The sequence below is a fragment of the Bremerella cremea genome (assembly GCF_003335505.1).
Taxonomy (GTDB): Bacteria; Planctomycetota; Planctomycetia; order Pirellulales; family Pirellulaceae; genus Bremerella; species Bremerella cremea_A.
In genome coordinates, this window is record NZ_QPEX01000030.1 from 1 (window position 1) to 325337 (window position 325337).

At 53.5% G+C, this 325337-nt stretch carries 236 protein-coding genes and 15 tRNA genes; 127 read left to right on the forward strand and 124 right to left on the reverse strand.

Annotated features, from left to right (window positions below):
* The 5 genes from DTL42_RS14925 to DTL42_RS14945 all read left to right on the forward strand — a co-directional run.
* Positions 1-917, forward strand: a 917-nt coding sequence (locus DTL42_RS14925; RefSeq protein ID WP_147274291.1) for a lipopolysaccharide biosynthesis protein, incomplete at its 5' end; no start/stop codon positions are given.
* 20 nt (positions 918-937) lie between these two features.
* Complete coding sequence (locus DTL42_RS14930) at positions 938-2167, forward strand: glycosyltransferase family 4 protein (protein WP_234824223.1); 1230 nt, start codon at positions 938-940, stop codon at positions 2165-2167.
* Between the two features lie 119 nt (positions 2168-2286).
* Entirely contained in the window at positions 2287-2898 is a 612-nt protein-coding gene (locus DTL42_RS14935; RefSeq protein ID WP_114369536.1) for a lysophospholipid acyltransferase family protein, read from the forward strand.
* 14 nt (positions 2899-2912) lie between these two features.
* On the forward strand, positions 2913-3959 hold the full coding sequence (locus tag DTL42_RS14940) for a phosphatidate cytidylyltransferase (protein WP_114369537.1): 1047 nt from the start codon (positions 2913-2915) through the stop codon (positions 3957-3959).
* 180 nt (positions 3960-4139) lie between these two features.
* Positions 4140-4222: transfer RNA gene (locus DTL42_RS14945), tRNA-Ser, on the forward strand.
* Between the two features lie 126 nt (positions 4223-4348).
* Here the strand turns inward: DTL42_RS14945 and DTL42_RS14950 are convergent.
* The 8 genes from DTL42_RS14950 to DTL42_RS14985 all read right to left on the reverse strand — a co-directional run bounded on the left by DTL42_RS14950 (position 4349) and on the right by DTL42_RS14985 (position 15576).
* Complete coding sequence (locus DTL42_RS14950; protein ID WP_114369538.1) at positions 4349-4561, reverse strand: hypothetical protein; 213 nt, start codon at positions 4559-4561, stop codon at positions 4349-4351.
* 21 nt (positions 4562-4582) lie between these two features.
* On the reverse strand, positions 4583-5437 hold the full coding sequence (locus DTL42_RS14955) for a hypothetical protein (protein ID WP_147274292.1): 855 nt from the start codon (positions 5435-5437) through the stop codon (positions 4583-4585).
* A gap of 182 nt (positions 5438-5619) precedes the next feature.
* On the reverse strand, positions 5620-6165 hold the full coding sequence (locus tag DTL42_RS14960; protein ID WP_114369540.1) for a hypothetical protein: 546 nt from the start codon (positions 6163-6165) through the stop codon (positions 5620-5622).
* Positions 6162-7811 (reverse strand): hypothetical protein, encoded by a 1650-nt coding sequence (locus DTL42_RS14965; protein ID WP_114369541.1) that lies wholly within the window; start codon positions 7809-7811, stop codon positions 6162-6164. The genes DTL42_RS14960 and DTL42_RS14965 overlap by 4 nt, the downstream gene beginning before the upstream one ends.
* Positions 7808-8617: an ABC transporter ATP-binding protein gene (locus DTL42_RS14970; RefSeq protein ID WP_158545391.1), complete on the reverse strand. Its 810-nt coding sequence runs from the start codon at positions 8615-8617 to the stop codon at positions 7808-7810. Before DTL42_RS14970 ends, DTL42_RS14965 begins: the two co-directional genes overlap by 4 nt.
* Positions 8618-9078: 461 nt before the next feature.
* Positions 9079-11799, reverse strand: a complete 2721-nt coding sequence (ppc, locus tag DTL42_RS14975; protein WP_114369543.1) for a phosphoenolpyruvate carboxylase — start codon at positions 11797-11799, stop codon at positions 9079-9081.
* A gap of 164 nt (positions 11800-11963) precedes the next feature.
* On the reverse strand, positions 11964-13757 hold the full coding sequence (locus DTL42_RS14980) for a GxGYxYP domain-containing protein (RefSeq protein ID WP_158545392.1): 1794 nt from the start codon (positions 13755-13757) through the stop codon (positions 11964-11966).
* 22 nt (positions 13758-13779) lie between these two features.
* Positions 13780-15576 carry an ABC-F family ATP-binding cassette domain-containing protein gene (locus DTL42_RS14985; protein WP_114369545.1) on the reverse strand — a complete coding sequence of 599 codons (1797 nt, stop codon included), beginning with the start codon at positions 15574-15576 and terminating at the stop codon, positions 13780-13782.
* Positions 15577-16220: 644 nt separating this feature from the next.
* On the opposite strand from DTL42_RS14985, the gene DTL42_RS14990 reads away from it, so the two are divergent.
* The 3 genes from DTL42_RS14990 to DTL42_RS15000 all read left to right on the forward strand — a co-directional run bounded on the left by DTL42_RS14990 (position 16221) and on the right by DTL42_RS15000 (position 18343).
* The gene (locus DTL42_RS14990) at positions 16221-17198 is read left to right on the forward strand and encodes an HD-GYP domain-containing protein (RefSeq protein WP_114369546.1); all 978 of its coding nucleotides are present in this window, start codon (positions 16221-16223) and stop codon (positions 17196-17198) included.
* Positions 17168-17644: a PilZ domain-containing protein gene (locus DTL42_RS14995; protein WP_114369547.1), complete on the forward strand. Its 477-nt coding sequence runs from the start codon at positions 17168-17170 to the stop codon at positions 17642-17644. The genes DTL42_RS14990 and DTL42_RS14995 overlap by 31 nt, the downstream gene beginning before the upstream one ends.
* Positions 17645-17761: 117 nt before the next feature.
* On the forward strand, positions 17762-18343 hold the full coding sequence (locus DTL42_RS15000) for a phosphonate degradation HD-domain oxygenase (RefSeq protein ID WP_114369548.1): 582 nt from the start codon (positions 17762-17764) through the stop codon (positions 18341-18343).
* 66 nt (positions 18344-18409) lie between these two features.
* On the opposite strand, the gene DTL42_RS15005 is transcribed toward DTL42_RS15000, so the two are convergent.
* From DTL42_RS15005 to DTL42_RS15015, 3 genes are all read right to left on the reverse strand, one after another.
* On the reverse strand, positions 18410-20353 hold the full coding sequence (locus tag DTL42_RS15005) for a prolyl oligopeptidase family serine peptidase (RefSeq protein WP_114369549.1): 1944 nt from the start codon (positions 20351-20353) through the stop codon (positions 18410-18412).
* 137 nt (positions 20354-20490) lie between these two features.
* Positions 20491-21489: a 3-keto-disaccharide hydrolase gene (locus tag DTL42_RS15010; RefSeq protein ID WP_114369550.1), complete on the reverse strand. Its 999-nt coding sequence runs from the start codon at positions 21487-21489 to the stop codon at positions 20491-20493.
* Positions 21490-21587: 98 nt separating this feature from the next.
* Positions 21588-25997, reverse strand: coding sequence for a DEAD/DEAH box helicase (locus tag DTL42_RS15015; RefSeq protein ID WP_114369551.1), 4410 nt, complete (start codon positions 25995-25997; stop codon positions 21588-21590).
* Between the two features lie 401 nt (positions 25998-26398).
* Between DTL42_RS15015 and DTL42_RS15025 the strand changes: the two genes are divergently transcribed.
* Positions 26399-26818 (forward strand): HNH endonuclease, encoded by a 420-nt coding sequence (locus DTL42_RS15025; RefSeq protein ID WP_199590149.1) that lies wholly within the window; start codon positions 26399-26401, stop codon positions 26816-26818.
* On the opposite strand, the gene DTL42_RS15030 is transcribed toward DTL42_RS15025, so the two are convergent.
* The 5 genes from DTL42_RS15030 to DTL42_RS15050 all read right to left on the reverse strand — a co-directional run bounded on the left by DTL42_RS15030 (position 26815) and on the right by DTL42_RS15050 (position 33578).
* The gene (locus DTL42_RS15030; RefSeq protein WP_114369553.1) at positions 26815-27468 is read right to left on the reverse strand and encodes a 3-keto-disaccharide hydrolase; all 654 of its coding nucleotides are present in this window, start codon (positions 27466-27468) and stop codon (positions 26815-26817) included. The two genes, DTL42_RS15025 and DTL42_RS15030, sit on opposite strands and share 4 nt — an antisense overlap.
* An 84-nt stretch (positions 27469-27552) precedes the next feature.
* Positions 27553-29526, reverse strand: coding sequence for a PAS domain-containing hybrid sensor histidine kinase/response regulator (locus DTL42_RS15035; RefSeq protein WP_114369554.1), 1974 nt, complete (start codon positions 29524-29526; stop codon positions 27553-27555).
* A gap of 232 nt (positions 29527-29758) precedes the next feature.
* On the reverse strand, positions 29759-31696 hold the full coding sequence (locus DTL42_RS15040) for a chloride channel protein (RefSeq protein WP_114369555.1): 1938 nt from the start codon (positions 31694-31696) through the stop codon (positions 29759-29761).
* A 142-nt stretch (positions 31697-31838) separates the two neighbouring features.
* Positions 31839-32969: a type I restriction enzyme HsdR N-terminal domain-containing protein gene (locus DTL42_RS15045; protein ID WP_114369556.1), complete on the reverse strand. Its 1131-nt coding sequence runs from the start codon at positions 32967-32969 to the stop codon at positions 31839-31841.
* Between the two features lie 132 nt (positions 32970-33101).
* Positions 33102-33578, reverse strand: coding sequence for a macro domain-containing protein (locus DTL42_RS15050; RefSeq protein WP_114369557.1), 477 nt, complete (start codon positions 33576-33578; stop codon positions 33102-33104).
* Positions 33579-33659: 81 nt separating this feature from the next.
* Between DTL42_RS15050 and DTL42_RS15055 the strand changes: the two genes are divergently transcribed.
* Entirely contained in the window at positions 33660-34544 is an 885-nt protein-coding gene (locus tag DTL42_RS15055; RefSeq protein ID WP_114369558.1) for a c-type cytochrome, read from the forward strand.
* Here the strand turns inward: DTL42_RS15055 and ilvA are convergent.
* Positions 34537-36117, reverse strand: a complete 1581-nt coding sequence (ilvA, locus tag DTL42_RS15060; protein WP_234824224.1) for a threonine ammonia-lyase, biosynthetic — start codon at positions 36115-36117, stop codon at positions 34537-34539. The genes DTL42_RS15055 and ilvA overlap by 8 nt on opposite strands.
* A 501-nt stretch (positions 36118-36618) precedes the next feature.
* On the opposite strand from ilvA, the gene DTL42_RS15065 reads away from it, so the two are divergent.
* The 3 genes from DTL42_RS15065 to DTL42_RS15075 all read left to right on the forward strand — a co-directional run bounded on the left by DTL42_RS15065 (position 36619) and on the right by DTL42_RS15075 (position 40456).
* Positions 36619-37830 carry a response regulator gene (locus DTL42_RS15065; protein WP_114369560.1) on the forward strand — a complete coding sequence of 404 codons (1212 nt, stop codon included), beginning with the start codon at positions 36619-36621 and terminating at the stop codon, positions 37828-37830.
* Positions 37831-38096: 266 nt separating this feature from the next.
* On the forward strand, positions 38097-39233 hold the full coding sequence (locus DTL42_RS15070; protein WP_114369561.1) for a response regulator: 1137 nt from the start codon (positions 38097-38099) through the stop codon (positions 39231-39233).
* 62 nt (positions 39234-39295) lie between these two features.
* On the forward strand, positions 39296-40456 hold the full coding sequence (locus tag DTL42_RS15075; protein ID WP_158545393.1) for an HD domain-containing phosphohydrolase: 1161 nt from the start codon (positions 39296-39298) through the stop codon (positions 40454-40456).
* Positions 40457-40464: 8 nt separating this feature from the next.
* On the opposite strand, the gene DTL42_RS15080 is transcribed toward DTL42_RS15075, so the two are convergent.
* Both DTL42_RS15080 and DTL42_RS15085 read right to left on the reverse strand, forming a co-directional pair.
* Positions 40465-41559 (reverse strand): bifunctional transcriptional activator/DNA repair enzyme AdaA, encoded by a 1095-nt coding sequence (locus DTL42_RS15080; protein WP_114369563.1) that lies wholly within the window; start codon positions 41557-41559, stop codon positions 40465-40467.
* 69 nt (positions 41560-41628) lie between these two features.
* Complete coding sequence (locus DTL42_RS15085; RefSeq protein ID WP_114369564.1) at positions 41629-42237, reverse strand: hypothetical protein; 609 nt, start codon at positions 42235-42237, stop codon at positions 41629-41631.
* 299 nt (positions 42238-42536) lie between these two features.
* On the opposite strand from DTL42_RS15085, the gene DTL42_RS15090 reads away from it, so the two are divergent.
* Positions 42537-42932, forward strand: coding sequence for a GlsB/YeaQ/YmgE family stress response membrane protein (locus DTL42_RS15090; protein ID WP_199590150.1), 396 nt, complete (start codon positions 42537-42539; stop codon positions 42930-42932).
* A gap of 131 nt (positions 42933-43063) precedes the next feature.
* Here DTL42_RS15090 and DTL42_RS15095 read toward each other — a convergent pair whose 3' ends face one another.
* Complete coding sequence (locus tag DTL42_RS15095) at positions 43064-43402, reverse strand: P-II family nitrogen regulator (protein ID WP_114369565.1); 339 nt, start codon at positions 43400-43402, stop codon at positions 43064-43066.
* A 913-nt stretch (positions 43403-44315) separates the two neighbouring features.
* Here DTL42_RS15095 and DTL42_RS15100 point away from each other — a divergent pair.
* Positions 44316-44897, forward strand: a complete 582-nt coding sequence (locus DTL42_RS15100) for a thioredoxin family protein (protein WP_147274294.1) — start codon at positions 44316-44318, stop codon at positions 44895-44897.
* A gap of 53 nt (positions 44898-44950) precedes the next feature.
* Positions 44951-45382 (forward strand): SufE family protein, encoded by a 432-nt coding sequence (locus DTL42_RS15105; protein WP_199590151.1) that lies wholly within the window; start codon positions 44951-44953, stop codon positions 45380-45382.
* Between the two features lie 9 nt (positions 45383-45391).
* On the opposite strand, the gene DTL42_RS15110 is transcribed toward DTL42_RS15105, so the two are convergent.
* A complete protein-coding gene (locus tag DTL42_RS15110; protein ID WP_158545394.1) occupies positions 45392-47815 on the reverse strand; it encodes a serine/threonine-protein kinase in 2424 nt (807 codons plus the stop codon).
* Positions 47816-47994: 179 nt separating this feature from the next.
* Positions 47995-49146 carry an aldose epimerase family protein gene (locus tag DTL42_RS15115; RefSeq protein ID WP_114369568.1) on the reverse strand — a complete coding sequence of 384 codons (1152 nt, stop codon included), beginning with the start codon at positions 49144-49146 and terminating at the stop codon, positions 47995-47997.
* Positions 49147-49447: 301 nt separating this feature from the next.
* On the opposite strand from DTL42_RS15115, the gene DTL42_RS15120 reads away from it, so the two are divergent.
* From DTL42_RS15120 to DTL42_RS15140, 5 genes are all read left to right on the forward strand, one after another.
* Entirely contained in the window at positions 49448-49972 is a 525-nt protein-coding gene (locus tag DTL42_RS15120) for an RNA polymerase sigma factor (protein ID WP_114369569.1), read from the forward strand.
* A 19-nt stretch (positions 49973-49991) separates the two neighbouring features.
* Positions 49992-50702: a hypothetical protein gene (locus DTL42_RS15125; RefSeq protein WP_114369570.1), complete on the forward strand. Its 711-nt coding sequence runs from the start codon at positions 49992-49994 to the stop codon at positions 50700-50702.
* A 59-nt stretch (positions 50703-50761) separates the two neighbouring features.
* Positions 50762-51751 (forward strand): PDZ domain-containing protein, encoded by a 990-nt coding sequence (locus DTL42_RS15130; RefSeq protein ID WP_114369571.1) that lies wholly within the window; start codon positions 50762-50764, stop codon positions 51749-51751.
* A 165-nt stretch (positions 51752-51916) separates the two neighbouring features.
* The gene (locus tag DTL42_RS15135) at positions 51917-53845 is read left to right on the forward strand and encodes a sigma-54-dependent Fis family transcriptional regulator (RefSeq protein WP_114369572.1); all 1929 of its coding nucleotides are present in this window, start codon (positions 51917-51919) and stop codon (positions 53843-53845) included.
* A gap of 202 nt (positions 53846-54047) precedes the next feature.
* A tRNA-Lys gene (locus tag DTL42_RS15140) sits at positions 54048-54120 on the forward strand.
* Between the two features lie 120 nt (positions 54121-54240).
* Here DTL42_RS15140 and DTL42_RS15145 read toward each other — a convergent pair.
* The 4 genes from DTL42_RS15145 to DTL42_RS15160 form a co-directional block, all read right to left on the reverse strand.
* Positions 54241-54918, reverse strand: a complete 678-nt coding sequence (locus DTL42_RS15145; RefSeq protein ID WP_114369573.1) for a TPM domain-containing protein — start codon at positions 54916-54918, stop codon at positions 54241-54243.
* Between the two features lie 12 nt (positions 54919-54930).
* The gene (locus DTL42_RS15150; RefSeq protein WP_114369574.1) at positions 54931-55734 is read right to left on the reverse strand and encodes a TPM domain-containing protein; all 804 of its coding nucleotides are present in this window, start codon (positions 55732-55734) and stop codon (positions 54931-54933) included.
* A gap of 162 nt (positions 55735-55896) precedes the next feature.
* Positions 55897-59304 (reverse strand): efflux RND transporter permease subunit, encoded by a 3408-nt coding sequence (locus DTL42_RS15155; protein WP_114369575.1) that lies wholly within the window; start codon positions 59302-59304, stop codon positions 55897-55899.
* Between the two features lie 63 nt (positions 59305-59367).
* Entirely contained in the window at positions 59368-60648 is a 1281-nt protein-coding gene (locus tag DTL42_RS15160; protein ID WP_114369576.1) for an efflux RND transporter periplasmic adaptor subunit, read from the reverse strand.
* Positions 60649-61068: 420 nt separating this feature from the next.
* On the opposite strand from DTL42_RS15160, the gene DTL42_RS15165 reads away from it, so the two are divergent.
* Together DTL42_RS15165 and DTL42_RS15170 are read left to right on the forward strand one after the other, a co-directional pair.
* Positions 61069-61479 (forward strand): hypothetical protein, encoded by a 411-nt coding sequence (locus tag DTL42_RS15165; protein WP_114369577.1) that lies wholly within the window; start codon positions 61069-61071, stop codon positions 61477-61479.
* Positions 61469-61693 carry a helix-turn-helix transcriptional regulator gene (locus tag DTL42_RS15170; protein ID WP_114369578.1) on the forward strand — a complete coding sequence of 75 codons (225 nt, stop codon included), beginning with the start codon at positions 61469-61471 and terminating at the stop codon, positions 61691-61693. The genes DTL42_RS15165 and DTL42_RS15170 overlap by 11 nt, the downstream gene beginning before the upstream one ends.
* 48 nt (positions 61694-61741) lie before the next feature.
* On the opposite strand, the gene DTL42_RS15175 is transcribed toward DTL42_RS15170, so the two are convergent.
* The 3 genes from DTL42_RS15175 to DTL42_RS15185 all read right to left on the reverse strand — a co-directional run bounded on the left by DTL42_RS15175 (position 61742) and on the right by DTL42_RS15185 (position 66141).
* Positions 61742-63016: an SUMF1/EgtB/PvdO family nonheme iron enzyme gene (locus DTL42_RS15175; protein ID WP_114369579.1), complete on the reverse strand. Its 1275-nt coding sequence runs from the start codon at positions 63014-63016 to the stop codon at positions 61742-61744.
* A 264-nt stretch (positions 63017-63280) separates the two neighbouring features.
* Positions 63281-64123 carry a sugar phosphate isomerase/epimerase family protein gene (locus DTL42_RS15180; protein ID WP_114369580.1) on the reverse strand — a complete coding sequence of 281 codons (843 nt, stop codon included), beginning with the start codon at positions 64121-64123 and terminating at the stop codon, positions 63281-63283.
* A gap of 725 nt (positions 64124-64848) precedes the next feature.
* Positions 64849-66141: a hypothetical protein gene (locus DTL42_RS15185; protein ID WP_147274295.1), complete on the reverse strand. Its 1293-nt coding sequence runs from the start codon at positions 66139-66141 to the stop codon at positions 64849-64851.
* A 257-nt stretch (positions 66142-66398) separates the two neighbouring features.
* Here DTL42_RS15185 and DTL42_RS15190 point away from each other — a divergent pair, with 257 nt between their 5' ends.
* From DTL42_RS15190 to DTL42_RS15210, 5 genes are all read left to right on the forward strand, one after another.
* The gene (locus DTL42_RS15190) at positions 66399-66953 is read left to right on the forward strand and encodes a DUF2500 family protein (protein ID WP_158545395.1); all 555 of its coding nucleotides are present in this window, start codon (positions 66399-66401) and stop codon (positions 66951-66953) included.
* Positions 66954-67058: 105 nt separating this feature from the next.
* Positions 67059-67703, forward strand: coding sequence for a DUF2500 family protein (locus DTL42_RS26575; RefSeq protein ID WP_199590153.1), 645 nt, complete (start codon positions 67059-67061; stop codon positions 67701-67703).
* Between the two features lie 218 nt (positions 67704-67921).
* Positions 67922-68752, forward strand: a complete 831-nt coding sequence (locus tag DTL42_RS15200; protein WP_114369583.1) for a purine-nucleoside phosphorylase — start codon at positions 67922-67924, stop codon at positions 68750-68752.
* A 133-nt stretch (positions 68753-68885) separates the two neighbouring features.
* Positions 68886-69728: a purine-nucleoside phosphorylase gene (locus DTL42_RS15205; RefSeq protein ID WP_114369584.1), complete on the forward strand. Its 843-nt coding sequence runs from the start codon at positions 68886-68888 to the stop codon at positions 69726-69728.
* A 46-nt stretch (positions 69729-69774) separates the two neighbouring features.
* A complete protein-coding gene (locus DTL42_RS15210; protein WP_114369585.1) occupies positions 69775-71292 on the forward strand; it encodes a glucosyltransferase domain-containing protein in 1518 nt (505 codons plus the stop codon).
* 569 nt (positions 71293-71861) lie between these two features.
* Here the strand turns inward: DTL42_RS15210 and DTL42_RS15215 are convergent.
* Genes DTL42_RS15215 through DTL42_RS15225 form a run of 3 tightly spaced genes read right to left on the reverse strand, consistent with a single transcriptional unit; the run spans position 71862 to position 74296 of the window.
* Entirely contained in the window at positions 71862-73355 is a 1494-nt protein-coding gene (locus DTL42_RS15215; RefSeq protein WP_114369586.1) for an ArnT family glycosyltransferase, read from the reverse strand.
* 15 nt (positions 73356-73370) lie between these two features.
* Complete coding sequence (locus DTL42_RS15220) at positions 73371-73757, reverse strand: VOC family protein (protein ID WP_114369587.1); 387 nt, start codon at positions 73755-73757, stop codon at positions 73371-73373.
* Complete coding sequence (locus DTL42_RS15225) at positions 73754-74296, reverse strand: type 1 glutamine amidotransferase domain-containing protein (protein ID WP_114369588.1); 543 nt, start codon at positions 74294-74296, stop codon at positions 73754-73756. Before DTL42_RS15225 ends, DTL42_RS15220 begins: the two co-directional genes overlap by 4 nt.
* Positions 74297-74573: 277 nt before the next feature.
* Between DTL42_RS15225 and DTL42_RS15230 the strand changes: the two genes are divergently transcribed.
* The gene (locus tag DTL42_RS15230) at positions 74574-76181 is read left to right on the forward strand and encodes a vWA domain-containing protein (RefSeq protein WP_158545396.1); all 1608 of its coding nucleotides are present in this window, start codon (positions 74574-74576) and stop codon (positions 76179-76181) included.
* Positions 76182-76259: 78 nt separating this feature from the next.
* On the opposite strand, the gene DTL42_RS15235 is transcribed toward DTL42_RS15230, so the two are convergent.
* The 6 genes from DTL42_RS15235 to hemB all read right to left on the reverse strand — a co-directional run bounded on the left by DTL42_RS15235 (position 76260) and on the right by hemB (position 81745).
* Positions 76260-76613 carry a helix-turn-helix domain-containing protein gene (locus DTL42_RS15235; RefSeq protein WP_114369590.1) on the reverse strand — a complete coding sequence of 118 codons (354 nt, stop codon included), beginning with the start codon at positions 76611-76613 and terminating at the stop codon, positions 76260-76262.
* Between the two features lie 399 nt (positions 76614-77012).
* Positions 77013-77798: a YceH family protein gene (locus DTL42_RS15240; protein WP_114369591.1), complete on the reverse strand. Its 786-nt coding sequence runs from the start codon at positions 77796-77798 to the stop codon at positions 77013-77015.
* Between the two features lie 201 nt (positions 77799-77999).
* On the reverse strand, positions 78000-78521 hold the full coding sequence (locus tag DTL42_RS15245; RefSeq protein WP_114369592.1) for a DUF1569 domain-containing protein: 522 nt from the start codon (positions 78519-78521) through the stop codon (positions 78000-78002).
* 198 nt (positions 78522-78719) lie between these two features.
* Positions 78720-79631: a TatD family hydrolase gene (locus DTL42_RS15250; protein ID WP_114369593.1), complete on the reverse strand. Its 912-nt coding sequence runs from the start codon at positions 79629-79631 to the stop codon at positions 78720-78722.
* A 69-nt stretch (positions 79632-79700) separates the two neighbouring features.
* The gene (locus DTL42_RS15255; protein WP_114369594.1) at positions 79701-80576 is read right to left on the reverse strand and encodes an EboA domain-containing protein; all 876 of its coding nucleotides are present in this window, start codon (positions 80574-80576) and stop codon (positions 79701-79703) included.
* Between the two features lie 158 nt (positions 80577-80734).
* The gene (gene hemB / locus DTL42_RS15260) at positions 80735-81745 is read right to left on the reverse strand and encodes a porphobilinogen synthase (protein WP_114369595.1); all 1011 of its coding nucleotides are present in this window, start codon (positions 81743-81745) and stop codon (positions 80735-80737) included.
* Between the two features lie 425 nt (positions 81746-82170).
* Between hemB and folE2 the strand changes: the two genes are divergently transcribed.
* The 9 genes from folE2 to DTL42_RS15305 all read left to right on the forward strand — a co-directional run bounded on the left by folE2 (position 82171) and on the right by DTL42_RS15305 (position 90594).
* On the forward strand, positions 82171-83181 hold the full coding sequence (folE2, locus tag DTL42_RS15265) for a GTP cyclohydrolase FolE2 (protein WP_234824225.1): 1011 nt from the start codon (positions 82171-82173) through the stop codon (positions 83179-83181).
* Between the two features lie 61 nt (positions 83182-83242).
* Positions 83243-83590: a nucleotide pyrophosphohydrolase gene (locus tag DTL42_RS15270; protein ID WP_114369596.1), complete on the forward strand. Its 348-nt coding sequence runs from the start codon at positions 83243-83245 to the stop codon at positions 83588-83590.
* Positions 83591-84211: 621 nt separating this feature from the next.
* On the forward strand, positions 84212-84427 hold the full coding sequence (locus DTL42_RS15275) for a hypothetical protein (protein ID WP_114369597.1): 216 nt from the start codon (positions 84212-84214) through the stop codon (positions 84425-84427).
* A gap of 355 nt (positions 84428-84782) precedes the next feature.
* Complete coding sequence (locus DTL42_RS15280) at positions 84783-85526, forward strand: endonuclease (RefSeq protein WP_147274296.1); 744 nt, start codon at positions 84783-84785, stop codon at positions 85524-85526.
* A 99-nt stretch (positions 85527-85625) separates the two neighbouring features.
* A complete protein-coding gene (locus DTL42_RS15285) occupies positions 85626-86366 on the forward strand; it encodes a glucose 1-dehydrogenase (protein WP_114369775.1) in 741 nt (246 codons plus the stop codon).
* Positions 86367-86858: 492 nt separating this feature from the next.
* Positions 86859-87842: a DUF1559 domain-containing protein gene (locus tag DTL42_RS15290; protein WP_114369599.1), complete on the forward strand. Its 984-nt coding sequence runs from the start codon at positions 86859-86861 to the stop codon at positions 87840-87842.
* Between the two features lie 140 nt (positions 87843-87982).
* Positions 87983-88402: a carboxypeptidase regulatory-like domain-containing protein gene (locus DTL42_RS15295; RefSeq protein ID WP_114369600.1), complete on the forward strand. Its 420-nt coding sequence runs from the start codon at positions 87983-87985 to the stop codon at positions 88400-88402.
* A gap of 130 nt (positions 88403-88532) precedes the next feature.
* Positions 88533-88943 (forward strand): hypothetical protein, encoded by a 411-nt coding sequence (locus DTL42_RS15300; RefSeq protein ID WP_114369601.1) that lies wholly within the window; start codon positions 88533-88535, stop codon positions 88941-88943.
* Between the two features lie 613 nt (positions 88944-89556).
* Positions 89557-90594, forward strand: coding sequence for a DUF1559 domain-containing protein (locus DTL42_RS15305; RefSeq protein ID WP_114369777.1), 1038 nt, complete (start codon positions 89557-89559; stop codon positions 90592-90594).
* A gap of 96 nt (positions 90595-90690) precedes the next feature.
* Here the strand turns inward: DTL42_RS15305 and DTL42_RS15310 are convergent, their stop codons facing one another.
* The 9 genes from DTL42_RS15310 to DTL42_RS15340 form a co-directional block, all read right to left on the reverse strand.
* Complete coding sequence (locus DTL42_RS15310; RefSeq protein WP_114369602.1) at positions 90691-92592, reverse strand: M48 family metallopeptidase; 1902 nt, start codon at positions 92590-92592, stop codon at positions 90691-90693.
* A 224-nt stretch (positions 92593-92816) separates the two neighbouring features.
* Positions 92817-95606 carry a M56 family metallopeptidase gene (locus DTL42_RS15315; RefSeq protein ID WP_114369603.1) on the reverse strand — a complete coding sequence of 930 codons (2790 nt, stop codon included), beginning with the start codon at positions 95604-95606 and terminating at the stop codon, positions 92817-92819.
* A gap of 11 nt (positions 95607-95617) precedes the next feature.
* Positions 95618-96052, reverse strand: a complete 435-nt coding sequence (locus tag DTL42_RS15320) for a BlaI/MecI/CopY family transcriptional regulator (protein ID WP_114369604.1) — start codon at positions 96050-96052, stop codon at positions 95618-95620.
* Positions 96053-96252: 200 nt separating this feature from the next.
* Positions 96253-97800, reverse strand: coding sequence for a DUF1559 domain-containing protein (locus DTL42_RS15325; protein ID WP_158545397.1), 1548 nt, complete (start codon positions 97798-97800; stop codon positions 96253-96255).
* Between the two features lie 318 nt (positions 97801-98118).
* Positions 98119-99702, reverse strand: coding sequence for a methyl-accepting chemotaxis protein (locus tag DTL42_RS15330; protein WP_158545398.1), 1584 nt, complete (start codon positions 99700-99702; stop codon positions 98119-98121).
* The gene (locus DTL42_RS26330) at positions 99695-100297 is read right to left on the reverse strand and encodes a hypothetical protein (RefSeq protein WP_158545399.1); all 603 of its coding nucleotides are present in this window, start codon (positions 100295-100297) and stop codon (positions 99695-99697) included. The genes DTL42_RS15330 and DTL42_RS26330 overlap by 8 nt, the downstream gene beginning before the upstream one ends.
* 346 nt (positions 100298-100643) lie before the next feature.
* Positions 100644-102809 carry a glutamine synthetase III gene (locus DTL42_RS15335; RefSeq protein WP_114369607.1) on the reverse strand — a complete coding sequence of 722 codons (2166 nt, stop codon included), beginning with the start codon at positions 102807-102809 and terminating at the stop codon, positions 100644-100646.
* A 1060-nt stretch (positions 102810-103869) separates the two neighbouring features.
* On the reverse strand, positions 103870-104208 hold the full coding sequence (locus tag DTL42_RS26050; protein ID WP_147274297.1) for a hypothetical protein: 339 nt from the start codon (positions 104206-104208) through the stop codon (positions 103870-103872).
* 114 nt (positions 104209-104322) lie between these two features.
* Entirely contained in the window at positions 104323-105330 is a 1008-nt protein-coding gene (locus DTL42_RS15340) for a polysaccharide biosynthesis/export family protein (protein ID WP_158545400.1), read from the reverse strand.
* A gap of 311 nt (positions 105331-105641) precedes the next feature.
* On the opposite strand from DTL42_RS15340, the gene DTL42_RS15345 reads away from it, so the two are divergent.
* The 17 genes from DTL42_RS15345 (at position 105642) to DTL42_RS15425 (ending at position 128164) form a co-directional block, all read left to right on the forward strand.
* Positions 105642-106079: a hypothetical protein gene (locus tag DTL42_RS15345; RefSeq protein ID WP_114369609.1), complete on the forward strand. Its 438-nt coding sequence runs from the start codon at positions 105642-105644 to the stop codon at positions 106077-106079.
* A gap of 282 nt (positions 106080-106361) precedes the next feature.
* The gene (locus DTL42_RS15350; protein WP_114369610.1) at positions 106362-107465 is read left to right on the forward strand and encodes a PEP-CTERM sorting domain-containing protein; all 1104 of its coding nucleotides are present in this window, start codon (positions 106362-106364) and stop codon (positions 107463-107465) included.
* Positions 107466-107936: 471 nt separating this feature from the next.
* Positions 107937-108806 (forward strand): PEP-CTERM sorting domain-containing protein, encoded by an 870-nt coding sequence (locus DTL42_RS15355; protein ID WP_114369611.1) that lies wholly within the window; start codon positions 107937-107939, stop codon positions 108804-108806.
* Between the two features lie 245 nt (positions 108807-109051).
* Entirely contained in the window at positions 109052-109957 is a 906-nt protein-coding gene (locus DTL42_RS15360; protein ID WP_114369612.1) for an exosortase/archaeosortase family protein, read from the forward strand.
* A gap of 100 nt (positions 109958-110057) precedes the next feature.
* On the forward strand, positions 110058-112469 hold the full coding sequence (locus DTL42_RS15365) for a polysaccharide biosynthesis tyrosine autokinase (RefSeq protein ID WP_114369613.1): 2412 nt from the start codon (positions 110058-110060) through the stop codon (positions 112467-112469).
* 30 nt (positions 112470-112499) lie between these two features.
* Positions 112500-113120 (forward strand): exosortase C-terminal domain/associated protein EpsI, encoded by a 621-nt coding sequence (locus DTL42_RS15370; RefSeq protein ID WP_158545401.1) that lies wholly within the window; start codon positions 112500-112502, stop codon positions 113118-113120.
* Positions 113121-113181: 61 nt separating this feature from the next.
* Positions 113182-117474: a tetratricopeptide repeat protein gene (locus DTL42_RS15375; RefSeq protein WP_114369615.1), complete on the forward strand. Its 4293-nt coding sequence runs from the start codon at positions 113182-113184 to the stop codon at positions 117472-117474.
* A 372-nt stretch (positions 117475-117846) separates the two neighbouring features.
* Positions 117847-119292 (forward strand): exopolysaccharide biosynthesis polyprenyl glycosylphosphotransferase, encoded by a 1446-nt coding sequence (locus tag DTL42_RS15380; RefSeq protein WP_158545402.1) that lies wholly within the window; start codon positions 117847-117849, stop codon positions 119290-119292.
* The gene (locus DTL42_RS15385) at positions 119292-119828 is read left to right on the forward strand and encodes a hypothetical protein (protein WP_114369617.1); all 537 of its coding nucleotides are present in this window, start codon (positions 119292-119294) and stop codon (positions 119826-119828) included. The genes DTL42_RS15380 and DTL42_RS15385 overlap by 1 nt, the downstream gene beginning before the upstream one ends.
* Before the next feature lie 74 nt (positions 119829-119902).
* Positions 119903-120361: a hypothetical protein gene (locus DTL42_RS15390; RefSeq protein ID WP_114369618.1), complete on the forward strand. Its 459-nt coding sequence runs from the start codon at positions 119903-119905 to the stop codon at positions 120359-120361.
* On the forward strand, positions 120358-120909 hold the full coding sequence (locus DTL42_RS15395; protein WP_114369619.1) for a glycosyltransferase: 552 nt from the start codon (positions 120358-120360) through the stop codon (positions 120907-120909). The genes DTL42_RS15390 and DTL42_RS15395 overlap by 4 nt, the downstream gene beginning before the upstream one ends.
* A gap of 67 nt (positions 120910-120976) precedes the next feature.
* On the forward strand, positions 120977-122482 hold the full coding sequence (locus tag DTL42_RS15400; protein ID WP_114369620.1) for a lipopolysaccharide biosynthesis protein: 1506 nt from the start codon (positions 120977-120979) through the stop codon (positions 122480-122482).
* The gene (locus tag DTL42_RS15405; RefSeq protein WP_114369621.1) at positions 122479-123771 is read left to right on the forward strand and encodes a polysaccharide pyruvyl transferase family protein; all 1293 of its coding nucleotides are present in this window, start codon (positions 122479-122481) and stop codon (positions 123769-123771) included. Before DTL42_RS15400 ends, DTL42_RS15405 begins: the two co-directional genes overlap by 4 nt.
* Positions 123772-124267: 496 nt before the next feature.
* Positions 124268-125608, forward strand: coding sequence for a hypothetical protein (locus DTL42_RS15410; RefSeq protein WP_114369622.1), 1341 nt, complete (start codon positions 124268-124270; stop codon positions 125606-125608).
* The gene (locus DTL42_RS15415) at positions 125601-126107 is read left to right on the forward strand and encodes an acyltransferase (RefSeq protein ID WP_114369623.1); all 507 of its coding nucleotides are present in this window, start codon (positions 125601-125603) and stop codon (positions 126105-126107) included. Before DTL42_RS15410 ends, DTL42_RS15415 begins: the two co-directional genes overlap by 8 nt.
* Positions 126104-126961 carry a glycosyltransferase gene (locus tag DTL42_RS15420; protein WP_114369624.1) on the forward strand — a complete coding sequence of 286 codons (858 nt, stop codon included), beginning with the start codon at positions 126104-126106 and terminating at the stop codon, positions 126959-126961. Before DTL42_RS15415 ends, DTL42_RS15420 begins: the two co-directional genes overlap by 4 nt.
* Before the next feature lie 279 nt (positions 126962-127240).
* Positions 127241-128164, forward strand: a complete 924-nt coding sequence (locus tag DTL42_RS15425) for a glycosyltransferase family 2 protein (protein WP_114369625.1) — start codon at positions 127241-127243, stop codon at positions 128162-128164.
* A 122-nt stretch (positions 128165-128286) separates the two neighbouring features.
* Here DTL42_RS15425 and DTL42_RS15430 read toward each other — a convergent pair whose 3' ends face one another.
* The 6 genes from DTL42_RS15430 to DTL42_RS15455 form a co-directional block, all read right to left on the reverse strand.
* On the reverse strand, positions 128287-129228 hold the full coding sequence (locus DTL42_RS15430) for a class I SAM-dependent methyltransferase (protein ID WP_114369626.1): 942 nt from the start codon (positions 129226-129228) through the stop codon (positions 128287-128289).
* Positions 129229-129531: 303 nt separating this feature from the next.
* Positions 129532-130404 (reverse strand): glucose-1-phosphate thymidylyltransferase RfbA, encoded by an 873-nt coding sequence (gene rfbA / locus DTL42_RS15435; RefSeq protein WP_114369627.1) that lies wholly within the window; start codon positions 130402-130404, stop codon positions 129532-129534.
* Entirely contained in the window at positions 130404-131483 is a 1080-nt protein-coding gene (rfbB, locus tag DTL42_RS15440; RefSeq protein WP_114369628.1) for a dTDP-glucose 4,6-dehydratase, read from the reverse strand. The genes rfbA and rfbB overlap by 1 nt, the downstream gene beginning before the upstream one ends.
* A gap of 68 nt (positions 131484-131551) precedes the next feature.
* The gene (locus DTL42_RS15445; protein WP_114369629.1) at positions 131552-132433 is read right to left on the reverse strand and encodes a sugar nucleotide-binding protein; all 882 of its coding nucleotides are present in this window, start codon (positions 132431-132433) and stop codon (positions 131552-131554) included.
* 407 nt (positions 132434-132840) lie between these two features.
* Complete coding sequence (locus DTL42_RS15450; protein ID WP_114369630.1) at positions 132841-134199, reverse strand: nucleotide sugar dehydrogenase; 1359 nt, start codon at positions 134197-134199, stop codon at positions 132841-132843.
* A 168-nt stretch (positions 134200-134367) separates the two neighbouring features.
* On the reverse strand, positions 134368-135498 hold the full coding sequence (locus DTL42_RS15455) for an FAD-dependent monooxygenase (RefSeq protein ID WP_114369631.1): 1131 nt from the start codon (positions 135496-135498) through the stop codon (positions 134368-134370).
* A 183-nt stretch (positions 135499-135681) separates the two neighbouring features.
* On the opposite strand from DTL42_RS15455, the gene DTL42_RS15460 reads away from it, so the two are divergent.
* On the forward strand, positions 135682-136938 hold the full coding sequence (locus DTL42_RS15460; protein WP_158545403.1) for a PQQ-binding-like beta-propeller repeat protein: 1257 nt from the start codon (positions 135682-135684) through the stop codon (positions 136936-136938).
* Between the two features lie 80 nt (positions 136939-137018).
* Here the strand turns inward: DTL42_RS15460 and DTL42_RS15465 are convergent, their stop codons facing one another.
* The 5 genes from DTL42_RS15465 to DTL42_RS15485 all read right to left on the reverse strand — a co-directional run bounded on the left by DTL42_RS15465 (position 137019) and on the right by DTL42_RS15485 (position 140989).
* Positions 137019-138413: an MBL fold metallo-hydrolase gene (locus DTL42_RS15465; protein ID WP_114369633.1), complete on the reverse strand. Its 1395-nt coding sequence runs from the start codon at positions 138411-138413 to the stop codon at positions 137019-137021.
* Positions 138414-138507: 94 nt separating this feature from the next.
* The gene (locus DTL42_RS15470; protein WP_114369634.1) at positions 138508-139065 is read right to left on the reverse strand and encodes a rhodanese-like domain-containing protein; all 558 of its coding nucleotides are present in this window, start codon (positions 139063-139065) and stop codon (positions 138508-138510) included.
* Positions 139066-139129: 64 nt separating this feature from the next.
* The gene (locus tag DTL42_RS15475) at positions 139130-139450 is read right to left on the reverse strand and encodes an ArsR/SmtB family transcription factor (RefSeq protein ID WP_114369635.1); all 321 of its coding nucleotides are present in this window, start codon (positions 139448-139450) and stop codon (positions 139130-139132) included.
* A gap of 272 nt (positions 139451-139722) precedes the next feature.
* Positions 139723-140055 (reverse strand): sulfatase-like hydrolase/transferase, encoded by a 333-nt coding sequence (locus tag DTL42_RS15480; protein WP_234824229.1) that lies wholly within the window; start codon positions 140053-140055, stop codon positions 139723-139725.
* Positions 140056-140176: 121 nt separating this feature from the next.
* Positions 140177-140989 (reverse strand): hypothetical protein, encoded by an 813-nt coding sequence (locus tag DTL42_RS15485; protein WP_114369637.1) that lies wholly within the window; start codon positions 140987-140989, stop codon positions 140177-140179.
* A gap of 287 nt (positions 140990-141276) precedes the next feature.
* Between DTL42_RS15485 and DTL42_RS15490 the strand changes: the two genes are divergently transcribed.
* The gene (locus tag DTL42_RS15490; RefSeq protein ID WP_114369638.1) at positions 141277-142788 is read left to right on the forward strand and encodes an aldehyde dehydrogenase family protein; all 1512 of its coding nucleotides are present in this window, start codon (positions 141277-141279) and stop codon (positions 142786-142788) included.
* A gap of 110 nt (positions 142789-142898) precedes the next feature.
* Here DTL42_RS15490 and DTL42_RS15495 read toward each other — a convergent pair whose 3' ends face one another.
* Together DTL42_RS15495 and DTL42_RS15500 are read right to left on the reverse strand one after the other, a co-directional pair.
* Positions 142899-143345, reverse strand: a complete 447-nt coding sequence (locus DTL42_RS15495; RefSeq protein ID WP_114369639.1) for a carboxypeptidase-like regulatory domain-containing protein — start codon at positions 143343-143345, stop codon at positions 142899-142901.
* 92 nt (positions 143346-143437) lie between these two features.
* Positions 143438-144481, reverse strand: coding sequence for a DUF1559 domain-containing protein (locus DTL42_RS15500; protein WP_114369640.1), 1044 nt, complete (start codon positions 144479-144481; stop codon positions 143438-143440).
* Between the two features lie 1100 nt (positions 144482-145581).
* Between DTL42_RS15500 and DTL42_RS15505 the strand changes: the two genes are divergently transcribed.
* From DTL42_RS15505 to DTL42_RS15515, 3 genes are all read left to right on the forward strand, one after another.
* Positions 145582-147141 (forward strand): hypothetical protein, encoded by a 1560-nt coding sequence (locus tag DTL42_RS15505; RefSeq protein ID WP_234824230.1) that lies wholly within the window; start codon positions 145582-145584, stop codon positions 147139-147141.
* A gap of 148 nt (positions 147142-147289) precedes the next feature.
* Complete coding sequence (locus tag DTL42_RS15510) at positions 147290-148636, forward strand: ATP-binding protein (protein ID WP_114369641.1); 1347 nt, start codon at positions 147290-147292, stop codon at positions 148634-148636.
* 10 nt (positions 148637-148646) lie between these two features.
* A complete protein-coding gene (locus tag DTL42_RS15515) occupies positions 148647-149930 on the forward strand; it encodes a tetratricopeptide repeat protein (RefSeq protein WP_114369642.1) in 1284 nt (427 codons plus the stop codon).
* A gap of 58 nt (positions 149931-149988) precedes the next feature.
* Here the strand turns inward: DTL42_RS15515 and DTL42_RS15520 are convergent, their stop codons facing one another.
* The 3 genes from DTL42_RS15520 to DTL42_RS15530 are packed head-to-tail and all read right to left on the reverse strand — an operon-like array spanning position 149989 to position 154727.
* Entirely contained in the window at positions 149989-151332 is a 1344-nt protein-coding gene (locus DTL42_RS15520; RefSeq protein ID WP_114369643.1) for a sulfatase family protein, read from the reverse strand.
* 24 nt (positions 151333-151356) lie between these two features.
* Positions 151357-152979, reverse strand: a complete 1623-nt coding sequence (locus DTL42_RS15525) for an arylsulfatase (protein WP_114369644.1) — start codon at positions 152977-152979, stop codon at positions 151357-151359.
* Between the two features lie 17 nt (positions 152980-152996).
* Positions 152997-154727 carry an arylsulfatase gene (locus tag DTL42_RS15530; RefSeq protein ID WP_114369645.1) on the reverse strand — a complete coding sequence of 577 codons (1731 nt, stop codon included), beginning with the start codon at positions 154725-154727 and terminating at the stop codon, positions 152997-152999.
* A 199-nt stretch (positions 154728-154926) separates the two neighbouring features.
* Between DTL42_RS15530 and treZ the strand changes: the two genes are divergently transcribed.
* The gene (gene treZ, locus DTL42_RS15535) at positions 154927-156726 is read left to right on the forward strand and encodes a malto-oligosyltrehalose trehalohydrolase (RefSeq protein WP_158545404.1); all 1800 of its coding nucleotides are present in this window, start codon (positions 154927-154929) and stop codon (positions 156724-156726) included.
* A gap of 90 nt (positions 156727-156816) precedes the next feature.
* On the opposite strand, the gene DTL42_RS15540 is transcribed toward treZ, so the two are convergent.
* Positions 156817-158676: a methyl-accepting chemotaxis protein gene (locus DTL42_RS15540; RefSeq protein WP_158545405.1), complete on the reverse strand. Its 1860-nt coding sequence runs from the start codon at positions 158674-158676 to the stop codon at positions 156817-156819.
* Positions 158677-159143: 467 nt separating this feature from the next.
* Between DTL42_RS15540 and DTL42_RS15545 the strand changes: the two genes are divergently transcribed.
* Positions 159144-160595: an OprO/OprP family phosphate-selective porin gene (locus DTL42_RS15545; RefSeq protein ID WP_114369648.1), complete on the forward strand. Its 1452-nt coding sequence runs from the start codon at positions 159144-159146 to the stop codon at positions 160593-160595.
* Between the two features lie 64 nt (positions 160596-160659).
* Positions 160660-161268, forward strand: coding sequence for a hypothetical protein (locus DTL42_RS15550; RefSeq protein WP_114369649.1), 609 nt, complete (start codon positions 160660-160662; stop codon positions 161266-161268).
* Positions 161269-161344: 76 nt separating this feature from the next.
* Here DTL42_RS15550 and DTL42_RS15555 read toward each other — a convergent pair whose 3' ends face one another.
* From DTL42_RS15555 to DTL42_RS15570, 4 genes are all read right to left on the reverse strand, one after another.
* On the reverse strand, positions 161345-161581 hold the full coding sequence (locus DTL42_RS15555; protein ID WP_114369650.1) for a hypothetical protein: 237 nt from the start codon (positions 161579-161581) through the stop codon (positions 161345-161347).
* A 376-nt stretch (positions 161582-161957) separates the two neighbouring features.
* Positions 161958-162167, reverse strand: coding sequence for a hypothetical protein (locus tag DTL42_RS15560; protein ID WP_114369651.1), 210 nt, complete (start codon positions 162165-162167; stop codon positions 161958-161960).
* 232 nt (positions 162168-162399) lie between these two features.
* Positions 162400-163860, reverse strand: a complete 1461-nt coding sequence (locus DTL42_RS15565; RefSeq protein WP_114369652.1) for an ATP-binding protein — start codon at positions 163858-163860, stop codon at positions 162400-162402.
* 3 nt (positions 163861-163863) lie between these two features.
* Entirely contained in the window at positions 163864-164544 is a 681-nt protein-coding gene (locus DTL42_RS15570; RefSeq protein WP_114369653.1) for a response regulator transcription factor, read from the reverse strand.
* Between the two features lie 287 nt (positions 164545-164831).
* Between DTL42_RS15570 and DTL42_RS15575 the strand changes: the two genes are divergently transcribed.
* Positions 164832-165431: a hypothetical protein gene (locus DTL42_RS15575; RefSeq protein ID WP_147274299.1), complete on the forward strand. Its 600-nt coding sequence runs from the start codon at positions 164832-164834 to the stop codon at positions 165429-165431.
* Between the two features lie 35 nt (positions 165432-165466).
* Here the strand turns inward: DTL42_RS15575 and DTL42_RS15580 are convergent, their stop codons facing one another.
* The 8 genes from DTL42_RS15580 to DTL42_RS15620 form a co-directional block, all read right to left on the reverse strand.
* Complete coding sequence (locus DTL42_RS15580) at positions 165467-166909, reverse strand: DUF1501 domain-containing protein (RefSeq protein WP_114369655.1); 1443 nt, start codon at positions 166907-166909, stop codon at positions 165467-165469.
* Between the two features lie 32 nt (positions 166910-166941).
* Positions 166942-170169: a DUF1549 domain-containing protein gene (locus DTL42_RS15585; protein WP_114369656.1), complete on the reverse strand. Its 3228-nt coding sequence runs from the start codon at positions 170167-170169 to the stop codon at positions 166942-166944.
* A gap of 3 nt (positions 170170-170172) precedes the next feature.
* On the reverse strand, positions 170173-171918 hold the full coding sequence (locus DTL42_RS15590) for a FecR domain-containing protein (protein WP_158545406.1): 1746 nt from the start codon (positions 171916-171918) through the stop codon (positions 170173-170175).
* On the reverse strand, positions 171915-172484 hold the full coding sequence (locus DTL42_RS15595; protein ID WP_114369658.1) for a sigma-70 family RNA polymerase sigma factor: 570 nt from the start codon (positions 172482-172484) through the stop codon (positions 171915-171917). Before DTL42_RS15595 ends, DTL42_RS15590 begins: the two co-directional genes overlap by 4 nt.
* A 229-nt stretch (positions 172485-172713) precedes the next feature.
* Positions 172714-173139, reverse strand: a complete 426-nt coding sequence (locus tag DTL42_RS15600) for a hypothetical protein (protein WP_114369659.1) — start codon at positions 173137-173139, stop codon at positions 172714-172716.
* Positions 173140-173302: 163 nt separating this feature from the next.
* On the reverse strand, positions 173303-174202 hold the full coding sequence (locus DTL42_RS15605; RefSeq protein ID WP_114369660.1) for a DUF1559 domain-containing protein: 900 nt from the start codon (positions 174200-174202) through the stop codon (positions 173303-173305).
* Between the two features lie 336 nt (positions 174203-174538).
* Positions 174539-177736, reverse strand: a complete 3198-nt coding sequence (locus DTL42_RS26815; protein WP_234824231.1) for a sulfatase-like hydrolase/transferase — start codon at positions 177734-177736, stop codon at positions 174539-174541.
* A 168-nt stretch (positions 177737-177904) separates the two neighbouring features.
* Positions 177905-178729: an alpha/beta hydrolase family protein gene (locus tag DTL42_RS15620; RefSeq protein ID WP_114369661.1), complete on the reverse strand. Its 825-nt coding sequence runs from the start codon at positions 178727-178729 to the stop codon at positions 177905-177907.
* A gap of 297 nt (positions 178730-179026) precedes the next feature.
* Here DTL42_RS15620 and DTL42_RS15625 point away from each other — a divergent pair, with 297 nt between their 5' ends.
* Complete coding sequence (locus DTL42_RS15625) at positions 179027-181453, forward strand: DUF1592 domain-containing protein (RefSeq protein ID WP_114369662.1); 2427 nt, start codon at positions 179027-179029, stop codon at positions 181451-181453.
* Between the two features lie 36 nt (positions 181454-181489).
* Positions 181490-182791, forward strand: coding sequence for a DUF1552 domain-containing protein (locus DTL42_RS15630; protein ID WP_114369663.1), 1302 nt, complete (start codon positions 181490-181492; stop codon positions 182789-182791).
* A 21-nt stretch (positions 182792-182812) separates the two neighbouring features.
* Here DTL42_RS15630 and DTL42_RS15635 read toward each other — a convergent pair whose 3' ends face one another.
* The 4 genes from DTL42_RS15635 to DTL42_RS15650 all read right to left on the reverse strand — a co-directional run bounded on the left by DTL42_RS15635 (position 182813) and on the right by DTL42_RS15650 (position 188406).
* Positions 182813-183331: a hypothetical protein gene (locus DTL42_RS15635; protein ID WP_114369664.1), complete on the reverse strand. Its 519-nt coding sequence runs from the start codon at positions 183329-183331 to the stop codon at positions 182813-182815.
* 5 nt (positions 183332-183336) lie between these two features.
* Entirely contained in the window at positions 183337-183903 is a 567-nt protein-coding gene (locus DTL42_RS15640) for a response regulator (RefSeq protein WP_158545407.1), read from the reverse strand.
* Positions 183893-185137, reverse strand: coding sequence for a sensor histidine kinase (locus DTL42_RS15645; protein WP_114369666.1), 1245 nt, complete (start codon positions 185135-185137; stop codon positions 183893-183895). Before DTL42_RS15645 ends, DTL42_RS15640 begins: the two co-directional genes overlap by 11 nt.
* Before the next feature lie 83 nt (positions 185138-185220).
* A complete protein-coding gene (locus DTL42_RS15650; protein WP_114369667.1) occupies positions 185221-188406 on the reverse strand; it encodes a response regulator in 3186 nt (1061 codons plus the stop codon).
* A gap of 339 nt (positions 188407-188745) precedes the next feature.
* Here DTL42_RS15650 and DTL42_RS15655 point away from each other — a divergent pair, with 339 nt between their 5' ends.
* From DTL42_RS15655 to DTL42_RS15710, 15 genes are all read left to right on the forward strand, one after another.
* Positions 188746-189927, forward strand: coding sequence for a sialidase family protein (locus tag DTL42_RS15655; protein WP_114369668.1), 1182 nt, complete (start codon positions 188746-188748; stop codon positions 189925-189927).
* 14 nt (positions 189928-189941) lie between these two features.
* A complete protein-coding gene (locus DTL42_RS15660; RefSeq protein ID WP_114369669.1) occupies positions 189942-190901 on the forward strand; it encodes an ADP-ribosylglycohydrolase family protein in 960 nt (319 codons plus the stop codon).
* Between the two features lie 502 nt (positions 190902-191403).
* Entirely contained in the window at positions 191404-191667 is a 264-nt protein-coding gene (locus tag DTL42_RS15665) for a hypothetical protein (RefSeq protein WP_114369670.1), read from the forward strand.
* Between the two features lie 75 nt (positions 191668-191742).
* Positions 191743-191815, forward strand: a tRNA-Ile gene (locus DTL42_RS15670).
* Positions 191816-191845: 30 nt separating this feature from the next.
* Positions 191846-191916, forward strand: a tRNA-Thr gene (locus DTL42_RS15675).
* A 34-nt stretch (positions 191917-191950) separates the two neighbouring features.
* Positions 191951-192021 (forward strand) — tRNA-Gly (locus DTL42_RS15680).
* A 12-nt stretch (positions 192022-192033) separates the two neighbouring features.
* Positions 192034-192108 (forward strand) — tRNA-Pro (locus DTL42_RS26335).
* Positions 192109-192113: 5 nt separating this feature from the next.
* Positions 192114-192188: transfer RNA gene (locus DTL42_RS26340), tRNA-Asn, on the forward strand.
* 14 nt (positions 192189-192202) lie between these two features.
* Positions 192203-192274: transfer RNA gene (locus DTL42_RS26345), tRNA-Gly, on the forward strand.
* 70 nt (positions 192275-192344) lie between these two features.
* Positions 192345-192419: transfer RNA gene (locus DTL42_RS15685), tRNA-Gln, on the forward strand.
* 20 nt (positions 192420-192439) lie between these two features.
* Positions 192440-192512, forward strand: a tRNA-Val gene (locus DTL42_RS15690).
* A 72-nt stretch (positions 192513-192584) separates the two neighbouring features.
* A tRNA-Asp gene (locus DTL42_RS15695) sits at positions 192585-192657 on the forward strand.
* Between the two features lie 11 nt (positions 192658-192668).
* Positions 192669-192746 (forward strand) — tRNA-Leu (locus tag DTL42_RS15700).
* 116 nt (positions 192747-192862) lie between these two features.
* Positions 192863-192945, forward strand: a tRNA-Leu gene (locus tag DTL42_RS15705).
* A gap of 364 nt (positions 192946-193309) precedes the next feature.
* A tRNA-His gene (locus DTL42_RS15710) sits at positions 193310-193382 on the forward strand.
* 149 nt (positions 193383-193531) lie between these two features.
* On the opposite strand, the gene DTL42_RS15715 is transcribed toward DTL42_RS15710, so the two are convergent.
* Positions 193532-195322, reverse strand: coding sequence for a c-type cytochrome (locus DTL42_RS15715; protein ID WP_158545408.1), 1791 nt, complete (start codon positions 195320-195322; stop codon positions 193532-193534).
* A gap of 256 nt (positions 195323-195578) precedes the next feature.
* On the opposite strand from DTL42_RS15715, the gene DTL42_RS15720 reads away from it, so the two are divergent.
* Positions 195579-196145, forward strand: coding sequence for a hypothetical protein (locus tag DTL42_RS15720; protein ID WP_158545409.1), 567 nt, complete (start codon positions 195579-195581; stop codon positions 196143-196145).
* 266 nt (positions 196146-196411) lie between these two features.
* On the opposite strand, the gene DTL42_RS15725 is transcribed toward DTL42_RS15720, so the two are convergent.
* The 4 genes from DTL42_RS15725 to DTL42_RS15740 form a co-directional block, all read right to left on the reverse strand.
* Positions 196412-197848 carry a DUF1501 domain-containing protein gene (locus tag DTL42_RS15725; RefSeq protein WP_114369673.1) on the reverse strand — a complete coding sequence of 479 codons (1437 nt, stop codon included), beginning with the start codon at positions 197846-197848 and terminating at the stop codon, positions 196412-196414.
* Between the two features lie 33 nt (positions 197849-197881).
* A complete protein-coding gene (locus tag DTL42_RS15730; protein ID WP_114369674.1) occupies positions 197882-200293 on the reverse strand; it encodes a DUF1549 domain-containing protein in 2412 nt (803 codons plus the stop codon).
* Between the two features lie 150 nt (positions 200294-200443).
* Positions 200444-201904 carry a DUF1501 domain-containing protein gene (locus DTL42_RS15735; RefSeq protein WP_114369675.1) on the reverse strand — a complete coding sequence of 487 codons (1461 nt, stop codon included), beginning with the start codon at positions 201902-201904 and terminating at the stop codon, positions 200444-200446.
* A gap of 19 nt (positions 201905-201923) precedes the next feature.
* Positions 201924-204923, reverse strand: coding sequence for a PSD1 and planctomycete cytochrome C domain-containing protein (locus DTL42_RS15740; protein WP_114369676.1), 3000 nt, complete (start codon positions 204921-204923; stop codon positions 201924-201926).
* A 423-nt stretch (positions 204924-205346) separates the two neighbouring features.
* Between DTL42_RS15740 and DTL42_RS15745 the strand changes: the two genes are divergently transcribed.
* The gene (locus DTL42_RS15745) at positions 205347-206273 is read left to right on the forward strand and encodes a PLP-dependent cysteine synthase family protein (RefSeq protein WP_114369677.1); all 927 of its coding nucleotides are present in this window, start codon (positions 205347-205349) and stop codon (positions 206271-206273) included.
* Between the two features lie 49 nt (positions 206274-206322).
* Here the strand turns inward: DTL42_RS15745 and DTL42_RS15750 are convergent, their stop codons facing one another.
* The 5 genes from DTL42_RS15750 to DTL42_RS15770 form a co-directional block, all read right to left on the reverse strand.
* Positions 206323-206940: a PepSY-associated TM helix domain-containing protein gene (locus DTL42_RS15750; RefSeq protein ID WP_114369678.1), complete on the reverse strand. Its 618-nt coding sequence runs from the start codon at positions 206938-206940 to the stop codon at positions 206323-206325.
* On the reverse strand, positions 206937-208469 hold the full coding sequence (locus DTL42_RS15755; protein WP_158545410.1) for a DUF2271 domain-containing protein: 1533 nt from the start codon (positions 208467-208469) through the stop codon (positions 206937-206939). The genes DTL42_RS15750 and DTL42_RS15755 overlap by 4 nt, the downstream gene beginning before the upstream one ends.
* Before the next feature lie 140 nt (positions 208470-208609).
* On the reverse strand, positions 208610-211486 hold the full coding sequence (locus DTL42_RS15760) for a DUF3386 family protein (protein WP_114369680.1): 2877 nt from the start codon (positions 211484-211486) through the stop codon (positions 208610-208612).
* A gap of 66 nt (positions 211487-211552) precedes the next feature.
* Positions 211553-212263 (reverse strand): hypothetical protein, encoded by a 711-nt coding sequence (locus DTL42_RS15765; protein ID WP_114369681.1) that lies wholly within the window; start codon positions 212261-212263, stop codon positions 211553-211555.
* A 53-nt stretch (positions 212264-212316) separates the two neighbouring features.
* On the reverse strand, positions 212317-213651 hold the full coding sequence (locus DTL42_RS15770; protein WP_114369682.1) for a PQQ-binding-like beta-propeller repeat protein: 1335 nt from the start codon (positions 213649-213651) through the stop codon (positions 212317-212319).
* A 442-nt stretch (positions 213652-214093) separates the two neighbouring features.
* Here DTL42_RS15770 and DTL42_RS15775 point away from each other — a divergent pair, with 442 nt between their 5' ends.
* The gene (locus DTL42_RS15775; RefSeq protein WP_158545411.1) at positions 214094-215134 is read left to right on the forward strand and encodes a bile acid:sodium symporter family protein; all 1041 of its coding nucleotides are present in this window, start codon (positions 214094-214096) and stop codon (positions 215132-215134) included.
* A gap of 10 nt (positions 215135-215144) precedes the next feature.
* Here DTL42_RS15775 and DTL42_RS15780 read toward each other — a convergent pair whose 3' ends face one another.
* Together DTL42_RS15780 and DTL42_RS15785 are read right to left on the reverse strand one after the other, a co-directional pair.
* On the reverse strand, positions 215145-216416 hold the full coding sequence (locus tag DTL42_RS15780) for an MFS transporter (protein ID WP_158545412.1): 1272 nt from the start codon (positions 216414-216416) through the stop codon (positions 215145-215147).
* 231 nt (positions 216417-216647) lie between these two features.
* A complete protein-coding gene (locus DTL42_RS15785; RefSeq protein WP_114369685.1) occupies positions 216648-217940 on the reverse strand; it encodes an aminopeptidase P family protein in 1293 nt (430 codons plus the stop codon).
* Between the two features lie 537 nt (positions 217941-218477).
* Between DTL42_RS15785 and DTL42_RS15790 the strand changes: the two genes are divergently transcribed.
* Positions 218478-219548, forward strand: a complete 1071-nt coding sequence (locus DTL42_RS15790; RefSeq protein WP_114369686.1) for a DUF1559 domain-containing protein — start codon at positions 218478-218480, stop codon at positions 219546-219548.
* 147 nt (positions 219549-219695) lie between these two features.
* Positions 219696-220127, forward strand: coding sequence for a hypothetical protein (locus DTL42_RS15795; RefSeq protein WP_114369687.1), 432 nt, complete (start codon positions 219696-219698; stop codon positions 220125-220127).
* A 54-nt stretch (positions 220128-220181) separates the two neighbouring features.
* Here the strand turns inward: DTL42_RS15795 and DTL42_RS15800 are convergent, their stop codons facing one another.
* From DTL42_RS15800 to DTL42_RS15810, 3 genes are all read right to left on the reverse strand, one after another.
* Entirely contained in the window at positions 220182-222341 is a 2160-nt protein-coding gene (locus DTL42_RS15800; protein WP_114369688.1) for a serine/threonine protein kinase, read from the reverse strand.
* A gap of 3 nt (positions 222342-222344) precedes the next feature.
* A complete protein-coding gene (locus tag DTL42_RS15805) occupies positions 222345-222980 on the reverse strand; it encodes an RNA polymerase sigma factor (protein ID WP_114369689.1) in 636 nt (211 codons plus the stop codon).
* Between the two features lie 251 nt (positions 222981-223231).
* Positions 223232-223651 (reverse strand): hypothetical protein, encoded by a 420-nt coding sequence (locus DTL42_RS15810; protein ID WP_114369690.1) that lies wholly within the window; start codon positions 223649-223651, stop codon positions 223232-223234.
* A gap of 325 nt (positions 223652-223976) precedes the next feature.
* Here DTL42_RS15810 and DTL42_RS15815 point away from each other — a divergent pair, with 325 nt between their 5' ends.
* From DTL42_RS15815 to DTL42_RS15885, 15 genes are all read left to right on the forward strand, one after another.
* Positions 223977-227009: a PSD1 and planctomycete cytochrome C domain-containing protein gene (locus DTL42_RS15815; RefSeq protein WP_114369691.1), complete on the forward strand. Its 3033-nt coding sequence runs from the start codon at positions 223977-223979 to the stop codon at positions 227007-227009.
* Between the two features lie 16 nt (positions 227010-227025).
* Positions 227026-228471: a DUF1501 domain-containing protein gene (locus DTL42_RS15820; RefSeq protein ID WP_114369692.1), complete on the forward strand. Its 1446-nt coding sequence runs from the start codon at positions 227026-227028 to the stop codon at positions 228469-228471.
* 346 nt (positions 228472-228817) lie between these two features.
* On the forward strand, positions 228818-231397 hold the full coding sequence (locus tag DTL42_RS15825; protein ID WP_147274300.1) for a tetratricopeptide repeat protein: 2580 nt from the start codon (positions 228818-228820) through the stop codon (positions 231395-231397).
* Positions 231394-232239 (forward strand): DUF4159 domain-containing protein, encoded by an 846-nt coding sequence (locus tag DTL42_RS15830; protein ID WP_114369694.1) that lies wholly within the window; start codon positions 231394-231396, stop codon positions 232237-232239. The genes DTL42_RS15825 and DTL42_RS15830 overlap by 4 nt, the downstream gene beginning before the upstream one ends.
* Positions 232240-232293: 54 nt before the next feature.
* A complete protein-coding gene (locus DTL42_RS15835) occupies positions 232294-233307 on the forward strand; it encodes an AAA family ATPase (RefSeq protein WP_114369695.1) in 1014 nt (337 codons plus the stop codon).
* The gene (locus DTL42_RS15840; RefSeq protein ID WP_114369696.1) at positions 233307-234287 is read left to right on the forward strand and encodes a DUF58 domain-containing protein; all 981 of its coding nucleotides are present in this window, start codon (positions 233307-233309) and stop codon (positions 234285-234287) included. The genes DTL42_RS15835 and DTL42_RS15840 overlap by 1 nt, the downstream gene beginning before the upstream one ends.
* A complete protein-coding gene (locus DTL42_RS15845) occupies positions 234284-236392 on the forward strand; it encodes a BatA domain-containing protein (protein WP_114369697.1) in 2109 nt (702 codons plus the stop codon). Before DTL42_RS15840 ends, DTL42_RS15845 begins: the two co-directional genes overlap by 4 nt.
* Positions 236389-240024: a hypothetical protein gene (locus DTL42_RS15850; protein WP_114369698.1), complete on the forward strand. Its 3636-nt coding sequence runs from the start codon at positions 236389-236391 to the stop codon at positions 240022-240024. The genes DTL42_RS15845 and DTL42_RS15850 overlap by 4 nt, the downstream gene beginning before the upstream one ends.
* Positions 240021-242399, forward strand: coding sequence for a glutamine amidotransferase (locus DTL42_RS15855; RefSeq protein WP_114369699.1), 2379 nt, complete (start codon positions 240021-240023; stop codon positions 242397-242399). Before DTL42_RS15850 ends, DTL42_RS15855 begins: the two co-directional genes overlap by 4 nt.
* Before the next feature lies 1 nt (position 242400).
* Positions 242401-243423, forward strand: a complete 1023-nt coding sequence (locus DTL42_RS15860) for a hypothetical protein (RefSeq protein ID WP_234824232.1) — start codon at positions 242401-242403, stop codon at positions 243421-243423.
* Between the two features lie 117 nt (positions 243424-243540).
* Positions 243541-244128 carry a sigma-70 family RNA polymerase sigma factor gene (locus tag DTL42_RS15865; RefSeq protein WP_114369700.1) on the forward strand — a complete coding sequence of 196 codons (588 nt, stop codon included), beginning with the start codon at positions 243541-243543 and terminating at the stop codon, positions 244126-244128.
* Positions 244129-244154: 26 nt separating this feature from the next.
* Positions 244155-248441, forward strand: coding sequence for a serine/threonine-protein kinase (locus DTL42_RS15870; protein WP_114369701.1), 4287 nt, complete (start codon positions 244155-244157; stop codon positions 248439-248441).
* 56 nt (positions 248442-248497) lie between these two features.
* Positions 248498-249307, forward strand: coding sequence for an SDR family NAD(P)-dependent oxidoreductase (locus DTL42_RS15875; RefSeq protein WP_114369702.1), 810 nt, complete (start codon positions 248498-248500; stop codon positions 249305-249307).
* A 149-nt stretch (positions 249308-249456) separates the two neighbouring features.
* Positions 249457-251007 (forward strand): N,N-dimethylformamidase beta subunit family domain-containing protein, encoded by a 1551-nt coding sequence (locus tag DTL42_RS15880; protein WP_114369703.1) that lies wholly within the window; start codon positions 249457-249459, stop codon positions 251005-251007.
* A gap of 193 nt (positions 251008-251200) precedes the next feature.
* Positions 251201-253006: a hypothetical protein gene (locus tag DTL42_RS15885; RefSeq protein WP_114369704.1), complete on the forward strand. Its 1806-nt coding sequence runs from the start codon at positions 251201-251203 to the stop codon at positions 253004-253006.
* Between the two features lie 486 nt (positions 253007-253492).
* Here the strand turns inward: DTL42_RS15885 and DTL42_RS15890 are convergent, their stop codons facing one another.
* From DTL42_RS15890 to DTL42_RS15975, 18 genes are all read right to left on the reverse strand, one after another.
* Entirely contained in the window at positions 253493-254278 is a 786-nt protein-coding gene (locus DTL42_RS15890) for a glycosyltransferase family 2 protein (protein WP_158545414.1), read from the reverse strand.
* 125 nt (positions 254279-254403) lie between these two features.
* Positions 254404-254991, reverse strand: coding sequence for a phosphatidylinositol-specific phospholipase C/glycerophosphodiester phosphodiesterase family protein (locus tag DTL42_RS15895; RefSeq protein ID WP_114369706.1), 588 nt, complete (start codon positions 254989-254991; stop codon positions 254404-254406).
* An 11-nt stretch (positions 254992-255002) separates the two neighbouring features.
* Positions 255003-255500, reverse strand: coding sequence for a GtrA family protein (locus DTL42_RS15900; protein WP_158545415.1), 498 nt, complete (start codon positions 255498-255500; stop codon positions 255003-255005).
* On the reverse strand, positions 255463-256248 hold the full coding sequence (locus DTL42_RS15905; protein ID WP_114369708.1) for an NTP transferase domain-containing protein: 786 nt from the start codon (positions 256246-256248) through the stop codon (positions 255463-255465). Before DTL42_RS15905 ends, DTL42_RS15900 begins: the two co-directional genes overlap by 38 nt.
* A complete protein-coding gene (locus DTL42_RS15910) occupies positions 256245-257795 on the reverse strand; it encodes a histidine phosphatase family protein (protein ID WP_114369709.1) in 1551 nt (516 codons plus the stop codon). Before DTL42_RS15910 ends, DTL42_RS15905 begins: the two co-directional genes overlap by 4 nt.
* Positions 257782-258429, reverse strand: coding sequence for a 2'-5' RNA ligase family protein (locus DTL42_RS15915; RefSeq protein ID WP_114369710.1), 648 nt, complete (start codon positions 258427-258429; stop codon positions 257782-257784). The genes DTL42_RS15910 and DTL42_RS15915 overlap by 14 nt, the downstream gene beginning before the upstream one ends.
* A 6-nt stretch (positions 258430-258435) precedes the next feature.
* Complete coding sequence (locus tag DTL42_RS15920; RefSeq protein ID WP_114369711.1) at positions 258436-259095, reverse strand: L-ribulose-5-phosphate 4-epimerase; 660 nt, start codon at positions 259093-259095, stop codon at positions 258436-258438.
* A gap of 223 nt (positions 259096-259318) precedes the next feature.
* Positions 259319-260389: a GtrA family protein gene (locus tag DTL42_RS15925; protein ID WP_114369712.1), complete on the reverse strand. Its 1071-nt coding sequence runs from the start codon at positions 260387-260389 to the stop codon at positions 259319-259321.
* Positions 260390-260446: 57 nt separating this feature from the next.
* Complete coding sequence (locus DTL42_RS15930; RefSeq protein ID WP_114369713.1) at positions 260447-261631, reverse strand: glycosyltransferase family 4 protein; 1185 nt, start codon at positions 261629-261631, stop codon at positions 260447-260449.
* Entirely contained in the window at positions 261621-262718 is a 1098-nt protein-coding gene (locus DTL42_RS15935; protein WP_158545416.1) for a DUF4214 domain-containing protein, read from the reverse strand. The genes DTL42_RS15930 and DTL42_RS15935 overlap by 11 nt, the downstream gene beginning before the upstream one ends.
* Positions 262719-262771: 53 nt before the next feature.
* On the reverse strand, positions 262772-264415 hold the full coding sequence (locus tag DTL42_RS15940; RefSeq protein WP_114369715.1) for a hypothetical protein: 1644 nt from the start codon (positions 264413-264415) through the stop codon (positions 262772-262774).
* A gap of 127 nt (positions 264416-264542) precedes the next feature.
* Positions 264543-266240, reverse strand: a complete 1698-nt coding sequence (locus DTL42_RS15945) for a hypothetical protein (protein WP_114369716.1) — start codon at positions 266238-266240, stop codon at positions 264543-264545.
* Complete coding sequence (locus DTL42_RS15950) at positions 266237-268801, reverse strand: glycosyltransferase (protein ID WP_158545417.1); 2565 nt, start codon at positions 268799-268801, stop codon at positions 266237-266239. The genes DTL42_RS15945 and DTL42_RS15950 overlap by 4 nt, the downstream gene beginning before the upstream one ends.
* A gap of 4 nt (positions 268802-268805) precedes the next feature.
* On the reverse strand, positions 268806-269873 hold the full coding sequence (locus tag DTL42_RS15955) for a class I SAM-dependent methyltransferase (RefSeq protein WP_114369718.1): 1068 nt from the start codon (positions 269871-269873) through the stop codon (positions 268806-268808).
* 438 nt (positions 269874-270311) lie between these two features.
* Complete coding sequence (locus DTL42_RS15960; RefSeq protein WP_114369719.1) at positions 270312-272120, reverse strand: ATP-binding response regulator; 1809 nt, start codon at positions 272118-272120, stop codon at positions 270312-270314.
* Positions 272121-272889: 769 nt separating this feature from the next.
* On the reverse strand, positions 272890-273657 hold the full coding sequence (locus tag DTL42_RS15965; protein WP_114369720.1) for a response regulator: 768 nt from the start codon (positions 273655-273657) through the stop codon (positions 272890-272892).
* A 545-nt stretch (positions 273658-274202) separates the two neighbouring features.
* Complete coding sequence (locus tag DTL42_RS15970) at positions 274203-277967, reverse strand: CHASE domain-containing protein (RefSeq protein ID WP_114369721.1); 3765 nt, start codon at positions 277965-277967, stop codon at positions 274203-274205.
* A 17-nt stretch (positions 277968-277984) separates the two neighbouring features.
* A complete protein-coding gene (locus tag DTL42_RS15975; RefSeq protein ID WP_114369722.1) occupies positions 277985-279058 on the reverse strand; it encodes a sensor histidine kinase in 1074 nt (357 codons plus the stop codon).
* Between the two features lie 541 nt (positions 279059-279599).
* Here DTL42_RS15975 and DTL42_RS15980 point away from each other — a divergent pair.
* The 7 genes from DTL42_RS15980 (at position 279600) to rnk (ending at position 287910) form a co-directional block, all read left to right on the forward strand.
* On the forward strand, positions 279600-281204 hold the full coding sequence (locus DTL42_RS15980; RefSeq protein WP_114369723.1) for an ATP-binding response regulator: 1605 nt from the start codon (positions 279600-279602) through the stop codon (positions 281202-281204).
* Positions 281205-281248: 44 nt separating this feature from the next.
* Positions 281249-281626: a response regulator transcription factor gene (locus DTL42_RS15985; protein ID WP_114369724.1), complete on the forward strand. Its 378-nt coding sequence runs from the start codon at positions 281249-281251 to the stop codon at positions 281624-281626.
* A gap of 48 nt (positions 281627-281674) precedes the next feature.
* Entirely contained in the window at positions 281675-282568 is an 894-nt protein-coding gene (locus DTL42_RS15990; RefSeq protein WP_114369725.1) for a response regulator, read from the forward strand.
* Between the two features lie 416 nt (positions 282569-282984).
* Positions 282985-284136, forward strand: a complete 1152-nt coding sequence (locus DTL42_RS15995; RefSeq protein WP_114369726.1) for an aminotransferase class V-fold PLP-dependent enzyme — start codon at positions 282985-282987, stop codon at positions 284134-284136.
* Positions 284137-284550: 414 nt separating this feature from the next.
* Positions 284551-285798, forward strand: a complete 1248-nt coding sequence (locus tag DTL42_RS16000; protein ID WP_114369727.1) for a sensor histidine kinase — start codon at positions 284551-284553, stop codon at positions 285796-285798.
* 11 nt (positions 285799-285809) lie between these two features.
* A complete protein-coding gene (locus DTL42_RS16005) occupies positions 285810-287201 on the forward strand; it encodes a sigma-54-dependent transcriptional regulator (protein WP_114369728.1) in 1392 nt (463 codons plus the stop codon).
* Positions 287202-287475: 274 nt separating this feature from the next.
* Positions 287476-287910, forward strand: a complete 435-nt coding sequence (rnk, locus tag DTL42_RS16010) for a nucleoside diphosphate kinase regulator (protein ID WP_199590154.1) — start codon at positions 287476-287478, stop codon at positions 287908-287910.
* A 168-nt stretch (positions 287911-288078) separates the two neighbouring features.
* Here rnk and DTL42_RS16015 read toward each other — a convergent pair whose 3' ends face one another.
* From DTL42_RS16015 to DTL42_RS16025, 3 genes are read right to left on the reverse strand one after another with little or no spacing between them, the layout of a single operon-like run.
* Entirely contained in the window at positions 288079-289503 is a 1425-nt protein-coding gene (locus DTL42_RS16015) for a proton-conducting transporter membrane subunit (protein WP_199590155.1), read from the reverse strand.
* Positions 289503-290891 carry a proton-conducting transporter membrane subunit gene (locus tag DTL42_RS16020; protein WP_234824233.1) on the reverse strand — a complete coding sequence of 463 codons (1389 nt, stop codon included), beginning with the start codon at positions 290889-290891 and terminating at the stop codon, positions 289503-289505. Before DTL42_RS16020 ends, DTL42_RS16015 begins: the two co-directional genes overlap by 1 nt.
* Entirely contained in the window at positions 290891-293893 is a 3003-nt protein-coding gene (locus DTL42_RS16025) for a DUF2309 domain-containing protein (RefSeq protein ID WP_158545418.1), read from the reverse strand. The genes DTL42_RS16020 and DTL42_RS16025 overlap by 1 nt, the downstream gene beginning before the upstream one ends.
* Positions 293894-294303: 410 nt before the next feature.
* On the opposite strand from DTL42_RS16025, the gene DTL42_RS16030 reads away from it, so the two are divergent.
* The 3 genes from DTL42_RS16030 (at position 294304) to DTL42_RS16040 (ending at position 297810) form a co-directional block, all read left to right on the forward strand.
* Complete coding sequence (locus DTL42_RS16030) at positions 294304-294969, forward strand: carbonic anhydrase (protein WP_114369733.1); 666 nt, start codon at positions 294304-294306, stop codon at positions 294967-294969.
* Between the two features lie 113 nt (positions 294970-295082).
* Positions 295083-296444 (forward strand): two-component system sensor histidine kinase NtrB, encoded by a 1362-nt coding sequence (locus tag DTL42_RS16035; RefSeq protein ID WP_114369734.1) that lies wholly within the window; start codon positions 295083-295085, stop codon positions 296442-296444.
* A 4-nt stretch (positions 296445-296448) separates the two neighbouring features.
* The gene (locus tag DTL42_RS16040) at positions 296449-297810 is read left to right on the forward strand and encodes a sigma-54-dependent transcriptional regulator (protein WP_114369735.1); all 1362 of its coding nucleotides are present in this window, start codon (positions 296449-296451) and stop codon (positions 297808-297810) included.
* A gap of 130 nt (positions 297811-297940) precedes the next feature.
* Here DTL42_RS16040 and DTL42_RS16045 read toward each other — a convergent pair whose 3' ends face one another.
* Positions 297941-299947, reverse strand: coding sequence for a hypothetical protein (locus DTL42_RS16045; protein ID WP_114369736.1), 2007 nt, complete (start codon positions 299945-299947; stop codon positions 297941-297943).
* A 699-nt stretch (positions 299948-300646) separates the two neighbouring features.
* Here DTL42_RS16045 and DTL42_RS16050 point away from each other — a divergent pair.
* A tRNA-Pro gene (locus DTL42_RS16050) sits at positions 300647-300720 on the forward strand.
* A gap of 584 nt (positions 300721-301304) precedes the next feature.
* Here DTL42_RS16050 and DTL42_RS16060 read toward each other — a convergent pair.
* Genes DTL42_RS16060 through DTL42_RS16070 form a run of 3 tightly spaced genes read right to left on the reverse strand, consistent with a single transcriptional unit; the run spans position 301305 to position 304084 of the window.
* Positions 301305-302054 (reverse strand): hypothetical protein, encoded by a 750-nt coding sequence (locus DTL42_RS16060; protein ID WP_114369738.1) that lies wholly within the window; start codon positions 302052-302054, stop codon positions 301305-301307.
* Between the two features lie 26 nt (positions 302055-302080).
* On the reverse strand, positions 302081-303064 hold the full coding sequence (locus DTL42_RS16065; protein ID WP_114369739.1) for a hypothetical protein: 984 nt from the start codon (positions 303062-303064) through the stop codon (positions 302081-302083).
* Between the two features lie 3 nt (positions 303065-303067).
* A complete protein-coding gene (locus DTL42_RS16070) occupies positions 303068-304084 on the reverse strand; it encodes a hypothetical protein (RefSeq protein ID WP_114369740.1) in 1017 nt (338 codons plus the stop codon).
* 166 nt (positions 304085-304250) lie between these two features.
* On the opposite strand from DTL42_RS16070, the gene DTL42_RS16075 reads away from it, so the two are divergent.
* From DTL42_RS16075 to DTL42_RS16110, 8 genes are all read left to right on the forward strand, one after another.
* A complete protein-coding gene (locus DTL42_RS16075; RefSeq protein WP_114369741.1) occupies positions 304251-304778 on the forward strand; it encodes an RNA polymerase sigma factor in 528 nt (175 codons plus the stop codon).
* A 168-nt stretch (positions 304779-304946) separates the two neighbouring features.
* A complete protein-coding gene (locus tag DTL42_RS16080) occupies positions 304947-305915 on the forward strand; it encodes a hypothetical protein (RefSeq protein ID WP_114369742.1) in 969 nt (322 codons plus the stop codon).
* A 10-nt stretch (positions 305916-305925) separates the two neighbouring features.
* Positions 305926-306669 carry a hypothetical protein gene (locus tag DTL42_RS16085; protein WP_114369743.1) on the forward strand — a complete coding sequence of 248 codons (744 nt, stop codon included), beginning with the start codon at positions 305926-305928 and terminating at the stop codon, positions 306667-306669.
* Between the two features lie 37 nt (positions 306670-306706).
* Complete coding sequence (locus DTL42_RS16090) at positions 306707-307519, forward strand: ParB/RepB/Spo0J family partition protein (protein ID WP_114369744.1); 813 nt, start codon at positions 306707-306709, stop codon at positions 307517-307519.
* Positions 307516-308949 (forward strand): TraM recognition domain-containing protein, encoded by a 1434-nt coding sequence (locus DTL42_RS16095; protein WP_114369745.1) that lies wholly within the window; start codon positions 307516-307518, stop codon positions 308947-308949. The genes DTL42_RS16090 and DTL42_RS16095 overlap by 4 nt, the downstream gene beginning before the upstream one ends.
* Complete coding sequence (locus DTL42_RS16100; RefSeq protein ID WP_114369746.1) at positions 308950-309600, forward strand: hypothetical protein; 651 nt, start codon at positions 308950-308952, stop codon at positions 309598-309600.
* Entirely contained in the window at positions 309597-309992 is a 396-nt protein-coding gene (locus DTL42_RS16105; protein WP_114369747.1) for a hypothetical protein, read from the forward strand. Before DTL42_RS16100 ends, DTL42_RS16105 begins: the two co-directional genes overlap by 4 nt.
* Positions 309989-310225: a hypothetical protein gene (locus DTL42_RS16110; RefSeq protein WP_114369748.1), complete on the forward strand. Its 237-nt coding sequence runs from the start codon at positions 309989-309991 to the stop codon at positions 310223-310225. The genes DTL42_RS16105 and DTL42_RS16110 overlap by 4 nt, the downstream gene beginning before the upstream one ends.
* A gap of 28 nt (positions 310226-310253) precedes the next feature.
* On the opposite strand, the gene DTL42_RS16115 is transcribed toward DTL42_RS16110, so the two are convergent.
* Positions 310254-310409 carry a hypothetical protein gene (locus DTL42_RS16115; protein ID WP_158545419.1) on the reverse strand — a complete coding sequence of 52 codons (156 nt, stop codon included), beginning with the start codon at positions 310407-310409 and terminating at the stop codon, positions 310254-310256.
* 193 nt (positions 310410-310602) lie between these two features.
* Between DTL42_RS16115 and mobF the strand changes: the two genes are divergently transcribed.
* From mobF to DTL42_RS16140, 5 genes are all read left to right on the forward strand, one after another.
* Entirely contained in the window at positions 310603-313299 is a 2697-nt protein-coding gene (gene mobF / locus DTL42_RS16120) for a MobF family relaxase (RefSeq protein WP_158545420.1), read from the forward strand.
* A 26-nt stretch (positions 313300-313325) separates the two neighbouring features.
* Positions 313326-313736: a hypothetical protein gene (locus tag DTL42_RS16125; RefSeq protein ID WP_147274301.1), complete on the forward strand. Its 411-nt coding sequence runs from the start codon at positions 313326-313328 to the stop codon at positions 313734-313736.
* A 75-nt stretch (positions 313737-313811) separates the two neighbouring features.
* Entirely contained in the window at positions 313812-314063 is a 252-nt protein-coding gene (locus tag DTL42_RS16130; RefSeq protein ID WP_114369752.1) for a hypothetical protein, read from the forward strand.
* A 13-nt stretch (positions 314064-314076) separates the two neighbouring features.
* Positions 314077-314529, forward strand: coding sequence for a type II toxin-antitoxin system VapC family toxin (locus DTL42_RS16135; RefSeq protein ID WP_114369753.1), 453 nt, complete (start codon positions 314077-314079; stop codon positions 314527-314529).
* Positions 314530-314855: 326 nt separating this feature from the next.
* The gene (locus tag DTL42_RS16140; RefSeq protein ID WP_114369754.1) at positions 314856-315764 is read left to right on the forward strand and encodes an ArdC family protein; all 909 of its coding nucleotides are present in this window, start codon (positions 314856-314858) and stop codon (positions 315762-315764) included.
* Between the two features lie 336 nt (positions 315765-316100).
* Here the strand turns inward: DTL42_RS16140 and DTL42_RS16145 are convergent, their stop codons facing one another.
* Complete coding sequence (locus DTL42_RS16145; protein ID WP_147274302.1) at positions 316101-317000, reverse strand: hypothetical protein; 900 nt, start codon at positions 316998-317000, stop codon at positions 316101-316103.
* Between the two features lie 176 nt (positions 317001-317176).
* On the opposite strand from DTL42_RS16145, the gene DTL42_RS27170 reads away from it, so the two are divergent.
* Entirely contained in the window at positions 317177-317377 is a 201-nt protein-coding gene (locus DTL42_RS27170; protein ID WP_114369757.1) for a transposase family protein, read from the forward strand.
* On the opposite strand, the gene DTL42_RS16155 is transcribed toward DTL42_RS27170, so the two are convergent.
* Positions 317283-319865 (reverse strand): NACHT domain-containing protein, encoded by a 2583-nt coding sequence (locus DTL42_RS16155; protein ID WP_114369759.1) that lies wholly within the window; start codon positions 319863-319865, stop codon positions 317283-317285. The genes DTL42_RS27170 and DTL42_RS16155 overlap by 95 nt on opposite strands.
* A 200-nt stretch (positions 319866-320065) precedes the next feature.
* On the reverse strand, positions 320066-324373 hold the full coding sequence (locus DTL42_RS16160; protein WP_147274303.1) for an NACHT domain-containing protein: 4308 nt from the start codon (positions 324371-324373) through the stop codon (positions 320066-320068).
* A 621-nt stretch (positions 324374-324994) separates the two neighbouring features.
* Here DTL42_RS16160 and DTL42_RS16165 point away from each other — a divergent pair.
* Positions 324995-325333, forward strand: coding sequence for a helix-turn-helix domain-containing protein (locus tag DTL42_RS16165; protein ID WP_158545421.1), 339 nt, complete (start codon positions 324995-324997; stop codon positions 325331-325333).
* Positions 325334-325337: the final 4 nt, after the last annotated feature.

A 325337-nucleotide genomic window follows, 5' to 3' on the forward strand; every position in this document is an offset into this window, starting at 1 on the left:
GTGCCGTCGTGGTTGTGCTGGGCGTGGTTCTGCTGGCAAAAGATTGGCGAAAACTGCCGCGATGTAGCTACATTCCGATGCAAAGCGAGTTCTGGCGAAAGCTGTTGCCGTTTGCCGCTTGGCTGTGGGCGATCAATCTGCTTTCCAATCTCTTTGAGGTGGTCGACCGCTATATGATTGTCCACTTTAGTGGTTTGACCTCGGAACAAAGTATTACCTTGGTGGGCGACTATCATAGTAGCCGCGTGGTGCCTTGGCTGATGGTTGCTGTTGCCAACCTGTTTGGTGGGATTCTGTTGCCACACTTGTCGGCCGATTGGGAACGAGGCGACAAGCAGCTTGTTTCGCGGCAAATTAATCTTCTGATGAAAGCTGCCGTCTTGGTGATGACGACCGGGGCGATCGTGATTGGAATCTTCGCGCCGTTCCTGTTCGAATATGTTTTTGCGGGCAAGTACAACGGTGGTTTGAATGTGCTTCCGTGGACCTTGACTTACTGCGTTTGGTACAGCTTGACCGGCTGTGCGATGCTTTACTTCTGTTGCGCCGAAAAGACGCATGTCGGTGCGATTGTGTATGGCATCGGGCTGCTTGCGAATGTGCTGCTCAACGCGTTACTGCTTCCTCCTTTCGGATTACCTGGGGCCGTGATTGCAACGGCTCTGGCCAACGCGATTGCGGTTTCGTTGGCTATGTGGCTCAGTGCCCGACATGGAATGGAAGTTCAGCGGTCCACCTTGGTCTTGGTGGCCGTGCCATTTCTACTAGGATTCGGCTGGCCGGTGGCGTTGGTCGTCCTGGGAATCCTGCTTTGGCAAGCGATCACGTCCGAGCGTGTTTTCGATGCCAGTGAAAAAGAAACGCTAAAAGCGGGTCTGAGTGAACTAACCAAACGTTTCCGGCCTGCTTCGACTTAAATCAGAAAATGGGAAGAGTCATGTTGCGACAACGAATGAATCTACCGCTCGAGTCTCGTGGGCCGCTGCGGACCATGTTTATGATGACCAGCATGCCGGTGGGTGGTGCCGAGACATTGTTGGTGAACTTGATTCGCCGTCTCGATCGCGATCGTTTCGCCCCAGAGTTGTGTTGCCTGAAAGAGTTGGGACCGCTGGGCGAAGAGATGAAGGACGAGAGCCCAACGTTCCATCATCTGCTTAGTGGAAAGTACGATTTACGGGTCGTGCCTCGCCTGATCGAGTTGTTTCGTCTGCGCGAGATCGATGCGGTCGTTACCGTTGGGGCAGGTGACAAGATGTTCTGGGGGCGACTTTGTGCCTGGTTGGCTGGTGTGCCAGTGATTGCTTCGGCGATTCATTCGACCGGCTGGCCCGATTCCATCAATTGGCTCAACCGCCAGTTAACTCCGGTAACCGATCGCTTCATTGGCGTAGCCGCGCCGCATGGAAAGCATCTGATTGAAGTCGAAGGCTTTCCGCCAGAGAAGGTGACGGTGATTCCGAACGGCATCGACACCGATCGATTTGTACCAAACAAAGCAGCCAGAACGAGAATTCGTCACGAACTAGGTATTGCCGGTCAGGTTGCCGTGTGTGGGATTGTGGCCGCTTTGCGACCTGAGAAGGACCATGCGTTGTTCCTTAACGCGGCAGCGCGGGTTCGTCAGCAGTGCCCCAGTTCGCACTTCCTGATTGTCGGAGATGGGCCCGAGCGTACCGCGATTGAACGCCTGAGAAGCGAACTCGGGCTGGAAGACTGCGTGACGCTAACCGGCAGCCGAAGCGATATTCCTGATTTGCTGGCGGCGATGGACTGCTTTGCGCTAACCTCGAAAAATGAGGCCAGCCCGGTTTCGATTCTTGAGGCGATGTCGACCGGCCTACCGGTTGTCGCACCCCGTGTGGGGAGTATCCCAGATGCCATCGACGACAAGGTGAACGGGATTTTGGTCGAAGCCAGCAACTTAGACCAAACGGCGGAAGCAATGATTGAACTAATGCAAGATTCCTCGCGCCGAAGCGAGATGGGGAAAGCCGCCCGGGAGAAGGCCAAGCAGTACGGTTCGTTGGAAACGATGGTTGCTGGCTACCAGGATTTGATTGCGGGAATCTATCGTCAAAAGATCCAGGCCGCTTCAAATGTGGCCCGTCAGCCGGTCACACAACGCGTTTTCGTCCCGCAGACGTCCAAGATAAAGACTCCCTAAACCATAGTCACAGCAAGAGTTTCGGTCGTCCGCCCGCTAGGCTTTTGCCGGCCTGTCCGTTACCATGAAGAGGCTCGGGTTAGGTCGCAAATTCGGTTGGGTCAGGGTTCTGAAGCAAAGTGAAGTTTAATCTCACGGGTCCGTTCTTGGCCGGCTTGGCGAAAGTTGTCGCCGGGAGCAGCGTGCGTTGGGTGGATTGTCACCCCGACACGTGCCAGCGGATTTACTTTGCCAACCACACCAGCCACATCGATGCCGTGATCATTTGGGCATCGCTGCCCAAGCCGGTGCGCGACCTGACCAAACCGGTGGCTGCCAAAGATTATTGGAACAAAGGCTGGTTTCGCCGTTATCTGGCCCGTTCGCTCAATGCGATGCTGATCGACCGCGAGAACATCAAAGTTCATCGCAGTCCGGTCGATTCGATGCTGAAGGAAATTGGGGATAAATATTCCGCGATTATCTTCCCAGAAGGAAGCCGAAACGACGGAACGACCCTCCGCGACTTCAAAAGTGGGTTATTTTACCTCGCAAAGAAGCGACCCGACCTGGAATTGGTGCCCGTCTATGTCGACAATATGACTCGCATTTTGCCGAAGGGGGAGTATCTACCGGTTCCACTTTTGAGCCGCGTGATCTTCGGGCCTCCGATTTGGCTTGAAAATGGCGAGCCGAAGACAGAATTCCTCGCGCGTGCCCGGGAATCCGTTATACGCCTGCGGGAAATGTGATACGAATCGACACCATGGATTTTCTGCAGATCTCATTCAGCGTACTTGCTCAAACACCACTGCCGGTTAAGCAGTCGGCGTTCTTGCTGGATGGCGCCACCGGCATTTTGCTGGGGGTGGTGATTAGTTGCTTGCTGATTGCCACCGGGGCAGGCCAGATTTTGCGTCGTCAGCCCGATTCGAGCGTAAACCCGGCCATTGTGCAGGCTTTTATTCGCCGCGTACGCGCTTGGTGGCTGATGACCGCCATTCTGGCCGTCACGTTCATGATTCCATCTCCCTTGGCGACGGTGTTTCTCTTCTTTTTGATCTCGTTTTGGGCCTTGCGCGAGTTCATCACGCTCACCCCAACCCGGTTGGGAGATCACCGTACGTTGTTTTGGGTCTTTTTCGCCCTCACGCCGGCGCAGTATGTGTTGGTGGCGATGGGGCAGTCTCAATACGAACTTTTCAGCATTTTGATCCCGGTATATGGGTTTCTCTTTGTAGCGGCTCGAATTGCTGTGGCGGGGGACTACAAGCGATTCCTGGAACGCATCGCCAAGATCCAAGCAGGGCTCTACATCTGTGTTTACTCGCTGAGCTATGCCCCTGCTTTGCTTTATCTAAAAGGGTGGACCGATCCGCAGTACGAGCAAACTAGTACCGCGGGGCTTTTGTTTTACTTTCTGCTGATCGCTCAATTAAGCGATCTGTTGCAATATGTCTGTAGCCGGTTGCTGGGCCGCAACGTAATCGCCCCAAATATCAACGCCAGTCGGACCTGGGAAGGTTTTCTGGCCGGAACAGGCGTCACAGCGGTGGTCGGAGCCATGCTGAGCCTGACCGGAGCGACCCCGTTTAATCCTTGGCAATCAGCGGTGATGTCGATCATCATTGCCATTATGGGGGCAGCCGGCAGCCTGGCGATGAGCGCCATCAAGCGAGACCGTGGCGTGCAGGACTACGGTACCTTGGTCGAGGGGCACGCTGGCGTCTTGGACCGCATCGACGCATTATGCTTCGCCGCCCCGGTTTTCTTCCACCTGACGCGATACTACTTCACCACCGCTGGCGGCTAGCACTGGCAGGCAATGCACTAGCCAACACTGCCTTCGCCCGCAAAAACGAAGCAAAATATTCCCTGATTCTGCTCCGAACCTACCTCCCAATTTCCCCCTCTATAAAATGTGGAACTGAGAAGGGGGATGGCCCGGTTGATCAGAATTAAACAGACGATAAACTAGAGAGTTCCAACGCCAGGAGGATACGCGAACTGGCTAGCAGCTTGACTCGAAATCAAGTGCCGGGTAACCGGTTGAGGGTTCGAATCCCTTGTCCTCCGCTACTGCGGAAGGCCGTGAAAACAGTCTCCGCTGAATGGCAAAATTCGAACAGAAAAGGACTTACGTTGTAATGATGTAAGTCCTTTTACTGTTTCTTGGGGGCATATATCGCTTCTTTTTGGCGATTAGAATTCGCTATCTCCGCCTGAGCCTTCGTTGCGGCTGAAAAAGTACGTGGCGCACCAGCCGGTTCCGACGCCGACAATCAAGGCGATGATTAACCGGATAATGTGGTGAATCGGAAGATTTTCTAGCAGTAAGTAGGTGATAATAATTCCACCGAAAAGGCCGGTATAGTAAATCAGGTCGTCAATCGTATAGCCGGGGCCTTTGGCCATCGGATGTCTCCTACGAAGTGGTTACGCGGTGAGGTTGTTTTCCAGTGCTTGCCGGACTACTTCCAGCAAGTTGTATTTCAGCACGCCGTCGAGGATTAGAAAGGCGAGGCCGATTTGCCAGCGGGTTAATCTTTTCAGACGTGTGCTAAGGTGAACCCGTGAGAGGCGTTCTAAGGAATAGCTGACGATCTCAAACGTTAGCACCAAGTAGCCTAGTCCACGGCAAACGGACCAAATATGCCAGCCCACAAACAGGGTGACCATGGGATTCTGCGAATGATTAAGCATGTTGCCAACATAGCAGTTCATCAGATCGACTTCCTGGAAGCCTTGCCATAAGGTGATTAGGCCCAGGGATGTAAACGAAAACAAAGTTGAGGCAAGGACGAGCTGAATGTGCGCCCCTAGCCAATAAAGTAACTCGTACTCTGGGCTTTCCCCGGTGACCACCCATTGATAGGTCTGCTGCCAATAGGCCTCACCACGCGGATAGAGACTCGCGACCCCTTGAGGATCGTACGAGGCCAAGCTAATGACCATCGCGCTGTGGGCAAAAAAGGCTAGGGAAAGTGCCCCAATTCCGCGCAGCAGCGAGTCGCGAGCCACGGCTGCAACCAGCAGTGGCGTGAGCAACAAAGACGAAACAAGTTGTCCGCCAGGAAGTCCAGTCAGATAACTCAAAAACATCGGAATCGCGCCGACTAAAATCGCCGCAGGATACCAGAGGTACCACGGCGCAAGGGCTCGATCCAGTTTGCGGGCCATCCGCAGAGTTCGTACACCTAGGGGCTGCGGAATCGAAATGGGCCAAATCCAATAAGTTGGCTTCTTCGAGGTTTCCTCAGGGGAGGTTGCCGGCGTCTCGGTTATGGACACGTTTTTATCGTCGGGATATAGGAATGAGGAAAATACCTGTGGTCATGTAAAGGATCAGATTACCCACCCCAAAGATTAGGATAAAGATTACCCATCCCATGATTCCACTATCGTCATCGCTCATGATGTTGGTCCTTTTAGAAAATTTGAGAGTCAGTTCTTTAATGGAAAAAGGTTTTCGCTCAGGGAGTCTTTCCCTGGGGCAAGCGAGCCAATAGCTCGTTCGCCTTAGTTACCAAATCATCTTCGCGGCGTCGTTCGGCCTTCTGGCGAGCATAGGCAACAAGCCGACGCACTTCGGTGGGGTGTTCGATGAAATTTGCAAAGGAAAGCAATTGAAGCGCGCGCATTCTCTGCCCGCGATTGCCGACAACAAGCGTACGACAGCTTCTTTCGAATGTGTGTTCGCTGTCGACCGAAAATAATTGCGCGGCAATTTGTCCCTGGGGGTCAAATTTTTCGTTTTGAATCCAAACGGCATACAGTTCGTCGATTTCTGCAGCGTTGAGAGGTTCCGTTGTCTCTGGTAAAGGAGAAAGCAGGAGGGCTTCGGCCCGTTGCGATAGGTTCGGCGGAGTCGGCGCAAACGTTTCGCGAACGTATTTCTCGAAGAAAATCTCGCGAAACAGAAGCGAGACCACTGCTAAGCCAATGGCGCCGACGATGACGCTTCCCAATAGCGACACTTGAATGGGAGCCGAACGGAGGGCAGCTTTGTTGATTTTCACACGCACCCTCCAACCAGTTTCTCGAAACGGACTTGGGCCTTACGCCGCAACGGAATTGTGGACACGATCGCGATAGCGAATGCTGCTACCCAGAAAGCAAAGTGAGAGGCAAACAAATAGTGGAGTGCCCCTAGGCTCATTGCTACGCAAGAGAAAGCAAGGGTCACCAAGACGGGGCCACTCGATCCGCCACGATCAGGTGGGCAAGAGAAAGGGATATCAGGCACTGCCAACCATAACGCGGCCAAAGCCATGACCCAGGCGAACCCCCAGGCTAATGCTCCGTGCAAAAGGCCTGCTACCGGGTCTCGCCAAATCCAAGCGGTAACACCTGCGAAGGCAAGGCAAGTTGGTGAAATCACCCAGAACATGATTGCCTTGCATGCGCCCAGCCCCAGACCAACCGGTCGTGTCATTGGCGCGCACCGAAGTAGCCAGGCAGCAAGGTGGTCGTCGTTGAAGGTTAAGTTATAGATCAAGTGAGGAACCCCGAGTCCAACCAAGTAGACCGCCAGAATAGGGAGCGTTACGAGGGCTGGATCGTGCTGTCGCATAGGGTTGGCAAATTGATGTGTGAAGATCCCTAGCACGGTCACGGCTAGAGGCATGCTGAACGGGAGCAAGCTTCGCATTCTCAAATTCCCGTCACGCCATAGTAATCTCCCGCATAACCAGAAACCGGCTCGCTCTTCTGGCCCCTTGGCAAGGCGATTGCCCATACCAAAAGCTAAACCGCCAAGTCGTTTGTCTCCCATAGGGCGATATCGCACCGAGACCGTCAGGGGCTGCATTGTTTGATAAAGCCGAGCCACGGCAATGATCGTCACCGAGAGGCAAACCGCTGCCAGCAGCAGCAAGAGCCCTCCAAGGATCAGCGTGGTTTGAGTTGGGGCGACGGACGCTTGTTCCACGAAGCGGGCCAACCAAGTAGTTGGAATGTATTTGATCCACTCCGGTGGAAAAGCGCCCCATAGTTCAAAACGAGAGAGCTTATCGCGAAACATCATCTGGGCACCGTAGCCGGCAACCAGAATTAAGATAATCTGCGTCCAGGCAAAAACGGTTTTCCAGCCTTCGAGTGTTTCAGAGTTGCCGATCGCCGCTAGGATAAGAATCACAAGACAAACGATAGCGACACTACCGGTAAACGCTGCCACTAAGTATGCCGGTCCGAACCAAAAACCCGTATCGCGAAGTCCCATACCGACAATCGCTGGTTGTACCGTGAGCGCCAAAAACATCACTGCGACATAGAACAGCAAGTTAGCAAAGCGAGCGGCTGCATAGGTGCGAGGGGTAATCGGACGCGGCCCGAGAATCTCGAGATCTTTCGGGTTGAGGACGACTTCCTGGAATTCAACCAGGACCGTTGCGGCCAGCACTACGATACCTAGAGATAGATTTACAAACGCGAAAAAAAAGACCTCGACCCGCATGAACAGCACTAAGCTGGCGATTGCCGACAACGTTAGGCATTGGCCGACGACAAAAAACAACGGGCTAATAACATGCTTGGCTTGGGTGCCGGTCGCTTTGGCGTAATGCAGTCCACGTAAATCAGAGATCAGGAAAGCCTTGAGCAAGGCCATGAATTGCCTCGGATCGACTCCTTGGGCTTGCAGAATATGATTCAAAAGCCCGCTCATTCGTCTCGCTTCCCTTGGGCCGGAGAACCAAGTTGTGGCTTCACGGCGGATCGTCCTTCCGCCAAAGCCGCTCCCCATTCGATTTCAGGACCAATACGCGTAAGTTCTTGGAAGACCGCTTCGAGGGAACCTTTGGGCGTGGATGCTAAAAGGTGGGCTGTTTCATCGTCGGCAACCACTTCTCCTTCGTTCAATACAATTACACGTTTACAGAGTCGTTCGACCACATCCAAAATGTGGGAGCAATAGAAAACCGTTTTGCCTTGCTCGATCAAATCTTCCACAATTCGGCGAAAGGTGAGGACCGCGTTCACGTCGAGGCCGTTTAGCGGTTCGTCGAAAATTAACACGTCTGGGTCATGCAGCAACGCGCTGCTAATCAGAACCTTTTGTCTCATCCCTTTGGAAAGAGAATCGATCTGGCGATCAGCGGCTTCGTTAAGGCGGAATGCTTCCATCAATTTGCGTATCTGATCGGCAGCGTGTTGTCGATCGAGATGGTATAACTCGGCAACGAGGGAAAGGTACTCGTTGGCGGTTAGGCCCGTATACATAGCGGCCGTTTCGGGAATGTAGCCAAGACGTTTCTTGACTTCTAAGGGCTCCGAATCAAGAGAATACCCGCATAGGCGAACCTCGCCAGAGGTAGGACGCAACAGGCCGGCCAACGTCTTCATGATGGTTGACTTGCCGGCACCATTGGGGCCCAGGCAGCCAGTCGCTTCGCCCGGACGAACGGTGAAGCTGACACCTTTCAGCACGGTGTTTCCGCCGAAAGTCTTGACGAGGTTGATGACTTCTATCACGAAGAGTTCCCAAGCCCAGGCAATTTTGCCAGACTGAACCGCGAGGGTTGCTGCACATATTAACGAGAGTTGGCCACAAACAAGGCTCGTAGGTATCCCCCCGAGCGGATCGTCATGATAAGCGGACGTTGTTGCTTATTCAAATCTCCAGGATGGATTTTCTGCAAATAACTGTAGGTAGCATCACAAAATATACCTAGTGGGCTATATCGCTGCCCTTTCGGCATGGGAATGAAAGGTGAGGCTTTGCTAGATAAATCGCGTTTTTGTGTTATTTCGTCATTATGGGCAACGAAAGAATCGTTGAGACGATTATCGGTTCGCATCAAAATAGAAGCTCGTCATTCGTGATAAGCAGACACGCAGATGAGGAATCGACATGAGTACTCAAGTTACCACTGAATAAAAAAAGAAAGACGCCAGTTAGGCGTCTTTCTTATTTGAAGAAGCACCGATCGCCGTTAGCCTGTCGAACGTAGGCCGGCGGCAATGCCTTGGATGGTTAGGCGAACCATTTGCGGGAGGCCATCCGAATCGTCTTCATCCGCCGTGGCCCCAGTTTCGCGGCTCTGCTTGATCAATTGAATTTGAATTAGGTTGAGCGGGTCGACGTACGGGTTGCGGCTGCGGATGCTGCGATTGAGCCAGGCAATTTTTTCAAGCAGTTCGTGCTGTTGGCGGATTAAGCAGATCGCGGCACAGGTCAAGCGATACTCCTCGTCGATCGGGTGCCAAATGCTTTCCGCCGCCGTGCCAGCCAACTCGGCATAATCGCGGGCGATGTCCATGTCGGCTTTGGCTAGGGCAAGTTCGGCGTTATCGATCGTGGCTTGGAAGACGGGCCAATCTTGATACATCTCTTGCAGCGATTCCCAGTCGCCCCCTTCTGAGTCGACGAGCGTGCGGATGCCGGTGCCCATACCGTACCAGGCCGGCAACATCTGCCGAGATTGGGTCCAGGCGAATGTCCAAGGGATTGCCCGCAGATCTTTCAGCGACTTTCGCTCGCGCCGGCGAGCCGGGCGCGAACCAATTGGCAGGCCTTCGATTTCGCTGATCGGCGTGGCTTTATCGAAGTAACGGAGGAAGTCTTCGTGCGAGACCAGTTCGCGATACTTGGTCAACGCGGCCTGAGACATTGCCTCGGTCATCTCTTGCCACGAGCCCATCTCGGGCGAAGTTTTCGCCGCGCTGACCAGCAACGTGGCACAGGTCAACTGCTCGATATGGCGATGGGCGATTACCGCGTTGTCGTATCGTTCGGCCAACACTTCCCCTTGTTCGGTCAGACGTAGCTTGCCGTCGACCGCTTGCGGGGGAAGGGATTGAATGCCACGGGCTGCCGGTCCGCCGCCACGACCGAGGCTGCCACCTCGCCCGTGAAAGATCGTCATCTCGATGTGATGCTTCTCGGCCACTTCGGCCAAACGTTCTTGAGCCGAGTGCAAGTTCCACGAAGCGGTCAGGTAACCGCCGTCCTTGGTGCTATCGGAATAGCCGACCATGATCATCTGTTCCAGACGAGCTTGCTCGCCAAGATAGTCCCGATAAACCGGTTGGTCGAGCATCGCCTCGAAGATCACCGGGGCTCGTTCCAGATCGTCGATCGTTTCAAAGAGTGGAGCGATCGGCAAATAGGGACGGGGTTGGCCAGGATGACGCTGATTCCACACGAAGTTCCACAGCCAAAGCACCGCCATCACGTCGGTCGGTTGATGGGTCATGCTGATGACGTAACCGCCGAACGGTCGCGAACCGCGCTCGACCATGGTGTCGGCCAAAATACCGAACGTGGCCAGCACTTCCTTGGTCATGTCGCTCAGCTTCGATTCGTCTACATGGGGCGTTTGCTGCAAGTCGGCTAATTTGGCGAGCCAATCTTGTTCAGCAATCGGAGCGTCTGGGGCAACTTCGGGAAAGAGGATTTCCCGCAGGGCATTGCGATGCACGTCCGAGTCTTGGCGAATATCGAGTGAGAAGAAGTGGAAGCCGAACGTCTGGATTCGATCTTTCCAGGGATCGAGATAACGTTCGACAACGCGGCGACCGTGGTGTTCAAGCATGCTTTCTCGCAGCAGTTCGACCTCTGCCAGCAGTTGCTCAGGGCGGCGATAAGCGACGTGTTCGTCTCCTTCGACAAACACCTGGCCGAGGGATGCTTCCAGGCGGAACTCGATCATCTTCAGAAAGCGGCGGTAAACTTCATTCGGCGAAAGTTCTTCCAACCGTTGGTGAAGGTCTGGCCACGTCTGGGCGGCTTCGTTCACAAGGTTGCGAATTTCGTCGCTAACGGGAGCTTGACGATCGGAAGTGACCAGGGTTTTTTTCAGTTCTCGGCAGTAACTTAAATGACGTTCGAGGGCCGTTTTTCGTAACAGGGTTAAGGTCACTTCCGTGACTTTGGCGGTGACGAAAGGATGCCCATCGCGGTCGCCACCGATCCAACTGCCAAAGGTCAGGAACGGCTTGAGTTCAAATTGATGGTGAGGGTAATAGCGAGCCAGGGCCATTCGCATCTCGCGATAGATTTGCGGCGCGACATCCCACAACGCTTCGGCGAAGAACAAGCCCCGCTCGACTTCCCCCATCACGCCAGGACGCTGCGGACGAAGCGAGTCGGTTTGCCATAGCAGCGTCAAGTCGCTCAGGGCCGACTCGAAGTCTTCTTCGTGCGGATGATCTTCCAAGTAGGGCAAGTGGTCGCGCAGTCGGCGAAGTAGTTCCCGCGTGGTACGGCGTTTGGCTTCCGATGGGTGCGCGGTGAAGACGGGCGTGATCGCCAAGCGGTCGAGCCACTCTTGCATCTCGGCGGCTGAGCAACCATCGGCGGAAAGCTGGCTAATGGCATCTGCAATCGATTCCTGGCGGGGCAAGCCTTCCGCTTCGGCTTCTTCGGCACGTTGATCGAGAATCCGTACGCGATGGTAGTCTTCGGCCAGGTTGGCCAAGTCGAAGTAAAGACTTAGCCAGCGAATCACGCTACGGAGTTGTTCCTTGGGGATGCGACCAATTTCGTCCAGCAAACGCTGTTCGGCATCGGGGATGCCAGCCCGGCGTTCGAGCGCCATGCGGCGAATACGCCCCATCGTCTCGGCCAGCGAGTCGCCGACTTGTTCGCGGACGACTTGATCGAGAAGTTCGACCAGCAGACTCAAACCTGGCACGTGCTCTTCGTGATACATATTAGCCCCATCTTGCTCTTTAATTTCTCTTACTTTTGCCTGGGTACTAACTTAACGCCAGGAGCAAGCGATTCGTAGGGGGAGGAGGCTAAGGCGGGGGGGATTGGGGCCTGCTGTGGTTATCTCGGTTCGACTGGAAGCATGGTCCTTAATCAGGTTATTCGTTACGAAATCCGCTGCTTGGTTGCCACAGGATCATGGGCCATGCGGAGTCGCCATAGTAGCTCTTCGATGGTAACAGCTCGGACTTGGTCGCTTAGTTTCTGTTGGCACCAATCGGCAATCGCCAGGCCGCGCTGGGCGTCGAGGCGTGGTGCTTCTTGCTGGGAGACTTCTTCGCGTGCCGGGTGGTCTGAATCACGGAACCAAGACCAGGCATGAACCACCGTCCAGGCGAGGCGATCTTCAGCCGACGCAATGGGAAGCTCTTGATTGATTTGGGTGGCAACTTGACTGGGAGTGCCGGCATTGGGGCGGTTGGCGTGTTCCCAGATGGCGTAACGGCAGGTCATCACCGGGACCTCTCCGCCGCGACCATCGTTGGCCCAAAACACTTTTCCCCGGCCTCCTTCGTAGGGGGCGTACTGCATGGCGATGATACCGACCAGGCCAGGGATGTGGCGGGCAAACGTTTCGTAAGCGTGCCTAGCGGCTGGGCTATCGATATCCAAGAGCAGCAAGCACAAAACCTGGGTATCGGTTGCTTTCATCCAGGTGCCTAGGCGGGCGGCGTATTTATCCAGCAGATCTTTTTCGGTTCGCTTCGTGCCAAAGAAATCGGGGAAGATATAACCTCCGCCGAATTCGACCAACGAATTGTTGGGCGAGCAAGTTGCGGCCAGATAGTCGGTGGCCAGAGGGGCCGTTTGAGCAAGAGGCACCACGGGCGCCGTCCAAGAGAACGGGAACTCACCGCGACGTGGGTTATCCCAATACTCGTGCCGGTGGTTGGCGACGAAGTCTCCTAAGGCCCATTGCACGTTATCGCCGTCACTCATCACCAGCGTGGTGCAGGCCCCTTCCCATGCCCAATCGATAGTTTTGGGATCGAGGCCGCCGATCTGAGGAACTTTGTTGTCTTGGTAAGCCGTTGAAAGAAGCGGAAGATTTTGGGCCCAGTCCGAGACGGTTAGCACGTGGCCATATTCCGAGAACTGTTTGACCTGAACCCATTCCTCGCCTCCGTTCCAACCCAGCACAGTACTGAGGGGGGCAAGCCAAGCTAGGATCTGGGGAACCGGCTCATCTTGTCCGTACAGAGTAATAGCACGATGGGCGATTGCCAGGTCACGCATCGATGGCTTGCGAGGATTTTGCGCTAAGACAACTTGGCGGTTGAGTTGATCTTGGTAAGTGGTGAAGCACTCGTCTAGTGACATCACGCGGGCATCGGCGAGTTGTGTCAGCCCGAGTTCGCGGGCCTGTTCCACGAGGCTTTCTTCAATCAAGACACCTCCTAGCACGCCACACAAGGTGGTTGCCACGTTCACCGAGAGATCGATGCCCTCTCGCATCGTGTTCTCTGCTCTGGGGGAAGTGTCTTGACGATAAACAACGTACCCGTGGACCAAGCCTTGGTCGCGAAGACGAGCCAAAAGTTGCCACACATCGAGCTCGCCACGCGCTGTAATGCCGGTTTGATCGAGTGTTTCCCGGTACCAACGCTGATAGGCTGGGTGCGGTATGTCGATCCAAACAAGTTCCTCCGACCGACCTTCGTTTACCCCTTGGGCAGCAAGACCGGAAAGGGATTGCTGCAGCATCGCCAGGGCAGGGGAGTGGCCCTGGGAGGCGGATAGGCGAATGACCCCTGTGGGCTGCTTTTGCTGCGGCCACCAACAAGGCAGCGAGGAAGGAGATGGCTTGTTCGATTCGGCGGCTGCGAGGGCCGAGTAATCTATCAGCGATAGTCCGCCGGTGACAAGAAGTTGCGTCAGGAAGTTTCGTCGTGGTTGCATGTCGTTGCGGGCTCGAGGTTTTCTAATCTCCGTCATAATCTTCTAACTGTTCCTGGAACTCTAGCCACTTTCCTTCTAACTCGGCAATTTCGTCAGAGACTTCCGTGTATTTGACATGCACCTTTTGAGCTTCGACGGGGTCGGTGATGCTCATCAGTTTGTTGTTCAGGGCCTTGCGTTCGTCATCGAGCTTGGCAATTTTGCTTTCCAGCTTCTGCACTTCCTTTCGCGCGGCGCGGGCTTCTTTGTTACGCTGCTTGCGTTCCTCTTTAGCCATCAATGCATCGCGGTTGTCGCCGGCGGTTTCCGTCGCCACTTGGTTGCCATCTTCTTCGTCGATTTCCTGGCTGAGGCGATAGAGGTAGTGTTCGTAGTCGCTGGGGATGTGGGTCACCTTGCCGGCGCTGACTTCAATGATTTGGGTGGCGATCCGGCGAACGAAGTAGCGGTCGTGGCTGGTGAAGATCACGGTGCCGTTGTAACTATCGAGCGCCTCGCACAGGGAGTCGACCGTTTCAACGTCCAAGTGGTTGCCTGGTTCGTCGAGAATCAGAATGTTGTATTTACCTAACAATAGACCTGCCAGGCACAGTCGGGCACGCTCGCCACCACTAAGGACTTTCACTTTCTTGTGGACGTCCTCACCCCGAAAAAGGAAGCTACCGGCCACGTTCAGCAGTTGTTGGTGATTGACCGACGGATCGCGCACGCTTAGCAAGTAATCTTCGACGGTATCGTTTGCCGGGAGAGAACTGTACACGTGCTGCGCGTAGATGCCGACTTCGGTATTGTGCCCCCATTTCACTTCGCCTTCTTTCGGTTCCAGCGAACCGACCAACGTGCGGAGGAAGGTTGTTTTACCCTGGCCGTTGTCCCCCACGACCGCCGTGCGGGCGCCGTGTTCGATATCGAGCGTGATCCCGTCGGCCACGGTGCGATCTGGGTAGCCGATCGAAAGCTCTTCACAGCGAACGGCAGTTCCCTTTTTGGCATCGACCTGCGGCACGCGGATGTAAGCGGTTGTTTCCTCTTCTTCAATCTCGATCAATTCCAGACGATCGAGTTGCTTTTGCTTGTTTTTGGCTTGGGCGGCCGTGTTGGCACCAGCGCGGTTTTTGTCGATGAAGCGTTGTAACTGCTTCTGCTTCGCTTTGGTGGCGTCGTTCACACGCTGGTCGTGCAGCTTGCGCTCTTCGCGGTACTCGATGTAGTCTTCGACGGTGCCGGGATACAAGGTCAGTTTGCCGCGCGAAAGTTCCAGCGTTTGGTTACACGTTTGCTTGAGAAAGCCCCGGTCGTGCGAAACCACCAGGTAGCCACCCTTGTAGCTTTTGAGGAACCGTTCGAGCAACATCTGGGTACGGACGTCAAGGAAGTTGGTCGGTTCGTCCAGGATGAGAAAGGTTGGGTCGTGCAGAAGCAGCGCGGTTAGCTTCACTCGGGTTTGCCACCCACCGGAAAGGTTGTGTACCGGGGCGTCGAGCATCGCCCCTTTGATCTCGAAGCGGGCCGCTACCTCGCCGCATCTCCAATCCGGCTGTTCGCTATCGCGCATCAGAAACTCGACTACCGTTTCGCCAGGGACGAAAGGATCGTGCTGTCGCAGGTAGCCTAGCCGCACCTTCGGATGAAGGACGATTTCTCCTTTTTCGAGCTCTTCGTCACCAAGAATGGCTCGGCACAAGGTCGACTTGCCAGCCCCGTTGCGACCGACTAGGCCCACCTTGTGGTCGTCGGTGATCGAGGCACTAGCCGAATTGAGGAGCGTTTTGGTACCGAATCGCTTAGTGGCGTTCTGAATGCTGATTACAGGAGGCACGGCAAAAGTCTGGCAAATAAATGAGGGTTGGGGATGTAGATACATCCATTAGTCGACGGTGACGAACAAACACCGATACCGATAATTGTTGCGGAATCCGCGGCAGCATCCAAGGTGGGCTGCAAATTGGCAGGCTGGTTTTCCTGACCGGGAAGCTTATTGGCGGGGTGTTGGTGGACTTCCTGCCAGAACTCGGTCCCAAGGTGTCGGGATTTACCTCAAGCGTTTGTCACCAACTCCGCCTGGGTGGGCTACTGCCCTGGTTGAATTAGGCATTCGGCAGAAGCCCTACGCCTGGAAGTCTTACGGTCACAGGAAGCAAAGCTGTGCTTGGCGAGATAGTGACGGAGGTGGGGGCTTCGATTGCAAAGGTGCTATTTCTGCTCGATTTGGGAAGCTTGTCGTTGTTTCCGAGGAAGGATTCGGTTTTCCGTGAAGAGGTTAAAAGCCATTTTAATCTGGATAATCGCTACATCTAGCTTGCTTTGAGGGGTTGCCCCGGCTCTTTCTGCTCTGGCGAAGGGCTGGGGTGGTTTTGCGCACAGTGGTATCGCTTGGCATGACCTAACCTTAAGGAGCAAAGTTTCTCGAACGGTCCGCCATGCTGAAATGAACGATCTTGGTCTAACACCGACTATTGAACGATGACTCCGACTTCAAACATCGCAATTCAGTGCCTGGGCTACACGCCGATTCCGGTGGCGTTGCTTTCTTGTGACGAGGTACCCAGGGTCGATCTTTACCGCAAAGACGCGGAGACTGGTCGATTGCGTTTGTATCGCGCTGCAGAGGTGCCGATGTTGCCCGAGGACCTTACACGGCTCGAACAATCCAAAGTTGGCTGGCTCTATACGCCAGAAGCTGACCATGGAGAAATGCAAGTCTACATACGCCGTAAGCTCGATCAATTGGTTGGCGATAACTCGATAAGCGTCCGCGAACGATTTGGACGCCTTAATGAAGTTGTCTCTGGGATTTTGGAGTCCACCTTTGAAGCGGGTGAAACAGACGAAGTGATGCAGAGCTCGGCCTATGTAGCGAGTCAAGCGATCAAGTTGTTATGCCAGAACGAAATGACGGCGGGCGACTTGATTTCGCTGCTGCATCACGACTATCAGACGGTCACACATTCGCTGAATGTTGCTTACATGATGGTGACTCTGGCTCGGGAAATGCGATTGGTTTCGGACAGCGAATTGTTCGCCGTTGCCGTCGCCGGTATTTTGCACGATATCGGCAAACTTTCCGTTAGCGAACGCATTTTAAATAAATCACAGCGACTTCAACGTCGCGAAGAGCGTGTGGCGCAAAAGCACCCTGCGCACGGATTTCGTCGCCTTTGTGAGCGAACGGACATTTCGTTTGCCCAGTTGATGGTGGTCTACCAGCATCACGAGAGAATGACCGGTAAGGGTTATCCTGTGGGTGCTGTCGGAGAAGAGATTCATCCTTGGGCGCGCTTATGTAGCGTGGTGAATGTGTTCGAGTCGCTTGTTAGCAACCGCCCTTATCGTCGCCGTTATCCTCTTACGGAAGCCTTTCAGATCATGGATGGCCCGTTGTCTGCTGGCCTTGATCGGGAGATGTACGAATGTTGGAAACAGCTTATTCTCAAAAAATGAAGTTGCTGTTAGATCGGCTTCGCTGTCGCATTCGGTTGCCTGAGCAGTTTGCCGAGTTGGAAAATCGTCGGGGCGTCTTGCCCGCCGAATCGCTCGATATGCGCCGCAATGCTCGCGTTTATTGCCCAGGTAAAATGATTGTCGAGTCGTTCGCGACCTTGCCTGCCGTTCCCCGCAATCATCAATATGTCGTCGGCTATTCAGTCGATATTTCCGAGCGAGGGATTCGTTTCTTGCACGATACCGAACTTTACCCTGGCGAGCGAGTCACACTTTGGACGGCCTCGCAGCGGATAACTTGTACGGTGGTTCGTTGTCGGCGATTGAACGAGTGCTGCTACGAAGTTGGTGCGTCTCTGTTCGATGAAGATATTTCTCTGGAAGAGCCGCAAGATGTCGTGGATCCAGAAAGTGAAACTCACGGCGGCCAAGACTTCATGAACTAATGCCGTGGTGGGCTTGGCTGCGGTTGTTAAGATTTCGCGGATTGAGTTGACCGGTAGTCACATTGCGTGTATCACCTCAGGGAATCTGCTACTAAGTTTTCCTGAGGAGCCCAGGGTATGGGAACGTCGGACCACGATACGGAACCAGCTAAGCCAGATGTTGTCGCGGACATTCTTCGGTTGTTTCGCGACCGAGGTGATTCCGCTTACGGCTACGAGGCGGTTTCTCAGTTAGAGCATGCGTTGCAGGCTGCTACCTTGGCAGTCGAAGCCAATGCTTCTTCGGAGTTAATCTCTGCCGCTTTGCTACACGATATCGGGCATCTGCTGCACGAACTTCCGGACGACGCCCCTGATCAGGGAATCGACGATCACCACGAGAACTCAGGCTTTCATTTTTTGAAGTCCCATTTCGGGCCGGCGACCTACGAACCGGTTCGGCTGCATGTCGACGCGAAGCGTTACTTGTGTGCTGTGAAGGCAGAGTATCACGAGCAGTTGAGCGAACCTTCCCAGGTGAGCTTGCGACTTCAAGGAGGGCCGATGAACCCAGAAGAGGTTTCTCAGTTCGAGAGCAACCCGTTCTATCAAGCGGCCGTCGAACTGCGGTACTGGGATGACACGGCCAAAGATCCAGCCATGAAAACGCCTCCGCTGGAAGCGTTTGAGGTTCACCTGCGTCAAGCGGTCTTGGCTTAGAGATAAAGACCGCAGTAAAGACTCGGTCCCCTCAACCATTGCAGGAAGAGGGGACGGAAGCAGATGTTACGGCTGCCAGGCTTCGTCGAAGAAGTCGGCTGCGATGACCTTGCCAGCGGACGAGCCGTTGGGGTCTTGGCGAATATCGAAGATGGCCCAGTCTGGGAGCTTCGGATTTTGCAAGCTGTTGGTGCGATCGTGATCTTCCCGGAAGGTTGGGCCGCTGTTGAGTACCAGATACTTCTGCGGGTTGAGCGGGTTCGGGTAAATCATGACCGGCACGTGGTTCTCGGCGTCGACCTTGGTATCGCCCAGAGAAACTTCTTTGGCATCCCAGGTCAGTGGTAAATCGTCGATCGTCTTTTTGATCAGCGAGTTACTTTCCGGGGTTCCCCAGCAGATGAGGTTGTATTTCTGGATATCTTCAGCGGTTACCTCTTTGTCGAGCTTTGTACGCAATTTGCCACGGAAAAGAGCCTGCCAGCGGTCGGCTAAGTGCTGCGACTCAAAATCGACCCAGCGTTGGACTTGCTCGTTGGAAGACTTGCCAGAAGGCAGCACGACAAGAAACGGCGACAACAACGCGTCGTCGATCGGCCCTTGCAAGCCAGGCGTTTTGTGCAGACCTTCCGAGGCAATCTCTTGGAGGGCGAATGTCCAGTGTCCGTCGGCCTTGGCAAGGATCAGGTCTTTTGGTTCAGGCAAATCGACGGAGAATTTATCGCCATCAATTTCAACCTCGAACTTTTTATGCGTGCCGGGATCGACTTTCATTTTGTCAACATTACGGGTCACGATGTAAAGTTCGTTATCCGATTTCCACAAAGCGCCGACACGGCTGTCTTCCCAGTGGCGGGTTAGTTCCAGCAGTTCGACCCAGTGCATCTTGCCGTAGCGGAGCGTCGGGGTTTGGATGGTGACGTTGCTCGGGTAAGCATCTTGACCAGCATCACGGGCCGCTTTAATCATCTTCAGCAGTTGTTCCAGTGTTTCTGGGGCATACTTGTGACCCATTTTGGGGCCGATCAAGTGGGTAAGCTCGTGTCCTTCTTTTTGGAAGGCTTCTTCCATAACGCGAGCTGCTTGAATTTGCTTGTCGTTCTCGCCGCTGTAAGCCACCACGGGAAGATTGAACAAGTTGGTCGTGTAGTTCGGTACGTCATACACCTTCCACAACGTTTGTTCGTACTCTGGCGGGTAGTTCTCCGGTTTCAGACCTTGGTAGCGGGCCGTTTCGGCGAAGCCAGCCCCAGGGCTCATGGCGACGAAGTCCTCGGCATAGTGGGCACCAATATGCCAGCACCCGGCACCACCCATCGAGAAGCCCATCAGCACGATTCGCTGATCGTCGATGTTGTAATGCTTCTTTACTTCTTCAACCACATCCAGCACATCGATCTCTCCAGCCGACTTGAACCCGATACATTGTCGCCCAAAGGGATGGACGACGATGGCATCGGATGGAGTGATCTGACCTGCTTTGGTGGATCGCTCGTGAATGAAGTGCATGTCGGTCGCTTTATCACCTCGACCGTGCAGCCAAATGTACAGCGGTTGCGGCTTGGTAAGGTCAAGCTCTTGCGGAATAACCAACCCATACGGCTGAACGCTGCCGTCGATGTCGCTGGTGTAACCCCGCACGACCAAACCGTTTTGCTCGGTCCAAGGAGCTTCCCCCTTCTTGAGTTGCTCGCCCCGATTTTGCGCCATGGTTAGGCAAGCTTGTGCTTTCTTGATGTCCCCTGCGCCGTAAAACTCGTTGTTACGCAGTGCGTATTCAACCGCCTTGCGATAGATGTCGACATCGGCGAAGAGAGGATCGTTGGCCAGGGAGGCATTCGCTTTTTCAACCTCTTGAACCCTTTTCTCCAACTTCTCGCGGGTTTCAGCGGGAAGCTGGTAATCGCTTTGAGCAGGCAAGCGACGCGGGATGGGCTTGATCGGATCTTGAGCCGAAACCGAGGTGCCAAAAAAGGAAACCAGAAGCAAGCAAACCAATGGGCGAATCATAGCGGGCAGGCTCGTGAGGAAGGATAACGTTCGGGGAGGAGGGATATAAAGGGGAAAACCGGCAAGCAAAGACTTGGGAGAGAAGCCACTTGCTTGCCTTGGTTTTCCATTTCCATTTTTGAAACGGGCCGTGAGAATTATTTCTCGACAACCCAAATGTTGCGGAACACAACCGGATTGCCGTGCCCTTGCAAGTACAAGGCGTCCTTTTCAGGGCTTTCCTTGTGGCGGCCTGGGGTTTCCTGAGGGAGTTCTAAATCTTCGTGAATGACCACGCCGTTTTGCTTGATCGTCACGCGGGCGTTGTCGGTCTTCTTGCCTTCGGCATCGTACTTGGCAGCCGTGAAGTCAATGTCGTACGTTTGCCAGGTGAGGGGCGGGTAGCACATGTTCACCTTGGGCTGCGACACCTTGTAGATACCGCCACATTCATTGTCTTCGCCAGACAAGCCAAACGAATCGAGAACCTGACATTCGTAGCGGCTTTGGATGTAGACACCGCTGTTACCGCGACCTTGCCCCCGTGCTTCTGGCTTGAAGGGAGTGCGGAACTCGAGGTGCATCGTGTGATCGCCGAATTTTTCTTTTGAATAGCAATCGGCCAACAGCAAGTCTTCTTGCACGATCTTTCCGTTCTCGAACTTGTCAGCAGTGGTGCCATCGAACAGGACGACTGCGTCTTCCGGAGCCTTCTTGCCAAGCGTAGGGCTTTTGCGTTCGACCTTTTTGAAGGTGCCGATTTCGTCACCATTATCGGCGACAACTTCGATCTTACCGTCGCCGAGCGTGGCAATGAAGTCTTCGCCTTTGAATTCCACTTTGCCATTTCGGGCAGTTCCCTCAGCTTTGAGGAGGTCGTCGTACGAGCTACCGCCGGAATAGCCGTCGCCAGGAAGTCCGCCAGGGTAAGTGACGGCCTGGAATTTATCTTTACCCAAAGCGATCACTTGAACGCCATATTTTACTTTTGCACCGTCAACGTTCACTTCGCCGACGTATTCACCTTGAAGTGCGTAGTCGGGGCCAGCTTCTTTGGGGTTGGTGTAGGTTGGCGAATCGTCGGCGGCTAACAGGGCCAGTGGCGTGACGGCCGCCAACAAAGCGGCGCACAAAAAACGAGCAAAGGGACGCTGCATGATGAACTCCCGAGAGTTTTCTAAGGGTGAGTGGACTAGGAGAGGGAGGTTCCATTTTGGTTTGACCTGCAGTCAGATGCAACTATCCCCCGCAGGAACTATCCTGCCGTCGATCGCCGTCGAGGAAAGCCGATGGGGACCGTTTGCGGTGGTAAACGCCTGCCTGCATGCAGGGCGCGGGTCATTTCGATCTGTTCGTCAGGGGGGACAGGGCGGTGGAAGACGATCTCGCCTCCTCGTTTGGTTGCCAACAGCTGGCCGTTTTGCCAAATGAGGGTATTGGTATGAATGGCCGGTAGCTTGGCGTCGTCGGTCATCACGCCAGCCAGATTCAGGGGATCGTTCCCGCTGACCGCAACCCAAGGATCGTCAGGCTTGGCTTCGCGCAGCTTGCGCAGTGCGTAGATGGCTTGTTCGGTGCCGTATTGTTCCCCTCCTGCATTCTTAACGAAGCGGCCACCGCGTAGCTCGCCTCGACGTTCCATCCGCCGCAGCATCGGAACTAGCTGAGCCCAGGAAGGAGCAGCCGTCTCGCGATGAAGTAGATCTCGGAAGAGGACACCATACCGTTGTATCAATTGTTGGCACCAGCGATGCAAGTAGTCCTCGGCCGTCACTTCTTCGACAATCCCTGGGAAGAGAGACCAGCGACCAGCCCGCGCCGTGGCGTTGGTTTTGCGGCGGCTGCGTGATTTCTTCGCGTGGCTATCGTCTACAATCTTTCGCACGGCGGAAAAACTATCGCAGGTAACCAGCCCCAAAGCGGCGAGTTCTCTGAGGGCTTCATCCAGGTGTGTAGGCAACAGCTTGGTCAGCACGCGTAAGTCTTGGTGGAACAAAGCTCCACGAGCTTGCAACGCTTCGAGCACGTCTCGTGCGTTGCCTCTCGCCAAGGCTTCGGCGGACTGGCGGACGTCGGGGATGAGCCAGCCCAGGTTCTCGCGCAGCACAACCGCCATCGGAACGCTACGGCGAAGCGATGCCATACTAGGCCCCTCTTCGGCGTCTCCGTGAGGAGGTCGGAGGCGGCCCCAAATCAGCTCGCCCGAGGTCAACTGATTGTCGAGCCAATCAGGATCGTAGTCGTCGAGGCGGGCCGCAAGTAAATTGCGTTCCCAACTGCCAGCCGACGCTTCGAAGCCTTGCAGTAGCCCGATCACCGCCGAAAGGCCACGCGCACCAGACGACTTGGTTTCGCGTTGCAGGTTTTGGTGCCGCACCAGAAAACGCAGAAAGACATCGCGTTCGACCGGTTGAATCTGTTGGCGTAAGCCGTTGACGGTTAAGCGGTGAATGCGAGCCAAGAGTCGCCGGTCGCACCACTGCAAGTCACCTTCGTGCTGCGAACCTTGAGTGGAGTAATGACCACGCAGGATTACCCCTTCCGCTTCTACCGCCTCGCAAGCGGCCATCACGCTGGACGATTTCAGCCCCCAGGTCTGGGCGAGTTCTTCTGTTGAAAATGGACCAAGGCAAGGCGCGACGCTGCGAATCAACTCGACCCAAGCTTCGTGGGCTTCTAACTCCTTGGTTACGCTTTCAGGGACGTTAACCGCCGGCAATGCGGTACCGCCAGGCAAAGCAGCGCTGACGATCGGCAGCTTTTCTGTCGCGATCCAAAGAGGTTCGTGCCCGTCGCGGATGTAGCTGGTGCCCCGTCCGGTTTTAACCAGCCGATCGAACAAGCTTTGCCACTCGGCACCTTGGGAAGCAGGCAGGACGATCATCGAGCTGAGTACGTCGTGCAATTCGTCCACGTCGCGCGCCGTCGGCCAGGCTTCGCGGCGGACGGTGGCGATGGCTTCGGGGGAGAGTTGCCCCAGCTCTTTCATTTCGCCAGGAGCCAACGTACGACGCGTGGTCACGGCACGCGTGCGACGATCTTCGAGCCCAGCAGGATCGAGGAACGAATAAGGATTCGCGTTGATGCGTTCGTGGGCGAAGGGGGAAGGTTCGCGGGTTTGGCGGGCAATGAACTGCACTTCGCCAGCTTCCACCTTGCGAAGCAACGCCTTCCAGCGTTCGACATCCATCCCTTCGGTTAAACAGTCGTGCAAGGTTTGTTGCACGAGCGGATGGTCTGGGTATTTGATGTCTTCCGAGTGGTTTTCGAGGCAGCCGACTTGGTCGGGGAATGCGGCTGCAAGGAGGTCGTCGGAGCGGAAGCGAACCATGTGGGGCGGTACCTTCTTGCCCCCCATATACCGCAAAATGGCCAGCGAACGAGTCGCATTCCAGCGCCAGCGAATTTGGAACATCGGGAACGCCAGCAGCGCTTGTTCCAGCAGGGCTTGGCCGTTGTCGGAGTTAAGCATCTTGAACATGTCTTCCAGCGGAAAACTATGCTGCGGGCCAAGCGAGAGAACGATACCGTCGTCGTCGGCGCTGGCTTGAAGCTCGAAGTCAAACGAGCGGCAAAATCGTTTGCGAAACGCGAGTCCCCATGCTCGATTGATCCGTGTGCCAAAGGGGGAGTGAACGACCAACTGCATGCTGCCAGCTTCGTCGAAAAAACGCTCGAAGACGATTTTCGTTTGGGTCGGCACCAAGCCCATGGCCGCATGCTGGGCGGCAACATAGCGTACCGCTTGCAATGCTGCCCAGGCCGTCGCGTGGCATTCTTTTTGAACCCACAGAATTGTGGCCACGTCGACTTGATCTTGCGAAGATTCCAACAGACCTTCGTTTTGTGACGGCACGGTCAGTTTTTCGCGAGAAGGATCCTCTGCTGCGGCAACGATACGCTCGGCAATCTCTTCGCGAAGTTCGGCCACCGCTTGCGAAAGTTCGATCGTTCGGCCAGGGGCTTCTCCGAACCAGAAAGGAACACTGGGGGGCTGACCTTGGGCATCGTGGACCAGAACATCGCTGCCTTTAATACCGGCCACGCGCCACGAGGTGTTCCCCAGCAGGAAGACATCGCCTGCTTTGCTGTCGACGGCGAAGTGTTCGTCGACCGTGCCAACGACTTGATTCTCTGGCTCGGTCAGTACGCGATAAATGGGCATGTCGGGGATTGCCCCGCCGGAAGTCGTCGCGCTGATGCGGGCTCCGCGACGAGGCCGCAACTTGCCGTTGATGCGATCGCGATGGATGTGGGCGCCCGTCTTGATCGAACGAGTTACCCCTTCGTTGACCATCTCTAAGACATCTTGGTATTTCTGAAAGGAAAGCTCGCGATAAGGCCACGCTTTACGGAATCGCTCGAATAGGGCGACTTCGTCTTGTTCTTCCGCCGAGACTTCCGCCACGATCTGTTGGGCTAAAATGTCGAGCGGAGCGACCGGGATTTCGATCCGATCGAGCGTCCCTTGCTCGACACTGCGCATCAACGCCAGGCACTCGATTAGCTCGTCGCGCGTTAACGGGAACAGGCGTCCTTTAGGGGTTCCGGTGAGGGAGTGTCCCGAGCGGCCAACCCGCTGCAGGAAATTGGCGATACTACGAGCCGAGCCGATCTGTACGACCAAATCGATAAAGCCGATATCGATTCCCATTTCCAACGAAGCGGTCGCCACAATCGCTTTGAGCTTGCCTTCTTTCAGACGTTGCTCGGCGGAATGACGAATCTCTTTCGAGAGGCTGCCGTGATGGCTGGTGATTACGTCGTCGCCGAGTACCTCGGTCAAGCGATGGGCTACCCGTTCGGCCATGCGACGTGTGTTCACGAAGACCAGTGTGCTGTGATGCGATTGAATCATCTCGACCAGTTGGTCGTACACTTCTCCCCACTGTTCGTTGGAGCAAACCGCTTCCAAGGGAGAAGGTGGGACCACCACTTCCAGGTCTAACTGCCGCCGGTGCCCTCCGTCGACAATCGCACAATCGGGTACGCCGTTCTCGTCGACACGCTCGGCACCGACCAGGAAACAGGCGATCTCCTCGATCGGTTTTTGCGTTGCGGACAGCCCAATTCGCGTAGGAGGTGCGGCGGTGACCGCTTCCAGACGCTCGAGCGTTAACGTGAGGTGGGAGCCTCGTTTGTCACGGGCGAGTGCATGGATTTCGTCGATAATGACCGTATCGACATTGGTCAGTGTTTTCCGGCTACGGTCGGCCGTCAGCATCAGGTAAAGCGATTCCGGCGTGGTCACCAAAATGTGTGGCGGACGTCGGGTCATCGCTTGTCGCTGGGACGAAGGGGTATCGCCGGTGCGGACTGCCGTACGGATTTGAGGGGGCAACATCCCCATCGATTCGGCCATCTCGCAGATTTCCATTAGCGGGACATCCAAGTTGCGATGGATGTCGTTGCTGAGGGCTTTCAGGGGCGAGACGTAAACGACGTAGGTCGTATCGTGCAGCTTGCCGGCTAGCCAGCGACGAAAGAGGCGGTCGAGGCAAACCATAAAAGCCGCTAGTGTCTTACCAGAGCCGGTCGGGGCAGCAATCAGAGTACACTGCCCCTGGGCAATAGAGGGCCAACCGGCGTTCTGAGCGTCGGTCGGCTTGCCAAACCGCTTTTCAAACCAGGCTTGGACAACGGGATGAAACAGTTCTAGCGACATCCTGGGCATTATATCGCACTGTACGGATGTGCATAGTGAAAAGCAAGCGTCTCAAAATGCTGCGACTTGGCAAGCAAAAGGTTCAAGAACGTTCCGAGAAACGGTTTTTAGTTGCGGAGCGGCACATGGTATAATTCAACCATGAGTTCTACCACTGAATCTTACGACGAAATGATTCTTGCAAATCTTGCAGGAGCAATCTCTCGGCCTGCTGCAGAGGGGATACTCTCGCTGGGGTTTTCTGCAGAGCAGCAAGCTCGGATGTCAGAGCTTGCTGCCAAGGCGCGTTCGGGGGAGCTTACCGAATTAGAACGCGAAGAGACTCATAGTTTCGAGCGTATAAGTAGCTTGCTGGGAATCTTGCAATCGAAAGCACGTATCACTCTTAAGCAAGCGACCTCATGACGGTCTCAGCTTCGATGCGTCTGGAGATCGCCAGACGGGCTGGCAATTGCTGCGAATATTGCCAGATGCCTCAAGGGTATGATCCTGCTACGTTTGAAGTGGATCACATTATCCCAGAGAAGATGAAAGGGGAAACTTCTCTTCCTAATTTATGTCTGGCATGCTTTCCATGCAATAACTGCAAAGGGCCAAACATTGCTGGTATTGACCCCGAAACCAAGCAGAAAACGTTTCTTTTTGATCCTCGCAATGAAGCCTGGAGAGAACATTTTGTTTGGGACGGGCCCTATTTGCGAGGAAAAACCTCTGTTGGTCGAGCAACAGTTGATTTACTTCAGATTAATTTATCTTTCCGAATTGCTTTTCGTCGTCAGTTAATTGTTGAAGGTGTTTTTCCACCAAAGCACTTTCCCTAGTCAAGCTTTTCGATCCCGATATTTCGCAATGCCGAGCCGGTGTACCAAGTCCCTATGCCGAGGGGTTTCGAGGTGTCTTGCTCGATCCAAATATCGAGGCGGCGCCCTTCTGGATTGAGGTGGATGATCTTTTCGTCATCGATCCACACGCGGATTGCCTTCGGTTCGACACGGACACGTATTTTGTACCATTGGTTGTTCTCGAACTCGGTATAGCCGGTGGTGTCGTTTTCGACGGCTGCCATCCCGTCGACGTTCGACAAGCCGGTCACGCCACCTCCCCAGCCGCCGATAATCAGCGTTTGATGGGTGTCTCCGACGGGGAAGGTCAAGCCGCAGAAGAAGTCGGAACCATCAACCCGCTTGGCTTCCAGATGGATCTCGTAGTTCATTTTGGGCGGCTGAGTCGATAGCACGATCCCGGTGGCCGGGTCACCTTTGGCAAGATGGATTTCCCCTTCTTTAACCGTGACATCGCCGTGGTCTTTGTAGTAGCCCTTGTCGTTGATCTTCCACCCTTTCAGCGTCTTGCCATCGAATAGCTTTCTCACTTTCGATTCGGACTTGGTTGTTTCTGGTTTTTCTTCGGCATGAAGAAAGGAAACGGGTAACAGCAACAAGCACGCAAACAAAAGGGCAGGGCGAAGCATGGGAGAACCTCGAGGGAAAAAGGCGATGAAACCTTCCCGATTCTCGCATGCGAAGTGCTTCAAGGCAACGGTTGGCTCAGTTGCCTACGTGACCAACTGCGGTACGCGGGGCGAATATTGCTTGACGACTTCGAGTAATGTTTGGCGGGTAATCGGTTTGGTGTAGTAGTCGTCGCAGCCGGCATCTAGGCATCGTTGCCGGTCGCCTTGCAGGGCATGCGCAGTCACCGCAATAATTGGCTTGCGGAAATTGTGATTTCGCAAGGTTTGGGTCGCTTGGTATCCGTCCATCACCGGCATTTGCATGTCCATCAGAATGACATCGACTTCGGGATCGGTGTCATCAGCATTCTCGTTGGCAACGGGACGCTTAGCGAGAATCCAGTCCACCGCGATCTTGCCGTTTTCTGCAACTACCACCTCGGCGCCGGCTTTCTTAAGGAAGGCCTTGATCAGCCGCTGATTATCGATGCCATCTTCCACCAGCAATACTCGGCAGCCAGTCAGGTTGGGAAGTGCTGGCTTCTGTCCGTTGGCATCCGTATCAACACGGAGTGACGGAGAAGTCAATGGAAGCTCGACCGGTACGCACAAAGTGAACTGCGTTCCAACGTCCACTTCGCTTTCGAGCGAGAGGCTTCCACCTAAAAGTTCTGCATTGCGTTTGCAAATCGAAAGTCCCAGGCCGCCGCCACCGTGCGTGCGCGAGGTCGAGTTATCGGCTTGAGAGAAGGGCTCGAAGATCAAATCGTGGCGGTCTGCGGGAATTCCAATCCCTGTATCGACAACCATAAATTCAAGTGAAGGTGTGGGCTCATCTTCGTAATGTACGCTGATACTAACTTCACCTTGGTTCGTAAATTTAATCGCGTTCTCGATCAGCCGGGAAAGGATTAAGCGAATTCTCGTGGCGTCGGCCAGTAGTACCGGTGGCGTTTCCAGTTGTACTTCAATGTTGAACGCAAGTCCTCGCTGGACTGCCATTAGGTAATAGACCTCAACGGAACTTCTCAGTAGTTCATCGATCGAGGTTTTACAGAGGTTGGGGGTCGGGGCAGTCGATTCGATGCAGGAAAGCTCTAAGATGTCGTCCAACAGTCGCAGCAGTTGTTTGCTGTTCTCTTGAATCGATTGAATTGCATCCGATGCCGCCCGATCGGGCTGGAAGTCGTTGAGCATTTCAGCGAAACCCATGACGGCTGTCAGAGGTGTTCGTAGGTTGTGGCTCATGTTAGTCAGGAATTCATTCTTCGCGCGAATAGCCGCTTGAGCTAACTGATTGGCTTGAGCCAGACGCAGTTCGGCTTCTTTCTTTTCGGTGATGTCAATGGCCGCTCCGATCACGCGAGGGCGGTTATATTCTTCGCGACTGACCTGACCGCTAAGCGAATACCAGCGATACTGATCGCCTTGATGGCGAATACGACATTCGTATTGGAAATGCTCTGCGTCCTGAGCGAGTTGTTGATGAATCGCCTCGGCAAAGCCAGCGCGTTCGCTTGGATGGACCATTTCCAGCCACTGCTGAGAGTTGGCAGGAAGATCGACAAGCGAGAGTCCCAGCATCTGCTGGAAATGCCGCGAGAGATATATGAAATCGAGAACTTGGTCCCACCACCAAAGCCCGACGTTGCCTTCGACGACCGCCATGCGATACCAGTGCTCGCGCACACGGTAAACCTGGCAGGCGTGGGCTTGTTCGATGATATTGCGCAGCCGGTCTTGTGCTTGGAGAGAATCAAATTCTTCCCAACTCATCTGGTAACGAGATTGCTCGGGAGGGGCGTAGGGGCCGACGCGAAGATTAAGGCTGTTTTCCAATCTTGCCGGCAACATCGATGCGAGAGAGGCAGCCTTATCTTGTTCTGTATTGGCTGGCAGCCCCCAAATACAGAGGGAAGGACGGGCTTTGGTGGCTTCGGCCCAACAGTCTGGGGTCACTACCAATAGTTCATCTTGGCTTACGCCACATGCCAAGAGTTTCGTTACGATCCTCTCGGACTGCTCGTTGTTGGCAACAACCGCAATACTGAAGTTGAAGTTATCAAATTCGATCATCGATTTCCCCCACGGCGAAACGATTAGCCGCGAATCAATTGATAGATTTTCTATGCCTTATAGGGGGGCATGGCCCCCTTTTTAGGGCTTTAACGCCAAACCTAGTTCAGAATCGGCACTATTCTGAAAATGGTGGGATCGAAGGTTGCCAATGGGGGTAAATGGAGAGAGAAATCGCTAGAAGAATATTGGTTTTGGCGATTTTGAGGACTAGAAAGCAGGAAGCAAAATACTAGCCGCGAAGTAATTCTTCTCGGTAACGAGCCATTACGTCCGCACGAACTAGCAAGCCGATCAGAACCCGTTTGCCGCCAGAGGTGATTTCGACCGGTAGCGTATCGACATCGCGCGTGCCAAAGTCGCGCAGCGCCTCGATTAGGTTCTCGTCGGGTGAGACCGCAATGGGAGAGACCATCGAGATATCGTGAGCGTTGACCAGATAAGGAGAGATATCCGTATCGAGCACACGATGGAGGTCTTCGGGACGAATGATACCGTGCAGGCTGCCGTCTTCGTTCATCACCGGCAGGCTTTCGATATGAGGATTCTCGCGGGCAATCTTGATGATCTGCATCAAATTGTCGGTATGCTGCACCGTGGGGAACTTGCGGATCATTACTTCGCGGACAGCGACGTTCTCGATGTGATGCAAATCGTGGCTGCGGGCAATCGATTCGCCGCGACGCGAGAGCTTCTTTTCGTAGATACTTTCTGGATCGACCCAACGAGCAACCAGGCCAGCAATGCCAGCGGCGGCCATGATCGGCAAAATAATGCGATAGTCGTCGGTCAGCTCGTAAACCACCACAATCGCGCTCAACGTACCGTGGGTGGTGCCAGCGACGACGGCCCCCATGCCGACCAGCGCATAGGCGCCTGGATGATCGCACCATTCGGGGACAGCTAAGTTCAAAATGATGCCGATCACTGCTCCGGTGGTCGCCCCAATGAATAGGCTGGGCGCAAAGATACCGCCAGAACCACCACCCGCTAGGCAAGCGCTTGTCAGAAAGGGCTTCACAATCACCAGGGGAAGCAGCCAAACCAGATGATTCCACATGCCGGCACGGCTGAGGCGAACGTTTTCGTCGTGGGTATCTTTTTCCCCTTCGACGGTATCGGTCAGCTTTTGGGCGTTTTCCAGGTGAAGGGTATGGCTGATCGCTGCATAGCCGGTTCCGTACAGAACGGGAATAGGATGGCTTCGTTCGGAGTCGTTCTGGGCGGCGGTCGACTGATCGGGGGCTTGCGGGTACAGGACGTAGTGGGTTGTACCGACCACACCCAGCAGCAAGCCACACGCGATTGCCCGCACCCAGTGCTTGGGAATCCAATATTCCGATTCGTCCTCGAACCAGTAAAGCAGCTTGGTAAAGCCAACGGCCATCAGACCACAAATCAACCCCAACGCAATGTACGAGGGCAATTCGTGATAGGCACCATCAAAGTTGTGTTCGATATGGGGGAACTCGGGGGCGAAACCGTGACCCCCTTGGTTTTGCTGTACGACATTGGCGAGCACGGCGGCAATCACAATGGCCGAAAGACTCTCGACGGCAAAGTTACCCAGAATGATTTCACTGGCGAAGATCACCCCGGCAATCGGGGCATGGAACGTCGCCGAGATCCCCGCAGCCGCTCCAGCGGCAGCCAGCACTTTCATGTTGCGGGCCGACAATTGAAAGATTTGTCCGGCGGAACTACCAAAGGCCGCCCCAATCTGAACGACGGGGCCTTCGCGCCCGATGGAACTACCGGTGCCGATACAAAGCCCACTGGCCAGTAGTTTGACAATGGCCACCGGGGGACGAATCACCCCATCTTTTCGCGCGATGGCCTTGATCACTTCTGGCACGCCATGCCCGACTGCTTCTGGGTAGTAGGTGCGGGTGTACCACGAGACAATCATCAAGCCAATAATCGGGACGACGATCAATCCAACCAAGCCCAACGGGTTGGTCTGGGCCAATTCCATACAAGGCCGCAGCGTCCACTTCTCGATCGTATGGATCATGACCGAGAGAAAAATCGAGCTATACCCGGCTAAAACGCCGACCAGCCCGGCGAGAAAGATGGTTAGTGGTTGCGCAGGGATAGTCCCACGCTTTAAATTCAGGGCCAGCCAGTCTTGAACCGGCGCCATCCACCCACGAACCCGTGACCAACGCATAGCACTCGTCGGAAAAAGCTCCGGACCGATTTCCGGAGTATACAAATTGGCAATGAAAGCGATTTAGAGTATCAGGGATTTGCGTTGGGTTAAAGGGTGGCGAGTTTTTAACGAAAACATATTTCTTGAACGTGACCGAAGTTTAGGCCTCTTCCAGGGGAGCGTCTTCTGGCGATTCGCTAGGGGGATCGGCGTCAACAGGCTTCTGGTCGTACATTAACGCGGTTGTTCTCAATTGCTCCGCAAATTTGAAGATATCATCAACGCATTCAATGCTTTCTCGCGTGATGCTCTTGTTTTCATCAAAAAGCCCAATTGCCTTTTTGCCTGTATTAAAAAACAGGCGACAGATAGGCTTCCGGTTATTGTCGTCCAGAAGAATCCCGCAATAGCTAAGCGTATCTCGCATGAAAACACGGCTCGGTGAGATAACGTCCCGCAGGATTGCCTTTACCGTGTGGTAGCCTTCGGTTTCTTCTTCGGTTGTGACGATTCCTTTCTCTTCGCATTCCTCGTTAGACTCGTGGAAGTCTGAGATGTCTGGTGCTGCGACTCCCGCTTCAGAGTTGAGCGCTGAGCTTAGTCGTCGGTTAAAAATGTCTTGAACAAACTCGTGGAATGCCTGTTTCGTAATGATCGAGAACTGCTCTTTCATCGTCGGAGTCAAACGCCCTTCGTAAACTTTGGATGCAAAGTGCCTCACAAAGTCTTCCGATGGGTTTTGCCATTCTTCCGCGAAGATTCGTTTGATTCCTTTGGCGTACTTTAGATCATTTGCGGTGGAGAGGATTTCATTGAGATTGAACAGCTCTTTGGCAAACTTCTTCAATTCGCCCACAACCTTTTCCGTAATATCGCTCAGGCGAAATTCGAGGAACGGACGCGAGTCCATCTTGTTGGGAGAATCAAGATCGGAATAGAACTGGTAATGAATGCCATCCGTCAAAATTCCAAAGCGCGCATCCGTAACAGAAAAATAGCGATAAAGTTGCGATGGTGTGACCCGGGATAAGTCGGTGCCAATCATCTTGCATTCAAAAAGCATGACTATTTGGTTGTCGATAGAGATCGCGTAGTCAACTTTTTCTCCCTTCTTGATACCGACATCTGCCGTAAATTCTGGGATGACTTCGGTTGGATTGAAGACGTCATAGCCCAAAGCACCAATGAAAGGCATGATGAGAGCGTTTTTCGTCGCCTCTTCTGTCTTGAGTTGCGAGGCCATTTTTTCAGCACGAGATGCAAGCTCTTTTAGGCGGTCGATTAGGTCCATGACGTTCTACCAAAGGAGGGTGAAATTAATTTCTCCTAAAATCTACCAGACATTGCGTGGGGTTCAATGATCCATCGCCGGGACTGGTGGAGATGCGAAGTGTGAGTTGTCCAGGTGATTTGAGGTGGCTCGTTACCCAAAATCATAAACCGTTACCGCAATATCTTTGGCTAAAAGGGTGGCTTCGATTTGGGGTTCGATTTCTTCCCATTTGCCTCCGGCTAAGCCGCAGCCGATGCGGGGCATGTGGACTGAGGCAGAATGGTCTTGGGCGAACTGAGCGACTTTGGCCAGTGCCTGGCGGACTGCCTCGTAGCGAATGGGGGGCTTGCCGTCCGAGGGGCGGGTTCCTCGCTGGCCGATCATGTTAGCGACCCATAATTGCGGTTCGACTTGCACGAACTGCACCTGGCCAAGCTCGAAGGGCAGGGCTTCGTCGCCGGCGTGCCAGCGTCGGTAAGCCGCTTCAGGGGCTGGCCAGCGTTGAGAAAGGGCCAACACAAAACCGGCCCCCCAGCCGCCGATGTCGTTGCAGATATGAACGATGATCTTTGGGCCTTCACCAATGGGACAGGTCGCATCGCCGTTAGTAAACTGAATAGGGCTCATTTCGGCTCCTCGGTTGAAGTTTCCCTGATGTTCTCTGCTTGTCTGTATACCATTTCACCGAAACGAAAAGGCAAATACGGAATGATTCACCGCAGCATGCAAGCGTTAACTGGACAAGAAAGAACGGAAATGATCGACAAGCTGGCATTCACTAAACCCTGGTCTGGCATCCTGAGCTTGTGCTTCATCCTGGCTGCGAGCCTGGCTGTCGCTCAAGAGGAAGAGAGCCGCGTGCCGGATAGTTATCCGCCTGGTCCGCTGGGAAAGGTCGTGCAGTTGGGGGAAGCGATGGTTCTGGACACCAGCAAGCACCCACTCTCGCAGCCGTTTGTGGGCAATAAGCTCAATTGCACGTCGTGTCACCTGGAAGGAGGAACCGATCCCCAAGCTGGCAGCTTTCTAGGAACGGCCTCGGCCTACCCTGCCTGGTCGCCTCGTGAGAACCGGGTAATCACACTGGAAGATCGCGTGCTGAACTGCTTCATGCGCAGCCAAAACGGAACCCGTCCGCCGGTGGGAAGCGAAGTTTCCGTAGCGATCACAACCTATATTACCTGGCTGTCGACCGGCAGTAAAATTCAAATGAACGCCGAAAAGTCGCTCGGACCGCGTCATCTCCGTATGCTGAACATCGATTGGAAGCAGGCCAACGCCGAACGCGGCAAGTTGCTTTACAAAACGCATTGCCTCGACTGTCATGGCCAGGATGGAGAAGGGACCGCCGATGGACCGCCGGTGTGGGGAAACGACTCGTACAACGACGGCGCAGGCCTAAGCCGGGTAGATAAACTCGGCTCGTGGTTGAAAGTGGCAATGCCGCTGGGCGACCCGCTGCTTACCGATCAAGAGTCCGCTGACATTGCGGCCTATATCAACAGTCACAAACGTCCTCACTTCAAGCTGGAAGAACACTTACCCAAAGCAGAGCGTCTGGGCGAGTACAACAGCCAGCCAAGCTCTAACTAAGAAACAGCTTGTAAACCGGGTTGTCGGTTTCTTCGACGAAGGGGTAGTCGATGCTCTCGCTGAAGTCTTGCAGGGCAGTGGTGGCATCGCTGGGGATTTGCAAGCCAATCAAAATGCGAGCATAGTCCGAACCCTGGCTGCGATAGTGAAAGAGGCTGATGTTCCAATCGTTGGGCATCGCCGATAGGAATCGCATCAGTGCGCCGGGGCGTTCGGGAAAGACAAATCGGTAGAGGCGTTCCCCCGAGGACAGCTTGCTATGTCCGCCGACCAGGTGCCGTAAGTGCAGCTTGGAAAGCTCGTCGTCGATAAGGTTAATCGTGGCGAAACCTTGCGACTGCAATTCTTCGGCAATCTTGTCCGCTTCCTCGCGATTGCTTACCGCCAAGCCGACGAAGACGTGGGCTTGAGCTGAATCAGAAATGCGATAGTTGAACTCCGTAACCGCACGCGGGCCGATCAATTCGCACAGCCTTTTGAAGCTGCCCCGCTGTTCGGGAATCGTGACCGCAAACAAGGCTTCCCGGTTTTCACCCACTTCGGCCCGCTCGGCGACGAAGCGTAAGCGATCGAAGTTCATGTTCGCGCCACAGGTAATCGCAACCAAGGTTTCCCCAGTCAGTTGATGCTTGGCCGCGTATTGTTTGAGACCAGCCACGCTGAGTGCGCCAGCTGGTTCCAAAATGCTGCGTGTATCTTCAAACACATCCTTAATCGCAGCGCAAACGGCGTCGGTATCGACCACCACAAAATCGTCGACCAGGGCCTTGGTGATGCGAAAGGTTTCTTCACCAACTTGCTTGACCGCGGTGCCGTCAGAGAAAAGCCCCACCTCACGAAGTTCAACGCGTTCTCCTTGACGCACGCTTTGAACCATGGCGTCGGAATCGGTCGTCTGGACACCGATGACTTTGATCTTGGGACGTACGGCTTTGATGTAAGCGGCTACGCCAGCGATCATCCCGCCGCCACCAATTGCCACAAAGATGGCATGAATCGGCTTTTGATGTTGCCGCAAGATCTCCATGGCGATGGTCCCTTGCCCGGCGATCACATCCGGATCGTCGAAAGGGTGGACAAAAGTCATCTCGTTGGTGGCGCTCAACTGCATTGCATGTTGGTAGGCATCGGAATAGCTCTCGCCATGCAGCACCACCGTTCCACCAAACGATTTGACCGCGTCGATCTTCAGCTTGGGGGTTGTCTTCGGCATGACGATGGTGGCCAGGCAACCGAGTTGGCTCGCAGCCAGGGCAACTCCTTGAGCATGGTTGCCTGCCGACGCACAAATCACGCCACGCTCTAGTTGCTCTGGCAGGAGTTGGGCCATTTTGTTGTAGGCCCCCCGCAGCTTGAAGCTGAACACCTTCTGGTTGTCTTCTCGCTTGAGCCAGATATCGTTCTGCAGGCGGGCCGACAGCTTCTCGGCACGATCCAGGGCCGATTCGTGGGCCACTTCGTAGACTTGGGCGTTGAGGATCTTCTGCAGATAGTCAAACAGACCTAGGTGGGTCGCATCGCCAACAAGGCCACGGATGGAAGGGGAACTAAGACGCGGATTGGTTTTGGGCACTTCATTCATCACTCTATTGGAAGCGAAGAACGCTTGCTGGTCTAGCCGTCAGAATCGTTAGTTTGCTTTCAGAGAGGGGGCCTGTTGATGTGGTTTTCTGCAAGTCGTCTCGTTTTAGCTTGGGCAAAATGTCACACACTCGATTTGTGTCACAGAATCACACTTAGAGGCTAGTTTAGTGGAGTGTTTTCTTTTGATAGCCGAATGTAAGGCAAGCAAGTGATGACTGTCGTGGTTTTCTATCCGATCGAAACGCGAACCCAGGGTATTTGCCTGATGGTTGTTTCGTGCTGGGATCGGGGAGCCTCGCCAGTAGATCTTCCCCGGCGATCTGGCTATCTGCTGAGCCAGCCTGGCAAACGTGCTGAAGTAGTAGGCTGCGTATCTATCGGCCAAAGCTAACCCGCTACCGAAACGCTGGTTGACCCGGCGGATTATTTTTCTTTCGTTGCCCTCTCTTCTTGAAATTGGTCCCTGCCCGGGGGGACAGTGAGTTCGCCCATGCAAATCTTGATCGCCGACGACAGTGCTTTGGTTCGCGCCATGCTGCAAGATACTCTCGAAGAAGCAGGGTACGACGTGATTGCATGTGAAGATGGCCTTCAGGCTTGGGAGGCAATCGCCCGAGGAGAATCGCGTTTGGCCGTGCTGGACTGGATGATGCCAGGTTTGAGCGGAATTGACATTTGCCGCAAGCTGCACGACGAGCATGTGGCCAACTGGGTGTACGCAATCCTGTTGACCTCGAAGGACAAGCTCGACGACATTCTGCACGCGTTTCAATCTGGGGCAAGTGACCACGTGTGCAAACCGTTTCGAGAAGCAGAACTGTTGGCTCGCATTAAAGTCGGCGAGAAGATGATCAACCTGCAAATGGAACTGGCTCAGTCGCAAAAGTTGGAATCGGTGGGGCAGTTAGCTGCGGGAATCGCTCACGAGATCAATACGCCTACGCAATACGTCAGTGACAACACGCGGTTTCTCAAGGATGCGTTTCAAGATATTAACAAAGTGCTCGCCCAGTATGGCACCTTCTTGGAAGCAGCACGCCAAGGGCCTATCGATGCCAGTTTGATTACCCAATTGGAAGAGGTGATCACGCAAGCCGATATCGACTACTTGTGCCAGGAAATCCCCTTGGCAATCGACCAGTCTTTGTGCGGTGTCGAGCAAGTTGCCAAGATCGTGCGGGCGATGAAAGATTTTTCGCATCCCGGCAACACGGCCAAAATGTTTGTCAACTTGAAAGATACGGTGGAAACAACCATCTCGGTGGCTCGAAATGAATGGAAGTATGTTGCCAATGTCGTTACTCAATTCGACGAGTCATTGACCGAAGTCTCGTGTTTGCCAGGCGAACTGAACCAAGTGTTGTTGAACTTAATCGTGAATGCTTCGCATGCAATCGGCGATAAGCTGGGGAGCGGTTCTGGCGAACGGGGAACGATCACCATCGGTACGCGTCGGCTCGAAGACTTCGCGGAGATCTTCGTGCAAGATACCGGCACCGGTATTCCCGAATCGGCCCGGCGACGCATCTACGATCCGTTCTTCACTACCAAAGCCGTCGGCAAAGGGACCGGTCAAGGGTTGGCCATCTCTTACTCGGTGGTGGTCGAAAAGCACGGTGGCGAGATTGATTTCGTTACGGAGGAGGGAGTCGGAACCACCTTTTTCATTCGCTTGCCGTTGCAATGTGAGGTGGCCGCATGAAATCACGAAATCCAATCGATCGCAGGGGCGAGCGTTTGCAGGTAGCGCTTAAGTCTGGGCTGCAGGATCCCGTTTGGGTACGTGTGGCCATCTCTTAGCAAGCTGCCGCCAAGGGCTTGCTCGGTTCTTCCGGCCCTTTTCCTGCTTTCTTGTTGAACTTATCTCGAATCACGTAATCCCATCATGACGAATCATTATTCGTCTGAGCTTTGGCAATCGTCTGGCAAAGCGAACCATCGTTCAGGCGTAGGAGGCTAGATAATCCCATGACAAAGATTTTGTTTGTTGACGATCAAGAGAATGTGTTGTCGGCGTTAAGAAGGATGTTGTATGGTCGACGCGACAAATGGGAAATGGAGTTCGCCAGTGGTGGCGAGGAGGCAATTCAGCGACTGGAGCAAAAGTCGTTCGATGTCGTGGTGACCGATATGCGGATGCCGGGGATCGACGGGGCAGAACTTCTGAGTCAGGCGCGAGATCGTTGGCCGGCGGTTGTGCGAATTGTTCTCTCAGGCCAATCGGAACCAGATCGTATTCTACGGTCGATGGGAGCGACGCATATTTACCTTACGAAACCGTGCGACGCGTTGCGGCTTACATCGGTTGTTTCTCAATCGAGCATTCTCCGCAATCGCCTGCCCGATGCAGCGATAAAGCGGATTGTCTCGCAAATGGGAGCAGTGCCATGCCAGACTTCCGTCTTCGAGCAACTGGTCGAGGAACTTGCCCAGTCGTTTCCTTGTATCGATCGCTTAGGTACGTTGATCGCTACCGATATCGGGATGACCGCTAAGATTTTGCAGTTGGTGAGTTCTTCGTTCTTTGGACAGCCGCAGCGTGTCAACTCGCCCGAGCAAGCGGCGTCGATGCTGGGCGTGACGCTATTGCGCGAGCTGGTGTTGTCAGGCAATATCTTTCAACCTGTCGATTTGTCGACGATTGAAGGGTTTTCGTTAGAAGAACTGAATCGCCATAGTCGCGAGGTCGCCGAATGTGCGCGGATGATCGCCCAATTGGAAACGTCCGATCAACGCATTGTCGACGACGCCTGGCTGGCCGGCATGTTGCATGACATCGGAAAGATTGTGTTGGCTTGTGCGATGCCAAGCTCGTATCAAGAGGCGGTGCGACTTGCCGAGCAAGAAGGCATGAGCTTGTGGGCAGCTGAACGGGAAGTCTTTGGCACCAGTCACGCCGAGGTGGGGAGCTATCTTTTAAGTTTGTGGGGACTGCCGACACCCATTTGCGAAGCTGTCGGTACGTTTCGATCGCATCGAAGTTACGAAGTCGGTAGCAATTTTCTGCCAGTCACGGCTGTGCATGTGGCAAATGTGCTGCGGCGCAAGAAACTGGTTCCGCAAGAAATTACCAAACCGATGTTGGCATCGTTCTTCAGGTATTAACAGCAAGATGGTCTCAATGCGGTGCGAGGGTGATCCTTCTAATCTTCCCCATGGGTAAGCCAATGATCAAACGAGTTCTCCTGGTCGATGACGAACCGAATATCTTGAACGGCTACAAGCGACACTTACGCAAACAGTTTGATGTGGAAGTGGCCGAAGGAGGAGGTCAAGCCATTGAGCGTTTAGAGTCGGATGAAGCTTACGCCGTGGTGGTCTCGGATATGCAGATGCCAGAAGTCAGCGGGATTCAAGTGTTGTCGCACGCGGCCAAGCGTCATCCCGATACGGTTCGCGTGATGCTAACCGGAAATGCCGATCAGCACACGGCCGTTGTGGCGGTGAACGAGGGGCACATTTTTCGGTTTCTCAACAAGCCTTGCCAGCCTGATCTGCTGGCTAAAACGCTTGAGGATGGCTTGCGGCATTATCAACTATTACGGGCCGAGCATACGTTGCTATCTAAAACACTAGGAGGCAGCGTGAGCTTGATGACGGAGGTGCTTTCGCTGGTGAATCCGATCGCGTTTGGCAGTTCCTCGCGCATACGGCATTTAACTCGCCAGATATGTGCACGACTTTCGATTCCTAATGCCTGGGAAGTTGAAATCGCTGCGATGCTGTCGAAGATCGGCTGTGTTTCCGTTCCCAATACGATCCTAGAAAAGTGGTACGGTGCGAAACCGTTAACCGCAGAAGAACAGCACATGGTCGACACGCATCCCGCTGTGGGGGCCAGCTTGGTGCGGAAGATTCCTCGATTGAATGGTGTGGCCAAAATTATCGAATTACAAAATCGCCGCTTGGATCAGCCTGCCCGCAAAGAAGAATGCCCTGACGAAGAGATTCCCTTAGGGGCAAAGGTGCTGAAGGTGTTGGTCGATTACGACAAATTGATCTCCACCACGTCGGCACAGCACGTGATCGAAGTGCTCGCCAATCAACGCAAGACATGGTACGACCCGCAGGTGGTCAATGCCTTGAAGGCTGTCTTGCAGGAAAGCGAAGTGTTAAGGGCGATCACGATCGCCGAATTGAAACTCGGAATGCTCTTCGATCAAGATGTGAAGACGAGTGATGGAAGCATCTTGGTCACTCGCGGGCAAGAAGTGAACGAATCGATCATCAAGCGTTTGCAGAACTTCGATCGCTCGCAAGGCGTGCAGCAACCCATTGCGGTGCGCGAACTGACCGGCGAACCGGTGCCAGAGCCAGCGATCGCGTAGCGGGAAAGCTATACGGTTGGCAACTTGAGTTGACGCTGTTGAGCGGGTAAGAGGTTCTCGCGTTCCCAATTCAAGAGCCACTTTTTTCGCCACAAGCCACCAGCGTAGCCACATAAATGGCCATCGCTGCGAATCACACGATGGCAAGGGACAATAATGGCAAAACGATTGTCTCCGTTGGTGCGTCCCACGGCACGCGATGCCGTGGGCTTGCCAAGACGATTGGCCAGTTGCTGGTACGAATGGGTTTCGCCATAGGGAATCGCGAGAAGCTGATTCCAGACCGCCGTTTGAAAAGGTGTGCCTGCGAGCCGTAAGGGAAGGTCGAACTGGGTACGTTCGCCAGAGAAGTACTGCTGAATTTGCCGATCGGTCTCGCTCAAGACGGCATGCTTACCAATTAGAATCGGCTGGGCGAACAGCTTGTTGATTCGTTGAAACTGCTTGGCCAGCATTTTACGATCTGCGAATTCCAAGAGGCAAAGCCCTTTCTCGCCCCCAGCGGCCAGCATCGGGCCAAGTGGCGTCAGAATCCGTTGGACCAGAATCGGTTCGATTTGCCTTGCTGCTGTCGGTACCGTCCCCAGCCACCTCTTCAGGCTCTCACGAAAACCACTCAACGATTCGTAGCCGTTTTCGTACGCTGCCGAAGTGACATCGCTACCGGCTTGCAGTTGGTCGACCGCCAAGCCAATGCGTTGCGTCCGTACGTAGGCGTGAAAGGTCATTTGATAATGGGCTTGAAACCAGCGGCGAACGCGACTGGGAGACAGGCCGAGCGAATCTAAATCGGCGTTGGTCCACCGGCGGTTGGGCTCGGCATTGATCAATGCAAATAAATTGGCCAGCCAAGCGGGAACCGAGCCTGCAAGTTCCAGCGGACGACAACGCCGGCAGGCACGATACCCGGCCGCCAACGCTTCGGCGGCGGTGGCGAAGAATTCGACATTTTCCCGTTTGGGTGTTTTCGCTTTGCAGCCAGGGCGGCAGAAGATTCCGGTCGTCTTCACGGCCACCACGAAAACTCCTTCCAGGCGAACATCGCGCTGGACGATGGCCTGGTACATCTGTTGTTCGGTCGGCAAAGTGGTGAGTGCGTTCATGCCACCAATTTAGGAACGCAGGCGTTTGCTGGCGACCGAAAACGGAACAAGGAATTCAGTTTTCCTCAATCAATTCAAAATCGTTTTCGTTTGAGCCACCAACTGCGAAATGGCTTCCTGGGAAAGGTCACCTTGAATCGGCTGGTTGACCTTGATTCCCTCTTTGTTCCACATCATCACTTGTACCTTGGCAGACGGTGACAACGTGTAGCCAGCGGGGCCTTCCGGGTTGTGGTAGACCGTGAGGGGCGTATTGCGAATATCTTGTGTGGCTTGGATTCGCTTTAGCTCTGGCTCGACCTTTGCCGTGTCTTTATCTAGTACGACCATAAACGCGGATAGCTTCTGATCTGCGTGTTCGCCTACTTCCTGGTCGATTTTCTGAACCAAGTGCGTGACCGAATCGTCGACCTCGCGGGTGAAAATTACGACGGTTGGGCGTCCGCTATAGCGGCAGCGATAGCAAAGCGATTCGCCAGCCGCCGGGCCGGTGATATCTTCCACGTCAAACGCTGCTGGCTGTTCTCCGAGGTGCATCGAGACGAAATGAGGCAGCGGCGAAGTCGACTGGCTGGGGGCTTGAACGGCGTTGTTGGGCGGGGGTGAGGAAGCCTGGCCGCAACCGATGGCAAGTGTCGTACTAAGCAGCAACGCAAACGTAAGTGGCTGAGGTCGCATGAGATACCTCCGATCAAATCAGAAACCGGACTGGCTAAGGATGAGGCCCTGGTCTTCGTGAACAGGGCTAAAGTGCCAGACGGATGGCGAGTTGGTGACGCTCCTTCGTCCCGAACACTTCAACTTGCATTATAACCCCGTCTACGAATTTGCTAGATCTTGCCAGCACATGCATCTCGCTATTTTTCTATTCGATCCGCACAATCGACAAATATTTTGCGATTTCGTGACGACATCTATTTCTAGGCAGGGCCTTGGCAAGGCTTAAGCTACAAAACGCTAGCAGTGTACAGGCAATCATGGGCGACGAAACAATCCAACTCTCCTCACAATTCGAGGCATGGGCGAACCTGGTATTGGCTTGGGTCGGCTTCGGCACGCTGACCGGTTTGTTAGCCAAGGCGATCATGCCAGGACGCGACCCCGGCGGGCCAATTGCTACTCTGGCAATGGGAATAGGCGGCTCGGTGATTGGCTGCGGGCTGCTCTCGTTGCTGTTTAAGGGGTATCGGGTCTCACCTTTGAGTGCGATGGGGTTTGCCGTGGCGGTCGGCGGAGCCTTTTTGATCTTGTTTTTCTATCGCTTGCTTTCCGGTCAGGTCGTCGACGAAAGTCTGCCGCCAGCTCCACGCCGGATGCGGTTGTACTCTTCGCGCCGCCGAACATCGCATCGCGAACCTGTCGATCGCTATTAACGATCGCGGTTCTTGCAGCGCATGAAAAAAGCCGACCCCAAAAAACTGGGCCGGCTTTCAAGAGAGAGAGTGACTTTGTGCGCTGGGTCACGTCGGCTATCTCAACGAGCAACGTTGCTTTGAACGCCTGCTTAGATCGCGGACGCTCCGGTTTCGGCGGTGCGAATACGGATGACGTCGGTCAGCTCGGAAATGAAGATCTTTCCGTCGCCGATCTGGCCAGACTGGGCTTTCTGAATAATGGTATCGACGATTTCCTGGCACTGTTCGTCGGTGCAAACGATCTCGATTTTGATTTTAGGAACAAAATCGATCGAGTATTCCGCGCCACGGTAGGTTTCCGTCTGTCCCTTTTGGCGTCCAAAGCCTTGGACTTCCGTTGCGGTCATGCCACCGAACCCTTTGGTGACCAGGGCTTCCTTGATTTCGTCCAACTTGTGGTGGCGGACGACGGCTTCGATCTTCTTCATTAATGCATACTCCAACAAACTGACGTGACGTAGGTGGACAGGTGCGTTACTGGTGCGCTACTTAGCGGAGTCATGCACCAAACAAGCGGAGAGCGTGTGCATGATGCGTCAACGACCTTTCATGTCCGTTGTCCCGCATCGTTTGCAACCGTTATGCCAATCGAAAGATTGAAGGTTGGCGGTATGGCGTAACCATTTGTTCTGTAATTGGTTACGTCGATTGAACTTTTCTGGATTCTTCACGCGGTATCGAGGGCGTGCGTGACAAAGCAGCAAAAAAAGGGGCACCTGCTTAAGATGCTGACAGGAAAAAGTTTTCGTTTCTCTCGGTAGGCGCAAAAAAATAGCCGAGGTTAAGGAGGCAAAACCTCCTCAACCTCGACTACCGTTCGTGGCAGCCCCACTGCACACGAACAACACCCCATCATGCTTCCACACTGTACGGAGAAAATGGTTTCCCATTTTTTTGTTCGGTTGGGAAAGCGAAGCACTTCAAGTTTGGCTTCCCTGCGACTCGCAGAGGAACTTGTTTCAGCGTCTTTTCGCTTTCGCCCTACATTAGATGCATTCGGTGTGCCAATTGCGCAGAAACCGGAAAAAAGGTTGCCAAATTGGCCTTTTCCCCGGAAATAGAGCACTTTCTGACAATACGTTTTTTTGAGGGCCCCTGATCCTCGAACCGATCAGTGCCTAAAATAATCGCAGGTGCTGCCTCCTAAGGCAGTGGTGCCCATCCTAGTGAGCGGAATGCAACGTTTCTGCTGCCCGATGTGAGTCAGGGACGCCTGCGGCGAGAGGCAAATCTTGTTTCCTTTCGGTGCCTGAGGGCATCCAAAGCCAAGTTGCGTTGCTTGTTGGGGGCAACCAATCTTTAAATTTAGAAGATCCAAAATATTCAACCTCCGAGAACTTCATGTCGATTGCTTGGTCTGAAATCTATGCCTCCGGTTTGGGTTACGATAAATACCTTGCCCGCTATGGAAAAGAAAACCAGCAGCAGCGGTGGGAGGCCAAACGCAGCACGCTGTCGCTGAGCCCGGCCCAGAAAACCTTGCTGGAGGGGTTCACCCGCAAAATGCACGTCCTGTGCATGGCTGGCGCCTGGTGCGGCGATTGTGTCGATCAGTGCCCCATGTTTGCCATACTGGAAGAGGCGTCGCCGAATATCGAAGTTCGTTTTGTGGATCGAGACGACTGCGATGCGGAATTTAAAGAATGGGTGATGGTCTGCGGGGGAAATCGTGTTCCGGTATGCGTTTTTCTCAACGAAGACTTCCAACCTACCGGTATGTACGGTGATCGGACTGTGGCCAAGTATCGCAACATGGTCGAGAACTTAACCGGAGCGGCTTGTAGCACGGGGATTTCGCTAGGGACCGAAGCGCAAATGGATTCGCTTACGACCAGCGTCCTGGCGGAATGGATCGAGCAATTTGAGAGAAATCAATGGATCATGCGCACCTCGACCCGCCTCCGCGAGAAGCATGGCGACTAAAATAGTGTCATCGTTACCGCCAGAAACCTATTGAGCCCACCAAGAGAATAACGTTGAAAGAACCGCCTGCCCTAACACCAGAAGAACTGATTGACGACTTCGAGTTCATGGAGACGAAGGAGGAGCGTCTGAAGCTGATCGTCGAGCTCGGACGCGAGCTCCCCGAGTTTCCCGATGAGTTCCGCCTCGATGAGTTCAAAGTGCAAGGCTGCCAAAGCCAGGTTTGGCTGGTCCCTCAGATTGTCGAGGAAGGGGATACGAAACGCATCCTCTTTCAGGCCGACAGCGATGCCCATATTGTGAAAGGGCTGGTCGGGATCTTGGTAATGTTGCTCTCGGGCAAAACCCCGCAAGAGATTCTCGATTTCGACTTGCGGGGGCTGTTCGATCGGTTAAAGCTCGAAAAGCACTTGGTGCCGGCTCGCTCGAATGGTTTACATTCGATGGTCCGCCGCATCACAGAGATTGCTACCCACGCTCAGTAGTCAAAAGATTTACGCCGGATTTTCCCTTTCGGCCCAGGCCGAGAGGGTGTTTGGGGGAACATGGTTTTCCCACCAATCTTTTGCTTCTTTGGTAGACCAGGGATATTCTGCCAACATCGCTTCTACTTCCAGCAGCACTTCTTCGGCGGTTTGCGGACGCTGGTCAGGGGCTTTCGCCAGGCAGCGATTTAGTAGGTCTTGGAGTTGGGCGGGAATAATGCGGTCAGCGGCTTCTTGCACAGTGGGAACCGGCTGCGTGACGATTTGCACCAGCACATCGACGGGGCTACTGGCTAGGTAGATCGTGCGACCAGTCAGCATGAAGAACGCAGTGGCTCCGAGGGCATAAATATCGACGCGAGGGTCGGCCTGCGTCGGATTCTTAACTCGCTCTGGCGGAATGTACATCGGCGTGCCGCTGATCTCGGTTGTGCGAGTCACGACGGTGGCGGTTGGATCGGCGGAAAGATTTTTCACGAGACCAAAATCGAGCACCTTCGCCACATCGTATTCGCCGCCCACCCGGCACAGCATAATGTTGAGTGGCTTAATGTCACGATGGATCAGGCCTCGTGAGTGGGCTTCACGTAACGAAGCAGCAACTTGTCGCATAACGAAAAGCACCCGAGGCACCGGTTGCCAGCCGTTCTGACGCACGAGTTCTTCTAGGGTGACGCCATCAAGGTATTCCATCGCGTAGTAGAAGATGTTTTCTGGCGTCTTACCATAGTCGTATATCTCGACGGTATTGGGATGCTTCAACTGACTGGAAAGCTGGACTTCACGTTCGAAGCGTTTGATGATCTTCGGATCGGTTTTATCGGGGCGGACTAACTTTACTGCCGTTGGCCGTTTAAGCATCTGGTGGCGGGCAAGGTATACCTGCCCCATGCCACCTTCGCCGATTTTCCGCAGCAAAACATAGGGCCCGACGACCATGTTGTCGCCAATCGAACGTCGCATGAAAACCATGGAGTTGGCCGCGTAATAGGTGATGCCTGCGAAGGTCGCGATCAGCCCCAGCAGCACGTACTGGCCGATGGAAATGTAAATGAAGGGGCGGAATGCTTCGTGTGCCGCGGTTTCGTAGGCTACGCCGAAGTGATAGTCATCCAACCACTGCCAGGCCCCCACAACATCGTGCCCGGCATAACCGACGTACGGTTCGAGGATGATCCCAAAGTTCTCCTGATCCGGTTCACGGTCGCGAGCCATCGTGACTAGCCGAGTGAGATGCTGGCTGGGACCGGCTGGATGCGAGGGGCCCCGCGCTGGGGATAATGTGAGGTGGGTCCGCGTCGGCTTACCGTCGGCGAGAAGTTGCCGCTTCCACAAGTCTTTGGTGAAGCGGCTTTCGGTTAGCATCCGTCCTTTTTCATTAAACGCATACGCTTCGCCGGTGGTTCCTGTGCGAATGTTGGTCAGGGCACGCGTGAAGTTACCGACGGAAAGATAACCCAAGCCCAGCATCGCTTTGGGGGGCTCGCTTTCTTCTCGAATAGGAGCATAAGCCCAGACGTACGACACCGTTCCTGAGCTACTCGTATTTTGAGAGTTCGAGTCAGGCTGCATCGGTGGAATAAAGCCGGTCGTGCCGTTAAGGATATCTAACGCCACTTGCGGATGTAGCTCCTGCCCAATCTTCCGCCCGATTCTGGCTTTCTGATTGCTTGCCAGGATGAAGCCAGAGGTGTCGGCAATGACGAAGGCGGCTTCGTCGTCCTCAGTGATTGTCCCCGTACGAAGCTTTTTGTTGGGACTATTGGAAGAATAGACGTCGATTGAAAGAGGGTCATTTTTTTGAACGAACGCTTTCGCTTCTTCGTCGGACTTGCTGAATTCTGGCAAGTGCTCGTCTATGACCGCCAGCTCTGGCTCGATAGCGGCGCTCGAATAGTTACCTTTCAGTTCGGCGTGCTTCTTAAGCATACTGTCGATGGCCGCGACCACCTCTGGATCTCGGGCGACCATTTCCGCTTGTGTCTTGCACGAATCGATCCACAAGGTCAGGGCCTGGACTTCTGCCGTTAACAGGGCCTCGAATTCCTCCTGACGAAGTTTACGCAGTTCGTTCCATACCATGTAGCGCGAGCCCAGGCCAAGTAGCACAATCAACGCTACGAAGGTGGCAATCGCAATGCTGCGGTATACGCGCGAAGCCCACACATGCACGATGATATTGGTGGTCGATAGCAAGCGGCTACGGCGATTACGTGGTTGGACCGAATGGGGTGAAGAGGTGCCGCCCGCACCATGCGTTTGAGCCAGGGCCAGGGTGCCCTCAGGAGAAGGTGAGAGTAGCTTCTCGACATGCTGCCGCAAATCAGCGTCGGTGCCGCAAGTATCCTCTAAAAAGGCCTCGCGCTGTGCCCCTGAACGACGACGGGCCTCGGCGGCGATTCTCTCCACGACTTTCGTATCTGGTTTCGTCATAGGGTCCATTAGCTAGGCATTGTTGGTAGCTATCGGAGTTTCATGTTAATGGCATTGGTGCGCAGGAGGGATAGGTTTTGTGTTGTTTTTTCGGAACTGGTGGCAAGATGCAACAAAAAAAGCGGCTCTCTAGAGAGAGCCGCTTTTCAAGCTTTTGTGTTATTGCACAGGCAGCGTAATTATTTTTCGACCGAGAACTTATGGACCGTCACTTCGTGGAAAGTTTCACCCGGCTCGAGTGTGGTTGTCGGAAAGCCTTCTTGGTTAGGGGTATCAGGATAGTGCTGGGTTTCCAGGCAGAACGCTTCGTGCTGCTTCAGACCTGCATTGGCATCGGTCCCATCCAGGAAGTTGCCGCTGTAGAACTGAATGCCCGGCTGGGTGGTCCAAACTTCCATCACGCGACCCGAAGTCGGTTCTTTGACGGTGGCGGCCAGAGCGAGTTCGCCAGATTGATCGTTCAAGACGTAGCAGTGATCGTAGCCAACCGGATCGCCGCCGGTGGCTTGAATGTCCTTACCGATCGCCTTGAAGGAAGTGAAGTCCATCGGGGTTCCCTTAACCGTGGCCAGATCGCCGGTCGGAATCAGGGTTTCGTCAACCGGCAGGTACTTGTCTGCTTCCAGCTTCAACTTGTGATCGTAGTTCTTGCCACTTTGGGCACCGGCCAAGTTCCAGTAGTTGTGGTTGGTCAGATTAAGCACCGTCTTAGCGTCGGTCGTCGCGGTGTAGTCCATCACCAACTCGTTGCTGGGGGTCAAGGTGTATTTGACCGTGACCGTCAAGTTGCCCGGATAGCCTTCTTCGCCATCTTTGGCGGTGTAGTCGAACTGAACACCAACCGCTTCCGGGGTTTCGATCTTCTTGGAATTCCAGACAACCTTATCGAATCCCTTTTCGCCGCCGTGCAAGCTGTTGGGGCCGTTGTTGGTTGCCAAGGTGTATTCTTTGCCATCCAGCGTAAACTTGCCTTTGGCAATGCGGTTGGCATAGCGACCCACCGTGGCACCGAAGTAAGGAGGACCAGCCAGGTAGCCTTCCAGGTTGTCGAAACCAACGTTGATGTTCGTTGCTTCGCCATTCTTGTCTGGGGTGGTCAGGCTCGTCATGATGGCGCCGTAGTTGATCAACTCCATCTTGATTCCGTTGCCATTGTCAACCGTGTATTTGACAATCGTGGTTCCATCCGGCAGGTGGCCGAACTCACTCGCAGTGACGCTCATGGGGGACTTTTTTCCTTTGGCTGCGGGCTCCTCGGCCAGAAGGCCAGAGGCACAAAAAACAATCGCCGCAAGGTACATCGCGGCGGGCGTAAAGCAGCGGTTCATCATCGGAACTCCAAGCATTTGGGGCTAGTAGACTGACAACCAATTACGTTGCCAGGAGATCAGCAAACGGGACGTGCATTGAGGTCTATTATCAAATCCAGTTTGACGGAAGTCTAGAGAATCATAGGTTTTACAGAGCAAACCATTTCGGTTTTTCGTGCGTATAGCCTTTGTTTGAGATTGATTGCACAACTGCCTGAGATATTTTGCTAAAAAATTTCTCTCTTTACCTGCAAGATTTTCAGCACAGCGGTAACTACCACTTCAGATCAGGACGAAAGCCATCGAGCGTTCAGGAGAAAACGTGAAGCCTCAGCCCGCAGAACTGCTTCAGCAGCACGAGCGTTGGTTGCGGACTGCGCTGTACGCTCGCTTGCATAGTCCTGTGGAAGTGGATGATGTGATGCAGGAAACGGTCACCGCAGCGCTGGAAAACTGGCAGCAGATTAGGGACCCCAGCGCTGTGGGACCGTGGCTTTACAAAATTGCCATCCGTCAGGCATTGTTGTATCGCCGTAAACAAGGACGTATTCGGAAGTTACAGGAAAACGTCCAGCGTAACGCCCCGCCGCCTAGCGAAGGGGGCACCAGTCCGCTGGACTGGCTTATCGCCGAAGAACGCAACGAGATGGTTCGTCGAGCAATGAGCGAGCTTCCCCGCCGTGATGCTGAAATTCTGCTACTCAAATATACCGAGCAGTGGAGTTACCGGGAAATCAGCGAGCGGTTGGGGGTTAGCGAAAGTGCCGTCGAGGCCCGGCTGCATCGCGCCCGGGCCCGGCTCCGCGAAAAGCTATTGGCCCGCGAAGTGATTTCGACGGGAACTTAAACGAAAACGATTTCGAGCCATGAACGAACTACCTTCCAACGTCGATCACCTGACTCTCGACCGCCTGGTCGATGGCGAGCTTTCTCCTGAGGAGTACCGTAAGGTGCTTTCCGAATTGGATGGCAGCCAAGATGGTTGGCGACGATGTGCCCATGCGTTCCTAGAAGCCCAAGCGTTAGGTCACACCCTGCCGTTAGTGATGGAGCCGACTCGGCAATCCCCCCATGCCGAGTTGGCTCCGACGGCTCCTGCCCGTACCAAGCCGTCTTCTTCCTTCCGCGGACTCGAGCGTCTTTCGGCTCTGGCCGCCTCGGTTGCCGTAGCCTTTGGTCTGGGATGGTACATCTCGACCCTGGGCGATGGAGCCGACGGTGGCGGGACCGGTCCAGCGCCGATCATGATTACCGACAACAAGCCATCCAATCTGCCGGTTGCTAGCCCACAGCACGAAGCAAAGAAACCTGGCTTTGTGTATGTGAGCCAATGGGATGGTCAAAACACCACCGGCATTCCGATTCCGGTCGACCCCAATCGCCCCTACGATCCGCAGCAGCCGTGGGACGACTCGTGGGGAATGAATGCTCAGGATTTACAAAAGTTGAAAGATCAAGGGCATCCAGTCGAAACCCACAACCGTTTGATTCCCGTTTCCCTAGACAACGGAGAACAGGTCGTGGTTCCGATGCAGGAAGTGATTCTGCACGACAAGCCGGAGCTTCCTTTTTTCTGATCACCGCTCAATTCTCGAAACCTTTAGTTTGAGAAAAAGTTGCCAAAAGGAGTGAGTTCATGAAGGTCCGTTATTTGTTCGCGACAGGTCTTCTCGTAGCCGGTGTTGTTGCGGCGCCCCTGTGGAACAATGCTACCGCCGACGAAAAACCAAAGGTCGATGCGTCTGCGGAAGCCAAGCTGAATTCCGACAACGGTAAGGCAGAGGCCAAGCAGTATTGGCTCGGAGTTCAATTAGCACCCACGCCTGAAATTTTGAAACGCCATGTCGAGCGCCTCAAGGATGGCGGGGCGATGGTTGCCGGTGTCGCCTCGAACAGCCCTGCGGAGAAAGCAGGCCTGCAAGCTGGCGACCACATTTTAAAGATAAACGATCAGGTCGTTACGTCGCCTAATCAGGTGGTCGAGGTGGTCCGTCAAGCAGCAGGCGAAGCGTTGGTAATGCGTGTTTTGCGGGGCATGGAGGTTGACTCTTTCACCGTGAAACCTGAAATCGCGCCAGAAAATCCCATGCTGCCGCAAGTTGTTCCTGACATGGCAGGGATGTTGCCCCCGGCATTGAACGAGGATGTGCCCGGCGCACGTTTCCGTTTCTTTGGCCCAGGGCAAATGGTGCCACCCCAAGTTCGTGTGCGTTTGATGGAAGATGATCTGCCGCAAAACTTGCTGATTCGTGTCGAGAAGCAAGGTGATGCTCCGGCCAAGTTGCACATCGAACGCGAAGGCCAGGCCTGGGATGTTACGGCGGATGAAATTGACGAGCTTCCCGAAGACCTACGCCCGATCGCGAAGCGTTTCCTCGCGAAAAATGCGAACGGCCCGGTCATCTTTGGTGGAAAGGACGTTCCCTTTCATGACTTGAAAGACATGATGCTCGAAATGCAGCCAGGCAATATGGGGCCTCCGCAGTTCGATGCTATTCAGCAGCAAATGCAACAACAAATGCGGGAAATGCGCGAGATGATGCAACGCATGGACCAGCACATGAACCGCATTCAGATTCAACAAGATCAGCCGCCAATGGACTTGGCCCACCCTGACGAAGTCTAGTCGTTCGCTGATCTTGCCCAAGCCTGCCTGGTTGGCTCTTGTTCTGAGAGCCAACAGATCAAACGCCGTCAGTTCGCAATCGTGGACTGGCGGCTTTTTTTGTATAACGTACGCTGACGCTTTGTTTCGTCTCTTTCTCGCGGTAACGTCTGCTGACCATCAAGTATGAATCGATCTCCTCACGATCTCCTGGCCTCGCTCAGCGAGATGTTGCCGTCGCATCCTCAGTTAGGAACGTTTCTCGCTGCAATTTGGAACGAGGTGGAATCGGCGAACAATCTAGCTGATTTTTGCCGAGGCACCGCTCAGTCGCTTCAAGCCGCCACCGCAGCTACCGCCGTTCAATTTCAGCAGCAGCAGCCCAACGGCGAATGGCGAAAAATTGCGTCGAACGGTAACCCTCGCAGTGTCACCGCATCCCAGTTCGAGAAATGGCTGCATGCCGAAATAGTCCCCGGTGAAACGGCCTCGCTGCTGCTGACCTTGCCCGACGAACCGAACCGCATGCTGATTCTCGACGGGGCAACGCGGCTGTCGCCTGGGTACCTTCAAGCAATTCGCGAAGTAGTCATCTTAGCGCTCGCTCGGTTCCTACAAAGCGTCACCCAAAGCCAGCGAGCCACCCACCTCAAAGCAATCCTTTCCATGGTCCAGCGTTGGCAGCAAACCGACGACCTGCCGTCGCTGCTTAACCAAATGGCGGAGTCTTCCACCGAGTTCTTTCAGGCAGAACGAGCCAGTATTTTTTTGTGGGATAAACCCAAGCACCAGCTTGTCGGCCGTCCGGCGTTAGGGGTCGAAGATGGCAAGTTGGTAGTGCCGGACGATAAGGGGGTCGTCGGTGCCGTCGTGCAAACGGGCCAGTCACGCCGCGTTGACGATATGCTCGGGCACGAAGTCAATCGCGACATCGACAAGCAGCTAGAGTTCCACACACACAGCTTGTTGTGCGTTCCCTTATTAGATCGAAAAGCGAAGGTTTTCGGCGCGTTCGAGCTGATCAACAAGCGTTCCGGCAATTTCACTACGCAAGATCAGCAAGGCTTGGAGGAGATCGCCGTACATGCCGCAGCTGTGCTAGAAAGCTCGCAGCAAATTGCCGAGCTACTGGAAAGCCGCGACCGAATCGCCGCCGCCCAGGCCGCCGAAATTCAACTCATCGGCGAATCTCCGCCGATGTTAAAGCTCCGCAAAAACATCGAACGGATCGCCGCCACCAAGCTGCCAGTGCTCGTCTTAGGCGAGAACGGAACCGGCAAGGAAGTTGTCAGTCGCATGATCCACTATCACGGCAATCGGCGTGGGCAACCGTTGGTATCGGTAAATTGCGCGGCGCTGCCAGATACCTTGCTCGAAAGCGAATTGTTCGGCCACGAGAAAGGGGCATTTACCGGGGCGCACGAAACGAAGCCGGGCAAGTTCGAGCTAGCCTCAGGCGGGACACTCTTCCTCGACGAGATCGGCGACATGAGCTTGCCCGGCCAAGCGAAGCTGCTCCGCGTTTTAGAAAACCAAGTACTAACTCGGCTAGGTGGTCAGATCGATATCGAGGTCGATGTACGCGTGATCGCCGCCACCAACCAAGACCTGCCGCAGTTGGTGAAAGAGAACCGTTTCCGGCAAGATTTGTTCTACCGGCTAGACGTCGTCTCGCTGTACCTGCCGCCGCTGCGCGATCGAGGCAACGACATTTTGATCTTGGCCGAACGCTTCCTTGTCGAGTTTGCGCGGAAGGCTCGACGAGAAACCCCCACGCTTTCCAGCGATGCCCAAAGCCGCCTCTTAGGGCATGCCTGGCCAGGCAACATACGCGAACTACGAAACACCATGGAGCGAACCGCTTTCTTATGCGATCGCGATATTGTCACCGCCGAGATGCTTCCGATCGATACCAACCGCAGCCCCCAAGTTCAGCAAGTTCCCACGCAGCTCGACCTGACCGAAGCCACGAACCGCTTTCAGGCAGATTTCATCAGCTATCACTTGGAAAGAAGCGGAGGCAACATGAGCCAAGCCGCCAAAAACATGGGCCTGCACCGCTCGAACCTCCACCGCAAGATGAAACAATTAGGCCTGCTGGAAGAACGAGAATAACCCCAAACCCGCAGCCAGACACCATTTTCATCCCCCAACCCAGCGGCCTAGCCCTGAAAAACTTCAAGTGGGCACTTCACCCAGACCGAAAAAAGCGTTACATTGTGCGTTTTCCCAAAGGGCCAGAGAGCCATTAAGGGAAAAACAACCCAGAAGCAGCGAACCCTCTTGGGACCTCACTGCTCCTAACACCAAGCAGACAGCTCCCTTAGCTCAATTGGCAGAGCAACTGACTCTTAATCAGTAGGTTGTTGGTTCGATTCCAACAGGGAGCACTTTTTAAACCTCGTGAGTGATTGCACTTACGGGGTTTTCTTTTGCGCTGATAGCTGGTGGCTTTAGCGAGTTGTCGTCTAGATTTCCGCTCTTCGCAACCTTGGCTTCGAGCGTTTTTCTCAATCCAACAACACCAATGCATCGGCCAGTTCGTTCACGTCGTCGGCTGCGCGGGGCAGGGGGGCGGAGAGGTGTTGGCCGGCGGCGGTGATGACGGTTTGCAGGGCTTCGCTGGGGTGGGATTGTTTTAGGGTGGTGGTTAGTTGCTCGCAAAGCTGGTCGAGGACCGGTTGGCCGACCTTATTGAGGAGCTCTTGATCGCCCAGGACGACGGCCATTTGTTCGTACAGCGAGACGTAAATCAGCAGGCCGGTGGCGCCGCTGGTGTGGTGAACGCGTTGGTCGAAGAAGATCGCGCGGGCTCGGGCGTTGACTTCTTCTTCCATTTGTTGTCGCGGCGTGAACAAGCGGCGGAGCCAGCCGACTTGGCTGCCGGCGAACGCCCCGATGATAAACGCGACGACGATGCTGATGATCATCAACAGCAGCCCAAGATCGAAAGTCATGCCAGACCAGTCGCCATGGTCATCGGCTGAACGAGGGAAGGCCAGCCAAACGGCGATCGCGGCAATCACGCCCAGCCAGAGGCCGACCATGTCTTCGGCTCGGTCGTAACGGCCTGACTGCGTGGCGACGACCGGGACGATTTCGCACGAGGTTTGCGATTCGGCTGCGGTAACGGCGGCTTCAATTTCTTGCCGCTGCTGAGAATTAAAGAGGTTCGTTGCACGCTGCATGTTTTGCTTTCCTTACCAAGAGCCTGTGGCACCACCGCCACCGGAAGAACCTCCACCAAACGAACCGCCACTAAAGCCTCCGCCACCACCACCACGGTTGGACGCCATTTGATAGAGGATGGTGCCAATGACGGCAAAGACCACGCCCCAAAACAGCCACGCCCAGCCGCTCGATCCACGGCGATAAAGGGAAACGGCCGTGAAGATGGCCAGCCCGAAGAAGCCGATCCAAATCGCATAGCTCCACCACGGAACCGGCGCCGCCGGCAATTCGAGTTTGCGGGCCATTTTGTCGAGCGATTCTACCCCGGCCAAAATTCCAGCCGAGAAATCCCCTTGTTTGAAACGGGGGACGATCTGTTCGTCCATGATCTGACGACAAAGTTCGTCCTCGCGTCGTCCCCAGCCGCCCCCAAGTTCGATGCGGGCCTTACGGTCGTCGCGGGAAACCAACAACATGATGCCGGTATTCCATTCTTTTCCGTTGATCGTCTGGTGGCCGATGCCCCATTGGTCGAATAGCAGCGTCGCAAAGGTTTCGATTCGCATCCCTTCGCCGCCGTACTTCGCCATCGATTCAATCGTGATGACGATGATCGGCGTTGCTTTGTCGGTAAGCAGCTTGTCGCAAATCTCTTGGATTTTCTTTTTGTCTTCCGGCGTGATCATGTGGGCCATGTCACGCACGAACTCGCGTTGGCCAGGGGGCTGCAAGTCGATGTGGATCGCCCAGGCGGACGAAGCCAAGCTGCCCAGCAGCAGACCGAGCGAGCAAAGCACGATCGCAAGCGACTTGGGGTGACGTTGGTTATTCATGAGGGGTAGTCTTGCTCCATTATCGCGCAGCTATCGGAACGCAAGCGGCGCACCAAGTTCGCCAGGGGAGAGAGGTTGATGCTTTGTAACACGATTGTAGCCCCCGGGCTGGGGGCTACTCAAGGATGAAGAAGCTCTGCGGTTGTGGCAAAGACGATTGTCTTACACTTCTTCCGGCGTTTCCGGTGGTGGTTGTTGGTTTTTGTGTTGGATTGGCGACAAGCCTTCCTTCTGCAAGACCTTCATCACCACGTAATAGAATACCGGTGTGAAGATCAAACCGAAGCCGGTCACGCCAAGCATACCACTGAAGACCGCCACGCCCAATGCGTAACGCATTTCAGCACCGGCTCCATGGCCCCACAGCAGCGGAGCCACGCCCAGCACGAAGGCGAAACTGGTCATGACAATCGGGCGAAGTCGCGTTACACACGCTTGAACGGTTGCTTCTAAGAGTGGCTTGTTCTCTTTCTCCATCAAGTCTTTGGCGAACTCGACCACCAAGATCGCGTTTTTACACGCTAACCCCACCAGCACCACAAACCCAATCTGCACAAAGATGTTCAGGGCCATGTGGGCGATCATCACCCCGGTCAGGGCAGCAAGCACGCACATCGGCACCACCAGGATAATCGTGACCGGCAATTCCCAGCTTTCGTACTGGGCAGCCAGAATCAAGTAAACCAGGATGACCGCGCCAATCAATGCCGAGATCGGATTCTGTAGCACGTCTTTGAACGAGGTAAACTGGCTGGCCTGTTGTTGTAGGAACGAAATTTCGGTCCACTCGGCCTCCATCGACTCTGGCAAGCTTTCCAGGGCCAAGTCGTCCATCAACGTGAGAACTTCGCCGGTACTGATGATCGGCACGTTCACGCCGTTGATAGCCGCCGCAGGGAAGTTGTTATAGCGGTTGATGAACATTGGGCCGGTACTGTCTTTGATCTGGCAAAGCGTGCCCAAGGGGACCATCTCTCCGGTGCGGCTTTTCACTTTGAACTGTTTGATCGATTTGGCATTGATGCGGAATTTCGACTCGGCCTGGGCGTTCACTTGCCAGGTTCTGCCGAAACGGTTGAAGTCGTTCACATAGAACCCACCAGAATAGACCTGCAAGGCTTGGAAGACGGCATCGAGTTCGACTCCCATCGACTTGCATTTTTCTCGATCGATATCGATGTAAAGCTGCGGCGTGTTCGCTCGAAAACTGCTAAACGCCACCACGATGCCTGGTTGTTCGAGCGCCGTATTGGCCAGACGATCGGCTTGGGCTTGCAGCGCGGAATAACCGTTGTCTCCCAAGTCCATCACCATCAGCTTGAAACCGCCAGCATTGCCTAAGCCGTTGATCGGCGGGGCTTCAAACACCGAAACACGTGCCTCTTGAATTTCACCGAATTTCTTTCGCAGGTCGCCAGCGATGGCTTCGGCGGTCAGCTTGGGGCTGTTTCTTTCTGAGAACGGTTTCAGCACCAAGAAGCCGCCCCCGAGGTTCGAGGTAACGGCATTCTGCACGAACGACTGACCGGAAACGTCCACGATATGCAGGATGCCGGGTGTTTCCAGGGCGATGTTCTCGATATGTGCCATAACAGCATCGGTTCGTTCGCGCGAGGCAGAGTCTGGCAACTGCACGTCGAAAATTAAGTAGCCTTGGTCTTGGGTGGGGATAAAGCCGCCTGGCACGATAGAGAAACCATATCCAGTCAGACCAATCAAACCGACGTACACCACCAAGGCAACGCCGCTGATTCGCAAGAGGGACGCGATTCCTCGGCCGTAATGATCGGTTGCCCAATCGAAGCCACGGTTGAAGACACCAAAGATTGAGGCCAGAATGCGGTTGACGGTATGCGAAAGGAAATAACCTAGGATCGCACCAGGGACAAACAAGGCCGCTTTCATCCACAGCGGAAGACCAGCTTCGCCATGATCGCCAGAGCCACCCATCACTTTGCCAGCTATCCAAACGACAAGCATGCCACCTAAGATCGCAATGCCCCACCAAGGGAGTGCTTCGCGATGTTTGGTGTGATCTTCGCCAGGGACGGGATCTTTAAAGATCGACGCGGCTCGGGCTGGGGTCATCGTCATCGCGTTCAATGCCGAGATCAACATGGCCGCCGCAATCGTCAAGGCGAACTGACGGAAGAACTGGCCCGTGATGCCTCCGAGGAAAGCACTAGGGAAGAACACGCTGCTGAGCACCAAGGTGATCGCGATAATCGGGCCGGTGATTTCATGCATGGCGTTAATCGTGGCATCGCGGACCTTATAGCCCATCGCGATCCAACGCTCAATGTTTTCGAGCACCACGATCGCATCGTCCACCACGATACCAATCGCCAGCACCAACCCAAACAGTGTCAGGTTGTTCAACGTGAACCCCATGATGGCCATGATGGCGAACGTACCCACAAGAGAGACGCCAACGTCAATCAGGGGCAGCATCACCGCTTTCCAGTCTTGCAGGAACAGCAGCACCACAATCGCGACGAGAATAATCGCGTCACGCAGAGTCTTGAAAACTTCCTCGACCGATTGCTCGATGAAAGGAGTCGTGTCGTACCCGATTTCGTAGCGGAGCCCTTCCGGAAAACGCTTCTTCAATTCTTCCATTTCACGTTTGACGCGTTCACCCACGTCCAACGCATTCGAGCCTGGCAATTGGAAGACGCCCAGCCCGGCGGAAGGTTTTTTATCGTAATGGCAGATTGTATTGAGGTTTTTGGCACCTAGTTCCACACGGCCGACGTCACGAATGCGCGTGATCTGCCCGTCTTGACCGGTCTTGATGATGATGTTTTCAAATTGCTCGGTTGTGATCAAACGCCCGAGGGTGGTCATTGTGAGCTGCATTTCCTGACCGGCGGGCACCGGTGGTTGACCGACCTGACCTGCGGCCACTTGCACGTTTTGTTCGCGCAGGGAGTTGACAACGTCCCCTGCGCTGATCGAACGCGAGGCCAGGGCGTCTGGGTTGAGCCAGATCCGCATGCTGTAGTCTTGTTGCCCCAGAATCGCGACGTCACCCACGCCATCTAATTTGGCAAGACGGTCGCGAATCTGAATGGTGGCGTAGTTGCTGAGATACAGATTGTCGAGCATCGGCTCGCCTGTTTCCGGATCGTCCTCTGAGAAGAGATTCACCGCCAGCAAAATGTTGGGCGACTTCTTCTTGGTGGTCACCCCGGTTTGTTGAACCACATCTGGTAGCAACGGAATCGCCTGAGCAACACGGTTCTGCACAAGCACCTGGGCCATGTCTAGGTCGGTTCCCAGGGCGAAGGTGACCGTGAGGGTATAGCTGCCGTCGCTGGCCGATTGTGAAGACATATATAAGGAGTCTTCGACACCGACGACCTGTTGTTCAATCGGGGCGGCTACCGTCTCGGCTACCACGTCGGCGCTGGCACCAGGGTATTGGCACGTCACCGAGACCGTGGGCGGAGCGATCTCTGGGTATTGTGCAATCGGCAGAATCCAGAGGCAGATCGTACCGATCAACACGATGATGATCGAAATAACCCAGGCAAAAATTGGGCGATCGATAAAGAAGCGAGCGAGCACGTTGCTTTCCTTCTGCGATATGGTTCGGCGAGTTCAGTGACGAAACCTTGAGATAACCGGAGTCTAAGAATCCATCGGAGCCGGAGCGGCTTCCTTGGTTTCGTCCTTCGGTTTGTCCTGAGGTTTCTCAGCAGAAGGTTGTTCCTCGTCAATTTCGCTACGGAGCAAATTTTTGTCGATCGGTGGGGGATCGGGCATGGTGGCGTGGTCGGCTTTAACAGGTTTGCCTGGCCGCACCAACAGTGTGCCGTTGATGATCACTTCTTCGCCAGCTTTAAGGCCGGTCTTAACAACTTGGAGTTTGCCTTGCTTGGTGCCGAGTGTCACCGGCTTCACAATCGCGTCACCTTTGTCATTCATTACATAGACAAACCGATTGCTTTGATTCGCTCCGATTGCCTGTTGAGGAACGAGAACGGCTTTGTACGGGTTGCCTGCCGCTACCTTAACGCGGGCAAACATGCCTGGCCGCAAGGTGCCGTCCGGATTGGGAACAACCGCCCGCACGGTTAAAGTGCCGGTGGCTGCGTTCACTTGGTTCGAGCCAAAGTCGACGATGCCACGATGGGGATAGATGGTGCCATCGGCCAGGCTGAGTTCAACAGGGATCTTTTGATCGCGGAGCGAGCCATCAGCACGGTCGTCTGTATCTTGGTTGGTTTGCTCGATGTATTTCAGCAAGGCCAGTTCGTCGACGTCGAAGTAAACATAGACCGGATCGACCGAAACAATCGTCGTTAGCAGTGTAGGATTGCCAATGCCACTTTGAACCAGGTTACCAATCGTGACGAACGTGCGATCGATGCGACCATCGATGGGGGAAGAGATGGTGCAGTAGTCGAGGTTGACTTTTTTGGCGGCGATATCCGATTTCGAGGCGGCCACTTGGGCGGTTGCTTCATCGGCAGCGGCCACGGCTTCATCGAAGGCTTCTTGGCTAACCGCTCCTTTAGTGACCAGCTTCTCGTTTCGGGCCAAGGTAGTCTTGGCGAGTTTTTCTTTTGCTTCAAACAAAGCTAATTCCGAGACCGCTTGATCGTATTCGGCTTGATACGAGCGTTTGTCGATCAAAAAGAGCAGGTCGCCAGTTTTAACGAGGGCCCCGTCTTGAAAGGCGACCTTTTCTAGGTAGCCCGAGACCTTAGCGTAAACGTCAACGGATGAAATCGCTTCGACGTGGCCGGTATATTCGTCGAAATCGACTACTTCGCGTTCGATGGCCGGGGCAACGGTTACCGGCGGTGGGCCTGCTTGAGGCAATTCACGACGACGACCACAGCCCAAAAGCATGAGGCCTAGTAAGGCGAAAGCAAAACAGGAGTGTAACGTGCGAGATTTGATCATGGGTCTCTCGGGTGCGTCGCCGGAAGTCACGGCACAATATCGTTTTAACGGGGCCACATCGATCTCAATTCGATACCAGGCAACTGGCTTGGCTTCGTTTTCTGACGGTTTTAGCAGTAATTTGCCTTCCGGAGTTGTACCACCAACAGCAAATCATGGGTACTACATGCCGAAATTACCGAACGTAATAGATTAGCATCCTATTTGTTGCCGTTTGGGGTAGCTGGGAAAGTTCTTCGTCGTTATGCCCGCCTGCGATCGAGTCTTGGGGCGAGAACGATACCAGCGACATCGGTGGAAACCCGTAAACCGCCTTCGCAATGTCGGCATGGAGTGACAAATAAACTTGACTTTAGGTGTGTCATGTTTATTTTACATTTGCGGTGAAGCTGGATACTTTTCAGACGAAAGGGGTTTCTTATGAACGCAATGGAAAAGATGGCCTGGACCGAGTTGCTGGTCTCGGTGACGACATTATTGATCGTATCGGCGTTGATTCCCTTTTGGGGGAACGCAGCTTCGGGGGCCTTCGGGCTTTTGGGCTTGCTGGTTACGGGGCTTTGGTTCGTTCGTGGGCGCGGCGATACCGTCATCGTTGACGAGCGAGATCGAGAGATTGAACGTCTGGCCATAATTCGCGGCGTAGGGGCGGCATGGATGCTTCTATTTCTTTCTCTCATCGGAATCGTTTTATGGTCTAGCTTTTTCAATGATACCGTCGTAGACGTTTGGATGCTCTCTTGGATAATTTGGCTACAATTTGCGACTTGCTATCTTGTGAAAGGGCTGGTTGCCGTTCACGCCTATTGGAGACAACGGCATGCCGCGTAAACGCGAGCCTCGTTTAGATAACCGCGTCAAAGACCTGAGAGCTGCCAAGGGGAATGTCACCCAGCAAGTCTTGGCGGATGAGGTCGGGGTCACCCGGCAAACAATCGTGGCCTTGGAGGGGGGAGCCTACACGCCATCGCTCACCCTGGCGCTCAAGATTTCCAAGTACTTCGGCAAAAGCGTGGAAGAAATTTTTTGGATGAATGAAGTGTAAACGGCATTCATTAAGTGCAGATAGCTCTTCCCTGGGATGCCTGAGGAATCAAGGCAGATTAGTTGCTTGGCCCACACAACGAAACCCCAAGCAGCGACCTCGGGCCCAGGGCTCGCGGCCCCGGCGATACGAAGGGCGGCAAAGCTCGGTCGGGCCAACCCAACTGCCACCTCGTTCGCTGCGGATACCAGTGGGCTGTGTGTTGACTGGGTTGCGATCTTGCGCCGCAGGGGTTTGGTAGAAGTCTTCGGCGTACCAATCGCGGCACCATTGCCAAACATTGCCGGCCATGTGATGAAGCCCGAACTTCGAGACCCCCAGTAAGGCATGCACCGGGGCCATTCGCATCGAGTCGGCTACATAGGTAGTTCCTGGCTCATGCTGGGCGGCGACATAGGAAAGCGCTTCCGTTTCGTCGTTCGCTACTTCCTGGTAGGCCCCTTGGGCGGCGTATTCCCATTGCGCTTCCGTGGGCAGGAACCCGGCGTGCGATTGATAAAAATGCCAATCCCAACGGTTAGTCCACAGCGAGTAGGCATTGGCTCCCCACCACGAGACCAGCACCATCGGCATCCATTCGGTACCGGCCAATGGTCGCCAAAGGTTTCCGGTAAGTTCAATCTGCATTTGGGCAATACGGTCGTCCGTTTCTTCAAGCAGAAACCAATCTCGCCATTGCTTTTCAAACGAATGAATGGAATTCAGAAACCGGCAGTGCGCGGTCGTCGAAACCGGTTCGGCGTCGATCAAAAACGAATCGAGTTCGACCGAATGAACCGGCCCTTCGTCCGCCTGGGCGATTGGGGCTTGGCTGCCGAGCGTTACTTGGCCGCCGGGCAATTGAAAGCAACGCATCCCATCCGAAAATCGCCGAAAGAGCGGAACGTCAGTCTCGGCTTCAAGTCGCTCGTAAAGCAAGGGATCGGGCACGGGATAGCTCGTTTGAAAACGGCCGCTTAGCTGGGTGAACGTAAGCTCCGGGCCGCTACTGCGAGCAACCACTTGCCTGCGCCATCCGCTCCGCTGAGGGCAACAACTCTCTTGCTGCAAATAAACGACCTCAGCCAAATCGCGGATACGAAAAGGATTCCGTGTAAAGACCGACTTGGCAAATGGGTTGGTTGGCTTGTTGGGGATTTCGATATCGAATTCTTCTTCCACGGTCATGAAAAGCTCGACCATGCAGAGGCTATCCACATGCAAGTCCTCGATCAAGCGACTCTCTGGCAGCACCTCGTCAAGCTTCAGGCCAAGCACTTCGGCCGCCAGCTGGCAGACGCGCGGTTCTATCTCGTTTAGATCGTAGTAGGGGCTGTCTGGCATGGTCTCACCTGGAATAAAGCAGGCACCGGAGGCTGCGTTGTCCGATCGACGATTACTTTGACTTCCAGCTGCCAGTTACCGCAACTTGTTTGCTGGCACTCTATAGCAAACGGGCAATCGGGCTTGCCGGCAATTTTCTTCACGCAAAACCACACTCGCGCCGGCTTCGGACTTGCCGTTGGGCTACAACCTGCCTGGCAGGCCGCGAGCGTGAATATCCTCGCGGCCTTGCGTTCGTCTTAGGAGAAAGTGAAGCGGTGCCAATTAAGACGCGGCCGTTTGGCAGGCTTCCGAGGCAATTTCGAGGCACTCGCGGATGTCGGCTACTGGGTCTTTCGGGTTTTCTTCGTATTCCAACGAGAGACAACCATCCACCGGGAACTCGACCTGACGCAACGCCCGGAAGACGCCGACCGTGTCGAGATGCCCTTTGCCTAGGATCACCCCTTCGGTGCGTTCCTTTTGTTCGGCGAAATCTTTCAAGTGAATGCCATACAAGCGACCCTTCAACAGGCGAATCACTTCCACCGGGTCTTCGCCACTGCGGATAAAGTGCCCCAAGTCGGCACACGCGCCGATACGAGGATCGTGCGGTTTAACGGCGTTCAGCACGTCGAGGGCCGTGTTGTAGCGGTGCGATGGGCCATGGTTGTGAATAGCGATCCGAATGTCGTACTTGTCGACGAGCTTGTCGAGGCTATCGAATGAATCGGGGGCAGGGTCGGCGGAAATGTTCTTTATGCCAGCCGCTTTGGCGAACTTGAAGATCTTTTCGTTCGCCGCATGATCTTTGCTGAAACTGTTGACGCCATGCCCAAGGATCACCATTCCTTGGTCAGACATCTTCTTCTTCATCGCGGCAATTTGTTCGTCGGTCGAGTTCAAAGGGAAGTGGGCGCTGTAGAACTCTAAGTGAGCCACGCCGAGATCGCCAGCCAGTTGGATGGCTTTGTCGACATCAAAGCCACGCAGCGAGTAGCTTTGCAGGCCAACTTTAAAACCAGGGAAACGAGATTGGTCGTACGTGGCCCAAGCCCGGCCAGGCAAGGCGCATGCGGCCACAGCAGCGGAAGTTGCGGCGAGGAAGCTTCGACGAGAAAGCGTCATGTTGGATAGTCCTTTGCAGGAGGAATGAGGAGAGATGGTGCGAGTGGGCATATTATAACCACGCCTAACACACGATTCAGCCATCCACGGGGCAATTGCTCAATTCACTGCTTGGCAGGGTTAGGTAAGGAAAAATCGGCGCGAACGTTACGTCTTCCCAACTGTCTGGTACGTAGCCGAAGTTTTTGAACCGATCCAGCAACTCGCATGCTTGAATGGGCAAACTGGGCGCTGATTTTGCCAGTGGGGGGAAGGCTGCGCCAGCGGTGAAAAAAGCAAGCTTGGCACGCGAAAGGGAAGGCTGGCTGCCCTTAGAATCCGAATAGATCGGAGCTGCATGTTGTTTTTCGTAAACAGAGCAATCTGAATAGTTGCTGTAAAAGAACGAAAGCGACTTTGAGCCGGAGTTTTCCCGGCTCTTAAGGCAAAAAGGCCTTAACTTAATTAAAGAGATACTTATAGTGATGTTTACGCCCAATGGCCAAGCACAATGAACTCGCAGGACGCGAATTTGGTACGTAGCACGAAGCAACAGACGTCATGTGCAATTCGTCGCAACACGCCGCCAAGGAGAGCATTTTGCGTACTGAACAAGAACTCACACAGCCGACCAGCATTCGCCAATACGCCGTCTTTCTGGTCATTCACGCGTTGGTATTTGGCCTTGGTTTCGCGATAGCGTTTCTGCCGTAGCCGCGCGGTATGGTTTGGCCAGTGGTGGCTGGTTAGGCCGACGTCTTCTCTAGCAGAGCCTGGACAATCTCTTTCGCGGTTAAAGCTTCCGCGGGTACTAGGCTTCGTAACGGTAACGGCATGTCATCCAGGCGAGACGTCGTTCCCTGGTCGCTAACGCCAGGGCGGGCGATGGGAATAAAGATCTGCCGCTCGCCGATTGGCCCCTCGGTTTGATGCCCCAGCATAATCGTGGGGATCTCGTTGAGCCGCTTGATGGCAGCTTCAGGCAGTTGTTTCAGCCAAGGGCCCGTAAACAACATCGCCGCATCGACCCGTCCAGCGGACAGCAGTTGAACCGCCGATCCGTTGTCAGGATCGAACTGCGGTATGCCTTGCCCGAGGGAAGCTCCGCCGGGGTAGCCGGTGCGGGAAGCGACCACGCCGCCAGCCCCTACCCAGTTCGGCCCTGGCCGCAGAATGGAAATTGCCCCACGCGTTTTTTCATGCAGCGGACGAACGTACTGCGAGAGCAACTCTAACGGAACACGGCCCAGGTCGCGCCGCAGGAAGCCTTCGCCTAAGACAATCACAAAATACTTCGCTGCTTGAATCTGTTGATGCAATTGGGCCAACGCTTCGACTATGTTGCCTAGCTGAGCTTGTAGCGTGGTCTCGTTAAGCGGTTTTCCCTGCGTCCACGCGACCAACGCATGCAGGGCGGCGATTTGCTGCGCAGGGGAAAGCGAAAGGAACGTATCGCACGCTGCGGTCGTGGCATTCGGCTGGCCAATGCCAACGACATGACGGTCTGCTCGCCCGTGGGGAATGAAACGCCCTGTCGGCTCGACGCTGTATCGTTCCCAGTGCCGGGGATGGGTTGTTTTCGGATCGCATCCCCAGAAGACCACCAAATCGGCCCGGTGACGAATTTCACCAAGCGAACAAGTCACCATCCCAGTCGTTTGGAGGACACGTCCTGTTGGATCGAAATAGGTTGGGTGCGAGGCGTCGAGAATGCCTCCGGTTTGATCGGCCAAATCAACCACTTTCCGCACCACTTCGCTGCTCGTTTCTCCTAGGCCAAAGTAAAGCGGAACGCGGGCGTTTTGCAGGACAGCCGCCGCAGCCTCGATTGCTTGTTCGCTGCTCGCTGGTTGGCCATGTACGCAGCAATCGGCGGCTGTCGCCAGGGGAGCTTGAAGATAAGCAGACGACAGCCTGCAAGCGGGTTGCGTGCCGGTAACCTGACCGGCAGTTGTTTCCACGGTCAAGTCATCGCACAAACAGCCACACCCAGGGCAGGGGACATCGTGATGAAGTTCAGGCGTCGAAGAACGTGTCATGGCCGTTTGGTCGAGTGCAAGGGAAGTCGAGAAAGTACCGCCCTTAGTATAACGCCCCTGCCAACATTTTCCGGGCTTACGTCGAACGAGGGGGCAAGATCGGTTAATCTAGAACGAATACCGTGCTGGCAACACTTGTTTTCCCTTAGCAAACGAACCGAGTTCATTCTTCCATGAAATGCCCCAGTTGTGGCGCAAGTTTTCCTGAGAAAGGTTCTGTCTGCGAATATTGCGACACACTACGACCCGTTGAGCCGGTGCCGGTAACTCACACGCTGAATAAGGCCGAAATCTTTCGCCGCATTCGAGAGTCGCCGCAGTATGCTGAGCGAGAGAAGAAGCCACGCCGTAACCGTGTTCCTCAGACCGATTCCATGCCAGCGGTGGTGGTTGGTGTTTATGTGGTGATAGCAGGTGGAGTCGGGTTTGTCGTCACCAGAAATCTCTTTCAAACAGGTGGGGCTTGGGGATTTGTTCCTCTAATTGCCGTGATTTTGGGAGTGGTGATTTACCTGTTTTTTCCGGGTAAGTCGGATCGAATCAGTGGTGGCCAGATAAAAGTCGAGCCTGTGATCGTGATCGGAAAACGAGCAGAAGTCCGAGGAGGCCGCTATGCCTCCACAAATTACTACGTAGCCTTCGAATTCGAGAGTGGAAAGCGACGTGAGCTCGCCGTATACGAAGGAGGGCTGTTCGGTCGAATCTCGGAAGAGGATGCTGGCGTGCTCTATTTACGAGGCAGCGACGAAGTCGGGGCCGCTTTTCTGCGTGGCAATTACGTTGCTGATTTCGAGCGTGTACAAATCGAGTAGGCTAGATGCTGTTCGATTTACCGCAAGGTTGGGGAAGTTGAAACGAATACCCGCTTGGCATTGCTTTGAATTGAATGCTGACAAGAACAAGGAGACTTACGCCCCATGAAATGTCTTAGTTGCGGTGCTAGTTTGCCAGAAGATTCTCTGACGTGTGAGTTTTGCGGAAGTGTTACCGCGACTCCTAGCCAGCAGCGCGACAAGGATACGTTTCGACGAATCAAGGAGTCTTCCCTGTATCGGCAGAGGAACGAGCCTCAGCGAATTGAGCGTCTGCCTAAGCCAGGGGTGGGGCCCAAGATTTTCTTGGTGTTCTTCTTCATCGTCTTTTGTGGCATCAGTGGGGGCGGGGTGATCATGACACTTTTCATGTCTGGCATCATCGGAGCGATGGCTGGCCTACGTGGCTTTGCGCTCATTCCCTTTTGCATGGGAGTAGTCCCCCTGGGGATGCTGGGCCTGGGCGTTTATCTGGCGATCACACAGTTCAAAAAAATGCAAAGTCTGGAAACAGGCGAACTCGCGACGCTGCCTGCGATTGTGGCAGGCAAGCGAACGATGCTCTCTGGCGGCAGTGGCGATAGTTCGGCGTCGACCTATTACTACGTCACCTTTGAATTTGAGGATGGCCAGCGGCAAGAGTATCCCGTGTGGGACGGCAGCTTATATGGACGAGTCTCGGAAGAAGATGCCGGCGTACTATTTCTCCGAGAGCAACACGCCCTCGATTTCGATCGCGTGCGGATTTAGCCGGAAACTGGTTTAGACATTAAGTTCATCGAGAACACCGGGGAAAGCCGAAAAACGGTGTAACTCGTGGTCCCTCTTTCTATTGCTGTCCGGCGTTCTCGGGATGCGTGGTGGTGAAATCCTCTCTCTTTCTTCCCGGGACTTGTCGCTAACAGCGAACGTGGCATAATCGTGGGCTACGTGCTTGAACCGCTGAATCGAACCGGAAAGATGCCGAAATGCTCGATCTTTACGATAAAATCCAAGACGCCATCCAAGTCATCCGTGGGAAGTGGGACAAAACCCCGAAGGCGGGGATTATCCTCGGGACTGGCCTGGGTGGTTTGGTAGAGGAAATCGAAGAAGAAGCATCGTTCGAATACAGCGAGATCCCCCATTTTCCCGCGTCGACGGCAACCAGCCACCGCGGGCGATTGGTTTGCGGAACGCTTTGCGGCGTACCGGTTGTGGCGATGGAAGGCCGCTTCCACATGTACGAGGGGTATTCGCTCAAGCAAATCACCTTGCCGGTTCGCGTGATGAAAGCCCTCGGGGCCGAACTGTTGCTATGCTCGAACGCAGCTGGCGGGATGAATCCTTTCCACAACTGTGGCGATATCGTCTTGATCGACGATCACATCAATTTGATGGGGGATAACCCGCTGATCGGCATCAACGACGATCGCCTCGGTCCACGTTTCCCTGATATGTGTGCCCCCTACGATCAAGAGCTGATCGACAAAGCCTTAGAGATCGCTCGCAAGGAAGACATTGTCGCGCATCGTGGTGTCTTCGTGGCGGTGGCTGGGCCGAACCTGGAAACGCGGGCCGAATACCGTTTCCTGCGGGCCATTGGGGCCGACCTGGTGGGCATGTCGACGGTACCGGAAGTGATTGTTGCCGTCCATTGCGGCTTGAAGACGGTTGGCCTTTCGATCGTAACCGATTTGTGCCTGCCCGACGCGTTGAAGCCCGCCGATGTGGCTGAGATCATTGCCATTGCCAATAAAGCCGAACCAAAGCTGCGCACACTGGTTAAAGGAGTGCTTACGGAATTCGCCGGCAAATAATTCGAGGTAGCTCGTCGCGTCGGTTCGCAGGGCTGGGTTCGTTAAACGTATCCATTCAAGCTCGGGGAAAAGAATTCGTTACCCGGCCTTTCCCGTTTCAGCAGAAAAGGAAAGGCGACAAGAGGAAAGTTGGTTGTTCAAACTCAACGCCCAGGTCGAAGAATTGGCGGCAGCCATTCGCCGGCGATGGAATCAGTGCCCGCTGGCTGGCATCATTCTTGGTACCGGGCTCGGCACTTTGACCGATGGGGTCGATGTCGAGGCAACCATCGATTACGAAGATCTCCCCCACATTCCTACATCTACAGCCCTTAGTCACAAAGGGCGACTCGTATGTGGACGGCTGGGCAGTGTCCCAGTCTTGGTCATGGAGGGCCGTTTTCATGTTTACGAAGGGTACTCGCTCGAAACGGTTACCTTACCGGTTCGTGTGATGAAGGCCCTCGGGGCCCAAATTCTCGTCGTGAGTAATGCCAGTGGCGGAATGAATCCGTTTTATCAAAGCGGCGACATCATGCTGATGGAAGACCACATCAATTTCATGTGGCGCAATCCGCTGACCGGGCAAAACGATCCGAGCTTGGGCAATCGCTTTCCCGATATGTCGAACCCTTACGACGACCAACTGTTGGAAGCTGCCGCGCGGATTGCCCGGCGGGAAGGGATTCGGCACCATCGGGGTGTCTACGCCGCGATGACCGGCCCCAATTACGAAACGCGGAGCGAGTATCGTTTCCTCCGCAAAATCGGGGCAGACGTGGTCGGGATGAGTACGGTACCGGAAGCGATTGTTGCTGCCCAAGTCGGACTGCGCGTGCTGGCCCTTTCGACAGTTACCAACATCTGCCTGCCAGACAACCTTGGCTGTGTAGGCAAGTACGATGTCATTCATGCCGCCCAGGCCGCCGAGCCCCGTTTACGTTATATTGTGCGAGAAGTGCTTTTAGAACAACAAGGTTTGCTGGCGACCGTTTAGCGAAGCACGCGGCGCCTGAGCGAATGTTTCGCGAAACGAGTCAGGCGTGAATTCTTCCTCAGCCAGAACCAACTTGCTGCTCTCGCTGCTGATTGTGGCCGTGCTGATTGGTTTGTATTGGCCGGTGATGCAAGCCGTGTATGGAGCGGCGGACGACTTCCCCACCTTCTTTCCGGTCGACGATCACATTCCACAAATCTATCGTGCCGATGGTCGACCCGTTCTCGAAATGCTGCTCGGTCTGGTTGACGGCTGGGTGCAACACTTAGCTGACCTGAGGCTTTTACGCGGTATTTCGGTCGTCGGCATCGGCCTGCTTTGTGTCACGCTCTTTCATGCCACGCGGCGGCTGTTTCCCCTGCGCGAATATCGTCTGGCCGTTTGTATTGCCGTGGGGGCGTTGCCGACGTTGGTCGTTTTCGCGGCGTGGGCTACCGTCTGGAGCTATTCGTGGGGGGCAATGCTGGCGGTGGTGGCCGGCATGATTAGCTGGCGAGGCTGCCGTCTATGTGTGATTTCTAGAGGCAAAGCGGTCCTTTGCTGGCTGGGGGCATCGCTACTATTAGTGCTGATCTTTTGGACGTATCAACCGCTGGTCAGTTGGTTTTGGCTGGCAGGGCTAATCGCAGTGCTCGACGACCGTTTCCTGCGGAATCGGTTTTATCGCCGCGAATGTGCTTGGTTTGTGGCAGTTGGCGTGGCGCAAATGGGCGTCTGCTTTGTTGCGCTCAAAGCCTTCATTTTGCTGAGCGGCGTGGAGGCAAAATCACGGGTTCAGCTTTTAAGCGACCCGATCGCCAAGGTGTTGGCCCTGGGGCGAACGACCGTCACGATGGTGCTCGACCAGTGGCAAGTGGTCGACGTCGATCGCAAGGTGTTCATGCTCTCGGTCGCTGCGCTAACGGCGTTGGTAATTTTGTCTGGGTTTGTTGTGGCTTGGCGAAGCTGCGCCAAGCAGCGCCGCAGCACGGTGGGGATTCGGCTGTTGTGGCTGGCGGCGATTGCCGTTTGCCTGGCCTTGAGCCACGTGCATGGGTTGGCGGTCGATGTCAACGTGAAGAACTATCGTACGATCGGGGCACTGTCTGTCGGCACGACCATTCTTCTGGCTTGGGCTTTGAACCGTATCGTGACCGCTTGTTGTTATCCCACGCAGCATCGCATCGTACTGCGAATCTTGGCTGGCTGGTTCCTGCTTGTGTCTTTGGGGATGGGGCAGGCTAACCTCGTTCATTATTGGACTTCCCCCTATCCGCAAGGTTATGCCTATCTGGTCGAGCAACTGCAAGCAAAGCTCACGCCGGCCACACAGCGGATTCATCTCATCCGGCAAACGGTAGACGACGGGATTGTCGCCCAGCGGGCCATCCACGCGTTTGGTCGCCCGCTGACCGAGCCAGAGTGGGTGATGCCAGGCATTGTGATCGCTGCGCTGCGCGACGTGCCGGGGGATTGGCCTTTAGACCGAATCGAACTGACCGAAAGCCTCGACCCAGCCGAGGCTCCCACCGGCAACAATGTGGTGGTGATCGACATGCGCGAACTGAAGAGCTTACGAAATTAACGCCCAGCCGATTTCTTGTCAGGTGAACAGATTGTTCGTAGGTTGGCAGCACGGCATACTGCGCGCAATCAGAGGCAAGTTGGGGGCAGGGATAAAACTATTCGACAAATGCTTCTCTTATGTCAGACAATCAGAACTTCGCGCGACACCAGTCCTCAGCGACCGGAGATCGTGTTAACTCACTACCCAGCGGCATGCTTGCGACGAGTTTTGAGTATGAAGTTGAAGTCGTTCCGCGTGGCAGCTAAAGAGTTTTGAGTATGAAATGAAAACGAAGATCGCACCTAACAAACGAGATCGACGGCATAAGTGAAGCCGACGCATAAGCTGTGTTGCTTTCTAGGTTTAGAGTTTTGAGTATGAACTTGTTTCGCAATTAGCTTGGCCTGGCAGCGAAGCGAAACCGAGTTTTGAGTATGAAGTTGAATTCGTTCCGCGCGGCAGCAAAAGAGTTTTGAGTATGAAACCAAATCGTGGATTAGTTGCCTCGGTGGATGGTTTTCAGGCTGGCTTCATTCGCCTATGAATTCCCGTTTCCCGGACAGAGCTGGGGACAAAATCTTTCTCGCTTACGAGGCTGGCTCGGACTCAGAGGGCTGGGTCGAAGGCTGCCAGATTTGGAAATCGGCGTTGCTCCAGACCTGCGTAAATCCCTCGGCTGCTAACATGGCCGGGACTTCTGGCGGGTCTTCGCTGCGGGTGACGGCCAGCTTCACGTTGTGATCGTCGATGGTGCGGTGCATCGCCGCGGCGTCGTTCAGATCAATCGGATAGCCGATCGACTTTCGTTCTAAATAGAAGGTCAGTACACGCGGTTTGAAGAAGAGACAGACATCGTTGGGATCGTCCGGCATTCGCTTCTCGATCTGGGCGAAGACCTCCTGCGCAGTGGCATCTTCCGGACCAGAGATCCGGCTGAAATCGGCGAAGTAATAGTAGCTGGCGTAGCAGCCAAACGTGTAGATCAGCAAGGCCGAAGTAATGAGGTTCCGCTGCCGCGCGGTACGTGGGAACTTATCGCAGGCGTAAAGGAACCAGCACAGAAAGCCTGGATAAAGCGGCCAGATCATGCGAGCCCAGGCCGCGCCCGGCCAGATGACAATCAGAATGAAGTAGAGAATACTCGCCACGAACAAAAACTGCGGCTTTGGCCAGTTTGCTTTCACGCAGCCAGCAATCGCCACCAAGGTGAGCGCAATGCCAGAGACCTTCGAGAGCCACTCCTTGTAGCCGTTATCCCAGACGTATGTGAACGAGCCTCCATCAGCGTAAAGGTTGTAGAGAATCGAATGAACGGAGATCTGCGAAAGCTGATCGAGATAGCCTGAGCCGCCTGAGGGGACGAGCAACTTTTGAATGGCATAGCAAGCCACCGCCGACGTGATACAGACCATCATGTAACGCGTTAGCCGACGATAGAGAATTAGTTCCGTCAGAATCAAAGCCGGCGGCAGCACAATCCCAACCGTGCGGGTGCCAATTGCCAAATAAATGACAATCCCCAGCAAAATGGCACGCGGAATACTTTGTGTCGGCTGCGAAGTGTCTTCGCGATCACGCTGGTAAAGCCACATCGCCAGCATCCAGAACACCACAAACAGATGCTCAGAGATGATCCAGTGATTGAACTCCCAGAAGACCGGCATAAAGCCTAGCAGGGCGACCAAGGCCAACGTATTTCTGGGAGACAACTGCCGGGCAAAAAAACTACTGCAAATGACTAGCGTAACGATCGACAGGGCGATCATCGCGATCTTCAATGCTTCGTAATCGACACCAAAAATGGCGTAAAGGGGAGCCAGGAAAATAGGAAAAAGAGGTGGATACGCCCGGGGCCCAATCACCGGTGCATCGGGATTGTAGACGTAGCCCGTGTCGTTCATGTCGTGAAAACGGGTAACGTTGCGAGCTTGGCTTAAGTATTGGGCAAAGTCGCCTCCCCAGTCGGTGCTTTCCCGCTGCATGCCGACTTGAAACAAAAAGACCGCCGTCAGCAGCAGCGCTAATACTATCTTGTGTGTGGGGGACCAAACGGTCGCTTCTTGCGAATCGTTGACATCCATGGCGGTCGCTTGGGTCTAGGTTTCTTGGACGAACTTGTCCTGGTCGATGATTTCAAACATATATCCGTTCGGGTCGCGAAAGAAGAAACGCTCGAACGGGGTCGGACGAATCGGCGGAATGACTTCCACGTTCTGTTGAGCCAGACGCTCGCGAATTTGCTTCAGCTTAGCGGCGGGAAAAAGAAACGCAAAGTGCCGTCCGAACTCTTTTTCAAACGGCGAGACCTGAAATTCGTCGACCAGCAACACGTGGACTTGCTGCCCGCAGCCAATGTCGAGCCAGTAGGTGGTAGGGTCGACATTGGCCGGGCGAGGGACCAAAGGCCAGTCGAAGACCGTTTGCAGGAACTCGGTGGTCGCGGCCGAGTCTTGGGTAGCGATGGTCAGGTGAGCTAAAGTCATGTCGCTTGCTTCTCCAGCACTTCAATCATCGCACGGCAGAATGCCGGTAAGTCGCCTGGGTTGCGACTGGTGACAATGTGCCTATCGACCACCACTTCGGCATCTTCCCAGCTAACGCCAGCGTGGACCATGTCGTCTTTAATCCCTGGCGAGCCGGTTTGACGCGTCCCTCGGCAAATACCTGCCGAAGCGAGAAGCCAGCCGCCGTGGCAGATGGCCGCTACCAATTGGTCTTTCTCGTGAAAGTGGCGAATCAATTGCTTCACCTTGTCTTCGCGCCGCAGCTTATCTGGCATGAAGCCGCCAGGGCACACGACACCGTCGAACGTGCTGGGATCGACATCGTTAATCGCCACATCGGACTTGGCAGGATAGGTATGCTTGCCGTCATACGTGACGCCTGCTTCCAGCCCGGCCAAAACCGTTTCGGCCCCGGCTTCCTGCAAGCGAAGATGAGGATACCAAAGTTCCAGGTCTTCGTAGATATCGCCCACAAAGATCAGAATACGCTTTCCCTGGAGTGTCTTTTCAGATGGCATGAGGAATCTCGCTGAATGGGGTAATTGAACATTGTTTCGGATTATGCCCGCAAATACCACCCGTCGGGCGGTGTTGTCACCTGAAGAACTCGTGCGATCCGCGTGCCAATCGCGATAATCCTACCGGGGATCTGGGCGGAGAAGAGCCATTGGCTCGACCCGAGCGAAATGGGGGTTAGAATACAATTCGGTTTGACTCGTCTTTTTCTCGTCTTACGGAGCTTTCCACGTCATGCTTTGTCGCTTGGAATCATGGAGAAAAAACTCGTTCGGATGGATGGGTATCGTACTGCTGAGCGTGACGCTGGTCGCTGGCTGTGGCGAAAATGTGGAGTTCAGCAATCCCTTCGACAAAGAGAAAAAGCCCGCCGCCAAACAAGATGCCAAGCCGGCCTCGCAGCCGAAGAAGCAAGACCAGAAGCCGAAGGTCGACAAAGAAGCACTTGCCAGGCAGCAAATGATTAAGCAGACGTCGCTGCGTGGTGGCGGAACGAGCCGTTTTGGCGAAAGTGGTAGAAGCGTCGGCGCGAACGCCACGGTGGGGGACAATGTCTTCCGCATGCAAAAGGAAATCGCCAGCAGCGTCGATTTCGCCCCGACGATGTTGGTTTGGGTGGTCGACTCCACGGTCAGCGCGACTGAGTTACGCGACGACTGGGCGAAAGCGGCCAAGAAGCTTTACTCGGAATTTGACAAAAACGGTCTCCCGAGTGGCAAGCCTCCGAAAGATCTTGCTACCGCGATTGTCAGCTTTGGCGAGAAAGCGAATTTCGTGCTGGAAGAGCCGACGTCCGACTTCCAGGAAGTGATTGCCAGCATCGATAAGATTCCGCGTGATGATTCCGGCAAGGAAGCAACCTTCGACACGATTAGTCAGGTACTCGACAAGTACGGTCCCTTAAAGTCGCAACAACTGCGCGAGCTGCTTGTGGTGGTGGTCACCGACGAAGCGGGGGACGATTGGCAGAATGTCGATGCCGTGGTCGAAAAGGCGAATTCGACCGGCGTGCGTTTGTATGCGATCGGCGTGCCTGCTCCGATGGGGCGGATGGTGGCCGAGGTGCCGCCCGGCGAAAGCCGTAGCGATGGCCAGATGGCGATGATTCAAGGGCCAGAGACGCGGCATTCGCAGCGCATCAATATGAAGTTCAGTTCTGGCGGCTTCGGTGGCGAAGATGTTGATAGTGGCTACGGTCCGTTTGGTTTGGGCTATCTCGCTTATCAGACTCGGGGCGAGTTCCTGGTCTCGCGGCTGCGATCGGCACCTTGGCCAGGCAGTGCCATGCGATTCAGCGACGAAGTAATGCGGAAGTACCCACCGCAGTATCTTACCGAGCAAGCTTACCAAGCGATGCTGGCCGAAAACAAAGCACTCGACGCACTCGATCGCGCGGCTGGGCAAGGTCAAGTCGAAGCAATGGCTTATCCCTCTTCGCAGTTTGTGGTGCTTGATGAAGCCCGTTTGAAGAACGCTTTGGATGGCGCTCAGCGAATTGCTGCTCGCTTGGAGCCCTTGGTGAATGCCGTCTACGAACCTTTGGCCGCTGGGGAAAAGGATCGTGACAAGATCCAAGATAAGCGTTGGCAGGCAAGCTACGATTTGGCCCTCGGCCGTGCTGCCGCGAACAAGGCTCGTGTCGATGGTTACAATCAAATGTTGGCGATCTTAAAGGGAGGACGCAAGTTTGAAGATCCTACGCACAACACTTGGAAGCTAGAACCAGCCGATTCCTTAGAAGAAGCGGGAAGCCGTTTAGAGAAGATGCGATTGCAGGCCAAGCAATACTTGGAACGGGTCATCAAAGAGCACCCTGATACGCCGTGGGCTTACTTCGCGGAACGTGAACTGGAAATGCCGATTGGCTGGAAGTGGGCTGAGTACTAATCGATTGCTTTCCGCCTCAACATCGAAGGCCGACGACTGCACGGTCGGCCTTTGGGAGTCATCAATGTGGTGGCTTGCCTACCAATCTTGGGCAACCTGTCGGCGGTCTTTCTCTTGGATCTCGGACGGCGGAACTTGGCCACTAGCCATCATGCTGTCGACCCGACACGGCATGCAAGGCATATGGACTTTACGACCACAACGCGGACATCGCTCGACAGGGCCGTCGAAGTAGTTGATTGCATCTTTCTCCGAAGACGGATCATTCTGGGCGTCAGGCGACTTATTAAGGATCTTGTGGATCGTCGTTCGCGAGATGCCGGTGATTCGTTGGATATCGACTTTCGTGCGACCAGAGGCTCGCAGGCGATGGATTTCCGCGATCTGAGAGGGCTCGATACGATAACGGTGTGGTGTTGAACGTCGTGGCATTATTTCCCTGGCTCCACAAGATGGACTCGTTCGGATTAGCGCACTGACATGCCGCAGAACTTCCCGTTGGGCACAGCGCACAAGTAAACCAATGAAACTCGAAGGCGATTCCCCAGATGGCTCTACGCGACGCGATTTGGTCGTGCGAAATAAGCGAAATTGGGGGCAAAGATGCGATCGGGCGGCGATCGCTGCCGGCAGCACCCGGGCTGACTAGGTTCTGTATTTCAGACAAGCACTACTGTACGTTAGTTCAGTAAAGTCTGCAAGCAATACCTGGTCCAAAGTCTTGGGGCAACGGTTGCCGTGAAGCACAATCTTGGCAGGCTAAAGGAAGCCGGTAGCGCAGGAAAAAGGGACCAAGTTGGCCCCTCGGTGATTCAACAGAAAAGGCACGCTTTAGGTCACGCTGGACCACAGATCTTCGACGTCTTTTTTGACTCGCTCGAGTTCCGCTTTGAGGGCGGCGATCTCCGCCCGAAGTTCGCTGATTGCCTCGCTATCGTTAGAACCAGCTGATGCAGCGACAGGCTGTGAGGCAGCCGGAGCAGGGGAGGCAGCCGGAGGACTGGCCGAGGGCGTGTTGGCGGCAGTCTCGCTTGGGCCAGGAGGACTCGTCTCGGCAGCAGCTGGGCGACCGTCACCATGTTGTTGGCGCTGCTCGGCGAGTTCCTTTTCTGAGTAGAGACCGTGGGTAACCATTTGGCCACGGCCTTTGGGCGTCAGCGGAATGACTAACTTCTTGCGTTGCAGTTCGTCGAGCAAGGGCTGCAAGCTAGTCATATCAGGAATTTTGCCCATGCGGGCCGCCCGGCCGCGAAGTTCGCCAACCGTTTGTGGGCCACGCAGGAGTAGCTCGGCCATGATAGCTAATTCGTTGCCATCGCAGCCCAGCCAGTCCTTCATGTAGTGACGAAACTTGACCACGCGCCCATCGCCGTGGACTTCGGCAACTGCATTCATGGTGCGCAGTTGCTCCAGCGCTTCTTCGACTTCCCAGCTTTCAAGGTTCATTTGTGGGTCGCGGTTGCTCTTTTGATTGCAACCGGTCGTCAAACCGTTGAGCGACATGGGATAGGCGTCGGGGGTAGTCTTAGCCTTTTCTACCAATACCCCGATAACCCGCCGCTGAATCTTTGTGATTGGACGCCAAGCGGGCTCGGGAGAATCTAGTTCCTGGGACATGGGATGCCTTCCTGCTAATACGACAAGATGTTTGCCGCGCAAGATACGACGCACGCCCCCAAAAGGCAAGGTGATAGGCGTTTGAAGTTTTCAGCGTTCAGTTGTCAGAACGGAAGAAAGCGTGTGCGTGTTTACGAAGCGCGCAACAAGAGGTTTCTTCACGGATCGCCAAAGACCAAAAACTTCAACCTACATCAACTACTACGCCTGGGGAGCATTGGCCTGGGCATCGCGAGCAGCTGGAATCAAGAATTCCAGATGATGCTGGCAGTGCCACAGGTGAACCTGACGCCATTGGTCGGCGGTAAGATTACCAAACACAGGCGAGGTGACGAACTGCGTGCTCGGATCTTGGATGCGAGTAATTGCTTTCTCCAGTTGAGGCAATGCGTGGGCATCTTCGGTCCATTCGTCTGGTTCCAACTCTTTAAGGGTTGGCATCTTGGCGGGGATCCGTTCGTTTCGCAGAACCTTGCCCATGTACATCATGCGAAAAAAGGGACGCACCAAGGGGGCGAAGCGGGGAGTCGATTTGAAGCCATCGATCGAGTCGTCCATAAATCGCGAAACGTGATCGCAGATCTGGCCGAGTGACCATTTGGAGACGCGATGGTAGCCAACGCGAGACAAGCTTCTGGCTTCTGCCAAGACTTCGTCGAAGGATTGGAGATTTAGCTCACGCCGCGACAACCGGTCGCTAGCGCCGTTACGATGAAAGCTCATTTTGCACCGATGGTAATATTCCAGTGTGTGGCCCGCCCCGGTGGCGGACACATGGCAAGTTGCTGGGTGCCTCTGGATACCAAAAAAACAACACACGGTTCCGATCGCACGTTGTCTTTTACGTCAGGTGGTGCCTAGCTTGGCAGTTCCTTCCGCTGGCCTGGAAGGTGTCGATTTACTTGAAGACTTTATGAGCTTTTATTGAATGATGCGATCGTCTTCTGGCTTGTCGACACGAGGGGTCTGACCTCCCCGGAGAACACTGTTTCCTTCGAACAACGATCGTTGATCAATAGGTTCAGGGGAAAGCCAATCCGATTCCTCGAACTGACCGCTCTGGCCGTAGGCTGCCAAAGCGTTCTTGTAACAGGTTAGCTCAACGTGCTCTTGGGGAATACCCCGCTCTAGCATCAAATTGCCAGTTTTCGGGACCGCTAGCGGATCGGACACACCCCAGTCGGCGGAGGAATCGATAATGATTCGCTCAGCGCCATATTTTTTAACGACTTCTACCATTCGTTCGTTCCCCATTTTGGTCTTCGGATAGATGGTAAACGCCGTCCAGTAGCCGCGTCTTAAGACCTCTTCACACGTCTCTTCGTTGTTGTGATCGATGACCACCATATGGGGTGGGATTTCATGTTCTTCAATGATGTCCATGCTCCGATACGTTCCCTGCTTTTTGTTGCGATGAGGCGTATGGATCAAGATGGGTAGATTGACTTCTTTGGCCATTTCTAGCTGAATACGCAGGTACTTTTCTTCTGCGGCGGTCATGTCGTCGAAGCCGATTTCGCCGACGGCCACGACGTTTTCTTTCGCCAGAAACAGCGGCATCAATTCCATGACCTGTTCGGCGAGCGCCTCGTTGTTGGCTTCCTTCGAGTTGAGGCCAATTGTGCAGTAATGGCGAATCCCAAATTGGGCTGCCCGAAACTTCTCGAACCCAACCAGGCTGCTGAAGTAGTCTTGAAACGAACCGATATTGGTCCGCGGCTGACCGAGCCAGAAAGCCGGCTCAATAATCGCCGCAACGCCGGCCGCAGCCATCGCTTCGTAGTCGTCGGTTGTACGCGAGGTAACGTGAATGTGCGGGTCGATGAATTTCATGGTTGGTTACAAGCAAGTGTGGGGTTGTCAGTGTTCAGTTTCAGCAAAACGCCAAGCGATGTGGCATGCCTACGAAGGGTAAGCTTGTTGGGCAATTTCTCGCCAAGTGATGCTACCGCTTTCGGCTCGCTTGGCTATTTCAGGATCGGTTTGCAGGATCGCGTCCGCTTCGTCTAGGGCGGTGGAAACAAGAGCCAAGGCGATTGCCGATTTCTCTAGCGTCTCGCCGGTTGCATACAACGCTTTCATGTCTTCCAAGGCGATCTCGTCGGCGAACGGGGCGGCGACTCGCCACAGCTCGACTGGGATAGGCCGCTTCGCGGCACGGCGTTCGTGGGCAAAGTCGATTAGCATGCGAGCCAAGTCTGGGTTCACACGCTGGTCGAGCCCTTCAATCGGATCGAGCGCCGCGCCGATGAACAGGGCTTTTAAGACCATCTGGTTCCAGGCCGGCTCTTGCATGAGCTCCATCGGCAAAGGATTGCAGTGGGCGATCGCACAAAAAACCGTCTGAATGTTGGTGCGGATTCCTTCGGCCAAGCGGTCGTCGAACAGTTCCTGATGAGGCAGCAACTGCAAAGCTTGATACAAGCAGATCTGCTCGCGAACCTCGGCCGTTTGAAAGAGTTTCTCAATCGTCGCGAACCAGGCCGCATCGTCTTCGCTGGGCAACGACATCAGCAGCAAGACGCGAGCCGCTTGATCGATGGTCCAGGTCTGAGGTTGCCAGCCAGGGCGGGCCTCGGCGGCGTCGTTGATGTCACGCTCGGTTAGTTGCAGATCTGCTTTGCCGATCTTGCGAGGGGTGAAACCGAAGGCCATGTACAGCGACTTGGGTTCTCCCGTGGTGACTGCTTCGCGCTGGGTATCGAGCCAAGCTTGACCGTCATCGGAAGCTTGTCGCAAGATCCAATTCTCTAGCAACTGAATTGGCGTGTATGACATGTTGATCAAACCTGGTTGTCAAATGGAGGATACCTTGCCGCTTAGTGCCGCGTTAAGGGACCATTCTGTAGCCTAAGCCTTGGAAGTCGCTCTGGCAAGTTATTCGCAGCAGCGTCGTGAGTTCCCACTAAGGGATGTAAATTGTTGTGGTTTAACGATTAACCTTTTTGCAGCAATTCGGCTGCTTTAAGGGCGTAGTAAGTCAAAATGCCATCAGCTCCGGCGCGTTTAAAGCTCATCAAGCTTTCCATCATCGACTTTTCTAAATCGAGCCAGCCGTTGCCGGCTGCGGCGTGCAGCATCGCGTATTCGCCGGAGACCTGGTAAACGTAGGTCGGCACCGAGAAGTTTTCTTTCACGCGATATACGATGTCGAGGTACGGCATGCCCGGTTTGACCATTACCATATCGGCCCCTTCCTTCAGGTCGAGCGCCACTTCGCGGAGGGCTTCGTCGGAGTTGGCGGGATCCATCTGGTAGGTTTTTTTATCACCGCTGCCGAGATTGCCCGATGAACCGACCGCATCGCGAAAAGGGCCATAGAAGGCCGACGCATACTTGGCGGCGTAGGCCATGATTTGGACATGCTGATAGCAGTCGTGATCCAAAGCGTTACGAATTGCGCCGATTCGCCCGTCCATCATGTCGCTGGGGGCAATGATATCACAGCCAGCTTGGGCTTGGACAATCGCTTGCCGGCAAAGCATCTCAACGGTTTCGTCGTTGACCACATAACCGTCACGGACCAGGCCATCTTGGCCGTGGCTCGAGTAGGGATCGAGGGCTACGTCGCACAAGATTCCCAGATCAAGGTTCGCTTCTTTGATGGCTCGCACCGCTTGGCAAACCAAGTTGTCTGGATTGATTGCCTCTTCACATTCCGGAGTTTTTAGCTCGGAAGGGGTAGCAGGGAACAGGGCAATGACCGGGATTCCGAGCGAGGCGGCCCGGTGCGCTTCCTCCACGGCAATATCTACCGTCAGTCGATCGACACCTGGTAACGAGGGGACCGCAGTTCGCTTGCCTCGGCCTGGCTGGACAAAAATAGGCCAAATCAAATCGTCAGCCGTCAGCGTGTTTTCGCGGACCAGTCGGCGAGACCAGGCCGTTTGTCGGTTGCGGCGAGGACGGTAGCGGGGGTAATCTCCGAGGTGACCCGTGGCGGACATGGCTCTGGCGTTCCAGGTTAGGATTTCAGCGATGGATTGACTTTTGACGACGCTAGGAAACGATTGTCGTTAAATGAGTTATCGACAATTCTTGTTTCGCTCGCGAAGGGAATTGTTGAGCCCTTAAGAGGGGTAGGCAACAATCGGAAGTCAGGGGCGAGATATTCGTTAGTTTACTCACTAGGCCCCCTGGTGGGCAGCCTCCTGCGAATTGTAACGCATTCGGTTTCTGGGGCATCTCAAGACGGGCTGTCCGAAATTCGGTATCATGAAGCCCCTTAATAGACGGTAATTTTCGGTGGCCACGCTCCAATGGGAAGCCGCCTCCTTTGATAAAAACAGCGGTTGCCCCCTCGCGAATCTGCCGGTCTTAGACTTTGGTAAGTTCCAACCGCTTTGCATTTCACTCCGCCAAGGATACCTAGATGACTCCTGAGTCTCCTTTGTCCGCGCAATCTGGTTCGGCCGCTTCGTTGGCTGGGGATGCGATTCGTCCCCTGGCCATGGACACCTCTCCTCGTTTGCTGCCCGATGTGGCAAACGATACCGCTCCGCAGTTTCAATCGGCGATCGATCGGGTGGGGATGTCGGGGATCGAGGTGGCCATTCTCGTGCGCGGCGAAGATGATGTGTTAATGCGAACCCCTGCCAGGGTCGATGCTTACGTTAGCCTGGACGATCCGGCCATCAAAGGCATTCACATGTCGCGGCTCTATTTGAGCCTGCAGAACGAACTGCACACCGAGTTCTCGCGGAAGCAGATCGAACGCATTCTGGGGCGATTTCTGGAAACGCACCAAGGAATGAGCGCGTCGGCATACCTGTGTTTTTCGTTCGAGCACATGATTCAACGGGCCTCTTTGCTTTCCGATAACTTGGCTTGGCGGAGCTATCCCATCCAGGTCGAAGCGTTACGCAAAGGGGACGAGGTCAAGTATCGCGTGCATGTACGTTTGACCTATTCGAGCGCCTGTCCCTGTTCAGCGGCTCTTTCTCGCCAGCTCTTGCAGCAGCAATTTGAAGAGCAGTTCTATGGTCATAATTGGCTTAGTGCTTCGACGGTGCTTAGTTGGCTCGGGGCCAATAGCACCCTGATCGCCGTACCGCATAGCCAACGCAGCCATGCCGACATTACCGTAGACTTGGACGAAACTCGCAGCGACTTACCAATCGAAGAGATCATCCAGCGGACCGAAGGAGTGCTCAATACGGCTGTTCAGGCCGCCGTAAAGCGAGCCGACGAGCAAGAGTTCGCCCGTTTGAATGGCGAGAATTTGATGTTCTGCGAAGATGCTGCCCGGCGGATGAAATCGGCCATCGACCAGATGGAAGGTGTCACCGACTACCGCATTCAAGCCAGTCACTTCGAAAGCTTGCACCCGCACGATGCCGTGGCAATTGTCGTAAAAGGTGTGCCAGGCGGGCTGAAGCCGTAACCCTGGGTCGCAGTTCTACGAAGGCAAGCAGTAAGACTCTTTCAGCAATTTTGAGCGATAAGTGACTCACCAAGATCAGCCTCTAACCCTGCGTCAGGCTCAAGATGAAGTCGATCGGTGGATTCAAACGATCGGCGTGCGATACTTCTCGGAGTTGACCAACTTGGCGCAGTTGGTCGAAGAGGTCGGCGAAGTGGCCCGTGTTATTTCCCGCACGTACGGCGAGCAAAGCTTTAAACCTTCGGACGAGAAAGTGGAGCTCTCCGACGAACTCGCCGATGTCTTGTTCGTGCTGATTTGTCTGGCGAATCAAACCGGAGTCGATCTGACCGACGCGTTAAAGCGGAACTTAGACAAGAAGACGAAACGCGATGCGACCCGTCATCAGCAAAACGAAAAGCTGAAGTAAGCCCCACACAGGCAACACCTACGAATCAGGTGTCCATCGGGCGGAAGAAATACTTCCTGCTAAAGCGGCATGATCTGCCGTTGTTCTAGGGAAAGCACGAAGCGAAGGATGATCATCCGCTGTTGAGCAAGTCTGGGGAGCGAACTCGATAATGCTTCGGTCGTGAATTCCTTCGTCTGTATTCTTGCCGAGCGTGGTCGCCAAGCTGATTGGTGGACAGTGGTTACGTGAATTGTGGTTGGACTTTACCACCGTGGATTGACTTTGGTTTTTCTGCTTTTGAGGCTAAAGCTGCCGGGCACGTCGTCTTAGTCAGCGAGGATGGCCAGCAAGCGCGTTGAGGTGCCCCAGGGAGCGTCTAGACGCGTTACCCCCTTTTATTAGGTACTAGCAATTCACTGTGAAAAATGGTACGATGGTCGAAGCTGTAGAAAGCACTACCGCGTTATGAGAGGGGCATGAGGTCTCCGGTGGCGAGAGTAGTGTTTTCTTTTCTGTACGATCGCGTGAGTCAATTTCAACGGACTTCACAGGCTACGGACAGCCATCTGGCTTTATGGAGAAAGTCATAACGTACAAGCAGGAGGCTAAGCTCTTCGAATCCTTGTATAGGAGCTTCCCATGCTGACCGATGGTGAAAAGAAAGTCCTCAGAACATTCCGCCAATACTTGATGGATCCAGGCCGAATGCTCTGCTTCACTGGCCCCATGCTGGCGACCCATAAAAATTCTCTCGCGAAATTGGTCAAGCGGGAATACTTGATTCCTGAAACATTTAAAGGCGCCTACAGCCTAACCAACGCTGGCTTTCAGGCCATGCGAACTTGCGGAAAATAACAGCCTGTTCCAAGGTTGAATTGCTATATTCGGGTGTCGGGATGACTTTACCAAGAGGTCGCCCGGCACCCGTTTTTCGTTCATAATTCTAAAGTGTGAACCCCGCTGCCAGGACGGCAAGTCTGGCTACCCGGACAAGTGGCATGGAAGCCGCTTGCTCCTGACAGGTGGCCTAAGTCATTGAATCTAGCGCAGTTGCGAAGCGAATGCGCTTCCGCCGCGACTTGTGTCTAACGGCAGGCAGGCGTTTCTTTTGTTCGGGTGTTTGCTGATTGATCTTTTGAATCAGCCTTGTGGGGAGAAGCTACTGGTGATTCGCGACTGCTTTTTGGCGTTGGGGCTCTCGGTGGTTCTTATGCCTATTGCAAATGTTATCGGGGAAGAAAGGTCTTGTGCCTGGAAGCAAACTGCTACGTTAGACGCTCCAGAGGCCAATCAGGCCGCAGCGGCAGACGAGTCGTTTGTTTATGCGATCAATAACACCATGGTCGCCAAGTACGGACGGGCTAGTGGTGAGCTTGTTGCGAAAAGTGAAGGGGACGCGCAGCATCTTAACAGTGGATTTCTCCACGAAGGGAAGCTGTACTGTGCCCACTCGAATTATCCTTTCAAGCCAGAGTCGAGCATCATTAAGGTGCTTGATGTCGCGTCGATGCAGTTGAGCGACTTTCATCGCTTCGGGCATTCGCCACATGGCAGCCTAACCGTGGCGGTGTTTAAGGATGAGGCATGGTGGTGTGTGTTCGCGGTTTATGGCAAAGGGGACAATGCCCGCACGGTTCTAGTGAAGTTTGATCCCGCGTGGCAAGAGCAAGCCGTTTGGACCTTTCCCCCAAGCGTCGTGTCCGACTTGGGCTCGTCTAGTATCTCTGGTGGAATCTGGTTAGGGGACGAGTTCTTGGCGACGGGACACGATAAGAAGGTGATCTATCGGCTGAAGTTGCCAGAGACGGGTTCGGTTCTGATGCATACGGCAACTTGCCTAACCCCATTTCCCGGACAGGGGATCGCGATGGATCCGAAGACGGGCGGCTTAGTGGGAATTCATCGGCAGAAACGCCAAGTGATTTTCGCGGAGCATGCCTCGGCCAACCCTTAGCTCGCGCATACCGGCCAACGGCTTGCCGAGTAGGGATTGTGGAGGCTGGCAGCAATAGTGCAAGAGATCATCGCTTCTTTACTTCATGGAGAAAGCAAGATGAAAACGTTAGAGAACAAAACGGCGATCGTTACTGGAGGTTCGCGTGGAATTGGAGCCAATATCTGTGTCAGCCTAGCCGCAGCAGGGGCGAAGGTGGTGGTCAATTACGCACGGCACCAGCAGGCCGCCGAGTCCGTCGTCGCGCAGATTATTGCGGAAGGAGGTCAGGCAGTGGCTGCGGCAGCAGACGTTGCTGAAGCTGCCGACGTGAAGAAACTGTTTGACGTTGCGGAAGCGAACTTTGGAACCGTTGACATCTTGGTAAACAACGCAGGCATCGTGCATTACAAGCCAATCGAGCTCACCACCGACGAAGAGTTTGATCGGGTGATGAAGGTAAACGTCAACGGCACATTCTATGGTCTGCGTGAAGCGGCCAAGCGATTGGCAGATGGGGGACGTGTTATCAATCTGTCGAGCTCCGCCGTGCGGATGATGTTGCCAACCTATGGTCCTTACTGCGCGTCGAAAGGGGCTGTCGAGCAGATGACACGGAGCTTCGCCAAAGAGATGGGATCGCGCGGAATCACCGTAAATGCCGTTTCGCCCGGACCAACCGAGACGGAGATGTTCCTGGGCAACAACGAAGCGGAAAAGATCGAGCGGATGCGTAACCTTTCAGCTCTCGGACGGCTCGGCAAGGTCGAAGACATGGGCCCGGTGATCGTCTTCTTGGCCAGCGCCGACGCCGGCTGGATCACAGGCCAAATCCTGCCGGTCAATGGCGGCACGGCCTAGTTCGGCGGTTCACCAAGATGGAAGTGTTGAAACAAGATAGGGCTGGTGGGGGCATCCTGCAGAATGCCGCAAATCGCAGCATTAGTTCTATGTGGGGAATCGCCTCTAGTAGGCTGGGCGGGGGGCGGTTGTTTTTGTTTGAAACGCTGAACAAAAGCCTTGATTTACCGTTATATCAGTTTTGCAGGCAGGTTAGTAAATTTACGCTTGTTTATTGGGCAACATAACGAAGCAACACTCATGCGAGGGGGTAATGGAATTGCGTCTTTCTAAAATACTTTGGGGGAATACTTTATCTTAATAGGCTTGTTTTTCTTCTTTAGTGGGGCTTATTTCTTTTTGTGTCCGGGGGGTGCCCAAGTAGGCTATCGAGAAACTCAACTGACAACATGATTGTGGAACAGGTTTTGTATTAAAGAGATAACGGATTTGTTTATGGCTTTTTATTTGCCAATCCTGTTTTTTTCCTTTCCATAATTCTTGGAGTCCTCAATGGACAGTCGTACCCCACGGCGACATGCTTTTACTTTGGTTGAATTGTTGGTGGTGATCGCCATTATTGGTGTCTTGATTGCGTTGCTGCTGCCTGCCGTGCAGCAAGCGCGTGAAGCGGCCCGGCGAATTCAATGCACCAATAATCAGAAGCAAATCGGTCTGGCGATTCACAACTATCACGACACCTTCGGCAAGTTGCCTTACAACGCAGTTCCTCAGTCCGGCAGCGTGGGTGATCGTCAGCGTGGCCCATCTTGGCTTGTGCGGCTGTTGCCTTTTGTCGAGCAGAATTCGGCCTACGATCAGTTTGTGTTTACTGGGGACTGGACCATGCAAGACGGTCCCAGCCCGAATGCGGCGGTCTTAGGGCTACTGCGTGTTCCTGGTTTCAATTGCCCTTCGAGCCCGCTGCCAGAAACTGAAAAGCAAAATACCAACGCTAACGGTGAGGTCGAGTTGCAATTAGTCAACTATGTCGGCATTACTGGTTCGTACTGGCAAGGTGGAACGTCGAACGTTGTGTCGACATCGCAACAAGATAGCAGCTACGGCGACGCCGTTTACAACGGAATGATCGTGCCGGTTAGTTCCAAGAGTAATGCGATCCGCTTGGCCACCGTTTCCGATGGAACAACCAACACAATGATGGTCAGCGAACAGAGCGACTACTTCTACAACGCCAGTGGTGCGAAAGTTGATCGCCGTAGCAGTGGCCACGCTGGCAAATCGTGGGGCAACGGCGGTGGCGCTGGCAGTTGGACGGCCAACGTAACCACCGTTCGTTATGCGATTGCAACCGAAGGGGGAACGGGAAATGGCGCCGACTACCATGTCAACATTCCCTTGGTCTCGGCGCATCCTGGTGGCGTGTTGATTACTCAGGGGGACGCCAGCGTTCGCTTTCTGGCAGAGACGGTCAATTTCGCGATCTTGACTGGTCTGGCCGATCGCCAAGACGGAAACGTGCTGGGCGAATTCTAAGTGACCGCCTCTTAATCACAAACCAATCGAGCAGGCTCATCCTACGTGGTGAGTCTGTGTTTTTTTCGACCGAGTGTCGCTGGCGTTTGGTTTCAGCGATCTCGGTACGAACTTTTAGATTTCATGGAGCTTAATCAAGAATGACTTCTTGCAACTTTCAACCAGGGATCGCCACTTGGATTGTCATTTTGACGGTGAGCATCCTGGGGTGTGCCGAGCAAGACTACGGAGATTTGGGCAAGGTGACCGGCACCGTTACGGTCGATGGTCAACCCTATTCCGGTGCATTGGTTACGTTTACGCCTGAAGAAGGTCGTCCTTCGCGAGGGATGACCGATGCGGCTGGAAACTACGAACTGATCTATATCCGAGATACCAAAGGTGCCGAGCCTGGCAAGCATCTCGTGGCAATCACGACCGTACCGCCAGAGCAGCCGGATGATTACAAGGGGCCTGAGTTTAGAGAGCCAATACCCGCCAAGTACAACGTGCGTTCAGAATTGGACAGGACGGTTGAATTAGGCCCCAACACGTTTGATTTCGAGTTGACGAAGAAGTAGGCGGCCTACGCCAAGCATTGTTCGTTTTTGAAAGACGCCTCGAATCTAAAGCGGTTGGGGCGTCTTTTTCATTTCTTGTCTCGGGATAGGATGGAAGGGCAATCCGCTTACTTCTGCCGAGGCGACAAGGATGATCGATGAGCAAGAGCCTAATCCGAATTCCCACGAACAGGACGAGCCGTATCGTCCTTCGGTCGAGAGCATGAACTTTGGTCAGGTCGAACAAGAACTGCGTGACGTGTTCGGTGTTGCGGTGATGTATCTGCTGGTTCCGATCTTTTTGGTGGTTACCGGATCGATCACTGCCATGGCCAGCGAGTGGTTGGTACGCGTTCTGCCTGGCTTGGCCGCCGTGTTTGTTTGCTACTGGGTGTTACTCAGGGCTTTCGGTCCGATGTACGACGCCGCCCCGGAGTTAGCAATTCAATACGCGTTGCTCGTCTCGCGTCTCGGGGGAGGTATTATGGATACTTCTCATAGGCGCCTGTTGGCTCTCGCTGCGAGACGTGAAGAGTTGAAGACGTTCGACACCGAGAATTGAGATATATTGTGAAATCACCTAAGTGGGTTATTCTCACCTTAGCAATCTGATAGATGATTTGCAGTTGAAGAGCAGCGTTGGATTGCCCCTTCCGGTGGAGGGGGCTTGTCTGGCCTGAAGCAGCGGAAGCTCTTCGACGGCAGCTTAATAAGTGACTTCTCAACCCCTAGCTTTTGCCGCAATTCTCTGCTGGCTGACCGCTGATAATGACAAGCATCACCTGTTGCGTGTTTACCAATAACACGTTCTTGTGGTGAAGTTTACGGTTAGGAATCGGGGAAGTCCTTACCTCAATCGAAGTAGGTTGTGTGAAATAGTCTGCCGTAGATGTGACTTTGGTTGTGTCAGGGAAAATACTTTCTTATAGTTGCGCAAAACCGTAGCTGTAAGGTAGAGAAGGTGAGTATAAATGATATTGCGGTGGCTTGGTTTTCGAGCTTGCCTAGGGCAACGTTCTAATTCCTGATCATCGGGAAGAATTGCCGAAGAGGCGCGGAGGGGGAGGATTCTCCGTGGCGATTCGACCGGCTCCTTTTGTTCTTCATAAGCAGAGGAGCTCATCCACATCTCAATTTTCTTTTTTTGTCTCTGGGAACAGAGAAGGAGACTGTAAGTGACACATTCCTCGTATGCCCGCCGAGGGTTTACCTTGGTGGAATTGCTCGTCGTGATTGCGATCATCGGCGTCTTAATTGCCCTGCTGCTGCCGGCTGTGCAGCAAGCTCGTGAAGCTGCCCGTCGAATTCAGTGCAACAATAACTTGAAGCAAATGGGTTTGGCAGTTCAGAACTATCACGATACCTATCGAGATAAGATCCCATTCAACACGATGGGAACTTCTGGCTCGAATCCATCGTTTTTTGTGCGATTGCTGCCGTTCATTGAGCAGACAGCTGCGTACAACCTGTTGGAATTCCCGGTTAACAATTTCGTCTCGACGACGACTTACAACGGCCAGTCGATTGCCAATGCGAACACGCTGTCAGCGTTGCGTGTGGATGGCTTCAAGTGCCCATCCAGCCCACTGCCGGAAACTTACACCGACTCGAACCTAAACAATTTGGCGTTCCAGTTGACCAGCTACGTCGGCATTAGCGGCTCGTATATGCGTGGTGGTACGGCTCAGCCGTCGACCTTCCCGCCGACCACGCCAACCGGCACACCGAATTTCGGTAGCAATGGCGGCACCGTTTACAACGGCCTGATCGTGGGGGTTAGCCCTCCTGGTTCTAGTGTCTCGTCGCGACCTGTTGGGTTGTCGAGCATCACCGATGGGACTAGCAACACGATGTTGGTCAGTGAATGTGGTAACTACTACTACGATCAGAACCGTAATCGCCAGTCGCAAAACCTGCGTACGGCTTATGGGCTTGGTTACGGTGGTACTTGGAGCAGTGCTTACTACAACACTAGCGGTACGGTTGCTCAGAACGTGACAACCATTAAGTACCCGATCAACTATCCGTACAACAGCCAAGCTGGCTACACCAATCCTGGTGACGAAAACCTGCCATTGGTTTCGGCTCACCCAGGTGGCGTGATTGCTGCTTTTGCTGACGGATCGTGCCACTTCCTATCGGAAACGATCAATTACTCGGTGCTGACCGGTCTGGCCGATCGTCAGGACGGAACCGTTCTGGGCGAATTCTAATCGCAGCAGAATGACTTGCATCGCATGAATAAAAGCGGGGACGCCCACCAGTGTCCCCGCATTTTTATGCGCGGTGTTCGAAAAGCATCGCCGTTATTACGTCTCTAGTGAGAAGCGGTCTTCATCCGGCGACATCGGTTCCGGCTCTTTCAAGCTTTTCTGGTAGGCGATCGCACTGACCGCTCGTCCGTAATAGTTTTCCAGCGTGCCCATGACTTCTTGTTGTTCGCTCTGGGTTTTGCTCAGCGGCAGCTTGATCGTCTTGCTCTTGCCGTTTCGTTTCACGACGAGATCGAGTCGGGCTCCCCACTGATTCTCGAAAGTCATCGATTCGATTTCACGGTAGTAGATAGGTGCATCCCAGTCTTCATAGGTGACTTTCTCGAAGTCGAACGAGACCGGGCGATTTTTGGCGGCGGTGAGCGTGAGAGGAGGGAAGAACTTTTCGACGAGCTCTTGTTCTTGCTGGTTTGAAGGGATGTAGCGGAAGGCCAGAATGTTTTCGTGGAACTGACGGAACTGCTCTTCATAGGCTGTCCACTGTTCTCGTTCGAGCAGTTCCGCGTCATCGATTTTTTGGAACCAGTTGCCGATCGATTCGTCGTAAAGGACACTGCGCATCGCGTCAGGAGTCGCGCGAAAACCGATCGCTTCCAGTCGCTGTTTAAGTGGCGGGTGCGAATCGAACGGGTGAGCGGTGGCTAGTTCGCCGACGTTGTGTTTGTCGACGAATGAATTGGTATAAGCCAGAAAGCCGCCGTCGATCCGTTCCGACAAATTGACCTGTTCGTGGACTTCTTCCGCTTCAAAGAATTCCTTTTCAAGCTCGGCACGGTATTGGGAGTAAGCGGTGATTCGCAATAAGGCATGCGCCATGTCGTGGGACGAGGTTGCCTCGGCAGCCAGGCGGTCGGCACGGAACTCGCGTTGCCGGCTGAGGCTGCCAAGCGAGATTTCGTACAACGCACGAAACATGACCGCAAAGTAGAAAACGGGACGCGACACGCCACCTTCGTACAGCCCTTGCAGGAAATGATCGTAGCGAGCCAGGAGCGGGGCGATTCGTTGGGAGTAAAGGGTGTCATTGCCGCTGAAATGCGCCAGTTCGTGTAGCAGCACGGCGTCGGCTTCCTGCCCAGGCAACTTCTTTAAAAGCGATAAGCTAACAAACAAGTTGCGACCCGTGAGCGTTTGAACTTGTTCGTGCTTGTCTTGCACTTTGACCGGCAGTTGCGTGACAAAGAAGTTGTCGTCGATGCCAGCAATCACATGATCGGGCGGAGCCGTTTGCATCTTGCTGCTGAGTTGCTCTAGGTCGTACCAAAGCTGCGGCGCCATTTCGCGCGTGAGGATCTCTCCTTGAACGACAAAGTCGTCGTTGGGTCGTTTAAAGATCGCGGCTATCACCACCCCAATTGCCCCCAACGCGATAATCGCGAATAGAAGGAGAACTTTGATGATGTAAACACTGAAGAAGAAAGCGGGAATCCAGAACGAGAGCGAGAAGACGAGCAGCCCTTGGGCGATGACTTCTAGCGTGCAAAATAAACGCAGCGAATGCCAACCAACCCATAAGCTGCGGTACTGCATCGCTTGCGATTGCAGAGAAAGAGCGACGCCAATACCGGTCAGCACAAACGCGGCAATGCCTGCCCAGATGCACAGCCACGAGATGCGCACCGCCCAGGCCAGCGAATATTGTTCGATGAGATACTGCGTGTCTTGAAGCTCGCGCCACTCGGCCGCGCCAGGCTGGTTACTAACAATCAGACGCGACGGGGGAAACGTCTCGTAAAAGGCGATTAAACCCCCTTTCTCTTCCGGTGTTAGCTGCTGATCGTTGCGAATATCTGCTTTCGCCGCTTCCAGGAACTGCTGATCATAAGTCGATTGAATGTACGTGTAAAAAACAAGACAACCAATCGGAATCAAAAACAAAGCCAAAGCTGGGTAGATATAGGTCTTGGCGAACCCAAGCTTACTGAAGTTTTCAGACATGACGTGGCATGCTCGCTATTAGGCCCAGGGCGGACAATGAGAAGGAAGAGAATCGCATCGCAGGAAATCGATGTTTCCGCTGTGCAGTATGAGAAAATCTGAGCCGCCAAGCAAGCAAAAGAGAAGCAAACCGCCAGCGGGTTTGTGCTCCCCCATAAAGAAAGCCACAGCCGATTGTGCCGGCAGTGGCTTTGGTTGCGTGCAATTTTTAAGAGAGGTACTTTTTATTGGGGAAACGCTTTTCCATCGTTACGAATAAGCATCAAGTGCCAGATTTCAGGATCGACCGTGTTAGTCAGGGCAGTAACGGAGCCATCGCTCCTAGCGGCGAGGAAGATACCAGGATGAAAACCGCCCAGTTTCGCGACGTCGGCTTCTGCTAAAGGGAGGTCTTCTGGCTTGGTCCAGGGGACATCCTTTTTGGTTTGAATCAGCAAGATGGTATTGGCTAGTCCATCGGGGAAGTCGTTGTACGTCGGGTTATCCCCAATGCTGGTTGGCCTCGGTGGTGTCTGGGCACCGTTCGCCTTCGCAGCCTTCAAGTCGACTGGCGCCAGGGCCGTGTTGGGGCCGGTTACGGCAAAGAAGGAAGTTGAAGTTCGGTCGGGGGAGCCGCTCGCGCCAAATATCGGTGGCATTTGAGCAATCAGCTTACGATTCGCTTCGCTATCCCATGGTTCATCTTTGCGGTATTGCTCGTACAGATCTTGCTTTCCTAGGTAGGGCAATAGTTCAACCCGCCACGAACGTTTCTGCCCACTTTCAGCATCCACCACAACCGCTTGGGGGAAATGCCCGTAAGTGTCGTGGTAGTTGTAAAAGGCAAGTGCCAGTTGGCGAAGACTGTTCACGTCGGCCATCCGCTGGGCAGCCAAGCGGGCCTGGTGCATGGCAGGCAGAAAGGTGGCCAGCAGTTGTTCGCTGGTCATGCCGGTCGAGCCTGTAACGACCACGTTAGTCCCTTGCGTTTCTATTTTTGTCGTCTGTAAAAGATTGCCAGCAAGGTCTATCAGTTGCTTAATATGTGCCGCATCAGGAGCCGATTCGGCCAGTTTGGTGAACTGATCGGTGGCGAGAAGGTTTTGAATCAGCGTTCGCATCGAGGTAAGCGTTGCTTCAGCCTGCTTCGCTTCCTCTAGGGTGGTGAACTCGCCGGTTGCTCGTAGGGATGCTTTCTTGTTGGCGTCCTGAGGGACAAGTTCTATGCTCCAGCGTTTGGCGGTCTTGGTAAGGGGAGCAATCATCAACTGGTTCGGCGAATTGGCAAAGCCTGGTTGCGAGAGCAGCCGTTTGCCAAAAGTGGGCCAATCCACGGAAACACGCAGCGGGGAATCACTGGCAGAAAGGTGTTTGGACAGTGAATCGCGTGTTTTTGAATCGGTGCGATTGAATTCGGAAATTCGTTTGAGAACTTCGACATCGGTGCTCTGATAGTAGGCGTACTCCGTGGCAAGAACATAGCTATCGCCTTTCTCGAAAATCGCACCTGCTGTGACGGAATCACTCAGGGATGGTAGTGGTTTGCCGAGATGTTTGACGTCGTTTTCGGTCAGGTCTTGCTTAAGACGCACTATCGTAACGCGGGTTGGTGGACCACTGGCGTTCAGTTTTTCTACGTACAGAACCGATTCGACTTGGTTCGTAGGAAAGAGGGTGACTTGTTGCTGAAGAATATCGCCGAACGACGTTTCTGAAGTTCGGTTGATGCCGTCAGGCGGCGAAAGCATTTCTGCGACTTGGGGCATCTGCATCAGCTCTGCCAGTTTGATTTCGATCGCTAATTCGGCCAGGTCGTTGGGCAGGAGTTCGGCCAACGAGCGTGGGGTTCGCACCTGGGACTGCGGTGGTACTGCTTCCTTTTCGGCGGTGTTCTCTGGCGGCTGAGCCGAAAGAGGGCGGAGGCCGCCTACGGCCAAAGCGGCAACCAGTAACAAGGCCAGCGAGCCGAACTGGAGAGCTCGCTCGGTGGCTTGAGAGAAGTGACGGGGGACTTCACGTAACATTTCGAGTCTCCTGAGAAACATGGAGCGAGAAGGGAGAAAAGCCAAGGTCGACCAAGCCGGGGCAGGCGGAGCTTGACGCAGAGCCAACGTAGCCAGGCTTTGCAGATAGCTCTCGCGATCCCCTAGCCAATCGCAGGCCAGTTTGTCGGCGGCCAGTTCTTGTTCGAGGGTGTATCGTCGCGACAAAGCGAACGCCAAAGGGTTATAGAAATGAAGTGCCTGCAACAGCACGGCGATGGCCCGCCACCAACCATCGCGGCGAGTGATATGCGCGAGTTCGTGGGCCAGCACGGCATCGCGCTGAGCGCCATTCCACTGCGAAAATTCCGCTGGCAGAAGGATCGTAAAGCGTCGCCAGCCGACGACTGCTGGAGTTTGCAGGCGATCAATCACAGCCAGCTTCAACGGGGCTTGGATTCCGCTGGGGGAACTCAATCGCGCCAAGCGGGTTTGCATATCGACATCGTCGCAGGGGCGGCTACGACGTTCCAACAGCTTCAATGCCCACAGCCCCCCTGCGATGCGTACCACTGCCAACAACTGCGCCGTGATAAGAATCGCTGTGAACCAAAGCATCCAGCTGGCCGAGCGAGGCGTTGGTTGGGGCTGAGCGGCTTGAGGCTCTAGCGCTGGTAGTTCGGTTGGGACGAACCAATCTGTTAAACGTTGCCACTGTATGGCCAGGGGCTCGGCGGTTGTTGGCGTGGCGTTGGCCGGCTCGGTAATTGTAGGTGCTGTTTCGACTGCTTGAGGTTTCTGCAACAAGCTGTCTTCCCTAACGGCAGACTGCGACGGGGAAGCCACTTCGGGCGAAGGAACCAGCCAGCCGCGGCCAGGAATAACGCCGGCCATCAGAACGATCCCCATCGCCGCGAGGCCGGACAACGCTAGCCGGCCACGCGTGTCAGGCAAAGAACGCGCCAGGGGGAACAGTAGCACGATGGCGATCAACCCGACAACACTGCACTGCAGGACGATCCACAAGAGCCAAAGGGCAATCTGAGCGAACATGGGGAAGAACCTTACGAAGAGCGGGGTGGTTTGCGTTTCGACTTACCGGGCTGCTGCGGCGGCCCTGAGGTCCGTTGTTCAAGGAGGGCCTCGATTAGCTTCTTTTCTTTTGCTGACATTTGGCCAGGAGCGAACAGCCGGGTCAGTAGTGCCTCGCGGCTACCGCCAAAGACACGTTCGATCAGGTCCGAGATAAGCCGGCCGCTGACCTCCGAAAACGAACGTACCGCTTGAAACTGGTAAGGGCGCTGGTCAGTGACTTGTTCCAGAAATCCTTTTTCTTCGAGGATCTTCACCAGCGTACTGACGGTGGTATAAGCCAGCGGGCGGCCAGCGTCCTCCAGGGTTTGCTGAACTTCTGCTACGCCACAGGCATCTTGCTGCCAGAAGACGTGCATGATCTCGAGTTCCCGCTCGGTTAATTCTTTGGCTTTAGGGCGTGCCACTTGGGTCTCCTTGTGTCACGTGTTTTTGGTTTCTTAGTTTTGGTTTTATAGAAAAGATGGCTGGCATGCAATGGAATTATTCTAAGAAACCAAAAATAGATGGGCAGCCGGCCACGCAGCAGCCAACAGGCGGCTGAAGCGTGCCGCCTGGGAAGCAGAAGCAGAAGAGAACGCGCGGCCGCTAAGCTAAGTCAAAACGATTACTTGGCTCGTTTAAGCGGGCGGTATTGCTCTGGGATTTTTACTCGCTTGCCGTCGGCTTTGAGAAGGATGTTTTGCCAGCTTTCCGGGGAGAAGTCTTTAAGCAGGATCCAGGTGCGATTGTCGGCTGTTCCCACTAACACCTGATCGTTGTTCCAGATGCCGAGTTTATTCAGATCGATTGTGTCCTCGAAATTCAAATCTTCTGGCATGGTCCAGGGGATATTGCGATCGGCACTGACAATCAAAACGGTTTCAGAGCGAGGGTCTGTTATTTGATCTCGGTTTGGTTCTTCATCATCGAATGGAGTTCCTTCGCCCAGCACATAATAGAAGCTGGCCGCATGGGGATCGGTTTCCCAACTGCTAGAGAAAACCGAGACCGAGGCATCGAGAAGTTTCAAGTTCGCCTCGCTATTCCAAGGCTCGTCCTTGCGGTATTGCTCGTAGAGATCCTTGAGATCGTCATCCTGCATGAGCTTGAGCAGCTCGACACGCCAGGACCGCGCATGGCCTGACTCTTCATCGAAAATCACCGAGGGTGGGTAGTGGCCATGAATTAGATGATAGATTTCCAATGCCGAGAGAACCTTTCGAAGGCGAAACAAGTCGTTCGACCTGGCAGTTACTTGAGGCATTTTGTTCCAGATGTTGACGAGTGTATCGTAGAGGTCTGGATCGCACTTGGTTTGAATGACGCAGTCGTTGCCGTTGACTTCGACCTGAGCATTTTCCAAGAGCTGTTTAAGAGCCAATACCAAATGGGGCCAGTTCTCGACGGCTGGTGAATCGAATGTCGGGGGGAGTTTGGTGTCTTCCAGGTAGAGCTCAAAAAAGGAGTCGAGCATGGCTTTGCCCATTTTGTATTTTAGTGACGCATCTTTGGCAGCCTCAGCTGAATTGAATTGTCCTTCTAATTTCAGCAATAAAGAGTGGTCGTCAGCGACGCTTGCTTGAAAGACAAGTTGAGTAATGGTGCGATCCAGCGAGCCGATAATTTTGAGGATAGGATCTTCCGATATTTGCTCGTCAGAAATCACTTGCTCTTCTTGGTCCGGCCGCTTTCTTTGGGCATAGCGGAAGATAAAGTTAGATTCGGAAAACAGGCTTGCACCTGACTTGCGTCTATTAATTGGCTTGTCTTGAAATTCGACAAAAGTGTCCATGTGCTCCTGACTGCTGGCGATCACGATCCGGTTGGGAGCAATCATTCTCGCTAAACGGCCTCCTCCGAAAGGCTTTATTTCGAAGGTGTTTGTGAGATCAAGATCGGGGGCCAACTCATGAGTTTTTTTGAGCTCTGCCACATCAATGTTACGAACCGTTTGAATGAGGAGCAGGCTAGGAGCACCGTACCGGTAATCGGCTGCATTCGCCCATAAGAGTTTCTGAATCGATCCTAAGGGGACGAGGACTGCTTGGTCTGTGATATTGCGGTTTAACCCAGGAGGAAATTCCATCGGTTTGGCATGAGGACCAAGTGGACCTGGCTCTTGATTACGCTGATTTAGCTCGTGCAACAAACTAAAATTCGCTTCGCCAACCATGTAACAAAGATCGAGCGGGACGACCTCTGCCAGCGTTGGAAACTCACTTGTTGCTTGCTCAGCCAGGGCAGACGTAGGCAATAAACTCAATAAGGTGGCCAATCCCATTAGGGTTGGCAGCAAGTAGAGACGTAACGAGGAGAAGCGTGAGGCGGTGAAAGACTGGCAAAGCATCGTGATGTCGCATCTAGGTTAAAGGCAGGTGATTTTCCCCCTAATGTGCCTGGATGTCAGTGTGATCGCAAGAAAAAAATCAACCGAAAATAAGCTGCTTTCGGTTGATTTAGGTCAGTCGAACAGAGCCGTGGAGTTGGTTCCCTAGGTTGATGTCAGCATTGGCTCTGTTTCTGCCTGGAACTTGAATTGATGGACACACTCGCGCAGTTGGTGGGCCAGCTTTTCAAGGACATCTCCTTCGCTGGAAAGTTGGTCGCCGTTTTGACGAGTGGATTGATGAAGCTCTTTCAGGTTGGCAATCTGTTGGCGAAGGCGTTCGGCGGAATCGCCCTGATCCTGTGTAAGCGTGGAGATGCCGCTGGTTTCGTGATTGATGGAAGCAACGGCAGAGCAAACTTCTTTAAATTGATGACTGGTCCGACTGCTTTTCTCGACGCCGATTCGAATGTGTTGGCGGGTTTGGTGAATCATCTGGGTGACCAAGGCCACGTTCTTATCGCAGTGTCCTGCTAGTTCTTTCACTTGTTGAGCGACCACTGCGAAACCGCGACCTGCTTCCCCGGACCGGGCAGCCTCGATCGAAGCGTTTAAGGCCAGCATGTTCGTCTGCTTGGCGAGTTCTTGAATGGTGCTGACCGTAGCAATCATTTGGTCGGCGCTTTCTTCGATGATCTTCATCGAGTGTTCCGATTCGGCCAGGCTTTGTTCGCCTTGAAGGGCAATAGTATTGGCAGTCTCGGTTGCGTTTTCGGCTCGACTGACATTTTGGCGAATCGATTGAATCGACTGGTGAAGTGATTCCACTTCGTTCAAGATTGCATTGAGCGAGTCACTTTGTATTTGAATCGACTGCGATAGATTGGTCGAGCTGGAGTAAAGATGACTTGAACTGGTGGTGACGCCTGCCACGCTTCGCGAAAACGTTGCGATCACGCGATTCCAGGAACGGATTGTACGATCGAGATCTGTTTGCAGTGATTTGACATGCTGGTCTTGGATTTCCGGAATATCGACCGTCAGATCTCCTTGGGCAGCGCGATCGAAGACGGGACGAAGCTGGTCGATTGCCATGTTCAAGGCCAGATGTTGTCGGCGGTTGGCAACTTGTTGGCGGCAGCGTCCGGCAGCTTCTTTTAGCGACGCATAGATACCCACAAGCAGGACGGCAACTTCAATCACCAACCAAATTGCATGTTCCACAACCAACAATAAAGCGGGATCTGCTAAACCAAAGATCGAATAGGGCCAGAGCAAGCCACGCAGTATGTGATCGGCAGCGATGATCACGGAAGATAGCAGGAGGACTAAGGGATCACGGTAGAGCGACAAAAATGCTAAGGAAAGGAACACATAGAAATGGACCTCGGTTCGGCCACCAGAGATATGGATGAATAAAGCAGAGAACCCGGCTTGCGAGATCGCCATAACGTAACGAGTCATTGGGTTTTTCGCTTGAAACCACCCTAGGTAGGCCGGAATGACACCGAGCAAGATTGCCAAAATAGCGGAGCCCCAAATGTGAGGATGGGTGCTACTGGCTGCACCGGCCCATGTTTGGGGAGAGATCAAAAGAGCTAAGCCAAACGCAGCGCAAGCCTGAATGAGCATGAGCACTGCGAACAAGCGATTCGTGCGAGAGTTAACGACCTGCTCTTCTTGATACAGCAGCGAGGCTTCCTCGGTGTCCAAGCCAGCATATTGAGGAAATAAGATTTTGCTAAGCATGGAAGTGTCCTTCACGATCATCGAGCAGCATGGTCTGCCGATTGGTGATATCTGAGGGTGGGGGATCGCATGGGATTTGCTGTAAGGGGCAGCCGAACACCGGATAGGTCGCATCGGTCAGCCCTTGTTCCGACAAGATTGAACGTAAACTGGCCAAGCCAGAGTTCGCTCCGTGATGGCCACGACTTACCGTAACGCCACCGCTAAAGCGGAGCTTGCCTGCGGTATCAAATAAAAGGCAGTACCCACTCGTTAACGCACGAAAGCGTTCCGCCTCTTGATTCTCGTTGTCTGAAACCAAAGTGACGTTGGGCAGTGTCTGCCAACGAAGTAGTTCTCGTCGACAACTTCCCAGATCGCTGTTCTGTGCCGGTTGAGATAGCTGGAAATTACCGGGGTAGATCACAAACGTGGAAACAGAAAAGTCCGTGATCATTGGTTCGAGGTTATCGAGAGTTGCCCGCGTACAAGGGCATTCAGGGTGTAGAAAAACTAGCAGCGTGGGTTTTGTCGTATCACGCGAGATGATGGAAGCGGTTGGCCACGATGTCGGCGGCGTTTGTGTCGCCCCCGCCGCGCCTCCGTAAATAATCATAGAAGCCAACGTTGCCGCGACGGCTGTGGTCCAGGCAAGCAAAGCGAACACCGCGGTTCTTGATATTGATGGTTGCGCTGTCATGGTTCCACTGAAGGAAGATGGAATGGGAAGGCAAGCCAAAATTACTTCAAGGTTTCGGCACACTGAGAAAGAGTTGCGGAAATCCGCTCAAAAAAAGAAAAGAGGATAATTGCAATTACTGAGCGATAGATTCAGTGAAGTCGATTGTGACGAAGATGATGCCGTTTTATGGCAGGGCATCGCCAGACGAGCAAGAAACAAAGCAGGCCAAGGCTAATTGCCTTGGCCTGCTTTCGCTTGGTTTTAAGCTTGTTAATCCGGCTTAGCGGATGAACAGCATTTCTTGGTAGGTTGGCAACGGCCAGAGGTCGTCGGCGACGTAACCTTCCAGTTCGTCGGCAAACTTGCGAACTTCATTCATTGCTGGCAGTACTTCGTAGCAGCAGCAGTTTGCCTTCTTGTGCCAACATTCGATCCCGTCGGCCTTGGCGGCAACGGTAATGAGTGTTGCGACGCTGTCCTGAAGCGATTTGACCAACTTGGTCATCGTATCCAGGGTATCCTTGTCGAACTCGTAGCCGAGTGCTTGGAGGTTGGCACAAGTTGATGCCAGTTCGTTCTGGTAACGGATGGAAGCTGGGAAGATCATGGTGCGAGCCATCTCGATCGTGAGATTGGTTTCGACCGCGATCGACTTGCAGTACTGCTCCAGATAGATTTCCAGACGGCTTTCCAGTTCGCGTTCGGAAAGTACACCGTACTTGGTGAACAATTCTTTGACTTCCGGCTTTTCCAGGTAAGGCAAAGCGTCGGCAGTCGTTTTCAGGTTCAGCAAGCCACGTTTTTCGGCTTCTTGATGCCATTCTTCCGAGTAGCCGTCGCCATTGAACACGATCGTACCGTGTTCTTTCATGATGTCGGCCAGAAGACTTTGGATAGCACCATTTAGCTTCGAGCTGTCGCCACCGGTGGCTTCTTCCAGCTTGGTCGCACAGTAGTCCAGCGACTCGGCAACGATGGTGTTCATCGCGACCAGCGGACCAGCAATCGATTGGTTGGAGCCAACGGCACGGAATTCAAAGCGGTTGCCGGTAAACGCAAACGGGCTGGTACGGTTTCGGTCGCCAGCATCCTTCGGCAGCGGCGGAAGAACGTCTGCACCGATTTCCAGAGTGCCCTTCGGCAACGAGCTGTTAGCACCGCCACCTTTGACCTGTTCAAAGACGTCCGTCAACTGGTCGCCCAAGAAGATCGAGATGATCGCAGGAGGAGCTTCGTTGGCACCCAAGCGGTGATCGTTGGAAGCCGAAGCCACCACGGCACGCAACAGACCTTGGAACTTGTGCACGGCCCGGATGACGGCACCGCAGAAGACGAGGAACTGAGCGTTTTCGTGCGGGGTTTCGCCTGGGTCAAGCAAATTGCCTTGCGACGAACTGCCCATCGACCAGTTGACGTGCTTACCCGAGCCGTTGACACCAGCGAAAGGCTTTTCGTGCGTCAAGCAAGCCATGCCGTACTTTTCGGCGACCTTACGCAGGGTGATCATAATCAACTGCTGGTGGTCGGTTGCCACGTTGGCGAACTCGAACAACGGAGCAATTTCGTACTGACCAGGAGCAACTTCGTTGTGACGTGTCTTGACCGGGATGCCCAGCTTGAACAGTTCCCGTTCCGATTCCAGCATGAATGCCAGAACGCGATCGGGGATAGCACCAAAGTAGTGATCGTCGAATTCCTGACCCTTCGGAGGTGCCGCACCAAACAGTGTGCGACCAGCGTTGAGCAAGTCAGGGCGAGCGAAGAAGAAATTGCGATCGACCAAGAAGTATTCTTGTTCTGGACCAGCAGTCGAGCTGACCATGGCTCCATCGGTGTGACCGAACAAGGCCAAAATTCGCTGAGCTTGCTTGTTCAAAGCTTGCATCGAACGCAGAACTGGGGTCTTCTTGTCGAGGGCTTCCCCTGTCCACGAGACGAAAGCCGTGGGAATGCACAGCGTGGTCCCGTTCGGGTTTTCCATGATGTAAGCAGGGCTGGTAACGTCCCAAGCGGTATAACCACGGGCTTCAAACGTCTGGCGAATACCGCCGGAAGGGAAGCTTGAACCGTCTGGTTCCCCTTGGATGAGCTGCGACCCGCTGAACTCAGCGATGGCGCTGCCGTTGCCATCTGGACTCAAAAAGCTATCGTGCTTTTCTGCGGTGCTGCCGGTTAACGGGTAGAAAACGTGGGCGTAGTGAGTAGCCCCTTTTTCGATGGCCCAATCCTTCATTGCAGAGGCAACGTAGTCGGCGACGGTCGTATCTAGTTTCTCCCCGGTTTCAACCGTCTTCATCAGCGACTTAAAGATCGGCTTGGGAAGACGGTCTTTCATGACCGATTTGCTGAAGACGTTTGCACAGAAGAGTTCCTGGGTCGGCGTCTCCAAAAAATTCATGGCTGGGGCGGAGGGCTTGTAGTTGGTAACAGCGGCGATGGCGGCCATACGTGCCGATCCGCCAATGTACCCGTTACTATTGCCTGAGGTTGTTGTTCCGTTGGAACCCGCCTTACCTTTCGATGCCGTGCTCACTAGTGTGTGACCTCCAAAGCCTAGCGCGAACGAAGACCATACGAGAGATCCGCGTCACGCTTTTTATTGATAAAAATCCGTTGCCGTCAAAACAGCTTCGCGATCCCTGCAGAAGCGTTGTGCGGAATGAGAGCAAGTGTCATGCCGCAGTGTCATAAGTTGCAAAACCGCTAGGAAATGACCCCAGAAGAGGTGCCATGTGCGCGCAAAGCGGGCGTGACCTGCATAGAAATATAGCAAAAAAACCTTGCCGAGGCCTATTTCTTGAACTTTGCAAAAAGGGTGCCGATGCCGTTTTATGGGGTGTATAACTTTTGCCCACCACGTGGACGACAGCGGTATCGAGTCTAACGACCCTTCAAGAATGGCTTCTTCGTTTCTATGGCTCGATCTCCTGATCAAGCGGTCGATTGCGGTCAACTTAAAGTGCGTTCAAGCGATTTGGAAGTAGGCTAGGCCTGGATTCTTGGGCTCTGCCCAAAAGGGGCTGAGGCGATGGCAGGCAAGGCCTCCACAGCTCTGAGACGAGATTGCCTGCTTCCAGAAAGAAACGACAAGGTGCCGTGTTTGACCTATGTGTCCGAACGTACGCGGGTAGCAGGGGAGAGAGGCTGATGGTTGGGGGCAGAGAAGCCTGTGTTCGCTTTGAGCAGTTTTTTTGTGAGGCCTGCTATCCTATAAATGCGTTATGGCTACCGATCCAGAAGGTTTCTTGTTCCGTTCGTAGTTCGAGTGCTCTATTGAGGTCTGCGCCATCAATCCAACATGGCTACGGACCGATTGGCCACGAATCCGGGGCTTCCGTTGGTCGCCCTTATTGGATTGATGGCGCAGACCTCAATAAGTAATGGCAAAAGCCTGAGTAGAGATCGAACTCCACTCAGGCTTTATTGGTTTGGCTTGGATAGTCGGCATGTGTCGCTTCTTGGCAGAGAGTGCTGCCAAGCGAGGTATCGGCTTAGGGGGAAGGCCGTTACAGGCCTTCGAGGTGCTCGATCTGTTCAACATGCTCGACCGGTGGCAGCATCTCTTCTGACTGCGGATTGGTCAGCATTGCTGGAGCCGGTTCCTTGGGGCACTGATAACCCCACCCTTCAGGGAAGGTTCCCCAGCAGGTTGCTCGGTAACCGTAGTGGAGATAGTCAGGACCGCAGGGCGTTCTGCGGACCGCTTCTTCACCGACTCCGCAATACAGGTTGCGTGCATCGATTGGGCAAGCCTTTTTAGGTGTTGTTGTGCATCCGACCATGCATAGGATGGCTGTTACCAACAACAACTGCTTTCCCCGTGACTCAATTCTTTTGAAATACATCGTAACTACCCAAGCTTTGAATTAAGGAGGTAAGCCGCTCTAGTTAACTTTCGGTTTAGGCGAACGAGCTTACCAGGAGATTTTGCGAATAATCGAACACTACGGGAATCGAAGTTAGAAGTTGTTTAAGTTGGTATTGGTTCGGTTATACAGATGGATCGTACGAGCCGTCTGGGTACCAAGCAGTGTCACACCGAGGACTCGTTCGATCGGCGAGATCAACTTGGCCAAAGCTGTGTCGAAGGCAACCAGCTTGTTTTCAGCCACGAACACGCGGTCGCCAGGCATCAACTGATAGTTGGTTGTAATGTCGCCCCGTTGGGTAATCCCTTGCCAGTCGATCGGAAGGATTTGATCGCCACATTGCGAGTTGGCACCAGGACGTGCAATCCACATTCTGGTTGAATTGGCACTCGAGAGGCTTTCGATCTGGCTAAGTGCATCGAGAGCGGTGTCTTTACCGGTAATTGGCATAGGAACGACGCGGTCGCCGAGGCCTGCTCCTTGTAGCACGACATAGTAGATTTTGCTGTTGTAGCCGTAGACGTCGACAGCAACCTCTGGGTTAGCGAAGCGTTCGGAAAGGAATGACTGGATCTCATGTTTCGCTTGATCGACGGTCATGCCAACCACGCGAACGCGTCCATAGCTACCCAGCGTCACGGTTCCATCGGGAGCAACTAAATGTTCCCCGGAGATCTCTTGGTGAGCTGAAATTCCTGCTAGGCGGACCCAGACAACTGGGTTTTGGACGTGAACTGCCAGACGTTCATGAATCACCTTTTGTGCTTCGGGAACTGTTAGGCCAGCGATACGTAGGGGACGGTATTCGCCACCAAGTGTCTGCTCGTCGTAGCCAAAGCCGAGCGTCACGGTTCCGTCGATGCCGACGGTGTATTCACCGATCACCGGTTGCTCTTCCGGGAGACCACTTGTTTCGACAACAATCGTGTCGAGCGGATGAAGCGTATAAGGAGCTTGAGGGATCAGGTTGACGGCCTGAATGCTCAACAAGTCAGGCGGTTCGATGACGTAGTCAGGCATCGTAACCATCTGCAATTCCTTCGGTTGATCAGGGTAAACCGGAGCATTGTGATTGGGATGGTCAAGATAACGATCCATTGGTTGAGAAATGGTGTGGCAGCCCATGAAACTGCATACCAGAACTGTAAACAGAGCCACGAGTTGATATTTGCGCATGTTCATGTAAGCAAGCCAGTTGACGGTACGTGTTGTCTCAGTCCAGGGAGAAGTCAAGTCGAATTCGACTTGTTCACCCTCTCGAAGTGTGTACAAATTGAGTACATATGGAATTGTCGGCGTTTTCCGGACAATCCTTCAGGCCAGAAGTGGGATCTGGCCGATTTTTATTGCAGGAAAGGCAGGAACTCTGCTTGCCCGCCAACTGCCTTGTAATGGAGAGTGCTTAGAAGATGACGGTTGCATCATTAAAAAAGAAAACGGCTGTACTAGTTCGTTGTGGGCTATTTCTGCTTCTCATCGGAACCGTTTGGGTTGTGGGAGAGAGCCAAGCAGAAGCACAGTACGGGTACCAACGATATCGCCCGAGCACACCAGTCCTAAGTCCTTACTTAGGGTTGACGGCAAATAACAACGGTGCTTTGCCGAATTACTTTGCGTTTGTCCGGCCAATGGAGAATGCGCAGCAGACGATTCAAAACGACAATCGAATGTTCAATCAGCAGCGACAAGAGTTGCTAAAGCAGCGAAATGAGCTACAGCGGTTACAGAACGAGTTTGGCCAAGGAGTGATTGCGCCAACTGGGCAAGCTGGTTGGTTCAAAGTTGGGGCTCGCCAGGGTGGAGGTTTCCGAAATACCTCGCACTATTACCAGCGATGGCAGAAATAGCCTCAGGGGAGCTAAATGGCCGTAAAGGCAATTACATATCAGTCTAATGGACTAAATGAGCCCCGTGTCGAATCGGCACGGGGCTTATTTAGTTCATGATTTAAAGTTGTCTAGCAGGTTTTTGGATAAAAGTGGGAAGATGGACTAAATAACCGAGAATCTTGCGCTCGTTTATCTTACCCGATGTGACTATAATGACGCTGGTTAGGATAACTTTAGCGAATTCAACTGGCGCAGTGGGGTTTATCACGAATGTACGTTTTTCGTGTCATAGTAGGGCAAATGATTGCCCTAGCAGTGTGCGCACCTATTTTCGCGGGTGAGCTTTACTCCACCTCGAGTTCAGGACAAAAGGTTAATGTCTTGGACCCAACTAGTGGCGAACTCTCGGAATTTGCGTCGTTCGAAGACTCCTTATCCCGCGGGATCGCTTTTGAACCTAACGGTAAGCTGTATGTGACCACATTCTTCGATGATCACTCGATTTTAGAAGAGCTTGACCGAAATTCTGGTTCTAGAACAACTATCGGTCGGTTTGCGGGTGAAACTTTCGTCCAAGCCATTGATTTTGATTATCAAGGCAATCTTTTTGCCCTTTCAACTGCCGGGCAGCTGTTTCGGATGGATCGCGATGTTGGATCTCCGTTTAGAAAAAAGCCTGGTACCGATATTTTGGATATGACGCTTGTTGGGGACACCGGCATTCTAGACTCGACAGATTTAGCGATCGATTTACCAGGACGCGTGTTTACGGTTACCGGTAGAGATCTTTATCAGATCGATCCGTTTACTGCTCAGCAGTTGTCAATGAAGCAAATTGTCATTGTTTCTCCGGAAGAATTACCCAAGCCGGAAGATGAAGACCTCAAAACGCTGGAAGTCAGCTTTCAGGTTGATGAGGGACCGACTTTCGCAGGGTTAATGTTTGATCAAGACGGGACGCTGTACGCTACCTCGAATACCTGTCCCACATCCATTTATGAAGTTGATCCTGAAACGGGAAATGCCATTTTTGTTTCCCAGACTGATATGTGTGACCCGTGCAGTGGGGACTTTCCTCCAATTGAATATGTTGGCACGGGGATTGGTGATTTCTGGGGAAGCAGTTCAACGGGGGGAAGTTATACCCTTGGCGGCCCTCTTGGTGTTGCAGGAGGGGTATTCGGTGGCGGAATAGGCGGTGGTTACGGCGGTGGAGGTGGTGGCGGAGGCGGCACCAACAATAACCCACCCGGCGGGCCTACTGATCCTGGTGGGCCAACGGACCCTGGGGTGACTCCAGTACCAGAACCAGGAAGTCTTTCTATTTTAGGGCTTGGTTTGGCAGGCTTAGGGATCGCGCGATTAGTTCGTCGCCGGACTCGTGCGGAGTTAAGCCAAGGTTAGCTTTGTGCTTCACGCTAGCTGTGGCTTTCCTGTAGGGAGCCCTTTTTGGTGGCAATTCACGGAAGTTTTGCTCCAAATTTCTTTCATTCGTAGTTAGAATGATCGAGAGGTGTGTATTTGCTTGAGGCAATGTTCCCGAATCGTGCGATTTCTGGCTAAAAAGGTCGTCGATTTAGGATTGCTGGAAGGTGGGGGGGCTGATCTCTCTAGAGGGCAGGTTGGGAGATCATATTACTTTTCGGATAAAGACTAGTTTATTTGGGTGGCGTGCTTCTGTTTTTTTTGCACAACGCCGTTGAGGATAAAGGGTTTAGGGCGATTCTGGGGAGTGTAGGGATTGGTTTGTTTGCGTAAAGATAGCAAGTAATTGCTTGACTTCTCAGGATATCAATATTTAAATATGGGTCGTGAAACTCGCTAATTGGTGGGGTGTCTACCGGCGAACAAGGTTTGGTTAATAGGAGAAATGGTATGGTTTTAAGCTGTTTTCAATGGGGAGGCATGAGAGCATTTGCGTTAATGCTCGTCCCCGCACTGTTGCTGTCCTCTGTCAGCGTAAGCAATGCTGCGATGGTGGTTGCAACGGATGACTTCTCGGCTGCTGGTTCTGGAACTGGTTGGGCTGCGGGTAGTTCGTGGAATTTTGGCAGCAATACCGCTGCTGAGACTGCCACCTACGCCAATCAAGCCATGGTCGTCAACAAGACTTCCACTAGCTACGCAACGCGTGATCTGGATTCGTCGCTCAATGGCGATTTCTTCTTCGCCTTCACCATGGACACAAGCAGCTTGAGTGCGAACCCGAACGACTTCGTGACGTTCTGGTTCGATTCCGCTGGTGGTGCTTATCCTGGTGATTCCTACATGTATGCACCCACGATCGGCTTGAAGGTCGATGGTGGCAATGGATCCATGACAGACGACTTCATGGTTCGTTTTGGCGTGGATGGTAGCACGACGGAATACTCCGACGCGTTCACCTTGGCTGACGGCAACCTTTTCGGAATCATTGGTAAGCTTAGCAAGAGTGGTGCCAACGGTAGCTCTTTTGACACTCTCGAGCTTTGGGTGACCGACGCTCTGGGTGGCTTCCCAGATTTCAACTCGCTTGGCGCAGCTCAGGCAGTTTCAACTGGTAACAGCTTCCTTTTGTCCTCAGTTCAGACGGTTGGCGTTCGCTCTTCCGGTTTGACTGGGGGTGAATCGGTGTTGTTGGACAACATCACCATCGCCACCGTTCCTGAGCCAATGACCATGGCTCTATGGGGAATCGGTGGGGTTGCTGGTTTGGCCTATTCGGCGCGTCGTCGTCGTAAGGCTGCTGGCGAAACTGCTGCCTAAGTAGTTCGATAGCTAATGAGAGAGGCTGTCAGCTTTTTGTTGACAGCCTCTTTTTTTATTGTTTCCGTAGAAATGGAAAAACAGTGGACGTCACAGCTGGCGTGGTTATGCTTGGTTGATAGGGCTGGATGCCCCAGACGAGGTAAATTTATGTGCGGTCTTGGGGCGAGTCGAGCCCAGGGAATAGCGAGACCTGCATTGGGAGGCTGCCATTATTGGCAGTGCACAGACGGTACCTTATTAATATGTCAAGCAATCAGCAGGCTGCTTCGAGTGGAGTTTCCCCTCAGTTTTTGATTGCGAGTGCGGTGGTGCTCGCGCTTGTTGCTTCGTTCTGGTCGGTCGACATTAAGCTGCTCTCTATCTGGTCGACGCAGTCGGATATGTCGCATGGTTTTTTTGTTCCCGTGATCTCCCTTTGGCTTCTCTGGTTTCGGGCTGACAAGGCGCCGAAATATGATCAGCTAGGGGGATGGGGAGCGTTTGCGATTGGCCTTGCGATTATTGCCCTGGGCATTGCAATGCGATGCTCTGGAATACTATTTCGCACGACAATTATCGAAGCATGGTCGATTATCTTGGTCGCACTAGGAATGGTGGTGGCTGTTGGGGGGATTAAAGGGCTCCGGTGGGCATGGCCTTCGGTGCTTTTTTTGGCCTTCATGCTTCCTCTGCCGGCGTCGATTGGCGGTGTTTTTGGAGCCAATCTCCAAGCGGTTGCGACCGTTGTAAGCAATTACACGCTTCAGCTCATTGGCGTGCCGGCTGTTGCGGAAGGTAATGTAATTTGGCTTTCGACTCGGCCACTCGGTGTTGCGGAGGCATGCAATGGCTTACGCATGCTAACTGCTTTCTTCGCAATATCGGTTGCATGCTGTTTCATTCTTGATCGTCCCTTATGGCAAAAACTAGTTTTAGTAGCCAGTGCCCCGGTTGTTGGCATTGTTGCCAATGTGTTTCGGATTACGCTTATTGGGGTGATCTACGAGCAGGGACCAAGCGAGGCGACATCGGTATTTGTCCATGATCTTGCAGGTTGGCTGATGATGCCACTTGCGATCGTTATTTTGATGATAGAACTATGGGTCTTATCTGGCATTGTTTTGCCTGATGAGTCTGAGTTTTCTTATCCCGATGAAGTTTCGGTGTAAGCGATGTTCGGCGTGTAAGGCATTTACGCGATGAACTGGTTTGGGTGTTGTTTCTGAGTAGAGTGTTGTTTCTGGGCAGTGAAGGGCAAAGAAGATCGCTATGTCAAACGGAAACTTGGTGATTCCATCTGATAACAATCGACAGGCAGCGAGTGTCAATGTCCCCGGCCGAGTTGTTGATGTGCGGTCCTCCGATGAGGACAGCAATCGTATGGGACAGGTCGTTCATTCATTGCGGCGTCAATGGCTCGCATCAGTAGTCCTGGGAGTTTTGCTTGCGGTGCCTATTGGTGTTGGGGTTTGGCTATTGCAAGCCCCGAAGTATTCCTCTTCAGCTTATCTCCGTATTTCAGCAAATGACCAACCTTTGGCATTCAAAACGGTAGAGCAAGCCGCGAGGAATGATTTTCGGACCTTTAAGAATACGCAAGTCCAGTTGATGATTACGCCTTTTGTCTTGAGTAAGGCACTTGGCAAAGATGGCATCATAAACCTTCCTGTAATTGCCGAGAATGAAAACCCTTTGGAATGGCTGCAAAAGGAGTTGCAGGTTCGCTTTCCGGGGGATGCGGAAATTCTGCAAGTTTCTATGTCTAGCGCAGATCCCACTACCGCAATGAAGATTGTTAATGCGGTGGTTGGTGCCTACCAAGAGGAGGTCATTGAGTCAGAGCGGATGGCTCGTGTCAGACGTTTGGACAACCTCGAGCGAGTCTATAACGAAACCGAGGCAAAAGCACGCAGTAAACGTTCCGATCTGCGTACGCTTGCAGAAACGCTGGGAACGAGTGATAGCGACACGCTGAGTTTGGCACAGCAGGGCTCGGTTCAGCATTATGGGCTGGTACGTAATGAGCTTGCTCAAGTGCGTTTTGATTTGATGAGAGCTCAGGGCGAGCTTGATTTTCTTACTTCAAGCAACAGCTCAAGCCAAGCTGCGGACAAGGCTCAAGCGGAGCCTTCAAAAGAAGTAGAAAAGACTGTTTCTGGAGAGAATGCCGCATTGCCTGTTGGTTCTGATCAGGCATTGGTTGCCGATGCAGCTACGGTAGAAGGAGAGCAGTCGGAAGAGATAGAGCCTCAGCTTTCCGAGGTTGAAATGAACGAGGCAATTTCTAGTGATCCGATCTCGGTGAAGTTGCAGGCTGAATTAGATCGCTTTGAGGAGCCGCAATATACCCTGACGCCTGCTGCTTACCAGCGTTATCGTGAAACGAACTCGGCTGCAATTAAATCGTTAGAGAGTCGCCTGAAAGAACGTCGCGAGCATCTTGAGCTGCTTGTTAAGGAACGTATTGCTCAGGATTTGGCTGCCCAGGCTAAAGGTGAAATTGCTCGCAAAGGCTCTAGTATTTTAGCAGTTCCTGAGGTGGATAACACCCTGCCGGATTTGAGGGTTCGTGTGGGCGTTCTAAAGCAACAAGAGGAGACTCTTGCTGCAGAAGTTGCTGTGCTTGAAAAAGAGGTGCGAACTTATGGGCGGTCGTCGGTTGAAGTTGAGATGATGCGTTCCGAGATCGAGGGCTTGGATAGCATCGTTCAGCAATTGAGCGCAGAGATTGAACGCACCAAGATCGAATTACGGGGAACTCCGCGTATCACGCTTTTAAGCAAGGCAGAACCAGGCACGGTCACCGATAAAAAACGCCCAATCATGATTACGGCGGCTGCTGCGTTGGCTGGGTTGGTGCTTCCTGGTGGGTTGCTTGTTTTGCGTGACTTCCAGAAGAAACGGCTCAGCGATTTGCCAACGACTCGTGACGAGCTTGGTTTGGAAATTCTGGGAACCATTCCCCGGTTGCCTCGCGGAATTACCCGAAAGCCTAAGGCTTTGGCGGTCAACCTGGGGCCATTTGAGGATCGGGTTCGCGATTCTTCAGATTCGGTAGCCGCGACAATTCTTCGTCGGGCTGCAACTCAGAAGTGTCAGGTGCTCTTGATTTCGAGTGCGATGCCGCAGGAAGGCAAATCAAGTTTAACTTGTCATTTAGCAATTAGTCTGGCTAATGCTGGTCGGCGTGTTGTTATTGTCGATTTTGATTTGCGTCGTCCCAGTATGCACCGTATTCTTGGCTTGCCAATCGGGCCGGGGGTAAGCGATCTGCTTGCCGGTCAGGCTGAACTCGCCGACGTTGTAAAAGCAACGGACATTCCGAACGTTAGCTTTTTACCCGCAGGGGTTGAAGAGCAGTCTATCTCTCGTGGAGCTACTTCTGGGGTGCTTGACGCAATCTTGGGTGATCTTCGAAAGCGATATGACTTTGTCATTGTGGACGCAGGCCCAGTTTTAGGATCGCCAAGTACACGTTTATTGGCTCAGCCACAGTACGTCGACGGCGTAATTCTTTCCGTATTCAAAGATGTGAGTCAGGTCACTCAGGTCGAGGATGCGAAAAGGGTGTTGACTAGCTTTGGAGCGCCTATCTTAGGGACCGTTCTGTCAGGCTACTCAACGGGGATGTATTACTCCTATACGGCTCGCACGAAGAGCACAGTTGAAGTCGCGAAATAACCACGGGCCTGTTTCATTATGAATAATACCTTGCTTCGAACCGTATTGGTTTGTGGGTTTGTTTTGCTTTGCTCTGCCGGGGTTGCCTTGGTGGAGATGAAGTTTGATGTATCTATCCGTCAGCCTGCAGTTGCCATCGATAGCCTTCCCGAAACACTCTCAGGGTGGAGTAGCGAGGATGTGCCTATGGATCCTGAGGTTACGCGATTCGCTGGTGCTGAAGCTACCGTCAGCCGGGTCTATCGCCGTAATGGTGAGATTCCTGTTTCCGTGTATGCAGCGGTGTGGGCGGATGAAGAAACCGTTTCCAGTATTGCTCCGCATCCGCCAGGCGTTTGTTATCCAAACGCTGGCTGGACATTGGAACGCGAAAAAGTTGTTGTCGTTGACGACTCAGTGCCCATTCAATTGTTAGAGTTTTCGCGAGCTGGAGAGCATGTTATTACGGCACACTGGTATCAGCTCGGAGAGCTGCGGTATGTAGATCGTGACAAAGGACGCTTAGGGCTGGCATCGCTTTGGGGGGAATCGAGTTGGCCTCCCTTAGTCAAAATCTTGCTTCAAACACAAGCTTCAAGCATTGAGGAGGCCGAAAGTCGTTTGACTGCTATTGCCACGGACGTCAATCAATTTACGAAGACAGTACAGTAGTTGATTGCAACTGCTTCCGTGTGACTCAGCCCCACTGGGTATTGATAGCGTTAGGAATTCAATGTTAGCACGCCTGAATTATCGCTTTATCGCATTGCTCTTTGTGGCTCTAGCTCTCTTTGCGGCAATCGTTCACGGCATTCATACCGTCCAGTTGTCAAGGCATACGGCTTCGTTCTTGCGAGAAGCGAGGCGTGTCCGCAGTGAAGGACGCATGCTGGACGCCTTGGCTCATTATCGCCGTTATACGTTGGTTGCCCCCAATGATGTTGCTGCTTTAACCGAGTTTGGCTATCTCCTGCGGGATGCGGGCAGCCCCGATCAGGCCTATTTGATTCTCAGCCGTTCCTTTCAAATTGACCCTAATCAGGATGGGCTTTGCTTAGCGTTGGTTGACCTGGCGATTGCCCTGCAGCGTTTTGCAGATGCACGCGACTATTTGGCGAACGTCTTAATTCCCGCATCTCCAGACGATCCTGAATTGCTGGGGAAGTTGGCGGTTTGCCAAGCAGGGCTCGGTGAATTTCGACAGGCATGCGACAATCTTGAGCATGCGATTAAGGGGGATCCTAGTAATATTGGCTTGTATCTTCGTTTAGCGAATTTGCAGAACTCGTCACTGAATAGTTACGGCGACGCTAAGGTAACGCTGGACGAAATGGTAGCGAATAATGTTCGTGATCCATTGGCTTATGTTGCTCGCGGGCATTGGGTGATGTCGGCCGTCTCGGGGAATGCTGTAGATGGGCAGGGGCGCACCGGCGGTGGGGCCTTACAGACGCTTGAAAGTCATCGGTATGCCGAAGTGCAGTCCGATTTGAATGAAGCCTTGCAGCTTGCCCCGGCGTCTGTAGATGCTAATTTGCTGGGAGCAGAGTTGGCGCTCACTCAGATGGATTTAGATAAGGCCGTTGAGTTTGCAACGCGGGCAAAGCGGATTGCTGCCAACGAGCCTTACCCGGTTCGTCTGCTGGTTCGTGTTGCCAGTCTCAAGGGTGATCACAATAAGGCAATTGAAGTAGCACGCGAAGGCTTGAAAAATTGGCCGAATGATTTTCAACTTCAATGGATGCTGGCGAACCTTCTCATTGATGGTCAGAAGATCGATGATGCTTTGCCGGTCATAGAGCATCTTCGTGTGTTGTCTCCTGATCCTTCTCTTATTGCCTTGCTTGAGGCGAGAGTCTTGGCGGTAGAAGGAAAGTGGCGAGAATCGGCAAAGTTAGTTGAACAGAATCGGGCTCGACTTATGAATTGGCCGGCAATCGCCAGTCGTGCTGACTTTCATCTTGGACGCTGTTATCAGCAATTGGCACGTCCCGATCAGGAGTTGAATGCCTATCGCCGAGCGCTTGCAGTTGATCCGAATTCGAGGGATCTGCGTTTGGCAGTTGCGAATGCTCTTCGTAATTCCAATAAGTTTGATGAAGCATTTGAAGAGTATCGGGCGATCGTCGAAGGTGGTTCTCAGGGGGCTGAGGATGAAAAAAAAGGAGTGCCGCTTGAGGCAGTTGTTAATTACTTTCGCTTGCTGGTACGCGAAGAAAGCCTGAAAACAAACGGAAAGTCGCTAGAGCGTGTTGTCGATGCAATGGATCGTCTGGAAGAACGTAATCCGGGGATCATGTATCTTCCGATCTTGAGGGCTGAGCTATATGTTGCTCAAGGGGATCTTGAGAAAGCCTCTAAGTTAATCCATGACGCGAGGGGTAATAATCCAGAACTCTTTGATTTCTTTTCGGCAGAAGTCATGCTGGCTTGCCAAAAGGAAGATTGGGACGCTGTCGATCGACTATTGGCTGAGGGCAAAGAGACCTTTGACAAAGATCCACGATTTTGGATGCTGTCGGGAAAAAGTGCGGTGCTTCGGTATGGAATCGAGTCCGGCGACACTATTCGGGATATTGCTAAGGACGAGAGTCTCAAGAGTAGCAAATCGTATTCTGATGTGTTGAGTTATCTGGCGTCCCTTGCATTTTGGATTCAGGATGCTGAGCTGACCAAGGAACTCGGACAGCAAGTCATCGCAGCCGAGCCTAATCAATTGGCGATTCGGTTATTGCTTTTGGAAAGTGCATTTCGCGAGAAAAATCTTGCTGATGTCGCCCCTTTGCTGGCAGAAGTGGAAGTAATTGATGGCCGGCATGCAACATGGAATTATGGGGAGGCCATGCGGCTTGTACTTGAGGTGCAAGCAGCCGATGGGAAAGATGAAGATAGGAAAGTTTTAAAGGCTTTTGCGCACTTGGCCGATGCCCAGAAGTTGCGTCCAGGTTGGGGGCGTGCGATCACCTTTGAGGCTCAGCTTTTAGAGCTACAAGGGCAGGAAGATATGGCGTTGTCGAAATATCTTGATGCCATATCGCTTGGTGAACGTGATCCTAAAGCATTGCAGCGTGCGACTTTTCTTTTGTTTCAGCGAGGCCGTTATGCCGAAGTTGATCGGTTGCTTGGCCAGCTGAATGAGAACGGCAGTAGCTTGTCTACCGAGTTGCTCCATACAGGCGCTGAAGCGGCCATTCAAATGGGAAAACTGGGACGTGCTTTGCAGTTAGCTCAGGATTTCGCGGAGACTTCAGAACGCTCTGAGGATCATGTTTGGCTTGCGCAGCTTTTGGTGATGCTGGACCGGCACGACGAGGCAGAAGCTGAGATGAAGAAAGCTTCTGAACTGGCTCCTTCGCAGCCTGGGCCATGGCTTGGTATGGTTGGAATCTACGCGCGGCGAAATCAGCGTGAGCTTGCCATAAAAGCGATGGAGGATGGGAGCAAGGAGCTAGAGGACAGCCAGAAAGATCTCTTTCTCGGGCAGTGCTATGAGATTCTTGGGGAAAGAGGAAAGGCAGAGGCTTCGTATCTAGCCGCAACCCAAAACCAGCCTGACAGTATTCAAGCTCAGGTCTCGCTGGTTAACTTCTATTTGCGTAATTCGCGACGGGTTGAGGCTCGGCGCGAGCTGCAGGTTTTGCTTGAGCGTGATGAAATCGAAACAGACATGGCTTGTTGGGCTCGTCGTAATCTTGCAATTCAGCTTGCGACCGAGCCCAATGAGGAAAACACGAAGTTAGCCTTAGATCTGCTTGACGAGAATGAGAAAGAGGTGGGCAAGATAAAGGGCGATCAAATTGCTCGCGCCTCTATCTTGGCGTCGCTTCCCTCTGAAGCGTCTCGGCTTGAGGCGATCAAAGTCCTAGAAGCCGTTGGAATAGGTAATCTGAGCCTCGACGAGCAGTTTTTGTTGGCCAAGCTCTATGCGAGGCATGGGCAACTGCAGAAGGCTACCCATCTCTTGCGGCAGCTTGCGATCCGATCTTCGGCTGACCCAAAATATCTGCGGACATATGTTGCTGCTTTGATTCAGGTCGGCGAGGAGAGTGAGGCTATTCTTTGGCTAGATAAGCTGCGTGAAGCATCCCCGAATCACTTTACGACGGTTGATTTGGAATCCAGGGTCTTGTTTGCTCGTCAGCGATACGAGCAGATTCCCAGCTTGCTAAACAGCTGGCTAAATCTGGAGGCATCTGCTGAAGAGAAAGGGATTTCTGGTCGGACGGTGCAATTGGAGTGGGTGCTTTCTCGGCTAGAGGGGTTTGCGGCGGAGTTAAAAAAAGAGGAGAAAGCGAGCGTTGCTGAATCCTTTGAGATTGAAGCACTAGGGCTTCGTGATGGCTTGGATGAGCCTCAAATGAAACTAGAGAGGGCAATTGGGCTTGCTGCGCGAGGCAATATGCCTGCGTCTGTCACCCTCTTAAAAGACCTGCCTGGCAAGGTGCCTGCACGAGATTTAGGGCGAGCAGTTTCCTATCTCGTCGCATTGGGGCCAGATGGGGATTTGCTGAAGGATATTGAGCAACTTCTGACCGCGGCCAAGCAGGAATATGCCAGCGATAAGGCGATCTCGTCGGTTATGGCAGACGTGTTGTTGATGGAGGGTAAGTTCATGGACGCGCAAGAGATCTATCTCAAGATAATCGAGGAAGATCCGGCAGATGTTCATGCACTAAACAATTGTGCCTTGGCGATGGTTTATGCGGGGGTGAAGTCTGAGGAGGCAATTCATTTAGCAAGCGAAGCAATCGCCTCTAAGGGGGAATTGCCCCCGCTGTTGGATACGCGTGGAATGGCTTATTTGGCTGCAGGTAAGAATGAGTTAGCGATCCAAGACTTTCAGACGGCAATTGCCAATAGCCCTCAACCGGAGTATTACTTCCATCTTGCTCTTGCGCAAAAGGCCGCAGGGATGATGAAAGAAAGCAACGCTTCCTTTGATGTGATCAGATATAGAAAATTTAATGAACTGCAGCTGCATCCTACCGAACGAGGTGCTTACGAGGAACTATCTGCCGTTGAGTAAATGATTACGGTCGCTCTGGTCGGGAGTGTGTCGTGTTGGCAGTTTAAGCTTTGAGATTTCTTGTGATCGATAGTTGACTTGGGTAAACATGGTGCATAGTCTGGCCTTTGTGGTTTGTTCTCCTACTGCTGCTTTCAAGATGGTGGCTCATGCCCTGTCGATTGTGGTTTTTGTTCTCCTGACTAGGATGTGAACGGACAGCGATTCGTAGGAAACTTAAGCCCTTGGGAATATCTTATGGCAGGTGAAAGTACGATTGTGCTTGCTCCAGAACGTGTAGAGACCAGGATTTCAGCGCCTCCGGTAGATGATCGTCATCTATTTCCGGTAGGCCCTCAGGCTGCCTCCGTGGCGTCGAGCATGGAAGTGCCGATGGCACGGCGACTTGCCGACTTGTCGTTGCGGCAGTCCTTTTTGTTTGGGCTTCCGTTGATGGCCACTGATTTTGGTGTCATGTGGGCAACGGTATATCTTGTTAGTTATTGCGAGTCGCTCTTGCTGGCTCCACCTTATGCCGGTATCAGTGCGACCATTGCCAGTTTTGCGGCCTCGCTGTTAGTGCTTATCGCTTACGGCTCTGGGCTATACCCTGCAATTGGGATGGCTTCGGTTGTTGAATTTCGTAATCTGGTCAAAGCAGCGGGCATCTCTATGGTTGTCTGTTCTTCGATCGCGTTTCTTACGATCACACGAAGCGATTTTCTCTTTTACATTTTGCTGGGGATTCTTGCTCTGCCGCTGTTGCTGTTATTGCTTCCCTCAGCTCGATTCGTCGTGCGTTCTTTTATGACGCGATTTAGCTGGTGGGGGGCGCCGACGCTCATCTATACCAGCCCAGAGCACGCGAAATACCTAGTGCAGCACTTGCGTGGCATGGCAGAGCGTGGGCTTAAGCCGGCGGGCATCTTGGTATCTCCTGGGCAGTATTGGGATTCTGGCAGTAAAGACATCGGCTATCCCGTCTTTGATGTGCGGGATGCTATGACTTGTGCGTTAGGTTTGAAGTCGACTTGGGTGTTGGTGGGTGAAGATCATGAAGCGGAGTCGGAATGTGAAGTTCCTTCGTCGCTTGATCTGATTCCTAATCGAATCGTTTTGTCGCAAAAGAACCCCGTTGGTCTGTGGGGCGAGCGACAGTGTATCGGCCTTGGTGGTGGCGTTCGCCTGCAGAGTCGTTGTCCCGACACTTTTCGGTGTATCGTTAAACGCGCTTTTGATTTATTGGTTGCCAGTGTCGCATTGGTCCTGTTGTCGCCTTTCTTTTTGGCGATCGTGTTGCTCATTCGTATCGGTTCCCCTGGGCCTGTCTTTTATGGGCAGACTCGGGTCGGGCGATTTGGTGTTAGCTTTACGGCTTGGAAGTTCCGTACGATGCGAGTCAATGCAGAGTACGTATTGGAGGAGTGCTTGCGAAATGACCCCGCACTACGAGCCGAATGGGAAGCAACACACAAGTTGAAGCGTGATCCACGAATTACTTGGGTGGGCCAGTTTCTGCGAAAAACGAGCTTGGATGAGCTTCCACAGTTGTGGAATATTTTAATCGGGCAAATGAGTGTCGTTGGTCCACGGCCGATCGTCGACTCCGAGACGTATGACCGGGCCTATATTGTGGACTATCCCAATGCGTTTGCTGCTTATAAGACTGTTCGTCCTGGTTTGACGGGCATGTGGCAAATTAGCTGCCGCAATCGTGGCACATACGAGATGCGAATCCATTGGGACGTCTACTACATTCAGAACTGGTCGCTATGGCTTGATCTATACATTACCTTGCGGACGGTTCGCACTGTATTGCTGCGAGAAGGGGCGTATTAGTGGCTGAGCTTGGAGCTGGCGTGGTGGCCAGTATGAAGCTTTGGCTATTGATTGGCGTGCTAGGAGTTTCGGCAGGGCATGCATTGCTGTGTGCTGTTCGCCTGCGGCATACGGATCAGTTTCCTGCGCTGCTCGCTTGCACGACTGCAGTTGTTCTGTTGTTGACCGCCTTGTTGCTGTCGCATTTTTGGTCAGATGCTTGGCGTGTTGTTGCTAAGGAACGGGGGTTCTACGAGTCGCGTAGGCCGGTCCAAAGGGTGGTGACGCTCATGGGAATTGCCGTGCTCCCTTTGCTGGTGGGTGGAGCTGCTTGGTGGCTTCATCGGGGGCGTGTGGCTGTTACCGGGGCCGTAGTTCTTAGCTTCCTAACTCTTGGTGGAGCATTGGTTAAGGTGATTTCCTATCACCCCATTGACCGGATCATGACGCTCAAAGTAACTACTGGATTTTCCTTGTTTGATTTATTTTTAGGGATCGGAATCCTTGGCTTGAATATTTGCCTCGCGATATCTGGTTCAAGTAAGCAAGTAATTTGATTTTGAGCTTGTTAAAGGCACGATCTCAACTACATTCAGAGTCAGGCACTTTTAAATCTTTGCACCAATAAATCATGGCTGATACAAAAAAAACTCGTGTGATAGCAATTTCATCTCGGGGGGGGCATTGGATTCAGTTGCTCAGGCTGCGGGATGCTTTTGCCGACCAAGATGTGACTTATGTAACGACGGTGCCTGAATACCGCAGCATGGTTGGCGATGCTGATTTTAGAGTCGTTACGGAAGCAAGTCGTAAGACCAAATTTCGCATGATTGTTATGGCTTTGCAGGTGATGTGGATCCTTATCCGCGTTCGCCCGTCTGCGATTGTCACAACAGGGGCCGCTCCCGGATTCATCGCCGTTTGGCTAGGTAAGCGCCTTGGCGTTCGAACGCTCTGGGTCGATAGCATTGCGAATGCGGACGAGATGTCCATGTCAGGGCAATTGGCAATGCAGCATGCAGACACTGTTCTCACTCAGTGGGAGCATCTGTCTTCCGATCGTGTACAGTATCATGGAGCCGTAGTGTGATTTTTGTAACCGTCGGAAATATGGATCCGTTTGATCGACTGATCAAGTCAATGGACGAGTGGGCTGGCGACCAGCCAACAAAAGTCGAAATCTTGGCCCAGATTGGGACAGGAACTTATCGTCCTCAGCATTTAGAGTTTGTTGATTTTCTTACGCCGGGGCAGTACCGCGAGGCTTTTAACCGAGCTGACTTGGTGGTATCTCATGCCGGCATGGGGTCGATTATCACGGCGTTGGAGAGCTACAAGCCGATGGTCATCATGCCCAAGCTGGCGAGCCTTGGTGAGCAGCGAAACGAACATCAGTTAGCGACCGCAAAGCGATTTAAGCGTTCTGCCCTTATTCAGGTTGCCTACGACGCCGAGGAGCTGTTTCAGAAGCTGTCTGAGGCGGCAACGAGCGACGAGGCGACCGTATCGCTGCAAAAACAGGCTTGGCCACCTGATGCATCCCTGATTAATTTTGTGCGTGGGTTTCTCACGACTCCAGCGGCAACTAGATCTGCTCAAGACCAGGCTCGATCTGTCATTCGGGAAACTGCTTCCTAGGCGACACTTGCCTTTCTAGAGCCCTTTTGGTTGTGCCCTCTGTGTGGCGCATTGCTGGTAGTAAATTATGCCAACGACGGAAGTCATTGATAAATTGGAGCGGCCTTCACCCACGCAGGAAATTCCTACTAAGTTAGAGTCTTGCAATCCGTTATTTGATAGTAAAGAACTGCACAGAGATCTTGGGCGTAAAGCGGTTCGTGGGAGCGGTATTACCATCTTGGCTCAGGTGGCTAGATTCGTTCTCAAGTTAGGCTCGACAGCGATCCTGGCCAGGTTTCTTACGCCGGATGATTTCGGCCTCATTGCAATGGTGATGGTGCTCATTGCGTTTGTCGAGATGTTTAAAGATGCTGGCCTCGCGATGGCAACCATTCAGCGCGAGAAGATAACTCACCAGCAAATCAGCACGCTTTTTTGGCTCAATACGGTAGTTGGGGTTGGGGTGGCTCTAATCGTGGCTGCTGTGGCACCTGGGATTGCTTGGTTCTATGGGGACTACCGACTTGTTGCCGTTGTCATGGTTTTGGCAACGTCGTTTGCTTTTAGTGGGGTTGTCGTTCAGCACCAAGCTCTGCTGCGTCGTAATATGCAGCTTGGAAAACTTGCCATCATTGATGTGGTTGGCATGTTTGTCGGAGTGGTTGTAGCTGTAGCAATGGCTGCCCAAGGCTGGGGATATTGGGCACTGGTCGGTTGGCCCGTCGCGACAAGTATTTCGTCGGCTATTACGACCTTTTTGTTGGTTGATTGGCGACCTGGGGCCCCCTCTTTTAAAGAAAAAGTTGGGGACATGGCAGGCTTTGGATTAAGCATTGCAGGATATCAGGCCATGAATCATTTCGCTCGAAACACCGACAATATCGCTATCGGAGCATACTGGGGAGCTGCTTCACTCGGATATTACAGCAAGGCTTACGGACTAGTTCTATTAGCTTGGGTGCAAGTCCTTGCTCCTATTTCTTCTGTGGTGCAGCCAGGGCTTTGTCGATTGGTATCGAAGCCGGAAGAGTTCAAGCGTCTGTATCGCGATGCCTTGGCCGTGGTTGGCTGGATGTCGTTTGTGGTAATTGCTATTACGTGCATCCACGCGAAGCTGGTTTTCAGGATTGTGATGGGGCCTGGCTGGGATGAGAGTGCCTACCTCTATATGTTGCTGGCCCCGGCGGCGGTTGTGATGTCCATTCGGGTAGCTACCACTTGGGTTTATGTTGCTTACGGCACCGTTCGACGGCAGCTAAACTACAGCGTAGCATCGGGTTTAGTGTTGATGGTGGGGTCCATAATCGCCTGCTTTTTTGGGGTTTATTGGGTTGCCATCGCCGTCAGCGTGATTCAAGTGGCTCAGTTTATTGTTTCAATTCCGATCTGTTTTGCTGATACCGACATGAGTTGGCGCGACGCGGCAGAGCCAATTCTCGTTCCGCTATTCTTTGTGTCAGGCGTCTCGGGAGTATTGTTGTTGCTTACCACGGTCATTGATGAACTGCCGCTACTGTTGATTGGCGTGACTTCTTACTCGCTTCTTTGCTTAATTGTTTTGACTCCTATTATCAAGCGACATCTGTCATGAAGTTAGCCCTCTTTGGTACGTTCGATGTGCCAAATTACGGCGATTGCGAATTCCCTGCTGTTGTCGAACATTTTTGCCGAGAACGAATCAACGGCCCGTTTGAGATGGACTTGTATAGCCCATTTGGCCGTCCTGCGAGTATTAGTGAATACTCTTCCGTCAAGGCCATTCCTGGCTCATCCGGTATCTCATTAGGTTGCAAGTACGACGCGATCTCGCTCGTAGGCGGAGATACGGTGACTGCTGGGCACAATGTCAGTGGGGTTTATTGTCGCCTGTCTCCTAGAGAGTTAAGTGCAGGCTTGCGGTGCTGGTTGTATCCCGCTATTGAAAGCTTGCGGACACAAGTTCCGTGGATCCTTCACTCGGTCGGGATTCGGCCTATTTCAGAAGAGCTTCAGCCAGGCCTAATCGCTGCCTTCAATGCTGCCGCACATGCGAAAGTGCGCGACCCGCATTCCAGGAACTATCTAAAGTCGCTTGGTGTTGAGGTCGGGGGAGTGACCGATATCGGTTTTGGAATTCCTAGCGTTAAAAGCGATAAAGAGTGGGACGCCATTTTTTCTTCCGTGCGTACCAGCGGCGGCTATCCCGACTCTTACATTGTCGTCCAGGCGAGCCGTGGTTATATCCAAGGACAGACGGAAGAGTTTGTTAACGCGATCGTCGAGATTGGGAAAAAGACTGGGAAGCCGTTGCTCTTTCTGCCATTGTGCCATCATCTGAACGATCGAGTGACTTTGACGCGTTTGTATGCTATGGTTCGCGCGATATACCCAAATTGCATCTTAGAAAAGCGGGTATTAACGACCAATCAGACTGCTGCTGTGCTTCGCGATTCAGAGGGGTACGTCGGTACCAGCATGCATGGTGCCATCACTGCATTGGCATTTGCAAAGCCGGCAACGATGCTTGTTTCACAAATCCCTGGGAAGCATGACGGTACCTTGGCGCAGGCCGGCTATCATGAGCTTTGTACGTTGAACCCAGCAGAGCTTTTGGAGCGGTATGAGTTATCAGGCCAGCTTGATTTAATTGGTAAGGCTAAACAAGCAGCCGAAGAGGTGGGAGTGGGGTTCGACCAGCTTGTCAAGGTAATGTCAGATGGGGGCTCGTCCTCAGGTCAGGTTGATTGGAAAAAGCAGCTTATTGAGTCTGAAATCGCGGAGCGAGATCTTTATCCAGGTGGCCTTCGCGTTCAGTTAAAGCGACTAATTTTTTGTGGATTGCGAAGTCATGAAGCTGTTTTCGAGGCCTATGAATACACATTTGGAGGACGCCGTTTATAAGTGGTGCTCCAGCAATTTGTTTGGAGCAGGAGGAATTGTTTTTTCGGTATCGCTCCTTTTTTTTCTCCTGGCATGAATTGAAAAAATGGTAATTGGATTTCTCAGCGTCTTGTCTGCAGAAAAACACATAGTGGAATTATTGGAATTTGTTGGACTTCATTGCCTAGTGGCATATTCACACAATTCCTTGGCTATTGACGATCGCCCCTGTTTGGCTAGATCGCGGTCCTCAATAAGGTAAAAGTTGTAGTACTGGGGTGGTGTCTTAGGGGGAACAGACTATTCTGGAATAGCCATTCCAGGTGGTCAGCAGAAACGCTGATTCAAGGCGAGACTGTTCTTAGTGGTTTTGAAATCTCCACATCCATTGCTAAATCGCAATGGTTATTTAAGTGGTGTTTCAGTCCTACATGGCACCCGTTGGATAATAGTACACCGGCAGGCGTACGTTGAGATAAAAATGCGAATTAATTGATTCAAGCAGAGATTAGGTGCCATGGATCAGACGTCTGAAATGTACCATTACGAGGGTCTCGGCACTACGGTCGTGCATCCTTTGGGCGCGCTTATGCTCTTGGCTTGTGGGTTGTCGTTCGTACTCTGCCCACGTAAATACGCGGTTTGGCCATTGCTTATTCTGGTGTTTTTCGTCTCGGCCAGGCAATGCATCGCCATCGGCGGGTTTAATCTCTATTTCATTCGTTTCTTTGTGGTGTTTTTCGCTCCCCTACGTATGGTTATGCAAGGCGAACGCATTCGCATGACCTCGATTGATTGGTGTGTCGTCGCATACGGTATTACCTATTTATTAACTGGAATAATTAATTGGGACCTCTCCTTGGTGATGCTGAAAATGCGGTTAGGGTTTGTCCTTGAGATTGTCATTCTATATTTGGTCATCCGCTCTGTTATTCAAACCAAGGAAGATGTTGACAGCGTTATTAATGGAATAGCTATCATGGCATTTCCTTTGGCCTTTTTCTTTCTTCTTGAATATCAAACAGGACGCAATGTATTTGCGATTTTTGGTGGAATTCCCGAGATGACTTTGATGCGTGATGGGAAAATGCGTTGCCAAGGGGCTTTTGCGCATCCCATTTTGGCCGGCGTGACTTGGGCTGCATTCATGCCCCTGCTGATGTATCGGGCAAAGGAGCGGGGGATTTTCAAGCCTATGTCGATCGCGCCTATGATTGCGGCATGTGTCATTATTGCGACGACAACATCAAGCACTCCGATTCTGGGGCTCGCAGTAGGGATCGTGGGCACTATGCTGTTTCCATTGCGACGATTTACGGGGCTAGCTTTTGCGGGGGTTGGCCTCTGTTTGGTGGTGCTTCATTTTATGATGAAGGGCCCCGTGTGGCATCTAATTACTCGCATTGATATCACCGCCGGGAATTCATCGTGGCACCGTTATGTCCTTGTGGATGGCTTTATCACCCATTGGGATGAATGGTGGTTCATGGGGTCTCGAGTTGGTTCTGCGCATTGGGGGCACTTTGCATTTGATACATCAAATCAATTTGTGGCGACAGGGTTGCAAGGGGGGATTGTGCTCTTAGCTCTTTTGCTCGCTATCATTATTTTGGCAATTCGTAATGCAGGGCGTATTAGCGAGGTCTATCCGTTGCTAGGTTGGGTTTTAGGTGTCGCTGTATTTGTCCAATGTTTTAGTTTTATTGGTGTATCCATATTTGGCCAAATGCATTTTACATGGGCGCTTTCTCTGGCCATGGTAAGCGGGTTGTCAAGTGCCACCGCGATGATTCGTAAGCAAAGCTTGCAAAGGGTCGAGTATTCCGGGCGTGAGGAGTGGGAGAGTTCCTATGGCTAACGCTAAATCAAAGCGTTTTGCGTTGATACCCAGTTTGAATAACTTTTTGTGGCTGCAGCGATCGTTGAATCGATTGCGCTGGGTTATTTTTACTAAGGTTTGGGGGATGGAGATTAGCCCAAGCACCGTTATTTCTCTGAGCGCTCGACTCGACAAGACCCACCCACGTGGCATTCATATTGGTAAGGACACTTATATTGCATTTGATGCAGTGATTTTGGCGCACGACATGTGTCGCAGATTAAGGACCGATACTTATATCGGTGATAATTGTTTTGTCGGAGGGCGATCTATGATCTTGCCCGGCCTAACTATTGGTAACGGCTGTATCGTTGCTGCGGGGGCTGTCGTTACCAAAGATGTGCCAGATGGCTCTATTGTTGCAGGGAATCCGGCAAAGATTATTCGGTCGGGGATTTCTGTGGGAAAATTTGGTGTGCTGATTAGCGAATCAGACGTATGCCAGGAAACTTCAGGAGAAACTGAGGCGCAACGGTGAATAATTTCTCTGTCGTTATCCCTGCTTACAACGAAGCTGCTGTGATTGTTCGCTGCTTGAAATCGGTCCGTGAGGCTAATTGTGGTGAACTGCCTCAGGTCATTGTTGTGGCCAATAATTGCTCGGACGATACAGCCCAAAGAGCCAGAGACTACGACCCTAGTGTTGTAGTGATTGAAACGCCGATTGGCTCTAAGACGCATGCAATGAACTTGGCGGACGAAGTTGCAACTTGCTTTCCTCGTTTCTATATGGACGCCGATATTACGCTTGAAAAAAATGGGCTGCCTAAGCTGTGTAAGGAATTGGATAAGCCGGGCATATTTTTCGTGTTACCCCAAGCTTCGATTAAGCTGGAAGATCGTGCCTGGGCTGTACGTGCTTATTACAAAGTATGGGCCAAGTTGACTGCACATCGCTCAGGCATGGTTGGCTCTGGTGTTTATGGCCTGGGGCAAGAAGGGCGTAAGCGTTTTGATCAATTTCCCAGAATTACGGCGGACGACAACTTCGCACGACTGCATTTCACTGCCGCGGAAAGGGCAACCGTGCGAGATTGCAAATCGTTTGTGACGCCTCCGAAAACTCTGGCGAATATCATCGATATCAAGACTCGGAGTCATTTCGGAAACGAAGAGCTAAAAAAGTTGTACCCCGAGCTTTGGACGGAAAATGAATCAGGCTCGAAGCTTCGCTTTGCCAAGCTGGCATTGAATCCTCTGTGGTTGCCTTCGCTGGCGGTCTTTCTTTATGTCAAGTTTGCTGTCAAGAAACGTGTGCGAGAACGGTTCAAGCAAGGGGAAATCCACAAATGGGAAAGAGACGACACCTCGCGAGAGGAAGTTTCTTGTTGATGTCTCCCCTGGCCAAACCAGAGAATGCAACCCATGATGTTGGTGGCTTATTTATTGAGGTCTTCGCCACCAATCCCATACGAGCGACCAGCGGAAGCCCCGGATTCGTGGTAAATCAATCTCTTGCTATGTTGGATTATCGGCGCAGATATCAATAACTGCAAAGGACTTTGTTGTTCACCGGTTCTTCAACAGGGTAGTTTCTTATCGCTTCGATAAGTTTGCCTAGCTAATAATCGTGAGCACGTTTCGGGCGTTGTTTGAAGTTGTGAGTGTTTAATGAGCTTTGATGTATCTATCCTCGTTGTGTCCTACAACACAAGAGAAGAAACGCTTGCGTGCTTGGCTTCGGTTTACGAGCAGACGAAAGAGGTTTCCTTTGAACTGATTGTGGTCGACAATGCCTCGTCAGATGGGTCGGCGGAGGCCATCGAAGAAACGTTTTCTGATTTGACATTGATCAAATCGACAGAGAACCTGGGGTTTGCCGGTGCGAACAACTTGGCCGCCGAAAAAGCGACCGGTGAGTATGTGTTGCTACTCAATCCCGATACGGTGATCTTGGATCAAGCGATTGATCGCATTGTTGCATTTGCCCAAGCCGACTCTGAGATGGGTGTTTATGGTGGGCGGACTCTGTTTGGCGATCTGACCCTCAATGCCAATTCTTGCCATGGAGCTCCTACTCCGTGGAGCCTCTTTTGCATGGGAACTGGCTTTTCGTCTCTCTTTCGTAATTCCACGTTCTTCAATCCCGAAGGGCTGGGGGCATGGCGGCGAGATAGTGTGCGTGAGGTCGATTGTATTTCAGGGTGTTTCCTGCTGATTAAGCGGAGTATCTGGGAGCAGCTTGATGGTTTCGATCTCGACTACTTCATGTACGGGGAAGACACGGATCTGTGTTTGCGTGCCCGGAAGTTAGGGGCAAAGTGTTTGATTGTGCCAGACGCTCAATTAATCCATTATGGTGGCCGCTCCGAGCGAGTTCGTGGCGATAAGATGGTGCGGCTTTTTAAGGCAAAGCACCAACTGTTTCAGAAGCACTGGAGCCCGTGGGCGGTAGGTTTTGGGGGCAGTATGCTCGCAAGCTGGGCGTTAACCCGCTACTTGGCGTTAAGAGTGCTGGGCTTTGCTAGCGCTTCGTATCGACAGCGAGCAGAGGAGTGGTACTCCGTATTTCGCCGCCGTCGTGAATATACTTAAAGCCCCAGCTTGAGTTCTCGCTACCCTCAAGCGGGCTTGGCTGAGTCTAAATGAGGGGGCTATCGCAAGTGCAGCGGAAGGGCTGATCTTGTTGCCGGCCCTTCGTTTGTCAGTCGGCTCAGTTACTGGGCATCTTCTGGCTTGCGCCAAACTACTTTTACGGAAGGGCTGAGTAGTTCCGCATCGCTGTAGTCTTTAAGCTCACCTTGCTCTCGCAAAGCCTGTAGGTCCAAGCTGCTAGGATTCTTGCCGTCCATGAGAGGAGTTACTTCAGCTCCTGGCATTTGTTCTTGAAAGATGCGGTACCAATCTTGCAAGCGAAGCCTATTTAGGTAAGTGTTTTCGCACACAAGATGCTGGACATCAGGCCTAAGGTGTGCCCAGAAAGGAGGACGACTCTTGCTGCGGTTGAAGATCCGAATATCGTGACAACCACTGTCGCTTGTGTACAAATGGAACACGCAATAGAAAACCCCACCAGGCCGAATGACTCTACGCAGTTCTTTTAAGGCACTCGCTGGGTCGGAGATATGTTCGAAAACGGCACGAGAATAGACAACATCAAAGCTGTTTGCGTCAAACGTTAGGTTTTGAGCGTCCATTTTGCGGACGTCGAGCTTGGGCCATTTTGGGGCACCGGTTTCCTGGATATAGGCTTTGCGAATTCGGCGATTAATACCAGCTATGGAACGTAAGAGTGTTTTCGCAGCTCGTACTGTTCCGTCTTCGCGGAGAAGTCGTATTAACGCCCGGACATCGAAATCGTCAGGGACTGGGCTTTCAGTGTCAATTCCAATTGCCCGATTCTCTAAAGACAGGCATGCTAGTTGGATCATGTTTTGGCCGGAGCCAACTTCCAAGATGTCGCAATCAACGCAAGGTTTACCAGATACGGTTTCGATTTCTTTTAAGCTTGCTTGAACTTGAGCAACGATGTTCGTTACAAATTCTGTCGAGCGAAATAGCTGTAACAGCGACCAAAGCTCATTCAGACGCCGAATCGGTCCAAGAGCAACATTCGTGTAGCCAACGGATTTTTCTGAAGCCGCGGAAGTCTTGGACAAAACTAGCCTCAAATCAAGTAAAGAAAGAATCGATTGATATGCTCGGCAACGAACGGAAGAGCAGATGTGCGTTTGCCAGGGGGGATGCGACGCTGAATTCTTATGCGGTATCCGCTCATCGATTATAGCATACCCACTGTAGTTAGAATGGCTATTGCTTAATCCTGGTTTTAGGGGACATTCGATTCTTTAGCCTGATCCGTAGCCAGATAGAGCTTTCTGGCGTGCCTATGAAGGGCCCCAAGAACCTGATCCACTGTATGAGAGTCCTGATTGTCACTTTAATTCGCTTCTAGAAACTGGTCAACCATTCGCCTCTCGGCAAATCTCTTGGAGGTACTGTCCGTACTCGTTGGGGAACTGGTTTGCTCGTTCGAGGAGTTGTTCCTGCGAGATGAAACCTCTGCGAAAGGCGATTTCCTCGGGGCAGCTGATTTTTAAACCTTGGCGTTCCTCAATGGTTTGCACGTAGGCGCTGGCCTGTAGCATGGACTCGTGGGTGCCGGTATCGAGCCAGGCGAACCCTCGCGAGAAGAGCTCTACTTTCAGGAGGCCCTTTTCCAGGTAAACACGGTTGAGGTCTGTGATTTCTAATTCGCCACGTGCCGATGGCTTAAGCTTCGAGGCGAACTCGTAGACGTGCTCGTCATAGAAATAGAGGCCTGGCACTGCGAAACGAGACTTCGGCTTAGCCGGCTTTTCTTCCAGGGACAATACTTTGCCGGTGGAGTCGAACTCGACTACTCCGTAACGTTCTGGATCCTTGACCGGGTAGCCAAAGACGACCGCTCCTTCTTCGAGTTCAGCCCCGGTTTGCAGCATCTTCTGAAAACCTTGGCCGTAGAAAATGTTGTCGCCTAAGACCAACGCGACCTTTTCGTCTTTAACAAAGTCAGGCTCCAGCAAAAATGCTTGTGCAAGCCCTTCAGGTTTAGGTTGGGCGGTATAGCTCAGCTTCAAGCCGAACTGAGATCCGTCCCCCAGGAGTTTTTCAAAGTGACCGAGATCGTGCGGTGTTGAAATGATCAGGATCTCGCGGATGCCGGCCAGCATCAATGTTGACAGCGGATAATAGATCAGCGGCTTGTCATAGATTGGCAGCAGTTGTTTGCTGACTGCAAAAGTCAGCGGAAACAGGCGTGATCCGGTTCCCCCAGCTAGGATAATGCCTTTCATTAGGTCGCCTCCTTTGTTGCTGGCGAATCGCCCTGGCCTAGGCGTTTTTCTGTGTCGTGTTTGGCCTTCACGATGGCGAGCCATTCTGGATTGTCAAGATACCAGCGAATGGTCTTTTCCATCCCTGATTCGAGGGTTTCTTGAGGCTCCCAGCCCAGTTCCGAGGTTAGCTTCGAGCAATCAATCGCGTAGCGGCGATCATGGCCAGGGCGATCCTTGACGAACTTGATTAGATCGCGGCGAGAGCTGCCATTTTCTAGGGGCGAGATTGCGTCGAGTGAATCGCAGATGGTGTGAACGATATCGAGGTTTGCTCGTTCGCAATTGCCACCCACATTGTACGTTTCGCCAAGCCGTCCTTTTTCAAGCACGGTTGCAATTGCGGTGCAGTGATCTTCCACGTACAGCCAATCACGAATATTTTGCCCGTCGCCATAAACGGGAAGCGATTTACCTGCCAGGGCGTTCAGAATCATCAAAGGGATCAGCTTTTCTGGAAACTGATAAGGCCCGTAATTGTTGGAGCAATTGGTCGTGAGGGTCGGGAAACCATAGGTATGTTGCATGGCCCGCACAAAGAAGTCGGAAGCGGCTTTCGAGGCGGAATAAGGCGAGTTCGGCGAATAAGGAGTCGTTTCCTTAAACTTGCTACCATCATCCGCAGAGCCGTAAACTTCGTCGGTCGAGACGTGTAAAAAGCGAAACGTCGACTTCTCGTCTTCTGCAAGTTCTTTCCACCATTGGTGCGTTGTGTGCAGCAAATCGAAAGTCTTGAGGACGTTTGTCTCAACAAATTGACGTGGCCCGTCAATAGAGCGATCGACATGGGACTCGGCTGCGAAATTGACAACCGCAAACGGCTGGTATTCCTTTAATAGACGAGCGACCAGCGTGGTATCGCCAATGTCGCCATGGACGAAGACATGCTTGGCAGAGTCCGGGGGGACCGATTCGCGGATACCTGCGTACGTTAGTTTGTCGAGTGTAATAACACGATAGTCCGCATTCGCAAGCATTTGGCGGACAAAGCAACCGCCAATGAATCCAGCTCCGCCGGTGACAATTATAGTTTTCAACATTCGCTTTATTTACGGCTTAAGGGGGTGAATCACAAGATGGGATGTTGGCGTGTCAAAACTTTAAAACGCTACTTCGTAGCAGAGGTTTCTTCCGAAATCCAGTTTGACATCGCAAGGTCAAGGGCGTCGTGAACGTACGACAATGGGAAGCCAGCGGCGATCGCTTTCTCGTTGTTCATCACGCAATTCGATCGCGGTGCTATGGCAGCCTTTTGCATGAACTCTTCTTCGGAGTCGAAGAATTCAAACTCTTTGTCCGTGATACCGTGAGACTTCAAACGCTCCACGACTTCGTCTGTTGTAACGCATCCGGTGTTGGTGACATTGTAAATGCCTGGCTCTGGGCGGCTTTCTGCACAGTAAAGGCAGCTTTTGGCGAACTCGTCCAAGAAGGTCAGGCTGTTCGTCGCACGCAAGAGGCGTTGATATCGTAAGAGCTTCGTCAAATAATTTCTCGGGTTGTCGAGATTCTCGAAAGGAATGCGAAGACGTAGCACATAGCATTGCTCGGCATCGGCGAGAACTTCTTCACCAAGTGCTTTGGTGCCGGAGTAAAAGCTGCAGTTGTCGTAGCGAAACGAGAAGTTTGGCGGATCGCTTTCCGTAAAGCCTGAGCCGTCCTCACGCGTGCCGGTATAGATGCAGCCGGACGAAATTTGAACCCATGGCAGCTTTTTAGACTCGCAAACCTCTTTGACGACACCTGGCAGCACGGCATTGCCCATGAGGCACTCGTGCTTATGTTGCTCGCACGCGTCGACGTTTGGACGTCCCGTATAGCCAGCGGCATTGATTAAGAAGCTGGCGTTTCCAACAGCTTCGCCAAGTGATGCGGGGTCGTAGTAATTGCAGTCTTTTCGAGAAAGTACACGTACATCCTGACCTTGGCTGGACAGTAAATTCACGATACTCGAGCCTACGTAACCCGATCCACCGAGCACAACAATCATTAAAAAGCCCTGTAGTTACCCATTTGAAGATGTGTTGCCTATGAGAATATCCAGATATCGGGCCGTTTGCCTACCAATGACTACAGGCGACCGAAGTAGATTCCTCGCATCCCACTAATTTAACTCAACCGGTCGCGATGTTTCATGGCTTTACGCAAAACAAATGGGAATGTTTTTGACAATCTGTGCGAACCATGAAGAAAGACAATCCATTTTCCGTGGTGCGCCACCCTATTGAACTGCTGCCTGCCCCCAGAAGGAGGATTGCGTGTTGCGAAAATAGCACGAAGAGGATTGATTGTCTTGGGGACTCTCGCGGATTTTTGGTGAAAGAGATTGTCAGAATGTTATGAGCTAGGGCCGGGGGCGTGCATTGGGATGTTAATCTATCAAGAAGCATCGTGGCATTATGCTTTCACAATCCTCTCGCGGTGAGCCTGTACTCTTTTGGTGGCGTTGCGGGTGTCGATTACTAACTGGCTGTGCTTAACGATGAAATCGTAGTCGTAGGCAGAATGGTCGGTGGCGATCAGCACTAGGTCTTGCTGGGCCAGCCAATCCGCAGTTAGGGCTTGGCTGGTCATGTGGGGAACATCGTAGTGCCGCATCTCGGGCAGGACGGGGATGTGAGGGTCGTTGTAACTGAGATCGGCTCCGCGCTGCAGGAGTTCTTCCATCAGCTTGAACGAGGGGCTCTCGCGTGGGTCGTCGACATCTTTCTTATAGGCCATTCCCAGCAGGCCAATCTTGCTGCCTCGAACCGGTTTGCTTTGATCGTTGAGGGCTTCGATTACCCGCTGAATGACATAGTGGGGCATCGAGGAATTGACTTCCCCGGCTAGTTCGATGAAGCGGGTTGATAATTCGTTCTTACGGGCCAGCCAGCTTAAATAGAACGGATCGATCGGAATACAATGGCCTCCCAGGCCAGGTCCAGGATAGAAGGCCTGAAAGCCGAACGGTTTGGTCTTAGCGGCATCAATGACTTCCCATACGTCGATGTCGAGCTTGCTGAACAGAATTTTCAACTCGTTGACGAGCGCGATGTTCACCGCGCGGTAGATGTTCTCCAGGATCTTGCATGCCTCGGCTACTTCCAGGCTACTGACCGGAACTGTTTGCACGACGGCATGGCCATACAGATCACAGGCCAACTGCAAGCTATGCTCGTCGTAGCCCCCTACGACCTTGGGAATGCGGCTGGCATTGAAGTCTGGATTGCCAGGATCTTCCCGCTCGGGGCTGTAAGCCAGGAAAAAATCTTCTCCGGCCGTCAGTCCCGACTCAGCCAACAGCGGTAAGACAACGTCGCGAGTCGTACTAGGATAAGTCGTGCTTTCCAGCACAATTAATTGCCCTGGTCGCAAAGTCTGAGCAATCATCCTCGCTGTGTTTTCAACATAGGTTAAATCAGGGTCGCGGCTCGCCGAGAGCGGCGTGGGCACGCAAATCAGCAAGGCGTCTGCTTCCTTAAGCCGCTGCATGTCGGCGGTTGGCTCGAATTGCTCTTGAGAGATGCACTGCGAAATCCAGGCCGAGTCGATATGTTTGATGTAGCTTTGTCCTGCTAACAAACGCTCGACTTTGGTCGGGTCCGAGTCAAAACCAATGGTTTGGAAACCAGCTCGCACAAATGCCTGAATCAAAGGGAGCCCGACGTACCCCAGCCCGATTACCCCAACCTTGGCTGTTTGTTTTTCAATGGCAGAAGCAATCGCCTCGAATTGCTTGGAAGGGAGATTCTCAGAGGTGGGGTTGGACGACATGGATACCTTTCAAGAAAGCCCAAAGGCCATGTGATCAGGCAAGCGACTTGGCCAAGGGGCCTTGAGAGCTGCGATGAAAACGTTTCTCTCAGTATACTCCGATTTCCCACTTTCGCTGAGGTGCCGCTCTGATCCTTCAGATTGGCTGGAGGGGTTTCAACCTTGCCGCTAATCGTCCCAGGTTGGTAGCGGGTGATCTAATCCGCTTACCGTATGCAGCATGGTTTGCCGAACTTTGTTCAATCGCAGTAAATGGGGGGCGATATGATTTCTCACCATTCGTTTGAAGAACGATTCGCCTTTGGCAAAGCCGGTGAAGGTGCGGATCCGCTGCACAATGGCGTTATCGACCGGCCAGCGTAATTTTTGATAACGGCTAAGCTGATCTCGCTTGGCCAGTTCGGCCAAAACCCAGGCATCTTCAATTCCCAGATTCATCCCTCGGGCCCCCACCGGCGAATGAAGGTGAGCGGCGTCGCCAGCAAAGTAGACGTTGCCGACATTCATTTTCTCGACCAAACGGTGCGAGATATGGAACGAAGAATTCCACAGCGACTTGCCAATCGGATTGGCCTCGCTCAGGTAGTTCAAAGGTTCGGGAAAGTTGCCCAGTACCCGCCAAACGGTAGGTTCCCCTGGTTCTTCCTCTCCAGTGACCACCGGCAACATGAAGAGAAAGCCATCGTCGACAAATTTGATGTGCGCGCGATTCGGATCGAGGTCGGTGGCTAACGAAATATCGTCCAGCACCCAGGCCCGGTCGTACGTATCGCCTGGAAAGGAGACATGCACCGATTTGCGGGCAATGCTATGGGCTCCGTCGGCGGCCACAATCCAAGAGGCTTCGGCCAAATGTCGCTCGTAGGTTTCGGTATGGACGAGTTCGGCTTTCCCTTCGGCCAACTGAGGTGAATCGACCAACTCAAGCTGCCGCTCGATCGGAATGCCCCGTTCGGCCAAGTCTTCCCGCAAGATCCGCTCGGTAGTGGCTTGCGATAAGGCGAGCAGAAAAGGGAAGCGGTGTTCGAGTTGCTCGAAGTCGACCTGAGCGACAATCCGGTCGCCACGGTGAATGGTGGCTCCGTGAATCTTTTTTCCCAAGGCCAGCAACTTATCGGTCAGGCCGGTCGATTCCAGTAGTTCCAGCGTCCGCGGATTGACGCCCAAGGCTTTCGAGAGAAGGCTCGGCTCGGTTCTCTTATCAACAATCCGCGCAGCAATGCCATGTCTTGATAAGAAAGAAGCGGCAGCCAAGCCAACCGGGCCAGCACCGATGATTAAAGGAGATGATTGCGTCATACAGAGCGTATTCAGGTAAAGGGACTTCGTCGCGAAAACGGCAACCTGTACTCATCACCCTAGAGTGCGGTGATGTTCTCTGCAACTATGGAAACCCAAGGAATGATTGAGCAAGCCCCCAATTGCTCGCTAGAATACCTAGAATCACAGATCCTTGCCTCTTTAATAACTGGGAGAGTTGCCGTGTTTGCTTCCTTTCGGCGGATGTTGCTTGTATTGCCATTGACCGGGCTGGTGCTAGCCAGTGCTTTGTCGGCCATGGCCGAAGATTGGCCCCAGTGGCGCGGGCCCCAGCGAGATGGAATCTCCAGTGAGACCGGCCTACTCAGTAAATGGCCAGCCGAGGGGCCGAAGCTGGTGTGGCAAGTCAACGACTTAGGAGATGGCTACGGCGCGGTCTCGGTGGCCCAGGGGATGATTTTTCTGGTCGCTAACGAGGGCTTAGAAAACGAACTCGTCAAAGCGCTCGATCAGCAAACGGGCGAAGTCGTGTGGGGCACACGTATTGGTAAGGTGGGCAACCCTGATCAAAAGCCAAGCTACCCGGCCGCTCGCTCGACACCAACGGTCGATGGCAAGTTGCTGTACGCTTTGGGCTCGAACGGCGATTTGGCTTGCCTGGAAACGAAGTCAGGCGAAGTCGTCTGGCGGAAGAGCATGCGTGATGACTTCGGCGGCGAGCCTGGCGTGTGGGCTTATTCCGAGTCGCCCCTGATCGATGGCGACAAAGTCATCGTCACGCCAGGGGGGGAAGAAGCCGGGATTGTCGCCCTCGATAAAAAAACGGGCGAAACCATCTGGAAAGCGAACGTCAAAGAAATGGGAGCCGCCGGTTACGCTTCCATCATGGCTTTCGACGCCGATGGAAAACGACAGTACGTTTCGTTCATGGGTAATGGGCTAGTTGGGGTGAATGCCGCCGATGGCAAGCAGCTTTGGGCGTACACCAATACCAAAGGAGCCGCCAACATGCTAACGCCGGTTATCGGAGGCGATGTTGTTTACAGCGGTGGTGGCCGCCGTGGCGGAGGGGCCGTTAAGCTGATTGCCAAAGACCAGGGAATCGATGCGGAAGAACTTTACTTCAATACCAAGCTACCCACGGCGATTGGGGGCGGGGTTAAGATCGGTGACTATCTTTACGGCTGCAGCAATTCGACGCTGATGTGTGTCGACTTCACTTCCGGCGAGATTAAGTGGCAAGAGCGAATCAGCGCGGCAGCCTCGATCTTGTTTGCCGACGGGCGACTTTACCTACATACCGAAGATGGCAAAGTAATGATGGTAGCCGCGTCACCAGAAGGTTTCCAAGAGATCAGCAGTTTTAGCCCGCCAGGGCAGCCAGAAGGGACCGGCAAGTCGTGGGCTTACCCGGCGTTGGCCGATGGCAAGCTGTACATACGGCAGCATGGTACCCTCTGGTGCTACCAAGTGAAGTAAGCAATTGCTCCAAGTCCGGCCTTGAGCACGCCTCTCCTCAGCTGGGGAGAGGCGTAGGATCGAAGAGGGTAGCAGTAAAGTTACGCACTCGTCGTAGTGACCGGTAGGTGAGAGGCCTCCCAGGCCTTGAAGCCCCCCACCATATCGAGAACATCTCGCCGGCCAAGCTTCAAGAGCAAACTGGCCCCAATCGAAGAGCGATACCCTCCGGCACAATGCACCACCAAGTGGTCGGCTGGCGGAATCTCGTCGAAGCGTTCCGCCAAGTGATTCAGCGGAATGTTGAGGCTACCTTCAATGTGCCCGTCGTCGTATTCCTTGCCGTTGCGGATGTCGAGAACCACCACGTTGCCGTCCAGTTCCTGTACGGCTGGAGCGGTGATTCGCGAGGTTCTGGCGACCAACTCGGGGTGATCATTCAAGGCGTCCATTCCCTCTTTCAAATAACCTACGACCTGATCGAAGCCAATTCGGCCTAAACGCAAGATCGATTCTTCCACGCGTTCTTCGTCGGCGATCACCACAATCGGTTCCGTCTTGTTGAGCATCGTACCTGCCCAGGTCGCGTACTTGCCGTCGATGCCAATATTCAAAGAATCCTTCAGGTGGGCACCGGCGAATTCAATCGGATCGCGTGTGTCCACTACCTGGGCACCTTCGGCTTGCTTTTCCAGCACTTCAGCGAGGGAAAGTGCCTGCATGCTATGCTGCATTGCTTCGTCCAAGCTCGGACGGTTTTTGCGGTTCATGATCGCATCGTGGACGAAGTAGTCCGGGGCATCAGGCTGGGCGGCGGTAACAATCTTAAGGAACTCTTCCCGCGACATCGGTTGCAACGCGTAGTTGTACTTTCGCTGTTCGCCCAACGTTGAATAAGGTTCACTACTCAGCGCTTTGCCGCACAGCGAGCCTGCTCCGTGGGCCGGGTAAATTCGTGTGGCATCCGGCAGCTTCAGCAGTTTCTCGTGCAACGAGTCGTAAAGCATGTTGCCTAGCTCATCCGCCGTCACTCCAATCGAAGCCAAGAGGTCAGGCCGACCGACGTCGCCAATGAAAAGCGTGTCGCCAGTCAGCGCGGCGTAAGGTTCGTCGCTGCTGTAGCTCGGATCGTAGACCAACATCGTGATCCCTTCCGGCGTGTGTCCAGGCGTTTCTATTGTGGAGAGGTAAACAGCCCCCAACTCCACCCGATCGTCGTCGGAGAGTTTGACATGATCAAATTCCGCTTCCCCCTTGCTGCCGATATAAATCTGAGCTCCGACACGGTTGCGGAGTTCGATATGCCCGGCGACGAAGTCAGCATGGAAGTGCGTCAGGATGACATGCTTAATCTCGAAGCCGTGTTCTTTGGCGTCTTCAAGATAGATATCGATATCGCGCTGGGGATCGATGACCGCAGCAATCTTGGTTTCTTCGTCCGCCACCATGTAAGAGGCGTGGGAGAGGCATTCCAGGTAATAGCGTTGGAAATACATCGTTCGAATTCCTTGAGCAGCGGAGGGATATGTGGGGCGATGACTTCAAAGGAGCGGGCGGCAGGGCGAAGTGTTTTCGCTCTGCCGCGAGGGATTACGCTTTACAACTGCCCGACGAGCAGCCACCGGCTTGGTTCCAGGGCATCTTGGCCAGCAGCATGCCCATGCCGCAGGTGTCGGTGATTCCGGCGAACATCAAACCAGCTCCGACGAACGCCGAGATGCCAGCGAAGTAGGGATGGACGAACATTCCCAGCAAAGCACCGACCAGGACTAAAAAGCCAGCGGTGATCCGAACTTGGCGTTCTAGCGAGATCGCCTTCTTGCCACGCTCGACCGGCAGCCCTGCCGAGGCCCAGGCATCGGTGCCCCCTTCGACGTTGACAACGTTTTGGTAGCCAGCGGCAATGAACTTGTCGCAAGCCTTACCGGCTCGATTGCCAGACTTGCAAATCACATACAGCGGCTGGTCCGCCGATCCATTGCGAGATTCCATGACTTCCTTTGGTGACAACCGGTCGAGCGGCAGATTGACCGCCTCGGTTGCGTGAACTTCTCCATATTCAGCCGGGGTGCGAACGTCGATCAGGTCGCAATGACCCTGCTGACGTCGCTCATGCAATTCTTTGGGCGAAATCGTTGTGACGCTCATGGCTTGATCCTTCTTGTTATGTCGTGAGGTGGCGATGTGTTTGGGTAAAAAAAGGGAAGGCAGCTTAGTCCGTTTGATGGAGAAAGCGACCTTCGATACAGTTCATAATATCGTGCAGATGGGGCTCGGCAATCTGGTAATAAACCCGTCGGCCTTCGCGTTCGCTGGTGAAAAAGCCGCAGCGTTGCATTAACCGCAAATGTTCCGAGGCCAGGTTTTCAGCAATGCCGCAATCCTCCGCAATTTCGCCCACGGTAAAGCGGCCAGCAATTAACAGCTGCACCATGCGGATGCGGACCGGGTGGGCCAACGTTCGCAAACACTCAGCCGCTTGGCCAAGGGCTTCCATGTTGAGGGGCGGTTTCACTTGAGGTTTCTCGGTCATAGCTTCACTCTCCTAATACAAATATATCGTAAGGTTACGATATGTCAATGGAGAATATCTGCCCGAGAAGCCTCGTTTTTCGTGAAATAGGCAAACAGCTACCTTGCCGCTAGTAATCCCGAAAAGGACCTCTTGGCTCGGCGGCTTGCATTTCTTGCTACCACTTGGCGAAGCGACTCTGCAGCTGTTTGACCTTTTCGGGATACTGCGCGGATAGGTCGTTCTTTTCGCTAAGATCGTCGGGCAAGTAGTATAGGCCGTGTCCTCGTTTGCTATCGAGCCACTTCCAGTCGCCTACTCGCACGGCAAGTTCGCCCCGGCGACAACACGTACTCTTCTGGTGGATAAAGATAACCGTCGTCCACACGGTCGTTGCGAGTCATGTCGTAGGTACCGTTACGCTGCGGATAGCGACCGGTTAGAAACGAAGCCCGCGACGGCGTACAGGCATTCCAGGCCACGTCAAAGCTCGTTAGTCGCGTCCCTTCGCTGGCCAAGCGATCTAGGTGCGGGGTATGCACATCTTTTGCCCCAAAGCAACCTAAGTCGTGATATCCTTGATCGTCCGAAACAATCAACACCACATTGGCCGGGCGTCCGCCCAAGTTGTTCAGGCGTTTTCCACGAGTTCTAACGTTGTCGTGGTTCGCCGTTGCTCGGTTAACAACGCAGCCTTTTCTAAGGTAGGTGCGTTCAGAATAACAGAGTTCTGTGACAAACGCACGTTTAAGCGGTAGCCAAGATCTCATTTCTCAGACCAGCGAAATGAGCATGCGAGTTCGCGAAGAACGTCGTCGGCAAGACTTGGTAGTGAGCGAGCTTCTGTTCGACATGCTGCCAACCGGCGGCCGCGGCAATGTCGAACGCCTGTAGACCATGGGCGATACGTTCTACTTGGCGATCGAACTTCCAAAATTGAAGCCACCGACCACGCGGGAAGTAAGCAAAGCGAACCGCAGGCATCAACGCCAGCGACCGCATCGTCGGCCACCTGAAATCGGCTACCGCTTGGGTGATACTGGGATCAACCACGGTGGCTTGTTCGTCGCGGAAGTGGACTTCAAAGATCTCGCGTTTGGCAGTATCGTCGAGCTCGATCCCGGCCTGGTTCGACTCGTGCAAACGACAGAGCGCCGTTCGTAGTTCTGGACGCACCAGCTTAGTGGCCAACGGGTGATTACCATGTTGCTTGGTAAAGTGATACGTGGTGTAGGTTTCTACACAGACCCGCCGGTTCACCTCGCGGAACGCTTCGGCGAAGTTTTCTAAAGCGTCCAGTTGCTGCGTTCTTCTTTGAGGTGAAAAAGCATACTGCCAGCTAAGCAGCTTGCCCAGCTTCATCCCAAAGGCAAAATAGCCCCGCGCCCATAGCGCTCCATGGGCTGCGATCAGCGGGAAAATGTGGTTTCGGCCAGAGTCTTCGTACAGGTGATAATACGTGGCGGCTCGTTGCGAAAGATCCTTCGTTGTGCCTGCCAAGCGTACTGCCTCTTTTCGCAGGTCGTTATAGCGACGCTGCAATTGTGTCAATGTTTCCATGGCCTGATTCCCTCGCTTGGCAGGCAAATGCTTGTGTGTTTTTTTGCTGAGAGATAGACCGTGGAGGGCTTCGTGGTGGCAACTTAAAAAAGAGAAAAGATTCTTGGTCGGCCACTTAAGTCGTAAAATAGAAAACAGCCTGGGAAGTGTCTCCTTGGCTTTCATCACAAGCGAGAAGCGCGTACAACACAAGCATCGCTGGCTGGCCCCGCTGAAGGTTGTTTCCTGCGGCCAGCGAAAATGAAGCAACGCCTCAACTGCACCCTCATCATTCCAGGAGATATGCCATGCTATCGACATCGGAAACCCCAGTCGCGAGTGCCAAGACACAGAAGTTTCTCGCCCAAGAACACAAGTTGCTGATTGATGGGCACTGGGTACCGGCAGCAATGGGCAAGTCGTTTGAAGTGGTCAACCCAGCCGATGGCAGCGTGCTTGCCTCGGTGGCCGAAGGAGGCCAGGAAGATATCAATAAAGCCGTCGCCGCCGCACGACGAGCATTTGAAAGCGGCCCCTGGCACAACATGACTCCGTCGGAGCGAGGCAAGCTAATTTGGAAGCTGGCCGACTTGATGGATCAGCATATCGAAGAGTTCGCCGAAATCGAATCGCTGGACAACGGCAAGCCGAAAGCGGTGGCTCAAGCTGCCGATGTTCCTCTGGCGATCGACTTGTTCCGCTACATGGCCGGGTGGGCTACCAAGATCGAAGGAACCACGATTCCGATCTCGGTTCCTTATCTTTCCGGTGCCGAGTTCCATAGTTACACCTTGCGCGAGCCGGTGGGCGTGGTGGGGCAGATCATTCCTTGGAACTTCCCTTTGTTGATGGCCGCGTGGAAGCTGGGGCCAGCCTTAGCTACCGGGTGTACCGTGGTTTTGAAGGTGGCGGAAGAAACCCCGCTTAGTGCGATACGCTTAGGGCATTTGATTCAAGAGGCTGGCTTTCCGCCAGGCGTCGTGAATATTGTCACCGGTTTTGGAGAAACGGCAGGAGCGGCCCTTTCGGCGCATCCTGATGTCGACAAGATCGCGTTCACCGGTTCGACCGAAGTGGGCAAGTTGATCGTCAAAGCGGCCGGCGAAACGAACTTGAAGAAGATCACGTTGGAATTGGGAGGCAAGAGTCCCAACATTATTTTGCCCGATGCCGATCTGCCGTCGGCGATTGCCGGAGCGGCCAACGCGATCTTCTTTAATCATGGCCAGTGCTGCTGTGCCGGTTCGCGGTTGTTTGTCCATCGCAGCCAGTTCGAGCAAGTGGTGGAAGGGGTGGCGGAAGAGGCTAAGAAGATCCGGCTAGGCCCTGGCATGCACCCAGAGTCTGGCATGGGCCCGATGGTTTCACAGATTCAACAAGATCGCGTCTGTGGCTACCTCGACGCTGGCTTGCACGAAGGGGCCACGGCGGTCGTCGGCGGGAAGAAGTACGAAGGATCTGGCTACTTCATTGAGCCGACGGTCTTGATCGACACTCACCCGCAAATGAAGGTGATTCAAGAAGAGATCTTCGGCCCTGTTGTCGCAGCGGTTCCGTTTGACGACATCGAAGAGGTGGTTGCCACGGCCAATAACAGCATCTACGGTCTGGCGGCTGCCGTCTGGTCCAAAGACATCAGCAAAGCCCACCGGATCGCCAAGCGGATAAAAGCTGGCACCGTCTGGGTGAACTGCTACAACGTCTTCGACGCCGCGCTGCCTTTCGGCGGCTACAAGCAATCTGGCTGGGGCCGAGAAATGGGACACGAAGCAATCCAGTTATACACACAAACCAAAGCGGTCACCGTGCAACTGGCATAGCCCACGCTTCGCTGAAAAAATTCAGGGGCAATCACAGATTGCCCCTGAACGAAAGACTCATTGCGATGTCGACAGCATATTCACGCATCGCACTGGTAAGTCGTTTTCACTTACTTAGGCAAGTCGATGTCAAACGTGTTTTCGCCATCGGCCGTCACGGTATATTCTAGGGTCGTACTGCCTGCCGAGCGGTATTTTTTCGGAAGCATATCCTTGTTCACATAGGCAGGCTCGCCGGCATTTTCGCCGTCTTTCTGAACCCCTTCTTGCACGGAAACCAGCTTCCGCACGGTGACTTTGTACTTTCCAGGCATCGCCCCGTCGCCAGTCTCGAAAGTCGATAACACGTACTTGCCCTCTGCATCTGATTGGGCATTGGCGACTTTGTTTTTGGGATCGCTAGGAAGGAACTGAATCGTAGCTCCCTCAACAGCTTTTCCTTGGTGAATCACCTTGCCGGTGACGGGAGATGTCGATGGATTGGAATTGCTTTGGATGCATCCCGTCATTAGCAGGCAAACAACGGCTGCATTGCCCCAGAGAATACGAGTGCTCATTCGATATTTCTTTCCGTAAGTTTAGTAGATCTAACAAAAACGTCCGACCAAGGTCTTGGCCGGACGTTTGTTTAATGGTTTGGCTTTCGCGACTATTGGCTTACTGGTTCGCCGCCATTGCGACTACCCATCGCTCCCCAAACGCCATACGGAGAAATTGAAGTGGTGAAGTTGAAGCTGGTTCCCTGGTTACCGGTATCGACGGTCTCGGAAACGAAACGAACCGAACCATCTCCCATGCTTACCATAACACCACCAGAGTGCAGGCTGCTCGCACCTGGCAAGGCCCAACTACCATCGTGAATGTTACCGCCGCTGCCGTCTCCTGTGCAGCTAACACTGTTCGGCGGAGTTGTGGTGAAGAAACCAGAATAAGGCGAACGACCGTCATTCCAACGAGAGTCTTCGACTTGCCCTGCCCAAGTTCCATTGAGAATGGCCGTACAATCGGAAGGCGAACTGCTGGCATCAAGAGTCACCTGAGCGAATGCGCCTTGATTCGGATGGCCATTGGACGCCATTGCAATCCGTTCGGAATAAGCGATCGTGTTCGATAAACCGTCGGTGATAGAGGCGAAGTTCAGCTTGTTCTGGAGATTTCCGTTGGTGTTGAGCTTACCCTTCTGGAATATACCACGGGTTGTTTCCATGTCGCCGTCACGGTCGTTTGGCTGATCACCGAGGCACATGTGATAGTTCCGCCAGGCCTGTTGGTCGTTGTTGAAACTGGCTGGGGGAACCGATGAAGGACACTTAAAACCATCAAACGAAAACTGCTGCCAAAAGGTTCGTGCCCCCCAAGGCTCAGCAGCCAAGTCGGTTTGGATCTGTTCGTAGGTGTTGTTCTGTTCGACAAACGGCAGGATTTTGATGAAACCAGTATGACGATCGTGGTGACCACCCCCAAGGGTTCTTAGTGGTGGGACGTACCCGAACGTATCGTGGTGGTTGTGCAGGGCCAAGCCGAGTTGCTTGAGATTGTTGCTGCACTGCATTCGACGTGCTGCTTCACGAGCCTGTTGTACGGCCGGAAGCAAAAGGGCAATGAGGACGCCAATGATCGCGATGACAACTAAAAGCTCTACAAGCGTAAAACCCTTAGTCCTCCGCAGTGGGGGTGCGGGAGACAAATACATGAGTGGGATTCCTTAGGAAGGGAGGATGAAATAACAAGTAGCTCAAAAGAGCAGGGTAAAGCCCTGTAAATGGGTGGCCTGGTGGTGCTGTGCCACCAATTACTACTGTTAATATAGAAATAATAATATTGCGTAACGATTTTATTGTCAAACTGTTTGTGGGCGAAAGTTTTACGCAGCTAATTGATTAAGGGGATCGATAGAATCCTAGGAGTGGATAAAGATAAGTCCTGAGAAAATTAAGCGAGTTTGCAGATGTCAATAACAAACAGCGGAGATCTGGTTGAAATAGCTTTTGCGAATACGAGCGAGACTTGCTCCCCCCTTTAGGCTGTGTTAGGAAACTTGCTCTTGGCAGTATCTCAAACGCATTTGCCTCGATCAGGCGCGCGAGACCGCGATTGTCGCCGGCTGTGGTAGCCCTTCGTATCTCAGTCGAAAATTTAAACGGCTCTTCAATAGAAGGTTTGAGCAAGTTTAGATTCCGCGAGTTGGCAGCAATAAAATGCATTGAATCGCGTTTCGACTTTTTCTTGCTACGTGAACACTTGCTCGCTATCTTTGGCGATGGACCCAGGCAGACCTGCCTGGGTCTTTGGCATGCGCGGTCAGGAAATAGCGCAGCGACATGCCATTCATGTTCGCAGAGTTTTGAGTATGAACTTAGAAACCGGAAAGCATAGCGTCGATTGTTTTGAGTATGAAACGGAACGCTGAAATGAGCAGGATCCAGAGTTTTGAGTATGAAACCGACACGAGACGTTTTTGCCGCTAGATGTTGTCTTTCTAAGAGTTGTGAGTAGGAAACCAGAAGCAACGGATTGGCCTTGTTGGGGTTTTGAGTATGAAACTGGTTAAGTGACAGTCGCGGGTTAAGGAATCGCGGTAAAGCCTTGTTTGGTAGTTGGTTAGATTGTGTTTGGGGACGCCCGGATTCATAGTTAGAACGGGGCCAGAGAGTTTTGAGTATGAAACCAAACGAATGCCCGTCACTCCATCTCCCGCTGAAAACTGAGCACTAAAAACTTCAAACTTCCCCTCCCAACCATTACAAAGGAGGATGCGCGAAAATTCTCAGCCCCAACGAAGGAGCCGTTGTCATGCCACGCCCGAACTCTTTTCGACCTGGACCGACCCGCCGACAGATGTTGCAATCAGGTGCGATTGCAGGAACGCTGCTCGGCATGGGAGGCCTGGGGCTCCTTTCGCAATTGCGGCCTGTCTCGGCGGAAGAGGCGAAGTTGGATCCGAATGTCGTGCGGCTAGACTCCGGCATCGAGCCCCTGGTTCGACTAATCGAAGAGACCCCACGCGATCAGTTGATGGAAGCGGTTGCCGGGCGAATTAAGAAAGGGACCAGCTACCGAGAAGTACTAGCAGCCCTTTTGTTGGTGGGCGTGAAGAATGTCGAGCCGCGTCCTTCGGTGGGGCACAAGTTTCATGCGGTCTTGGTGGTCAACTCGGCTCACTTGGCCAGCATCTCTTCGCCAGACGAACATCGCTGGTTACCCATCTTCTGGGCGCTCGATCATTACAAGTCCGCCGCCCAGCGCGACGTCGAGGAGCGGGGCGACTGGACGATGTCGGCCATGGACGACAGCAAGATCTTGCCGCACGCCAAAGCCAGGGCTCAGTTCATCGACGCGATGGAGAACTGGGACGAAGAAAAAGCAGACATCGCTGCGGCCAGCCTCGCGCGAACTGGCGGAGCGAACGAGATTTATCGCCTGCTCTTTAAATATGGCTCGCGCGATTATCGCAGCATTGGGCACAAGGCAATATATGTCGCCAACAGTTATCGCACGCTCGGCTGCATCGGCTGGCAACATGCCGAGCCCGTGCTGCGCAGTTTGACGTATGCATTGCTGATGCACGAAGGAAGTAACCCGGCCAAGCGGGACGACGAAGCAGATCGTCCTTTTCGCCGGAATGAAGAAATCGCCGCGAAACTACGCGACGATTGGACGACCGGCAAGCTCGATCCTGGGGCCACGCTGACCATGATCGAAACACTGCGAACCGGATCGAACGACGAGGCCTGCGATCAGGCGGTGCAGTTGATCAATGGTGGTGCTCATCCGCAAGCGATTTGGGACGCCATGCACGTGGTGTCGGGCGAGATGGTCATGCAGCAGCCGGCGATCGTTCCGCTGCATTCAGTTACCACGACCAACGCATTGCGTTACGCTTACGAAACCTGTGGCGACGACCAGACGCGGCGGTTGCTCCTTTTGCAGAATGCGGCGTTTCTGCCAATGTTCCGCCAAGGAATGGGGGGACGGGGGAAGGTCAAGCAAGTTCTCGCTACGGATCTCGCAGCAGTCTCACCTGAAGGAGATACCGCTCAGGCCGTGGAAGATATCTTCGCGCAGCTTGGCAGCGACCCAACTTCCGCCGCCCAGATGACGCTAGGGTATCTGCAAGACGAAGAAAACCACGCCGCCAAAGCCAAGCAGTTAATCGATGCCGCACGAGTGCTGATCTTCCGCAAAGGGACGAACGCCCACGACTACAAATTCAGCTCGGCGATCTTGGAAGATTACTACCATGTCTCGCCCCAGTGGCGCAACACCTACCTAGCCTCAAATATTTTCCTCCTAAGGGACTCGCAACGAGCCGACAATGGCCTGGTCCCACGAATTCAAGCGGCGCTGGCATGATTTTATGAATGTCTGCACGCTAAGCCGGTTAACTAAAGCCTTCAGAAAAACGCGTTTAGGAAATAGTAGGCAAGGCCAATTGCTTGTGTCATGATAGGGATTTTCCGCGAATAGGCTGGCTTCCCTGCGTCTCAGGTGACCGATTGTCATGACATCTCCAGAAGATTCCATCCGTGCGCTCGAAGAGGCGCTTCAGCATAGCCCTGACAATGTTCCTCTCCGGCGTCACCTGGCTGACACTCTGTACGGCTTGGGACGTTTTTCTGAAGCGATCAAGCACTTCAAGCAGCTTGTCCGCCAAGAGCCTCGCTCGGCGACTTGGCGGGTGCGTTTGGCAGATTGTTTTCTGCAAAACAAACAGATCAGCGAAGCAGCTGTGGTGATCGAAAAAGTGGTGCAGTCTCGCAACGCTTCCGGCAGGTCGCACATGCTGGCGGCACGGATTGCCATGGCGGAAGGCGAGACTTCTTCAGCCGTCTTCCATTACAAAACGGCAATCGATCTCGATCCAGATCTAGAGGATGAAGCGTTAAGCGAACGCTTGGGAATCGGTGCGGCGTTTGAAGAGGAAGAAGTGTTCGAGGGACGTATTCGCCAAACTGCTGAGCCTGCCGCTGCGGCGTTTGGCTCTTCGGTGGAACGCCCCCGGGTAAAGTTTGCTGACGTCGGCGGGATGGAGGATCTCAAGGAAGAGATTCGCATGAAGATCATCTATCCGATTCAAAACCCGGAGATCTATAAAGCGTACGGGAAAACGGTAGGCGGGGGGATCATGATGTATGGGCCCCCTGGCTGTGGCAAAACGCACCTGGCCCGGGCGACTGCCGGAGAGATCGACGCGACATTCATCAACGTCGGGATTAACGATGTCCTTGATATGTGGATGGGCAATAGCGAACGTAACTTGCACCAGCTGTTTCAAGTAGCTCGCCAGAACAGTCCCTGTGTGCTGTTCTTTGATGAAGTCGATGCCTTGGGAGGACGCCGCAGCGATATGAACGGCGGGTCGGCGCGGCAGTTAATCAACCAGTTTTTGGCCGAATTAGATGGGGCGACGCATTCCAACGAAGGCGTCCTTATTTTGGCAGCGACGAATGCTCCTTGGCATGTCGATTCAGCATTTCGACGTCCAGGCCGATTCGATCGGGTCATCTTCGTGCCCCCGCCTGATGCACCTTCTCGCGATCAAATTCTTCAGGTGCTATGTCAGAACAAGCCGACCAAAGACATCGACTTTAGCTTCCTGGCCAAGAAGACCGATCAGTTTTCTGGTGCCGATATGAAGGCCGTCGTTGACTTAGCGGTAGAGTCGAAGCTGAGCGAGTCGCTCAAAACGGGGCGCCCAGTGCCGATTACGGGGAAAGACCTATTGGCGGCTGCTCAGCGGCACAAGCCAACCACGAAAGAATGGTTCGCGACGGCGAAGAACTATGCGTTGTACTCGAACGAAGGCGGGCTGTATGACGATATCCTCACCTACTTGAAGTTGCGGTAGGTTCAAGCTGATGGACGAAAAGTTAGGTCAGTCGGCTGCGGTTCGTGGTCTGTTCTATCTCGAGCGAGCCGAGATGTTGATGACGGCCTTGCGGTTTGATGACGCGCGAAAGCAATTTCTATTGGCCTTAGGAGAAGACCCAGACAACGCCGAAATTCATTGTCGCCTGGGTGTCTGCTGTGCCAAGCTAGGAGAATTCGATAACGCAATCGAACATGGCAAAACAGCGGCTGCATTGGGACCTGACAATGCGCTGGTGTTTCAAAATTTGGGATGGATCTATCACAAGGCGAACCAAGAAAAGCTGGCCAAAGCAGCCGTTAAAGAAGCCATTCGGATCGAGCCTAATTTTGCCGATGCCTACACGTTGCTGGCTTCGGTCTATATCCAACTCGGAGAGTTCCGGAAAGCGGCTCGCTGTGCCAAGAAGGCAATCTCGTTAGAGCCTGATTGCAGTGATGCGCACCGGGTCATGGCGATCGCCACGCAGCAACTCGATGAAGATTGGGAATCGGAGCTTTCGCTGCGACAGGCTTTTCGAAACGATCCGAACAATGCTTCGACGCATTTGGTGATGGGCACGTCGCGACTTAAGCAACTCGACTATGAACCAGCAGAACGCCACTTTCGCGAGGCCTTGCGTCTCGACCCGACTTCCGAGGTGGCAAAGGAGTTGCTGGTCATTGTCAAAATCGAAACTTCCCCCATTGTGCGATGGCACGCCACTTTGGCTGGCTGGATCGAGATCATCCCGTGGCGTTTGCTGATTATATTAGGCTTCTTATGCATCGCAGGCTTGTCGCGTGGAAACGGATATGCCATCGCCTGCCTCGTCCCTTTGGCGGTCGCTGTTCTAATACTCTTGCTCACGCGATTCGCGGTCGATCCTTTGGCGACCTTTCAAATCGCTTGTACCTCGCTTGGGCGCAATGCGATGTCGAGATGGGATTTCTACGGCAGCATGCTGTTAAGCTTCATGCTGCTGGGAATTGCCGGCTTGGGGATCGTGGGGATCGCTATTAAAAGTGTGCCCATCCTGGTCGTTGTTGTATTTGGGGCCTATCTGTATTTCCCCATTTTCAGCACGTGGCAGATCGCCCCTGAAAAGATGCGGCCGGTGATGTTTTTGACGGTGGCAGCGCTGGCCGCGGTCGGAAGCTGCTTGCTGGTCTTCTCGCTGTGGACCACGGACCAAACCAACCGTAATTCACTTATCGGGCTGTGGTTTATTTATGTTGTGGCTTGCCTGGTTTCGCTCAGTTTGCCACGGATTATCAAGGAGAATCTAAGCTAGAGCGGTTCATCATGCGAGAGCATCGTTTCCGACCCGCCCTAGCTGTGTTCTCGTTTGCTTACGGTGTGGTAAGCAAAGTTGGATCGCCGTAGACCTTTTGCTGGTCCCCTTGTTCCTTCATCCAAGCATCAAGCTGGCCACGCAGTTGGTTCAGCGTTTCGGCATGCTGCGGATCGGCGGCCAGGTTGGTTTGTTCGCTGGGATCGGCCTCTAGGTCGTACAGTTCCTCGGCAGGGCGTTCCTGATAGCGTTTTACCTTACGGGCCGCTTCCTTCGCGGTTTGGGCCTTGTGTTCCCAGCTTGGCCAGTAGGCGTCTTCCTTCTTCACGTTGGTCACGTGCGAGAGAAACTTGTACTCAGGGTGCAGGTTACGGATGTACTTCCAACGGCCTGTCCGCACGCTACGGGTTGGGTAAACGTTGTTGTTACCGTCGCCGCTATGCACGGTGAAAATCTCGTTGCGATGCTGCTTCGTTTCCCCCAGCAGTACCGGCAGGAAGGAACGCCCGTCGAGGTCTTCCGGTGGGGTCTGTCCCGTGGCGGCGTACAGCGTTGGTAAGATATCGACCCAGCTGACCATGGCGTCGGTTCGCTGCCCAGGCTGAATCTTGCCAGGCCAAACGGCGATCATCGGCGTGCGGATACCGTCGTCATACAAGGTCCATTTGCCAAAAGGCCACTGGGCACCATGGTCGCTGGTGTGCAGAAAGAGCGTGTTCGGTCCCAGCTTTTGATAAGCGAGGTCGTACACTTCCCCGAGTTCGCGGTCCATCGTTTTCACGGCTTGGTAATACTTGGCTCGGGCTGCCCGGGTTTTGGGCGTGTGAACGTGGGTGGCTGGGATCTTGATCGACTTGGGGTCGATATCTTCCGCTTTGGGCCACGGGACATGCGGCCAGTTGGTACCGACGAATAGCACCAGCGGTTGCTTGCTGTCGCGAGCCTCCAGCCACTTGAGTGCTTCTGGTACGGCTACGTCCTCGTGATATTTGAAGTGACGAGCGATGTCGAAACCGTACTCTGGCGTCTGAGCGTAGTGCCCGACTTTGCCAAACGAAACCACTTCGTAGCCCAGGTCTTGGAAGTAAGCCGGCAGCTTCTTGATCTCTTTGCGGGGCCGCGAGTGGTTCGGCTCGGCGCCGTTGCGGGAAGGCATCAGCCCGGTCAGCAAGGCGGCCCGGCTAGGGGCACAGGAAGGAGAGGCAACGAAAGCCCGATCGAACGTAAGGCCATCTTGAGCGATCCGTTCCATGTTGGGCGTTTTCAGATCGGTTGAGCCATACAATGACGAGTCGGTTACGGTATGGTCATCCGAAAGAAAGACGACAATGTTGGGCAACTCTGCCGCGGAAGTCGACGTGGCCAGAAGCAACAACGCAAAAAATGCGAAAGCGATACGCATAGGGGGAATTTCCCTAACTGAGGGTTACGGTTTGACGCGGTTGAACCATGCTTGCCATTGGCGTTTCATTTGGGCCAGACGCTCAGGCTCGGTGGCAGCCAGGTTGTTGGTTTCCGTTCGATCTTGGGCCAAGTGGTAAAGTTCCCATTGGCCGTTCTGCTTGGGCTGCACAAGCTTCCAGCCATCGGCGATCATGGCCTTGCCTCCTTCATGCTCGAAGAAGAGGGCAGGGTGCCCTGCTCGCTGTTGGCCCGATAAAATTGGCGCCAACGAAAGCCCTTCGACTGGCGTGATTTTGTTTTGCTTGAATGTCTGCGGGTACTCGGCAGCGGCCAGTTCGAGGAAGGTGGGAAGGACATCGATCACGTGGCCAGGTTGATCGGTGGTACTGCCGGGCTTCGTCTTCAGACCGGCTGGCCAATGAGCGATCATCGGCGTGTGGGCGCCCCCTTCAAACGATTGCGCCTTCCAGTAGCGAAACGGTGTGTTGCCGGCACTGGCCCAGTACGAACCGATATAGCCCCATGTCGTTTCGCTGCCAGGGGTGAAAAGTCCCTCGTATTGAATCGGCTTGCCTGCACGCGTCTCGTTGGGGCGATCGAAGCCTGGCTGCAGATACCGCTCGGGTGAAGCACCGTTGTCGGCGAGAACAAGGATCAGCGTATTCTCAAGCTCGCCGGTTTCCTTCAGAGTATCGATAATCTGACCGACCCCCTGATCGACGCAATCGACCATCGCGGCATGGACCGACATCAGTTGGCTCATGTGCTTGCGTGTCGCTTCGTCCAATGCGCCCCAGTCGTCTCCTTGCCCTTGCAGTTCTGGCTTAGGGTAAGTGTTCGGATCGATCAGCCCCATCTCGACCTGGCGTTGATAACGATCGTTCCGTAGCTTGTGCCAGCCATCACGGTAGGTCTCTTTGTACTTGGCGATGTCCTCGGGCTTGGCATGCAGGGGCCAATGCGGGGCGGTGTGGGCAACGTATAAGAAGAAGGGAGCTTCGCTCTTGGACATCTCGCGAATGTACTCGACCGACTTCTGCGTGATGGCATCGGTCATGTAGAAATCGTCCGGCACCTCGTCGACAGGGGTTTCGCCGTCGACAAGCGAGAAGGGATCGAAGTAATTAACCACACCCCAAATCGGGCCGAAATGACGTTGGAAGCCACGATTGATCGGGTAGGAATCAACTGGCGAGAACGTTCGATCGGGCTGCGATTGATGATTCAACCAATCAAGCTGCTTTTGGTGGTCCGGCAACGCTTGAGTGCGGCTAAGATGCCACTTGCCTGACATGGCCGTTTGATAACCGGCCGCGCCCAGAGCTTCAGCAATCGTCACCCCGTTGCGCGTCAGCGAGTTGCCGTTTCGCATGAGGCCGACTTGGTGAGGATAAAGGCCAGTCAGTAACGCAGCACGGGTCGGGCAACAACGGGCACAATTGTAAAACGAGGTGAACCGCAAGCCTCCGCTGGCCAGGGAATCGATGTTAGGGGTGTTAATCTCGCCACCGAAGCAGCCCAGATCGGAGAACCCCAAGTCATCGACCATGATGACGACGATGTTAGGGCGTTCGGCCGCTTGGACTGCCAGGGAGAACAGCAGCGAGAACGCGATTGCTAATGAGCTATGTCGTAACTTTTGCATGAGGGAGAGTGTTCCAATTATTTCTTTTTCTGAACGCCCCAAGGCCAAGGAAGAACGTTAGCCTCGTGGGCCCATTGATCCCACTGGGCGGCCATCTTTTCCACGATTTCAGGATGTTCGTTGGCTAGGTCGTGTTGTTCCGTCCGGTCGGCTTCCATGTCGTGCAATTCCCACGGTTGAGTTTCGCCGGTGCCCATTTTGCCGTAGCGAACGATCTTCCACTTGCCGTCGCGGACGGCACTGTTGGCTTCGTGTTCCCAGAAGATTGGTGTCTTACGCTGGGGTTCGTTACCGCTGAAAGCCGGGGCCAGGCTGATTCCTTGCAAGGGCGTCATTGGTTGGCCGCCTGCTTGCTGCGGATAGTCGGCTCCAGCCACATCAACGCAGGTCGCCATGATGTCGATTAAGTGGCTCGGGGTGGTAACCAGCTTGCCGTTTTGTTCCGCAGCAATCCCTGCTGGCCAATGCACGATTAGGGGTGTCGAAATGCCTCCTTCGTGGACCCAGTGCTTGTATTCGCGGAAAGGAGTGTTCGAGACGTTGGCCCAATTGCGGCCATAGGCAATGTAAGTATCATAATCGCCGGGCATGTTTTCCGGACCATGGCGAATCGGCTTTCCGTCGCGGGCGAAGGCCGGAATCACGGCCAATTGAAGGTCGTCGGGGCCCATCGGCTGACGTGGGGCTGGCAAACTCTTGTCGCTGGCGCGGCCGACTCCTTCGGCACAACCACCGTTGTCTTGCATGTAGAAAATAAGCGTGTTGTCGAGTTCGCCAGAGGCTTGCAGCTGCTTGGTGATCTTGGCGATGTTTTGATCCATCCGATCGATCATGGCGGCGTAAACGGCCATGCAGCGAATTTCCCAAGGTTTGTGCTCGATCTTTTTCCAGGTGCCAGCTCGGGCGGCCATCTCCCACTGGGGATCAATCAGGCCAAGTTCCTTCAGCCGCGCAAAGCGGGCCTTGCGGATCTCGCCGTAGCCACGCTTGTAAAGGTCTTCGTACTTGGCGATATCTTCTGGCAACGCGTGCATGGGCCAATGGGCCGCCGTGAATGCGACGTATAAAAAGAACGGCTTCTCGTTCGTGCCCTCTTCGTGCTGCTGCAGAAAACGAACGGCATTGTCCCCGATCGCATCGGTATAGTAGTACGACTCCGGCTGGTACTCCGGATCGTTTACTGGAGTTATCAGCGTGTTGCCGCGACACAGGGCGGCGGGATCGTAAAAGCTGCCGGCGCCGGTGATCGTGCCGTAGAAGTGATCGAACCCGCGCTGAAGTGGCCAGTTGTGTTTGGTACCGTCGGGATGAATGTTATGGCAAACGTGCCATTTGCCGGTCATGTAGGTCGAATAGCCTGCCGGCTTTAAAACCTCGGCAATCGTTTGACAGCGATCGTTTAGGTCTTGGTGGTAGCCAGGAAACTGGTTGGGATCGTAGTTGCCGGTGACCATGTGACCAATGCCTGCTTGATGCGGGTATAATCCAGTCAGCAGCGAGGCCCTCGTAGGACAGCAGCGGGCCGTGTTATAGAACTGAGTGAACTTCAGACCAGACTCGGCTAGTGAGTCGAGCGTAGGTGTCTTGATTTCAGAACCATAACAACCGATATCGGAATAACCCATGTCGTCGGCTAGGATGACAATGATGTTCGGCTGTGGTTTGTCCTGGGCATGAAGCGTTGCCGTACCGATGGACAGCAGCAGGGCAACCGCCCAAGAGGTGGCGTAAGAAAAGGTGGGGGGCATTGGCAGTCTCACGGATGAGGAGTTTGGCATGCAGATGCTTGATTGTAGCTGAACCGTTTGAGAAAAACGAACGGCAACCCCCTGAGAGTGGCTACTGCATTGCCAATTTGTTGGCCGCGCGAAATAATCGGCACGCCAATTTAGAATGTTTGCTGTTTGTGATGAGTTGGTTCCTTTTTTAACTTCGCAGGAAAGCTCGATGCCACGTACTTTTGGCCCCCAATTTCAAGATGATGGATCGGTCGACTTCACGGTGCATGCTCCGGCGTGCGCTCGTTTGACGCTGCAGATCGAAGGGGAACATGCGCAAGAGCTTCCGATGAGCCAGCCAGAGCCGGGCGTGTTTACCGTTCGCACAAACGTGCCGGTTGGTACGCGGTATTGGTTTCGCGTGCCGGATGGCAACCCAAGACCCGACCCGGCCAGTCGCTTTCAACCGGAAGGCGTTCATCGTCCGTCCGAGTTGATCGATCCGAGGAGCTACGTATGGGGAGATGCGACGTGGCAAGGGATCGCAAAAGAAGCTCTGGTGGTGTACGAACTGCATGTGGGAACGTTCTCGCAAGCAGGAACCTATCTCGCCGCGATCGAGCGTTTGGACGAACTGGTCGAATTAGGGGTGACGGCGATTGAACTAATGCCGGTCGCTCAGTCTGCCGGGCGTTGGAATTGGGGCTATGACGGCACCGATTTCTTTGCCCCACACCATGCCTTTGGATCGCCGGACGAGCTTCGCCAACTGATCGATACTGCTCATCAAAAGGGCTTGGCGGTGCTTCTGGACGTGGTCTACAACCATTTTGGCGCGGAAGGGAACTACCTGCATCCTTTCGGTGGCTATGTCTCGTCGCAGCACCAAACGGTTTGGGGAGACGCCCCTAACTTGGATGGTGAGGGAAACGCGATGATGCGCGACTACATTGTGGCCAATGCCACGTACTGGATCGAAGACTTCCACTTCGACGGTTTGCGGCTCGATGCGACGCATTGCATTGTCGATCACTCGCCTCGGCATATCGTGGGTGAAATCGGAGACGCTTTTGCGGAGATGCAAGAGAAGCTCGGACGCGAGTTGCATTTGATCGCCGAAAGCAATATCTACGATGCGCAGCTGTTAACGCCGCTAGAGGCGGATGGCTTCGGCTTCGATGCGATCTGGTGTGATGATTTCTTACATGCGGTTGCGGCAGAGATTCGTCCAGAGCAGCACATGTCGGATCGGCGATACCTGGCCGGGGAAGACATCGATACGACGCTTCGCCGTGGCTACGTGTTTCGCGGAACCATCAAGGAGAAGCGTCGGCGAATTCCGCTCGAAGAAGATCGTACGCCTGCCGATTGGCATTCGCTGATCTTTTCGATTCAGAATCACGACTTCGTAGGTAACCATCCCAACGGCTTGCGCCTGCATCAGGTTGCTTCCCACGAAGCCCAGCGAGCCGCTGCCGCATTGATGCTAACGCTACCGGCGATTCCCATGTTGTTTATGGGGGAAGAGTTCGCGAGTGATCATCCCTTCTACTTTTTTGCCGACTTTGGCGATGCCCATCTGCGCGAGGCGGTCGAACATGGCCGCCGACGCGAACATCCGCAGCACGATTGGTCTCAGGTTGTGTCCTGCCTTTCACCGGCTGCATTTCGGAAGTCGAAGATAGGACCACGTGAACAGGGCAACCAAGAGACATGGGGCTGGTACCAAGAGCTTCTCCGGCTGCGAAAACGCTGGCAAGCCGCTGGCATGTTCAATGGCGAGAACTTAACGGCGGCATGGGATCAGCTGTGGCGAACAGCATTGGTGACCTACCAAAAACAAGACCAGGCCAGCTTCGCCGTGGTGCGTTTGCATCCGATGGGAGAAACACCAACGCAAGGTGTCGTCTCGGTTGAGGGCGAGGTCTGCTTGCAGCAAGGATGCCAAACGCTGGGGGATGGTCGCTTTGCGCTGGGGGACTATGCCGTGTTGGTAGGCGAGGGGAAGGTCCACTTCGAGAGCTTGTAAGACGAAAAAAGCCAGCCAAAGACCGGGTGGCTTTGGCTGGCTTAAAAAGTTCATGGGGAATTGCGAAGGCAATTCAAGCTGTTGTGGACCCTAGTAGCTGAACTCACTTAGCGTTTCGTTCAACTGGGCTGCCAGGCTTGTCATGCGATTGCCGATCGTGCCGGTTCGACCCGCATCGGAAAGCGTACGACTAGCAACGTCGTCGACCTGAGCGATGCTGCGGCTAACTTCAGCACTTGCTTCGGACGATTGGTCGAGGCTATGCGACACCGACTTCACCCCGTGCGAAACGTTTTGTAGTTGCTCTGAGATGCTGTGGGCGACGGTGCGTTGTTCTTCGACAGCCGCAGCAATCGTCACCGAAATTTGCTGAACCTGTTTGACAACATTGTCGACATCGGAAATTGTTTCGACGGCGGTACTGGCCGAAGATTGGATGCCAGCAATCCGCGAACGGATATCGTCGGTGGCTTCGGCGGTCTGGCGAGCGAGGGCTTTGACTTCGGTCGCCACCACGGCAAAACCGCGACCTGCTTCCCCGGCTCGCGAGGCTTCGATGGTCGCATTCAAAGCCAGCAAGTTCGTCTGCTCGGCGATATCTTGAATCACTTCGGTCACACGTCCGATCTCGGCTGCGGCCTGGCTGAGCAGTTCCATCTTCTCGTGGCTGGCACTCACTGTGGTCGAGGCGGCACTCGCGATTGTCGAGGATTGCTCGGTATTGTTGGCAATCTCGGAGATGCTTCGCGACATTTCGTCGACCGCGTGCGAAACCAGATCGAAGCTGTTGTTCATGTCGTGGGTGGTTTGCTGAATGTTCGAGATCGAAACCGTCATCTCTTCCGCAGCGGCGGCCACGGACGAACTGCGGAGCGAGGCTTCCTCGGCACCCTTGGTTAAGCTGTGCGAAGTGTCATCCAGTTCCGTAGAGGATTGCACCAAGATCTCTGAGTCTTGAGCAATTCGGCTCACCACACCTTGGATTTTCTCGACGAAATGATTGAACGATTTCGCTAAGCGTCCGAACTCGTCACGTCGGTTCATGGTCAGTCGTTGAGTCAGATCGCCACCACTGGCCGCGATGCCATCCAGCATGCGAATAGTTTGGTTCAAAGGAGCAATGATCGAGCGCGAGATAATCGTACCTAAGATCACCGTTAGCGAGATCGCAATGGCACCTATGATTAAGAAGCTGCTCACCGAACGTCGGGCATTTCCCCGAACTTCATTTGCCGTAGCGACGACCGACTCGCGACTTGCGCTGGCTTTCTGCTCACTTTCGTTGATGAGCTCTTTTTTACGATTGATTTCTGCCAAGGCCGAGACGATATCGAGTTCGAGACGCTCTTTTGCTTCATCTAAAGGAGCCCGGAACGATTCGAACTCGACGAGAGCTTCCTGCGATAGGCTATTGAGTTGCTCGGGATCGACATCTTTGCCTGGTGCTGCCAAAGCGACGATATTTCGTGTGATCGCTTTCCACGATTCGAAACGGTTCAATGAATCGTTCAGGTGGCCCATGGCCTCGTCGCTGAAGATGCCCGTTTTCGATTCGTTCACCCGACGGTCGACTTGCGAGAGGTTTTCCTCGTGCGAGGCAACAAGCTGTTCATATCTCTCTGGGGTGGACGTACCGGTTAAGGCCAAGCTGCGGGCTTCCATTTCGGCGACCAAAACCTGGTAGGCGTCGCGATCCGCATCTAGCATTAACAAGATGCTCCCTTGCATTTGCTGGGTGCGCACAAGATCGTCGTTGAGGAACGGCAAAATCTCGTCTTGCAACAGGGGCGTAATTTGTTCGTCGATGAGGACGAGAAAGTTGTCATCGACGATTTCATTCAGGCTAGCCACCTGCTCGGAGAGGGTGTACCAACCAATCGAAATCAACAGAACGAGCGATAAGCAACCAATAGCCACCAAGCCACTGATCTTGCCCTTCGTGGTAAGCATGCGAGTTCTCCTGCCCCAGACGTGCCTAAGATTGCACATCCTATTCGCCATCTAACTTTCCAAGTCGGCACCAATTGCGACTCAGTAATGCAAAACACTAGGTCACAGGAGATATAGAGTTAGGGGCAATTCGCTTAAAAGAGCGCAAAAACTGGGAGCAATCCACCAGGAGCAGGGGTTTGTGAAGGGGGTTAGTAGCAATTGGCCTTACAAAATCAGCCTGCGAGGGGGGAGAGAGCGGCCGTGATTCACGTTGCAATCGTTATATCTGGACGGGGGGGAGATGCGAGAAAGTTTCTCTAGCTGGCATAACAATAATCTATGCCATGTGGATATCGCTATCTAAGGAAAAACCAAACTTATTTCGGTTGAGCTATCAGTAATACCAAGACGAATGACTTTGTGCCGGACAATGGATGGGCTGGTAAACGCGAATGAGATAATAATTACTGATGGGGCAGAATTAAATGACACGATGGATCGTGATCGGAGCCGTGTTTCTTGCCGGAAGTTTTAGTACGGCGTATGCGGATTTTGAATTTCCTGGGATTGGTGAACCACCGTTGCCAATGCAGGTGACACCAGTACCGGGAATAACCGCTCAGCAAGCTGCGGATCTTCAAGCTCAGATTGATGAACTAAAACGCGAGCTGGCTCGTGAGAAACTAAGACCGATGTCCGCACCGGTCAGTACACCGGCAGAGATTGCCCCTGATCTGAGCCAAGATGTCGACTCACTGTTAAAGTGGAAAGCGACGGTTGAAAAAGAAGACGCCAAGGCCGCCGCCAAAGCAGCTTTGAAACCTTCGGTGAACGTTGGCGGTCGATTCTTCCTCGACTCAGCCGTTTTTAGCCAGAACCAACAAAGCGTCGATCAGGTTGGCGATGCCGAAAACGCAATCAAGTTGCGTACGTGCTGGGTGGAACTCAAGGGGAACGTGCTGGAAAACACCCAGTACCGTCTTTGGTTCGATCTTTCCAGCCAAGTCAGCTTGTTGGATGTCTATCTCGACTTTGGGGAACTACCTTACATCCAAAACTTTCGGATCGGACATTTCTTTGAACCGTTCTCGATGCAGCAGCTAACACCCAATAAGTATCTCACGTTTATGGAACGCTCGAGCCCGTTTTTGCTTGGTCGTGATTTAGGTGTGATGGCGCACTCTGATAATGCAGATGCTAATTGGACCTACGGGATAGGGCTGTTTGTTTCCGAGCAAAGCAATAAGCCACCGTTCTACCAAAGCGACGAAGATTCTTCCGCGATCACTGGGCGGTTCACTTACCTGCCTTGGTACGATGAAGCCAGCGACGGGCGTGGCTTGATTCACTTCGGTGTGGGGTATAGCTGGCGACATCTGGGCGACAAAAAACTCCGTTTCCGCAATCGCCCCGACTCGGCACTTGCTCCGTTCATTGTCGATACCGGCAACTTCGCAGCTACGGCATATAACCTCGCCGGTTTGGAAGCTGCTTATGCCTATGGTTCCTTCATCATGCAGTCCGAGTATCACTATGTCTCGGCTGATACGGTGGATTTCGGGGCCGAGTCGTTTGATCATTATTACATTCAAGCCAGCTATGTCCTGACCGGCGAGAATCGACCTTATAACCGACGCTCTGGCTCGTTCTCGAATCGAATCGTCCCCTACGAGAACTTCTTCCGCGTACGTACCGCAGATGGTTGCATCGGTAGGGGACGCGGAGCGTGGGAAATCGCTTATCGGTATGCTCACGATAACTTGACTAGCGACAATATCTTTGGCGGACGCGACTATCGTCACTTGGTTAGTTTGAACTGGTATTTGAGCCCGTTCACGCGAGCGATGTTTGAGTATGACTTTTCCCAAACGAATGACCCGGTTGCTTCTCATGGTGACTTGCACGTATTTCAAATGCGGATGCAGTTCGATTTCTAGACCGTTGGTCAACTCTTAGTGAAAATTACAAACGAGATAGCTAAGCCCAGGAAGGGAATAAGAAATGCGTCCTCAAATCATTATGATTGTCTTGGCTACGATGGTGGCCTGTGTCGTCGGTCCCGTTCGTAGCCAAGAACCGGTTGCCTTGCCGCCGATTCCGTCTGCCGAAGTTCCACCCGCAGAGAAGATGGATCAGATCGTCTTTGGCGAGCCCAACTGCTGTGGCCACTGCGCGACACAATGCGAATGTCAGAAGCGAACGCGCATTGTGTGCGAGATGAAGAAGGTTAAGAAGGTGAGTTTTTCTTGCGATAGTGAGCAAGTGTGTGGCTTATTGCCTAGTTCGATGCTGCCTGACACATTGTTTGGGATCTCGCTGTTTGGACATAAGAAAACCGGCTGTGGTGAAACAGGGTGTACCGATTGTGCCCAAGGCTGTTGCGACAAAGCCCCCAGGGCCACTCATTGTCGAACACGCCGAGTGCTCGTTCGGAAGACGACAACCGTTGAAGTACCGGCCTATAAATGTGTCGTTGAATATTGTTGCCAGGGATGCGGAGCTGCCATCGATGCTGCTCCGCAAGCTGCCACCAAACAAGCGGCCGTGTCCGATGCCGAAGTCCAACGCATGGCAGCTTTGCCGCGAGATCGTTCTGGCTATGGGGAATAGAGTCCCCTGATTGCCATGCTCAATTCTTTCTCCGCGTGCCAAGCCTGCCCTCGTGCAGGCTTGGTTTTTTGCAAGGTTAGCTCTCGCCGTAACCCATCTGGTCGCGGAACATCGACGGATCGTTCACGTGGCGAATGACGTGGACGCTAGGGGATTGGTAGCTTGGGGCTGCTTGATAGTAACGGTACTCGACGCGTGGGGCATGATAATGTGGGCGATAAGCACGACGTCCAAAGATGCCAGCTTCCGCCGAAGATACAAATATGGTTCCCAACAGGGCGGCGAATGCTAACGAAGTGATGATGCGAGTCATGGTAAGGGAGCCTCCAAAGTCGAAAGGCATAAGGTGAAAAGGGGAGTAGGAGCAAAGATCTTGCTCTCTAAGTCATCCTAGTCAGACTCATTTGCGTTTCAATCTGGAGAAACGTCGTCCCTGATTCTGTAGAAAGGCTAAGGGACAAAAGTGGACCAGGGAGGCTCAAAAAGAGAAGCCTGATATCCGGTGCATTGCTGCAAGACGTAGCCAGCGAGGCGTGCGATTAAGCTGGTTGTAGCAATTAGAATCCCTCTCGGGGAGTCCTCAATCAAGGCCGAGAGGGATCTCGTGGTTTGAATACCGAGGGAATGAATATTTCGAGAATTCCGCTCGGAATGGACCTGGTCAGGGGACCGGTTGGCAGAATTGTTGTTTAGACGAGACTTGCGTGCTCGCCCAGACGTTCCGCGTCACGTCGCTGCATGCCGTGCAGCACTTCACAGGCCTGATCGTAGGAACGGTAGATACTGGGATCGACCAGTGCCCCACGTTCTTGACGCGCCGTATCTTCCGGCAGTTGGCCAGGCGTTACTTGGGCAATCGTCAACGAGTCGTTCACTTCGATAATAGCGAAACGAGCCATGATAGAGATCCTCGCTGGTTAGAACTGAAATAGATTCTTCCTATGCCCAGCGTTCATTTCACCGCCTCGAACGTTGTGACACCGCCGCTTGGTACTAGCGACGTATGCTTGTTCCCGCAATTTCGCGAACGGGAGCCCATTTGTAAATGGGAAAAATTTCACAATCTCAAGGATTCTTCCGATTAGAACGAACGTGGTCAAAACGTGATCGATTCTCGCGCGAAACGATACGTTAGGCTAGGTTGTGCTCGGTGGCATGGCAAATAACTTTGTCCATGGATTTTGTAGAGTTTGGCAAGGCGAGCACAAAGCGAGTAACGTTTGCCGTCGAGGAATCGCAGCGAACCGAGCCGCCCAAACGCTCGGCAACGCGGGCCACCATGGCCAGTCCCAAGCCAGTGCCGGAGATCCCTTGCCGGCGTGCTTCCTGGCTGCGAAAAAAGGGCTCGAAGATTTTTGCCTGGTCGTCGGCGGAAATGGTCGAGCCTTGATTGCTGACAGAGACTTCGATGAGTTTGCCATGCGGTTGGCAGCATACTTCAATCGGAGTGCCAGGTGGGCTGAATTTGGCGGCGTTGTCGATGAAGTTGTCGAGAACGACACGAAGCATACTGGGCGAGGTTTCTAGGGATGCGTTGGGCGAAGCAGACCAAGTGATATCTGATCCTCGTTGATGTTCGGACCATTGCTGGGCATACTCGTTTAGCCATTGGTCGAACTGGACAGTCTGCCAGTCGCCGGGACGTTCGTTGTCGTCGCGCGCCAACATCAGAAGCGAATCGATAATACGTTGCAATTGATAGGTCTGATCGCTCAGCGTTTGCAAAATCGATTGGTATTCGGCTGGGCTTCTAGGGCGAAGCATCGCGACATCGATTTGGCCTCGAAGTACCGTTAAGGGGGTTTTTAGCTGATGCGCTGCATCGCCTGCGAATGCCGCTTGACGCCGGAAGGATAGCTCTAGGCGATCGAGCAAACCGTTGAAGGCCTCGGCCATGTCGGCGAGTTCGTCGCGTTGAGAAGAGACCGGTAAACGAGACGAAAAGTCGTTGAACTTGGTGCTGCGTGCTTGTTGGGCCATGGTAACAACCGGTAACAAAGCCCGCCGGCAAAAAGCCCGGCCGAGCAGGGCCGCAACACTCCAAAAGACAAGCGGCAAGGCCACGGCGAGAATCGCTAGGCGGTATAGGTCGGCACTAAGCTGATCTGCCGGACGTGCCACCGTTACGAGGATTCGCTCGAACTCGTCGAATTCAAGCGATTCGGAAGGGGCTGGATCGGAGGCCACCAAGAGCTTTTGGAGATACCGCCATCTTCCTTGCTGGGAAATGTCGTAAGACGAAGCATGCGGCTTTGTTGCTAATTGCAATAGCGTGGCGTCGGTCTCGTCGGTTGGAGTTAAGTTGTCCGAGCGATCGATCAGTTGATGTTGTTCATCGACCAAAATCCAACGAATTTCGTTTTGCGCGTGCTCGTCTCCTAGCTCGATGGTGTGTTCGTTGGGCTGCCACTTAATGCTGTCAGACTCGGCTTCTAAGCCAGCCGAAAGAATGTTCAGCGAGGACCGCAGGTGAGCATCGAATTCAGCCAGCATATGGTGACGAATGAACACCGTCATCGTCAGCGAGAACCCAATCAGGCATACCGCGAGTGCGACCAGGAAGAACGTGGAAACTCGATTGACAAGGGTCATAGGTTAGTCTTCAGTATCTTCCAGTAAGTAGCCTCGATTGCGGCGAGTGTGAATGACGCGGTGGCCAAATTGTTCCAGCTTCTGTCGTAGCTCTTTGATGTGGACTTCAATGGTATTGGAAAGGCCATCGAACGTGTCTCCCCATACCGTATCAAAGATCCGGGTGCGGGTAAGGATCTTGCCTGGGTTCTGCAGAAACAAGCACAGTAGCGAGAACTCTTTGGCAGTCAGATCAAGACTCGATCCATCGCGGGTCGCCTTCTGGCTACCCAAGTCGGCTCGGATATCGCGATAACTGAGCACCAGCCCTGATTGCTGATCGGGTCTGCGCAGCAGGGCCCGAACACGAGCCGTTAATTCTGCGAAAGCAAACGGCTTGGCTAGATAGTCGTCGGCACCTGCATCGAGCCCTTCGACCCGGTGGGAAACGGCATCGCGCGCGGTCAGGAATAAAACCGGCGTCGAGCGATCGATGCCTCGGAACTTCCTTAAAACGTCGATTCCATCTTCGCCAGGCAGCCACCAGTCTAAGAGAATCAGATCCCACTGGCCGCTTTGCAGCATATTCCAGGCGGTGGGACCATCGGCTGCTCGTTCAACAGAGTAGCCTTCCTCTTGCAAGCCACGAAATAAGAAGTCCGCAATCTGCGGTTCGTCTTCGATAATAAGAATTCGGCTACTCACGTTGGGATTCTGGCTTTATAGGGAACAATCGGCCGCTAATCAGCATGACGCACGACAAAGGGTGGATGATGAATTCTAGAGCAGAATCCGCAAGCGAAAGTGCGAAATCTAAAATCGGCTTTATCTTTCCAGATCGCCTGATTCAAGTTGATATACATGCGAGTGGTTCTGTTTAAAATGAAGTAGATCTCATCCATGCCTCACTCATAGCTTATCTCAGCGATATAGAAATAGATCGAGCAGGCCTCGTGTTGGGCCTGAAGATCCATTGTTTTGAGGACGCTGCCATGATTGCCCCGAGCCCCTTTTCTGCTTTGTTCGACTCGATGCAACTCGATCGTTGTGCTCCCGGCGAACTTCCTAAGTTCGATCTTGTTGCTCGTGGTACGCTGCCACGTAAGCGACACGGTGTAAGCTGGAGTCTCTTTCATTCGCTCCGCCAAGCGGATGAAGAATTGACGCCGGTCAACATCACGTTGGGAACGGCTCGCTGGACGATCGTATTGTACCGCACAGAGAAAGAGCTATGCCAACGCTGGGATGACTTCGACCGACGCGAAGCAGAGACAGACCAAGGAGTGATCTTTGGGTTATCGGCCGAATTTAACGGGCATCTGCCGGCGCTGATTCGTCGCGACACGCTGGGGCAATTGTTGGTTTTGTGGCATCTGCCTGGGTGCCCGGCAACCGTCCGACGATTTATGCCAGAGGATCTTCCCGCCGAAGAGTTGGGGTGGTCGCAGATTCAAGTTGTGAAGAAGTTAACTGCGTTACCACAACAATCGGCAGCAGAGAAAAGCGATGCGCAGTCGTGGCTTGTCTTCTGGCCGTATGAATTGGCTACGGACCAGATTCAGCACTATGCTGTGCCCTCGCGGATGATGTAAGAGCATGCGCGAGGCAGGGCAACTTGAACCGACAGTTAGGCCAGCCCGAGTAGTTTCATTTCGGCTTTGCCCTCGTTCATGTCGATTCGTTCCGGACGCCCTTTGTGGCGATAGATTAGCTTGGTGTGATCGATCCCCAGGATACGCAGAATCGACGCATGCAGGTCGTGGACGTGCAGCGGATTTTCGACTGCCCGTAGGCCAAGTTCATCGGTCGCTCCGATGGTGCGACCGCCAGGGACGCCACCACCGGCCATCCACATGGTGAAACCAGTGGGGTTGTGATCGCGTCCGTTCCCTTGCTCCGACATCGGTGTCCGCCCGAACTCGCCACCCCAGATCACCAGCGTATCGTCCCATAAACCGCGTCGCTTAAGGTCTTTCAAGAGACCAGCGATTGGTTTGTCGACCGCTTTGCACAGTTTTCCGTGGTTGCCTTCGATATTGCTGTGGGCATCCCACCCGCTGCCAGCTCCGCTGTAAAGCTGGACGAAGCGAACACCATTTTCGACCAAGCGGCGGGCCATGAGGCAGTTGCTGCCGAAGACGTTGGTTTCTTTTTGGTCGATGCCGTAAAGCTGCTTGGTTTCTTCCGATTCTGTACTCAGATCAACAATCTCGGGGGCGGCTGATTGCATGCGGAAGGCCAATTCGTACGATTTGATTCGCGCTTCCAAGTCAGAATCGCCGTGCCGAAGTTCGCTATGCCGACGATCGATCTGACCTAAAAGATCGAGCTTGGCTCGCTGGCGATCAGGTGTGATGTGGCTTGGTGGATTCAAATTCAGGATGGGATCAGCACCTGATTTAAATTGCACGCCTTGATAGGCTGCCGGCATAAAGCCACTGCCCCAGTTACGGGGGCCGTTCACGACCTGACGGTTGCTGTCGGTCAGCACCACGAATGCCGGCATGTCCTGGTTTTCTGTCCCTAACCCATACGTTGCCCAGGCACCCAATGAAGGTCGGCCACCAATCACATGGCCGGTGTTCATTTGACAGACACCAGAAGAGTGATTGATGCCATCGGAAACGCACGAACGGATTACGCATAAGTCATCGGCACAGGTAGCGATTTCTGGAAGCCACTCCGAAACCCACAAGCCGCTTTCGCCATGTTGATTCCAAACCCGCGGGCACTCCATCAAAGGCGCGTCATTCTCACCCATGGCCAGAATCACTTTGCCAAAGCTATCCGGCAATTGTTGCCCGGCTAGTTTGTTTAACAGTGGCTTGGGATCGAACAGGTCGATATGACTGGGGCCACCTTCCATGAACAGGAAGATCACATTTTTGGCCTTCGCCGGGAAGTGAGTCGCCTTGGGGGCGCGAGGATCGAGCGGTTCGCTCGTGCCGCTATCTGCTTGGGCACGATCGCCTAACAGCGCGGCCAATGCCAACGCTCCGAAGCCGCCGCCAGATTTCGCCAGGAATTCACGCCGCGAGGTTGGTACTTCGATGTGAGGTCGGTTATGCATATCGATATCTCTGCATGGAAGGAAGTGTGCGGTTAGTCGACGTACTGGAATTCGCTGGAATTCAAAAGGACATGACAGAAATCGCTGATAGCGACGAGGACGGGACTCAACGTGTCGCTGTGCGAGCGGAGGGAAAGAGCCAAAGGATGCTCGTCTTTCACATCGGAAAGAGGCCCTTCCGGATCGGAACGGACAAACCGCCAGAGGGCAACGGTATCGTCGGTGACCAAGTTGTTGGGATCGTTGATCATGATTTTGGCAGGATCAAGAATCGCGCTCCGCGTGAGACGGACGTCGTCGATCAGACCGTCCCAATTGTGGGGCGAACTCGAATCACGACCTCCCACGGTAAACCGGAGCGAATCATCACCACAGTCGCCGAGAATTGAATGGTTGACGACGGCCGTTTCGAGCTCCGATTCGTCGTACGACATATCGCGAGCATAAAAAGTTGTCGTGCCGGCATCGAAGTCGACGGCTGCCGCTACGTAGTAAGGTTTGTCCGAAGGTATGCGGATGTTCGAGGGGACGACTTGGTAGGTCACCTGACCACTCTTGTCTTTGCCGATCAATTGCATGATCAAGTTGCGCGGGCGATAAGCCGATTTTTCGCTGGTGATGCCGAAGTTCCAACCGGCGGTAGCATTGGAACCATTCCAACGGGCTGCAATCGTTCGCACCGAAGCATCTGGAAACAGTTTGCGAGGAAATACGATCGCTTCAATCGTAAAGTTGTGCGAAGGAAGTGGATCGGTCTCAGGCAGGGTCAGTAGCTCGTGCGGCTTGGCGTCGCTGATGTTGAAGGCGGTACTCCAACGTTGCATCTGTGGTTCGTCGATCAAAGCCGTCGATGGAAGATCGTGCAACTTGGCTTTGGCTAGGTTTTGGTTGTCAGCAATTTGCTGTTGGATGAACGAGAGTGAAGCAGCGAACTCCGACTTGCTCGGCGCTCTGCCGAAGCATTCCTGGAAACTGGCTCGCACCATTTCGGCGTAGTCGTTGCCATACTGGCGATTTAAGCGTTTGGCCATTGCTTCGGCTCGCTTGAGCGTCCAGTCTCCGTTAAACATCAACAGGGACTGCGTTGCGGTTGTCGTAGCATTACGCTGAGCCACGCTGGCGAAACCATTCGGGGCGTCGAAGCTATCTAGCAAGGCGTCCGGCGAGTTCCGCATCTTCTTGGTGAAAACGCTGCGCGAGGCACTGTTGCTGGACGAGGCTGGGCCGCTTGATTTATCGTCTAACTCGCCACTGACGGCCAGCATCGCATCGCGAATCTGTTCCGCTTCCAGCCGACGGGGCGGATATCGCCACAGTAAACGGTTTTTCGGATCGGTCAGTTGGGCGCGTTCTGGAATGGCGATTTGTGACGATTGACGATAAGTGGCCGAGAGTAAGATGGTACGATGTAGCGGCTTGAAATGCCAACCATTCTCAATGAATTCGCTGGTCAGCCAATCGAGCAACTGTGGATGACTGGGCGGTTCGCCAAGACGGCCAAAATCACTGGAGTTGGAGGAGAGGCCAGTGCCGAAATGATATTGCCAAATACGGTTTACAATCACGCGCGGCGTCAACGGATTGTCATCACGCGAGAGCCAGCGGGCGAGCGCCGCGCGGCGACCGCTCGTATCTGCGGCGGCGACCGATGAAGGATCGATGGAAGCGTCTTGCGGGTCGAGAATCGTAAGAAAGCCAGGTTTGATCTCGCGTTTGCTGCGATCGTCGGGAATCGTTGTGGGAGGAATCACGCCAGGAGCATCACTGGCGATGTTGGCCATCGGCGGTGGCGTTGGCTTGGTTTTCAGAAAGGCTTGAAGTTCTTTTTTGAGGTCTTCCCACTTTTGCCGATCTTGTTTGGGAATACCGTTTTGCAGACGTGCGTACTCGAACTTGACTTGATCGTAAACTAAATAGCGGATTTGGTTGTCGTAAGTTGTTCGCTCGTCGGCTGGCTTCCAGTACATTTCCTGGACTTCGAGCGGGAACATCGAGACCGCCTTCTTCTCGCGGCTTTTGCGAGCTGGCCCTTCGATCGCTTCGATCTTGTCGAGCAGTTCTTTATGCTTCGCTTCCCACTGGGCAAGCTCGGCTTCGTACTTTTTTACCTCGGCCTCGTCGACCAAGGGGTGGTCGTCTTTCCAGACCATCGGTTTGAAGAAGGCCTGTAATCGGTAATAGTCGTCACGCAGAATGGGATCGTACTTATGGTTGTGGCAATGAGCACACGCGATTCCCATGCCCATGAAAACGTCGCCGACGGTGTCGGTCAGTTCGTCGGAGATGAGAACTTGCTGCCCTTTGGCATCGCGGCTGTTGTATTCGTAAACGCCGCCACGTAGGAAGTGGGTCGCCACCAAGGCAGCAGGATCATCCGGAGCGAGTTCGTCCCCGGCGAGTTGTTCCTGGAGGAACTGTTTGTACGATTTGTCTGCGTTGAGGCTTTGGATTACGTAGTCGCGGTATCGCCACGCGTTGGGGCGATAAGCATCTTGGCGATAACCGTCCGAGTCGGCGTAGCGAACCAAATCGAGCCAGTGTGTGGCCCAACGTTCGCCATAGCGAGGATCGGCCAAGACCTTGTCGACGAGTTTCTCGTAAGCATGTTCGTCTTCGTCGGCTTCAAACGCGGCGATTTCTTCCGGAGTCGGGGGCATCCCCAACATGTCGAAGTACACACGACGGATCAGGTCACGTCGCTCGGCAGGCGGGGCGGGTGAAAGTTGTTGCGATTGAAGTTTGGCCAGAATGAAATGATCGATGGGATTGTGAGCGACGGCATGCTTGTCGACCGAAGGAGCCTCGGGACGCGATACCGGTTGGAAGGCCCACCAGGCGCGGTCTTCTGGGGTGAATAGCTCGTCTTGACGAACGTCTCCTTGGGGTTCGGGCCAATAGGCACCGTTGGCGACCCAGGTTTCCAGGATCGCGATTTGATCTTCGGGCAGCTGACCTTTCGGAGGCATCTCGTAGCTCTCGTACTTCACCGCCGCGATCAGTTCGCTTTCGTCTGGTTTGCCTGGCTCGACGATCGGTCCGCCGGTTCCTCCTTTGAAAAAGTGTTGCCGACGATCTACTCGCAAATCGGCTTTCTGCTCTTTCGCGCCGTGGCATTCGAAGCAGTGCTGAGCGAGTAGGGGACGGACCTTGGTCTCAAAGAAGTGGGCAGATTCTTTCTCACCAGCGATCAGCGTTTCCGACATCATCCCAGTCAGAAACAACAAAATGAGCGGCGCGATAGGCCGGAAGTGATTGAACATAAACTACTCTTCCGTTGAGGTAGGATCTGCGGGTGAGATAGGAGAAGGCACGGGAGGGAAGGCGCCAATGAAGACCGGATCTACTTGGTTTTCATCATCCATGGCATCTTGGATGAACAATTCGCGGACTTCTGCCCCAGCGGGATAGCCTAAGTCCGATAGATCGATACCGGTGGCAATGACTTTCGCAGGCACCGCATGCGGGACACCGCCATTGTGATCGGCTTGGCAAAGCTCCTCGACGCTGCGAACTCTGCGATCAAAACCGTACAAACGAAAATGACTCAGCTGATGCGAACTATGATCGCTCAGCGAGATGTCGTACTTGCGAACCGTGTGGGTTTTTAGGCCCGGCTCGAAAAGCAGAGGGGAAACGTGGAAAGGATCCCCGTCGGCAGGATGTACAATCACATGCAAATCGAAAAGAACCACGTCCGGCCCTGGCCCATTGATTATCGGTTGGTGGAAGCGGACCGCTAAACCAGGGGTTCTCCGATTGAGATCTTGATTGGCGATATCTGGGTCGGAAGTCAGCGGCTGGGAACTGCCGCCTGGGTTGAGGATGCCGGTGCAAAGGCAATGATCACGGTCGAGGTATTCCTGTCGACGACGCGAATCATCGCCTTCTTTGGGGTCGATGCTCAACAGAGGAGTCGTCAGGTTGTGGGTATTGTTATTCACTTTGAAGTGGATCAAGTCAAAGTCGATCAATTGGTCGACATCGTAGGTGTAAGACTTGCCACCCCGTTGGACGGTAACGGCCAGAAGTTGGTCCGGGTGGGGATCTCCTGCTGGGGAAACATCAAAGGAAACAACCCGATCGGGCAGAATCGATTTGTAGGTTTGCCCAAACTGAGGGCCGTTGCTTGTGGCAATCTCGCCGAGGGAGCTAATAACACGTCCTTCGCCCGCTTCCAAGAGCAGCCCGGTATGGGAAGGTTGATTGATTTCTTCCGCAGTAAAAACTTCGGCGGCTCCTTCAATCACTTCCACATCGGCCTCGCCTGATTCATGCACGTTGATGGAGAAGCGAGTTCCTTTGTCGACAACTTCGGCATGCGGAGTTAGTACGCGAAATCCTTCTGCTCCAGCGGGAGCGTAAACCGAGCATTCACCCATTTTCAGCATAACCCGTTCCGCCGACTGAACCGAGAAGATCGCAGGCGCTTGGACTATCATCTCGGCCCCTGTGCGGCTGCGAAGTTGAACGCTTCCTGCCACAAGGGCGTAGTCGTGATCGAGAGTCAGGACTTCTCCCGGAGCGAAGATTTTCGATTCGCCAAAAAAACGACTCCCCGCAAGTTGCATAATCTGCATTTCGGGTGGGGCGGAAGCTACGGCGTTCGGATTCGCCTTTTCTTGCTTTGCTGCCGACTGCGTGCCGTCTTGGGCAACGCGACCTTCTTGGTTACTGTGCCAATATACGAAAGCCGTTGCCAGGAATCCTAGCAGGGCCAAGGCCATGGCAAGCATGTAGCTGCTGTGCCGGGATGGCGGAGCCTTTTTTTCGCGACGCGTACCCAAAGAAGAGACAATCGCCTCTGGCAGGCTGATCGCTTGCAGCCCAGTTTCTTCAACGGCCAACTTGGCCAAGCCATATTCCAGATCGAGAAGCAGGAAATACTCGTCTCGCGCTTCGGGACTGGCGAGCAAGATTTGCTCTAACTCCGCATGCTCGGCGGAAGTGAGGGAGCCGTGAACACTAAGGTGAGCTAGTTCGCCAAGACGTTTGTTTGGTTCACGAGTCATGCGTCCTCTCCTAGGGCGGCGAGTCGCATCTGGACACATTGGGCCAGTCTGCGGCGAATGGTAGCTAACTGATTGTAAAGTGTCTGGGCAGAGCGACCGGTATCGGCTGCTAAGTCCGCTACGGTCGTTGCACTGCCGTACGCCTTCCAGATTAATTGTTGTTGGCGGTCGGTCAGGGTTTTGACGCACAAGCGAAGTGCTGCCAAGTGATCGGGAACACTGGAAAGGTCTTCGCCCCGTTTTTCTGCCAGAAGGTCGAGTAGCGTTTCACTAAATTGTAGACGATCGCGGTTGGCGGTACGCAGGAAGTTTTTGACTTCGTAGAACGCCACGCCACAGGCCCAGGAAAGGAAATCTCGGCCTTGGTCGAAGGTCTCGAACTTCTTCCACAACAGCAAGCTGCAGCGTTGGAAAACGTCGTCGGCATCGGCATGGTGGGGCAGAAGCGAATAAATATAAGCATGCAACCGATCACAATTCCCCGAGTAGTACGTCAGAAAGTCTGCGTAGCGTTGATCTTGCGACGTGTCGTCGCAAGCGGGGCGTTCTGGAAGTTGGTACGTCATATTTTCAGGCAGGACATCGCTTGGGAGGGTTCCCCCCAGAATAATGAAAAACCGACTGAGGGTACATCTAATAGTCGTACGCTGAGTCGCAAGTTTACTGCGTTAATCGCAATAAAATCGCATGAATTAAGGGGCGACCTAGCACTTAAGGTGTAATCTCGCCCCTTTATCCCTGGAATGAATCTCAGAAGACAATTGCGATGCTGTCAATTCCACACGACTTATTGGGTTAGCGAGCTTCCAGCTGAATGACGATATCGTTCTCTCCTGGAGCTATTGCAAATTTGAGCCCTGAGGTTTCGTAGTTGCGATATTTCGAGGCGAAATTAGGTGCCACAGAGACGTTGCCATCGCCAGAGGCAGGGCTGAATAGGATTACTTCGTGGTCACCTTCCAGGGCGCCGTCGCCATCTTCAAAGGTGCTTAGCTGAAATGAACCATCGCTTTGAATCTTCCCAGAGGCTTTGACCATTTCACCTTCTTCGGAAGTGGTACGAAACTTGACGATGCCTCCATTGGCTGGCGAGCCGTTGGCTAGAACGACTTTGCCGCTGACCGGATGAGTGGCGACAGATTTGTCGCAGCCCAGCATAGGGGCCAAGCCAAGCAGGACTATGCCTAGCCAGAGATAACCGTAAGGCTTTGTTGTATTCATTGTGGGGCTTCGATCCCATGAAAAAGAGAATGCGAGCAGGAGTGTGTTTTAAGTCATACGCAACGAATTTGCGCATGACATCAATCAAGTAATCTGCATCAACTTCAGGGGCTTCCTGCCCCTGGCAATGGCAAGAGTTGAAGAGGCCATCGCGACGAATGGGCTAGAAGTCAGCGCTGAGCGTCTGTCCGTCGTTGCAGCTGGCCAGTCGCCCTAGGTTGATCTCATCGATGTTGACTTGAATTGGCCGAACGCTGCCGTCTCCCATCACGAAATTAACGGTGCCAGGGTGGAAGCTGCCAAACACCAAGTGGGCCACGCCATCAACGTCGTCACGCTTGTTGCTCGCGAGTGGGTAGTCTGGTCCAGCAGCTCGCATCGTCGTGTAGGCCCAGCCGCTTAGAATCGGACCATCGTGTCCTGTCTTTTCGTCGCGCAGATTTTGGACCTGCACATGCCGCTCGCCAACCATGATGGTGTTGGTTAGGCCGTCGGTCACGGAAGCGAAGTCGGTTTGGCTGCGGTATTTATCTTTGTTGCCGTCGGCGACGACCAGCATACCTTTTTCTTTTCGCAGTTGACGAATGATCGAATTGTCGCCGCTGGGACCGGAGACAGAAGCGTAGTCCCAGACGGCGCCGTTGGCCCCATTGATTGCCTGAACGACCTGCGTGAGATCTCCTGACTTGTGGCGGCTGGGGCAGACATAACCTGATATGCCGGTTTGCTGCACGGCAGCGGTTTGATCGATGTATTTCTTCTTCATGTCAATCTGATCGTAGAGATTGCCTTGTTCCATGAAGGGGAGCAACAGAGCTGACCAGCCAAGGTATTCGTACTGAACGCGTGAAGGAGGAAGTTCGCCGAAGGTATCGTGAAAATTATGAACGGCCAGTCCAACCTGTTTGAGGTTGTTAATGCACTGCGTTCGTCTGGCAGCTTCGCGGGCTTGTTGCACGGCTGGAAGAAGAAGGGCAATGAGAACACCGATAATCGCGATGACGACTAAGAGTTCAACAAGTGTAAAGCCGCGGCGCACGATCGTGGGGGATCGGTAGTCCATAGATACGTTTCCTGGGTTATGAGAAGCAGATTGATAAGGGCAAATGCAGGTCTGGAAATCACTTCCCAAAACTGCGGCCTATAAGAAACCCTCTCTGTGCAATGCATGAGAAGGAAGAGACGATAACAGCAATATTCAAAAGGGTTTAGGGAGAGTGGATGGGAGGAAGAGAGAAAGAAAAGAATGCTCTCTGGAAGAAGATCGTACGCCTTAAGTGCTGTTTACTATTACTTCAGGCGAAAAAGATATTAAAAAACTATCTCCCCGCGTGTGGGCTGTTTTTCTGTTCCCTAATGTACGTATTTTAGTGGTTTAACGGCAGATCGTTCTTTACTGTTATTTCTTCTGTGAGGAAACACGTTCGATGTACGATTTGAACTCCCACCGGTTTTTCCAGGCAGGCAGATAAGGGGTGTAGCGGGGATCTTCAAACCAGAATTCTGGTTTTGGATCAGGCGTGGCAAGTTCGCCGGCTGCGTAGTCTTTGCCAATGAAGCTGGCGTTGACCATGTCATTCCAGGCCAGGAATGCTTTTTTCATTTGGGCAAAACGCTCTGGCTGTTGCTTGGCCAGGTCATGTGTTTCGTGCGGATCGGTTTTCAGGTTGTACAGTTCAAACCTCTTCGCATTGGGATGGACTAGCTTCCAGTCGTTATCGACCCAGGCTGCTTGTTTCTGAAAACGGAACGGGATCGGTTGCTCGCGCGCAGCGAGTTCTTGAGTGAGCAGTGGCTTTAGGCTGATACCATCTAAGGGGCGTACGAAGATCGCCTCAGGCAAGCCTAGCAAGTCAGCCACCGTGGGAAACAGGTCCATCGTGCAGGCCGGGTAGTTGGTGATGCGTGGTTCTATTTGACTCGGCCACTCGATGATCGCCGGTACGCGCAGGCCACCTTCGTAGACGTTCCCTTTATGCCCACGCAGGCCTCCCACGGTTTCTGGCTGAATGCCTGTTAGGCCGCCGTTGTCGCTGCAGAAAACCAATAGCGTGTTTTCTGCAATATTCATATCGCGCAGCGCCGCACGTAGTGTTCCGAGGCTACGGTCCATCGCGACCAATTCGCCGTAATGCTCCGCCGACTTTTCGTTCAGCTTATCAAACGGAGCTTTGTCTTGGGCAAGAGCCTTGAATGGACTATGGGGCGTACCATACCAGATAACGCTAAACATCGGCTGGCTGCCATCTTTATGCTTTCTCAGAAACTTGATCGCTTCTGCCACTACGACATCGGACGAGTCCCCTTCCTTTTGCTCGAACTTCCCTTCGCGACTCATCAGCGGACTTTGGTCGTAAAAGTTGGTAACCGATAGCCATTCGTCGAACCCGAAGTTGCCAGGGCTGTAGGGATCGTCCGGCAGAATAGGAGCCCCTGGGCCCTTGAGGCCATTGAGATGCCACTTGCCGAAATGGCCGGTCACGTATCCGGCGTCTTTGAGAGCTTGGGCGATGGTCTTTTCTTGGTGTCGCAACGCGTAACCGTGCGAGAGCACCCCACAGCGATCAGGAGAACGCCCGGTTAGTACGCTCGCCCGGGTGGGCGAGCAGACACAGCATCCGGCATAGAAGCGATCAAATCGCAACCCATTTGCGGCCATGTCGTCTAGGTTGGGTGTCTTTAAAACGGGATGCTGGCGATAGCCTGTCTGCCCCCAGCCCATGTCGTCGGCCATCACAAAAATGATGTTTGGCTGACGTGTCTTGGCACGTTCGTTAGAATCGCCTTGATATCGCACGACGGCGTAATAGGCTCCGACTTCTTCATTCGTGTCGGTTGTGAACACCGGGGCCAACTGGTGCGAACCCTTGTTTAGCTTGGTCGTGAAGACGATCTTCGTGTCGTGGGGGGCAACCGGTTGGGTTTCTAGATCTTTCCCGTTTATGCGCAGCGTGGCCGAGGTGATCGGAATCGCTTTTCCTGGGGTTGTGCGATAGGCCCGAGAAGCGCCGGGAACATTGGTACCTGGGGAAAGTTCGGCTTGGATCGGGTGCTCCGCCTCGGCTGGCCAGCGACGCACATCGATTTCGTACGTGCCGTCGCGAATCACGTTGACAGCCCAATGACCGTTGTGCCGCGAGGCAGTCTTAGAAGAGCCGAGGCCGTGGGCTGCGCGGATGTGGGCTTGGTTCCAAGGAGGTAGGCTCTGCTGAATCCAATCGTGCCCAGTCAGCGAGACTGCGCCCGAGTTGGGATGTCCTAGGTAGATCTCGGTTGTCTTCGCGAACGTTGGTTCAAGTTCGGCCCACCACTTATCGTAGAACGCCCGCATCTTGGCGACTTGCTCTGGATGATCTTGAGCGACGTTATGTTTCTGGCCGGGGTCTTGGTTGATTTCGTAAAGCTCGTTGCCGTTGACCAGTCGCCAATCTTGCGACATGACGGCGGTTTGCTTCCACTTAATCGGATCGCGCACGCGCTGAGAGTCGGTAACCAGAAAGCGATCGTTCCATTTGCTGTGGTTATCCGCTTCGAGAAGTGGGCGAATCGACTTACCATCGAACGGATAGCCCGCTGGGGCCTGGCCGCCAGTCAAGTCTAGCAGGGTAGGGGCAATGTCGACGGCATGGGTCAGTTTGTTGCTAACGTGTTTGCGGTTCATGCCGCCAGCTGGCCAATAGCACATCAGCGGTACGCGATGTCCTCCTTCGTACTCGCTTCCTTTCTTGCCACGCATGCCGGCGTTAAACACGGTATTGCCGGTCGCGGTGCCGTTGTCGGTGGTGTAGATAAAGATGGTGTTCTCGGCGATTCCAAGCTCTTCTAGCAAGGCACGTGTCTGGCCGACGTTGTCGTCGATGTTGGTGATCATACCGAAGAAGGCCGCGATAGCGGGGCTTTGCTCCGAGTACTGATCCATATACTTCTGTGGGCAGTGCAGCGGACCATGGGGCGCGTTGGTGGCGATATAAGCAAAGAAGGGGTGATCTGACTTGGCGTTCTCGCGGATGAACTGGTTAGCTTGCTGAAAGAAGACATCGGTGCAAAAACCTTCTGCTCGCTCGATTTGCCCGTTATGGAAGTAAGCTCCATCGAAGTAGGCGTTGTCCCACACATCCGGAGTTTGCCCCACGCCGCCGCCGCCATGTCGATAAACTTCGTCGTAACCGCGATCCTCGGGGCGATAGGGATAGTTGTCTCCTAGGTGCCATTTGCCAAACATGGCCGTCTTGTAGCCGTTCTCTTTGAGTAGTTGCCCCAAGGTCGCCTCGTCGGCTCGGAGCATGGATCGCCCCATGATCGTGTGCCATGCGCCAGCGCGATCGGTCCAATGTCCGGATTGCAGCGCTGCTCGCGTTGGCGAACAAGTCGGAGCGACGTGATAGTTAGAAAGCTGCGAAGATTCCGCCGCCAGCTTGTCGATGTGGGGAGTCTTGATGACAGGGTTGCCATAGCAGGCAAGATCGCCGTAACCTTGATCGTCGGTGATGACAAGCACAATGTTCGGCTTGTTCGCGGCGGCCAGCCAGGAAGAGCTCAGCACAACGAAAACGAGAGAGAGAAGCACGCGCTGAGTCGATAAGCGAGGTAACGCCATGGTCATTCCAACTAAGATTGCGAAGGCGGGGCGTAGGCAAATTGGCTTGAGGTAAGCAGGAAATCAACCAGTTGCCAGGGAAGCACTGTATTCTCTTCGTTGAAAAAAGGCCCGTCAACTTTTAACGCAACGTCTTGGGTGGGCAAGGAATTGCAAGTCGGGATTCGCCTATTTCACACCGGCATGCTGAGAGATGAAGTCCGCCACTTTCTGCGGATTAGGATGAGGGAAGTGATGTCCATGCGATTCTTCGGTCCCCTCTTTCACTTCGATGATTTCGATCGAGCCCCCTAGTTCGCGATAACGCTCGGCCAGAATCAATGTGTTTTCCTGTGGAGGAACCACTTGATCGTTGAGCGAAACAATATGTAGCAGGGGAATCTTGGCCTGGGCGATCGGCGGTAAGATATCGATTGGGTTGCGGTTATATTTCAGGGCGTCTTCGTTGCTGAGGCCATACTCTTTCAGTAAGACTTCCCACGAGCTTGAACTGCCGATGCCGGCACCTTTGCCTTTAGGCCAGCTTTTGATATCGCATACCGGCGTATCGGCATAAATGCAGGCAACTCGCTCGGGATGCCGCGATGCCCAGCCGTAAACGAATAGCCCGCCCCGGCTTACTCCTTCCAAGGCAACCTTGGGGGCAAGTCCCTTTTTGATCAGAAAGTCGTAGAACTTGTCCCAGTGTTTCATGGCCCGCTCGCTACCGAACATATTGTCGGTGTTGATGTACGCAATATGGAAACCTTGTTCAAGCAGCAGCAAATCGGCTTCGGCATGGAAGCCGGGGAAGCGGGCTCGCCAAACCCAAGGATTGCCTGCAGCGGCTTGCTGGGGAGTAACCACATAAGCGGGGCGATCATCCACCGAGAAATCGAATCGCTCGTAACCGTGCCAGTCAGACTTCTTGCCCGGCCACTCTGCCGCGGAGATTGCGGAAGAGAAAGTAAAAAGGAGCAGACAGACAGCAATAAGTCGTTCAGTACGGTGCATGGCGAGAATGTCAGGGTGGGCAAGAGAGGGGGATGGTTAGGGGCTGCGAATGATTTCTCGTAGCCTCTCACTCATCTATCGTGGCAGATGAAAAGCTCGGACACCACCTAGATTTAGCCTTTTTCCCAGGGATCTTGCTAGCAAGGATTCGCAGAAGTTCTCGCATTTCTTGAACCTGGTGGCTAAAATGAATGCCAGATGCCGATTCCAAGAAATATACCCCGCCTATCGGTATTCCCGCCTCTCCGACTATGCCGTCCTCCTATTTCACGGCCCTTCCTCCCAGCTCAAATCACTATGAAATTGAACCTTTGCGTTTTGAACTGCGCGCCCTCGATTTCCCGCTGTGGCTTATGGGGAATTTGTTTGCTACTGATGTGTGGTGCTGGGCTGAAAGCAGAAGAGACCAAGTCCACCAATGCCGTTCGGGCGTTTCTGGAAAACAACTGCTACGATTGCCACCAAGGGGAATCAGCCGATGCGGGTCTCGATCTGGAGAAACTCTCGTTCGATCTGGGTAAAGGAAATCAGCTAGATCGCTGGGTGAGAATTTACGATCGCGTCGAGTCTGGCGAGATGCCGCCTGCCGATTACGGCGAGCTTGCCCCCAGTGAGAAAGCCGATTTTCTGGCAACGACGCATAAAGGAGTCGTCGAGTTTCAAGAGAAGTTGCACGCTAAGTACGGTCGCGTTCGTGGCCGCCGTTTAACGCGTAAGCAGATCGAGCGGTCGCTGCAAGATTTGTTTGCCATAGATATTCCTCTGCTGAATTACTTGCCAGAAGAGGCCAAGACCGAAGGCTTTACGACCGTGGCCGCAGGGCAGGGGATGTCTCACTTTCAGGTCGCGGCACATTTGAACACCGTCGACACGGCCTTGGACGAAGCGTTTCGTCGGGCTCTATCTCCCGCTGATCAGTACGAGAAAGACTTCGATGCCCAGGGAGTCGCGCGAACGAATCCTAAGCGTCGGTGCCGCGAACCTGAGATGCGTGAAGGGAAGGCGGTCATCTGGTCGTCGGGGCTGATCTATTACGGTCGGATGCCAGCGACCACGGCGCCGGCGGACGGTTGGTATCAATTTGCGGTGACCGTTTCCGGTTTGAAGCTTCCCAAGACTGGGGGTGTTTGGTCGACGGTGCGAAGTGGCCCGTGTGTGTCGACCGCACCACTGCTGAGTGAGGTGACAACCTTTGAAGCGATGCAGCAGCCAAAAACCGTGGAGTTCGTCGCTTGGCTGCCCCGAGGGCACATGCTGGAAATCCGCCCCGGCGATGGCACCTTGAAGAAAGGGCGTTTCGCAGGCGGCCAGGTGGGTGTGGGTGAAGGAGAAGATCAAGATTTAGCGGGGCTCGCTTTCGAGCGGGTAACGATGAAGCGAATTCATCAAAACGGCGACGACAAACAAGTACGCCAGTATTTGTTCGGTGATCTGAAGGTTGAACCCTCGAAAGATAAGAAGAAGCCGTGGAAGGTGATCAGCGAAAACCCGCGTCAAGATGCCGACAAACTACTGTTAGCGTTCGCTCATCGTGCTTTCCGCCGACCGGTTACTTCCCGCGAGATCGAGCCGTATGTGGCCGAGGTCCATCAGGCCCTCGATAACGACGCCGACTTGGTGGATGCTTTGCGGCTGGGATATCGGGCACTGTTGTGTTCGCCCCGTTTTCTCTACTTCACCGAAGAGCCAGGGCCGCTGGACGATTATGAAATCGCCACACGGGTAAGTTACTTGCTGACCGGCAGCATGCCCGATGCCGAGTTATCGAAATTGGCCGCCGCAGGGAAACTGCGTGACCGCGAGATTTTAAAAGGGGAAGTCCGTCGTTTGCTCGAAAGAGACCGAGGCGAGCAATTCCTACGTGACTTGGCTGCCGAATGGCTAGATCTCGATCAAATCGATTTCACCGAGCCGGATGCCAAGTTGTATCGTGGCTTTGATCCGATTGTCGAGCGATCGATGCTGGCCGAGACGGAAGCCTTTCTGCAAGCGATGCTCACTGAAAACCTAAGCGTTTCCCACTTGATCGATTCCGACTTCACTTACCTGAATAGTCGCTTGGCGCGATATTACGAGATTGATGGAGTCGAAGGGGATGAGCTACGTCGCGTTAAGGTGCCGCCTAAGAGCCATCGTGGTGGGCTGCTCACCCAGGGTGCCATCATGAAGGTCACGGCCAACGGAACGACCACTTCGCCGGTTGTGCGTGGCGTATGGGTTTCCGAGCGGTTACTGGGGGTTGATGTGCCTCCCCCGCCAAGTAATGTTCCTGCGGTTGAACCCGATATTCGTGGGGCAAAAACGATTCGCGAGCAATTGGCAAAGCATCGTTCGCAAGGAGAATGTGCCAGTTGCCACACTAAGATCGATCCCGCTGGTTTCGCATTAGAAAACTTCGATCCCTCTGGTCGCTGGCGCGATAATTATCTGGCGACCAACGGTCGTAAGGTGAGCAAAGGGCAGCCAATCGACGCCAGCTACGAATTGTCTAGCGGGCAACGATTCAAGAACATCAAAGGCTTCCAAAAAATAGTTACCGGCCAACCTCAACGCTTGGCGGCCAACGTCGCTGAAAAGTTGTTGGTGTATGGGACAGGGGCCACGATCGAGTTTGCCGATCGTGACGAGGTAGAGCAGATCGCTCAACTCGCCGCTGCGGAAGATTACGGCTTCCGCACGATCATCGAGGAAGTGGTGGCCAGTCCTTTGTTTTTGAGCAAGTAACGTTTCGAATTCAAGAAACAGAAAGATACATGAGCCATGTCGCGTCAAGTTTATTTCAACTTTGGAAAGAAACTGAGCCGCCGAACGGTCCTGCGGAGTACCGCTGGTGTGGGCATGGCAATCCCGTGGTTGTCGGCGATGAACAAAGCGTTTGCCGACAACGAGAAACCAAAGCAACCTCGGCGTTTCGTGGCGATGACGTTGGGCCTTGGTTTGCATGCCGAAAATCTCAATCCAGAAAAGGCAGGAAGAGATTACAAGCCGTCGCTCTACTTAGAGAAGCTGCAAGACATCAAAGATCACTTCACGGTGATTTCGGGGACATCTCATCCCCAAGTCTCTGGAGGGCACCGGGCCGAAGCAAGCTTGCTTTCTGCTACGCCGATGGGAACTGGGGCGCAGTCACGTACGACGATTTCCATCGATCAATTGTTGGCAAAGCACATGGGGCACCATACGCGTTTCCCTTCGCTGGTTTTGAGTTCATCGGGAAATAATAGTCCGTCCTATACCGAAAACGGTTCGATGATCCCGGCTGAAAGCTCACCGGCGCGGCTGTTTATGCAGTTGTTCGTCAGCGACTCGCCAGAGGAACAAGCGAAGCAGTTGCATCGGGCTCGCCAAGGCAAGAGCATTATGGATCTAGTTGCGGAAGATGCGAAATCGCTTTCGCGCGAACTAGGTGCCGGAGACCGCGACCGCCTGGCTGCTTACTTCAATAGTGTGCGCGAACTCGAACAGCGGATGGTCGATGCAGAGCAGTGGGCACACTTGCCTAAGCCCAAGGTCGATATTCCCAAACCAATCGATATCAGCAATCCAAACGACTTCATCGGTCGGCAGCGACTGATGAGCGATATGATTCGCCTGGCTCTGTCGACCGACTCGACACGTTTCGTCTCGTACCACTTGGGTGGTTCGGGCGGCGTGGTCCCGATTGAAGGGGTGGGCGAAGGGTATCATTCGCTTAGTCACCACGGCATGGACGAAGAGAAGTTGGCCCAGTTAGCGCTGATCGAGACGAGTATCGTGCAAGCTTGGGGAGACTTCGTACGTGGATTAGCCTCTGTGCAAGACGAAGAGGGTAGCCTGCTCGATAGTACGTCGGTACTGTTGACCAGCAACCTCGGAAATGCTTCGAGCCACTCGAATCGCAACATGCCGGTTTTGTTTGCTGGCGGTGGTTTCCAACATGGTCAGCACTTGGCGTTCGACCAGAAGAACAATTACCCGCTGCCGAATCTCTATCTTTCGGTCTTGCAGCAATCGGGCTTGGAGCTACGGCAGTTCGCGACCAGCACTAGCACCATGAATGGACTGGAACCAACAATCACGTAATAACGTTGTTGGTAAAATAAGCTACGAAACGCTTGGCTTGGTCATGATCAGTTCCCAGGGATCGTCTTCACTGCATTGCGAGATCATTTGAGGTAAACCTGTGACGACGGCATCGAGCCAGTCAGGAGTTATCTCGCCAGCGATTGCGGTAAGTGGTGGATCAGCCACTGCGTGAGAAGAGTCTCGCAGGAAGAAAACGACTGGTGGGCTGGTCATCCACTCGACGAAGTGTTCCGCAACACGAGAGGTTAGTTCTGGCGGGGCATCCTGAAATTCCCCTTCCGATACGAAGACAATCTGGCAAGGTTTCTCTTGGCGACCCCACAAGCGGTCGCAGCCGCGCTGGAGAACACCTGCGAGATGATGACGCAGGTAACTTGTTTGGTCATCGAGTGGCTGATCGACGTAGCCAGCGAAGTTACCTTTTTGCGAGCAGAGCAAGGGGGTAACGGTTCCTGAGAGGTCGATTCCAGCTGCGTACCAGCGGAACGATTGGGGCTCGATCAGTACCGTAAGCAGGACGGGGCGTTTATTCGACAAGGGGGCTACTCTCCGGCCACTGGTTTGCACGTCTCGTGGGTTAGGTCTTCTAGCAGGTTACCTGCCTGAGTGAAGGCTTCCAAGAGGTCGTGATCGACAGGATGGCCGCTGGGATCTTGGGCGAGTTGCTGGGTTATCTGCCGACCGAGCGAAACGTAGTGCTGCATTTCCTGCACGAGGTTTTGTTGAGCGGCTTCTTTCTCGTATAAGCGGACTGCCTCGTGCAATAGCTCGATTAAATCGTCGGGATCCCACGGCTTGGTAACGTAACGGTAAAGCCCGCCAGAATTGATCGCTTCGATCACTGACTTGATGTCAGCATAGCCAGTGAACAAGATTCGGGTGGTTGTGGGAAAACGATGATAGGCTTGACGGGTTAATTCGGCCCCGCTCATCTCTGGCATTCGTTGATCGGTCATCAATACATGGATGGTGTGATCAGCCATGATCTGAAGTGCCTCTTGGCCTGATTCAGCCGTGTACACCGTAAAATCGCGGCGTAGCAGACCAATGAGCGAATGCAAAATGTCTGGCTCATCATCCACCAACAAAATGGCTGGTTTAGCTTTCATGGCTTCCTCCCACGGATTGACTCTCGACCGGTCGTATAGGCAATTGTACACAAAAGGTACTGCCGAGGCCCAGTTCGCTGCTAACTTCGACCGAGCCGCCATGGTCGCGGACGATCCCATAACTAACAGCCAATCCCAAGCCTTGACCACTTCCGACTGCGCGAGTCGTGAAAAATGGCTCGAAGATATGGGCCAGGTCACTACTGGGAATCCCCACACCATGGTCTTGGACCTCGATGGCCACGCCTGTCTCGCAACGAGAGGTTCGTATGCTAACGGTCCCCCCTTGGTCGCTGGCTTGAATGGCGTTGAGCAGCAAGTGGTGAAGCACCTGCTGGATTTTGCCTGGCTCGCACAAGATTTGCGGAACGTTGCCGGGTTCGATCTTTAAGTTGATTTGTTTGTTGTTCAGCTCGTGCTGCAAAATCTGCACCACGGCAGCGATTGCTTGGTTGAGATCAAGATAGTCGAGCTGAGCTTCGTCTAAGCGGGCAAAAGAGCGTAAGTTTTGGACGATATCACGCACACGCTTGAGCCCTGCTAGCGAGCGGTCGAACAACGCTGGAGATTCGTCTCGAATCCAGGCATAGTCGCATTCTTCCGTGAGTTCCGCGAGTTTCTTGGCCAACTCGGGATGAGTTTGGGCGAGTTCTCTTTGGGTTGATTGGTACAAGTCGAGAATCTCAAAGGCAGACGCCACATCTCGCTTTAACACAGCTAGGTTATTGGCAACCAAGGCAATCGGGTTATTGATTTCGTGAGCCATGCCGGCGGCCATTTGACCGAGGCTGGCCAGTTTTTCGCTTTGCACGAGCGCGGCTTGGGTTTCGCGCAGTTGGCGATTTTGTTCGGCGAGTTCCTGCTCGAGCCGAACAATCCGTTCCCCTTCGCGAAGACGGACACGGAGTTCGTTGTGATCGACCGGTTTGACAAGAAAGTCGTCCGCCCCGGCCTCCATGCCAACCACCAGGTCTTCTTTTTCCGACTTCGCGGTCAGCAAGATGATGTAGACGTAGAAGGGGAGGTTGGCCGAGCGGATTCTTCGAATGAGTTCCAGACCGTCACTTTCAGGCATGACCCAGTCGGTCAGCACCATGCGGAATGGTTCTTTTTCAAACTCGGCCCAGGCCTGGTCGCCGTCTTCCACTTCGGTGACATCGTAGTCCCAGCCGGCCAGCGCGCGAACGAGAATTCGCCGCATCATCAATCCGTCTTCAGCTACGAGAACTCTCATGGTGAATTTGGGGATAAAGGCAAACAGGGCGTCGCGGTTTGTGGGGCTGCGATCACGGGACCTGCATCAAAGATGCCATGTTGCTACGATTCTTTTGATCGGATCGTGGCAAGCTCAGACATTAGCTGATCGATATCTTCCCGCAACTCAGCCCAAGCTACGTCGAACTCTTCCACGTTGTTGTTACGACCCATAAATTCGATTCGTTTGGCAGCAGAAGTGGCGGCTTCGGCGGCAAACAACGCGACCGACCCTTTCAGGGTATGCGCAGATCGTGTCAGACGTTTGAGGTCGCCAGCGGCATGAGCGGACTCGATCTCGTTCATTTGCTTAGGGCATTCGTTGACAAATAGATCGATCATCTCGTCTAAGATGTCGGGATTACCTCCCACGTTTTCCAGGGCTTGCTTGGGATCCATGGCAGGAACTCCATTGGAGTGTGAAGCGGGTTGGACACTTGGGGGAATATTTTCTTCTGGCCGCTGAGTGCGTTCGACGGCTGCAAAAAGTTCCTGGGGGCGAAACGGCTTGGAAACGTATTCGTTCATGCCGACGGCCAGACAGCGTTCGCGGTCCCCCTTCATCGCATGGGCGGTAAGCGCAATGATGGGAATCTTGTGGGGAGAGTTTCCTTCTAGCCTACGAATCTCGGCGGTTGCGGCAAAGCCATCGAGAACCGGCATCTGCACATCCATCAAGATCACGTCATACGTACCAGCCCGAAAAGCATCGACCGCTAGGCGACCGTTTTCCACCGAGGTAACGCGATGGCCCCGATGCTGTAACAGGCTCTCCGCCACTTTCCGATTCACGACACCATCTTCGGCCAGCAAAATGTTTCGTGAGAAAAACTCGGAGCCATCGTTCGGCGTAAATCGATTGGATAGCTGGGAATCGCTATGCGTGTTCCCCATGGCCGAGGCAATTCCGTTAAGAAGCATCGACTGCGTGATCGGTTTGGTAATGCTTTTGGCAATTCCTAGCCGATCGGCTAGTTGGGCATCGAGGGGGCGATCGGCCGAAGATAGCAGCATGATGGTCAACTGCGACGGGTCGGCGATGCGGCGGATGTGTTCGACCAGCTCGATGCCGTCCATGCCGGGCATCATCACATCGATCATGGCCAGCTGAAACGGGGCTTGGTCATTCTTAGCTCGGTCGATTTCCAGCAGAGCATTCGGCCCACTACCGGTCACGGTCGGTTTCATGCCCCAGCTATTGAGCATCTCTTCGCAAATGATGCGATTGGTGAGATTGTCGTCAACGATTAAGACTTTTAGATCGTAGAGAGAATCGAGGCCTACTGGGGCAGCGGGAGTGATATCGGTAGCCCGGCCAAACTCGACAATAAAATGGAACGTGCTACCATGGCCGAGCTCGCTTTCGACCCAGATTCTTCCTCCCATCATCTTGCTTAGCTGGGCGGAAATCGCCAGTCCTAAACCAGTGCCACCGTATTGCCGAGTGGTAGAAGCATCGGCCTGGGTAAACGCGTCGAAGATCGTTTGTTGCTGCTTCGAGGTAATGCCGATGCCGGTGTCGTGAACGGAAAAGTGAAGCCGGATTTTATCGCCTGAGAACGACTCGTTCTCAACTTTCATCACCACTTCGCCTCGATCGGTGAATTTGATCGCATTGCCAACCAGGTTCACGATGATCTGACGCAAACGGCCTGCGTCGCCAACCAAGCCATCAGGAACTTCCGGTAAGATACGGGCGGCCAGTTCAATTCCTTTTTGCGAGGCGCGACTGGCGAGCGTATGAATGGTTGATCCGAGCACCTCTCGCAAGCGAAACGGCAGCCGCTCGAGTTCTAACTTGCCGGCTTCGATCTTCGAGAAGTCGAGAATGTCGTTCAGCAGGACAAGCAGCGAATCGGCTGAGCTTTGGACCAGCTTTTGATACTCGCGTTGCTCGCCCGTTAGATCGGTGTTTAGTAGCAACTCGGTCATTCCGATGATGCCATTCATGGGCGTACGGATTTCGTGGCTCATGTTCGCCAGAAAGTCGCTCTTGGATTGATTCGCTGACTCGGCTTGTTCCTTGGCGCGTACCAATTGCTGGTTCATTTCGGTTAACTGTTCGGTCATCCGGTTGAACTGCTTGGCAAGCATGGTGGCTTCGTCACTGCCACGAACAGGCACCTTGGCTTCCCAATCTCCTTCGCCAATCGCTGCCGAAGCATCGGTGATTTCGCGAATTCGTCGCGAGAGGGACCAAGAGAATCCGCCAGCGACGACCAGGGTCAACAGTGTGGCGAAAAGAGCCAGCGACCAGATGTTTTGTCGCATGATACGGATCGGGGCAAAGACTTGGGCTGCCTCTTGTTGCACCATTACAATCCAGTGCAGATTTTGCAACGATCCGGTGTCTTCGGCGGAGGTTGCATAGGCGGCCAACACCTCTCCCTCGCCGTTGGACCGATGGCGGGTTGCAATAACGCCATCTTGCGTGAAGTCTTGGTCGAGGTTCTGGAAATACTGGCGACCATCTGCCAACGGGGCGGTTTGGCCTGGGGGGCCACGGATGATGCGGTAGTCGTGCGTGAACAAAAAGAATTCGGTATGGGCAGAAGTGTCGACGCGGGATTGTCCGTCGATAATGTTAAACACCTCCTGGATATTTAGCACGGCTTTCATCACACCGGCCAGTTTTCCTTCATGGGTTTCAACGGACATGCAGATATCTACGGAATAAACGTGGGCACTATCGTCGAACGAGACATCTCCGACGTAAATTCCATGCTTGGCCGCTTCTTGCCACCACATTTCGTCGTCTTGGCGATAGTCGGAGGTGCGGTTGGTCAGTGCCGCGATCCCTCCGTATTGGTTGGTAAAGAAGATCTCTCCGTAAACCGCATAGCCCGTCGCTTCCTGAAGTTTCTCTTGCCGAAGTCGCAGCTCTTGCGAAAGTTCGTTATCGAGGAAGCGGGAAAGCAGCTTCTGTTGCTCAGGGACGGTGCCAGTTTGCCACTCTTCATCCAGCCGAATGACTTCTGCGGCAGGGTCGGGAAACGCCGCGAACTCTGCGTTTGCCTTGGCAAGGGTTTGCAGAACCAGATTGCTGCGTGTTAATGCTTTTAGATTGGCGATATGCGTGCGTAAGGCTCGGTCGATTTCGTCCATAACCGCCGCCGCCCTGGCTGCTGAACGATCCTCGATGATTTCTCGGAGGCTATGTTCGCTCACCGCTACGGCATAGTATCCGACAACCCAAATCAACAGGGCTGGTAAAACGGTCGCCAGAAGCAACTTGTGAACGATGCGCATGCAAGATAGGGAATCTGTCGGCGGAGCATGAACGATGCGCAGGCCTAACCGCCAGATCTGCGTCTCGCTACCTCGGAAAGTCCTCTTTAATTTAAGGCAGATTGGATTCCCCTGGCAACGACTAACTCGGATAGGGAGGTCGTTATTTCAAGAGTTGCTAAGGCGGCAATTCCAAAGAACCCTTCGCTACGTGAGCTGCTCTCACTTTTTTGGTGGCTTGGTCGGCAAACCTTCTTCAACCCAAATAGTTGACCATGGGCTCCTACTGTGAGACTCTTGAGGACTCGTAAAGATTGATCTTGCTCGCCTTCCTTCCTGGCCCCCCCTACTGGATAGATCATGCCCAAATTGAATCGCCTGCTTGCTACCACGGTGCTGGTCACTTGGTCGCTTGCACTTTCGACGGACGTCGCGGTTGCTGCGGAAGATACCAAGTCGCCCCACGACATCGAATCGACCGTAGTTTGGAAGAGTGGTGATAATGGTTATCACACTTACCGAATTCCCTCTCTTATTCAGACCCAAGATGGGGCTTTGCTGGCGTTTTGCGAAGGACGGCGCAGTTCTCGCAGCGACACTGGGGCCATCGACATAGTGATGAAACGTTCGACTGATCAAGGCAAAACCTGGGGCGAACAAGTCATTGTTTGGAAAGATGAAGACAATACCTGTGGTAACCCTTGCCCAGTGGTAGACGAGTCGACGGGACGCATCTATCTGCTGCTAACCCATAACCTGGGCGAAGATCATGAATCGCAGATCAAGCTGAAGAAGTCGAAGTCGACCCGTACGGTTTGGGTTTGCCACAGCGACGACCACGGCTTGACCTGGACCCAGCCGAAAGAAATCACCCGCAGTGCCAAGAACCCCGATTGGGGCTGGTATGCAACCGGCCCTGGCGTTGGTATTCAAATTAAGCATGGACCGCACCAAGGTCGCCTCGTCATTCCGTGTGATCACAGCTATTCCGTCGATCCGGCGGTGCGGAAGGAAGGGTATGGTTTCGGTTCGCATGTGATCTATAGCGACGACCACGGCAAGACCTGGCAACTGGGAGGGACCATACATCCCGAGATGAACGAATGCCAAGTCATCGAAGTCGGTGATCAGGGACACTTGGTGATCGACATGCGTTCGTACCGCGGCCAAGGTTGTCGTGCTCAATCGATCAGCACCGACGGCGGCGCGACTTGGTCCGAGATTACCGACGCACGACAAATGATCTCGCCAGTTTGTCAGGCCAGCCTAATTCGTTACTCGTGGCCAGTTGACGGAAAGCCAGGGCTCTTGCTGTTTTCCAGCCCGCGCGATCCGCAGAAACGCCGCAATCTGACGATTCTGGGGAGCTTCGACGAAGGCAAGGATTGGTCGTGGCAGCAAACGCTTTATCCAGAGCACTCCGCCTACTCTTGCCTGGCACCACTAGGAGACGGTGTGGTTGGCTGTTTGGGCGAAGTTGGTAAGAAGAGTGCGTACGATACCATCACACTCTTCCGCGTTCCCGTACCTCAGCAAAAGTAGTCAGGCGGTGATCCTTGGCCGTTTCATTGGAACAGCGATTTCAAGGGAGTCTTCTGGGCTTGGCTGTAGGAGACGCCCTAGGTGGTCGCTTCGAGGCCCAATCGGCCGAGCATCTGCGCCAGCGGTTTTCTGGTGTCGAATCACTGATCAACTACGTCACAGATGAAATTTGGTACACCGACGATACGCAAATGACTATCGCCCTGGCCGAAGTCTTAGCAGACCAAGGCGAGATTCTAGAAGAATCGCTCTGCGCTGCGTTTGTAGGCAATTACGTCCCTTCACGCGGTTACGGACGTGGTGCGAGGATGGTCATCGAAGCGATGGAAGAGGGCGAAGACTATCGAGCGGTCGCCAGCAAGTACTTCCCTGGCGGCTCGTACGGCAACGGCGCAGCAATGCGGGTTGCCCCGGTCGGCCTGTTCTTTCACAACGACGAAGCCATGCTGCTCGAACAAGCCCGCCAGTCTGCGCTACCGACGCATGTTCACCCGCTAGGAATCGAAGGAGCTCAGTTGATCGCTGCAGCGGTGGCTTATGTCACCAGAAGTGACGAGTTCAAGCGAGACGATTTCTTTCGTTGGTTAATTTCCCTCTGCCAGTCGGAAGAGTACCGCGAGAAACTTACGGCTGCCTCTGAAATCAAATCAACAGAACAACTCGCGGGACTTGGCAATGGAATTGAAGCATTGGAATCGGTCCCTACAGCGATCGCCAGTTTTGCTCTCTCGCCAGAATCGTATGCGGAAACAATTGGCAACGTCATTCTGTTGGGAGGCGACGCCGATACTTTGGCCGCCATGGCCGGCGCAATTAGTGGTGCCCATCTAGGAGTTGATGCAATCCCGAAGCAACTCTTGGGACGACTGGAAGAGTCTCCGAAAGGGAAGAGCTATCTACTGAGCCTGGCAAGTCGGCTGTTCCTGAAATATCAACTACGCCTAGCGAATCGGTCAATCGACGAGCGAACCTAAAAAGACTCGTCCCAGCGTTCAAAGCCTTCGAACTCACAGGACTAATTTCGTTTCTAAGAATTCAGAAATTCGAGCGAACCATCTGACTGTATGATCGTCTAACTATCCAGACAAACACATTCACCCTTTAAGTTACAAACGAGAAGAACTTTCGATGTTGCCAATGATCAACATAGATCGACTTCAGATTAACGGCGGTAAGCAGTTGCCTGTGCCAACAGGGAATGGTTATCCGGCTCATTTTCTGCGCTTGTGACTTGATGGGATAAAACCCAACGGCTGATATAAAGCCTGGTGTCATAAGCGACGCCGGGCTTTTTTTGTGCCTTGATCGGAGCAACTTGGCACGGAAACTCACTAAGCACCTTCTGCGTGAAAGGTACGCGCACACATCATGGTAGTCGAGGACTGGTTGTCCATGCTCGACTGATACTCGGGCCGCGCTGAGTTCGATTCCCAGGGCTACCACTTACCTATCGCGTGACTTCCAGGAAACGAAACGATGCCCCTTTATTACAAACAATGCCGCTTGGTCAAGCGAACGAGTTCCACCACAGCCGTCGAGCTTACCTCGTGGATACCGGAAAAGTATGCACATTTGCACGATTACGTTCAACTCAAACAAGCCGACGGTACGTTTGTTGACGGCTGGGAAGTGACGTGTGTCTCGGCAGAGAGACTTCAGGAAGAGCATCTGCCTGATTCGCATGCAATGATCAAAGGTCATAAAAAAGCGACCGGCGATGCGTTACCGAAACTCAGGTAAGCGTCGTCGAGCAAACCGGTAGGGCGTCGTGGATAAGACCGCCGCGCCCGACTTGTGTTCGCAAGTGTTCCCCGGCGGCGCGTAGCTCAGCGGTGAGAGCGGCGTCCTTATAAGACGCGAGTCGTGGGTTCAACTCCCACCGCGCCGATTGAGAAGGAACAAAACAGCAATACAACAGGCATCGGTCGTCCAGTGGTAGGACACCGCATTCGTAATGCGGAGACGAGGTTTCGATTCCCTCTCGGTGCTCTTGTGATCTTTGACGATTGAAGATGAAAAATCAGCGCCCATGATGTAGCGGTAGCCTACTGCCTTGCCATGGCGGAAGTGTGGGTTCGACTCCCACTGGGTGCTCTCGATTTCATTCACGATGTGGGAAAGCTTGGCTAATCCGCGTGCTTTGGGAGCACGAGATCGCAGGCTTGAGTCCAGTCATCGTGACTTATTGTGGTGGGTCCTGTGTTGGTACGGGAAGGCGGCTATTAACCGCTTCGCCGCAGGTTCGATTCCTGCCTCCACAGCTTGACGAAAACAAGTGTCCTTGGCCGAGTGGCAGAGGTTTCAGGCCTCCAGCCTGGCGAGGCGGGTTCGACTCCCGCAGGGCACGCTTGTGTGTGAAAAAGATCAGGAATTATTGCGAACCTAGTTAGGATGTCTTGGTCTCTTGTTAACAGAAATGCGAGGTAGACGCTGTTGGTAGTATCGCCTGGCTTTGGACCAGGAGGTCGTTGGTTCGATTCCAACCCTCGCAGCTTTTAGGGGTGACAACAACAGTCCTGTGGCCCAGCGGCAACGGCAACTCTCTTACAAAGAGTCGATCGGGGGTTCGAGTCCCTCCAGGACTACTTAGCTAGGGCAAGACGGCAGCGTGCCTTCTTGATCACCTTTTCACTTCGCGAGTCATCGCGCAGCAAAAAGTTCTCGTGGAGCAGCGGAGTGCTCGCCTGCCTGTCACGCAGGAGATCGCCGGTTCGAATCCGGTCGGGAACGCTTTTTCAATTGGCATGGTACGCAAATCGGTAAAGCGGCGAAGCTCAAACCTTCGTGATTGTTTGTGGGTTCGACTCCCACCTGTGCCACTGACTTCGGGCAGTGATCCCCGCAGCGGTCTGTAAAGCCGCGGTCAAGAAAGAAGCGGGGTGGTCGACGAGTGGTTCAATTCCTCCACTGCCCACTAAGTGAATTGAATGAGAATGGCCAAGTGGCGGAATTAGAAGACGCGCGACGCTTAGAACGTCGTGTCCACCGGGCGTGGGAGTGCAAGTCTCCCCTTGGCTACTGGATGTGTGTGATGAGCAAACCGCAAAGCTGTTCATTGCAGTGTTTGCAGATGATTGACGCGGGTAGAGCGAGGGCTCAACCAGGTCTCATAAGCCTGGCGTGTCGGGTGCGACTCCCGGACCCGCTACTTTTTTGTCCGACTCTCGTAGACGCTGTTCTGCGAAAGTCGACACACGGTCTGTAGGTGTTTTGGCGGCATACGTCCGTGGTAAGGACGTGGATCGGGTTCGAGTCCCGAACGGACCTTTCATGATGGCGGTAATGCCATTGGTTGATTCGATGGGCCTGCATGCCGATGGGGGCGACTGATCTTTGCAAGATCGGTGCGATCGGTTCGACTCCGATCAGGTCCACTTTTGTGGTGACTGAAGTGTATTTGGTAGGCACGCCTGCCTGTGAAGCAGGAAGAAGGAGTTCGAATCTCCTTGGTTACCCTTGGGTTGAAAACGAGCTTGGCGGTGAAATGGTCTTCACCAACGATTCGTATTCATGCAATGTGTGATGTTGTGACACCATGAAAGCAGAAAGGTGCAGGTGGTCGAGACGTTGCTGCTAGTCCGCCCAGCGGACCCTACGTTGGGGACTACAGCGCCTTTAAGTAGGCCGTTAAATCGGCGATTTCTTCTGCAGTAAGATCTCGTGTGCCAGAGACCTCTTCGGGCGAATGGAAGTCGGTAAGGACTTCTTCTAAATTGCGGGCCCGGGCATCGTGTAGGAAGCGTACTTTGCGATAGATGCCCACCAGCGATGGCGTGTTGAAGCCGTCGTATTCGTCTTCATCGGAACCGAGGCCGACGTCATGAATTTTACCGTCGGTGAAGTAGACGCCGCTGTGGCAACTTGCGCAGTTGGCAACGCTGCTTTCAAAGACTTGCTTGCCACGCTGGGCTGTGGTGTTTAGCGAGCCATCTTTCTCGCGAAACGGATTTGGGGCCGCGCGATCGGTGTTCAGGTAAGCCAAAAGAGCTGCCTTCTCTTCAGCGCTGGCAGGGCGGCCTTGCATGGTGGTGGTGAACGATTTGTGCATGGCATCGTTCAAATCGACTTGCCAGCCATGCCAGGTCCAAGGGCCCGTCTCGTGCAAATTTTCCAGCGGCAGTACGGTCTTCATGGTCAGGGCCGAACCGTCGTTCCAGGTATCCATTGCCTTTGAGTTCACGCCACCGTTGTAGTGGCATGTGTGGCAGCTGTACCATTGATCGAGACTGCGTCTGGCATCGTAAAATACCGCTTCTCCCTGGCGAATTTGGTTGAGAGAGACCGATGGGGCAAGAGGAATCTCACGCACGATCTCGCGCGACTCGATATCAACGACTTGAACACTGTCTTTCAAGTAGTTTGCCACGTAGACGGTGCGGTTGTCGTTGGCCATAGCGATTCCCATCGGGCGGCCTCCTAGTTCGATGCGGCCAAACATGTCTTCGTCACGCATCAGCTTCGGATCGATCAAGTCGCCCGGACCACCAATGCCTTCCCAAGGAAGATCGGCCCGGCGATAAACCAATAGCTCGTGCGTACCAGATGCGGCTACTACTAATCGTTTTTCGTCACCGCTCATGGTTATACCGATAGGATCGGCGACGGCGGTGCCTGGCACGTCAAGGGTAATCGCTTCGCGGTATTCTGACTCGTCGAGGCGAACCCGCCCGATGCGGCTTCCTAAAACCCAGCCACGGCGAATATTGTCGCGGTTGATCGGATTGCTGCGATAGATCATCCACGGAAAGTAAACGTACTTGCCATCGGCGGAACATTGCATGTGGCCGATGTTGATTCCGCCAGAAAGCTTTTCGGCATAAGCCACCTCCCAAGTCGGTACGTCAACGACCACGATCCGGCTTTCTCCACTGCAGCCAACTGCCAGACGTTTTCCATCAGGAGAGAGGGCCAGGTAACGAGGCCACGCGCCAACTTCCAGCTTACGAACCAGCTTGCCTGCGTTCAGATCAAGTTCGGCAATTTCACCAGTCGCAACCAGACCGACATAGGCGGTTTGTCCCTCGGGCGATACCGCGAGTCCCGTTGGTTGGTAGCCGACTTCGATGGTGGCCTGGGGATGAAGCTTGCCATCGTCGACTTTCAGAATAGAGACCTCGCCACCGAACGTATCGGTAACCACCAAGTGTTGTCCGTCGAGGCATTGCTGTAGGAAGCTCGGGTGAATACCGCAAGCGATTTCGTCGGTAACCTGGCCGGTAGCAACATCGACCAGGCTTACACTTCCAGAAGTTTGGTTGGCGGTGGCCAGCCAGCGACCGTCTCGCGCCAAAACCACATCAACCGGCGAACGATAGTTGCTTAAAGGGCCCGCTAGCAGCCCTGCCGAGCAGAGTAGCAACAGGGTAATTGGAAGGAAGTTGGTAAGGGATTTCATCGGAATAATTGACCCATCGGGGGTATTTGGCAGGAGTTTGCGGCGATTGTTAGCAAGATAACAGAAAAGGAAAATCGTATGGATAATCATTGCCAAGGCTTGTAGGTCGCAATCGGATGGCAGATACTGAATCTGACTCGTAGAGTGATCCGAAGTCAACCGTAACCTGTAAAAGTTGTCGATTGACGTTCGGCTTTTCCCACTCCGTTTGCACATTCCCCTGGTTCCCCCTCGAATCGTTTCAGGAGATTTCTTGATGAGACATTTGACTGTCGCTCTGACGATGTTTGCCCTGGTTGCCGGTACTTCCCTGGTTTCGGCTGAAGAAACCAAGAGTGGTCTGCAAAAAGGGGACATGATTGGTGCCTTCTATGTGACCAAATTGGCTGGTGCCGAAGAAGATGGCGTCAAGGTAGGTAAGAATCTCTGCTACCGCTGCAAGAACGGTGGTCGTCCCCAAGTGATGGTCTTCACCCGTTCGAGCGACAAAGCGGTTGTCGACTTGATCAAACAACTCGACGCAGCGATTCCGAAGAATGAAGAAAAGCAACTGCGTGCGTTTGTGAACTACCTGGGCGACGAAAAGGCTTCCGCCAAGGCAGACGCTGAGAAGTTGGCCAAGACTTCCGAAGCCACCAACGTGCCGTTCGTGCTGCCGAACGAATTTGAAAACGGCCCAGAAGATTACGGGATCAACCCAAAGGCCGAAGTTACCATCATCCTGGCCAAGGGTGGCAAGGTTGAAGCCAACTTCGCTGCCAGTTCGGCGAAGGATTTGAAGGTCGACGAAGTGATCGCCGACTTGAATAAGATCCTCGACTAGTTCTCGTGCTGCGAGATTAGCCCAATACTAAAAAGCCGCTGGCACAGAATGCCAGCGGCTTTTTTCATGCGCCGGTCTCATCTTTCCTGTTCCCTCGCCCCTGCGGGGAGAGGGCTAGGGTGAGTGGGCGAAGCGGTTTTAATTGTCCAAAGTAAGGAATTGGTATCCAAGAGGATGTGTAGCTGTTACCGGCATAGGTAATGGAAGATCAACTAAAAAATCCCTCACCCTAACCCTCTCCCTTCAAGGGAGAGGGGACAAGAATGCTATGCGCCGAAGATCTCGCTGACAGCTTTCCCTTTGCCGTCTTCGGTAGCGTAGAACGGACGGCGTTCAATCTCGAAAACGGTCTTGGGGCTGATGCCCATTGCGGTGAAGATGGTCGCGTGCAGGTCAGTCACGGAAACCGGATTCTTGGTGGCCACGAAAGGTCGTTCGTTGGCGGTCTCGCCGTATAGCATGCCTTTGCGGACACCACCTCCCCACATCATCACGCACGAGCCGCCGGTAAAGTGACGATGCTGACCGTAGTGTTTCATTTCTTTGAACACTTCGACCGCTTCAGTAGCCTGGTCGCGTGCGTTGGAACCTGGTTTGCCTTCCATGATCATGTCGCGGCTGAATTCGCTGGCCAGGATTACCAACGTGCGATCCAACAAGCCGCGGGCTTCCAGGTCGCGAATCAACTGGGCCACCGGCAAGTCGACTTCCTGCTTCATCCGCTGCAGGGTTGTGAACCCGTTGGCGTGCGTGTCCCAGTTCAAAAAGGGGACGTACTCGGTGGTGACTTCCACAAAGCGGGCACCGTTTTCAACCAGCCGCCGAGCCAAGAGGCAGCCGCGGCCAAATCGGCCGGTGTCGTATTTTTCGTAGCTCTCTTTCGGTTCCAGCGAAATATCGAACGCTTCTCGCTCTTTCGCGCTGAGTAGACGATAAGCGTTTTCCATCGAGCGTAGTTGCGATTCACGCTGGAAGTCGCCGATGTAATCTCGCATCGGCGATTGATCGATCAATTTGCGAAACAACTTGTTACGGTTCGCGAATCGATCGGGCGGCATCCCTTCCGGCGGCCGAACCGACTGGGCGGCTTGCTCAGGGTAAGGGAGATTCATTGGGCCGAATTCGCTGCCAAAGAACCCGGCGGTAGTGAATGCTTTTAGTTCTTCCTGCTCGCCCACACCTTCCAGGCGTTGGCCGATATTAATGAACGCAGGCATTACCGGATTCAAAGGGCCTAGCACACGGGCCATCCACGCGCCAATGTGCGGACAGGCGACCGTTTGTGGCGGCACATAGCCAGTGTGCCAGTGGTATTGATGTCGTGAATGCAAGATGCTGCCCAGGTCTGGTAGCACATGCGAACGAATGAGCGTTCCCCGGTCCATGACCTGGGCGATATTTTCCATCCCTTCCGAAATCTTAATGTTGTCGACATTCGTATCGATGGAAGGGAAGGTGCTTTCGACCTTCGCGACGGGCGTGCCAACCTCGAAGGGAACGTACTTCTTCGGGTCGAATGTGTCAGGCGCGGCCATGCCTCCGGCCATCCACAACAAGATGCAGCTATCGGCGGTGGGGGTAGGTTGTTCGAGTGGGGCTCCTTCATTGGCGGTGAGCATGCGTGGGGCACCGGCCATCATGGTGGCGGTGCTGGCTGCAGCTAGTTGATGAAGGAACTGTCTACGTTGTTGTGCGCGGTCCATACGGAACCTCACGAGGCTTGGAGGGGATTTTGTTTAGCGGACCAATTGGAATTCCGGCAGCATGAAGACCGCCCAGAGGACGTCCTCCATCGTGCTTGTTTCTAGGTGATTGCCAATGGCCGCTGAGAGTGTGCTGAGTTCTTCCGGGGTGGGGTTACGGCTTAGTGAGTAATTATAGAGCCACGTGACAAACTCGTCCGGAGATTTCCATTCTCGCTGTTGCAAATGTATCGCGCCTTGATGCAGCATATTGGCCAAGGGCTCGCCATTAGAAAGATCGATTGCTTCCAGAGTGGTAAGCTCTAAGGGACGTACCGTTACGACTTGATCGCGATTTGGCCGACCGAGCGAACGCATCAGGAAATCACTCTTAAGGAGCGAGGCTCGGACCATCCGCTGCGAGGCATTATTTCCTTGTGCCAACAGGTTGGTCAGTTGGCCACTTACTTGAGGACTCCAGATTTGTTCGTTCTCGGCGATGACCGCTGCCGACCAGTCTTTCGGCTGTTGAGGGAACTTGCCGTTCTTTTCTGGTACGTGGCGTGTCCATTGCCAAGATTCATCCGAAGCGATCACTTGTTCCGTTCCATCCTTACCAGGAACCCGAGCTTCAAAGAACAACGCCGCTGCATTCGGGCCGGAACCGGCATTCTTAGCGACAATAAGAATTTGGTTTTGCCCTTTCTTTAAATGAGGCAGCATAGTCAAGTCAGGGGCAGCCCAGTTATCGCCTTCCACCACCTTCTTGCCGTTCACAAAAAGAGTGTAAGCGTTGTCGCATGAAATGATGGCGTAAGCTTGGTCGGTCGCTTCGTCTTGGTTCCACGTTTTGCGGAAGGTAAGTGTTTCGCCAGCCGCCGCATCGTGGGTGTTGGCTCGGTTCCAAATCCAATGGCCACTGAGCGAAAGATTCTTTTCAGCCGTCATTCGGGGGTTCGCCCGGATCACAGGGGCATCGTACTTCAAAGGAGCGGTCTGGGTGATTTCCCACACGCAGTCGACAAATTGTTCGGCTGTCATCCGTTTCGTTCGTGGGCCAGCGTACTGATAGCCGCCATTATCGCTGTCTTCGGACACACGTTGGGCTTGTGATTGGTAGGCTTGGGAAGTCGCGATTAGCTTCAAGGTCGCCTTCAAATCGTAGTTGTTTTCGACTAGGTGTTCGGCCAGAAAGTCTAGCAGGTCGGCGTTCCAAGGCGGATTTTGCATGGCGTCGGTGGGATGCACGATGCCGTAGCCCATCATCCGATGCCACAAGCGATTCACGATCGTCCGCGTGAAGCGGCCGTTCTCGCGATGGGTCATCAAGCTGGCGAGTTGCTTGAGTCGCTCTGGCTGCGAGGCTGTGGCATCGATCTGGCCTAGCTCTGGAAAGAGCCAGGCGGCCTGAGCGTTCTCGCCGGTCGGTTTGTCGCAGCGGTGAATGGCCAACGGACGCTCAGCATAGATCGCCGCTAGGCCAAACGAATCTTTCAGCTTCCAGCGATCGATAAAGCTATCGTGACACGATGCACACTTCAGGTTAATACCTAAGAACGATTGGCCCACGTTCTGGGCAAATTGTATTTCCACCGTCTGGCCAGCACTGACTTCTCCACGCCACTTAATCCCCCCAGCGAATCCGGCACTGTCGGTGGTTGGCGGGGCAATTAGCTCGCGGACGAATTGATCGTATGGTTTGTTGGTGACCAGGGCTTCGTACAGCCATTTCGAGATTTGCGTGCGTCCGCCGGTAATGAACCCGGTTCCGGCGTAATCGTTACGAAGCAGGTCGTTCCAGAAGGTTAGCCAATGTTCGGCATAGTTGATGTCGCGCGCCAGGAGAGTATCAACAAGCTTGGTTCGTTTGTCAGGCGAAGTGTCGCTCAAAAATTCGGTCCGTTCGGTGGGCGTTGGTAGCAAGCCAATCAGGTCGAGGTAGGCTCGTCGCAGAAACGCTTCGTCTCCGAGAGGTTCTGGCGCAGGGCGGCTCTCGCGGATCAGTTGGGTGTCGAGAATCCGGTCGATCGGATTAGTTCGCCCGTTAACGGCAGGGGGAAGCTCGGGGCGACGTGGTTTGAGGGGCGGTTCGTACAGTGGCTCACCGAAGGTAAAGCCAGGTTCCCATTTCGCACCAGATTCGATCCATCGCTTCAACAGCCCGATTTGCTCGGCCGTTAAAGGGTCGCCTTCAGGGGGCATGCGGCTGAATTCGTCATCGGTGGTTATGCGGGCGATGAGCTCCCCTTCCGCTGCCTTACGTGGCACGATGGCCGCCCCTGATTCCCCGCCTGCGATAAGGTCTTCACGCGTATTAAACGAAAAGGCACCTTCTTTTTGCGTACCACTATGACAGTTGCCGCATTTCTGTTTTAGCAGCGGAACGATCTCGTGAGCGAAGTCGACGTCAGCACCGAACGTGGGCGAAAACGCCAGGGCGACCAAAAGTAAGGAAAGAATTCGCATGAATGGTTCACAGGAAGGAAAGTGAGAGGGATGCATCCCCTCAGTATATACCAAATGAGGGCAATCGCCCAAATTGCAAGTGGCGTATTTTGTATGAGGAAGCAGGGTACGGCTAGAGCTTGAAGGAAAAATACAAGTCGATTGAGAGGCTTAGGTGATTAGGTCATGAATCACATGACCATGGACGTCGGTCAAACGGCGATCTATTCCGTTGTGGCGGACCGTGAGTTGCTCGTGATCGATGCCTAGTAAATGCAGCATTGTGGCGTGAATATCGTAGACCTGGGTTGGATTGTCACGGTCTAGGGGCTTGTAACCCCACTGATCGGAAGGCCCGTACGTGACGCCTGGCTTGATGCCGCCGCCGCAGAGCCAATTGGTGAAAACGTAAGGGTTGTGATCGCGCCCCTTGCTTCCTTGCGTGGAAGGCATCCGCCCGAACTCTGTGGTCCACAGGACGATCGTGTCATCCAGTAGGCCACGTTGTTTAAGGTCTTGAATTAGCGCCGCCGAGCCGACCGCCATGCCGGTAGCCAAGGGGCCATGGTCTCGGCGAATGTCCTCGTGACTATCCCAATTGCGGCGGGGGAAACCGTTATCGTTGCCAGACCAAACCTGAATGAAACGCACGCCGCGCTCGATCAGACGTCGAGCAATCAGGCATTTCAAGCCGAAGTATTCGATCTCTTCTGCGGCGTTAATTTCCGAGGGGTACTCTGCCCCTAAGCGATCGACGCCGTACATCTTTAAGATGTGTTGCGGTTCGTCGGAGATATCGAGTGCTTCCGGGGCACTCAATTGCATCTTGGCGGCCAACTCGTAACTACGAATACGTGCTTCCAGGCGGGAGTCGCCAGGACGCTCGCTTTGGTAGCGGCGATTCATGCGGCTTAGCAAATCGAGTCCGGCCGATTCACTTTCCTGCGAGGTGGAAAACGTCGCGGCGGGGCGTAGGTCTTCAATCGGGTTGTCACGCTGGGGGAAAATGGCGGTTCCCTGAGTGCTGGCCGGTAGAAACGCACTCGCCCAATTTTTGGGACCGTTGCTAGCGAAGCCCCGATGGTCGGGCAGGACGACAAACGCAGGGAGATTGTCGTTTAGGTTGCCTAAGCCGTAAGTCACCCACGAACCCATGCCAGGGTAGCCAGGCGTATCGAATCCGGTGGCTTGCAAATAGGTTGCTTGTGAATGGACTCCACTTTTACCAACCATGTTGTGTACAAATGCCATGTCGTCGACGCACTTGCCTAGTGGCGCGGCGACCTCGCTTAGCATTTTGCCGCATTGCCCGTATGGCTTAAACGCGAACGGCGATTTCATCCACGGGCCGAGTCCGTTTTGAAATGTCTCGACCTGTTCGCCGAAATCGGCCTCTTCGCCGTGACGCTTTTCAAGCATCGGCTTATGATCGAAGAGGTCGATTGGGCTGGCTGCACCGCTCATGAATAACTGAATCACTCGCTTCGCTTTCGCAGGATGATGCGGCGCGTGCAAGATGCCTTGCGTGCCGGTATTGGCACTGGCTTGGTCTTGCAGCAGTAGCGAAGTGAGAGCCAACGAGCCGAAGCCCCAGGCATTGCGTTGCAGAAATTCGCGGCGGGAAGAGAACATGGTGAGTGACCTGGGAAGGTTAGTCGAGGTAGACGAATTCACTTTGGTTCAACAGAACTCGGCATAGTTGCACCAAGCCGTGCTGCTGGGCAAAAGTGGCGTACTCGCGGCGTTCCGTTTCGTTCGAACTTCGACCTAATGTTAGCCAAATAGCGTGATCAATTTGATCGTCTAGCGTGTTGGCCTCAGACTCCAGTCGCTGGGCGAATGCTTCGGCCATGACGAGTTGGAAAGGATTGTTAAGCATCGACAACGCTTGCAGGGCCGTTAAAGTTTCGTCTCTTTTAGGCGTGCTTTGTGAGGAATCGGCGCAATCGAGCGTGGTCATATACGGATCGGGCTGCGAACGGACGATAAAGCGATAGATACTGCGGCGGTGGGAAGCTGGATCGCTTGGATCGAATTTGTGATATTCGTAGTGCGGCGAATGCTCCGCTTTTTCCAACGCGAAGAGATAATAGCCAGGACCTCCCATTTTCAAATCAAGTTGGCCACTTACCGAGAGAATCGAATCACGGATCTCTTCGGCTTCCAGACGTCGTCGATTCATCCGCCAGAGGTATTGGTTGCTGCCATCTTGGGCTGCAAATGCCTCGTTGTGCTGGGATGTTTGGCGGTAGACGCTGCTGGTTACGATCAACCGATGCAAGGCTTTAAACGATTGGCCTTGATCACGAAATTCAACCGCCAGCCAATCAAGCAGTTGAGGATGGGTCGGCGGTTGCCCCATGCGGCCAAAATCGTTGGGAGTGCCGGCAAGCGGTTGATCGAAATGGTACTGCCAGACGCGATTCGCGATACTTCGCCAGGTAAGGGGATGATCTTTCGCTGTAATCCAACGGGCAAGTGCTGCTCGACGATCGGCCTCGGTGTGATCGGAAGGGAGCGAGAATTGAGCTGTCTCTTGGCCAGGCAAGGGAAGGGCACACGGAATTGCTTCTTCCAGCGGGGAGGTCACATTGCCGCGATGCAGGACATGCACATCGCGAGGGACACCGCCGGTCGGCTTGAAATTTCCTTGGGCTGAAAACTGGGTCGCAGCGGCGTAAACCATTTGCCCGGACGGTAGACGGCCCAACTCTTGGTCAATTCGCTGCTGCTCCGCTTCTAACTGTTTGCGTCGCGAAGTTCGTTCTGGCGTTTCGATTTGTCTTTCGAGCTTGGCCAGTTGTGCTCGGGCACTAACGAGTTGCTCGACGGCTGCTGGATCAAGTGACTGCGGCCAGCGTCCATCGACCAAGTTGCTTCGTCGCCAACGATTTGGGGCCTCGATGGAATCGTGCGACGTGACGACCGAACCTTGCGCGACGTTACGATTCGAGGCGTCGAATACCTCGACTTCGGACAGAGCAAAGATGAAATCGTTTTTTCGTGGGGCCAGCTTGGTGGCAGTTACACGGATGAACTGGGCGGTGAGACGCGTTTCGGCCTGGTAGGTTCCGAGCAGCGGATTCGGGAAATCGTGCCCTGTTTCATCGACAACAAGTTGAGCGTTTTCAAACTGTGGATTCGCAGCAATTTCGATCTTGAATCGGATCGGAAAACCAAAGCCAGCACCGATGCCGGCGAAATCATCGTAGCAAGGGTGGAGTACGATCTTGCTTAGTTCTATTGGATGATCGAGGTTAATCTGCACCCATTTTTCGACATGCGCAACCGGTTCGATCTGGCTATGGTAGCCATGTTCTGGCACTTCCAACTCAGGCCGAGTCTTGCCATGCAGGGCACTGATTTGCTGGCGAAGTTTGGCCAGTTGGTTGCCACCGGCAGCTTGAATCTCTTGTTGCCAGGCGACCAATTGCGAGGCAACATTTTGCTTTTCCGCTACTAGTGATTGCCGTTTTTGTTCGACGGCAGGATCGAGGTCGAAAACCCGGTCTGCCCGATCAACGGCCGCGAAGACCGATTGCAGCCCGTAGTAATGTTGTTGCGTGTACGGATCGAATTTATGGTCGTGACATCGTGCGCACTGAATGGTGACACTGCAGAAAGTGTTTAAGGTGTTGCTGACCATTTCGTCGCGATCGAGGTTTCGAGCATTTTTGCCATCGATCTTAGTGGCGGGAACCTCTACGTGGCCGATGAAATCCCAGGGACCAGCAGCAATAAAACCTAAACCGAGAATGCCATCCGGTTCGCCTGGAAACAACGCATCGCCCGCGATCTGTTCCTGAACGAAGCGGGCGTAAGGTTTGTCTTGGTTGAAACTGCGGATGACATAGTCGCGATAGGGCCACGCATGGTGGCGGAGCTTGTCTTTGTCGTAGCCACACGTGTCGGCATATTTGACCACATCCAGCCAATGCCGCGCCCAGCGTTCGCCGTAGCGAGGCGAAGCTAACAAGTGGTCGACTAATTGCGTGTAAGCTTCGTCGTTAATCCCTGATGAGTCTGGAGCGGTTAGTTTCTCGGTCCATGTTTGCATCTCTTGCGGAGTTGGCGGGAGACCGGTCAGATCGTAGAACAACCGGCGAACCAATGTCCGCGCATCTGCTGGCGGTGAAAGATGCATGCCTTGCTCGTCGAGCTTGGCAATGACGAAGGCATCGATTGGTGTGCGTACGGACGCTTGAAACGCTGCTGGCACGGAAGGGACGGCAGGACGTGAGAGGGATTGCTGCGACCACCAGTCGTCTTTTACTTCTAATGTCAAATCATGCGGCCACTTTGCCCCAGCGGCGATCCACTGGCGAACGAGACTGACCTCGTTGGCAGACAGCGGAGGACTGCCTTTGGGCATTTCCGGTTTTTCGCCGACCAGATAGTCCAACAGAAAGCTGGAATCTGGCTGGCCTACGACGATCGACTCGCCGCTGTCCCCACCCGAGAGAGCCTCGCGTGCGGTCGTTAGCGAAAGGCCACCGCCAGCTTGTGCGTCGTTATGACAACGCACGCACTTTCCTGCCAAGATCGGAGCGACTTGTTCGCGGAAGAAATTCTCATTCGGCTCGGCACCTAGAAGCAATCCACTGCAGCACACGGCCGAAATGAAAGTAGCAAGCGAGAAAGTACGATTCATAGAATGCGACACAAGCGAGGGGCTCAGGCGGGGGAGGTAGGGGGATCGGCAGGCAAGCCAAAGCATTGTCTGTCGACTTGGCAATAGCTGAGTTTGCCACAACTTGGGCTCGATTGGCAAGTGAAAACGTGGTCATTTCTGCCTCCCTTCATAACCCTAAATGCCCCTAAAGGATGCAAGTGGACCTTTAGTCGGGTTCAATCACCGCAGTGAGGTGATGTCTGGTCACTTAGCGCAATTCCTTGGAGCGATGGCCGAGAATTGACAATGCAACCGAAAAGCCTTTTATTTCAAAGGCTTTACTCCCTTTGAGGATGTCTTTTAGGGGGGGGAGTTGTGGGTATGGCGATGTAGAAGAAAACGCAGTTGTGCGTTACTCTCAGGGTTTATGAATCTCACTCTTGTTAGGCAACGAATTCGCTTATGTTCGAGTCTCTTGCTCTGCTCGCTTCAAGTCGTGTTACTACGCCCCTTGTGCCAATCAAGTTGCCGGAGTTCGGTGTGCCGGTTTGGTGCAAGTTAGAGTATCTGAATCCTTCGGGTTCGACCAAAGATCGTATTGCTCGGTATATTTTGTCGAAGGCAGTACGAAGTAGTGTGCTTTCGGCGGGAGATCCGGTTGTGGAGGCTTCCAGCGGTTCGACCAGCATCGCTTTCGCCTTGGCGTCGGCGCAGCTTGGGCTGCAGTTCACCGCGATTATGCCAGAAGGGGTCAGCCGAGAACGTGTGACCATTATCAAGGCTTACGGGGCGAAGGTTGAGTTGACACCAGCCGACGACGGCATTCAAGGTTCGATTAATCGGGCAAAACAACTAGCCGCCGAAAAAAACGCGTTTTGGCCAAGCCAGTTTACGAACCAGGACAACGCCAAGGCTCACCAAGACGAAACCGCTGGCGAGGTGCTTTGCCAAATTCCAACCGGCAATGTCGATCTATTTGTCAGCGGAGTAGGGACCGGCGGAACGCTGGTCGGAGTCACCAAAGGTTTGTTAGCGGCAGGCTGCCCGGTGACGCCCGTGTTGGCTCGACCGGTGAGCGACAAACTGATCTCGGACATCGAATGTTGCAGCTTCAGCAAGCGGATCCCAGGCGTTGTCGATGGACTTTCCGAGATTTTCAAGACGGCTGGTTTTACTAAGCTGCAGGAGTTTGAAATCTCGGATGATGAGGCAATTGAAGTTACACGCAAACTCATCCGAGCTGGTTTTCCCATCGGCCCTAGTTCCGGGCTCAACTACTTGGCTGCCGTCCGCGCGTATGAAGACCATGGCCAAAATCCGGTCTGTTTGACGGTTTTCCCTGATCGGATGGAACGGTATTTTTCCACGGAACTGTTTAGTCGAATGTAACGAGACCGTTGGGGCTGCTTGATTGATGGGAAGAGGTTCCAGGCCTTAGTCAAGGAACCCAAATTGCCCAAACAGCGACCAGCAAGATGGTTCCCACGACCGTAACAATCAAACCGGGCGTGCGTGTCCGTTTGAGGAACAGCAGCAGGATAAGTCCACTCAGGGAAACCAGCACAAGCAGAACTGCTGAGATATCGATCACCAGCGACCACTCGCTGCCGGAGTCGCGCCCTTTGTGGAGGTCGTTCATCACAGCGACCACGCCACTGGCCGTTTCGGTGAGCGTATACTTGCCCGTTTCACGATCGATAAAGATATCGGCCGCGTAGCCTGGCCCTTTGAAAACGACCATGCAATCGAACTCGGTTACCTCGAACTCGCTCACTTTGCCTTTCAGCTTGTGTGTGGCACGCAGTTCTTCGGCGATAGAGAGCTTGTCGATTTCTTCGGCTAGGACAGACGTAGGGAAGCTTCCGCTGTCGTCACGAATGACCGGTTCTGCGGCGCCAAACCAAGTGGGATGGTTGAGGGTTAGACCGGTTACGGCAAAGAACAGCAGCGTCGCAAAGCTGATCATCGAAAGATAGGTGTGCAGCCAGCGAGTCCATTTGGCACTGGCCGCATACCATTTCTTGCCACGTTGGGGTGGCTGGGGGGCTGAACTCATGAGGCGTCCGACTTGGTCTCGGGCTTAGCAGGAACAAAGTGGTACGAAACGTCGTCAAGTTCCACGTTCCCTTTCAGCTTCTTGGGTGCGATGGGTTCGTCTCCCCACTGAATTGCTTCCCGGATGAGTTGATAGGTGCCGTGTTCGCGGGCTACTTCCAAGCACAGTGTGTATTTGCCTGGCTTTAACGGTTTGCCTGCGTTATCGGTGCCGTCGAAGTAGGCATCGTACTTACCGGGGCCGCGTGTTGCGCTCGAGATGGTGCCGATCAGTTCGGTTTCTTCCACCACTTGCCGCAAGCGATCGTTACGATACCAACGGGTCAGGTCGCGATGCCAACGTGGGCCTGGCTGCTCGGTTTGCATCCACAGCACGGCGGTCTTCACAGGAAAGCCGTCGGTGTCTTCCAACCACACGGCCACATAAGGTCGACGATAGCCGCGTCCTCCGGAGGGGCGAACTAGCGAGAAATCGACAAACAAGCCGGTGTCTTGCTTCTTCTCTTCTTCCTTCATTACAAGAAGCTGGGCAGAGGAGGCTTGAGGTTGAAGCGGCCAACCGCTCGACCGAATGACTTCTCCCTCACGCGTGACAAGACAGCATTCGGTGGCTGAGAGGTGTTCGATTAAAGCGACCCCTTCTTGCGGGCCTAACACGCAAAGCGTCGTCGCCAAGGCATCGGCGTCTTGGGCATTGGGAGCCACCACCGAAGCGGAGGAAACTTCGTCAGCGGGTAAACCCGTGCGAGGGTCGAAGATATGAGAAATCCGGCGTCCACCAACTTCCAGATAGCGACGATAACCGCCGCTCGTTGCCATGGCAATTGGCTGGGTGACGACGAACTTTTCCAAGGGGCGGGCAGCTTCAGAGCTATGGCGTGGATTGGCTACTGAGATTTCGAGCGGAGCATCGCCCAGTTTGCGGAGGTCTCCGCCGATGTTGATCGTAAAGTCGCTAACCGAGGGGAACTCGCGATGTACGACTTCGCAAGCGGCGTCCAAAATATATCCCTTCGCCAGCCCATCGAGACTAATCGCGAGCGAGTCGAGACGTTTTATCTGGTTCGCTTCGCTGACCTGATATGGGGGACGGTCCAGTTGCGTGAGGATCACTTGCCGGGCTTGGTCGGTAGGGGCCTGACCACGATCTGCAGCCGTTTGCCAGAGGGACGTTAACGCACCACTCCGAACATCGAAGGCACCGTCGGAAACGGCTCGCCAATATTCGGCTCGCTTCAAGACGGTTACGAGTTCTGGGGAAAGATTGTCTGCCGAGAGTTGCCCTGTCTGCCAAAGCATCAATTGGCTCTCGCGATCGTATCGGCTAAAGATCGCTGCTTGGCGGTCGATCTCATGCAGCACGCGGCTTTCGACTCGATCGGCTTCAGCACGATCTTTCGCCGTAACGATCAATTCCAGAGAGGTCCCTAGGATGTGTTCGTGCTGGAAACGAAAGTCCTCGGCATAGGTGACAGGGCCGCATACGGAAACGGCAAACACAGAGAGGCAAAACAAACAAAGCAGCTTCATCGAATTCGTCCGCAGAGGCATATTGTCAGCACCGGGCGACTGAGTAACACGCAGTCGTCGGATAAGCAGGGTAACGCGAGTAATGAATTGGTCGCCATGCCCGATTGGGCATGGCGACCCAACGACTAAATTGGCCCACTTTAGTCTTGTTTTGCTTGCTCGGATTCTTCGTCTTTCGTGTCCTGAGCTTGTTTCTCAAGGGCTGCGACGAGTTCGTCGTGGTTCATTAGGCCATCACCATCTTGGTCGCCTGACTCGATCAACGAGCCTAGGCGGCTACCGAGTTCGTCGGCGGATAGCTTACCATCTTTATCGGCATCCTTCCGCATCATCGCTTTGGCGTTGGCAGCCGCTTGATTACCCCTGTCTCGGCGCGGAGCGGTGAAGCTCATGCCGGAAACTTCCTTGGGCTGTGCTTTGGGAGTTGGATCGAGCAACACGAAGTTGGCTTGGCCGTCCACTTCTTTATCTATTCCATAGAACAACAGCCGACCGCCAAAGTTTCGCAGCGTCATCGACGGATCGACTCCTTCGATCGATTCTGACAAAATCGTCCAGCGGTCAGAGGCTGGGTCGTATACTTCTAGCGAGGGTTCTGGAGCGAAATGACCGTTGGTGTTCGAGAAACCTCCGAACAGATAGAGCTGTTCGCCATCGCTTGCCAAGCTAGGGAACACGCGGTGACGGTTGGGGGAAGCGATTTCTCGCCAGGTACGATCCTTGAAGTTGAATACATCGACCGCTTCCGCGATCTCGGTTCCTGCGGCCAGGCCACCAACCAAGTAGTATTCGTCACCCAAGCGAGCACTGCCAAACGAACGACGAGCGTGAGGCAACGTGACTTCTGGCAGGGGAGCAATAGAGGACTCGTCGCCCCACCAATGGACGATGTCGGTGTTCAAACCGGCACCTTTTCCGGCCTCGCTCCCCCCAAAGCTCCAGATTGCGTCGTCGAACGTGGTGGCTTGGAACATGCCACGTGGCTCTGGTAAGCTTGCCGGAGCAACACTCCAGGTCTTGGCTTTCGGATTTAGGGAAAGCACGCCAGTCAGTGAACCGAACTGATCGTTCTGAACACCCAAGCCACCCAAAACCAAAATTTGATCATGTTGGCTGGTCAGCGAATGAGCCACGGCAGCCCCACTTTGCATCGCATACGGCATGTCGGGCAGTCGCTCGACCGATTGAGCTCCGATATCGAAAACAAACGCTTCGTTCACGAACGCATCTGGCGAGAAATCGTGGGGCGAGCGACTGGCATTGCCGCCGAACGCATAAAGCTTGCCGCCATCAAGTACGACCGTTTGGCTGTGTTTGGCCTTGCCGTCGAAAGGAACCGACCATTTCATAAGGTGGGGGGCCTCGCTTGCGGACGAGACGTTCACTGATTCAACGACCGCCATGCGACCTCCGACCGACGAGATTCCACCTACGGCGAGCAACCGATCGGCAGAAACAGGGAGCAAGCGAAGGAACATGCGTGGGAACATCAAACGAGTTGCGATTTCCCATTGGTTACCATCTTCACTCAAACGATAGACGATTCCCGAACTACCGGCTACGTATAAGTGATCACCCGTGGCGAAGGAACTGGTGGCGAAACCAGACGTGCTGCTGTCGGCTTTTAACTCCGGTCCCTCACTCCAGCTATTTTCTGCTGGATCGTAAACCGAAACCTTACGGGAAATGCCATCGGGGCGGATGCCGCCAAACAGGTAGATCTTGCCGTTGTGGGCGGCCAAGGAAATCGCTCGTGTTTGGTAACCAGGGCCGGGGAGCGACTCCCAACCCTTTTCAGGATGGTCGAGATCGAACCGCAGCATGTCGTCGTGCCAAGGGGCATCTGCGGACGATTCGCCTTGCAGGTTCCAACCACCGGCTACATAAACGTGGCGGCCAAGCACGGCAGCATCAAGCGACGAGCGTGGTTCAGGCAGGGGAGTCAGTTCTGTCCACTCGTTCTTTTCAGCATCGTAGTGGCTGAAATGTGTGGTTGATTTAAAGTGGGTATCTTCTTCGCCTCGGTTCAGAAAAGTGAGACCGCCAATACGATAAAGATACTGGCCATCGGTAACCAACGCTGCGCTTTGCGAGGGCTCGTGCTTAGCGAGTTCTTCCCAAGAGGCATTGGGATCGTCGAATTGAATACGGCGAAAATGATCGGCCAGCACGTCAACACCAAAACCGTGGGCGTCGCCATCGTGTCCGCTGAAGACATACAAGTAATCCCCCATCACCGCAGCGCCGAAGCTGGTCAGCGATTCTGGCATCGCTTTATGGAGCTGTACTTGCTTCGGAGCAGGCAAATGGAGCTGATGTCCGGTGAACTCCAGCTTGCGCACCGAGCGTTGTCCTTCTTCGCCGACCTTGACGGTATAGCAGGTTGCCGGCAAGTAGAAATTGCCGACTTGCTTCCAGCCAAAATAGTTGGAAAGGTTCGATTCGATGTCGCCGGTTTGAGGGTCACGGAAAGTGACCGACGTCGTTTGTGGTAAGACTTTGCCTGCTGGTGTGGTGAAATTTTCCAGGGTGGTGATCTCGAACCAAGACGATTCATTGCGGCGAATCACTTCTTTGATCTCACCATCTTGAATACGGAATACGCCAGAGCCGTCGTTCTCGGCGATTAGGCGTCCGCCAGCATGGTCAGGCCCTTCATCTTGGAAGGCGACGTCGTACTGGTGTGGTGCTTCTTCGGGACGACGATGCGAGATCACCGAGCGGAGTTTTGATTTCAGCCAAGGCTTTTCGGCAGCTTTGTCGATATTCAAAACGTATTCGAAGTCGGCACCGACATCGATCGTTCCTGCGTAGCGTTGGTCGTCTTCACGGACCACGATGTTGGCTGAGAAGCCAGGGAAGTCGTGCCAGACGTCACGTGCATCGTGAGCCGCTTTACGCAGGTCGGCGGCGGTTGTGGTGTCTGGCGTTTTTTTCGTTTCGAGTTCCGCTGCGATCGCCGGCAGGCAAGCTACTGCAATCAGCAGGAATATAGAGTGGGGGAGTATGTTTCGCATAGAATCGATTTCGGGGAATGAACGTCGAAGAATCGGTTGGACTGGGTAAGAACGCTAAGCGATAGATTACTTTTCGTCACCTTCGGGAGCCTGAAATGTAACGGTCAGATAGTGCGAAGCGGATTCGTACTTTTGATCGCCGACCGTGCCACTTTCATCAGGGATAGTATGGCCGACCATGATGCCGTTTAGCCCAGCTTCAACTTGCTTATTCGTGAACGAAACTTTGCCTTCTTGATCGGTCTTGGCGGTTGCCTCTTCATCGCCTTCCTCGCAGAAGAGATGAACTTCAGCATCTGTCAATGGTTTGCCTTTCCATAGCACGTAGGCGTCGACCCCATGGCCGTTGTCGACCAAAAGAGCTTTCAGATTTTGGTCGGTCGCGGTCTTAGCGGCTTCTTGTTGGGTGGTAGGTAGTTTGCCGCCAACGTGGACCGTGTAGTATTCCAATCGCGAGCCGTGGTAGATGCCGAAAGTGACTTGCGACTGAAGTGTGGCAGAGGAATCACCACTTTCACCAGACTCACGGCCGATAAAGTCGTCGGTCTCGATACTGTTGAGGGCGATCTTCTGTTTTGTCCCTTTGGCTGTAATCAGTTCGACATCACACTTGGCAATGGGGCCAGGCAGCTTATAAGTGCGATCGGCAGGGTTCTCGCCGAAGAAATAAGTAACCTTGCCTTCTTCCGAAATCGTAACCCACGGAAAGTGAGCGTAGGCAGGAGAAGTCGAAGCCAGGATGCCAACGAGCAAGAGGAGATTACGAAGATGTTTCATAGGAATACCTAAGGGGGAAGTGGACAACGATTGGGTGTTGGCGTGGCAAAAGGCTATTCCGACGATTGATTCTTCAGGGCGTATAAGGTGTCACCTGTTCGGAGAAGCAGGTACGGAGGAACGGCAATCGCTGAGTAAAGCGTTTCCCCGCCGCGGGCCATCTCTCCTTCGGCAGCAGACGCGGACTCGAATAGAACGTTCTCGGCAATCGAGTCACCGTTGGTCATGTCGATAACGGCGGTGGTTCCCTTCGAGCCGAACAGGTACAACAAGTTGCCTTGGCTGAGGGGAGTAGCCCAGATACCGCCAATCGGCAGGCGTGCGGTTGATTTTTGCTTGCCGGTTTCTAGATCGACCCCGAATAGCACACCACTTCGATTCACAAAGTAGGCCGTTTCATTGGCAACGATGGGGCTACCGAAGCTTGATTTGGCTTTGGCGGCTTGCCAGACGAAATCGGCCTGGTAAGTGCCATCGTCCTGCTTCACGATTTCAATCACGCCGTTCGAGGTGCCGTCGGTCTGTGCGGCTTCTTCGCCGCGACCATCCGAGGCCCCAATCAGAAATCGCCCATTTCCAACCGGCATAGGAGAGCAGGTTGTGTTGTTGGCGATTTGCTCGAAATCCCACAGGCGTTTTCCGCTGGCCGGATCGAAACCGGCGATCTTACCGCTGGCACTACAGACCAACTGCTCGGTATCGCCGACCGGGATTAGTCGAGGAGAACTCCACGAGGTCGAGCCGAGGCCAGCGACCTTCCAGGCCGTTTCGCCGTTCGACTTGTTAAGAGCCGCCAAGTAAGGTTCTTCTGCACGCTCGACCCACACGAAGACATGCTCGGCGTTCTGTTCTAACGAAGAGGAAAGACCGTGCCGCGAAGTGATCGGGCCGTAGTCTTCAACCAAATTCCGTTGCCAGCGAATTTTGCCTTGAGGATCGAGGGCAACCACCAAGCCACCTTCAAAATAAGCAATGAAACCTTGTTCATCGACTACGCCGGTCGGAGCGGCTCGGCTGACGTACGAGGTGTTTTCGATTGGGCTGGGATTTTTCAATTCGACTTGCCACAGCTTTTCGCCGTTGGACAGAGCGAACGAGGCAACGAAGTAGTTTTCTTTGTTGGGGCCGCTGGTCGAAGTGACGACGATTTGATTGTCAGAAACTAGCGGAGTTGATTGACCATACCCTTCAATCTTTGCTTTCCAAGCTAAGTTGGCTTCGCCTGACCACTCTTGAGGAAGCGTGTTTCCAGGAACCACGCAGTGGCCTCCATTTTGAAATTTGGGCCAAGAGGCACCCGTATTTGATTCCGCTGCGAAACCAGGGGCAATCAAGCAGGCAAATGCGATCAACGCAAAAGCAACGTGGGTCTGTCGAATGGTCTTCATGAATCTCTAGTGCCTTAGGCGGATTTCTTTGATCGATTGAATGCGGCTAGTCGGCAAGCGCAAGCCTTTGGATCAATCGTACGAAACTTCCCATCGCGAGGGTAAGAAAACAAAGCGGCCTTAGGAAAATGCAACAGGAACAGGGCAAAGCAAATCACTCAATCTGCCCGTGGCAGGGAGTACGCCCGAATGCTGGCGAAGAAGGCTGGCCGGCGCGATGATGAAACTGAGAATTGATCTCATTACGGGTTCAGGATACCAGGATGCTTTCCGTTTGCAAGGCGATGGGGACGATTTTCTAAAACTTCAGGCTAAGAGCGTGTTAGGGAGTGCAGGGTGGCAACCTATTGAAATATCAGGGTTTACGTTGTGCCCCGAGAATTCGTAGATTTATTGTGGCCTCTTAGGAGGTTGGCTTCCGCTGAGTAGCTTGGAGGCACCTGTGAAATACACAAGCAAGGATACTTGGGCTATTAATTCATCCACTGTCATCTCGACTTCTACGCAACCGCTGGCTGGTTTGGCTCGTAAGATCGATGCCTATTTGCTTGCTTTGCTGTTGGTGGTGTATGCCTTGGCCGCATTTCAGCCTGGGTTGGGGATGATGATTCGTTCGCAAGAGGTTTTTCATTGCCCGCTAACGGTATTAATGCTTAGCGGCATGCTGTTTTTGGCAGGACTAGGAATTGAAGCCAAGGAAGTTCGTCAGGCAATGCGTTCTTGGCGGCATGTCTTGGGAGGATGTGTGCTTTTGGTAGCTGCCCCCTGGGGCATTGTGGCGATCTTGAACACTTGGCCAGCGTTGTTTCCGGCGGGGATCTTAGCTGGGCTGGGCCTGGTGGCGTTGATGCCATCGGCTGCCTCGTCGGTTGCCTGGACGCAGCTTTCTCGCGGGAACGTTGCAATTAATGTTGCCCTGATATTGCTCAGCACGATATTCGCACCTGCCATGTTGGGGGGGATCGCGCAGCAAAGCCATTTCATTCTTGGTGAAGCTGGCACTTCGATTTTAGAAATCGGCATGTGGATTGTGCCGGCGGTTTTGGTGGGAGCATTGGTGCGACATTTAGTCGGCGCAGCCCGAATTCAATTTATCCGGCCCATGCTGAAGGTCGGTAGTGCCTCTATTTTATTGCTGTTGAACTACGCCAACGCTTCGGCTGCGTTGCCTAGGATCGTTGGTGACTTCCAGCCGATGATTCTGTTGGTGCTGGTGTTAACGGTGTGGGGGATGTGTGGGACCGTTTTCTTGGCAAGCTGGTATCTGACGCGTTGGCTTGGTGTGGGTGAGGCGGAAGCCAGGTCGCTCGTATTTGGCATAGGGATGAAGAACACCGGCATGGCTCTTGTGTTGGCAGGCTTATGGCTCGAGCAATATCCGCTGGCGTTGGTTGCTATCATCATTTACACCTTCAGCCAACACTTGTTTGCGGCCGGCTATCACCAGTGGACTGTTCGGTTTGATTCCGTAGCGAAAACATAACCGCTCATTGCTAGATTTCTTTGCTGGTAATTGGCCTGTCCCTTAATTCGGCTCCGGCAGCAGACGTGGAATCTGTTTCAAGTGAGGAAGCAGCGGCCAGGTCTTGTTGGCAATGCTGGTTGGTTCTCTTGCTGGTTTCGACTTTTCGTGCCAAACCGATAATGGCAAGTCCAGCAAACAGCACAATCAGCAGTGCCCAACGCAGGGTGACTACTTCGGAGGCAATACCGATTAGTGGTGGCCCAACAAGGAAGCCACAGTACCCCACCGTAGAAACGGTAGCGATCGCCACTGCCGGTTTAATTCCAGAGAGCTTCGCGGCGGCACTGAAGATAGTAGGAACTAGGGCAGAGATGCCTGTGCCAACAAAGCTGAAGCCAATAATGGCGATCGCCGTATGAGGCAACAAGACGGCCAACGCAATACCCACGACCGTCAGAAAACCACCCAGGCCAACGGTTTTGGTGGTGCCGATAGCGGTCGTTACGTGGTCACCCACCAATCGACCGATAGTCATCATGGTCGAAAAAGCGGCAAAGCCCATCGCAGCATAGAAAGCTGGGGCATGCGAAACTTGTCGCAGGAAGACCGCGCTCCAGTCAGCCATTGCGCCTTCAACTAACATCGCACAAAAAGCTGCCAGCCCCAGCACAACGCAGCGGTTTTTGTGGCCATGTCCATCCGTGAAACTGAGGGTTGGTTCTTCAACGATGTCGGATGCTAAGAAGTGGGCCAGAATAAGGGTTAGGGTAACTGCCAATGCGCTAACGAGAAGAAAGTGTGTTAAAGGGGAAATCGATTGCGCGGCAGCGAGCCCACCCAATAACGCGCCGAGGATGCCTCCCAGGCTAAACGCGGCATGAAATGAGGACATAATCTTACGGCGATAATGACGCTCTACGGAGACCGCTTGCGTGTTGATGGCCACGTCCATCGCTCCAAAGCCGGCGCCAAACAAAAGTAGGGCCAGAGAAAGAAGGATGACCTCGGAAGGAAGGGCGAGCAGTGGCAGCGACACGGCGAACATGAGGGTTGACATCAGCACGCCCCAGCGGCTGCCGAGGTGGCTTACCAGCCAGCCGACTAGCGGCATGGCGATAAGGCCCCCGATGCTCAGCATGAATAAAGCTATTCCGAGGGTGGCGTTGTCTAGTTCAAGCTGCTCTTGAATCGTCGGAATGCGAGTGACCCAAGACGCAAAGATAAAACCATCCAACAAAAAAAAGGTCTTCGCGGCGAAGCGTGCAAATCGAAGCTGAGAGGATGGCAGATTTGGCGTCATGTAGGGAAATATTAAACTCGTCGAAATCTCGACAGTTGGGTAACAAGAACATCTTGCTGGCAGCGAGATTTGTAACCGGCAAACGCAGGGCCAAGGGGGGGATGGGCAGAACGATGTTCTGTCGATAGGCCTGCTGGTCCGGTGCTGCGACTTGTGCATTCCAAGCCGCAGCATAAGGTGGGAAGTCAGCCGAACGAGATCATCGCCCGGCAGTCTTAGCTGAAGCCTGGTTTACTTGGCGTCTGCCATCAGGGCTTCAATTTCGTCCGCTTCGACCGGGATATCGGCCATAAGGTCGATGGGGCCGTTCTCGGTGACCAAAATGTCGTTTTCCAGGCGGACGGCGAAGCCTTCGTCGGGTAAGTAGATACCTGGTTCGACGGTCAGTACCCAGCCAGGAGCGAAGGGAGCATCGATCGGGGCGACATCGTGTACATCGAGACCGAGCGAGTGCCCGAGGCCGTGCATGAAGTACTTCTTACACGCTGGCTGGTCGCGCGTATGTTTGGCAACGTCTTCCTTGGTGAGTAGGCCAAGTTTGACCAACTCTTCGTTGATCATCTCTTGAGCTTCATATTGCCAATCGCGGTGCAGCTTACCGACGACGGCCCCTGCGATCGAGGCCCGCATGACGCGAAGGACCGCGTTGTAAACATCGCGTTGCCGCTGGGTGAACTTACCGTTGACCGGAATGGTACGGGTCATGTCGGCGTTGTAATTGGCGTAGTTCGAGCCTACATCCAATAGCAACAAATCGCCGTCGTTGCAGACCTGATCGTTGTCGATGTAATGGAGTCCGCAGGCATTTTTACCAGAGGCGATAATTGGAGTGTAAGCGAACGCACCACGGTTGCAGATGAACTCGTGAGCCAATTCGGCTTCGACCTGATATTCGGTGACCCCTGGTTTAACGAACTTGAGCAGTCGCTCGAAACCGCTTTTGGTGATGCGAACTGCTTCCCGAATTAGATCGACTTCCATCGCTGATTTTGCAGCTCGCAGCTTGTGCAGTAGCGGTGCCAGACGGCGATAGGTGTGCAGGGGAAATTGCTCTTGGCATTGCAGGAGAAAACGATCTTCGCGTGTCTGAACAACGGCGGCGGCACGACGGTGTTCGTTACGATTCAAAAAGACTTGCTCAGCACTGAACATGCAGTCGCGGAGAACTTGTGGGAAGTCCTTTAGCCATTTAACTGTGGTGATGCCAGAAACCTGGGTGGCGGCTTCTTGGGTGAGTTTTTTCCCTTCCCAGATTTGCAGCAGTTCGGTTGGCTCGCGGAGAAACAGAATCTCGCGATGCTTAGGATCGAAGGCATCGGGGAAGATCAATAGAATCGATTCTTCTTGCTCGACGCCAGAAAGGTAAAACAGATCGGTATTCGGGCAAATCTTTAGGCTTCCGTCAGCGTTGGTTGGTAGCACGTCGTTGGCGTGCACAATCGCTAATGAGTTTGGAGGAAGCAGCTTGGCCAGATTAGCGCGGTTTTCGACAAAGAGTTCCGAGTTGAGAGGCAAATGACGCATCGAAAGTCTTTCCAACAAAGTAAGGGGGGTGCCTCCTCATGATTACAGCAGGATCGATCCTCTTCTAAGGGCACCCAATAGAAAGATTGTAGCAAATTGCGCACAAGACGACCTCCCTCACGATAAGTTACTGGCCGACAATCCCTTGTCAGGCGTCGGAGTTTTTTTACGAAGTTGAACTGGTGATGGAGAGTCGGAGCAAAGTCTTCGTAAGAGAAAAAACAAAAAATTCACTAGCGGCAGCCCGCAAGCCGCATTTGTGGTGCTGGTTTTCCACCCAAGTGAAGGCTTGCTGAACATCCATTGTTGGTTTTTGCTTAAAAAGACGCGATCTTGACCGGAACGAACAAGCTAGGCAGTCGCTGTAGAAATGAACAGAAAAGTGCAAATTGGGTAGTGCAATTTGCATTTTGTGAGGTATCAGTTGTTCGTTTGTGTCAATTGGAAGGGGCTATGTTGAGCAATTCGAGATGCCTATCTAGGATTCTAATATTAGATAAACATTCTCTAGTTTCTTTGTGTTTTTTCGCGGTATTTATGATGACATCTAGAATTTCCCGCAGGGGATTTACTTTGGTGGAGCTTCTGGTGGTGATTGCCATCATTGGAGTTCTGATTGCTTTGTTGTTGCCGGCTGTTCAGCAGGCCCGGGAAGCGGCTCGTCGAATGAGCTGCTCGAATAACTTAAAGCAACTTGGCTTGGCGATGCACAACTTTCATGACACGTACGGTGCCTTTCCTGTCGGAACCACCGATGACGACATGAACAACTGGGGGTGGGGAGTCTATTTGCTGCCATACATCGAGCAAGACAACCTTTACACGAGCCTGACTACCCGATCTTCGGCTGGTTACCCTCCGGCATACTTGGTTTATAAGTCGGGAACCCATGTTAATGTCGACACCTACGACAGTACGTCGAGTTCGTCGAACCCGACCGCTGTGGTGAATGCCAACACAGGGGCTACCGTTGCCGGTCAGGGGGCCGCCACGGTGTTGCTAGACGCGTTCATTTGCCCTAGCGATGTCTTGCCGACCAAGGAAGATCAAGGATTTGCGAAGAGCAATTACCTTGGTTGCATGGGCTCGAACTATGGTGGCAACGCCCCGAACATGCCCAACGCCTACTCGTGGAACACCGGGGTCGAAGGGGGCCAATCGCCAGGTTCGCTGGGGAAAAACTATTGGGGTTCGGGCATGAACGGTGTGTTCACCGCCGACAACAACAATACTGAAAGTTGGATGCGTCGGTTTGCGGATATCACTGATGGAACAAGCAACACGATTGCCATTGGTGAAGTTTCGGTTTCTGAGCACGTGACGACCTCGAAGGTGAGCGACACGCGATTCCCGATTTGGGCTGGCGGTAACGGCTTTTGCTGTGCGATGCGTCGTCTGGGTGGTGTACTGCGAATGGCCAATAGCCAGTTCTATATCAACCGCCGCGTAGGAGACGCTTCGGATCAGAGCTTCGGCAGCCAGCACCCCGGTGGTGCCCAGTTTGTTTACTGCGATGGTTCGGTTTCCTTCTTAAGCGAAAACATCAATACCAACATCTACAGCTACCTTGCTGGCCGAAACGACGGAAACGTTGTCTCGGGTAACTAGCTCTGGAGAGTATTGCGAAATTCAACGGTGGCATCGCGATGTCGAGCGATGCCACCTCCTTTGCTTTTTCGGTCATACCGCAGTTGGCGAGTACGATCGTTTCCTTGATCTACCATTCGCTCTCGTTATGGTTAGGGTGTTTTCAAAATGTATCGGTTTCTTTTTTCTGGTTTAGTTTTATTGGTTGCAACGACCTCGTGGGGATGTGGATCGCAAGGCGCGTTCGATACTTCCCCGGTCCATGGCAAAGTGACATTTGAGGGTGAACCGGTGATTGAAGGAACGATCGACTTTCTGCCGATCGCCGCTTCTGATAGCCAAGAGATGGGGAAACCTGCCGCCGCTACGATTGCGGAAGATGGCACCTACTCGGCGGGAACCTACGCAAGTGGCGATGGCGTGGTGCCTGGCCGCAAGCGTGTTCAGTACAGCGCTCCGCTTCCCGAAGATACTCGCGAAAACGCGGGTAAGAAGCCCAGCCCATATGTTGGTTTCGAGATCGAGCCAACAGAAATTGAAGTTCAATCCGGCGATAACGAAATCGACTTTGTGCTGACAAAGCCGAAGAAGTCCCGGTAGGCTTTGCTTGTTTTCTGAGCGTGCGTTCCGCCAATTCTAAAATAAGAACGCACGCTAGAGCCCGACTCGTTCCAGAACCATCACCGCCCAGCCAGGCGTGCGATTGGTGCCTCGGCGACCTTCGACAACCAGTTTTTCGATGGCCACGTTCCAATGTTCGTTGGTTATTGGGTCGAGGTAGTCCGGTAGGCGGAGTGAGGTTTTCTCGGCGTCGATTTTTGCCAGCATGTCTCGGTCGATACGCGTGCTTCTTCGCTGGCCAGAAAGCGATTCAAACGCGGGATGATGGAGAATCAACCCGCGCTGGGAGACATCGTCGATTGTATCGGGACGCAGGTCAATCAGGACGACCATTTGATTGCCGTCGATATCGGTATCGAGAATACCGAAGTCCCCTAGTTCGACCGACATACCCAGTACGCCGATCACCTTTTGTTGAGCTCCGTTGCCTGAGTAGATGGGGACCGTGAAAGCGACTTTAAGGGTATCGCTTGTATCGCTGGAATAGGTTGCCGAAAGATTGGCTTGGTGAATCGGAGCGACTTTGGCCGCATCGGATTCGGATAAGTCGTGTCCCTGACCATGGAAGTAATCACGAAACGCATACGAGTTGCCGATGGTGTTGCTCATGGGGGTGCGGGCGACTTGCTGTCCGGAAATGTCTAGCAGGAACAAGCTGCTGACATCTAAGGCATTTTCTTCCTGCAATTGGATGAACTGCTGGTTTAGCCATGCTTGAGCAGGTTCCCAGCGGGCTAAGTCTGCGGGGGCTTCGTTAATGCTGGCCATGGCCTGCTTAATCTCGGCGTCGCGGACGGCAGCTTCTAAGATTCGCCAGCGTAAGTCGATTTGGCCGGCGATCGTTTTCGCAGCGAACTTGGCGGACGTTTGCAGGCTTTGCTGCTTAGCCTGTTCCGCGATCAGACGGGCATCATGTTCGCTTTGTGCCATGTACCCTAGCCATGCTGCGGAGCCGGTAATGATAGCCATCAAGATAGCGGCACTAGCCACAAGCGTACCAACCAACGAGCGGTGGCGTCTCGACCAGCGCGCGATTCGACGCGTCGCGGGCTCAACGTAAGCTTGCACTGGTTCGTCAGCTAGATAGCTTTCGATATCGTTGGCTAGATCAAGCGCGGTGGTGTAGCGACGATTCGGCTCAAGGGCCATCGCTTTTAGGCAAATGGCTTCAATGGCCTTCGAGAGCCCCCGTTGCCGCTGCGTAGGAGGAGGAAAGTCGCCGGTTAAGATCTGCTGACGAATTTGGGGAAAGCTGTTCCCGTTGAAGGGTGCCACCCCGGTTAAAATCTTGTAGAGTGTTCCCCCCAAGCTGTAAATGTCTGTCGCCGGACTAAGGAGCACTGCTTTTTCGGCGACCTCGGGGCTCATGTAGGCTGGTGTGCCGGCACCGTGATCTGAGCCTTGGCTGGAATCGCTGTCGCTGGGCATCAAGGTTTCTTCGCCGGACTGGCGAAATGGTTCGTCGCGGCCAAACGGTTGCGCCAAGCCCCAGTCGACCACCAGCGTTTCGCCATATTTGCCCAGCATGATGTTCGATGGCTTGATGTCGCGGTGAATAATTCCGCGATTGTGGGCATAGGCGATTGTTTTGCAAACGGTGACAAACTGGCCAAGTAGCTTTCGCAGATGAGCCTGATTGATGTTGTGGCTCCCCTGGCTGTGCAAGCGAGCGATTGCTTCGTCGAGCGTTTCCCCTTGGATGTAACGCATGACATAAAAGATGCGGCCGTCGTAGCTTTCGCCCAGTCCATATACGGGGACGACTCCTGGGTGATCGAGACGGCTGGTTACTTCCGCTTCACGACGAAAGACATTGCGATGTTCTTCGCTATCGCTGATATGTCGGTGAATGAACTTGAGAACGACCTCGCGATGCAGCATGTCGTCTTGCGCGCGATAGACCGCACCAAGTCCTCCTTGGGCCAGCCAACGCAACTCGCCAAACCTAGCCGAGGTAAAGCACTCCGGTTCGTCGCTCGGCAGGTTGTTGAGGGTGCGGACTTGGGTCGTTTCTTCCGAGTTTTGGAGCCGCTGGTTCATGGCCTTGAGGGCTTTGATCTGTCTTTCCAGATCTTCTCGCAACTCTGGGGCATGGACGCACAGCGAGGCCGCGTCGAGGTCTTCGCCTCGTTCGGCGGCTTCCTCCCATTGCTCCAAAAGCTGTGCTAAGCGGCTTTGTGAGGCCTCGTTCATGATTTACGTCTTTCCTTGATCCGCATCTTCTGGTCCCAGCAGAACATCGTGCAGCATTAAACGAGCCGATCGCCAGCGGCGGCGGACGGTGCGTACACTTGTTTGCAGGACATCAGCCGCTTGGTCTTGGGAAAGATCGTGATACCACAGCAAGTCAAAAACCTCTTTCTCTTCGGTGGGAAGTTGCTCGACCCGGCTATGAAACTCTTGCCATTCGGCCAGATGACCAGGGTCGTTTGTAACTTCGGCGTGTTCATAGCCTTGAGGCTGGTTGGCGTTTTGCTCGTCAACAAATTGCGTCTGGTGGTTGGCGCCCATTCCTTGAGGCCCCTGATAGCGGCGCGCCATATCGACCAATTCGCGGCGAATTTGCAACGCAGCCAAGCGAAAGTAGTGGCGAGCATCGGTAAGTTGGGTCTCACGCAGTGCTTGATAAAAGCGGAGCGACGCGTTTTGAAAGACATCGTCGGTTTGTTCCCAACGGGCAACATTGGGAAAGGTCTTGAGCATACTACGCGTGAGCCGGACCAATCGTTCGCACGTGATGTTTAAGAGATCGGACGCGGCAGTCGGATCTCCCTTGTTGAGCCGGTCGATATGGGAATCGATCGTTTTTCCTGGATCATCGTCTTCGGCCATTTGCTTAGGTTCCTAAGCTAGGAACTCTCCCCCTATTTGTATTGCCTTGTCAGTCTAATGAGCCAACCGCCATCTCGCAATGAATAACCCGCTGTGGGTGGGGCTGCGATAGGCAACTTCCTCTTCCTGTTTGCCTAGCTTTTTCGGTCGAATCATTCGAGGGATTATCGGGGGCCCAGCGAAAAATAAAAAAAAGCGACATGAATCGGTTCATGCCGCTTTCCCTCCCCCGATGTGTTTTGGTGCCGTATTTAGAGGCGTCGGACCGAAACTCGCCCTGCTTTGACGTATTGCTTGTTGAGCCCCAAGATCTTGAACTTGGGTTTGTAGCGATCTGCTGCCGAGTAGCTGCCAAACTGCTTGGAGTGGGTTGGCTCGCCGATGCCGTTATACTTCCAGATCTTCCAGTGCTGCCGGCGGTAAGAGTCCGCGATGCGGTCAGCGTCTCGCTGCGAGTTGGCCAGCGACGACCAGACCACGCCACCGCTCAGCGGATGGTAAAGCGTGACGCGATAGCGGTGATGGGGAACCGGATGCGGTTTCGGCTTAGGAGGGCACCAGCCGGGGACATCGATCTGAATGGGGCCAACTTGGAAATCCTTGGCACTGACTTGGCTTGTAATGGCGGCAAAGGCCACGGCGACCAACAGAAGGGAAGTGATTCGTTTCATAGGACTGGCTCCGAGAACTTAAGTAGGATGGTGGTGGCCGTTGTTGTGTGGCCGGTGAGTGTCTTGCTTGTTAAGCACAGCGAATGCCAGCAGAAATAGCGGCCAAGAAATCAGCAGTTTTTTCTAAAGTGGCCGAAAGCCCGATTTTACAGTGTATTTTGGCTAGACTTACTCTTATCTTTGTTTGCCGAAAGTGACGCAGGAGGGTACCATGAGAGTGGCCAGAAACACCGTAGTTTGACTGCGGAATATGCCCCGTCTCACCTGACTCCATGTTTCCCACCTCTTGTTTGTTCTCCCTCACGTACGCGAGGAATCCCCCAATATGCGAATTGGCCTGATTGCCATTCTACTGATGTCCCTTGCTGCGGCATCTTGGCCCCGTTCCGCTTGGGCGGCTGATGAAGCGATTGATTTCAATCGTGATGTTCGTCCAATTTTGGCTGCGAAGTGTTTTGCCTGTCATGGGCCTGACGAGGAACATCGGGAAGCCGGCTTGCGACTAGACGACCGGGAAGCGGCGATCGATCATGGCGCGATCGTACCGGAAGCGGTTGACCAGAGCGGCTTGGTCGATCGGATTATGTCCGATGATGCTGACTTGGTTATGCCGCCTCCCAGTGCAAACGACACGCTCAGCGAAGAACAGAAGCAGGTCTTAAAACGCTGGATTGAACGAGGGGCCAAGTATGCCAAGCACTGGGCGTTTGTATCGCCTGTGATGCCAGCGATTCCATCTGTTCATGACACCGCATGGCCGCACAATGAAATAGACAACTTTGTTCTAGCTAAGTTAGAACGCGAGAAGCTGATGCCCTCTCCGTCGGCCGATCGTTATACGTTGGTGCGACGCGTTTATCTTGATTTGATTGGCTTGCCCCCCACACCGGAAGAAGCAGATGCTTTTGTGAACAGCACCGACCCGGCCGCCTACGAAAAGCTGGTCGACAAGTTGTTGGCTTCACCTCGCTATGGCGAACGCTGGGGACGAGAGTGGCTTGACCTGGCCCGTTACTCCGACACCAACGGCTACGAGAAAGATCGTGAACGCTCGATTTGGCCTTATCGCGATTGGGTGATCCAAGCAATCAACGCTGATATGCCGTTCGACCAGTTCACGATCGAACAGATTGCGGGGGACATGCTGCCCGAGGCGACTACCAGTCAGCGGATAGCAACGGGGTTTCATCGCAACACCATGCTAAATGAAGAAGGGGGCATCGATCCGCTGGAGTACCGCTACTATGCAATGGTGGATCGTGTAGCCACCACCGGAACCGTTTGGCTGGGCATGACGACTGGATGTGCGCAGTGCCATACGCACAAGTATGACCCGATCACGCATACCGACTACTTCGCGCTGATGGGCTTGTTGAATAACGCCGACGAGCCAGACTTGGTCATTAAAGCCGAGGAACAGCTGAAACGTACAGAGGAGATTCAAAACGATATCCGTTTGCTGGAAGATACGTTGATCTACGAGTTTCCGCCACGGGAAGGGGAGGGCTCGGAAGAGGAGCGTCGGGCTGAGAATTTCAAGCAACACTTCCAGGCTTGGCTAGACAAGGGAAAAACGGAAGCGGTCTCCTGGCAGTCGTTGGAGGCGACCGAGTTGAAGACGAATCTGCCGCTGTTACAGCAGTTGCCTGACCTCTCGATTTTTTCGACCGGGGATATAACCAAGCGAGACGTGTTTCAGCTATCGTTTGCCTTACCTGATCCGGCAAAGCCGATTACTGCGATTCGACTGGAAGTGCTACCGGACGATCGCTTGCCAGCAGGTGGTCCCGGTAGGGCTTATTACGAAGGACGCAAGGGTGACTTCTTTCTTAGTGAGCTGTCAGCCCAAATCGATGGCAAGCCAGTTACGCTGCAAGATGCCTCGCACGACTACGGTAAGATTGCGGTCGGCAGCGGATCGGCGGATGCGGCCAATGTGTTGGATGGCGAAGGTTCCACCGGCTGGTCGACTGCCGCAGGAGAAGGAAAGCCGCATCATTTGGTGGTGAACCTTGCCGAGCCAATCGCTGGCGGAAAGCAACTGCAGATAGAGATGCTGTTCGAACGGCACTTCGCGGCCAGTTTGGGGCGGTTTCGGATTTCCGTTGCCCATGCCAGCCAGCCTGTGGCAGCAAAGCAAATGCCGCTCGATGTCGAGGCCATCCTTTCCCGAAACGAGGAAACTTGGACGGAGGTCGAGAAAGCTCGGTTGAAGAGTCAATTCATTCAAGAGTCTCCTGAATTGGCCGAGGCTCGGAAGATGATTCAGGCTCTCAAACAGCAATTGCCTGACTATCCCATCACGATGGTCATGGAGGAACGCCCGGCAGAAAATCCACGCGTTACGCACTTGCATCATCGGGGTGAGTATCTGAGCCCTAAACAGGAAGTTGAGCCGAACATCCCTGCATTCTTACGCGCTGACGAAACGCCAGGACCGACGAACCGGCTGGAGTTTGCCCAATGGTTGGTTAGCCGGCAGAACCCTTTGGTCGCTCGGGTTACCGTGAATCGGGCTTGGCAGTCAATATTCGGCAAGGGCTTAGTGGAATCGAGTGGCGACTTCGGGACGCAGTCCGAGCCCCCTTTGCATCCTGAACTGCTCGACTACTTGGCTTGTAAGTTTATGGAAGATGGCTGGTCGCGGAAGAAGCTACATCGAGCGATCGTTACCAGTGCAACCTACCAGCAAAGTTCGGTCACGACAGCGAAACTCCAACAGCGTGACCCGGCAAACCGATTACTCGCTCGAGGGCCTCGCTTCCGTGTCGATGCCGAGTTGGTGCGCGATACGATGCTTAAAGCAAGTGGGCTGCTGTCGGATAAAATGTACGGCCCTGGCGTTTATCCTCCTCAGCCAGAAAGCGTAACAGCTTTGGCTTATGGCAATGTGCCTTGGAAGCCATCGGCGGGCGAGGACCGATATCGTCGTTCGATTTATACGTTTAGTAAACGGACGGCCCCGTTTGCCTCTTACACGGTGTTCGATGCACCCACCGGCGAAGTTTGCACAGCCGGACGCGACCGAAGCAATACGCCTTTGCAAGCATTAACGCTGTTAAACGATGAAATGTACTTGGAATTAGCTCAGCATTTGGCACAGGCTGCGGTAACGCCTAAGGCAACCGAAGAAGAGATCGTGACGGCGATCTTTCGCCGGTTGCTAACGCGGCCCCCAGAGCCTGGTGAATTAGAAGCATTGCTGGCCTACTATCATTCGCAACTCGAACGGATTGAGAGCGGCGAGATCGAAGCTACTCAAGTAGCCGGAAGCGAGCAGGCCTCGCCGCAGCAAGCGGCCTGGACGATGGTAGCCCGTGTCCTGATGAACGTCGACGAAGCAATTGCCAAACCTTAGGACGGAATAAATACCGATGAGTTTAAATTCTCTGCAGCTTCAAACTCGACGTCACTTCTTTCGTAATTGCGGCGTCGGCATTGGCAAAATCGCGTTGGCCTCGCTCTTGGCTCAATCGGCCACGCCTGGCGGGGTTTTGGCGTCGGAAGCTGCCAGCCCGTTCGCGCCCAAAAGCGGCCACTTTCCTGCCACAGCCAAACGCGTGATCTATCTGTTCATGGCCGGCGCGCCGAGTCAATTGGATATGTTCGATTACAAGCCTAAGCTTGCTGAACTTGCCGGAAAACCGATTCCACCTTCGGTGATTCAAGGGCAGCGGTATGCCTTTATTCAGCCAGATGCTGCCGTACTGGGCCCGCAGTTCAAGTTTGCCAAGCAAGGACAATCAGGGGCGGAAATCTCAGAGGTGATGCCACACTTGGCCAAAGTCGTGGACGACATCGCCGTAGTACGTTCGGTTCACACCGACCTATTTAATCATTCGCCTGCGCAGTTGTTTTGCAATACCGGCAACGGCGTCCCTGGGCGACCAAGCATGGGTGCTTGGCTGAGCTATGGCATTGGGAGCGAAGCACAAGATTTGCCTTCGTTTGTGGTGCTCAAAAGTGGCGGTAGTTTGAGTGGTGGAGCCGCGATGTGGAACGCCGGTTTTTTGCCTTCGGTTCATCAAGGGGTACCGTTCCGTAGCCAAGGAGACCCGATCCTGCATGTCTCGAACCCGGCTGGTTACGACAAACGAGCCCAGCGTGAGTCGATCGATATGATTCGTCAACTGAACCAACGCCAATTAAACGCGGTGGGTGATCCAGAAATCCAAACGCGGATGGATGCGTACGAAATGGCGTTTCGGATGCAGACACGTGCCCCTGAATTGATGGACTTCTCGCAAGAGTCGGCTGAGACGCTGGACTTGTACGGTGCCAATCTGAGCGATCCCGGTCAGGCTTTTGCCAACAACTGCCTACTCGCTCGACGTTTGGCAGAACGAGGGGTCCGTTTTATCCAAGTCTATCATGCCGGTTGGGATCATCACAGCAACGTCAAGGGAGGCGTCCAGGGGCAATGCAAGCAAACCGATCAGGCCTGTGCGGCACTGATACAAGACTTGAAACGACGCGGTTTGTTGGAAGACACGTTAGTCGTATGGGGAGGAGAATTCGGCCGTACGCCGATGGTCGAAGCGAGCGCCGCCCTGGGACGCAGCCAGGGTCGTGATCACCATCCGCAAGCGTTCACTATGTGGTTTGCCGGAGGAGGGATCAAGCCGGGGATCACCTTGGGGCAAACCGATGAGCTTGGTTTTCACCCAGTTGAACAACCGGTTCATGTGCATGATGTGCAAGCGACTATTTTGCGCTGCTTAGGTATCGATCACGAGCAGCTAACGTTCCGCTTTCGCGGTCTTAACTTCCGCTTGACCGGCGTGGAGGAGCATCACCCGGTTGAAGCTTTGTTGGCCTAGCCTGCCGTTTAACATGCTCTGTTCGACCATCGAATCGATTGCCATCTTATCAGCATCTTGGGCATATCGAATATGGATGTGCCAGCCGGCTCCAAGCGGATTACGAAACGGGTGAATCAGACCTGCTACGTAGGGATCTGTACCTTAGTCGATAAATAATCCTTGTCTATTGCGAATCCGCCTCTCTACAATAGCGGGTGCGCGGGACAGAGGATGTCGATCGAAGAAGGAGCCGGTTTTGCCAGAGTTTCGTCGTACGGGAGGAAAGCGATCCTTATTGCCTTGTCTTGCCCGAACATCTAGTTGGGCAATTGTCGTTGCGGGAATTCTTGGGACTGCGTTTCCTGTGTTGGCGGCAACCTTGGCAGAAACCCGCGAGTTGTATCGCACCGGTCAGTACGCCCAGTGCGCAGAGCTCGCAGGGCAAGAGATTGAAAAGGGTTCGTTCTCGCTGGAGTGGCGTTTTCTGAAGCTCGATAGCGAGATGGCCCTCGGGCGTTATGCAGAAGCGGCGGCGACCTTGGAAGAGGCCAAGAAGATTTCCTCGTCCAATATGAGGCTCTTGTGGCTTGAGCGAGACGTGCTTCGTTTCAACGGAGAGTCAGCTAAAGCGGATGAAGTTCTGGCTGAAATTGGAGCCCGAATCGAGCGTTCAAGCAGTACCTATCGTGACCTCGACACGATGATTGTTATCGGCAAGTTTTTTCTGGAAATCGGTGCCGATCCGAAACAGATTCGTGTCGATATTTACAAGCAGTTACAGAAGCGAGCCCCGAGCTATGTGGGGGCTTATCTTGCTTCAGCAGAGTTAGCCCTGGCCAAAAACGACTATGCTTTAGCGGCAGAAGACTATCAAAAGGCCCTGCAAGTCGACGAGGACAATCCCGATGTCTTGTATGGTCTGGCTCGCTCGTTTGAATCGAGCGATACCGAAAAGGCCGATAGCTATTTGCAGCAAGCATTGAAGGTTAACCCAAATCATGTTGCCAGTCTTTTACTGGTTGCTGAGAACCATCTGCTTGCCGAAAGCTACGACAAAACCAAGCAAGTGTTAGAGCAGATTCTGAAGGTTAACCCAGCCGAGCCTCGGGCATGGGCGATCGAATCGGTCTTGGCGCATTTGGCCAACGACGCAGAGCGGGAAAGTTATTGCCGTGCTCAAGCATTGAAACATTGGTCCGACAATCCTGAAGTCGATTATCTAATCGGCAAGTACCTTGCACAGAAGTATCGTTTTGTGGAAGCGGCGGCGGCCCAGCGTCGAGCGTTGGCTTTTGATGGCGACTATTTACCGGCCAAGATGGAGTTAGCGAACGATCTATTGCGGATCGGCGAAGATGAAACAGGCTGGCAATTAGCGGCAGAGGTCTTCGATCAAGACAACTACAATGTCGTCGCCCATAACTTGTCGACGCTTCATCAGCACATGCAGAAATTTCGCACCTTGCGGAGTGATGGTTTTGTGGTGCGGATGGATGCGCATGAAGCCGAAATTTACGGGCCACGCGTGTTGCAGTTGTTACGAGAAGCGAAGCAGGTACTTTGTGAAAAGTACGATGTGCAGTTGGAGGAGACGATTGCCGTCGAGATTTTTCCCAAGCAGCAAGACTTTGCGATTCGCACGTTTGGTTTACCAGGCGGGGCTGGCTTTCTCGGAGTTTGTTTCGGCAATGTCATCACCATGAACTCGCCCGCTTCCCAAGGCGAGAATCCTGCGAACTGGGAAGCTGTCTTGTGGCACGAGTTTTGTCACGTGGTTACGTTGACTAAAACCCGCAACAAGATGCCTCGTTGGCTCAGTGAAGGGATTTCGGTTTATGAGGAAGGTTTGAAGAATCCGGCCTGGGGACAATCGATGTCGCCCGCTTACCGCCAGATGATTTTAGGAGATGACCTCACCCCGGTGAGCCAACTAAGTAGTGCTTTTCGTCGCCCTCCGAGTTCCCAGCATTTGCTGTTTGCCTATTACGAATCGGCGCTGGCAGTCGAGTTTCTGGTCGACCAATTTGGTATCGACGCCCTGCGAGCCATTCTGGTCGATCTCGGTAAGGGTTTGCAAATCAACGACGCCCTGGCAAGGCATGCGGCTCCCTTGGATGGGCTGGACGCGGCTTTCGAGCAGTATATTCGTGAAAGAGCAGAAGCCTTCGCCGCAGAGGCTAGTTTCGCTGCCGACGAACTTCCCCCGTTTACGAAGTCGGCTGATTGGAAAGCTTGGATCGAGGAGCACCCCGACAATTTTCTGGCTCTGCAGCAGTATGCGTTGGCCCTACTGCGGGAAGAGCAGTGGCAAGCAGCCCAGCAGCCGGTTGAAAAGCTGCTGAAGTTTGCCCCCAATTATGCAGGCGAAGGGAATGCTTGGCAGATGAAGGCAAAAATTCATCACGAATTGGGCGAAACCGAACAAGAGGTCGAGGTGTTACAACAGTTAGCCGAACTTCGTTCCGATGCGTTGGAGGTCTATCGTCGCCTAGCCGAGTTGCATGCAGAGCAGGAAGATTGGCAGGCGGTGGTTGTCGATGCAAAGCGGATCTTGGCTGTCAATCCTTTAACGCCAGAGCCTCATCAATGGTTTGCCCGAGCTGGCGAGCAAATCGGAGATCGGGACGTCGCGATCGAAGGCCTGCAAACGCTTACTCAGATGGATCCTTACGATCCGGCGGATATTCATTATCGAGTGGCATTATTGCTGAAAGAAGCCGAGCAACCAGAGCAGGCCCGGCGGCATGTGTTGTTGGCGTTGGAAGAAGCACCTCGTTATCGCGATGCGCATAAGTTGTTGCTTTCGCTTGTAGAAATAGAGGAAAGCCCACCTCCAGAGACAAGCTCGCCTAAGGCAACCCCCGCAGGTTCCCAACCTACGGAAAAATCGGACACTCCCCTGGAAGCCCCCGCTACTTCACCGCTTTCGGACGAAGCTAAATGACTTTGAAATCGATTCCAGCACGGCTATTGCTTTTGCTCGTATGCCTTTCGCTGGTCACCGGCATCGTCTTCGCCCAATTCGGCGAAGGTCGACGTATGCGTGATAATTTCGGGGGTGGCCGTGGTTACCGGAGTAGCCCAGAGCGAGGTGCACGCAACGACTGGGAGATTGACGAACGGTTTCAGCACGATGCGTTTCGTTTCGCCCGGGTGAAATACACGTCGTACGGCTGGCGAGATAAGTGGGCAGTCGATTTTCCGGAAAGCGATTTGAACTTGCCCCATCGCCTGCGCGAGTTGACGTCGATGGAAGTGCACCCGGAAAGCGTGATTGTGGAACTGACCGACGACAATTTGTCGGACTATCCTTTTCTCTACTTGGTCGAACCGGGCAACATGAATCTATCGGAAGGGGAAGTGCAAGGACTGCGGCGCTATCTTCTGAACGGTGGCTTTTTGATGGTTGACGATTTTTGGGGCGAGGAAGAGTGGTTTACCTTTTACCAAAACATTAAACGAGTTTTTCCCGACCGCGAACCGCAAGAGCTGCCGCTAGAGCACGACATCTTCCATTTAGTGTACGACCTGCCTGAGAAGCCGATGATTGTCAGTATTGGCACATGGATGCGAGGTAACACCACCGAACGTTTCGATGCCCAAGAACCCCATTACAAAGGGATCTTCGACGACAAGGGACGAATGATGGTCGTCATTTGCCACAACACGGATCTCGGGGATGGCTGGGAAGAAGAAGGTGTCGATCCGGCTTACTTCAAACAATATTCCGAACGTTTTGCTTATCCATTGGGGATCAATATTATCACCTATGCAATGACCCACTGATTCTGCTGCCTAAGCTCATCTTCCATTCGTATTTGCCGAGAAAGACAATTCATCGTGAGTATCGAGACTGAAGGCCACGACGCCGAGCAACAAGTTGTCGAACAGATTCGCATTGGCCGCGAACAGATTTTGGGCGAACTTTCTAAAGCAGTGATCGGGCAGCACGAGGTCATCGAGCAGCTTTTGCTTTGCTTGTTCGCGGGAGGGCACTGCCTAATTACCGGGGCGCCTGGCTTGGCGAAGACTTTGTTGGTGAATTCGATTTCGCAGATTTTCGATCTCGAATTTCGCCGCATCCAGTTCACACCAGACTTGATGCCGGCGGACATTACCGGCACCGAAATCTTGGAAGAAAACGAAGAAGGTCGTCGTAAGCTACAGTTCGCCAAGGGGCCGATCTTCGCTAACGTTATCTTGGCCGACGAAATCAACCGTACCCCTCCCAAAACACAAGCGGCCCTGCTGGAAGCGATGCAGGAACATCAAGTCACAGCGGCTGGGGTTCGTTATCCGCTGGAAGAACCTTTCTTTGTGCTGGCAACGCAGAACCCGATTGAAATGGAAGGGACCTACCCTCTACCGGAAGCACAACTCGATCGATTCATGTTCAACATTTGGATGGACTACTTACCGGAAGATGACGAAGTTGCGGTCGTCAATCAAACAACCTCTCGTGCCAACGAACCGATTAAATCTCTCTTCTCCGGTGAGGATGTCTTGAGGTTTCATGGGATTGTGAAAAAGGTTCCCATTGCTGAGACCTTAGTCCGGTATGCGGTCCGTTTGGCCGATGCTTCGCGACCCGGCCGGCCGAACACGCCTGACTTTGTCAACGACTGGGTGACCTGGGGAGCCGGATTGCGGGCGGCACAGTACCTGGTATTGGGGGCGAAAGCTCGGGCTTTGTTGCAAGGTCGCCCGCACGTTGCTGCAGACGACATCAAATCACTAGCCCATGCTACGCTCCGGCATCGCATTTTGGTCGGCTACCGGGCAGAAGCCGAAGGGGTAACCGTTGAGAAGGTAATCGATCGACTGTTGAAAACCATTCCGGTACCGGGGGCCTGATGAGTAGCGGTTCGACCCCCATTGCCAAGCCGACTAGTGGCAAACGTGACGCTGCCGCCCTGATCGATCCTGGTTCGTTGATGCGGATCAAGAATCTGGAACTGCGCGCCAGTGCAATCGTCGAGGGCTTTCTGACCGGGCTGCATCGCTCGCCGTATCATGGTTTTTCGGTTGAGTTCACCGAGTACCGGCAGTACACGCCAGGAGATGACACGCGTTTTCTCGATTGGAAATTGTATGCCCGGTCCGATCGATACTTTATCAAATGCTTCGAGGACGAAACAAATCTTCGCTGCCATTTATTGGTTGATTTAAGCCGCTCGATGAGCTTCGGAACCGTCGGCTACACCAAAGCCGAATACGCCAAGACTGCCGCCGCCACGATTGCTTATTTTCTTTCGCTGCAGCGAGACGCGGTCGGGCTGTTGACGTTTGACGAAGCGATAACCGATCGGATTCCGGCCCGCTTTCGTCCTGGGCACGTGCATCAATTGATGATGAGCCTCGAACGGGCCCCAGCCGGTAAGGCGACCGATATCGAGAAACCGCTTGAACAAATCGCGGCGACGGTAGCTAAGCGAGGTGTCGTGGTCCTCATTTCCGATTTGCTGACCCCTATTGGGTCGCTCAAGAAGAACTTGAGTTACCTACGAGCTCGAGGGCACGAAGTGGTCATTCTGCGAGTGCTTGATCCACGTGAAATTGATTTTCAGTTCGAAAAGCCAGCGATGTTTCACGACATCGAATCAGGACGCAATCTGTATATAGATCCTGAAGCGGCTCGCGAAAGTTATCTGCACGAATTTCAAGAGCACGCCCAAGCTCTGCAAACGATCTGCAATAACCTGGGAATCGATTTACATTCGATCGCGATTGATCGTCCGTTAGAGCTTATATTGTTCGACTTGCTGGCCGACCGAATGAAGCGGAACAGGGGGACGGTGCGTCAAAGAACACCCATCGCAGGAAGTGGCTCATGAGTGTTCTTTCCGGGATCTTTCTACTAGGGGCGGCAGCGATTGCAGCTCCGATCTTATTTCACTTGATTCGGCGGACGCCCAAGGCACATTACGAATTCAGTTCGTTAATGTTTCTGAAGCCTTCTCCGCCCAAGTTAACGCGTCGAAGTCGGCTCGATCAATGGCTTTTGTTGCTGCTGCGATCGCTGGTTATTTTGTTGTTGGCGATCGCGTTTATGCGACCTTACTTCCGCAGCGAATCGCAACTTTCGCCAGAAGACTCTCCTCAGCGGCACATAGCGATTCTTATCGATCAAAGTGCCAGTATGCGACGCGGGAATCTCTGGCAGCAAGCGATCGAGCAAGCCAAGTCAACCGTGGACGCGCTGGAACCAACCGATGAAGTCTCGTTGTTCGGGTTCGGCGAAACATTGCAAACCATCGTTACGCCAGAGGATACCGGCCAACTCACACGTAGCCAGCGACGAGAACTGGTTCGAGATAAACTTGATGAACTAGAGCCGACCTGGGGAGCAAGTAACCTAGGAACGGCCTTGCTAAGTGTGGCTGAACGCCTGGAAGCTGCCGATGACCTTCGCCAGACACATGCGGCGTTGCAAATCGTCTTAATCGGCGATGTACAATCTGGCTCGCAGTTAGATGCCTTGCAGACCAGCCAGTGGCCAAAGTCGGTTCGACTAGCCGTTCGCACGCTTGTGACTGCACCAGAATCCAACGCAAGAGTTCGTCTGCTTGCTCGTGGCGATGATGCCGTAGATCAAACATACGTTCCCCGAGTTCGCGTTCGCAACGTCGCCGGCGCCCAGACGGAACAATTTGATGTGGCCTGGAGCAACGGAACCACCGACCTGCCGCGCACGGTTACGTTCTATGTCCCGCCTGGGGAGAGCCTTGTCCTAGATGTTCCGTACGATGTGGGCGAGGCGAAGCCAGATCGGCTGCAGCTACGCGGGGATGGAGAAGGAATGGAGTTTGACAACACTTTCTATGTCGTTCCTCCTCGACAGGAACAGATTCAAATTGCCTACTTTGGTTCGGAAGCGGATGACGATCCGGCGGAGATGCTTTTCTACTTGAGCCGTGCGTTTGGCGAGACGCCAGCCAGGAAGGTTGAGGTCAACGCCTACGATGCACAGAGCGTTCCCCAGTGGGAATTTGACGCTGGCCCCCGTTTTGTCGTAATTAGCCAGACGCTCACTCCGCCACAGCAAAAAGTGATGGAACGCTATTTAAGCCATGGAGGCCATGCCCTGGTGGTTCTCAAAAACGACGAAATGGCTCGTGAGATGAGCGAGTGGCTCGGAGGGATCAGTCTGGCAGAAAGCACCGATAACGCCGCTGCCAAACCGGAAGACTATGCGATGCTGGGGCATATTGATTTCCGCCATCCATTGTTCGTGCCGTTCGCTGCCGCACGCTATAACGATTTCACCAAGATTCGTTTTTGGCGTCACCGGCGTGTGAATTTAGAAGGGGTCGATAACCCCAATGTAATCGCCCAATTTGAAGACCGCTCACCAGCACTCTGGTCAACCACTCGTGGTGCTGGCAAGCTGTACGTGATGACCGCTGGTTGGAATTGCAACGATAGTCAGCTGGCCCTTTCGACCAAATTTTTACCTCTCTTATCGCGCTGGTTAGAATTGGCCGCGCGTGGGCAATTGGCTTCCCAGTCCTACGTCGTCAATCAAGCGGTTCCACTCCCAGTGTCGACTGGTGGGCGGAGGGTACGCTTGCCGGACGGAGCAACGGTTGAACTGGTCGAAAGTGCGACACAATTTACTGAGACGTCCGCTCCTGGAATCTACACGCTGCTACATGACAAGCAGGAAACCCCGTTTGCCGTCAATTTAGCGGATGCAGAAAGCGAGACCGATTCGCTGCCGCAGGAACGCTTGGAACAGCTAGGCATTGTCTTAGGGACTACGCCTACGCAAGCCGAGCAGTTAGAGCAAATGCGGCAGCTACGCGATATCGAATTAGAAAGTCGCCAGAAAATTTGGAAGTGGCTGATCGTGGCCGTCTTGATTCTATTAGGTATCGAGACGCTGCTTGCCGCCCGACGGACGTATCAACCCGCTACGGAATTGGGAGACCTCGCATGATCGATCGCGAACTCACCCGCCAACTCGAACGCGTCGCCCGGCGATTGCGGACGTTTCGATTTTGGAGCGGCATGGGCGTTGTCTGGCTCTGCGGCGCGTTGCTGGTTGGTTTGCTCTATTTCACCAGCAAGTCGACCGGGCACATCGTTGAGGGGGGCTTTATCTGGGCGGCCGGCTTTGTCTTGGTCGGTTCTTTGCTTGTCTACGCATTTAGCAAGCGTTCAGGACGCAATGTTCGTCAGGTCGCGCACCAGATTGAAACCCACTACCCACAACTTGATTCGGCCCTGCTTACCGCAGTCGAACAGCAACCCGATCCTCAAACAGGGCGTTTGGGATATTTGCAACGAGAAGTCGTCAACAAGGCCGTTTACCATGCCCTGAGTCACAACTGGGAAATGGTGATTTCCTCGAGCAAAATGGGGATTGCCCTGGCTGCGGCATACCTTGGCGTACTCTTGATGGCGTTGGCAACTTTGGCATTAGGGTCGTTAAACCAAGAGCTTGTCGCTAACCGGTCAGACGACGACCTCAACTTCGACGACGTCGTTCTGAGCGGGGCAAATTACGAGGCAACAATCGAGCCTGGAGATACCGAAGTCGAGCGGGGAACGAGCTTATTGGTCTTGGCTCGGTTTGCCGATCGCTTGCCCCCGGATGCGACATTAAGTTACACCACCAAAGATGGTCAAGAGCATTCGGCCCCCATGTCGCAGTCGCTCGACGATCCTTGGTTCGGTGGACGTATTGCCTCCGTCTCGCAGCCACTTCGCTATCGCGTCGCATTCGCCAACCAGGTTACGCGCGACTTCGAGGTAACGTTGTTCGAGTACCCACTGCTGCTGCAAACCGACGCCCAGTTGGTCTTTCCCAGCTATACCGAGCAGGAGGAAAAGTTCATTCAAGATGTTCGCCGTGTCTCTGCGGTCGAAGGCTCTCAGTTGACGCTGTTTTGCAAGGTAAACAAACCGCTGGCGAGTGCGAGATTTGTAGAAGCGAACCAGGAAGGGGACGAGGTGATCGAACTGGTCGCGAATAGCTCGGATCCGCTGACTTACACCACAACGATTACCGTCGATCGATCGCGTGAAGTGACGCTGCATTTAACCGACGATGCCGGGCGGACGAATAAGAACCCGCCTGAACTACGTATCACGATGATTGCCAACCTGCCGCCCGATATCAAACTGGCTCAGCCAACACGCGACATTGAGGTATCGCCGATCGAAGAAGTCGATCTGGCCGCTTCGGCCTGGGACGATTTCGGGTTGAAACGCGTGGGGATCAGCTATTCGATTCCGGGTAAGCTCGATCGTGAAGTCATATTGGGAGATCGTTTCCCAGCCAAAGATCGCGTTCAAACCGAGCACCTTTTGGCCTTCGAGGAACTCGCTGCCGAGCCAGACGAACTCCTTTCGTGGTATTTCTGGGCAGAAGATATAGGGCCGACCGGAGAAGTGCGACGCACGGCCAGCGATATGTTCTTTGCGGAGGTGCGTCCCTTTGAAGAAATTTTCCGCCAAGGGCAACAACCGCCAGACGGGGCTCAGCAACAACAACAGCAGCAACAGCAAGGAGGCCAAAATGCCCAGCAAGCTCAACAGCTGGCCGAACTGCAGAAGCAGATCATTAATGCGACGTGGAAGATAATTCGCCGGGAAACACGTTCGGAACCTTCTGCTCAGTTCATCGACGATGTCAAATTGATCGCTCAGTCGCAAGCCGATGCATTAGTGCAGTTAGCAGAACTGGAGGAGAGCCTTCAAGATGTCGAATCGATTGAACACGCAATGGCGGTTCGCAAGAGCATGTCTGAGTCTCAGACCACGCTAGAGTCGGCTGCCCAAGACGCATCGCTGGAAGAGCTTCAAACCGCCCTCCAAGCCGAGCAAGCCGCTTATCAAGGGCTCTTGCGTCTCCGGGCTCGCGAACACGAAGTCGTTCAGTCGCAGCAATCACAACAACAATCGCAGCAGTCCCAACAGGCTCAAAACAGCCGCTCGCAGCAGCAACTTCAACAACTACAGCTTAACGAGGACGAAAATCGTTACGCCCAAGAGCAGCAAGCGAAGACCGAAGAAGAGCAGGAAGCACGGGAAGACCGACAGATTCTCAATCGCTTACGGGAACTAGCGCAGCGGCAAGATGACCTCAACGAGCGGATTAAAGAATTGCAAGGAGCCCTGGAAGCAGCAGAAACGGAACAAGAACGCGCCGAAGCCGAACGGCAACTAAAACGCCTTCGTGAAGAGCAGGAAGAAATCCTGCGAGATACCGACGAATTGCAAGAGCGGATGGAGCGACCGGAAAATCAAGAACGCATGGCCGAGCAGCGTCAACAGCTTGAACAAGCTCGCGAAAATACGCGACGTTCGTCTGAAGCACTTCAGCAGCAAATGGTCACCCAGGCGGCCAACGAAGGGACGCGTGCTCAGCAGGTGCTCGATGATCTTAAAGAAGAATTTCAAAAGCGAACCTCGGGTGAGTTCGAAGATCAAGTCCGCGAGATACGCCAGCAAGCCGAGGAACTGGTCCAAGAAGAGCAAAAGCTGGCCGAGCAACTAAAGGAGCTGCGCGACGGCTCCAGCGAAAACAGCAATTCGCTGCGGGAAGCGGATGGGCAAGAGGAAACCAAGCAGCAGCTTGCCCAACAAAAACAGCGACTAGAACAATTACTCGAACGGATGCGTGAAACTATTCAGGAAGCGGAAGATTCGCAGCCCCTTTTGGCTGAAAAACTGTATGAGTCGATTCGCAACACCCGGAAGTTAGACCCACAAGAAGCGTTAGAGACCACCGAGAAGCTTTTAGACCGAGGCTTCATTCGAGAAGCCGCTGAACAAGAAGGGGAAGCTCAGCAAGGCATTAATCTACTCGCGGAAGGCGTGGAACGAGCCGCCGAACAAATCCTCGGTGACGAAACCGATACGCTCCGGCGTGCTCTGGGCGAAATAGAACGCTTAAACGAAGACTTAGAAGGAGAACTGGCCCGCGCAGAAGGTCGCCAGCCCAACCAACAAGCACGCGAATCAGAAGAAAACACCGACCAAAGCCGAACCGGTGCCCCACAACAGCAACAAGGTCCGCAACAACAAGGTCCGCAACAACAAGGTCCGCAACAACAAGGTCAGCAACAACAAGGTCAGCAACAACAAGGTCAGCAACAACAAGGTCAGCAACAACAAGGTCAGCAACAACAAGGGCAGGGTCAACAGGGCGAGAATCGTGGGGGGAACGATCTGGCGGGCAGCGGGCTCGATCGGTTTCTTAACCAAGGAGGATTGGGGCCTGCAGCTCCTTTCTCTGGCAATGACTTTGTTGATTGGTCTGATCGACTGCGTGATGTGGAAGAAATTGTCGACGATCCTGAACTCCGGGCCGAGGCGGCTCGGATTCGTGACGAGGCCCGTGAGATTCGGCGAGAGATTCTCGACACTTCCGCGCCCCCGCAGTGGGATATCATTCAGCAGCGGATTGCCCGCCCCTTGACGCAACTGCAAAACCGGATCGCGGAAGAACTGCTCAAACGCACCAAGGACGATGCCCGCGTGCCGATTGACAAGGACCCGGTACCGGTGCAGTACGAGAATGCCGTCCGTCGCTACTACGAACGTCTCGGGAGCAGTGAATGAGCGACTGGATTCAGCAGCAGTTTGTCCTTGAGTGGCCGAACGTCTGGGGGGCGCGCAACTGGATCGTGCCGGCGTGCCTGCTCGGAGGAAGCGTCTTCCTATTGGTGATGTGGGCGTACCGCAGCATCGAGGCCTCGCTTGGGTTGAAGCTTTGCTGTGCTGCTTGCAAATCATTGGCGGTACTGCTGTTGGCTGCTATGCTCGTCGAGCCAATGCGTAGCGAATCGAAGCCTGTCCCGGGGGCTAATTTGTTTGCCGTGGTCGCCGATCGCTCGCAAAGCCTGCAAGTCGCTGATCTAAACGAAACGGTTACGCGTGCCGATAAGCTCAAGGAACAGCTCGACCGAAGCATTCCTTGGCAAGTTCGCTTAGGGCAAGAGTTTGATATTCGCCGCTACGAGTTTGCCCAGCAGCTTGTGCCGGTAGGAGATTTTCAGAGTTACACCGCAGATGGCAACGCTTCGGCAGTCGTGAACTCTCTGACGTCGGTGGCTCAGCGTTACGCCGATCGTCCGATCGCCGGTATCTTGCTTTTCACCGATGGAAACGCGACCGATTTAGCGAATGCAAATATCGACTGGAGCAACTATCCCCCGATCTTTCCCGTGATGCTGGGCAGCGAGGATACCGCCAGCGATATCGGCGTGCAGCGGGTAACGGCCAGTCAAACCAATTTCGAGGCTGCCCCGGTAACCATTGCCGCTGAGATTGAAGGGAAAGGTTTTGCCGGACAATCAGTGGTCGTTGAACTCTTGGACGAAAAAGGAGAGTCGCTTCAAACACAAACGGTAACCGACATCCGTGACGACCAGGCGTTTTCGGTCCGCTTTCAAGTGAAACCAACGCAGCGAGGCGTGCTTTTCTATCAGGTTCGTGCCTATGCACAGTCGCAGCAGGGGCTTTTTGAAGACGCCAGTAAAAGCAACGAGTCGACCCTACTAAACAATAGCCGCATGGTAATGGTCAACCGTGGTCAGGGGCCTTACAACGTGCTGTATGTTTCGGGGCGACCGAATTGGGAATTCAAATTTCTGAATCGCTCGTTAGCCGAAGACGACGAGGTCGAGCTGCATGGACTGATTCGCATCGCCAAGAAGGAACCCAAATTTCAATTTCGTGATAAGGATTCCAACGCAAACCGCATTTTCACCAATACCGATGACGAAAAGAAAGAACAGGTCGAACAGTACGACGAAGCGGTTTTACTACGAGTAGGCAAGCTGGAAGAAGGAGAACTCGCAGGCGGTTTCCCCAAGTCCGCTGAGGAACTGTTCGAATACCACGCGATCATTCTCGACGACCTGGAGGCCGACTTTTTCACGCAACAACAGCAATCGCTGGTGCAGCAGTTCGTCAGCATGCGTGGCGGCGGGTTGTTGATGCTCGGCGGTATGGAGTCGTTCGTAGAAGGAGACTACCATCGTTCTCCCATCGGAGAATTGCTGCCGATCTATCTCAGTGGTATTAAACAACAACCGCAGCAGCAAGAGTTTGCCTTGGCTTTAACACGAGAAGGCCTGTTAGAGCCTTGGGTGCGTGTCCGCACAACGCAGGAGGAAGAACAACAGCGGCTCGTCGAGATGCCGAAGCTGCGGTCCCTAAACGCCGTCGGGACGATAAAGCCTGGCGCCAGCGAGCTGTTATCGGTGCAAACTTCCCAAGGGGAAAACCGTCCTGCCTTGGTGACTCAACGTTTCGGCAAAGGACGAACCGGAGCGTTGTTAGTAGGAGACTTGTGGCGTTGGAAGCTCCATCAAGCATCGCCTGACAATGAAGACTTAGAAAAGGCTTGGCGACAGACCATTCGCTGGCTGGTCGGTGAAGTTCCACAACGCGTTCGAGTCGAAGCGGTTCGTCTGCTAGACGATCCGAACCATCCGGTTGAAATTGCCGTGGAAGTGAACGATGAAAACTTCAGGCCGCTCGATAACGCGAGTGTTACGATCGAGGTGACGACCCCGTCAGGTGAAACATTGACGCTAACCGCTGAGCCGAAAGATGCGATTTCTGGGCAATATGCTGCCAGTTACGTTCCACGTACATCGGGGGCGTACCGAGCCAAAGTGATCGCCCGAAACCCTGATGGTAGCGAGATCAAGCAAACCGAGACCGGTTGGGTGTCTGAACCGGCTGGCGATGAGTTTTTCACGTTGAAGCCGAATCGCGAATTCCTGGAAACGATCGCCCGCGAGTCTGGCGGCGAGATGATCTCCCTGAGTGGACTCGACGCCTTTGTTCGAACCCTGGCCAATCGCGACATTCCCGTGGTCGAGCCGAAAATTCATTCGGTATGGCATACTTGGGCGGTATTCTTACTGGCTGTCGGTTTGCTTGTGCTCGAATGGGGACTTCGACGTTGGAAAGGACTTGCCTAAGATGTTGTGGCTTGCTGCCTGCTTCGCACTTTTAGCCCAGGTCGATGCCCCTGAGGCTCAGCCGGTTTCCTCCACTGTGGTAATTGTCGTCGTCGGAGAACCAGGCGAAGCGAAATATGGCGAGATGTTCACTCAGTGGGCGACCCGCTGGAAGGAAGCTGCGGCCAAGTCTGAAAGTCGTTACGTCGAGATTGGTTTAGCCGAAGGGGTGATCCCTGAGAAGTCTGACCAAGAGATCCTGCGCGAAACATTAGAGAAGTTATCCGAGACCCCGCCTGCAACCTTATGGCTGGTCTTCATCGGACATGGAACCTTTGACGGAAAAAAGGCGAAGTTCAACCTACGTGGTACTGATATCACGGCAGAAGAACTCGCCGATCAGCTTCAGCCAATTTCGGCCCGGATGGCGATCGTCAACTGTGCGTCGGCCAGTGGAGCCTTTGTCAGTAAGATTGCTGGAGAAAATCGTGTGATTGTGACAGCCACGCAAAGTGGCTACGAGTACAACTTTGCCCGCTTTGGTGATTACCTTTCGCGCACGATCGGGGATGATTCCGGCGACCTCGATAAAGATGGCCACACCTCACTGCTCGAAGCCTGGTTGGCCGCCGCGAAACAAACTCAGCAGTATTACGAAGCGGAATCGCAACTGGCAACCGAGCATTCTCTGCTCGACGACAACGGCGACGGCAAGGGAACGCCGTTCGATTGGTTTCGGGGAATTCATATCACCAAAACGGCCAAAGATGGCGCGCTGCCGGATGGTATGTTCGCCAACCAGTTTATCTTAGTGCCTGGCAAGGATGCGACTGTTCTGACGGATGAGCTTCGCCCGCAGCGAGATGAACTGGAACGCCAGTTGGCCCAGCTTCGTCAGCAAAAAGAGGAGCTGTCGGAAGAGGACTATCTACAACGGCTGGAGGAAATTCTGGTTCCCCTCGCCCAGCTTTATGAGTCGGCCGAGACCAGCAAGGAGCCAGCCGAAGCCCCGTCCCCCGCTGACGAAGATGCAGAGAAATCTTAGCTGCCCCGTCTACCAGGACGGCGATTTGCGAGCATCGTCCCAAGTTTCTGGCTAAAATCTGCTTGCCTGCTGTAACACTTGCCCATCGCGTGTGTGTAACCGGGTAGGAGAAAGCTTGTGCTAGGACCAGAAACGCGAAGATCGCTGCTCGTACAAATTCAAGACACATCGCAACAAGCGGCGTGGCAAGAGTTTGCGACGATCTATGGGCCGCTCGTCTATCGATTGGCACGTAACCGGGGGATTCAGCATGCTGATGCCGAAGACCTGGTGCAGGACGTTTTCGCGACGGTTCAAGGAGCGATCGATCGCTTCGATCCGGCTGCCGACAAAGGAAGCTTTCGCGGCTGGCTGTTTCGGATTGCGCGGAACCTGATGATCAACTTTCTGACCCGCCAGAAGGAACCTCGCGGCAGTGGCGATACGCGGATGATGCAGCTTCTGCACGAACAAGCGGCCGCAGAGAGTCAGTCGGCCACTTGGTTCGATCTGGAGTATCGCCGCGAGATCTTCACCTGGGCCGCTCAAAAATCGCGCGAACACTTTGCCGACGATACGTGGCAAGCGTTCTGGCGAACTGGGGTGGAAGGGGAAGGGATCGAGCAGGTAGCCGCAGACCTGGGTAAGTCGCCAGGGGCCGTGCGTGTTGCTCGTTGCCGCGTTCTAGCCAAGCTGAAAGAGTACGCCCAACACATGGACCAATAGTCCTTTTCCGTAAAAAGGTGAACGCGATGGTGGCCCGGTTTCATTACGACGACGCAATCTTTCAGCGATTGCTGCAAGACAAGCTGCGTCCACAAGAGCAACAGGATGTCACGCGGCATATCGAATCGTGTACCGAGTGCCAGGCAAAGCTGGAGACCTTAGTTGAAAGTGGCGTCGATTGGACAGAACTTCGCGATTATTTGAAGCCCAGCGAAACGCCAGCTTCCCGCGATCAAGCCAACAGAGATTCCATCTGGGTAGGTTTCCTCGAACCAAGCGAGCGTCCTGATTCGCTGGGCAGGTTTGGCCGTTACGAAATCTTGGAGATCCTCGGACGTGGCGGTACCGGCATTGTCATGCGGGGCTACGATCCGTCGCTCGATCGCCAGTCGGCCATCAAGGTGCTGTCTCCGCAGTTGGCGGCCAGTGCGGCGGCTCGGAAACGGTTTTCACGCGAAGCCAAGTCAGCCGCTGCCGTGGTACACGAGCATGTCGTGCCGATTCAAACGGTCGATCAGGAGCAAGGGCTCCCTTACCTGGTGATGCCGGTATTAGAAGGGAGGTCGCTGGAAGATCGAATTCGCAACAACGGGCCGCTCGACGTGAAAGAGGTGCTGCGAATTGGTCGGCAAATCGCCAGTGGCCTGGCCGCCGCGCATCAGCAAGGGCTCGTCCATCGTGATGTGAAGCCCGCCAACATTCTGCTGCACAACGGAGTTGAACGAGTCGTCATCACCGACTTTGGCCTGGCCCGCGCCGTCGACGATGCCAGCATGACCCAAAGCGGCACCTTGGTTGGCACCCCGCAGTACATGTCTCCCGAGCAAGCTCGCGGACAGTCGCTCGATGCCCGGAGCGATTTGTTCAGCCTGGGAAGCGTGCTTTATTTCATGCTGGTCGGGCACTCGCCGTTTCGGGCCGAAACGACCATGGGCGTGCTCAATCGCATCACTAGCGACCAGCCTCGCAGCCTCACCGAACAGAACCCGGAAATTCCGGCCTGGCTCGATCAAATCATTCGGCGTTTGCTTTCCAAGCAGCCGGAAGATCGCTATCAAACGGCGGCCGAAGTCGAGTTGCTGCTCGGCCAGTGGCTGGCTCACCAGCAAGATCCCAACGGCACTCCACGCCCCACAGAACCACCACCCACCGAAACCGAAGGCGGCTCGCGGCGGCGGAACCTTCTGCTGGCAGTCGTCGGCGGTTTCGCTTTGCTGCTGGCCGGCATCTTGATCGTGCTGGAAACGAACAAGGGGACCCTCACCATTCAAAGCGACGCAAGCGACGTTACCGTGCGGATCACCCAGGGAGATGAAGTCGCCCAGCAGCTAACCGTCGTTCAAGGAGACAACCAAGTCCGCCTAGCTGCGGGCAAGTACGTGGTAGAGATCGAAGGTGAACATGACGAGCTGACCGTGAAAAACGCCGAAGTAACGCTACTGCGCGGCGACAAGAAGCTGGTGCATATTGTCGAGCACAACCAAGCGGTACCAGCGGAAGAAAGGCTCTTTCGTCGTGTTGGGATTGGGCCTGACGGACAGGAAGTGGGTGTGCCGGTAAAACCGAATGCTGTAACGCCTCAGCCTGATCTCGGTAAGGTTCTGGGACTCTGGGTACCGGCAACCAACGCCGATAATCGCTTGAAATTTAATCCAACCAGCAACGAGGTGTCTTTAGATAGCGTCCAGGTCTTAGATGACAAGGTTAGGTTCTTACTTAGTGAGAAGCCCAACGAGAAACAACAAGAAAAGCCGTTCGTAGTTGATTTCGTGGCGGATATCGATTCGGTGATCACCGGAGATAACGAGCTACTGACAATCTACTTCAAAGGCTTGCCGTCGATGCCCGTGGAAGGAACGCTGCAGCAGAACGGAGAGAGATTAACACTCACTCTCAATCCAGCCAAGAATTCCCAGGCCATACTGGCTCCACTGCCGGCCACATGGGAGTTGGAAAAGGGGGAGGCAAAAGAGCACCTTAGCACCTCGTCGGCGAATTCGAAAGACGTTCAACGAGACCTTACTGGCTACCGATCTGGTGAAGCTCTTCCTGCTTCGATCCGTGTTCTGCAAGGAACCTGGACTGCCGTTACTGCGATAGGTGACGAACTTAAGGACTATAACAATCCACTGGCCAGCGTGCGGTTTACGTTTAAGGGGATGAACGTAGGGATGCAGATCGTCGATCCTCAGCAAAACGTGGTGGAAGAGATTTGGGGAACGATGACCGATCATGGCTACGTCGAGTTTGCATTTCCTGATCAGCCGAAATTAAAAGTCAGTTTCCAATCGTCAGGGAGCGAGCTAACACTGGATGTTGTCAGCGATGAAGCGAAGAAGTTCCGCACGGCGGACTTGCCCGCCAAGTGGCAACTTCAGCGTGGGGTACTCGTGCGAGATCCTGCTTCGGATGGCAAGGTTGTTACTGCTGAACTTGAGTTAGACTGGGAGGCGTTTCAGCTCTTTGTGCGAAAGCGAGACAATCTCTTTTTCACCTATCGAAAGAAAACCGATAACTGGCAACGATATCAGTTTCCAGCCGGTGTAAAGGTTCATGCGGTCACCATCGACGATAGCTTGTACCCTGACCCAGAGCACGAATGTGTTGGTTTTGATATCAATGGCGGTCCCATTTCCGAGTTGGTTGCCATTGATGCAAAAGGTAAGTTCTGCGTCTACCCATTTCGGAAACCTACTATTGGTCGGAGTCGATGTCTGATCCCCTCGGACGGCCAAGCGTTATTATCCGTATTCGATGGAAAGGCCTATGTCTTTGTTGGTAAGGACGCAACTTGGCAGAAGATCGATTTACCACCAGTGATGACGCTCTTGCAGGGAGCGTGGGAGCCTGTTACTCCGATTGAATACGAGCGTCAAAGCAGTCAAGGGAAAGAAGTCATTTCACTGCAAGGCATTGACGTCATGATCGGTAGTCTTGTGGCCCGATGGCAAGTTCGCCCCATCCATGGTTCGCCGTGGTATGAACATCCCATGAGCTGGCGTGCTGAAATCGAAATCCTTCCTTTCGGAGGGTCGGACTTCATGATGCATGTTCAGCCGCGAGGTGGAGAGGAAGAGTCGAAGGTCAAGTCAACGCTATGGGGCTCGGTCCGGCAAGATGGTGATATGATCATTTTCTCTATATCGGACGCCGAGAATCCGCCGCCAGAACTTGGCCCCTTGCCACTTGAGTGGAAATTGAAGAAGGTAAATCCATTGGGGCGACAGACTGACTCGGCACGAACGAGCGTCCCTGCAGCGTCCACCGAAGAGGCGTGCGAAGTAATTGCTATCAACGAGGAAGACTCCAGTTCTTCGCCAGCCCCAGCCAAGCCTGGCGAACCGAATGAGCCGGAAACGACAACGGTGGAATCTCCCTTGTCAAAGTACCTCCCGCTGCAAGGTCGCTGGCGGGAAGTCCGTACGAATTCCAAAGAAGAGGCCGCAGCCCGAATCCAGGGACGTGAGTTTCACTTTCATCGCCAAGGTTATTCGCTGCAGCAGTATGATTTCGATCAAGGTGTCGATCTGAAGATGACCGGCATGCTGGAGGTTGGTATGCCCGATGGCGATCAGCCGGTGCCGATGACGTTTCAGCGGATCATCGGGAAGGAATCGACCGCTTATCCCCAGAACGGAAAGCCTTACCCTGCCCGATACACGGTCATTCAAGAGGTTTTCGCTGGGGAATATCGTATCGAAGGGGATCGCTTGAAAGTCACCATCACCAAGGTTTTGCAGCCGAACGAATTCGTGAGCAAAGCCCCAACGACCTGGGAGATGGAGCGACTCGACGAGGTACTTTCCGCAGGCGTGACGAAATCGACCCAAGAGCAAGTCAAAACGGAGATCGCTCTTTGGAAGCGTTTGCAAGGAAGTTGGAGAGAAGTCCCTGATTTCACCTCGCCGCGGGATGATACTGCCACACCAAGCGACCACACACGAACCCGCCTTAGAATTGACAAGTCGCTGTTTACCTGGCAGCGATTTGAAGCGGACAAAGGTTACGGCAAGGCACTTGTAGGAACGTTTAAACTACGGGCCTATTCGCAGGAGACAGGGCCAACGATTGAGTTCAACGGTGAGTCGATTCCCTCGCCCGCGAACGAATTGTTGCCCAGCGATCAGTTCGCCCTGCATATCCAGCGTACGCTTTGGGGTCCTGTGACCCTCGAAGGAGATCAACTGACGATACGGTTGACCGATGCAACTCGGCCGCCGGAGTATTTGGGCCCACTGCCCAAAGAGTGGAAGTTCGTTCGCCTACCCCGGAAGGACAGCACGCCTGCTCCGGAGCAGCCAGCCAACGATTAGAATAGAACTCCGACATTTGCCCGATCGGTTAACACGGCAACCTAGGAGTTCACACGATGGATCTCGGCATCAACGGCAACACGGCTTTGATCACCGGCGGGGCCAGCGGTATTGGCTTGGCTGCTGCCCGCGCGTTTGCGGCGGAAGGTTGTTCGCTGGTGCTGTGGGATCTTTCGCCAAACGTGGCGGCGGTTGCACAGCAGATTGCCGACCAGTACAGCGTTTCGGTCCGTAGCAGCGTGGTCGATATCGTCGATCAGGGAACGATCGATACGGCGATGCAGGAGATCGTTGCCACCGGTTGCTCGCTCGATCACCTGGTGCACTGCGCGGCAATCGGTTCGGGCAAGTTTGGCTTTCCCTTTACGAACCTGCGTCCTGAGGACTGGGGGAAAACGCTGCAGGTTAACATTCAGGGGATGGTCAACATCGCCCACGCGATCACGCCCTACTTTGTTCAGCGGAAGCAGGGGACGTGTGTGTTTTTGGCTTCGGTCGCTGGGCAAATCGGTTCGCAGACCGATCCGCCCTACAGTGCCAGCAAGGCGGCGAATATCAACTTCGCTCAGTGCATGGCCAAGGACCTGGCACCATACAACGTTCGTGTTAATACTGTCTGTCCCGGCATGGTGCAAACCCCTTTGAACCGGTCTGTATGGCAAGCGTGGTACGACGATGCCCCGGAAGATGAGAAGCTAAGTTACGAAGCTTGGGCTGCCATCAAAATCAAGAACGTCGTTCCCTTGGGACGCTGGCAAACGTGTGATGATATCGCCGCGATGATCGTTTTCCTTTCTTCTAACAAAGCGGCCCAGGTGACAGGGCAAACCATTAACGTCGACGGCGGGTTTGTGATGCACTGGTAAGGGGGCAGCTACTTCTGGCAAAGCCGAAGCTAAGTTATTGAGGAAGATAACACGATCTATCTAGAATTGTCTTCAGCGTGCTGCTTAGCTATGCTACGCTGGAAGTCACCCTCCTTGAAACTCCTGCCTTTAGACAATCTGAATTTACTATGAGCGACGAATCTTCTCCGCTACCACGCCGAGCGTTCTTGAAGGGAACGCTGGCCACAACCATGCTATCCACCACGGCAGAGTTGGCACGGACGGCCGAGGCTGCCAGCAAAGCTGCTGCGGATTCTCCTATTGTTCAAGAGAATGCCCGGCCTGGGGCGGACGATTGGCAACTAACGCGGGTACGTGTCGACGGCGCCGGCTTCCGCAGCCCGTGGATTGAAGGGTATTGCTCGAAGCAAAGCGTGACCGTAGGCGAGTCGATTGATGTGATGGTTTCGTGCGATCCGGCTCGTCGGTTTCGGCTGGAACTATTTCGTATGGGATACTACGGCGGCAAAGGGGCTCGTTTGGTGAAGAGCTTCGGTCCGCTGGAAGCGACCACCCAGCCTACGCCTAAGCCGGGCGAGAAGAACCTGCATGAGTGCAATTGGGACTCTTCGCTGACGATCGACATCCCAGAAGATTGGCTCAGTGGGGTTTACATCGGACGTTTGACGACCATACCTGAAGCGGGCGAAGCGTATTGGCAAAGCCATATTGTCTTCGTGGTGCGTGACGATCGCCCGGCTGACATCTTATTTCAAGTCAGCGACAACACGTGGCAGGCCTACAATCCCTGGCCGAATAACTACTCGGTTTATACGCATCCGCAAGGGACTCAAGGACCATGGGCCGATGTCAGTTTTGACCGTCCCTACGCACGCGAGGCACAGCACCACAGCGTCGTTGACGATCCTCGTACGGTTGGCTCGGGTGAGTTTCTCCCGTTTGAGTTCCCCTTGGCCTATTGGCTAGAGCAGCATGGATACGATGTTAGTTACTGCTCGAACAGCGACATGCTGACGCCGGACCGGGGGCTCAAGTGCAAAGCGTTTATTAGTGTGGGGCACGACGAATACTGGGATATCCGCCAGTTTCAATCGGTGCAAACCATGCGTGACGAAGGAGTCAATCTTCTGTTCCTTTCGGGCAATAGTATCTGTTGGGTAACTCCGTTTCGCGAAAGCAGCAGCGGGACGCCGAATCGAATTATGTTTCGCGGTGGCCCCTACGGCGGAGAGCAATCGCACGCCGTAACCAGGCATGAAGAGCATGGTCCGTTTCCTCATCGTGGCCCTGACGAAGGTTTGCTGATAGGGGCACGCAACGTTCGTCCCGTGAATGGCGGAGGGGATTGGGCGATCACCAAGCCGGAGCACTGGATTTTTAAAGGGACCGGTGTGAAGGTAGGAGACACGATTCCCGGGCTGGTCGGCTGGGAATATCATGGCAACCCGGCCGAGATTGAAGGACTGGAAGTCGTTGCTGGCGGAACAGCCTGGCAATCTGGCGTGAATCCCCAAAACTGGACCGCGACCATTTATTCTGGCCCGAAAGGGAACTTTGTTTTCAACGCCGCCACTATCTTTTGGTCGCAAGGGCTTAGCACGCCGCCTGGGCACGTATTGCCTTGGTCGCACTGGTCGCGGCCGCATGGTCCAGATCCGCGCGTTCAGCAAATCACGCATAATCTTCTCCGGCGAGCGATCGACAATAAAAAGGTATAGTTCTCGACAAGAGGTTGTCTGCAATCGCTTGAACAGGAAACTTCAGGCGACGTGGTTTCTCCTTTAGCTTGGAGAGGTGAAATACATATTGGAGGATTGGATAAGCTGGGTTAAGGTGTGTTCCATTCCGTGCGCCCCTCAATCGGTTCGGGCCGCTGGGCAGTCCGTGATCTTGTAACTTGGTTGAAAGCAAATGGAATCGGAGTCCGTTCCCGCTTCGTCAAAGGTTTCTGCTCGAAGCCTGCTGATTGTGTTTCTTGTCACGGCGATTAGTGGTACTTTGCTGGCCTACGGAGTTCTTTGGCTGGCCGCTCAAGCCCGTCATTGCGGCGAGTGGAGCGGCATGCTCTTGCCTGGCTACCAGTTTGGTGTGCCAGAGCGGTTGTTTGAAAAGGGTGTGGTGCCGAACTGCGAAGTCGGCTGGGATGGCCAGTTCTACTATCTGCAGTCGAACTACCTGAATCCACAGCCGGAGGCGTACGAGCACATCGATGCTCCACCGTATCGTTATCAGCGAATCGGCTTGCCCTTGGTCGCTTGGTGTTTTGCCACTGCGACCGGCGCTGACTATGTTTCTCCACAGATGTACTTGTTTGCCTCGCTTCCATTTTTGGGAATCGCCATGGGGGCTTTGGCGACATGGTTGTTTGCTCATGGCTATTCGCCACTATGGTGTTTGGGCTGGGCGGCAAACTTGGGCATCCCGATCTGCTTGTTGCATGGTCAGCCTGATCCGTTGGCCGATGCGTTTTTCATTCTGGCAATGCTGGCTCTGATGCGGGGAATGCCGCTCGCTTATGCCTTAGCCGCTACGATGATGTGTTTGACTCGCGAACCTTATTTTGCCATCGCGGCAATGGTGCTGGTTGCCTCGGTAGTGGGAATCGTGCCTTGGAAAGGCAGCCGAGAAAATGGTGGCTGGGTGGTGATTGTCTTGAAGAAGATCGGCTTGTCTGGCTTGGCAGACTGGTTGCTGATTTCTCCAAAGGTCGACGAGCAACGGACAATTTTGGAGGGGCGTCCCAGTGCATGGAATTATTGGGCCTATCGAACTCCGATTTGGCAATTGTTGATTTTGGCGATTCCTTGTGGTGTGTTCATCACCTGGCAGATCTATTTGTACCAGGTATTTGGGCAAACCGGCTCGCAAGCGGCAGGAGGAACGATTCTCGATTATCCGTTTGCGGCATTCTTTCGGTCTTCCTTTGCCTCGCCAAATTACTTGATTCGACCATTCTATTTTGCCGTCCTGCTCTTAGGCTTTCTTGTGCTTTGGAACGTGCGACGGAAGTGGGCTTTGTCCCCCATTTTGCTTCCCTATTTCTTAGTGCTCACGTTGATGTCGGAAGTGATTTGGATCGACTTCAGTGGATTCACCAAAGCGATGGGAACCGTCTTGGCGACGATGGTGCTAAGCCTGCCGCTGCTGACTAGCCGTGTTCGCTATGTGATTGCGGTGGTGCTGGTGTGTGCCGTGCTGACGTACACGCAATGTTATCGCCGCATCTTAGGCGGCGTCGATTTGGTGCCGATCCCAGACTATCAGATTGTGAAGCAAATCACGGACATCGATCAGCCACTTCTGAAAGCTCCGACCTGTGCAATCGAACTCGACCAGGCAAAGCTCGTTCAACTGGCGGCCGAGAGGGATGGTGACTATTTGTTTGTCCTGGGGGGGCGCCGCTATCCGCAACATTATGTGACCATACCTATTACGATCACCAACACCAGCGAAGAACCTTGGCTACGGAGCCGCAACAATCCGATTCAGATGGTCTATCGCTGGATCCGCCCGAACGGCCGGGTTTATTGGTGCCCCGGGGTTGAATTGCCTTACAAGATCGAGCCAGGCCAGTCATTCACCCGCCAAGTTCCCTTGCTGTTGCCGCGCGATCCTGGCGAGTTCCTCTTGCGGCTCACCATGCGTCAGGGACAGGACGATACGTTCGACCAGCGCGAAGAGGGAGGCTACCTAGAGATTCCGATGACGATTCGTTGATCGCTACTCGGGACGCGTTGTCCGATTTACTGTCTCGGATTAGGTCTATTCTTGTTTCTAAGTTTTGACACACGATTGCGGACGCCCTCGCCAGGGCTGAAGAGATGCCGCAACCTTGGGAACCGGTTTCATACTCAAAACTCGGTTTCATACTCAAAACTCGGGTTCATACTGAAAACTCGGGTTCATACTGAAAACTCGGGTTCATACTGAAAACTCGGGTTCATACTGAAAACTCGGGTTCATACTGAAAACTCGGGTTCATACTGAAAACTCGGGTTCATACTCAAAACTCGGGTGCATACTCAAAACTCGGGTTCATGGCCGCCGGGGGGTGAGTATTGGTTGATGTCGTTCTTTACGTGAACCTTCCGATCCGCGCAGCAGTTTACGCCAGGTGGTTTGTTCCCTTCACGTGAACAAGATACCAAGTGGTGTGTTCACGGGGCAAGCAATTGTTTCGCAGGGGCGCCGTAAGTGAGGACGTTAGGCAGCCGAGCGTTTTTCGTACGCTTCGTCGGTTGGGTTTGCTGCTGGGGCAAGTTGCGGGGGAGAGGCTTTGAGGGCTTTACGTAGCTTCCAAATCTGACTGAAGGTCCGCTTGCAGAGGCGATACTTACCGGCCAGGGTACCGCCACCCTTCGATTCTCCTTCAGTTCGCAGATCGAAACGAACATCGACCAGTTGCACGTCCAGCTTCAGCTTCTCGGCCACGTACAGCAAGTAAAGGTCGAGCGTGAAATCGTAGGGAGCATCCTCCATGTGATTCATCAGCGATCGATGAAAGACCTTTGGCTGCGCGTTCACATCGAAATACGATCCGCTCAACGCTGCGGAAGCGACCCAACCCATTGCCGAGGTAAAGAACTGATCGAAGAAAGGACGTCCCTTTCGATTGCCTCGAACCAGGCTAAGCTGCGGCTGGGGCATCTGCTCGATATGATCGAGTGCCCGGATGACGTCTTCTGGCGGTGTTTGCAAATCGGCATGCGTCCAAGCTAGAAACTCGCCGTCGCCAGCTTTCAAGCCGTACAGAATTCCATAGCCGTAACCCTGATTGACTTCGACACAAACCGAGCGAGCGAACGCATTCTCAGGGCGGGCGAGCAGTTCGTTCAGAACTGCCGGTGTTTCGTCTTTCGAGCCGTTGTCGACCAAGATCAGCTCCACATCTTGGCGTGGGCCAATCGCAGTCCGAAAAGCAGAGACCAGGCGATCGAGGTTCTTCGATTCGTTGTAACACGGAACGACGATGGAAAGTTTCTTGTTCAAGGGAACCCCTTTTGCCTGATTAGCCAATTGGTCGAATAGGCGTATCTATAAGCCATTGCTCTGGCGAGGGTCAAGGTCAATGGAGATTGGCGGCGTGGGGGTCCGCGGCAGAAAGCTCCGCTGTCTTACTCGCCGATGACGGCCTGCCAAAGATCGGGCCGCTTGGTGCAGATGGCATCCATGGGGTAGGGCTCTAACTCGGCCGCATACTGGGCGATCGTATCGACGCTGCGGCCTTGTAACTCTGGCGAGACGGCGCACAGTTTGAAATGAGGCTTCAGCTTGGCGTAGGTCTCGTCGGTCAGGGGCATCTTGGTGAAGCAGTCGACCCACACCCATTCGACTTCGCCTGCCAAGGCCAACGCCGATTCCACCGGCTCGTACTCGGAAAAGCGTACCGCAATCTTTCGTTCGCCCAACTTGCACAACGTGCGGATCATGGGGTAGGACGAATCGAGAAAGAAGTAGTCTTTCAGCTTTCCTTGGATCATCTCTAGCACGCGATGTTCGATTCGTTCGCTCTTGATGTTCAGGATCATCAACCCGTGCTGGTAATCTTGCAGATAATCGGCAAAGCGTTCGCCAGCGGTAAAGGGATCGTGCTGCAGAATCAGGTCGTCTCCCCGATCACGCAAGTCAAGCTCCACACCGTACTCGGTTGGAACGTCGGCAAGTTGGCTACGCGTGTTGATGCGATGGGCAATGTATTGCATCGAGAGTCCTATCAGGCCGCTTTTCGGTCGATGTTGGTGCTATCGAAAGCTTCTTCCATGGGGATGATCTGCGTACTGGCTTCTGCCGGAACGTGGCTTGCGCGAAAGGCCAGAAACTTCATGCCGACGAAGTTAGCGACGGTGGTTACGCCGGTAGCCAGGAAGAAACCGAGCAGGCGAAACTCGTCGCCAGCCAGCGATAAGACGAGCCGGTTAATGCCAATGTTAATTCCCAGCGTGCAGGCATAAATCAATACGTACAGCAGCGGCTCGGCCAGCGAACGCTGCTTCGATTCAAACGTCCAGAGTTTATTTCCCCAGAAACCGAACAGCATGCCACAGAGATAACTAATCCCTTTCGCAAGATCGGGCGAAAGGGCCGAGAACGACGTAATCAGCGCGTAGCAGACGCCATCGATGGCTACGGAACTGCCGCCGATCACGAGGAAACGCAAGATTTGTGTCGAGACCTCAGGCCGCGAGGCTGCGTTGTTTTTGCTGTTGAGCAAAGTATTTCTCCCACCGCTGGTAGTCCCGCAATTCTTCTGGTGTTCCCCAGCCGATGTATTTTTCGACCTCGAACGTGCCAAAACGCTGGCCCTGGGCGATCATGCCGTTGGGGACGACGTCGAGGTAAAATTCGTTGTTGATTCGTTGATTGGAAGCGACCAAGGCATCAATCGCATCGAAGAGCCCAAAGGCCGAGCGAAACCAGAAGAACCCGCTGACAACATGGTCGTTCAGAAGGTCTTCGGAAATGGGTTTCTTGCAAGAGATGTGTGTTATGTGCTGATCGTTGTCGGCGACATTCACCCAGCCGTAACTGGTGGGCTTGGGCAGGACCCGATTGTCGCCCCGATAGGTCCAGACCAGGCCATCCCATTGCTCTGAGGTGGTTTGTTGCTGGAAGGTTTCGGCATCGTAAACATGCGTGTTGTCACAAGCGGCCACCAGGACATCAGTGTCCTCTGCAAACGCTGCGGCAGCCAGGCGGACGGTACACGCTTGGCCTTCGGTCAGACCAGGGACGACGATGATTTCGCACGTGGGAAAATGCCGCTTCAGTTCCCGGTCGATTTGGAAATTGGTGACATGGTCGGCATGAACCAAAAAGACGACTCGCTCGGCAGCGGGAAGATCCCGAATCGCACGGACGACCATCGGCAGCCCGTTGACTGGAATCAGCGGTTTGGGCAACGTGTAGCCAGCGTTGGCGAAGCGCGATCCGGCTCCGGCCATTGGGACGATGATATTCATGACGCGTTCGCTGCTTGGGCAAAGTTTTGGAAGATGGTCCGCTCGACTTCGGGCGATAGATCAAGGAAGACACCATGTTCCCGCGTTTGCACGAAGGTGATCGGTGCCAAGTGAGGAATTCGCAAACGATACCATTGCTCGGCAGGGATGCCCATCGCTTGTCCCACTAGACAGCGCAAGACGACGTTATGCGTGCAGGTAACGGTGTCGCAGGAGTGGTTTCCCCAAATCTCTTGCATCGCCATGGAAGCCCTTTTCAGGACGTCTGCAGTCGACTCCCCGCCAGGGAAAGGAGGATCTTCGCCCCGTTGCCAGGCCTGAAATAAGGCCGGATGTTGGTTTCGGGCGGCTTGAACCGTTTGCCCTTCGCAGGCCCCATAGTCGATCTCTTGTAGGCGATCGTCGCATATGATTTCTGCAGCGGAAGTCGCGGCGGCGAGCGATTGTTGGCAGCGAACCAACGGGGAACTAAAGAACTGCGGAGAAGCGAGTTCTGCGATCGCCGTTTGCAGTGTTTCTAGTTGAGCCGTTTCCAGGGGGAGGATGTCGGGATTGCTGCGACCGACGAAACGGATACTGCCGTCAGAGGTCGTATTCAGGGGCGTTTCGGCATGGCGAAAGACGACGTGACGTGTTGCTTCCGCTTGGAAGATGCGGCGAAACTGACGCTCGAAGGTGGCAACGAACGCTTCGATACGCTGATCGAGATCGACCACCGGGGGATCGAAATGAAGTTGTTGCTTCCGCTCGGCGAGTTCCGCAAATAGCTCACGGATGGCCGCTTCATCTTCAGGGAAGAAACCAAAGTAACGGGCTTCTAGCTCGGCTCGTGAAAGGTCTTGGTTACTGCGATCCAACAGCTTGACGATGTTCTTCATCAAGAAGCGGATAATATGATAGGCGAACTCGTGCTGGTCGCGGACCGTCATCGGCTTGAGGCATTTCTTTTCCTCGTAGCCTACATCGTGGCAAATCAATTCGCGATACGAGACGACGCGTTCGCGGTAATCTTTCAGGTAGTCCGAGATGCTGCGTCGAGCGGTCACAAAGTGCCGTGGCTGCAGCGCGTAGGCGGGATATACCGAGGCCATGGTGGCCCGGCGATAGTGGCTTGATAACTGCCAGTCGAAGCAAGTGAACGGGCTTTGAATGACATGCTCGACGTGCCCTTCACGCGAGTACGGCATCAAGTGCAGAACGGCCGTTTGGGGATCGTTGAATTTGAGAGGGCCGAGCGTTGGATTGATACGCAAGTTCCACCCACGCAGTTGCAGTACCGGCTGCAGTGCGTCGCGGAAGTGCGTTTGGAGTTGTGTGAAGCGGTCGCTGTCCAAACGATCGACGATCACGATGAAGTCGATATCGCTAATCCCTTCCAGGCCATCCGCGTTCAAAAAGCTGCCGGTGATGGTCGCCGAAAGAATCCACGGATGCTGGTCGACGGTTTCCCACAACGCGGTCACGATCTCGCGCTTGAGCGGTGGAAGATCCGCCAAACTAGGCGCTTGTTGCGTGGGGGAGGTCTTCTTGGTTTCAAGCAGAGACATTCTCGACTCGCTTCAAGTCAAACTTGGAGATGGGATGAGACTCGCCGTCGATTACCCGATAGTGGGTAAGTGAAGAGCAAACCGACACGCCGCTCGGTGGCTGATTCCAAAGGGCTTCACGAACCGTAGGCCAAGCCGTCGGGTCGAGCGAGGCAATTGTGAAATGAGGGTGCCAGTCGTCGCCGATGAAAGGGAAACCGACGCTGCGAACCGCATTGCGCTGGACTTCGCTGAACTTGTCAAAAGCTGCCGCATAGCGGGCAAAAGTCGCTTCGGTATCGTAAGTCCCAGCCAAGGTCTGAGCGATCTTGGTTTGCAAGTTTCGCAGGAACGCTTGGGACTCGGGCGTGAAATCGACGACCAGGGTTCGACGCTGTGTCAAAGGATCGGCATCGAACACATGCCAACCGGAAATTGCGATCTCGAACGTGTTTAGCTGCTGAGCAAGTTGGGCTGCTGCGGTACTGACCTTGCTACCATCGTCGAAGCAGGCCAGGTAGGCCGTCATGTGCGGTGGTTCAGCTAGGTATAATTGATCACCAACCAGCTCGCGCACTTGAGCTTTGTAGCCATCGATAATCTGCGAGAACGATGGCGACGGGTCGATCGAGATGAAATCAGTAACCGGAGGCATAGCTTGTTACGCGGCCTTCTTTTGGCCGTATCGATTCTGGTAGCGGTCGTGATACTTGGCGGCCGATTCCAGCGAAAGGATGCGGGGCTCGCCCAACTGCTTGGCCAGGAAGACGGTCTTGGCAACATCTTCGGTCATGATGGCCGCTTTCAGCGCGGCTTGTGGAGTCGGCCCCCAGGCAAACACGCCATGGTTGGCCAGTAGAATTGCCGGTGCTTTTCCACGATGTTGCAGGATGCTGCGTCCGATGGATTCTTCGTCGCATTCGGCGAAAGGAGCACAAGGGATTTCACCACCAAACTCGTCGGCAATCGCCGTCAAGCAAAGGGGAATGTTCTCGTTGATCGCAGCGAACGAACTCGCGTAGTTACTGTGGGTGTGAATGATGCCGCCTAGTTCTGGCAGGTTTCGATACAGCATCAAGTGGTGAGGCAGGTCGACACTCGGACGCAGATCGCCAGAGACCACCTCGCCGCTTGCGACGTCAACTTCCACCAGCATCTCTGGCGTGAGTGTTTCGTAGTCGACGCCGGATGGCTTGATGACTAAGTGGCCCGATGCACGATCGAGGCCGCTGGCGTTGCCAGAGTGCATTGTCACTAGCCCGGATTGCAGCAACATCTTGTTGGCATGGCAAACCGCGGCTCGCAGTTCTTGAAGGCTCATAATGACAATCCTCTCCATGGAATCGGATTGGTAAAAGCATGGATGGGGCGATCACCGTCCTTGCGATCATTTTCCCCTCTCTTTTCGAGAAAAGGACGATAGTTAATTTTGCATACTGCCGAAAGAGCAGTTGCGAATTAATTGCCGCCAAGTCTGTCGCTGGGCAACGTCGGCCGTCTCAGAACGCGAGTCGCACGCTTGAAAGCAGCCAGCGGAAACGGCGCTAAGCAGCCTTCTTGGCTGGGAAATGGGAGCGGCGACGGATCTCGTGAACCGCTAGCAGGGGGTTGTCTGCTCGGAGGACCGCCGAGGCCGAGACCACATACTTGGCTTCGATATCAGAGATGTTGCCTGAGTTCACGCCGCCATCAAACATCAACTCAAAGCCGTAGCGGTTGCGAACCGAATTGAGGACTTTGACGAGGTCGATCGCTTCCGGGCAAGTCTTCTGGCCGGATTGACCAGGCTTCGCGATCCCCAAGATCATGATAAAGTCGACATGGGGAAGGTACGGCATGAGTTGGCTTTGCTGATTGCCTAATCGCCAGACGATGCCCACCTTCTTCCCGCGTTCGCGGCAAGCGAAAATGAGATCGTAGAGGTTGTCTTCGCAGTCAAGGTGGAACAGAAACCAATCGGCATCATTCCACGCCGATGGCAACCAGCGCGAAGGCTGGCTACTCATCACATGTAGTGCTATCGGATGGCTGGGCCACAGTTGACGAGCTTGACGCAGTTTGAAGAGATTCACAGGAGAAGGGTTTTCTCCCATCGACTCATCTACCAGGTCGACGTGAATGTGATCGCAGCTTCCCCCAACAGCGTTGAAGATCGTGTCGACGTTCTCGTCTGCCGAAGCATAGACGGCAATCCCCAAGTTACGGGCCTGATCGAATGTGAAACAACGATGCAGGGCATAAGCAAACAGAAAGAGAACGCCGGCAGTCGCCATGCGCTGCCACCAGTAATTCGATTCGTTGGTATCGTGAAGATAATAAATGACCGCCATGTTCAAGGAAAACGACAATACAGAGATTCCCGCATACTTCATGAACGTACTGGCCAGGTATCTCGGAGCGACCTGAAAGTTCAGTTTCGCATTCAGCAGGTAGCCCACCGCAATTCCCACGGTTAAGGCCACTGCCGCGCGGAGGGAACGTGGCCACACTGTGGGGAGCACAGCATACATGAACACAAGTTCCAGGCAGATCGAGATAAAGCCAATCAGAATGAAGCCGACAAGGTAGCGCGAACGGTACCACGTTGTCATAAAACGGTGTCGGAGTGTCTGCATGGCAGTTCTCGGGGTAGGGGGCGATCGGGAACTTGGGAAAGGGCTTTTTACGCTACCTTAAGCGGCCATGGCAGTGGTGCGAAGACAAGCTAAGGTGCGAACATAGTCTTGAATGGCCTGCTCGAAGGAGCAGGACGTTTGGGCATAGCATCGGCATTGCGCTCGCCACTTGGTCAATTGTTCGCGACTGTTGCTGACCTGGTTAAAACGGTTTACCAAGCCGGTCAGCATCTCGTTTCGATCAATCGGCAATTTCAGGACGCATGGCGGTAATTCGGCATACCAACCGACGTCGTTGACAATCGTTGGCAGGCCAAGTTGCAAAGCCCTGGAAACAACGGCACTGGTTTCTCCCATGGTGGGATAACGTAGCGAGACACAGATATCGACCTGATTCATCCACTGGAGAAACTCTTCTTCTGAAAGTCTGCCGTGGAAGGTGATATCGTTTTGGATATCCAGTGAGCTGACCAAGTCGGGTAAGTCTTTGGAATCTCCTTCCAAGGCGCCTGCGACGTGCAGGTGGACACGTTTGCCTTCAGCGTTACAGCGTTTGACGGCTTCGATGATCACATCCACATGCTTATGCGGTTGCACCATGCCAAAAGCCCCCAGTTGCAGCACTTCGCCTTCGCTATAGTGGGCCGGAGGGTGCATGTTGCGGTAGGCTTGCCGAACCTGACTTGTAGGCAAGTTCGGTACACGTTTATGCACTGCTTGCTGGGCATAGGCTGAATGAACAATACAGCCGGTGGCATGTTCAAGCACGGGATCGAAGAAAGGGACTTCGTTTACGTAGGGACTATCCCAAAAGCCGTGATTGTTCAGCTCGTTATAGGTTTGAACTCGTTCTGCAATCCGAGTGCCATACCATGCACGTAGCACGCGGTAATAGGCTTGTGTGTCGTCGCGATAAAGGAAGTAGGCAATCAAATGGTGCAGGGCTGGATCGTGCAGGTGAACGATGCCAGGATTCTCGAACAAAACGGGAAGCTGTTCACCATGAAAGGTGCTGCAGTTACCCATTTGATACACAACTTGATCGTAAGAAAACGTACCAGGAAATTTGTCAATGTCTTGGATACGCACGCCCGGCAAGGTTCTAGAAGGTTGCGTGCATGTCGTGAAGACTTCCAGCTCAATTCCCATCCCGGCAAGGCCATGAGCAAGGTCGTAGGCGTAGTCCGCAATACCCGTTCTTTGATCGGGCCACGGAGTAATCAAAGCGAGTTTACGAATCACAGTTGTTCTCCGATGCCACCTGCTTCTGGCCGCTCAAAATGACCGAAGTGCCAGGGTGGGCGTCTACCCCTGAAGAATTTTGAGGAATCACACGGAAGCCGCACGCACTCATGGCCGATTCCAGTCGTAGCTTGGCAAAGGCCAGATCGGGCGAGTTCTCTTGAATCAACACCACTCCCCTTGGACAAAGGGCACGATGGATCAGAGTCAAGCCGTGAATGAGTTCACGATCGGTCAGGCAAAATAATTGCGAATCAACGACAATGCCACCGCAAATCTGCTCAGGCAAGAAGCTGAACAAGCTTCGTACATCGTTCGAGCTCTCTTCCGAGGCGATGCCGATCGTGCGAACTTCAAATCCGGCATTATGGCAACCACGCGCGGCATCGTGAGGATGTTCGCTGAAGATTGCCCAATTACGGAAAAGCAGGGAATCATGGGGCAAATCGTTGGGCAACGTTTGCTTAAGTGCGACAATCGCCTGCTCTAGGTTGGTTTGCGGAAGAAGCTCTAGGCCGGCTCCTAGCATCTTGTTCATCGCTTCGAGCTTGGTATCGATATCGTTATGATCGATTTGCAAGTTCACCGCTGGTCGTACGGCTGGCGACTGCGTGTTACGAAGCTGAATCCGAATTTGTCGCAGATCGAATTCGATTTGTTCAGCGACCTCGACGAAATTGTCCGCTAAGCATGCGAGCTTCCGTTCGGTCAAATAAACGCGATCTTTGGTCGATGTCTTAGGTAGGCGCGATTTCCACGAGAAGGCACGTTTCCACCAAGGGATCTTCCTTTTCGGAATGGTTAATGCCTTGGGATCGTTATCATTGAGACCGAGAACACGGACGTTCTTCTCTCGACCTTCACGCGAACGTGCGATGCCATAGATGACATCGGTGCGCGAAAGCGACCCATCTTGTAGGCGACCAATCCAATTATTAATACAGTTTTGGCTCGCAGGGCGATGAACAAGACGACGATAAGCATTCCGCAGAAAGTCGATGTCATCTGCTGGTGTTAGCAGGCTTTCGATATCAACGTCTTTCTGGGCTTGTTCGCGCAGATGTTCAATCGGCAGTAGATTTGCCATCAATCCAGCTCGGACATTCTGGATTGTCGTTTCACTGCACATAAAGGGTATTCCTAACGCTTAGCGGGAGTTGAGGTCGTGCCGTCCAATTCGCGCGAAGCGGTGTGGGCGGTGGCATCTTGGCCCGGGAACACTGAAACGATGTATTTGACAGAGTTTCTAAAAAACCACGAGCCTTGAGCGGCTTGGAAACGATTGTTGTTGTTCGTTTCGTTTCTTAGACGCTCGTTCCTGTAGACAGGAAAATCGAATTCGCTTGTCGGCGATTGTTGCGCAATGAAATCGTCGATCGCACGGCGGCGTTGTTCATATTCGGGGACAAAGCGATACATATCAAAGTCGTAGCTGTCGATCACCAGCATGTCGACGTGCGGTGGCATGGGCTCTTTGAAGAGAACGCTTTTGTTTTGGGATTTTCCTACCGCCGATTGGAACCTTTCTGGAATCACAATCGTAGCATCAGATGGTAGTTGCGCGATTTCGTTTCGTAGTTGAGACTCGACTTCAAAGAAGGAGGCAGGCCCATGATTGAAGACACGTGTCGCCAGAAAAGAGCTGCCGTTTACAAGCGTGACCAACACAATCGCCGCTGCCACAAAACGGAAAGCTTTGTGACGAGTCGGATCGATCGCCAGCATGCAGAAAATGGCAATCGCGTAAATCGTAATGATGGGTGAGTAAGTCGGGTTGAAATAGCCTGACGCGTAGAACAGGACCAAGGTCAGCAAGGGAATGGAAGCGACAAAACGGGATTCCCAGGTTCGCATTAAGAAGGGCAACGGTAAGGCGATTGCCCAAATCAATGTAGCAATCATGCAATGCGAGAGGCTACCAACCGATGGGATCGTGACCAACGAGTCCCACAAGTTTGTGTTCGCGGAGGAATCGTTCAGGAAGTGGGGACTGTTCCAGAATACATTCTTTAGGAACTCGTTGACGGAGGGCTTGGCTTGTCCACCTACTCCACCCGGGAAAATGCTGACAGGACTATCCGTGATCCAGCCCCGAATTAGACGGTTGGCGATAAAACCGACTCCCATCATCCCGACCGCACAGCCAGCGAACAGTGTGCCCAGGTGTTGTCTGCCAAACAGGGCCAGGTAGACAACAAGGAAGAACGCAGGGAAGACACTCAAAAGGTGATTCATCGGCAAAGCAAACAGGGCGACCAGCAAGAGCCCGCCGAACAAGTAGCTTTTTTGTACGCGAAGTTCCGCCAAGCACCAACAAGCCAAGCTGGTGACGGCAACCCAGGAAATTTCTGGTCGCACGCGGAGGATGGTGAAAACGCCTTGATAGGAGATGGCAATCGAAAGCGGGACGATTACCGCCACCAATCCTGGGCGGGAAGGGACCGCTTTTTGCAGTATTTTGGTTAAGGAGAAAATAAGCAAGCAGCCGAACCCCAATGATGCCCAGCGAGCTGACAAAGGAGTCGGGTCGCCCAGGCCAGTAGCTAGGTAAGCCCCATGATATACCAGCCCGGTGTCGTTGCTGGTGCTGACCGGAACGCCCGAAAGGTAGATCGCTTCATCCGCATGAAAGTCAATGCGTGGCGTAGCTAAGGCTAGCAAAACGGCAGCCAAGATGGTCATCACCAAGGGGAGTATCCACTGGGTGAAAGAGGGCTGCCGCAAGAGCCCGTCGTTCGACGTCAGCTCGTGCGTATCTTTTGACGGCAAATTGTTGCTGTCCATCGCATGCATCCTTGTAAGCGATGACCGATTGTCGCTGAGAAAATTATTTTTCGCAGCGTATATTAGAGCAACTTGTCATCTCGGCCAATACGAATTGAAAGCATCGACCAGCACTGGCGTGCTAGCACTACTCTAGAGGTATCTCAAGAGAGGCCTTCTGAATGGTGGAATCTCCGATCTCAGAAGACTTTTCACGAGTCGTCCTCAGTTCGTAGACCAATGTATAGGGAAGATCAAGCAACTCGGTGCAAGTTGTTCCGGGAGGTGATTGAGGAATGATGCGGTCGCGAGAAAACGTGGGCATGTCTCCGAAAGCATGTTTCGAGGCCAAGCGTTTCGACAATACCAACAAGACCGACTTGCCTTGCGTCCCTTCTTCACCCAGGCGAATGATTTTCGTCATCGTTTCGGCTTCGACGGCCTGACCTTTATTTGTTCGCGCATCATTCGGATCGGCTTTGTCTTTCGCGAAAGCAGGGAAGTACCTGGGAGTCATCTGGAAGATCTCTTTCCCTGGAGAGGCCTTAAAATAGAGCCCACCAATGTGCGAGACTTCCCAGTAATCCAACACAAGATCGTACTGGCGGTCTTGTGTATTGTCGTCGATGGCATGCTGAACTTCGTCAAGCTGGGCGAGGGCGAGTGACTGCTCTGCTTTTAGTTGATAGCGGCTGATTACTGCCGGTGCCTGATAAAAAATATTGATCAGAATGGTAACGACAATGGCGGACGTAATCACGCGGTTGGAAGAGTTCTCGCGGATCGCCCATAGAATTGCCAAGGCGATCATGGAGATCCACCCGAACCAATACCACCCTAAGAGAAACCCACTACTGCAGATCATTCCCCAGCAAGCAAGGAAGGTCGCCAACAGAATTGCAAAAACTCTTGGGCTTTTAATCAAAAGAGCGAGCCCCAGCACGCACATGGCAAGTGGGCAAAGTCCCCACTGTAAAAGCCCGCCCGCGAAGATGCCGTCCCATCCCCATAGCTGATTGCTGAGCGACATCTTAGCGATTTCCCATTTCCACGCGTTGGTTCTTGGTAGCTCCGTTAGGTGGAATAGAAACTGACTAGGATTGAGAATTGCGTTTGGCGAGCAAATGACAAGACCGCATGCCATGAGCCCGATTGCAAACAGCATTTTCTTAAGAACAACCGATTTCGAGTGCTCTTCCCAGATCTTGGGCATGGCAAAAACAATGAGGAAAGCAAACATCGCACTAGGTAGGTTGGTCGCTTTCAAAGAGATGGCGCCACCAATCAACAGCCAAGCGAGCGATTCGGCAACGATCGGTTTGACCCGCCAAGGGAGGCGTTCGTTATGAGATACAACATAGAGCAGCAATACGCCAAATACCGCGAAAGCAAGGGCAAAGCTTTCGGGACCAGTCACCTTGCCGAACCACCAGGCCGCTGGCATCGAAAGCCATAAGGCCATCAAGAGGTATCCAAGATAGCGTTGAGCCATGTTGCCAACGACGGCAATCGCAAGAGAAATGCCGATGAATGCCGCGCATGCCAGTACACGCATGGCCCAGATTCCGTAGACACCAAAATGCTCGATTAGATTGATGTAGACGGTCCAGTAAGAAGCACCATAGCCAGCCCTATTGTAACGAAATAAGAAATCCCAGGCATGCAGCGAAGGCGGATTGTCTTTCATCGCATCGCCCCAGATGAAAAACGCGATTTCATCCGCAGCAAACGCAGGCAAAAAGAAAATGTGAATCAAGAGGGCGACGACGCACCCGAGCAGTATCAGACCTGGTATGTGTCCCCAGTTGCTTTGTAGCCAGGTAGGAAAATGAAGTTTCGGATTCACGCGGATATCTTTCGCTTAGTGAGTTTGCCGGAAGACTGGCACATCGTTAATTGGTTAACTTGCGATACGTTGGCTGCTAGGGCCTCCGTTCGAAGATCAGCCCAGGATTGAGCTAGATTCTCTGGCAAGACGCTGGGAGTACTGGCGACGAATTCAGTAATTCGATCGAGCCAAGGTTGGTCGTCTTGCTGCCGTCTGACGATGGTTTGGGATAGGGTAAAGCTGAACTGAGGAATAACCTGTGCTCGGCTATGGTGAGTTTGCACATAGTGCCGGGCGTTCGTTCTGATTTGTTGGGCACGCTCAGGATGGTTGTAAAGATCGATTAGCAAATTGCGCAGATCATCGACCTCGTGATGAGGCGTTCTCACCGTCAAGCTGACTCCCTCAGGCAACTCATTCGTTGACGAGAGGCAGCATGCCCCTTGCCCCAGGGCCAAAAGCAGTTCTGGTGATATTTCGTTGCGGATTGGATATTGCAGCTGAACACAGACGTCGGCAGCGACAGCGTAACGGCTCAAGACCTCCGCAGAAGTCGTTTCCAAGCAATGAACTTTTGACGTTAATTGAAGCTCCGCCAGCTGCGCGGCCAGTTCGTGTTCGAGCTTGGCGGAGTCTGCCCCGCACAAGATAACCAGGCATTCTTTGCGAAGGTTGCTCGGAAGTTGGTGTACCGCTTGTAATAGCGATTCAATGCGGCTGGTTTCTCTTTGCACGCCCAACGCAGCAATGACAAACGCATTTTCTGGAATACTAAGCTGTTGACGTTGTTCCGCCGGAGATAAAGGAGGGCTCGTCGGATCGTGGAGCCGTGGGAAATAGCTGACCGGGATATCGGCTTGCGACTTCACACGCTGCCAAGCCCAGCGAGAATGAACAATCACCGAGTCAGACATTTCAAATAGAGGTTGATTCAGTGGAACCGCATGCTGGATAAACTCGAGCGAAGTGTTACCAGAGGCTAACAGTTCCGCTAAATCACGGTTCCCCGTGTGAGCTAGAGTTTCTTCAAGAGAAATCGGCCAGTACCCACGCTCGATCGCGGAGCAAAACAGGCCACCAAGAAAGAAATCGTGCAAGACGATCACCCCTCGATGTCGGTGGAGAAGGGGGAGCATGTAGTCGTGGTAGGCATGGTTGCCGAGGTGGTAGACAAACAAATCGAATGGAGCCGCCGCATGACGCGAACTGAGTTCCGCATCGGTTATGACGACAAAGTCATCGGCGATGTATGGAGCGACCTGAGGAGCCGCCGCGTCGACAACTAGTTCGATATCGAATTGCGTTTTCAGTTCATTGATAAGCTCAAGCGAGTATTGAGCAATTTCCGTGGGGACTGGTGGTAAAGGTGAGACCCAGGCAATTCGAGGACGAAACGATGTCGGACAGCGTTGAGGCGTTTGGGCTTCCCATACTTGGGCAGCACGCTCGCCGGTGTTTTGCCAGCTAAACTGACGAGCGAATTCTAGACGCTCTTCTTGAAATTGAGTGCGTGGAACAGATAACGCCTGTTGAAGGGCCGCAGCCAATTCGCTTGGTGACTCGGGATCGGCCATGAAAGATATACGGCCGCCGTATTCAGGGAGGGAAGAGGTATTCGAGCAGACGACCGGAGCACCACTTTGCAGGGCCTCTAGCACTGGCAATCCCAGTCCTTCGTACAGCGAAGGAAAGAAAAACAGGCGACAACTTTGGTAAAGGGCTTGCAGATCTTCCTTGCTCACCCAGCCGGTTAGTTGCACCGTCTCGGTCTGGCCTTGTTGGGCGATGAAGTCGGAGTATTGTTTTTCGTTGTTGCCATGAAAAGCGCACGTGATCACTAGGTTGTGCCGTTGTTGCAGCTCTTCTGGTAGCAACCCGTGGGCTGTGATTGCTCCAGGCATATTCTTACGGAAATCGCAGCCACCGACGTACAGGATGAAATCGTCGGGAAGGCCCAAACGCTGCAAGGTTGCTCGCGTTTTTTCGGCTGAAGCCGTGGGAGTAAAGTCATCGCTGATGGCTCCCCGAATGTTGATTACTTGGGGAGGCTTTTCGACTTCCAAGGCCAGGAAGTCGTTGCGTGTTGATTCCGAAATCGCAAGCAAGGTATCCATCTGACAAAGCTGGCGAAAGCGGTGCGTGTACTGCTCGGCATCGTGAGGGCAGCGGAGATACTCTTCGCTAAATAGAAGCGGAATCAAGTCATATAGAATCGCGGAGGTGCGAGGTGGACGAATGGTTGTGAAGCTGGGGACAACTGCTTCGTGTTCAAAAATACTGCAGCAAAGATAGACATCAGCTTGTTGGCTGCAGATCCAATCGGCATAGTAAGCTTCATTCAATTCGCGGTTGGCAATAAGTTTCGGCCCGCCTGCCAAAGGAGGCGTAAATGCCCGAATCGGAAACTTCGCGCGAACCTCCGAAGCGATAGGTTCCAGAGAGGTATTCTCGATGATTTCAATCTTCCAGTCGGGACGCACCGAGTGAATGCCATTGATCAACGCACTGGAATACCGACCGACGCCACGGTTTCGCGAGTTGGAAGTCTGCAGGGCTTGGGCGTCTATGAGCAAAAGCAATGTCTTAGCCCTTTTGCATTGCAAGGAGAACCAGCGTGCTAACGTGTTGTGGGGAGACATTTTGACGAGCCGCCTCCTCGTCGGAAGTCACCTTCCAGAATTTTCCTTCCAAAAGGGCATAGCTCGATTCTTTCACATCGAAAGGAAGCGTCATTTGTTGCAAGACGCTGGAATTCAGTGCCAAGCCGGTCGCTTCGTTGGCGGTTGTGTAAGGCGCCGCCAGAAGGAACTTGCCTCCGTGTTTCAGCACCCGTAACGCTTCTGCCGCGATTTGTGCGGCCTCCTCGTGTTTGTGATTCTCGCTTGACTGGTCTCGGGAAAGCGACGCAAGAGAGACTACAACATCAAAGCTTTCTGCGGCTACGGGCAGATTGTGACCGTTGGCATGGATCACTACCAAATTGGGATGTTGAAGAGAGACTCGTTGGCGGTCAGCTCCTACAACATCAAATCCAAGACTTGCCAACTCGATCGCGATCTTGCTCTGGGCGCAATCAAGCACCAGAACACGAGCCGGAGGTGCAGGAAGTCGCGTGTGGACGAAGAGGGATTCAATCGCGTGATCGGAGAGGTCGTGTTGATCGAAAACTGGTGATCGAGTGGTGATTGAATCGCGATATTCCAGGCGATCGCTGGCCAACATCGAGCAGTAATTCACCTCCAAATCATGAATTTTCTGCTCGTACGAGCGGAGTATGTTGCGGAATTCTTCCAAAGGGTCAGGCTGCTGTTCGGCAGGGCAGGGCTCGGAATGACCTGGTTGCAAGACTGAAATACTTCTCAGACGCTTTAGAAGCCGACGAAAGGGCCGCTGTAGTTCACGTAGTACCTTTTTGGCAATAGAACGGCGTTTGGGCTCTTCGATGGAGAGGGGATCTAGCTGAACGGGGGGAGAACTCTCTGCACAAGGCTCTTCGAGAAGTAACGCTTCCTTGCGATAAGGGAGGTCTGCTAGCTCGGCCTTGATATCTGGGCGAACGAATCTCTGGGCATCCCTCCCTTGCTGAATGGCTTCCGCAAGCAAAGCCGCACGTTCCGGCGGCAATCCAGATTCGGAATGTTGGAAGATCATTGGTCTGGCTTTTTAGAGGCACCCGCGAGTAACCCCCACCTTAGACAATTATCGGATAAGTCTGCCTGCCCCGTCGGCAAATGAACAAGCTTCATGACAGAGCCTAGGCAAACGCCCAGCGGGTACCGAGCTTGTGGTTGCCGTTCCGCGTTGATTTCTGGCCTGGACGCCAATCGACATTCAAGCGAGTGATTATCGGCTAGGCCAGTGCGCGTACAGCGATTCGTTCAGCGAATGCTGCCTAGGTGAGCCGATACCCCACTTAAACTTTAGCGAGATTCTAAAGATAGGAGACTTTGGGGGTCAAGATTGGTTTTCCTAATCGCCTCAGGGCAATTAAGGGAGCGGCTGGGCCAAACATCGCGAATCATGCATTGGCCAATGCTAGTTCGACTGTCAAATCAGCCTGACGCAGGCGAGTAGGCACCTTGCGAGCGTCTACTCGTTTTCCGGCAGGCATTGCCGGATCGTTTCCCGGAGGCGTGAGACCTCTAAGGGAACGGTCAGAAACGCGTCAATGTTCTCGACTTGGTCTTTGTCCATGTTATCGATCATTAAGCGATCTGAAATTGCAATAATCTTGGGAGGCTTGGGTTGATGATCGCCGTTTGGGATGAGCCCTTCGATTCCGTCGGCGATCACAAATGCGTCGTGGATCGGCAAATGACAGTCGAGCATCAAGAGATCAAAGTCTTTTCTGTTCAGAAGGTACATCACATCGTTACCATCTTTGGCGGTCTCGGCAGAGTGCCCCAATTGGCGAAGTTGTTCCACAATGTAAAGCTGCAGCGCGCGGTTTTCATGAGCGACTAGGATATGGTGGCCGGAGGCTTTGGGGGTACTTTGTTTCTCGTTGTTGCTTGTTCGTTTGAGGAAATTGGGCCCTTTCAAACGAGGGACGTTGCCGGAATCGATGCGGCCATTGATTTCTCCATCAGGATAACGGACAGGAATATCTACCCAGAATGTCGTACCTTGCCAACGCTCGCTTTCAACACCCATTTCGCCTCCCAGTTGCCGAGTCATCTGTAATGCCAGTGATAGACCCAGGGTTGGACCGAGTAATGGCGGCATCGAGTGGAGACTTCCTTGGGAAAACGCCGCTTTTAATTCGTCGAGCGTTTGTGGGGGAATACCAACGCCAGTGTCCGTGACTGAAATGCGAATGTGGCTTCCATCCTGGTTCTGCGAAAGGGTCGTCCCCTGCAGATCAATCCGTCCTTGAGAGGTGAACTTGATGGCGTTTGAAAGTAAGAGGATCAGTATTTGACGGATGACTTTTCCATCGCAGACGACAGACTCCGAGAATTGCTTGTCGAAGCTCCATTTCAAACTAATCTGTTTAGAGTTCAGCAAAGGAAACGCGGTCGAGCCAACCTCTTGAATCACTGCCGAAAGGTCGCAGAGGAACGGCTGTAGTTCTGCCCGCCCAGATTCGATCCGAGCAATATCAGACAATTCACCAAGCATCTGATAAAGAACGGTGCTGTTGGCTAGACTGGCATCGATAAACGCTTTTTGTTGATGATTAAGAGGGGTCTGGATTAAGTGATCATGAATCGATAACACACCTTCCATGGTGGTGCGAAGTTCATGACACACGGTAGAGAGGAATTCGCTCTTTGCTCGGCTGGCTTGTTCCGCTTCAACGGCCAGTATGGCAATCGCATCTTTGGTGAGGTGATTGGAAAGATGGTTGTAATCGGTGGCTTTCGCTTGAAAACGAAGTTGATAGGCATGTTTTAGAAGTTTGTTTTCTTCTTTTAACTGCTGAGAAAACGATTCTAAGTTCTTCTGCTGGAGGCGCAGGTGATCGACGAGTGTCCTGTGTTGTCGAACATACCTTTCGCGCCGTAAGGAATGTTGAATCGCGCGAAGGATAACTTTGCCTTGGATTTCATTTTTTACAAAATACCCATGCGCACCACGATTAAGAGCCTCATGTGCCACGTCTTCGTCATCAAGACTAGTCATGACTAACAATACCGTTTGTGGGCATTGCTCTGCCAGGCAGGCAATCGTTTCTGCGCCGGTGCTATCGGGTAAATGAAGGTCGGCAATGATGACGTCATATCGTTGCTCTTTGAGATGAGCGCACGCATGTTCGAGTGTGCGAGCATGGAATATCTCGAACTTGGTTGGGCCGTTATTCAGTTGCCGAGTAACCGTTTGATAGTCGACATCATCGTCCTCAAGGAGCAAGAGATTGATAACCTGTTGATCGGTAACAAGCACTTCATGATTCATGGCCGTCTCCTAGAATGGTGCTTACCAAGTTAAAAGCATGAGCAAAGCACCTCTCAGCTTGTGCCAACCTGTGAGAGTGAGAATTGGCAATTTCAATAACAACATTGAGCAATTCGTAGTCGTAACGAGTTGGTGAAGTGCCTAGAGGGCCGACAGACAGAAGAGAGTCGAACAAGGGTGTGCGACATCGCAAAACGCCAACGTTCATTGGAAGGAAAAAATCCACCAATGAGCGAAGGATCAACGTCTCTTGTATAAGTCGAATTGTTGGCACGACGGAGGATCTCGTTAAAAGCACGAATGCCTTGCTTCCGCGCGTAGTCTGGGCGCAAAATTCCCAAAGGGAACTTGAAGCGTCAGTAACTTCGAGTTCAGGAGGAACAACGCCCTCCGGACGCGCAATCCATTACGGTTGCGAGCACATCGGCTGCTCGCATGCCTGGTTGTGTTATTGAAGATGTCTCATCTGCGGCTAAATGGATCTGCCCGTTTATGTAATCAACACCGTAAAAATGGCATATCTGAGTTATGCACTACCGCGATACGGTGCTGGGCTATTGTCTTCGGAAGTTTGTCAATAGTTTCATGAAAAAATGTTCGGTCTTTGGATGATGATGCCATACTCTCATAAAATATGCTCAAAAAGCGCGGTAAGGTCGAAGCAACGCTTCGAACTTACCGCAATAGGTAGCCGAAGAAGCCATTGAATCCATACTCCCTGGGACATCTTTCCGCTCTCCTTGCGGTGTACTTCTTGGCCTAAAAAACACTAATTCTTGATAGAGGAGGAAAACGGCTGAGGTTTAATTGCCTCAATCGCATGTATGAGTCCTCGTCCGCTCAATGGTTTGGCGAACCAACGATCGATGCCTTGGAAACCAATTTCCAAGTTATTTGGCGATGTTCCACGTAGTGCAAAAATCGGAGTCGAGCCAATGCAAGAGTCAGAACGGATTTGGCGCACGGTGGGCAGGCCATCACACTCGGACAATTCCATGTCGAACCGAGTTACCTTAGGTGGCCTATTTACTTTCAGGTAATTGAGAACTTCGTTGCCATTGGCGAATGTGTCGACGTTGTAGCCGCGTGCTCGAAGAAAATCAGCGAGTATGTCTCGTTTGTACAACGAGTCCTCAACTATGAAGACCTTGCTAGAGCCGGAGTTTGTGTTGGGTGTGCTCTGAAAAAACAGAATCTCGTCAGGCACATGCAAGCCGCTTGGCATAGCGGAAAACACGACTGCTTCTTCTACTTGGCCAGCTTGGATTAGCTCGCAGTACAGAGGTAGATCATCGCTGATCTGGGGAAGTTCGTTGCGTACCCCGAAACGAATATCGCGTGGCAGGCGCAGAAACTGCCTGCGAACGAGCGATGCGGTAGTTTTCGGAGTATTGATTTCATCGCGAATAATTGCGATGCGGTGCGGAGCGTCGCTACCTATCTTCACATATCCGGACTGAACGCGGATAAAGTGAATGGTATTTCTCGCATGCGGAAAAGATGGCCAATCTTTCGAATGGCGCGCAACGATTAACATAACGGACTCCTTGCTGCAGTCATAATGGATTTGACTGCATCGAGAGGTAAGGACGTTAAGTTCTTCCAACGTAGAAGAAGCCTGCCCCACGTCCACATCTCACAACTGCAAGAAAATGTAAGAGTCGAATTACCTCCGAGTAGGCCGTTGGATGGTTACGCGGACTATCGGCAGCCCGCATTTCATTTCATTAAATTAGCGATCCACCAAAATTAGGTCAACAAGAATTGATCGATTTACTGGGGGGATAGGGAGAGTTTTTGTTTTGGTATAATTAACAGAATGTGAATGCGATATAACGAGATATTCTGGACAAATTTGGACGGATCGGGCAGACAGTAGAAGAGGGCTATCGCACATAGACACAAGCTCGGATGGTCCCATTGATTTGGTAAGGTAGATGTCGAGGCTGTTGTCCAACACCTTGTGGCGATTTTAGCCTTGGCTAGGTCACGATAAGTGAGAGCCGCGTCTACATCATCATCCACCAGCAAGGTAAAAATCTGGTTAGAAGCCATGGTGACGCAGGGAATAGGGCGGCAAGGTTACTCTCTGTTGAAGCCAACCAGAGTCGGCATGAGCACGGACAATCGCTGAGCTAACTCTTGAGCATTGTCTGCGGTCGAGGCGAATTCATTACGAACCCCAGATTGCTCTAGCGACTCGGCGATTTTGGCGGTCTCGATTTGGTGAAAGAAACGAAGTGCGCTTTTGAGTTTATGGGCGGAAATGGTCAGCAAATGCCCGTCATTATTGGCAATCGCAGTTTGTATATTGGCAATGCTCTTGTTCATTTCTGGAATGTAAGCTTCGACAATCTCGGTTAGTGTCTCATGGTCGTTGCCTAAGCGTTGCAGGAGTTTTTCCCAGGGGACAAGCGATTCTTTGGTTGCTGGAGAAACAGGTAGGGTTGGCTCGCGTGAAGGCTTTCGACTTTCTAAAGAATTAGCGATGTTCTGACTTTTGCAAATCGCGTTATCGATGGCTGCAAAGAGTTCGTCAGGCGATAGCGGTTTAGAGACGTATTCGTCCATGCCGGCAGAAAGGCAGCGTTCCCGGTCTTTCTTGAGGGCATGCGCTGTGGTGGCAACAATAGGAATGTGTCCGCCCGATTCTTGTTCATGTTCTCGTATTTGAAATGCAGCCGTTAAGCCGTCCATTTCCGGCATCTGAACATCCATGAGGACAACATCGAATTTGTTTTTCTGAACGGTTGCGAGGGCTTCAAGCCCATTTTGAACCACCGTAATCTTATGGTGCCGCCGCTTCAGAATCGCCATCGCGACTTTCTGATTCGCGGGGCTATCTTCGGCCACTAAGATGTGTAGACGTGTTCGTGTTGCATCGACTGATTCAGGTTCGTCTTGGGGCAAAATGGCTACCTCAGTACTGCCAAGTCCAAATCCATCAACGATGGCTTCAAGTAATTCCGATGGCTTAATGGGCTTGCGAATGCGTGAAGCAATTTGAAGCGAATTGTCTCTATCGTGGCTATTAATTCCTCCTGAAGATACCAGAATAACCACTGGCCGTCCGTATTGTTCCGGATTGGCTTGAAGTTGCTGGATCATTTCATAGCCATCCATTTCTGGCATTTTGACATCGGTAATGACGATATCAAATGGATGGTTGTCCTGAACAGCGGCTTTTAGATACTGTAAAGCCGAGGCTCCGGAGTTTGCCGTTTGAGCTTGCAGGTTATACGACTCCGTCACTTCTTTGAGCATTAACTGATCGATCTCGTTGTCGTCCACAACGAGGGCTCGTTTGCCGACTAGTTCGTGGGCGGCGTCTCGCCACGGCAAAGGGGATTGGTCCTTAGCGACGCGCAGATTGACCGTGAAGAAGAAGGTGCTTCCAACTCCTTGTTCACTTTCAACCCATATTTCACCCCCTAATTTGTGAACCAGAAGCGAAGAGATCGTGAGACCCAGGCCTGTGCCGCCGTAGCGACGAGTTATGGATGAGTCGGCTTGTTCAAACACATTGAAGATGGAGGCCAGCTTTTCTTGAGGGATGCCAATGCCCGTGTCGCGTACTGCGAACTTTAATTGGACTTCGTTTGCTTGTTTGACCTGGGGCTGGAGGGGGATGACCTTAACTTCGATGATGCCTTGTTGAGTGAACTTGATCGAGTTCCCCACAAGATTTAGGAGGATCTGACCAATCCTGCGTGAGTCGCCAATGAGCAACGGGGGAACATTGCGATCGACATGGTAGACAATTTCGATATCGCGATCGTGAAGCCTAGGTGAAAGCGATTTTAGTAGTTTGGCGATCAGGTCATGTAGTTGGAATTCGTCCTCGTCCAATTCCAACTTGCCAGCTTCGATCTTAGAAAAATCGAGAATGTCGTTAATGATTTGAAGGAGAATGTTCGACGATTCTGAGACGGTGCGGAGGTAGTCGCGTTGGTCGGTGGTTAATTCTGTTCGCAGAACGGTGTCGGTTAGGCCGATGATTGCGTTCATCGGAGTGCGAATTTCGTGGCTCATATTGGCCAGGAATTCACTCTTGGCTAGGTTGGCTTTCTCGGAGGTGCGTCTTGCTTCCCGGGCTATCTCCTCGCTTACCTGTAGTTCGACAGCTTGATTATGACCGAGCGCGATATTTCTACCCATCATCCAGATGACTCCTGCCAAGAGGAGGCTCAGCGTCATTCCGCCTATGCCAATCATGGATGGGGTTACGCGATCGATTTGATTTTCGAAAGCTGGTGTGCTGTAGGTGTCGATCCGCCATTTACGATCACCAGGAGAGATCTCTATTTGTTGGGTGAACTTCCGCTCGGCCATAGCCTCTTTCGGATTGCCATAGAGCAGTACATCGTTATTCCGGTCGTCAGTGTCGTAAATCACGATTTGAACATAGCTCTGGGTCCGACTATCAACGTCAGAAATTGCTTGTTCCAGAATGATTGGGGCGTAAATCAACCCGCGGAGCTCTTTTTCTCGTTCTTCGGGAGTTGGCGGCAATTCGTTCGAATTATAAATAGGTAAGAAATAGAGGAAGCCACTGGTCTTGCGTTCGTCTTGAACAAGTTCGATGCGTCCGGTAATCGTTGGCCTACCTGTTCGCACGGCTTTCTCGGCGGCTCTACGTCTGGTTATTTCCGATCCGATGTCGTAGCCCCAAGCGTTTCGGTTTTGTTCAAGCGGAAAAATGATTTTGATTACAAGCAAGTCCGGCGCATTACCTTGGGTGTTAATTTGGAAGTCGGGGGCAGAATCCTGCCGCACAGTCTCAATGAATTTGTCTAAGTCTATTCGCTCGACTCGCTCGATTAGGCCAAAACCAATGGCCCCAGGAAACTCTTGAGACAAGTCTCTCGAAAAAACGAATTCAGCAAACTCATTTCGCGAAACCTGTTCGCTGCCAAAGTAAAGTCCTCGTATTCCTCGCAATCCGTAGACGACGCGATTGATGTTCCGCTCGATATCTTCCACCGCAAGATTGGTGAAATAATTGAATCTTGTTTCATTCGTTTGACGGATCGTCCGCTGAGCGTCCACCACCAGGCTGCCCGTAACCAGCAAGGCCAGGGCCAACATACCGATCACGACGCTGCTTACAGGTCGGGCACGGTGTAGTTCGGCCAAGACAATGGTGCGATCATTAGCCGATTGAATAAACTTGGTGCCTCGCCAGATCAGAAAGAAACCTGCCGCGATCAGGAAGAGCAATGCTGCGGTGTGAATCGCAGTGGTCGAAAAAATGCTTGTCCCACGTGCGTTATTGCGGAAGAGAAAAAGAAGGATGCTGATTAGTCCCAGAAGCCCGGCTATGAAGGCGAACGACTTTCTCACCCAGGTGGGAAAATAATCGGAGATCAATTGACTGAACGCAAGCAGCCACAGGGCAATTGCTGTTCCAGTCGACATCCTTCCCGGGGGCTTGCCGAGACTAACTGAATTGGGATCGGCACTGAAAAGGGTATCGATTCCTAGATTCCACGAGAATGCTATTTCAAGCAAACTTATGGTCGCTAGACCAAAGACGAACGTGGCCAATCCAATGGCCAGCCAGTCCCAGTGGGCTTTGGTGTACCGCATTTGGGAACGGATTAAGCCAACGACAGACAACACGCCTAGGCCGAGTGCCGTGTTGAATTTCATCGTGGGCAAGCCGTTGATGAGGGAGCGTAATTCAACGAACCCTGCCAGCCACGCGACCATGACGACACATGCCGTTAGCAATGCCAGACTGAGCAAAATCCGCCCAGCGATTAGTGACCAAGCTGCAGCGATCAGCCGAGACTTAGGAGTGGATATGGGCAACGAATTGCTGGTCATAATACGAGGATCCGGCATTCAACGCCCTGCGAAATTTAGGATGGAGGAGCGGAAATCGTAAAGTGGAAAGTGGAACCTATTCCCGGTTCTGATTCAACTTTAATTTGGCCCCGATGCTGTTCAACGATTTTTCGACAGGTAGCCAGGCCGATACCTGATCCTTCATATTCCCGCTGGGCATGCAAGCGTTGGAAGGGGATAAAAATCTTATCAAGGTATTCTTGCTTGATGCCAATTCCATTGTCGGAAAATGATACCAGCCATTGGTGTTCCCCTGCCCGTTTGGCAGAGATGTTGATGACGGGAGTCCGATCGCCACGGAATTTGATCGCATTGGACATTAGGTTTTGGAAGAGAAGGGTCAGGGTTGTTTCATCTCCCAGAACATCAGGCAACGGCTCGGACTGAATGGTGGCTTCTGACTCGCGGATTTGAAAGTCGAGATTGAAGAGGGCTGAGTCACGAATTTGTTCTAGTGAAACCGGTTGCCAGCGATTTTCAATCGAACCATAGCGGGCAAATTCAATAAGGCTTTGCACTAGTGATTGTAATCGGCGCGCGTTGGTGCCAATTAAATCGACGTTCATCTCACACGTCTCGTCTAGCTTGCCAGCTAGGTCTTCTTTGAGAAATTCCGAGAGTTGGGCAATTCGACGCAAAGGAGCTTGGAGGTCGTGCGCCGCCATGTGAGCGAAGTCATGGAGTTCTTGTTGGCGTCTGGCGACTTCCCGGGAGAGTTCAACTTTCTCGATCGCATTGCTAAGGGCGCGATGCACGGTTTCGGCCGTGAGGGCATCTTTAACAAGGTAATCTTGAGCCCCAAGCTTCAATCCCTCGACCGCAATCTGTTCATTCCCATCTCCTGAGATTGCGATGATGGGCACATCATTGCCAGACGCACGAATCTTTTCGAGGTATTCCCATTTCTGAGAATCTTCCAGACGATAATCCAAAAACACACAATCAAAATCTTGATTCTGAAGTCGTGCGAGTCCCTCGGTTCCGCTCAATACGTGAACGACTTCAAACTCATAGCGACATGCTTGGGAGAGCATTGCTTGAAGAACCCGCGAGTCGGCCGTGCTGTCGTCGATGATTAGAAAACGCATGGGTTTAAAGTTCAACAAATCTGGGGATTAGATTGTCTCGGGCATAGATCGTTCTGGTTAAGCAGTTGCGGGAATATCGCAGGTGGGACAACTTCATTATTACGTCTATTCGACCAATTACAGCCTGAACTTGTCGTCTAAGCGGATATCGGGGGCGGTATTCTTTCTCGTTCGATTTACAAGACATCGTGTGGAAAATTGATTTGGTTGCTCGGCGACCAGGTTGGAGTCTTGGCGGCGCTACCTATAACGAATCTAACGTTTGATATAGGCCTCCATAGTCCTTGTAGCGATCCTAATCGAAATAAAGTGGGGGCAATTATTGCTGGCGATGCGCAAATCCGCAATCTAACTGTGGAAAGGAGCGGCAGGGATATCGCAGGGTAGGTTCTTGTAAGGTGGTACGAGTGACACCCTCAAGTGCTGCGCGATGCAGTTTGCGCATAGTACGCCGCTTATCGAACGATTGCTGCCCGCAGGGTTCTCTGTTGGGTTGTGAGCGAATTTGCATAAAAGGTGTTGGAATAAAGGGGCAAGACGAATGAGTTTAGGAAATGCCACAATCAGAGTCCTCATTCTTGAAGACGATGATGCGGATGCACAAATCACGACTCGTCAATTGCAACAGTCGCGATACACTTTTCAGATTCGGCACGTCGCCTGCATGGACGACGCGATGGCCTATCTCCAAGAAGGATCCTACGACGCAATTGTTGCCGATGTGCATGTGCCAGACTCGGCTGGCATTGGCACAATTACCAAACTGCGCGAATGCTGTAAAACGACTGCCATCCTTGCGATCACCTCTGCGGCGACTCCCGAAATTGAAGACGAGATTTTTGCTGCCGGAGCGCAGGACTTTCGCCTTAAGGAAGAACTGTGTGGCAATGCCCTGGCGCGGGCTGTCGTTCATGCTATCGAACGTCAAAAGGATCTTAACCGGATTAAACGCTTGGTGCGTCATCTCAAGCGAAGTCAGGTTCAATTAAGAGATCAGGCCCAGCAGTTGAAGCAAAAGAATCGGCACTTGCGAAAGTTGTACCGCACCGCCAAAGAGTTTGTGGACAACGTTTCGCACGACCTGCGTACTCCTTTGACGGTGATCAAAGACTACGTTTCGATCGTGCGCGATGGCATGGCCGGCGAGGTCAATCCCGAGCAGAAGAAGCTGTTGGGTAAGGTGACCGTTCGGGCAGATGATCTTAACAACATGGTCGATGACATCTTAGATGCCAGCAAGCTGGAGGCTGGATTGCTGGGCGCTTGGCGACGCCCAATAAGCATTCCGGATGTCATTTCGCATGCAGCCAGTTTGCTGCGAGAACGTGCTTCGATCAAAGGGATCGAATTGGTGATTGATTGTCCGTCGGACTTGCCGGAAGCCTATTGCGATAGCGAAAAAGCTGTCCGTGTGATCAGCAACCTGGCGAACAATGCCATCAAGTTCTCGAAGCCTGGCGAGAAGGTGACCCTATGGGCCAAATATCAACCGATCGAGGCGGAAATTTTGATCGGGGTAACCGATCATGGGCCTGGTATCGAGCAAGACTGTTTGGAGCAAATTTTCCAACGGTTTAATCAACTAGACAATAACGAATCGGCAACCGGCAAAGGCTTTGGGCTGGGGCTGTGTATTGCCCAACGACTGAGTCGAATCAATTTGGGGCAATTAAGTGTCGAAAGTCAGGTGGGGCAGGGAAGCACGTTTGCGTTTACCGTTCCTTTGGCCGAGCCTACCGAGGTCTTCTGGCGTTGGCTGGGAATTCGTAGCGATTCTTCCTTCCCGCTTTACATGAATAAAGTCTCGCTAGGAGAAACGGTCGCTGAGAAGGATGCGGACGATTTCGACCGATTCATGAACTGTTTACTGCGAAGACAAGACCTTCTATTTCGCCTGTCCCCACGGGAATGGTTGCTGATCCTCTCTATCCCCGAGAATGAAGTTCAACGATGGGAGGAAAGGGCCAGCCGAGACTTTACGCGTTTCAATCGCAATCGTCCTCAAGGACCGTTGCCAGGATATTCACGACGCGTAATTCAGCAGTGGCCCGCTCGGATTTCAGCGAGGAGGGTCTTAAGCGAGTTCGAGAGAATTCTACAACGGGAGTTCAATACTTCGACAGTTGAAGCGATAGCGTTTCAATAAGCAATAGATCATTTCTATTTTCAGCATTAGGGGCAAGGTCTGAAATGAATGAATCAAAACAAATACTGATTGTGGATGACGAGCACGACATACGAGATGGTGTCTCGTATTGGCTGCGTGCCGCAGGGTACTCGCCATTGTTTGCAGATGACGGATCCAGTGGCATCGAGTCGGCTAAGCGCAATCATCCAGACGTGATTCTTCTGGATGTGCAAATGCCAGAGAAAGACGGGCTAGATACGTTGCATGATCTTCGAATGGATCCTTGCACTTCGGACATTCCTGTCATTATGCTTTCGGCCAGTTTGTCGGATGAATATCGAGCACTCGACGCAGGTGCGCGGTTCTTTGTGCAAAAACCATACGAAGGTTACCGAATCATATCGGCCATCCAGGCGGTGCTTATGCCAGTCATGGCATGAGCGTATGCCTTGTTTGTTCCTACCCCCCAGTGTCATGCGGAGACTTCCATGAAAAAGACCGTTCTAATTGCGGACGACAATGCCGATATCGTCGATATTCTTAAACGGCGTTGCGAAACGCTGGGTCTGAATGTGATTGTGGCAAACAACGCCATGGAAGCGCTAACCAAAGCCGAGGCTTACCAGCCAGAAGCGATCATGCTGGATGTGAACATGCCCCATGGAAACGGGCTCTCCGTTTGTGAAATGCTAACGCATCATGAACAGTTGAGTTCGATTCCCGTGATTGTCTTGACCGGAAACACTTCTTCGGAAGTTGTCAAACGTTGCCATCAATTGTGTGCGTTCTACATTCCTAAGACAACGGACATTTGGAGTCAGATAGAGCCTGTACTTTGCGATCTACTCAAAATTACTCCTATGAAGGATACGCCGGACGTGAATACCGAAGAAGATGCTTCCGCAAATTGCGTTGCCATGCTTGATCGTGTTTTTAGTATTCTGGGGGCCGAGATCAATCGCAACACGGAAACGGAAATGGAATGTGCCGTGGAGGAAGATGCTGCTCCATGGGTGCTGACCATCGAGGACGACGAGGATGTCGCGTTCACGCTAAGAAGACGCTTGCAAGAGGTTGGAATCAATGCGGTAAATGCGAATGAGGGTACCGAAGGCTATCGGCATGCGTTTATGTCGGTACCGACGGCGATCATCCTCGATTATGAACTGCCAGGCGGTAACGGGGCCTACGTCATGCGGCGGCTCAAAGAATCTCCTGTGACAGCTTCCATTCCGGTTATCGTTCTTACGGGCCGAAAGGAAGGGTATATTGAACGCCAAATGCGAAGCATGGGAGCTTCGGCGTTCTATAACAAGCCGATCCCTTGGCAACAAGTTCAAGAAACGCTCTCCAACCTTGTCCCAGCTGCATTTGCAAACTAGGTCGCAAACGCGGGGTGACGGTAGTCCATGACTTATTGATTTCTCCGTAAGCAACTCAACACGGCAAGATTCCGATTTGCCATGTTTCCGGGGCTTCCATGGGGCGCCCCTGTTGGATTGGCGGCGCTGTCGTCAATCCAACAGGGGAAAGTTCTTTTCGCTGCTCCCTATTGAGCCGTTTTAGGGCATTGTTTCAAAGTTCTTGCTACCACTCCCCGAGCAAAGCGAAAAGGAATATTTTGGTTCCATGGACTCCCGCAGTCCATCGCTTCCCGTGAGTTGTTGCCGCTTTGAATCATTGATCTCTGCGCACACAGCTTTAACTCTGGTCAAGCGTTCTCTCTACGTGTTCAGGGGCTTCCGTGGGTTGTCCCTGCTTGTTTGGCAGCGCAGTCCTCAATACCGGTGCTTTGGATATGTCCGATTTCTTGCTTGATCCCGAGGTCATCTTCCTGAATCACGGTTCGTTTGGAGCTTGCCCAAAAACCGTCTTTGAAGAATACCAGCGGTGGCAAAGAGAATTAGAACGGCAACCGGTCCGATTTCTGCAGCGCGAACTTCCTGGCTTGCTTGCCGATGCCCGCCGCCAAGTTGCCTCGTATTTGGGAGCCAACGCGAATGAAGTTGTCTTTGTCGCTAATCCCACGTTTGCCGCGAATACGATTGCCCGTTCTCTTCCACTGGGACCTGACGACGAGGTTTTGATTTCGGATCACGAGTACGGCGCCTGCCGTTTTGCCTTTGAACATGCTGCTCAGCAAAAGGGCTTTCGTGTCGTTCAACAGGCGATTGCCTTGCCGGTTGAATCTCCCGAGGCAATCGCTGATGCTTTCTGGCAAGGCGTGACTGAGAAGACCAAGCTTATTTTTCTCAGTCACATTACTTCCGCCACAGCACTTGAGTTGCCGGTCGCCCAGATTTGTCAGCGAGCTCGCGAAGCTGGGATCTTGACGATGATCGACGGAGCCCACGCTCCCGGCCAGATCGATGTCGATCTTTGCAAGCTAGGCGCCGACTTTTATACGGCGACTTGCCACAAGTGGATGTGTGCTCCGAAGGGATCAGGCATTTTCTACGCCCGAGAAGATCGGCAACATTTGGTCGAGCCGTTGGTGGTTGGTTGGGGCTGGGGAGCGGAAAAGACCTTTCATCGTGAAAACGAGTTCATCGAGCATCATGAGTGGCTAGGAACCTACGATCCGTCCGCATTTTTAACCGTGCCGGCGGCGATTACTTGGCAGAATCAAGTGGTGACGAAAGAGGTGCGGCAACGCTCGCGCGACTTGGTACATTCGGCAGTTCATCTGGCCGCACAGATCGACGGAATTGAACGAGTGCATCCTGATAGCTTCTATTATCAGATGGGCCTAATTGATGTGACGGCAAAATGCGTCGACGCGGAAGCTCTGAAGTCGCGGCTTTACGAGAAGTATCGAATCGAAATACCGGTTATTCGCTGGCAGGATCGAATCTTCATTCGTGTCTCGGCCCATGCCTATACCACGCAGGGCGATATCCAAGCACTCATCCAGGCCCTTCAGGAACAACTGAGCCCTCAAAATAGTTGAGAGGGTTCTGCCACTTTCAATTTTGAGTGAGTGTCGCCAAGCGGCGACACTGTCGCAATATAAAGGCGCTTTGCTGGTTAAAACGATCGGATTTCCCTCGTTTTGCTGAATGGCACCCCGATTGCTGATACGTGAGCATAGGGCGGTAGAATCTCTTTCTCAAGTGTATAGGGAGCCATTCTATGGGGTGTCCACATATCATTCGGCCTACGCCAGAACGGTTTCGCTCTGTTGAAAAAAAGAACGCGATCGGGCTGCGTGAATCGCTCTTGGTACATCTGCTCCTAGTCTTGGTACTGGGGCTGGCAATCGCTCTTCGTAGCCTCGGTTAGGCGAGAAACATAGAATGTCATGGTGAGCATTCCGACTCGGGAATGATGGAAGTAGGCAGGGGATTGGCGGTACAACAACGATATGGAACGATCTCATCTTTTCTCCGATTTAGAGGGTGCGTTGAAAGAAGGCCCCATTTTCCGAGCGATTGCGGATTGCACGTACGATTGGGAAAGTTGGCATTTGCCAGACGGAACGCTGCAATGGGTTAACGCCGCCGTAGAGCGAATGACGGGGCTCTCGCCTGGGCAATGCTTAACCATGCAAGACTACCCCTTGCCGCTGGTTGATCCGAGCTATCGCCCTCGAATGGCGCGTGTCATGCGAGAGGCGATCGAAGGAAGTAGCGGCAACGATGTGGAGTTTCTGGCTACGCATCAAGATGGCTCACAGCGTTGGATGGCCATTTCCTGGCAGCCCATGTTCGACGAATCGGAAACGCACCTCGGTTTTCGTACAAGTATCCGCGACGTGACCGAGCGTCATCAACTGCGAGAAGAATTGCGATTACACAATCGCCATTTGGAACAACTCGTGCAAGAGCGTACTGCTCAGGTGGCCGAGTTGGAGAAGCACCGCCTGCAGATGGAAAAGCTGGCTGCTTTAGGGCAACTTGCCGCTGGTGTTGCCCATGAAGTGAATAACCCGTTGGCGGGAATCCGTAATGCTTTTGCACTATTCCGATCTGGTGTCTCTGAAGAACATGAGCATGCTGGGTTATTGGACTTGATTGATAACGAAATTGAACGCATCAGCGGAATTACGCATCAGATGTATCAACTTTATCGCCCCAGCCAGCAGGCGATCCGAGCCTTTGATATTACACGTGTCATGGAAGAAGTATTGGCACTTCTCGAACCGATCTCGCGAAAAGCCAATGTGTGGATCGATCAGCGAATGAAATCGGGAACTGCCACGGCAACGCTTGAGGAAAGCCAAGTGTTTCTGCGTGAAGGTGAACTGAAGCAAATCTTGTTCAACCTGGTTCGTAACGCGATTCAGGCTTCCGAATTTGGCGACACCGTGACCATTCTATACTCCACCACCCCTGATACGGTTGTCATTTCGGTGTTGGATCAAGGTGACGGAATCGATCCTGAGGTGATGCCGTATATTTTCGATCCGTTCTTTAGTACCAAGTCGAACGCTCCACGCGAAGGAATGGGGCTCGGGCTATCGGTTTCGCGCAGCTTGGTCGAAGCAATGGGGGGCGAAATTCATGTTCGTAGTACGCTGCGTACGGGAAGTGAGTTTGAAGTGGTTCTCCCTCGGGAACTTGACGAACCGGTTCAGCGAAGCGGAGTCTCGCCAGGGATTGTAGAGCCGTAGAAAGATGGGAAATGTTGACTAGCGAAGCTACCAAAAGAATTCTCGTTGCCGACGACGAGCCTTTATTTTTGATTACTACCGGCGAACTGCTGAAGAAGGCTGGCTTCGAGTGTCGCTGTGCCTCGGATGCTGAAACGGCACTGAAGTACCTGGCGAGTGAAAGATTCGACCTGATTCTTTCCGATTTGAATGTGCCAGGGAATCTCAAGCTAGAGCTGCTACGCGAGGGGCGCGAGAAGTGGCCTGAGATTCCCTTGGTTGTCGTGACCGGCGTGCCTTCTTTGCCGACGGCGATCGAAAGTGTTCGCCTGGGGATTTCCGATTACCTTCTCAAGCCGGTAAAGTTTGACGACTTGATTGCGAGTATTCAGCGTATTTTGCGGCCAGAGAATACATCTCAGGCATTAAACACGAGCGGTGAACGCAAAGCACTTTTGGAAGCCTTTCCCGATATCATCACCCAGGGTGAAGCGATGCTGGAGGTGCTAGAGGTGATCGATCGGGTTGCTCCCACCAACACGAATGTCTTGATCACCGGAGAGAGTGGGACAGGCAAGGAAGTGGTCGCACGCGCGATTCATGAACGCAGTTCTCGGCGCGATTATCCATTTCAGGTGATCGATTGTACTTCCATTCCCGAGAGCTTATTCGAGTCGATCGTGTTTGGGCATCGCAAGGGTTCTTTCACCGGAGCGGTAGCCAATCAAGAAGGGCTGTTAGAGCGTAGCCAGCATGGGACGGTCTTCTTTGATGAACTGGGCGAGCTACCGCTTCTTTCTCAAGCCAAATTGCTTCGCGCAGTTCAAGAACGATCTTACACGCCGGTAGGAGATACCACGCCTATTCAATTTGATGCACGCTTTATTTGTGCTACCAATCGAGCACTAGAGTCCGAGGTCCTGGCCGGGAGATTTCGCCGCGACCTATTCTATCGCCTGGGGGTCGTCAATTTAGAATTACCACCTCTGCGTGAGCGTGGCGAGGATGTGATCTTGCTTGCGCATCATTTTCTAGAAAAGTTGCGAAATAGCGACAGCGGGCCGACTCGGTTCTCTACGCCAGTTCTCGAGCGTTTTCGAGAATATGGTTGGCCTGGCAATATCCGTGAATTGCGAAACGTCGTTGAGAGAACGATTGCGCTGGCACGAAACGACCAAATCGAGACCGAAGATCTTCCTCGGGCTTTGCAAGAGAAGCAAGCGGGGCGTTTGGTGGAAAGCGAAGTCGGCGAAATTTCACGAGAAACGGCGTTGGATAGTGCCGACTACAAATACTTGACGTTGTTGCTTACCAAGCACAACGGCAATGTTTCTCACGCTGCTGAGCAAGCTGGTATTTCGCGTCAGGGGATTCATAAGCTGCTAAAGAAGCATGGGATTTCGGCTGCCAATTTTCGAGCTTAGTTAGCCGTCATCTTTTCTTGTCACTGACGCCTAAGATTGGCGTTTTTCTTCTGCTGCGAGCGAGTGCTGAATTGCTCTCAATCGCGAAAATACAGGGTTCCACGAGTTAAACGAATTCCACCGGCAGCTATTCTCGGTTGGTCCGGTAATTGCAAATGAGCAAGGAAGGGGAACGTCGGGGCTTTGTCGGCACACGATCTGCCAAAACAAAAGTGATGCCGAGCAAGCGACTTCCTTTCATCTCGAAATGCTATAAATGCTCAGGAACAATGTTGTGGCAAGCAAGAAGAAAAACAATAAGAAGATCGTTTTGACCGCCGGCGATTATCGTCGACTTGTCTCCCTTTTGAACGATAGTTTTGCATTAGCCATAGCCGACAAGCCCTACTTAAAGAACCTGCGTAGCGAACTTGATGCCGCCGAAATCGTCGATGCGCGTCTTATCCCTAAGGATGTCGTCACGATGAATTCAACGGTACACCTGCGCGAGTTAAGCTCGAATGAACTCGATACCTTCACGCTCGTCTTCCCCAAGGATGCCAATATTGTTGAAGGCAAGCTATCGGTACTTGCGCCAGTTGGGACAGCCATTCTCGGTCAAAAAATCGGCGATGTCGTGACCTGGCCGGCTCTTAGCGGAAGGGTGAAAGTTGAAATTGAAGAAGTGATTGTGCCAGAGGTTCAAAGCGAGATAACCACCTGGCTATAGGTTCTGCCAGGAAACTTGCTCGTTGCCGTTTATTGCTGCTTAAGCACTTAACTCAATGCTGCTAGATTCCAATTTGCCACGAATCAAAGGCTTCCGTTGGTCGCCCTTGTTGGATTGGCGGCGCAGTCGTCAATATATAGAGTTTGAGAGACGAACTTCGTTATTTCTTTAATTGGCTGAGTGGTTGATTTCGGTTGCTGCTTCTTCGCCAGCATCACGCATTTTGATTAAGGCAGTTGCCGCGTTGTATCGCGAAACGACTCCTGGATGTGGATAGATACCACCTCCAATAATCAGCACCACAATCGTCAAGATCATCACGCGTTCAGAGGGACGACACACAAGCGACACGGTCGATACATGGCGTGTGCCGGTGAAAACGTGAAAGTACGCTTTGACGACGGCAATGCCATTCAATGCTGCCGCAAGCACAACGGCGAAGCCGATCATGGGGTAGACATCTACGGCCCCCTCGACCAGCAGTTCCGTACCGATGAAACCAATCGTGCCGGGGAAGCCAATCGAAGCCAAGCCGGTTAGCAAGAACATGTTGGCGAGAAACGGCGTGTGTTCGTACAGCCCGTGAAAGCCGTCGAGTGAAAGCCGACCGGTTCGGGCTTCAACTGACCTTAAGGCCAGCCCGAATCCCAGTTGTGAGATTCCCACGGAAAACCAAACGCACAAAGCACCAGTGAGCCCGATCGGGGTCGCCATTTCCAGGCCGACCAGAACAAGCGAGGAATGACTCAAGAATAGGTAGCAAAAGAAACGGCGAGATTCGTGTTGAACCAGAGCCATGCCGGCAGCATAGACGGCCGTGATTAGGGACAAAATCGCAATGCTTTGCAATGCCCAAGTTGGTGCAATCGGGAACACTAGCCGCATAATCGCATAGGTGCCGGCCATCGGCGTGACAAACAGCAGGGCCGTGCCGAACGTCGCCTTCTCGAATAAGTCGGTCATCCAGCAGTGCAGGGGGCAGATTCCGCTACGAATCAAGGCCCCAGCTGTCAGCAGGCATCCGGCCAAAATAGGCGGATTACTGGCAGAAGCCCCGGGTCCCGCTAGCCATTGACCCAATATCAGCAAAGCCAAGCATAGGCCCATGTGGAGCTCGTAGACTCGCGTTGACTGGCGACGCTTACGCAACTCGATCCAGGGAGGAATGACACCCACGGCGAGGAGCAAAATAATGAGCCATGGTTCGTGACAGCCCAGGGTGGCAAGCAGCACCGCTTCTGAAAACAGCGTCCATTTGAACGAAAAGCGATTAACCTTCGTGCGAAGGGTAGTCAGGACGGTTGCTAAATAAAGCAACGCTGCAAGTGGTATGAGTGGGGCGCTAAACTCGTCAACAACAAAAAAGCTGTTGAGATTGAAGAGGCGAAAGAGGGGGCCTTGGTCTTGTAACGGGAAGGAAGGCAGCAATGCGAAATCTGCCCATTCGCCACAAGCCAGCAACAAGGTGACGCTGCAGATTACAACGCTGAGCAGCTTGGCACGCTCGCTGTCTTTCATCCAAGAGGCGATGATCGCGCCAATTAGCGGCAGCAATATCGACAAGCCCAACCAGGGTAAGTGAATTTCAGGCATCACGTGATGTCCTCCAGTGAATCTCCGTAAGGAGCCAGGCCATCAGACTCTCGTGAGTTACCGCCAGAAAGGAGATTGGTCCAGCGTTTCTCTAAAGCATCGCAGAAACGAAAGATGCTCAGGAATGGAAAGATAATCCAACGATTCAACAACGCATCGAGAAAGCCACGTTCCATCGCAAATCGATATAACCAAATCTTACTGGGCACCAACGGCTTGGAGGTGCCGGATGTATCAACGCCCAGGTGCGTTCCCACAGCGTTTTCCAGCATGCGGAAGTCCTTCAGGACGGAAGGTGACCGCAATAGTTGTAAGGTTCTTAGGCAGGCATGCCCAATCATATGAATCAAGGCGATATAGTGCAGGCCGAAACCAATTTCGACCGTAATGATCCCGACTTGGGTTAGCGAAGCAAAGGCCAGGGCGTTCTTCACATCGCATTGGGCGCGGGAGGCAATCGCTCCAAAGATCGCCGAGGCCAGTCCCAGTAACACCACCATAATTCGCAGAGGCAGCGAGACTTCTAGCAGTGGACTGACTCGCAATAAGAGGAACACACCCAGGTGAACGGATAACGCTCCGTAGAACACCGCACTCGATGGTGTTGGCCCTTCCATTGCCCGAGGGATCCAGCCGGAAAAGGGGACCATGCCGGATTTGCCTGCTGCTGCCAGAAGCAAGAGAAGACCAACCACTAAGGCTGACGTCGAGTCGATCGCTGCCACTCCGTATGGCCAGGGACCAGAGCCCATCAAGCCATCGAAATCGCCCGCACCGGTTAAGTGATGCAATGCTAACGCCGCTATTAGGAAAGCAGCATCCGCGATGCGGTAGGTAGCCCAAACTCGCAGGCCGTTACGAACAGGACCAGGACGCTCGTGGAAATAGGCGACCAGAAGTGCCGACGACAGGCCGACCAGTTCCCACCCAAAAAACAACGTTTCGATGGTGCCCGCCAACGAGGAAACCACCATACCCAAAAGAAACAATGCATAGAGTAGGAAGAAGCGTCGATAACCGCGGTCTCGATGAAGGTAAACCGCTGCGAAGGCTCCGACGGTTCCGCAGAGTAAAAACGACAAAATCACAAAGGGAACCGAAAGGCGATCAAAAACAAATTTCAAATGGAAATGAAAGTGTTCTTGAGGGATGGCTACCCAGTTGCCGAATTCGATCGGAACGTGGCGTAATCCGAAGGTTAGCATTACACCAAGAATACCTACCGAGGCCATAAACCCGGCCACGACGGCAGTCTTGGTTAACGTCGCTTGAACGCCTTCGCCAAGGTGAAACCCAAGCAAGAGCGGCAGGCCTAGCGCACTGAATAAGACGGCTGGGCTGGCGACGACGACCACGCCGAGAATGTGTAGCAATAATTCGATGGTCATCACGGCTCCGTTGTTTCCGCGATCGCAAAAAATTGCACGTTATCTCTAGATCCTTGATAACATGCCAAAGACGAAGATGCTAAAGGGAGAAAAGTACCCCCGAAGTCGTAAGGCTCGAAACGACCATTGCGATAAATTTGCACGGCAGAGTTTTCGGGGTCGATCACTGCCAGGTGAAGCCAACCACCGCGACATAATCGCCCGATAGTCTCGTTGCGTTCCATAATGGAAAGCATGGCTTCCGGGGTTGTTTCGATAACAAATAGCATCCGAAGAGGATCGTGAATCTCGACCATTTGCTGGTAAAGGCCCGTCCTTAGGTCACTCGCAGTTCCTTCCATGACGCCCAGCATCGACACAATGTTGTGCGGCAACTTCGATCCAGAACCATAAACAATATGGTCAACTCGCGAAAAGTAGTATTCCAGATTGATGCCGGCACAAACAGGAATCGCCGCTGCCAATATACGGGCAAGGATGGCGTGCTCTTCGTTGTCTTGGAAGGGATCGTAAGAAGTAAGAAATGCCCGGCGGTCAAGGAATAGTCCGCGTGACCATGCACGTCGCCCAACTACGCAGATTGCATTGGTTGCGTGGTTGTATTCAGGACGAGCCTGCGAGATGTCTTGGGCGCGTCCTTCGACATGACGAAGTGCTTCTCTGGGGGAAATGGAAAGGGGGGCCGAAGCAAAACGTCGGCAGCGCTCATGGGCATTGCGTTGGCGCGCCTCTTCGATCGCTGCGTGGGCCGTCTCGAAATCTTTACGGTGCGACGCAGGCAACTGGTCGAGGTCAAAGAACCTGACCGAATCGTCGCAAGTGTTGTGGTAGGCACCCACAAAAACGGTATCGTTGGGAATGGTGATGCCAGACTCTTTAACCTTGGCACGGACCCGCCAATCGTTGGCCATTTTAGCGAATGCCCTGGCATTCGGACCGCCACGTTTACCGGCACATGCCCCGCAGCAGTAGGCCGATTCGTGAGGGTTATTCAAGCTCGACGAGCCGTGACCACAAACAACAAAGAGGCGAGAAAATGCTTGCGGGCTAGTAAGGCCGATGTCTTGCAACAGACGTACGACCACCGCAGCCATTTCGTCGCAGGTAAACCCGACGTGTCCGTTATCGGGACCAGGGGCGTCTTGATAGCGTTCCAGTTGAAGCGTTGTGACGGGCGGTGGTTGTACCAAGGCCCCGAATCTTCTGCGGATACGAGACGTTAAATGGGGAAAGAGCACGCTGGCCACCAGGGGAACCGTCGCCAACGTCCCAACAATACCTGCCAGAATTCCGCCTAAGAAGGTTCGGCTGCGCGTGTTAAACACGTGACTTGCTAACCCCAGTCGTCGCCGCAACTCGGCCCGCTCGCGATGCATCCCTTCAAAGGTATAGCCAACGTCCTCTTGAACGTAGTGGCTAGGGGTAATCACATTGGGGCACAACGGTTGGTAGAAGCTATCGGCTGCTCCTCGATAATACATGGCCACCGCAAAGAAGCCTGCCGCACCAAACGTCTCGCATTCGGGGTGGGCTTCTTCTAAGTGCCGCCGGAACGATTCTTCTCGGTCGTCGATACAGGTCAGGATTTGGAAATCGGGACGTTGTAACTTGTGTTCTCTTGCTATCTGCTGCTGGTTCTTAGTGTGATTAACAAAAGCATCCAAGGCTTCGCGACGGTATTTTCGTTCAAACGCTTCGTGGTACGTGCGACGACGTTCGATAGGAGAAAAACCATCCGCTTCATCCAACAGCTCTTGCCATTGCGAACTGTTCAGTTCGTGAAGCTGCAGCGGTTGCCAGCCCAGTGTCTGGGCAACCTGAAACAAAAGGAATGCTCTGCGTTCCACGCTTAAGGGGTGCAGTGTCGTTTGTTTCGTGCGAGCGAATTGCAGCACGTCGATAACTTCGCTGCGTTTGCCCATTTCCTCCAAGCCAATGCTGGCGATGGCAAAACGTTCGAGAATGAGCTTAATGGCCAACAGACCTAGCAAAGAGTCTGGGGCGATAGGATGAACGACTGGTCCAGCCCCTGATTCCAGTTGCCAGACGATTCCTGCCCAGCCACGCAGGCTAAGCAGCGTTTGCGTAATGAACTCTTCCCGATCATGCTCCGCAATTCCGAGCTTACCCAGCGATTCCTCGATTGATGCTTCAGGCGTAATGCCGGAATGCTGCAAGCGACGCAACTCGGCGGGAAGTCCCTGTAGCCAAAGGTCGGCTAACCAATTCTCTTGGGAATACAGAGTCAGAAACGCTTGATAGAAGCCTTGGTCGCGACATGGCAGCTCCCAATCGGAATACCCTTGGTCGACGTAGGCCGCGCAAAACCGGATTAACAGGTCGTGGACGTTGCGATCAATATCCTCGCCCAGTGAATTTAACAACAAGTCGCGTGGACGTATGTAATGATGGGTGACTTGTTTGGGGGTAATCGACCGAATTCCGTTGCAGCAGATTCTCCAAAGCAGGTGCAGCGAAAACTTTTCCCAGGCGGCATCATTCCATGCCTGAGGATTGCGGCCAAGTCTCGCTAGCACGCCATCCATATCTGCATAAGCTGCGGTCTGCTCGTGGTGCAACCATTGCCGTGCCCCGGCGAGGATCCGGTCGCGATGATCTTGGGAGACCTCAGCGCGAAATCGTTCGAGCGTATCGGTTTCGGCCAGGATCCATTGCAGCTCTGCATCCGAGCCGACGTGGACTGGATGACGAAGCATCGCCAGGCGAATTTGCTCGCGCGTTCCCAGGCCGTTAATTCGCTCTTGGTTATGTTCGCCCAGGTTCTCTCTTAAGACTGCCTGAAGGTCTTCAGCCGTGATACGGCCACCTTTCAGCAACTGGCGATACTCTTGCTCAGGTAAATAGGGTTGAGCTCCGTATCGTTCCAGGCCTTCTTTGACCGCCTGATGAAAGTTCTGGTTTTCGAACGCATGCAGTGTATTGTGGTGAACGAATACTTCGATTGGCCCTTGAGAGGGCAAAAGGTGCGCAGCGTGCTGCACCAAGGCGCGTATTCCTTCTGGCCCGGAATGATCTTTAACCGCAGTAGCCGTAGAGTCCGTAGTGTGTTCCAAGAGTAAATCGAGCCTGGGCTTACATGCAGAGTACGAGGGAAGAATCAGTATCCATGCTTCCATAAGGGGGGCATGAAAGGTTGTGCGTCAGCGCCCCTGATATGCAAGTGTTGTACCACACCTGCGCCGAACTTTTGTTTTCAAGGTGTCAAGTGCGCGTTATCCCTAATCGGCATTTGAAATTCGGACAAATGCCTTTCGTTCTCAAAAATTCAGTAAATGGTGAGGACAGAACACCAGGGGATGAATAGAATCATGGTGATGTCTGCTACGCAGAATATTGCAGATGCTGTGCAATTATTTGCACTTTTTGCTTTGAAGCACCTAAGGAACGACTGATGCAGCGGCTAGTTCAGGGAATCCATCGCTTTCAACGTGAGCAATTCAGTCATGATCAGAAGCTCTTTGAGACACTAGTCGAAGGGCAGCACCCTTTGGCCTTGTTTATTACCTGTTCCGATTCTCGAATCGACCCGAGTCGCCTCACGCAGACCAATCCTGGTGAGCTGTTCATTCAGAGAACGGCGGGGAATATCGTGCCTCCTTATGGGGCGGTTCTCGGCGGCGAGGCGGCCACGATTGAATATGCGGTGTCTGCCTTAAAAGTCCGCGACATTATCATCTGCGGCCACTCGCACTGTGGGGCAATGTCTGGCCTGTTATCGCCGGAAATGATTGAGAATATGCCTGCCGTGCGGGCCTATCTGCAGCACGCGGAAGCTACCCGGCGGATTGTCGAGGAAAACTATGCTCACCTGTCCGATCCGGCCCAACGGCTGACTCTGACGGTAGAAGAGAATGTTTTGGTGCAATTAGAAAGCCTGAGAACCCACCCGTCTGTCGCTGCAGCGATTGGGCGTGGAGACGTAAAGCTTCATGGCTGGGTTTATAAGTTTGAGACCGGGGATGTCTTTGCTTTTGACCCCGATCAAAATCAGTTTCTTTCTCTCCAAGATGCGGCTTCCCCGGTCAACGAATTGCAACGCAGCTTGCCGCCAATCTGACGTACTCGAATAGTCGTTTCAAGCGTTCCGCCAGCAAGACCGCTGCGTGACGCTCGGGAATTGATCATAATGATCGAAACGCTATTTATTGAGGTTTTGCTCTAGCTCTCCCCATGTTTCGAACACAGCCAGCCCGTGCAGGAAATGGTTTCCGACTTCCGATTGCCGGGCTGTTGCTACTTAGTTTGGCCGCTCTCGTAATCACTCTCTGGACCGTGCCTGACTTTTGGCGGGAACAGGACATTGTCGAGGAGTTAACTCTTAAGCTGCCCCGTGATTCAACGGCTACCGCCAAAGAGTTAGCCGTTGAATTAGGATGGCAGTTTCGGCTTTCCATTCTGGTGGTGATTAACCTAATCGGTACCGGCCTAACGCTGATTCTGCTTTCTCGTGCTTACAGCTCGTCTCAAGAGTCCTTGCGAGATCTTAAAGCCCTGGCGGGGGATATTTTAAGTAGCATGGATCAGGCCGTCATCACGACCGATTGCAAGGGCTACGTCACCAGTATCAACCGGCAAGGGATGGAATTGTTGGGGGTGAAGCCAGACTGCGTCGATAAGCATGTCAAAACGTTGTCCACAGCGATTGCCCTGGATCGTTTTTTGACGGACTGGCAAGCGGACGATTCGGTGTTGCTGACACGCGATTTTCACTCGAGCACCAATGGAAGAACCGTCCGGGCAACTTGCCAAACCTTGAATAACTTTGAAGGAGAGAAAATCGGGCAGGTCTTGCAGCTTCTCGACGTGACCGAACGGGTTTTGATCGAAGAGCGGATGCGGCGAATGGAACGCTACATGGGGCTCGGTTCCTTGGCGGCGGGACTCCATCACGAAATCCGCAACCCGCTGGCAGCCGTATCGTTGCATGTACAACTCTTGGAAGAGCAACTTGAGGAAAGTCAAGTTTCCGAGGAAGTTCAACAGATGCTGGCCGTTATCAAGGCAGAAATGACACGCATCGGAGGGGTGTTAGAGAGCTTTCGCGATTTCGCATCGATGGACAAGTTGAACCTAGAGCCGATCAATCTGGCGCGTCTCATTCAACGGCAGGTCGATTTGGCGATTCCTCAAGCTAGGCAGCAAGGAATTGTGGTTCGGTGTGTTCTGCCGCAGCCTCCTTTGCCAAAAATAACGGCAGACCTTGTCCGAATGGAACAAGCTTTGCTAAATCTTTTCGTCAACGCAATGCAAGCCATGCCCAACGGAGGCGAACTCATCGTTACGGCATCTACGACGCCTGAATTCGTTCGCGTAGAAATATCCGATACAGGAAATGGAATTCCTGAAAAACTCCGCGAACGAGTGTTTGATGCTTATTTCACGACCAAGAGCGAAGGAACCGGGCTGGGGCTTTCCTTGTGTGACAAAATCGTCCGACAGCATAATGGGAATCTGGACTTTCTTAGCAGTAAGGAAGGGACGACTTTTGTGATAACTTTGCCCACTGAACAAGTCTCTTCTCTCTCGGACTAACCCCATGGACGAAGCGTTTCGTATTTTGCTGGTAGACGACGAGCCCAACATTCGTTCTGGCTTGGCCAAAGGGCTTGAAAAAGAAGTCGACGGCATCGATACCGCAAGCAACGTCAATGAGGCGATCGATAAGTTCGACGCGGGCAACTTCCAAATCGTCATTGCTGATGTGCGGTTGCCTGGGGATCGTGACGGATTGGAACTCTTATCGCTGATTCAGCAGCGCAAACCCAATACGACGATGATCATGATTACGGCCCATGGTACCGTCGAAATGGCGGTCGATGCGATGCGCCGTGGGGCATTCGACTTCATTACCAAGCCGGTCGATCTGAATTTAATCCGGCAGCAGATCGCCAAAGCGGTAGAACATCATCGCTTGCTGACGGAAAATCGTTTCCTGAAAGACCGCTTAGCCAAAGCAGGCGAGTTGCCGAATATCATCGGCAATTGTCGGGCCCTCAGCGAAGTGCTGCTGCAAATCCGACAAGTTGCCGATACCGATGCTACGGTGCTGATTCATGGTGAAAGTGGCACCGGCAAAGAATTGCTGGCGAAAGCCATTCACGATTTGAGTAAGCGCTCGACTTTTCCCTTTGTGCCCATCAACTTGGGTGCGTTGCCAGTGAACTTACTGGAAAGTGAATTGTTTGGTCACGAAAAAGGTGCCTTTACAGGAGCGTTTCGCCAGAAGCCTGGCTGTTTCGAGCAGTCGATGCGAGGAACTCTTTTCCTGGACGAGATTACTGAAATTCCGATGAAGTGCCAGGTCGATCTGTTGCGTGTGCTCGAAACCGGGCAGTTCACAAGGGTAGGGGGGGAGGGGATCTTTTCGTCTGATGCTCGTATCGTGTCGGCAACCAACCGAGACATTCCACAGCTTGTGGAAGAGGGGGCTTTTCGTGAGGATCTTTATTACCGGCTCAACATTGTTCCCATTGAAGTGCCTCCGTTGCGACAGCGGCGTGAGGACATTCCTCTTTTAGTCGAACACTTCTTGAATCACTTTTGCACACGTCATCAGAGGCAGCTAAAAACCCTAGATAATGACGCAATGCAAGTGCTGATGTCGGCGAGTTGGCCAGGCAATGTTCGTCAGCTTCGAAACGTGATTGAGCGATTGGTGGTTACCGTCAACAAAGAGACGATTACCGCCAACAGCTTGCCTGCGGAACTAAGTTCGGGGGGGGCTAAGGTTTCCCCAAGTGAGATTCGTTCGTTGGCGGAGGTAACCGAGTTAGCCGAAAAAGAAGCGATCTTAGCTTCCCTGGCAGCCAACGATTTTCATCGCGAGCAGACTGCCCGTGTGCTAGGAGTCAGCGTGCGGACGCTGCACTACAAGATGAGCCGTTACGGTTTGCATTAGGCATCTGTTGGTCGCCCCTGTTGGATTGGCGACGCTTTTGTCAATCGTCAGCGTGATAGATCCTCGCACGCTGAGTTTGAAGGAGACACCTTTGTCGGCGAAGGTCTCAACCGTCGAGCCTTGGGTAGCTCTAAGGCATTTTTGCCTGTCGGTAGACCTTGTCGATCAAATCGTACTTCTCAGGCCAGATTTGGCTTACGGGTCTGAGGTCGAGTTCGACCAAGCGTTTGGCGGCTTTAAGTCCAGACTCTTCGTCTTCCCATTTGGCGGCTAGCAACAGAGTTTGATTGATGGCGAAGGCATCTTCGGTGGTTTCGGTAATCGCCAACATTCCTTTCATGATCCGCTCGCGTGAGAAATCGGTTTCGGTATCGATATCGTCCCAGCTGACGAAACGGGAAACGTGTTGAGCGATGCGGGCGTACATGATGTCACCTTCGACGCCTCCTAGTTTGTCGGCGGTGAAGCGGGCCAGATAGCCAGTTTCGCCTGGTCGGCCGCCCCAACGCGGAAGGCGGGCGACCGCTTCTTCAGCGAACGTGCGATGGTAGTTGGGGTATTTCTCGAAAGCCTGACGCAGGTATTTGTTCACCTCTTCCCGTTCCCACTGTAAGTTCTTACCGGCAATAATCGCACAGGTATACGCTTCCGCCGGAACGTCTTGTTGGTCGAACACCGGTGCCACGACTTCCCATGATTTTTCCATGTTGTCGTAGAAGGCTTCCCAGGCATCTTCCGGCACGCTATTGGCGTAGCCTCCGCCACGAATTCGGTAGCCATCGGCCAGGTACAAGCGGAACAAGACGATACGCATGAACTGGGAGTTGTCGGGGTTTTCTTCAATCCATTTATGCAGGGATGGATATGGCTGATCTTCGTCGCTCCCTTTCAGTCTCGGGGCGATTGCTTGCACCGATCGCATCAGGAACGTGTAGGGCGTTTCGTGTTCTTTGTCTTCGAAGTGATCGACACGTCCGTTCCACTGCTGGGCGATCATTTCCAACGCATCGAATCGTTGACGAAAACTTTCGTTGGAAACAGAAACCGAGAGCCTACTGATCCCTGATGTGGTATCAAGATAGGCATCCCAGCGAGTCACGTGCCCTTCCGGGGTGATGGTGACCAGTGTTTCGCCGTTGGGCAAAATTTGGGTATGTTCAGGAGGAAGTTCCGCTGGCAGTTCGACAAACTTGGCCGGACGTCCAAAGGATGTCTCTCGTACTTCAAGTCGCTTGTCGGTCAGTGTCCAGATCCAATTGTTGTAGTCGACTAAAGCTGCATCATAAAGTGTTTCGGCAATATCGATCTGCTTAAAAGTGGGTTCGTATTTGTCTTCCCCTTTGTAATAAAGGATTACCCAAGCAAGTTGATGAGGGCCTCCGACCATGAAATTGTCGTTTGCCGAATCGATGAATTGCGGCGGTTCTAGTTCCAGGTGATTTTCTGAACGCTCGTGACCGTCGTAGTAAACATCGGTGACTTTGTTCTCTGGGCCGACGTGAACTTTCCACCACGGTTCTTGCCTGCCACCGGCCGCGATCAAACTTTGAACGACGGTATCTTCGGTGGGGCCAGGATCGAACCCTTTGGATTTACCAAACGCATCCACTTCGAACGACTTGCCGAACTGATCGATGGCGATGACACGGTTTTGATCTGCTGAGAGGCGTACCATTGCGATGGGAGTTTTAAACGCATCGTAGCGGATCAACGGTTTCGTTTTCGGGGGGACGTAAACTTCAATTAGACCTGAGGGATATCCAATCACAACCGAATTGCCGTTGTCTGAGATGGTGATCTCCGAATCAGGCGACGCTTGCTCTGGCAGGATACGGGCGATCTGCTCGCCAGTCTTCAAATTCCACGTTACCAAGGCCCCCTCGGTGTCGAGAACTAGCAGCGTACTGCCATCTTTGGAAATCGACGTCTTGGAAACCGCAGGGCCGCTTAAATCGAATTCGTTGGCCTTATGTATTTGCGGCGGCCGCTTGCGATGGGCCAGTTTCGCCCAAGACTCGACAAGTTTTTCCGCAGGTGGTTTTGGGGGCTGGGGCTGGTCTTGGGCGAATGCAGAAATGCCGCTTGCCAATAAAACAAACAAGCACGCCAGACGGAAGCAGAGCGAATTAAAACGCATGAAGTCAAATTCCCTGAGAACCAGCAAGATGAGCAGCGGCAATAGGCACGCTAGCAATGGACTTTTAATTCTACCTTCCGGTCTCGTCTTCACGAGCCTGTTTCAAGGAAAGTGCGCGATTTGTAAGTTATGAAAAAAAACGGGTAATTATGCGTTTCTAGAGACGTTGTTTGGCGGCTTCCCGGTAGGAAATTGACTCTAGCAATTGCGTCAGCTTCGAGGTTTGCCACAGCAGAAGGAGTGCGGAATCAAACGTCTTACCGGATACAGCACACCTGGCAGGGAATCGGCGCGTCAATCGCAATAACGTAGCTGATCCTAGAAATTCAACAGGCTACTAAACTCTAATGAGTTCATGTGCACGACACACATTGGTAAAGAAACGAGGCAACCTCTTGGAGACAGGCTGAAGTCCCATTGCCTTTCACCGTAGACCGATTAAATCAGTTGCTTTTTCAAGGTAGCATCAGCTTTCCAGAGCCATCGCCCGAGGCGTCAGGCGATGAATAATCCCCTCCATAAAGCTGCTTGTAAAATCGCGAACCAGTGACGTCTTTTCCGCGTCTACACGATCAGGTAAACTAACGCTTTACGCTTTGGAAGCTCCGCAAAAGCATTTCCAAAGATACAAAGAGTGATTCCAGTATCAAGCGTAAAATTCACACCATAAGCCATTGCAATTAAACGGCTTAGGTGCCTCGGGGTGTGGCTCAGCCTGGTAGAGCGCTGCGTTCGGGACGCAGAGGTCGCACGTTCAAATCGTGTCACCCCGACTTCAAAAACGCCGGAAAAACCAGTGTTTTCTACGACTTCCTAGAAATGGGAAATGGACTGGTGGGCAGAGAAATAGAGTGGTTTTCACTCATTAACTCTGCCCTTATCTCTGCCCATTAGCATACCGACGTAATTTCTAGGCTGGTACCCGTTTTCTGCAGATCCGCTTAAAATAGGTTCTGAATCACAAACGGGAAGGTGGGTAAGGAAGTCTTTCGCCAAACCTTACGCTTCTATCGCTCAAATGACCCTGTACTGAATTAGTCTTCTGCACGGGAGTTGTTCGATGGAATGGCTAGAGCGAGATAAAGAGGCGGGATGCTGTCCCCCCAAAGATTTGATCCGTTGTGCCCAGATAGTCACCGACCAACTTGGACTCAATCCTCCAAAATGGGTTTCTAAAAATACCCTTGCCTTCGGAGGAGAAGGCGTATGCTTCAACGTTCTCTTTCAGTCCAGGCAATACGTTCTGTCTTACCGTTCCGGCCAATCCACGAGTAGCATGCGTCTTCACGATATGAACGTCCCGTTGCTGCGGGCTTCCGTCCTGACATCCCTACCCGTAAAGCCTTGATTACGCGTCTTAATCTTGATCTACGCCGCCATGTGATCCGTGTAAGGAACCTTGGTCTACGAGTGTGTACCATGTGCCCTTTCGGCTCTTAGCAATTGCAAGTCCAATTGTCGCTAGGATAGGCTTCAACTGGGTTGCCGTAGCCCTCAAACTACTCTTTGTATTCGCAACTTCCCCAACATCGTAGACAAATGGAATCAGTTGGTCACGCGACATTCCTTTCTCACCAGCTTGCCACAGTTTATACAGAATCGCCTTTCGACGTTTCTTATCCGAGATTTTGAAGTTCAAGGGTACGTGTTTCCCATCGATTTCTCGAGTGACCTCTCCCTCATCCTGATCCGGCGACGGAACGACCATGTTTAAGTAGTAAGCCTTGAAATCCGGACCTCTTTCCGGTCCACGCTCTGACTTATTGCGTAAGATACAACGCTGATACGCATCATCGATCTCAGCCTTAAGTTGCAAGAATAAATCCTGCGAGTCGAGATGCGCTGACATCAGTTGGTCCAAAAACCAGATCCTTAAGTGCTCGCCTTGCAGACGGACAAGATCCAGTGTGGAGAGATCTAATTTCTTGTTCTCAGGCGAACTGGCGATCTCGTCGGCTCCCCGCAGTGCCTCCATTCGATACGCTTCTAGCTGGCTTAATTCCCGTAAGGCATCCTCAGATGCATTCTCGCGGCAGGTCGGCCAGCTTCGCACTAGATTTGCGAAAATGCGGGCAATCGCAGGTCGATCCCGCGAGGTAAGACTCATTCCGGAAACTTTCTAATTCGTAAGTTCTAACGACCCCGCGTATCCTCGCCCCGATCCCGACCGGGTGAGTTCTTATCTGCTGCCGTGGGCTTGCAGGCCTCGCCAATATATGACGAGACCATGTCAATCAGTGTTAGTAAATCACGAACATCTCGATCGAACGCCCCGTGCTCGTCGGTTACCTGTAAATTCGAGATTGTTTTTTTCCACGCGAGAGCCTTATTGATCATTAGAATCTCTAGGTTCCTCAAGCTCCGAAAGTCTTCACTTTCAATGAACTGCACAGCAAATCCGTTGATCTGATATGCCCGCCAGGATTCTTCGTCCGTTGGTTCCTCCGGTCCCGCTGCTTCGAGATTGTCGGGGCGATCCTTGGGGTGAATCGATCGATAGAAAATCCAGCTCAGCGGACACTCAAGATCCTTATTGAATTCTGTTACGAATTCAACTCGCCGAGCATATCCAGGCGTTGAAGCTTGCTGCTCGAGCTCGTCAGGCGAATAAACTTCTTCCATCAGTGACACTTGCCAAGAATCCTCCTCATTGTCAACAAAATCCATACTCGGAGGATCAATCCGCAAGTCTCGTGAAGATTCGCTTTCGATACCCCTTCTCTCCCCTTCTAATATTTCGTCCTGTTGGGCGAATTCTTGTGACGGAAGGTAGCGACATTCGACAATGAACTCTCCCTTTTTCTGCCCAGATGGAAGATAGATTTCGTGATTCGCTTCATCCGGCCCGACAATGGCTGCCGCACAGCCGCTCAGACTAGCGAGCAAAGTACCTAGATCCGGCGGTTGTTTGCCCCGTATGAGAACTTCGATTTCCCCGGGAAAGCCCGCGGAAACAGATCGAGTCGCATTGAAGTGTTTCAGGGCAATATTTAAGACGACTTTGGGCTCCTCATCCTCACTCAGAGCAATTTCCAATTCACCGCTATTCAAGACCACCATCTTGGCCTGAAAAACGATGTCCAGCGTCTCGGCGATACTACGAAGATCGATCGTCATGGTTCAAACACTGTAGGCGAATTCAAGTGCGGACGCACCGAGCAAGGCCTGATCGAATGTCCCACCGACTCCGATCTCGACCGCAGTTTCCTCATAATACTGCCGTATTGAGATCAATTCGAGCGTCCGGGGGTCCAATTCCAGTGTTAGGTTTTCGGCATATCGAATATCCAGCTCGAACCGAGTAAGGCTTATCAGAAGCGTTTGAGACATGTGGTCGCGGTAAAGTTCCGAGTTTTCTTCTTCGGCTAATACTGGAATAACGCCGTTCATCAGGGCAGCATCATCTTGGGGACTCAGGATCGTTCGTCCGGAAGAAGACTTTCGGCACCGGGCCATTGTCCATCGGTGCTCGTGATAGGCTCGGAGCTGATGTTGAAAATCTGCATGCGACAGGCGAATTTCGTGACAAACACATACGATTCGAGGCATGTCACCGCCGACAATTCTTTGATCGCGAAACGATTTCCAATGGAGACGCGATAAATCAAAGCGGACGCGTGTCCCCAGTTCCGACTCTTGCCCCGGAGAGCCACCACAAGTTCCCATGAAGAAAGTATCTAGAAATTTATGGGCTTGCAGAATAACGTTCGTTTCACGAAAACGATTTGCCTTCGTACGTCGAGCATAAACAAGGGAAAACGTCCCGAATTCTCGATCGCGATTTCCGAAGAAGCGATTCACGATCTCCTCTAATGCGGACCTCTGAGGTCCCATCCAACTATTTCTCCAAGGTTCTGGCAGACGATCGTGCATCGCTTCGATGTCGCTCAGCACATTGCTTCTAATCAAACTGAATCGGCGGCGGGACGCAATCAAATCACTTCTTCCAGCTTGTCTCACCAGCAGATTGCACGGGATCTTAAGCCCTCGGCCATCCTCATCGACGAGCACGGGGCCTTCCTGAAGGTCCAAAACCTTCGGCGGGATTTCTCGATATTCGCCAAGCTCATCGAAAATGCTGGTGATGCTCTGCAGCGAGTGGCTGCCGACCGAAGACCAGTTCGCCGAATGCCTCATTGATCCCTCCCTTCAATTTAAACGTCGACCTTTTTTGGCCTCGCAAAAGAAACCTTGCGCGATTCCTTTCTCCCCGCCACTCAGAATCCTATTCAGCATCTTGGACGGATGACACGTCCAGGACTTTGGGTTCATTTCGACTGTATTAACGATGGGGAGTTGATCAGTGAATCACAATCCTTTTACCCAGACGGGTCGTTTGGCCTCGGGAGCATTCGCTCCCGAAGATCTCTATGCACTCCTGTATTGCCTCGCCCTTCGCTCGGGGCTGAGCGAGGCGGACGCTCTGGATGTGGTCCAGACCGTTTATCTCCAATATTACATTTGGAAATCGAAAGGGGGAACGATCAACTCTTCGATCGCTGGCTATCTAACCAAGATTCTACGGAACGAGCTTACCAATCGTGCCCGATCTCCTCGGCTTAACATCAGTGACTTTCCAGCGGACATGGTTGCCGCTCCGGAAAGGGAACTGCCCCAAGGACCTCCTGCTGAAAAGCTCTTCGCGATCACTCGCTCGTTTCTGTTCGGACTCAATCGACTCGACCGTCGAATCGTGATCCTGCGGTTTCGAGGCAACAGCTTTCGCCAGATTGCCCGTCATCGCCGGATTGAATTCTCGGACAAAACGGTCAAGCGGCGATTCGACGAGGCCATTGGTCGTCTGGGGCTGCTCGTCAAGCAAGCTCAGTAGCTCAATTCTCTCAATCCGAACGACGTATTCCGACTTTCGTTGCGGATTTCTCAGGATCTGAGATCCGCAATGCTCGGCAAGTCCTGTCTTGCAGTTTGAACCGTTTGGTTGGCCTGGCTGAAGCCGGGTCAACTCCTTCCTTTCGTTCCATTTTTTGGAGACTCTCTCATGGTATCTCTGTCGCGTTTTTCTGTCCCCGTTTTGATGGCCGTGCTTGCCGTCCAGGCATGCCAGGCCCAAAGCCCTCCGTCGTCGAAACCTGCTCCGCGTGGTCCGCAAACCGAAGAGGAACGGGCGTGGGCGAAAGTCGTGCCCGCTCTCAAGCAGGCACATCAGAAGCGGGTTGCCGCTGCGGATCTCCTCTTGAACCAGTTGCGATCGTCGGCAGCCGATCTCGCGACCAAGAGTGGCCGAGACGCGTTTACGGATGCCGCCCTGGGGCTGAAGTCTAAGCACCTTATGCTGACGGATTCTAACGGCCACCGAACCTGGCTGCGGCAACTCTATGTCGACCAGGTCCTTCCGGTGGATCATTTACAGCAGCAGGTGAAGGTCACCTCCGAAGCCCTAACGCAAGTGCTCGCACAGATCGATCACGACCTAGTGGTGGAGCAGATGCTGGACGTGGAAGAAATCCCCCTCAAATTTCGTCCCGTACCGCTTGATCTCGCACGCTTCCAGCAAGCTGTGGACCATGAAATCGATTCGATGATGCCTGCCGTCATGGAATCGACGACACGTCAATTAACTGCTTTCGCGGCGGGGGCCGTCGGTGGCACCGTTGCTGGAAGTGCCGCCCGAGAAGCCATGCGTGACGAGCAAGGCAACGTTTCACTCTTCGGCGAACTGTTCTCGCTGGCTGTCGGCTTCGGGGCGGATATGGCGGTAGACCACGCCATGAACGAAGCTCTCGAAACTCGCAAACATCTTAGCGATGAACTCCAGAGGAGCACGAATCGACTGCTCGTCACTTGCCTGGGAAACGGAGCCCCAACCGACGTATTAATCGGCGAAATGGTCAAGTCGATCCGTCAACAAGAAGTCGCGATGGCCGCACTTTTTATCCGCGATCTGGACGTGGATATGGACTGGGCAGTTGCTTATTACGACCACGTTTCTATCGAACCTCAAAAGTAGGAGAGTCCCCATGAAAAGTCTTATCGTCGCAATCTTCGTGCTGTATTCCCTCCTGGCATCGGGCTGCCCGGCAATGGCCGGCCCTTTGTCGGGGGCCGTGAAGACCGGAGCCAAGGTTCTCACGGGTAAGGCAGCATCAGCCGCCACCAAGCAAGCGGTTCAGCAGGCCGGTAAACAGGCGACGGCCGCTCTCGCACGCGAGACCGCCGAAGCAGCCGCCCGTCAAACGGCCATTCGCTTGACGCGAATGCTGGGAGACGACGCCGCACGGATCGTGCGGTCCGTCGCCGGGAAGGCCGTCACGCTGGCGGATGATGTCGCCATGGCCACCTCGAAGGTCTCCGCCCAGAATGGGCGGAGACTGGAGATGCTTGTACCTGTGCTCAAAAAACAAGGCAAGCTGGCTGAGGTGACCACTTTGGTCAACAAGAGCCCCAAGCCGGATGAGCTCCTCGAAATGATCTGGAAGCACCGGGAGAAGATCGCCGCAGGTGCGGCGATCACTGCCCTGGTGGTTCACGGGGATGACATCGCGAAGGCAGCCGCTGAGCACGTCGCTCGCCCTGTCATTGAATCGAGTATGCAACATGTCGTGGCCCCGGTCGTTGCTCGCACGAGTATCTGGGGGATGGGCCTGTTTCTGTTAGCGATCCCCGTGTCACTCTCGATCGCCTTGGCGGTCTGGTGCAGGTCAAGTCAGTTTGCCCGCTGCGTGAAATGGCTCGAGTTGGCCTGGCGGAGGATCACTTCTTAACTTCCTCGATTTCTCAAGAAAAGTAAGGAATGACGTCATGATTGTTAAACCCGAAAACGTGCCCGCCGCCACACCCACGTGGCGGCGGGTTTCTCTTTCTCAGATCGACTTGATGGAGAATCGACGTCCGCTAGATGAAGAGAATCTCCAGCGGCTCGAACCAAGCATCGCAGAGAACGGGGTCTTGCAACCTGTTGGTCTCGTTGCCGTCGGTAACCGCTTTTTGCTTTGTATCGGCAATCATCGCCACGAAGTAACCAAGCGACTGGGACACACGGAAATTGATGCTCTCGTTTGGCCCGAGGGTACACCACCCGAGCAAATGCTCGTCTTTTCCCTACACGAGAACCATCTCCGAAAGGACGAGTCTGTAGAAGATACCTTTAAGCGAGTCACGGAACTGGCTCGTTATCATCGGTGCAATTTTACAGAAGCCGCGGTCCACGCATGCGTTACTCCGGGGACCCTGAGCAAGATCCGCAAATCAGTTGGGAAGCTCTGCCCAGAGGCGTTGCAAGTGGCCCGCGAGAACAAAATCGGTGTCGCTATCACCTACGAAGTTGCTCGCCGAGCCAAGACAGAAGACGAGCAGACAACCTGGTTGAAGGAACATGCGGCCGGTCGGATGTCACGGGACGCGATCATCAAGATATCGGGCGGCAAAAAGTCGAAGGCCCCCAAGGAGGTCACCCTTGAGCTGAAGATGGATCAGGTTGCGTTTCAACTGACCTTCCCTCGGACGGTCTCCTACGAGGAGTTGTTCGACGCCATCGCCAAACTCAAGGCGGGAATTCAAGTTCACGCCAAGCAGAACCTCCCCATCCACTTGCTTGCGGAGGTAATGGCATGAACTGGTTTGGCTTCACGTTCTGGAAAGCCCGAGATTCGCTCGACTTACTTGGCATCTCGTTGGAGGACGTGTGCTCCCATATCTTCGCGATTGGCGGCACGGGAAGCGGCAAGACATCCGTTCTAAAGATTCTCCTCCGCGACATTCTTCGTCGCGGAGGGCCGAACATTGGCTGCCTGTGGTGTTGCGTCAAACCGGACGAGGCGGCCAACGCGTGCCGTGTCATTGAACTCGCCGGAGCCCAGGATCGGTTGTTGATCTTGGTGCCCGGCGAATTCACCTACAACTTCCTCTCTTTCGAACTGACTCGCCAAAATGGCTCGCCTACAACGGCCACCCAGCTCTTGCAGGACCTTAACAATCAACTCAGTCAATCTAAAGGAGAACATCAAGACAGTTTCTGGGCCAACTTGTATGCCATGCTACTCACCTGCTGCATTACCATCGCTTGGCTGTCCAAACGAGAAAAGGTAACCATCGAAGATGTTTACCGCGTGATGCTCTCTCTACCGGCGGCATTCGCTCAAGTGGCTTCAACCGAATTTCAGTCGAGTTCGTACGCTTTTCAACTGCTCCAACTGGCGGAGAATGGAATTCGAAATGCGGGGGAAATGCGGCAATACAAACAGTCCGCTTCCTTTTTGCTGTCCGAGTTCATTCAAATTGGCTCGAAGGCACGTGGGGCGGCGATCAGTGAAGGCTCGGCGGTGCTCGTGCCCTTTCTCAACTCGCCCATGTACGAGACCGTTTGTGCCGAACATTCCACGTTCTCTCCTGAGATGGCTCTGGACGGGGCATGTGTTGTTCTTGCGGCCCCCATCATGTCGCACGGTCCCGCGGGGATGCTCCTACAAAGCATCGTGACAACCCAGTTGAGCGAGGCGGCTCTCCGCCGCTTGAATCCGCAGACGACGACCATCGTCGTGCGGGACGAACTCCAGATGCTCATCAACAATCCTGCCAAGGAAGCAATGATTCAGTCGGTCTCACGGAGCCAACGCTTGGCGTTTGTGAGTGGCTGCCAAAGCTTACCAACGCTTCAGTCCGCCATGGGCGGAAACCAGGCAGAACAGGAACTTCATTCCGTGTTTGCCAACTATTCGACGAAACTGATTCTCTCCAACCATTGTGCCCGGACCAACGACTACTTCAGTCAAAGCTGGGGGCAGCATCGAGAAGACTTCGTCAGCGTCAGCGAGACGAAGGAAGAGGAGAAGTTCGACCTGCTTAATTTCTTGATGGGAAATGATCGATTTCTATTTTCTGTCTCCGAACAGATGGCTCCTCGTTGTCCTCCTGAGAGGTTTCTATCACTTCGTCGCGGAGGGCCACACAACAAACTCCTCGTTGATTTCTTTCTCAGCCAGGCGGGTCGCACCTACGGGCCGCAAGGCGATCCATTCACCTTAAAAACGCTAAGGCAAATCTAGATGACACACTTTGACAATGAACCCGTGCGTCCTGACCGGCCACCTCCGACCAAGCAGCCGGAGGAGTACCACGAAGAAGAGATCCGCAGCATCCGCAATGGAATCGGCGGATTCCTGATCGCCGGGTTCGCGATGGGAAGAACGCTGCAAATTTTCAGCCGCTCTCCTGGCTCGGCCGGTTCCATATTGGTGGCGGCCTGGGCGTTCGCCGTATTTGTGCAGGGTTACTACCTGCATGGGCACACGCAACTGCACGGACGCATCGATGCCATACCGTTTGAACTGCTGATTGCCGCTCAAGTTGTATGGTGGCTCGTGGGGCTAGTTTTAACGTTCGTCCACATTCTCTACCGTACGCAGGCACGGGATAGTGATCTCGGCCGCGGTGTCCTGTCTTGCTACTTTCCTCGGCTTTCGACTACGGCGGCGGGGATAGTATCCGACGTCGGTATTGGACTTGCCCTGGCCGCATTATTGCGGCTTTTTGCTTCGCCTGTTCAGTCCAACTGGTACTTGATCATGGTGGGCTGGATCTTGATCTGCCACTTCGCCTTTTTTCTGCACCAATGGTACCTCAGAAAGAGAGTACATGCCGCCAAATTACGATCGGCCGGGTGGCGAACTGAAGTGCGTGGGAGGCGTCAACTATGAGCAAACAGAAACCCAACGACCACACGAATCAGAAGCCGGAAAAGCCGAAGATCGGCCAAGGGGCAATCGCGGCTCTTGGGCGACAGGGATACAAGGAACTCGGTAGTATTGTTGCCGCATTTCCAGGCCATTCACCTCTTGTGGAAGAGCCGGGGCAACTGGGGCGAGCCACCCAACAATCGATTTCGCGTCAGACCGGGGCTAGTCAGCCCGTCCACTTTTACCAGTCCCAGCCGGAGATCCATTCGACCATGAACACGCCCGAACCGAATCAAGCTGACGTTCAGATGGTGAACGACCAGCAGCCGAGCGTTTTGGATGACCTGGTCCAGCATGCCCAGCAACAGGCGGAGTTCCAAGAACCGGAACAAGAGCAGGAGATGGACCAGTGACGTCTGACTCCCGTCAACACGATACCGATTCCCCGCTCCCCTTTTCGGAGCGGGAGATTCTCCAGCGAAAGTTGGCCGTCTATCGCTATCCCAATTTGATCACGCCAGAAATGTGGCAAGCCTATCAAGCCGCGTTAGCGCGGCAGGAGAATTCAAACGATGACTCGCAAAATCTTCCACTTCCTAACCTTCCTGATATTAGGCCTGTGCCTGATCGTCCTCACGGTTTCTAGCGTGGCACTCGCTTGGCACGGCCTCACATTACCGGCCGGTCATCCGCTTCGAGACGACTGCTTCCTGTTGACGACGATCTTCATGTTTTTCGTTGGTTTCGGTTTCTTCTTTATCGCCGATGCTGGTAGCGGTCGAGCCTACCGACGTCACGTTCATGAAGAAGCCAAGCAGATCATCTACCATCTGTACATTCAGTCGTATCAAAAACGGCAGAACGTCTCCCATCTAAAACCTGTCCCCACAAAAAAGCTCGACATAGACGCGTAAAACAAGTCGGAGCGAAGCTCCGTGTGCCTGTTTCGAGCTTTTGTTTCAAACTGGGATACGGACTGTCATCGAACTGTCACAATTCCGGACTATTGTCATGCCAATGCGGGTGACTCATTCCAAGAGTAGTGCGGACGCCAAGGCCTACTACGCGTTCAGCGACTACTACGACTCCGGTCCGAACCAGCTCAAAGGGGCCTGGTTCGGCAAAGGAGCCGCTTTACTTGGTCTTGCTGGCGAGGTCGATAAGGACCATTTTGATCGACCCGTCGACAATCGCTACCCGTTTGAAGACTTTCGACTTACCCAGCGGCAACGGGCTGACCGGCGGGTTGGCACCGATATTACGCTTTCCGCTCCTAAGTCGGTTTCGCTTCTGTGGGGTGTGACGCAGGATGATCGAATCTTGGAAGCAGTTCAGAGTGCGGCCCATGAAACGTTTTCCGACCTGGAGAAAGATGCTCTCACACGTGTGAACCACTCACGCGGTGTTCTGACATGGGAGAAAACGGGAAACATCGTTGGGGCATCCTGGCTTCATACGACAGCGAGGCCGGTGGATGGCCATCCGGACCCGCAACTTCATGTCCATGGATTTGTCCTTAATGCAACCCATACCGGCAAACGCTGGACCGCCGTTGATCTTTCCGCCGTCGTCCGTGACTCCGGCTACTATGAAGCGATCTTTCAATCTCACTTGGCGGCGAAGATGGTCGAGCTGGGATATCCCATCGAGCGAAGTGAGCGGGATTTTGAGATCGCCGGAGTCAGTCGCGAAACAATTGAGAAGTTTTCAAGGAGAACCGGCCTGATTGAAAAAATGGCCGAAGAACATGGGATCACATCCCCTGAAAGCAAAGGGCAACTCGGGGCCAAGACCCGTGAAAAGAAAAATCAGCTCGTACCACCAGATGAACTTCCGAATGTTTGGCGAAGTCGATTGAATGAGGAAGAAGCCGATCACTTTGATCGTCTGTCACGAGGTGAGTTCGTTCCAGCTCAGCCAGAGATGGATGTGGCCGCGGCAGTTGATTTCGCGAAGGAGCACGTTTTTGAGCGAGCTTCGGTCGTCCGCGAACGGGAGCTATTGCGGCAAGCCATGCTGCATGGCATCGGCCAGACTTCCGTCGAACAGATTCACAACGAAGTCGCAGGTCGAGACTGGATTCGGGAAGGCCAGGATGAGCAAGCTCTCATTTCCACACGAGAGGTGTTGGCCGAAGAACAAGCCCTCCTCACGTTCGCTCGTTCCGGACGCGGTAAGCTCGCCCCACTTGCTCCCCAGTATGCGATCGCCCGGAATTGGCTCAGCGATGAACAGCAAACCGCCGTGCAAGGGGTTCTGAATTCGCATGATCGGTTGATGATCGTCTCGGGCAAGGCAGGTGTCGGTAAGACTTCACTCATGAAAGAGACAATTGAAGCCATTGAAAAGACAGGCCGAAATGTTACCGTTCTTGCCCCAACTGCCGAAGCGGCCCATGGCGTCTTGCGAGGGGAGGAAGGATTCGACGCGGAAACTCTGGCATCCTTTCTCATGAATGAAAAGTCCCAGGCATCGGCCGCTGGAGGTGTGGTCTGGGTTGATGAAGCAGGGCTGCTGGGAACTTCGGACATGGCCAAGCTGGCAACCATCGCTCAGAAGATTGATGCCCGCGTTGTGCTCAGCGGTGATGAGCGGCAGCATAAAGCTGTCTCGCGAGGCACACCGCTCAAGTTGTTAGAAAGCGAAGCTGGCATCCAACCGTTTACAATCCAAAGAATTCGTCGCCAGGAAGGTGATTACCGGGAGGCGGTCACTCTCCTTAGTCAAGGCAAGGTGGCGGAAGGCTTTGAGAAGCTGGACGAGCTCAGTTTCATACGAGAGATCGCCGATGACGATCTGCGTTACCGACAGCTGGCCCAAGACTATGCCGATAGTCTGGCGCCAAACAAATCGAGTCTCGTCATTGCTCCCTCCCATTTAGAGCGAGAACAGGTGACCGAGGCGATTCGTCAGGAACTCAAGGTACGAGGGACGATTCATGGTCCCGAACATGAGATGACGGTACTTCAATCGAAACGGCTAACCGAAGCTCAGCGAAGCGACTCGCTTTCCTTTGCTCCAGGGGATGTCGTGGAGTTCGTTACCAAAGGTAAAGGGGGCTACAAGGCCGGGGACCGGTTACGTGTGGCCGAGGTTCGTGAAGGCCGGGTTTGGGCGGAGGGACAAAATGGAAAAGTTCCCGTTCCGATTGAGTCTCCCAAGTCGTTTGATGTGTATCGGGAAGGCGTGGAACACTTTGCGGCTGGGGATCGGGTTCGTGTCACCAAGAATCGCCGACCATCGAAAGATTCAAGTGAGAAGCGGCTCAACAACGGCTCCCTGTTTGAACTAACTGGTTTTACGAAGTCGGGGGATTTAAAGCTCAGTAATGGACAAACCATTCCCGCCTCGTGGGGGCACCTCGAACATGGCGTGACCGTAACATCTTATGCCAGTCAGGGCAAAACGGTGCATCGGGTGTTTTTGGCTCAAAGCAGCCTGTCCCTGCCGGCAAGTTCGGCCGAGCAGGCCTATGTCAGTGCTTCGCGGGGCCGCGAGCAATTGACCATCTATACCGACGACAAGCAGACGCTTCGGTCGGCCATTGGGCGGGAAAGGATCGTGAAGAACGCAAGTGAACTTCGGCCTATGGTCGCGGCTCAATCTCGCTGGTCGGAGCGGGCGACGTCGATTCGCCGCTTCGCCGAAAATTTCGCTCGCCAACAAACAGAAAAGTTGCGACAGTGGCTGGCCCATGAACAGGTGGAAATGGCGAGGTAACGATGGCCCATCATGAATCATCCGGAGTGCTTGAACGACTGGGGCTGAAGCCTGAGGCTTCCGAGCAGGAGATCGAGAACTATCAGGACGATGCTCCGTACCAGGCCTTTGGACTGCATCGACAGTCGTGGGGCGGGCCTCCACTCTTGAACTTCGTGCTCAAGACGGGACAGCAGCGAGGGCTGCCCTACAGCCAAATCGTTGATTCGAGCTTGGAGCCGGGTGATGTGATCCGCCTGGAATTCTACGGCAAGCGGGTCACGATTCGCGGTCGGAGGCTGGGTGAGGCCTACGCTAAGTTACTGAGTTTTCGGGTCGTTTATTTTGCGGAGGCGGATCATGCCACGGCCCGGCTGGTGCAGGAGAATGAGCCGGTGATTACCGAGATTCGGATTGAGGACAATGCCCCTGGTCTACTCTCGGCGGAGCCGGGTTAGGCTTGGTTTCGATTGACTTTTTGGGGAAAGCGTGACATTCTCAAGATAGGAAGAAATCGATTGGAAAGGTGCATAATGACGCTTGATGTCCCCAGTGAATATGAAGCCGTGATTCAGCAGGCGGTGGCCAATGGGGCCTTTGGGAGCCCGGAGGAGGCCTTGCGGCATGCCCTGAAGCTGTTGGCGATTGAGCAGTCAGAATCGCAACGGGCAAAACCCAAGTCGGCCCCAGAGCATGAGCAGTGGGGCAATCAGTTTCGTGCCTGGGCGGATGGGCATAAGCCGGTGGGGCATTTTGTGGACGACAGCCGCGAGAGTATCTACTAGTGGATGACCTCGCGTGAAGATCTTAGTCGATACGAGCATTCTGGTTCGCTCTTCACAGGTTGACTCTCCCGTCTTTTCTTTGGTGCGGGACTCGGTGGCGAAGCTGCCTCGCTTGGGATTTGAGGGATGCCTCGTCCCGCAGGTCTTTTATGAATACTGGGTCGTGGCGACTCGGCCTGCAGCTCAGAATGGGCTGGGTTTGGATGCCGAGCAGGCCACCTTTGAGATGGCTCAGCTGGCCAGTCTGTTTCAGCTCCTGAAAGATGAGCGGGCCATTTTTGAGAAGTGGCAGGAGCTAGTTACCCAGTATCAGGTAATTGGGAAGCAGGCCCATGATACGCGGCTCGTGGCGGCCATGCTGCGGCATGGGATTTCCCATGTGCTGACGCTCAATCCCAAGGATTTTCAGCGGTATGCGGAGATCACGGTCGTGACGCCAGAGATGCTCGGCCAGATGGCGGAATGAGATCCGGCCGGGCCGGATGATTTCTGTTCGTGAGAAACTAAAAGACTGGTCGGCCTTCGGCCTCTAGGAGTCGCCCTCTCGGGCGGCTCTCTTTCTTTCAGGGGACACCCCCAGGCTGTCAAGGCTCGGGGCCGCGCTCGCTGTGGGGTTTCCTCCCCGATCTTCCGCGCTCGTTGGCACTCGCTTGTGCAGACCGGGTGCCCCTCCCCGTCGCTCGGCCTGTGACAGCCTGTCCCCGTTCTTGGTTTGGCCTTCGTCCCCCCTGCCCAAAAGCAAGTGCTTTTTGGCACGGGGTTCTTTTCATTTCTTGGACGGAGGTTTTTACGATGGGTTCGACGGTTAAAAAGGGTGATGTTTATTCGCGGGTTACTGACAAGATTGTCGCGGATTTAGAGGCGGGGGTGCGGCCCTGGTTCAAGCCTTGGAATGCGGAGCATGCAGCGGGACGCGTTTCGCGGCCGCTGCGGCATAATGGGACGCCCTACAACGGGATCAACATTCTCATGCTGTGGGCCTCGGCGGAGGATTCGGGGTATCATTGTCCTTATTGGATGACGTTTCGGCAGGCCAAGGAGCTAGGCGGGTTTGTGCGTAAGGGGGAAAAAGGGTCGCCGGTCGTGTTTGCCAATACGCTCAAGAAGACGGAGACCGATGAGGATGGGCAGGAGGTGGAAGCGGAGATTCCTTACTTGAAGGAGTACACCGTTTTCAATGCTTGCCAGGTGGAGGGGTTGCCGGAGCATTTTTATGCCTTGGCGGAAAAGCCAGCGGAGACGCTGGAGCGGATTGAGCAAGCAGACAAATTCTTTGCGGCGACGGGGGCGGAGATTCGGAACGGCGGAACTCAGGCTTACTATGCGATTGGGGACGACTATATCCGCATGCCGCCGTTTGAGTGTTTTCGGGACGCTGAGTCACACGCGGCGACGCTGGCCCATGAACTTACCCACTGGACGCGGCATTCTTCGCGGTTGGATCGGGAACTTGGGCGGAAGAAATGGGGCGATGAAGGGTATGCGATGGAGGAACTCGTGGCCGAGCTGGGTTCGGCGTTTTTGTGTGCTGATTTGGCGATCACCCCGGAGGTGCGAGGGGATCATGCGGACTATATCGGTGGCTGGTTGAAGGTGCTCAAGGAAGATAAGCGGGCGATTTTTTCGGCGGCTTCTTATGCGAGTAAGGCGGTTGAGTATCTACATGCGTTGCAACCGACGCCGGAGGCGAATGGGCGATGAAAATCGGCTTGGCCGCCACAGGGCGGCCAGGCTTTTTATCGGGAACATGCCTTTACACCATACCCAGGACACGCCCTCCCGTGCGACTTCGACGCATCAACCAAATGGGATCAACGGCGATCAGAGACGTGACGCGGGTTCGATTCCGTCCGCCTCCACTCAGTTGGGTTGCACAACCCGTCTCGATTCAACCAAGGCCCGTCAGGCACCGTTGGCGGGCCTTGGTCGTTACTTCGCGGGATTAGCCGATATATGCATCGTCTGCCAGGAGGCGTTCGGGCAAAACCCCCGTCGCGGGTCCCAACTAATTCGCGGTCACCGCTGACGGTTTTCGGGTCACTGATTCTTCTTATGGTGTAGCTGTTGGCGGTTCTTCACTCGCCTCAGAAAGCGGGCCTTCTTCTTCCCAAACTCCTGCACTTGCTCTTCCAAATCGACGACCTGTTCTTCCAGCTCTCTAATTCGTTTCGCACTTTGCTCAGCGACCGTAAACGCATCCCTCGCTTTTCTTGCCATTGGTTGAATCTCGTATCCGAGACCTTCGGCTGTATCGAGCAATTGTACGTACTCGTCCTTCTCAACATCCTCTTCAGCGTCCAACTGCTCGGGTGCCTTCTCATCAGCCGCATTGGACAAGGTAAGACGCTCATGCAGACAAGCATCGAGGTCGCGCCGCAAACGAACCAACGACTTTCCTCGAAGTGAAATGCCATTAGCAAGCAGGCCCTGCAATTCACCCCACAATCCTTCAACGGCTCCAACCACGATGGGGTTCTCATACAGGTGTAGCAATTCCGTCTCGTTCACCGTGGCTCCCGAAACCTGTTCCACGATTCCGATCAATTGTAAGGGGTTTGAACACACCATGTTCTTAAGGCCTAGCTCCGCGGCGGCGCGAATATACCGGCGGGAATTTGTAACGATATAGCAATTCGCCCAAAGAATGCGCTGGGATGAGTCTTTGAGCTGGGCCGTATTTCGACCAATTGTGCTCAGCATAAGTCTCGCGTCAGTATGGGCTAGTTGCTCGTTTTCGTCTTCCGTGCGAGTGTCGAGCTGCGAACGGCGTTTCATAATCTCCAACAGCTTCTCGCTTGCCTTTTCGACATCCCCATCGTTCAACTCGACAGAAAACTCAGCGTCGATTGCTACGATTTCCACTTCTTCAGGAAGTACACTAACAGCTATCTCGCGCAAGAACCCAACCGGATCGTTGGCGTCGATGTAGTTTTCCAAGAACTGCGTAAACTGCCACGTCCTAGGGATCTTTCCATCTCGAATTGCATACCAGTAGGCCCGTACAAACAGGGCAATCGCACGTTGTAGTCGTTTTGGTTCAAGGATTGCACTGTTCTCCGATTCGTCAAGCCGTTGATGGTGGATGGCTGTTTTTGCTGGCATGGAGGGGAACGATGTCTGGGCCTGCTGCTCTGATTTACAAACAGTTTGTAAAAGTTACCGATCCGCGAGCTGATCGCGGCAAGAATCATGATCTGCTCGAAATGATTTTTCTGGCTCTCACGGCCACGATTTGCGGAGCCAACATTCGTCGCCAATCTGTTGATTACCATCAGCCAATTTACATAGAGCCTTGGCCGCTGGTCGTTGATTAAAGAACTCGTCATCATATATCCCACTCCAAAGACATTGGATGACTTCATTTGAATATGACCAGTCCGACATGGCGGTATAAACCTCGCCGCGCAACTTAAGGCGACAAGGGAACCATTGAGTTATCTTTTGTTTCACCCGCTCTTTGACGACAGTGGTCCTGCAGCCTTCAAGTGCAATTCGCAGTAGTCGCTCCCTTTGTGGCATCCAATCGCCACGTTCAATTCGCGTAAACGTTGACTCTGCGATCTGTTGTGCGTCGCCTGGTGAACATCCAAAGCTACCGAAAGCAATTTCTGCCAATACGGCTTCAATTTCCATCTGCTCGAACACAGTTGCGGTAGCATATTGCTCCTCAATAATTTCGACGAATGACTTGAGATCTTGCGATCTTCGTGTCAGATGGAAAAGGCTCATTATCGTTTCATGCCATTGTGGGTTTCCGCTTTGTTCCTTGATGACGGATATCTGTTCCGCCAGCGACAGCTCACAGAGATGCACGGCCGCAAGATACTCTTGAAAACTCCGATGGAAAAAAGCAATTTCATGATTCGATCGTCGTACTAGCAGCCCAATTGATCCTTCTCCAATGTCGAGAATTCTACGGCTTAGACGTCTCGAGTCAGGGTGAGAGAGCCCAAATCCATGATGTTCATCACGCATGAACTTCTCGAGAACACTGATTGCGTCTTGTATGTCGACTACACCGCCGGTATCGTGGCACTGTAAATGGTAGGCGACAAACGCGAGGGCGCGGCCAACATCATCGTCTGACAACTCAGGATCGACGTTATGCACCGTTGCAGCGACTCTCCGGCGATGCGGATGGGTCTCTATAAGATGGGTTACTATTGATTCATACGCCTTGAATCGTCCGTTCGGCAACGAAGAACGCTGCAGGCGATGGTAAATAAGTAGCAGTAAGAGCAGTGGAACTTTTGCGAGCTCTCGCAGGTCAAATGATCGTTCCAACTCGGCCATAAAGCTGTCAGTTTCGAAGGTGATTCGGTCGACGTTGTCGTCCGTGTTCCTACTGTGGTGATCAACTGTAGTGTTTTGTGACTGAGCGAACCATGTTGCTGCCAACTGCCTTTGTTGATCTGTTGAAAAGTCAGCAAGATCGGCGACTTGCCACTGGTCGGTTGGTATACCGAGCTTCCTGAAGCCGCCTGGGCGGCTTGACGCAACCACAGGAATGTTACGTTGTTCGACAAAAACTTGCAGTTTATTCAGGGCAATGCCAGCGGTCTCTTCGCTCTCCCACTCGTCTAGCCCGTCCACGATGAGCAATAACCTATCGTCGTTTATGGCTGCTTCTACAATAGGCCACAAGCGATCTTCATCGAAGCTGCTCAGCCATAGTCGCAATACATCGCTCAATGATGACTCATTCGGACGATTTGCAATGGTCTTCGTCCAAAGAGCAAAGGGCAACCAGACAGGCAAGTGACGGCCCCAATGACGGCAGGTGTGCTGCATTCGTGGGGTTGAATCTAGTAAGTCCATTGTTAGAAACCGCAGCAATGTACTCTTTCCTGAGCCTGGAACTCCCAGCAAGAGTGCCTTCTCACCGGTTGCCAACCAGCGGTCTATTGCAGTTCTTTCAGCGACTGTACGTATCACTGAACTCTCCTTACGCATCGGCCGACTTTGATCTCGCAAGTTATCGAAGTAGTGCGTTGAAACAGCATCTGTTTGAAGCAATTGGTCCGAGCCGGGAGAAGTGTCCATCGCATTTGCGACTACCGAACGTCGATCGATGACGTCGGGAAATACGAATCGCTGCTCTATCGCTAGTACTGCTCGGGCCGACAGTTCACTTTTCGGTAGGCCAGGATCGTGCGTGTTGAACACGCGACGATAGAACTCCCCGAGGCGGGAACGAAAAGTAGCTACTTGTTGGGTAGTAAGGCGGCGCGTAAGATGCTCGACGAAGTCTTTGCCGCAGAATAGCCGCACCCATTCCCTGCCAAAAAACTCATCGACTAAGTCGTGATTGCATGGTTTCTTCAGCTCCATCGACAGCTGATTGCTATCCCATGACACCAACGTGATGCCATCCCGCTTGAGTACTTCAACCTGCTCCTCAAAGGCGTCGCATCTCTGCTGGCTTTGCAAACTCTCTTTCGTACAAAGTACGAACGTGTCTGACTTGTCTTTCCACGTTCCCTCTGAAAACTTCGCGACTGCCTTCTTGATCTTTGCGGCGCCGAACTTCTCTTCGCGTTTACATTGGTATACGCGATACTTCACACTCGTTCCGGTCCTGGCAAAGATGTCGATTCCCTCTTGTTTATCACCTCGAACACCATACAGCTGGCAGGACTCGACATCTGCTTCACGTCGAGCCAAGCGGAGGCACAGCCGTTCAAAATTGTCCCACGAAAGCTCACCGAAAGGTAAAGACTGCTTGAGGGAATCAACAGGTGGACTAACAGCAACCGTTGCCGGCATATCCATCCAGGTTGGAATAGATTTTAGATCCGCCATTTTTTCGCTCGTTTCATCGAAGAGTACAGGATTGACAACACGTGACGTGAACACGATCGGTACGGCGTTCGGGATTGTCGTACATTCATTACAAAATAAGAATGAGCTCAAAAGACGAGTAATTACTGGCAAGCAGCACAACAGGCAAAACCACCCCCGGTTTGATTTTTGACGGATTGCCCAACCACCATCCCTCTTCCTCACAATTCCGGAATGGGATAATTGGAAACACGCACACGAATCCCTTCCTCGAGCGAATCGAAGACCTTAAGCGCTGCATCGCAATTGCCGCTATTAACTAAGTGCCCAATTACAGAAGGTAACTTGTGAAATACGCTTCCATAGCAACTTGATAAAATGCTCTCCAACAGGTCTTCCTTCATGTCACGGACCTGAGGAAACCGCTTTACTTCACTTGTGACAAAATATGCTCGCGGATCGACATCCACTTCCTCAGCATTGACCTCCACTTCAGGAGCTTCTCTCGCAAATTGAGCTCGCACAATCTTCACGTTCACATTATGGTCACGTAAGGCCTCTGAGAACGCGCCCATATTCAGTTGACGGCAACGCGTCGCAAGGATTCGACCGTAATGGACAGCCAGATTGACATCGAATCGGCACAAGACTGCTACAAAATGGCTAGGAGCATCGTAGAGCATTCTGCCGTCGGTTAGTTCATCAAGTAACAACAGTACCTGCGTAATGAATTTTGCAACGCCCGACAAACGCTCGCCGAGAAGTGGTCCGACAAGTTCGAAAGCGATGATGAAGTCGTTAATTGCAGTGTCCTTGCGGTAGCCGTAAGTGAACGACGCCCGGACTCCATTCGTCAATACGCGGCGAGCCGCAGATAGATTGCCAAGCTTTGCGTACCGAGCGTTCAAACTCATTAATGACCCTGATTTAAACTCGCACGATTCCACGAAATTGCCTTTAACCTCCTCGAGAAGTTCATGGGCCAGGGCCCTGCAACAGTTCTCATTCAGAAAAAGGTCGCATAGCGAAAGTATGCCAACGCCGAAACGAATACCTGCTCGATTCAATGCAGGCAACAGATTGGTCCGAATCATCGACTCGAATTCAGACAATTGACCCTTTTTTCTTGCCTGATGAAGCGTTGGTCTCACTATTTCACCAAGACCACAAGAGAAAAAACTTGCACTCTGAACATCGGTGCTGGAATAACTCGTATGTGCTAGCAAGTAAATCCCTTCGCTGAGAACTTTTATCCCTTCCTTCCAAGTATCCGCCCCATCGGCCGATACGCCAGCAATTGCCGCTATTCCATTATGAAACGCCCGCGCAACACGTGATGGTTGCCGGAACATTAGAGCATTGATCTCCGACAATCGAGAATCTAGTGACAGCTGGTTGCATAGATGAATGTCCAAGGATAATTGGATGATGTCCTTTCGCGCGTGGCTGCAGTCATACCATGGATATCGATCGCTCAGCGTATTCGGAAGTGGAAACTCTTCAAGTCGCTGCCTGACGCTGTCCTTCAGATCTGGAATGTCTAATGCTGCCAATAGAATCCCGAGGTCAGTAACATCTTCCATAAGCGTCAGAGCTCTGTCTCTTCGCTCTTCCAATTCGTCCAATGCAATTCGCGTTCTGAACCACAGATCCACTGCCGTCTCGAAATCGAAAGGAAGAGGGTCTTGCTGCAACCAAGAATCTACGCGCGCGTATTCTTTGTGGTGCAAACACTCGTAGGCCGCTAAGGATGCATATCGACTGGAGTCAAGGTGCGGGCTAACAAAATGCGTGTTGCTTCGCGCTACACCTGCAATAGCTTCCTTGACTATTCCCATAATCTCATTGGGAGACGCCCGTAGCGATAGGTGTTGAATATATTTTTCGAACTCGGGATTCAGACCATGCTCTTCGACGCTTGGAAGAGCCTGTGCGAGAATTCTGTCTTGCAGGCGTCTAGATAATTCTCCGTAGCCGTGGGCAAAAAGGAGTTCGATGAGATCAGGCCCGGGGTAGACCACAGAGAGAAATTGCGAGGCGATGTAGGCGTATCGTTCGACGAGGTCAATTCGGCCCTGAGCCAGCCATGCATCAACTAAATTCGCTTCGAAGAGTTCGCCATCAAACTCGGCCCGTTCTAGGCATCCTTTAAGAATCCAATATTTGGACGTAAGCGCCAATTCTTCCTTGGCTAGGGCGGTTATCGCAAGTTTCCGAAACCCCTCATGCAGCAGGGGAATACTCGCACCGGCTACGATCTGTCTTACCACCCATTCGCAATCTAGATCGGACGCAACGAAAGAACCTTCTCCAACTTCTGCCAATAGGTGTAGCAAGTGTTCTCCGGTTCTCGGATCATCCCTCAAATTCGATAAGAATTCGAGTTGTGCAGCCGATCCGAAACTGGCAGCCGATGAGCATCGAGAGGCGAACGAACGCAAGCTGTCGTGGCTGAAGAACCATTGTTGAGCAATTCGCCGAAACAAGTAAGCAAAACTATTAAGTTGGTCCTCAACTTCCCGTGGATTCGCCGGGGGATCTAAAATTCGAGCGATTTCGACGGATGAGAGCTCGAATGGACTCGCCGCCAATATTCCCAGTGCATCTCTCGCTAAGGCAGTGCGTGGCTGATCCAATACCAATGCATAGTAGCTCTCGATGTCACCGTCGTATGGAACAACCTCTGCGAGAACACGTGCCGGTTGATGCCCCATTTGAGTTCCCAACCGAAGTTGTTTTGCGACGATGCTAGTATGCAATGCGTGCCCACAACTTTTTGACCAAACGGCGTAAGGCAATCCTTCTAAGTCGCGTTGATTTGATACCAAGCTCTCAATTACGCCATATTGCTGTAGAAGGTCGCGTACCTGTTGGACGTCCAAAGGCGGCACTTCGATTTGTTCATCGCCACAACTATGCCGAACATGGCTGGGTATCTGCTCCATGACTCTAGCCGACAAGACAAAGACAATTCCGGGTGGAAGGCTTACCGGAAGACTGTGGAATAGGGACTGAGAGCTATCAGACGAATAACGTTGGGCATAGTCAATTCCGTCAACAATAACCACGAGTTTGCGCCCTTGCGATAAACAAGAGGCAGCTCGACTAACGAGTGACTCTATGCCACTTTTTCCAGCGTTGAATCTTGGTCCGAATTGGCCCGGAAATATTTCATAGCACTCTCGGGCTAGAAAACTAGCGAAATTATCAGTTTGAGCACGAGTGCGAAGGAACTGATCAGACGTTCCAGTAAAGCAATTGTAAAGAACCACGTCGCAGTTGTCCGGTTTCGATTGCGAGATCTGAAAAGTGTTTAGCAGCGTGCTCTTTCCAGAACCTGGCGAACCGAGGACCACGATGTAGCCGTTGTCTATCGACTCTATACGTCGCGAGAGTTCCCTCTGTGTCTCCGCTCGTGTAACTCTAATCTCAGGCAGAATGAATTCATTGGGTGGGAGAAATGCCGTTCCCCCTAACACAGCTTCGACATCCGTACGATCAATTCTCTTTTTGCTGTCATCCTGTGCCCATCTCCAAACTGCTTCAATGAGTCTTTCGTAAGCCCCGTGATCGCAACCAAGTAGCTTTAGAATTCGCTCGATGTCTCGCTCAAGTCTCGCGAGGTCAGGTGAATTTACATGGAAGTGCAACGAGCTCAGAAACAGCCAGAACTCGTCTCCAGCAAATCCTGACAACTCTTGCCAAGAGGCTGCGAGCAATTCAATTTGCTTCTTCGATAGTTCTTTTTTCGGTTTGAGTCTTGACCGTGGCCCAGTTACGAAGCGTTGAAAGTTCGAATCTAGCGAGCGATTAGAAACAATCTCTAGTTCAAATGGCATGCCACTCTCGGTGATAAGCCGATAGCTTCTGGCAAAACTCGAAATGAGTGCCGTCCGTCGCTTGCCATATCGTTCTGCAAATGCCTGGATTGATAATGGATTACTCCCAGGGCTCTGAGACCATTTCACCTGTTTCCAAACGACCAACTTCGGATAACCAACAACAACATCATCAAACGTACCTCCAGCTCTGTTTTCAAGCATTACCCAAAGTGGAGGAGAATCATCATCAGTTACCATTGCGATCAGTGATTCCGCGGCAACTAAATCCTGATAGCGGATTCCTCGACGAATCGACCGAAGCGTCTTCGATGATCCTCGTTCCAGCGATCGTGTCGCACGCGATAAATCTAAAGATGATTTCTCGGCCGTCCCGTACGTGGAATTTGACCTGGGAAGCAATGCTTCAATGTAGGCACTCTTCTTACGGTCTGTCACCGGCAAGTTGAGTTGCTTGCACAGAGATTTCAATTCGATTAGCCGAAGTGATTCAAGGATTTGTCTGGTCGTAAATGACCGGGTACTTGCCAGTGCATCAACGATGAAGGCCTTCTTTTTGACGCTGGACGCAGGCTGTCCTAGCTTCTTTGCCAACTCGCTTAGCTGGGCCTTCTGAAGGGATTCCAAAATCTTACGTCTAGATACCAATTCGTTGCCCCTCTCGCAAAGTTCGCTGCCGGAGTTATTCACTGATGGGAAGCACTTACGCTGGGATTATAACGAGACGTCCCCGCGCGTCCCAATCATCAAGTTGACAATTCAGTTTTGCGAGACGTCATCGCCAGAGGTCTCGCATTCACTGTTTGGTCAATGCCTCGCAATCGCCGCAACTCGTTAAATCCCTGGGCGCATAAGGGCTAAGCCCCCCGTTGAATCGAATCGCTGGCCATTAACCACAAAGCCACTCTATCAAGAGCAGGGAAAGCCTGTTGGAATGAACCTCCATTTGCCTCTTTCAGCAACGGACAACAGTTTGGGTCGTTTCTAAGAGCACTACCGGCATTAAGTGTGTTTGTGTATTGCCAACCGGGATCCAGAACATCTTCGTGTTGCCCAGTAAGAAGAAAATCGTTTACAAAACGCCCTCTCGCTGCTAACCGTCTTGAAATGGCGGAGCGTTAGACCTCCAAGAACATGCGATTTTGGCTTCGTATTCAGCTGAAAGCCTCCCAGTCTGTTGGGAGGGCGGCGGAATAGAACACCGCGTGCGGGAATACGCCGCGAGCCGGTTTTTGGCTGTCTAAACCTCCCGGCACCCGCCGGCAGCTCCGTCGAACAACGATGGAGGCGACAACGGTGGATATAAAAGAGGTGACGGAATTTGACCGGCAGGTTGGTTTACGGCTGCTTGAGATTCGTGAGCGACGTGGAATCTCCGAGGAAAAAGTCGCGATGCTTCTCTATCCGGACGTGACGGTCCACGATCTTCGCGACTACGAACGGGGTCTAAAGTCCGTTTCCCTTTCGCTGCTGCCTCGTCTCGCGGAAGCCTTGGGAGTTCCCCTATTCGTTTTCTTTCCCGAAGTCCCGGTTGTGAGCCCGGCTGATTGGTGCCTTCTCCACGATTATCGACGACTCGATGAAACAAGCAGAACGGGCATCCGTCGTTGGATTGCTTTTCTTTTGGCCGACATTTCGCCAGTGGACTGATCTC

Excerpts from the sequence above, each read along its gene's own strand:
- DTL42_RS14930 (WP_234824223.1), top strand. The coding sequence starts at position 938 with ATGTTGCGACAACGAATGAATCTACCGCTCGAGTCTCGTGGGCCGCTG.
- DTL42_RS14940 (WP_114369537.1), top strand. The coding sequence starts at position 2,913 with ATGGATTTTCTGCAGATCTCATTCAGCGTACTTGCTCAAACACCACTG.
- DTL42_RS14950 (WP_114369538.1), bottom strand. The coding sequence starts at position 4,561 with ATGGCCAAAGGCCCCGGCTATACGATTGACGACCTGATTTACTATACC.
- DTL42_RS14965 (WP_114369541.1), bottom strand. The coding sequence starts at position 7,811 with ATGAGCGGGCTTTTGAATCATATTCTGCAAGCCCAAGGAGTCGATCCG.
- ppc (WP_114369543.1), bottom strand. The coding sequence starts at position 11,799 with ATGTATCACGAAGAGCACGTGCCAGGTTTGAGTCTGCTGGTCGAACTT.
- DTL42_RS14980 (WP_158545392.1), bottom strand. The coding sequence starts at position 13,757 with ATGCAACCACGACGAAACTTCCTGACGCAACTTCTTGTCACCGGCGGA.
- DTL42_RS14990 (WP_114369546.1), top strand. The coding sequence starts at position 16,221 with ATGACTCCGACTTCAAACATCGCAATTCAGTGCCTGGGCTACACGCCG.
- DTL42_RS14995 (WP_114369547.1), top strand. The coding sequence starts at position 17,168 with ATGTTGGAAACAGCTTATTCTCAAAAAATGAAGTTGCTGTTAGATCGG.
- DTL42_RS15000 (WP_114369548.1), top strand. The coding sequence starts at position 17,762 with ATGGGAACGTCGGACCACGATACGGAACCAGCTAAGCCAGATGTTGTC.
- DTL42_RS15005 (WP_114369549.1), bottom strand. The coding sequence starts at position 20,353 with ATGATTCGCCCATTGGTTTGCTTGCTTCTGGTTTCCTTTTTTGGCACC.
- DTL42_RS15010 (WP_114369550.1), bottom strand. The coding sequence starts at position 21,489 with ATGCAGCGTCCCTTTGCTCGTTTTTTGTGCGCCGCTTTGTTGGCGGCC.
- DTL42_RS15015 (WP_114369551.1), bottom strand. The coding sequence starts at position 25,997 with ATGTCGCTAGAACTGTTTCATCCCGTTGTCCAAGCCTGGTTTGAAAAG.
- DTL42_RS15025 (WP_199590149.1), top strand. The coding sequence starts at position 26,399 with ATGACGGTCTCAGCTTCGATGCGTCTGGAGATCGCCAGACGGGCTGGC.
- DTL42_RS15030 (WP_114369553.1), bottom strand. The coding sequence starts at position 27,468 with ATGCTTCGCCCTGCCCTTTTGTTTGCGTGCTTGTTGCTGTTACCCGTT.
- DTL42_RS15035 (WP_114369554.1), bottom strand. The coding sequence starts at position 29,526 with ATGATCGAATTTGATAACTTCAACTTCAGTATTGCGGTTGTTGCCAAC.
- DTL42_RS15040 (WP_114369555.1), bottom strand. The coding sequence starts at position 31,696 with ATGCGTTGGTCACGGGTTCGTGGGTGGATGGCGCCGGTTCAAGACTGG.
- DTL42_RS15045 (WP_114369556.1), bottom strand. The coding sequence starts at position 32,969 with ATGGACCTAATCGACCGCCTAAAAGAGCTTGCATCTCGTGCTGAAAAA.
- DTL42_RS15050 (WP_114369557.1), bottom strand. The coding sequence starts at position 33,578 with ATGAGCCCTATTCAGTTTACTAACGGCGATGCGACCTGTCCCATTGGT.
- DTL42_RS15055 (WP_114369558.1), top strand. The coding sequence starts at position 33,660 with ATGATTCACCGCAGCATGCAAGCGTTAACTGGACAAGAAAGAACGGAA.
- DTL42_RS15065 (WP_114369560.1), top strand. The coding sequence starts at position 36,619 with ATGCAAATCTTGATCGCCGACGACAGTGCTTTGGTTCGCGCCATGCTG.
- DTL42_RS15070 (WP_114369561.1), top strand. The coding sequence starts at position 38,097 with ATGACAAAGATTTTGTTTGTTGACGATCAAGAGAATGTGTTGTCGGCG.
- DTL42_RS15075 (WP_158545393.1), top strand. The coding sequence starts at position 39,296 with ATGATCAAACGAGTTCTCCTGGTCGATGACGAACCGAATATCTTGAAC.
- DTL42_RS15080 (WP_114369563.1), bottom strand. The coding sequence starts at position 41,559 with ATGAACGCACTCACCACTTTGCCGACCGAACAACAGATGTACCAGGCC.
- DTL42_RS15085 (WP_114369564.1), bottom strand. The coding sequence starts at position 42,237 with ATGCGACCTCAGCCACTTACGTTTGCGTTGCTGCTTAGTACGACACTT.
- DTL42_RS15090 (WP_199590150.1), top strand. The coding sequence starts at position 42,537 with ATGGGCGACGAAACAATCCAACTCTCCTCACAATTCGAGGCATGGGCG.
- DTL42_RS15095 (WP_114369565.1), bottom strand. The coding sequence starts at position 43,402 with ATGAAGAAGATCGAAGCCGTCGTCCGCCACCACAAGTTGGACGAAATC.
- DTL42_RS15100 (WP_147274294.1), top strand. The coding sequence starts at position 44,316 with ATGTCGATTGCTTGGTCTGAAATCTATGCCTCCGGTTTGGGTTACGAT.
- DTL42_RS15110 (WP_158545394.1), bottom strand. The coding sequence starts at position 47,815 with ATGACGAAACCAGATACGAAAGTCGTGGAGAGAATCGCCGCCGAGGCC.
- DTL42_RS15115 (WP_114369568.1), bottom strand. The coding sequence starts at position 49,146 with ATGATGAACCGCTGCTTTACGCCCGCCGCGATGTACCTTGCGGCGATT.
- DTL42_RS15125 (WP_114369570.1), top strand. The coding sequence starts at position 49,992 with ATGAACGAACTACCTTCCAACGTCGATCACCTGACTCTCGACCGCCTG.
- DTL42_RS15130 (WP_114369571.1), top strand. The coding sequence starts at position 50,762 with ATGAAGGTCCGTTATTTGTTCGCGACAGGTCTTCTCGTAGCCGGTGTT.
- DTL42_RS15135 (WP_114369572.1), top strand. The coding sequence starts at position 51,917 with ATGAATCGATCTCCTCACGATCTCCTGGCCTCGCTCAGCGAGATGTTG.
- DTL42_RS15145 (WP_114369573.1), bottom strand. The coding sequence starts at position 54,918 with ATGCAGCGTGCAACGAACCTCTTTAATTCTCAGCAGCGGCAAGAAATT.
- DTL42_RS15150 (WP_114369574.1), bottom strand. The coding sequence starts at position 55,734 with ATGAATAACCAACGTCACCCCAAGTCGCTTGCGATCGTGCTTTGCTCG.
- DTL42_RS15160 (WP_114369576.1), bottom strand. The coding sequence starts at position 60,648 with ATGATCAAATCTCGCACGTTACACTCCTGTTTTGCTTTCGCCTTACTA.
- DTL42_RS15165 (WP_114369577.1), top strand. The coding sequence starts at position 61,069 with ATGAACGCAATGGAAAAGATGGCCTGGACCGAGTTGCTGGTCTCGGTG.
- DTL42_RS15170 (WP_114369578.1), top strand. The coding sequence starts at position 61,469 with ATGCCGCGTAAACGCGAGCCTCGTTTAGATAACCGCGTCAAAGACCTG.
- DTL42_RS15175 (WP_114369579.1), bottom strand. The coding sequence starts at position 63,016 with ATGCCAGACAGCCCCTACTACGATCTAAACGAGATAGAACCGCGCGTC.
- DTL42_RS15180 (WP_114369580.1), bottom strand. The coding sequence starts at position 64,123 with ATGACGCTTTCTCGTCGAAGCTTCCTCGCCGCAACTTCCGCTGCTGTG.
- DTL42_RS15185 (WP_147274295.1), bottom strand. The coding sequence starts at position 66,141 with ATGACACGTTCTTCGACGCCTGAACTTCATCACGATGTCCCCTGCCCT.
- DTL42_RS26575 (WP_199590153.1), top strand. The coding sequence starts at position 67,059 with ATGAAATGTCTTAGTTGCGGTGCTAGTTTGCCAGAAGATTCTCTGACG.
- DTL42_RS15200 (WP_114369583.1), top strand. The coding sequence starts at position 67,922 with ATGCTCGATCTTTACGATAAAATCCAAGACGCCATCCAAGTCATCCGT.
- DTL42_RS15215 (WP_114369586.1), bottom strand. The coding sequence starts at position 73,355 with ATGGATGTCAACGATTCGCAAGAAGCGACCGTTTGGTCCCCCACACAC.
- DTL42_RS15220 (WP_114369587.1), bottom strand. The coding sequence starts at position 73,757 with ATGACTTTAGCTCACCTGACCATCGCTACCCAAGACTCGGCCGCGACC.
- DTL42_RS15225 (WP_114369588.1), bottom strand. The coding sequence starts at position 74,296 with ATGCCATCTGAAAAGACACTCCAGGGAAAGCGTATTCTGATCTTTGTG.
- DTL42_RS15230 (WP_158545396.1), top strand. The coding sequence starts at position 74,574 with ATGGGTATCGTACTGCTGAGCGTGACGCTGGTCGCTGGCTGTGGCGAA.
- DTL42_RS15235 (WP_114369590.1), bottom strand. The coding sequence starts at position 76,613 with ATGCCACGACGTTCAACACCACACCGTTATCGTATCGAGCCCTCTCAG.
- DTL42_RS15240 (WP_114369591.1), bottom strand. The coding sequence starts at position 77,798 with ATGTCCCAGGAACTAGATTCTCCCGAGCCCGCTTGGCGTCCAATCACA.
- DTL42_RS15245 (WP_114369592.1), bottom strand. The coding sequence starts at position 78,521 with ATGAGCTTTCATCGTAACGGCGCTAGCGACCGGTTGTCGCGGCGTGAG.
- DTL42_RS15250 (WP_114369593.1), bottom strand. The coding sequence starts at position 79,631 with ATGAAATTCATCGACCCGCACATTCACGTTACCTCGCGTACAACCGAC.
- DTL42_RS15255 (WP_114369594.1), bottom strand. The coding sequence starts at position 80,576 with ATGTCATACACGCCAATTCAGTTGCTAGAGAATTGGATCTTGCGACAA.
- hemB (WP_114369595.1), bottom strand. The coding sequence starts at position 81,745 with ATGTCCGCCACGGGTCACCTCGGAGATTACCCCCGCTACCGTCCTCGC.
- folE2 (WP_234824225.1), top strand. The coding sequence starts at position 82,171 with ATGACTCCTGAGTCTCCTTTGTCCGCGCAATCTGGTTCGGCCGCTTCG.
- DTL42_RS15275 (WP_114369597.1), top strand. The coding sequence starts at position 84,212 with ATGCTGACCGATGGTGAAAAGAAAGTCCTCAGAACATTCCGCCAATAC.
- DTL42_RS15280 (WP_147274296.1), top strand. The coding sequence starts at position 84,783 with ATGCCTATTGCAAATGTTATCGGGGAAGAAAGGTCTTGTGCCTGGAAG.
- DTL42_RS15285 (WP_114369775.1), top strand. The coding sequence starts at position 85,626 with ATGAAAACGTTAGAGAACAAAACGGCGATCGTTACTGGAGGTTCGCGT.
- DTL42_RS15290 (WP_114369599.1), top strand. The coding sequence starts at position 86,859 with ATGGACAGTCGTACCCCACGGCGACATGCTTTTACTTTGGTTGAATTG.
- DTL42_RS15295 (WP_114369600.1), top strand. The coding sequence starts at position 87,983 with ATGACTTCTTGCAACTTTCAACCAGGGATCGCCACTTGGATTGTCATT.
- DTL42_RS15300 (WP_114369601.1), top strand. The coding sequence starts at position 88,533 with ATGATCGATGAGCAAGAGCCTAATCCGAATTCCCACGAACAGGACGAG.
- DTL42_RS15310 (WP_114369602.1), bottom strand. The coding sequence starts at position 92,592 with ATGTCTGAAAACTTCAGTAAGCTTGGGTTCGCCAAGACCTATATCTAC.
- DTL42_RS15315 (WP_114369603.1), bottom strand. The coding sequence starts at position 95,606 with ATGTTCGCTCAGATTGCCCTTTGGCTCTTGTGGATCGTCCTGCAGTGC.
- DTL42_RS15325 (WP_158545397.1), bottom strand. The coding sequence starts at position 97,800 with ATGGTTGGCGAAGCGAATTTTAGTTTGTTGCACGAGCTAAATCAGCGT.
- DTL42_RS15330 (WP_158545398.1), bottom strand. The coding sequence starts at position 99,702 with ATGCTTAGCAAAATCTTATTTCCTCAATATGCTGGCTTGGACACCGAG.
- DTL42_RS26330 (WP_158545399.1), bottom strand. The coding sequence starts at position 100,297 with ATGATTATTTACGGAGGCGCGGCGGGGGCGACACAAACGCCGCCGACA.
- DTL42_RS15335 (WP_114369607.1), bottom strand. The coding sequence starts at position 102,809 with ATGGCCGCCATCGCCGCTGTTACCAACTACAAGCCCTCCGCCCCAGCC.
- DTL42_RS26050 (WP_147274297.1), bottom strand. The coding sequence starts at position 104,208 with ATGTATTTCAAAAGAATTGAGTCACGGGGAAAGCAGTTGTTGTTGGTA.
- DTL42_RS15340 (WP_158545400.1), bottom strand. The coding sequence starts at position 105,330 with ATGGATCGTTATCTTGACCATCCCAATCACAATGCTCCGGTTTACCCT.
- DTL42_RS15345 (WP_114369609.1), top strand. The coding sequence starts at position 105,642 with ATGACGGTTGCATCATTAAAAAAGAAAACGGCTGTACTAGTTCGTTGT.
- DTL42_RS15350 (WP_114369610.1), top strand. The coding sequence starts at position 106,362 with ATGATTGCCCTAGCAGTGTGCGCACCTATTTTCGCGGGTGAGCTTTAC.
- DTL42_RS15355 (WP_114369611.1), top strand. The coding sequence starts at position 107,937 with ATGGTTTTAAGCTGTTTTCAATGGGGAGGCATGAGAGCATTTGCGTTA.
- DTL42_RS15360 (WP_114369612.1), top strand. The coding sequence starts at position 109,052 with ATGTCAAGCAATCAGCAGGCTGCTTCGAGTGGAGTTTCCCCTCAGTTT.
- DTL42_RS15365 (WP_114369613.1), top strand. The coding sequence starts at position 110,058 with ATGTCAAACGGAAACTTGGTGATTCCATCTGATAACAATCGACAGGCA.
- DTL42_RS15375 (WP_114369615.1), top strand. The coding sequence starts at position 113,182 with ATGTTAGCACGCCTGAATTATCGCTTTATCGCATTGCTCTTTGTGGCT.
- DTL42_RS15380 (WP_158545402.1), top strand. The coding sequence starts at position 117,847 with ATGGCACGGCGACTTGCCGACTTGTCGTTGCGGCAGTCCTTTTTGTTT.
- DTL42_RS15390 (WP_114369618.1), top strand. The coding sequence starts at position 119,903 with ATGGCTGATACAAAAAAAACTCGTGTGATAGCAATTTCATCTCGGGGG.
- DTL42_RS15400 (WP_114369620.1), top strand. The coding sequence starts at position 120,977 with ATGCCAACGACGGAAGTCATTGATAAATTGGAGCGGCCTTCACCCACG.
- DTL42_RS15405 (WP_114369621.1), top strand. The coding sequence starts at position 122,479 with ATGAAGTTAGCCCTCTTTGGTACGTTCGATGTGCCAAATTACGGCGAT.
- DTL42_RS15410 (WP_114369622.1), top strand. The coding sequence starts at position 124,268 with ATGGATCAGACGTCTGAAATGTACCATTACGAGGGTCTCGGCACTACG.
- DTL42_RS15415 (WP_114369623.1), top strand. The coding sequence starts at position 125,601 with ATGGCTAACGCTAAATCAAAGCGTTTTGCGTTGATACCCAGTTTGAAT.
- DTL42_RS15425 (WP_114369625.1), top strand. The coding sequence starts at position 127,241 with ATGAGCTTTGATGTATCTATCCTCGTTGTGTCCTACAACACAAGAGAA.
- rfbA (WP_114369627.1), bottom strand. The coding sequence starts at position 130,404 with ATGAAAGGCATTATCCTAGCTGGGGGAACCGGATCACGCCTGTTTCCG.
- rfbB (WP_114369628.1), bottom strand. The coding sequence starts at position 131,483 with ATGTTGAAAACTATAATTGTCACCGGCGGAGCTGGATTCATTGGCGGT.
- DTL42_RS15445 (WP_114369629.1), bottom strand. The coding sequence starts at position 132,433 with ATGATTGTTGTGCTCGGTGGATCGGGTTACGTAGGCTCGAGTATCGTG.
- DTL42_RS15450 (WP_114369630.1), bottom strand. The coding sequence starts at position 134,199 with ATGTCGTCCAACCCCACCTCTGAGAATCTCCCTTCCAAGCAATTCGAG.
- DTL42_RS15455 (WP_114369631.1), bottom strand. The coding sequence starts at position 135,498 with ATGACGCAATCATCTCCTTTAATCATCGGTGCTGGCCCGGTTGGCTTG.
- DTL42_RS15465 (WP_114369633.1), bottom strand. The coding sequence starts at position 138,413 with ATGTATTTCCAACGCTATTACCTGGAATGCCTCTCCCACGCCTCTTAC.
- DTL42_RS15470 (WP_114369634.1), bottom strand. The coding sequence starts at position 139,065 with ATGAGCGTCACAACGATTTCGCCCAAAGAATTGCATGAGCGACGTCAG.
- DTL42_RS15475 (WP_114369635.1), bottom strand. The coding sequence starts at position 139,450 with ATGACCGAGAAACCTCAAGTGAAACCGCCCCTCAACATGGAAGCCCTT.
- DTL42_RS15485 (WP_114369637.1), bottom strand. The coding sequence starts at position 140,989 with ATGGAAACATTGACACAATTGCAGCGTCGCTATAACGACCTGCGAAAA.
- DTL42_RS15490 (WP_114369638.1), top strand. The coding sequence starts at position 141,277 with ATGCTATCGACATCGGAAACCCCAGTCGCGAGTGCCAAGACACAGAAG.
- DTL42_RS15495 (WP_114369639.1), bottom strand. The coding sequence starts at position 143,345 with ATGAGCACTCGTATTCTCTGGGGCAATGCAGCCGTTGTTTGCCTGCTA.
- DTL42_RS15500 (WP_114369640.1), bottom strand. The coding sequence starts at position 144,481 with ATGTATTTGTCTCCCGCACCCCCACTGCGGAGGACTAAGGGTTTTACG.
- DTL42_RS15505 (WP_234824230.1), top strand. The coding sequence starts at position 145,582 with ATGCCACGCCCGAACTCTTTTCGACCTGGACCGACCCGCCGACAGATG.
- DTL42_RS15510 (WP_114369641.1), top strand. The coding sequence starts at position 147,290 with ATGACATCTCCAGAAGATTCCATCCGTGCGCTCGAAGAGGCGCTTCAG.
- DTL42_RS15515 (WP_114369642.1), top strand. The coding sequence starts at position 148,647 with ATGGACGAAAAGTTAGGTCAGTCGGCTGCGGTTCGTGGTCTGTTCTAT.
- DTL42_RS15520 (WP_114369643.1), bottom strand. The coding sequence starts at position 151,332 with ATGCGTATCGCTTTCGCATTTTTTGCGTTGTTGCTTCTGGCCACGTCG.
- DTL42_RS15525 (WP_114369644.1), bottom strand. The coding sequence starts at position 152,979 with ATGCAAAAGTTACGACATAGCTCATTAGCAATCGCGTTCTCGCTGCTG.
- DTL42_RS15530 (WP_114369645.1), bottom strand. The coding sequence starts at position 154,727 with ATGCCCCCCACCTTTTCTTACGCCACCTCTTGGGCGGTTGCCCTGCTG.
- treZ (WP_158545404.1), top strand. The coding sequence starts at position 154,927 with ATGCCACGTACTTTTGGCCCCCAATTTCAAGATGATGGATCGGTCGAC.
- DTL42_RS15540 (WP_158545405.1), bottom strand. The coding sequence starts at position 158,676 with ATGCTTACCACGAAGGGCAAGATCAGTGGCTTGGTGGCTATTGGTTGC.
- DTL42_RS15545 (WP_114369648.1), top strand. The coding sequence starts at position 159,144 with ATGACACGATGGATCGTGATCGGAGCCGTGTTTCTTGCCGGAAGTTTT.
- DTL42_RS15550 (WP_114369649.1), top strand. The coding sequence starts at position 160,660 with ATGCGTCCTCAAATCATTATGATTGTCTTGGCTACGATGGTGGCCTGT.
- DTL42_RS15555 (WP_114369650.1), bottom strand. The coding sequence starts at position 161,581 with ATGACTCGCATCATCACTTCGTTAGCATTCGCCGCCCTGTTGGGAACC.
- DTL42_RS15560 (WP_114369651.1), bottom strand. The coding sequence starts at position 162,167 with ATGGCTCGTTTCGCTATTATCGAAGTGAACGACTCGTTGACGATTGCC.
- DTL42_RS15565 (WP_114369652.1), bottom strand. The coding sequence starts at position 163,860 with ATGACCCTTGTCAATCGAGTTTCCACGTTCTTCCTGGTCGCACTCGCG.
- DTL42_RS15575 (WP_147274299.1), top strand. The coding sequence starts at position 164,832 with ATGATTGCCCCGAGCCCCTTTTCTGCTTTGTTCGACTCGATGCAACTC.
- DTL42_RS15580 (WP_114369655.1), bottom strand. The coding sequence starts at position 166,909 with ATGCATAACCGACCTCACATCGAAGTACCAACCTCGCGGCGTGAATTC.
- DTL42_RS15585 (WP_114369656.1), bottom strand. The coding sequence starts at position 170,169 with ATGTTCAATCACTTCCGGCCTATCGCGCCGCTCATTTTGTTGTTTCTG.
- DTL42_RS15590 (WP_158545406.1), bottom strand. The coding sequence starts at position 171,918 with ATGACTCGTGAACCAAACAAACGTCTTGGCGAACTAGCTCACCTTAGT.
- DTL42_RS15595 (WP_114369658.1), bottom strand. The coding sequence starts at position 172,484 with ATGACGTACCAACTTCCAGAACGCCCCGCTTGCGACGACACGTCGCAA.
- DTL42_RS15600 (WP_114369659.1), bottom strand. The coding sequence starts at position 173,139 with ATGAATACAACAAAGCCTTACGGTTATCTCTGGCTAGGCATAGTCCTG.
- DTL42_RS15605 (WP_114369660.1), bottom strand. The coding sequence starts at position 174,202 with ATGGACTACCGATCCCCCACGATCGTGCGCCGCGGCTTTACACTTGTT.
- DTL42_RS26815 (WP_234824231.1), bottom strand. The coding sequence starts at position 177,736 with ATGGCGTTACCTCGCTTATCGACTCAGCGCGTGCTTCTCTCTCTCGTT.
- DTL42_RS15620 (WP_114369661.1), bottom strand. The coding sequence starts at position 178,729 with ATGCACCGTACTGAACGACTTATTGCTGTCTGTCTGCTCCTTTTTACT.
- DTL42_RS15625 (WP_114369662.1), top strand. The coding sequence starts at position 179,027 with ATGAAATTGAACCTTTGCGTTTTGAACTGCGCGCCCTCGATTTCCCGC.
- DTL42_RS15630 (WP_114369663.1), top strand. The coding sequence starts at position 181,490 with ATGTCGCGTCAAGTTTATTTCAACTTTGGAAAGAAACTGAGCCGCCGA.
- DTL42_RS15640 (WP_158545407.1), bottom strand. The coding sequence starts at position 183,903 with ATGAAAGCTAAACCAGCCATTTTGTTGGTGGATGATGAGCCAGACATT.
- DTL42_RS15645 (WP_114369666.1), bottom strand. The coding sequence starts at position 185,137 with ATGAGAGTTCTCGTAGCTGAAGACGGATTGATGATGCGGCGAATTCTC.
- DTL42_RS15650 (WP_114369667.1), bottom strand. The coding sequence starts at position 188,406 with ATGCGCATCGTTCACAAGTTGCTTCTGGCGACCGTTTTACCAGCCCTG.
- DTL42_RS15655 (WP_114369668.1), top strand. The coding sequence starts at position 188,746 with ATGCCCAAATTGAATCGCCTGCTTGCTACCACGGTGCTGGTCACTTGG.
- DTL42_RS15665 (WP_114369670.1), top strand. The coding sequence starts at position 191,404 with ATGCCCCTTTATTACAAACAATGCCGCTTGGTCAAGCGAACGAGTTCC.
- DTL42_RS15715 (WP_158545408.1), bottom strand. The coding sequence starts at position 195,322 with ATGAAATCCCTTACCAACTTCCTTCCAATTACCCTGTTGCTACTCTGC.
- DTL42_RS15720 (WP_158545409.1), top strand. The coding sequence starts at position 195,579 with ATGAGACATTTGACTGTCGCTCTGACGATGTTTGCCCTGGTTGCCGGT.
- DTL42_RS15725 (WP_114369673.1), bottom strand. The coding sequence starts at position 197,848 with ATGGACCGCGCACAACAACGTAGACAGTTCCTTCATCAACTAGCTGCA.
- DTL42_RS15730 (WP_114369674.1), bottom strand. The coding sequence starts at position 200,293 with ATGCGAATTCTTTCCTTACTTTTGGTCGCCCTGGCGTTTTCGCCCACG.
- DTL42_RS15735 (WP_114369675.1), bottom strand. The coding sequence starts at position 201,904 with ATGTTCTCTTCCCGCCGCGAATTTCTGCAACGCAATGCCTGGGGCTTC.
- DTL42_RS15740 (WP_114369676.1), bottom strand. The coding sequence starts at position 204,923 with ATGAATCGTACTTTCTCGCTTGCTACTTTCATTTCGGCCGTGTGCTGC.
- DTL42_RS15745 (WP_114369677.1), top strand. The coding sequence starts at position 205,347 with ATGTTCGAGTCTCTTGCTCTGCTCGCTTCAAGTCGTGTTACTACGCCC.
- DTL42_RS15750 (WP_114369678.1), bottom strand. The coding sequence starts at position 206,940 with ATGAGTTCAGCCCCCCAGCCACCCCAACGTGGCAAGAAATGGTATGCG.
- DTL42_RS15755 (WP_158545410.1), bottom strand. The coding sequence starts at position 208,469 with ATGAAGCTGCTTTGTTTGTTTTGCCTCTCTGTGTTTGCCGTTTCCGTA.
- DTL42_RS15760 (WP_114369680.1), bottom strand. The coding sequence starts at position 211,486 with ATGCGAAACATACTCCCCCACTCTATATTCCTGCTGATTGCAGTAGCT.
- DTL42_RS15765 (WP_114369681.1), bottom strand. The coding sequence starts at position 212,263 with ATGAAACATCTTCGTAATCTCCTCTTGCTCGTTGGCATCCTGGCTTCG.
- DTL42_RS15770 (WP_114369682.1), bottom strand. The coding sequence starts at position 213,651 with ATGAAGACCATTCGACAGACCCACGTTGCTTTTGCGTTGATCGCATTT.
- DTL42_RS15780 (WP_158545412.1), bottom strand. The coding sequence starts at position 216,416 with ATGACGCCAAATCTGCCATCCTCTCAGCTTCGATTTGCACGCTTCGCC.
- DTL42_RS15785 (WP_114369685.1), bottom strand. The coding sequence starts at position 217,940 with ATGCGTCATTTGCCTCTCAACTCGGAACTCTTTGTCGAAAACCGCGCT.
- DTL42_RS15790 (WP_114369686.1), top strand. The coding sequence starts at position 218,478 with ATGATGACATCTAGAATTTCCCGCAGGGGATTTACTTTGGTGGAGCTT.
- DTL42_RS15795 (WP_114369687.1), top strand. The coding sequence starts at position 219,696 with ATGTATCGGTTTCTTTTTTCTGGTTTAGTTTTATTGGTTGCAACGACC.
- DTL42_RS15800 (WP_114369688.1), bottom strand. The coding sequence starts at position 222,341 with ATGAACGAGGCCTCACAAAGCCGCTTAGCACAGCTTTTGGAGCAATGG.
- DTL42_RS15805 (WP_114369689.1), bottom strand. The coding sequence starts at position 222,980 with ATGGCCGAAGACGATGATCCAGGAAAAACGATCGATTCCCATATCGAC.
- DTL42_RS15810 (WP_114369690.1), bottom strand. The coding sequence starts at position 223,651 with ATGAAACGAATCACTTCCCTTCTGTTGGTCGCCGTGGCCTTTGCCGCC.
- DTL42_RS15815 (WP_114369691.1), top strand. The coding sequence starts at position 223,977 with ATGCGAATTGGCCTGATTGCCATTCTACTGATGTCCCTTGCTGCGGCA.
- DTL42_RS15820 (WP_114369692.1), top strand. The coding sequence starts at position 227,026 with ATGAGTTTAAATTCTCTGCAGCTTCAAACTCGACGTCACTTCTTTCGT.
- DTL42_RS15830 (WP_114369694.1), top strand. The coding sequence starts at position 231,394 with ATGACTTTGAAATCGATTCCAGCACGGCTATTGCTTTTGCTCGTATGC.
- DTL42_RS15840 (WP_114369696.1), top strand. The coding sequence starts at position 233,307 with ATGAGTAGCGGTTCGACCCCCATTGCCAAGCCGACTAGTGGCAAACGT.
- DTL42_RS15845 (WP_114369697.1), top strand. The coding sequence starts at position 234,284 with ATGAGTGTTCTTTCCGGGATCTTTCTACTAGGGGCGGCAGCGATTGCA.
- DTL42_RS15850 (WP_114369698.1), top strand. The coding sequence starts at position 236,389 with ATGATCGATCGCGAACTCACCCGCCAACTCGAACGCGTCGCCCGGCGA.
- DTL42_RS15855 (WP_114369699.1), top strand. The coding sequence starts at position 240,021 with ATGAGCGACTGGATTCAGCAGCAGTTTGTCCTTGAGTGGCCGAACGTC.
- DTL42_RS15860 (WP_234824232.1), top strand. The coding sequence starts at position 242,401 with ATGTTGTGGCTTGCTGCCTGCTTCGCACTTTTAGCCCAGGTCGATGCC.
- DTL42_RS15870 (WP_114369701.1), top strand. The coding sequence starts at position 244,155 with ATGGTGGCCCGGTTTCATTACGACGACGCAATCTTTCAGCGATTGCTG.
- DTL42_RS15875 (WP_114369702.1), top strand. The coding sequence starts at position 248,498 with ATGGATCTCGGCATCAACGGCAACACGGCTTTGATCACCGGCGGGGCC.
- DTL42_RS15880 (WP_114369703.1), top strand. The coding sequence starts at position 249,457 with ATGAGCGACGAATCTTCTCCGCTACCACGCCGAGCGTTCTTGAAGGGA.
- DTL42_RS15885 (WP_114369704.1), top strand. The coding sequence starts at position 251,201 with ATGGAATCGGAGTCCGTTCCCGCTTCGTCAAAGGTTTCTGCTCGAAGC.
- DTL42_RS15895 (WP_114369706.1), bottom strand. The coding sequence starts at position 254,991 with ATGCAATACATTGCCCATCGCATCAACACGCGTAGCCAACTTGCCGAC.
- DTL42_RS15905 (WP_114369708.1), bottom strand. The coding sequence starts at position 256,248 with ATGAATATCATCGTCCCAATGGCCGGAGCCGGATCGCGCTTCGCCAAC.
- DTL42_RS15910 (WP_114369709.1), bottom strand. The coding sequence starts at position 257,795 with ATGTCTCTGCTTGAAACCAAGAAGACCTCCCCCACGCAACAAGCGCCT.
- DTL42_RS15915 (WP_114369710.1), bottom strand. The coding sequence starts at position 258,429 with ATGCCTCCGGTTACTGATTTCATCTCGATCGACCCGTCGCCATCGTTC.
- DTL42_RS15920 (WP_114369711.1), bottom strand. The coding sequence starts at position 259,095 with ATGAGCCTTCAAGAACTGCGAGCCGCGGTTTGCCATGCCAACAAGATG.
- DTL42_RS15925 (WP_114369712.1), bottom strand. The coding sequence starts at position 260,389 with ATGCAGACACTCCGACACCGTTTTATGACAACGTGGTACCGTTCGCGC.
- DTL42_RS15935 (WP_158545416.1), bottom strand. The coding sequence starts at position 262,718 with ATGGCAAATCTACTGCCGATTGAACATCTGCGCGAACAAGCCCAGAAA.
- DTL42_RS15940 (WP_114369715.1), bottom strand. The coding sequence starts at position 264,415 with ATGGACAGCAACAATTTGCCGTCAAAAGATACGCACGAGCTGACGTCG.
- DTL42_RS15955 (WP_114369718.1), bottom strand. The coding sequence starts at position 269,873 with ATGATCTTCCAACATTCCGAATCTGGATTGCCGCCGGAACGTGCGGCT.
- DTL42_RS15960 (WP_114369719.1), bottom strand. The coding sequence starts at position 272,120 with ATGAATCATGAAGTGCTTGTTACCGATCAACAGGTTATCAATCTCTTG.
- DTL42_RS15965 (WP_114369720.1), bottom strand. The coding sequence starts at position 273,657 with ATGTTAATCGTTGCGCGCCATTCGAAAGATTGGCCATCTTTTCCGCAT.
- DTL42_RS15970 (WP_114369721.1), bottom strand. The coding sequence starts at position 277,967 with ATGCCGGATCCTCGTATTATGACCAGCAATTCGTTGCCCATATCCACT.
- DTL42_RS15975 (WP_114369722.1), bottom strand. The coding sequence starts at position 279,058 with ATGCGTTTTCTAATCATCGACGACAGCACGGCCGACTCGCGGGTTCTT.
- DTL42_RS15980 (WP_114369723.1), top strand. The coding sequence starts at position 279,600 with ATGAGTTTAGGAAATGCCACAATCAGAGTCCTCATTCTTGAAGACGAT.
- DTL42_RS15985 (WP_114369724.1), top strand. The coding sequence starts at position 281,249 with ATGAATGAATCAAAACAAATACTGATTGTGGATGACGAGCACGACATA.
- DTL42_RS15990 (WP_114369725.1), top strand. The coding sequence starts at position 281,675 with ATGAAAAAGACCGTTCTAATTGCGGACGACAATGCCGATATCGTCGAT.
- DTL42_RS15995 (WP_114369726.1), top strand. The coding sequence starts at position 282,985 with ATGTCCGATTTCTTGCTTGATCCCGAGGTCATCTTCCTGAATCACGGT.
- DTL42_RS16000 (WP_114369727.1), top strand. The coding sequence starts at position 284,551 with ATGGAACGATCTCATCTTTTCTCCGATTTAGAGGGTGCGTTGAAAGAA.
- DTL42_RS16005 (WP_114369728.1), top strand. The coding sequence starts at position 285,810 with ATGTTGACTAGCGAAGCTACCAAAAGAATTCTCGTTGCCGACGACGAG.
- DTL42_RS16015 (WP_199590155.1), bottom strand. The coding sequence starts at position 289,503 with ATGCCTGAAATTCACTTACCCTGGTTGGGCTTGTCGATATTGCTGCCG.
- DTL42_RS16020 (WP_234824233.1), bottom strand. The coding sequence starts at position 290,891 with ATGACCATCGAATTATTGCTACACATTCTCGGCGTGGTCGTCGTCGCC.
- DTL42_RS16030 (WP_114369733.1), top strand. The coding sequence starts at position 294,304 with ATGCAGCGGCTAGTTCAGGGAATCCATCGCTTTCAACGTGAGCAATTC.
- DTL42_RS16035 (WP_114369734.1), top strand. The coding sequence starts at position 295,083 with ATGTTTCGAACACAGCCAGCCCGTGCAGGAAATGGTTTCCGACTTCCG.
- DTL42_RS16040 (WP_114369735.1), top strand. The coding sequence starts at position 296,449 with ATGGACGAAGCGTTTCGTATTTTGCTGGTAGACGACGAGCCCAACATT.
- DTL42_RS16045 (WP_114369736.1), bottom strand. The coding sequence starts at position 299,947 with ATGCGTTTTAATTCGCTCTGCTTCCGTCTGGCGTGCTTGTTTGTTTTA.
- DTL42_RS16060 (WP_114369738.1), bottom strand. The coding sequence starts at position 302,054 with ATGAGTCTTACCTCGCGGGATCGACCTGCGATTGCCCGCATTTTCGCA.
- DTL42_RS16065 (WP_114369739.1), bottom strand. The coding sequence starts at position 303,064 with ATGACGATCGATCTTCGTAGTATCGCCGAGACGCTGGACATCGTTTTT.
- DTL42_RS16070 (WP_114369740.1), bottom strand. The coding sequence starts at position 304,084 with ATGAGGCATTCGGCGAACTGGTCTTCGGTCGGCAGCCACTCGCTGCAG.
- DTL42_RS16080 (WP_114369742.1), top strand. The coding sequence starts at position 304,947 with ATGGTATCTCTGTCGCGTTTTTCTGTCCCCGTTTTGATGGCCGTGCTT.
- DTL42_RS16085 (WP_114369743.1), top strand. The coding sequence starts at position 305,926 with ATGAAAAGTCTTATCGTCGCAATCTTCGTGCTGTATTCCCTCCTGGCA.
- DTL42_RS16090 (WP_114369744.1), top strand. The coding sequence starts at position 306,707 with ATGATTGTTAAACCCGAAAACGTGCCCGCCGCCACACCCACGTGGCGG.
- DTL42_RS16095 (WP_114369745.1), top strand. The coding sequence starts at position 307,516 with ATGAACTGGTTTGGCTTCACGTTCTGGAAAGCCCGAGATTCGCTCGAC.
- DTL42_RS16100 (WP_114369746.1), top strand. The coding sequence starts at position 308,950 with ATGACACACTTTGACAATGAACCCGTGCGTCCTGACCGGCCACCTCCG.
- DTL42_RS16105 (WP_114369747.1), top strand. The coding sequence starts at position 309,597 with ATGAGCAAACAGAAACCCAACGACCACACGAATCAGAAGCCGGAAAAG.
- DTL42_RS16115 (WP_158545419.1), bottom strand. The coding sequence starts at position 310,409 with ATGGTAGATGATCTGCTTGGCTTCTTCATGAACGTGACGTCGGTAGGC.
- DTL42_RS16130 (WP_114369752.1), top strand. The coding sequence starts at position 313,812 with ATGACGCTTGATGTCCCCAGTGAATATGAAGCCGTGATTCAGCAGGCG.
- DTL42_RS16140 (WP_114369754.1), top strand. The coding sequence starts at position 314,856 with ATGGGTTCGACGGTTAAAAAGGGTGATGTTTATTCGCGGGTTACTGAC.
- DTL42_RS27170 (WP_114369757.1), top strand. The coding sequence starts at position 317,177 with ATGTCTGGGCCTGCTGCTCTGATTTACAAACAGTTTGTAAAAGTTACC.
- DTL42_RS16155 (WP_114369759.1), bottom strand. The coding sequence starts at position 319,865 with ATGGCGGATCTAAAATCTATTCCAACCTGGATGGATATGCCGGCAACG.